432 protein-coding genes, 4 tRNA genes and 8 pseudogenes (2 of these 444 only partly in view) are annotated in these 455,378 nt (G+C 69.4%); 193 read left to right on the top strand and 251 right to left on the bottom strand.

What is annotated here, in order from left to right; translation table 11 throughout:
• The 4 genes and pseudogenes from alr to coaA all read right to left on the bottom strand — a co-directional run.
• On the bottom strand, nt 1-31 hold the 5' portion of the coding sequence (alr, locus tag OVA17_RS08780; protein WP_267786163.1) for an alanine racemase. It extends 1,091 nt beyond the left edge of the window; only the first 31 of its 1,122 coding nucleotides appear in the window; it begins with the start codon at nt 29-31; its stop codon lies off the left edge, out of view.
• The gene (locus OVA17_RS08775; protein ID WP_210072289.1) at nt 28-435 is read right to left on the bottom strand and encodes a holo-ACP synthase; all 408 of its coding nucleotides are present in this window, start codon (nt 433-435) and stop codon (nt 28-30) included. Before OVA17_RS08775 ends, alr begins: the two co-directional genes overlap by 4 nt.
• A gap of 103 nt (nt 436-538) precedes the next feature.
• Nucleotides 539-2,390: pseudogene (glmS, locus tag OVA17_RS08770) on the bottom strand (glutamine--fructose-6-phosphate transaminase (isomerizing)).
• Nucleotides 2,391-2,504: 114 nt separating this feature from the next.
• Nucleotides 2,505-3,464, bottom strand: coding sequence for a type I pantothenate kinase (gene coaA / locus OVA17_RS08765; protein WP_267786162.1), 960 nt, complete (start codon nt 3,462-3,464; stop codon nt 2,505-2,507).
• A gap of 74 nt (nt 3,465-3,538) precedes the next feature.
• Between coaA and OVA17_RS08760 the strand changes: the two genes are divergently transcribed.
• Complete coding sequence (locus tag OVA17_RS08760) at nt 3,539-4,468, top strand: Ppx/GppA phosphatase family protein (RefSeq protein WP_210072292.1); 930 nt, start codon at nt 3,539-3,541, stop codon at nt 4,466-4,468.
• A gap of 97 nt (nt 4,469-4,565) precedes the next feature.
• On the opposite strand, the gene glmM is transcribed toward OVA17_RS08760, so the two are convergent.
• The 4 genes from glmM to OVA17_RS08740 all read right to left on the bottom strand — a co-directional run bounded on the left by glmM (nt 4,566) and on the right by OVA17_RS08740 (nt 8,060).
• Nucleotides 4,566-5,921: a phosphoglucosamine mutase gene (gene glmM, locus OVA17_RS08755; RefSeq protein WP_267786160.1), complete on the bottom strand. Its 1,356-nt coding sequence runs from the start codon at nt 5,919-5,921 to the stop codon at nt 4,566-4,568.
• A gap of 14 nt (nt 5,922-5,935) precedes the next feature.
• Nucleotides 5,936-6,406 carry a 30S ribosomal protein S9 gene (gene rpsI / locus OVA17_RS08750; protein WP_013583923.1) on the bottom strand — a complete coding sequence of 157 codons (471 nt, stop codon included), beginning with the start codon at nt 6,404-6,406 and terminating at the stop codon, nt 5,936-5,938.
• Nucleotides 6,407-6,430: 24 nt separating this feature from the next.
• Complete coding sequence (gene rplM / locus OVA17_RS08745) at nt 6,431-6,877, bottom strand: 50S ribosomal protein L13 (RefSeq protein ID WP_094734663.1); 447 nt, start codon at nt 6,875-6,877, stop codon at nt 6,431-6,433.
• A 346-nt stretch (nt 6,878-7,223) separates the two neighbouring features.
• Nucleotides 7,224-8,060 (bottom strand): alpha/beta fold hydrolase, encoded by an 837-nt coding sequence (locus OVA17_RS08740; protein WP_267789374.1) that lies wholly within the window; start codon nt 8,058-8,060, stop codon nt 7,224-7,226.
• A 247-nt stretch (nt 8,061-8,307) separates the two neighbouring features.
• Between OVA17_RS08740 and OVA17_RS08735 the strand changes: the two genes are divergently transcribed.
• The 4 genes from OVA17_RS08735 (at nt 8,308) to OVA17_RS08720 (ending at nt 11,534) form a co-directional block, all read left to right on the top strand.
• Nucleotides 8,308-9,612 carry a hemolysin family protein gene (locus tag OVA17_RS08735; protein WP_267786159.1) on the top strand — a complete coding sequence of 435 codons (1,305 nt, stop codon included), beginning with the start codon at nt 8,308-8,310 and terminating at the stop codon, nt 9,610-9,612.
• 232 nt (nt 9,613-9,844) lie between these two features.
• Entirely contained in the window at nt 9,845-10,321 is a 477-nt protein-coding gene (locus OVA17_RS08730) for a MarR family winged helix-turn-helix transcriptional regulator (RefSeq protein ID WP_267786158.1), read from the top strand.
• Between the two features lie 35 nt (nt 10,322-10,356).
• Entirely contained in the window at nt 10,357-10,776 is a 420-nt protein-coding gene (locus OVA17_RS08725) for an organic hydroperoxide resistance protein (protein WP_210072296.1), read from the top strand.
• 110 nt (nt 10,777-10,886) lie between these two features.
• Nucleotides 10,887-11,534, top strand: a complete 648-nt coding sequence (locus tag OVA17_RS08720; RefSeq protein ID WP_210072297.1) for a response regulator — start codon at nt 10,887-10,889, stop codon at nt 11,532-11,534.
• 16 nt (nt 11,535-11,550) lie between these two features.
• On the opposite strand, the gene OVA17_RS08715 is transcribed toward OVA17_RS08720, so the two are convergent.
• Nucleotides 11,551-12,531, bottom strand: a complete 981-nt coding sequence (locus OVA17_RS08715) for a PIG-L family deacetylase (RefSeq protein ID WP_267786157.1) — start codon at nt 12,529-12,531, stop codon at nt 11,551-11,553.
• Between the two features lie 342 nt (nt 12,532-12,873).
• Between OVA17_RS08715 and OVA17_RS08710 the strand changes: the two genes are divergently transcribed.
• From OVA17_RS08710 to OVA17_RS08700, 3 genes are all read left to right on the top strand, one after another.
• Entirely contained in the window at nt 12,874-13,155 is a 282-nt protein-coding gene (locus OVA17_RS08710) for a hypothetical protein (RefSeq protein WP_210072299.1), read from the top strand.
• Nucleotides 13,156-13,225: 70 nt separating this feature from the next.
• Nucleotides 13,226-13,750, top strand: coding sequence for a YbhB/YbcL family Raf kinase inhibitor-like protein (locus OVA17_RS08705; protein ID WP_267786156.1), 525 nt, complete (start codon nt 13,226-13,228; stop codon nt 13,748-13,750).
• Nucleotides 13,751-13,760: 10 nt separating this feature from the next.
• Nucleotides 13,761-13,982, top strand: a complete 222-nt coding sequence (locus OVA17_RS08700; RefSeq protein ID WP_267786155.1) for a three-helix bundle dimerization domain-containing protein — start codon at nt 13,761-13,763, stop codon at nt 13,980-13,982.
• Between the two features lie 24 nt (nt 13,983-14,006).
• Here OVA17_RS08700 and OVA17_RS08695 read toward each other — a convergent pair whose 3' ends face one another.
• Nucleotides 14,007-15,086: a PIG-L family deacetylase gene (locus tag OVA17_RS08695; RefSeq protein WP_267786154.1), complete on the bottom strand. Its 1,080-nt coding sequence runs from the start codon at nt 15,084-15,086 to the stop codon at nt 14,007-14,009.
• A 367-nt stretch (nt 15,087-15,453) separates the two neighbouring features.
• On the opposite strand from OVA17_RS08695, the gene OVA17_RS08690 reads away from it, so the two are divergent.
• The 5 genes from OVA17_RS08690 to OVA17_RS08670 all read left to right on the top strand — a co-directional run bounded on the left by OVA17_RS08690 (nt 15,454) and on the right by OVA17_RS08670 (nt 21,679).
• Nucleotides 15,454-16,938 (top strand): sugar transferase, encoded by a 1,485-nt coding sequence (locus OVA17_RS08690; protein WP_267789373.1) that lies wholly within the window; start codon nt 15,454-15,456, stop codon nt 16,936-16,938.
• Between the two features lie 78 nt (nt 16,939-17,016).
• Nucleotides 17,017-18,342, top strand: a complete 1,326-nt coding sequence (locus OVA17_RS08685; protein WP_267786153.1) for a UDP-glucose dehydrogenase family protein — start codon at nt 17,017-17,019, stop codon at nt 18,340-18,342.
• Nucleotides 18,343-18,515: 173 nt separating this feature from the next.
• Nucleotides 18,516-18,740: a hypothetical protein gene (locus tag OVA17_RS08680; RefSeq protein ID WP_267786152.1), complete on the top strand. Its 225-nt coding sequence runs from the start codon at nt 18,516-18,518 to the stop codon at nt 18,738-18,740.
• Nucleotides 18,741-19,183: 443 nt separating this feature from the next.
• Complete coding sequence (locus OVA17_RS08675) at nt 19,184-21,187, top strand: ABC1 kinase family protein (RefSeq protein WP_267786151.1); 2,004 nt, start codon at nt 19,184-19,186, stop codon at nt 21,185-21,187.
• A 57-nt stretch (nt 21,188-21,244) separates the two neighbouring features.
• Nucleotides 21,245-21,679 (top strand): VanZ family protein, encoded by a 435-nt coding sequence (locus OVA17_RS08670; protein WP_267786150.1) that lies wholly within the window; start codon nt 21,245-21,247, stop codon nt 21,677-21,679.
• Nucleotides 21,680-21,690: 11 nt separating this feature from the next.
• On the opposite strand, the gene OVA17_RS08665 is transcribed toward OVA17_RS08670, so the two are convergent.
• Nucleotides 21,691-22,041, bottom strand: a complete 351-nt coding sequence (locus tag OVA17_RS08665; protein WP_267786149.1) for a hypothetical protein — start codon at nt 22,039-22,041, stop codon at nt 21,691-21,693.
• A 91-nt stretch (nt 22,042-22,132) separates the two neighbouring features.
• Nucleotides 22,133-22,408 (bottom strand): helix-turn-helix domain-containing protein, encoded by a 276-nt coding sequence (locus tag OVA17_RS08660; protein ID WP_267786148.1) that lies wholly within the window; start codon nt 22,406-22,408, stop codon nt 22,133-22,135.
• A gap of 704 nt (nt 22,409-23,112) precedes the next feature.
• Here OVA17_RS08660 and OVA17_RS08655 point away from each other — a divergent pair.
• A complete protein-coding gene (locus tag OVA17_RS08655; protein ID WP_267786147.1) occupies nt 23,113-25,584 on the top strand; it encodes a LuxR C-terminal-related transcriptional regulator in 2,472 nt (823 codons plus the stop codon).
• Here OVA17_RS08655 and OVA17_RS08650 read toward each other — a convergent pair.
• The 3 genes from OVA17_RS08650 to OVA17_RS08640 form a co-directional block, all read right to left on the bottom strand.
• Nucleotides 25,559-25,774 carry a hypothetical protein gene (locus tag OVA17_RS08650; protein ID WP_210072309.1) on the bottom strand — a complete coding sequence of 72 codons (216 nt, stop codon included), beginning with the start codon at nt 25,772-25,774 and terminating at the stop codon, nt 25,559-25,561. The two genes, OVA17_RS08655 and OVA17_RS08650, sit on opposite strands and share 26 nt — an antisense overlap.
• An 18-nt stretch (nt 25,775-25,792) precedes the next feature.
• A complete protein-coding gene (locus OVA17_RS08645; RefSeq protein WP_267786146.1) occupies nt 25,793-26,479 on the bottom strand; it encodes a DUF998 domain-containing protein in 687 nt (228 codons plus the stop codon).
• 241 nt (nt 26,480-26,720) lie between these two features.
• Nucleotides 26,721-27,065 carry a hypothetical protein gene (locus tag OVA17_RS08640; RefSeq protein ID WP_267786145.1) on the bottom strand — a complete coding sequence of 115 codons (345 nt, stop codon included), beginning with the start codon at nt 27,063-27,065 and terminating at the stop codon, nt 26,721-26,723.
• Between the two features lie 148 nt (nt 27,066-27,213).
• Here OVA17_RS08640 and OVA17_RS08635 point away from each other — a divergent pair, with 148 nt between their 5' ends.
• Nucleotides 27,214-27,441: a hypothetical protein gene (locus OVA17_RS08635; protein WP_267786144.1), complete on the top strand. Its 228-nt coding sequence runs from the start codon at nt 27,214-27,216 to the stop codon at nt 27,439-27,441.
• 374 nt (nt 27,442-27,815) lie between these two features.
• On the opposite strand, the gene OVA17_RS08630 is transcribed toward OVA17_RS08635, so the two are convergent.
• On the bottom strand, nt 27,816-28,190 hold the full coding sequence (locus tag OVA17_RS08630) for a hypothetical protein (RefSeq protein WP_210072314.1): 375 nt from the start codon (nt 28,188-28,190) through the stop codon (nt 27,816-27,818).
• A gap of 80 nt (nt 28,191-28,270) precedes the next feature.
• On the opposite strand from OVA17_RS08630, the gene OVA17_RS08625 reads away from it, so the two are divergent.
• Nucleotides 28,271-28,861, top strand: coding sequence for a MarR family winged helix-turn-helix transcriptional regulator (locus OVA17_RS08625; RefSeq protein ID WP_210072315.1), 591 nt, complete (start codon nt 28,271-28,273; stop codon nt 28,859-28,861).
• 7 nt (nt 28,862-28,868) lie between these two features.
• Here OVA17_RS08625 and OVA17_RS08620 read toward each other — a convergent pair whose 3' ends face one another.
• Nucleotides 28,869-29,573: an esterase/lipase family protein gene (locus OVA17_RS08620; protein WP_267786143.1), complete on the bottom strand. Its 705-nt coding sequence runs from the start codon at nt 29,571-29,573 to the stop codon at nt 28,869-28,871.
• Between the two features lie 111 nt (nt 29,574-29,684).
• Here OVA17_RS08620 and OVA17_RS08615 point away from each other — a divergent pair, with 111 nt between their 5' ends.
• Nucleotides 29,685-29,927 carry a hypothetical protein gene (locus tag OVA17_RS08615; protein WP_267786142.1) on the top strand — a complete coding sequence of 81 codons (243 nt, stop codon included), beginning with the start codon at nt 29,685-29,687 and terminating at the stop codon, nt 29,925-29,927.
• A 210-nt stretch (nt 29,928-30,137) separates the two neighbouring features.
• On the opposite strand, the gene OVA17_RS08610 is transcribed toward OVA17_RS08615, so the two are convergent.
• Both OVA17_RS08610 and OVA17_RS08605 read right to left on the bottom strand, forming a co-directional pair.
• Nucleotides 30,138-30,329 (bottom strand): hypothetical protein, encoded by a 192-nt coding sequence (locus OVA17_RS08610; RefSeq protein WP_210072317.1) that lies wholly within the window; start codon nt 30,327-30,329, stop codon nt 30,138-30,140.
• Nucleotides 30,330-30,421: 92 nt separating this feature from the next.
• Nucleotides 30,422-32,983: an MMPL family transporter gene (locus tag OVA17_RS08605; RefSeq protein WP_267786140.1), complete on the bottom strand. Its 2,562-nt coding sequence runs from the start codon at nt 32,981-32,983 to the stop codon at nt 30,422-30,424.
• Between the two features lie 119 nt (nt 32,984-33,102).
• On the opposite strand from OVA17_RS08605, the gene OVA17_RS08600 reads away from it, so the two are divergent.
• The 3 genes from OVA17_RS08600 (at nt 33,103) to OVA17_RS08590 (ending at nt 36,004) form a co-directional block, all read left to right on the top strand.
• Nucleotides 33,103-33,672 carry a TetR/AcrR family transcriptional regulator gene (locus tag OVA17_RS08600; RefSeq protein ID WP_210072319.1) on the top strand — a complete coding sequence of 190 codons (570 nt, stop codon included), beginning with the start codon at nt 33,103-33,105 and terminating at the stop codon, nt 33,670-33,672.
• Between the two features lie 228 nt (nt 33,673-33,900).
• Entirely contained in the window at nt 33,901-34,923 is a 1,023-nt protein-coding gene (locus OVA17_RS08595; RefSeq protein ID WP_267786139.1) for a TerC family protein, read from the top strand.
• Nucleotides 34,924-35,038: 115 nt separating this feature from the next.
• Nucleotides 35,039-36,004, top strand: a complete 966-nt coding sequence (locus OVA17_RS08590) for an LLM class F420-dependent oxidoreductase (protein ID WP_267786138.1) — start codon at nt 35,039-35,041, stop codon at nt 36,002-36,004.
• A gap of 33 nt (nt 36,005-36,037) precedes the next feature.
• Here OVA17_RS08590 and OVA17_RS08585 read toward each other — a convergent pair whose 3' ends face one another.
• Complete coding sequence (locus OVA17_RS08585; protein WP_267786137.1) at nt 36,038-36,925, bottom strand: helix-turn-helix domain-containing protein; 888 nt, start codon at nt 36,923-36,925, stop codon at nt 36,038-36,040.
• A gap of 449 nt (nt 36,926-37,374) precedes the next feature.
• Between OVA17_RS08585 and OVA17_RS08580 the strand changes: the two are divergent.
• Nucleotides 37,375-37,605 (top strand): annotated as a pseudogene (locus tag OVA17_RS08580) (endo alpha-1,4 polygalactosaminidase); the annotation flags it as partial.
• A 31-nt stretch (nt 37,606-37,636) separates the two neighbouring features.
• Here OVA17_RS08580 and OVA17_RS08575 read toward each other — a convergent pair.
• The 4 genes from OVA17_RS08575 to OVA17_RS08560 form a co-directional block, all read right to left on the bottom strand.
• Nucleotides 37,637-38,128: an FBP domain-containing protein gene (locus OVA17_RS08575; protein WP_210072324.1), complete on the bottom strand. Its 492-nt coding sequence runs from the start codon at nt 38,126-38,128 to the stop codon at nt 37,637-37,639.
• 261 nt (nt 38,129-38,389) lie between these two features.
• On the bottom strand, nt 38,390-38,767 hold the full coding sequence (locus OVA17_RS08570; protein WP_307458703.1) for a PPOX class F420-dependent oxidoreductase: 378 nt from the start codon (nt 38,765-38,767) through the stop codon (nt 38,390-38,392).
• Nucleotides 38,761-39,303: a 2'-5' RNA ligase family protein gene (locus tag OVA17_RS08565; RefSeq protein ID WP_267786134.1), complete on the bottom strand. Its 543-nt coding sequence runs from the start codon at nt 39,301-39,303 to the stop codon at nt 38,761-38,763. Before OVA17_RS08565 ends, OVA17_RS08570 begins: the two co-directional genes overlap by 7 nt.
• Nucleotides 39,304-39,310: 7 nt before the next feature.
• Nucleotides 39,311-39,688, bottom strand: coding sequence for a hypothetical protein (locus tag OVA17_RS08560; RefSeq protein WP_267786133.1), 378 nt, complete (start codon nt 39,686-39,688; stop codon nt 39,311-39,313).
• Nucleotides 39,689-39,856: 168 nt separating this feature from the next.
• Here OVA17_RS08560 and OVA17_RS08555 point away from each other — a divergent pair, with 168 nt between their 5' ends.
• The gene (locus OVA17_RS08555; RefSeq protein WP_210072328.1) at nt 39,857-40,150 is read left to right on the top strand and encodes a hypothetical protein; all 294 of its coding nucleotides are present in this window, start codon (nt 39,857-39,859) and stop codon (nt 40,148-40,150) included.
• 12 nt (nt 40,151-40,162) lie between these two features.
• Here the strand turns inward: OVA17_RS08555 and OVA17_RS08550 are convergent, their stop codons facing one another.
• Complete coding sequence (locus tag OVA17_RS08550; protein ID WP_267786132.1) at nt 40,163-40,489, bottom strand: hypothetical protein; 327 nt, start codon at nt 40,487-40,489, stop codon at nt 40,163-40,165.
• Nucleotides 40,490-40,675: 186 nt separating this feature from the next.
• Between OVA17_RS08550 and OVA17_RS08545 the strand changes: the two genes are divergently transcribed.
• Nucleotides 40,676-41,131, top strand: coding sequence for a MarR family transcriptional regulator (locus OVA17_RS08545; RefSeq protein WP_267786131.1), 456 nt, complete (start codon nt 40,676-40,678; stop codon nt 41,129-41,131).
• Nucleotides 41,132-41,137: 6 nt separating this feature from the next.
• On the opposite strand, the gene OVA17_RS08540 is transcribed toward OVA17_RS08545, so the two are convergent.
• Nucleotides 41,138-41,458: an ATP-dependent DNA ligase gene (locus tag OVA17_RS08540; protein ID WP_210072331.1), complete on the bottom strand. Its 321-nt coding sequence runs from the start codon at nt 41,456-41,458 to the stop codon at nt 41,138-41,140.
• Nucleotides 41,459-41,533: 75 nt separating this feature from the next.
• Here OVA17_RS08540 and OVA17_RS08535 point away from each other — a divergent pair, with 75 nt between their 5' ends.
• Complete coding sequence (locus OVA17_RS08535; RefSeq protein ID WP_267786130.1) at nt 41,534-42,559, top strand: glycoside hydrolase family 6 protein; 1,026 nt, start codon at nt 41,534-41,536, stop codon at nt 42,557-42,559.
• 121 nt (nt 42,560-42,680) lie between these two features.
• A complete protein-coding gene (locus OVA17_RS08530; protein WP_267786129.1) occupies nt 42,681-43,622 on the top strand; it encodes a response regulator transcription factor in 942 nt (313 codons plus the stop codon).
• A gap of 91 nt (nt 43,623-43,713) precedes the next feature.
• Here the strand turns inward: OVA17_RS08530 and OVA17_RS08525 are convergent, their stop codons facing one another.
• Entirely contained in the window at nt 43,714-45,183 is a 1,470-nt protein-coding gene (locus OVA17_RS08525) for a glycosyltransferase family 2 protein (RefSeq protein ID WP_267786128.1), read from the bottom strand.
• Nucleotides 45,184-45,327: 144 nt separating this feature from the next.
• Here OVA17_RS08525 and OVA17_RS08520 point away from each other — a divergent pair, with 144 nt between their 5' ends.
• On the top strand, nt 45,328-46,407 hold the full coding sequence (locus OVA17_RS08520) for a hypothetical protein (protein WP_267786127.1): 1,080 nt from the start codon (nt 45,328-45,330) through the stop codon (nt 46,405-46,407).
• Nucleotides 46,408-46,413: 6 nt separating this feature from the next.
• Here OVA17_RS08520 and OVA17_RS08515 read toward each other — a convergent pair whose 3' ends face one another.
• On the bottom strand, nt 46,414-47,211 hold the full coding sequence (locus tag OVA17_RS08515; RefSeq protein ID WP_267789372.1) for a fructose 1,6-bisphosphatase: 798 nt from the start codon (nt 47,209-47,211) through the stop codon (nt 46,414-46,416).
• 179 nt (nt 47,212-47,390) lie between these two features.
• Between OVA17_RS08515 and OVA17_RS08510 the strand changes: the two genes are divergently transcribed.
• Both OVA17_RS08510 and OVA17_RS08505 read left to right on the top strand, forming a co-directional pair.
• Nucleotides 47,391-49,058, top strand: a complete 1,668-nt coding sequence (locus tag OVA17_RS08510) for a sensor histidine kinase (RefSeq protein ID WP_267786126.1) — start codon at nt 47,391-47,393, stop codon at nt 49,056-49,058.
• Entirely contained in the window at nt 49,058-50,173 is a 1,116-nt protein-coding gene (locus OVA17_RS08505; protein WP_267786124.1) for a hypothetical protein, read from the top strand. The genes OVA17_RS08510 and OVA17_RS08505 overlap by 1 nt, the downstream gene beginning before the upstream one ends.
• Here OVA17_RS08505 and OVA17_RS08500 read toward each other — a convergent pair whose 3' ends face one another.
• The 48 genes from OVA17_RS08500 to OVA17_RS08265 form a co-directional block, all read right to left on the bottom strand.
• A complete protein-coding gene (locus tag OVA17_RS08500; RefSeq protein ID WP_267786123.1) occupies nt 50,174-50,803 on the bottom strand; it encodes a hypothetical protein in 630 nt (209 codons plus the stop codon).
• 175 nt (nt 50,804-50,978) lie between these two features.
• A complete protein-coding gene (locus tag OVA17_RS08495) occupies nt 50,979-51,671 on the bottom strand; it encodes an endonuclease/exonuclease/phosphatase family protein (protein WP_267786122.1) in 693 nt (230 codons plus the stop codon).
• A gap of 68 nt (nt 51,672-51,739) precedes the next feature.
• Complete coding sequence (gene truA, locus OVA17_RS08490) at nt 51,740-52,597, bottom strand: tRNA pseudouridine(38-40) synthase TruA (protein ID WP_267786121.1); 858 nt, start codon at nt 52,595-52,597, stop codon at nt 51,740-51,742.
• 84 nt (nt 52,598-52,681) lie between these two features.
• Entirely contained in the window at nt 52,682-53,212 is a 531-nt protein-coding gene (gene rplQ / locus OVA17_RS08485; RefSeq protein ID WP_267786120.1) for a 50S ribosomal protein L17, read from the bottom strand.
• A 41-nt stretch (nt 53,213-53,253) separates the two neighbouring features.
• Nucleotides 53,254-54,243, bottom strand: a complete 990-nt coding sequence (locus OVA17_RS08480; RefSeq protein WP_056226291.1) for a DNA-directed RNA polymerase subunit alpha — start codon at nt 54,241-54,243, stop codon at nt 53,254-53,256.
• 190 nt (nt 54,244-54,433) lie between these two features.
• Nucleotides 54,434-54,832 (bottom strand): 30S ribosomal protein S11, encoded by a 399-nt coding sequence (rpsK, locus tag OVA17_RS08475; protein WP_013583990.1) that lies wholly within the window; start codon nt 54,830-54,832, stop codon nt 54,434-54,436.
• A 34-nt stretch (nt 54,833-54,866) separates the two neighbouring features.
• Nucleotides 54,867-55,241: a 30S ribosomal protein S13 gene (rpsM, locus tag OVA17_RS08470; protein ID WP_056226287.1), complete on the bottom strand. Its 375-nt coding sequence runs from the start codon at nt 55,239-55,241 to the stop codon at nt 54,867-54,869.
• A gap of 142 nt (nt 55,242-55,383) precedes the next feature.
• Nucleotides 55,384-55,500: a 50S ribosomal protein L36 gene (gene rpmJ, locus OVA17_RS08465; RefSeq protein ID WP_005050492.1), complete on the bottom strand. Its 117-nt coding sequence runs from the start codon at nt 55,498-55,500 to the stop codon at nt 55,384-55,386.
• A gap of 59 nt (nt 55,501-55,559) precedes the next feature.
• On the bottom strand, nt 55,560-55,781 hold the full coding sequence (gene infA, locus OVA17_RS08460) for a translation initiation factor IF-1 (RefSeq protein WP_013583992.1): 222 nt from the start codon (nt 55,779-55,781) through the stop codon (nt 55,560-55,562).
• 141 nt (nt 55,782-55,922) lie between these two features.
• Nucleotides 55,923-56,627 carry a DsbA family protein gene (locus OVA17_RS08455; protein ID WP_210072340.1) on the bottom strand — a complete coding sequence of 235 codons (705 nt, stop codon included), beginning with the start codon at nt 56,625-56,627 and terminating at the stop codon, nt 55,923-55,925.
• A complete protein-coding gene (map, locus tag OVA17_RS08450; protein ID WP_267786111.1) occupies nt 56,627-57,466 on the bottom strand; it encodes a type I methionyl aminopeptidase in 840 nt (279 codons plus the stop codon). Before map ends, OVA17_RS08455 begins: the two co-directional genes overlap by 1 nt.
• A 1-nt stretch (nt 57,467) precedes the next feature.
• Entirely contained in the window at nt 57,468-58,064 is a 597-nt protein-coding gene (locus tag OVA17_RS08445; protein WP_267786109.1) for an adenylate kinase, read from the bottom strand.
• Nucleotides 58,061-59,383, bottom strand: coding sequence for a preprotein translocase subunit SecY (gene secY / locus OVA17_RS08440; protein ID WP_094736370.1), 1,323 nt, complete (start codon nt 59,381-59,383; stop codon nt 58,061-58,063). The genes OVA17_RS08445 and secY overlap by 4 nt, the downstream gene beginning before the upstream one ends.
• Nucleotides 59,384-59,491: 108 nt before the next feature.
• Complete coding sequence (gene rplO, locus OVA17_RS08435) at nt 59,492-60,025, bottom strand: 50S ribosomal protein L15 (RefSeq protein WP_103206777.1); 534 nt, start codon at nt 60,023-60,025, stop codon at nt 59,492-59,494.
• Nucleotides 60,025-60,210 (bottom strand): 50S ribosomal protein L30, encoded by a 186-nt coding sequence (gene rpmD / locus OVA17_RS08430; protein WP_013583998.1) that lies wholly within the window; start codon nt 60,208-60,210, stop codon nt 60,025-60,027. Before rpmD ends, rplO begins: the two co-directional genes overlap by 1 nt.
• Entirely contained in the window at nt 60,210-60,890 is a 681-nt protein-coding gene (gene rpsE, locus OVA17_RS08425) for a 30S ribosomal protein S5 (protein ID WP_056226274.1), read from the bottom strand. Before rpsE ends, rpmD begins: the two co-directional genes overlap by 1 nt.
• Nucleotides 60,887-61,246: a 50S ribosomal protein L18 gene (gene rplR / locus OVA17_RS08420; RefSeq protein ID WP_056226271.1), complete on the bottom strand. Its 360-nt coding sequence runs from the start codon at nt 61,244-61,246 to the stop codon at nt 60,887-60,889. The genes rpsE and rplR overlap by 4 nt, the downstream gene beginning before the upstream one ends.
• Before the next feature lie 2 nt (nt 61,247-61,248).
• Nucleotides 61,249-61,785, bottom strand: a complete 537-nt coding sequence (gene rplF / locus OVA17_RS08415; protein ID WP_058623966.1) for a 50S ribosomal protein L6 — start codon at nt 61,783-61,785, stop codon at nt 61,249-61,251.
• Between the two features lie 6 nt (nt 61,786-61,791).
• Nucleotides 61,792-62,190 carry a 30S ribosomal protein S8 gene (rpsH, locus tag OVA17_RS08410; protein ID WP_094736305.1) on the bottom strand — a complete coding sequence of 133 codons (399 nt, stop codon included), beginning with the start codon at nt 62,188-62,190 and terminating at the stop codon, nt 61,792-61,794.
• A 93-nt stretch (nt 62,191-62,283) separates the two neighbouring features.
• Nucleotides 62,284-62,874 carry a 50S ribosomal protein L5 gene (gene rplE, locus OVA17_RS08405; protein WP_210072344.1) on the bottom strand — a complete coding sequence of 197 codons (591 nt, stop codon included), beginning with the start codon at nt 62,872-62,874 and terminating at the stop codon, nt 62,284-62,286.
• Nucleotides 62,875-62,876: 2 nt separating this feature from the next.
• Nucleotides 62,877-63,236 (bottom strand): 50S ribosomal protein L24, encoded by a 360-nt coding sequence (rplX, locus tag OVA17_RS08400; RefSeq protein ID WP_094736303.1) that lies wholly within the window; start codon nt 63,234-63,236, stop codon nt 62,877-62,879.
• 2 nt (nt 63,237-63,238) lie between these two features.
• Nucleotides 63,239-63,607 (bottom strand): 50S ribosomal protein L14, encoded by a 369-nt coding sequence (rplN, locus tag OVA17_RS08395; protein ID WP_013584005.1) that lies wholly within the window; start codon nt 63,605-63,607, stop codon nt 63,239-63,241.
• A 35-nt stretch (nt 63,608-63,642) separates the two neighbouring features.
• A complete protein-coding gene (rpsQ, locus tag OVA17_RS08390) occupies nt 63,643-63,969 on the bottom strand; it encodes a 30S ribosomal protein S17 (RefSeq protein WP_144829716.1) in 327 nt (108 codons plus the stop codon).
• The gene (gene rpmC, locus OVA17_RS08385) at nt 63,969-64,280 is read right to left on the bottom strand and encodes a 50S ribosomal protein L29 (RefSeq protein ID WP_210072345.1); all 312 of its coding nucleotides are present in this window, start codon (nt 64,278-64,280) and stop codon (nt 63,969-63,971) included. The genes rpsQ and rpmC overlap by 1 nt, the downstream gene beginning before the upstream one ends.
• The gene (gene rplP / locus OVA17_RS08380; RefSeq protein ID WP_056226254.1) at nt 64,280-64,699 is read right to left on the bottom strand and encodes a 50S ribosomal protein L16; all 420 of its coding nucleotides are present in this window, start codon (nt 64,697-64,699) and stop codon (nt 64,280-64,282) included. Before rplP ends, rpmC begins: the two co-directional genes overlap by 1 nt.
• Nucleotides 64,699-65,457, bottom strand: a complete 759-nt coding sequence (rpsC, locus tag OVA17_RS08375) for a 30S ribosomal protein S3 (protein ID WP_210072346.1) — start codon at nt 65,455-65,457, stop codon at nt 64,699-64,701. Before rpsC ends, rplP begins: the two co-directional genes overlap by 1 nt.
• Nucleotides 65,457-65,855, bottom strand: coding sequence for a 50S ribosomal protein L22 (gene rplV, locus OVA17_RS08370; protein ID WP_013584010.1), 399 nt, complete (start codon nt 65,853-65,855; stop codon nt 65,457-65,459). The genes rpsC and rplV overlap by 1 nt, the downstream gene beginning before the upstream one ends.
• A gap of 22 nt (nt 65,856-65,877) precedes the next feature.
• On the bottom strand, nt 65,878-66,159 hold the full coding sequence (gene rpsS, locus OVA17_RS08365; RefSeq protein WP_013584011.1) for a 30S ribosomal protein S19: 282 nt from the start codon (nt 66,157-66,159) through the stop codon (nt 65,878-65,880).
• A 12-nt stretch (nt 66,160-66,171) separates the two neighbouring features.
• On the bottom strand, nt 66,172-67,011 hold the full coding sequence (gene rplB, locus OVA17_RS08360; protein ID WP_013584012.1) for a 50S ribosomal protein L2: 840 nt from the start codon (nt 67,009-67,011) through the stop codon (nt 66,172-66,174).
• A 24-nt stretch (nt 67,012-67,035) separates the two neighbouring features.
• Nucleotides 67,036-67,335 carry a 50S ribosomal protein L23 gene (gene rplW / locus OVA17_RS08355; protein ID WP_056226248.1) on the bottom strand — a complete coding sequence of 100 codons (300 nt, stop codon included), beginning with the start codon at nt 67,333-67,335 and terminating at the stop codon, nt 67,036-67,038.
• A complete protein-coding gene (gene rplD, locus OVA17_RS08350) occupies nt 67,332-67,994 on the bottom strand; it encodes a 50S ribosomal protein L4 (protein WP_115915920.1) in 663 nt (220 codons plus the stop codon). Before rplD ends, rplW begins: the two co-directional genes overlap by 4 nt.
• A 2-nt stretch (nt 67,995-67,996) precedes the next feature.
• On the bottom strand, nt 67,997-68,656 hold the full coding sequence (rplC, locus tag OVA17_RS08345; RefSeq protein WP_056226244.1) for a 50S ribosomal protein L3: 660 nt from the start codon (nt 68,654-68,656) through the stop codon (nt 67,997-67,999).
• 8 nt (nt 68,657-68,664) lie between these two features.
• On the bottom strand, nt 68,665-68,973 hold the full coding sequence (rpsJ, locus tag OVA17_RS08340; RefSeq protein WP_013584016.1) for a 30S ribosomal protein S10: 309 nt from the start codon (nt 68,971-68,973) through the stop codon (nt 68,665-68,667).
• A 440-nt stretch (nt 68,974-69,413) separates the two neighbouring features.
• Nucleotides 69,414-69,629 (bottom strand): hypothetical protein, encoded by a 216-nt coding sequence (locus tag OVA17_RS08335; protein ID WP_210072347.1) that lies wholly within the window; start codon nt 69,627-69,629, stop codon nt 69,414-69,416.
• Nucleotides 69,630-69,807: 178 nt separating this feature from the next.
• On the bottom strand, nt 69,808-71,001 hold the full coding sequence (tuf, locus tag OVA17_RS08330; RefSeq protein ID WP_056226238.1) for an elongation factor Tu: 1,194 nt from the start codon (nt 70,999-71,001) through the stop codon (nt 69,808-69,810).
• 161 nt (nt 71,002-71,162) lie between these two features.
• Complete coding sequence (fusA, locus tag OVA17_RS08325; RefSeq protein ID WP_210072348.1) at nt 71,163-73,277, bottom strand: elongation factor G; 2,115 nt, start codon at nt 73,275-73,277, stop codon at nt 71,163-71,165.
• Between the two features lie 86 nt (nt 73,278-73,363).
• Nucleotides 73,364-73,834, bottom strand: a complete 471-nt coding sequence (rpsG, locus tag OVA17_RS08320; RefSeq protein WP_013584050.1) for a 30S ribosomal protein S7 — start codon at nt 73,832-73,834, stop codon at nt 73,364-73,366.
• A gap of 5 nt (nt 73,835-73,839) precedes the next feature.
• Nucleotides 73,840-74,208, bottom strand: a complete 369-nt coding sequence (rpsL, locus tag OVA17_RS08315) for a 30S ribosomal protein S12 (protein ID WP_013584051.1) — start codon at nt 74,206-74,208, stop codon at nt 73,840-73,842.
• 354 nt (nt 74,209-74,562) lie between these two features.
• Nucleotides 74,563-75,501 carry a hypothetical protein gene (locus OVA17_RS08310; RefSeq protein WP_267786096.1) on the bottom strand — a complete coding sequence of 313 codons (939 nt, stop codon included), beginning with the start codon at nt 75,499-75,501 and terminating at the stop codon, nt 74,563-74,565.
• Complete coding sequence (locus tag OVA17_RS08305) at nt 75,498-77,060, bottom strand: DUF5684 domain-containing protein (RefSeq protein WP_267786095.1); 1,563 nt, start codon at nt 77,058-77,060, stop codon at nt 75,498-75,500. The genes OVA17_RS08310 and OVA17_RS08305 overlap by 4 nt, the downstream gene beginning before the upstream one ends.
• Nucleotides 77,057-79,567, bottom strand: coding sequence for a transglutaminase domain-containing protein (locus OVA17_RS08300; RefSeq protein ID WP_267786094.1), 2,511 nt, complete (start codon nt 79,565-79,567; stop codon nt 77,057-77,059). The genes OVA17_RS08305 and OVA17_RS08300 overlap by 4 nt, the downstream gene beginning before the upstream one ends.
• A complete protein-coding gene (locus tag OVA17_RS08295; RefSeq protein ID WP_324289879.1) occupies nt 79,564-80,940 on the bottom strand; it encodes a DUF58 domain-containing protein in 1,377 nt (458 codons plus the stop codon). The genes OVA17_RS08300 and OVA17_RS08295 overlap by 4 nt, the downstream gene beginning before the upstream one ends.
• 46 nt (nt 80,941-80,986) lie before the next feature.
• Nucleotides 80,987-81,952: an AAA family ATPase gene (locus OVA17_RS08290; RefSeq protein WP_103206788.1), complete on the bottom strand. Its 966-nt coding sequence runs from the start codon at nt 81,950-81,952 to the stop codon at nt 80,987-80,989.
• 49 nt (nt 81,953-82,001) lie between these two features.
• Nucleotides 82,002-87,953, bottom strand: a complete 5,952-nt coding sequence (locus OVA17_RS08285) for an Ig-like domain-containing protein (protein ID WP_267786092.1) — start codon at nt 87,951-87,953, stop codon at nt 82,002-82,004.
• Complete coding sequence (locus tag OVA17_RS08280) at nt 87,950-89,086, bottom strand: serine/threonine-protein kinase (RefSeq protein ID WP_267786091.1); 1,137 nt, start codon at nt 89,084-89,086, stop codon at nt 87,950-87,952. The genes OVA17_RS08285 and OVA17_RS08280 overlap by 4 nt, the downstream gene beginning before the upstream one ends.
• Nucleotides 89,087-89,188: 102 nt before the next feature.
• On the bottom strand, nt 89,189-89,851 hold the full coding sequence (locus OVA17_RS08275) for a spermidine/putrescine ABC transporter substrate-binding protein (protein WP_210072354.1): 663 nt from the start codon (nt 89,849-89,851) through the stop codon (nt 89,189-89,191).
• A gap of 67 nt (nt 89,852-89,918) precedes the next feature.
• Nucleotides 89,919-90,401, bottom strand: coding sequence for a hypothetical protein (locus OVA17_RS08270; protein WP_267786090.1), 483 nt, complete (start codon nt 90,399-90,401; stop codon nt 89,919-89,921).
• A gap of 10 nt (nt 90,402-90,411) precedes the next feature.
• The gene (locus OVA17_RS08265; RefSeq protein WP_267786089.1) at nt 90,412-91,512 is read right to left on the bottom strand and encodes an ABC transporter; all 1,101 of its coding nucleotides are present in this window, start codon (nt 91,510-91,512) and stop codon (nt 90,412-90,414) included.
• Nucleotides 91,513-91,631: 119 nt separating this feature from the next.
• On the opposite strand from OVA17_RS08265, the gene OVA17_RS08260 reads away from it, so the two are divergent.
• Nucleotides 91,632-92,219, top strand: a complete 588-nt coding sequence (locus OVA17_RS08260) for a hypothetical protein (protein WP_267786088.1) — start codon at nt 91,632-91,634, stop codon at nt 92,217-92,219.
• Between the two features lie 22 nt (nt 92,220-92,241).
• Here OVA17_RS08260 and OVA17_RS08255 read toward each other — a convergent pair whose 3' ends face one another.
• The 5 genes from OVA17_RS08255 to pxpA all read right to left on the bottom strand — a co-directional run bounded on the left by OVA17_RS08255 (nt 92,242) and on the right by pxpA (nt 103,055).
• The gene (locus OVA17_RS08255) at nt 92,242-92,841 is read right to left on the bottom strand and encodes a hypothetical protein (protein WP_267786087.1); all 600 of its coding nucleotides are present in this window, start codon (nt 92,839-92,841) and stop codon (nt 92,242-92,244) included.
• Between the two features lie 183 nt (nt 92,842-93,024).
• Nucleotides 93,025-96,900, bottom strand: coding sequence for a DNA-directed RNA polymerase subunit beta' (gene rpoC, locus OVA17_RS08250; protein WP_210072359.1), 3,876 nt, complete (start codon nt 96,898-96,900; stop codon nt 93,025-93,027).
• Nucleotides 96,901-96,956: 56 nt separating this feature from the next.
• Nucleotides 96,957-100,454: a DNA-directed RNA polymerase subunit beta gene (locus OVA17_RS08245; protein ID WP_210072360.1), complete on the bottom strand. Its 3,498-nt coding sequence runs from the start codon at nt 100,452-100,454 to the stop codon at nt 96,957-96,959.
• A 271-nt stretch (nt 100,455-100,725) separates the two neighbouring features.
• On the bottom strand, nt 100,726-102,309 hold the full coding sequence (locus OVA17_RS08240) for a 5-oxoprolinase/urea amidolyase family protein (RefSeq protein WP_267786086.1): 1,584 nt from the start codon (nt 102,307-102,309) through the stop codon (nt 100,726-100,728).
• Nucleotides 102,303-103,055 (bottom strand): 5-oxoprolinase subunit PxpA, encoded by a 753-nt coding sequence (gene pxpA, locus OVA17_RS08235; protein WP_267786085.1) that lies wholly within the window; start codon nt 103,053-103,055, stop codon nt 102,303-102,305. The genes OVA17_RS08240 and pxpA overlap by 7 nt, the downstream gene beginning before the upstream one ends.
• 41 nt (nt 103,056-103,096) lie before the next feature.
• On the opposite strand from pxpA, the gene OVA17_RS08230 reads away from it, so the two are divergent.
• From OVA17_RS08230 to OVA17_RS08220, 3 genes are all read left to right on the top strand, one after another.
• Entirely contained in the window at nt 103,097-103,963 is an 867-nt protein-coding gene (locus OVA17_RS08230; protein WP_267786084.1) for a spermidine synthase, read from the top strand.
• Between the two features lie 94 nt (nt 103,964-104,057).
• A complete protein-coding gene (locus OVA17_RS08225; protein ID WP_056228266.1) occupies nt 104,058-104,585 on the top strand; it encodes a hypothetical protein in 528 nt (175 codons plus the stop codon).
• 30 nt (nt 104,586-104,615) lie between these two features.
• Complete coding sequence (locus OVA17_RS08220; protein ID WP_210072363.1) at nt 104,616-105,104, top strand: SprT-like domain-containing protein; 489 nt, start codon at nt 104,616-104,618, stop codon at nt 105,102-105,104.
• Between the two features lie 6 nt (nt 105,105-105,110).
• Here the strand turns inward: OVA17_RS08220 and OVA17_RS08215 are convergent, their stop codons facing one another.
• Nucleotides 105,111-105,725 (bottom strand): 2-phosphosulfolactate phosphatase, encoded by a 615-nt coding sequence (locus OVA17_RS08215; RefSeq protein ID WP_267786083.1) that lies wholly within the window; start codon nt 105,723-105,725, stop codon nt 105,111-105,113.
• A gap of 81 nt (nt 105,726-105,806) precedes the next feature.
• Between OVA17_RS08215 and OVA17_RS08210 the strand changes: the two genes are divergently transcribed.
• The gene (locus OVA17_RS08210) at nt 105,807-106,307 is read left to right on the top strand and encodes a hypothetical protein (RefSeq protein ID WP_267786082.1); all 501 of its coding nucleotides are present in this window, start codon (nt 105,807-105,809) and stop codon (nt 106,305-106,307) included.
• A 12-nt stretch (nt 106,308-106,319) separates the two neighbouring features.
• Here OVA17_RS08210 and OVA17_RS08205 read toward each other — a convergent pair whose 3' ends face one another.
• The 3 genes from OVA17_RS08205 to OVA17_RS08195 all read right to left on the bottom strand — a co-directional run bounded on the left by OVA17_RS08205 (nt 106,320) and on the right by OVA17_RS08195 (nt 108,786).
• Nucleotides 106,320-107,009, bottom strand: coding sequence for a response regulator (locus OVA17_RS08205; protein WP_267786081.1), 690 nt, complete (start codon nt 107,007-107,009; stop codon nt 106,320-106,322).
• 25 nt (nt 107,010-107,034) lie between these two features.
• Nucleotides 107,035-108,204 carry a sensor histidine kinase gene (locus tag OVA17_RS08200; protein ID WP_267786080.1) on the bottom strand — a complete coding sequence of 390 codons (1,170 nt, stop codon included), beginning with the start codon at nt 108,202-108,204 and terminating at the stop codon, nt 107,035-107,037.
• A 93-nt stretch (nt 108,205-108,297) separates the two neighbouring features.
• On the bottom strand, nt 108,298-108,786 hold the full coding sequence (locus OVA17_RS08195) for an Lrp/AsnC family transcriptional regulator (protein ID WP_210072368.1): 489 nt from the start codon (nt 108,784-108,786) through the stop codon (nt 108,298-108,300).
• A gap of 108 nt (nt 108,787-108,894) precedes the next feature.
• On the opposite strand from OVA17_RS08195, the gene OVA17_RS08190 reads away from it, so the two are divergent.
• Nucleotides 108,895-110,292, top strand: a complete 1,398-nt coding sequence (locus OVA17_RS08190) for a DUF6421 family protein (RefSeq protein ID WP_267786079.1) — start codon at nt 108,895-108,897, stop codon at nt 110,290-110,292.
• An 8-nt stretch (nt 110,293-110,300) separates the two neighbouring features.
• The gene (locus OVA17_RS08185) at nt 110,301-111,014 is read left to right on the top strand and encodes an SDR family NAD(P)-dependent oxidoreductase (protein ID WP_267786078.1); all 714 of its coding nucleotides are present in this window, start codon (nt 110,301-110,303) and stop codon (nt 111,012-111,014) included.
• On the opposite strand, the gene OVA17_RS08180 is transcribed toward OVA17_RS08185, so the two are convergent.
• Nucleotides 111,011-112,384, bottom strand: a complete 1,374-nt coding sequence (locus tag OVA17_RS08180) for an MFS transporter (RefSeq protein ID WP_267786077.1) — start codon at nt 112,382-112,384, stop codon at nt 111,011-111,013. The two genes, OVA17_RS08185 and OVA17_RS08180, sit on opposite strands and share 4 nt — an antisense overlap.
• A gap of 89 nt (nt 112,385-112,473) precedes the next feature.
• A complete protein-coding gene (locus tag OVA17_RS08175) occupies nt 112,474-115,656 on the bottom strand; it encodes a DEAD/DEAH box helicase (RefSeq protein ID WP_267786076.1) in 3,183 nt (1,060 codons plus the stop codon).
• A gap of 120 nt (nt 115,657-115,776) precedes the next feature.
• On the opposite strand from OVA17_RS08175, the gene OVA17_RS08170 reads away from it, so the two are divergent.
• On the top strand, nt 115,777-116,844 hold the full coding sequence (locus tag OVA17_RS08170; protein ID WP_267786075.1) for a threonine aldolase family protein: 1,068 nt from the start codon (nt 115,777-115,779) through the stop codon (nt 116,842-116,844).
• Nucleotides 116,845-116,904: 60 nt separating this feature from the next.
• Here OVA17_RS08170 and OVA17_RS08165 read toward each other — a convergent pair whose 3' ends face one another.
• Both OVA17_RS08165 and OVA17_RS08160 read right to left on the bottom strand, forming a co-directional pair.
• The gene (locus OVA17_RS08165; RefSeq protein WP_267786074.1) at nt 116,905-118,827 is read right to left on the bottom strand and encodes a M3 family metallopeptidase; all 1,923 of its coding nucleotides are present in this window, start codon (nt 118,825-118,827) and stop codon (nt 116,905-116,907) included.
• 80 nt (nt 118,828-118,907) lie between these two features.
• Entirely contained in the window at nt 118,908-119,522 is a 615-nt protein-coding gene (locus OVA17_RS08160; protein ID WP_056226157.1) for an NUDIX hydrolase family protein, read from the bottom strand.
• Between the two features lie 97 nt (nt 119,523-119,619).
• Between OVA17_RS08160 and OVA17_RS08155 the strand changes: the two genes are divergently transcribed.
• The 5 genes from OVA17_RS08155 to OVA17_RS08135 all read left to right on the top strand — a co-directional run bounded on the left by OVA17_RS08155 (nt 119,620) and on the right by OVA17_RS08135 (nt 126,631).
• The gene (locus OVA17_RS08155) at nt 119,620-120,288 is read left to right on the top strand and encodes an alpha/beta hydrolase (protein WP_267786073.1); all 669 of its coding nucleotides are present in this window, start codon (nt 119,620-119,622) and stop codon (nt 120,286-120,288) included.
• 148 nt (nt 120,289-120,436) lie between these two features.
• Entirely contained in the window at nt 120,437-125,119 is a 4,683-nt protein-coding gene (locus tag OVA17_RS08150; protein WP_267786072.1) for an ATP-dependent helicase, read from the top strand.
• On the top strand, nt 125,112-125,888 hold the full coding sequence (locus OVA17_RS08145) for a DNA-formamidopyrimidine glycosylase family protein (RefSeq protein WP_267786071.1): 777 nt from the start codon (nt 125,112-125,114) through the stop codon (nt 125,886-125,888). The genes OVA17_RS08150 and OVA17_RS08145 overlap by 8 nt, the downstream gene beginning before the upstream one ends.
• Before the next feature lie 164 nt (nt 125,889-126,052).
• A complete protein-coding gene (locus OVA17_RS08140; protein ID WP_267786070.1) occupies nt 126,053-126,184 on the top strand; it encodes a hypothetical protein in 132 nt (43 codons plus the stop codon).
• Between the two features lie 39 nt (nt 126,185-126,223).
• On the top strand, nt 126,224-126,631 hold the full coding sequence (locus OVA17_RS08135; protein WP_103207095.1) for a transferase: 408 nt from the start codon (nt 126,224-126,226) through the stop codon (nt 126,629-126,631).
• Between the two features lie 83 nt (nt 126,632-126,714).
• Here the strand turns inward: OVA17_RS08135 and OVA17_RS08130 are convergent, their stop codons facing one another.
• Complete coding sequence (locus OVA17_RS08130; RefSeq protein WP_267786068.1) at nt 126,715-127,104, bottom strand: DUF1304 domain-containing protein; 390 nt, start codon at nt 127,102-127,104, stop codon at nt 126,715-126,717.
• A 35-nt stretch (nt 127,105-127,139) separates the two neighbouring features.
• On the opposite strand from OVA17_RS08130, the gene OVA17_RS08125 reads away from it, so the two are divergent.
• The 3 genes from OVA17_RS08125 (at nt 127,140) to OVA17_RS08115 (ending at nt 129,602) form a co-directional block, all read left to right on the top strand.
• Nucleotides 127,140-127,868, top strand: coding sequence for a LysR substrate-binding domain-containing protein (locus tag OVA17_RS08125; protein WP_267786066.1), 729 nt, complete (start codon nt 127,140-127,142; stop codon nt 127,866-127,868).
• A 77-nt stretch (nt 127,869-127,945) separates the two neighbouring features.
• A complete protein-coding gene (locus OVA17_RS08120) occupies nt 127,946-128,674 on the top strand; it encodes a glutamine amidotransferase-related protein (RefSeq protein ID WP_267786065.1) in 729 nt (242 codons plus the stop codon).
• Nucleotides 128,675-128,786: 112 nt separating this feature from the next.
• Nucleotides 128,787-129,602 carry a tryptophan-rich sensory protein gene (locus OVA17_RS08115; RefSeq protein ID WP_267786064.1) on the top strand — a complete coding sequence of 272 codons (816 nt, stop codon included), beginning with the start codon at nt 128,787-128,789 and terminating at the stop codon, nt 129,600-129,602.
• Nucleotides 129,603-129,828: 226 nt separating this feature from the next.
• On the opposite strand, the gene treZ is transcribed toward OVA17_RS08115, so the two are convergent.
• The 7 genes from treZ to OVA17_RS08080 form a co-directional block, all read right to left on the bottom strand.
• Nucleotides 129,829-131,580, bottom strand: coding sequence for a malto-oligosyltrehalose trehalohydrolase (gene treZ, locus OVA17_RS08110; RefSeq protein WP_420712416.1), 1,752 nt, complete (start codon nt 131,578-131,580; stop codon nt 129,829-129,831).
• A gap of 88 nt (nt 131,581-131,668) precedes the next feature.
• Nucleotides 131,669-134,050: a malto-oligosyltrehalose synthase gene (treY, locus tag OVA17_RS08105; protein WP_267786063.1), complete on the bottom strand. Its 2,382-nt coding sequence runs from the start codon at nt 134,048-134,050 to the stop codon at nt 131,669-131,671.
• A gap of 5 nt (nt 134,051-134,055) precedes the next feature.
• Nucleotides 134,056-136,278, bottom strand: coding sequence for a glycogen debranching protein GlgX (glgX, locus tag OVA17_RS08100; RefSeq protein WP_267786062.1), 2,223 nt, complete (start codon nt 136,276-136,278; stop codon nt 134,056-134,058).
• A gap of 81 nt (nt 136,279-136,359) precedes the next feature.
• Complete coding sequence (locus OVA17_RS08095) at nt 136,360-136,848, bottom strand: glutaminase (RefSeq protein WP_210072386.1); 489 nt, start codon at nt 136,846-136,848, stop codon at nt 136,360-136,362.
• Nucleotides 136,845-137,699: a transposase gene (locus tag OVA17_RS08090; protein WP_267786060.1), complete on the bottom strand. Its 855-nt coding sequence runs from the start codon at nt 137,697-137,699 to the stop codon at nt 136,845-136,847. The genes OVA17_RS08095 and OVA17_RS08090 overlap by 4 nt, the downstream gene beginning before the upstream one ends.
• A gap of 21 nt (nt 137,700-137,720) precedes the next feature.
• Complete coding sequence (locus OVA17_RS08085) at nt 137,721-138,398, bottom strand: GTP pyrophosphokinase (protein ID WP_210072388.1); 678 nt, start codon at nt 138,396-138,398, stop codon at nt 137,721-137,723.
• A gap of 43 nt (nt 138,399-138,441) precedes the next feature.
• On the bottom strand, nt 138,442-138,585 hold the full coding sequence (locus OVA17_RS08080; RefSeq protein WP_210072389.1) for a hypothetical protein: 144 nt from the start codon (nt 138,583-138,585) through the stop codon (nt 138,442-138,444).
• A 118-nt stretch (nt 138,586-138,703) separates the two neighbouring features.
• On the opposite strand from OVA17_RS08080, the gene OVA17_RS08075 reads away from it, so the two are divergent.
• Entirely contained in the window at nt 138,704-139,030 is a 327-nt protein-coding gene (locus OVA17_RS08075) for a hypothetical protein (protein ID WP_267786059.1), read from the top strand.
• Nucleotides 139,031-139,033: 3 nt separating this feature from the next.
• On the opposite strand, the gene OVA17_RS08070 is transcribed toward OVA17_RS08075, so the two are convergent.
• Nucleotides 139,034-139,351, bottom strand: a complete 318-nt coding sequence (locus OVA17_RS08070) for a hypothetical protein (RefSeq protein ID WP_056226105.1) — start codon at nt 139,349-139,351, stop codon at nt 139,034-139,036.
• A gap of 112 nt (nt 139,352-139,463) precedes the next feature.
• Here OVA17_RS08070 and OVA17_RS08065 point away from each other — a divergent pair, with 112 nt between their 5' ends.
• Nucleotides 139,464-139,775 (top strand): hypothetical protein, encoded by a 312-nt coding sequence (locus OVA17_RS08065; RefSeq protein ID WP_210072391.1) that lies wholly within the window; start codon nt 139,464-139,466, stop codon nt 139,773-139,775.
• A 1-nt stretch (nt 139,776) separates the two neighbouring features.
• On the opposite strand, the gene OVA17_RS08060 is transcribed toward OVA17_RS08065, so the two are convergent.
• Nucleotides 139,777-140,046, bottom strand: coding sequence for a three-helix bundle dimerization domain-containing protein (locus tag OVA17_RS08060; protein ID WP_267786055.1), 270 nt, complete (start codon nt 140,044-140,046; stop codon nt 139,777-139,779).
• A gap of 80 nt (nt 140,047-140,126) precedes the next feature.
• On the bottom strand, nt 140,127-140,651 hold the full coding sequence (locus tag OVA17_RS08055; protein WP_210072393.1) for a MarR family winged helix-turn-helix transcriptional regulator: 525 nt from the start codon (nt 140,649-140,651) through the stop codon (nt 140,127-140,129).
• Nucleotides 140,652-140,786: 135 nt separating this feature from the next.
• On the opposite strand from OVA17_RS08055, the gene OVA17_RS08050 reads away from it, so the two are divergent.
• Nucleotides 140,787-141,275, top strand: a complete 489-nt coding sequence (locus OVA17_RS08050) for a MarR family winged helix-turn-helix transcriptional regulator (RefSeq protein ID WP_267786054.1) — start codon at nt 140,787-140,789, stop codon at nt 141,273-141,275.
• Between the two features lie 27 nt (nt 141,276-141,302).
• Here the strand turns inward: OVA17_RS08050 and OVA17_RS08045 are convergent, their stop codons facing one another.
• Nucleotides 141,303-141,542 carry a DUF3072 domain-containing protein gene (locus OVA17_RS08045; protein WP_115915964.1) on the bottom strand — a complete coding sequence of 80 codons (240 nt, stop codon included), beginning with the start codon at nt 141,540-141,542 and terminating at the stop codon, nt 141,303-141,305.
• A 78-nt stretch (nt 141,543-141,620) separates the two neighbouring features.
• Here OVA17_RS08045 and OVA17_RS08040 point away from each other — a divergent pair, with 78 nt between their 5' ends.
• A complete protein-coding gene (locus OVA17_RS08040) occupies nt 141,621-142,586 on the top strand; it encodes an alpha/beta fold hydrolase (RefSeq protein ID WP_267786053.1) in 966 nt (321 codons plus the stop codon).
• Between the two features lie 98 nt (nt 142,587-142,684).
• Nucleotides 142,685-143,788, top strand: a complete 1,104-nt coding sequence (locus OVA17_RS08035) for an FUSC family protein (RefSeq protein WP_267786052.1) — start codon at nt 142,685-142,687, stop codon at nt 143,786-143,788.
• A 21-nt stretch (nt 143,789-143,809) separates the two neighbouring features.
• Here OVA17_RS08035 and OVA17_RS08030 read toward each other — a convergent pair whose 3' ends face one another.
• The 5 genes from OVA17_RS08030 to OVA17_RS08010 all read right to left on the bottom strand — a co-directional run bounded on the left by OVA17_RS08030 (nt 143,810) and on the right by OVA17_RS08010 (nt 149,145).
• Nucleotides 143,810-145,054 carry an ADP-dependent glucokinase/phosphofructokinase gene (locus tag OVA17_RS08030; protein ID WP_267786051.1) on the bottom strand — a complete coding sequence of 415 codons (1,245 nt, stop codon included), beginning with the start codon at nt 145,052-145,054 and terminating at the stop codon, nt 143,810-143,812.
• Nucleotides 145,055-145,072: 18 nt separating this feature from the next.
• Complete coding sequence (locus OVA17_RS08025; RefSeq protein ID WP_210072398.1) at nt 145,073-145,936, bottom strand: ketose-bisphosphate aldolase; 864 nt, start codon at nt 145,934-145,936, stop codon at nt 145,073-145,075.
• Between the two features lie 35 nt (nt 145,937-145,971).
• Complete coding sequence (locus tag OVA17_RS08020) at nt 145,972-146,844, bottom strand: carbohydrate ABC transporter permease (protein ID WP_116238707.1); 873 nt, start codon at nt 146,842-146,844, stop codon at nt 145,972-145,974.
• A 2-nt stretch (nt 146,845-146,846) separates the two neighbouring features.
• Nucleotides 146,847-147,776 (bottom strand): carbohydrate ABC transporter permease, encoded by a 930-nt coding sequence (locus OVA17_RS08015; protein ID WP_267786050.1) that lies wholly within the window; start codon nt 147,774-147,776, stop codon nt 146,847-146,849.
• A 73-nt stretch (nt 147,777-147,849) separates the two neighbouring features.
• Nucleotides 147,850-149,145: an ABC transporter substrate-binding protein gene (locus OVA17_RS08010; protein WP_267786049.1), complete on the bottom strand. Its 1,296-nt coding sequence runs from the start codon at nt 149,143-149,145 to the stop codon at nt 147,850-147,852.
• A 230-nt stretch (nt 149,146-149,375) separates the two neighbouring features.
• On the opposite strand from OVA17_RS08010, the gene OVA17_RS08005 reads away from it, so the two are divergent.
• Nucleotides 149,376-150,182: a DeoR/GlpR family DNA-binding transcription regulator gene (locus OVA17_RS08005; protein WP_210072400.1), complete on the top strand. Its 807-nt coding sequence runs from the start codon at nt 149,376-149,378 to the stop codon at nt 150,180-150,182.
• A gap of 9 nt (nt 150,183-150,191) precedes the next feature.
• Here the strand turns inward: OVA17_RS08005 and OVA17_RS08000 are convergent, their stop codons facing one another.
• The 3 genes from OVA17_RS08000 to OVA17_RS07990 form a co-directional block, all read right to left on the bottom strand.
• Nucleotides 150,192-150,995 carry a DUF1206 domain-containing protein gene (locus tag OVA17_RS08000; protein WP_267786045.1) on the bottom strand — a complete coding sequence of 268 codons (804 nt, stop codon included), beginning with the start codon at nt 150,993-150,995 and terminating at the stop codon, nt 150,192-150,194.
• Between the two features lie 16 nt (nt 150,996-151,011).
• Nucleotides 151,012-151,692 (bottom strand): phosphatase PAP2 family protein, encoded by a 681-nt coding sequence (locus OVA17_RS07995; protein ID WP_267786044.1) that lies wholly within the window; start codon nt 151,690-151,692, stop codon nt 151,012-151,014.
• A gap of 69 nt (nt 151,693-151,761) precedes the next feature.
• Complete coding sequence (locus tag OVA17_RS07990; protein WP_267786042.1) at nt 151,762-152,442, bottom strand: TetR/AcrR family transcriptional regulator; 681 nt, start codon at nt 152,440-152,442, stop codon at nt 151,762-151,764.
• Nucleotides 152,443-152,470: 28 nt separating this feature from the next.
• Between OVA17_RS07990 and OVA17_RS07985 the strand changes: the two are divergent.
• Together OVA17_RS07985 and OVA17_RS07980 are read left to right on the top strand one after the other, a co-directional pair.
• Nucleotides 152,471-154,144 (top strand): annotated as a pseudogene (locus OVA17_RS07985) (amidase); the annotation flags it as partial.
• 385 nt (nt 154,145-154,529) lie between these two features.
• Complete coding sequence (locus OVA17_RS07980; protein ID WP_324289877.1) at nt 154,530-155,588, top strand: agmatine deiminase family protein; 1,059 nt, start codon at nt 154,530-154,532, stop codon at nt 155,586-155,588.
• On the opposite strand, the gene OVA17_RS07975 is transcribed toward OVA17_RS07980, so the two are convergent.
• The 6 genes from OVA17_RS07975 to OVA17_RS07950 form a co-directional block, all read right to left on the bottom strand.
• Nucleotides 155,589-155,759 carry a hypothetical protein gene (locus tag OVA17_RS07975; protein ID WP_267786040.1) on the bottom strand — a complete coding sequence of 57 codons (171 nt, stop codon included), beginning with the start codon at nt 155,757-155,759 and terminating at the stop codon, nt 155,589-155,591. It abuts the gene before it with no gap.
• Between the two features lie 26 nt (nt 155,760-155,785).
• Nucleotides 155,786-156,337, bottom strand: a complete 552-nt coding sequence (locus tag OVA17_RS07970) for a hypothetical protein (RefSeq protein WP_267786039.1) — start codon at nt 156,335-156,337, stop codon at nt 155,786-155,788.
• Between the two features lie 188 nt (nt 156,338-156,525).
• On the bottom strand, nt 156,526-157,101 hold the full coding sequence (locus tag OVA17_RS07965; protein ID WP_267789325.1) for an ArsR/SmtB family transcription factor: 576 nt from the start codon (nt 157,099-157,101) through the stop codon (nt 156,526-156,528).
• Nucleotides 157,102-157,172: 71 nt separating this feature from the next.
• Nucleotides 157,173-160,715, bottom strand: coding sequence for a S8 family peptidase (locus OVA17_RS07960; RefSeq protein WP_267789324.1), 3,543 nt, complete (start codon nt 160,713-160,715; stop codon nt 157,173-157,175).
• A 16-nt stretch (nt 160,716-160,731) separates the two neighbouring features.
• Complete coding sequence (locus OVA17_RS07955) at nt 160,732-162,447, bottom strand: hypothetical protein (RefSeq protein WP_267789323.1); 1,716 nt, start codon at nt 162,445-162,447, stop codon at nt 160,732-160,734.
• A 282-nt stretch (nt 162,448-162,729) separates the two neighbouring features.
• Entirely contained in the window at nt 162,730-163,074 is a 345-nt protein-coding gene (locus tag OVA17_RS07950; protein ID WP_267789322.1) for a hypothetical protein, read from the bottom strand.
• A 669-nt stretch (nt 163,075-163,743) separates the two neighbouring features.
• Here OVA17_RS07950 and OVA17_RS07945 point away from each other — a divergent pair.
• Complete coding sequence (locus OVA17_RS07945; RefSeq protein WP_267789321.1) at nt 163,744-164,034, top strand: DUF4913 domain-containing protein; 291 nt, start codon at nt 163,744-163,746, stop codon at nt 164,032-164,034.
• A 33-nt stretch (nt 164,035-164,067) separates the two neighbouring features.
• Here OVA17_RS07945 and OVA17_RS16425 read toward each other — a convergent pair whose 3' ends face one another.
• From OVA17_RS16425 to OVA17_RS07895, 11 genes are all read right to left on the bottom strand, one after another.
• Complete coding sequence (locus tag OVA17_RS16425) at nt 164,068-164,667, bottom strand: signal peptidase I (RefSeq protein ID WP_369357995.1); 600 nt, start codon at nt 164,665-164,667, stop codon at nt 164,068-164,070.
• Complete coding sequence (locus tag OVA17_RS07940) at nt 164,645-165,202, bottom strand: hypothetical protein (RefSeq protein ID WP_267789320.1); 558 nt, start codon at nt 165,200-165,202, stop codon at nt 164,645-164,647. Before OVA17_RS07940 ends, OVA17_RS16425 begins: the two co-directional genes overlap by 23 nt.
• A gap of 104 nt (nt 165,203-165,306) precedes the next feature.
• Nucleotides 165,307-166,575: a hypothetical protein gene (locus tag OVA17_RS07935; RefSeq protein WP_267789319.1), complete on the bottom strand. Its 1,269-nt coding sequence runs from the start codon at nt 166,573-166,575 to the stop codon at nt 165,307-165,309.
• A complete protein-coding gene (locus OVA17_RS07930; protein ID WP_267789318.1) occupies nt 166,572-167,153 on the bottom strand; it encodes a hypothetical protein in 582 nt (193 codons plus the stop codon). Before OVA17_RS07930 ends, OVA17_RS07935 begins: the two co-directional genes overlap by 4 nt.
• Nucleotides 167,150-167,749: a hypothetical protein gene (locus OVA17_RS07925; RefSeq protein WP_267789317.1), complete on the bottom strand. Its 600-nt coding sequence runs from the start codon at nt 167,747-167,749 to the stop codon at nt 167,150-167,152. Before OVA17_RS07925 ends, OVA17_RS07930 begins: the two co-directional genes overlap by 4 nt.
• Entirely contained in the window at nt 167,746-168,312 is a 567-nt protein-coding gene (locus OVA17_RS07920) for a hypothetical protein (RefSeq protein ID WP_267789316.1), read from the bottom strand. The genes OVA17_RS07925 and OVA17_RS07920 overlap by 4 nt, the downstream gene beginning before the upstream one ends.
• Nucleotides 168,313-168,533: 221 nt before the next feature.
• On the bottom strand, nt 168,534-169,157 hold the full coding sequence (locus OVA17_RS07915; protein ID WP_115915803.1) for a hypothetical protein: 624 nt from the start codon (nt 169,155-169,157) through the stop codon (nt 168,534-168,536).
• 145 nt (nt 169,158-169,302) lie between these two features.
• Nucleotides 169,303-170,751, bottom strand: coding sequence for an RNA polymerase sigma factor (locus tag OVA17_RS07910; protein WP_267789315.1), 1,449 nt, complete (start codon nt 170,749-170,751; stop codon nt 169,303-169,305).
• Between the two features lie 136 nt (nt 170,752-170,887).
• On the bottom strand, nt 170,888-171,316 hold the full coding sequence (locus OVA17_RS07905) for a MarR family winged helix-turn-helix transcriptional regulator (protein WP_267789314.1): 429 nt from the start codon (nt 171,314-171,316) through the stop codon (nt 170,888-170,890).
• Between the two features lie 170 nt (nt 171,317-171,486).
• Nucleotides 171,487-172,683 carry an FAD-dependent monooxygenase gene (locus OVA17_RS07900; protein WP_267789313.1) on the bottom strand — a complete coding sequence of 399 codons (1,197 nt, stop codon included), beginning with the start codon at nt 172,681-172,683 and terminating at the stop codon, nt 171,487-171,489.
• Nucleotides 172,680-174,338, bottom strand: coding sequence for a DHA2 family efflux MFS transporter permease subunit (locus OVA17_RS07895; protein WP_267789312.1), 1,659 nt, complete (start codon nt 174,336-174,338; stop codon nt 172,680-172,682). Before OVA17_RS07895 ends, OVA17_RS07900 begins: the two co-directional genes overlap by 4 nt.
• A 252-nt stretch (nt 174,339-174,590) precedes the next feature.
• On the opposite strand from OVA17_RS07895, the gene OVA17_RS16420 reads away from it, so the two are divergent.
• The 4 genes and pseudogenes from OVA17_RS16420 to OVA17_RS07875 all read left to right on the top strand — a co-directional run bounded on the left by OVA17_RS16420 (nt 174,591) and on the right by OVA17_RS07875 (nt 177,966).
• On the top strand, nt 174,591-174,935 hold the full coding sequence (locus OVA17_RS16420; RefSeq protein ID WP_267789311.1) for a MarR family winged helix-turn-helix transcriptional regulator: 345 nt from the start codon (nt 174,591-174,593) through the stop codon (nt 174,933-174,935).
• A gap of 487 nt (nt 174,936-175,422) precedes the next feature.
• A pseudogene (locus OVA17_RS07885) lies at nt 175,423-176,415 on the top strand (IS3 family transposase).
• Nucleotides 176,416-176,730: 315 nt separating this feature from the next.
• The gene (locus OVA17_RS07880; RefSeq protein ID WP_267789310.1) at nt 176,731-177,051 is read left to right on the top strand and encodes a hypothetical protein; all 321 of its coding nucleotides are present in this window, start codon (nt 176,731-176,733) and stop codon (nt 177,049-177,051) included.
• Nucleotides 177,052-177,513: 462 nt separating this feature from the next.
• Nucleotides 177,514-177,966, top strand: a complete 453-nt coding sequence (locus OVA17_RS07875) for a hypothetical protein (protein WP_267789309.1) — start codon at nt 177,514-177,516, stop codon at nt 177,964-177,966.
• Between the two features lie 708 nt (nt 177,967-178,674).
• Here the strand turns inward: OVA17_RS07875 and OVA17_RS07870 are convergent.
• Nucleotides 178,675-178,764, bottom strand: a tRNA-Ser gene (locus OVA17_RS07870).
• 304 nt (nt 178,765-179,068) lie between these two features.
• Here OVA17_RS07870 and OVA17_RS07865 point away from each other — a divergent pair.
• On the top strand, nt 179,069-180,022 hold the full coding sequence (locus OVA17_RS07865; RefSeq protein ID WP_267789308.1) for an L-lactate dehydrogenase: 954 nt from the start codon (nt 179,069-179,071) through the stop codon (nt 180,020-180,022).
• Nucleotides 180,023-180,084: 62 nt separating this feature from the next.
• Nucleotides 180,085-181,452, top strand: a complete 1,368-nt coding sequence (gene radA, locus OVA17_RS07860; RefSeq protein WP_210072412.1) for a DNA repair protein RadA — start codon at nt 180,085-180,087, stop codon at nt 181,450-181,452.
• 530 nt (nt 181,453-181,982) lie between these two features.
• Here radA and OVA17_RS07855 read toward each other — a convergent pair.
• The 6 genes from OVA17_RS07855 to OVA17_RS07830 all read right to left on the bottom strand — a co-directional run bounded on the left by OVA17_RS07855 (nt 181,983) and on the right by OVA17_RS07830 (nt 187,764).
• The gene (locus tag OVA17_RS07855; protein WP_210072413.1) at nt 181,983-182,393 is read right to left on the bottom strand and encodes a dehydrogenase; all 411 of its coding nucleotides are present in this window, start codon (nt 182,391-182,393) and stop codon (nt 181,983-181,985) included.
• A 228-nt stretch (nt 182,394-182,621) separates the two neighbouring features.
• Nucleotides 182,622-183,338, bottom strand: a complete 717-nt coding sequence (locus OVA17_RS07850; RefSeq protein WP_210072414.1) for a FadR/GntR family transcriptional regulator — start codon at nt 183,336-183,338, stop codon at nt 182,622-182,624.
• A gap of 25 nt (nt 183,339-183,363) precedes the next feature.
• The gene (locus tag OVA17_RS07845) at nt 183,364-184,143 is read right to left on the bottom strand and encodes a 3-oxoacyl-ACP reductase (RefSeq protein WP_267789307.1); all 780 of its coding nucleotides are present in this window, start codon (nt 184,141-184,143) and stop codon (nt 183,364-183,366) included.
• Nucleotides 184,144-184,251: 108 nt separating this feature from the next.
• Complete coding sequence (locus tag OVA17_RS07840; RefSeq protein WP_267789306.1) at nt 184,252-185,607, bottom strand: aldehyde dehydrogenase family protein; 1,356 nt, start codon at nt 185,605-185,607, stop codon at nt 184,252-184,254.
• Nucleotides 185,604-186,428, bottom strand: a complete 825-nt coding sequence (locus tag OVA17_RS07835; RefSeq protein ID WP_267789305.1) for a gamma-glutamyl-gamma-aminobutyrate hydrolase family protein — start codon at nt 186,426-186,428, stop codon at nt 185,604-185,606. The genes OVA17_RS07840 and OVA17_RS07835 overlap by 4 nt, the downstream gene beginning before the upstream one ends.
• The gene (locus OVA17_RS07830; RefSeq protein ID WP_267789304.1) at nt 186,409-187,764 is read right to left on the bottom strand and encodes a glutamine synthetase family protein; all 1,356 of its coding nucleotides are present in this window, start codon (nt 187,762-187,764) and stop codon (nt 186,409-186,411) included. Before OVA17_RS07830 ends, OVA17_RS07835 begins: the two co-directional genes overlap by 20 nt.
• Nucleotides 187,765-187,910: 146 nt before the next feature.
• On the opposite strand from OVA17_RS07830, the gene OVA17_RS07825 reads away from it, so the two are divergent.
• Nucleotides 187,911-189,449, top strand: coding sequence for an amino acid permease (locus OVA17_RS07825; RefSeq protein WP_267789303.1), 1,539 nt, complete (start codon nt 187,911-187,913; stop codon nt 189,447-189,449).
• Between the two features lie 52 nt (nt 189,450-189,501).
• Here OVA17_RS07825 and OVA17_RS07820 read toward each other — a convergent pair whose 3' ends face one another.
• Nucleotides 189,502-190,176, bottom strand: coding sequence for a hypothetical protein (locus OVA17_RS07820; protein WP_210072420.1), 675 nt, complete (start codon nt 190,174-190,176; stop codon nt 189,502-189,504).
• 60 nt (nt 190,177-190,236) lie between these two features.
• Nucleotides 190,237-190,746 (bottom strand): amino-acid N-acetyltransferase, encoded by a 510-nt coding sequence (locus OVA17_RS07815; protein ID WP_210072421.1) that lies wholly within the window; start codon nt 190,744-190,746, stop codon nt 190,237-190,239.
• 204 nt (nt 190,747-190,950) lie between these two features.
• Between OVA17_RS07815 and poxB the strand changes: the two are divergent.
• Nucleotides 190,951-192,674: pseudogene (poxB, locus tag OVA17_RS07810) on the top strand (ubiquinone-dependent pyruvate dehydrogenase).
• A 69-nt stretch (nt 192,675-192,743) separates the two neighbouring features.
• On the opposite strand, the gene OVA17_RS07805 reads toward poxB, so the two are convergent.
• Nucleotides 192,744-195,269: an ATP-dependent Clp protease ATP-binding subunit gene (locus OVA17_RS07805; RefSeq protein ID WP_103206859.1), complete on the bottom strand. Its 2,526-nt coding sequence runs from the start codon at nt 195,267-195,269 to the stop codon at nt 192,744-192,746.
• 190 nt (nt 195,270-195,459) lie between these two features.
• Here OVA17_RS07805 and OVA17_RS07800 point away from each other — a divergent pair, with 190 nt between their 5' ends.
• Nucleotides 195,460-196,086, top strand: a complete 627-nt coding sequence (locus tag OVA17_RS07800; RefSeq protein ID WP_267789302.1) for a hypothetical protein — start codon at nt 195,460-195,462, stop codon at nt 196,084-196,086.
• Nucleotides 196,083-196,316, top strand: coding sequence for a helix-turn-helix domain-containing protein (locus tag OVA17_RS07795; RefSeq protein ID WP_267789301.1), 234 nt, complete (start codon nt 196,083-196,085; stop codon nt 196,314-196,316). The genes OVA17_RS07800 and OVA17_RS07795 overlap by 4 nt, the downstream gene beginning before the upstream one ends.
• 14 nt (nt 196,317-196,330) lie before the next feature.
• On the opposite strand, the gene OVA17_RS07790 is transcribed toward OVA17_RS07795, so the two are convergent.
• From OVA17_RS07790 to OVA17_RS07780, 3 genes are all read right to left on the bottom strand, one after another.
• On the bottom strand, nt 196,331-197,047 hold the full coding sequence (locus OVA17_RS07790; RefSeq protein ID WP_267789300.1) for a hypothetical protein: 717 nt from the start codon (nt 197,045-197,047) through the stop codon (nt 196,331-196,333).
• 89 nt (nt 197,048-197,136) lie between these two features.
• Nucleotides 197,137-198,603, bottom strand: coding sequence for a cardiolipin synthase (gene cls, locus OVA17_RS07785; protein WP_267789299.1), 1,467 nt, complete (start codon nt 198,601-198,603; stop codon nt 197,137-197,139).
• 64 nt (nt 198,604-198,667) lie between these two features.
• Nucleotides 198,668-198,865, bottom strand: a complete 198-nt coding sequence (locus OVA17_RS07780) for a hypothetical protein (protein ID WP_103206864.1) — start codon at nt 198,863-198,865, stop codon at nt 198,668-198,670.
• Nucleotides 198,866-198,999: 134 nt separating this feature from the next.
• On the opposite strand from OVA17_RS07780, the gene OVA17_RS07775 reads away from it, so the two are divergent.
• Nucleotides 199,000-200,163: a DUF4192 family protein gene (locus OVA17_RS07775; protein WP_267789298.1), complete on the top strand. Its 1,164-nt coding sequence runs from the start codon at nt 199,000-199,002 to the stop codon at nt 200,161-200,163.
• Here OVA17_RS07775 and lysS read toward each other — a convergent pair.
• The 13 genes and pseudogenes from lysS to tilS all read right to left on the bottom strand — a co-directional run bounded on the left by lysS (nt 200,114) and on the right by tilS (nt 212,057).
• Nucleotides 200,114-201,635: pseudogene (gene lysS, locus OVA17_RS07770) on the bottom strand (lysine--tRNA ligase). The gene OVA17_RS07775 and the pseudogene lysS sit on opposite strands and share 50 nt — an antisense overlap.
• A gap of 78 nt (nt 201,636-201,713) precedes the next feature.
• Nucleotides 201,714-202,568 carry a pantoate--beta-alanine ligase gene (panC, locus tag OVA17_RS07765; RefSeq protein WP_267789297.1) on the bottom strand — a complete coding sequence of 285 codons (855 nt, stop codon included), beginning with the start codon at nt 202,566-202,568 and terminating at the stop codon, nt 201,714-201,716.
• Complete coding sequence (locus OVA17_RS07760; RefSeq protein ID WP_267789296.1) at nt 202,565-203,287, bottom strand: DUF2520 domain-containing protein; 723 nt, start codon at nt 203,285-203,287, stop codon at nt 202,565-202,567. The genes panC and OVA17_RS07760 overlap by 4 nt, the downstream gene beginning before the upstream one ends.
• Nucleotides 203,284-204,867 carry a PH domain-containing protein gene (locus OVA17_RS07755; protein WP_267789295.1) on the bottom strand — a complete coding sequence of 528 codons (1,584 nt, stop codon included), beginning with the start codon at nt 204,865-204,867 and terminating at the stop codon, nt 203,284-203,286. Before OVA17_RS07755 ends, OVA17_RS07760 begins: the two co-directional genes overlap by 4 nt.
• Nucleotides 204,864-205,382 (bottom strand): PH domain-containing protein, encoded by a 519-nt coding sequence (locus tag OVA17_RS07750; RefSeq protein WP_267789368.1) that lies wholly within the window; start codon nt 205,380-205,382, stop codon nt 204,864-204,866. The genes OVA17_RS07755 and OVA17_RS07750 overlap by 4 nt, the downstream gene beginning before the upstream one ends.
• A 196-nt stretch (nt 205,383-205,578) precedes the next feature.
• The gene (locus tag OVA17_RS07745; RefSeq protein ID WP_267789294.1) at nt 205,579-206,064 is read right to left on the bottom strand and encodes a DUF3180 domain-containing protein; all 486 of its coding nucleotides are present in this window, start codon (nt 206,062-206,064) and stop codon (nt 205,579-205,581) included.
• Complete coding sequence (folK, locus tag OVA17_RS07740; protein ID WP_267789293.1) at nt 206,061-206,588, bottom strand: 2-amino-4-hydroxy-6-hydroxymethyldihydropteridine diphosphokinase; 528 nt, start codon at nt 206,586-206,588, stop codon at nt 206,061-206,063. The genes OVA17_RS07745 and folK overlap by 4 nt, the downstream gene beginning before the upstream one ends.
• Nucleotides 206,585-206,950 carry a dihydroneopterin aldolase gene (gene folB / locus OVA17_RS07735; RefSeq protein WP_210072433.1) on the bottom strand — a complete coding sequence of 122 codons (366 nt, stop codon included), beginning with the start codon at nt 206,948-206,950 and terminating at the stop codon, nt 206,585-206,587. Before folB ends, folK begins: the two co-directional genes overlap by 4 nt.
• Nucleotides 206,950-207,741, bottom strand: coding sequence for a dihydropteroate synthase (gene folP, locus OVA17_RS07730; RefSeq protein ID WP_267789292.1), 792 nt, complete (start codon nt 207,739-207,741; stop codon nt 206,950-206,952). The genes folB and folP overlap by 1 nt, the downstream gene beginning before the upstream one ends.
• The gene (gene folE, locus OVA17_RS07725; RefSeq protein WP_267789291.1) at nt 207,738-208,325 is read right to left on the bottom strand and encodes a GTP cyclohydrolase I; all 588 of its coding nucleotides are present in this window, start codon (nt 208,323-208,325) and stop codon (nt 207,738-207,740) included. The genes folP and folE overlap by 4 nt, the downstream gene beginning before the upstream one ends.
• A gap of 6 nt (nt 208,326-208,331) precedes the next feature.
• On the bottom strand, nt 208,332-210,335 hold the full coding sequence (ftsH, locus tag OVA17_RS07720; RefSeq protein WP_210072436.1) for an ATP-dependent zinc metalloprotease FtsH: 2,004 nt from the start codon (nt 210,333-210,335) through the stop codon (nt 208,332-208,334).
• A 148-nt stretch (nt 210,336-210,483) separates the two neighbouring features.
• Nucleotides 210,484-211,035: a hypoxanthine phosphoribosyltransferase gene (gene hpt, locus OVA17_RS07715; RefSeq protein ID WP_267789290.1), complete on the bottom strand. Its 552-nt coding sequence runs from the start codon at nt 211,033-211,035 to the stop codon at nt 210,484-210,486.
• 23 nt (nt 211,036-211,058) lie between these two features.
• The gene (gene tilS, locus OVA17_RS07710; RefSeq protein WP_267789289.1) at nt 211,059-212,057 is read right to left on the bottom strand and encodes a tRNA lysidine(34) synthetase TilS; all 999 of its coding nucleotides are present in this window, start codon (nt 212,055-212,057) and stop codon (nt 211,059-211,061) included.
• 90 nt (nt 212,058-212,147) lie between these two features.
• Here tilS and OVA17_RS07705 point away from each other — a divergent pair, with 90 nt between their 5' ends.
• Complete coding sequence (locus tag OVA17_RS07705) at nt 212,148-212,681, top strand: inorganic diphosphatase (RefSeq protein WP_210072439.1); 534 nt, start codon at nt 212,148-212,150, stop codon at nt 212,679-212,681.
• 63 nt (nt 212,682-212,744) lie between these two features.
• Here the strand turns inward: OVA17_RS07705 and OVA17_RS07700 are convergent, their stop codons facing one another.
• Nucleotides 212,745-214,187 carry a M23 family metallopeptidase gene (locus OVA17_RS07700; protein WP_267789288.1) on the bottom strand — a complete coding sequence of 481 codons (1,443 nt, stop codon included), beginning with the start codon at nt 214,185-214,187 and terminating at the stop codon, nt 212,745-212,747.
• Between the two features lie 213 nt (nt 214,188-214,400).
• Between OVA17_RS07700 and OVA17_RS07695 the strand changes: the two genes are divergently transcribed.
• From OVA17_RS07695 to OVA17_RS07680, 4 genes are all read left to right on the top strand, one after another.
• Nucleotides 214,401-214,473, top strand: a tRNA-Glu gene (locus OVA17_RS07695).
• A 30-nt stretch (nt 214,474-214,503) separates the two neighbouring features.
• Nucleotides 214,504-214,577 (top strand) — tRNA-Asp (locus OVA17_RS07690).
• A 64-nt stretch (nt 214,578-214,641) separates the two neighbouring features.
• Nucleotides 214,642-214,714 (top strand) — tRNA-Phe (locus OVA17_RS07685).
• Between the two features lie 281 nt (nt 214,715-214,995).
• Entirely contained in the window at nt 214,996-216,042 is a 1,047-nt protein-coding gene (locus tag OVA17_RS07680) for a DUF4062 domain-containing protein (RefSeq protein WP_267789287.1), read from the top strand.
• A gap of 4 nt (nt 216,043-216,046) precedes the next feature.
• Here the strand turns inward: OVA17_RS07680 and OVA17_RS07675 are convergent, their stop codons facing one another.
• A complete protein-coding gene (locus OVA17_RS07675) occupies nt 216,047-216,403 on the bottom strand; it encodes a hypothetical protein (RefSeq protein WP_267789286.1) in 357 nt (118 codons plus the stop codon).
• Nucleotides 216,404-216,716: 313 nt separating this feature from the next.
• Between OVA17_RS07675 and OVA17_RS07670 the strand changes: the two genes are divergently transcribed.
• The 4 genes from OVA17_RS07670 (at nt 216,717) to OVA17_RS07655 (ending at nt 222,861) form a co-directional block, all read left to right on the top strand.
• Nucleotides 216,717-218,180: a ParB/Srx family N-terminal domain-containing protein gene (locus OVA17_RS07670; protein ID WP_267789285.1), complete on the top strand. Its 1,464-nt coding sequence runs from the start codon at nt 216,717-216,719 to the stop codon at nt 218,178-218,180.
• Nucleotides 218,177-219,052, top strand: a complete 876-nt coding sequence (locus tag OVA17_RS07665; RefSeq protein ID WP_267789284.1) for a DNA adenine methylase — start codon at nt 218,177-218,179, stop codon at nt 219,050-219,052. The genes OVA17_RS07670 and OVA17_RS07665 overlap by 4 nt, the downstream gene beginning before the upstream one ends.
• 273 nt (nt 219,053-219,325) lie before the next feature.
• On the top strand, nt 219,326-220,240 hold the full coding sequence (locus OVA17_RS07660; RefSeq protein WP_267789283.1) for a DUF3800 domain-containing protein: 915 nt from the start codon (nt 219,326-219,328) through the stop codon (nt 220,238-220,240).
• A gap of 560 nt (nt 220,241-220,800) precedes the next feature.
• A complete protein-coding gene (locus OVA17_RS07655; RefSeq protein WP_267789282.1) occupies nt 220,801-222,861 on the top strand; it encodes an MDR family MFS transporter in 2,061 nt (686 codons plus the stop codon).
• 73 nt (nt 222,862-222,934) lie between these two features.
• Here OVA17_RS07655 and OVA17_RS07650 read toward each other — a convergent pair whose 3' ends face one another.
• From OVA17_RS07650 to OVA17_RS07640, 3 genes are all read right to left on the bottom strand, one after another.
• Nucleotides 222,935-224,518: an AMP-binding protein gene (locus OVA17_RS07650; protein ID WP_267789281.1), complete on the bottom strand. Its 1,584-nt coding sequence runs from the start codon at nt 224,516-224,518 to the stop codon at nt 222,935-222,937.
• Nucleotides 224,519-224,621: 103 nt separating this feature from the next.
• Nucleotides 224,622-225,815 (bottom strand): chromate efflux transporter, encoded by a 1,194-nt coding sequence (gene chrA / locus OVA17_RS07645; protein ID WP_267789280.1) that lies wholly within the window; start codon nt 225,813-225,815, stop codon nt 224,622-224,624.
• 41 nt (nt 225,816-225,856) lie between these two features.
• Complete coding sequence (locus OVA17_RS07640; RefSeq protein WP_267789279.1) at nt 225,857-226,813, bottom strand: Gfo/Idh/MocA family protein; 957 nt, start codon at nt 226,811-226,813, stop codon at nt 225,857-225,859.
• A gap of 105 nt (nt 226,814-226,918) precedes the next feature.
• Here OVA17_RS07640 and OVA17_RS07635 point away from each other — a divergent pair, with 105 nt between their 5' ends.
• The 8 genes from OVA17_RS07635 (at nt 226,919) to OVA17_RS07600 (ending at nt 235,331) form a co-directional block, all read left to right on the top strand.
• Entirely contained in the window at nt 226,919-228,073 is a 1,155-nt protein-coding gene (locus OVA17_RS07635) for a polysaccharide deacetylase family protein (protein ID WP_267789278.1), read from the top strand.
• Nucleotides 228,074-228,248: 175 nt separating this feature from the next.
• Nucleotides 228,249-229,376 (top strand): glycosyltransferase, encoded by a 1,128-nt coding sequence (locus tag OVA17_RS07630; RefSeq protein WP_210072445.1) that lies wholly within the window; start codon nt 228,249-228,251, stop codon nt 229,374-229,376.
• 41 nt (nt 229,377-229,417) lie between these two features.
• Entirely contained in the window at nt 229,418-229,675 is a 258-nt protein-coding gene (locus OVA17_RS07625; protein WP_144783037.1) for a glutaredoxin family protein, read from the top strand.
• A 10-nt stretch (nt 229,676-229,685) separates the two neighbouring features.
• A complete protein-coding gene (locus OVA17_RS07620; RefSeq protein ID WP_267789277.1) occupies nt 229,686-230,621 on the top strand; it encodes a hypothetical protein in 936 nt (311 codons plus the stop codon).
• A gap of 22 nt (nt 230,622-230,643) precedes the next feature.
• Nucleotides 230,644-231,897 carry a kynureninase gene (locus OVA17_RS07615; protein WP_267789367.1) on the top strand — a complete coding sequence of 418 codons (1,254 nt, stop codon included), beginning with the start codon at nt 230,644-230,646 and terminating at the stop codon, nt 231,895-231,897.
• 62 nt (nt 231,898-231,959) lie between these two features.
• Nucleotides 231,960-233,708, top strand: a complete 1,749-nt coding sequence (locus tag OVA17_RS07610) for a cation:proton antiporter (RefSeq protein ID WP_267789276.1) — start codon at nt 231,960-231,962, stop codon at nt 233,706-233,708.
• A gap of 93 nt (nt 233,709-233,801) precedes the next feature.
• The gene (locus OVA17_RS07605) at nt 233,802-234,554 is read left to right on the top strand and encodes an SDR family NAD(P)-dependent oxidoreductase (RefSeq protein WP_267789275.1); all 753 of its coding nucleotides are present in this window, start codon (nt 233,802-233,804) and stop codon (nt 234,552-234,554) included.
• A 300-nt stretch (nt 234,555-234,854) separates the two neighbouring features.
• Nucleotides 234,855-235,331 carry a dehydrogenase gene (locus tag OVA17_RS07600; RefSeq protein ID WP_210072449.1) on the top strand — a complete coding sequence of 159 codons (477 nt, stop codon included), beginning with the start codon at nt 234,855-234,857 and terminating at the stop codon, nt 235,329-235,331.
• 331 nt (nt 235,332-235,662) lie between these two features.
• Here the strand turns inward: OVA17_RS07600 and OVA17_RS07595 are convergent, their stop codons facing one another.
• The 7 genes from OVA17_RS07595 to OVA17_RS07565 all read right to left on the bottom strand — a co-directional run bounded on the left by OVA17_RS07595 (nt 235,663) and on the right by OVA17_RS07565 (nt 249,086).
• Nucleotides 235,663-237,210 (bottom strand): DEAD/DEAH box helicase, encoded by a 1,548-nt coding sequence (locus OVA17_RS07595; protein WP_210072450.1) that lies wholly within the window; start codon nt 237,208-237,210, stop codon nt 235,663-235,665.
• A 217-nt stretch (nt 237,211-237,427) separates the two neighbouring features.
• On the bottom strand, nt 237,428-238,003 hold the full coding sequence (locus OVA17_RS07590) for a DNA-3-methyladenine glycosylase I (RefSeq protein WP_267789274.1): 576 nt from the start codon (nt 238,001-238,003) through the stop codon (nt 237,428-237,430).
• Nucleotides 238,004-238,100: 97 nt separating this feature from the next.
• Complete coding sequence (locus OVA17_RS07585; protein ID WP_267789273.1) at nt 238,101-240,203, bottom strand: acyl-CoA dehydrogenase; 2,103 nt, start codon at nt 240,201-240,203, stop codon at nt 238,101-238,103.
• A 378-nt stretch (nt 240,204-240,581) separates the two neighbouring features.
• Nucleotides 240,582-242,621, bottom strand: coding sequence for a DNA helicase RecQ (gene recQ, locus OVA17_RS07580; RefSeq protein ID WP_267789272.1), 2,040 nt, complete (start codon nt 242,619-242,621; stop codon nt 240,582-240,584).
• Nucleotides 242,622-242,716: 95 nt separating this feature from the next.
• Nucleotides 242,717-246,721, bottom strand: a complete 4,005-nt coding sequence (gene eccCa / locus OVA17_RS07575; protein WP_267789271.1) for a type VII secretion protein EccCa — start codon at nt 246,719-246,721, stop codon at nt 242,717-242,719.
• Nucleotides 246,718-247,725 (bottom strand): RDD family protein, encoded by a 1,008-nt coding sequence (locus OVA17_RS07570; RefSeq protein ID WP_267789270.1) that lies wholly within the window; start codon nt 247,723-247,725, stop codon nt 246,718-246,720. The genes eccCa and OVA17_RS07570 overlap by 4 nt, the downstream gene beginning before the upstream one ends.
• A complete protein-coding gene (locus tag OVA17_RS07565) occupies nt 247,722-249,086 on the bottom strand; it encodes a hypothetical protein (protein ID WP_267789269.1) in 1,365 nt (454 codons plus the stop codon). The genes OVA17_RS07570 and OVA17_RS07565 overlap by 4 nt, the downstream gene beginning before the upstream one ends.
• Nucleotides 249,087-249,377: 291 nt before the next feature.
• Here OVA17_RS07565 and OVA17_RS07560 point away from each other — a divergent pair, with 291 nt between their 5' ends.
• The 10 genes from OVA17_RS07560 to OVA17_RS07515 all read left to right on the top strand — a co-directional run bounded on the left by OVA17_RS07560 (nt 249,378) and on the right by OVA17_RS07515 (nt 257,948).
• On the top strand, nt 249,378-249,689 hold the full coding sequence (locus tag OVA17_RS07560) for a WXG100 family type VII secretion target (protein WP_055831852.1): 312 nt from the start codon (nt 249,378-249,380) through the stop codon (nt 249,687-249,689).
• Nucleotides 249,690-249,718: 29 nt separating this feature from the next.
• Entirely contained in the window at nt 249,719-250,006 is a 288-nt protein-coding gene (locus OVA17_RS07555; protein WP_246078051.1) for a WXG100 family type VII secretion target, read from the top strand.
• Between the two features lie 126 nt (nt 250,007-250,132).
• Nucleotides 250,133-250,528 carry a hypothetical protein gene (locus tag OVA17_RS07550; RefSeq protein ID WP_267789255.1) on the top strand — a complete coding sequence of 132 codons (396 nt, stop codon included), beginning with the start codon at nt 250,133-250,135 and terminating at the stop codon, nt 250,526-250,528.
• The gene (locus tag OVA17_RS07545; protein WP_267789253.1) at nt 250,525-251,829 is read left to right on the top strand and encodes a S8 family peptidase; all 1,305 of its coding nucleotides are present in this window, start codon (nt 250,525-250,527) and stop codon (nt 251,827-251,829) included. Before OVA17_RS07550 ends, OVA17_RS07545 begins: the two co-directional genes overlap by 4 nt.
• Before the next feature lie 356 nt (nt 251,830-252,185).
• Entirely contained in the window at nt 252,186-253,229 is a 1,044-nt protein-coding gene (locus OVA17_RS07540) for a hypothetical protein (RefSeq protein WP_267789251.1), read from the top strand.
• Between the two features lie 45 nt (nt 253,230-253,274).
• Nucleotides 253,275-253,595: a WXG100 family type VII secretion target gene (locus tag OVA17_RS07535; RefSeq protein ID WP_056225868.1), complete on the top strand. Its 321-nt coding sequence runs from the start codon at nt 253,275-253,277 to the stop codon at nt 253,593-253,595.
• Complete coding sequence (locus OVA17_RS07530; protein ID WP_103206899.1) at nt 253,592-253,879, top strand: WXG100 family type VII secretion target; 288 nt, start codon at nt 253,592-253,594, stop codon at nt 253,877-253,879. Before OVA17_RS07535 ends, OVA17_RS07530 begins: the two co-directional genes overlap by 4 nt.
• Before the next feature lie 77 nt (nt 253,880-253,956).
• Nucleotides 253,957-255,291 (top strand): type VII secretion integral membrane protein EccD, encoded by a 1,335-nt coding sequence (eccD, locus tag OVA17_RS07525; RefSeq protein WP_267789250.1) that lies wholly within the window; start codon nt 253,957-253,959, stop codon nt 255,289-255,291.
• A gap of 3 nt (nt 255,292-255,294) precedes the next feature.
• Nucleotides 255,295-256,623: a type VII secretion protein EccB gene (gene eccB / locus OVA17_RS07520; RefSeq protein ID WP_267789248.1), complete on the top strand. Its 1,329-nt coding sequence runs from the start codon at nt 255,295-255,297 to the stop codon at nt 256,621-256,623.
• A complete protein-coding gene (locus tag OVA17_RS07515) occupies nt 256,620-257,948 on the top strand; it encodes a S8 family serine peptidase (protein WP_267789246.1) in 1,329 nt (442 codons plus the stop codon). Before eccB ends, OVA17_RS07515 begins: the two co-directional genes overlap by 4 nt.
• Nucleotides 257,949-258,018: 70 nt before the next feature.
• Here OVA17_RS07515 and OVA17_RS07510 read toward each other — a convergent pair whose 3' ends face one another.
• From OVA17_RS07510 to OVA17_RS07500, 3 genes are all read right to left on the bottom strand, one after another.
• Nucleotides 258,019-258,594 carry an FHA domain-containing protein gene (locus OVA17_RS07510; RefSeq protein WP_267789244.1) on the bottom strand — a complete coding sequence of 192 codons (576 nt, stop codon included), beginning with the start codon at nt 258,592-258,594 and terminating at the stop codon, nt 258,019-258,021.
• A gap of 137 nt (nt 258,595-258,731) precedes the next feature.
• Nucleotides 258,732-259,406, bottom strand: a complete 675-nt coding sequence (locus tag OVA17_RS07505; protein ID WP_267789242.1) for a DUF5684 domain-containing protein — start codon at nt 259,404-259,406, stop codon at nt 258,732-258,734.
• Between the two features lie 52 nt (nt 259,407-259,458).
• Complete coding sequence (locus tag OVA17_RS07500) at nt 259,459-259,653, bottom strand: hypothetical protein (RefSeq protein ID WP_210072464.1); 195 nt, start codon at nt 259,651-259,653, stop codon at nt 259,459-259,461.
• A 25-nt stretch (nt 259,654-259,678) separates the two neighbouring features.
• Between OVA17_RS07500 and OVA17_RS07495 the strand changes: the two genes are divergently transcribed.
• The 3 genes from OVA17_RS07495 (at nt 259,679) to OVA17_RS07485 (ending at nt 261,634) form a co-directional block, all read left to right on the top strand.
• Nucleotides 259,679-260,200, top strand: coding sequence for a CGNR zinc finger domain-containing protein (locus tag OVA17_RS07495; RefSeq protein ID WP_267789240.1), 522 nt, complete (start codon nt 259,679-259,681; stop codon nt 260,198-260,200).
• A gap of 85 nt (nt 260,201-260,285) precedes the next feature.
• The gene (locus OVA17_RS07490; protein WP_267789238.1) at nt 260,286-260,624 is read left to right on the top strand and encodes a GNAT family N-acetyltransferase; all 339 of its coding nucleotides are present in this window, start codon (nt 260,286-260,288) and stop codon (nt 260,622-260,624) included.
• Nucleotides 260,621-261,634: a pirin family protein gene (locus OVA17_RS07485; RefSeq protein WP_267789237.1), complete on the top strand. Its 1,014-nt coding sequence runs from the start codon at nt 260,621-260,623 to the stop codon at nt 261,632-261,634. Before OVA17_RS07490 ends, OVA17_RS07485 begins: the two co-directional genes overlap by 4 nt.
• A 58-nt stretch (nt 261,635-261,692) precedes the next feature.
• Here the strand turns inward: OVA17_RS07485 and OVA17_RS07480 are convergent, their stop codons facing one another.
• Nucleotides 261,693-265,265 carry a S8 family serine peptidase gene (locus OVA17_RS07480; RefSeq protein WP_267789236.1) on the bottom strand — a complete coding sequence of 1,191 codons (3,573 nt, stop codon included), beginning with the start codon at nt 265,263-265,265 and terminating at the stop codon, nt 261,693-261,695.
• Between the two features lie 206 nt (nt 265,266-265,471).
• Between OVA17_RS07480 and OVA17_RS07475 the strand changes: the two genes are divergently transcribed.
• Nucleotides 265,472-266,713, top strand: coding sequence for an LCP family protein (locus OVA17_RS07475; RefSeq protein WP_267789234.1), 1,242 nt, complete (start codon nt 265,472-265,474; stop codon nt 266,711-266,713).
• 1 nt (nt 266,714) lies between these two features.
• Here the strand turns inward: OVA17_RS07475 and OVA17_RS07470 are convergent, their stop codons facing one another.
• Nucleotides 266,715-267,833 carry a M15 family metallopeptidase gene (locus OVA17_RS07470; RefSeq protein WP_267789232.1) on the bottom strand — a complete coding sequence of 373 codons (1,119 nt, stop codon included), beginning with the start codon at nt 267,831-267,833 and terminating at the stop codon, nt 266,715-266,717.
• A 128-nt stretch (nt 267,834-267,961) separates the two neighbouring features.
• Here OVA17_RS07470 and OVA17_RS07465 point away from each other — a divergent pair, with 128 nt between their 5' ends.
• Nucleotides 267,962-270,097 carry an intein-containing Rv2578c family radical SAM protein gene (locus OVA17_RS07465; RefSeq protein WP_267789231.1) on the top strand — a complete coding sequence of 712 codons (2,136 nt, stop codon included), beginning with the start codon at nt 267,962-267,964 and terminating at the stop codon, nt 270,095-270,097.
• Between the two features lie 104 nt (nt 270,098-270,201).
• Here OVA17_RS07465 and OVA17_RS07460 read toward each other — a convergent pair whose 3' ends face one another.
• A complete protein-coding gene (locus tag OVA17_RS07460; RefSeq protein WP_267789230.1) occupies nt 270,202-272,376 on the bottom strand; it encodes a DEAD/DEAH box helicase in 2,175 nt (724 codons plus the stop codon).
• 388 nt (nt 272,377-272,764) lie between these two features.
• On the opposite strand from OVA17_RS07460, the gene OVA17_RS07455 reads away from it, so the two are divergent.
• From OVA17_RS07455 to OVA17_RS07445, 3 genes and pseudogenes are all read left to right on the top strand, one after another.
• A complete protein-coding gene (locus tag OVA17_RS07455) occupies nt 272,765-273,397 on the top strand; it encodes an antibiotic biosynthesis monooxygenase (RefSeq protein WP_267789229.1) in 633 nt (210 codons plus the stop codon).
• The gene (locus OVA17_RS07450; RefSeq protein ID WP_267789228.1) at nt 273,394-274,299 is read left to right on the top strand and encodes an aldose 1-epimerase family protein; all 906 of its coding nucleotides are present in this window, start codon (nt 273,394-273,396) and stop codon (nt 274,297-274,299) included. Before OVA17_RS07455 ends, OVA17_RS07450 begins: the two co-directional genes overlap by 4 nt.
• Before the next feature lie 241 nt (nt 274,300-274,540).
• Nucleotides 274,541-275,164: pseudogene (locus tag OVA17_RS07445) on the top strand (DUF998 domain-containing protein); the annotation flags it as partial.
• A gap of 319 nt (nt 275,165-275,483) precedes the next feature.
• Here OVA17_RS07445 and OVA17_RS07440 read toward each other — a convergent pair.
• From OVA17_RS07440 to OVA17_RS07415, 6 genes are all read right to left on the bottom strand, one after another.
• Entirely contained in the window at nt 275,484-278,645 is a 3,162-nt protein-coding gene (locus OVA17_RS07440; protein ID WP_267789227.1) for an efflux RND transporter permease subunit, read from the bottom strand.
• Between the two features lie 93 nt (nt 278,646-278,738).
• Nucleotides 278,739-279,101, bottom strand: a complete 363-nt coding sequence (crcB, locus tag OVA17_RS07435) for a fluoride efflux transporter CrcB (protein ID WP_267789366.1) — start codon at nt 279,099-279,101, stop codon at nt 278,739-278,741.
• Between the two features lie 35 nt (nt 279,102-279,136).
• Complete coding sequence (locus OVA17_RS07430) at nt 279,137-279,361, bottom strand: hypothetical protein (RefSeq protein ID WP_074696036.1); 225 nt, start codon at nt 279,359-279,361, stop codon at nt 279,137-279,139.
• 76 nt (nt 279,362-279,437) lie between these two features.
• Nucleotides 279,438-280,319, bottom strand: coding sequence for an alpha/beta hydrolase fold domain-containing protein (locus OVA17_RS07425; RefSeq protein WP_267789224.1), 882 nt, complete (start codon nt 280,317-280,319; stop codon nt 279,438-279,440).
• A gap of 3 nt (nt 280,320-280,322) precedes the next feature.
• Nucleotides 280,323-280,766, bottom strand: coding sequence for a hypothetical protein (locus tag OVA17_RS07420; RefSeq protein WP_103206916.1), 444 nt, complete (start codon nt 280,764-280,766; stop codon nt 280,323-280,325).
• Complete coding sequence (locus OVA17_RS07415) at nt 280,763-282,184, bottom strand: flavin monoamine oxidase family protein (protein ID WP_267789223.1); 1,422 nt, start codon at nt 282,182-282,184, stop codon at nt 280,763-280,765. The genes OVA17_RS07420 and OVA17_RS07415 overlap by 4 nt, the downstream gene beginning before the upstream one ends.
• Nucleotides 282,185-282,240: 56 nt before the next feature.
• On the opposite strand from OVA17_RS07415, the gene OVA17_RS07410 reads away from it, so the two are divergent.
• The 3 genes from OVA17_RS07410 (at nt 282,241) to OVA17_RS07400 (ending at nt 285,364) form a co-directional block, all read left to right on the top strand.
• Entirely contained in the window at nt 282,241-282,876 is a 636-nt protein-coding gene (locus OVA17_RS07410; RefSeq protein ID WP_218026333.1) for a TetR/AcrR family transcriptional regulator, read from the top strand.
• A 143-nt stretch (nt 282,877-283,019) separates the two neighbouring features.
• A complete protein-coding gene (locus OVA17_RS07405; protein WP_267789222.1) occupies nt 283,020-284,090 on the top strand; it encodes an alpha/beta hydrolase in 1,071 nt (356 codons plus the stop codon).
• Nucleotides 284,087-285,364, top strand: a complete 1,278-nt coding sequence (locus OVA17_RS07400; RefSeq protein WP_267789220.1) for an MFS transporter — start codon at nt 284,087-284,089, stop codon at nt 285,362-285,364. The genes OVA17_RS07405 and OVA17_RS07400 overlap by 4 nt, the downstream gene beginning before the upstream one ends.
• Nucleotides 285,365-285,409: 45 nt before the next feature.
• Here OVA17_RS07400 and OVA17_RS07395 read toward each other — a convergent pair whose 3' ends face one another.
• From OVA17_RS07395 to OVA17_RS07360, 8 genes are all read right to left on the bottom strand, one after another.
• Nucleotides 285,410-286,876, bottom strand: coding sequence for an aldehyde dehydrogenase family protein (locus OVA17_RS07395; protein ID WP_267789218.1), 1,467 nt, complete (start codon nt 286,874-286,876; stop codon nt 285,410-285,412).
• A gap of 1 nt (nt 286,877) precedes the next feature.
• Complete coding sequence (locus OVA17_RS07390; protein ID WP_267789216.1) at nt 286,878-287,525, bottom strand: class II aldolase/adducin family protein; 648 nt, start codon at nt 287,523-287,525, stop codon at nt 286,878-286,880.
• Nucleotides 287,522-288,451, bottom strand: a complete 930-nt coding sequence (locus OVA17_RS07385) for a carbohydrate kinase family protein (protein ID WP_267789215.1) — start codon at nt 288,449-288,451, stop codon at nt 287,522-287,524. Before OVA17_RS07385 ends, OVA17_RS07390 begins: the two co-directional genes overlap by 4 nt.
• Before the next feature lie 90 nt (nt 288,452-288,541).
• Complete coding sequence (locus OVA17_RS07380) at nt 288,542-288,907, bottom strand: fluoride efflux transporter FluC (protein WP_074696312.1); 366 nt, start codon at nt 288,905-288,907, stop codon at nt 288,542-288,544.
• Between the two features lie 47 nt (nt 288,908-288,954).
• A complete protein-coding gene (locus tag OVA17_RS07375; RefSeq protein ID WP_267789214.1) occupies nt 288,955-290,007 on the bottom strand; it encodes a hypothetical protein in 1,053 nt (350 codons plus the stop codon).
• 86 nt (nt 290,008-290,093) lie between these two features.
• Nucleotides 290,094-291,440 carry an ABC transporter substrate-binding protein gene (locus OVA17_RS07370; protein WP_267789212.1) on the bottom strand — a complete coding sequence of 449 codons (1,347 nt, stop codon included), beginning with the start codon at nt 291,438-291,440 and terminating at the stop codon, nt 290,094-290,096.
• 26 nt (nt 291,441-291,466) lie between these two features.
• Nucleotides 291,467-292,303: a carbohydrate ABC transporter permease gene (locus OVA17_RS07365; protein WP_267789210.1), complete on the bottom strand. Its 837-nt coding sequence runs from the start codon at nt 292,301-292,303 to the stop codon at nt 291,467-291,469.
• The gene (locus OVA17_RS07360) at nt 292,303-293,247 is read right to left on the bottom strand and encodes a carbohydrate ABC transporter permease (RefSeq protein ID WP_103206925.1); all 945 of its coding nucleotides are present in this window, start codon (nt 293,245-293,247) and stop codon (nt 292,303-292,305) included. Before OVA17_RS07360 ends, OVA17_RS07365 begins: the two co-directional genes overlap by 1 nt.
• Nucleotides 293,248-293,407: 160 nt before the next feature.
• Here OVA17_RS07360 and OVA17_RS07355 point away from each other — a divergent pair, with 160 nt between their 5' ends.
• Nucleotides 293,408-294,244: an inositol monophosphatase family protein gene (locus OVA17_RS07355; RefSeq protein ID WP_267789208.1), complete on the top strand. Its 837-nt coding sequence runs from the start codon at nt 293,408-293,410 to the stop codon at nt 294,242-294,244.
• A 49-nt stretch (nt 294,245-294,293) separates the two neighbouring features.
• On the opposite strand, the gene OVA17_RS07350 is transcribed toward OVA17_RS07355, so the two are convergent.
• The 4 genes from OVA17_RS07350 to OVA17_RS07335 form a co-directional block, all read right to left on the bottom strand.
• Nucleotides 294,294-294,950, bottom strand: a complete 657-nt coding sequence (locus OVA17_RS07350; protein ID WP_267789206.1) for a 2'-5' RNA ligase family protein — start codon at nt 294,948-294,950, stop codon at nt 294,294-294,296.
• 105 nt (nt 294,951-295,055) lie between these two features.
• Complete coding sequence (locus OVA17_RS07345; RefSeq protein ID WP_267789204.1) at nt 295,056-296,177, bottom strand: LacI family DNA-binding transcriptional regulator; 1,122 nt, start codon at nt 296,175-296,177, stop codon at nt 295,056-295,058.
• A gap of 56 nt (nt 296,178-296,233) precedes the next feature.
• Nucleotides 296,234-297,199, bottom strand: coding sequence for a DNA topoisomerase IB (locus tag OVA17_RS07340; RefSeq protein ID WP_267789202.1), 966 nt, complete (start codon nt 297,197-297,199; stop codon nt 296,234-296,236).
• Nucleotides 297,200-297,203: 4 nt separating this feature from the next.
• Nucleotides 297,204-297,473 (bottom strand): DUF7218 family protein, encoded by a 270-nt coding sequence (locus OVA17_RS07335; RefSeq protein WP_267789200.1) that lies wholly within the window; start codon nt 297,471-297,473, stop codon nt 297,204-297,206.
• 164 nt (nt 297,474-297,637) lie between these two features.
• Between OVA17_RS07335 and OVA17_RS07330 the strand changes: the two genes are divergently transcribed.
• Together OVA17_RS07330 and OVA17_RS07325 are read left to right on the top strand one after the other, a co-directional pair.
• Nucleotides 297,638-298,483: a DUF4097 family beta strand repeat-containing protein gene (locus OVA17_RS07330; protein ID WP_267789198.1), complete on the top strand. Its 846-nt coding sequence runs from the start codon at nt 297,638-297,640 to the stop codon at nt 298,481-298,483.
• Nucleotides 298,483-299,088 (top strand): PadR family transcriptional regulator, encoded by a 606-nt coding sequence (locus OVA17_RS07325; protein ID WP_267789196.1) that lies wholly within the window; start codon nt 298,483-298,485, stop codon nt 299,086-299,088. The genes OVA17_RS07330 and OVA17_RS07325 overlap by 1 nt, the downstream gene beginning before the upstream one ends.
• A 4-nt stretch (nt 299,089-299,092) precedes the next feature.
• Here the strand turns inward: OVA17_RS07325 and OVA17_RS07320 are convergent, their stop codons facing one another.
• The gene (locus OVA17_RS07320; protein WP_267789194.1) at nt 299,093-299,608 is read right to left on the bottom strand and encodes a universal stress protein; all 516 of its coding nucleotides are present in this window, start codon (nt 299,606-299,608) and stop codon (nt 299,093-299,095) included.
• 163 nt (nt 299,609-299,771) lie between these two features.
• Here OVA17_RS07320 and OVA17_RS07315 point away from each other — a divergent pair, with 163 nt between their 5' ends.
• Nucleotides 299,772-299,954: a DUF3073 domain-containing protein gene (locus tag OVA17_RS07315; RefSeq protein WP_056225789.1), complete on the top strand. Its 183-nt coding sequence runs from the start codon at nt 299,772-299,774 to the stop codon at nt 299,952-299,954.
• A 131-nt stretch (nt 299,955-300,085) separates the two neighbouring features.
• Here the strand turns inward: OVA17_RS07315 and OVA17_RS07310 are convergent, their stop codons facing one another.
• Genes OVA17_RS07310 through purM form a run of 3 tightly spaced genes read right to left on the bottom strand, consistent with a single transcriptional unit; the run spans nt 300,086 to nt 303,924 of the window.
• Nucleotides 300,086-301,303 carry a CynX/NimT family MFS transporter gene (locus tag OVA17_RS07310; protein WP_267789192.1) on the bottom strand — a complete coding sequence of 406 codons (1,218 nt, stop codon included), beginning with the start codon at nt 301,301-301,303 and terminating at the stop codon, nt 300,086-300,088.
• On the bottom strand, nt 301,300-302,775 hold the full coding sequence (gene purF / locus OVA17_RS07305; protein ID WP_267789190.1) for an amidophosphoribosyltransferase: 1,476 nt from the start codon (nt 302,773-302,775) through the stop codon (nt 301,300-301,302). Before purF ends, OVA17_RS07310 begins: the two co-directional genes overlap by 4 nt.
• A 6-nt stretch (nt 302,776-302,781) precedes the next feature.
• Nucleotides 302,782-303,924 carry a phosphoribosylformylglycinamidine cyclo-ligase gene (gene purM / locus OVA17_RS07300; RefSeq protein ID WP_267789188.1) on the bottom strand — a complete coding sequence of 381 codons (1,143 nt, stop codon included), beginning with the start codon at nt 303,922-303,924 and terminating at the stop codon, nt 302,782-302,784.
• 92 nt (nt 303,925-304,016) lie between these two features.
• Between purM and OVA17_RS07295 the strand changes: the two genes are divergently transcribed.
• Nucleotides 304,017-304,628, top strand: a complete 612-nt coding sequence (locus tag OVA17_RS07295) for a zinc-binding alcohol dehydrogenase (protein WP_267789187.1) — start codon at nt 304,017-304,019, stop codon at nt 304,626-304,628.
• 15 nt (nt 304,629-304,643) lie between these two features.
• Here OVA17_RS07295 and OVA17_RS07290 read toward each other — a convergent pair whose 3' ends face one another.
• Together OVA17_RS07290 and OVA17_RS07285 are read right to left on the bottom strand one after the other, a co-directional pair.
• Nucleotides 304,644-304,979: a potassium transporter Trk gene (locus tag OVA17_RS07290; protein ID WP_267789186.1), complete on the bottom strand. Its 336-nt coding sequence runs from the start codon at nt 304,977-304,979 to the stop codon at nt 304,644-304,646.
• 278 nt (nt 304,980-305,257) lie between these two features.
• On the bottom strand, nt 305,258-305,614 hold the full coding sequence (locus OVA17_RS07285) for a sterol carrier family protein (RefSeq protein ID WP_210072493.1): 357 nt from the start codon (nt 305,612-305,614) through the stop codon (nt 305,258-305,260).
• Nucleotides 305,615-305,807: 193 nt separating this feature from the next.
• Between OVA17_RS07285 and purD the strand changes: the two genes are divergently transcribed.
• From purD to OVA17_RS07265, 4 genes are read left to right on the top strand one after another with little or no spacing between them, the layout of a single operon-like run.
• On the top strand, nt 305,808-307,079 hold the full coding sequence (gene purD, locus OVA17_RS07280) for a phosphoribosylamine--glycine ligase (RefSeq protein WP_267789177.1): 1,272 nt from the start codon (nt 305,808-305,810) through the stop codon (nt 307,077-307,079).
• 31 nt (nt 307,080-307,110) lie between these two features.
• Nucleotides 307,111-307,914 carry an alpha/beta fold hydrolase gene (locus tag OVA17_RS07275; protein WP_267789174.1) on the top strand — a complete coding sequence of 268 codons (804 nt, stop codon included), beginning with the start codon at nt 307,111-307,113 and terminating at the stop codon, nt 307,912-307,914.
• Nucleotides 307,911-308,504 carry a class I SAM-dependent methyltransferase gene (locus tag OVA17_RS07270; protein ID WP_267789173.1) on the top strand — a complete coding sequence of 198 codons (594 nt, stop codon included), beginning with the start codon at nt 307,911-307,913 and terminating at the stop codon, nt 308,502-308,504. The genes OVA17_RS07275 and OVA17_RS07270 overlap by 4 nt, the downstream gene beginning before the upstream one ends.
• The gene (locus tag OVA17_RS07265) at nt 308,501-308,995 is read left to right on the top strand and encodes a GNAT family N-acetyltransferase (protein WP_267789171.1); all 495 of its coding nucleotides are present in this window, start codon (nt 308,501-308,503) and stop codon (nt 308,993-308,995) included. The genes OVA17_RS07270 and OVA17_RS07265 overlap by 4 nt, the downstream gene beginning before the upstream one ends.
• Nucleotides 308,996-309,028: 33 nt before the next feature.
• Here OVA17_RS07265 and OVA17_RS07260 read toward each other — a convergent pair whose 3' ends face one another.
• From OVA17_RS07260 to OVA17_RS07245, 4 genes are all read right to left on the bottom strand, one after another.
• On the bottom strand, nt 309,029-310,681 hold the full coding sequence (locus OVA17_RS07260; protein WP_267789170.1) for an ATP-binding protein: 1,653 nt from the start codon (nt 310,679-310,681) through the stop codon (nt 309,029-309,031).
• A 151-nt stretch (nt 310,682-310,832) separates the two neighbouring features.
• On the bottom strand, nt 310,833-312,386 hold the full coding sequence (locus OVA17_RS07255; protein WP_267789168.1) for an MFS transporter: 1,554 nt from the start codon (nt 312,384-312,386) through the stop codon (nt 310,833-310,835).
• A complete protein-coding gene (locus OVA17_RS07250) occupies nt 312,383-313,006 on the bottom strand; it encodes a PadR family transcriptional regulator (RefSeq protein ID WP_267789166.1) in 624 nt (207 codons plus the stop codon). The genes OVA17_RS07255 and OVA17_RS07250 overlap by 4 nt, the downstream gene beginning before the upstream one ends.
• A gap of 246 nt (nt 313,007-313,252) precedes the next feature.
• Complete coding sequence (locus OVA17_RS07245; RefSeq protein WP_267789164.1) at nt 313,253-314,992, bottom strand: BCCT family transporter; 1,740 nt, start codon at nt 314,990-314,992, stop codon at nt 313,253-313,255.
• 60 nt (nt 314,993-315,052) lie between these two features.
• Between OVA17_RS07245 and OVA17_RS07240 the strand changes: the two genes are divergently transcribed.
• The 5 genes from OVA17_RS07240 to OVA17_RS07220 all read left to right on the top strand — a co-directional run bounded on the left by OVA17_RS07240 (nt 315,053) and on the right by OVA17_RS07220 (nt 320,577).
• Nucleotides 315,053-316,033, top strand: coding sequence for a phosphoribosylaminoimidazolesuccinocarboxamide synthase (locus OVA17_RS07240; RefSeq protein WP_267789163.1), 981 nt, complete (start codon nt 315,053-315,055; stop codon nt 316,031-316,033).
• A 178-nt stretch (nt 316,034-316,211) separates the two neighbouring features.
• Entirely contained in the window at nt 316,212-317,549 is a 1,338-nt protein-coding gene (locus OVA17_RS07235; RefSeq protein WP_267789162.1) for a uracil-xanthine permease family protein, read from the top strand.
• 276 nt (nt 317,550-317,825) lie between these two features.
• Nucleotides 317,826-318,053, top strand: coding sequence for a hypothetical protein (locus OVA17_RS07230; RefSeq protein ID WP_267789161.1), 228 nt, complete (start codon nt 317,826-317,828; stop codon nt 318,051-318,053).
• A 90-nt stretch (nt 318,054-318,143) separates the two neighbouring features.
• A complete protein-coding gene (gene nhaA, locus OVA17_RS07225; RefSeq protein ID WP_267789160.1) occupies nt 318,144-319,475 on the top strand; it encodes a Na+/H+ antiporter NhaA in 1,332 nt (443 codons plus the stop codon).
• Between the two features lie 529 nt (nt 319,476-320,004).
• On the top strand, nt 320,005-320,577 hold the full coding sequence (locus OVA17_RS07220; RefSeq protein WP_267789159.1) for a hypothetical protein: 573 nt from the start codon (nt 320,005-320,007) through the stop codon (nt 320,575-320,577).
• A gap of 626 nt (nt 320,578-321,203) precedes the next feature.
• Here OVA17_RS07220 and OVA17_RS07215 read toward each other — a convergent pair.
• The 4 genes from OVA17_RS07215 to OVA17_RS07200 all read right to left on the bottom strand — a co-directional run bounded on the left by OVA17_RS07215 (nt 321,204) and on the right by OVA17_RS07200 (nt 326,725).
• Nucleotides 321,204-323,135: a putative Ig domain-containing protein gene (locus OVA17_RS07215; protein ID WP_267789158.1), complete on the bottom strand. Its 1,932-nt coding sequence runs from the start codon at nt 323,133-323,135 to the stop codon at nt 321,204-321,206.
• Between the two features lie 392 nt (nt 323,136-323,527).
• Entirely contained in the window at nt 323,528-325,126 is a 1,599-nt protein-coding gene (locus tag OVA17_RS07210; RefSeq protein ID WP_267789156.1) for an RCC1 domain-containing protein, read from the bottom strand.
• Nucleotides 325,127-325,401: 275 nt separating this feature from the next.
• A complete protein-coding gene (locus tag OVA17_RS07205) occupies nt 325,402-325,977 on the bottom strand; it encodes a hypothetical protein (protein ID WP_267789155.1) in 576 nt (191 codons plus the stop codon).
• Between the two features lie 145 nt (nt 325,978-326,122).
• On the bottom strand, nt 326,123-326,725 hold the full coding sequence (locus OVA17_RS07200; RefSeq protein ID WP_267789153.1) for a hypothetical protein: 603 nt from the start codon (nt 326,723-326,725) through the stop codon (nt 326,123-326,125).
• Between the two features lie 287 nt (nt 326,726-327,012).
• Between OVA17_RS07200 and OVA17_RS07195 the strand changes: the two genes are divergently transcribed.
• Nucleotides 327,013-327,255: a helix-turn-helix domain-containing protein gene (locus tag OVA17_RS07195; RefSeq protein WP_141376406.1), complete on the top strand. Its 243-nt coding sequence runs from the start codon at nt 327,013-327,015 to the stop codon at nt 327,253-327,255.
• A gap of 122 nt (nt 327,256-327,377) precedes the next feature.
• On the opposite strand, the gene OVA17_RS07190 is transcribed toward OVA17_RS07195, so the two are convergent.
• Nucleotides 327,378-328,115, bottom strand: coding sequence for an acetoacetate decarboxylase family protein (locus OVA17_RS07190; RefSeq protein ID WP_267789150.1), 738 nt, complete (start codon nt 328,113-328,115; stop codon nt 327,378-327,380).
• Between the two features lie 420 nt (nt 328,116-328,535).
• Here OVA17_RS07190 and OVA17_RS07185 point away from each other — a divergent pair, with 420 nt between their 5' ends.
• From OVA17_RS07185 to OVA17_RS07175, 3 genes are all read left to right on the top strand, one after another.
• A complete protein-coding gene (locus OVA17_RS07185; RefSeq protein ID WP_267789148.1) occupies nt 328,536-329,108 on the top strand; it encodes a hypothetical protein in 573 nt (190 codons plus the stop codon).
• A 47-nt stretch (nt 329,109-329,155) separates the two neighbouring features.
• Nucleotides 329,156-329,842 (top strand): signal peptidase I, encoded by a 687-nt coding sequence (locus OVA17_RS07180; protein ID WP_267789146.1) that lies wholly within the window; start codon nt 329,156-329,158, stop codon nt 329,840-329,842.
• A gap of 91 nt (nt 329,843-329,933) precedes the next feature.
• The gene (locus tag OVA17_RS07175) at nt 329,934-330,356 is read left to right on the top strand and encodes a response regulator transcription factor (protein ID WP_267789144.1); all 423 of its coding nucleotides are present in this window, start codon (nt 329,934-329,936) and stop codon (nt 330,354-330,356) included.
• A 141-nt stretch (nt 330,357-330,497) separates the two neighbouring features.
• Here OVA17_RS07175 and OVA17_RS07170 read toward each other — a convergent pair whose 3' ends face one another.
• Both OVA17_RS07170 and OVA17_RS07165 read right to left on the bottom strand, forming a co-directional pair.
• Nucleotides 330,498-333,035: a bifunctional lysylphosphatidylglycerol flippase/synthetase MprF gene (locus tag OVA17_RS07170; RefSeq protein WP_267789142.1), complete on the bottom strand. Its 2,538-nt coding sequence runs from the start codon at nt 333,033-333,035 to the stop codon at nt 330,498-330,500.
• Between the two features lie 120 nt (nt 333,036-333,155).
• Nucleotides 333,156-334,364, bottom strand: coding sequence for a cation:proton antiporter (locus OVA17_RS07165; protein ID WP_267789141.1), 1,209 nt, complete (start codon nt 334,362-334,364; stop codon nt 333,156-333,158).
• Between the two features lie 153 nt (nt 334,365-334,517).
• Between OVA17_RS07165 and OVA17_RS07160 the strand changes: the two genes are divergently transcribed.
• Nucleotides 334,518-335,192 carry a response regulator gene (locus OVA17_RS07160; RefSeq protein ID WP_267789139.1) on the top strand — a complete coding sequence of 225 codons (675 nt, stop codon included), beginning with the start codon at nt 334,518-334,520 and terminating at the stop codon, nt 335,190-335,192.
• On the top strand, nt 335,189-336,274 hold the full coding sequence (locus tag OVA17_RS07155; RefSeq protein WP_267789138.1) for a sensor histidine kinase: 1,086 nt from the start codon (nt 335,189-335,191) through the stop codon (nt 336,272-336,274). The genes OVA17_RS07160 and OVA17_RS07155 overlap by 4 nt, the downstream gene beginning before the upstream one ends.
• Nucleotides 336,275-336,280: 6 nt before the next feature.
• Here the strand turns inward: OVA17_RS07155 and OVA17_RS07150 are convergent, their stop codons facing one another.
• The 5 genes from OVA17_RS07150 to OVA17_RS07130 all read right to left on the bottom strand — a co-directional run bounded on the left by OVA17_RS07150 (nt 336,281) and on the right by OVA17_RS07130 (nt 342,385).
• Nucleotides 336,281-337,294 carry a LacI family DNA-binding transcriptional regulator gene (locus OVA17_RS07150; RefSeq protein WP_267789137.1) on the bottom strand — a complete coding sequence of 338 codons (1,014 nt, stop codon included), beginning with the start codon at nt 337,292-337,294 and terminating at the stop codon, nt 336,281-336,283.
• Nucleotides 337,295-337,518: 224 nt separating this feature from the next.
• Complete coding sequence (locus tag OVA17_RS07145; RefSeq protein ID WP_267789136.1) at nt 337,519-338,973, bottom strand: GH1 family beta-glucosidase; 1,455 nt, start codon at nt 338,971-338,973, stop codon at nt 337,519-337,521.
• Nucleotides 338,974-339,002: 29 nt separating this feature from the next.
• Nucleotides 339,003-339,908, bottom strand: a complete 906-nt coding sequence (locus OVA17_RS07140) for a carbohydrate ABC transporter permease (protein ID WP_267789134.1) — start codon at nt 339,906-339,908, stop codon at nt 339,003-339,005.
• Nucleotides 339,905-341,026: a carbohydrate ABC transporter permease gene (locus OVA17_RS07135; protein WP_267789132.1), complete on the bottom strand. Its 1,122-nt coding sequence runs from the start codon at nt 341,024-341,026 to the stop codon at nt 339,905-339,907. The genes OVA17_RS07140 and OVA17_RS07135 overlap by 4 nt, the downstream gene beginning before the upstream one ends.
• Nucleotides 341,027-341,110: 84 nt before the next feature.
• Entirely contained in the window at nt 341,111-342,385 is a 1,275-nt protein-coding gene (locus OVA17_RS07130) for an ABC transporter substrate-binding protein (RefSeq protein WP_267789130.1), read from the bottom strand.
• A gap of 234 nt (nt 342,386-342,619) precedes the next feature.
• Between OVA17_RS07130 and purS the strand changes: the two genes are divergently transcribed.
• The 6 genes from purS (at nt 342,620) to OVA17_RS07100 (ending at nt 347,360) form a co-directional block, all read left to right on the top strand.
• Nucleotides 342,620-342,868 (top strand): phosphoribosylformylglycinamidine synthase subunit PurS, encoded by a 249-nt coding sequence (gene purS, locus OVA17_RS07125; protein ID WP_210072513.1) that lies wholly within the window; start codon nt 342,620-342,622, stop codon nt 342,866-342,868.
• Nucleotides 342,865-343,572, top strand: a complete 708-nt coding sequence (purQ, locus tag OVA17_RS07120; RefSeq protein WP_210072514.1) for a phosphoribosylformylglycinamidine synthase subunit PurQ — start codon at nt 342,865-342,867, stop codon at nt 343,570-343,572. The genes purS and purQ overlap by 4 nt, the downstream gene beginning before the upstream one ends.
• A gap of 86 nt (nt 343,573-343,658) precedes the next feature.
• Nucleotides 343,659-344,363: a GntR family transcriptional regulator gene (locus OVA17_RS07115; RefSeq protein WP_267789127.1), complete on the top strand. Its 705-nt coding sequence runs from the start codon at nt 343,659-343,661 to the stop codon at nt 344,361-344,363.
• Between the two features lie 101 nt (nt 344,364-344,464).
• A complete protein-coding gene (locus tag OVA17_RS07110; protein WP_210072515.1) occupies nt 344,465-344,959 on the top strand; it encodes an ureidoglycolate lyase in 495 nt (164 codons plus the stop codon).
• Complete coding sequence (locus tag OVA17_RS07105) at nt 344,956-346,434, top strand: FAD-dependent oxidoreductase (protein ID WP_267789125.1); 1,479 nt, start codon at nt 344,956-344,958, stop codon at nt 346,432-346,434. The genes OVA17_RS07110 and OVA17_RS07105 overlap by 4 nt, the downstream gene beginning before the upstream one ends.
• Entirely contained in the window at nt 346,431-347,360 is a 930-nt protein-coding gene (locus OVA17_RS07100) for a 2-hydroxyacid dehydrogenase (RefSeq protein ID WP_267789124.1), read from the top strand. The genes OVA17_RS07105 and OVA17_RS07100 overlap by 4 nt, the downstream gene beginning before the upstream one ends.
• Nucleotides 347,361-347,659: 299 nt before the next feature.
• On the opposite strand, the gene OVA17_RS07095 is transcribed toward OVA17_RS07100, so the two are convergent.
• The 5 genes and pseudogenes from OVA17_RS07095 to OVA17_RS07075 all read right to left on the bottom strand — a co-directional run bounded on the left by OVA17_RS07095 (nt 347,660) and on the right by OVA17_RS07075 (nt 353,751).
• Nucleotides 347,660-348,871 (bottom strand): ROK family protein, encoded by a 1,212-nt coding sequence (locus tag OVA17_RS07095; RefSeq protein WP_267789122.1) that lies wholly within the window; start codon nt 348,869-348,871, stop codon nt 347,660-347,662.
• Nucleotides 348,872-348,978: 107 nt separating this feature from the next.
• The gene (mmsB, locus tag OVA17_RS07090; protein WP_267789121.1) at nt 348,979-350,199 is read right to left on the bottom strand and encodes a multiple monosaccharide ABC transporter permease; all 1,221 of its coding nucleotides are present in this window, start codon (nt 350,197-350,199) and stop codon (nt 348,979-348,981) included.
• Nucleotides 350,200-350,204: 5 nt separating this feature from the next.
• A pseudogene (mmsA, locus tag OVA17_RS07085) lies at nt 350,205-351,735 on the bottom strand (multiple monosaccharide ABC transporter ATP-binding protein).
• Nucleotides 351,736-351,843: 108 nt separating this feature from the next.
• Nucleotides 351,844-352,965, bottom strand: coding sequence for a multiple monosaccharide ABC transporter substrate-binding protein (gene chvE / locus OVA17_RS07080; RefSeq protein ID WP_267789120.1), 1,122 nt, complete (start codon nt 352,963-352,965; stop codon nt 351,844-351,846).
• 216 nt (nt 352,966-353,181) lie between these two features.
• A complete protein-coding gene (locus OVA17_RS07075; RefSeq protein ID WP_267789119.1) occupies nt 353,182-353,751 on the bottom strand; it encodes a nucleotidyltransferase family protein in 570 nt (189 codons plus the stop codon).
• A gap of 51 nt (nt 353,752-353,802) precedes the next feature.
• Here OVA17_RS07075 and OVA17_RS07070 point away from each other — a divergent pair, with 51 nt between their 5' ends.
• The 4 genes from OVA17_RS07070 to OVA17_RS07055 are packed head-to-tail and all read left to right on the top strand — an operon-like array spanning nt 353,803 to nt 357,633.
• Nucleotides 353,803-354,771 carry an XdhC family protein gene (locus tag OVA17_RS07070; protein WP_267789118.1) on the top strand — a complete coding sequence of 323 codons (969 nt, stop codon included), beginning with the start codon at nt 353,803-353,805 and terminating at the stop codon, nt 354,769-354,771.
• Nucleotides 354,768-356,066 (top strand): amidohydrolase family protein, encoded by a 1,299-nt coding sequence (locus tag OVA17_RS07065; protein ID WP_267789116.1) that lies wholly within the window; start codon nt 354,768-354,770, stop codon nt 356,064-356,066. Before OVA17_RS07070 ends, OVA17_RS07065 begins: the two co-directional genes overlap by 4 nt.
• A complete protein-coding gene (locus tag OVA17_RS07060; RefSeq protein ID WP_267789114.1) occupies nt 356,063-356,689 on the top strand; it encodes a helix-turn-helix domain-containing protein in 627 nt (208 codons plus the stop codon). The genes OVA17_RS07065 and OVA17_RS07060 overlap by 4 nt, the downstream gene beginning before the upstream one ends.
• Nucleotides 356,686-357,633 (top strand): PDR/VanB family oxidoreductase, encoded by a 948-nt coding sequence (locus OVA17_RS07055; RefSeq protein ID WP_267789112.1) that lies wholly within the window; start codon nt 356,686-356,688, stop codon nt 357,631-357,633. Before OVA17_RS07060 ends, OVA17_RS07055 begins: the two co-directional genes overlap by 4 nt.
• Before the next feature lie 20 nt (nt 357,634-357,653).
• On the opposite strand, the gene OVA17_RS07050 is transcribed toward OVA17_RS07055, so the two are convergent.
• Nucleotides 357,654-358,898, bottom strand: a complete 1,245-nt coding sequence (locus OVA17_RS07050; protein WP_267789111.1) for an MFS transporter — start codon at nt 358,896-358,898, stop codon at nt 357,654-357,656.
• A gap of 377 nt (nt 358,899-359,275) precedes the next feature.
• On the opposite strand from OVA17_RS07050, the gene OVA17_RS07045 reads away from it, so the two are divergent.
• The 7 genes from OVA17_RS07045 to OVA17_RS07015 all read left to right on the top strand — a co-directional run bounded on the left by OVA17_RS07045 (nt 359,276) and on the right by OVA17_RS07015 (nt 367,063).
• On the top strand, nt 359,276-360,535 hold the full coding sequence (locus tag OVA17_RS07045; RefSeq protein ID WP_267789109.1) for an amidohydrolase family protein: 1,260 nt from the start codon (nt 359,276-359,278) through the stop codon (nt 360,533-360,535).
• Nucleotides 360,532-361,308 carry an ABC transporter ATP-binding protein gene (locus OVA17_RS07040; protein ID WP_180993396.1) on the top strand — a complete coding sequence of 259 codons (777 nt, stop codon included), beginning with the start codon at nt 360,532-360,534 and terminating at the stop codon, nt 361,306-361,308. Before OVA17_RS07045 ends, OVA17_RS07040 begins: the two co-directional genes overlap by 4 nt.
• Complete coding sequence (locus OVA17_RS07035) at nt 361,305-362,195, top strand: ABC transporter permease (RefSeq protein WP_210072540.1); 891 nt, start codon at nt 361,305-361,307, stop codon at nt 362,193-362,195. The genes OVA17_RS07040 and OVA17_RS07035 overlap by 4 nt, the downstream gene beginning before the upstream one ends.
• A 120-nt stretch (nt 362,196-362,315) precedes the next feature.
• The gene (locus OVA17_RS07030) at nt 362,316-363,494 is read left to right on the top strand and encodes an ABC transporter substrate-binding protein (protein WP_267789105.1); all 1,179 of its coding nucleotides are present in this window, start codon (nt 362,316-362,318) and stop codon (nt 363,492-363,494) included.
• A 209-nt stretch (nt 363,495-363,703) separates the two neighbouring features.
• Nucleotides 363,704-365,032 carry an FAD-binding oxidoreductase gene (locus tag OVA17_RS07025; protein ID WP_267789103.1) on the top strand — a complete coding sequence of 443 codons (1,329 nt, stop codon included), beginning with the start codon at nt 363,704-363,706 and terminating at the stop codon, nt 365,030-365,032.
• Nucleotides 365,029-365,808, top strand: coding sequence for a creatininase family protein (locus OVA17_RS07020; RefSeq protein WP_267789102.1), 780 nt, complete (start codon nt 365,029-365,031; stop codon nt 365,806-365,808). Before OVA17_RS07025 ends, OVA17_RS07020 begins: the two co-directional genes overlap by 4 nt.
• 40 nt (nt 365,809-365,848) lie before the next feature.
• Nucleotides 365,849-367,063 carry an MFS transporter gene (locus OVA17_RS07015; RefSeq protein ID WP_267789100.1) on the top strand — a complete coding sequence of 405 codons (1,215 nt, stop codon included), beginning with the start codon at nt 365,849-365,851 and terminating at the stop codon, nt 367,061-367,063.
• A 280-nt stretch (nt 367,064-367,343) separates the two neighbouring features.
• Here the strand turns inward: OVA17_RS07015 and OVA17_RS07010 are convergent, their stop codons facing one another.
• The 3 genes from OVA17_RS07010 to OVA17_RS07000 form a co-directional block, all read right to left on the bottom strand.
• A complete protein-coding gene (locus tag OVA17_RS07010; RefSeq protein WP_267789098.1) occupies nt 367,344-367,487 on the bottom strand; it encodes a hypothetical protein in 144 nt (47 codons plus the stop codon).
• A 185-nt stretch (nt 367,488-367,672) separates the two neighbouring features.
• Nucleotides 367,673-369,049 (bottom strand): amidohydrolase family protein, encoded by a 1,377-nt coding sequence (locus OVA17_RS07005; RefSeq protein ID WP_267789096.1) that lies wholly within the window; start codon nt 369,047-369,049, stop codon nt 367,673-367,675.
• 338 nt (nt 369,050-369,387) lie between these two features.
• Nucleotides 369,388-370,362, bottom strand: coding sequence for an alpha/beta hydrolase (locus OVA17_RS07000; protein WP_267789094.1), 975 nt, complete (start codon nt 370,360-370,362; stop codon nt 369,388-369,390).
• Between the two features lie 169 nt (nt 370,363-370,531).
• On the opposite strand from OVA17_RS07000, the gene OVA17_RS06995 reads away from it, so the two are divergent.
• Nucleotides 370,532-371,239 (top strand): SDR family NAD(P)-dependent oxidoreductase, encoded by a 708-nt coding sequence (locus OVA17_RS06995; protein WP_267789093.1) that lies wholly within the window; start codon nt 370,532-370,534, stop codon nt 371,237-371,239.
• Nucleotides 371,240-371,384: 145 nt separating this feature from the next.
• On the opposite strand, the gene OVA17_RS06990 is transcribed toward OVA17_RS06995, so the two are convergent.
• Entirely contained in the window at nt 371,385-372,407 is a 1,023-nt protein-coding gene (locus tag OVA17_RS06990) for a methylenetetrahydrofolate reductase C-terminal domain-containing protein (RefSeq protein ID WP_267789091.1), read from the bottom strand.
• Between the two features lie 111 nt (nt 372,408-372,518).
• Here OVA17_RS06990 and OVA17_RS06985 point away from each other — a divergent pair, with 111 nt between their 5' ends.
• Genes OVA17_RS06985 through OVA17_RS06970 form a run of 4 tightly spaced genes read left to right on the top strand, consistent with a single transcriptional unit; the run spans nt 372,519 to nt 377,138 of the window.
• On the top strand, nt 372,519-373,133 hold the full coding sequence (locus OVA17_RS06985; protein ID WP_267789089.1) for a pyridoxine/pyridoxamine 5'-phosphate oxidase: 615 nt from the start codon (nt 372,519-372,521) through the stop codon (nt 373,131-373,133).
• A gap of 3 nt (nt 373,134-373,136) precedes the next feature.
• On the top strand, nt 373,137-373,970 hold the full coding sequence (locus OVA17_RS06980; protein ID WP_267789088.1) for an FAD binding domain-containing protein: 834 nt from the start codon (nt 373,137-373,139) through the stop codon (nt 373,968-373,970).
• Complete coding sequence (locus OVA17_RS06975; RefSeq protein ID WP_267789087.1) at nt 373,967-376,771, top strand: molybdopterin-dependent oxidoreductase; 2,805 nt, start codon at nt 373,967-373,969, stop codon at nt 376,769-376,771. Before OVA17_RS06980 ends, OVA17_RS06975 begins: the two co-directional genes overlap by 4 nt.
• Before the next feature lie 10 nt (nt 376,772-376,781).
• On the top strand, nt 376,782-377,138 hold the full coding sequence (locus tag OVA17_RS06970) for a DUF6188 family protein (RefSeq protein ID WP_267789085.1): 357 nt from the start codon (nt 376,782-376,784) through the stop codon (nt 377,136-377,138).
• A 68-nt stretch (nt 377,139-377,206) separates the two neighbouring features.
• Here OVA17_RS06970 and OVA17_RS06965 read toward each other — a convergent pair whose 3' ends face one another.
• From OVA17_RS06965 to OVA17_RS06930, 8 genes are all read right to left on the bottom strand, one after another.
• On the bottom strand, nt 377,207-378,064 hold the full coding sequence (locus tag OVA17_RS06965) for a PhzF family phenazine biosynthesis protein (protein WP_267789083.1): 858 nt from the start codon (nt 378,062-378,064) through the stop codon (nt 377,207-377,209).
• A 143-nt stretch (nt 378,065-378,207) separates the two neighbouring features.
• Entirely contained in the window at nt 378,208-379,491 is a 1,284-nt protein-coding gene (locus OVA17_RS06960) for an allantoate amidohydrolase (protein ID WP_267789081.1), read from the bottom strand.
• A gap of 28 nt (nt 379,492-379,519) precedes the next feature.
• Nucleotides 379,520-380,752: a pyridoxal-phosphate-dependent aminotransferase family protein gene (locus OVA17_RS06955; protein WP_267789080.1), complete on the bottom strand. Its 1,233-nt coding sequence runs from the start codon at nt 380,750-380,752 to the stop codon at nt 379,520-379,522.
• A gap of 172 nt (nt 380,753-380,924) precedes the next feature.
• Nucleotides 380,925-382,559, bottom strand: a complete 1,635-nt coding sequence (locus OVA17_RS06950; protein ID WP_267789079.1) for an AtzH-like domain-containing protein — start codon at nt 382,557-382,559, stop codon at nt 380,925-380,927.
• 241 nt (nt 382,560-382,800) lie between these two features.
• Entirely contained in the window at nt 382,801-384,030 is a 1,230-nt protein-coding gene (locus OVA17_RS06945) for an acetamidase/formamidase family protein (RefSeq protein WP_420712436.1), read from the bottom strand.
• Nucleotides 384,031-384,032: 2 nt separating this feature from the next.
• On the bottom strand, nt 384,033-385,367 hold the full coding sequence (gene allB, locus OVA17_RS06940) for an allantoinase AllB (RefSeq protein WP_267789077.1): 1,335 nt from the start codon (nt 385,365-385,367) through the stop codon (nt 384,033-384,035).
• 51 nt (nt 385,368-385,418) lie between these two features.
• Entirely contained in the window at nt 385,419-386,204 is a 786-nt protein-coding gene (locus OVA17_RS06935) for an aspartate/glutamate racemase family protein (RefSeq protein ID WP_267789076.1), read from the bottom strand.
• A complete protein-coding gene (locus tag OVA17_RS06930; RefSeq protein ID WP_267789075.1) occupies nt 386,201-387,874 on the bottom strand; it encodes an NCS1 family nucleobase:cation symporter-1 in 1,674 nt (557 codons plus the stop codon). Before OVA17_RS06930 ends, OVA17_RS06935 begins: the two co-directional genes overlap by 4 nt.
• Nucleotides 387,875-388,034: 160 nt before the next feature.
• On the opposite strand from OVA17_RS06930, the gene OVA17_RS06925 reads away from it, so the two are divergent.
• From OVA17_RS06925 to OVA17_RS06845, 17 genes are all read left to right on the top strand, one after another.
• Nucleotides 388,035-388,673 carry a helix-turn-helix domain-containing protein gene (locus tag OVA17_RS06925; RefSeq protein ID WP_210072562.1) on the top strand — a complete coding sequence of 213 codons (639 nt, stop codon included), beginning with the start codon at nt 388,035-388,037 and terminating at the stop codon, nt 388,671-388,673.
• A 207-nt stretch (nt 388,674-388,880) separates the two neighbouring features.
• Nucleotides 388,881-389,408, top strand: a complete 528-nt coding sequence (gene uraD / locus OVA17_RS06920; RefSeq protein ID WP_210072563.1) for a 2-oxo-4-hydroxy-4-carboxy-5-ureidoimidazoline decarboxylase — start codon at nt 388,881-388,883, stop codon at nt 389,406-389,408.
• Complete coding sequence (gene uraH / locus OVA17_RS06915; protein WP_267789072.1) at nt 389,405-389,725, top strand: hydroxyisourate hydrolase; 321 nt, start codon at nt 389,405-389,407, stop codon at nt 389,723-389,725. The genes uraD and uraH overlap by 4 nt, the downstream gene beginning before the upstream one ends.
• 8 nt (nt 389,726-389,733) lie before the next feature.
• Nucleotides 389,734-390,918, top strand: coding sequence for an FAD-dependent urate hydroxylase HpxO (gene hpxO / locus OVA17_RS06910; protein WP_267789071.1), 1,185 nt, complete (start codon nt 389,734-389,736; stop codon nt 390,916-390,918).
• Nucleotides 390,919-391,053: 135 nt separating this feature from the next.
• The gene (locus OVA17_RS06905) at nt 391,054-391,335 is read left to right on the top strand and encodes a hypothetical protein (protein ID WP_210072566.1); all 282 of its coding nucleotides are present in this window, start codon (nt 391,054-391,056) and stop codon (nt 391,333-391,335) included.
• A complete protein-coding gene (locus OVA17_RS06900; protein WP_267789070.1) occupies nt 391,332-391,706 on the top strand; it encodes a putative T7SS-secreted protein in 375 nt (124 codons plus the stop codon). Before OVA17_RS06905 ends, OVA17_RS06900 begins: the two co-directional genes overlap by 4 nt.
• Before the next feature lie 126 nt (nt 391,707-391,832).
• Entirely contained in the window at nt 391,833-392,600 is a 768-nt protein-coding gene (locus OVA17_RS06895) for a hypothetical protein (RefSeq protein WP_267789069.1), read from the top strand.
• Nucleotides 392,597-393,082 (top strand): hypothetical protein, encoded by a 486-nt coding sequence (locus tag OVA17_RS06890; protein ID WP_267789068.1) that lies wholly within the window; start codon nt 392,597-392,599, stop codon nt 393,080-393,082. The genes OVA17_RS06895 and OVA17_RS06890 overlap by 4 nt, the downstream gene beginning before the upstream one ends.
• Nucleotides 393,079-393,363 carry a WXG100 family type VII secretion target gene (locus OVA17_RS06885; RefSeq protein WP_210072569.1) on the top strand — a complete coding sequence of 95 codons (285 nt, stop codon included), beginning with the start codon at nt 393,079-393,081 and terminating at the stop codon, nt 393,361-393,363. The genes OVA17_RS06890 and OVA17_RS06885 overlap by 4 nt, the downstream gene beginning before the upstream one ends.
• 263 nt (nt 393,364-393,626) lie before the next feature.
• Complete coding sequence (locus OVA17_RS06880; RefSeq protein ID WP_267789067.1) at nt 393,627-393,935, top strand: hypothetical protein; 309 nt, start codon at nt 393,627-393,629, stop codon at nt 393,933-393,935.
• A 46-nt stretch (nt 393,936-393,981) separates the two neighbouring features.
• A complete protein-coding gene (locus OVA17_RS06875) occupies nt 393,982-394,464 on the top strand; it encodes a hypothetical protein (protein ID WP_267789066.1) in 483 nt (160 codons plus the stop codon).
• 105 nt (nt 394,465-394,569) lie between these two features.
• Nucleotides 394,570-394,920: a carboxymuconolactone decarboxylase family protein gene (locus OVA17_RS06870; RefSeq protein ID WP_055959812.1), complete on the top strand. Its 351-nt coding sequence runs from the start codon at nt 394,570-394,572 to the stop codon at nt 394,918-394,920.
• 4 nt (nt 394,921-394,924) lie between these two features.
• Nucleotides 394,925-396,268 (top strand): M20/M25/M40 family metallo-hydrolase, encoded by a 1,344-nt coding sequence (locus OVA17_RS06865; protein WP_267789065.1) that lies wholly within the window; start codon nt 394,925-394,927, stop codon nt 396,266-396,268.
• Between the two features lie 363 nt (nt 396,269-396,631).
• Complete coding sequence (locus tag OVA17_RS06860) at nt 396,632-397,705, top strand: amino acid ABC transporter permease (protein WP_267789064.1); 1,074 nt, start codon at nt 396,632-396,634, stop codon at nt 397,703-397,705.
• Nucleotides 397,702-398,484, top strand: a complete 783-nt coding sequence (locus OVA17_RS06855) for an amino acid ABC transporter ATP-binding protein (protein WP_267789063.1) — start codon at nt 397,702-397,704, stop codon at nt 398,482-398,484. Before OVA17_RS06860 ends, OVA17_RS06855 begins: the two co-directional genes overlap by 4 nt.
• Before the next feature lie 80 nt (nt 398,485-398,564).
• On the top strand, nt 398,565-399,545 hold the full coding sequence (locus OVA17_RS06850) for an ABC transporter substrate-binding protein (RefSeq protein WP_267789062.1): 981 nt from the start codon (nt 398,565-398,567) through the stop codon (nt 399,543-399,545).
• Between the two features lie 68 nt (nt 399,546-399,613).
• On the top strand, nt 399,614-400,117 hold the full coding sequence (locus OVA17_RS06845; protein ID WP_094735529.1) for a GNAT family N-acetyltransferase: 504 nt from the start codon (nt 399,614-399,616) through the stop codon (nt 400,115-400,117).
• Between the two features lie 100 nt (nt 400,118-400,217).
• Here the strand turns inward: OVA17_RS06845 and OVA17_RS06840 are convergent, their stop codons facing one another.
• Nucleotides 400,218-401,315 carry an FAD-dependent oxidoreductase gene (locus OVA17_RS06840; protein ID WP_267789061.1) on the bottom strand — a complete coding sequence of 366 codons (1,098 nt, stop codon included), beginning with the start codon at nt 401,313-401,315 and terminating at the stop codon, nt 400,218-400,220.
• Complete coding sequence (locus OVA17_RS06835) at nt 401,312-401,815, bottom strand: GNAT family N-acetyltransferase (protein WP_267789059.1); 504 nt, start codon at nt 401,813-401,815, stop codon at nt 401,312-401,314. The genes OVA17_RS06840 and OVA17_RS06835 overlap by 4 nt, the downstream gene beginning before the upstream one ends.
• Nucleotides 401,816-401,912: 97 nt before the next feature.
• Here OVA17_RS06835 and OVA17_RS06830 point away from each other — a divergent pair, with 97 nt between their 5' ends.
• The 6 genes from OVA17_RS06830 (at nt 401,913) to OVA17_RS06805 (ending at nt 409,222) form a co-directional block, all read left to right on the top strand.
• On the top strand, nt 401,913-402,926 hold the full coding sequence (locus OVA17_RS06830; RefSeq protein ID WP_267789058.1) for an LLM class flavin-dependent oxidoreductase: 1,014 nt from the start codon (nt 401,913-401,915) through the stop codon (nt 402,924-402,926).
• 203 nt (nt 402,927-403,129) lie between these two features.
• Nucleotides 403,130-403,783: a hypothetical protein gene (locus OVA17_RS06825; protein ID WP_267789057.1), complete on the top strand. Its 654-nt coding sequence runs from the start codon at nt 403,130-403,132 to the stop codon at nt 403,781-403,783.
• A 226-nt stretch (nt 403,784-404,009) separates the two neighbouring features.
• The gene (locus OVA17_RS06820) at nt 404,010-405,200 is read left to right on the top strand and encodes an LLM class flavin-dependent oxidoreductase (protein WP_267789055.1); all 1,191 of its coding nucleotides are present in this window, start codon (nt 404,010-404,012) and stop codon (nt 405,198-405,200) included.
• Nucleotides 405,197-406,549, top strand: a complete 1,353-nt coding sequence (locus OVA17_RS06815) for an NtaA/DmoA family FMN-dependent monooxygenase (protein WP_267789054.1) — start codon at nt 405,197-405,199, stop codon at nt 406,547-406,549. The genes OVA17_RS06820 and OVA17_RS06815 overlap by 4 nt, the downstream gene beginning before the upstream one ends.
• Nucleotides 406,546-408,423 (top strand): FAD/NAD(P)-binding protein, encoded by a 1,878-nt coding sequence (locus OVA17_RS06810; protein WP_267789053.1) that lies wholly within the window; start codon nt 406,546-406,548, stop codon nt 408,421-408,423. The genes OVA17_RS06815 and OVA17_RS06810 overlap by 4 nt, the downstream gene beginning before the upstream one ends.
• Before the next feature lie 70 nt (nt 408,424-408,493).
• Nucleotides 408,494-409,222, top strand: coding sequence for a GNAT family N-acetyltransferase (locus tag OVA17_RS06805; RefSeq protein ID WP_420712431.1), 729 nt, complete (start codon nt 408,494-408,496; stop codon nt 409,220-409,222).
• A 116-nt stretch (nt 409,223-409,338) separates the two neighbouring features.
• Here the strand turns inward: OVA17_RS06805 and OVA17_RS06800 are convergent, their stop codons facing one another.
• The gene (locus OVA17_RS06800) at nt 409,339-409,863 is read right to left on the bottom strand and encodes an adenine phosphoribosyltransferase (protein WP_267789050.1); all 525 of its coding nucleotides are present in this window, start codon (nt 409,861-409,863) and stop codon (nt 409,339-409,341) included.
• Nucleotides 409,864-410,144: 281 nt separating this feature from the next.
• Between OVA17_RS06800 and OVA17_RS06795 the strand changes: the two genes are divergently transcribed.
• Nucleotides 410,145-411,824: a glycoside hydrolase family 13 protein gene (locus OVA17_RS06795; RefSeq protein WP_267789048.1), complete on the top strand. Its 1,680-nt coding sequence runs from the start codon at nt 410,145-410,147 to the stop codon at nt 411,822-411,824.
• A 31-nt stretch (nt 411,825-411,855) separates the two neighbouring features.
• The gene (locus tag OVA17_RS06790; protein WP_267789046.1) at nt 411,856-412,857 is read left to right on the top strand and encodes a LacI family DNA-binding transcriptional regulator; all 1,002 of its coding nucleotides are present in this window, start codon (nt 411,856-411,858) and stop codon (nt 412,855-412,857) included.
• Between the two features lie 407 nt (nt 412,858-413,264).
• Here OVA17_RS06790 and OVA17_RS06785 read toward each other — a convergent pair whose 3' ends face one another.
• Nucleotides 413,265-413,651: a hypothetical protein gene (locus tag OVA17_RS06785; RefSeq protein WP_267789044.1), complete on the bottom strand. Its 387-nt coding sequence runs from the start codon at nt 413,649-413,651 to the stop codon at nt 413,265-413,267.
• A gap of 612 nt (nt 413,652-414,263) precedes the next feature.
• Between OVA17_RS06785 and OVA17_RS06780 the strand changes: the two genes are divergently transcribed.
• Nucleotides 414,264-414,671, top strand: coding sequence for a hypothetical protein (locus tag OVA17_RS06780; RefSeq protein ID WP_267789042.1), 408 nt, complete (start codon nt 414,264-414,266; stop codon nt 414,669-414,671).
• Between the two features lie 79 nt (nt 414,672-414,750).
• Here the strand turns inward: OVA17_RS06780 and OVA17_RS06775 are convergent, their stop codons facing one another.
• Together OVA17_RS06775 and OVA17_RS06770 are read right to left on the bottom strand one after the other, a co-directional pair.
• A complete protein-coding gene (locus OVA17_RS06775) occupies nt 414,751-415,059 on the bottom strand; it encodes a hypothetical protein (protein ID WP_267789040.1) in 309 nt (102 codons plus the stop codon).
• Between the two features lie 160 nt (nt 415,060-415,219).
• Nucleotides 415,220-415,687 (bottom strand): RNA polymerase sigma factor, encoded by a 468-nt coding sequence (locus OVA17_RS06770; protein WP_267789365.1) that lies wholly within the window; start codon nt 415,685-415,687, stop codon nt 415,220-415,222.
• Between the two features lie 239 nt (nt 415,688-415,926).
• Here OVA17_RS06770 and OVA17_RS06765 point away from each other — a divergent pair, with 239 nt between their 5' ends.
• Complete coding sequence (locus tag OVA17_RS06765; RefSeq protein WP_267789038.1) at nt 415,927-416,436, top strand: hypothetical protein; 510 nt, start codon at nt 415,927-415,929, stop codon at nt 416,434-416,436.
• Between the two features lie 227 nt (nt 416,437-416,663).
• Entirely contained in the window at nt 416,664-416,846 is a 183-nt protein-coding gene (locus tag OVA17_RS06760) for a hypothetical protein (protein WP_267789037.1), read from the top strand.
• A gap of 294 nt (nt 416,847-417,140) precedes the next feature.
• On the opposite strand, the gene OVA17_RS06755 is transcribed toward OVA17_RS06760, so the two are convergent.
• On the bottom strand, nt 417,141-417,488 hold the full coding sequence (locus OVA17_RS06755) for a hypothetical protein (protein WP_267789035.1): 348 nt from the start codon (nt 417,486-417,488) through the stop codon (nt 417,141-417,143).
• A gap of 209 nt (nt 417,489-417,697) precedes the next feature.
• On the opposite strand from OVA17_RS06755, the gene OVA17_RS06750 reads away from it, so the two are divergent.
• Both OVA17_RS06750 and OVA17_RS06745 read left to right on the top strand, forming a co-directional pair.
• Complete coding sequence (locus OVA17_RS06750) at nt 417,698-418,333, top strand: GAF and ANTAR domain-containing protein (protein ID WP_267789034.1); 636 nt, start codon at nt 417,698-417,700, stop codon at nt 418,331-418,333.
• A 29-nt stretch (nt 418,334-418,362) separates the two neighbouring features.
• Nucleotides 418,363-419,196, top strand: coding sequence for a GAF and ANTAR domain-containing protein (locus tag OVA17_RS06745; RefSeq protein WP_267789033.1), 834 nt, complete (start codon nt 418,363-418,365; stop codon nt 419,194-419,196).
• An 81-nt stretch (nt 419,197-419,277) separates the two neighbouring features.
• On the opposite strand, the gene OVA17_RS06740 is transcribed toward OVA17_RS06745, so the two are convergent.
• The 4 genes from OVA17_RS06740 to OVA17_RS06725 all read right to left on the bottom strand — a co-directional run bounded on the left by OVA17_RS06740 (nt 419,278) and on the right by OVA17_RS06725 (nt 422,946).
• Nucleotides 419,278-419,595, bottom strand: coding sequence for a hypothetical protein (locus OVA17_RS06740; RefSeq protein WP_267789032.1), 318 nt, complete (start codon nt 419,593-419,595; stop codon nt 419,278-419,280).
• Between the two features lie 164 nt (nt 419,596-419,759).
• Nucleotides 419,760-420,065, bottom strand: coding sequence for a type II CAAX prenyl endopeptidase Rce1 family protein (locus OVA17_RS06735; RefSeq protein WP_267789364.1), 306 nt, complete (start codon nt 420,063-420,065; stop codon nt 419,760-419,762).
• Nucleotides 420,066-420,347: 282 nt separating this feature from the next.
• Nucleotides 420,348-421,616 (bottom strand): DUF4190 domain-containing protein, encoded by a 1,269-nt coding sequence (locus OVA17_RS06730; RefSeq protein ID WP_267789031.1) that lies wholly within the window; start codon nt 421,614-421,616, stop codon nt 420,348-420,350.
• Between the two features lie 136 nt (nt 421,617-421,752).
• On the bottom strand, nt 421,753-422,946 hold the full coding sequence (locus tag OVA17_RS06725) for an NAD(P)/FAD-dependent oxidoreductase (protein ID WP_267789030.1): 1,194 nt from the start codon (nt 422,944-422,946) through the stop codon (nt 421,753-421,755).
• Nucleotides 422,947-423,151: 205 nt separating this feature from the next.
• On the opposite strand from OVA17_RS06725, the gene OVA17_RS06720 reads away from it, so the two are divergent.
• Nucleotides 423,152-424,366, top strand: coding sequence for an amidohydrolase (locus OVA17_RS06720; RefSeq protein ID WP_267789028.1), 1,215 nt, complete (start codon nt 423,152-423,154; stop codon nt 424,364-424,366).
• Between the two features lie 126 nt (nt 424,367-424,492).
• Here OVA17_RS06720 and OVA17_RS06715 read toward each other — a convergent pair whose 3' ends face one another.
• On the bottom strand, nt 424,493-426,202 hold the full coding sequence (locus OVA17_RS06715; protein WP_267789026.1) for a fibronectin type III domain-containing protein: 1,710 nt from the start codon (nt 426,200-426,202) through the stop codon (nt 424,493-424,495).
• Between the two features lie 129 nt (nt 426,203-426,331).
• On the opposite strand from OVA17_RS06715, the gene OVA17_RS06710 reads away from it, so the two are divergent.
• Nucleotides 426,332-427,207 carry a neutral zinc metallopeptidase gene (locus OVA17_RS06710; RefSeq protein WP_267789024.1) on the top strand — a complete coding sequence of 292 codons (876 nt, stop codon included), beginning with the start codon at nt 426,332-426,334 and terminating at the stop codon, nt 427,205-427,207.
• 142 nt (nt 427,208-427,349) lie between these two features.
• Here OVA17_RS06710 and OVA17_RS06705 read toward each other — a convergent pair whose 3' ends face one another.
• The 3 genes from OVA17_RS06705 to OVA17_RS06695 form a co-directional block, all read right to left on the bottom strand.
• Nucleotides 427,350-427,958 (bottom strand): copper resistance CopC family protein, encoded by a 609-nt coding sequence (locus OVA17_RS06705; RefSeq protein ID WP_267789023.1) that lies wholly within the window; start codon nt 427,956-427,958, stop codon nt 427,350-427,352.
• 2 nt (nt 427,959-427,960) lie between these two features.
• On the bottom strand, nt 427,961-428,713 hold the full coding sequence (locus tag OVA17_RS06700) for a YcnI family protein (protein WP_267789022.1): 753 nt from the start codon (nt 428,711-428,713) through the stop codon (nt 427,961-427,963).
• Nucleotides 428,714-428,781: 68 nt separating this feature from the next.
• Nucleotides 428,782-429,372, bottom strand: a complete 591-nt coding sequence (locus OVA17_RS06695) for a hypothetical protein (protein ID WP_210076960.1) — start codon at nt 429,370-429,372, stop codon at nt 428,782-428,784.
• 186 nt (nt 429,373-429,558) lie between these two features.
• Between OVA17_RS06695 and OVA17_RS06690 the strand changes: the two genes are divergently transcribed.
• A complete protein-coding gene (locus OVA17_RS06690; protein WP_267789021.1) occupies nt 429,559-430,143 on the top strand; it encodes a GNAT family N-acetyltransferase in 585 nt (194 codons plus the stop codon).
• Nucleotides 430,144-430,149: 6 nt separating this feature from the next.
• Here OVA17_RS06690 and OVA17_RS06685 read toward each other — a convergent pair whose 3' ends face one another.
• Nucleotides 430,150-431,238, bottom strand: a complete 1,089-nt coding sequence (locus OVA17_RS06685; protein WP_267789019.1) for a VanZ family protein — start codon at nt 431,236-431,238, stop codon at nt 430,150-430,152.
• Nucleotides 431,239-431,282: 44 nt separating this feature from the next.
• On the opposite strand from OVA17_RS06685, the gene OVA17_RS06680 reads away from it, so the two are divergent.
• The 3 genes from OVA17_RS06680 (at nt 431,283) to OVA17_RS06670 (ending at nt 434,876) form a co-directional block, all read left to right on the top strand.
• Entirely contained in the window at nt 431,283-432,131 is an 849-nt protein-coding gene (locus OVA17_RS06680) for a serine hydrolase domain-containing protein (protein WP_267789017.1), read from the top strand.
• Between the two features lie 100 nt (nt 432,132-432,231).
• On the top strand, nt 432,232-434,325 hold the full coding sequence (locus OVA17_RS06675) for an APC family permease (RefSeq protein WP_267789016.1): 2,094 nt from the start codon (nt 432,232-432,234) through the stop codon (nt 434,323-434,325).
• 182 nt (nt 434,326-434,507) lie between these two features.
• Nucleotides 434,508-434,876 carry a PLD nuclease N-terminal domain-containing protein gene (locus tag OVA17_RS06670; protein ID WP_267789015.1) on the top strand — a complete coding sequence of 123 codons (369 nt, stop codon included), beginning with the start codon at nt 434,508-434,510 and terminating at the stop codon, nt 434,874-434,876.
• Nucleotides 434,877-435,069: 193 nt separating this feature from the next.
• Here OVA17_RS06670 and arfB read toward each other — a convergent pair whose 3' ends face one another.
• Nucleotides 435,070-435,507 carry an alternative ribosome rescue aminoacyl-tRNA hydrolase ArfB gene (arfB, locus tag OVA17_RS06665; RefSeq protein ID WP_267789014.1) on the bottom strand — a complete coding sequence of 146 codons (438 nt, stop codon included), beginning with the start codon at nt 435,505-435,507 and terminating at the stop codon, nt 435,070-435,072.
• 271 nt (nt 435,508-435,778) lie between these two features.
• On the opposite strand from arfB, the gene OVA17_RS06660 reads away from it, so the two are divergent.
• From OVA17_RS06660 to OVA17_RS06630, 7 genes are all read left to right on the top strand, one after another.
• Nucleotides 435,779-435,919, top strand: coding sequence for a hypothetical protein (locus OVA17_RS06660; RefSeq protein WP_267789013.1), 141 nt, complete (start codon nt 435,779-435,781; stop codon nt 435,917-435,919).
• Nucleotides 435,916-436,005 (top strand): K(+)-transporting ATPase subunit F, encoded by a 90-nt coding sequence (gene kdpF, locus OVA17_RS06655; protein ID WP_074696280.1) that lies wholly within the window; start codon nt 435,916-435,918, stop codon nt 436,003-436,005. The genes OVA17_RS06660 and kdpF overlap by 4 nt, the downstream gene beginning before the upstream one ends.
• Before the next feature lie 3 nt (nt 436,006-436,008).
• Complete coding sequence (gene kdpA / locus OVA17_RS06650; protein ID WP_267789010.1) at nt 436,009-437,694, top strand: potassium-transporting ATPase subunit KdpA; 1,686 nt, start codon at nt 436,009-436,011, stop codon at nt 437,692-437,694.
• Nucleotides 437,694-439,850: a potassium-transporting ATPase subunit KdpB gene (kdpB, locus tag OVA17_RS06645; protein WP_267789008.1), complete on the top strand. Its 2,157-nt coding sequence runs from the start codon at nt 437,694-437,696 to the stop codon at nt 439,848-439,850. The genes kdpA and kdpB overlap by 1 nt, the downstream gene beginning before the upstream one ends.
• Nucleotides 439,851-439,861: 11 nt before the next feature.
• Nucleotides 439,862-440,446, top strand: a complete 585-nt coding sequence (gene kdpC / locus OVA17_RS06640) for a potassium-transporting ATPase subunit KdpC (protein ID WP_267789006.1) — start codon at nt 439,862-439,864, stop codon at nt 440,444-440,446.
• A gap of 69 nt (nt 440,447-440,515) precedes the next feature.
• The gene (locus OVA17_RS06635) at nt 440,516-443,038 is read left to right on the top strand and encodes an ATP-binding protein (protein ID WP_267789363.1); all 2,523 of its coding nucleotides are present in this window, start codon (nt 440,516-440,518) and stop codon (nt 443,036-443,038) included.
• Nucleotides 443,035-443,706, top strand: coding sequence for a response regulator (locus OVA17_RS06630; protein WP_267789004.1), 672 nt, complete (start codon nt 443,035-443,037; stop codon nt 443,704-443,706). Before OVA17_RS06635 ends, OVA17_RS06630 begins: the two co-directional genes overlap by 4 nt.
• Nucleotides 443,707-443,944: 238 nt before the next feature.
• Here the strand turns inward: OVA17_RS06630 and OVA17_RS06625 are convergent, their stop codons facing one another.
• The 3 genes from OVA17_RS06625 to OVA17_RS06615 form a co-directional block, all read right to left on the bottom strand.
• Nucleotides 443,945-444,421, bottom strand: coding sequence for a hypothetical protein (locus tag OVA17_RS06625; protein ID WP_267789003.1), 477 nt, complete (start codon nt 444,419-444,421; stop codon nt 443,945-443,947).
• Between the two features lie 155 nt (nt 444,422-444,576).
• Complete coding sequence (locus OVA17_RS06620) at nt 444,577-444,888, bottom strand: winged helix-turn-helix domain-containing protein (protein WP_267789002.1); 312 nt, start codon at nt 444,886-444,888, stop codon at nt 444,577-444,579.
• A complete protein-coding gene (locus OVA17_RS06615; protein WP_115916214.1) occupies nt 444,885-445,316 on the bottom strand; it encodes a chemotaxis protein CheY in 432 nt (143 codons plus the stop codon). The genes OVA17_RS06620 and OVA17_RS06615 overlap by 4 nt, the downstream gene beginning before the upstream one ends.
• Before the next feature lie 112 nt (nt 445,317-445,428).
• Here OVA17_RS06615 and OVA17_RS06610 point away from each other — a divergent pair, with 112 nt between their 5' ends.
• From OVA17_RS06610 to fdhA, 4 genes are all read left to right on the top strand, one after another.
• Nucleotides 445,429-446,670 carry an aminotransferase class V-fold PLP-dependent enzyme gene (locus OVA17_RS06610; protein WP_267788998.1) on the top strand — a complete coding sequence of 414 codons (1,242 nt, stop codon included), beginning with the start codon at nt 445,429-445,431 and terminating at the stop codon, nt 446,668-446,670.
• Nucleotides 446,667-447,122, top strand: a complete 456-nt coding sequence (sufU, locus tag OVA17_RS06605) for a Fe-S cluster assembly sulfur transfer protein SufU (RefSeq protein WP_267788996.1) — start codon at nt 446,667-446,669, stop codon at nt 447,120-447,122. The genes OVA17_RS06610 and sufU overlap by 4 nt, the downstream gene beginning before the upstream one ends.
• A 148-nt stretch (nt 447,123-447,270) precedes the next feature.
• A complete protein-coding gene (locus OVA17_RS06600) occupies nt 447,271-447,705 on the top strand; it encodes a hypothetical protein (protein WP_267788995.1) in 435 nt (144 codons plus the stop codon).
• 197 nt (nt 447,706-447,902) lie between these two features.
• A complete protein-coding gene (fdhA, locus tag OVA17_RS06595) occupies nt 447,903-449,120 on the top strand; it encodes a formaldehyde dehydrogenase, glutathione-independent (RefSeq protein WP_141376916.1) in 1,218 nt (405 codons plus the stop codon).
• Nucleotides 449,121-449,284: 164 nt separating this feature from the next.
• Here fdhA and OVA17_RS06590 read toward each other — a convergent pair whose 3' ends face one another.
• The 3 genes from OVA17_RS06590 to OVA17_RS06580 form a co-directional block, all read right to left on the bottom strand.
• Nucleotides 449,285-450,262, bottom strand: a complete 978-nt coding sequence (locus tag OVA17_RS06590; RefSeq protein ID WP_267788993.1) for an SRPBCC family protein — start codon at nt 450,260-450,262, stop codon at nt 449,285-449,287.
• Nucleotides 450,263-450,280: 18 nt separating this feature from the next.
• A complete protein-coding gene (locus OVA17_RS06585; RefSeq protein WP_267788992.1) occupies nt 450,281-450,655 on the bottom strand; it encodes an ArsR/SmtB family transcription factor in 375 nt (124 codons plus the stop codon).
• Nucleotides 450,656-451,043: 388 nt separating this feature from the next.
• Nucleotides 451,044-451,316 (bottom strand): helix-turn-helix transcriptional regulator, encoded by a 273-nt coding sequence (locus tag OVA17_RS06580; RefSeq protein WP_115916228.1) that lies wholly within the window; start codon nt 451,314-451,316, stop codon nt 451,044-451,046.
• A gap of 98 nt (nt 451,317-451,414) precedes the next feature.
• Here OVA17_RS06580 and OVA17_RS06575 point away from each other — a divergent pair, with 98 nt between their 5' ends.
• Nucleotides 451,415-452,890 (top strand): proton-conducting transporter membrane subunit, encoded by a 1,476-nt coding sequence (locus tag OVA17_RS06575; RefSeq protein WP_267788991.1) that lies wholly within the window; start codon nt 451,415-451,417, stop codon nt 452,888-452,890.
• Nucleotides 452,890-455,378 carry the 5' portion of a DUF2309 domain-containing protein gene (locus OVA17_RS06570; protein WP_267788989.1) on the top strand. Its footprint extends 61 nt past the window's final position, so 2,489 of the gene's 2,550 nt are visible here — the first part of the coding sequence; its start codon is at nt 452,890-452,892; its stop codon lies off the right edge, out of view. Before OVA17_RS06575 ends, OVA17_RS06570 begins: the two co-directional genes overlap by 1 nt.

Below are 455,378 nucleotides of genomic sequence, written 5' to 3'. Positions count from 1 at the left end.
CTTCGCGCAGCACTCCCGGTGCCATCGTCATGCGTCGTCCTCTCGAGTGGGCGGATTCACGGATGCCGGGGCCTCGGCGCCCGCACGGGATTCGGCGATGACATACGCCGTCGCCAGCCCCGCGTCGTGCGACATCGACAAATGCAGGGCCGTGATCCCCCGGCGGGCGACCGTGGCGGCCGTCTCGCCGCTGAGCGAGAAGACCGGACGTCCCGACGCCTCCGAGGTGACCTCGATGTCGATCCAGTGCACGCCGTCGGATCCGCCCAGCGCCTTGATCAGGGCTTCTTTCGCCGCGTACCGCGCCGCCAGGGAGCGGGGCTTGAGCGTGCGCTCGGTCGCTGAGAACAGGCGGGGAATCAGCCGAGGGGTACGCCGCAGATGCTCCTCGAACCGCGGAACGTCGACAAGGTCGACGCCGATACCGACGATCACGTGCGCTCCCCTCTCGACTGCCCTCTTATTCTGCCGGTGCCCGCGGACACCGAGACGACGAAGGGGCCGGATGCCACGGCATCCGGCCCCTTCGATGCGGTGTCTATTCGACCGTCACCGACTTGGCGAGGTTGCGCGGCTGGTCGACGTCGAGCCCCTTCGCCTCGGCCAGGCCCATCGCGAAGATGTGCAGCGGCACGACGGCCAGGAGCGGCTCGAAGAGCGGTGCGGCCAGCGGGATGCGCAGCACCTCGTCGGCCGCGGGGAGCACGGCGACGTCTCCCTCTTCGGCGATCGCGATGACGCGGGCACCGCGGGCGCGGATCTCCTCGATGTTCGAGACGACCTTCTTGTGCATCTCGCCCGAGCCGCGGGGGCTGGGAACGACGACGAAGACCGGCTGACCGGGCTCGATGAGCGCGATCGGGCCGTGCTTGAGCCTCACCGGCGGCGAAACCCTCGGCGTGGATGTAGGCGAGCTCTTTGAGCTTGAGCGCTCCTTCGAGCGCGATCGGGTAACCGACGTTGCGGCCGAGGAACAGCACCGATCGGGTGTCGGCCATCCAGTGCGCGAGCTGCTCGATCCGGGCCTGCTCGGTCTCGAGCACGCGCGCGATCTTGCCGGGCACCGCCTCGAGCTCGGTCACGGCCTCGACGGCGACGACCGGATCGACCGCACCGCGGACGCGGCCGACGTGCAGGGCGAGCAGGTAGAGGGCGGTGATCTGCGCGACGAATGCCTTCGTCGAGGCGACGGCGACCTCGGGACCGGCGTGCGTGTAGACGATCGCGTCGGACTCGCGCGGGATCGTCGCCCCCTGGGTGTTGCAGATCGACAGGGTCTTGGCGCCGCGCGAACGGGCGTACTTGACGGCCATCAGGGTGTCCATGGTCTCGCCGGACTGACTGATCGAGACGACCAACGTGCGGGCGGTGAGCACGGGGTTGCGGTAGCGGAACTCGTGCGCCAACTCGACGTCGACGGGGACGCGGGTCCAGGTCTCGAGGGCGTACTTGCCGACCATGCCGGCGTACGCCGCCGTGCCGCACGCGATGACGAGGATACGGTCGATGTCGGCGAGGAAGTCGTCCATGCCGTCCAGCTCGGGGATCTCGACCCGGCCCTCGTGGATGCGACCGCGGATGGTGTTGGCGACGGCCTCGGGCTCCTCCGAGACCTCCTTGGCCATGAACGATGACCAGCCGCCCTTCTCAGCGGCCGAGGCGTCCCAGGTGACCTCGAAAGCCTCGACCTCGACGGGGGCGCCCGAGAAGTCCGTGACCTCGACGCCCTCGGGGGTGATGGCCACGATCTCGTCCTGGCCGATGGCCAGCGCATTGCGCGTGTGCTCGACGAAGGCGGCGACGTCGGAGCCGAGGAAGTTCTCTCCCTCGCCCAGACCGATCACGAGCGGCGAGTTGCGGCGGGCACCGACGACCAGGCCCGGGTGATCCTCGTGCATCGCGAGGAGCGTGTACGCCCCCTCGAGGCGCGACACGACCGAGCGGAACGCCTGCACCAGGTCTTTGGTGCGCGCGTACTCGCGACCGATCATGACCGCGGCGACCTCGGTGTCGGTCTCGCTGCGGAACGCGAAGCCCTCGCCGACGAGCTCGCTCTTGAGCTCGGCGAAGTTCTCGATGATGCCGTTGTGGATCACGGCGAGCTTGTCGTCGTCGGCCAGGTGCGGGTGGGCGTTGGCGTCGGTGGGGCCACCGTGCGTCGCCCAGCGGGTGTGACCGATGCCGGTGGTGCCGTTCGGCATGGGCGTGGACTCGAGGTCCCCGCGCAGCACGGCGAGCTTTCCCGCGCGCTTGCGCATGTCGAGCCGCCCGTCGCCGTCGATCACGGCGATGCCGGCGGAGTCGTACCCCCGGTACTCCAGACGCGACAGACCCGCCAGCAGGATGTCCTGGCTCTGCCGAGGACCCACGTACCCGATGATTCCGCACATGGAGTCGAGTCTACGTGGCGGGGCTGAGCAAACCCCTCCGCGACGACCCGAGAGGCGGGCCCGAGCGATTCCGGCGCCGCACGGCGGGACCGGGTCGCTCCCGGGCCGGCCCGTTCAGAGCTTGCGGAGCAGCACGGTCTCGACCGTGTGGTCTGGACCCTTCTGAAGCACGAGCTTCGCGCGATGGCGCGTGGGCAGCACATTCTCTTCGAGGTTCGGCAGGTTGATCTCCCGCCAGTATCCGAGCGCACGCTCGACGGCCTCTTCGTCGCTGATGTCGGCGAAGACCTTGAAGAACGAGGTCGGATTGGTGAAGGCGTTGTCGCGCAGCGCGAGGAAACGGTCGACGTACCAGCGTTCGATGTGCGCCGCATCGGCATCGACGTAGATCGAGAAGTCGAACAGATCGCTGACGGCCACTTCGTTCGGCGACGGCGGCGGCTGGAGCACGTTCAGCCCCTCGACGATGACGACGTCGGGTCGATGAACCGTGACGTGCGCGTCGGGCATGATGTCGTATCGCACGTGGGAGTAGAACGGAGCCCGCGCCTCCTCCGCACCCGACTTCACCTCGCTGAGGAACTCCACGAGCGCCCGCCGGTCGTACGACTCCGGGAAGCCCTTGCGGTCCATCAGACCGCGCCGTTCCAACTCGGCGTTCGAATAGAGGAATCCGTCGGTGGTCACCAGCTCCACCCGAGGGGTGTCGGGCCAGCGGCTCATCAGCTCGCGCAGCAGACGCGCGATGGTCGACTTGCCCACCGCCACCGACCCGGCGACTCCGATCACGAAGGGAGTCGTGGCATCCGGCTCCCCCAGGAAGGTGCTCGTGTCGGCACCGAGCCGACGGGTGGCCCGCGCGTACAAGCTCAACAGACGGCTCAACGGCAGGTAGACCTCGGCGACCTCGCGGGGGTCCAGCCGATCTCCGATGCCGCGCAACTGCACGATCTCGTTCTCGGTCAGCGGCTGCTCCAGCCCACCGGCCATGCGAGCCCAGTCGTCGCGGTCGATCTGACGGTAGGGGCTCAGCGACGGCGCGGGAGCTGCGGTCTCGGTCTCGGCGGCGGACACCCGCTCATGCTACCCGGGGCGTCACCCTCCCCCGCCGACCCCGGCCGTCTCCCCGCGGCCACTACGCTCGGGTCGTGCGCCTGGGAGTCCTCGACATCGGTTCGAACACCGTCCACCTGCTCGTCGCGAACGCCCGGGCGGGAGGACGCCCGACCGCCACCACCTCGCACCGCTCCGTGCTCCGGCTGATGCGCTACCTGCTGCCCGACGGGTCCATCTCGCAGGAGGGTGTGCGGGGACTGGTGGATGCCGTGACCGCCGCGCGCGATCGCGCCCGCGCCGAGCGGGTCGACGAGCTCCTCGCCACGGCCACCTCCGCGGTGCGCGACGCGACCAACGGAGAGGAGGTCATCGCCCTCATCGAGGAAGCGCTCGGACAGCCCCTCCAGGTTCTGGGCGGGGAGACCGAGGCCCGCTTCACCTACCTCGCGGTGAGGCGCTGGTTCGGCTGGTCGGCGGGGCAGATCCTGCTGTTCGACATCGGCGGCGGCTCCCTCGAGATCGCGGGCGGCGCCGACGAGCTCCCCGATCTCGCCGAGTCCGTGCCGCTCGGCGCGGGACGCTCCACGGTGCAGTTCCTCCCCCACGACCCTCCCAGCGGCGAGGAGATCGACGCGCTGCGTCAGCACGCGGCATCCGTCCTCGCCCCCGTCGCCGAGCGCTTCGCCGCCCTCCCGCGCCCCGACCACGTGGTGGGGTCGTCCAAGGCCATCCGATCGCTCGCGAAACTGGCGGGCTATCCCGTCCCCGGCTGGTCGGGCATCGACCGCATGGTGCTGCCTCGCAGAGAGCTGAAGGACTGGATCCCGCGGCTCGCTCGCATCCCCGCCGACGCACGCGAGGCCCTGCCGGGCATCACCGCCGACCGCACGTTCCAGATCGTGGCCGCCGCGGTCGTCGTCGAGCGCGCCATGAAAGCGCTCGATGTCGAGGAGCTCGAGGTCTCACCCTGGGCGCTGCGCGAGGGCGTCCTGCTGCGCTACATCGAATCGCTCGAGTACTGATCACCGCGGCATCCCTTCGACGGGACCTCCGCGGACGTCAGCGCCGATCGAGGACGGGGCGGGCGTGCTCGACGCACGTCCGCCCCGTCCTCCGGGGTCAGAGGGCGAGGCGCTCCCGCACGACCTCGGCCAGCCGATCGGCGTGTGCGCGGGCGTCCTCTTCGGAGGCCGCTTCGACCATCACTCGCACGAGCTGCTCGGTGCCCGACGCGCGCAGCAGCACACGACCGGAGTCGCCGAGCTCGGCCGTCGACGCGGCCACGGCTCGCTGGACGCCCTCGTCGCTCACGCCGTCGCGATCCACGCCGCGCACGTTCACCAGCACCTGCGGGTAGACGGTCATGATCGAGGCGAGCTCAGCCAGCGTCTTGTCTTGACGGGCCATCTCGGCCACGAGGTGCAGGCCGGTCAAGAGGCCGTCACCGGTGGTGGCGAAATCGCTCATGATCACGTGTCCGGACTGCTCGCCGCCGAGGGAGTAGCCGCCCTCGTTCATCGCCTCGAGCACATAGCGGTCACCCACGCCGGTCTGCAGAACCCGGATGCCGTGGGCCTGCATCGCACGGTGGAGTCCCAGGTTGCTCATGACCGTCGCCACGAGCGTGTCATCGGCGAGCGCCCCGCGCTCCTTCATCGCGACCGCGAGGATCGCCATGATCTGATCGCCGTCGACGATCTTGCCCTGCGCGTCGACGGCGAGGCAGCGGTCGGCGTCACCGTCGTGGGCGATGCCGACGTCGGCGCCCAGACGTACGACGGCCTCGGCGAGCACGTCGAGGTGCGTCGAGCCCACGCCGTCGTTGATGTTCAAGCCGTCGGGCTCGGCTCCGATGACCGTCACCTGGGCGCCCGCGTCCTTGAAGGTCTCGGGCGACACGCCCGCCGCCGCGCCGTGGGCGCAGTCGAGGACGACGTGGATGCCGTCGAGACGGTGCGGCAGAGACCCGAGAAGGTGCAGCACGTAGCGGTCCTCGGCGTCGGCGAAACGACGAATGCGCCCGACTCCCGCGCCGGTGGGCTGCAGCCGCTCGCCTTCGAGGGCGCTCTCGATGCGCTGCTCGACGATGTCGGGCAGCTTGGTTCCGCCACGGGCAAAGATCTTGATGCCGTTGTCAGGGGCCGGGTTGTGCGACGCCGACACCATCACGCCGAAGTCGGCGTCGTGGTCGGCGATGAGGAACGCGGTGGCTGGAGTGGGGATGACGCCGGCGTCGAGAACGTCGACACCGGAGGAGGCCAGGCCTGCGGCGACCGCGGCCGAGAGGAACTCCCCCGAGACACGCGGGTCGCGGGCGACGACGGCCGTGAGGCGACGGCCCTCGGCCTTGCGCGCTTCCGCAGAACGGCCCTGGCCCAGGACGACAGCAGTCGCCTGGGCCAGGTGCAGCGCGAGTTCGGCGGTGAGGAGGCCGTTGGCCAGCCCCCGCACCCCGTCCGTGCCGAAGAGAGGCATACGGAGGATCGAACTCAGCGCTTGGAGTACTGAGGCGCCTTGCGGGCCTTCTTGAGACCGGCCTTCTTGCGCTCCTTGACGCGAGCGTCACGCGAGAGGAAGCCGGCCTTCTTGAGGGTCGGGCGGTTGTTCTCGGCGTCGATCTCGTTGAGCGCGCGAGCGATGCCCAGGCGCAGCGCGCCGGCCTGACCCGAGGGGCCACCGCCGGAGATGCGCGCGATCACGTCGTACGAGCCGGCGAGCTCGAGCACCGTGAACGGGTCGTTGATCAGCTGCTGGTGCAGCTTGTTCGGGAAGTAGTCCTCGATCGTGCGGCCGTTGACCGTGATCGTGCCCGAGCCGGGAACGAGACGCACGCGGGCGATTGCCTGCTTGCGACGGCCCACGGCTGCGCCGGGAACCGAGAGCACGGGGCGCTCGGTGGCGACGACCGACTGCTCGGCCGGCGTCTCGGTGCTGTAGTTGCTGGAGTCGATGTTCGACACTGTTTCGTCCTTATCCGGCGGCGCTTACTGGGCGACCTGGTCGAAGGTGTATGCCGTGGGCTGCTGAGCACCATGGGGGTGCTCGGCGCCGCGGTAGACCTTGAGCTTCTTGAGCTGCGCCGCGCCGAGGCTGTTCTTGGGCAGCATGCCGCGGATGGCCTTCTCGACCGCGCGGACAGGGTTCTTCTCGAGGAGTTCGTCGTAGGTGACGGACTTCAGTCCGCCCGGGAAGCCCGAGTGGCGGTAGGCCTTCTTCTGCGTGAGCTTCTGGCCCGTGAGCGCGACCTTTTCGGCGTTGATCACGATGACGAAGTCACCAGAGTCGATGTGGTTGGCGAAGGTCGCCTTGTGCTTGCCGCGGAGGAGGACCGCCGCGTGCGAGGCCAGACGGCCGAGAACGACGTCGGTGGCGTCGATAACGACCCACTCGCGCGTGACCTCAGCGGCCTTGGGGGTGAAAGTGCGCGTCACAGTAGTGCTGCTTTCTTGATCGAACGGAGGAGTTCGTGAATCCCGCTCCGGTGGTCCGTTACCCCGCCGATGGCGGGAGAACAGGGCCGGTGGAGGGCTCACGTTCGGGCGACCCGCTCGCAGAGAGGCGGGCACCAAAGATCGAGACTACGCCATTCGGATGCCATGACCAAACGCTGCCGCCTCCGCCCGGCGGGAATCGCGCCTCTCACTCCGCCCCTGCACGGGACTCCTCCTGCGCCCTCACTCACAGATGCCCCGCCACCGATCGGGTGGCGGGGCATCTCGGCATCCGTCGCGTCCTCCGCGGGTGCGGGCGAGAGTGGGGACGCGTGCGGCGGCGGGGTCAGCGCTTCAGGAAGTCGATCAGCACGCGGTTGAACTCGTCGGCGTGGCTGACGTTGACGCCGTGGGGCGCTCCGGCGACCACGTGCAGCTCGCTGCCGGCGATCGCCTCGTGGGTGCGCTTGCCCGACCCCTCGAAGGGCACGGTTCCGTCGCTGTCACCGTGGATGACGAGGGCCGGCACCGTCACGTTCGGGAGGTCTTCGCGGAAGTCCGTCGTCGCGAAGGCCTCCATCGACTTCAGGGCGGCGTGGTGGTCGGCCTGGTTGGCCAGCCGCTCGGCCTCGGCGCGCTCGGCCTCCGGGACGGCGAGAGTGCCGTCGACGGAGAAGAAGTCGGTGGTGAACTGGTGATAGAACGCCTTCTCGTCGCCCTTCAGACCCTGCTTCATCCCGTCCGCGGTCGCGTCGTCGAGCGGACCCTCGGGGTTGTCGTCGGTCTGGGCGAGATACGGCGGCACCGCGGCCGCGAAGACGACGCTGTGCACACGGTCGGATCCGTGACGGGTCAGGTAGCGGGCGACCTCACCACCGCCCATCGAGAAGCCGACGAGCGTGACGTCGCGCAGGTCGAGAGCCTCGAGCACAGCCTCCAGGTCGTTGCTGAAGGTGTCGTAGTCGTAGCCGGTGTGCGGCTTGTCGCTGCGCCCGAAACCGCGACGGTCATAGGTCACGACGCGGTAGCCTGCGGCTTCGAGGGCGGGCACCTGGTGAGCCCAGGACTCACCCGAGAGGGGCCAGCCGTGGATGAGGACGACGGCGCGGCCCGTGCCGCCGGTGTCGTCGACGTGGAGGTCGATGTCGGTCAGAAGTCCGTGGTGTGCGGTGATCTCGCTCATGGCAGCCATGGTTCGAGTCGAAGCTGGACGCAAGGGAGCGGTTGACGCACTGCGGCCGACTTGGTATTGATCGCGACGGCAGCGTCGGCTGGCAGAACCGCGCACTCGGCGCAACCCCGAACGAACGCCGAAGCGAGACCGGGCGCCCTCACTACACTCGGTGCATGAGCCACGCCTCCGACGGTCACAGTCCAGGCGCCCGGGTGACCCCGGGCGATGTCCTCCCCCTCGTCACGGTGGTGACCCGGTGAACGATCTCGCGCTCAACATCGTGCTGGTCGTGGTCTTCGTTCTGGTCGGCGGCGTCTTCGCTGCGACCGAGATGGCCCTGGTCACTCTTCGCGAGAGTCAGGTGAACGCCCTCGCAGCCCGCGGTCGGCGCGGCCAGAAGGTCGCCGACCTCGCGCGCAACCCCAACACGTTCCTCTCCGCCGTGCAGATCGGGGTGACGGTGGCCGGGTTCGCCTCCGCAGCGTACGGAGCGTCATCGATCGCCCCGTCCGTCACGCCCCTCTTCACCAACCTCGGCCTCGACCAGGGCGCCGCAGCCACGATCGCCACGATCACGTTGACCCTCGTCATCGCGTATCTGTCGCTCGTGCTCGGCGAACTGGTCCCCAAGCGCCTCGCCATCCAGCGCAACGCCGCGTTCGCCTACGCCGTCGCCCCGGTGCTGAACGGCTTCGCGAAGCTCATGCGGCCGGTGATCTGGCTGCTGTCGATCTCGACCAACGTGCTCGTCCGCCTCCTCGGAGGCGATCCGAACAAGACCGGCGAGGAACTGACCGACGAGGAGTTGCGCGACATCGTCTCGAGCCACGAAGGGCTCCCCGCCGACGAGCGCCGCATCCTCGACGATGTCCTCTCGCTCCGGGACCGCCACGTCAGCGAGGTCATGCGCCCTCGACCCGAGGTCGTGACCCTCGACGCCGGCGGCACGATCGCCGACGCCTACGAGCAGGTCCGCGATCTGCCCTTCTCGCGCTATCCCGTGGCGGAGCAGACCATCGACGACGTCGTCGGCTTCGTCCACGTGCGCGACCTCACCGACGACCCGGAGCGTGCCCTGAGCGCGGTCATGCGTGAGATCCGCTACATCCCGTCGACCGCCCGCGTCCTGCCGACGCTCACCACGATGCGCGCCGAGGGCAGCCACATCGCCGTCGTCGTCGACGAGTACGGCGGCACCGACGGGATCGTGACCCTCGAAGACCTCGTCGAGGAGGTCGTGGGAGAGATCTTCGACGAGTACGACACGGATGCCGAGCAGCCCCTGTCGGAGGGAGAGCACGGGACCGTCGAGGGACGCCTGAACCTCCAGGACTTCGAGGAGGCGACGGGTGTCGCACTGGCGCGCGGAGCCTCCGACACCGTCGGCGGGTTCGTGGTCGAACGTCTGGGTCGGCTCGCCCACGTCGGCGATGTCGTCGAGGTGGACGGCGCGACGCTGCAGGTGAGCGCGGTCGACCGACGTCGCGTAGCGGAGCTGCTGGTGACCCGGCATCCCGTCGATGCAACCGGTGACGGCGGCGAGCGCACCGATCGAGCATGATCATCCCGGCGTGAGCCGACGGCACGAACCCGTCGGCTCACGCGCAGAGGGCGATCAGGCGCGGTCGCCGCTGAGGGGATCGCTCGGTGCACCGAGCTCGAGATGGTGCCCGCCATGCGCCTCCTGTTGCGATGTCTCACGGCCGAGCGTCCGGGCCTGACCTCCTCGACCCACCCGACCGATTGCGGGCAGTTTGGTTGTGCACAACCAAGTTGTGTGCAATAGTTTCCTCATGCCCGCCGTCGATCAGCTCGTGTGCTTCGCGCTCTACGCCGCCAACCGCACGACGACGCAGGCCTACCGCGCACTCCTCGAACCGTGGAACCTCACCTACCCGCAGTACATCGCCCTGGTCACCCTGTGGAGCGACGGAGAGCAGACCGTCGGCAGCCTCGGCGAGGCGCTGCAGCTCGACTCCGGCACGCTCTCCCCCATGCTCGCCCGCATGGAGAACGCCGGGTACCTCACCCGTACGCGCCGCACCGATGACGAACGCGTGGTGACCGTGGCACTGACCGAGCGAGGCATCGCCCTGCGCACCGAGCTGGCCCACGTCCCGCGCTGCATCGCCGCGGGCTCCGGCCTCACCGACGCCAGCAGCGCCCGTGAACTGATCGATGCGCTGCATCGACTCACCGACGCCATGAAAGACCTGCGCGATCACCCCGATGACGTGCGCGACGCCGACGCGGCGCGCCACCCGGCCTGACGACCGCACCCCCACCGTCCCTAGAAAGGAACACCATGGACGTTCTCTACACCGCCGAAGCCGTCTCCACCGGCCAGGGCCGCCTCGGCCACGTGACCGCCGGCACGTACATCGACCTCGACGTCGCTCCCCCCAAGGAGCTCGGCGGCTCCGGCGCCGGCACCAACCCCGAGCAGTTGTTCGCCGCCGGGTACGCCGCATGCTTCCACGGCGCCCTGCACTCCGTCGCCCGCGCGCACAAGGTCAAGATCGAGGACTCCTCGGTCGGCGGCCGCGTCCACATCGGCCCCAACGGCCAGGGCGGCTACCAGCTGGCCGTGCTGCTCGAGGTCGTTCTGCCCGGTATCGAGAGCGATCTCGCCCAGCAGCTCGCCGACGAGGCCCACCAGGTCTGCCCCTACTCGAACGCGACGCGCGGCAACATCGAGGTCACCGTCACCGTCTCGGAGGACTGACCTCTCCTGAACCCCGGGGCGAGGCGCTGAGCCCCACGTATCGCGCCTCGTCCCGGCCTGCCGCCCCTCACCCCGGGGCGGCTTCGTCGTCTCGGCGTACAGTGACTGTCGTGATCCGGGTGATTGTCGTCGACGATGAGGCGCTCGTCCGTTCCGGCTTCGCCTTCATCCTCAACGCGGCGGACGACATCGAGGTGGTCGCCGCGGTCGGCGGACCCGACGCTCTCGCCGCCATCCGCACCCTCCATCCCGACGTCGTCCTCCTCGACATCCGGATGCCGGAGCTCAGCGGCCTCGACATCCTCGCCGCACTGCGAGACGACGCGGATCGGCCCGTGGTCGGCATCCTGACGACGTTCGCGGCCGACGAGTCCATCACCCGGGCCCTGCGAGACGGTGCTTCCGGCTTCCTCGTGAAGGACACCGATCCCGCCTGCCTCGCGGCGATGGTGCGCTCTCTCGCCGCGGGTGGGGTCGTCCTGTCGCCGGAGGTCTCCCGCGCTCTGGTCGACGGTTACGCGGGAAGACCCGACCTCGACGCCGCGCGTCGTGTCGCTCTGCTGACCGACCGCGAGCGCGACGTCCTCGAGTGGCTCCCCACCGGCGACTCGAACGCCGACATCGGTCGTCGGCTGCACCTGAGCTCCGCGACGGTCAAAGACCACGTCAGCTCGATCCTGGGCAAGCTGTCGGTGTCGTCGCGGGTCGAGGCCGCCCTGATCGCGGAACGGGCCAGCTCTCCGGCTGAACGACGCTGACGCGAGCAGGGACGGCTCAGATCAACCGGAGCTCGCCCTCCGTCATGCCGTACGAGCGACGCAGCCACTGCCCGAAGCCCGGTTGGGCGAGGCAGGCCGCTGCGGTGTCGCACGTGACCACGGGGTCCTGCGCCGCATAGGTCGCGTAGACCTCGACCTTCGCATCGAGGACCTCCCCCTCGACGTTGATCGGCTCGTGCTGCGAGGGATAACCGATGTAGTAGGTGACGTCTCCCGGCGCGATCCCGACGACCGGCGCCACCGCTCGAACCAATGATCCGACGCACGAGTGGTCGGGGTGGTCCCCCCGCGCGAACGCGCTCTCGTGCGGGATGTTCGTCGTGACGTGGTCGGGGCGTGCGGCGTGGATCAGCTCCGCGACGGTCTCCGAAAGACGGCGTGCATCGAGCGTCGGACCGTCGTCGATCGGAGCGAGGGCGGGCACCGTGCCGTTGATGAGCTGGGTGAGACCGGCCTCGCCCGTCGTCGCGAAGCCCTTCCCGCTGAGGTTGCCGTCCGGCAGACGGAGAACGGTGATCGACAGACGAGGATCGTCTGTGGGCACGAAACGCGTGACCCGCGCGCCGCTTCGAAGCGTCAGCTGGGTGGTGTCCCACGGTTGGGTGCTGCCGCGCATCTCGTCGTACGCGGCTCGGATGCCCGCCTCGCGCTGTTGCGCATAAGCGAGGCCCCGGCCGGCGTCGCCCGCGGTCACGAAGATGGTGCGCAGCGTCGCCCCCGAGCCGATGATCCCCGCGAGGTGGGGGTTGGCGAAGATGATGTCGTCGTCGGCGTGGGCCCAGACCGCCACGGTCGTGTCGTCGCCGGGCTCCTCGAAGGCGGGAGAGACGGGACGCGGCGAAGCATCGGGCACCGGCACGATGGGGCTGAGCTTGACCCAGGTCCCCTCCGGAGGCGCCGAGCGCCGGATCTCGCGATAGACGAGAGCTCCACCACCGAGCACGGCGAGTCCGCCGACGGCGACGCCACCGAACACCAGCGCTCTCCGGGATATCCCGGACCGACGCGGCGTTGCCGATTCACCGGGTGCCCGATCGGCACCCGAAGGCTCGTCGATGTCACTCACGGCGACTCCGTCCTGTACTTCGCCCCCCGGCGACGGATTGCGGGTTTCCCCTCGCCCTCGGGCGCCCTCCGACGTTATCGCGGCGGTCGGTCTTTACGAACTCGAAACCCCGCAGCCCCGCCACCCGGCGGGGTGGGGCGAACCCCTTCGGCGGATCACGTTCCCACGTCACCGACAGCCGCACCGACGTCACGCACCAGACGCATCGGCGATGCTCAGCGCGCACCTAACGAAGGTGACAACACTCCCCCTATGCAGACGTCCACACCGCCGCGGTCACTGTCGCCCGTAGCCCTGCGCATCCGCGCCGTCCTGAACGAGTGGGATCCGATCGGAGTCCACCACATCGGTCAAGGATGGCCCGACGACGAATACGACGACCTGATCCTGCCCATCCTCGAAGCCCTCGACGCACGCCCCTCCGTCGACGAGTTGGCCGCCGAACTGCGCACCGTCGTCGAGAACGACTACGGCCTCCCCGCTCCCGAGGGCTGCCGGGAGACCGCGCGCTCCCTCCTCCACCTCCGCCTCTGACCGATAAACCCCGGCGCGGGCGGATGCAAGCCCTGCCGTTCGGTCACCCCGCCGTCATAACGTCCCCTCCATGGCAGATCTCTCCCGCCCGCAGACGCCCGATCCGTACTCCCTCCTTCCGTCCGTCCCATCATTCGACGTGGTCAGCGATGACGTCACCGATGGACAACCGCTCGCGGACGACCAGGTCGCCGACAAGGGCAACACCTCGCCCCAGCTCAGCTGGTCGAACGTCCCCGAAGGAACCAAGTCGTTCGTGATCACGGGCTTCGACCCCGACGCCCCCACCCCGAGCGGCTTCTGGCACTGGGTACTCGTCGACGTCCCGGCGGACGTGCGCGAGCTGGCATCCGGGGCCGCCTCGGGCGACCTCCCGGGCCACGCCTTCCACGTCCGCAACGACGGCGGCGAGGCAGGCTTCCTCGGAGCCGCTCCCCCGCAGGGCGACCAGCCCCACCGCTACTTTTTCGTCGTGCACGCCGTGAGCGAGGAATCGCTCGGCGTCGACGCCGATGCCACCCCGGCCGTCGTCTCGTTCAACCTGGCGTTCAAAACGCTCGGTCGGGCGATCCTCCACGGCACCTACCGGCACTGAGGTTCGGATCATGACCGAGCGCGGCGAGGGTTTCGACAAGGACCAGACCATCACCGGGGTCGAGGAGCGCCTTCAAGCGCGCTTCCCCGATGCGGAACCGGGAGTGGTGCACGAAGAGGCCGTCGTCGCGGTCGACAAGTACGCCGACGCGCCCGTGAAGGACTTCGTCGACATCATCGCCGAGCGCGAAGCACGAGCAGCGGTCGAGGATTCGCTCTCGAGCGAGTCCTGAGCCCGCGGCGAACGCCGGAGCGTCTCAGCCCATCTGGAGTTCGGCTTCGGTCTTGGGGTAGGACCTCTGGAGCCACTCGCCGAACTTGCGGGTCTTCAGACATGCGTTGCGATCGGCGCAGCGGATCACCTGGTCCTGCTGCGTGTAGATGCGGTACGTGTCGACCTTGGTGTCGAGCACCGCCCCTTCCAGGTTCCGAGGCAGGTCCTCGGAGGGGTACCCCACGAAGTACCGGATGCCGGGGCCTACGGCCGCGTCCGAGGTCAGCGTGTCACGGACGAGAGTGCCGACGGCCGAATGATCGGGGTGGTCGCCGGGGGCGAAAGCGCTGCCCCGGGGGATATGGGTGAGGGTGCTCTGCGGAGCGAACGCGGAAGCCAGTTCCCGGATCGAACCCACGAGCTGATCCCGCGTCACCGCCACTCCCCCGTCGACCGGGGCGAGCGAGGCCTCGGTTCCATCGTAGAGCTTGCTCAGGGTCGCGTGCGCGGTCGCATCGAACCCGGCGCCCGTGATGTTGCCGTCCGGCAGCCGCAGATAGAGCACCGACAGACGCGCGTCGTCCCTCGGCGTCAGCCGCCGCACGTGCACGCCGGTACCGAGGGCGATCTCCGTGGCATCCCACTCGCCGTCCTTGCCGCGCATGGCGTTGTACGCGCGCAGGATGCCGAGCTCCCGTGCCCGCACGTAGTCCATTCCCTTCCCCGCGTCTCCCGCCGTGACGAACACGGTGCGCACGCACCGGCCGGCGGCGATCGCATCCGAGATGGTGGGGTTGGCGAAGATGATGTCATCGTCGGGATGCGCCCAGATCGTCATCAGCGTCGACGACCCCTCGCATCCCTGGGCGGCCGGCGAGACCGGCGGCGCCGGGGGCGCCGGGGGCGGCGTGGGTGTCGCCGACGTCGACAGCGACGGGGCGGGAGAAGAGGTCGTCTCGTGAGCCGGTGCGGGCGACGAGGTCGCCGCGGGCTCGGGCCGAAGCAGCGCGAACGCGAAGACACCGGCGACGGCGGTCACCACGAGAGCGGCGATCGCGATCGCCGCGATCAGACCGGCCTGCACCCGGAGAGGGCGACGCGGCGGCGACGCGGTGCGGGGCATCGGAACCTTTCGTGCGGGCGGCAGTGGCGACCCCGCCGTGCGGCACGATCTCGCGGCAGCCGATCACGGCTGATCCGCGCCCGAGTGTAGGGGAACGCCCACCGCCCGACCAACCTGTCGTCGGCCGATACGAGCCCGAACCACGAACGTTCACGTTTCCCGCGTATGACAAGAGAAACAGGGTGAGTTGACGGGTGAATTTTGCCTGTTACTGTTCGCGGGAGAGTCCCCGCGCACGCGGGGGATGGGGAGAGGGGCACACATGGCGACATCTGGCCTACGCCCCGGCGCGTCGCCCTCTGACGCCGACCCCGACGGAACCGCCCCCGCACTCGACCAGAACCCTGCGGAGGAGTCCGTGTCGACCATGACATCGGTGCCCTCCGCGGCCTCGACGCCTCCCGAGCACGTTCGCGACCCCTGGCGCGGACGATACCGACGCAACCTCGTGCTCACCGACTTCGCTGCCCTCGTCTGGGTCGTCTACGGCACCCAGCTCCTCTGGTTCGGGCTGGGGAATGCGCAGCTCGCCGCGGGGCGTGACAGCCGCATCAGCGACCTGTCGTACTGGGCCTTCTCCGCGATCCTCATCGTCACCTGGATGTGGGCCCTCGCCTTCGTCGATTCGCGCAGCGACCGCGCTATCGGCACGGGTTCCACGGAGTACGTGCGCATCGCCGACGCCAGCTTCCGGCTGTTCGGAACCGTCGCCATCATCGCCTTCCTGACGCAGATCGATGTCGCGCGGGGCTACCTGCTGGTGAGCCTGCCGCTCGGCATCCTGGTCCTCTGTTTCACCCGCTGGATGTGGCGGCAGTGGCTCGTCGTCCAACGCTCCCGTGGTCGGTACTCCGCGCACGTGCTCCTGGTCGGGTCGCTCCCCTCCGTGACGCAACTCGCCCGGGAGTTCGCCCGCAGCCCCAGCGCGGGATACCGCGTCGTCGGTGCCTGCGTGCCGAACGGACGGATCGCCGACACCATCCCCGGCTCGGTGGTCCCGATCATGGGACATGTCGGCGACGTGACGCGCGCACTGCACGCGACGGGGGCCGACACGGTCGCGATCACCAGCGCGGACGAGCTCCCCGCCGAGAAGGTGAAGGAGATCTCGTGGAGCCTGGAGGCCGGTCGTCAGCATCTCGTCCTCGCCCCGAGCATCGTCGACATCGCCGGCCCGCGCCTGCACACCAGACCCGTCGCCGGCCTGCCCCTCATCCACGTCGAGACGCCGAAGTTCTCGAGGGGGCAGAGCTTCCTGAAGAGGTCCGTCGACCTCGTGGCTGCGAGCATCGGACTGGTGCTCCTCAGCCCGGTCCTGCTGTTCCTGACCGTCGCGGTGAGGCTGTCGAGCGAGGGGCCGGTCCTCTTCCGCCAGATCCGCGTCGGCTTTCGCGGGCGGGAGTTCACCATGTTCAAGTTCCGCTCGATGGTCGTCAACGCCGAGGAGTTGCGCGCGCAGCTCACCGCCCAGCAGCGGGATTCCGGCAACGAGGTGCTGTTCAAGATGAAGAACGATCCGCGGGTCACGCCCATCGGGCGCGTGATGCGGAAATTCAGCCTCGACGAGCTCCCCCAGCTCTTCAATGTGATCGGTGGATCGATGTCGCTGGTCGGACCGCGTCCCCCCTTGCCGTCAGAGGTGGCGGTCTACGCCGACCACGTCCACAGACGTTTTCTCGCCAAGCCCGGTATCACCGGCCTCTGGCAGGTCAGCGGGCGATCATCCCTCTCCTGGGAGGATTCGGTACGACTCGATCTGTCGTACGTGGAAAACTGGACGCTTCTGGGCGATTTCGTCATCCTCGGCAAGACGGCTCGCGCAGCACTCGCTCCCGGCGAGACCGCTGCGTGACGCAGTCTGCGCCGCCCGTTGCCTGCCCTGCTCCTATCGCCGTCGGTTCTTTCCGCGGAAATCTGAAAGGCTCTCATCGTGCGTCTGTCTGTCGTAGGTTGCGGATACTTGGGAGCCGTTCACGCGGCGGCAATGGCCTCGATCGGTCACGAAGTGGTGGGAATCGACGTCGACGAGCGGAAGATCGAGACGCTCTCGAGGGGCCAGGCGCCGTTCTTCGAACCCGGACTGCAGGAGATCCTCACCGAGGGCATCGCCTCGGGTCGGCTGTCCTTCACGACCGACATGTCCGCTGCGCGAGGGGCGGCGGTGCACTTCATCGGCGTCGGCACGCCGCAGCAATCCGGCGGGCATGCGGCAGATCTGACCTACGTCGACGCGGCCGTCGATGCGCTCGTCCCCTTCCTCTCCCCGGGTGATGTGGTCGCCGGCAAGTCGACGGTCCCGGTCGGCACCGCCGCTCGTCTGGCGCCTCGGGTGGCCGAGCGCGGCGCGGTGCTGGTGTGGAACCCGGAGTTCCTGCGGGAGGGGTGGGCGGTTCAAGACACCGTCGACCCCGATCGGTTGGTCGCCGGCGTCCCCTCGAGCGACGGGTCCCCCACCGACGAAGGCGAGCGCACCGCCGAGATCCTCCGCGAGGTCTACCACCCGTCCATCGCCAAGGGCACGCCCTTCATCGTCACCGACTACGCGACGGCCGAACTGGTGAAGGTCGCCGCGAACGCCTTCCTCGCCACCAAGATCAGCTTCATCAACGCCATGGCCGAGATCGCCGAGGTGACGGGTGCCGATGTGACCACCTTGGCCGACGCCATCGGTCACGACGCCCGAATCGGGCGCCGCTTCCTCGGAGCGGGCATCGGGTTCGGGGGCGGGTGCCTCCCGAAGGACATCCGAGCCTTCTCGGCGCGCGCCGAGGAGCTCGGTCGCGGAGAGTCCGTCGCATTCCTGCGCGAGATCGACGCCATCAACCTCCGCCGCCGAGACCGCGCTGTCGAGCTCGCCACCAGCGCGCTGGGCGGCAGCGTCTTCGGTGCGAAGATCGCCGTCCTAGGAGCCGCTTTCAAACCGCACAGCGACGACATCCGCGACTCCCCGGCGCTCGACGTCGCCGTCCGACTGCACGGCCTGGGGGCCCGGGTCACCCTGACGGACCCCGCGGCGATCGACAACGCCCGCCGTATGCACCCGCAACTCACCTACGATGCGGACCTCGATGCCACCCTTCGGGACGCGGACGCGGTCATCGTCGTGACCGAGTGGGACGAGTACCGTCGGCACCTCAGCCCCGAACACGCGGCCTCGTTGGCGCGCGGCCGTATCGTGATCGACGGTCGCAACTGCCTCGATCCGGTGGCGTGGCGCGCCGCGGGATGGACCTACCACGGCATGGGTCGCCCCTGACGAGGCAGAGGGACCGGCGCCGCTCGTACGAGACCGACCCTCGCCGCTGTTCCCGACTCTTCGGCGATCACTCGTGACGAAACCCCCGTGCGGCACGTCTTCGTCGTGACGGATCTCGCGCCGCGGCCCCCGGCCGCCGAAACCCCGAGGTCCTCATCGACAAGGAGGATGCCATGCGCAACAAGCTCATCGTGATCGGTGCCGTCGCCCTGCTCGCCTACGTGATCGGCACCCGCAGCCCGCGCGTCCAGGTCAAGAGTCGCGAATCGGTGGGCCACCAGGTGGTGCGTCTGTGGAACGACCCACGCGCCCGCAAGCGCCGCCACAAGGCCGCGAAGAAGGCGGCCGGCGCCGCTGAGAAGCGCGCCCGGAGGGCGCTGCGCGATCTCCGGAAGTAGCCCCGGACGCGACCGGGCACGGCCACTGCGGAGGTCGGACCGGGCAGGGGCCTCCTCGCGCCCGCTCGGTCTGTGCCGCCGTGCGGCGGCGTGTGGACCCGAGCGGGGTCGTCGCTGCGATGGCCGTCGCGGGGCCCACCACTCATCGCCTCTGTCGGAGCCGCCCTCCGGCAGCGCCTGCCGTCGTTCATCCGCGCCGGAACGTCTGTGGACAATCGGCCGTTGCCTCACGTGCGCATGTATAAATAGGCATGCTTGCGATAACACCCCGCCTCACTCCTGCCACCGACCTCGACGACCTCCTCGCAGGATTCGCACCACCATGCCGGTCGTGCGGGGGCACCGTCGAACCCCTCCAGCGGGGACGCGCAGCCTGGTGGCACTGTCATCGATGCGGCCTCGCTCGAATCGACTGAGCCGCACCCGGCTACGCTGACCACGTGATGGCCAGCATCCTGATCTCGATCACCGCCGTCGTCTCGGCGGTACTCGTCGGGTTCGTCGCGCGTCGGGTCCTCGGGACCGCGGTCGGTTGGCCGCGAAGCATCGTCGTGGGACTCCTGGTCTTCCTCCTGGGAGTGCCGTCGGCGGGGTGGACCCTGCGGCAGACGGGCTTGCCCGATGCCTCGGCATCCATTCCCTCCGAAGACGTGTGGATCTGGGCGGGATTGATCACGCTCTCGCTCGCGTGGGTCTTCGCCCTCGGGGTCGCCGCCCTCGTGGCGAGCGAGGCGATCTTCCCGACCCGTCCGCTGCCCAACCCGATCGATGTGGTCCGGGCCGCGCTCCGCCAGCGCAAGCGGACCCGACGGTATCTGGAGATCCTCGCGATCGCCTCGCGCCACGGCGTAGGTTGGCTCTTCCACGGCGGCCGCGCCCGCGTGGAGGAGCAGCTCAGCACCTCCGAGGAACGTGCCCGCGCCATCGTGGCGACCCTGAACGACGCCGGCGTCAGCTTCGTCAAGCTGGGCCAGGTGCTGTCCACCCGACGAGACCTCGTGCCGGAGCCGTACCTGAGCGCCCTCGCCTCCCTGCAGACGAATGCGACGACCCTCCCCTGGGATACGGTGCGATCGGTCATCGAAGCAGACCTGGGGCGATCCATCGACTCCGTGTTCGCCGAGGTCGATCCCCTCCCCCTCGCCGCAGCCTCGGTCGCACAGGTGCACCGGGCCCGACTGCTCGACGGCACGGCCGTGGTCGTCAAAGTGCAGCGACCCGCGGCTCGCGCGCAAGTGGAGGCGGATGCCGACATCATCGGGCGTCTCGCTCATCGAGCCGAGGCGCGCACGCGCGTCGGTCGCGACCTCCGAATCGAGTCCGTCGCCCGCGGATTCACCGCCACTCTTCTCGAAGAGCTCGACTATCGCATCGAGGCACGCAACACCCAGATGATCGGATCGACCCTCGAACTGATCGATCGCGCGGAGCCCGACCGACGAGGCCTCATCACCGTCCCGGACATCTTCTCCGAGGCCTCCGGCCAGCGAGTGCTCACGATGGGGCTCGTCGACGGAACAGCTCTGAGCGACTCGGCGGCTCGAATCGCCCTCCTCGACCCCGCCCAGCGCGATCGCCTCGCGGAGACACTGATGGCGACGGTCCTCGAGCAGATCCTGGTCTACGGGGTCTTCCACGCCGACCTGCACCCGGGCAACGTCGTACTGAAGACCGACGGCACCCTCGGCCTCATCGATTTCGGCGCCGTCGGCATCATCGAGCGCAGCCGACGCCAGCACATGACGGCTTTCCTTCTCGCCGCTCTCAGCGAGAACGATGTCGCGGCCACCGACGCGCTCCTGCTCATCGTCGATGCGCCCGAAGACGTGGATCTGGAGGCCTTCCGGCACGACATCGGCGTCGTCCTGACCACGGAGCATCTGCGCACGACCGGTCACGGCTCGATCTTCACCCGAATGGTCGACGTGATCCGCCAGCATCACATCGCTCTGCCGGGCGAGCTGGCGTCCGCCTTCCGCAGTTTCGCCACTCTCGAGGGCTGTCTCCGGGTCATCGTCGACGAGTTCGACATGGTCGGCCGAGCGCTTCCCCTCATGCCGACCCTGCTGCGCCGGACGGTGTCGGTCAAACGCATGGCCACCGACGCCCAGGCCCAGGCGGTCATCGCCCTCGCTCGTCTCGAACAGATACCGCGCCGCCTCGATGCGCTGCTCACCGGGGTTGAGAAGGGCTCCATCGGCATCACCCTTCGCAGCGCCGACGGAGAGGACGTCAGCGGCATCCTCGGTCGGGCCACGGGCGAGATCGCCTCCACCCTGGTCTCGATCGCAGCGGTGGTCATCGCCGTGGTCCTGGTGATCGCGGGGGGAGGCCCCGTCCTCGGGGGATCCATCACGTTGTTCGCGGTGCTCGGCGCGGTGGTCGGGCTCTTCGGCTTCCTCGGTCTCCTTCGTATCGTGCGCAGAACGTTCGGCCGCCGCGGCTGAGGCCGGCGCACCCGGGAGCACTCTCTCGGAACGGGCGACGCGTGTCTACAGTGTTCCGTGCCCGCCGATCGATCGCCTTCCCGTCGCCGCTACGTCGCGACGGCGGTGACGGCCGTCTATCTCGCCGCCCTGGGCGTCATCCTGCTCTGGCCCGACCACCTCGACCGCAAGGCGGGCGCCGCCTACGCCGTCCTCTACGAGCTCTTCCCCGGGGCGACCCCCCGAACCATGGACTTCGGTCTCAACGTCGTCCTGTTCGTCCCTTTCGGCGTCGTCCTGGGGGTGGTCCTCAGAGGACACCCATGGCGGCTCCTCGGTATCGCCTGCGCCGTCCCGCTTCTCGTCGAGATCTTCCAAGGGGTCTTCCTCCCCGGGCGTACGAGCAGCGTTGTCGATGTGGTCGCCAACGCGCTGGGCGCTCTCATCGGGGCGGCCGCGATGGCTCTGGGACGAGGCCTCCTCATCGGCCGACGCACTCGACCACGTCGCTGAGTTCGCCGGGGTCAGTCGATGTCGCGCTCCGGTACGAGGAGGCCGCTGATCTCGGCGTCGCTCCAAACACCGGCCACGAGTGCGCGGGCGGCGTGCACCGGGACGGACACGGATACGCCGACCCCGGTCTCCACGATGACCCAGGTCTCGACGTCTGCGGCTCGCCGCAGCAGGCCGATCTCCACCTCGGTGGCGACGCCGACGCCGCGCACCACGGAGTCGCGCACGCGAGCGCTGACCCCGATACCCGCGCTGCGGTGGTCTTCATCGTCGGGATGAACGGTTGCGCCGTGCTCGGTGACGCACCAGGCGAAAACACACCCCCGGGCGTCTCGGATCTGTTCGTTTCGCCGTGCAGTCATGCCTGACACCTCTCTGTCGGGGCCGCCGCTGTCGGCGACCCTGAAACCGGTGGGCACGAACGCATTACATCGCGAACCTCCGACACCGCCCTCACCGACCGGGAGGGAGACCCTTCGGCGGGGCGGGGATCAGGTCGCGAAGCGGGATGCCGAGCACGTCCGAGAGCGCGACGAGGGTCCGAAGGCGCGGATTCGCGGCGGTGCCGGGATTGGACTCGCCCTTCTCGAGCTTCCGATAGGTGAAGGTCGCGAGGCCCGCCGCGTGGGCGACCTGCTCCTGGGACATTCGCTTCTCGGCGCGGGCGCGGATCATTCGCACGCCCAACTCGCGGGCGAACTCTGTCCAGGGGTCGGGCGCGTCGTTCATGAGACCAGCTTGATCGGCGGTCAACGCTCACATGAACATGTTTACATGCCTCCCGTCGTCACGCGAGGCTCTCCGTGGCGGCGACCCGAACGGGTGGCACGCCTGCGCAGCCGGGTGAGGTGGCGGGTGAGCATCGGGGCGTCGGGGGTTCGCGGTCTCGGGGCGTGCGCGCGGACGACACGCGGCTTACGCCGGTTTCCCCCGACAGCGCACGATCAGGCGCCGGGGCCGGGCACCCGACCGAGGCACAAGAGTCCGCCGCCCATCGGGCTCCCGTCCGCGGAACAGGGCTCCCGGGGAGCCCTCCGGGCGGCGAACGGGGAGCGCTCAGCGCTGTGCGTCTCACTCACCGAGTCGCCTGAACCCCGACCGCGGCTCACCCCCTGACGGCGCCGTCTTCGCGTCCCGGACATCGACGCCCCTCGGCGGGGTCGCGGGTGCCGACGCCCGGTGAGCGCGTCCGCCCACACCCCCGATCCGCCGGCGACATCCACACTCGCCTGCTTCCGGGAAGGACGGAGAGCGACGTGGAGAGGGTGATGCGGAAGGGGTGAGAAGGGGATGACGCGGGGGGTGAAAGAGGTCACATTCGCCACCTCGTCGCGCGCATCACCCCCAGGATCGTCTCGACGAGGCGTCGCTTCGCCACGTCGACCGCCCACCCACCCGAAGGGGCGGCGGTCCTTCCCCACATGGAGGTTCGAATGTTGATCGACGCGGATGCCGCTCCCACCGGCGCACGAGCCGCCCGCCGCACGAGCCGGTTCTGGGCGCCACGCCCTGAGGCACTGGACCGCCTCGAAGCGGCCTTGGGCAGTGACGTCGTCCTGCTTCGCGGTCCGGCCGGCGTCGGGAAGACGTCGCTTCTGCGTCAGTTCGCGGCCACGCTCGACGCAGACCCGGAGCGCGGCGTCCAATCCATCGACGGCAGCCTCACCTCACCGGAGGCCCTCCCCCGCATCGTCGAAGCCTTCGCGGACGGGCCCGCCTCCCATGTCCTGCTGATCGACAATCACGTCGAGGGACTCGGACTCTCGACCGATCACCTCCTCCACCTCCTGCGTGCCGACAGCAGCCTTCGAATCGTGGTCGCCACCCGTCAGCCGACCGGCCTCGAGAGCCCGCTCATCGCTCTCGAGTTCGATGTGCAGGTGCTGCCCGCGTGCGACTTGCTCATGACCCGCGACGAGGTGGCATCCGTCCTGGCCCTGAACGGGGTCGAATCGACCGAGATCGCCGTCGACGAGCTGGTGGCGCTCACCCACGGGTGGCCCGCCCTCGTCCAGCTGGCGAGCGCACGACTGCGCTTGGAGGGCCTCCCCCTGCGCACGCGAGCCGAAGCCGCCGCCGCGGCGGCGTATGCGGGCACCACCTTCACCCACGACATGGAAGAGCGTCTGGCCATGCCGGTGACAGACGACGTCCGCTTGCTGGCGGTCGCCCCGTACATCACCGAGTCGCTCGCGGACGCCCTGGGCCTCGACTCGACGACGGGTACGACGCGTCACCTCCTCGATCACCTCCAGAGCGCGGGCTTCGTCTGGCCCAGCGCGACGCGCGTTCTCCTGGCCGAGCCGGTTCGCGAGCGCTGGCTGGAGGAGATCTCCGCTCGGCAGCCTGCGCTCGTGTCCGCGGCGAGGCTGCGTCTGCTCGACCATCTCATGTCGGGAGGGGAGCCGCTCCTCGCGGCCCAGCTCGCGGCAGACGCACGGCAGTGGACGACCCTGGCCCGCGTCCTTCGACGGTCGGGGCCGGAGATCTGGGCACGCAACGCCGACGCCTTCTCGCGCATGCTCGGCCAGCTCAGGTCCAACTCTTCGGTCTCGCCGGTCGTCGTTGACGCACTGCTCGCGCTCGACCCCGATACCGCAGCGTCCCCGGAGACCCCGTCGCTCGCCGCCTCCGTCCTCAGTGACCTTCCCGACGCCAAGAGCGTCGCCGTGGGGGATGCCGAGGCCCTCATCATGCGCGCAAGCCTGCACCGCGCCGCGGGGCGGTTCGCTCTCGCCGGCGAAGCGTCCGGCATGCTGTCCGACGCCCTCCGCGGAGCGCAGGACCTCGATCCCGAGACGGCGGCGGAGGGGTGGTATCAGGTCGCGATGACCTTCCTCGCGATGGGCAGACTGCGGGACGCGAGCGTGTCCATGACGCTCTCCGATCGAGTCGCGCCGCCCGCCCACAGGCTCCGTGCTCGCGGAGCGCTGGCCGTCATCGCCCTCCTCGAGGGCGACGTCCGCACGGCGCGCTCCATCGTGGAGGAGAACAGCACAGACAGCTGGGGGGCCTCGCCCTGGGGAGAAGGGCTCCGGCTGGCATCCGCGTGGGTTCTGCTCGAAGCCGGAGAAGCCGGAGAAGCCCGCGCCCTTCTCGACGCTCTGCCCGCGACCTCCGCGGCCCGGGAATTGTGGCCCTTCGCTGCCTCGACCCACATCCTGTCGTGCCTGCTGTCGGGCGCAGCTTCCGACGCACTCGGGCTCTTCCGCACCTGGATGGCACGATCCCGAAGCACCCCGCCATCGCACTATCAGTCGGTGCAGATCCTCATGACGCGGGCGAAAGTGCTGATCGCGCTCCGGCAGGCACGAGAGGCGCTCGCGCTGTTCGAGGGCCCTTTCGCGCTCTCCCCTCTCACCGCTCCCGCTATCGCCCTGTCGCAGCTGTACGCCGGGCGATCACACGAGGCGTTCGTCATGAGCGTCAAGTGGGGGCTCCACCACGAGCCCTCCCCGCGGGCTGCTCTCGAAAGCTTGGTCGTGAGCGTCGTGGCCGACGTGCGACTGAACGGCGTCAGCTCACACCGCTCCACCGTTCAACGCGCCGAGGCTTTGAGCATCCGGCATGACCTGTGGAGCCCATGGAGCGCTGTCGCGCCCGAGGACCGCGCACGGGTCACCAAGATCCTCTCGTCTTCGTCACGCGAGCAGATCGAGGCGAGGACGTCGTTGTTCGCGTCCTCGGTCAGCGTGCCCCGTCTGACCAAGCGCGAGCAGGTGGTGTTGAGCCAGCTCACTCCGACCTCGACGATCGCCGACATCGCACGTGCGCTCGTCGTGTCGCCGAACACCGTCAAGACGCAGCTGCAGAGTCTCTATCGCAAGCTCGAGGTGTCGGACCGCTCGAGTGCGATTCGCGCCGCACACGCCTGGGGGCTCATCGAGAACGACCTGGACGCGTGACGGTGCGGTCTCGCCGCCGTCGGCGTGACCGCCCCATCATCAGGCGCGCGGCAGCGAGCAGCACGACGACGACCAGGATGCCGGGAACCGACAGCGGCACGCCCGCTCCCCGAAGGACGGCGAGAATAACGACGAAAGCGGCCACGGGCGCCAGCCAGGCGAGGACGCGGAGCAATCGTCGGAGGGTCACGGCTCCCACGCTAATGCGTCACACGTCGGGCATCTTCGCGCGGGCTCGTCGTTCGTCGGCGGCGACCTGCAGACCGAACACCCCGAACCACGCGATGGCCAAGGTGGCGGCGGTGAACTCGAGGTTCCCACCGAGCGTCGTGTCGCCCCGGGAGAGAGCGATCATCGCGCCACTGAACGATGTCAGACCGACAGCGACGAGCGTGACGACGGAAGCCGCGCGCATCCAGGGGCGCCGCCGGATGGCGGCGACCTGCCCCATCGCGACGATCGCCAAGACGAACCCGAGGACGGCGAAAGAGATGTGGATCAGATCCTGAGGGAGGGCTCCCTCCGTGAAGGGAATGGGGCATCCGGGCGAGCAGGTGACGACAGATGCCACCCCGAAGCACAACCCGCACACGAGCAGCGTCGTGGCGACGGGCCACCCGACGACATATCCCCCTCCCCGAAACGCCAAGGACCGGTCGACGAGGACGGCGGCGATCGCGAGCAGGAGAAGAGCCGTGTTGAACAGGGGCGCGGTCGGCATCGACGTGGCGCCGAGCTGGCTGACGTACTGCACGCTCGGCTCCCACAAGCGACAGACCCAGATGAGCACCGCGCTGAGGAAAGCCGCGATACCCCCGGCCGTCGCCAAGCGGGCGACGGGTGAGGTTTGCGTCCGGGCTACCCGCGTGACGGGCCGCTCGACTGTCTCGGTCATCGGCTCCTCCTCCAGCGGGCTCGGCCACACTATCGTCTCGCCCTCGCTGCACCCGGCATCGGGGTGATCTGTGGGCCTGCGGGGGTGATATCCGGGCGCTGAAGCCGACGATCAGCGTCAATGGGGATGATGCTGTTCTGTGCGGGCAGAGAACAGCCTCACGTGCGTGCCGGGGGGCCGCACTGTTCGACGCTGGTTCTCTGCCCGCGCCCATTGCTCACCCACCGCCTCTGCGCGATGCTCAATCGCCGCGACGCCGACGGCGTCCTCGCGAGATGACGAAGACCGCGCCGACGACGATGACGGCCGCCGCCAGGAGCGGGATCAAGACGAAGGCGAACCGCCCCGCCTCGGCTTCCGGGGCGGGCTTCTCCTGCACCGCGCCCGCGACAAGGGACTCACCCGAGCTGATCGAGAAGCTGATTCCACGCGCCGTCGGGCTCGCCGTACTGTCCTCGTGGAGCGACGCGGTGCCGCTGTCGCGGACGACCTGCGTCGGAACCACGGCATCGGCAGGCCCCGAGGGAAGGAGGAACAGCGCAGCGATGAGGGCGGTGGCGGACAGCGCGGTGGTGATGGAGCGCACGGACGGATCCCTTCGTCGGAGCCGCTACGGTAACCAGCGACGGCCCCTCCCGAGCGGTGGTAGACGCGGCCGCCCGCAACCGGTATGACCTTCGCAGCCACTCCGCGCATAGGCTGTCGACAAGCCCGCAACCGGAGGAAGGGGTGCGATGGACTCGCGGTCTCCACGCCCGATCGGGTTCGCGCTCTGCGTCGTCGCGGTGATGGTGCTGGCCGCCCCGACGCTCGTCCTTCCCGCCGATTCCCCGACCGAGCCCAAACTCGTCTTCGCCGCCGCCGGAGCGATCATCTTCGCTCTCGCCGTTCTACGGATTCGTCGAGAGCCCGCCGCGCGGGCCCCGGAGCCGCGTTCGGACGACGACGTCAGCGATCGCTGAGAGCGGCGATCTCTTCAGGGCTGAGGATCGAGATCGGTTCGGTGGGTACATCCCACGTCGGAAGGGTCTTCACATCTGCTCCTGTGACGGATTCGAGGGCGTGAGCCGAGAGCTGAGGGCTCGGAGTACCCGAGACCAGGACACGGTGCAGGATGCGCGCCGAGACGGGGCGGACTCGCCCAACGCCGACCGAGCGGTGGCCGCGTCGGCGTACGTGCCGACGTATCGCGCGTGACAGTCGAACACGAAGAACGCCTCGGGCGAGCAGCGATCCACGTAGCCGGCGAAGTCCCCGTCCCGCCGGGCGACCGAGAGGTCGTCGTCGAGCCGCGACCAGACGATCGCCCCGACGAGGGGACGGGGCGCGGACAGGATCACGCCGCGCGGACGAGGGAGCGCGTCGGTTTCGACGTCGCAGCCGTCCGCACCGGAGCGGACGTCGCGGCGGGCTCGTCGAGAGCGATGTCGAGGCTGAGACCGCGCGACGAGTTGGCGTCGTTGGCCATGCGCTTCAGCAGGTTCTGATCGAGCGCCTCGGGCTGTTCCGAATCGAAGACGAAGCGCAGGGGGATCGACGGCTGCAGCCAGATGGTCGAACGACCGGTCGGCTCGTCCTGCCCGTGGACCCACGACAGGGTGAAGCTCTCTCCCCGGCGGAGCTTGGTCGCGACGACGACCTTGACGTGCGCCAACATGCGGTCGTCGATGCTGATCGGCTCGGTTGTCGTGCCGTAGTAAAGCTTCGCCATGATGTACCCCTCTGATCGTTGCTCGCAATTTAACTTACTAGGTAGACTAGCGAATAGGCAAGCGAGATATTAGGAGCGCGATGTCGATCGAGAAGACGGCACCTCCGTCGTACTGGTACAGCGACAGCACCGACGATGAGCGTGGAGCGCGGGTCATGGAGGCGATGCGGGCCTACCGTTCGGCCGAGATGGCGATGCGCCGGCGCACGCAGGGCTCGATGGCCATGGGAGAGAACGAGCTGCTCGTGCTTCGGTTCCTGACCAGGGCCACCTCCTCAGGCCGCGATGTCACTCCGGTCGATCTGGCGCGTCACCTCGGTGTCTCCACGGCCTCCGTGACCGCCCTCCTGGACCGACTCGAGCGATCCGGGCATCTGGAGCGCCGCCCGCACCCCTCCGACCGGCGGAAGGTTCTCGTCTCCACCACCTCCCACGCCGATGAGGAGATGCGGGACACCCTCGCCTCCATGCACGACCGCATGATGCAGGCCACTCGCGGTATGACCGAGAGCGAGACCGTAGCGGTCACCGCTTTTCTTCAGCGCATGCGATGCGCCGTCGCCGACGTGTGCGACACGGCGGGCCCCTCGTGCTGTGCGCTGATCGCGGAGCGGGCGGACGCTCCCATCGTCCGTTCCGCCGGGGACATCGCTCCCCCGAACGCCGCCTGACGGGCGGTCACTCCGCGACGCGGATCACCTCGGCGATCACACGCGGGTCGGCGAGCACGCGGAAGTGCCCGCCGCCGGCGAGCACGACGTTGCGGGCACCGGCGAGCTCGCTTCCCTCGGGGATATGCGGGTCGAACGGACCGAACACAGAGACGATGCGCGTATTCACCGCGCCCGACGCGGCGAGCGCCTTCATCGTCGCGTCGCCCGAGGCGAAGGCACGCAGCGAAGGCGTCGGCATGAGGCGGCTGTACCGAGACCCGCCGAACGGAGTGGCGACCGCGACCATCGCACGCACGCGCTCACCGGCAGGGCTGAAGGCCATGACGTGCTTGCCGATGAGTCCGCCCTTGCTGTGCGCGACGAGCACCACGTCATTAAGACCCCGAGAGAACAGCAGGGCGGCAACCCGTCCGGCGGATTCCGCGATCGGTCGCCGGTTGCCGCCGAGTTCCGTCACGACGTGCACGGGGTGGCCGCGTTCGTGCAGGGCCCGCGCGAGCGGCTCGAGGAAGCGCCAGGTCTCGTAGATGCCCGGGAGCAGGACGACCGGCGTGCCTTCGCCCTCGGCGAGGAGGTCCGCAGCGTCGCGGCCGAGAAGAGCCCGTGCCTGGGCGCGAATCGCGTAGACGTAGTCGCGCGCCCACCATCCCGCGTCGCGCAGAACGGTACGGATCCGCTGCGGCACGGTGGTCACGGCGTCCTTCGACATTCCTTCATCGTGCCGCGCCGACGCACGCGGGCCGGGCGGGTTGCCGCACACATCGAGCCGTGCGATGCAACCCCGGGATCAGCGAATCGGGGTCGACCGTACCGTATGGCCATGGACATCTCAGACATCCGCTGGAACGAGCCCGCCCGCCAGAAGATCCTCGACGACGCCGACGCCGTGCTGCGCGAGGCCGTCGTCGCGATCGCCCGTGACAGCGACGGGATCTCGTCGGACGAGGCGTTCGCGCAGATCAATGCGCGCATCAAGGATCGCTTCATCGACTACGAGCCCGGCCCGGACATCCGTACGTACGCGGACGCCATCGCGGCGGGCGAAATCCCCACGGGCTCCTGAGCCGCGGACGAGAAGAGGCCCCGTGCGCATGCACGGGGCCTCCTTCGCATTACCTGAGAGGACGCTCGGCACCGTCGGCAGCGGCGTAGCCTTCCGGTACCCGGCCCCGGCATCGCCGGCGCGGACGACGTCGATCTCGGCGTCTCCGACGACTCCCGCCCGTCGAGCCCGCCCCCCACACGGGGCTCCGGACGGGAGTCGTCGTCCGGGTCAGCTGTCTTCGCCGTAGCCGCGGATGCTGCGGATGTCGTCTTCGAGCTCTCGCTGCGCGGGGTCGTCGTCCTCGTGGACTGCGGCGTCGGCGGCACGCTGCTGCTGCGCGCCCGCCTTCTTCTCTTCCACGCCCGCGTCGGTCGCGCCGTCCATGACGGGGGCGTCCTGCGTCTCTTCGCGATCGGTCATCGTGGTCCTCCTCGAACAGGTCGTTTCCGGCATCCTGCGGCCTCGAGGGCGTCAGTGGCCGGGGCTTGCGCTCCCCCGGCCGCGGATGCTCACTACCCGTGGTGTCCCGGATGGCGACGCTCGAGCGCCGAGCCTTCGACGTCGACGTTCGGCACGACGCGGTCGAGCCACTTGGGCAGCCACCAGGCGGCGCCGCCCAGCACGTGCATGATCGCGGGCATCAGCAGCATACGAACGATGAACGCGTCGAAGAGCACTCCGAGGCCGAGCCCCAGACCGAACGATTTGATGATGACGGCCTCCGAGGTGATGAAGCCCGAGAACACCGAGATCATGATGATCGCCGCAGCGATCACCACGGTGCGGCCCGCCCGGAAGCCCTGCGCCACGGCCAGCCGCGGGGCGGCGCCGTGCGCCCAGGCCTCACGCATGCCGGTGGTCAGGAACAGCTGGTAGTCCATCGCCAGGCCGAACAGGATGCCGACCAGGATCACCGGCAGGAAGCTCAGGATCGGTCCGGGGTTGTGTACCCCGAACAGGCCGCCGAGCCATCCCCACTGGAAGACCGCGGTGACTGCTCCGTACGTCGCGAACAGGGACAGCACGAAGCCGAGGGTGGCGATCAGCGGTACGAGCAGAGAGCGGAAGACCATGACCATGATGAGGAACGACAGACCGACGACGACCACGAGGTAGATCGGCAGAACGTCCGCCAACCCCTCGGAGATGTCGATGTTGATGGCCGCCGCGCCCGCGACGCCGAGGTCGATGTCTCCGTCGACCGGGGGGAGCGAACGCAGGTCGCGCACCAGCCGATCGGTGGACACCGCGTTCGGTCCCTCGGCGGGGATGACCTGGAACGCGGCGAGCGTGCGGTCCTCGGACACCGCGACGGGTGCCACCGCCACCACGTCGTCCTGAGAGAAGAGCTCGCGGGCCACGTCGAGCTGCAGGCCCTGGACGTCGGCCTCGGCGGTACCGGCGGGGAGCGCGGCCGTCACGAGAAGCGGGGCGTTGGATCCGGCGCCGAAAGCCTCCTCGCTCCAGGTGAAGGCTTTGTACCCGGTGGAATCCTCGGCTTCGCTACCGCCGTCGGGCAACCCCAGGCGCATCGAGAGAGCGGGGATGGCGATCACGAGAAGCACCACCGTCGCCACGAGCATCGTCACGGTGGCGCGCACCGTCGACATCGGGCGCACGGCCCGCCCGTTCGTCGCGACCGGGCCGGTCTCGGCTCGGGCGGCGCGGCGCGGGTGCTCGACGGCGCCGGATGCGGCGGTCGCGCGAGCGCGCGCCCTGCGGCTGAGGATGCGCATGCCCGCGAGCCCGAGCAGGGCGGGGGTCAGCGAGACGGCGATCAGCACCGCGACCAGGACGCTCACGGCCCCCGCGGTTCCCATCAGACCGAGGAACGGGATGCCGGTGATGTTCAGCGCCAGCAACGCGACGATGACCGTGGACCCGGCGAAGACGACGGCGTTGCCCGCCGTCCCGTTGGCGAGCCCGATCGATTCGCGGACATCCGCGCCCGCCAGGAGCTGCCTGCGGTGGCGGTAGAGGATGAAGAGCGCGTAGTCGATGCCGACCGCGAGGCCGAGCATGACCCCGAGGAAGGGCGTGACGGATGCCATCTGAATGACACCCGAGAACGACAACGTCGCCATGGCACCGATGGCGACGCCGATGATCGCCGTGGCGATCGGGAAGGACGCCGCGAGCAGCGACCCCAGCACGACGACGAGGACGATGCCGGCGATGGCCACGCCCACGATCTCGCCCACCCCGAAGATCTCGGGCACTCCCTGGGAGATCTCGGTGTTGAACGCCACGTCCACGCCGGCGACCGCCTTCGCGGTGAAATGCTCCACGACCGCTTCTTTCGACGCCTCGGTGAGCTCGAGACGCGGCTTGTCGAACGAGACGTTGACGATCGCCGTCGAGCCGTCCTCCGACACCAGCCGGATGGCATCCGCGAAGCTCAGCAGCTCGGAGCCGTCATCGAGCTGGGTCTGCTGGGCGTCGATCTGGGCGAGGCCTTCGGTCAGCTGCGTCTGCTGCTGCTCGAGAGCGGAGCGCTGCTGGTCGATCTGCTGCTGCTGCGCCTCGAGGGCGGAGAGCTGCGCCTGCTTCTGGGCGGAGGGCAGCGGCGCGGCTTCGATCTGCGCCTTCCCCTGGTCGAGCCGCTGTTGTCCGGCCTCGAGCTGCGCCCTCCCCGCGTCCAGCTGCTGCTGGCCCGACTCCGCCTGAGCGCGGGCCTGCTCGAGCTGCTGGCGACCATCGACGACCTGCTGGCGCTGATCCTCGAGGTGCTGCTGGGCGGTGAACGGATCGGTGACGCGGGCCACATCGGGCAGGTCGCTCGCCGAGGCCACCAGGGCCGAGATCTCGGTCTTCTGCTCGTCGGTGAGAGCGGAGCCGTCATCGGTGCGGAACACCACCGCTCCGGATGCGCCGGCGAAATCGGGGAGCTCGCCCTGCAGTTCGGAGATCACGTCCCCGGAGGCCGTCCCCGGGATGTCGAAACTCGAGCTGAGCCCCTTGTACCCGACGAGGAAGCCGCCCACGACGACGCCGAGGATCACGGCCCAGGCGACGATCACCGTCCACGCGCGGCGCGCCGCGAACGTTCCGAGGCGGTGCAGCAGTTCAGCCATGGGGATGTTCCTCTCGTGCGGTGCACGCGAGGGAGCACCGTCGGCTCCGACAAGTCCGGGCAAAGATAACACGCACCGTCTCGTCTCGTTTTGCGGCGCGATCGTTCAGAATGTGTGTCATGACCCTTCCGCGCAGTGGACCCGTCCGCAGCGAGGCGGCACGCCTGGCGATCCTCGACGCGGCCGTCGCACTGTTCGTCGAGCGCGGCTACGACCACCTCACGATCGAGGGCATCGCTCGACGTGCGGGCGTGGGCAAACAGACCATCTACCGGTGGTGGGCGAGCAAGGGCGACGTCATCGCCGAGGCCATCCTCGAGGGGCGCATCCTCGGCGGTCAGCGAGAGCTGCCCGACACGGGCGACCCCCGAACCGATCTCGCCGCCTGGCTGACGGACCTCTTCACCCTGCGAGCGAGTCCCGACGGAGAAGGCTTGCTGCGATCTCTCGTGGCCGCCGCGGCGGGCAGCGCCGAGACCGGTCGACGGCTCCGGGCCGAGATCCTCGCCGCCCCGCTCACCGAAAGCCTCTCGCGGGCCATGGGCGGCGTCACCGGCCCCCGACTGCACGCCGCCGCCGACGCCCTGCTCGGAGCCGTGATCCTGCGGGCTCTGAGCCGCGAGGAGTTCGACGCAGAAGACATGCTCACCCTCGTCGACGCCATCGTGGGCAGCGCTCCCCCGCACTGAGAGATCGGCCGGGTCGCGACATCCGGATACCACAACGGCGAAGCCGACGTCCAGACCGGGCGCGCACAGTCGCATGACGTACAATCGTGTTCAGCAAGGGGAGTACTCCCACCGCGACGTTCTCGTCAATACGGATCACGCCATCGTGAGCCCGGGACGTCGGCCCGTTTCCCGGGTGGAGGAGACCTTGGTGTCTTGTCGCACACCTACTCACCCTTGGAGGTCGCCATGGGCGTCACCCCTTTGATCTGGATCATCACGATCGCGATCACCATCGCGTTCTTCGTGTTCGAATTCTTCGCCCACGTCCGCAAGCCCCACGAGCCCTCGATCGCCGAGTCGGCCCGCTGGTCGGCTTTCTACATCGGCCTGGCCCTGCTGTTCGGCGTCGGGATCGGCGTGTTCTCCGGATGGACCTACGGCGGGGAGTACTTCGCCGGGTACCTGACTGAGAAGGCCCTCTCGATCGACAACCTCTTCGTGTTCCTGATCATCATGACGGGGTTCGCGGTGCCGAAGATCTACCAGCAGAAGGTGCTGATGATCGGCATCGTCATCGCGCTGATCATGCGCGGCGCGTTCATCGCGGTGGGCGCGGCGTTGATCGAGAACTTCTCCTGGATCTTCTACATCTTCGGTGCACTGCTGCTCTTCCTCGCCTACCGCCAGGCCTTCTCGCACGGCGAGAGCGACCCCGCCAACGGCAAGTTCATGCGCTTCGTCCGTCGCATCCTCCCCGTGAGCGAGGAGTACAACGACGACAAGCTGACCGTCCGCAAGAACGGAAAGCGCTTCGTCACCCCGATGCTGCTGGTCATCATCGCGATCGGCTTCATCGACCTCGTCTTCGCCGTCGACTCGATTCCGGCCATCTACGGCCTGACGAACGAGGCATACATCGTCTTCACCGCCAACGCCTTCGCACTCATGGGGCTGCGCCAGCTGTACTTCCTCATCGGCGGCCTGCTGGAGCGTCTCGTCTACCTCGCACAGGGCCTCGCCGTCATCCTGGCGTTCATCGGCGTGAAACTCGTCTTCCACGCTCTCCACGTCAACGAGCTGCCCTTCGTCAACGGCGGGCAACCGCTGCTGTGGGTTCCGGAGATCCCCATCTGGTTCTCGTTGCTGTTCATCGCGGGAACGGTGGCCGTGGCGACGTTCCTCAGCCTCCGCAAGACCCGCAACGACGACAAGAAGAAGGATCGCGAGACCTTCGACGGCGAGAAGGTCATCCACGCCCCCGAGGACTGACGTCCGAACGAAGGGCCCGCGGCGACGGCCGCGGGCCCTTCGTCGTTCCTGCCGCATCCCCGCGGTGAGCGCAACCCCGGCGATCGGCGGGCACCGCCGCTCTACCGTGGCCGACATGACGCGATTCGGCTACACCCTCATGACCGAGCAGAGCGGCCCCAAAGCCCTCGTCGACTACGCCGTCGGCGCGGAACGCGCCGGCTACGACTTCCTCGTCTCGAGCGACCACTACTCCCCGTGGCTGACCAGCCAGGGCCACGCGCCTTACGCCTGGACCGTGCTCGGAGCGGTCGCGCAGGCCACCACCGATGTCGAGTTGATGACCTACGTCACCTGCCCGACGGTCCGGTATCACCCCGCCGTCGTCGCTCAGAAGGCCGCCACCCTGCAGCTGCTGTCCGACGGCCGCTTCACGCTGGGGCTCGGCTCGGGTGAGAACCTGAACGAGCACGTGGTGGGCGAGGGGTGGCCGGCCGTCCACGCGCGGCAGGACATGCTCGTCGAGGCGATCGAGATCATCCGTGCTCTGCACACCGGGGATCTGGTCACCTACGACGGCGAGTACTTCCGCGTCGACTCGGCTCGCGTGTGGGACGCCCCCGAGGGCGGCGTCCCGATCGGTGTCGCCGTCTCCGGCGAGCACTCGATCGCGCGCTTCGCCCCTCTCGGCGACCACCTCATCACCACCGAGCCCGACGGCGAGCTGATCCAGGGCTGGGACGAGCACCACGAGGGCGCGTCTCGCAAGATCGGTCAGATCCCCATCAGCTGGGACCCCGACAAGGAGACCGCGATCGCCCGAGCCCACGACCAGTTCCGATGGTTCGCGGGCGGGTGGGCCGTGAATGCCGATCTGCCCACGCCGGCCGGCTTCGCGGGCGCGTCGCAGTTCGTCCGGCCGGAAGATGTGGCCGAGTCCATCGCGTGCGGTCCCGACCTCGACGAGCTCGCCGAGAGCGTGCGTCCCTTCATCGACGCGGGCTTCACCGACATCGCCATCGTTCAGGTGGGTGACGCGCAGCAACAGCGTTTCGTCGACGAGATCGCCGCACCCCTGCTCGAGAAGCTTCGAGCTCTCTGATGGTTCGGGGTGCTCTCCACGCGCACCCCGAACTCACCGACGGCCGACGTATCCCGCCTCGGCGACCCATCGTTCGAGCTTCCACACGGGAAGACGGAAGATCCGCGCGACGGTGACGACCGAGTGGCCGGCCTCGGCGACGGCGGCCACCGCGAACTCGCGGAGCGAATCGAAATCACGCCCCGCGAGGATTCCCTCACGTAGATCCGAAAATGTGCGAGGTTCCCGCGGTGCGGCGGCAGCGCTCGGCGCGACGAGCACGTAGCGGGGACTCCCCTTCCCGCCCTGGCGGGACGCGGAAACGTGAACCCCCGAAGCTGCGGCTGACGGGGCCGGAGGCTGATCGGTATCCGATGCGTGCACGATGGTGGCGTCCGCTTCCGCGACCCACGGCGCCGGCGGAAGCGGGCCTCCCCCGATCTTCTGGGTCGACGGGATCGGTGCCGACTCGGGCGCGCTCGGCTGCGCGAGACCGACCAGCTCCGGCATATCGGCACCGGCCCTCGCTGTGGTCCATGAAGCGGCGGGGAGTTCGTCGCCCCACACCACCTCGCTCGGAACCACGTAGGGGCTCGGCGCGGGGACTTCGGAAGAGGCGGACATCCATGGCGCGGGCGGAAGCTCCCCGCCCCACGTCACCTCGTGCGACACGTCAGGACGGCTCGACTCATCGCGATCGAAGCCGCCTCGCGCGGTCTCGCCGAAAAGCTCCGAGAGTTCGATCTCGAAGGCCTCCGCGAGGGCCACGAGGGTCGCAAGCGATGCCGTCGAGCGCCCGGACTCGATCGCGCGTACGCGGGATTCCGAGATCCCCGCCTCGAACGACAGGGCGACGACGCTGAGATCGCGCTCGCGCCGCAGTTCGCGCACGCGATCGGCGAGCGCGTTCAGCACAGCATCGAGGCGGACGTCGGTGGTCACGTGGGTCATCGCTCCCCCGCGGGACGATCTGACGAGGTGTACGGCCCCCGTTCGGCGATCTGCGCGCCCCGAATGCTCGTTCCCTCGACGAGATACTGACGGCGGACCGGGGGACGTGCGTCCCCCGCGCCGAGCGCTTCTGCCGACACCGTTCTCCCCCTCGGACGTAGATACGTCGACTCGTGTCCGGGGGAGACACTGAACACTATCGCGTCCGGCGCTCGCCCGACGGCCCGACCTGCCGAATAAGGTGGGCGCATGCGCCGCCCCTCGCTCCTCGCCGGGGTCATCACCGGGGTCGTGGCCCTCTCCTCCTGCTCGGCTGAGGTCCCCTCCGTCCCGCCCTCCGCCGCTCTCCCACCCCGAGTCGCGATCGACTACCAGCTGGGCGGCCCCTACGACCCGCCGGATTCCGTACAGATCGTGGTTCGCGACCCGCGGCGGGCTTCGACTTCGCCGTCGCCGAGGAATGCGCCGCTTTCGCGGAGTGCGACGCCTACACCGGGGTGTACGGCGACCAGGTCATCGATATCGAGTACGCCGATCGACTCCCGCGAACCTTCGCCGACGTGTGCGCGGATGCCGCGACCCCGGCTTCGACGGTCCTGCGCGATCGGAAGCTCTCGACGCCGACGGATCCCGACTACGTCTTCGCCGCGTGCGCGGATCGGTCGGGCTGACCGGCGGCTCTCACACGCCGGTCAGCCGCTCTCACACGCCGTCGCGCAGGTCGCGGAAGAACGTGTCGACGTGAGTGCGCAGCGCCTCCACCCGGCGGTCGCGAGCCGCAGCCGCATCGTGACCGAGGTAGGCCGGTGGATCCAGACGCCGCGCGTTGCGGGAGCATTCGAACCGCGCGCACACCAGGGTGCCGACGGTGTTCCCCGCGCGTCCGGCCTTGCCCGCCCGACGCGCGGAGAAGAACACGACGTCGTTCGGCAGCGTGACATCGGAACACCATGAGCACTGCGGTCGCGTGCGTGTGGGCTGCTCGGTCTGCCGAAGTTGCAGGCCGACGGGGCTTCCGTCGATCTCGGCGATCACGAAGCCGAGCAGCGGGGTCTTGGCGTCGCGCCAACCGAAGTAGTCGAGACGGTCCCACGCGGTGGCGTCGAGGTCGGCGGGAACGACGATCGAGCTGCGTTCGCGGAGCGAGACGTTCACGAAGCTGGATCGAATGGCGGAAGAAGAGAGAGCGTGCATGGGACGTCCAGTCGATGGGCCGCGGCGCGCGCGGCGGCGCGGCGACGAACGCGCGATCGGATCGCGCGGCGATGCGCCCGTCACGAAGAGGACGAGCGAGGAGGGCGCTCACCCGGCAGAGCGGGGCACCCGCGCCGGTCACCCGGCGAGGAAGACGGCCTGGACAGTGCCTGTGCCGTCGGCGCTCCACACGCCGACGACCCCCTCACGCCCGGAGGGCATCGACGAGGTGATGGGGGACATGGCCCCAGGATACGCCGATCAGGCGCGAAACGCTGCCGAACCGAGCACACGCTCGACGGCCATCTCGAGGACGACGCGGTCGGGGTTGGGGCGCGGCTGGCGGTAGCGCGCCGCGTACAGCTCGACCGCGTGCGCCACGGCATCCGGATCATCGCTCACCCGAGCAGCGCCCTCGAAGCTGATCCACTGCGCGCCGTCGACAGAGCAGATCGAGGCGCGGCCGCTGCGCTCGGCATTGACGAACTTCTGCGTCCCGCGCGATCCGATCACCCGGACGACACCGTCCTCGTAGGTGAACCCGACGGGCACCGCGTGCACGCGACCCGAGCGCCCCACGGTCGACAGGGTGGCCAGGTGGTACTCGCGGAGGAAGGAGAGGGCGTCGTCGGTCAGCACTGTTCCAGGGTGCCACGTCCGACGAGGTCGGCGACCGTCTTGTCGGCGGCATCCCATCGTCGAATCCCGACGGCCCGGCCCGAGATGTCTCTCCCGCCGTTGTCCGCGAGGACACCCAGCGCCTCGCCCATGCGCTCCAGCGGAACCCGCCGAGCCAGGGTGACATGCGCGGTCCACGCGCCCGGCACCGTGTGGTCGACGTCGGCACCGGGTCCGGCGAGCTCGTGGATGCGGGTGTGCAGAGCCAGCAGCGCCGGCGAGGGTACGACCGTGCGAGCGATGACACGATGCCGTCCCGCACCGAAGAGCACCGGGGCACCGAGCACCAGCGAGAGGGGGAAGATCTCTTGCAGGACGGCAGCGTCGAACGGTGCCAGTGCGGATCGGACGAGCAACGTCACGTGGGGCCGGTTGCTCTCTCCCCGATGCCGCGCCTGGCTCGGCAGGTCCGCGGCGAGCAGGGCATCCCACTCCGCGCGGACGGCGGCGTCGGTCTCGTCATCGAAGACGAGCTCGAGGCTGACGACGTCCGTCATCGAGGAGTCACCGGGTCGACCACCACGCGGCCGCCACGAGCAGCGGCTGGAAGAACAGCCGCCCGAAGCGCTTCTTATCGGTGTCGAGCCCGAACGCCGAGCGTCCCTTCCGCCATTGATCGATGTTGCCGGGGAAGATGGCCACGAAGAAAGCCGCGAGCGCAGCACCGATGCGGCGCCGCTCTTTGGGAAGGACCAGCAGCGATAGTCCGAATGCGGCCTCCACGACCCCGGATGCCACGACCACGGCGTCGCGATCGAGAGGACCTTTCTCCACGAGAGCGTCGGGCACCTGCGCCTGGAAGTCCCGACGCGCGAAGGTCAGGTGTGAGACACCGGCGAACATCATCGCCAGGGCGAGAGCCCAGCGCACAACAGATTTCATGGACTCACCGTAGGGTGCCCGTCTGTCGCACAGGTCGGGCTTGACGGCACCCGCGACGGACGTCCCGCCCGGCCATCGCCGACCGCTACGACACACGTCCCGATTGCGCAACCCCAGGCCTCCCACGTCGCGCGGCGATTGACTGTCACCAGACGAAGGAGGTGCACCGTGACCATGACCGACCCCGCGACCCGCGAGAGCCGGGAGCAGGATCTGGACGCCCTCCTCGTCCGCGCGGCGATGGGCGACTGCGATGCTTTCGTGGAGTTCTACGACGCGACGGCACCGCGGATCTATGCGGTGCTGTTGTCGCTGACGGGTGTCGCGGGGATCGCTGACACTCTGCTCGAGGGGATCTACGTCGAAGCGTGGGAACGCATGCGAGGGCGAACCGCTCCCCCGTGCCCGGGCGTCGAGTGGGTGTCGTCGATCGCCCACCGGCACGCGCGAGCGCACCGCTGAGATCTCGACGATTCAGCGCGCGTCGGAGATGACGGCCTCGGTGATGTCGTCGAGCTCGAGAGTCAGGCCTCCGGAAGAGTTCGCGGAATTCGCGAGCGAGTGAAGGAGCGCCGGGTCGAGGACCTCGGCTTCCGCGGAGGCGAAGACGAATCGCAGCGGAATGGACGGCTGTATCCACAGGGTGCTCCGGCCGGTCGGTTCACCGGAGGGATGCCGCCATGACATCGTGAAGCTCTCCCCGCGCCGCAGCTTGGTCGCGACGACGACTTTGATGTGAGCGAGGATGCGGTCGGGCATGCGGATCGGACTCGCGGAAGACCCGTAGAACAGTGAGCCCATCGGCCTCTCCTTCCCGGGTGCGTCCTGCCGGAAATGATACGAGATCACGACCGTCGTGCATATGAACCGAGAAAGAAGTCTCTACGCGACCCCAGATTGTTGGACTCGAGCCGGAATAAGCCGGTCGGCTGGAATCTCGGCAACCTAACTAGAATGCTCAGACGGGGCCCAACCCCGAGGAGACCTATGACGCTCGAGACCGAACACGATCACGCGAAGACGGCAGCGCGCGCGGTAGAACGGCTCCGCTTGGCGGAAGCGCGGCTTGCTCGTCGCCGGCAGTCCGATTGCGGCCCCAGCGAGAACGCCCGCGCGGCGATGAGGCTCATCCTGGAACGCGCGGATGCCGGGGGAAGCCTGACTCCGACCGAGATCGCGCAGTCCTTGGGCATCTCCACAGCGTCGGTGACAGGAATGCTCGACCGCCTGCGCGCGGGCGGCCTCGTCGACTTCGTCGCCAACCCGTCGGACCGCCGGAGCAAGTTCGTCGTCCCGTTCGATCGCGACACAGACCCGGATGCGATCGACCCTGTGACAGCCCGCGTCCGCGAGTTCGCCCTGGGACTGCCCAGCGACACCGCCGACCAGATCGCCGCATTCCTTGACCGTGTCCGAGAGGTCGTCGACGCCGAATGCGCCTGAGTCGGCTCAGCCCGACGACGTCAGGACGGACTCGGGGTCGGGCTCGGCCGTGACGCTGAGTCCTTGCGGGGAGCTGGCTTCGTCCATGAGGTCCTCGATCCACCGACGATTCAGCTGCGGCGCACGACTGCCGTAGAAGTGAAAGACGAGCGGGATGGACGGAGAGATCCAGAGCGTACGCGTGCCGCTGCCGTCGCCCATCGGGAAGTGGAACATGAACGACTCGCCTCTACGCAGCTTGTTCATGAAGACCATGCGTAGGTGGGAGAGCGTCCGATCTTCGATATCGAATGAATGACCCGCGGTGTTGTAAACCAGTTTTCCCACGAAGTGAGTCTATATCGCTTCACCCGATTAACTACCTCGACCCCGGCGGGTGCCACCTCGACTAGAGTTCCGAACGTGGCGAGATCATCTCGGCCGAAGCGGCCCCGACGACGGCTCCCCCGCGCGCTTCTCGTCGCTGGCGCAGTCGTCGCGATCGTGGCGGTCATCGCGGGAATCGGCGTCGTCGGAAGCCTGGTGACCACTCTCTTCCAGACTCTGTCGGCGAAACCACCGGCCGTCGACACCCGGATCGTCGCACCGAACGAGTCCAAGGCCGCCCAGGCTGCTCGCTCGGGCGGCGGGGACGCCGACGAGGTCGCCGCCGCGCAGTGGCTCTCCTTGCAGCCCACCACCTACTGGCTCACCCCCGAGATCGACCCCGTCGACGAGGTGTGGGACCGCATCGCACACCTCGCAGCGGAGGCTCGCGATCAGAAGGCGTCGCTCTCGATAGCGGTCTACGGGCTGCCCGACCGTGACTGCGGAAACCACTCGGCCGGAGGCCTCGACCCCTCGTCGTACGCGCAATGGACGAAACGCATCGGCGATGCCCTGCGCAACGCGTCGGACCTCCAGAAGATCGTGGTGCTCGAGCCCGACAGCATCGCTTTGTCCTCCTCGTGCGGGTCCGTGAGCGATCGCGCCGGGTACTTGCAGCAAGCTGTCGAGAACATCCGTGGCACCAACACGTGGGTCTACATCGACGGCGGCCACTCCGCCTGGCACCCTGCCGCTGAAATGGCGGGGCTCATCCGGGCGATGGGGATTCTGCCCGAAGTGCGCGGCGTCGCCCTGAACGTCTCGAACTACCAGGACACTGCCGCCGAGTTCGCCTACGCGCACGCCCTGTCCGATCTTCTCGGAGGCACTCACGCCGTGATCGACACCTCGCGCAACGGCGCAGGACCGGCGGGCTCGGAATGGTGCAATCCCTCCGACCGCCTGGTCGGCAGCCCGGGCGGCTCGTACGGCGACGACGTCGTCGACACCAACCTATGGATCAAGCCTGCAGGCGAGAGCGACGGCGAGTGCAACGGCGGTCCCGCCGCGGGCGTGTGGTGGCCTGCCGCGGCAGCGGAACTGACACGCGAACAGCGCTGAGCTCCGAGTCGACCGCGTCGCAGCCGCGATGTGTGCCAAAATTGCGCTCGTCGCGCTGCGACGCCGCGACTCGGGGAAGAACGCGGGCACGGTCCCGTGCGAAGCCGGAAGAGTGGGTGACATGAGCGACAGCACCGAGATGCTGAAAACAGCCGTGATCGTGGAAGACGATCCCGATATCCGCCACCTGCTTGTCGAAGTGCTCGAGTCTGCGGGGTTCTCGACCGTCTCCGTCGGCAACGGCATCGACGGGGTTCGCGCCGTCATCGCGTATCAGCCGCTGATCACCACGCTGGACGTCAACATGCCGGGCATCGACGGCTTCGAAGCCGCGCGTCGGATTCGTCAGAAGAGCGACACCTACATCATCATGCTCACCGGTCTCGAAGAAGAGGCCGACGTCGTGCTCGGCCTCGGCGCCGGCGCCGACGAGTACGTCGTGAAACCGTTCCGCCCCCGCGAGCTTCGCGCGCGCATCGAAGCGCTGCTCCGCCGCCCCCGCGCCGGGGAGTCCGCCGTTTCCTCGGCCCCCCGCCAAGACAGCGTGGGCCCGTCCTTCCCCGCCGGGCGCCCTGAGGCACCCGTCGCACCGCAGGCGGCGAACGCCCCTTCCACGGCGGCCGTCATCGTGCCGTCCTCCCAGGGCCCGGAGCCGCGCGAGGCGGCGCCGGGTGGCGAGATCGTCCCCCGCTCGGCGGCCGGAGAACTCACGCCCACCGGTGGCGCCTGGGTGGCTCACCGAGATCTGCTGCTCGATCCCGACAGCCGCCTCGTGCGCGTCGGCGGGGAGGAGCTGGAACTCACCCGCACGGAGTTCGACCTGCTCGCGACCCTGATGGAGTCCAAGCGGCGGGTGCGCAGCAAGGCCGACCTCACTCTGGTCCTGCGCGGCGAGTCGTACGTGACGAGCTACTTCGTCGGAGAAGCCGACAAGCGGGCGATCGAGGCGCACATGACAAACCTGCGCCGCAAGCTCGGCGACAACCCGGCCAACCCGCGTTACATCGAAACGGTACGTGGGGTGGGCTATCGCCTCACCTCGGAGTTGCTCTCCACTCCCTGACGCCCCGCACACATGACGGATGCCTCGACCCTCCCCAGGGCCGAGGCATCCGTGTTTCTGATGCGTTCGGGCGTATCAGATCTTGCGTCCGTCAGACCTTGAAGCCGTGGTGGCGACGGACGAGCTTGGAGAACATGAGGAGCGTCTGAAGAACGGTCACGACGCCGACGATGGGCCAACCGATCCACAGGATCGACGACTGCACCATGGGGCCGACCATGACCCAGATCACCGCGAGGGCGATGGCGACGGCGATGAGCACGACCATCGGCGTCCAGTGTCCGAGTCCCCCACCGCGCTCGGCCTTGGCCTGCATCGCCCAGTTGTCGACCTTCTTGCGCGAGAGGAATCGGGTCCACGAGCGGACGAAGTGACTGATACGGATCCACATGAAGATCTCCGCGGGGAAGAACAGCACCGCGAACAGGACGTCTGTGCGGTCGACGTTCTTCATCGTGCGGGCGATGCGGAGGTTCAGCAGCATGGCGATCACCGGCGGGATGAGCCACATCGGCGAGAAGACGAAGGCGTGGATCGTCAGCGACCCGGCGAGAAGGGTCAGGAAGGCCACGCGGACGAAGAGGTTCGTGAGCATGCCGAAGTTCTCGAACCAACGCAGACGGAGGTTCGGGTGGAACGGTTGCCCCTTGGTGTCGCCGCGCTGTCCGGGCCACATCAGCTCGATGGCGCCATAGGTCCACTTCACCTGCTGGGCGTCGTAACCGGAGAGCGTGGTCATGCCGCCCACATCGGCGCGAGCGTACGGGCTGATCTTGGTCAAGTAGCCCGCGCTCTTGATCTGCAGGGACAGCAGGGAGTCCTCGACCTCGGAGTCCTTCACCCACGGGGTGCTCTGGTGGTTCTGTTTCATCGCGTCGCGCAGGGCGTTGGTGGAGAAGATCGAGAACTGACCGCCGAGCACCGCCATGTTGCGACCGCGCAGCATGTTCTGCAGGTTGAACGCCGCGAACTGCGTGCGCTGGCCGGCGGTGAGGAACCGGGCGACGAGGCCCTTGATGGGCTTGTCGTCGATCGTGTAGATCGCAGAGATACCGCCGATGCGGGAGTCGGAGATCGCCTCGGTCTCGAGGTACTCGACGGCCTTGCTGTCGGCGATGGTGTCTCCGTCGACGCCGAGGAGATAGTCGTACCCCTCGACGAGGGAGTACCCGTAGTTGAGCGCGCCGACCTTCTTGTCGGGGTTCTTGCCGATGTCGTGGACGAAGACCTCGGTGAACTGCTCCCCGAGCTCGGTGCTCAGCTCGTGCGGGCCGCTGTACTCCGAAGCGATCTTCACCGTGGCGTCGGAGGTGTTGTTGACGACCACGTGGATGACGTCCGGCACGCGGGTCTGAGCGAGCAACGCCTCGATGACGTCGGCGATCGACTCTTCCTCGTTGTAGGCGGGGATGACGCAACCGATCGTGGAACGGTGCACCGACGTGTTCTCGAGCACCGCGGCGAAGTCATCGGCGAAGCCGTGCTCGCCGGCGGCTCCCAGCGCGCCCGGGTGCATATCGAAGTCCCGGGCGTGGGGGGTGAAGCTGCGCGCATCGGTCATGGCGGTGTCTTCCTGTCGGTTCTCGCGGCGTATCGGCCGAGTTCCACTCTGGTAGGTTCGCCGCAAGACGACCGATGCACACGACCACCGTCCCCGCAAGATTTCCGCAAGATTGCGACGGGCACCTGAAGGAGACGACCGTCCGTGATCGTCCTCGCTCTGCTGGCATCCATCGCCGCCGCGGGCGTCGCCCTCACCATGCTGTTCCTGGCGCACGGGCGACCCGAGGACGACCGCGGCGGACCACGCGCGGACATGGTCCGGTACTTCGGCATGGCGGCCATCGCCGCTTTACTGTGCGGAGCGCTGAACGTGATGGAGACCGCGTGGGACTCCGTGGCAGCCGCGGCCGCCGGGAACGCGACCAACGTCATGGCGGTCGGTCTTCTCTGGGCGGGCGCGCGACGACTGAACGGTCGGCGCGCGATCGGCGCGATCAGCACCGGCGCCGGTGGCATCCTGCTCTTGGGCTTGACCTTCCTCGTGCCCCTCGACGATGCAACCCTCCTGAAGACGGCCGGCCTCGTCGTGTTCTCGGCTCTCGGTGCGCTCGAGTGCGCTCGCTCTCCCGTGGGGCGACTGAGCGGAGCTCGTCTGCTCTCCTGGACCCTGAGCCTGTACGCGCTCTACAACCTCGCCCGCCTGGCCGCCGCCGCCGTCTCCGGTATGGCGCCGCTGCTGCGTCAGGGCCCCGTCTCCCCCGAGACCACGGCTGCGGTCAGCGCGATCGCGATCGCGCTGGTCTCGGTCGGCGCCGTATGGATCGGCCGTCAGCTCGACGACGACCCCGCTCCCGGCACCCGTGCGCACGACCGTGGAACTCTGCGTCGCGAGACCGCCCGACTCCTCGTCGAGCACCCCGGTGTGCGGGCGACCCTCGTGCGCGTTCCCGAGATCAATCTGATCCGCGCTGCCCACAGCAGCGAGCTCGGCGAAACGATGCTGCGCACCGTGTCGGACGCCGCCGCCGACGTCGTACCCGATGTCGTGACCGGGATGCCCACCCGCGACGCGGTCTTCCTCGTCCACCCCGCCGCGACAGCTGCGGCAGAGGTCGAGGAGTCTTTGCGACGCGCATTCGCGCGACGCATGCCCTCGATCGACTACGACGACGTCCCCGACCTCGTCTTCGAGCACTACCTTCTGAGGGACGTCGACGATCTCTCGTGGCTCATGGAGAGCCGCCGGGCGCGGCCTCGCCTGCGGCAGCCGAGAGCCGACTGAGGCGGGTCAGCCCTGGTCGGTCGACGTGCCCCAGCCCGGAGCGCGCCCGGTCGAGCTCGATGTGCCCGTGCTGGTGCCGCTCGAGGACTGTCCCTCGTCCGCGAAGATCGCGATGGGGAGGTACTGGTACACGGTCTGCTGGCTGAAGGAGGAGTCCGTGTTCGCGGCGCCCTCGACAGCCACGTTCAGTGCGAACTCCAGCGTGATGCCGTACGTGTCTGCCGGGAGCTGGCGGATGGACGTCGTCGGCACCAGGAGTCCGCCCTGGAAGCTGTTGAGGAGAAGCCCCCGGTCCGAACGCAGGGTGTCCGAAGGGACCAGCGTTCGCGGATCGGCGCTGAACTGGAACGGGTTCGAGACCTGGCCGCCGGTCTGAGCGGTCTGCGAGGTGATGGAGATGGACGACACGTAGACGCGCCGCTTCTGCGCGAGGACCGCCTTCTCGTCGACGCGATCGTCGACGATGTTGACAGCGAAACCGAGCTGCTTCTCGTTCGTCGCGGTCCACTCCATCGTGCGCTTGGGGTCGACCGCCCAGACATCGAGGCGCAGCTCGAGGCCGTCGGCGACCTCCGAGGTCAGCCGCACCGACCCGTCGTAGGTGAACTGGGAGTCGAAAGGCTTGGTCCCCGCCGAGGCCTGCGGCGCGGGCGTCGCCACGACGACGGACTGGTTGCTCCCCGCCTGCCCGGGGAACGCACCGAGCACATCGGTGATCTGGCTGCAACCGGACAGGACAGTCGGCAGGGCGAGGGCGAGGGCGACGGTCGCGGCTGCTGCGCGCACACGACGGCGAGAGGGCATGCTCACAGGTGTCTCCTGAGGAAGGGCGCGAAACGCGCGGGAGGTCGATGATCGACCATCACACTGCGGGATGCAGGCCTCAGGGGGAGTCTGACCGGACGGCGTGATCGGGACCACGCGGGGCGAGCAGAGACAGGATGGCGCGCAGAAGACTACACCACTCTCTATACACTCGGAGAATGGCATCCATGAGGAGTGTTCCTCCGGCGATTCCTTCGGAGGGCATCCCCGACGATGACGCGACCAACCCGGGCAGCCGCACCCGGTCGATTTGGCTTCTTCAGCTCGTTCTGGGGGCGAGCGTCGTCATCACGGTCCTGCTGGTCCAGGCTCTCGAGCCGTCCCTGTTCTCCCTGTGGCCGTTCTCCTCCGGCGTGGGCGTCATCATCGCCCTGACGGCGATAGCGATCGTCGTGCCCTGGCAGAAGATCCCCCGGTCCGTGGTCGCGGCCGTTCCGTTCGGCGACATCCTCGGCATCGGTCTTCTGAGCTTCGGCACAGATCTGCGCTTCGGTTTCTTCTGGGTCTTTCCCATCATCTGGATCGCCACCCACTTCACCCTCGTGTACCTCATCTCCGCGCTCAGCACGGTCGGCATGATCATCGTGGTGGACGCCACGGTGAACGCCTCCGGCCCGGTGACAGCGCTCAGACTGATCGTCGTTCTGCTCTCCCTGACGTTCATCGGCATCACCTCCTTCCTCTCAGCGCGGCAGACGAGGGCGTTCAAGCAATTGCTGCGGCGCCAGGCCAGCCGACTCCAGGGAACCCTCCAGCGCGTGTCCGGCCAGGAACGCCGGGTGTCGCAGATGCTGAACGGGCTCGACACCGGCATCGCCCGCCTGTCCGTGGACGGCGAAGTGCTGGCGCTGAACGACACGTATGTCGCCCTGTACGGGGTCGAACGCGACGAACCGCAGCGTCCGGGGGCAGCGGTCGAATACGCGACGCTCCGCGGAGAGCCCCTCCCCGAGGCCGAGCGTCCCTTCGCGCGGGCATCGCGCGGAGAGCAGTTCGACGACGAGCGCGTCTGGCTCTTCGATCCCCACGGCGAATGGCACGCGCTCTCGGCATCGACACGCCGACTCGTCTCCTCCGACGAGCCCGAGAGCACGCTGCTCATCGTCCACGACATCACCGCGCTGATCGAGTCCGAACGTGCGCGCGAGCGCCTCGCGGCGACGGTGTCTCATGAGTTGCGTAACCCGCTGACCGCCATCATCGGCCACGCCGATCTCGCCCTCGACGACCCCGACCTCTCACCCAAGGTGCGAGAGCAGCTCGAGGTGATCGCCGGCGCCGGCGAGCGCATGCAGAAGCTCATCTCCGAGATCCTCGCCACCTCGAGGGGGGTGTTCCGCGAATCCTCCTCCCCCGGCGCCGCCGATGCCAGCCGCATCATCGCCTCGTCGCTGGCGTCTTTCCGCCCCGCAGCGGCGGCACGCCGCGTGAGCGTGGTGGACGACCTGCCCGACACCGCCGAGGTGGTCGGGGACGCATTCCGCCTTCGGCAGGCGTTCGACAACATCCTGAGCAACGCGATCAAGTACACGCCCGCGGGAGGCATGATCCGCATCTCCGGCGAACTCTCACCAGACGACGTCGTCCTCCACTTCGCCGACACCGGCATCGGCATCCATCCCGACGACCTCGAGCGAGTCTTCGACCCGTACTTCCGCGCGCAGTCGGTGCGAGAGAGCCCCACCCCCGGCACCGGACTCGGTATGGGCATCATCCGGAGCATCGTCGAGGAACAGGGAGGTTCTCTCTTCCTCGAGAGCGAGTTGGGTGCCGGCACGACGGTGACGGTCATCCTCCCCTCCCGCGTCGAGGCCGGAACACCGTGATGCCGTCCGATGTCCTGACGAACCTGGGTTTGGCTCAGGCCACGGTCGCCACTCTCGGCAGCCTCATGATCATCGGTCTGGGATTTCTGCACCGCCCCTCTCGCTCCGCCCTTCTGTGGTCCCTGGCGTTCGTTCTGGCGATGTCGAGCACCTGGGTCTCGGTGACGGGCGGGATCATGAACGATGAGACCATCCGCCGCGCGGGTCTCGGCCTCATGCTCGGCGCACCCGCACTGATCTGGTCGGGTTTCCGCGCGCGTCGCGGTGCACCTGCCTTCTCCTGGGTGGGCGCAGTCCAAGCAGTGACGACCGCCGCCGTCTTCGTGCTCGTGGACGAGATCAGCGCCTACGGCCTCGCATTCCGCTTGGCTTTCCTCGGGTCATCCGTGTTCGCCGGGCTCACCGTGTGGGAGCTGCGACGTGCGGCCGACCGTCTCGAGAGGCTCGCCCTGCCTCTGACGGTGGTCTCGTCCGCCTTCGTCGCACTCGGCATCGGCACGCTCGTGTCGGGGCTCGCCGCGCCCACGACCCTGGGCGACCTCGCGCTGCCTCGAGTGCTCAACGGGCTCGGAATGCTCATCTTCCTGGTGTGCGCGACCGTATCCCTTCTGTACTTCACGTCGGTATCGCCCAGCGGGCGTCGCGCGGCATCGAGTTGGCCGCATTTCATCGTCACCGCGTCAGACCGTCTGGCTCGAGCCCGCCGCGCACGAGAAGAGTCGTGGGCAGTGCTGACGGTTCGGCTCGACGACCCCGCTCAGCTGCGCAGCGCCGCCGGCGAAAGCGGTTGGCTACGTCTCGTGAGTCAGTTCGAGGCCCTCGTCGCCGACACTTTCCCCGCCGAGGCGGACCTGGGCCGGGAGGTCCGAGGACGAGTGGTCGTCGTCGTCTCACGCCCCGACTCGGTGTTGCGCGAGCACGTGCGTACCCTTCTTCGACAGATCACGGAGCTCGATGTCTCCTCCTGCATCGACATCCAGCTCTCGGCGAGCATCGGGTGGGTGCCGGCGGAAACAGCCGACTACGACCTCGCTGCGCTCATCGTCGATGCGGATGCCGCGGCCGGTGAGGCCACCCGTCAGGGCGGCGATCGCTGGGAGCGCGTCCGACCCTGATCAACCGGCGGCGGCCCCGCCGGCGATCGCGACGGTCAGTGTGTCACTCGCCGTCTGCTTCGCGAACTCGTTGGAGGTCGGGGTGGTCTGCACGAGGAACTCGAACGTGAACTGCAAGGTGACGAACGTCGCCTCCGCGGGCACCTCGCCGACGTTGAAGGTCTGCGAGTAGCTGTAGGGCGACAGGACGAGGTAGCCGGGCGCATCCGTCTGATCGCTCTGCGGGGCGAGCGCCGAGAAGGACTGCGACGCGTTCCCCGGAACAGCTGTCATCGTGGCGCGCTGGAGATACACCTTCTGCCCGTCGTTGGGCGTCACCGTCGTCTCCATCGACAGGTTCACGGGTTTGAGAGCCGTCGCCGTCCAACGATCCATCGACAGGGTCGACCAGTAGTTCACCGTTGCGGCCACCGAGCCGGCCGTCAGCGCACGCTGCGTGGAGCCACTCGACAGGTCGTTACGGACAGGCTGCGGCGCGGTCGTCACCGTCGCCGACGGCGAGGGCGACTCCGGGGACTCACCGCCACCCTGGGCCCACGGCGGCGCTCCACATCCGGTGAGACCGAGGAGGGCCGACACCGCCACGGCAACGCCGATCACTGCCCTGCCGCGACGCCCTGCGAGCACCATGAATCCTCCCCCGGATCGTTTCCCCCAGTGTAGGTGGCCGGAGGATGAGGGCGGTCGGTCTCCCCCGCGTTCTCTCCGTATGCAACACCCCGGGCCGACGGGTCGGTCCGCTAACGACGGACGAAGGGAGCATCCTGACGGCCTCGGCGGGCGGAGCCCACGGGCGCACCGCCGCTCAGACGGTCCCGGACCCGCGTGCCTGCGTCACGTCGGCGGTGATGAGGATCGGTAGGTGGTCGCTGAGTCCCTGAGGCAGTGTCTTGATGTGCGCGATGTCGAACCCGATGGACGTCGCGAAATCGTAATGTCCTCGGAAGAACCGGTAGCGCGTGTAGGTGCGGGTATCGCTGAGCGTCAGCTCGTAGCCCTGATCACGGACCTTCTGCCCGAGGTTCTCCTTGAAGACCGGGTAGTTGTAGTCCCCGACCATGAGCGCGGGAAGACCCGGTCCGAGGTTCTGCAGCTCCGACAGCGCGGTGCGGATCTGGTGTCGGCGCAGAGAGTTGAGCGCCGTCAGTGGCGCGGCGTGGAACGATGCCACGATGACGTCGCGCCCGTGGTCGATGTCGCGCAACCGCACGCCGAGCATGCGCTCTTCCGCGGGCTTGAGCACACGGTCGTGCAGAGACTTTTTCAAACCGATCGCACGGACGTCCTCGGCCCGGAACGTGTTCTCCCGGTAGTAGAGGGCCAGGCCGAGACGGTTGCGCTGCGTCGCCTCCGCCAAACGGAGCCCGCCGATGTGATCCGGGATGTCCGTACTGTCGCATTCCTGCAGGCAGAGAACATCGGCCTCGTGATTCTCTACGAGGGCGACGAGCTCACCGGCGGCCCGGTGCTTGTTGAGGTTGTACGAGATGACCTTCATGGCGATGTCAGCATACGTCCGCCCGCAGCAGGATCACCGAGGGGTTGCACATGGTTCTCCCGACGAGATCAGGGAGCCGTATCCTCGGCATCGCGACGGTTCCGCGTCTGCTCCGCGCGAGCGGCGAGCAGCTCGTCCGCGGGATAACCCACTTCGGCGAGAACCAGGCCCCGCGCGGCCAGGACCTTCGTCTCCGGAATCCGCATGCGCGCCTCCCGGATCGCGACCACGTCGTCGATCCCGATGCGCCCCTCCCCCACCGCGACACACGCACCCACGAGAGCGCGCACCATGCTGTGACAGAAGGCATCGGCCCGGACGTTCGCCACCAGCACCCCGGTGTCGTCCCGATGCCAGTCGTATTCGAGAAGCGTCCGAATGGTCGTCGCGCCCTCGCGGGCCTTGCAGTAGGCGGCGAAATCGTGGAGGCCGATGAGGCGTGAGGCCGCGGCATCCATCGCCTGTCCATCGAGGATGCTTCGAACGTACGTCGTCCACTGCCTTTCGAGCGGGTCGTAACCCGCCGTGGCGTCGGCGAGACGATAGCTGTACCGCCGCCAGACGGCCGAGAACCGCGCATCGAATCCGGCGGGGGCGAGCGAGGTCCGCAAGACCGTCACGTCGGCGTACCCGCCCAGGATGCCGCGAAGACGACCCGCGAGGGCCGCGATCGCGTCGAGTTCGTCGTTGTCCCGACGGCGCCGCGGCAGACGGGCCGCCTGCTCCTCATCGAGGTCGAGATGGGCGACCTGGCCCGTAGCGTGCACTCCCGCATCGGTCCGCCCGGCGACGACGAGTCGCGGATCGCCTCCGACGACGCGAGCAAGAGCGCTTTCCAGCTCTCCCTGCACTGTCCGTAGCCCTGGTTGACGGGCCCACCCGCGGAAATGCGAGCCGTCGTAGGCGATGTCGAGTCGGATGCGCACGGGTCAAGCCTAAGAGCGCGCGCACAGCGAAGACGACGAAGCCCCCACCCGAGTCGGGTGGGGGCTTCGTGCGAGCGAGAAGGCTCAGGCCTTGGCGTCGTCCTGGACGGCGTCGTCGGCTGCAGCCTCGGCGGCGGCGCCTTCCTCGGGCGACTCGGCGCCGGCGGCGGCGGCCTCGTCCGTGGAGGTCTCCTCGGCGGCCGGCGCAGCCACGGCGGCGGGAGCCGCAGCAGCCTTGTTGGACGCCTTCTTCGCGACGGGCTCGAGGACGAGCTCGATCACGGCCATGGGAGCGTTGTCGCCCTTGCGGTTGCCGACCTTGGTGATGCGGGTGTACCCGCCGTCACGCTCGGCCACCAGCGGCGCGATCTCGGTGAAGAGGGTGTGCACGACCTCTTTGTCGCCGATGACGCTCAGCACGCGACGACGCGCGTGGAGGTCGCCACGCTTGGCGAAGGTGATGAGGCGCTCGGCGAGCGGACGCAGGCGCTTGGCCTTGGTCTCGGTCGTCTTGATGGACTTGTGCGTGTAAAGAGCTGCCGCGAGGTTCGCGAGAAGCAGACGCTCGTGGGCCGGGCCGCCTCCGAGGCGGGGACCCTTCGTGGGCTTAGGCATGTCGTATTACTCCAGGAGAGGTTCGGTCGGGTCCGACAGGGTCAGACGGTTTCTTCGTCGTAGCCGCTGTAGAACTGGGCGCCGTCGAAGCCGGGCACCGAGTCCTTGAGCGACAGGCCGAGGGAGGTGAGCTTGTCGCGCACCTCGTCGACCGACTTCTGACCGAAGTTGCGGATGTTCATCAACTGCGTCTCGGAAAGGGCGACCAGCTCCGAAACGGTGTTGATGCCCTCGCGCTTGAGGCAGTTGTACGAGCGGACCGACAGATCGAGATCCTCGATCGGCATCGACAGCTCGTTGGAGAGGACGGTCTCGACCGGCGCGGGGCCGATCTCGATGCCCTCGGCCTCGACGTTCAGCTCACGGGCGAGGCCGAAGAGCTCGACGAGGGTGCGACCGGCGGAGGCCACGGCGTCGCGCGGGGCGATCGAGGCCTTCGACTCGACGTCGAGGACGAGCTTGTCGAAGTCGGTACGCTCACCGGCACGGGTGGCGTCGACGCGGTAGCTGACCTTGAGCACGGGCGAGTAGATCGAGTCGATCGGGATCTGACCGGCCTCGGCGTACTCGTTGCGGTTCTGGGTCGCCGAGACGTAGCCGCGGCCACGCTCGATGGTGAGCTCGAGCTCGAACTTCGCCGTGTCGTTCAGCGTGGCGATGACCAGCTCGGGGTTGTGCACCTCGACACCCGCGGGAGCGGAGATGTCGGCGGCGGTGACCTCACCGGCGCCGGTCTTGCGCAGGTACGCCGTGATGGGCTCGTCGCGCTCGCTCGAGACGACCAGCTGCTTGATGTTCAGGATGATCTCGGTGACGTCTTCCTTCACGCCCGGGATCGTGCTGAACTCGTGCAGGACGCCGTCGATGCGGATGCTCGTGACGGCCGCGCCGGGGATCGACGACAGGAGGCTGCGACGCAGCGCGTTGCCGATCGTGTAACCGAAGCCGGGCTCCAGCGGCTCGATGACGAAACGGCTGCGGAACTCCCCGATCTTCTCCTCGGTCAGAGTGGGACGCTGTGCGATGAGCACTATGTGTTCCTTTCGATCACGTGCCCGCTATATGACACGTGTAATGGGGTGAGGTGTTGAGTTGTACTCGCGGGATGCCGTGAACCCCGACGATGGCGTCGAGGGTGCGTCGCGGCATCCGGAAGTCTGAGGTCGCGCGTGAGCGCGGCGTTCCCGGGGAGTGGCGAGCACTCCCCGGGAACGGATCGCGTCAGACGCGGCGACGCTTGGGCGGACGGCAGCCGTTGTGGGCCTGGGGCGTCACGTCCTGGATCGAACCGACCTCGAGGCCGGCCGCGGTCAGCGAACGGATCGCGGTCTCACGACCCGAACCCGGACCCTTCACGAAGACGTCGACCTTCTTGACGCCGTGCTCCTGTGCCTGGCGAGCGGCCGACTCCGCGGCCATGCCTGCGGCGTACGGCGTCGACTTGCGCGAGCCCTTGAACCCGACACCGCCGGACGAAGCCCAGCTGATGACGGCACCCGAGGGGTCGGTGATCGAAACGATGGTGTTGTTGAACGTCGACTTGATGTGGGCCTGACCCACGGCGATGTTCTTCTTCTCTTTGCGACGCGGCTTGCGCGCGGCGGACTTGGCCTGTGCCATGTGCGGTTCTCCTGAATCCTGCGCCGGCGGAGGCCTAGCGCGCCTTCTTCTTGCCGGCGACCGTGCGCTTGGGGCCCTTGCGGGTACGCGCGTTCGTCTTCGTGCGCTGGCCGCGCACGGGGAGGCCGCGGCGGTGGCGCAGGCCCTCGTAGGAACCGATCTCGACCTTGCGGCGGATGTCGGCGGCGACCTCGCGACGGAGGTCACCCTCCACCTTGTAGGTGCCTTCGATGTGGTCGCGCAGAGCGACCAACTGGTCGTCGGTGAGGTCCTTGACGCGGATGTCCTGGCTGATGTCCGTTGCGTTCAGGATCTCGACGGAGCGGGTGCGACCCACGCCGTAGATGTAAGTAAGTGCGATCACCACGCGCTTATCGCGCGGGATGTCGACGCCGGCAAGACGTGCCATGCGGCTCTCCTCAGAGTGTGTTGGAGGTGTGGAGCAGGACCGGTGCTCGGGCCTCCGACCCGAGGTGTCCCCCGACCGCGCGAGCGGATGGGATCTGATCCTGCCGTTGTGTATTCAGTTGGAAAGGTGTCGAGCTGGAAGCTCAGCCCTGGCGCTGCTTGTGGCGCGGGTTGCTCTTGCAGATCACCATCACGCGCCCGTGACGACGGATCACCTTGCAGTGGTCGCAGATGGGCTTGACGGAGGGGTTGACCTTCATGATGTTCCTGATTTCGCTGTCTTCGACTCGCGGTTGCGGTCGTTACTTCTCGGCCGGACTCAGCGGTAGCGGTAGACGATACGACCACGGGTGAGGTCGTAGGGGCTCAGTTCGACGACGACGCGGTCCTCCGGGATGATGCGGATGTAGTTCTGCCGCATCTTGCCCGAGATGGTTGCGAGCACTTTGTGCCCGTTCGTCAGCTCGACACGGAACATCGCGTTGGGCAGTGCTTCGGACACCGTGCCCTCGATCTCGATGACACCGTCTTTCTTCGCCATAAACTCGCTCACGCTCAGTTGCAGACCGGCCGGTCTGCGGTGGATGGGGGTTCGATACGTCGACACGCCAATGAAGGCGCAACGCACCAAAGATCAAGCATACGTGGTAATGCCCGACCCGGCAACTCGCCGGGAGCCGAGTCAGCCGTTCAGGCGCGCGACGATGTCCTTCTGCGGATCACCCGAGAGGTCGGTCTGGTTCTGCAGGACGGTGCCGTTCACCGCGATCGTCGGGGTGGCCACGCTCGTCGCGTTCGGCTGCAACGGGGTCTTCTGCGTCATCGCGGTCACGAACTTCGTGTAGGTGCCCGACGTGATGCACGAGGACACGGCATCCGATGCCCCGGCCGACGTGGCGATGGAGGCGAGGGTGGTGTCGTCGAGTCCCGCGGTGTTCTCCTTGGGCTGCTGCGCATACAGCGCCTTCACGAAGGCGGGGATGTTCGCGGAGTCGTCCACCGCGACGCAGTAGGCGGCATTGGCCGCACGTGTCGAGTACTGCGTCCCCTGGGACAGCCGGTCGAGGATCGCAATCGGGTGGATCTTCAGCGTGATGGTGCTGTCGTCGACGAGCTGCTGCAGGGTCGGACCGTAGGCCTGCTCGAACGAATTGCACACGGGGCACATGAAGTCGATGTAGGTGTCGACGGTCTTGTCTCCGCTACCGACGGAGATCGCCCCGGTCTCGGTGTCCACGGCCGAAGCCTGCGGCAGCGTACCCGGCGAGGTGGCCTGGCTGTTGGCGAACCACACAACTCCCCCGACGATCAGGACCACCACCAGCGCGGCAGCGGTCACCCCGATCGCGAACCAGTTCGTGGTCTTGCGCGCAGCGGCCATCATCATCAGTCGATCTCCTTCGGCACCACACCGAAAGGCGCCAGTTTCTCGGCACCGCCATCGTGCGCGGTGAGGACCCAGATGCCTCCATCATGCACGGCGACACTATGTTCCCAGTGGGAGCCGGCTGTGCCGTCCACCGTCGAAACGGTCCACCCATCGTCCTCGGTGAACGTCTCTTGGTCACCGATGACGACCATCGGCTCGATCGCCACGGCCAGGCCGGGGCGCACCTCGGGGCCGCGATCGGCGACGGCGTAGTTGAAGATGCTCGGCGATTCGTGCATCTTCCGGCCGATGCCATGACCCACATAATCGCGAAGGATGCCGTAGCCCCCCTCGGGTGCGTTGTCCTCGATGTATTGCTCGATGGCGGCGCCGACCTCGGAGAGATGGCTCGCCCGGCTCAGCGCGGCGATACCGGCCCAGAGCGACCCCTCGGTCACCTCCGAGAGTCTCCTGCGCGGAGCCACGAGCGCCTCGGGAGCCTCCCCTGGCACGATGACCGTAAAAGCGGAGTCGCCGTTCCACCCCTGGAACTCGGCTCCCGCGTCGACCGAGAGGATGTCTCCCGCCTGCAGCGGGCGGTCATTCGGGATGCCGTGAACCACCTGCTCGTTCACCGAGGCGCAGATCGTGTGTCGATAGCCGCGAACCATCTGGAAGTTGGACTTCGCCCCCCGCGCCGCGATCGACGCGGACGCGGCCGCGTCGAGTTCGAGCGTCGTCACGCCGGGCGCAATGAGCGATCGCACGGCAGCCAGAGCATCCGCGGTGATCAGACCGGGTTCGATCATCGACCGCAGCTGTGCGGGCTTCTTGTAGATCGAGGAGCGCAGCCCCACGTCAGGTGGCCGGGGTCGCGCCGAGACCGCGCGCTTCGAGCGCGGCGAAAATCCGGGCCGTGACATCGTCGAGGCTGCCGACGCCGTCGATCTCATCGACGATCCCGCGCGTGCCGTAGACATCGAGGATGGGAGCCGTCTCACGCTCGTAGATGCCCAGGCGGGTGGCGATGGCCTCTTCGGTGTCGTCGGCGCGCCCCTGCTCGGCGGCGCGCGCGGTCAGCCGTGCCAGAGACTCCTCACGCGGCACGACGAGTGCGATCACGGCATCGAGCGACTCGTCGCGTCCCTCCAGGAACTCGTCGAGGTGCAGCACCTGAGCGAGGTTGCGGGGGTACCCGTCGAGCAGGAAGCCCTCTGCAGCGTCCGCCTGCGCGAGGCGATCGCGGACGACAGCGCTGGTCAATTCGTCAGGGACGAGATCTCCGGCGTCGATGATCGACTTCACCTGGAGGCCGAGCTCCGTGCCGTCCTTGACGTTGGCGCGGAACACGTCGCCCGTCGAGACGACCGGGATGCCGAAGGCTTCGCCGACACGGACGCCCTGCGTCCCCTTGCCCGAGCCCTGTGGGCCGACGATCAGAAGGCGAGCGGTCATCGCAGCAGCCCTTCGTAGTGACGCTGCTGAAGCTGCGCGTCGATTTGCTTCACCGTCTCGAGACCGACACCCACGATGATGAGGATCGACGCTCCGCCGAACGGGAAGTTCTGGTTCGCGCCCACGGTGGCCAGGGCCACGAGAGGAAGCAGCGCGATCAGACCCAGGTAGATCGAGCCCGGAAGCGTGATGCGCGTGAGCACGTAGTCGAGGTACTCGGCAGTCGGGCGGCCGGCGCGGATACCGGGGATGAATCCGCCGTACTTCTTCATGTTGTCCGCCACGTCGACCGGGTTGAACGTGATCGCGACGTAGAAGTAGGCGAACCCGATGATCAGCAGGAAGTAGACGAGCATATAGAGCGGGTGGTCTCCGCGCGTGAGGTACTGCGAGATCCACGTGACCCAGGCGGCCGGCTCCTGGCCGGCCTGAGGCTGATTGAACTGCGCGATGAGCGCCGGGATGTACAGAAGCGACGAGGCGAAGATCACGGGGACGACGCCGGCCATGTTGACCTTGATCGGAATGTAGGTGTTGGTGCCGCCGTACGTGCGGCGACCGACCATCCGTTTGGCGTACTGCACCGGGATCCGTCGCTGAGACTGCTCGACGAACACCACGAGGGCGACGATCACGATGCTGACGGCGAGCACGAGGAGGAAGACCTCGACACCGCGGGCGTTGAGGATCGAGATCATGGCGCCGGGGAAGGTGGCGGCGATCGAGGTGAAGATCAGGATCGACATGCCGTTGCCGACGCCGCGCTCGGTGACGAGCTCGGCGAACCACATGACCAGGCCCGTACCGGCGGTCATCGTGATGATCATGAGCAGCTGGGCCCACCAGATGTCGTTCGTCAGGAGCTGCTGGCACTCGGGCACTCCGGCCGAGCCGAAGAGCTGACCCGAACGGGCAACCGTGACAAGCGTCGTCGACTGCAGGAGCGCAAGCGCGATCGTGAGGTAACGGGTGTACTGCGTGAGCTTGGCCTGACCCGCCTGGCCCTCTTTGTACAGGGTCTCGAAGTGCGGGATCACCACGCGCAGCAGCTGCACGATGATGGTCGCCGTGATGTACGGCATGACGCCCAGGGCGAAGATCGACAGCTGCAGAAGCGCGCCACCGGAGAAAAGGTTGACCAGGGACAGCAGGCCCTCGGTACCACCCGACTGGTTCAGACACTGCTGAACGTTCGGGAAGTCGACGAACGGTGTCGGCACGTGGGCACCCAGCCGGTAAATGGCGATGATGCCCAGCGTGAAGGCGATCTTCCGCCTCAGGTCGGGCGTGCGGAAAACCCGCGCTATGGCGCTGAACAAGGGGATTCCTCCAGAACGATCTCGGCACGCGACAGGGCGCACACCAAATCAGACTAACCCAGAAGGGGCCGACGGCCATAAGGCCGCCGGCCCCTCAAGGGTCGGGCGTCAGTTGACGGAGCCGCCAGCGGCGACGATCTTCTGCTCAGCGGAGCCGGAGACCTTGTCGACCGAGACGGTCAGCGCGACCGAGATGTCGCCGGTGCCGAGCACCTTGACCTTCTCGTTCTTGCGGACAGCGCCCTTGGCCACCAGGTCGGCGACGGTCACGTCGCCACCCTGCGGGTAGAGCTCGCCGAGCTTGTCCAGGTTCACGACCTGGTACTCGACGCGGAACGGGTTCTTGAAGCCACGGAGCTTCGGGGTGCGCATGTGCAGAGGCATCTGCCCACCCTCGAAGCCCACACGGACCTGGTAACGAGCCTTCGTTCCCTTGGTACCGCGACCGGCCGTCTTACCCTTGGAGCCCTCACCGCGACCGACACGGGTCTTTGCGGTACGAGCTCCCGGGACGGGACGCAGGTGGTGGACCTTGAGCACGCCGGGGCGCGCCGCGGGCGCTTCGTTCTTCTCGGCCGTCTTACGGGCCGATGCCTTCTTCGGGGCGTCGACCGTAGCGGTCTCGTCCTTCTTGGCAGCCATTAGTCGATCTCCTCAACCTTGACGAGGTGGGCGACGGTCTTGACGTAACCGCGCGTCTGCGCGTCGTCGGGACGGACGACTGAGTCGCCGATCCGCTTGAGACCGAGCGAACGCAGCGTGTCGCGCTGGTTCTGCTTCTCGCTCACCTTGGACTTGATCTGCGTGACCTTCAGACGCTCGGCCATCAGGCACCTACCTTCTGAGCAGCGGCCTCGGCGCGCACGAGGCGGGCCGGAGCTACCTGGTCGAACTCCAGGCCACGGCGAGCAGCCACGGCGCGGGGCTCTTCGAGCGACTTCAGCGCCTCGACGGTCGCGTGCACGATGTTGATCGTGTTCGACGAGCCGAGCGACTTCGAGAGGACATCGTGGATGCCGGCGCACTCGAGGACGGCGCGGACGGGACCACCGGCGATAACACCGGTACCGGCGGCGGCGGGGCGCAGGAGCACCACACCGGCAGCGGCCTCGCCCTGGACGGGGTGAGGGATGGTCGAGCCCGAGCGGGGGACGCGGAAGAAGTTGCGCTTGGCCTCTTCGACACCCTTCGAGATGGCGAGGGGGACTTCGCGGGCCTTGCCGTAGCCGACACCCACGACGCCGTTGCCATCGCCCACGACGACGAGCGCCGTGAAGCTGAAGCGACGGCCACCCTTGACCACCTTCGACACGCGGTTGATCGTCACGACGCGCTCGAGGAACTGGCTCTCGTTGCGGTCGCGCGAACCACGGTCGCGCTGGTTGGTGTTGCGCTCGCGACCACCGCGACGCGGCTCGCGCTCACGCTCGGCGGGGGCCTGAGCCGCAGCCGCACCCTCAGCCGGTGCAGTCTGCTCGGTCACTTCGGTCTCCTTGTTGTCACTCACAGGTTCAGCCCTCCTTCGCGAGCTCCGTCGGCGATCGCGGCGACACGACCGGCGTAACGGTTACCGCCGCGGTCGAACACGACGTCGGACACGCCAGCGGCCTTGGCACGCTCGGCGACGAGCTCGCCGACCTTGCGGGCCTTGGCGGTCTTGTCACCGTCGAAGCCGCGCAGGTCGGTCTCGAGGGTGGAGGCGGAGGCCACGGTGTGGCCCTTGCTGTCGTCCACGACCTGGACGAAGACGTGGCGGGCGGAACGCGTCACCACGAGGCGGGGGCGCAGCTCGGTACCGACGATCTTCTTGCGAAGACGCAGGTGGCGACGCGAGCGGGCGACGGACTTTGTCTTGACAGCCATGGCTACTTACCACTCTTTCCGGCCTTGCGGCGCACGACCTCGCCCGCATACCGCACACCCTTGCCCTTGTAGGGCTCGGGCTTGCGGATCTTACGGATGTTGGCGGCGGCCTCGCCGACGGCCTGCTTGTCGATGCCGCTCACGGTGAGCTTGTTGTTGCCTTCGACCGTGAGGGTGATCCCTGCGGGCGGGTCGATGAGAACGGGGTGCGAGAAGCCGAGGGCGAACTCGACCGAGCTGCCCTTCTGCGCCACGCGGTAACCCGTACCGACGACCTCGAGGCCCTTGGTGTAGCCCTGGGTGACACCGATGATGTTGTTGTTGATGAGCGTGCGGGTCAGGCCGTGGAGCGACCGCGACTCGCGCTCGTCGTCGGGGCGGGTGACGAGAACCTGGTTCTCCTCGACCGACACCTCGAGAGGCTGTGCCACGGTGAGCGCGAGCTCGCCCTTGGGGCCCTTGACGGAGACCTCCCGGCCGTTCACCGAAACGGTGACGCCGGCGGGGATGTCGATGGGAAGACGTCCAATACGCGACATGTCAGATCACCACACGTAGGCGAGGACTTCCCCGCCGACGCCCTTCTGCTCGGCCTGACGGTCGGTGAGGAGACCGGAGGAGGTGGACAGGATGGCAACGCCGAGGCCACCGAGGACCGTGGGGACCTCGGTCGACTTCGCGTAAACGCGGAGGCCGGGCTTCGACACGCGCTTGATGCCGGCGATCGACCGCTCGCGGTTCGGGCCGTACTTCAGCGTCATGTTGAGGGTCTGGCCGACACGAGCGTCTTCGACGTTCCAGTCGGCGATGTAACCCTCCTGCTTGAGGATGGCGGCGATGTTCGTCTTGAGCTTCGAGCTCGGCATCGACACGGAGTCGTGGTGCGCCGAGTTCGCGTTGCGCAGACGGGTCAGCATGTCTGCGACCGGGTCTGTCATCGTCATGTGTTGCTTCTTTCGGTCATGAGGTTTCGGCTGCCGTTACGCGACAGTCGACCTTCGATGAAGGGCCCCCGGAAACCCCGGGGGCCCTGGGGGTCAGGCCTGCGCGTCGGCCGACTGGAACGGGAAGCCGAGCTGACGCAGCAGCGAGCGGCCCTCGTCGTCGGACTTCGCGGTGGTGACGATGGTGATGTCGAAACCACGCACGCGGTCGATGCGGTCCTGGTCGATCTCGTGGAACACGGACTGCTCCTGGAGACCGAAGGTGTAGTTGCCGTTGCCGTCGAACTGCTTGGCCGACAGCCCGCGGAAGTCGCGGATGCGGGGCAGCGCGAGGTTGACGAGGCGGTCGACGAACTCCCACGCACGGTCACCACGAAGGGTGACGTGCGCACCGATGGCCTGGCCCTCACGCAGCTTGAACTGCGCGATGGACTTGCGGGCCTTGGTGACGATGGGCTTCTGACCGGTGATCTTGGTGAGGTCGTCGACCGCACCATCGATCACCTTGCTGTCTCGAGCTGCCTCGCCGACACCGGTGTTCACGACCACCTTGACCAGACCGGGGATCTGCATGACGTTCTCGTAGCCGAACTCGTCCTGCAGCGCCTTCTTGATCTCGGCGTTGTACTTCTGCTTGAGGCGGGGCTGGATCTTGCCAGCCGCCGCGGCAGTCGAGGTGCTCATGTTCAGAGGTCCTTGCCTGACTTCTTCGCGAAGCGCACGCGGACGGTGCGCTTGACGCCGTCCTTCACCTGCTCCTCGACACGGTGGCCGACACGCGTCGGCTTCTTGGTCGAGGGGTCGACGAGCGCGACGTTGGAGATGTGGATCGGGGCCTCGAAGGTCTCGATGCCACCGGTCTTGGTTCCGCGCTGGGACTGGCCCACGCGGTTGTGCTTGGTGACGTAGTTCACGCCCTCGACGATGACGCGGTTCTGCTCGGTGAGGACCTCGAGGACCTTACCCTGCTTGCCGCGGTCGCCGCCACGCTCGGGCTTGGCGCCCGAGATGACCTGAACCAGGTCGCCCTTTTTGATTTTCGCCATGATCAGATGACCTCCGGGGCGAGCGAGACGATCTTCATGAACTTCTTGTCGCGAAGCTCACGACCGACCGGCCCGAAGATGCGGGTGCCGCGGGGCTCCCCGTCGTTCTTCAGGATCACGGCGGCGTTCTCGTCGAACTTGATGTAAGAGCCGTCGGGACGGCGGGTCTGCTTCACGACACGGACGACGACGGCCTTGACCACGTCGCCCTTCTTGACGTTTCCACCCGGGATCGCGTCCTTGACCGTGGCGACGATGACGTCGCCCAGGCCGGCGTAACGACGGTTGGAGCCGCCGAGCACGCGGATGGTGAGCAGCTCCTTGGCGCCGGTGTTGTCGGCGACCTTCAGCCGGGATTCGTTCTGAATCACTTTTTACTCCTTGGATTCCAAGTAAGCCGCGAGGCTTACTTGGCCTTCTCGAGGATCTCGACCAGGCGCCAGCGCTTGGTGGCGCTGAGCGGACGGGTCTCGTTGATGACGACGAGGTCGCCGATGCCCGCCGAGTTGGACTCGTCGTGCGCCTTGACCTTCGAGGTGCGGCGGATGACCTTGCCGTAGAGCGGGTGCTTCACGCGGTCCTCGACCTCGACGACGATGGTCTTGTCCATCTTGTCGCTGACGACGTAGCCACGACGCGCCTTGCGGTAACCGCGGGCGTTCTCGTCGCGGACGTCGTTCTCGGCGTGCTCGTGACCGGCGACCTGCGCCTCGGCCTTCTTCGCGGTAGCCATTACTCCGCCTCTTCCTTCGCGGCGTCGTCAGCGGATTCCGCCTTCTTCGCCTTGCTCTTCTTCGCCTTCGTCGCCTCGACCGGGGCCGGGGTGGCGCGGATGCCGAGCTCGCGCTCACGGATCACGGTGTACAGACGCGCGATGTCGCGCTTGACTGCACGGATGCGACCGTGGCTCTCGAGCTGGCCGGTGGCCGACTGGAAGCGCAGGTTGAACAGCTCTTCCTTGGCCTTACGCAGCTCCTCGACGAGGCGCTGGTCTTCGAACGTATCGAGCTCGCTCGGGGCGAGCTGCTTGGTGCCGATCGCCATTACGCGTCGCCCTCCTCGCGCTTGATGATGCGTGCCTTCAGGGGCAGCTTGTGAATTGCTCGGGTCAGGGCCTCACGAGCGAGCTGCTCGTCGACACCCGCGACCTCGAAGAGGACGCGGCCCGGCTTGACGTTGGCGACCCACCACTCGGGGGAACCCTTACCCGAACCCATGCGGGTTTCGGCGGGCTTCTTGGTGAGAGGACGGTCGGGGTAGATGTTGATCCACACCTTTCCGCCACGCTTGATGTGACGCGTCATGGCGATACGAGCGGACTCGATCTGACGGTTGGTCACGTAAGCGGGGGTCAGCGCCTGGATCCCGAACTCACCGAACGACACCTGGGTGCCACCGGTGGCCTGGCCCGAACGGCCGGGGTGGTGCTGCTTGCGGTACTTGACCTTGCGGGGGATGAGCATTACGCCGACGCTCCTTCTGCCACGGGGGCCTCGTTGCGAGGGCTACGACGACGGTCGCCACCGCGGTCGTCACGACCGCGCGACTTGGGCGCGTTGGCCTGCTCGCGGGCGAGCTCCTTGTTGGTGAGGTCGCCCTTGTAGATCCAGACCTTCACGCCGATGCGGCCGAAGGTGGTCTTCGCCTCGTAGAAGCCGTAGTCGATGTTCGCGCGAAGGGTGTGCAGGGGCACACGGCCTTCGCGGTAGAACTCCGAGCGGCTCATCTCGGCGCCGCCGAGGCGGCCCGACACCTGGATGCGGACACCCTTGGCGCCGGCACGCTGCGCGCCCTGAAGACCCTTGCGCATCGCGCGGCGGAAAGCCACGCGAGCGGTGAGCTGCTCGGCGACACCCTGAGCGACGAGCTGAGCATCGGCCTCGGGGTTCTTCACCTCGAGGATGTTCAGCTGGATCTGCTTTCCGGTGAGCTTCTCGAGGTCGGCACGGATGCGCTCGGCCTCGGCGCCGCGGCGACCGATCACGATGCCCGGGCGGGCGGTGTGGATGTCGACGCGGACACGGTCACGCGTGCGCTCGATCTCGATGTTGCTGACACCGGCGCGGTCAAGCGAGGTGGTCAGCAGGCGACGGATCTTGATGTCCTCGGCGAGGTAGTCGGCGTAACGCTGACCAGCCTTCGTCGAGTCCGAGAACCACCGCGACACGTGGTCGGTCGTGATGCCGAGGCGGAAGCCGTACGGGTTGACTTTCTGTCCCATTACTTGCTCGCCTTCTTGTTGGCGCGAGCCGGGGCCGCCTCAGCGGTCTCGGGCGTCGCGAGCACGACCGTGATGTGGCTCGTGCGCTTCTTGATCTGGAAGGCGCGACCCTGAGCGCGGGGCTGGAAACGCTTGAGCGTCGTGCCCTCGTCGACGTACGCGTTCTTCACGTACAGGTCGGCGTCATCCAGGTACTCGTTCGTCTTGTCAGCCGTGACGCGAGCGTTCGCGATGGCCGAGGCGACGAGCTTGTAGATCGGCTCGCTCGCGCCCTGCGGCGCGAACTTCAGGATCGCGAGGGCCTCTTCGGCCTGCTTGCCCTTGATGAGGGCGACGACGCGACGAGCCTTCTGAGGGGTCACGCGGATGTGTCGCACACGTGCGATGGACTCCACCATTTCTCTCTCCTCCTCGGTCGCCTTAGCGGCGACGGCCCTTCTTGTCGTCCTTCACGTGGCCGCGGAAGGTGCGGGTGGGCGAGAACTCGCCCAGCTTGTGGCCGACCATGGTCTCGGTCACGAACACGGGGATGTGCTTGCGTCCGTCGTGCACGGCGATGGTGTGTCCCAGCATGGCGGGGATGATCATCGAACGGCGCGACCAGGTCTTGATGACGTTCTTCGAACCGGCTTCGTTCTGCGAGACGACCTTGCGAAGCAGGTGCTCGTCGACGAAGGGGCCCTTCTTAAGGCTGCGAGGCATCTTCCTCTACTCCTACTTGCGCTTCTTGCCGGCGGTGCGACGGCGGACGATGAGCTTGTCGCTCTCCTTGTTCGCGTGGCGGGTGCGGCCTTCGGCCTTACCCCACGGCGAAACAGGGTGACGACCACCGGAGGTCTTACCCTCACCACCACCGTGCGGGTGGTCTACCGGGTTCATGGCGACACCACGCACGGTCGGGCGGACACCCTTCCAGCGCATACGGCCGGCCTTGCCCCAGTTGATGTTCGACTGCTCGGCGTTGCCGACCTCGCCGATCGTCGCGCGGCAGCGCACGTCGACGTTGCGGATCTCACCCGAGGGCAGACGAAGCTGCGCGTAGGGGCCGTCCTTCGCGACCAGACGCACGGATGCGCCGGCCGAACGGGCCATCTTCGCACCTCCTCCGGGACGCAGCTCGATCGCGTGGATCACGGTACCGGTGGGGATGTTGCGCAGCGGCAGGTTGTTACCGGGCTTGATGTCAGCGCCGGCTCCCGACTCCACGACGTCACCCTGCGACAGCTTCGCCGGGGCGAGGATGTAGCGCTTCTCGCCGTCCGCGTAGTGCAGCAGCGCGATGCGCGCGGTGCGGTTGGGGTCGTACTCGATGTGAGCGACCTTGGCGTCGATGCCGTCCTTGTCGTTACGACGGAAGTCGATCAGACGGTACTGACGCTTGTGTCCACCACCGATGTGACGCGTGGTGATGCGGCCCTGGTTGTTGCGGCCACCGGTCTTCGACAGCGGGCGCAGCAGCGACTTCTCAGGCGTCGATCGGGTGATCTCGGCGAAGTCGGCCACCGACGAGCCGCGGCGACCGGGGGTCGTGGGCTTGTACTTGCGAATAGCCATTGTTCTTGTCCTCTATCCCGACCGTCAGCCGACAGACGTGAAGATGTCGATGGTGCCCGACTTCAGCGAGACGATGGCGCGCTTGGTGTCCTTGCGCTTGCCGATGCCGAAGCGGGTGCGACGGGCCTTGCCCACGCGGTTGATCGTGTTGACCGAAGCGACCTTGACGCCGAAGATCTTCTCGATCGCGAGCTTGATCTCGGTCTTCGACGAGCGGGGGTCCACCAGGAAGGTGTACTTGCCCTCGTCGATGAGCGAGTAGCTCTTCTCGGAGACGACCGGCTTCAGGATGATGTCGCGCGGGTCCTTGTTGACGGTGGTCATGCCGAGACCTCCTCGGTGGCGCCCGACTTCGACGCGACGAAGGCGTCGTAGGCGGCCTTGGTGAAGACGATGTCGTCGGAGACGATCACGTCGTAGGTGTTCAGCTGGCCGACGGTCAGCACGTGGACGTACGCGAGGTTGCGCACGCTCTTGATCGTGAGCTCGTCATCGCGGTCGATGACCACGAGCACGTTCTTGACGGCACCGAAGGCCTTCAGCGCGGCGGCAGCGGCCTTGGTCGAGGGGGCACCCTCGATGGCGAAGCTGTCGACGATGTGCAGACGCTGTCCGCGAGCACGGTCGCTGAGCGCGCCCAGAAGGGCGGCAGCGATCATCTTCTTGGGGGTGCGCTGGCTGTAGTCGCGGGGCTTGGGACCGTGGACGATGCCACCACCGGTCATGTGCGGCGCGCGGATCGAGCCCTGACGGGCGTTACCCGTGCCCTTCTGCTTGAAGGGCTTGCGGCCGGCACCCGAGACCTCGCCACGACGCTTGGTCGAGTGCGTGCCCTGGCGAGCCGCGGCGCGCTGCGCCACGACGACCTGGTGGATAAGCGGGATGTTCGTCTTGACGTCGAAGAGCGCGGCGGGCAGCTCGACAGAGCCGGCCTTGTTGCCGTCGGCCTTCACGACGTCGAGCGCGAGAGTCGAGTCAGCCATGATCAGGCACCCTTCACTGCGTTGCGGACGTAGACGATGCGGCCACGGGCACCGGGGACGGCGCCCTTGACGAGCATGAGTCCCTTCTCGGCGTCGACGGCGTGCACCGTGAGGTTGAGGACGGTCACGCGCTCGCCACCCATACGGCCGGCCATGCGCATGCCCTTGAAGACGCGGCTCGGAGTCGACGACGCGCCGATGGAGCCGGGCTTGCGGTGGTTGCGGTGCGCACCGTGCGAAGCGGACACACCCTTGAAGTTGTGACGCTTCATGACACCGGCGGTGCCCTTGCCCTTGCTGGTGCCGACGACGTCGACCAGCTGACCGGCTTCGAACAGACCGTCGACGGTGAGCTCCTGGCCCAGCGCGTAGTCTGCGGCGTCAGCCGTGCGCACCTCGGTGAGGTGGCGGCGAGGGGTGACACCCGCGGCGTCGAAGTGCGCCGTGAGGGGCTTGTTCACCTTGCGGGGGTCGATCTGGCCGTAGCCGATCTGAACGGCGTTGTAGCCGTCCTTCTCGAGCGAACGCAGCTGGGTCACGACGTTCGGCGCGACCTCGATGACGGTGACGGGAACGAGCTTGCCGTTCTCGTCCCACACCTGGGTCATGCCGAGCTTGGTGCCGAGGAGGCCCTTGGAGATCTTGGAGTTGATGTCAGCCATGTCGAACCTCAGAGCTTGATCTCGATGTTGACATCGGCAGGAAGGTCGAGGCGCATCAGCGAGTCGACGGCCTTGGGCGTCGGGTCGATGATGTCGATGAGGCGCTTGTGGGTGCGCATCTCGAAGTGCTCGCGGCTGTCCTTGTACTTGTGGGGCGACCGGATGACGCACACGACGTTCTTCTCGGTCGGCAGGGGAACCGGGCCCACCACGGTGGCGCCGGCACGGGTCACGGTGTCGACGATCTTGCGGGCCGACGAGTCGAGCCCAGCGTGGTCGTACGACTTCAGGCGAATGCGGATCTTCTGTCCCGCCATTGTCTGCTCTCTCTCTTTCTCGCGTCTTACCCGACCTGGGGCATTGGACGCACGGTGGCGCTATCGCGCCCTGGCACTTCCCCTCGCTCGCGCGAGGGATGCTGCACCCTGTTCAGCTGTCAAACCGGAAGACTCGGCATCCGGCCCGCCCCTCGCACGCACGCGCACGAATCCCACAAGGGGATGAAGGGGTTTCGGTGTGTGTTCTGCTGCCCGCGGCCCAGGACCCTGCGCTCTCGCGCCGCCTGTGCACTGCCCTGACAGTGATCCTGGCGCGCGCCGAGCACGCACCGGAATGTGGAACTGGACTAGTCTACGTACGCCCCGGTCATGTCGCAAACCCGGGCGTGTCGCGCGCGGCTGATCCTCAGTAAAACCCCCGCCGACAGCAGCGGCGCCGCCCCCGAAACAGGGAGCGGCGCCGATGACTTCGCCTCTGGTCACGCGTTCCCGATGTGCTTGTCCACGTTCGCGCGCGTCTCGTCGACCTTCGCGTGATGTTCCGCCGGAACGATCTTCTTGATCGCGTCGGCCGCTCCGTCGAGCACCTTGTCGCTGACCTCTTCGGCCTTCTCGCTCTTGAGCGCCTCTTCGATCTTGTCGCGGTTCTCGTCGAGGAGCTTCTTGCCCTTGGCGATGATGTCGTCCACTCCCATGTGCGTCTCCTTCGCAGACTCGGTCGGCTGGCACGCCGACCCCGGTTCGATTCTGACCGCGGGGTAGCGGCAACCGAAACCCCCGCGGGCGTCGGGTGCGACTGGTGTAGAGCACATCCGGGAACGACAAAGGCCGGGCCCGAAGGCCCGGCCTGTGCCGAGTGAAGTCTGGAAGGACTTACTTGAGGATCTTGGTGACGGTACCGGCACCGACGGTGCGGCCACCCTCACGGATCGCGTAGCCGAGGCCCTCTTCCATGGCGATCGGCTGGATGAGCTCGACCGACATCTCCGTGGTGTCACCGGGCATGACCATCTCGGTGCCCTCGGGCAGCGTGATGACGCCGGTCACGTCGGTGGTGCGGAAGTAGAACTGCGGGCGGTAGTTCGTGAAGAACGGGTTGTGGCGGCCGCCCTCTTCCTTGGACAGGATGTACGCCGTGCCCTCGAAGTTGGTGTGCGGGGTGACCGAACCGGGCTTGACGACGACCTGGCCGCGCTCGACGTCGTCACGCTTGGTGCCGCGAAGGAGCAGACCGCAGTTCTCGCCGGCCCAGGCCTCGTCGAGCTGCTTGTGGAACATCTCGATACCGGTGACCGTGGTCTTCTGCGTCGGGCGGATGCCGACGATCTCAACCTCGGAGTTGATCGCGAGGGTACCGCGCTCGGCGCGGCCGGTGACGACCGTGCCACGACCGGTGATCGTGAAGACGTCCTCGATGGGCATGAGGAAGGGCTTGTCCTTGTCACGCACCGGGTCGGGGATCGACTCGTCGACGGCTTCCATGAGCTCGACGATGGCGTTGACCCACTGCTCGTCACCCTCGAGAGCCTTCAGGCCCGAGACGCGAACGACGGGGGCGTTGTCGCCGTCGAAGTCCTGCGACGACAGCAGCTCGCGAACCTCGAGCTCGACGAGCTCCAGGATCTCCTCGTCGTCGACCATGTCGCTCTTGTTCAGCGCGACGAGCAGGTAGGGAACGCCGACCTGCTTGGCGAGCAGAACGTGCTCACGGGTCTGAGCCATCGGACCGTCGGTGGCGGCGACCACGAGGATCGCGCCGTCCATCTGAGCGGCACCGGTGATCATGTTCTTGATGTAGTCGGCGTGACCGGGCGCGTCGACGTGAGCGTAGTGACGCTTCGGGGTCTCGTACTCGACGTGCGAGATGTTGATCGTAATACCGCGCTGACGCTCTTCCGGCGCCGAGTCGATCGACGCGAAGTCACGCTGAACGTTGGTGGCCGACGGGAACTTGTCGGCGAGCACCTTCGAGATGGCAGCGGTGAGCGTGGTCTTGCCGTGGTCGACGTGACCGATCGTTCCGATGTTCACGTGCGGCTTGGTCCGCTCGAACTTGGCCTTAGCCACTGGGTCCTCCTCAGGACGTTGGTTGCGAGGTCTCGGGCACTGGATTGCGACCGGTTCTTCGCGGGGATGGTTCTCAGATTACTAGAGAGTCGGTATTCAGTTTGAGCGGATGCCGGGAACCTGAGCAGAACCCGGGGTTCCCGGCATCCGTGAGAGCGGTTTTACTCGCCCTTGTTCTTCTGGATGATCTCGTCGGCGACGGCCTTCGGGACATCGGCGTAGCTGTCGAACTCCATCGAGTAGACGGCGCGACCCGAGGTCTTCGAGCGCAGGTCACCGATGTAGCCGAACATCTCGGACAGCGGCACGTTGGCCCGGACGACCTTGACGCCGGCGGCGTCTTCCATCGACTGGATCTGGCCACGACGCGAGTTCAGGTCGCCGATGACGTCGCCCATGTACTCCTCGGGAGTACGGACCTCGACGGCCATGATCGGCTCGAGGATCGTGGGGTTCGCCTTGCGGACGGCCTCTTTGAAGCCCATCGAGCCGGCGATCTTGAACGCCATTTCGGACGAGTCGACGTCGTGCGAAGCACCGTCGAGGAGGATCGCCTTGACGCCCACCATGGGGTAGCCGGCGAGCACGCCGACGTTCATGGCGTCCTGGAAGCCCTGGTCGGTCGGCGAGATGTACTCGCGCGGGATGCGACCACCGGTGACCTTGTTCTCGAACTCGTAGGTCTTGTCGGCCGTGACCTCGAGAGGCTCGATCGCGAACTGGATCTTCGCGAACTGACCCGAACCACCGGTCTGCTTCTTGTGGGTGTAGTCGTGACGCTCGACCGACTTGCGGATGGTCTCGCGGTACGCCACCTGAGGCTTTCCGACGTTGGCCTCGACCTTGAACTCGCGCTTCATACGATCGACCAGGATGTCGAGGTGGAGCTCGCCCATGCCCTTGATGACGGTCTGACCGGTCTCGGAGTTCTGCTCGACGCGGAACGTCGGGTCCTCTTCGGCGAGCTTCTGGATGGCGACACCCAGCTTCTCCTGGTCGGCCTTGGTCTTGGGCTCGATGGCGACCTCGATGACCGGCTCCGGGAACGTCATCGATTCGAGGACGACCTGGTTCTGCGGGTCGCAGAGGGTGTCACCGGTGGTGGTGTCCTTCAGACCGATGACCGCGTAGATGTGGCCAGCGGTGACGGAGTCGACCGGCATCTCCTTGTTGGCGTGCATCTGGAAGATCTTCCCGATGCGCTCCTTCTTGCCCTTGGTCGCGTTGACGACCTGAGCACCGGAGTCGAGGTGACCCGAGTACACGCGGATGTACGTGAGGCGACCGAAGAACGGGTGCGTCACGATCTTGAACGCGAGAGCCGCGAAGGGCTCCTCACGGTCGGCGTGGCGCTCGATGACGATCTCTTCGTCCTTGGGGTCGTGCGCCTCGATGGCGGGCACGTCCAGGGGCGAGGGCAGGTAGTCCACGACCGCGTCGAGCATGGGCTGCACGCCGCGGTTCTTGAACGCCGAACCGCAGAGCACCGGGTAGAGCTCCGAGTTGATCGTCATCTTGCGGATGGCGCCCTTGATCTCGGCGACCGTGAGCTCCTCACCGCCGAAGAACTTCTCGAGGAGGGCGTCGTCGGACTCGGCGACGGTCTCCAGGAGCTGCTGGCGGTACTCGGCGGCCTTGTCGGCGAGGTCGGCCGGGATCTCCTGGATCTCGTACTTCGCGCCCATGGTCACGTCACCCTTGGCGTCGCCGGGCCAGACCAGTGCGCGCATCTCGACCAGGTCGATGACGCCGACGAAGTCGTTCTCGGCACCGATGGGCAGCTGGATGACCAGCGGCTTGGCCTTCAGGCGGTTGACGATGGTGTCGACCGTGAAGTAGAAGTCGGCGCCCAGCTTGTCCATCTTGTTGACGAAGCAGATGCGGGGGACGTCGTACTTGTCAGCCTGACGCCACACCGTCTCGGACTGGGGCTCGACGCCCTCCTTGCCGTCGAAGACGGCGACCGCGCCATCGAGCACGCGCAGCGAGCGCTCGACCTCGACCGTGAAGTCGACGTGGCCGGGGGTGTCGATGATGTTGATCTGGTTCTTGTCCCAGAAGCAGGTCACAGCAGCGGAGGTGATCGTAATGCCACGCTCCTGCTCCTGCTCCATCCAGTCGGTCGTAGCCGCACCATCGTGCGTCTCGCCGATCTTGTGGTTGACGCCCGTGTAGAACAGGATGCGCTCGGTCGTCGTGGTCTTGCCGGCATCGATGTGGGCCATGATGCCGATGTTGCGGACCTTATGAAGGTCGGTGAGCACGTCTTGTGCCACGGGTGTCTTCCTTACCTGTTGGGAGGTTGATGCCGGGCCCATCGGAGGGTCCGCGACCGGGGTCGGTCACGGGCCCTCCGCGGGTTTTACCAGCGGTAGTGCGCGAAGGCGCGGTTCGACTCGGCCATCTTGTGGGTGTCCTCGCGGCGCTTGACCGCGGCACCGAGGCCGTTCGAGGCGTCGAGGATCTCGTTCTGCAGACGCTCGGTCATCGTCTTCTCACGACGACCCTTGGCGTAGCTCACGAGCCAGCGCAGCGCGAGGGTGTTCGCGCGGTGCGGCTTGACCTCGACGGGAACCTGGTAGGTCGAGCCACCGACGCGGCGGCTCTTGACCTCGAGGGTGGGACGGACGTTGTCGAGCGCCTTCTTCAGCGTGGCGACGGCGTCCTGGCTGTTCTTCGCCTCGACACCCTTGAGGGCGTCGTAGACGATCGACTCGGCGATGGACTTCTTGCCGTCGACGAGGATCTTGTTGACCAGCTGGGTGACGACGGGAGCGCCGTAAACCGGGTCGTTGACGACGGGACGCTTCGGGGCAGGACCCTTACGAGGCATGTTTCTCAGCCCTTCTTCGCGCCGTAGCGGCTACGAGCCTGCTTACGGTTCTTGACAGCCTGGGTGTCGAGCGCACCGCGGACGATCTTGTAACGGACACCGGGGAGGTCCTTGACGCGACCACCGCGGACGAGCACGAGCGAGTGCTCCTGCAGGTTGTGGCCCTCGCCGGGGATGTAGGCGGTGACCTCGGTGCCGTTGCGCAGCTTGACGCGGGCGACCTTGCGCATCGCCGAGTTCGGCTTCTTGGGGGTCGTGGTGTACACGCGAGTGCACACGCCGGCCTGCTGGGGGTTCGACTTCAGCGCGGGAGCCTTGGTCTTCGAGACCTTCGGCGAGCGGCCCTTGCGAACCAACTGCTGAATGGTTGGCACGTTCTCTCCTTGATTGGCTGGGCGTTCCTCGCGGTGGCGCCCAGGGTGCTGCACGGTGACAGCGTCGTGTCTCCCCCGTCATGTCGCTCATCTTGCGATTCGTGACGTGTCGGGCTCACGTGTGATCCACCGCGCGACAGAATGATCTAGCGCGATTCGTGGTGGATATGCCGTGGGGGCGACCTGTTCGCAGGCCGATCCCTGAGATGGTGCGAGCGTTGATCCGAGCGACTCACCCGAGGGCACGACGCACGGCGCGCGTGAACGCACACCCGGTCAATGATACGCGTTCCCCGGGACGCGGGCAAACGTGTGCGGGACCGGTCACTGGGAGTCTCCCGGATGCCGCGTTCGTCATCCGAGCAGCAGCAGCGCTGCCCCGATGGCTGACGCGACGAGCACGACGACGATCACCGCCGCGAGCACGATCACGCGGGCCGCGCCCCGGCGCGCCCGGGGGCGGACGGCCGCGGCGTCCTCGGATGACGGAGCGCGGACGACGCGAGCACGCTCGACGCGTGCGGGCCCCTCGTGACGGGCACCGTACGACTCGCGGCTCAGGGCGTCGGGGACGCGTGCTTGCCGGACGGCTCCCTCTCCGACGGCGCCGTCTGCGGCCTCGGCGACTTCTCGGCGACGGCGGCGGGAACCCGATGCCGTGTCGTCGTCTGACACCGGGACGGGCCGTGCGCGCGTGGCCTCGTCGACGGCGGGTTCCGCCGAAGGCCGGCGGCGGGTGGTCTCGTCGACCTCGGTGCCCCCTCCCCCGCCCGCAGGACGTCGACGGGTCTCTTCGTCAGGGGCGGGGGTGGCGAGCGAGCTGGTCGGAACGGGGGGCGCCGCGCTCCGAGGAGCGGTCGTACCCACCTCCTCGTCGACGAAGACGTCTGCCACTGGCGTCCCCGGGGGCGTCGGGCGGGAGGAGAGGGCACCGTCGTGAGGCGTGTCGATGCGTGAGATCACGGTCTCGTCGTCGGGGACGTCGACCCGGGAAAGCAACGTGTCGTCCTCTGGCACGATACGACGCGAGATCACCGTCTCGTCCGCGGGAGCCTCGGCCCCGGAGCGCAGCGTGTCGTCCTCCGGCACGATACGACGCGAGATCACCGTCTCGTCCGCGGGAGCGTCGGTCCCGGAGACGGTCTCGTCGTCCGCAGCGTCCCGGCGCGTCAGGATCGTCTCATCATCGACCTCGTCGTCCTCGACGGCGGGCGGCGTCGGCCAGGCCCGCAGGCGACCCGCCCAGAGGGTCACCTCGTCGGGATCCTCGGCGCGGTCGTACGGGCCGCTCACGCGTCGCTCCGCGAGAGGCGCACCTCCGCGTCACCGAGGAAGAAGCGCTCACCGGCTTCGATCTCCTCGCCGGGAGGCGCCTCGACCTCGGTGCCCATGAGCGTGGCGAACAGCACGCCGTTCGTGGAGTGCAGGTCGGTGACGTACCAGGTGTCACCGCGAAGCTCGAGTCGCGCGTGGGTCTTCGAGACCGTTCGCGTCTCGTCCGAGATCGGGACGAGCTGCGCGTCGGGGTACGCGGAGTCGGGGCCCGGGCGACGACCCAGGATGACGACAGCAGAGGTGAGGTCGATCGGCGTCCCGCTCGGAGGCACGAGCGCCCACGGAATGCGTTTGCGCCGCGTGACGACGGTTCGGTCGAGAGCGTCGAAGTCCTCATCGGCCGCGACCGAGGGGACCTCGGGCTGCGTGTAGAGCGCGGACACCGAGGTGCGGGCGGAGCGCGGGGAGCCGGCATCCGGGGCCTCCGCCACGGCGGAGACCGCCTCGGACAACTCGGGGAACTCGTCGATGGTCGCTGCCACCGAGGGATGGGGAGCCGGAACGGCGTCGGGCGCGGGCCGGGTGAGGGGCACATCCGCTATGGGTGCGGGACCGGCATCAGCCGTCGTGCGACGCGGTGGGTTCGCCCAGGGCGCGACGACGTCGGAATCCTCCTCGGCGTCCTCGGCGGGCAGCTCGGAGGACGCCCGCGCCTCGGGGACCGCAGGGGGCGCCACGGGAGGCGCCCAGATCGGCGCGGGAGCCGCCGCGGAGGGCGCATCGAGAACGTGGGGGCGCGGGGGCTCCGACGCAGCGGGCGCAGCGGGACGGTGGTCGTCCTCGGGGGACCCGTCGCGGAGGGCGTCGAGCACGGCGAAGACCGAGGTGGCCGGAGCGACATCCCGTGACTCGGCGCGATGCTCTTCGTCGGCCCGAGCCCGCTCGGGGGCGGGAGGCGGGACGTGCGCCGGAGGAGCCCAGTCGCTCGACGAGGGCACGGCGTCCGCGAGGGAGGGGGAGGGCGCGGCGAAGGGGACGGCGACCGGCGCGGACACGGGCGCGAGCGGTGGAAGGGGGGCGGCGGCATCCGGAGACGAGTGCTCGGGAACCTGCTCGGGTGTCCATCCGCCGATCAGCGGCACATAGGGACCCTCGTAGTCCTTGCCGCGTCGGACGGGCGCGGAGTTCTCGTCGGGGAGTGCGGTGCGGCGTTCCCCGTGCCAGCGCGCGGAGCCGAAGCCCAGGATGCTCGCCCACACGACCGGGAAGAGGGCGCCCACGACGGTGAGACCGGCCCCGACACCGAAGCCGGTGTTGATGCGGTGGACCGCGACGATGAACACCGCGACGAAGGCGACGAAGCCGAAGATCGGAACGAAGTTCAGCAGGACCAGCCACGGTGAGAACCCGCCGGCTTTGAGCACGGTCGCCACGTTCAGGACCGGAACCCAGGCCTTCCAGGCGGGTTCGCCGATCTTGCGGAAGAGCGCCGCGAGGGCGATCGCGAGCCAGACGTACAGCACGACGACGAGAGCGAACGAGGTCGCCCCGAGAACCACCATGGTCGAATCGGTCATGTCGTGTCGCGGTCCACCAGGGCGGTGGAGCGCTTCCCCCTCTCGTCGCGGTGCGGCGACCCCCGCCGCGAGGGGCGTGGGGCGAGGAACCGCAGGAACGATCTCAACGATACGGCCGCGCGCAGGCGCCGCCAGAAACCCCGCTGACGGGCCAGCGCGCGTCGTTCTTCGTCGACGATGCTCCAGAAGGCCCCGACCTCGTCGGGGTCGACGTCCTCGGACGAGAACACCGCGCGGTCCGCTCCATCCGCCAGGACGGTCCCGGAGGCAGTGGCGAAGGCCTCGGCCACCTCGCGTCGGGTCGGTGCGCGCGGAACGGTGCGTCCCGCGTCGATCCCCGCATCGACGTACTCGTCCCAGCCTCCGGCGATCGCCGAACGGGGATCCGGATCCCGGCGACGTCCACGGCGGCGGAGAGCCTTGGCGATCACGACGGCGAAGAAGGGGCCGAAGAGGACGAGCAGGATCAGCAGCGAGATGCCCGCGATACGCAGGCTCGCCCACAGCCAAGCCAGGTCTACGCCGTCGTCGACGCGCGGATCGTCGTTGGTGGAGTTGTCCTCCTGCACCGGCTCGGGAGGCACGACCTCCTCGACGGTATCGGGGCGGACCTCGGTGACGTTCTCGGGATCCTGCTGCTGGGTGACCTCGAGGCTCGGCGACTGCTCCCACTGGGGGGTCACATCGACGGGCGCCCACCGCCCGTCGGAACCCTGAACCTCCGTCCACGCCGTCAGGTCGCGCGCCCGGCACTCCCCCGACTCGCACGTGGCGAGGTTCGGATCGCTGGAGACCAGCCGCGTCCCCACCACGACGCGGGCGGGGAAGCCCAGCTCGTGAGCGATCAGGGCCGTGGCGACGGCGAACTGCTCGTCGTCGCCGACGGCCGCGACGAAGTTGCCCGAGGCGGCGGCACGGGGGTCGTCCTCTCGCTCGAGCAACCGCTCGAACATGCGGTCGATGCGCGCCAGCGAGTGACCGGAGGCACTGGGTTGCAGCTGGTAGCCCGACAGGGTGGAGGCCCACTTCGGCGTCGGCCCTCCCTCCGGCGCCAGGCTGTGGCTGAGGTATCCGCGCTGGCGGAGCATCTGAACGAGGCTCTGGAGCGCCGCCCCGTCGTTGCCGGTCGCGTGCTCCTGAACCCAGCGGCGAAGGTTGTCGCCGCCCGCAACCCCGTCGCCCGCACCGGGCGGGGTCATCGAGGCGAGGTCGACGGGGGCGGGCTCGACGGCGTCGAGCCGGTAGCGGTCACCCGCAACGAGTCCGCCGTCGGCGGTCTGCACTCCCGCGTCGGCGTCGGAGCTGTAGTAGAAGCGGTCGGCGAGGACGCCACGACGGTCCCCCTCGAACGTCGCCGAAGCGAGGCTGCCGGCCGTCGGCATCCAGATGCCCCCCAGATCGACGATCTCGATGTCCGCCTCGACGGGGCGTCCCTCCCCCGCATCCCGCGTCGACGGCAGGCGCACGAAGCCTGCACCCTCGTCACCCGACGCGCGAAAGATTTCGCCGTCGTAGGTGTCGAGGGTGGCGATCCGGATGCGATCGGGCTCGGCACCCGTACCGCCGACCCGGAAGAGCACCTCGTCCGATCGCGCGTCGGAGAACATCGAGCGGTACTGCGAGAGCGGGCTCACGGCCTCGGCGATCAGCCGCTCCGGCCCCGCCGCCGATCTGAGCACCTGACGGTCGGCGTTCCGAGCAGCCGCGGGCACAACCGCGACGGTGACGGCCACGGCGACGAGGAGCATCGCCGCGCCGAGCACCAGCCTGCGGCGATCCGCCCGCGAACGGCCCGGCGCGACGGGAACGGCCGAGACGTCGCTCGCCCGGCGCAGGGCGCGTCCGCGTTCGTCCTGCGCGCGCCACGCCAACCACAGCACCGCTGTCAGGAGAGCGCCGATCCCGATGGCGGTCTCTGCGGGGGCCGGGAGGTCGACCGGCCCGATCGACAGGGGCGCGCTCGTCGACGCGCGTCCGAAGAACAGCCCGAAGCCGGTCATACCGAGACCGCCGACGACCGCGAACGGCGCCCAGCGATCGCCCCGGATGGCGAGAGCGGCGGTGACGGCCGTGCCGACGAGGAAGATCACGAGCGCGGGGATCAGCAGGTTGCGGTAGGCCCCGACCGGCAGATCGACGGTGACGAGGTCTTTCCACGCGACGACGACCCCGGCGAAGGACTCCCCGAGCCCGCGCAGGACGTCGAGGGGAGACGTCAGACGCGACGGAACGGCGAGCGGTACCGCCAAGACGGTGAAGGCCCCCAGCAGACTCGCGGCGAGGGTCCAGCCGCTCCATCGGCGCCACGACACGACGCCGACGACGGCACCCGCGACCACGACCGAGACGATCACGAGCAGAAGGAAAGACCACGACGCGTAGACCGGCCACGCGGCAATGGTGGCGAGGACGACGGACACCGCCGTGTAAATGGCGGCGGCCGCGTACCGCGGGAGGTTGGTCTCGCGGCGACGGGCTGTCGCGCGCGAGCTCCGACGATCGCTCATGAGGTCGCTCCCCGGACCAGGAGACCCGAGAGGTCGTCGAGGGTGCCGATCGTCAGCACCGTGAGTCCCGCGATGTTCTGCATCCTCGGGTGGGCGCGCTCGTCGCAGATGACGGCGGCGACCGAGGTGTCGGCGGGGAAGGCGAGGGCAGCCTGACGCAGGCGGGTGAGAGGGACGGTCGCGCCGACGACCACGAACGCGATCGAGAGACGTTCGTTCGCCTCGGATGCCAGACGGCAGACGTCTTCGACGGGCATCGTGTTCTCGTGTCGATCGATGGCGCTGAAGCCGTCGAGCATCGTGCGCGGTGCGACGACCGGGATGTGACGGATCGCGCGCAGGCGCCCCTTGACGACCCGCGGGATCTCCGACCCCGTGACGATGTCGATGTCGCGCGCGTCACGGACGGCGCGCAGACCGAGCGAGGCTGCGGCCGAGACGGCGAGCTCGTACTCGTCGGCATCCGTGTACTCCTGTGTCGCCGCGGCGAGTACGACGGCCATGCGCGAGCGTCGGGATTCCTCGTACTGCCGGACCATGAGTCGACCCGTCTTGGCCGTCGACTTCCAATGCACCTGCCGGCGCGAGTCGCCGGGGACGTACTCGCGGATCGCGTGGAAGGACATGTCCGCATCGACGAGGCGGCGGGTGGCGTTGCCCTCGAGGTCGCGGACGAGACCGGCGCTCGTGGAGGGGAGCCCCACCGTGCGAGGGTGCACGAAGAGATCGTGGACGTCGTCGAAGGCGTGCTCGCGCCGGAGGAGCCCCACCGGGTCGCTGCGCACCGTCGTCACGGGGCCGACGCGGACGACGCCGCGCGGTAGCGGCGGGATCTCGAGCGGCTCGGCGGAGCTCTGCCCGGGGCGGAGGAACGGCACACCGAACTCCACGAGGCCACGACCCACGGGGATGTCGAGGCGACCGGGCAGGGCGGGTCGCGAACTCTCGTTGCGCACGACGATCTCGCCCGTGACGCCGTTGCCCGCCGTCACGCGCTCGTGATCGAGCGCCAGGTCGACCTCGTACGCCCGAGCACCGAAGAGGAAGGGCACGCTCATGACCAGCAGCAGCAGGGCCGCGCTTCCGGCGACCATCCACTCGACCCACCCGAACAGCACCCCGAAGAGCAGGCCGATGGTCGCGGCGACCACGACCACCGCTCCCGCGGGGCGTACCGTTCTGCCGGCCCATCTCACGGCGGCGGAGATGGCCTCGGTCGTGACACGCCACCATTCGGCGACCTGGACCACCGCGCGCACGATGCGACGTTGTCGACGCACCGCGGTCGAGGTGACGGAGGTGCGCGAACCGGTCGCCATGGTGCCCGCGGAGGTCCGCGTGAGACGCGACTCGGTCAGATTCAGATCGGGCACGGCTCACCCCCCGAGCGGGGCGCGGCGGCCACGGGACGAAGCATCGTCAGGCGCTCTCGCGCTGCGAGGGCGGCTGGGTGTCGAGCAGGACCTGGCCGATGACGGCCTCTTGGGTGACACCGTCGAACTCGGCCTCGGGGTGCAGGATGAGGCGATGCGCCAGCACGGCGACGGCGAGAGCCTTGACGTCGTCGGGCGTCGCGTAGGTGCGCCCCTGCGACGCCGCGCGAGCGCGGGTGGCTCGCGTGAGGGCGAGAGCCCCGCGGATGCTCACACCGAGGCGGACCTCATCGGCCGTGCGGGTGGCATCCACGAGACGGGCGATGTAGTCGAGGACGAGGGCGTCCACGTAGACGGATGCCGCGAGGTCGGCCATCCCGACGAGGGCCTGAGGCGTGATGATCGCACGCAGTTCCGCCGTGGCCACCGGCGCTCCGTCGAGGATCCGGACGGTCGCCGCGTGGTCGGGGTAGCCGAGGGAGGTGCGCAGCAGGAAGCGGTCGAGCTGAGCCTCGGGGAGACGATAGGTGCCGGCCTGCTCGACGGGGTTCTGCGTGGCCAGCACGAGGAAGGGCACACCGACCTCTCGCGAGACGCCGTCGATGGTGACCTTGCCCTCTTCCATGACCTCGAGCAGAGCCGACTGCGTCTTCGGGCTCGCACGGTTGATCTCGTCGGCGAGGACGATGTTGGCGAAGATCGGGCCGGTGTGGAACTCGAAGGTTCCCGTCTTCTGGTCGTACACGGTGATGCCCGTGATGTCGCCCGGAAGCAGATCGGGGGTGAACTGGATGCGCGTGTTGGTGCCCTGGACGGACGACGCGACGGCGCGGGCGAGCGAGGTCTTGCCGGTACCCGGGACGTCCTCGAGCAGGACGTGGCCGTCGCTGAGCATGGCGGTGAGCACCAGTTCGACCACGTGCCGCTTGCCGAGGACGGCGCGCTCGACGTTGTCGGCGATCTGCGAGAAGGTCTGGGAGAACCAGGTGGCCTGCTCCTGGGTGATCGTCATGTCGGAATCCTTCGGTGGGCGAGAGCGGGAAAGGGGCTGCCGGGAGGGCTCAGGACGAGGGGTTCGTTGTCGGGGTGCCGGGCTTGCACTCGCCGCCGAAGTCGTCGGACGCGGAGTCGAGGTTCCACCCCTGAGCGGACCAGTCGACGGTGACGCGGATGCGATCGACACGGGTGGCACCCACCGGAACGGCCGTTGCTGCTGCGCCTTCGGCTCGCGGCAACTGCGCGTTGTTCTTGTCGAAGTAGCGCGCGTTGTCGTAGTTGAAGGTGACCTTGGCTTTGTCGTTGCTCGACGAGCCACTGGCGCTGAGCGTCTTGCCACCCTCGCAGCTCGCGACCTTCCACGAGGCCAGGACCTGGTAGGGGGCGCTTCCGCTCGCAGGTGTCACGGGGGCGTACTCCGACTGAGTCCCCCAGAGGTCGTGCTGGAAGTAGACCTGGATCCTGGGGTCGCTGTCGAAGATCGAAGGGTTCGGCCAGTTGACGTACTTGACGCTGTTGTACCGCGGGGGCGGATTGCCTTCGTTGATACGGTCGACGCGCCAGCGTGCGGTGTTGTCGCCACCGATGTCGGCCCTCGACCCGACGCGGAAGGTGTAGCCCTTGGGGGCCGCCTTGCTCTGCTCGGCGTTGATCTGCTTGTCCTGGCTCACCGATCCGTAGGCGCGGCCGTTGAACCACGACTCGGCGCACATGGTGAACGTGTAGGTCTCGCCGTCGCCGAGGGTCGTGAACTTCTGGGTGTCGCCGCCGCTACGCGGGACGCAGGGAAGACCCTTCTGGACGATGTTGAAGCGCACCTCGGAATCGGTGCCGTTCTGCTGCGCGGTCGCACGGGCATCCACGGTCGACGTGCCGTTGCCGTTCGACGTCGAGGTCAGCGTGAGGTTCGGATTGGTCGGTGCACCGACGCCGTGCGCGGTGCCGGTGTACACGTTCCCGGCCGTCGCACCGCCGAGCCCCGGAGGCACGGTGAAGCGGGAGATCGGCGTGACGGTGACCTGCGTCGCCGCATTCGAGCCGACGCGGAACCGCGCCACCTGCACGACGTCCTGGTTGCGTCCGACGCTCACCTGGATCTTGTCGCCCGCGGCGCTGGCGATCTCGAGCGTGCCGGTCTCAGCGCTGTCGACATCCTTGATGACGAGGTCGGCGAGGTTTCCCTCTCCCCCGGTCTGCGTGGGCGTGAAATCCATTCCCTTCGGGGCGTTCGGGGGTCGGTACGCCCATCCGGTCGTACGCACGGCCATCTTGGATTCGCCGACGCTGTTCACCGCGTTCACGACGTATTCGCGCTGCTCGCCGTTGGGCGCCGCGATGGGCGGGCAGCTGCCATCGGCGCCGCACTGGCCCACGACAGCGCCGTTGTAGCGCACCGTGAAGCCCGAGATGGCGGGATAGGCGCGTCGCGCCTCGCCGGGGTCGACGCGGAGCGTGACCGAGCCGTCGGCGTACGCCGTCTGGCGCACGCTCCCCGGCGGGCGCGGGAATCCGAGCAGGTCGAGCACGACGCGCGCGTCGCGCGTCGAGGCCGTCGTGCGGCCCTGCGCGTCGCGGAGCGTGACGCTCGCGCTACAGGTGGCACCGGGAGCATCGTCGCTCCACGAAGCCACCACGCTCGAGGTCGAGGCCACGCCGAAGGTGACGCCGGCGCACGCCGCGGTCGGTCGCACGTCGACGACCTCGAGGGGCGTGCGCGGCAGCGGGTTGACCTCGCCGCTGGTTCCGATCACATCGATCGAACAGCTGGTTCCGCTGGCTTGAGAACACTGCCTCGAGGTCGTCCCACCCTGCGGCAGGGTCGACGGGGCCGCGCCCACACGCAGCACGAGTCGCGCCGGAGCGACCGCGTTGTGGCTGGTGACCGAGATGATCGCGGCGTTCTCGGTGCCCGGCACCGAACGGTCGTTACCGGTGACCGTGACGATCGACCCGTCCAGCGAGACGCTGAAGGCAGATCCGCCGTAATTGAGGGCGTAGCGGATGCCGTTCCAATCCTCGCGCCCGAGCTGCCAGCTGGTCATGTTGCGCAGATCGAACGTGGCGGTCTCACCCGGGCCGACCGTCAGGGCGGCGGGCTTGAGCTCGGGCTGCGGATCGCGGGCGACGATGCCGATGGGAACGGAGACCACCGTCCACTCCTCGGTGCCCGCGATGCGCACCGGCACCTGGCACGCGTCGGTGTAGGGGGATCCGGCCCCGGCGTCGTAACGAACGGTCGTCCCCGACACCGAGCACCGGCCCTCGGCGCGGACGCCCGTCGCGGACACGTCGGTCCCCACCTCGAGGGTGGCTCGGCGCGGGAGGGCGACGAGGTTCGCCATGTCGAAGTCGACCGACGCCAACTCATCGACGCGCTGCGCTGCGCCCGGGCGCAACGAGAGGCTGAGATCGTCGTCTCCGGGGACACGCAGGAAGGCGTACGTGGTCACGTCGGTGTCGCCCACGCGGCCGGTGACGGCGAACGGGATGACACGACGGGTGGCGGGCAGGGTGCCCGAGATCTGCCGGCCGCTCAGAGTGACGTCGGTGGGCTGGCCCCACAGCGACACGCCGAGGTCGGCGACCTCTCCGCCGGACCACGTGGCTTTACCCGCGAGCACGTCGATACCGGTCGTGAAATCGTCACGGTTCTCAACGGTCAGCACGGTGTCGGTGACGACCGGGTAGTCGGGGACGTTCTCGCGCACGACCTTGACGACGATGAGTCCGCGGCCCGTGTTACCCGAGTCGGATGCCACGTCGTAGAGGAACGACATCGTTCCCGGCTGTTCGCCGGCTTCGATCACCACGCCGGTGTCGGACACCGAGTCGATGTAGCCCTTCAAGCGCGCGTACTCGGGGTTGTCGCTTTCGTCCACGAGCTTCTCAGGCAGGTCGGGACGTACACCGGTGAGGGTGAGGCGGCCCTGCGTGGGATCGATGTCGTTTGCCAAGGGGCTCACACGGATCGTGCGATCGACGCCGGCCTGGACCTGCACGTAGTCGGTGAAGGTGATGGGGCTGGGGTTCGCCTCGGCGTCCAGCACACCGATACGAACGGTGCCCTCGCCCGTCGCGCCCGAGGAATCGGACACGCGGTAACGGAACGAGACCTGGCCGCGGTCACCGGGCACCGACGAGTACAGGATGCTGGAGCCGTCGGCGGAGATGGATGCCGTACCCCTGTTCGGCTGCGCGACGATCCTGTCGAGCGTGACGGCGTCGCCGTCGGGGTCGACCCCGAACCCGTGGAAGTCGATCGAGGTGGTGCCGCCGCTGAGAACCCGTCCCTCGAGGGTGTCGGGCAGCGGCGCGCGGTTGGCCTCTCCGCCCAGGACGGTGATGTGCACCGTCGCTTCATCCCACAGGGCAGGAGTACCCGTCGTGTAGACGCGGTACGTCACTTCGTACGAGCCCGCCGTGGTGGGGGCGAGGTAGCGGAGCACACCCCCGGAGGTGAAGGCGAGGGCATCGCTCGCCGGTTGGGTCTGCACGCTCGAAGGATCGAGGGTCGGGCGTCCCCCCGCGGGCGAGATGTCGTTGTCCAGGACGGGGATGTCGATCTGAGCTCCGACGCGGACCGTGACGTTGTCGTCCACCGCGATCGGGGCGATCTCGGGCGCGGGCGGCAGAAGGTACACCGTCGCCTCGCCGGCCACGCGCGAACCCTCGTCGTCCGTCCCGTCGCTCACCGTGTAGGCGACGGTTCCGAGCAGCCCGGCCGAGCCGTCGGCGGTGCTTCCCGACACGCGCAGGTCGTTCTGTCCCACGGTGTCCACCGTGAGCGAGGCGCCCTCTTGAGCGTTCGCCGCCACGTCGCTGAGCAGCAGCACACGGCCGGTCGGGTTGGACACGGCGCTGAAGACGTCGAGCGTCGCGTCTTCCTGCGGCCGGACGAAGGCCACCACCGGCGAGGTCGCGAGCTGGGCGGGAGCGTCGGCGGGGAGAAGCGTGATGCGCGCCGTGCCCGTCGCGTCGCGGCCACCGCCGTTGACCGTGAAGTCGACGCGATACACGCCGGGCTGGTTCGCCGCGAAGTCGAAGGTGGTGGTGCCGCCGACGGCCGTCGCCGTGGCCGCCGCGTCGTCGAGGACGCGCACCGAGGTGAGGCTGACGTTTCCGGCCGTGCCCGTCACGTGCGGGCCCACATCGACCGCGACGGTGGATCCGACGGTGTCGATCCTCGCGAACGACTGCACCGCGAGCGTGGGGTCGGGTGCCACCCGGATCACGAGGGGTTTCGTCGTCACCGCGCCCTGGGTGTCGGCGACCGTGACGTCGAGCTGGATGTTCTGCTCGCCGCCGGAGCCGTCGTCGGCGTGCTGGTAGACCACGTCACCGCCGGGCGTCGCGGCGACCGTGCCGACGCCGCCGGGGTTGTCGACCGAGAGCAGCAGCAGCGGGTCGCCGTCGGGGTCCACCCAGCCGGGGAGCACGGGGACCGTGATCGTGCCGCCGCGGGCGACCTCAGGGGTCGGCCACGGCTGCAGGCACTTGTCGACGCCGCACCAGACGGGCGCCGCGTTGGACTGCGAAGGCGAGACCGTGAGCGTCACCGTGGCCGGCGCGGAATTGAGCCCGTCGGCGGCGGTGCCGTCGGTCACGGCGTACGAGAACGTCGCGCTGCCGGTCGCGCCCGGAGCGACCCGCACCGCGAGACGCTGACCGGAATCGGTGACGGTGAGGCTGCCGAAACCCGGATCCAGGCCGGTGACGCTCTCGGAGATGATGCTGAGGACGTCCTCGTTGGGGTCGTGATCGTTCAGAAGGACGGGCAGCGTCGTGAGCCGACCGGGCCGGACCCCGAACGCGTCGGGCTCGGCGATGGGCGGCTTGGGGTCGAGCACCACGCTGAGCTTCTCGTCGCTTTGGACAGCCGTCTGCTCGGTGCGATCGTCGAGCGACCAGTTCTGGCTCGAAGCGACGAGCGCACCGTCGGGAACAGTCCACACCCATCCCGTGCGCGTCTCGTTGAGGATCACCGCGTGATCGGTGGCCACGAAGACCGGTCGACGCTGGTCGGGCATGCTCGCCCCGCCGTAATCGAGATTCGTCTCGCCCTGGTCGGAGCGCCAGAGGGTTCCGCGCGCATCACCGGGAAGGAGCCAAGCGGCGTAGGCGACACCCTGATGCGAGAGGGGGCGCGCGGGCTGACCAAGCACGTTGCCGCCGCCGCCGACCTCGCGCCTCGGCTCGGAGCCGTCGGCAGGGATGCTCCAGAGCGACTGGTCGTCCGCCACGTACACCGCGCGCGCGTCGGCGTCGGCGTCGGCCACCACGAGCTGGTCCGCCGCCTCGATGGTGACGGGATCCTCTCCGCGCACCCACACGCGTCCGGCGTCGGCATCGACGAGGACCCAGGTGTCTCCGGCGGCGGACAGCACAGGTGCGGCCACGTCCGCGTCGAGGGCGTCCCGCCCCCGCAGTTCGTCTGCCTCGATGTCGTAACGAATGACGGAGCCGTCCGCGGACGAGTACGCGAAGAGCATGCCGCGGGCGTCGAGGGCGATGGCATCCGCGGTGTACGAGGGGGCGTTCTCGTCCTGTGAGGTGTCGAAGGGGTCGAGCTCGGTGGGCTTCTGCCCCGCCTGGCTCAGTCGGCTCGCGAACAGGGTGCCCGTGTCGGTGCGATAGACCGCGTAGTCGCCCGCCGTGGCCACGGAGGTCGTGCCCGGCGGCGTGTCGGGGGCGGCCTCGAGCTGGTCCTCGGAGAGATCGACGGGTTGCGCCTCGTTGATGCGGGTGAGCTTACTGAAGCTGTCCGTGAAGAGGTAGGCGCCGTCACCGCTCTGCGCGACCTGGCTGGGGTTGCCGGCGGTGCGCACCGTGTCGAGCTCGCCGACGGTGGTGTTCACGCGTGCGTAGCGCTGACCGTCGCCGGTCTGCAGCGCCCACACCGACGTGTCGACCTCGGGGGTCTGCTGGGCGTCGAGCCCGGGCCACACGATGCTCGCGGTGATGACCAATGCCCCGGCGGCCAGGGTCGAGGCCATACCCACGATGGTCCTGCGCTTCATCGGAGCACCCCCGTCGCGAACAGCGCCGCCACGACGACGGCTCCGGCGGTCACGAGGGTGGCCGACGCCAGTATCCACGGCAGTGCCCTGGATCCGCTCGAGACCGGCGTGGCGATGTCGGTGTCTTCGTCTCGGACGTAGCCCGCCATGCCGGACGTTCCACGGAGCTTGCGCGCCCCCTCGCGCTCGATGCGCGACCGCGCAGGACCGCGAAGGGTTCCGTCGGAGAAATCGACCGACCGAGCGGCCGGCGCCCACTCCGCGGCGGGCACCTCGAGCGGCGTCGCGGGCAGGCCGCTCTCGACCTGCACCGCTTGAACGGCCTCGCCGAACTCGCGCGCGCTGGCGTAACGGTCGGCCGGGTTGCGCGACATCGACTTCGCGAGCACCGCCTGCAGCGAGGCCGGGACATCGCTGCGGGAGATGTCGGTGTACGTGGCGCGCGCGATCCGGCGGCGCAACTGCTCGCGCGAGTTCTGCCCCTTCTCGCGTCGCTCGAACGGGCTCTGTCCCGCGAGCAGCGAGTAGATCGTGGCGCCCAGGCTCCACACCTCGCTCGACACGGTACCCGCGGTCTGTTCGGCGACGACCTCGGGCGCACTCCACGGCACCGACATGGCGAGCATCTCGTCTGCTCCCTGTCGCACGAGGGAGGAGGAGATCCCGAAGTCGGCGAGCACCGGCGCCCCGAACGTCGTCACGAGGATGTTGCTGGGCTTCACGTCACGGTGGATGAGCCCGGCGTGGTGAGCCGACTCGAGGGCTCCCGACATGCGGACGCCGATCGACAGCACTTCGGCGACGGGGATGCGCTCGACGCGGTATCGCTGCGCGAGGGACCCCGGGCAGAACTCCATGACGATGTACGGTCGGCCATCGGCCGAGATCCCGGCCTGGTAGACGGTGACGATGGACGGGTGCGCCGACAGGTGCGCGAGAACGTCGGCCTCGGCGTTGAACATGCGCAACAGGTCGGCGTCGCGCACGTCGCTCGGGAGGACCTTGACCGCGACGTCACGACGCGGCATGTCCTGCCCGTACAGGAAGACATCGGCGAACCCGCCCGACCCCAAGGGCCGTATGTACGCCAGGCCCGGAAGAATGGGCGGCGAAGACGGCAGACGCTGCGGCATCGAGCCCCCTCCCCCGTGAGATTGTTCCGCGACTCGATAAGCGGACAACCCGTTGATGCTAACAAAAGCGCGGCACCTCGCCGTGCCCGTGTGGACAGAGCTTCAGGATGCTGGCGGCTCCGCGTCGCGCGGATCGAACGGCGCATCGAGGGATCGGGTGAGATCGTCGAGCAACGCGGCGATCTGCGGCTCCACGAACTCGGCCACCGCCGCCTGTATGCGCAGCCGGTGGTGGAGCAGGATCGTACAGACCTCGCGCCCGATCATGTTCGCGTAATCGTCGGCGAGACCGACCTCTTGGCGCAGGGCTGCCTTCGCGGCATCCGAGAGGGGAGGAAGTGCGGGGAGGGCGGCGTCTTCTTCTGCGGCGAGGCCCGACAGCGTGAAGAGGAACGGGGAGCCGGGCTCGGGGTCGGGGTCCAACGGCATCCCGTCGAACTCGGGTTCCAGGCCCTCCGCGGGACGGTAAGAGCGCCTCCGGTTTCGCTCAGCCTGCTGGTCGAGCTCGGCCTGGAGCATGGGGAGGTTGCGGGAGGTGTAGTCGGCGACGGCGTGATCGACGATGGTCTTCACGCGCGTCGACAGTCCGTGCTGCACGCCGTGCGGAACGTCGGACCCCAGACCCGCGGCCGACAGGACCGGGGAGCCGAAGCACCGACGGCACGGGGCGACTCGGCCACGATGGTTCGCGGGCTCCCACCGGGGCAGCCAACGCAGCCAGGCGTCCACCGCCTGACCGACCTGGCTCTCGAGCGACCGCTCCACGCCCCTACGCTAGCCCGACACGCCCGGGAACACGCGGATGCCCACGGACCCGCGCGTCACAATCGCGTCAAAGGTCGTCGGCGTCGTCTTCCCAGCGCCATCGCGGGCCGTTCGTCCGCGCCCGGACGAGCAGGATTCCGAACAGAGCCGCGAGCAACGCCGCGACGGCGACGACCGGACCCGGGAACCCGAGGGCGACACTGCCGGCCGCAGCGACACCGCGAGCCGGGTCGGCGCCGCTGACGAGGGCGCCGACGACGATTCCGAGCACCTCGCCCAGATAGGCGGAAATCGCGCAGGGGACGGCGATGAGGTAGCCGGGCGGATCGGCGCGAAGGCCCCAGCGCAGCGTCGCGGCGAAGGCCCCCAGAGCCAGGAGCTGACCGACCACGCCCGGGATGGCTCCGAGACCTCGGACGGGGATGACGTCGGCGTCGACGATCAGACTCGCCACCCCGAGACCCCCGATCGAGAGGGCGATGAAGACGACGGCCGCGAAGACGACAGCGACCGGCGGGGAAACCCCCGCCGGTCGCTGTTCGTTCGTCATGGACCCCGGTTCAGCGCTGCGAGAGCTGAGGACCGGCCTCCAGGGTGCGCTCGTACTCGCGCTGGGCCTCGGCGTTGATCTCGCTGACGCGCCGACCGCGCGCCGACACCCAGGATCCGAACCAGATGGTGAGTTCACGACCGAGGACGAAAGCCACGATCGCCAGGGGCGCGAGGACGTTGTTCTGCAGCAGATCGAAGGACTCACGGGCGGTGATCATCCAGAACGGGGCGGCGAAGAGGACACCGAGCAGATGCCCGGCCCACGCCACCACGCCGACGACGAGGCCCCAGACCACCCAGTGACCCCAGCGGCCTCGATTGATGAGCGCACCGAGGAACCAGAAACCGAGGTAGAAAGCCACGGTCGGAACCCACAGACCCCAGGTCGTGAGGGCCGAGAGAGCCGCCTGGCCGAGGTCGGCGGACGCGAGCCTGCCGGTGAGCAGCGCCAGACCGAGGGTGGCGGCCAGGTAGAGCGCCGCGAAGACGAGGGCGGCGAGAAGGCCGATCGCGCCAGCCGCACCGCGGTTGTTCCGCGGACGAGGGGCTTCGGGGGCCTGGACGAAGATGGGCTGCGCACCGCCCACGACGCGAGTGGGCTCGTCGGTCACGGGCGTTGCCGTCGCCGCAGCGGCGGCGCCGGCACCGGCGGCCGCGGGGTATGCCGTGGTGTGCGCGTCGTCGTAGCGCGCGGTCGCGGCACCGTCGTCGGCTCGAGCGTCATCGTGACGCACGTCGTCGCGAGCCGGCTCCGCGGACGCGGCGTACGCGGCCCACCGGGCGTCCTCGTCGTCGAGGTCGACGGATCCGTTGGACGCCGAGGAGTCCTGGGGTGCCACGGGAGACGCGTCGTGCACGACCGGGGCGGTGTGCTCGCTCCGGGGCGTCTGCGACGTCCCGGATTCGTGCTCGCGCGCGTCGCGCTCGTCCCATGCGGCCTCGGCGGCGGCGGGGTCGACGGCGTCGCGGCGAGCGGCCTCGGCGTCGGCGAGGCCCTCGTGGGCTCGGCCGACGACATCCTGCGCTTCGTCCTTCGGCTCGACGACGGGGTCGCCGTACGAGTCCTTCGGTTCAGCGACGGGGTCGCCGTACGACTTGTTGTCGCTCATGGGGTCTCCTCACGCGGTGCTTGCGGCGCAAGGCTAACCCGGGTATGGCGCAGCATCGCGCAGGCGTGCCGCCGGATGTCTTTCTCGACCGTGTCGGTGGTGCGGCTTAGGGTGTTCCCATGCCCCGTCGTCTGCTCCGTCCGGCCGCAGCCGCGGCTTTCGCCGGCGCCGTGCTCCTCACTCTGACGGCCTGCGCCCCCTCCGAGGAGCAAGCCGCCCCCGCGCCGTCGACGTCCGTCGCGACCGAGAGCCCGACTCCGATCCCCACGATCACGCAGACGGCGCCCGCGGTACGTATTCCCGCCGACTGCCGCGCGATGCTCTCCGCCGATGTCCTGTCCCAGCTGGGCACCACGCCGCTGAACGACCCTTCGCTCGGGGCGTCGGGGGTGCAGTCGGACGGGTCGCTGATCTGCATCTGGCGCGATCCCGCCGCCGACACCACAGGACTCGTCACCCACATCTCGCGTATGGACCGCGGACCCGCCCTCGACATGCTCAACGGCCTGGTCGACACGCAGGGCTTCAGTTGCTACACCCCCGATGCGGGCACCCGCTGCGAGAAGACCTGGATCAATCCGACCTACCCGGTCAACGACGGGCGCACGCTGTACTGGCGCGACGGCGTGCTGATCGACACCCAGTACTCCAACCTGGCTCCCACCGGGTACACCGGGAGCATCATCGCCTCCGTGTTCGGCGGCTGAGCGCGAGTCGTCTCGGACCGCGTCACTCGCCGAAGAAGGCGTGGGATGCCACGATCGCGGCGTAGTCGTCCGGCATCCATCCCGAGAGTGTCGACGACACCCAGCGGTCCGCTCGCAGGTCGTGGACCTCGAGGAGCTCGCCGGCCGCCCTCTCGCAGTGGGTCGTGTCGGCCACGACGGAGCACGCGAAGCCTTGGGCGGCGAGCGTGGTGGTGACGGCCGCGGCGCCCTCGGGGGTGACGGTGGAAACGGTCGTCTCGATGAAGCGACCGGCTTCCCCTCGCCAGTGACACGTGACGACGACCGTCGGACCCGCTGCAGCCACGGCTTCGGGCGTCGAGGCGGGGGCCGTGTGCCGTTGCGACAGCAACGCCTGCGGCGACCACACCAACGACGACCACAACGGCTGGGAGTACAGGTGGCGGCAGTCGGCGGCCGGGGTGGGCGGAGGCGTATCGGCGACGACGTGCCTCCCGGTCGCGGCCCGCAGCGTGTCGCCCACGAAACCCACGGCCAGCGGCACACCGGGAGCGGCGATGATCGCCAGGGCAGCCACGGCGGCCGCGCACAGCAGACCCGCCGGCCAAGCCAGCCACAGACTGCGTCCCCCGATGCGGGCCATGCGTTCCTCCACGACAACGGTAGGCGCATCGACGCCTTCGACCCGTTACCCGACACGCCGCGAGCACGACGAAGGCCCCCGGCGCGAGCCGGGGGCCTTCGAGGAACGGGATGCCGCACCGGGGCGTGGCATCCGTCGATCATGTCTCGGGAGAGCGAGCGGGCCCGCTCCCCCGAGGCACGATCAGTTGTACGTACCGGGCGTGAAGTCGTCCGTCGAGAAGCTGTCGAAGTCGACGTAGCTCAGGTCGGCGTCGCTGTACGCGCCGTCCGAGGCGAAGATGCGGTTGGGGTACCGCTCGCTCTTGGCCTCTTCCGTCGCCTCGACCGTGACGTTGCGGTACTTCGCAAGTCCGGTTCCGGCGGGGATGAGCTTCCCGATGATGACGTTCTCTTTGAGGCCGACGAGCGGGTCGCTCTTGCCCTCCATGGCCGCCTGCGTCAGGACGCGGGTGGTCTCCTGGAATGACGCGGCCGACAGCCACGACTCCGTCGCGAGCGACGCCTTCGTGATACCCATCAGCTCGGGACGACCCGACGCGGGACGCTTGCCCTCGCCGACAGCCTCGCGGTTGATGGCCTGGTAGCGCTTGAAGTCCACCAGCTCACCCGGGAGCAGATCGGTGTCGGCGTGGTCGACGACGGTGACCTTGCGGAGCATCTGTCGGACGATGACCTCGATGTGCTTGTCGTGGATCGGCACACCCTGCGAGCGGTACACGCCCTGGACGCCGTTGACGAGGTACTTCTGCACCTCGCGGGCACCCTGCACGCGCATGACCTCCTTGGGGTCGAGCGTTCCGACGAGGATCGGCTGACCGACCACGACGTGCTGCCCGTCCTCGACCAGGAGCGTAGCGCGCTTCAGGACGGGGTAGACCACCGGCTCGTCGCCGTTGTCGGGCGTGAGGATGACCTTCTTGGCCTTGTCGGTCTCGTCGATCGTGATGCGGCCGTCGGCCTCGGCGATCGGCGACGCACCCTTGGGGGTACGGGCCTCGAACAACTCCTGCACGCGGGGAAGACCCTGCGTGATGTCGTCTGCCGAAGCGGAACCACCGGTGTGGAAGGTACGCATCGTCAGCTGGGTACCGGGCTCACCGATCGACTGGGCCGCGATGATGCCGACGGCCTCTCCGATGTCGACGATCTTGCCGGTGGCGAGCGAACGGCCGTAGCACTTCGCGCAGACGCCGACGGCCGAGTCGCACGTCAGGACGGAGCGGACCTTGATGGTCTCGACGCCACCCTCGACCAGCTTGTCGATGAGCACGTCGCCCACGTCGTCGCCGGCCTCGGCCAGCACGGTGCCCTGCGCGTCGACGACCGCCGTGGCGAGCGTACGAGCGAACACCGAGTTCTCGACGTTGGCGTCCTTGACCAGCGAACCGGTCGAGCCTGCCGCGGCGATCGGGAGCTCGAGGCCCTTCGACGTGCCGCAGTCCTCCTCGCGGATGATGACATCCTGCGAGACGTCGACGAGACGACGCGTCAGGTACCCCGAGTCGGCCGTACGGAGGGCCGTGTCGGCCAGACCCTTACGGGCACCGTGCGTCGCGATGAAGTACTCGGCGACCGACAGACCCTCGCGGTACGAGGAGATGATCGGACGCGGGATGATCTCACCCTTGGGGTTGTTCACCAGGCCTCGCATACCCGCGATGTTGCGGATCTGCAGCCAGTTACCACGGGCGCCCGACGAGACCATGCGGTTGATGGTGTTGTCGGCGGGGAAGTTGTCCCGCATCGCCTTCTGGACCTCGTCGGTGGCCTCGGTCCAGATCTTGATGAGCTCCTGACGACGCTCGGCGTCGGTGGTGAGACCCTTCTCGTACTGGCCCTGCACCTTCGCGGCCTGCTTCTCGTAGCCGGCCACGATCTCCGCCTTGTTCGGCGGGGTGAGGATGTCGCTCAGCGCCACGGTGACACCCGAACGGGTGGCCCAGTAGAAGCCGGCGTCCTTGATCCGGTCGAGCGATGCCGCGACCTCGACCTTGGGGTACTCCTCGGCCAGCTTATTGACGATCTGCGACAGCTTGCCCTTGTCGGCCTGTTCGCGGACGAACGGGTAGCCCTTGGGGAGCGTGTCGTTGAAGATCGCCTGACCGAGCGAGGCGTCGACGAGACCGTGCTTGTCGTAACCCTCGGGCGCCTGGCCCTCGAGGAACGTCAGGCCGGGGATACGGATGCGCGCCTTGGCCTGCAGGTCGAGGGTGCCCTCGTCCTTGGCCAGGATCGCCTCGCCCACGGAACCGAACGCGCGGCCCTCGCCCACGGCACCCTCCTTGAGGGTGGTGAGGTGGTGGAGGCCGATGATCATGTCCTGCGAGGGCAGGGTGACCGGGCGGCCGTCCGACGGCTTGAGGATGTTGTTCGAGGCGAGCATGAGCACGCGCGCCTCGGCCTGAGCCTCGACCGACAGGGGCAGGTGGACGGCCATCTGGTCACCGTCGAAGTCGGCGTTGAACGCCGCGCAGACGAGCGGGTGCAGCTGGATGGCCTTGCCCTCGACGAGCTGGGGCTCGAACGCCTGGATGCCGAGACGGTGCAGGGTGGGTGCACGGTTCAGCAGCACGGGGCGCTCGCGGATGATCTCCTCGAGCACGTCCCAGACCTCGGGACGGTAGCGCTCGACCGCGCGCTTGGCGGCCTTGATGTTCTGCGAGTGACCGAGGTCGATCAGACGCTTGATCACGAACGGCTTGAACAGCTCGAGAGCCATCTGCTTGGGCAGACCGCACTGGTGGAGCTTGAGCTGGGGTCCGACGATGATGACGGAACGGCCCGAGTAGTCCACGCGCTTTCCGAGCAGGTTCTGGCGGAAGCGACCCTGCTTTCCCTTGAGCATGTCGCTCAGGGACTTCAGGGCGCGGTTACCGGTACCGGTGACGGGGCGACCACGGCGGCCGTTGTCGAACAGCGCGTCGACGGCCTCCTGCAGCATGCGCTTCTCGTTGTTGACGATGATCTCGGGAGCACCGAGGTCGATCAGGCGACGGAGGCGGTTGTTGCGGTTGATCACGCGACGGTAGAGGTCGTTCAGGTCGGAGGTCGCGAAGCGGCCACCGTCGAGCTGGACCATCGGACGCAGCTCCGGCGGGATCACCGGGACGACGTCCAGCACCATCGAGGCCGGGCTCATGCCGGTCTGCAGGAACGAGTTGACGACCTTCAGGCGCTTGATCGCGCGGATCTTGCGCTGGCCCTTGCCCTCGGAGATCTGCAGGTGGAGGCTGTCGGCCTCGGCCTGCAGGTCGAAGGCCTCGAGACGACGCTTGATCGACTCCGCACCCATGTGGGCCTCGAAGTACTGACCGAAGCGGTCCTGGAGCTCGTGGAACACATCGTCCTCGGGCTTCAGGGCGCCGACCTCGAGCGTGCGGAAGTCCTCCCACACGCGCTCGAGCTTGGCGATCTGCTCGTCGGCGTTCTTACGCGCCGACGTCATCTCCTTCTCGGCAGCGTCCTTGACCTTCTTCTTCTGGTCGGCCTTGGCGCCCTCCGCCTCGAGGGCGGCGAGCTCCTCCTCGAGCTTGGCGAGGCGAGCGGCGATGCGGGCATCGCGGCGGTCGCCGAGCGTCTTCAGCTCGAGACGGATGTTGTTCTCCTGGGTGGCCAGGTCGCGGTGACGAGCGTCTTCGTCGACCGAGATGACCATGTAGGCGGCGAAGTAGATGACCTTCTCGAGGTCCTTCGGCGCCATGTCCAGCAGGTAGCCGAGGCGCGAGGGCACGCCCTTGAAGTACCAGATGTGCGTGACGGGCGCGGCGAGCTCGATGTGGCCCATGCGCTCGCGACGAACCGAGCTCTTGGTGACCTCGACGCCGCAGCGCTCGCAGACGATGCCCTTGAAGCGCACACGCTTGTACTTTCCGCAGGCGCACTCCCAGTCGCGGGAGGGTCCGAAGATCTGCTCGCCGAAGAGGCCGTCCTTCTCGGGCTTCAGCGTGCGGTAGTTGATCGTCTCGGGCTTCTTGACCTCACCGAAGGACCAACGACGGATGTCGTCGGCGGTGGCCAGACCGATACGGATCTGATCGAAAGTGGTTGATTCGAGCACTGGTTCTCCTGTGTCGGAATTCTCTGAAATCTGAGCTGGGTCGCTGAGCTGGAAGCTCAGATCTCGTCGATCGACGAGGACTCGAAGCGGCTGGAGATGTTGATGCCGAGCTCTTCCGCGGCGCGGAAGGCGTCGTCATCCGTGTCGCGGAGGTTGACCGCGGTGCCGTCGGCCGAGAGGACCTCGACGTTCAGGCAGAGCGACTGCATCTCCTTCATGAGCACCTTGAACGACTCGGGGATGCCGGGCTCCTGGATGTTCTCGCCCTTGACGATCGCCTCGTAGACCTTCACGCGGCCGAGGATGTCGTCGGACTTGATCGTCAGGAGCTCCTGGAGCGCGTACGCGGCGCCGTAGGCCTCGAGGGCCCACACCTCCATCTCACCGAAGCGCTGACCACCGAACTGAGCCTTACCACCGAGCGGCTGCTGGGTGATCATCGAGTACGGGCCCGTCGAACGCGCGTGGATCTTGTCGTCGACGAGGTGGTGCAGCTTCAGGATGTACATGTAACCGACCGAGATGGGCGCCGGGAACGGCTCGCCGGAGCGACCGTCGAACAGCAGCGTCTTACCCGTGGAGTCGACCAGACGGTCGCCGTCGCGGTTCGGGATCGTCGAGTCGAGCAGACCCGCGATCTCGGCCTCGAACGCGCCGTCGAACACCGGGGTGGCGACCTTCGTGCCGGGGGCGGCCTCGCGGGCGACCTCGGGGAGGTTGGCCGCCCACTCGGGGGTGCCCTCGACCTTCCAGCCCTGCTGGGCGATCCAGCCGAGGTGGAGCTCCAGGACCTGACCGAAGTTCATTCGACCGGGGATGCCGAGCGGGTTCAGGATGATGTCGACCGGCGTGCCATCGGACAGGAAGGGCATGTCCTCGATCGGAAGGATCTTGGCGATGACACCCTTGTTGCCGTGGCGGCCGGCGAGCTTGTCACCCTCGGTGATCTTGCGCTTCTGGGCGATGTAGACCACGACGCGGCGGTTGACGCCCGAGCCGAGCTCGTCGTCGCCGTCCTCGGCGTTGAACTCCTTGACGGCGATGATCGTGCCCTGCTCGCCGTGGGGCACCTTCAGCGAGGTGTCACGGACTTCGCGGCTCTTCTCGTTGAAGATCGCGCGCAGCAGGCGCTCCTCGGCGCTCAGCTCGGTCTCGCCCTTGGGCGTGACCTTGCCGACGAGGATGTCGCCGGGGCGAACCTCGGCGCCGATGCGGATGATGCCGCGGTCGTCGAGGTCCTTCAGCAGGTCGGGGCTGACGTTGGGGAGGTCACGGGTGATCTCCTCCTTGCCGAGCTTGGTGTCGCGCGCGTCGACCTCGTACTCCTCGATGTGGATCGACGACAGCGTGTCGTCCTTCACGAGGTCCTGGCTGAGGATGATCGCGTCCTCGAAGTTGTGGCCTTCCCACGTCATGAACGCCACGAGGAGGTTCTTGCCGAGGGCGAGCTCGCCGTTCTCGGTCGCGGGACCGTCGGCGATGACCTCGCCGGCCTCGATGCGCTCGCCGGCCGAGACGACCACGCGCTGGTTGTACGAGGTGCCCTGGTTCGAACGGTCGAACTTGCGCAGGAAGTAGTCCTGCGTGCCGCCCTCGTCGAGCTGGATCGTCACGACGTCGGCCGAGACCTCCAGGACGACACCGGACTTCTCGGCGGTGACGACGTCACCGGCGTCGATGGCCGCGAAGCCCTCCATACCGGTACCGACGACGGGCGACTCGCTACGGACGAGCGGGACGGCCTGACGCTGCATGTTCGCACCCATGAGGGCGCGGTTGGCGTCGTCGTGCTCGAGGAACGGGATGAGGGAGGTCGCCACCGACACCATCTGGCGCGGCGAGACGTCCATGTAGCCGATCTCGTCGTTCGGGAACAGGTCGACCTCGCCACCCTGACCACGGCGGGCCAGGATGCGGTCCTCCACGAAGTGGCCGTCGGCCTGGAGGGCGACACCGGCCTGAGCGACGATGTGGTCGCTCTCTTCGCTGGCGGTGAGGTAGTCGATCTGGTCGGTCACGCGGCCGTCGACGACGCGACGGTAGGGCGTCTCGATGAAACCGAACGCGTTGATGCGCGCGAACGAGGCGAGCGAACCGATCAGGCCGATGTTCGGGCCTTCCGGCGTCTCGATCGGGCACATGCGACCGTAGTGCGAGGGGTGGACGTCACGGACCTCGACGCCGGCACGCTCACGCGACAGACCACCGGGGCCCAGAGCCGACAGACGACGCTTGTGGGTCAGACCCGCGAGCGGGTTGTTCTGGTCCATGAACTGCGACAGCTGGCTCGTTCCGAAGAACTCCTTGATCGCGGCGACGACGGGGCGCACGTTGATCAGGGTCTGCGGCGTGATCGCCTCGATGTCCTGCGTGGTCATGCGCTCGCGGACGACGCGCTCCATGCGGGAGAGACCGGTGCGGACCTGGTTCTGGATGAGCTCGCCGACGGCGCGGATGCGACGGTTGCCGAAGTTGTCGATGTCGTCGGTGTCGAGACGGATCTCGGCAGCCTGGCCGCCACGGACTCCGTCGAAGGTGACGTCGCCGCGGTGCAGGCGGACGAGGTACTTGATCGTGGCGACGATGTCGTCGACGGTCAGCACAGAGTCGCTCAGCGGCTTGTCGAGACCGAGCTTCTGGTTGATCTTGTAGCGACCCACCTTGGCGAGGTCGTAGCGCTTGGAGTTGAAGTAGAAGTTGTCGAGCAGCGCGCGGGCGGCCTCGGCGGCGACCTGCTCGCCCGGACGGAGCTTGCGGTAGATGTCGCGGAGGGCGTCTTCCTTGGTGAGGATCGTGTCCTTGGACAGCGTCTCTTCGATGGAGTCGAAGCCGGAGAACTCCGCGAGGATGTCCTCGCTGGTCAGGCCGAGAGCCTTGAGGAAGACGGTGACCGACTGCTTGCGCTTGCGGTCGATGCGCACGCCGACCTGGTCGCGCTTGTCGATCTCGAACTCGAGCCAGGCGCCGCGCGAGGGGATGACGCGCGCCGACACGATGTCCTTGTCGGAGGTCTTGTCGGGCGTCTTGTCGAAGTAGACACCGGGCGAACGGACGAGCTGCGACACGACGACACGCTCGGTGCCGTTGATGATGAACGTGCCCTTGTTGGTCTGGAGCGGGAAGTCGCCCATGAAGACCGTCTGGGTCTTGATCTCACCGGTCTGGTGGTTCATGAACTCGGCCTCGACGTACAGCGGGGCGGCGTAGGTCTTGCCGCGCTCCTTGCACTCCTCGATCGAGTACTTCTCGGGCTCGAGGTACGGGTTCGTGAACGAGAGCTGCATCGTCTCGCTCAGGTCTTCGATCGGCGAGATCTCCTCGAAGATCTCCTCGAGTCCGCTGATCTCGGGGACGTCGGTGCGACCGGCGGCCTGAGCCTCGGCGACGCGCGCCTTCCATGCTTCGTTACCGACGAGCCAGTCGAACGACTCGGTCTGCAGCGCGAGCAGATCGGGAACGGTCAGCTTGTCGGAGATCTTCGCGAACGAGAGGCGAGATGCGCCGCGTCCGCTCTTCGGGGTGGTGGTGGTGGATGCGTTGCTCGCAGCAGCCAAGGGAATAACCTCCAGAAGCCCGGGCGAGGGGCTCGTGATTCCTTGTCGTCAGGTGGAGTGCGTTCCTGCCCCGATAACCTGCACGTCGCACACCGCGGTGAAGCGGGGACGGGCAAGCTCAGCCGACCACCATATGAGGGCAGGGGGAATCGAGGAGCGCAAAGTCCAAGCATACGCGCGAGGACTCGCCGTGTCCAGTCCAATTCTTGACGCGTTCTCGGACCTGCGGTATAAACGCGTGCGCTCGTCGCGGGTCCCGTTCCCGCTCCCGTCAGACCCGCCGGAATCGCACCCGATCTCCCGGCCTCGCCTGCGCCAACGCCTCGGTGCCGGCCTCGGTCGCCACGGCGATCACCGGGTACCCGCCGGTCACCGGACCGTCGGCGAGCAGCACCACCGGCCGCCCGTGCGGGGGGACCTGGAGGGCGCCCGGGCGCATGCCCTCGCTCGCGAGCTCACCGGGATGAACGCGCTCGAGGGCGGGGCCGTCGAGACGGACCCCGACACGGTCGAGGTCGGAGGAGACGGTCCAGATCTGCGTGACGAGCGTCGTCAGAGCCTCGGGTGCGAACCAATCGGCGCGCGGACCCTCGCCGAGCGGGACCTCGATCAGCGAGGGCGGCACGGTCCAGGGAAAGACGTCGACGGGGGGAATGGCGGATGCCGGCACCCCGGCGCGGACGAGGTCACCGGCGCGGAGCGGGGCGGGGCCGAGGCCCGCGAGCGAATCGTGGGCGCGCGAGCCCATCGCCGCGTGCCCCTCCACGCCGCCGCGGACGGCCAGGTAGCTGCGCAGACCCGCCCGCGCGACCCCGATCGACAGCTCGCTCCCGGCGCGCACGAGGACAGGTGCGTACAGGTCCACCGCCCGCTCGTCGACCCGCACCTCGGTGAGCGCCCCGGTAACGCCGACCCAGGTGTCGGCCTCGGCGCGGGCGCGGAAGCCCCCGAGCAGGATCTCGAGCCCCGCCGCCCCCTCGTCATTGCCGACCAGCCGGTTGGCGACGCGCAGGGCTCGGCGATCCAGAGCCCCCGAGCGCGCGACCCCGAGGGCGGCGAGACGGGGGCGCCCCAGGTCCTGCACGGTGGTGCTGACGCCGGCGTCGACGACGCGGAGCGCGGGCACCCCGCAGCTCGCGGGCGCCGGCGCCATGCCGACGCGGGCGCTCATGCCCGTCCCGGCCGCCGAGCCGGACCGACTCGACCCCACGACCCGCGGGCGCTCCGGCACGAACCGCACGCGGGCGCGCGGCGGGAGCAGCGCCGGGTGGGCGGCATCCGGATCGAAGAGAACCGCATCGGTCGAGGCGATCAGGCGCCAGCCGCCCGGGGTCTGTCGGGGATAGGCGCCCGTGAAGCCGGCGGCGAGCCCGACCGCGCCCGCGGGGACCCGCGTCCGGGGCCGATCGAGGCGGGGCACGTCGAAGGGCCAGTCCGCGCTGACGAGATAGGCGAAGCCCGGCGAGAAGCCTGTGAAAGCGACCGACCATTCCGCTGCCGCGTGGCGGGAGACGAGGTCGGAGACCGGGATGCCGAGGAGCGCGGCCGTGTCGTCGAGATCGGCGCCGTCGTAGCGGAGGGGCACGTCCACGACGGGTCCGGGTTCGGGCTCCGCGGCGTGCGCCGAGGCGGTCGAGCGAATCCACGCGCGAACGGCCGCCGGAGGGATGCGCGCGGGATCGAAGCACACGAGGACGGTGCGCGCGGCGGGGACGAGGTCGTCGATTCCGGCCGGCGGGTCCGCGGCGAGCGCCGCGTGCAGGCGGACGGCGGCGGCGAGGTCGGCGACCTCGGCGAGAACGGCCCGCTCCCCCATCGGTCGCAGGACGATCACCGCACCCGGCGGGGTCACCACGGAGCGCGCACCTCGATGCCGGCTCCGTCGAGCGCCGAGCGCACCGCGCGGGCCATCGCGACGGCGGCCGGCGTGTCGCCGTGCAGACACAAGGAGGCGGCGTCGACGCACACGCGCGCTCCGTCGACGGCTTCGACCTCGCCGTCGCGGACGAGCCGCACGGCGCGGTCGGCGGCGGCGGCGGGGTCATGGACGAGGTCACCCGGCTCGCCGCGGGGCACGAGAGCACCGTGCGCGGTGTACCCGCGGTCGAGGAACGCCTCGTGCACGAAGGGAAGACCCGCGGATGCCGCGGCCTCGGCGATCGCACCGGCCAGACCGAGGATCGGCAGAGCGCGTCCGAGCCGAGCGGAGTGGTCCGCCACCGCCGCCGCGACCGCCCCGGCCTGCCGGGGGTCGGCGGTGACGGCGTGATAGAGCGCCCCGTGCGGCTTCACGTAGCGCAGGTCGGCACCGGCCGCGGCCAGAGCGGACAGCTGAGCCGCCACGATCGCGCGGAGCTCGGCGGGCTCGATCGAGCGGGCGACCCGACCGAAGTTCTCGCGGTCGTCGTACGAGGGGTGTGCGCCGACGGCGACCCCGTATCTCGCCGCCGTCTCGACAGACGCGCGCATCGACACGGCATCCCCCGCGTGCCCGCCGCAGGCGACGTTGGCGCTGGAGACCACCGCGAACATGGCGTCGTCGTCGGCCGTCGCAATCCCGTCGACGGTCTCGCCCAGGTCGGCATTGAGGTCCACCCGCATGCGGCCACGGTACCGCCGCCCGGAGGGCCTAGCGTGGGGGCATGGCCCGCATGCGCATCGAACCCGACGACGCCCCCACCGCGCGGCTGTCGGACGGCTCTCTCGCGCGCGTCTCGCCCTCGGGGTTCGTCTCGGGGTGGGAGCTGGTCGTCGACGGCACCCCCCAGTCGCACGTCGACCTCGACGATCCGACGCACCTGCACTTCGAGTACGTGGCCCGCATGGGCGCCGTGATCGATCGACTCCGGATGCCGGGGCAGCCGCTCACCGCGGTCCACCTCGGCGCGGGCGCGCTCACCCTGCCGCGCTACGTCGAGGCGACCCGACCGGGCTCGCGTCAGCAGGTCATCGAGCTCGAACCCGCGCTGTGGGATCTCGTGCGCGAGAACCTGCCGCTGCCGCGCGGTGCCTCGGTGCGCGTGCGCATCGGCGACGCGCGGGCGGGGCTGTCGAGGCTGCCCGCCGGACTCACCGGCGCCGTCGACCTGCTGGTGAGCGACGTGTACTCCGGCGCCCAGACCCCGGCCCATCTGACCACGGTGGAGTTCTACCGCGAGGCGGCGGCGCTGCTGGCGGCGGACGGGGTGCTGTTGGTCAATGTGTCCGACGGTCCGGGGCTGGCCTTCGCCCGCCGTCAGGTCGCCACCATCCGCGACGTGCTGCCCGAGGTCATCGTCCTCGCCGAGGTGCAGGTGCTCAAGGGGCGCAGGTTCGGCAACCTCGTGGTCGCCGCCTCCGCCGCCCCGCTGCCGGTCGAATGGCTCCCGCGTCTCATGGCGGCCGGGCCCCACCCGGCCAAAGTCGCCCAGGGCGCCGAGATCGAGGAGTTCATGCGCGGGTCCCGAACGGCCACCGACGCCGATGCGACCGCGTCGCCGAAGCCCTCGGCATCCCTCTTCGAGAGATGATCCTCGCGTCTTCGCTCCCCGACCGCGTGGCGCTGCGGCGCTCGACGCCCGGGCGACGCAGACTGGAGGTCCTGCCGGAACGAGAGGAGCGATGGTGAGCTACATCCACGGGTACGACCCCGATACCTTGCGAGAGGTCACCGACTCCCGCGAGTGCGCGGAGCGGCTCGAGGAGATCGGTTCCCAGCGCAGCCTCCACGCCCTGCTCGAGCGGGTCTGGCTCCTGAAGGTGCTCGATCGATTCGACGAGGCGCTCGCCATCTCGGAGCAGTCGGTGCGCGTCGCCCGAATGGCCGGAACCCGTCGCGATCTGCTGCGCGCGCGCATCCTGCACGCCACGATCATGCAGTGCCGCGGGGCCTACGCCGCCGCCGAGCAGGAACTCACCATGTGCGCCGAAGAGGCCGAGGGCCAGGGCTGGGCGAGCATCGCCGCCTTCGCGCTCCAGCACCGCGGCAAGGTGCATTACGACGAGGGCGACTTCGACGCCGCCCGCCGCGACTTCAAGCAGGCACTGTTCCTGCGTCAGAACGCCGGCGCCACCGACGCGCAACTTGAATCGACCCTGCTCGCGATCGACGCCGCGGAGCGTCGGCGCACGCGCGAGGTCGTCGCGAGCTGAGTGTCGTCGGTCCCACCTAGGCTTCCGCTCATGTCCGACCTGCAGCGCGTCCGCATCTGGGCAGAGGCGCTGATCGCCCTGCACCTCGACGACTCGTGGACGTTCGCCTTCGACAACGCCAAGCGGCGCGCGGGCCTGTGCGACTACGGCCGTAAGCGCATCAGCGTCTCGCGGTACCTCTCGGCACGCTACGACGACGACACCAACCACCAGACGCTGCTGCACGAGGTCGCGCACGCCGTCGCGGGAGCGGCGGCCGGGCACGGTCCGGTGTGGAAGCGCACCGCGCGCGGGCTCGGCTACGTCGGCGGCACGACGCACGCCGGCGAGACCGCGAACGAACTCGCGCCCTGGGTGGGCACGTGCCCGGCGGGGCACGTCGCCTACCGTCATCGCCGCGCGACCCGCCCCACCTCGTGCGCGAAGTGCGCTCCGTCGTTCGATCCGCGATTCGCACTGTCGTGGGTGCATCGCGACATCAGCCGCGCGACGCGGCTGGCGGCGTCGCTGCCCCGCTAGAGGGGCTCAGGCGGCGACGATGATCCCGTCTCGGAGGACGGGGACGACGGATGCCGCATCGCGTGCGGCCGCGGCCAGCACCGCCTCTCGCGCCCCTTCGGCCCCGAGGACGCGGCCTGTCCCACTGGCCGTCAGCAGGTGCCGTACGGCGCCCCCGAGGGCGCGGAACCCCTCTCCCGCCACCGCGGCGTCGGGAGAGCCGTGGTCGATGCCCAGGTCGCCGAGCGCGGCGACGACGGCACCCGCCCCCAGCAGGTCCTCAACCGCGAAGCGGAGGCTGTCGGCGTCTGGGGAGCCGGCGGCGATGACCGAGATGCTGGTGCGCTCCCCTCGGGCGCGCTGCACCTCGAGCACGTGGGCCGCGACGGCGGCCGCGTTGCGCAGTCCGCCGATGACGACGTGGGCGCCCTCGTTCGCGGCGGCGAGCGCGAGCTGCGCGGCCGGATCGCCCTCGAGGAGATGGGACCCGCCGTTCTCGGTCGCGGCCAGTGCGCGCATCGACAGTCCCAGCGTCTGCACGACGATCACGACGTGGGACGGGGCGAGGCGATCCAGCCCCGCGCGTCCCCAATCCAGACGCACCTGGTAGTCGGACTGCGCGAGGGCGGGAGAAGACGGCATCCCTCGATCGTAAAACGCCCGGAACGGACTCCCCGCGTCAAGCCGTGCCCGCCGATCACCGGGATCGGGCACGATCGACTCATGCGCATCCTGCTGAAGTTCGTCATCGACTGCGACCCGGATGCCGCCTGGCGCGCCCTTCACTCCCCGCGCGCGGTGGCGGAGTTGTACGGCCCCCTCCTCGACGTGGAGGCCCTCGGCGAGATGCCGACCTCGTTCGAGTCCGGCGACGACGTGCCCGTGCAGATGAGCGTCGCGGGCCTGCTGCCGGTCGGGCGTCAGCTCATCTCGGTCGCCGACCGTGAGACCAGCGACGCGCACGGGCGCGTGCGCGTGTTCCGCGATTGGGGTGTTCCGCTGACCGGGCCGCTCTCGGTGCTCGACGTCTGGGACCACCAGATGGCGGTGTCGGAGGCTCCGGGAGAGCCCGGCCGCACGCTCTGGCGAGAGCGTCTCACGATCGGCGGGGCCGCGGCTCCCGCGCTGTGGCCGGCGCTGTGGGCGACGTGGCAGTGGCGGGCGGCGCGCATCAAGGCACTCGCCCCCACCTGGGCGCACGACCCCGAGAACGACTCCGACTGACCCGGGAGCGCCTCAGGCGAGGCCGTGGCGATAGGCGAAGACGACCAGCTGCACGCGATCGCGCAGGGCGAGCTTGGTGAGGATGCGGCTGATGTGCGTCTTGACCGTGGCCTCGGACAAGAACTCGCGCTCGGCGATCTCGGCGTTGCTGAGTCCCGCCGCCGCGAGTGCGAAGATCTCGCGTTCTCGATCGGTGAGCGCCCCGTAGGCGGCCGGCACCGGCTCCCCGCCCCCGCCGTCGGCGATGTGGGCGAAGAGCTCTCTCGTGGCCTCGGCGGCGATGACGGCGGAACCCGCGTGGACCGTCCGCACCGCGGACAACAAGAACTCCGGCTCGGAGTCCTTGAGCAGGAACCCGCTCGCCCCGCCCTGGATGGCCCGAGCCGCGGCCTCGTCGAGGTCGAAGGTCGTCAGCACCACCACGCGCGGAGCGTCGGGCTCGCGCAGGATCTCGGCGGTGGCCGCGAGCCCGTCCAGGACCGGCATCCGCACGTCCATGAGCACCAGGTCGGGGCGCGTCGCTCGCACGACCTCGATGCCCTCGCGTCCGTCGGAGGCCTCCCCCACCACCTCGAGGTCGGGCTGGGAGTCGATCACCATGCGGATACCGGCACGGAACAGGGCTTGATCGTCGACGAGGACGATGCGGACGGGGGCGGTCACGATGACGGCTCCTCTCGCGGTTCGGGGGTGGCTCGGCATCCGCTCTGCCGCGGCGAACGGCCGCTCACAGCGCAGCACCGATCGGCAGGGTGGCTCGGACGACGAACTCGCCATACTCCGGTCCGGCCGTCAGGTGGCCGCCGACGAGCTGCGCGCGTTCGCGCATGCCGATGAGACCGTGACCGCCGGGCGCGGAGCTGGAAAGGACGGGGACGGATGCCGTGGCCCGGGCGTTGCGCACCGAGACCACGACGCGGTCGGGCCACCACGCCAGGTGGACGCGCACGCGCGGGTCGACACCGTGGCGCAGGGCGTTCGTGAGCGCCTCCTGCATGATGCGGTACACCGCGAGCTGGATGGCCGCGGGGGGCTCGCCGGGAGGGAGCGGATCGACCCCGACCTGGACGTCGACGCCCGCGGCACGCATGCGCTGGAAGAGGACTTCCAGATCGGCGAGGGTGGGCTGCGGCCCCTCGGCCTGAGAGTGCCGGAGCTGGGTGAGAAGGAGCCGAACGTCGGCGAGCGCCGCGCGCGCGGTCGACGAGATCGTCGTGAGCGCCTCGGAGGTGGCCCGGGGATCCGAGGCCGCGGCGTAGCGGGCCCCGTCGGCTTGGGCGATGACCACTGCCAGGGAGTGGGCGACGACGTCGTGCATGTCGCGGGCGATGCGGACGCGCTCCTGCTCCGCGATCGTCTCGGCCTCGGCCGCGCGCTGGGCGCGACTGTTCGCCGCGGCCCGCATCGCCGTACGCACGAGCGCGCCCGAGACCCAGGCCAGCATGAGGGCGAAGCCCGCGGCGAGGAAGAGGGCGATGACCGCGAACCAGTCGTTGCCGTTGGGCGGAGCCTGCAGACCGCGACCCACGAGGTAGATCGGCACCACGGCCGCGCCGACGATCGCCGAACCGAACCCGAACCAGAACACGCGCCGCGTCCCGTACGCGCCCGTCGTGTACAGCACGGCGAAGATCGCAAGGTCTGACGGTGACGGCTGCCGACCGAAGCCCATCTGCACGAGGGCGGCTGCCCACGCGACGCACAGGGCGAGTCCCGGGTGCAGCCGCCGCAGGCCCACCGAGCTCGCGAAGGCGAGTGCGACGAAGAACGCGGCGACGCTGTCGACCGGGGTGGCACTCGCGACGAGCTCGATGGCGATCGCCACCAGGAAGAAGATCACGGCGATGCCGAGGTCGGTGACCAACTGGTAGCGGGTGAGCGGGCGGAGAGCGAACATCACCGCCACGCTACGCGGGCGGCCGTGGTCACGGCATCCGCCCCGGGGTGTATCTGTGTCGGCCGTCGGGAGGAGCTTCGAGGCCAGGGCGGATCAGGCCGGGAAGTCGGCCGGCTCGATCGGACGCGCCTCGAAGAAGGTCTGCAGCACGACGGTCGTGCGGGTGTTCACCTGGGCCGCGGCGCGGATGTCGCGGATGAGCGCCTCGAGGTCGCGCGGCGTCGGCACGCGGACGAAGAGCATGTACGCCGCCTCGCCCGCGATGGAGTGGCAGGCCTCGATCGGCGTCAGGTGGGCGAGCAGCTCGGGAGCGTTGTCGGGCTGCGCGGGGTCGAGCGGCGTGATCTCGACGAAAGCCGCGAGCGGCCGCCCCAGCGCCTCGGCATCGAGGATCGGGCGGTAGCCCTTCACGATCCCTCGAGCTTCGAGCCGGCGCAGCCGCGACTGGACGGCCGAGACCGAGAGGCCGACGCGCTCCGACAGGTGGGACAGCGTGGCGCGCGCGTCGAGTGAGATCTCGCGGACGATCGCTGCGTCGACGGAGTCCTCGAGGCGAGGAGCGCGGGAGGAGGCCTCGGTCATGCGGTCGACAGTATCAGCGGCGGCGAGTCCCCCTCTGGCGGGATCCGTAAGTTTTCCGTTAGCATCCACATTCAGCAGGAATATTTACAGCATCGAATGGAGGATGCCATGACCACCGCCGCGCCTACCCGTGCCGCCGACGATCTGATCGCCGGACACGGCGTCGATACGGTCGAGCAGACCCCCGCCTGGGCGAAACTCAAGGGCGCCGCCACCGCACTGCAGGCGCTGCAGGCCAAGGACGGCTCCATCGAGGACATCGCCGCTGCGACCCCCCTGCTCGACGACCTGACCGCGGCGATCGAGGCGCTCGCGCCCCTCTTCCCGCACGACGCGGCCTACCTCGCGGCATCCGTCACGGACTTCCGCCGCTGGCGAGACGAGGGGCTCGGGGTTCCCGACTTCCTCGACTCCCTGGTCGCCTTCCACCCGCAGGAGCACCGCGTCGACGGCATTCGTCACCTCGTGGTCTTCCCGATGTACACGCAGAACGGCTCGAGTGAACGGCACGTCGAGGCGGTGATCGTCGAGGCGATCTGGCCGGAGTTCATCGCGCGGCTCGAGACCGAGTACACCAACCGCCTCTTCGTCTCGCTGCGGCTGGTCGACTTCACCTCGGGCTACGACACCAACTCGGCCGTGCTCTTTCCCGAGACCGTCGCGATGCGCGAGGTTCCCGCGTTCACGTGGGGCGCGATCTTCCAGGACCGCGAGGCCGCACGCTACCGTCGCGTGACCCGCGCCGCCGCGGACATCACGAAACTCCGACTCCCCGACGCCGCCGCACGTCTGCTCGACGATCAGGACCTCGCCGAGCGGACGTTCGTGATGTGGGATCTCATCCATGACCGCACGCACATGCGCGGCGACCTGCCGTTCGACCCCTTCATGATCAAGCAGCGGATGCCGTTCTTCCTCTACTCGCTCGAAGAACTGCGCTGCGACCTCACCGCGTTTCGCGAGTGCGTGTCGCTGCAGGCGCGCCTGGTCGCCCGCGACGACCTCGACGACGCCGAGGCAGCGATGCTCGAGCACGCCGAGCTCGTGCAGTACGCCGTGATCTTCGACCGCATCTTCCGCTTCGCCATCACCGGCTCTCGCGTGCGCAACTACGACGGTCTCGGCGGGCAGCTGCTGTTCGCCTGGCTGCATCAGCGACGCGTGCTGCACTGGACCGACACCTCGCTCGCCTTCGACTGGGACGAGGTACCCGCCGCGGTCATCGCCCTCGCGGATGCGATCGACGAACTGTACTGGCGCTCGATCGACCGCCCCAAGGTCGCCCACTGGCTCGCCGCCTACGACCTCGTGCGCTCGGTCGTCACACCCCACCCCGCTTCGGTGTGGGCACGAGGCCTGCCCGATGAGGTGCTCGCGGGATTGCCCAAGGGCTACACCGATGCGGTGCTCGACGACGAGTTCCCCCTGTCGATGTTCTTCGAGGCGCTGGAGAAGAAGATGCGTCCCGTCATCGCATCGACCGAGGGAATTCGCGGAACGGACTGAACACCCGGATGAGCGAGGTGACAGCCGACCCCGCGGTCGAGCCGCGGGAGCGGGTACGCGGGCGACTCGTTCTGCTCGCGGGCGGAACGAGTGCAGCCGGCCGCGCCTGTGCTCGCGTTCTCGGCGAGGCGGGAGCGCGGGTCGTGGTCGTGGGTTCGAACGCCGCCCGCCTGCGCGAGGCCGCCGAGTCCGCGCCCGCGGCGGCGACGGAGCTGTGCGACCTGACCGACCCGGCCGCCGTGTCGGCTCTGCGCGACCGCGTGCACGCCGCCCACGGGACCGTCGACGGCGTGATCCACCTCGTCGGCGGCTGGCGCGGTGGAGGGGGGCTCGCCGGACAGAGCGACGAGGACCTCGCCGTTCTGCTGCGGTCGTTCACGGCTCTGCGTCACATCAGCCGCGCCTTCGACGACGACCTGCGCACCTCGGATGCCGGGCGGCTCGCCATCGTCTCGTCGACCGCCGTCGTACGCCCCCTCGCCGGAGGCGCGAACTACGCCGCGGTGAAAGCGGCGAGCGAGGCGTGGACGCGGGCCGTCGCACAGGGGTACGCGAAGTCCGCGCGCGATACGGGGCGGGAGCTGTCGGCCGCGGGCGTGATCTTCCGCGTGCGCAGCCTCGGCGGACTCGAAGAAGCCCTGGCATCCGCCGTCGTTGCGCTGTGGGACGACGAAGCCGCGGCGTGGAACGACGTCGTCGTCGACATTGACACGGGCGGTTAGCTCGACCCCACCCCGGCGTGGACCTCAGCCGTGCGGTACTGCCGCGAGAGCGTGCGGTACGAGCGCGTGAGGAACGCCATCGCAGCCGCGATCACCATCACGACGCCGGAGACGGCGAAGACCAGCGCGATGCCGCGCGAATCTCCCTCGCCGAGCAGCCAGCCCCACGTCGAGCGCCCACTCTCACCGTCCATGTAAGGGATGATCAGGAACTGCGCGATCGGCGCGATGAGGAACGACGTCACGGGTGCCGCGGCCGATTCGAACGCCGCGGCGAAGCCGAAGACGCGCCCCTGGGTCTCGAAGGGCACCACCTTTTGAATGACCGTCTGCTCGGCCGCCTCGACCGGCGGGATGAGGGCCATGTAGACCCAGATGCCGAGCGCGTACAGCCACCACCACTCGCGGAGAGTGAACAGCGCGCCGAGCGCGCCCATCGCCATGACGATCCAGAGCATGGTGCGGATGGGGTTCTTGCCGAGGCCGAACTTCGCGACGAGACCGCCGCCGATGATGAAGCCGGTCGCGGTGATCCCGAGGACGATCCCCCAGACCTTCACATCGAACATCTCGAGACCGTAGGGGTCCATGAGCGCCATGTAGACGCCGCCGATGAGGTTGTTGAACGTCGAGAAGACGATGAGGGCGAAGAGCCCCGGCGCGAGACGCACCGCTCGGATCGCCCCGCGCAGATCGACGATCGGACCGGGGCGCTGCCCGGCGGCGGGGCGCTCCTCGGGGATGCGGATGGTCAACAGGTGCGCGAGAGCGAGGGCGGTGAGCACGAGCGAGATGGCCAGCGTCCACCCCATGCCGAGAAAGCCCACCGAGAGGCCACTGAAGACGCTGGTCACGACGAAGGCGAGCCCCTGCACCGTGCCGACGAGCCCGTTCGCGTTGGCGTGACGCTCGACGGGCACGAGAAGCGTCACGGTCGTCGACAGCGCGATGTTGCGAAGGTTCTCGATCACGGCCCCGGCGAGGATGACGCCCGCGAACAGCCAGAACCACGGCCCGCCGAGGTCGAGGAGCACGGCCTCGGGGAATGCCAGCCAGAGCGCCCCCGCCAGCAGGAACGCCACGAGCGTCACGAACCCGGAGACCACCATGACCCGGTGCTTGCGGTGACGATCGACGAGCGAGCCGAACACCATCGCGAACACGGCGAGCAAGAGCATGTACGCACCGCCGACGATGCCGGTAGCGAGCACCGAACGGGTTTCGAGATACACCCAGAACGTGAGAGCGAACCAGAGGAAGCTCGTCGTCACGTTGGCCGCAGCCGTGTTGACGAGCACCGCGAGGAAGGTGCCGCGCCGGGCGGACGCGGCAGCGGCGGGCGGTGCAGCAGAGGCCGGGCTCTCGGACATAGCGCCACGGTAGACCGGGGGTCCGACATTGACCAGGGTCTGGTCGATCGACGGCACGCCCCCCGGGTGCGGTCGAGTTCACGGCTGCGTCAGTCGATGAGGCTGCGGATGTCCGCCGCCGTCAGGCGGGTGCCCCCGCCGAAGGTCTCACCCTCACCCCCGTCGAGCACGCGGGAGAACAGCTCCGCTTTCGTCTCGCGCAAAGTGACGACCTTCTGTTCGATGGTGTCGGCGGCCACGAGACGGTAGACGATCACCGGGCGCGTCTGGCCGATGCGGTGCGCACGGTCGATGGCCTGGTCTTCGACCGCGGGGTTCCACCACGGGTCGAGCAGCACGACGTAGTCGGCCTCGACGAGATTGAGGCCGACCCCTCCCGCCTTGAGCGAGATGAAGAACGCCGGGTCGTCGCCCTCGCGGAAGCGGTCGATCTCAGCCTGCCGGTGCGTGGTGGCACCGTCGAGGTAGCCGGTTGGAAGGCCCGCCTCGGTGCACCTCTCGCGAGCGGCGCGCAGGAACCGCGTGAACTGGCTCAGGACGAGGACGCGGTGTCCCTCGGCGGCGGCCTCGGTCACCAGTTCGACCAGAGCGTCGAGCTTGGCGGAGGGCGCCTCTCCCTCGTCGACGAGCGCCGGGTTGAGGGCGAGCTGACGCAGCATGGTCAACGACCGGAAGATCGCGAAGCGATTGCCTTCGGCATCGTCGAGCAGGCCGAGGAGACGTTGACGTTCTCGATGGAAGCGCCGGTCGTACAGCTTGCGATGCGTCGGATGCAGGGTGACCTCGACCACGGTCTCCTGCTTCGAGGGCAGCTCGGCGGCGACCCGTTCTTTCGTGCGCCGCAGAAGGAACGGGCGGATGCGACGACGAAGAAGGTCGAGCCGGGCGCTGTCGGAGTGCTTCTCGATGGGGGTGCGGTACATGGCGGTGAACGACTCGCGGGTCCCCAAGAGCCCCGGGGCGACCAGCGACATCAGAGCCCAGAGTTCGAGGAGGTTGTTCTCCATGGGGGTGCCCGTGATGACGAGGGTGAACGGCACGGAGAGGGCCCGAGCGGCGCGGTAGCCGCGCGACGAGGGATTCTTGATCTGCTGTGCCTCGTCGAGCACGAGACCCGACCACTCGAGCTCGGCGTACTGCTCCTGCTCCAGACGGAACAGCGCGTAGCTGGTGACCACGACATGCGCGCCGGCCGCTTGCTCGGCGATGAGGGTCGAACGGCGCGCCTGCGTAGCGGTGATGGTTTGCACCCTGAGCCCCGGTGCGAACGCGGCGCACTCGCGCGCCCAGTTGCCGACCACACTCGTCGGCGCCACGATCAGGAACGGTGCCATCTCAGGATCGGATTCGCGCGCGACCTCCATCATCGCGATCGCCTGCACCGTCTTGCCGAGTCCCATGTCGTCGGCGAGCACTCCCCCGAGTCCCTGCGTGCGAAGGAAGTGCAACCAGTCCAGACCCGTGCGCTGATAGTCGCGCAGAGTGGCCCGCAGTCCCGTGGGAGGCGCCACGGGGGCGATGGCGGCCTCGTCCGTGAGGCCGCGGACGCGCAGCCACCACTCGGCCTCTTGCGCCGCGAGCAGCCCCAGTTCGGAGAGGTCGTCCCACAGACCGACGTTGTAGCGGTTGAGCTTCATCTGGCCGTCCGGGCGATCGGCGAGAGTTCGCGCCTCGTCGATGACGGCTCGCAGGCGGTCGAAGGCGGGGGTGTCCAAACGCACATAGGACCCGTCTGCGAGGAAGAGCGCGCGGTCGCCGACGACGAGCGCGGTGTAGAGATCGGAGAAGTCGACCTCGGCGTCACCCACCGTCACGCGCGCGTGCAGGTCGAACCAGTCGCTGCCGTCGTCGTCTCCGGTGCGCAGCTCGACGGAGGCCGGCTCGGCAGCCGCACGGTAGGGCGCAGCCCCATCGGCCACGGTCACCCGGACGTCTTCGAGAGCCCGCAGGCGCGGCATCGCCTCGACGACGAAGATCGCCGCCTCCGCGGGAGCCCATATGCGCGGCGGAGTGGTGCCCGAGGGAAACGGCTGCGGCAGCTCGAGACGCAGCTCCGACGCGATGGCCGACACAGCCTCCCAGGTAGACGCCTCGTACGCCTCGTCACGTCGGCCGTTGGTCGATGACCGGTCCCACCGTACGGCGACGGACGCGCGACCGGCCCGATGGTCGACGGCGACCTCGAGGACGGGACGGGGCGGGGGCGGCACATCGATCGTGCCCCTGGGAGAGACCACGGGCGCCTCGAGCTGCAAGCGCGGAAGGTAGTCGCGGAAGAAGGCGTCCGAGCCCCCGTCGACCGCGAGCGCGGCCGTGCGCGCCAGCAACCCGCGGAGGGCGCCCGCCGCCGGGGTCGAAAGACGCGCCAGGGTGAATCGCTCGTCGTCACCGTCACGATCCGCGACGAAGGCCACCGCCACGGCGGGGTCGCCCACCACCCACGACGGCGAGGAGGCGACCTCGTCATCGAGGCCCTCGACGATCCCCCGGACGTGTAGGGCCGAGCCGCGACGGTCGACGGCGACCGCGGCGGTCCTTTCCCCCTCGAGGATCTGCACCGGGTGATGCACGCCGGAAGCGGCCACGAGCGGTACACCGGCCGCGATGACAGCCTCGAGCTGCATCCAGAGCGAGTGCGGCGGAACGGCGGAGAGCGGCATCCACTCATCGGAGAGGTATGCGCCGTTGCCCGAGCGGCCGAGGCGGCCCAGACTGTCGAGCGCGGCACGCGCGCGCGGGTCGGCGGACAGCAGGGACAGGCCCGACCACCCCGCGCGCCCCTTGATCCAGGTGCCGCGCGAGCCTCGCATACCGGGGCGGGCGGTGAGCGTCAGGGCGGTGCTGCGGCCGTGACCCCCACCGCGACGGATGGCGAGGAAGAGACACAGATCGACCGGCGGTTCGTCGGGGAACCGTGCGTCGACCGTCAGCAGTTCATCGAGGGTGCGCTGCCACTCGGGGCGCGGGGGCCGACCCGCCGAGATCATGCGGTCGAAGAGCAGGACAGCCGCGGCGCAGGAATGCTCGCACTCGGGGCCGCGGCCGCACGAGCACCAGCCTGAGACGCGCGTGAAATCGGTAGGCACGCGCAGTTCGAGATGCTCGTACCCCGCCGCGCCGAACGACTGCGCCGAGACGACGAGTACTCCGTCGAACGTCTTGACGTCGCCGACCTCGACGGAGCCGTAGATCAGGAGCCGATCGGCGCGCGTCATGGCCGCCGGAGAGAAGATCTCACCGGCGATGCTGAGCGCCTCGGGGTCCATGTGCATGACGCCATTCTCCCCGGCCCCACCGACACTCGGGGGCCGGACGGGGCGGAGTGGGGACAACGCGCCGAGATCTGCCGCCGGGGAGGAGGCGTCGAGTCGGCCGGTCGTTACGCTGGAAGAGTGACCACCCTCCACGACTCCTCGGTGCGCGGTTTCGCCTCCGACAACTACTCCGGAATCCACCCCGACGTGCTGGCCGCGATCGCCGCTGCCAACGACGGCCACCAGGTCGCCTACGGCGAAGACGTCTACACCGCCCGCCTCCAGGACCTGTTCGTCTCGCTTCTCGGCGAGGGTGTCGAGGCATATCCGGTCTTCAACGGCACGGGCGCCAACGTCGTCGGGCTGCAGTCGATGCTCCCCCGTTGGGGCGCCGTGATCTCGGCATCCACCGCTCACATCAACGTCGATGAGGGCGGGGCGCCCGAACGGGTCGGAGGGATCAAGCTGCTCACCGTGCCCACCGATGACGGAAAGCTCACCCCCGAGCTCGTCGACCGCGAGGCCTGGGGATGGGGCGACGAGCACCGCGCGCAGCCGCTCGTGGTCTCGATCACCCAGTCGACGGAGCTGGGGACCCTCTACAGCGTCGAGGAGATCCGCGAACTCGCGGCCCACGCCCACGGGCACGGTATGCGCCTGCACATGGACGGTGCGCGCATCGCGAACGCCGCCGCCGCCCTCGACGTTCCCCTTCGCGCCTTCACCCGCGATGCGGGTGTCGACGTGTTGAGCTTCGGCGGCACCAAGAACGGCGCCATGATCGGCGAGGCCATCGTCGTGCTCGATCCCGAGGCGTCCACGGGCCTGACCTACCTCCGCAAACTCGACATGCAGCTCTCGAGCAAGATGCGCTTCGTGTCGGCGCAACTCGTCGCCCTGCTCGAGAACGACCTCTGGTTGCACAACGCCCGCCATTCCAACGCCATGGCGCAGCGCCTTCGCGCCGGCATCGAGGCGGGTCTCGCCGACGGGTCGATCCAGGGTGTCGAGTTCACGCAGCCCACCCAGGCGAACGGCGTCTTCGCAACTCTCCCCGCCGGTGTCGCCGATCGGCTCCGCCAGAGCTTCCGCTTCTACGACTGGGACGAACTTCGTCGCGAGGTGCGATGGATGTGCTCGTTCGACACGACCGAGACCGACATCGACTCGTTCGTCGCCGCGATCGCGCGAGAGATGACCGCCTGACGCCTCACGGACCAGGTGGGCCGCGGCACTCACAGGAGGAGCCGCGGCCCGCTGCAGCCGTCAGGCCCCGGCGAGCCAGTCGCGGTAGGCGTCGAACGTCGACTCGCGGCCGAGGAACCTCTCGACGAGCTCCCGCGCATCCCGTGTGCCGCCGGGCTCGAGGATCTCACGGCGGTACCGGGCGGCCGTTTCGACGTCGAACAGGTCGTCGCCGAAGGCCGAGAGCAGATCTCTCGCGATCACCAGACTCCACTGGTAGGTGTAGTAACAAGCGCCGTAGCCGGTGAGGTGGCCGAATCCGGCGTAGGAGTGCGACCCGTCGAGCGGCGTGATGGGACTCGCGGCCCGGTAGTACCCGTCGACAGCGATGGCGAGATCGTCGGGCCGGTCGACGTGCAGGCGGTACGACGTCGTGGCGTGGCCCAGCTGACGCGTGACCTCGAGACCCCGCCCGAAGGCGTCGGCGGTGCGCATGCGGGCGACGAGATCGGCGGGGATCGGCTCGCCCGCGTCGTTCACGGCGAAGGCCGCGAGGGCCTCGGCATCCCACGCCCACTCCTCGAGCAGCTGGCTCGGGGCCTCGACGAAGTCCCACTCGGTCGCCACTCCCGTCCAACGCGCCCAGGTCTGGTGACCGCCGAGGATGTCGTGCACGAGGTGACCGAACTCGTGGAAGAACGTCACGACCTCGTCGTGCTCGAGGAGTCCCCGCGAGAAGTTGCAGAGCAGGACCGATTCGGGAAGCGACCGGCCGACGATGCCCGGGGCGAGGCCGAAGCACGCCGCGTGGTTGTACTTTCCGTCGCGCGGATGCAGGTCGAGGTGGATGCGTCCGAGGCGGTCCTCGCCCCGGACGACGTCGTAGGTGCGGACGTCATCGTGCCACGAGGGTGCCTCGACCGGCACGTAGCGCACGTCGAGCAGGCGAGCGGTGGTGTTCAACACGCCCTCGAGCACGCGATCGAAGCGGAAGTACGACCGGACGAGCTGCGCATCGACGTCGTACTCCTCGCGTTTGAGAGCGCCGAGGATGTACCAGAAGTCGGCGATCGTCACCGCGTCGGCCTCGGAGTCGTCGCGACGCAGGCGCTCGAGAACGCGCTCGTATTCGCCCGCCGCCGCCGGTGCGACCGCTTCGGCCACGCGATCGAGGAAGGCGCGCACCGCCGCGCTCGAACCGATCATGCGCGTCTCGGTCTCGTAGTCCGCCCAGTCGCCGTACCCCAGCAGCGCGGCCCGCTCCGAACGCACCGCCAGCAGCTCGGCGAGGACGGCTTCGTTCACGGGCCAGGCGAGATCGTTGTACGCGCTCATCATCGCGTGACGCACGGACCGATCGCGGGCATATTCCCGGACCGGCATGAGGTCGGTGTACTCGGTGGTCAGCGTGATCATCCCCTCCTCGTCGGCGGGACGCTCGGCGAGGAAGTCGGCGGGCAGGCCCTCGAGCGAATCCGCCGAGACGCGGACCTCCCGTCGGCCCTCGCGGATGTTGCGAGAGAAGGTCAGCGAGAGCTCGGTGTCGCGATCGGTGAGCTCGCGGACGCGGGCGCGATCGGCATCGGGAAGGTCGACGCCGCCCCGGCGGAAATCTCGGCGCACCTGATCGAGGAAGCGCTGCTCGTCGCGGGAGAGTCCGGACGGCTCGGCATCCGCGAAGACCCGCCACAGAGCGCGGTCGAGGAGCCGGCGGGACTGCACCGCATCGACGGCCTGCGCCTGCTTCTCGGCGGCGTCGCGAACCTCGGCATCCGGGTGCGATTCACTGACGAGGTGCGAGGGCGCCGCCGCCTCGGCGAGTGCGATGTCCGCCTCGTTCCAGAGGGCGAGACGGTCGCTGATCGACAGGTCGCTCTCGGCCACCAGACGAGCGTCGATCGCGGCCACACGCGCCAGGCGTTCGGCCGGACGTTCACCGGCGAAGGCCTTCCAGCCGTCGAGATCGCGAGGGAGGGAGAGGGGTTCCAGGGGAGGATGCGCCATGCATCGACCCTAGGCAGGGCCGCCGACACCGGCAACGGCGCGGCGGATGAATTCGCCGTGGATCCGGCCGGGGACGTCGGTCAGCGCAGAGCGCCCACCGACGCCAGCGCCTGACGGATGAGGGTGCCGCGGCCGCCCTCCATCTCGTCGGAGAGGGCATCGGATGCCGCTTCCTCAGGCGACAGCCACGTCACCTCGAGCGCGTCCTGACGCGGCTCGCAGGTACCGGTCACCGGGACCACGAAGGCGAGGGCGACGGCGTGCTGACGGTCGTCGTGGAAGGCGCTGACCCCGGGGAGGGGGAAGTACTCGGCGACCGTGAACGGCGTCGGCGAGGGCGGCAGCAGCGGGAAGGCCATGGGACCGAGGTCGTTCTCGAGGTGGCGGAACAGCGCGTCGCGCACGGTCTCGCCGTAGCGGACGCGACCCGAGACGAGCGTGCGGGTCATCTCGCCGAGGGGCGTGGCACGCAGCAGGATGCCGACCTGGGTCACCGCCCCCATCCCGTCGGTGCGAACGGGCAGAGCCTCGACGTAGAGCATCGGCAGACGACGTCGCGCCTCGGCCAGTTCGACCTCGCTCAGCCACCCGGGGTTGGGGTTGGGGCCTCCCTGCGCTCCTGAGAAGGACGCCGAGAGCGGCTCGCGCTCATCGCCGTTGTCGCCGGGTTCGGGATCGGGAGTGCGCACGGGCATGCTCCCTGTATATCAACCGTCCGCCCCGGATGCCGCGTGTCCCGCGCGCCGGTATCGTTCCGATCTCGATGTCGGAGGCCTTTGCGACAATGGCGGCATGAACGCTCAGCCGTCCCTCGATCCGACCGTCGTGCGGTGGTCCGTGCCTCCCGCCGAACGCGCCGGACGGCCCGTCCTGGTGCTGCTGCACGGCTACGGCTCCGACGAGCACGACCTCTTCGCACTGGTGCCGCACCTTCCCGAGGCCTTCGTCGTCGCGAGCGTGCGGGCCCCGCTGGCTCCGCCTTGGCCGACGCCGGGTGCCTCGTGGTACCCGATCGAGGGTCTCGACGGTCGAGACCCCGAAGCGATCACCCTCGCCGCCCACGCCGTCCTCGCCTGGGTCCGCGAGGCCGTCGGTGAGGAGCCCGTCGGGCTGCTGGGCTTCTCGCAGGGCGGCGCGGTCGCGCTCCAGACCCTGCGCGTCGATCCGGACGCCGTGTCGTTCGCCGTCGTCCTCGCGGGCTACGCGGCGGGCGGCGAGTTCCCCGGCGATGCCCTCCTCGCGAATCGTCGCCCGCCGGTGTTCTGGGGCCGAGGCGCCGCAGACGATGTCATTCCTGCGGCTCTGGTCGATGTGACGGCGCAGTGGCTTCCGGTGCACAGCGAGCTGAGCGGTCGGGTCTATCCGGGGTTGACGCACTCCATCTCGCAGGACGAGCTCGACGACGTCCGGGCCTTCCTCGACGCCCGTCTGGCCAATCGCGGTACGACCGCGAGCGGCTGAGCCGGGCGCGCGAAGACGGCCTGCCGCCGTTCGTTCCCGCGCCCGATGCTGAGGATTCAGCGATCTTCGCCTGGACGGCACCGGCGGTTCCGCGGCGAGCGAACGTCAACCCCGACCCGATGTCGGAGGTCCGGGAGAAGATGTCGACATGGCCGACGTGCTGGAGAGATTCGGTCCTGCGACGCAGGACTGGTTCCGTGGCGCCTTCTCGGCGCCGACCAACGCGCAGAAGGGCGCGTGGGAATCCGTGTCGTCGGGGCGGAACGCCCTCGTCGTCGCGCCTACGGGTTCGGGCAAGACGCTGTCGGCGTTCCTCTTCGCGATCGATCGGGTGTTCCGCGAGAAGGGCCCCGAGACCCCGGATGCCGCTCCCTCGCCGCGCGGCACGCGTTCGACGCCGAAGGTCCCCAAGGCGGTCCCGACAGACACCCGCATCCTCTACATCTCCCCGTTGAAGGCGCTCGGCGTCGATGTCGAGCGCAACCTCCGCTCGCCTCTCGTCGGTATCGGCCAGTCCGCTCGCCGCCTCGGCATCGAGGTGCCCTCGGTGACCGTCGGCGTGCGCTCGGGCGACACGAGTTCGAGCGATCGTCGCAAGCTCGTGACGGCCCCGCCCGACATCCTCATCACGACGCCCGAGTCGCTGTATCTCATGCTCACGAGCCAGGCGGCAGAGACCCTGCGCGGTGTGCACACCGTCATCATCGACGAGGTGCACGCGGTCGCGGCGACCAAGCGGGGCGCTCACCTCGCCGTGAGTCTGGAGCGCCTCGACGCCCTGCTCGACAAGCCCGCCCAGCGCATCGGACTGTCTGCGACGGTACGACCCATCGACGAGGTGGCCCGTTTCCTCGGCGGAGCACAGCCCGTCGACATCGTCGCCCCCAAGGCCACGAAGGCGTTCGACCTCTCGGTCGTCGTGCCCGTCGACGACATGCTCAACCCACCGCCTCCTCCGGGCTCCCCCGCCCCCGACGACACCAGCGACGCAGAGTGGTTCTCCGATCGCCCCGAGAGCACCGAGGTCTCGGGTTCGGTCTGGCCGCACGTCGAAGAGGCCATCGTCGACCGCATCCTCGAACGCCGCTCGACCATCGTGTTCGCCAACTCGCGCCGCCTGGCCGAGCGCCTGACGGGGCGTCTGAACGAGATCTACGCCGAGCGGCAGGGCATCGACGTGCCCGAACCGACCGTGCCCGCCGCCACGATGGCGCAGGCGGGTTCCTCGGCGGGTGTCGCGGCCATCCTCGCGAAGGCCCATCACGGCTCCGTGTCGAAAGAGCAGCGCGCGCAGGTCGAAGACGAGCTCAAATCCGGCACCCTGCGCTGCGTCGTCGCCACGAGCAGCCTCGAGCTCGGTATCGACATGGGCGCCGTCGACCTCGTCATCCAGGTGGAGTCGCCACCCAGTGCGGCATCCGGTCTGCAGCGTGTCGGCCGTGCCGGCCACCAGGTCGGCGAGGTCAGCCGGGCCGCCCTCTTCCCTAAGCACCGCAGCGACGTCCTGCACACCGCTGTCGTGACCGAGCGCATGCTGGCGGGGCGCATCGAGGCCATCTCGGTGCCGCAGAACCCGCTCGACATCCTCGCGCAGCAGACGGTGGCCGCCTCGGCCCTGGGCTCCATCGACGTCGAGGAGTGGTTCGAGACGGTCAAGCGCAGCGCGCCCTTCCGCTCCCTCCCCCGCTCCGCGTACGAGGCCACCCTCGACCTCCTGGCCGGTCGGTACCCCTCTGACGAGTTCGCCGAACTGCGCCCCCGCCTCGTCTGGGACCGCGACGCCGGCACCCTCACCGGGCGCCCGGGCGCACAGCGCGTCGCTGTGACCAGCGGCGGGACCATTCCCGACCGCGGTCTGTTCGGTGTCTTCGTCGCGGGAGAATCGCAGAACGCGCGCGTCGGAGAACTCGACGAAGAGATGGTCTACGAATCCCGCGTCAACGACGTCTTCACGCTCGGCACCACGAGCTGGCGCATCGTCGAGATCACGCACGACCGTGTCAACGTGCTCCCCGCCTTCGGCCAGCCCGGCAAGCTGCCGTTCTGGCATGGCGACGGCATCGGTCGCCCCGCCGAGCTGGGCGAGGCGCTCGGCAAGTTCTCGCGCGACATCGCCGCGGCCGACCGTGGCAAGGCCGAGGAGCGCCTTCGCGAGTCGGGACTGGACGACAACGCGATCACCAACCTGCTCGCGTACCTGGCCGAGCAACGCGAGGCGACCGGGAGCCTCCCCACCGATCGCACGCTGACCGTCGAGCGCAGCCGCGACGAGGTCGGCGACTGGCGCATCATCCTGCACTCGCCGTACGGCATGCAGGTGCACGCGCCGTGGGCGCTCGCGGTCAACGCACGCATCCGCGAACGCCTCGGTGTCGAGGGGGCGGCGGTCGCCAGCGATGACGGCATCATCGCCCGGGTCCCGGATGCCGCGGCGGAGCCGCCCGGGGCCGATCTCTTCGTCTTCGAGCCCGACGAGCTCGAACAGATCGTCACCGACGAGGTGGGCGGATCCGCTCTGTTCGCCTCGCGCTTCCGCGAATGCGCCGCTCGAGCGTTGCTCCTGCCCCGGCTGAATCCGAACCGCCGCTCCCCGCTCTGGCAGCAGCGCCAGCGTTCCGCGCAGTTGCTCGAGGTGGCCAAGAGGCACCCGGCGTTCCCGATCATCCTCGAGACGCTGCGCGAGGTACTGCAAGACGTCTACGACCTTCCGGCTCTCCTCCGCCTCACGCGACAGATCGGAGAGCGCAAGATCCGTCTCGTCGAGATCACGACGTCGCAGCCCTCCCCGTACGCGCGCGATCTGCTCTTCGGTTACGTCGGCGCCTTCATGTACGAGGGCGACTCCCCTCTCGCGGAGCGACGTGCGGCGGCGCTCTCGGTCGACCCGGCGCTCCTGAGCGAGCTGCTCGGCAAGGTCGAGATGCGCGAGCTTCTCGACCCCGACGTCATCGCCCAGTTCGAGCGCGAAGCTCAGCGCCTCGACCCCGATCGCCGAGTCCGGGGCGCCGAGGGAGTGGCCGACCTGTTGCGTATCCTCGGCCCCCTCGACGCGGCCGAGGTGGCTGCGCGAGTCGACACCGAGGGCGACGCACAGGCCGAGGCCGAGCAGCACCTCGCCACCCTCGTCGACGACCGGCGGGCGATCCGCGTGACGATCGCCGGAGTCTCGCGCACAGCCGGGATCGAAGACGCCGGTCGCCTCCGCGATGCCCTGGGCGCGGCGCTGCCCGTCGGCATCCCCAACGCGTTCCTCGAGCCTTTCCCCGATCCCCTGGGCGATCTCGTCGCCCGCTTCGCGCGCACGCACGCGCCCTTCACGACGGATGCCGTCGCCGAACGCCTGGGCGTGGGGGTAGCGGTTGCGCGGCTCACGCTGCAGCGCCTCGAGTCTCAGGGGCGCCTCGCCAGTGGGTTCTTCCTTCCCGAGGCGTCGGGCGGTATCCGCGGCGACGAGACCGAGTGGTGCGACGTCGAGGTGCTGCGACGCCTGCGTATGCGATCGCTGGCGGCCATCCGAGGCAGCGTCGAGCCGGTCCCTCCGGCCGCGTACGCCCGGTTCCTGCCCGTATGGCAGCATCTGGGTCGCCCCCTCGAGGGCATCGACGGGGTGCTCGCCGTGATCGAGCAGCTCGCGGGCGTCCCCATTCCGGCGAGCGCGTGGGAGTCGCTCATCCTGCCCTCGCGCGTGGCGGACTACTCCCCCGCCCTACTGGACGAGCTCACCGCCACCGGAGAGGTGGTCTGGTCGGGCCACGGCACCCTGCCCGGTCGCGACGGGTGGATCGCCCTGCACCCGGCCGAGGCGGCGCCGTTCACCCTGCAAGACCCCGAGGACGCCGACGATCCCGCGCCCGATTCGCTCGAGGCGCGCCTGCTCTCGGCCCTGGAGAGCGGGGGTGCGTACTTCGCCACCCAGCTGAGACAGCTCGTCGGCGCCGAGAACGAGCAGTCCGTCAACGACGCCCTCTGGGCGCTCACCTGGGCGGGCCGGGTGACGAACGACACCTTCGCCCCGATCCGCACGCTGCTCAGCGGTGGGGGCCAGTCGCACCGCGTCGCCCGCCGCGCACCACGCGCGCGTATGTACCGCGGCGCGACCATGCCGCGGGCCACCTCCGCGCCGCGTCCGCCGTCCCTGGGCGGTCGGTGGTCGCTCCTCCCCGAGCGCGAGGAGGACCCCGCAGCCCGCGCCACGGCCTCGGCGAGCCTCCTGCTCGATCGGTACGGGGTGGTGACGCGCGGCGCCGTGCAGTCCGAGGGCGTGCCCGGCGGCTTCGCCCAGGTGTACCGCATCCTCGCCGGCTTCGAAGAGGCCGGACACTGCCGTCGCGGGTACGTGATCGAGAAGCTCGGCGCCGCGCAGTTCGCAGCCTCGGCAACGGTCGATCGGCTGCGCGAGTTCGCCGCGGTCGCCGATCCCCCGCCCTTGCGCACCCTGACGCTCGCCGCCACCGATCCCGCCAACCCGTACGGTGCGGCCCTCGGCTGGCCCGCGATCGAAGGGGTCACGCACCGACCGGGCCGTAAGGCCGGAGGCCTCGTCGTACTCGTCGACGGTGAGCTCGCGCTCTACCTCGAACGCGGCGGTCGCAGCGCGCTCGCTTTCACCGACGACGAAGCGGTGCTGCAGGCGGCGGCCCGACACCTCGCCGAGACCGCGAAGAAGAGGCGTCTCGAAACCCTCACCGTCGAACAGGTCAACGGGGAGTTCGTCTACGGCACCGCGGTCGGCCGAGCCCTGCGCGAGGGCGGATTCGTCGAATCGCCCAAGGGCCTGACGTTGCGCAAACTCACCGCCGGCGACACCCTGCGCGAGGCCGCCCGTGCCTGAGGGCGATACCGTCTACCGCGCCGCGGCGAAGCTGTCGGCGGCCCTCGCCGGCAAGGTGGTCACACGGTTCGACATCCGTGTGCCGGGGAGCGCCACCGCCGACCTGCGCGGGGAAACCGTGCACGAGGTCGCTGCTCGCGGCAAGCACCTGCTGCACAGGATCGGCGGCTTCACACTGCACTCGCACCTGAAGATGGAGGGCCGATGGGACCTCTACCGCCCGGGCGAGCGCTGGCGGCGACAGGCGTTCAAGGCGCGGGCGATCGTCGGCGTCGCGGGCGCAGACGCCGTCGGTTTCGACCTCGCGATGGTCGAAGTCCTGCGCACGAGCGACGAGCACACCGTGGTCGGACACCTCGGCCCCGATCTGCTCGCCGACGACTGGGATGAGGCCGAAGCGGTCCGTCGCGTCTCCGCCGACGACAGAGCTGCACACGTCGCGCTGCTGGACCAGCGCAACGTCGCCGGCTTCGGCAACGTGTACGCGAACGAGCTGCTCTTCGTCCGAGGCATCGCGCCGACCACCCCCGCCACGGAGATCGACGTGCAAGCGACGATCGCGCTCGGCGAGCGCATGATCCGCGCCAACCTGCCGCGCCCCGAGCGCACCTTCACCGGCGACAGCCGGCCCGGGCGTCGCTTCTGGGTCTACGGTCGCGAGGGCGCCCCCTGTCGCCGCTGCGGAACCCCGATCCGTGCGACCTCGCTCGGCGCCTCCGCGACGAGCGAGCGCAACGTCTATTGGTGCCCCACCTGTCAGCCCGGCTGAGACGGGCCGCCGCGGGGCGTCCGCCTCCCGGACTGCGGCGCATCCCGGCCGACCGGGTCCACACCGCATTCGGGTCGACCCGCCGCGCAGCACGCGAGAGGGCGCCGCGCAGAACCGACTCTTTCCGCGCCCCGTGTCAAGCCGCCCGGCACCCTTCGTCCGGCGTGCGAAAACAGGGGGACAACTCCACGCCGCGCTCCGCGCTTCGCGCTTTCCTCGACATCGAGGAAACCGATGACGGTATCGGCGACGAAGAAGCATTCGAGGGAATGAACGTCATTCCCGGCCCGTTGTGATACATGTCGGCTCAACCCGATGGCCGACCGGAGGGGATCGTGGGAAAGAACTACATCGACATCGAAAACGACCACGGCGAGACGCTGCGTTACCGCAAGCACGTCAATGGTCGCGGACTCGTCGCGCACGGCGCGAAGGTCCACCCGTCGGCGCTGGTCGAGAACGGCGCCTACGTCGAACCCGGCGTGCAGATCGCCGCGGGTGTTCGTGTCGGCCGCGGTGCCTGGATCGAGTCAGACGCCGTGATCGGCCCGGAGGCTCACATCGAGCCGCACGCACACATCTGCGCGGGAGCGGTGATCGGCGCGGGCGCTCACATCGGCGTCCGCACGCAGGTCGGCCACAACGCTCGCATCGCGATGGGATCGCTCATCGGCGACGACGAGATCATCAACGACGGCGAAGCCGTGGCGACGGATCGACGAGGACTGCGGCTGGCAGCCTGACGAGGTCGTGCCCACCGCGGCATCCATGACCCGCACGACTCGACTGAGCGTGCGGGTTTTCGCTTGTCCGGGCCCTGGCGGCCTCAGGCGAAGATCGCCAGGACCAGCCCGATCAGGGGCAGGGTTCCCTGGATACTGGCCGGGCGCAGGTACTTCGCACCCGAGGTGACCAGGACGAGTGCCGCGGCGAGCATCGACCCCAGCGAGAAGATCAGCAGCGTGCGGCCGACGGCATCGCCGACCCCGTTCACCGTCCAGAACACGATGCCGACGACCGCTCCGATCGCGAGGAACAGGTTGTAGAAGCCCTGGTTGTAGGCCATGGGCCGCGTGGCATCCGCCGTCTGCTGGTCGGCGATCCCGAAGACCTTCCACGTCTTCGGCCGCGTCCAGCGCACGCTCTCGAGCACGAAGATGTAGACGTGAAGCAGGGCCGCGAGTCCCGCGAAGACAAGCGCCAGGATGCCGATCATGCCTCCCACGTTAGTGCCGCGGCTAGCCTGGAGCCATGGCGAAAGGCAACGGGTCCCGCGGGCGCAGCGGCGCACCTCGACGCAGCGGGGCAGCGAAGCCCGCCGCGGCAGGGCGTTCACGCGCGGCGAAGCCGAAGGCGAAGGCCGAGCGACCGACCCCGCCGCCGCGCGAGGAACCGCGGGACTTCGTGCTCGGCGCGATTCCCGGAGCAACCCCCGGCAAGTGGATCGGGCTGTGGCGCGAACGCATGCCGCACGTCGCTCTCGAGCTGCGTGAGATCTCCGTCGCCACCCAGCTCGAAGCGCTCGACGAGGTCGACGCGGCGCTCATCCGCCTTCCCGTCGAGGAGTCAGACGACGTGAACGTGATTCCCCTCTACGAGGAGGAACCCGTCGTGGTCATGTCCGCCGACTCCGACCTGACCGCGGCCGACGAGCTCGAGATCGCCGATCTGCGGGGCGAGGTCGTCATCGCGGCCGCCGACGACGTCTTGCACCTGTCAATCCCGGACGCCGTCGCCCCGGCGTTCGCACCCCCGGCCGACACCGCCGAAGCCATCGCGACGGTGGCTGCGGGCGTCGGCGTCGTGATCGTGCCGATGTCCCTTGCTCGCGCTCATCAGCGCCGCGACGTCGAGTACCGCATCCTGCGGGACGGTCCGCGATCCCGGGTCGCTCTCGCGTGGCTCCGCGAGCGCACGACCCCCGATGTCGAGATGTTCGTGGGCGTCGTGCGCGGCCGAACCGCGCGATCCTCGCGCTGACCGGGCATTGGCGCACCCACGTTTCGCTCCGTGTCACCCCCTGACGGTGCGGAAAGTCGCCCGCGTAGAATCTCCGGGTGACCGCTTCCTTGCTCTACGTCTGCGTTCGCCCGCAGCGTGAGGCGGCCGTGGCCGAGTGGGCCTCGTTCCGCGACGGTCTCGGCGTGCGAGACGACGACCTCGTGCACCACGACCTCGTTCGCGAGCCGCTGCCGGCGGACCTCGACCGGTACGCCGCGATCGTCGTCGGCGGCAGTCCTTTCAACGTCACCGACCCCGGCAAGACCGACGAGCAGCGCCGCCTCGAGCGCGACCTCGAACGCCTGGCGGGCGCGGCCATCGAGGGTCGCACGAATGCGCTGTTCACGTGCTTCGGTATCGGTGTCGTCACGCGTCTGCTCGGGGGCAGGGTGAGTTTGCTGCACCCCGAGGGCACGGGCCCCACCGACATCGTGCTCACCGAGGCGGGTCGCAACGACGAGCTGTTCGGCATCCTGAATCCCCGCTTCGAGGCGCTGACCGCGCACAAGGAAGGCACGGCGATCGTCCCCCCGGGCGCGACGCTGCTCGCCGAGAACGACGCGTGCCCCGTGCAGGCCTATCGCGCCGGGTCCGGACTGTGGGCCACGCAGTTCCACCCCGAGCCCACGACCGAGGCGTTCGTCGCGCGCATGGTCGTCTACCGCGACGCGGGGTACTTCGATGCCGACGCGTTCGACGAGGTCTCGGCACACGTGCGCACCGCGTCGGTCGAGCAGCCCACGCGCCTTCTGCGCTCCTTCGCCGCCCGATCCGTCGCGGCCTGAGCCGCGCCCGTCGGCGTCGGCGCCCCCGACTCGGGTCTGCCCGGGGGGATCACCCGCCGTCAGAAGTCAACCCCGACTGCCATATTTACCTAGCTTTTCTAGTGTTCTAGGTATGAACGCAGCAACGCAATGGCGGGGGAGCGACCTCGCACGTCAGATCGTCGTCCTTTCCACGGTGTCGTTCATGCTGATCGCCGCAGTGATCGGGGCGGGCGCCTTCGGCAACTCGGCCGTGCAGGATCAGCAGGGCGGCGCCCTCAACACCGACGGCTCCTACCTCGCCCCGGCGGGTCCGGCCTTCTCGATCTGGTCGGTCATCTACCTCGGCCTGATCGCGTATGCGATCTGGCAGGCTCTCCCCGGCCAGCGCACCAATGCGCGCCAGCGCGCGCTCGGCTGGCTGATCGCCCTCACGATGAGCCTCAACGGCCTGTGGCTGGTCGCGGCCCGCTTCGGCACGCTGTTGCTCACGGTCGTCGTGATCGTCCTCCTGCTCGCGGCTCTCTGCTGGACGTTCCGCGTCGCCGTGGCGACGCGCGAACCGCGCGACGGCGTCGTCGATTCCGTCCTCATCGACGGGGTCACGGGCCTCCACCTCGGCTGGGTCACCCTCGCCACCGTCGCCAACGCCGCCGCCTGGCTCACGACCATCGTGCCGGCGGAGTGGGAGAACGCGGCGGATGCCATCGGTATCGCCGTCCTGATCGTGGTCGCTCTCATCGGTCTTTCGATCGCGTGGCGCACCGCGTGGCGCGTCACACCCGCGCTCGCCCTGGCCTGGGGGCTCAGCTGGCTGGCCGTCGAGCGCTTCAGCGGCGAGCCGCAGAGCGCGCCGATCGGTGTGACCGCGATCATCGTGGCCGCGATCGTGCTCGTGCCGCCGGCGATCGTCAGCGTGCTCCGCCTGGTCCGCCGAAGCGTGGACTGACCGCCGAGGCCCGCGGCATCCGTTCCGCAAGAGGGGCGGATGCCGCATTCTCGGGGAGCTCGATCGGGGCGTGGATTCTCTCCGTTTCATCTTGCTCGTCGCCCTCTTCGTCGCAGCCGCCGCCGCGGTGTGGGTGGCGGGGATGCCAGAGCCGTCAACCCCACGCGCAAGGCGTGAACGACGAACGGCCCCGCCCCTTACGAGGTCGGGACCGTTCGTCATGACGTCAGAGTGCGGGGCCGACGATCGCGCTCGCCCCGGCCGGCACCGTCACCTCGGAGCCATCGAGCACGACGCCCTCCGCCGTCGCCAGCAGCACACGAGCACCGGATGCCACGGACGCCGAGGCCGCGGCATCCGAGAGGTTGACGATCACGACGAGGTCGCGGCGACGTAGTTCGTAGACCCGGCCGCCCTCGGCCTCCCTGGCCGCCGCGGACAGCCCCTCGCGCGACGGGTCGGTCAACTCGGGGCGCTCGCGCCGCAGCTTCGCGAGCTCGCGGTACAGGCCGAGCAGCTGGGCGTGACCGCCCTCGCCCGCCTCGTCCCAGTCGAGCCGGGAGTTCTCGAACGTCGAGGGATCCTGCGGGTCAGGGACGGTGGATTCGTCCCAGCCCATCTTCTCGAACTCGGCGATGCGTCCCTCGGCGGTGGCCTTGCCGAGCTCGGGCTCGGGGTGAGAGGTGAAGAACTGCCAGGGCGTCGTCGCGCCCCACTCCTCGCCCATGAAGAGCATCGGAGTGCCCGGGGCGGTGAGCGTGAGCACGGCGGCGGCGGCCAGGCGGTCGTAGCCGAGCGTCTGCGACAGACGGTCGCCCGCGGCCCGGTTGCCGATCTGGTCGTGATCCTGCGCGAAGGTCACGAGGCGCCAGTTCGGAACGTCCGCGGGAATGGGCTTGCCGTGCTTCTCCTCGCGGAACGATGAGTACGTGCCGTCGTGGAAGAAGCCGCCCTCGTTGACCTTTCGGAAGGCCTCGACGTCGGCGAAGTCCTCGTAGTAGCCGATCGTCTCGCCGGTCAGGGCGACGTGCACCGTGTGGTGCCAGTCGTCCGACCACTGCGCGGTCAGGCCGTATCCGCCGGCCTCGCGCGGGAGGATCAGCTTCGGGTCGTTCATGTCGCTCTCGGCGATGGTGGTGAGCGGGATGCCGCGGTGCGCCGACAGCGCGTCGGTGCGTTCGGCGATCTCCTGCAGCACGTGCGGATCGCGATGGTCGAGCAGAGCGTGCACGGCATCGAGGCGCAGGCCGTCGACGTGGTAGTCGCTCATCCACATCAGTGCGTTCTCGACGATGTACGCGCGGACAGCGTCTTCATCGAGATTGACCGAGTCGCCCCAGGTGTTACGGCTGCCTTCGCGCAGGTACTCGCCGAACTCGGGCAGGTAGTTGCCCGAGGGACCGAGGTGGTTGTAGACGACGTCCTGGATGACGGCGAGTCCGGCCGCGTGGGCCGCATCGACGAAACGCTGGTACGCCTCGGGTCCGCCGTAGGCCTCGTGCACGGTGTACCAGAGCACCCCGTCATAGCCCCAGTTCCACGTACCGTTGAAGCCGTTCACCGGCAGCAGCTCGACGTGGGTCACCCCCAGGTCGACGAGGTGATCGAGGCGGCCGACCGCGGCATCCAGTGTTCCCTCGGGGGTGAAGGTTCCGAGGTGCAGCTCGTAGATCAGGCCGCCCGCGAGCTGCTTGCCCGTCCACGCGGCGTCGTTCCAGGCGTACACCGAGGGATCGAACCAGGCCGACGCCTCGTGCACGCCGCCGGGCTGACGCCGCGAACGCGGGTCGGGGCGCAGGTCGTCGCCGTCGCCGAGCACGAAGCCGTACCGCTCGCCGTCGGCGAGGTCGACCGGGGCCGTCCACCAGCCGTCTTTCGCGGATGCCATCTCGACGTCTTCGACGACATTGTCGCCGCTGTCGTCGAGCCGGCGCAGCCGCACCCGCTCTGCCTTGGGTGCCCAGACGTCGATGCTCATGAGGGGTGTTCCTTCGCGTGAGGTGCCGAGGTTTTTCGCTGAGGGAGGGCGTGAGGCGACGATTGCCGACGCCTCACGCGATCGGGGGTCAGAAGATCAGCAGGGCCACCGGGTAGACCGCCAGCAGGTCGGCCAGGGGCACGGCGCCGCCGGCGAACGAGCGTCCGGTCAGCACGTCGACGACGGGGGTGTCCGGCAGCAGCACCACCGTGTCGCGCCAGCCTCCCGCTGCCGCCAGGCCGTGCGGCAGACGGGTCGCGACCGCGAACACACCGCCACGATCGAAGGCGACGACGTGGTCAGCCGCCACGCCCGCTGCCTCCAGCGGGCGGTAGATCTCGAGCGGGTGCTCACGGCGAAGGCGCAGCGCGCGCGACGTCACGAGGAGCTTGGCCGCTCCCGTGGCATCCACCGCCGGAGCCGCAGCTCCGGGGGCGTCGATCGCGGCGAGAAGCCGGCGACGCTCCGCGAAGTCGACCGCGCGACGGTTGTCGGGATCGACGAGCGACTGCTCCCACAGCTCCGAGCCCTGGTAGACGTCGGGGACGCCCGGGCCCATGATCTGCAGCAGCTTGGCGGATAGACCGTTCGACCATCCCGCGGGCGAGATCTGGTCGACGAAGGCGCGCACGCGCTCGGCGGCGGTGCCGGTGGCCGCGTCGACGACCGCGTGCATGCGCTCCTCGAAGGCCTCGTCCTGCTCCCACCAGCCGGTGACCTCGGACGCCTCGCGCGCCGCCTTCTCGGCGTACGCGTGCAGACGTTCGCGGTAGACCTTCAGCCCCTCGGGGGTGGATGCCGAGGCGGGCCACGCTCCCACGATCGCCTGCCACAGCAGTGCGTCGAAGGGGCCGTGACCGGTCGAGGCGATCCCGCGGAACTCCTCGAGTCGTTCGGCCCAGGTCTCGGGGATCTCGGCCAGCACCGCGATGCGGGCACGCGTGTCCTCGCCGCGCTTGGTGTCGTGCGTCGACAGAGTGGTCATGGCGGTGGGCCACGACGCGTGACGCAGCGCCTGCGCGGTGTGGAAGCCCGCGACGTCGAGGGAGAACTCCCCCGGGTCGCCGCCCACCTCGGTGAGCGAGCCCAGCCGGGTGTAACGGTAGAACGCGGTGTCCTCGACGCCCTTGGCCATGACGGGACCGGTCGTCTGCTGAAAGCGCCACGCGACCTCGAGGCTCGTGTCGGCGAGCACCGGGACGAGCTTCTCGATCACGTCGCCCAGTTCGGGACGACGCACTTCGGCTTCGCCCGCGGCGGCGTCGAGGTGCGTGCGACCGGCGGGGAGGTACGAGCGGTACACCGGGAAGCACGCGAGGATCTCGGCGAGCGCGTCCTGCAGCGCGTCGGCCCCGAACTCCTCGCGCAGCCCCGACGGAAGACCGCGCACCAGGCGACGGATCTCCGACACCTGGATCGAGTCGGCGATCTTGCGCTTGGTGTCGTGGATGAGGTCGTGCCAGCCGGTGAGCGGCTCGAGATCGCTGTCGGTGCGCAGGCGCGCGTCGAGGGCATCGAGCGCCGCCTCCCCCGCCGGGTCGGTCAGCACACGGTCGATCTCGGCGAGAGCGTCGTAACCGGTGGTCCCGGCGGTCTTCCACCACGACGGCAACGCCTCGCCGTGTTCGAGGATCTTCTCGGCGAGCACGTAGCCGACCTCGCCCTCGCCGGCCTCTTCGAGCGCGACGGCGAGCTGATCGAAGTACCCGCCCGGATCGACGAGACCGTCGGGGTGGTCCACGCGCAGACCGTCGGCGAGGCCCTCGCGCACCCAGCGCAGGATCTCGGCGTGGGTCGCCCGGAACACCTCCGGCACCTCGACGCGCACGCCCGCGAGGGTCGTCACGGCGAAGAAGCGGCGGTAGTTCAGGTCGGCCGCTTCGTCCTGCCAGTAGCGCAGTTCGAAGTTCTGCGCGTCCAGCAGAGCTCGGATGTCCGAAGTACCGGTACCGGGGGCCACCGGGAAGGCATGGTCGTAGTAGCGGACCAGCCCGTCGGGAGCATCGTCGGCCGGCGTCGGGTCGTATGAGATCTCGTCGATGACCGCGTCGAGATGGTCGCCGAGCACGGGCACGCGCACCTTGCCGTCACCGAATTCCCAGTCGATGTCGAACGCGCTCGCGTGCGCCGACGCCCGCCCCTGTCGCAGCACGTCCCACCACCACGCGTTGCTGCGTGGTTCCGAGACGCCCATGTGGTTGGGCACGATGTCGATCAGGATGCCGAGCTCCGCCGCGCGCGCTGCCGCGGCGAAGCGGTCGAGCCCCTCGGCGCCCCCGCGTGCGGGGTCGACGCGCTCGACGTCGACCACGTCGTAGCCGTGGTCGGAACCGGGCGTGGCCTCGAGGATCGGCGACAGGTACGCCCACGAGACCCCGAGGTCACGGAGGTATCCCGTGACCTCGGCGGCGTCGTCGAGGGTGAACGCTTCGCGGATCTGCAGGCGATAGGTCGAAAGCGGATGCCGCATCTCGCTCACAGCTCCGGCTTGGGCGCCTGACCGGGCAGGTCGTCGGTGCCGACCACCGGGATCTGCGCGGTGAGGGAGGCGGCGACCGAGTGGTCGACCTCGGGCTCGGGCAGGTGGTGCTCACGCAGGACCATGAGCGACTTCGGCTCGAGCGGCAGCGTCTCACCGGGGCTCAGCGGCTCGGTGTTCGCGCGCTCGCCGGCGGTGTCGACGTAGGCGTCCCACTTCGGCGCGTACTCGAAGTCGGGCAGGCGGAAGTCGACCTTGTCGTCACCGGCGTTGAACAGCACGAGGAAGTGGTCGTCGCTGATCGACTCGCCACGACGATCGCGCTCGCGGATTCCCTGGCCGTTGAGGAAGACGCCCACCGCGAGGCCGAAGCCGTTGTCCCAGTCCTCGGGCTGCATGAGCGAGCCGTCGGGACGCAGCCACACCACGTCGGGAATGGGAGCGCCCTCCTCCATCTTCACGGGGCGACCGTCGAAGAACCGGCTGCGGCGGAAGGTGGGGTGCTGCTTGCGCAGTCGCGCGAGGGCGGCCGTGAACTCGATGAGCGGGGTGTCGATGTTCGTCCAGTCCACCCACGTGATCTCGTTGTCCTGCGCGTAGCCGTTGTTGTTGCCGCCCTGCGTGCGACCGAGTTCGTCGCCGTGCAGCAGCATCGGCACGCCCTGGCTGAGCAGCAGCGTCGCGATGAAGTTGCGCTGCTGCTGCGCCCGACGCTTCAGGACGTCCTGATCGTCGGTCGGCCCCTCGACGCCCATGTTGCTGGAGCGGTTGTGCGATTCGCCGTCGTTGTTGTCTTCGCCGTTGGCGTCGTTGTGCTTCTCGTTGTACGACACGAGGTCGCGCAGCGTGAAGCCGTCGTGCGCGGTGACGAAGTTGATGGATGCCACCGGGAAACGTCCCGAGTGCTCGTACAGGTCGGCCGAACCGGTCAGCCGCGAGGCGAACTCGCCCAGGGCCTGCGGCTCGCCGCGCCAGAAGTCGCGCACGGTGTCGCGGTACTTGCCGTTCCACTCGGTCCACTGGGGCGGGAAGTTGCCGACCTGGTAGCCGCCGGGACCGACGTCCCACGGTTCGGCGATGAGCTTGACCTGCGAGACGATCGGGTCCTGCTGCACGAGCTCGAAGAAGGTCGCGAGCTTGTCGACCTCGTAGAACTCGCGGGCGAGGGTGGATGCCAGGTCGAAGCGGAATCCGTCGACGTGCATCTCGAGCACCCAGTAGCGCAGCGAATCCATGATCAGCTGCAGCGTGTGGGGGTTGCCCACGTTCATGCTGTTGCCGGTGCCGGTGTAGTCGGTGTAGTAGCGCTTGTCGTCGTCTTCGAGGCGGTAGTACGCCTCGTTGTCGATGCCGCGCATCGACAGGGTCGGGCCCATGTGGTTGCCCTCGGCGGTGTGGTTGTAGACCACGTCGAGGATGACCTCGATGCCGGCGGCGTGCAGAGCCTTGACCATGGCCTTGAACTCCTGCACCTGCTGACCGTGGTCGCCGGTCGAGGAGTAGGTGTTCTGCGGGGCGAGGAACGCGATGGTGTTGTAGCCCCAGTAGTTCGACAGCCCCTTCTCTTCGAGGGTGGAGTCGTTGACGAACTGGTGCACCGGCATGAGCTCGATCGCGGTGATGCCGAGCTTCTGGAGGTGCTCGATGACGGCGGGGTGGGCGATGCCGGCGTACGTGCCGCGCAACTCCTCGGGTACGTCGGGGTGCAGCTGGGTGAGGCCGCGCACGTGGGCCTCGTAGATGAACGACTCGGCGTAGGGGATCTTCGGCTGGCGGTCGCCCGACCAGTCGAAGAACGGGTTGATGACGACGCCCTTCATCATGTGGGCGGCGGAGTCCTCGTCGTTGAACGAGTCGGGGTCGCCGAACTCGTAGCTGAAGACCGCCTGCCCCCAGTCGACCTGGCCCTCGACGGCCTTCGCGTACGGGTCGAGGAGCAGCTTCGCGGGGTTGAAGCGCTTGCCGTTCGCGGGGTCGTACTCCCCGTGCACGCGGTAGCCGTAGCGCTGCCCCGGCTGGATGTTGGGGAGGTAGGCGTGCCAGACGAACGCGTCGACGTCGATCAGCTCGAAGCACGTCTCCGTTCCGTCTTCCTCGAAGAGGCAGAGCTCGACCTTCTCTGCTCCTTCACTGAACAGGGCGAAGTTCGTCCCGTTACCGTCGTAAGTGGCCCCGAGGGGATAACTGGATCCTGGCCATACCTGCTGCACGTCGCTCACGATAGACCAGCGTTGTTTCCGCGAACGGCCGCGATGACGCCTGTTGACAGGCGGTCTACCCCCGACTAAGGGCGCAGGTGCCTACGCCCGCTCCGGCGGATGCCGCAGAAGCTCGATGCGCTCGTCGAGGTACCGCCCCAGCGGCATAAATCCTCCGGCTGCGCTCCATCGCACGAGCGGCTCTCCGTCGCGGACGGATACGGGCGTCGACGATGGCCCGACCGCTGCGGGGTCGATGACCTCCCACCCGATGTGCACGCTCTCGCCCTCCGGCACCCCACCTCTCGCCGCGGCGGCCGAGAGCTCGGCGCGGCGACGCTGCGACTCCGCGGCGAATCCGCGTCGGACCTCCGGGCGCGAGCGCACGATGTCGCCCGTCGCGAGAAGCGCGTCGTCGGTCAACAGGAGGACCCCCAGGTGCCAGGCCGTGCCGCGTGGCGAGACACGGGCGGCACGCGGGATGCCGAGCAGGCGGCGCCCCTCCTGCAGCTCGCCGAGTCGCTCGCGCGGGGCGCCGGCCAGGCGTGCGCGAGCGTCGTCGAGGATCGTGGAGAGGGAGGAAGCGCTCATCGATCGGACCCTTCGTGACGTGCGGCTTCGGCGCGCTGGACGGCCTCGATCGCGGCCCGCACGGCATCACGAGCGCGGATCTGCGCGTTCGTGCGCTGGGTCAGTACGTCCTCCGCTTCGGCGGCGTCCCTCTCGGCGCGTTCCAGATCGGTGCGAAGGCCCTCCACACGCTCGCGGGCGCGCGTCGCTCGCTCGGTCGCCGAGTCGACCCGCCGGTCGGCAGCGGCGTTCTCGCGGTCGGCGTCGGCCTTCGCACGCTCCGCTTCGCGCACGGCCCGTTCCGCCGCCTTGCGCGCTCGACGGGAGGCGAGATCGTCCCGGGTGGGAGCGGGCCGCGGGAGCTCGCCCGGGACGGAACCGGCCACCGCTTCGCCGAGCGCCCCGTCCCGCAGTTCGGCGAGGTCGATCGCCGACACCAGACGCCCCGTGAGCACGGCGGCCGCCGCCGTGGCATCGACGACCGCGGCGTTGACGGTCTTCTCGACGGCATCCGACATCGCCCCGCTCAGCGGGCTCCCCGCCTCGGCGGCGAGCTCTCCCGCCCGACGAGCGAGGGCGACGACCAGGTGCCGGCGCTGACGCCCCAGTCTCCCGAGCTCGGCGGCATCCAGATCCTCCTGCGCCTCGTGAAGGGCGCGCGAGAGTTCCACGGCCTCGCCGAGCTGGCCGTCGCGCACGAGCAGGTTGACGGCCCAGGCGGCGACGGTGGGCTTGCGCAGCTTCGCCACCCTGCGCCCGACGGCCCCGCCTTCGGCGGCAGCGCGTTCGTTACGCGCGGCGGTGAAACGCGAGGGCGGGAGGCTGAGGAGTTCGGCGGCGACCTCGTCCACTCGGGAGTCGTCGTCGCTCATCGCTCCATTGTGTCGCGCGCGTCAGAGCGAGACCACTCCGGGGTGCGCACCGCGGATCTCGCGGTGGAGCCGCTCCATGCGGGTGTCGAGCTCGGCGGCGGTGTCGGCGGCGTTCTTGAGCTCGGCGAGCAGATCGTCGGGGACGAGGCGGTCGTACTTGTAGTAGATCTTGTGCTCGAGGCTCGCCCAGAAGTCCATGGCGATCGTGCGGAACTGCACCTCGACGGGCACGTCGACGCGACCGGTCGACAAGAAGACCGGTACCTCCACGATCACGTGCAGGCTCTTGTAACCGTTCGCCTTCGGCTGGGCGATGTAGTCCTTGACGTCGCGCACGGTGATGTCGTCTTGGCGGGTCAGCAGGTTCGAGAGCCGATAGGCGTCGTCGATGAAGCTGCACGTGACCCGGATGCCGGCGATGTCGGTGATCGAGGCACGGATGGAGTCGAAGTCGGTCTCGATGCCCTTGCGGCGGACCTTGTCGACCAGGCTGTCCGGCGACTTGACCCGGCTCGAGACGTGCTCGATCGGGTTGTAGGCGTGCATCTCTTGAAACTCTTCGCGCAGGATAGAGATCTTCGTCTCGACCTCGGCGAGCCCGAAGCGGTACTCCATCAGGAACCGCTGGAACTCGTCGCGCATCGCTCGCAGGGCCGCACTCGAGACGGTGATCTGCTGTTCGTCCAGCGGGTCCGACATGCGCACGAACGTAACGGACACGACTACGAGGCCGCTGAGAGCCTCACGCCCGGGGTGGTTCCGCCGAGGCGCGCGGGACCAGCTCGCCGTCGATGACGTCGATGCCGATCAAGCCCTGGAACACATCCGGAAGGTCATCCGGGTCGTTCCCCGATTCAGGATGCCGAGGCGTGGGGGGATTGGTCACGGCGCCCTCCTTCCGTGCTCTTTCCTCACTGTGGCAGGCGAACCCGCCACGCCCGGCGGTCTTGACACCTGGCATCCCGCCGCGTATCCGCGACACGCTCTGGCGTATCGTGGGCCGCATGGGGACCATTCACTACGGCGGCAGCGGCACGACCGTGCACATCGAGGACCGCGCCCTGGCTCACCTGAAAGTCGTCATCTCGACCAAGCTCCGCCGCGGCGAGAGCTTCACGTTGTCGTGGCGACACCGCGACGACGAAGAGCGCGGCCGCAGCACGCTCTGGCTGCACCCGGCGATTCCGCTGCGTTTCGTCTTCGACGACAGCGAACCCACCACGCTCAGCCGGGAGTGGATCGAACGACTGGCCGACTCCGCAAACTCGTCGGGCGGGATCATGCTCGTACCCGAGGACATCAGCCCGACTGCCGAGTCCGAGAAGAGCTGACGCTCACCCCTCTTCGACGAGGGCGTCCTCGCTCGGCTCGGGCGTGATCGCCAGACCGTTCGGGCCGGATGCCGCGAGCATGAGGTCTTCGACCCAGACCCGGTTGATGCGCGGCTGACGGCTGCCGTAGAAGTGGAACTGGATCGGCACAGAGGGGTGCATCCAGAAGCTGCGCCGACCGCTGCCGTCGCCGACCTCGACGTCGAACATGAACGACTCGGAACGCCGAAGCTTGTTCATCACGACGATGCGCAGGTGTGCGAGCGTACGGTCGTCGATGTCGACCGCGTTGGCAACGGTGTCGTAGATGAATCTACCCATGCCGTCGAGCCTATCCGAGGAACGCACGTCGAGCCGCTTTCCGGGATGCCACGTCGCGTCGCGCGAATCAACCCCGGTGGGCGGCTCGTTCTGGCACGACTAGCGTGCCGGTGTGGGAACGCTTTACTACGGCGACGTCGCGTCGCCGATCGAGATCGAGGATCGCGCCCTGGCGCACGTCAAGGTGGTCATCGCGACCAAGCTCCGCCGCGGCGAGAGCTTCACCTTGTCGTGGACGCACGGACCCGGCCAGGAGGTGGGGCGCAGCACCGTGTGGCTGCATCCTTCGATTCCGCTGCGCTTCGTCTTCGACGAGCCGGAGCCGGCTCTGTTGAGCCGAGCGTGGATCGAGGCGCTCGCGACGTCGGCGAACTCGTCGGGTGGGCTGCTGCTCGTCGACGAACCGGACTCGTCCGGCTCCTAGATCAGACGACCGTCTGATCGAGGATCTCGCGCGCGCCCTCTTCGACCGCGGTGGGTACCACGAGGGGACGCCCAGCCGAGAAGGCCTCCCACTCGCGGAGGACGATCGCCTCGACGTGGGTCGGATCCTCGAGCGGGTAATCCGCCCGCAGGCGGGCCACCACAGCTCGGAACGAGGCGACCTCGACCCCGTCGACTTCGCGCAGGTTCTCAGCGTGGGCGCCGGCCGCTGCGGGCGCGACGACCGCCGCGTCGCTCACCGGATCGTGCATGGCTCCATGGTTTCACGCCGCGAATGCGCCGCCTAATGTTTCGGCGATAAGTAGGCGGACTACCTACCTAGCGACGCCCGTCAGCGACCGGGCTCGGCCTCGACCGGGTGCGGGTCGACCTGATCGACGGCATCCTGGAGCCGGCCGAGGCACGCGATCACGGCCGCGCTGTCTTCGGGGCTCATGTCGACGACCGCCGCCATCATGCGGGCGTGCATCGACCCGAGAGTCGCGCGCACCTCTTCGTCGCTCACTTCGGTCGCGACGATGAAGATGCTCCGCCGATCGGTGGGGTGAGGGACACGGGTGACGTGGCCCGTCTTCTCGAGGCGGTCGACGATCGCCGTCGTCGAGGCCGTCGAGACCCCGAGGTATCGGGTCAGCTCACTCGGAGACACCTGCCGGCCCTGCCCCGCCGCCTTGATGAGGTAGCGCAGCACCAGGAGCTCGTTCTCACCCATCGACATCGACTCGCGCGTTCGACGACGCATGGCGACCTCGGCAGCGCGATAGACGCGAAAGGCCTGGAGGACGTCGACGGCTCGGCGACGACGATCCTCATCGCTCGCGCCGTACCAGTAGCGCGACTCGGACCCTGTTTCCACCTGGGCATCTTATGCCAGGCTCCGCGATCAGCCCCCTGCCGATGCATCGAATGGACGGGTACCATCGAAGTACAACGGTCGACTACTTTATCGGCCTCAAAGACACTAGCCCATCGAGAGAACCGAGGAGGACAGATGAATGACGCGACGACCGCCGACGACGTGGTCAAGGCTCTCAACGACCTCACCGACTCCGGCGTTGCATCCGAGCGGCAGGCTCTTCACTCCCTCGGTATCGGACCGAACGACGCCAAGGTTCTGCGGTTCCTCCTGCAGCGCTCCCCCGAAGACGAACCCGTGACCCCGCGGATCCTCGCATCGATGCTGGGCATCTCGTCCGCGGCCACGACCGCGCTGATCGATCGACTCGCGGATGCCGGATGGGTCGAACGCGAGCCGTACCCGGGCGACCGCCGGTCCATCGTGGTGCGCGAGACGATTGACGCCGATTCCCCCGCCCGACGCATCCTGTCGGTGCGGAGCACGTCGGCGGCGGCGGCCGCCGAACGACTGGGACCCGCGGAGCGACGCATCGTCGCCGACTTCCTCGACGACATCGCCCGCGGCGAGCGTCAGGACATCGACGGCATCTCGGCACACGAAGAGGCGTCCCGCGCGTCCTGACGAGGGGACGGCGGGACGCCTCGAAAATCACTCGGTGGCGCGACCGGTCTCGTTCTGCAGTCGGTCGATCTGCTCCGATGCCTCGGCCTTCGTCAGGTCGGCGGGGATCTCTTCGCCGGCTTCGCGAGCGAGCGTGTCGAGGTAGCTGCGCTGGGGAGCGGTCATCGGCTCGTCGCCGGTCACCCAGTCGGACGGATCTTTCTCGGCGGGGTTGTCGCCCTCGCGGACGGCACCCAGGGTCTCTTCTTCACGGGAGGTATCGCTCATGCAGGAAGGCTAAGCGGGGCTCCCGACACCGGGACCGGGATTGACAGGTCACCCAGGCGGGTAGGGCATCCTGGGGCGGTGCCCGAAAAACCGCGTCCCGCTGACGTCGACGTCCAGACGTATCGCCGTGGCCCGTCGCGCACGCGCGTGACGCGCGTGCCCACGACCGCGGACACCGGGCGCTCCTTCGTGCTCGTCGCCGGCATCGGAGTCGCGTCGACGTACTTCGAGTTCCTCGCGCCCCTGCTGGCCGAGGAGGGCGAGGTGTACGCGCTCGACCTCCCCGGGTTCGGCGGGGTCCCGGCATCCGGAGAATCCCCCACCGCCGCCTACTTCGCCGATCAGGTCGAGGGGGTGCTCGATCACTACGGCCTGGACGACCCCGTCCTGATCGGGCATTCGATGGGGACGCAGGTGGTCACCGAGGTCCTCGCGCGCCGCCCCGGCCTCTCGCACGCGGTGCTGGTGAGCCCCGTCGTCGACGAGGCGGAGTCCACCGCGATCGTGCAGGGAGTGCGATTCGTCCAGTCGACCGTGCGCGAGTCGATCCACATCGCGCTGCTCGCCGTGTCGGCCTATCTGCTGTGCGGGTTCCTCTACTTCTTCGAGGCGCTGCCGCACATGCTGCGCTACCGCATCTCGGACCGCATCGGCGCGGGACGAGCGACGCTGCTGCTCATCCGGGGCGAGCACGACCGCCCCTCGCCCCGTCGCCTGCACTCGAGACTCGTCGCCCGCGCGCACAGGGCTCGGCGGTGGGAGATCGAGGGCGCCGCTCACTGCGTCGTGAATAGCCACGCCGTCGGGGTCGCTCGGCTCGTGCTGCGGCACATCGACGACGACCTGGCGCCGAAGGGGCGGATGCCGGCGTCGGAGGCGGCGGTGCCTCCCGCCGCTCACGCCGACCTGAGCATGGTGCTGGGAGCCGTGGCGAGCCGCCTCGCGGAATGGATCAGCGCGGCCCGTCACGACGAGGACGGGGTCGAGCGCGCGAAGGCCCGCCATGCGCGCGTCCTCTGGGACGCCTACCGCCCCGGGCGCTGAGTCCTAACCCGGCGACCCGAGCGGGGCAACCCCCACGACGGCTCGGTCGCCGACATCGAGCATGGGAGCGTGTCGACTCGCCCGCGCACCCGCCGCTCATGACCGTCCCCGCCGCCCTCGACCCCCGCCGATGGTGGTCCGACGCGATCACGACCGACCGCCTGCTGCTCGCCGCCAAGACCGCTGCGGCGGCGGCGCTGGCCTGGTACCTCGCCCCTCTCGTCCCCCTCGCGCAAAGCGAGTACTCGTACTACGCGCCGCTCGGAGTGCTGGTGAGCATGTACCCGACCGTCGCGCGCTCCGCCTCGAGCGGGGTCCAGGCCGTGGTCGGTCTGGCACTCGGAATCGGCCTGGGCCTGGCGAGCCTCGCCGTCGTCGGCACGGGCCTGCCCCGCATCGTCGCGGTGGCCGCCGTGATCCTGATCGGGGTGCTGCTCGCGGGGGTGCGCGCCCTCGGCGTCGGGCGCGACTGGGTGGCCATCGCGGGACTCTTCGTGCTGCTGCTGGGCGGCGCCGACCCCGACGGGTACTCCGTGTCGTACCTGGTCACGATGGCGTTCGGTGTGGTGGTGGGCGTCGTGGTGAATCTGCTCGTCGTTCCGCCGCTCCGGGTGAAGAAGGCCGACGACCGACTGAGTCGCCTTCGCGACGCCCTCGGCGAGGCGCTCGGGGCGATGTCGACCTCGCTCGCGGGCCGCTCCTTCGACCCCGAGGCCGCCGACCGGGCCGCCTCCGCGCTGGAGGACACCCTCGTCGAGGTCCGCGAAGAGGTCGACCTGGCCGATGAGAGCCGTCGTTACAACCCGCGCGGCCGTCGGCTGAAGACACCGCGCGACCTCGATCGACGCCGTCTGGACGCCTTGACCGGCACCGCGGATGCCACCCGTGAACTGGCCGCGGCACTGGCACGACTCACCGTGGGTCCCGACGTCGACACCCGTCTTCCTGCCGAGGTGCGCCGCACCCTCGCCGACGCGATCGACGCGGTCTCGCCCCTGGTCACGACGCCACCCGAACCCGAGGCCGACGCGGGCAGCCTGCGCGCGGCGGAGAAGTCCCTCACGCGCTACACCGAGAGCCTGCGCGCCCTCGACGCGCACGAGGAGCCCCTCGACGCGTGGGAGGCCGCCGTCAGCCTCCGCCGCGTGATCGCGGCGTGCGGGCCGTTCTCGGACCCGGATGCCGACACCGCGGCGCGTTGAGAGATCCGGGGCCGCGCCAGCTCAGCCCGGCGCTCCGCCCACGGCGTCGAGGGCGCGATCCAGAGCGGCCGCGGTCGCGTGCCGCGCAGCGGCCGGGACGGCCGCCAGGAAGCCGCCGACGAACGTGTCCCCCAGGCCGATCGTCGTGGGATCGGCGGTGTCGACGAGGTACGCCGGCACGCCGACCGCCTTTCCGCTCCGCTGCAGGGCAGCGACCACCGCCGCTCCCCCGGGATGGCGCGCGAATCTCGCGGTGGCATCGAGGTCGGCTGCCGTGCACGCGTCGCCGAGCCGGTAGCGCGTCGCCGCGGTGCGCACGGCGCTCTCGAGTCCCGTTTCGTGCCGCGCCGCCGAGGGACCGACGGCGAGCGCCCAGTACTTCGTGTGCACGACCAGCGCCCGTGCCGGAATGAGCCCGTGCGCCTCGGCGAGGGCCGCCGCGACGTCGTCCGGCGAGAGCAGATCGACGGAGCGCCCCAGGTACTCCTGCAGTTCGTCCTCGTTCATGCCGTACACGTCGATGCGCTCGAGCAGTCGCCTCCGTACGCGGGCGGAGAGCTCGCGCTGGTAGAACCCCGCGTCTTCGTAGTACACGAGGGCATCGGCGGGAAGACGGCGCATCGCGCTCACCAGGTCGTCGAGCCGGGCCTCGAGCAGATCGGCATCCTGCATGGTGTTGAAACCCGAGACGAGGAAGGCCGCAGCCGATTCGAGAGCGTCGCCGAGTCGGTCGGCGATCGCCATCTCGCGGTTGGGCGCGTCGTTGGCGAAGATCAGGCGATTGGAGGCCGTGGCCGTCACCGCTCCGTCGACCACGCGCACGGTCGTGCCCTCGGGGTACTGCACGATGAGGTGCGGGTCGAGGGTGTCACGCGTCGCCGACGAGACGATCCTCATTGACGACGGCAGAAGCCGCCGGACATTGTCGTCGATGCTGACCAGGTGCTGCACCGTCGGGACGCCGATGCGATCGAGCGCGATCCCGGCCCGCACCCCCGTGCCGCCCAGGGTGACGTTCTTGTCGAAGTGCGCCGCGAAGCGCTCCACGATCTCCGACGAGAGCACGAAGCGCTCGCCTCCCCCGCCCGTGGCGAGGAAGGCGAGCACCGTCACGATGAGCGCGCGCTCGTCGATGATGGGCGTCGTGGTGGTCAACTCGTCGAGCCGGATGCCGTGCTCCGCCGCGAGGGCGGTGAGCACCTCGGCATCCCACCGGATCTCGTAGTCGACGGTTCCGCCGAGCCCGAGGACGAGGTCTTCCCCCATGGCGCCGGTCTCCTTCGATCAGTACAGGTCGGCCTTGCCGGCGGCGCCGAACAGGTCGATCTTCTCAGCGGCGGTGACCTTCATCGCCGCGATGCACTCGGGCTGGATGGCGTTGGGCTCGCGCAGGCGACGGTCGGTGCCGAGCACCTCGCGCATGCGGTCGTGGTAGGCCACCTTGATGTCGCTGGAGATGTTGATCTTGTTCACGCCCAGCTCCACCGCCCGGCTCAGCTCGCCGTCGGGGTTGCTCGACCCGCCGTGCAGCACGAGCGGGATGCCGACCGCCGCCTTGATCTGCTCGAGCAGGTCGTGGCGCAGCTCGGGGTTCTTCTCGGCCGGGTAGAGCCCGTGCGAGGTGCCGATGGCGATGGCGAGGCTGTCGACCCCGGTCTGCTCGACGAAGCGCACGGCGTCGTCGACGTTGGTGTAGATGATCTCGGCGGCACCGGACTCGCCGTAGCTGTCGTTCGCGCCGATGGTTCCGAGCTCGCCCTCGACCTGAACGCCGACCGCGTGGGCGGCTTCGACGACCTTGCGAGTCAGGGCGACGTTCTGCTCGAAGGGCTCGAGCGAGGCGTCGATCATGACCGAGGTGAAGCCGGCCTGGATGGCCTGGACGATCTGCTCGTACGTTCCGCCGTGGTCCCAGTGGATGGCGACGGGAACGCTCGAGCGGTGCGCGCGGGCGTGCATCGCGGGGATGAGGTCGGTGGTGATGTGCGAGACCTCGTCGGGGTGGATGGCGATGATGACCGGAGCGTTCTTCTCCTCGCTGATGTCCATGATCCCGGTGAACATCGCCCAATCGCTGATGTTGAAAGCCGGGATGGCGAAGCTGTGGGCGTTCGCTACGTCGAGGATGGACTTGCCGGTGTAGAGCACGGATTTCTCCTTGTTCGGGGTTGGGTGTGCGGAGGTCAGCTCTTCACCGAGCCGGCCGTGAGGCCGCTGATGAAGAAGCGTTGGAAGAAGAGGAAGAGCAGCAGCACGGGGATCGAGCCGAGGATGCTCATCGCCATGATCTGGTTCCACTCGTAGGAGTGCTGGCCCATGAGCAGCTGGATGCCGATCGGCACGGTGCGCATGTCGATGGTGCGCGTGAGGGTGAGGGCGAAGAGGAACTCGTTCCACGCGATCATGAAGGTGTAGATCCCCACCGAGACGATCCCGGGGATCGAGATGGGCACGAGCACCCGCCAGAGGGCGGTGAACGAGCCCGCGCCGTCGACTCGGACGGCCTCGTCGAGTTCCTTCGGCAGGGTGTTGAAGTACCCGGTCATCATGATGATCGCGTAGGGCAGCGTGAACACCATGTAGGTGAAGATGAGCCCCGGATAGGTGTTGTAGAGGCCGAGCCCCACCATCAGACCGAAGTACGGGATCAGCAGCGTGATCGGCGGGACCGCCTGGACGCTGACGATGATGACGTTGACGACGCGCTTGCCGCGGAACTCGAATCGGCTGAAGGCGTACGCCGCCTGGATCGCGACGAGCAGCGTCAGGATCGTCACCGCCCCCGCCACGACATAGCTGTTGATGAAGAAGCGCACCGTCTCGGGGTTGGTGAAGATCGAGATGTACGCGTCGAACGAGAAGGTGTCGGTGATGAGGCGCGGGGGGAGCTCGAAGATCTGCGTGTTCGACTTGAACGAGCTCGAGAGCATCCACAGCACGGGACCGGCGGCGAAGACCGCGCCGATCAACAGGCCGATGAGCACGCCGGTCTTGGCGAGGCGGCGGCGCGCGATCGCGCTGGTGGCGCGCGGGCGCGCGGTCGTGGTCGAGGCCATGGTCAGTCCCTCGCCTTCTGGTGGCGGACGTAGAGCACCGCGATGATCATCGACATCGCCAGGACCAGCACCGCCGAGGTGGAGGCCATCGAGAAGTCGTACTTCGCGAATGCGAGCTTGTAGGTGAAGGTGCTGAGCATCTCGGTGACGTCGATGGGACCGCCGCCCGTGGTCAGCCAGATGAGGGCGAACTGCTGCGAGGTCCAGATGAGGTCGAGCAACAGCAGGCTCACGATGATGGGACGCAGCTGGGGGACGGTGACGTTCCAGAAGCGCTGCACGGGGCTGGCACCGTCGACGGTCGCGGCCTCGTAGAGGTCGCTCGGGATCCCCTGGAGACCGGCGAGCAGGCTCACCATGAAGAACGGGTAACCGGCCCAGATGTTGATGAAGGTGACCGTCCCCAGCGCCAGTTGCGGCGAGGCGAGCCACTCGATGTTCGTGTGGAGCAGGAAGTTGACGATGCCGTTCGGGGCGAGCAGCATGCGCCACAGCACGGCGATGACGGCGACCGTGAAAAGCCACGGGAGCACGTAGAGCCCGCGGAAGATCGCCCGGGGGACCGCGCCGATGAGCCGGCTGTTGAGCAGGAGGGCGAACGAGAGTCCGAGCACGAGGTGCGCGGCGACGCTCGTGAGGGTGAAGAAGAGGGTGTTGCCCGTCGCCTTCCAAAAGCCGGAGTCGTTGAGGATCGCGATGTAGTTGTCGAGACCCACGACCTCGGGGCTCTTGTTGAGGATGACGTTGTCCTGGAACGAGTACCCGATCACCATGACGATCGGGACGATCATCAGGACGAACAACAGGATCAGCGTCGGAGACAGGAACGCGTAGGCCTCGCCGGCCTTGCGCAGCTGCCGGGTGCGGCGGGAGGCGGGTCGTCCGGTGACGATCACCTCGGTGTCGGGGGGTGTGAGAGTGCGCATGGTCATGATGTGCGGCTTTCGCTGAGCGGGATGCCGCACCGCGAGCGGTGGCGGTGCGGCATCCCGGTTCGGGGTCGGATCAGAACTCCGACGTCCATTCGTCCTGCGTCTTGGTGAGCGCGTCGCTCATCGACTGCTGTCCGTCGAGAGCCGACTGGAACTGGGTGCCGAACTGTCGCATGAGCTCCTCGGCGACGGGCAGACCCGTGAACTCGTTCGCCGGGTAGCCCTTCTTGTAGATGTCGAACGCCGTCTTGAACAGCTCGTCGTCCGCGACGAAGGTCGGCACGCTCTCGGTGTTGCCGGGGAACGCCTTGGCCATCGTCGACAGCTCGCTGTTGACGTCCTTGCCCATCAGGAACTGCACGAGCTTGAAGGCGGCATCCTTGTGCTGCGAGTTCTCGGCCACGCCGATGCCCCACGAGGCGTAGGGGATGCCGCGCTCTCCGGTGAAGCCGTCTTCGGCCGGGATCGCCGAGATCGAGAACTTCAGGTCGGGGTTCGACTGTCGGATCAGATTGATGTGGGCCAGCGAGTCGATCATCATGCCGACACGTCCGTTGGTGAACTCCTCGACCTTGTCCTGCTCCTTCATCGTGAAGGATCCGGGAGCGATGACCCCGTCCTCCCAGAGCTGCTGGATGTAGTCGGTGGCCGAGGTCACGGCCTTGTTCGTCAGGTCGGGCTTGCCGTCCTTCAGCATCGACCCGCCCGAGGCCCACACCCATGACATGACGTCGTTCTGCACGCCGTTGGGGGCTTCGAGCGAGAGCGGGAGGACCCACCCCGACACGTCTCCGCCGAGGGCCTTGATCTTCTTCGCCGCGTCGGCGAACTCCGTGCGAGTCGACGGCGGAGAGCTGACACCGGCCTGCGAGAGCAGCCCGTCGTTGGTGAACATGGGGTAGACGAAGTTGACCACGGGGATCATGTAGGTGCTGCCGTCGACCTTGATCTGGCTGGCGAGCTGGCTGTCGTCGTAGCCGGAGTCGCTCATCAGCTTCGACAGATCGGCGATCACGCCCTGCTTGGCGAAGTCGCTGACCCACGCACCGTCGAGACCGACGACGTCGGGCATGGTGCCGGATGCCGCCCCGGCGAAGAGCTGCTCCTTCGTAGAGGCGTAGGGCCCGCTGACGAGGTCGACCTTGATACCGGGGTTCTCCTTCTCGAACTCGTCCATGAGTCCGCGGAACGCTCCGTCGCCGAGCTCCGGCTCCCACCACTGGGCGAACTCGATCGTGACGTTCCCGTCCGACGACGCTCCCGAATCGTTCGACGAGCACCCCGCCATCGCCAGGAGGGTCGTGGCCGCTGCCGCGGCACCGACGAGCTTGATGGCGTTCCGACGCCGGCGCCCGCTGTTGTCCATCATTTCTCCTCGTTGAGATCTGCCGCATTTCGCGCTGTTCTGCGCGTTCTTGCGTCTTTCAGCACGAGTATGCGCCCCTTTGCAAGAAGCCGCAAGAGCTCGATGCAGATCCGTGATAATTCCGGCAGGAGACCGCGTCAATGTCCGCAAACAACGGGCTTGGAGTGCTGTTCTCTGCCGTTTTCGCACAAATTCTGCGGACCGACATGCCGCTCTGTGCTAGAGATGACGGCATGGACGCATCCACCGCCACGGTCAAGCGACGGCTCCCCGCGGGCCGCAAAGCCGAGCTGGCCGCCTACGTCGCCGAGTCGGGCCAGGTGACCGTCGTCGACCTCGCCTCGCACTTCGGCGTCTCGATCGACACGGTCCGCCGCGACCTCGACCAGCTCGATCGCGAAGGGATCGTCGTGCGCACACACGGCGGTGCCGTCAGTGCGATGTCGGTCCCCGGCCGCGACCGCGGCCTCGACGTACGCCTGCAGATGCAGATCTCCGAGAAGGAGCGCATCGCCGCGCTCGCCGCCGACCTCATCGAGGACGGATCCGTCCTCATGCTCAACGCCGGCACCACGACGCTGGCGGTCGCCCGAGCCCTGCGCAATCACCGGAACCTCACGATCGCGACGAACAACCTGCGCATCCCCGCCGAGATCTCCCCCAGCGTGTTCCGCGATCTCTACATCTTCGGCGGCGCGGTCCGCACCATCACCCAGGCCACGACCGGCCCGGTGACCCTGGCGATGAACTCGCACACCCCCGAGGTCGACATCCGCTGCGACTACGCCCTCATCGCGGTCGGCGCGGTCGACGGCTCCGGCTTCTCGACCAGCAACCTCGGCGACGCGACCATGATGAGCGAGATGATCCAGCGCGCGGATCGCACCGCGATCCTGGCCGACTCCTCGAAGCTCGACCGACGCTTGTTCGCCCAGGTGGGCCCCCTCGAGAAGGCCGACTACCTCATCACCGACGCCGAGCCGTCACCCGAGCTGTCCGCCGCCCTCGCCGAAGCCGGCGTGACCGTCGTCACTCCCTGATCAACGCGCTCACATCCGGGCGTACCGGGCCCGGGCGAAGCAGAAGAGCCCGTACACGACGAGCCCCGCGCCCACGAGCCACAGGACGACCTGCCCGAACGGCAGGCTCGCGAGCGAGCGCAGCGCCGAGTCGATGCCGCCGGCCGCGTTCGGGTCATGCGAGAAGGCCGCGACGATGAAGAGGACGCCGGCGACGCCCACCGCGATCCCCTTGGCGACATAACCGATCATTCCGAAGGTCCGGATGCCACGCCCCGCCGTCCCGCCCGGGCTCGACAGGTTCTTCATGAAGGCCTTGGTGACACCGCGCACGACGAAGGCGACGCCGATCACCGCCACCGCCAGCCCGACGACGACCAGGAGGACGATGCCCCCGGGCATGGCGAGAAGCTGCGCGCTGAGAGTGCGCGACGACTGCGAGGAGTCCGATTGTCCGCCCGAGACGATCGTGAAGCCGGTGACGGCGATCGCCCCGTACGCGACGGCCGTTCCCACGTATTTCGCGCGGTGCGCCCAGCGCTTCTTCTCGTCGGGGTCGCGCTCGGCGACGGCATCCACGACCTGCCAGACGGCAAGCGCCACGAGCCCGACGACGACGACCCAGAGCAGTACCTTGCCCGCCGGAGCCTCGGCCACCTGTTGCAGGGCTCCGCTCTGGTCGGCGCTGTCGCCGCCGCTCCCGGTCGCAAGAGACACCGCGATCACCCCGATCAGCAGGTGCAGAAGCCCGAGGACCACGTAGCCGACGCGTGCGGCGACGCGGAAGGCGGTCGAATCCTGGGCTTTGTCGGCGGCGGCGGAGGCGCTGGTCATCCGGGAACCCTAGCGCTCAGCCGGACGCCGCCACCAGGCGTTGCGCGCGGCGCACACGCCACACCTCGACCAGCGCCCAGACGAGGGTGGCCACCGCCACTCCCTCCAGGAAACCCGCCGTGACGTCGCTGAGCCAGTGCGCGTGCAGGTAGGTGCGGCTCCACATCATCAGCAGCACCCAGACGGCGCCTGCCGCCCAGATCCAGCCGCGGCGGAGGATCAGCGCGAGCGTCACCGCGATCGTCGTCGCGACGGCGGTGTGGCCCGAGGGGAACGAGGTCGCCTGGGTCTCGGCCAGCGAATCCATCGGTCGGGCTCGTGCGATGACAGCGGCGAGGGGCGCGCCGATGAGCACGACCAGGGCGATGGATGCCGCGACGTTCAGCGCATCCCACGGGCGCTTGACCAGGAGGAAGACGACGGCGGTCGTGATGCCGATGACGATCATTCCGATCGTGCCGCCCACGATGGCGGGGATCCACGCGACGATGACCGCGACCGGGTCGGCGAGCGCGGCCATCGTGTCGTCCCACCACTGGTCGAACGCCAGCGGCGCTCCCCCGTCGAGATCGACGGCCAGTCGCAGCGCCACGAAGAGCACGGTCGCGACGATGCCCACGACCAGGGCGACCGGACGGCGCGCGTCGGACCTCGGCCGGTCGGGGAGGATCGCGGGCTCGTCCGTGGTGGCATCCATTCCGGAATCGTCCCAGGTCGGGATCCCCTCGAGCCAGGACTTGCCCTGCGCCCGAATGCGGGTTCGGCGTCAGCGGGGCCGAGCGGAGGCGATCAGCATGTCGAGCCCGAGCTCGAAGGCGCGGGTGGCCACGGGGTCCTCCGGGTCTTCGTCGGCGAGGGTGTCGAAAGCCGCCGAGAAGCGCGGGAACGCCTCTTCCTGGCCCGTGGGGTCGAACACCACGGAGGGCCCCGACATGTCGAGGACGCTGCCGAGGATGAAGGACTCGAAGGCGGTCAGCAGCGGGATGACATCGCGCAGCGTCCACCCGGCGGCCTCGGCGGCCGCCGCGAAGTCCTCGTACTGCGCGAGGAGGACGGGGGCCGACGCGCGCTCCGTCATCAGCAGCGGCACGACACGGGCATGCCGGGCGAAGGCACGACGGTACGAGCGTCCCCAGGCGCGGAGCGCGTCTTCCCAGGGCAGCTCCCGCAGCGGCTGCGAGTCGATGGGCGCCGACACGAGGGCGCGGACGTCCTCGACCATGGCCGCGCGGTTGGGGACGTGGTTGTACAAAGACGCGGGGTTGACCCCGAGGCGTGCGGCGACGCGACGGATGCTCGCCCCGTCGGGTCCGTGACGGTCGACCAGGGCGAGGGCGGTTCGCGCGATCAGATCGCGGCTCAGCAGCGGCGTGTGCGGTCTGGCGATGGCGGTCTCCCGGGTCGGTGCGAGCCTGCGGGCGCAGGCTCCGAGTCCACTCTCGCACACATAAAACAAACAGTGTATGTTTACCGCCATGACCACCGAGGACTTCACCGTCGTCGAAGCCGACGTCGCCCGCCTGCGCGCCACCCTCGACTCCGGAACCGTCACGAGCGTCGAGCTCGTGGCCCGCTACCTCAACCGCATCGCGGCCTACGACCGGGCCGGCATCCGCCTCAACGCCGTGCCCGTCCTGAACCCGCGCGCGTTCGCGCAAGCCCGCGATGCCGACCAGCGCCGAGCCCGGGGCGAGACACTCGGCCCGCTCGACGGCATCCCGTTCACCGCGAAGGACAGCTACCGCGTCACCGGATTGACCGTGGCCTCGGGGTCGCCGGCCTTCGCCGACCTGGTGGCGGGCGACGACGCCTTCGCGATCGAGCGACTGCGCGCGAGCGGGGCGGTGTTCCTCGGACTGACGAACATGCCCCCGATGGCCGCGGGCGGCATGCAGCGCGGCGTCTACGGCCGCGCCGAGTCGCCCTACAACGCCGATTTTCTGCCGTCGGCGTTCGGGTCGGGCTCTTCCAACGGGTCGGGCACCGCCACTGCGGCCAGCTTCGCCGCCTTCGGCCTCGGCGAAGAGACGTGGTCGTCGGGCCGCGCCCCCGCCTCGCACAACGCGCTCGTCGCGTACACCCCGTCGCGCGGGGTGATCTCGGTGCGGGGGAACTGGCCGCTCGTACCGACCATGGACGTCGTCGTGCCGCACACCCGCTCGATGGACGACCTGCGCGTCGTGCTCGACGCGATCGTGGCCGACGATCCGGTGACCGAGGGAGACCTCTGGCGCTCGCAGCCCTGGATCGCCCTGCCGCGTCCCTCCGAGGTGCGCCCCGCGTCGTTCAGCGAGCTCGAGCCGCTGCCGCTCGCGGGGCTGCGCCTCGCCGTCCCGCGCATCTACATCAACGGCGACCCCGACAACGAGTCACCGATCGTCACACGAGACAGCGTCATGCGACTCTGGGGCGATCTGCGCACCGACCTCGAAGCCGCGGGCGCCGAGGTGGTCGAGACCGACTTCCCGGTGGTCGACCGGTACGAGAAACTGCACCCCGGCGACGAGGACTTCCTCGACCGCGGCTTCGTCACCCGGGAGTTCCTCGACGCCGAGGTGGGAGACCTCGCCGTGTGGGCCATGGACGCCTTCCTCCGCCAGAACGGCGATCCGGGGCTGAATCGTCTCGCCGACGTCGACGCGGCGCGCATCTTCCCCCACCCTGCGGGAGCCCTCCCCGACCGCTACGGCATCTGGCACTACGACATCTCTTACGACATCGGCGACTACGTGGCACGGGCCCGGGAGTGGGAGCCCGACTGGCGCGAGGTGGCGAGCCTCGAAGCGGGCCTGCGCGGCCTCGAGCACACCCGCCGCGTCGACTTCGAGGAGTGGATGCAAGAGGGCGGCTTCGACGCCGTCATCTTCCCCACGCAGTCCGACGTGGGCCCCGCGGACGCCGATGTCGCCCCCGGCTCGGCTGACATCGCATGGCGTAACGGCGTCTGGGTGTCCAACGGCAACCTCGTCCCCCGCCATCTCGGCATCCCGACCGTGACCGTGCCGATGGGCACGATGGACGACACCGGGATGCCGGTCGGCCTGACCATCGCCGGTCCCGCGTACAGCGACTCGCGGCTCATCCGGCTGGGATCGGCCGTCACCGCTCTCGGCGAGCGCCGCACGACGCCCCCGCGCACGCCGGCGCTGCCCGACGAGGCCGTCTTCACCACGACGCGACCGGTCGCCGCGGGAGGCCTGCGGGTCGTCGTCGATGCGGTCGAGACCGAGACGGACGGCGACGAGACCGTGGTGCGCTTCAGCGCCACCGTGACGGGCGGATCGGCTCGCGACACCGCCGCCTACGTCGACGGCGCCCGCGTCGAGGCGAACCTGGACGGAAGCCGCCTCCGCGGCACCGCCCGCGTCTCTGCCGCGGCGCACGCGAGCGCCGCGAGCCCCTGGATCGCCCCCTACGGCCCCCTTGTCGTCGTGGTCGTCCGCGACGAGGACGGCGCCGTCGCCGGCGACCTCGCCACCACCGCCAGCTCCCCGCTCTGACACCGCACCCCAGAAGGAACACCACATGTGGCGCATGCCCGCAGAATCCGCCCCGCACGAGCGCACCTGGATGGCGTTTCCCCGCGAAGGCATCACCCTCGGGGAGGGCGCGGAATCCCGTGAGCAGGGCTACCGGGCCTGGACCGACGTCGCGCACGCCGTGCGGCAGTTCGAGCCGGTGACGATGATCGTCGACCCCACCGAGGTGGCTCGGGCCCGCCACATGCTCTCCGCCGACATCGAGATCGTCGAAGCCCCGCTCGACGAGTTCTGGATGCGCGACGTGGGGCCCACCTTCGTCGTCGACCCCGACCGCCCGGGTGTCCTCGGCGCCGAGGACACCCGGGCGGTCGACTGGATCTTCAACGGGTGGGGCGCACCCGGCTGGGCCGAATGGCAGAAGTCCGCCGGCATCGCCCGCGTCGTCGCCGAGCACGCGGGAGCCGAGCGCATCGACTCTCTCCTCGTCGCCGAGGGCGGCGGGCTCCACGTCGACGGCACCGGCACCGTCCTGCTCACCGAGACCGTGCAGCTCGACCCGCGCCGCAACCCCTTCGCCGACCGTGCCCGCGTCGAGGCCGAGATGACCCGGACGATCGGCGCGACGGATGCCATCTGGCTCTCGCGCGGCCTGACCCGCGACTACGACGACCTCGGCACCAACGGGCACGTCGACATCGTCGCCACCTTCGCCGCGCCCGACCATGTTCTCCTCCACGAGCAGACGGATGCCTCCCACCCCGACTTCGAGGTGTCACGTCTCGTGCGACGCGAACTCGAGACCGCGTTCGCCGAGCGGGGCCGCAGCGTCACCCTCACCGGCATCCCGGCCCCCTCCGCGCTTCGCGACGACGAGGGGTGGCTCGACTGGAGCTACATCAACCACCTCGTCACCAACGACGGAGTCGTGCTCTGCGGCTTCGGCGACGACGCGTCCGACGCGCGCGCTCGCGAGATCATCGCCGACGCCTATCCGGGCCGGCGGGTGGTCACGGTCGACTCGCGGCCCATCTTCGACCGAGGTGGCGGCATCCACTGCATCACGCAGCAGCAGCCGCGGGTGTCATCCGCCCGGGCGGCGGGTTCGCGGTGATCAGCCGCGCGAAGCGCCGCCGTGGCGCGCTCTGCGCAGTGGCGAAAGCGCGATGACCAGCGCGGCGAGCACGAACAGGCCTGCGCTGATGCCGAGCGTCACCGGAAGGCCGAGCGAGGTCATGAGCACGCCCGCCAGCAATGCGCCGACGAAGAAGACACTGCGATTCACGGTGCGACGACTGCCGATGGGCAGGACTACCGAGCGGCGACATCCCCCTCGGGGATGCGGAACTCGTCCACGGTGCCCCGGTGTCCGCAGCCGCCTCGATCTTGGTGGCACTGAATGGGCTCGTCTCCGCGGAACCCGTCCGGCGGGTCGCCGATGCGGCCGGGCGCGTGGTCGGTGATCGACCGCGCGGATCCGGAGATGTCGAGGTCGCCGTCGAGCACCACGCTGACGGTGATCTGGACCGCGAACGCCCTCTCGTTCGAGCAACGCGGGCAGCGGACGCCGGCGAGGCGCTCTGTGCTCTCTCCCGCGGCGCTCTCCGCCTCGGCTGCGGCGATGGCGTCGGCTCCGTCCTCGGGCTTTCGATACACCGTGAGCTCGTCCGCGCAGTCGTAGGTGAATCGGGTGATCTGCCCCGAGGGATGCCGCTCGGAGATGCGGCGCGTCCACGGGCTCTCGGCATCGATCCCGACGACCTCCGAATCGGTACCGACCACCACATCCCCCGTTCGGAGGTCGAACACCGGAAGAGTCACGACGGGGTAGATGCGGTACTCGTGGGCGGCGGGGACGGTCATGCTGCAGCTCCGATCGGAACGGGGGCGTGGACGTCGCGGGTCAGCGGCTTCGCGCACCATCGGGGTGGCCGGAAGGGTCCACCCCGACTATCGGGGCATCGGCACGACTGCGTAACGAGCCGTCGGCGACCTGAGCCGGTGGGGCGCGCGGGGCACAGCGGTTGCATTCGGCTGCTCCACGCTCGCCGCTAGTCCTCGGGGTCCACCCGCTCCGGGACCACCGACCACATGTATCGCGCGCGCCGCAGATCGCCTTCCTCGGAGCGATCGGCGCTCAACGCCTCGAACTCGTCGAACACCTCCTGAACGCGCGCCTGCAGAAGGCCGACTTCGCCAGGACTCAGGAGGAGCTGACCGGTCGCCATCACCATGTAGACGATGTCGGCGTCCGGTGCGCGGACCGACCGAGCCGCCAGCAGCTCCTCCATCCGCTGCCGCACCGGCATCAGACGGGAGTCGATCAGCACCATCCGCTGCACCGCGTCGGACTCGACGCTGGCCACGAGCGAGTAGCTCGGAGCCGCGGGCACCCACGGCCGCTCGCGCGCATCCGTCGACTCACCGCGGCGGATGAGGCCCGTCGACTCCACCGCGCGGAGGTGATAGCTCATCGCGCTGGGCGTCAGACCCACGAGGTCAGCGAGTTCGGTGGCGGTGGCCGGCCCCTGTCGACGGTAGAGCTCGTCGACCGCCACCAGGCGAAGCGGGTTGGCCATGGCCCGCACCGCGCGAGGGTCGGAGATGATGAGGGTCTGACCGGCCATGAGACCACAGTCTGCCGCCTCGGCGAGCGCCGCGCACCCCGAGGGGGGCGCGACGCTCGCGACAGAGAGGCTCACTCTGGGCGACGGCGGCGCCGGACCAGGACCGCGCCTGTCCCGACCGCGGCGGCAGCGACGGCGGCGAGCAGCGCGAGCGCTGAACCGTCCAGACCCGTGGATGCCAGGCCCGGGCGCGACGTGCTCTGACCGGAGGCGTGGGTCGCCCCGTCCGTCGGCGACGGTGCGGAAGGAATCGGCGCTGACGCAGACGGCTCCGGCGTCGGGGCGCCCGCCGCAGTGGGCGTCACGATCTCGGCGCGCGCGTCACCGTCACCGAGCAGGTGCAGCACGAGCACCCGGGGCAGCGTGTCGCCCGTCCGGCTGACCGTGAGCGAGCCGGGCTCATCGGCGAACAGCGCGGTCCCGGTGTCACCGAACGCCATCTCCGGCGCGTAGGCGTCGATCGTGGCCGCCGACGTCTGGTCGACGAGCGCGCTGCGGTATCCGCCGTCGAACGCCGGGTTGTAGAACGAGCGCGTCTGCGCCAGGTACCGGATGGTCGTCTGCGTCGTTCCCGCCGTGTAGCCGAGAGCTTTCAACGATGTCGACATCGTCACCACGCTGTTGTCGTAGACGTTGGTGCCCTGGTCACCGAACAGGCCGTTCACCGGACGCTCCTCGACCACATTGCCCGTGACGGCATCCACGGTCATGGCGACGGGCATGTCGCCGTCGGCGCCGGGCTGCACCTGCACGACGAAGTCGGCCCGCGTATCGCCGTTCAAGTCGAGCTGCACCATGGGCCACGTGAGGGGAGACAAGCGCGCCCACTCCCCGTCCATCTGCACGCCGAAGGTGAGGACGCCTTGCGTCGGATCAGCCAGCAAAGGAGCCGTCGACGACGCGCCGACCGCGAGGATGTCCGCGCTCTCGAGGGTGCGCTGTGCCGAGGTCGCGGGGAAGGTGTCGTCGGGGTCGGTCGCACCCAGGATCAGGGGCACCATGACCGACCGGTAGCGCTCGGTCCCCTGCCCCTGGTCGAGCCCGCGTCCGGTGATCGCGAGTGTGCCCGCCGATCCGTCGAAGGTCACACCCGCGGTCCGGGTCTCGGAGTACGGACGCGGTGCCGCGTACACCGAGAGACGCACGGGGAAGGTGCCCCTCGGACCGGTGGCCTCGACGACGCCGGAGGCATCGGCGAGGTACTGCCGCGGGGCGCCGCCCGTCTGAGCGGACATGGTGGGATCGAGGGTGCGGCGAAGGGCGCCGGGGTCGGCGATCCGCAGCGTCAGCGTCACGGCGACGCTTCCGCCCGCGGGGACCGTCACGGTCGCGGGACTCACGTCGTACGCGACGCCCGGCGTCTCGGTGCGCGGGGAATAACGCAGGTCGAGGGTCGTGGCATCCGTCCCGTCGTTGCCGACGCTGACCGCGCGGGTGAGGACGACCGGCTCGGTTCCGACGTCGACCACGCCGAACGAGGCGCTGAGCAGCTCTCCGTTCTCTTCCGATCGGAGGCTCACACCGCTCTCGACGGCCGCGAGCGCATCGACGCGACCCGTGCCCACGCGCGCGGGTCCGTACGCGCGCGGGTCGGCGCCCGCCGTGACGATGTCGTGGGCGGCGGTGTTCATCACCTGCTGCTTGACGCGCTCGGCCGACCAATCGGGGTGCTCTTGGACGACGAGCGCCGCCACACCGGCCGTGTGCGGTGAGGCCATCGACGTGCCGCTCATCACCTCGCGGCCGGACCCCGTGCCGTTGCCTGCGGACACGATCGAGACGCCCGGCGCCGAGACGTCCGGCTTGAGGACGTCGTCGATGGATCCGTGGGTTCCCCGGGAGGTGAAGGATGCCGCGGTGTCCACGCGGGACGAGTCGAACACCTCGACCGTGCGACGCAGGTCGGAACGCAGCTCGATGGTCAGGCGGTCCTGTTCCATCGCCGGTCGCAGCGCGTCGGTGTCGGAACGGGTGAGCTGGGCACCGGGGATGTCGGTGTTCCCGGCAATTCCGTTCTCGAACGAGTCGGCCTGACTGGTGAGCACGACGCCCACTGCTCCGGCATCCGTGGCGTTGGTGAAGCGCACGGCGGACCCGCAGGCCACGTCGGCGTCATCCCACTCGAGCCAGACGATCTGACCCGCCACCCGCTGCCGATCGACGGCGCTGAAGGCACGGCATCCGTCGGCGTTATCGGGGTCGGTCAGTGCGGTGACGTGCGCCGTCACGTCGAAGGCCCACGAGTACTGCTGCGCGTATTGCACGCGGATCTGTTGCGCGGGATTCTGGGCCGGGTCTCCGATGACGGCACGCGCGGCGTCGGCGAGGCCGTACCCGCTTGCGGAGGCGGCGACGGTGAGCGCGCCCATCGCGGTGCCGGGGCTGCCGCCGACATCGACGACGTCGCCCGAGTTCCCTGCCGCGACGACGGGGAGCACGCCCGCATCGACCAGCACCTCCAGCTTGGCGTTGTCGGGATCGTCGATCGCGCCGTAGTTCGTGCCCAGCGAGAGGTTGACGACGTCGATCTCGGTTCCGGATGCCACCTTCTCCGCGATCCACTCCAGAGCCGCCCCGGTGAGAGACGTGCTTCCTCCGCCGTCGCCGAAGACCTTCAGGGCGATGAGACCCGCCTCCGGCGCCGATCCCGGGCCGATGAAGAACGACGAGCGCACGCTCTCGGACGACAGCGAGGAGTAGTCACCCTGAAAGGTTCGGGAGTCGCGGTCGACGCCGAAGCCGACGGCGGTTCCCGCCACATGCGTGCCGTGGTTGCCGCCGGGGCCGTCGATCGGGTTCGCGTCGGGCACGGGAACCGGGTCGTAGCCGGGGGTACCGGTAGCGCCGTTGTAGCTCGCGCCGGCGAAGTCCCACCCGCCGAGATACTTGTTCGCGTCGTACCACTCCGGTCTCGGGGCATCGGTAGAGGCGAGGGCCCGCGCGTAGACGTCGGTGGTCCCCGGACCGCCGAAATCGGCGTGCGTGTAGTCCACGCCGGTATCGACGACCGCGACGGTCACGCCCTTTCCGGTGCGCCCCGTCTGCTGCCAGGCGTCGACGGCGCGGGTGAGGGCGTCGGACGCCGCGTTGGCCGGATCGGTGCCGACCGCGGGGAACTCGATGGACTGCGGGACGATGCGGGAGATCTTCTCGACGTCGGGCCGCTCCGCGAGCTGACGCAGGGTGTCGACCTCGGCGCTCACCGCGACGCCCGGCACCGAGTACGTCGAGGTGTAGAGCACGGTGGCATCCGGATCGATGTCGGCCAGATCGCTCGCGACCTCGTCGGTGACCGCGGCGTTGCGCTCCGCGGTGTCGTCGGCGGCGACCCGCGCGGACGTCTCGGAGCCGCCCGCCTCCTCGGTCTTCGTGCGCGCTTCGAGGGCACTGTCGCCCCGCGTCTGCACGAAGACGTCGACGGGTCCGTCGGCCGACAGGATCGAGTCGGGGAGGGCGACCGTGCTGCCGGGGCTGGCCGGGGCGAGAGCGATCTCGTCGAGACCGGCCGGCGCGGCACTGACTGGGGCCGCGGCGCCGAACGAGAGAGTCGTCGCGAGGATGCCGACTCCGGCGAGGGCACAAGCGCGCGAGCGCGCTGAACGTGGAGGGATCATCGTGTTCTTCCTGAACTCAGAGGGCGGGGACGCCGGGGACGGGGAGCGCCGGCGAGAGCATGTCGTCGTCGAAGGGGCCGGGCGCGGGGGTTGCCGTCGGTGACGGCGTCGGTGACGGGGCCGAGGGCGTCTCGGGGCGAGGCTGCGGCAGCGCGGGCGCCTCGGTGACCGGCGCGAGACGCGTCTCGGACGCTGCCGGGGGCGGGGTCGTGGCCATCGGGGCCGGCGTCGTCGTCTCGGACGCGGCCGCTGATGCGGTCACCTGCAGAGGAAGCAGCAGGTTGTACCCGATGACTCCCCCACCGGCCTCCACCCACACCGTGTACCCACCGGGAGCGATGACCTCGAGGGTCACGAGACGGAGAGACAAGCGCCCATCGTCGCCGACCGTGGCGTACGCGTCGGCCCCGGCGGTGAGCGGCTGTCGATTCCACCCGGCATCCCGCAACGAGACCCGGAACGAGGTACCGGGTGCGATGCGGCTCCCGGAGACGACGACGCCCTCGGCGGCGAGCGCGTCGGCCGCGACCGTCGCCGGCGCCAGCGCGATGTCGGAACCGGGGAGCGTAGGGCTCCCCGTGACGCGGAAACGGCCGACCGCGTAGTCACCGGTGGTCGTCGATCGCGCCGTGAGGGTGTACTCCCCCTCCGGAACGGACTTCGGGCTCGTGATCGCGTTGTCTTGGTGTCCCTCTCCGTTCGTGCGAGATACGCCCATCCGAGCGTTGTAGCCGCGCGAGGTCGTCAGCGTCAGTTCGTAGGTGTCGAATGGGAGGAATCCGTCCACCGCGAACCGCAGGCCCGGGTCGACCGAGAAGTCCGCGACCGAGATCTCGCCGACGGCGGGGGTCAGCGTCTTGTCTCGAACGCGCTCAGCACCCGCGGTCACCGTGAACGACCCCCCGCCTGCAAGCGCTCCGTCGAAAGACTGGAAGCTCAGCAGCCACGTGCCCACTTGAGCGTTCACGCTGGCCATCTGCAGTTCGTAAGAGAACTCGCCGTTCTCGTCGGAGTGCAGACCTTCGTCCTCACCGACGGCGATCATGCTGGTGTCGGGCATGCCGAGGTTGAAGAACACCTTCGTCATCGGGGGGAACCCGCTGGCGTGGATGACGACCGGACTGTCGAGGAAGGCGTCCTGGCTGATGGTCGACGGGTCGCTCGAGACGCTCAGACTCGGGTGGGCATTCGCCGTCACGCGCAACAGCGCCGAACCCGCCTCCCCCGTCGACGACGCCACGGTGATCTGAGCGAGACCGGCCTCGGGGTGCGTGTTCTCGGGGTCGACGTCGAGCGTCCGCACGCGCGTGACGATGGTGCCCTCGGCGTCGGCCGTGAGCGGCGCCCAGTGCTTGGCGTCGCCCGACGCGAACGTGATCCCCACGCGCACGGTGGAGCCGGGCGTCAGCCCGTGCGCGGTGACCTCGACACCGTACGCCCACAACCAGTACTGCTCGGTCTCGTCCTGATCGAGCGACACGGGGATGTCGGACACACCGTCGGGCGCGGCCGCGATGACGCGAGCGCCATCGATCGCGACATCTCCATCCCGCTCGGCGAGGGTGAACGACTCGGACCGGTCGAGATCCCACAGCGACGCGCTCACCGCGGACGCATCGGGACGAGCGTCGGCAGACGGCGGGTTCTGTGCGGCGGTGACCGTGCCGGCGACGCTGCCGACCAGTGCCACAGCGACGAGCGCGGCGGCGGCGGCGATCCAAGTTTTCTTCATGAGGGCCTCACGTGAGGGGACGGAATGCCCTTAGTGAAGCACGATGTGAAGGATTTTTTCAGATATTTTTTTCCTCGCGGCGCATTGTTTACACGCCCGACATAAGTGGGAATGACCTGACGTGACCCCCCGGCGACGGAGAGACCGAATCGCGGCCCATCTTGGTACGCCGTCTCCTCGAGCCGGTTGCCGCAGTGTCACCGCGCATAGTCGACCGAATAAAAAGAAGGCCCCGAATCCCGCATTTCTGCGGGAGTCGGGGCCTGCCCTGAGGTTCGAGAATCAGGGGGACGGCGCCAGTTGAGCGTCGGTCCGTTGCTGCAGGTATGCGCACAGCTGACCGGCCGCTCCGACTTCGGCGCCGAGGGCGATGAGGTCGAGCGATGTGCCGGTGAGATCGTTGGGCCGCTCGGTGAGGGTGGCCGCCCACCGCATGCTCTCGTCGAGCTGCAGGTACACGGCGGCGGGCGCGTGCCGCAGATGGACGAGGACGATGAAGGCGTCGGCGTTCTCCTCGTCGTCCTGGGGCAGGACGAGCGGATCACCGAGCGCGGGGACACCCGTCGCCACGAAGCGCGCGACCCACTCGGCGACAGTCGTCTGCGAGGGGCGCTGCGGGGCGGTCATACTCTGCCCGAATCGAGAAGGAGCCCCTGGAGCCCGACGGCCGCGTGCACCATCTGCGCCTCGATACGAAGGTGCGAGAGCATCCGACCTTCGACCCCGGAGAGGTGTCGCTTCTGGTAGACGACTCGGCCCATTTGCTCTCCTGGCGGGGTGGTTTTCGAAGGGTGGCGTGGCGCCGCTCCCCCGGCGGACAGGCTGCGCACCGCCTCTCGAGGATACCGCGACACCGGTGGCCGACGGCGGGCCATGAGGCACGTCTCGGCGCGCCCGGAGGCGCCGGTTCGGCCCCTTGCATCCCGTGGATGGCGAGGTCAACGTGTCGACGCACCGCGGCACTGACACGGTCCACACCCGCGCGCCGGTGCTTCCTGCAAAGCGGGCGCGGCCATTGCTCCGTGGACCGGCAGCGCGAGCCCCTTCACACACGGACGCGTGCGCTTCTCGTCCGAGTGCCGTGGAGCTCTCAGCGCTCGACGTCCTCCGAGCCTGGGAGGTCGGGGCCGCCCGGGCTGACGGGACGAGTAGGGCGGCCGCGGATGTCAGATCGAGGAACGCAGCAGTACCGAACGCGGTAAAAGGCGACAGCGTGATCCAAGCGCCGCGCGACTTGATGGCCGTGTTCAGGTATCTCACGAAAACAAGTCTCGTGAAAAAACCACCGCCGCGACCGTGCCGGCGAACAGCAGCCTCGGCAAGCGCACCGTGTGGTGTGTCGAGTGGCGCGAGCATCCTGACGCCGTGACCCGCCTCGCGGCGATCGCGGACGTCTGGGGGGAAATGACCGGCGCCGAGAACGCCGACTTGCACACGTTCCTGCGCGACGTGCTCGACCACCACATGCCGCGGCTGGTCGACCCCGAGAGTGGAGCGTTCGCCATGTGCAGCCACGGCCACCAGACCCCCGAGCCGATCACGACCGTGAAACGCGGTCAGGGCGCCCCGTCTACCGCTCCGCGGTAGGTGCCTGATCTCGGTCGACGCTCATCGTGACGCTCACGGCCTCCTTGTCGGCGCTGTCCGCAGAGTGCCGAGGCGTCCCGGATCTAGGAAAAAGATAGAGACCATCACTACGACCATTCCGGCGCCAGCCAGAAGGCCCTGCGGCGACTGAAGGAAGAGGGTGATGTAACCAAGCCCTGGCACGTGAGCGACGTATAGTCCGGCTGTCGTAACCGTGTACGGCTCGGGGTCGGGCTGAGCGTTCGCGTCACCTTTGAGTTCGAGTGTTGTACCGCCTGCTGCGGATTGAATGTTTACAACCCGGTGCGTTACCAGGCCCAGGTTCCGGGGTCGCTCTACCGTGACGATGTCCCCTACGGAGACGTCGCTTGCGGGCACGGGCCTGACGAACACGGCGGACCCAACGGAGAGCTCCGGTTCCATCGACCCGGATATAACGACGACGGGTCGAATACCCAAGATGAGCGCAACCGCGAACGCGACGATGCAACCGGCGCCGAGAACAGCCGCCGCGGTAAGAAACCCGGACCGCAACAACGCATATGCCCTGAGCCATTTATCGGCCGACGAAGCTCTCCTGCTCCGCCTGGTCTCGACCTTGGCCTCGGAGCTAGGGCTTGACCGATGCTGCATTGAACTTCACCGCCAAGGCTGATTGGCCACCATTGAGCGCCTCAGTTCCAGGTCCGTCGACGTAGGTGATTGTAAGGGTGAGGTCGCGAGCCGATTCTGGCCTGGCGGCGACGTAGTTGTCGCCTTCGGCGAGGGGAGCTTGTTGCCGTGCAGAAAGAACCCCGACTTGGCCTCGCGCATCTGCCCATGAAACATTTTCGAAGACGACGTCTCCGTCCACAGCTGCGGTGAACCGAAGGTGCGAGGTTATATTGGGAATGCTTGGCGAGACAGAGCCGTCCGTGTTGCGGAGGACGACCTGAAAAGTGGTGTCTGCCCCCAGCGATTCGGTGTTATTGAACACGGGGATGGTCGTTGTCACGGACCGGCCGGGAACGAGCGTTTCCGCCTCGGGCACGACCCAGTCGTAGCCTGACGCGTTGTCGGCCTGCTCCACTCTCCCCGAGGGCAGAACCACGCCGATGTCGAAACGACCCTGATAACCAATCCCGGCGGCGCCGAGGTTCAGGCTGGCGAAGTCGTTGTAGGAGGCCATTGTCACGCCTGCCGCTGTGACTCCCAGTCCAAGCGTGAGGGCACCAGCGGCGACGAGTACGCCAGGACCGTAGCGCCGAGGGGGCGAAAACTGTTTCATGAATCTCATCTCGATGCGAACGACAGGTCCCAGCTGATCTGTCGATTGGCTGTTTGGGTTCCAACGGGCAGGCCGATAGCCCCCTGAGGGTTGTACCCGCGCCCCCAATAGGTTCCGTTCTGGCGTTGCCACAGGTAGTACCCCTGACCTGCGGCGAATTGTGAGACGTTGGTGTCCACGACAACAGGGAGGACGGGTAGTTGTCCGTAATCGTCACTGGCGCCGTATCCCCATAGGGTCCCGTCCGGAGTGACGAAAGTTGCGCCGGTATAGCCGAACTGCATGGACGAAATGTTCGACAAGCTCGGGATTATTGCGGGGCTGGTCGGCAGGCCGCGTCCAGTTCGCGAGGCGTTACTGCCCCAGCTGAGCACATTCCCGTTTGACAAGGTCGCTGCTCCCATCCCGATGCCACCGTCGACCGCCGTGATGTACGAGGCGCCGGATGCGACGTTCTTCTTCATCCACGGGGACAGCGCGGTAACGAGGGCGGCGTTCGTGGACTGAGCTGTGCCGGGGGGGAGGCTGTTGGAGCCAGCGCCACCCCAGTAGTACACATCGCCGTTCTCGAGGATGGTGAAAAAGTTCGTGTACGCACCTTTGAGGTAGACCGGCCGGTTTCCGGCTACCGAAGGGTCCGGAAGGCCGGCGACTTTAGATGCGCCGGGGCCTGAGTTCCCCCCGTACCCGACAGGTTCACCCCAATTCCAGATGGATCCGTCTGCGCGAATGCCGGCGCCAGCGTTTTCTGTGGAAGAGATTGACAAGATCTGATCGAGTACTGGACCGGTCCCCGTCCATGCGGTGCCGATACGTATTTGGCGGGGGTTGTCGTTTGGTTTTGATGCGTCGGTGCCATCCCGCTGTGGATAAAGGCCCCAACCGTAAACCGTGCCATCTGCAGCGAGAGCGTTCGCGTTGTAAATACCAGAGGCGATCTGCTTGATCTGGCCGCCGGGCAGCGGAACCTGTTGAGGAGCGCGCTGACCTCCGGGGTTCCCCGCTCCACCGTTGATGGCCAGGCCTGTGAGCCCCCACACGTATACGTTTCCGTTGTTGCCGAGCGCGATTCCGGTGTCGACCATACGTGAGTTTCGGGCGAGGCCTGGCTGGAATGGTGCGACGGCCTGGACCGACAACGAGTCGGTGCGGGCGTAGGTGGAGTCCACATATGCGGAGGTCGTGACGCCGACGCTGGCAACGATGGCTGCGGCTCCCAGTACGCCTACTGTCGCCACCGTGAGACGTGTTTTCATTCGCAGAGAAGAGGTCATTGGTTTCTCTTTCTGCGGGCAATCAGAATGATTGCACCGCAAAGCACCAGGGGGACTCCAAGGAGGAGAAGGAGGCCAGTAGTGAGGTTGCTGCCGGTGATCGCAAGCTGTGAGGGCGCGGCGGTGGTACTTTCCGCGTGGAAGGTGAGTATGAGGTTGCCGCTCGCGTTCTGGTAGCGATTGTCTGCGGATGCCGGCAGAGTCACCGAGCCTTCGAGCGCGTAATTGCTCCTCCCCGCGAGGTTTGGGAGAGTGATGCTGGAACCGAGCACGTTGGCGACGGGCCCGGAGAACACCACCGTTCCGTTGCGGGGGTCTTTCAGGTCTAGTTGCAGTGGCGTTGGGCCGTCGAATAGTTGTGCCGATTCTCCTGTGACAGACAGGGTGAGCGGCACGGTTTGGTCGGTCACGCTTCTGACTGACATTTCCCATGCCCGGGATTGTCCGGGGCCGGGTGCGTCGAGGGCGATCACGCTGGGATCCGCTTCGATCAGCCGCCCTGCGGCGGCCGCGGCGCCGACTGGCGTGAGAACCATGATGAGGGCGAGTGCGAATGCGGCTGCTTTCGGGAATCTCATCGGCTTGTTCCCTTCGCGCTAGCGCCGATTTGCGTGGTCTTCCCCAGGGAAGCCACGCCTGTTCCGGGAGCGATGAGGATGTCGTACCTGACGTCGACGCCGTCACCAGGAGCGACGTTGGGGGCGGTGACGGCAGCAGCATTTAGTTGGTCCGCCGTGGCTCCGGTAACGGCGGGAGTGCTCGATCCGTTGATGTAGATGGTGAACCGCAGGTTGTGGAACAGATCGCCTTCCCCGGTGTCGTCGGGGTCGAACACCTGAAGGAGAAGGTCACCGGGGACACCGGGATTGCGGTTCTCAAAGCGCACGTCGAGACGTACGGGCGAGCTTTCGGAAAGTGCGGTTCCGGTGGTGAGGGGCAGGACTACGGCCGCGGTTGGAGTAGCGGCATCTTGCAGGTTTCCTGAGGCATCTTTTATGGCAATGTCGAAGCGGTTGGGGTTTCCGACACCGGAACCGGGTGTCCCCGTTCCGAAGTTCAGGGTTGCGTGGTCGGTGAAGGCCGCGGACGTGGCGGCGACGCCGAGTGCGCAAAGAATTCCGAGACTGAGGATCACTCGACGCCGGCCGCTCCGGGTGGTGGGGATTCTGGTCATGGTGTCACCCCGGAGAAGTTGAATTGAACGTCCGTGGAGGCCATTTGCCACCGGTTGTCTGCATCGGGTGACATTTCGATACGGACGTCGAGCACGCGGATGCCTCCTGCTGGAAGGGCTGCGTTCCACGCGAAAGGAGGAAGCTGGGTTGCGGGGACATGGTCAAAGATGACCGTGTCCCCGTCCTTGACTGTGAAGATGAGTTGCTCGAACAGCTCCTGGAAGTTGCCCGTCTGAGGGTCAGTGACGTCGCCGCGAGCCTGAGGATCGAGGATGCTTAGTTCGATGAGGCCTGCGAGCCGTGGCGAGTTGTTCCTCACCGCGATCCGCCCAGAGATGCTTGACCCCGGGGACATCACGTTGGATTGGCCGGGCCCGATGGGCAGACGGTAGGCGTCGGGGTTTCCCTGCTGCCAGGAGTCTGCCGTGGGCTCCCACGTCGAGGCCTCACTTGAGTAGTTTCCTGCCACGTCGAGGTCGAAACGGTTCTGAGAGCTGTCCATCTGCACCAGAACGGTTGCGCTGTCGCTGAGGGCCGCGGCCGTGACCGTGAGGCCTGCCATGCCCAGTGCTCCGAGGCTTAGAACTAGCCTCATTTGGCCTGTCATACGTGTCCTCATTTGCGCCTTCTGAGCCGTTGAGAGGAGGGGTCGCCCGGGCGAGGTGGTTGATTCCCACGAGTTCGGGGGAGAGCGCCGTGGTGGTGTTACCTCGTAGGTGCGGACGGCCCCTCGTTGGTGCGGTGCCCGGCCCAGAGCCGTGGGCCGGGCACCGCGGTCTGTGGTTACGGCTTGACGGAAGTACCGTCGAAGTGGGCCTGGACGTAGGAGACCTGACCCTGGAGGGCGTTGTTTGCGGCTTCGCTGCCCTGGTCGGGAAGGGAGATCGAAACGTTCAGCGTGCCCGTGGCGCCGGTGGCGTAGACGCCGAGGTCGAGGTTGTCGACGGCGGCCTGGGTGACGTTCGTCACCAGGGCAGTTCCATTCAGCGAAACCGTGTAGCGCAGTGCAGTAGCAATCTCCGCGCCGGAGGTGCGACCAGGGCGGTCCTGCAGGCTGAAGGCCATATCGGCGCTCAGTGCGGGCGACTCGTTACGGAAGGGGATGTCGACAGAGACAGTGTCGCCGGGCGTGAGCAGGTCAGCACCGGGGACGTTGATGTTGACACCTTCTGCGGTGTTTGCTTCCTGCCAGGTCCCGGGGACGGGGTTGCCGTTCGCGTCGGTGCCGACGACCTGGATGTTGAAGCGGTTGTTGCCGCCCACGCCGGAATCGTTGGTGCCGTTGCCCAGGTTCAGGTTGGCGAAGTCGGTGAACGCTGCGGCGGTCGTCAGCGCGCCGGCTGCGAGGAGCGTTCCGACGGCGAGGACGGCGCGCTTCTTGCCGCGCGAAAGCTGTGTGGTGTTCATGCGGTTTCCCTACTTTTGGCACGCCGAAGCGCGCGTGATGAATGAGGCCCGTGAGCGTCGAGTTCCCGCTCCTGGTGCCGTCTGTGTGTGCTGCCGACAGCAGCTTTGTCACACCGTTTGAGGAAAAATTTTTCCGATGGCCCGATTACTCGCAGGGCGGTTTGCGCAACACGGGCGCGGAACGTGTGAGGCGTGAACCGACCAAAAGCGCCACCGCGCCACCGAGCGCTGTCAAAGCAAGCACGGCGCCGTCCGTTCCGGTCGCCGCGAGCTCATCCGGTCGATCCGTCGTGCCCCCGACTGCGATCCCGGAGGGTGCTGTGTCCGCCACCCAGAAAATTGTCCCGAGTGTGACATTTGCGTGCTGATCTGTATCCGTGACACCACGGGTGACGTCGTGATGAATTGCCAACGTCTCGCCCGGGTTGATCGGCCCGAGATATGTGATTCCTGATCGGCGCGTTTCGACGTGAGGAAGGGTTACCTGTCCGGCGCCCCATCGCATGGTCAGAGCCAGTGAGGGTGGAGCGCTGTCGGCGGACGACACGTCCTGCATCCAGGTGCTCGCGAAGAGGTAGCGGGTCCCCTCAGACGCCGATGTCACCTCGGCCGCCCATTGGATCGTCTCACCCGGCGCGGGGAGGGGGACCGCCGAGGGTGCTTGAGCAGCAAGCGTCCCCGTTGGTGGTGCCGACGCTCCCGGCGTCATGGGAACGGGTTCGGGACGGGGAGCGGGTTCAGGGACACCGGAGAGAGCAACCGCGCCGAGGGCGACCGCCGTAAGAAGGCCCGCCAATGTTGCCAGCATGCGCCGCGGAGAAGTTTTCGATTGCGCGTTTGCCGAGGGGGCGTCCCCGACGATGGTTAGGCCTGTTCCGATGCCCCCCAGCACGATGGCGAGTACGAGTGTCGCACCACCGCGGCCCAGGTCCTGGCGGATCGTGCTCACCAGCGGGGGGCATGAAGGGCAGTCGATGACGTGTGCGTCATAGGCACGGCGCGCCCGAGCTCCAGCGGTGCCCATGATCACCCGGGCAAGAGTGGGAACATCAAACCCGCATGGCGGCGGTGTAGCCGAGAGGAGTTCCGCGACATACGCCACGCGTAGGTCTCTCCTGGCGCGAGACAGCAGAGTCGTGGCATTCGTAACCGAGATCCCCTCCGCCTCGGCAATCTCGCGCGCAGAGGAACCCTGAACAGTTGCGGCGAAGAGGTACCGTTGCTGCACAGAACTCAGCGCAGCAAACGCTCTCGCAGCAGTTTGACGCAACTGACCGTCCTCCACCCGCAACAGCTCAGCGGAGTCGACCGGGACATCAAGTTCGTCGTTGAAACCGGTCAATGTCCGCCGCTGCTCCGCAACCGCCTGAGCGTGCAAGTTCCGCGCCATCGCGTGCAAGTAGGCGCGCCTATTCTCAATCTGAGAAAGCCGCTCTTCGTCGAACGAAAGAAGAAGCGCAAATGCAGCCGACGTAACGTCGTCAGCGTCCGAGCGCGAGGCACCATTGCGCCGGAGATTTCGCCGAATTTCGTCAGCGAGCGTGACGTAGGTCTGGGTGAGCCAGTTGGAAAGTTCAGTGCGACTATCAACCATGGCATGCGCCTACGGAACCACGGGGGAACGCGACGCCCCGCTGGAGCAGCGAATGAGCACGTTCGTACCGCACGTCTTTCTCCTCAGGTTGACTGAAGGTGTGGCGTCACCATCAACCTACCTGAACCCCCCTGCGCTAACGCAAATCTTCCTCAATCTGAACGGCGCGAAACAAAGCGGGTGACATGGAGGGATGGAGCTGCGTGAATTGCGCATCGAGCTGCTGCGCCACAGCGGCTGCTTGCCGGAGCAGGGCCAATCCTCCCTCAGTGAGCAAGAGGTTCGCTGATGCTCCCGGACGGTGCTGTTCGGCGACCACCAAGCCGCGTTGCTTAAGGCCTGCAACGATGGAATGTGCACTTTGGACGGACACGCCGTGCGAGCGCCCGACGTCGCTTATGGACAGGCCTGGCGACTCCCACAGATCGCACAGAACGGCGAATTGACGGGGTGTCAGCTCGAGGGACGTCAGATCGGACGCAAATCGGCGTTTCCACTCCCGTCCAAGGCTCAAAAGCGCCAGTGTCGGGCTCGAGCGCAGCGCGCCGAGAATATGGTCGGGCATCAATAAATTCTACGCGCCATGGGACCGGTCCCAGGTGGCTACGAAGGCTGTGTCCTGTCGACCCGCCTTGCTGATCTACAGCTCCGTGTCGTCGCAACGGTTCGCTATCCAAGGTGGGCTTTGAGGTCACACCAGTATCGAACCGTGGTCTAGCGGGGCTGGCACACTGATCACTCGTAGTCGGGCAACTTGAACGCGTCGGCGGGGGGACGGAACAGCCCCGCGGTCAGACGCCGCCCGACGCGTGACGCTGCCGCTCGCATCACGCCATGAAAGATTGCTCTTCCGGCGAGAGAACGGGGGTTCGCAAGTCGCGGGGCGCCTGGTGGGAGATCTTGTGCCCGCGTGACGAACGGGCGGAGGATTTCTTCATAGCGCTGTAAAGCTGTCTCAATATCTATGCCGCGCCCGAGTTCACCGGCTAGGACGTAGGCACCTACGAGCGAGAGGGTCGTACCCATGCCGCTGAGTGGAGACGCGCAGTAGGCGGCGTCGCCGACGAGCGCGACCCTACCGTGGTGCCATGTGTCGAGGTGCACCTGACCGACTCGATCGAGATACAGCTCATCTGCGTGCGCCATCTCGCGCAGCACGCGCGGAGCCTGCCACCCGGCATCGGCAAATCGCTCGCGCAGCGCGGCGCGCACACGACTCGGGTCGTCGTCTGTGGCAGCGCCCTCGTCACCACGGGTCGGGTAGGAAAGCGTGGCGCGGATTGTACCGAGGTTGTCGGGGCGCAGGGTGATGCTCCGCCCACCGGTGGCGGAATACCACCGCCACCAGTCGGTGTCGTCGGGCGTCCGGGGAATTGTCAGGTATGCCGTTGACATGTTCTTCGAGACAATCAGATCGGTGCCAGGAAAGATTAGTCGACGCGTACGAGAACGCATTCCCTCGGCGATCACGACGAGGTCGAACCGCTCTTCAGTTCCGTCGTCGAACGTGACCTGTATGTTGGTGCGACGCTCGTCGAGCGAGCGGATCGTGGTGCCGAAGAGGTAGGCGACGTGATCTTTGGTGAGGTCGAACAGAACTCGTGACAGTTCGCCGCGGAGAATCTCGAGCTCTGCCGTCGCCCCACCGGTGTCATCGCGCCCTGCTGGGAAGCTCGCTACGGTCTGTCCGCGCGTCCCGATGAACTGTGTTCCTACCTCGTGGGTGTTCCGCGCCCGGATTTCTTCCTCCACCCCCATGCGGCGCGCGACCTCGCGGCCGGCGCCGCGGATGTCGATGTTCTGCCCGCCCGTGCGGAGCTCGGGTGCCCGCTCGACGACAGTGACTTCCCACCCCGCGCGGTTCATCCAATAGGCCAGTGCAGGCCCCGCGATGCTTGCGCCGCTGATGAGGATGCGTCGGCGCGCGGTCATCGTGCCACCCCTGTCGTAGTCGTCGTGAACGCGGATGGCTCGCTTGCTGTCCGCTCCGTATGGTTTGAGGTGTCGGAGCCCGCTGGGCGCGACGGGATTAGGTAGGTGGCAATGACGCCAACGACTAGGAACCCGGCGGCGAGGAAGGCGCCGAACGCCACGGCATCCGTCATCGACTGGCGTGCCAGGTCGGCGACGTAGTCGAGGCCCGGAACTTGACCGATCGGCTCGATCGCCGCACCGGCGCTGTCGGTCACCGCATCTGCGAAGCCTTTCGCGTCGGAAGGGGCCAGTCCGCTGGCTTCGAGTTTGCCCTGGAGCGTGGTGCCCAGGGACGAGAAGAAGACGGTCGTGAGTGCCGCGATCCCGAGCGCCGAGCCGAGCTGACGGAAGGTGCTCTGGATGCCCGAACTCTGGCCGCCGCCCTCGGTGGGCACGTCGGCGAGCACGACGTTGGTGACCTGTGCGGTCGCGAAGCCGACGCCCACCCCGTAGAAGAAGAGAATGACCGCGATCAGCAGCCACGACGCGTCGGTGAGAGCGGCGACGAGGCCGAGGCCTGCGAGACCGAGCACCTCGAGGATCAGCCCGAGTCTCACGAAGGTCAGCGCACTGACGCGGTTCGAGAAGGGGAAGCTGATGCCGCTGGCGACGAAGCTACCGATTGCGATTGGAACGAGCGCGAGGCCTGCTTGCAGGGGCGAGTAGCCGAGGGTGAACTGCAGCCAGAGGGGAAGCACCGCGATGATGCCGAATTCGCCGAGCCCGATGATGAGGGTGGCGATGTTGCCGTTGCGGAATGACGCGATCGAGAACAGCCGCGTGTCCATGAGCGGCTGGTGGCGGCTGTCTGAGCGGCTGAGCCGCACCTGCCGCCACACGAACAGGGCGAGCACCAGCACCGCGGCGACGAGTGCGACAAAGGCGGGCGATAGACCGGAATCCCAGCGCCAGCCGAACAGGTCGGACGCACTCTTACTGACGACCCATCCATAGACACGGCCCTCGACGACCCCGAAGGCGAGCAGGCCGAGCCCGATGACAGAGAGGGCGGCGCCGAGACCGTCGACACCGCCGCGCGAGCGAGCGGACTGGGAGAGGAATAGTGCACCGATGACGACAATGACGATCGTCAACGGGATATTGATGCCGAACGCCCACCGCCACGAGACGTGCTCGGATAGCCAGCCGCCGAGCACGGGTCCGAGCGCCGTGGCGGCGCCGATCGTCGAACCCCAGACAGCGAAAGCTCTGCCGCGCGCCGCACCCGTGAACATCGCATTCAGCAACGCGAGCGAGGTCGGCAATACCGCGGCGGCTCCGATGCCCTGCAGAAAGCGGGCGAGGATCAAGATCTCGCCCGTGGGAGCGAGGCCCGCGAGCAGACTTGTGAGGCCGAAGACGACGACGCCGACAAGGAAGACGGTCTTCGCGCCGCGGAGGTCGGAGATACGTCCTACGACCAACAGCAGTGCGGCGAAGACGATCGCATACGACTCTTGGATCCACTGAGCCTGGCTTGAGTCGATGTTCAGATCGTTGATCACCGAGGGGGTGATGACGTTGACGATCGTCGTGTCGACGACGATCAGGGCGACACCCAGGGCTACGGCAACCAGACCGACCCATCGACGTGCGTTCTCGGACAGGGCCATCGCGCATCTCCTCAGATACTTTGATGATCAAATGATTCGACGAAAGAATAGCTTGATGGAGTGATAATCTGCAAGTCCGACCGCGGCACATCAGGATGGGAGGCCAACGTGGGCGACCACGACACTTCTCGCGACCTAGACCCTGTTCCCGTCCCGGTCACAGAGGCACTCCGTGTCTACGGTGAGACCTACACACGGGTCGCTCGGGCCTTCGCCTCTCACGCCGGGCTGCACTCCACCGATGCGACGGCGATGATCGAAATCCTCAGCGCCGAAGAACGCGGCACACCGCTCTCGCCGGCGAAGCTGAGCGATCAGATCGGTCTCAGTTTTGGCGCCACCTCGACCCTGCTGAACCGACTCGAAGCGGTCGGCCACGTCACCCGCAGCCGCATACAGGCGGATCGCCGGATCGTGACCCTGCACTCGACGCCTGAGGTGCAACGACTCGCGGATGATTTCTTCGAGCCGCTCGGGCGACGCCTCGACTCGATTCTCGCCGCGCACTCTCCTGCGTTCCTTGCTGAATTCTCAGCGCTGCTGATCGAGTTACGAAAGGCCACCGATGACCACATCTCGGAAAGTCCAGATAGCTAGATCCCGCTGCCTCACCTGTCGTAGTCGCGAGGCCGGGCAATCTGTCGTTTCGTAAGGACTCTTCTCCGGCCCGACGGCGGCGCTCGACTCGCCGAGCAGACGCGGGAAACGGAGCCTGACGTATCCATCGATTCTCGTCGGAAACGGAGCGGTTCCCTGCCGATACTCGACGTTATGTCAGAAGCGCGACATAGGAACCGTTCGTCTGCTCATCCGGAGGTCCGAAAAACCCGAAACCGCCTACAGCGCACCCGTCGTCCGCCCTCCGCACGAGGTACATGGCGAAGGGGTCATCAGTCGGTTCCGCGGCAGCGAGAGACGTCAACGGGCCCAGCTCATCCGCGAAGGGATACTCGCGGTGCCAGTTGTCACCGGGCTGTTCCTGCCGAGCGACGATGCGCCGGGCGAGGTCCGGGGAGATTGGCTCCAATGTAAGGCGTGAATTGGCCTGACTTTCGTTCCGTTCTTCAAGCAAGGATGGAAGACGATGAACAGGAAGTACTCGCCGGAGATGCGTGAGCGGGCGTTGCGGATGCTCGCGAAGACACGGCCGTCGCACGCGACGTTGATGAGTGCCGCGCGGCATGTGGCGGGGCTGTTGGGGATGAGTCCGGAAACGTTGCGGTTATGGCACCGTCAAGCGGAGGTGGATGCGGGCGCTAAGCGTGGGGTCACGACCGAGGCAGCGCAGCGCATCAAGCAGCTCAAGAAGGAGGTTTCGGAGTTGCGGAAGGCGAATGAGATTCTCAAGGCTGCGAGCGTGTTTTTCGCGAAGGAGCTCGACCGCCCCTGACCGTGATGGTCCGGTTCATCAACGAGTATCAGGATCGTTTCGGGGTCGAGCTCATCTGCCGGGTGTTGCGCCCGGCGGTTCAGGGCTTCCTCACCGCGCGCGGGTATCGCGCCGCAGTCGGGCGTGGCCCGTCGGCCCGGCAACTGGGGGACGAACTCCTCGTCCCGGAAGTGGCCAGGTCGCATGCGGAGAACTACGGCGTCTACGGGCGACGGAAGATGCATGCGCTGATGCGCCGGCAAGGGTGGGACATCGGTCGGGACCAGACCGAACGCCTCATGCGCCTCGCCGGAGTTCGCGGCGTCCGCACGTCCAAGCGCGTGTTCACCACCCGCCCGGACAAGACGATCGCGCTGCCGGTGATCTCGTGAACCGTCGATTCACCGCACCAGCGCCGCGGCGACTCTGGGTCTGCGACGTAACTTACGTCGCGACGTGGTCCGGGTTCGCATACGTTGCGTCGCCGAGGCGATCAACAACCTCTACAAGACCGAGCTCATCTGTCAGCGCGGCCCCTGGCGGACGGTCGAACAGGTCGAACCTGCGACCCCGGAATGGGTGCGGTGGTGGAACAACCAGCGGCTCCATGGCGAGCTCGACATGCGCACCCCAGTCGAGGTCGAAACCGCGTACTACGCTGACCAAGAATCAGGCCAACCGGCACCTGCCGGACAAGGCTCCCGATAGGAACGAAAGTCAGGCCGATTCACAACTATCTTTCGCCGGGACGATTTCAACGCGTGAGGTGACCACGACCCTGCGGGCCGCGTGCCAGGACAACCTCCGCGAGGAAGGTATCCGTTTGGTGTGCTGACCGTCCCCTCCCGATCTTCGCTGGCTGAGGATCTTCGGTCGAATCTGACAGCGTCCCGTCGTAACTGAGTCGACATTCCGTCTTCCATGTTCGATGGGGCCCGGAGACGGAGCCCCCGAGGAGGACAAATGACAGCGAACGTTTCCCCGACGAGATGGCCCGACCCTCATGATCGTGTTGATCAATTCGTGAGGGGGCGACTTCTGCGTTGGTACCCCCGGCAATGGCGTCGACGACACGGTGAGATCCTCGTCTCCACGCTTCTCGACGTCGCCCACGAGGAGAACCGTGCGGCCACGAGTCGGGCAGAGATCCGGGACGCCGCCGTACACGGTACGGCCGCGCGCCTCGACCGCCGCTTCGTGGCGCTGTCGGCTTTCTCCGCCGCGGCGCTCTCCGTCGTGGCCGGCGTGCTAGCTACGATGAGCTCCGCCCCCGGCATCCTGGGTCTCCTTCCGAGCACGGTCACTCCCCCGCTCGCGTCATGGTCGCTCGTCGCCGTGCTATGACTGCGCGGCCTCTTGTCCGACGGCCCCGCCCTCGCCGTCGTCATTGCGAGCTCTATCGCCTGGACGCTGAACGGTCTGACCGCCATGTCATGGTCCCTTGGTTCGATGCGGCGGACGCCGGGCTTGCCGCTCCCCGGCTCGCGGAAGCTTGAACACCGCTCTTCGCTGCGGCGGCCGGGGCAGGCGGAGTGAGCATCGCGGTGATCGTTGAGCCGATCCTCCGCCGCGCCCGGCTGCCGCTCATCGGACGCGTCGTCATCGGCGGAATGGGAGAAGCGATGCTCGCTCCGCTGATCAGCCTCGCCACCCTCAGTCCGGTGACGACCGGTGCCGGTGCGCTGGCCGCGACCGTCCTCGCGATGAAGGGGCGCTCCGTGGCGCCGTCGTCGCCACCGCCCCTCACGCTCGTCACCGACCCCCGGGCGCGCGCGTGGACGCCGGGCGCCCCGTCCGCTCGCCGTCGTGGCCGCCCTGGGAGGGGTTCTCGGGGCGGTGTACGCCTTAAGTGGCCAGTCGTGGTCGCCGGGCGCCCTCGACGGCACGATGGCCATGGCCCACGGCATCACCATCCTCGCCCTGGTGGCCGTGCCCCCGCTCGCGGCCCTCGACGTATCGGCGCCAGCACGGACCCGCTTTTCCGCGGTCGGCCCCGCCGCCGTCGCCGCGCTGGGGTGCGGCATCCTCGCCGTCGCCTACATCGGCGCCCCGGACGCTGCTGCGATGTGGCCGCTGATGCAGCTCTCGGCCGCGACGATCGGAGCGGCGATCGCGTGGTGGCTCGTTCCGCGTGTCGGGTTCTCCTGGCCGACGGCCGTCACCGTCGGTTTCGTGACGGGTCTGGTCTACGCGGCGTTCCTCGGTGTGATGATCGGTCCCCTCCTGACGTTCCGGCCTGGACCGCGTCAGCGGCGATGACCGCGTCGTGGATGCCCGCGGTGACCAACGACTGCACCTCGAGCGCGGCGGTGAAGCCTTGTGCGATCCAACAGCTGACATACAGCTCGCGCACTTCCTGCGTGGGATACTCCTCGAAGCCGGGCGGGTGCTCCCCCACGGCGATGACGCCGGCGAGCTGAACGAGCACAGTGCCGGGGCGCGCAGGTTCCCAGTGAGAGGCTCCTGGCCGACGGCCCACCTCAGCGCTCATTCCCCGTGACGCCTCGAACAAGTATCGCGTACCGCCAGCTGCCGATGGACGATCGGCGCGGAACTTCTCCGTGTTGGGTGGGAAGGCTTCTCCCCCATTGAACTCTTCGGCGAGGCGCTGCAGTTCGCGGACGATGGCGCCTTCGGCGACAACCTTCAGGAATGAGTACCCGCCGGCCACACCGGCAGTGCGGGCGAGGCCGGGGGGGGACATCCCTGATTCACGCGGCGGAGGAATTCGTGCCGAGGACATGGCCACAGGCTAGCTAGGGCTGAGTTGGCCCGGTGCGCGCGAGTGGCCACCCCACCGCCACTGCGGCTGGTCTGAACTTTCCACCGGCGACCAACAGGACAGTGGCCCCAACCCCGGTGGGCGGTCTTCGCGATCCAGTTACCGCAGCGTTACCGCTGATGGTCGACAGTGCAAAACAAAAGCCCCGAATCCCTGCGTTTCCGGGAGACTCGGGGCCTTCGTAGTGGCGGTGACGGTGGGATTTGAACCCACGGTAGGGGTGAACCTACACAACATTTCGAGTGTTGCACCTTCGGCCGCTCGGACACGTCACCGCCGAATAGCTTACGACAGAAGACCGGATGCCGCGAATCGGCGGCCGACACCAGTCACCGCGGCTTCCGGTCGACGCGTGCCGAACTCCTGAGAACTGACCCCGCAGGCGAGGGACCCGACCCCGCGGGGGCCTACGGACCCCGGAACCTCCGGGTCCCGGCGCGGCGCGCACCGCGCCGCACCACCCGAGAACTCAGGAGTTACGCCCACCCCCTCCGCACGTATCGCGACCCCACGCATCCGTTCATCCACCGTCGAACGACCGCGGTGGAGGCCGCCGTCCCCCGCTGCCAGGATCGAGCCATGAGCGTGATCGAGAACTCGAAGCTGACGGTCGTAGGAGCAGGAAGCGTGGGCGCGAGCGTCGCGTACGCCGCCCTCATCCGCGGGTCGGCGCGGCACGTCGCGCTCTACGACATCGCGGCCGAGAAGGTCGAGGCCGAGGTGCTCGACCTCGCCCACGGCACGCAGTTCACCGGCTCGAGCGACATCACGGGCGGCAGCGACGTGTCGGTCGCCGAGGGCTCCCACGTGGTCGTCGTCACCGCGGGTGCGAAGCAGAACCCGGGCCAGACCCGCACCGAGCTCGCAGCGACGAACGCCGCGATCGTCCGCGACATGATGCCCAAGCTCCTCGAGGTCGCGCCGAACGCGATCTACGTGATCGTGACGAACCCGTGCGACGTGCTGACGGTCCTGGCGCAAGAGGCGACCGGCCTCCCCAGCCGGCGCATCTTCGCCTCGGGCACCGTGCTCGACACCTCGCGCCTGCGCTGGAAACTGGCTCAGCGCGCCGGCGTCGCGACCTCGAGCGTGCACGCCTGGATCGTCGGCGAGCACGGCGACACCGAGTTCCCCCTGTGGTCGACCGCCACGATCGGTTCGGTGCCGATCACCGAGTTCGAGCTTCCCGACGGCACGCGTTTCGATCGCGAGCAGTTGGATGCCATCGCCGTCGACGTGCGCGACGCCGCCTACAAGGTCATCAGGGGCAAGGGCGCGACGAACTACGCCATCGGCCTGTCGAGCGCCCGGATCGTCGAGGCGATCCTGCGCGATGAGCACGCGGTCCTGCCGGTCAGCACGGTGCTGCAGGACTTCCGTGGCATCGACGGCATGGCGCTGTCGGTCCCCTCGATCGTGTCTGCCCGCGGCGCCGTGCCCCTGACGGGCACCCCGTTCTCCGACGCCGAGCTGACGCTGCTGCGCCGCTCCGCCGACGCGCTGACGACGGTCACGGAGTCGCTCCGCGACTGAGCAGATCCCGGACGCCGGGACCCCGACGCGGCGATGTCGGAGCTCCCACGTAGCCTGAGCACATGGCATCCCGACGTCCCGCTGCAGCCCCCGCCCCGTACCGGTGCACCGAGTGCGGGTGGACGACGCTGAAGTGGGTCGGCCGCTGCGGCGAGTGCCAGTCGTGGGGCACGGTGGTCGAGGCCGCCGAGCAGACCGGAATCGTTCGATCGATCGTGCCCGTCGCGCCCGGGGCCGCCCGCGCTGCCCGCCGCATCACCGAGATCGACACGCAGGACGCCCCGCGCCGCACGAGCGGAGTGGGCGAGTTCGACCGCGTGCTGGGCGGCGGCATCGTGCCCGGTGCCGCGATCCTGCTGAGCGGCGAGCCCGGCGTCGGCAAGTCCACCCTGCTCCTCGAGGTCGCCGCTCAGAGCGCACGCGCGGGCCGACGCGTGCTCTACGCCAGCGGTGAGGAGTCCGCGGCGCAGGTGCGCCTTCGCGCCGAGCGCACCGGCGCCCTGCATGACGAGCTCTTCCTCGCGGCCGAGACCGACCTCGCCACGATCCTCGGCCACATCGACCAGGTCGAGCCGGGGCTGCTCATCGTCGACTCCGTGCAGACGGTGTCGTCGGCACACAGCGACGGCGCGGCGGGCCAGCCGGCGCAGGTGCGAGAGGTGGCATCCGCTCTCATTCGCGTCGCGAAGGAGCGAGGGCTGCCCGTGATCCTCGTCGGACACGTGACCAAGGACGGCTCGATCGCGGGTCCGCGAATCCTCGAACACCTGGTCGACGTCGTCTGCCACTTCGAGGGCGACCGGCAGACCTCGCTCCGCTTCGTGCGGGCCCTCAAGAACCGCTTCGGCCCGACCGACGAGGTCGGCTGCTTCGATATGACCGGCACCGGCATCGCCGAGGTCGCCGACCCCAGCGCGCTGTTCCTCGGCCACGGCGAGCCCGAGCCCGGCACGTGCGTCACCATCGCGATGGAGGGCCGTCGCGCTCTCCCCGTCGAGATCCAGGCACTCGCCGTGCGGCAGACCGCCCCGAACCCTCGGCGTATCGTCAACGGCGTCGATTCTTCGCGGGTCGCCATGGTGCTCGCGGTCCTCGAGAGCCGCATGGGTCTGACGCTCTCCGACCGCGATGTCTACGTCTCCACCGTCGGCGGAGTGCGCCTGGTCGAACCGGCCGCCGACCTCGCGATCGCGATCGCCGTGGCCAACGCCGTTAAGAACCGCAAGGTCTCGAAACGCCTCGCCGCAATCGGCGAGCTCACCCTCACCGGCGAGATCCGCAACGTCACGCAGGCCGCGCAGCGCGCATCCGAAGCAAAGCGCCTCGGGTACCACACGGTGCTCGACTCCTCATCCCGCAAGCTCGCTCAAGCCCTCAACGAGCTGCAGGTGCGCGGGGCACCGCGCGACGACAGCGAACCAGGGTTCTGACGCGGGGCAGCGTCGGCCTGCACGATCGAGTGCCGGGGTTCTGACGCGGGGCAACGTCGGCCTGACCGATCGGGTTGCTGCACCCTGTCGTCCCGGTCGCGATGGAACGACCGGCGTGATCGACGTACCCGGCGCGTTCAGCGAGCGTCGATCGCCCCGGCGCATCCCATACGCACACGGCACACGGGTCGCATTCGCGCAGAGGCTGCGTGATCAGCGACCGGGAGGTGCGGAGCGACGGCGGCGGTGCGGCGAGGTCATTCCCAGGACCGCGGGGATGACAAGTCCGGCGGCGCACACGGCACCGGCGATCAGGTACTCCATGGCTTCGAGTCTTGCACGCGTTCTTCACCCGCGCGAGTTGCGCCCCTCACCCCGGGCCGTTTCGCCCCGCGCCAGCGCCCCATCCGTCGTTCGAGTGTCCAAAACACCCGGACGAAATTCGAAACACTCCGGGTGTTTTGGACACTCGACGACAGACCAGACCTCCCCCGCGGCGTGGGCAGTGCGAGCCCGCGCGTGGGGGCGTCTCAGGCGTCGAGAGCGGCGATCAGGTCGGCCGGCGACGCCTGGATCGGGTGGGGCCCCGCGATGTCGATGAACACCGTGGTGATGGCATCCTGATGCGTTCCGAGGAACGTCCGCAGCCACTGCGGCGACTGCAGAGCCACGTGGGGAGGCAGGCTCTCGGGCTTGTGCGCCGCATCACTGAAGAGCAGCAGCGCGAGCTGCCCCGTGTTCGGATCGCGGTAGGTCCACACCTCGCCGACGCTGAGCGGGTTGTCGGCGTCGCCCGGGGTCATCAGCGGCACGACCGTCGGTCCGTGACGCAGGGCGAAGGCGATCGCCGCCATGTCCTGGGTCTGCAGGGCATCGGTGAGCGCGGTGTTCTTGAAGTCCACGTCGAGCTTCTTCCCCTTGCGCTTCTTGCCCGCTGCCATCCTCCGAGCCTATCCGCGCGGCGCCGCGCACGCCCGCGCGACGCCTGACGACGGGAGAATCCCCGACCGGAGGATTGAACGCCCGCGCCGCATCGTGCGCCCGCGGAATCTTCGCCGCTCGGTACCGCCGCCCCGCCTCGCGATCTCGCGCCCCGCCGGGCGACCTTCCACCCGCGGCGCGCGCTGCGCCCCGCGATCTGCACCCCCGCACCGCACCCCGCGAGAGCCCTACGCCAAGAACCCCCGCAGCAGCGCCTCGGATCCCGCGAGATGATCGCGCATGGCCGCGTGGGCGGCATCCGGCCTCCCGGCGAGGATCGCCGACACCACCGCGGCGTGCTGCGAGGTGGAGTGCTCGATGTTGCGCGGCAGCAGGGGAAACGTGTCGAGCCAGGCGTTCACGCGCGCGCGGTTGTCGGCGACGAGGGGAACGAGAGACGGGATGCCGGCGAACTCCGCGATCGTCAGGTGCAGGAGCGTGTCGAGCCGGCGGTAGTCCTCCCCCTCGGCGAGCGCGGCCGCTTCGTGCCGCGCCCACAGCACATCCCGCTCCTCCGCCGACAGCGACCGTGCGGCCGCCGCCCACGCCGCCCCGGGTTCGAGGACGCCCCGCAGCGCGATGACGTCGGAGAGCTCGGCGGCCGACACGACCGCCGGCTGCGAGGGCCGGGGCACGGGGTCGACGACGAAGGTACCGCCGTAGCGACCCCGTCGCGTCTCGAGCCAACCGGCGTCCGACAACTCTTTCAGAGCCTCCCGCACCGTGTCGCGGCTCACCCCGTACAGTGCGGCGAGTTCGCGCTCCGCGGGAAGCGACTCCCCCGGTGCGACGAGCCCGAGCCGCACGGTCTGCACGATGCGCGCGGTGGTGTCCTCGAGCGCGTTGCCGCTGCGCACGGGGCGGTACACGGCCCGGCGCAGGTCGTCGAGCGGCGCGTCTGTCACACTCTCAGCCTGTCACGTCACCGGGTCACAGGGGCGTGACGTAGGCGTTGGTGATACCCCCGTCGACCACGAACGCCGTCGCGGTGATGAAGGACGCGTCATCGGATGCCAGGAACGCCACGCTCGCGGCCATCTCCTCCGGCTCTGCGAAGCGGCCCATCGGCACGTGCACGAGTCGACGCTGCGCACGCTCGGGGTCTTTCGCGAACAGCTCCTGGAGCAGGGGGGTGTTCACCGGTCCGGGGCAGAGGGCGTTCACGCGGATACCCTGACGCGCGAACTGCACGCCGAGTTCGCGGGTCATCGCGAGCACGCCGCCCTTCGACGCCGTGTACGAGATCTGCGAGGTGGCCGACCCCAGCAGCGCCACGAACGACGCCGTGTTGATGATCGAACCCCTGCCCGCGGGCACCATGTGCCGCAGCGCCGCCCGCGAGCAGAGGTACACGCTCTTGAGGTTGACGTCTTGCACCCGGTCCCACGCGGGCAGCTCGGTCGTCTCGATCGAGTCGTCGTCGGCGGGCGAGATGCCGGCGTTGTTGAAGGCGATGTCGACGCTGCCGAGATCAGCGGCCACGCCGTCGAAGAGGGCGTTCACCGATGCTTCGTCAGCGACGTTCACCTGCCGGAAGACACCGCCCACCTCGGTGGCGGCGGCCGTGCCGGTGGTCTCGTCGAGATCGGCGATCACAACGCGGGCCCCCTCGGCGGCGAAGCGGCGAGCGGTGGCGAGGCCGATCCCGCTGGCCCCTCCGGTGACGATGGCGACGCGGTCGCGCAGACGCTGGGTGAGGTCGATGGTCATGGGTGGTGGTTCCTTTCGAGCAGTACCGCGTCCCACGTGCGGCCGCCCGAGGGCGGCCTCGACAGCACGAAGTGGGACGTCACGTGAGAGAGAGGGGCATGGAGGTCGTCAGTCGGTGGCGTAGAACACGTTCTTCACCTCGGTGAAGTGCTCGGCGGCATCCGGTCCGAGCTCGCGACCGAGGCCCGAGGCCTTCATGCCGCCGAAGGGAGTGGCGTACCGCACCGACGAGTGCGAGTTCACCGAGAGCACGCCGCTGCGCACGCCGCGCGAGACCCGGATGCCGCGCCCCAGGCTCTCGGTCCAGATCGAGCCCGCGAGACCGTAGGCGGTGTCGTTGGCGAGACGGATGGCATCCGCTTCGTCGTCGAAGGGCAGCACGGCCAGCACGGGTCCGAAGACTTCGTCGCGCGCGATGCGGTCGCCGGGCTGCGCGAGCACGACGGCCGGCGCGAACCAGAAGCCCTCGCCCTCGGGGGCCGCACCACGGAAGGCGACATCGGCCCCGTCGAGGAAGCCCTGCACGGTGGAGCGGTGGGATGCCGAGATGAGCGGCCCCATCTGGGTGTCTTCGCTCGTGGGGTCGCCGACCCTCCAGGCCGCGACGGCGGGTTCGAGCATCTCGAGGAAGCGGTCGAAGACGCGGCGCTCCACGAGCAGACGGCTGCGCGCGCAGCAATCCTGCCCGGCGTTGTCGAACACCGATCCGGGGACGCCCGCGGCGGCCTTCTCCAGGTCGGCGTCGGCGAAGACGATGTTCGCGCTCTTGCCACCGAGCTCGAGAGTCACGGGCTTGAGCATCCGCGCGCAGCCCGCGGCGACCTCGGTGCCGACCTCGGTAGAGCCGGTGAAGACGACCTTGTGCACGTCGGGGTGCGAGACGAAGCGTTGGCCCACGACCGAGCCCGAGCCGACGATCACCTGGAACAGTCCTTCCGGCAGTCCGGCTTCGAGAGCGAGTTCGCCCAGGCGGATAGCGGTGAGCGGGGTCAGCTCGGCGGGCTTGAGCACGACGGCGTTGCCCGCGGCGAGCGCCGGGGCGAAGCCCCACGCCGCGATCGTCATGGGGAAGTTCCACGGCACGATGATCCCGACCACGCCGTAGGGCTCGTGGTAGGTCACATCGAGTCCGCCGGCGACCGGGATCTGCGAGCCGATCAGGCGTTCCGGCGCCCCGGCGTAGTAGTTGAGCACCTGCGCGACGTGCTGCGCCTCCCAGCGGGCCGAGCCGATCGGGTGGCCCGAGTTCTTCACCTCGAGCGCCGCGAGCTCCTCGACGTGCGCCTCGACGACCCGTGCGAAGGCCCTCAGCGCGTCGGCACGGGCGACGGGAGCGAGGGCTGCCCACGTGCCCTGGGCTCGCACGGCGGCCGCGACCGCGGCATCCACCTCGTCGATCTCTGCGCGTTCGAGCGTGGTGATGGGCGACCCGGTCGAGGGGTCGATGACGGTGAAGGTGCTCATGCGGGGACTCCCTGGTGCGCGGAGGAGGTGGGGGCGGAGGCGGACGATGCGGGCACGGCCGGTTCGGCCTCTGCTCGGGACGCACGGTGGGCCGCCGCCGCGGCGACGAGACCGAGGAACAGCCGCCGGTCCTCGGCGTTCTCCTCGGGATGCCACTGCACGGCGACGAGGTAGTCGTCGCCCTCGGTCTCGACGGCTTGCACGAGACCGTCGTCGGTGCGAGCGGTCACGCGAAGCCCGTCGCCGACCCGGTCGACGCCCTGGTGGTGGTAGCTGTGGACGGTGAGGGGGCCGGCTCCGACGAGACCGGCAAGCCGGGTCTCGGCATCCACCTCCACGGTGTTCTCGGCGAACACGCCCCCGCCGATCCGGTACCTCTCTGTGCCGAGCGCTTCGGGCAGATGCTGGTGCAGGGTGCCGCCCATCGCGACATTGATGAGCTGCAGACCGCGGCAGATCCCGAAGACGGGGATGCCGCGCTCTCGTGCCCCCGCGAGCAGCGCGATCTCCCACGCGTCCCGGTCGGCACGAGCGGGGTCGGTGAGCGGGTGACGCTCCGCCCCGTACAGCTCGGGCTGCACGTCGAGGCCGCCCGTGAGGATCAGCCCGTCGAGCCCGTCGAGCACCGTCGCCGCGGCCTGCTCGGGTCGCGGTTGGGGCGGCAACAGCACGGCGGTGGCGCCCGAGCCCGTCACGGCATCGAAGTACTGCTGCGGGAGGAACGACGCACGGACGTCCCACACGCCCTGTTTCGCGCGCTCGAGGTAGGTCGTGAGTCCGACCACGGGCGTACGGGTCGGATCAGAGACGCTCGAAACCACGCACCCGCTCCCAGTCCGTCACGGCGGCGTCGTAGGCCTCGACCTCGATACGCGCCTGGTTCAGATAGTGCTCGACGACCTCGTCGCCGAAGGCCGCGCGGGCGATCGTGGACTCCGAGAAGAGACGGGCTGCCTCGCGGAGCGTCGTCGGCAGGGTGTCGACGCCGGCCGTGTAGGCGTTGCCGGTGAGGGGGTCGGGGAGTTCGAGCTCGTTCTCGATGCCGTGCAGGCCTCCCGCGATGATCGCCGAGATCGCCAGGTACGGGTTCACGTCTCCCCCGGGCACGCGGTTCTCGACGCGCAGCGACGACCCGTGGCCCACCACGCGCAGGGCGCACGTGCGGTTGTCGACGCCCCACGCCACCCCGGTCGGAGCGAAGGAACCCTTGGCGTAGCGCTTGTAGGAGTTGATCGTGGGGGCGTACAGCAGCGTGAACTCGCGGAGAGTGCTCAGGATGCCGGCGATCCAGTGCCCCATCAGGGGGCTGAACCCGTGCTCCCCGTCGCCGGCCATCACCGCCGCACCGTCATCGCCGCGCACGGAGAGGTGGATGTGGCAGCTATTGCCCTCGCGCTCGTTGAACTTGGCCATGAAGGTCAGCGACTTGCCGTGTCGGTCGGCGATCTCTTTCGCGCCGTTCTTGTACAGGGTGTGGTTGTCGGCGGTCTCGAGCGCCTCGGCGTAGCGAAACGCGATCTCCTGCTGGCCGAAGTTGCACTCGCCCTTCACGCCCTCGCAGTACATGCCCGCGCCGTCCATGCCGAGACGGATGTCGCGCAGCAGGGGCTCGAGCCGCGTCGTGGCGAGCAGGTTGTAGTCGACGTTGTAGTCGGTGGAGGGGGTCAGTCCCGTGTAGCCCTTCGCCCAGGCGTCGCGGAACGAGTCGTCGAAGACGATGAACTCCAACTCCGTCCCGGCGTAAGCGGTGAGTCCACGCTCGGCGAGACGAGCACGCTGGGCGTTCAGGATGCCACGGGGCGACTGCGCCACATGCGCGCGATCTGCCCACGCGAGGTCGGCGAAGACGAGCGCGGTTCCGGGCTGCCAAGGGATCGTCCGGAGGGTCTCGAGGTCGGGGACGAGCAGCATGTCGCCGTAGCCCTTCTCCCAGCTCGACATCGCGTACCCGTCGACGGTGTTCAGGTCGACATCGACCGAGAGCAGGTAGTTGCACGCCTCCGCGCCGTGGCCCCGCACCTCGTCGCGCCAGAAGCGCGCCGCGACGCGCTTGCCGACGAGCCGGCCCTGGGCGTCGGGGAAGGCCACGACGACGGTGTCGATCTCGCCCGCCTGGATCGCGGCATCCAATTCTTCGCTGCTGAGATTGCCCGCCATGGTCTCCCTCTCGCGGTGTCGACGTCTCCTCGTGCGAAGGACGTAACGAGGAACTTACACGTCAAAGGTAGACAGGTCGACCAATAGAAGGCCATGATTTCGGGCAAGGCGACCCCGAAGCCTGTCCGCATCCATCTGGAGGCCCCATGTCCACGTCGAGCAACTCCCGCAAAAAGGTCGCCGGAGCCACCTATACGGCCACCGATGCCTCGTACTTCGAAAAACGCACGCTGAAACGCTCGGCCGGCGTCTGGGGCCTGTGGGGTCTCGCCGTCGCCGCCGTCATCTCGGGAGACTTCTCGGGCTGGAACTTCGGTATCGGGTTCGCCGGTTTCGGCGGCATGCTCATCGCGTTCGTCATTCTCGTGGTGATGTACTACGGCCTGACGTTCTCGATCGGCGAGATGGCCGCCGCCATGCCGCACACCGGCGGCGCCTACTCGTTCGCCCGGTCGGCGATGGGGCCGTGGGGCGGCCTGGCGACGGGGCTCGCCGAGACGATCGAGTACGTCGCCACGACCGCCGTCGTCGTCTACTTCTCGGGGCAGTACGCCGACTCGGCGCTCGAGCTGCTGACGGGCGTGAGCCTTCCCTCGTTCGTCTGGTGGATCATCCTGTACGCGCTGTTCATCGCCCTCAACGCCGCCGGCGCGAACATCTCGTTCGGTTTCGCGATCGTCGTGTCGATCATCTCGATCGGCATCATTGTGGTCTTCGGCGCGATGTCGCTTCTGACGGGCGCGTTCGACTGGAGCTCGCTCTGGAACATCGCCCCCACCGACGGCAACACCGAGTTCCTGCCCTTCGGCGTCGGGTCGATCCTGTTGGCACTCCCCTTCGCGATGTGGTTCTTCCTGGGCATCGAGGAGCTCCCCCTCGCCGCCGAGGAATCGCACGATCCCGCTCGCGACATCCCCCGCGCCGGCCTCTGGGCCCGCGGCACGCTCATCGTCACCGGCCTCATCGTGCTGTTCCTGAATACCGGTGTGCTCGGCGCCGACGCCACCGGCAGCTCGCTCGAACCCCTGCTCGACGGTTTCCGCGCGATGGTCGGAGACCAGGCCGCGGCCCTTCTCTCGCTGCTCGCTCTCGTCGGACTCCTGGCATCCCTGATGGGCATCATGTTCGCCTACGGGCGCAACATGTACTCGCTCTCGCGCGCCGGGTACTACCCGCGCTGGTTGTCGCTCACGGGCGCACGCAAGACACCCTGGGTCGCGCTGGTGTTCGGCGCCGTTCTCGGCTTCGTCGCACTCGTCGTCGTACAGGCGGCCGGCGGCGACACCAGCCCGGCGGGCGCGATCGTGCTGAACATCGCCGTGTGGGGCGCGGTGCTGGCGTACTTCCTGCAGATGGTGTCGTTCATCATCCTTCGACGGAAGTTCCCGAACGCGGTGCGGCCCTACAGAAGCCCCTGGGGTCTGTTCGGCGCCTACTCGGCGGCGATCATCGCCGCGGTCGTCTTCTTCGGCCTGCTGCTGAACTCCGCGTATCTGCTCGCGATCGTGGCGATCATCGTGGTCTACGCCGTGATCTTCGTCGCCTTCGCGGTCTACGGTCGCCACCGCCTCGTCCTCTCCCCCGAGGAGGAGTACGCCCTGTCCGGCGGCCTGCACGGCGACCCTCAGGCGGAGGGCTACGACGCCATGCAGAACGAGGTGTTCGGCAAGAAGCCCGGCGCCTGAGCCGCGAACGCAAGAGGGGCGGATGCCGATCGGCATCCGCCCCTCGTCCGGTTCAGCGCAGAATGAACGACGCCGTGCCCGACGACGGAATGCCGCCGATGGACACGCTCAGGTGGTAGGTCGCTCCCCCGCCGGGCGCGTAGGGCCGCTCTCCGCCGCACGAGTTCACCGAGGAGCGCGTACGGTCCCAGGTCAGCGGTGCGGAGCTGGTGACGACCTGGCCCGCGGCTAGCGTCACCTCCATGTCGCTCGGCTCGGCCTGGCAGTCCGTCGACCGCCACCACACGTCCGACCCGCTGGTCACGGTGAACGACTGCGCGCTCGTCCCGACGTTCATGGTGCAGGGGTTCGCGCTCGTGTTCGTGAGCTTGATCGACAGCTGAGGGTTCTCACCCTGGGCGTACTCGCTCTTGTCCGACAGTGCCGCGACGGTGATGTCGGATGCCGTGCACTCGACGGGCCCCGCGGGCGCGGTCGGAGTGGGCGAGACGGAGGGAGACGCCGAGGGGGCGCCGGACGCCACCGGCGCGGTCGTCGTCGCCGTGGCAACGGGAGCGCTCGCAGCGGGAGCAGGAGTCGCCTCGGCGGTGGGGGCGGCACGCCACGGGGGAGCCGCGACGAGCCACACGACGAGGCCGATCACCAGCAGGGCGAGGAGCCCTGCGGCGAGACGACGACGACGGTAGACCGCCGGGGACTGCCTCCGCCTACGGGGGGCATCGGTCATGGTTCCAGGGTAGGCGGCGCGGCTGTGCGCTCACGCCACGGCACGCTCAGGAGCGCAGGCTCACAGCTGCTTCAGCATCCGGGTGTTGCCCAGAGTGTTCGGCTTCACGTGCGCGAGGTCGAGGAACTCCGCGACACCCTCGTCGGGGCTGCGCACCAGCTGCGAGTACACGTCGGGGTCCACGACCTGCTCGCCGATCTCGGCGAAACCGCGACGGGTGAAGAAGTCGACCTCGAATGTGAGGCAGAACAGTCGCGAGACGCCGAGCTCGCGCGCGCGGTCCTCGAGAGTCTCGACGATGGCGCGACCCACGCCATGGTGCAGCCAGTCGTCGTGGACGATGAGCGTGCGGATCTCGGCGAGGTCCTCCCACATCACGTGCAGAGCGCCGCACCCGATGACCACGCCGTCCGCCTCTGCGACGACGAACTGCTGCACGGAGCCGTAGAGCACGACCAGGTCTTTGCCCAGCAGGATGCGCTTCTGCACGAACGGCTCGAGGAGCTCGTGGATGCGTCGGACGTCGGCGGTTCCGGCGGGGCGGACGACGAACGGCGCGGATGAGGTCATGGTCCCAGGGTACGCCGGTCGGGTCGGCGGTCCGCGAAGAAGCGGCGTCCACGCCGAGTGCGAAGCTGTGTGTTCGACGCATAGCCCGCTCAGAGGCGAGGCAGGGGAAAGCCTCGACGACGGGAGTAGCGTTGGCGATGGTGACGCGCGATCGTCACGAGCGGTAGCGCGATTCGTCCCCTTCTTCGATGAAAGGACTGCCTCGTGCCTACCGTTGCCGAGAACATCGTCTCCGCCCTCCGCCATCACGGCGTGCAGCGCATCTACGGCCTGCCCGGCGATTCCCTGAACGGCTTCACCGACGCGATCCGTCGAGATGGCGAAATCCGCTGGATGCACGTGCGGCACGAAGAGGCAGCGGCCTTCGCCGCCTCGGCCGAGGCGGAGCTGACGGGGGAGCTCACCGTCTGCGCGGGAAGCTGCGGGCCGGGCAACCTGCACCTCATCAACGGTCTCTACGACGCCAACCGCTCGCGCGTACCGGTCCTCGCGATCGCCGCGCACATCCCACCGCGGAGATCGGATCGACCTACTTCCAAGAGACGCACCCGCAGGAACTCTTCCGCGAGTGCTCGGTCTACGTCGAATACGTCGCCGACCCGGTGCAGATGCCGAGACTGCTCGAGATCGCCATGCGAGAGGCGATCGAGAAGCGCGGTGTCGCCGTGCTCGTCATCCCGGGCGACGTGCTGCTCGCCAAAGCGAAGAACGACCGCGTGGCGACCGTGTCGCGCGCGACTCCGCGCATCCTTCCGTCCGACGACGAACTGCGCCGCACCGCCGATGTCTTGAACGCCGCCGAGAAGGTGACGATTCTCGCCGGAGCCGGTGTCGCCGACGCCCACGACGAGGTCGTCGACCTGGCACGCCGCCTGCAGGCACCGATCGTGCACGCGCTGCGCGGCAAGGAGCACATCGAGTGGGACAACCCGTTCGACGTGGGGATGACCGGGCTTCTCGGCTTCTCGTCGGGGTACCGGGCGATGGAAGATGCCGATGTCGTCCTGATGCTGGGCACGGACTTCCCGTACCAGCAGTTCTACCCGAGTCGCGCGACGCACATCCAGGTCGACGTCCGAGGAGAACAGCTCGGACGCCGGCATCCCGTCGACATCGGACTCGTCGGCACGGTGCGCGACACCGCCCGCGCGCTCCTCCCGCTGCTGGCCGAGGGGCGATCGACGCGGCACGCCGACGACGCCCGTTCCCACTACCGGACCACGCGCGCGAAGCTCGACGACCTCGCGGTCCCCGCAGCCTCCGGCAAGCCGCTGCACCCGCAGTTCGTCGCGCGCACGCTCGACCGTCTCGCCGCCGATGACGCGGTCTTCATCCCCGATGTGGGATCTCCCGTGGTGTGGGCGGCGCGCTATCTCACGATGACGAAGGAGCGCCGTCTGATCGGATCGTTCGCGCACGGCACGATGGCGAACGCCGTCTCCCACGCGATCGGCGCGCAAGCCGCCTTCCCCGACCGCCAGATCGTCGCTCTCGCGGGCGACGGCGGGCTGGCGATGCTGCTCGGCGAGCTGATCACGATCGTCCAGAACGACCTTCCCGTGAAGATCGTCGTCTTCGACAACTCCTCGCTCAATTTCGTCGAGCTGGAGATGAAGGCGGCCGGGTTCGTCAACTACGGCACCGACCTGCGTAACCCCGACTTCGCGGCCGTCGCCGAAGCCATCGGCATCACGTCGTTCCGCGTCGACGAGTCCGCCGACCTCTAGACCTCGCTCGCCGCGGCCCTCGCGCACCCCGGCCCGGCGCTCGTGTCGGTGAAGACGGCTCGCCAGGAACTGTCGATGCCCCCGTCCGTGACGCTCGAACAGGCCAAGGGCTTCACGCTGTACGCGATCCGAACGGTCCTCTCCGGTCGCGGCGACGAGCTGATCGACCTCGCCGCGACGAACGCGCGCCAGCTGTTCTGACCAGCCGCGGCACACGACGACAAGGGGCCCGGATGCCATGGCATCCGGGCCCCTTCTTGTTCTACGCGATCAGCTGCCCGCGAGGGTGTCGGGGGTGGCGGCGATCTCTCCCGCCGTTCCGACGCCGATCGCGACCTTCTCGCCGCGCGGGCTGGTCTCGAACGAGAACTGACCGTTCTCGACGCCGACCTTCACGTGGTCGCCCGACTCGAGCTCGCCGTGCAGGATCTTCTCACTGAGCCGGTCCTCGACCTCGCGCTGCATGGCGCGGCGCAGGGGGCGAGCTCCGAGGGTCGGGTCGAAACCGATCTCGATGAGCTTGTCCTTCGCGTCGTCCGACAGCTCGACGGTCATGTCGCGATCGAGCAGCCGGTCGGCGAGGCGCTTCACGAACAGGCCGACGATCTGGCGGAGCTCGTCCTTGTTCAGCTGCGGGAAGACGATGACATCGTCGACACGGTTGAGGAACTCGGGCTTGAAGTGACGCTTGAGCTCCTCGTCGACCTTGCCCTTCATCCGCTCGTACGAGGTCTGCGCGCTGCCCTCGACCTGGAAGCCGACCGGGCCACCGGCGATCGCCGACGAACCGAGGTTCGTCGTCATGATGATCACGGTGTTCTTGAAGTCGATGACGCGACCCTGACCATCGGTCAGACGACCCTCTTCGAGGATCTGCAGGAGCGAGTTGAAGATGTCCGGGTGGGCCTTCTCGATCTCGTCGAAGAGCACGACCGAGAAGGGCTTGCGACGCACCTTCTCGGTGAGCTGGCCGCCCTCTTCGAAGCCGACGAACCCGGGAGGGGCACCGAACAGACGCGAGACCGTGTGCTTCTCGCCGAACTCCGACATGTCGAGGGAAATCAACGCGCCCTCGTCGTCGAACAGGAACTCGGCGAGTGCCTTGGCGAGCTCGGTCTTTCCGACACCGGTGGGGCCGGCGAAGATGAACGAGCCCGAGGGGCGCTTCGGGTCCTTGAGACCCGCACGCTGACGACGGATCGTGCGCGAGAGGGCCGCGATCGCCTCTTCCTGGCCGATGACGCGCTGGTGCAGCGCCTTCTCCATGAACATGAGGCGGCTGGACTCTTCTTCGGTGAGCTTGAACACCGGGATGCCGGTCGCCTGCGCGAGGACCTCGGCGATCAGGCCCTCGTCGACCACCGCGTGGGAGGCGACGTCGCCCGAGCGCCACTGCTTCTCGAGACGCAGGCGCTCCGCGAGGAGCGACTTCTCCTCGTCGCGCAGCGCGGCGGCCTTCTCGAAGTCCTGGTCCTCGGAGGCCTGCTCCTTCTGCTCGCGGACCTTGGCGATCTTCTCGTCGAACTCGCGCAGCTCCGGCGGGCTCGACAGGATCGACAGACGAAGGCGGGCGCCGGCCTCGTCGATCAGGTCGATGGCCTTGTCGGGGAGGAACCGGTCGCTGATGTAGCGGTCGGCCAGGTTCGCCGCGGCGACGATGGCGCCGTCGGTGATCTGCACCTTGTGGTGCGCCTCGTAGCGGTCGCGCAGCCCCTTCAGGATGTTGATCGCGTGGGGCAGGCTCGGCTCGGCGACCTGGATCGGCTGGAAGCGGCGCTCGAGAGCGGCGTCCTTCTCGAAGTGCTTGCGGTACTCGTCGAGCGTGGTGGCACCGATGGTCTGGAGCTCACCGCGCGCGAGGAGCGGCTTGAGGATGGATGCCGCGTCGATCGCGCCCTCTGCGGCGCCCGCGCCCACGAGGGTGTGGATCTCGTCGATGAAGACGATGATGTCGCCGCGCGTGCGGATCTCTTTCGTGACCTTCTTCAGGCGCTCTTCGAAGTCGCCGCGGTAGCGCGACCCGGCGATGAGGGAGCCGAGGTCGAGCGAGTAGACCTGCTTGTCCTTCAGCGTCTCGGGGACATCGCCCTTGACGATGGCCTGCGCGAGTCCCTCGACGACGGCGGTCTTGCCGACGCCGGGCTCTCCGATGAGGACGGGGTTGTTCTTCGACCGGCGCGACAGGATCTGCATCACGCGCTCGATCTCTTTCTCGCGCCCGATGACGGGGTCGAGCTTGTTGTCGCGTGCAGCCTGCGTGAGGTTGCGTCCGAACTGGTCGAGCACGGCCGACCCGCCCTGGGCCGCGCCCTGGGTCTGCTCGCCGGCACCCGAGGCGACGCCCGCGGGCTCCTTGCCCTGGTAGCCCGAGAGCAACTGGATGACCTGCTGGCGCACCTTGTTCAGGTCGGCACCGAGCTTGACGAGGACCTGGGCGGCGACGCCCTCACCCTCGCGGATGAGACCGAGCAGGATGTGCTCGGTTCCGATGTAGTTGTGGCCGAGCTGGAGCGCTTCGCGCAACGACAGCTCGAGGACCTTCTTCGCACGGGGCGTGAAGGGGATGTGGCCGGTCGGCTGCTGCTGACCCTGGCCGATGATGTCCTGCACCTGCTCGCGGACGGCATCGAGCGAGATGCCCAGCGACTCCAGCGCCTTGGCAGCCACACCCTCACCCTCGTGGATGAGGCCCAGAAGGATGTGCTCCGTGCCGATGTAGTTGTGGTTCAACATCTTCGCCTCTTCTTGGGCGAGCACGACCACACGACGAGCACGATCGGTGAATCTTTCGAACATCCTCAGTCCCTCCAAAAATGGGCTGACAGGCACGCCTCCGCGCGCCGTACATCGAGAGTAACCAGCGGCCGGATGCCAGAGCCCCGTGTTCGCCGTGGGCATACCGCCTCGCCGGTCGGGGTTGCAAAACCCATCGACAGTCGATACCTTATCGAACATCGATAATAACGATCATCGATAAGGAGTCTCCGTGACACCCACGCGTACACAGCCGCGCATCCTCTCGCGCGGCGACACCATCGGCTTCACCCTCTTCCTCATCGGCGGTGTCGCCATCGCCGTGTCCGCCGTCGTGCAGACGATCATCGACCTCGCGAGCGTCCTGCCGAATCGCGACATCACACTGCTCGCGCCGTTCGTCGCGACCGAGGCACAGGCCCCGCTCGGTCCCGGCGGATCGCCGGTGGCCGTTCAGCTGGACTCCGCCTCGGTGACGGTGGCGTCGCTGCAGCCCGCATCTCTCGCCGCGCTCGTCATCAGCCACGTCCTGTTCGCCGTCGCGATGGTGACGGTGGTCGCCCTGCTGCTCGTACTGTGCTTCGGCATCCTGCGCGGCCGCATCTTCTCGCGCGCGCACACCGTGCTCGTGACCACCGCGGGCCTCGTCGCCCTCGCGGGGATGTATCTCGTGCCGTTCTTCCACAACATGTCCGTCAACGGCGCCCTCGCGCGAGTGTCAGACGGCACGTACGACCGTGCCGTCGTGGGAACGGTCGACGTCTTCACGATCTTCGCCGTCGCTTTCGTCGTCGCCCTCGCCGGCACCGTCTTCGCGGTCGGCGACCGCCTCCAGCGCGACACCGAAGGCCTCGTATGACCCCGGCCGCCACGGACGACGGGCCCACCGGCATCCACTGTCGCCTCGATGAACTCCTCGAGGCGCGGGGCATGACGTTGACGCGACTCAGCGAGCTCGTCGGGGTGTCGGTGGTCAACCTGTCGGTGCTGAAGAACGACCGTGCCCGCGCGATCCGTTACTCGACGCTGTCCGCGATCTGCCGCGTGCTGGAGTGCGAGGTCGGCGACCTCCTCGTCGTGGAGCGCTGACGCCCCCGCCGCGGTCAGCGCGTGCCGAGTACGGGGACGGGCGCGCTCACATCGACGCCACCGCCGGAGAGCACGAGCGACACCGCGCCCGAGCCGGCCTCGCGGCCGATGTCGGCGAGCGTCACGCGCGGTGCGATGTCCATGGTGCAGATCTGATCTGCCGGCGGCGTCGCGAACTGCACGGCGACATCGCCGCCGGCGGCGGTGATCGTCTCGACGGAGGGGACGCACGTGGAGCTGCCGTAGGTGACGATCGCGACCAGCGAGTCGTTCACCCAGCCCGCGGAGGGCGAGAATTCGCTCGGGGCCGCGGGCGTGGTCGCAAGCCCCGCGAGGTTCGCCTCGCCCTGCGCCGCACCCGTCACGGTGACGGCGAGGTCCTTGGCGGGGTCGACACCCGCGGGCAGCGCGACCAGCGTGGCCCGCGGAGCCATGTCGCGCGTGCACTCCTGCTGAGAAGACCCGGCGAGCTGCACCGTGATCGCGGCTCCGGCGACGCTCGGCTGGCCGCTGACGACCGGCGGGCACGAGGAGCTTCCGTTCGTGACCACGGCGATCGACCGGCCGCCGTCGACCCACGCGGCCCCGATCTCGGCGGACGGCGTCGCGCTCGTGGCATCCGGGCTGGGGGACACTCCCCCCGACATCGAGGGCGATGACGCGCCCGTGGCGCATCCGGCGAGAGCACCGGCGACGACGAAACCGGCGCCGATCATTGCGATCAGGGTCAAGCGGGGACGTGACATGAGAACCTCCGGGGGCGAGTTCTGCCCCATGATGTCGGAGAATCCTGGATGCCGGCGGCGAACACCGCGGCGCGTCACTGCAGGGCAGAGGTGAGGCGGGCCAGGTTGTCGAGGATCGTCGAGCGCAACGGCTGGCGGCGCCACTCCTCGATCGTCAGCTGCCGGCTGAGGGTGCGGTAGGCGTCCTCGACGTCGCGCATGTCGCGGACGAATTCCTCGCCGCGCACGAGCAGCGACACCTCGAGATTCAGACCGAACGATCGCATGTCCATGTTGCTGGAACCGATGACGGCGACCTCGTCGTCGATCGTGACGCTCTTGCTGTGCAGGATGTAGGGCTTGCGGTACATCCAGATCGTGACGCCCGCGTGCAGCAGAGCCTCGTAGTAGCTGCGCTGGGCGTGGTAGACCATCGCCTGATCGCCCTCTTCCGAGACGAAGAGCTCGACGTGCACGCCGCGCTGGCACGCGGTCGTGATCGCGAGCAGCAGCGCTTCGTCGGGGACGAAGTAGGGGCTGACGATGATGATGCGTTCTTTCGCGGCGAACAGCAGGCCGAGGAACAGCTTGAGGTTGTTCTGGAAATCGAATCCGGGGCCCGAGGGCACGACCTGACAGTCGAGATCGCCCGGGCCCGACGTCACGCTGAACAGATCGATCTCGTCGCGGAGGGTCTCGTCGGTCTCGCTGTACCAGTCGGAGAGGAACACCGCGTTGATGCTCGCGACGACGGGGCCCTCGACGCGGACCATCAGGTCCACCCAGTGCAGACCGCGGCGGATGTTCTTTCGCAGGTTGTACGACGAGTCGGTGACGTTCTGCGAACCCATGTAGGCGACATCGCCGTCGATCACGAGGAGTTTGCGGTGATTACGCAGGTCGGGACGCTGATATCGGCCGCGCAGCGGTTGGACGGGCAGCATGAGGTGCCAGTGAGCGCCCATCGCATCGAGGCGTCGAAGCGTCTGCCGGTAGAACGGCTTGCCGCGGTTCGCCCAGTGATCCAGCAGGACGCGCACGACGACGCCGCGCTGCGCGGCCTCTTCGAGGGCGCGGAAGAAGTTGTCGGTCGAGTCGTCGGTCTGCAGGATGTAGAACTCGACGTGCACGTAACGCTGCGCCTGCCGGATGGCCTCGGCCATGGCATCCAGGCTCTGCTGGTAGTCGGCGATCAGGGTGGCGGCGTTGTCTCCTGCGATCGGCATGGCCCCCAGATTGCGGTTGAGCTGAACGAGCGCGCGGAACCACTGGGGGGCGTTGGGGCGGAGGGTGCCGAACTCGAGCGAAGCGCTCGTGTCGTGGATGTACTCATTGATCGCCGCCTGCTTGCGACGGCGCTTTCGCGGCAGCCGCGGGTTGCCGATGAGCAGGAAGAGGAAGACCCCCACGAAGGGGATGAAGTAGATCGCGAGCAGCCAGGCCATCGCGGCGGTGGGCCGCCGGTTGCGCGGAACGATGATGATCGCGGCGATGCGCACCACCAGGTCGACGACGAAGAGCGTGATGACGAGCCAGCTCGCGTCGAACGTGGCGTTGAGCACGGGTCCTCCTGCACGGGTTGTGGACCCAGCGTAGCGACGGCCTCCGACAGGGGCCGCCGGGTTGTCAGGCCGCGGGCCCCTCGCCCGTGCGCGCGACGGGGGGAAGACCGCGCTTGGCACGCTCCTCCGCTTCGATGCGCGCATAGGCCTTGCGCTCGGTGCGATCCATCCGGATGACGTTGCGGAGGATGAAGAAGAAGACCACCGACACCACGAGGGTCGGCAGGATCGCCCACAGCATCGCAGTCCAGGTCTCGTCCATGGCTTCGAGGATACCCGCGCTGCCTGAGCGCGCGGTCTCAGGGGACTCCTCCCCAGGCCGCTGATGCGCGGATTCATCCACGATCGAGCTATTCCTCACGGCGGGAGGGTGACCCTTTTGGCCACCCTCGAGGCATGACACCCGCCGTCGTCCCCGTCACTTCGTCCGCCTCGTTCCTCGCCCTCGTCCCACGCCTGCTCGAATGCACCCCGCGCCAGAGCCTCGTCCTCGTGCCGTTCGCCGAGTCCCGCTCGCTCGGCGCGATGCGCGTCGATCTCCCCCCGACCGACCGGTCCGTCTCGGATGAGAGCATCGCCTCGACGGTCATCGGCATGGCGTGCAAGGTCGCGCGAACCGATGCCGTGGCGATCGTCGTCTACGCCGACGGCGCGCTCGCCGACCTCGCGGACCTGCCGCACCGCGCGCTCGTCGATGCAGCCATCGCCCGGGCCGACATCTGCGGGCTCCGTGTCATCGACGCCCTCGTCGTCGGCGCGGACGGCTGGAAGAGCTACCTGTCGCCCTCGTCAGCGGTGCCACACCCGCTGAGCGAGCTCACCGCGCCGCCGCTGGGCGAACCCGAGTTTCCGTGCGACGACGACCAGTTCGCCGCGGCGGGTCTCCCGCAGGTCGATCCCGCCGTCTCCCGCAGCATGCTCGCCGTGCTGCGGAAGATCGAGCGCGTACTCGGCGGCGCGCACGAGCGGCGAGCGCTCCCCCTGTTGAAACGTGCCGCCACAGCCGACCCGGCCGCAGCGTTCATCGCGGATCCACCTGTGCTTCTCGAGGACGCTCTGGCCTGCGCACCCTCCGACCTCGACGCCGCACAGCTCGCCGCGGTCGCCTTCTGCCTCGCCCGCCCTTCGCTGCGCGACGTGGCGCTCATGCAGTGGGCGGCCGACCTCGCCACGGGTGACGCCGTTCTCCACGCGCAAACGGCGTTCCACCGCGGGAAGCCGTTCCCCGACGACCTCGCTCGGCCGATGTGGGGAGAGGGAGCTCACCCCGACCCCGATCGTCTTCGCCGCGCCCTCGAGCTCTGCCGGTTCGTGGCCGCAGCCCTCCCCCAGGAGCGTCGCACGGGTGCCCTGTCGGCGTGTGCCTGGCTCGCATGGGCGCGGGGAAGAGGCTCCCACGCCGCCACCTACGCCGAGACGGCACTCGAGATCGACGCGGACCACGGTCTGAGCGCGATCATGCTCGACATCATCGACGCCGGGCGCCTCCCGGAGTGGGTCTTCGAGCGCCCTACTTCACCAGCGGGAACAGGATCGTCTCCCGGATTCCCAACCCGGTGATCGCCATGAGCAGACGGTCGATTCCCATGCCCATGCCGCCGGTGGGGGGCATACCGTGCTCGAGGGCACGCAAGAACTCTTCGTCGATGGGCATCGCTTCGACGTCGCCCCGAGCGGCCAGCTTCGCCTGCTCGGTGAAGCGGTGACGCTGGATCACGGGGTCGACGAGACTCGGAGTACCCGGTCGCGAGCTCGAAGCCGCGCACGTAGAGATCCCATTTCTCGACGACGCCCGCGATCGAGCGGTGCTCGCGCACGAGGGGGCTGGTGTCGACGGGGAAGTCCATGACGAAGGTCGGCCGTGTCAGGCCGCCCTTCACGAAGTGCTCCCACAGCTCTTCGACCCACTTGCCGTGGGTGTCCTGGGGCGGGGTGTCGACGCCGGCCTCGCCGCCGAGTGCGCGCAGCTCGTCGAGCGAGGTCTCGGGGGTGATCTCACGACCGGACGCCGCCGACAGCGATTCGTACATCGAGATGCGGTCCCACTCGCCGCCCAGGTCGTACTCGGTGCCGTCTGCCCACGTGACGGTGGTCGACCCCGCCACGGCGACGGCGGCGTCCTGGATCAGGGTCTGGGTCAGGTCGGCGATGCCGTTGTAGTCGGTGTAGGCCTGGTACGCCTCGAGCATCGCGAACTCGGGGCTGTGCGTCGTGTCGGCACCTTCGTTGCGGAAGTTGCGGTTGATCTCGTAGACCCGGTCGATGCCGCCCACGACGGCGCGCTTGAGGTAGAGCTCGGGCGCGATGCGCAAGAACAGCTCGGTGTCGAAGGCGTTCGAGTGCGTCGTGAACGGACGGGCGCTCGCACCGCCGTGCTGCACCTGCAGCATCGGGGTCTCGACCTCGACGAAGTCGCGCTCGGTGAAGGTGCGACGCAGGCTCGCGTTCACCTTGGCACGGGCCAGGACCGTCTCACGGGCGCGGTCGCGCACGATCAGGTCGAGGAAGCGGCTGCGAACGCGGCTCTCCTCGCTGAGCTCCGTGTGGAGGTTCGGCAGGGGCAGCACGGCCTTGGCGGCGATCGTCCACTCGGCGACCATGATCGACAGCTCGCCCCGGCGGCTCGAGATGACCTCACCCGAGACGAAGACGTGGTCGCCGAGATCGACGAGCTCCTTCCACGCCTGGAGCGACTCCTCCCCCACGCTCGCGAGCGAGATCATGGCCTGGATGCGGCTGCCGTCGCCGGACTGCAAAGACGCGAAGCAGAGCTTGCCCGTGTTACGGCTGAACACCACGCGGCCGGCGACCCCGGCCGTCTCGCCCGTCTCGGCGCCGGCTTCGAGATCGCCGAAACGCGCGCGCAGCTCGGGGATCGTCGTGGTGACGGGGACGACGACCGGATACGGACCGCCCGCGGCGTCGACACGTTCCGCGAGCAGGCGCTCGCGCTTGGCCAGGCGCACCGCCTTCTGTTCGAAGACCTCGTCTTCGGTCGGTTCGGCAGCGTCGTTCGCGGGCGCGTCGGTCATCAGGAAGGCTCCTCGGGGTCGCCCCCAGTCTATTCGTCGTCCCCGACCGCCCCGGAGTCGCGGCCGGGGCGACCGCCGTCAGCGCAGCGAGATCTCGGCGTTGTCGATGAATCGGTGGCCGCCCACGGTGGCGGCGATGAGGGCGAACGCTCGACCGCGGTGCCCGTCGTCCACGGGCAGGAACGTCTCGGGATCGACCACGCTCAGGTATTCCAGGGTGATGCGTTGCTCGCCCATCAGCGACGACTGAGCCGCCGCGATGCACGCATCGACCCCGAGATCGGAGTTCGATGCCGCCGCCTCGAGGGCGCGCGGAAGAGCCGCGGCCGCGCGCCGATCGGCCGCATCGAGCAGCGCCACACGGCTCGACACGGGCAGGCCGTCGTCGGTGCGCACGGTCGGCACCGTCGCGATGTCGATCGAGAAGTCGAGATCGCGCACCATCCGACGCACGAGGAAGATGCGCTGCAGGTCGCGCTCGCCGTACACCGCGACGTCGGGGCGCACGAGGTGGAAGAGCTTCGCTTCGACGGTGAGGACCCCGTCGAAGTAGAACGGGCGCACGCGACCCTCGTAACGCAGGCCGATATCGCCCGCCGAGACGCGCGTCGTGGCCGTCCCCGCCGGGAGGAACACCTCGATCGTGGGAGCGAAGACGACATCCACGCCCAGGTCGGCGAGAACCCGCGCGTCGGATTCCGGCGAGCGGGGATAAGCCGCCGTGTCGTCGGCCGTGCGGAAGCGCAGAGGATTGACGAAGGTCGACACCACGACCACGTCGGCGAGGTCGCGGGCTTCGCGGATCAGGTCGACGTGACCGTCGTGCAGAGCACCGAGGGTCGATACCAGGGCGACGCTCGGGCCGGCGTCCGATCGATCTGCGCCTCGGATCTGTCCGAGTCGGGTGCGCAGATCCTCGAGGGTGCGGATCATCCGTCGATCGTAGCGGTGCCGTCGAGGTCGTCGCGGCGCCCGCCCTCGACCAGAGCCTGGTCGACGCTCGATCGGACGAGCGCAGACAGGTACGCGCCGGGATTCTCGACCCCGATGCGATCCAAGAGCGCCGACGACTGGCGCACGATCGAACGCGAGAACTCCGTCGCCGTCGCGATGGCCTCGGCGTACGTCGCCCGATCGTCCTCGGCGACCACGACCGGTTCGCACCCGAGCTCGACCGCGAGCGCTTGCGCGATCGGCAGCACCGGAGCGGGGGCCGTGACGGCGGCATACGACTGGGCGAGTTGGCGCAGATCGATCGACGACACTCCCGTGAAGACCATGGCGGGATGGATGGCCAGCGGAATCGCACCGCTACGGGCGGCGGGATCCAGCACCCGCGACCCGTACGCGGCGTCCGTGTGCAGGACCAGCTGGCCGGGCTGCCAGGCGCCGACCTCGGCGAGACCCGACACTAGACCCGGAAGCTGGTCGTGCGGCACCGCCACGACCACGAGCTCGCTGCGTCGCACGACCTCGTCGGCCGTGAGCACCGGGAGTCCCGGCAGGATCGCCTCGACACGGTCGTCGTCGGAGCCCGACGTGATCCCCGTCAGGGCGTGGCCCGCTCCCGCCAATGCCGCCGCGATGACCGGCCCGACGCGTCCGGCCCCGATCACCCCGACGCCGAGGCGTCCATCACGACCGCGGCTCATCCGGCCCACCGGTGGGTGCGGTCGATCGCCGCCGCATCGACGCCGGCTCGAGCCGTCCGCTCGAACAGCCCCAGGGCGTCGTCGCGGTCGAGAACACCGACCGACGTCTGCACGGTGCCGGCGATCACGTGGGCGATGAGGGTGGCTGTGCCCGTGGCGCGGGCGAGCGGCCCCTGGTGCAAACCGATCGACTGCAGTCGAGCGAGGGGGACGATGCTCAGCGAACGCCACACCCACCCGCGACGCATCAGCAACGCGTCGGTGGTCAGCAGCGCTCCGTTGCGGCGCCAGGACAGCGGGCGCAGCCACCGAGCGCGTCTCGGGGTCGTCACGTACGGGTCGTCATCCACCGGACCCAGGATGCCGTCACGGAACACGAGTGTCCATTCGTCGGCCGACAGGCCGGGGGCGAGGATCCGCAGGACGCGCTCGACATCGGCGCGCGTTCCGATCGGGAGCACCGCCGCCAGCTGATCGTTGCTCGTGTCGGTCGAGGCCCGCCCCGAGAGGCGGTTCACCGAGATCGCCCACCATCCGAACGGACGCCACATCAGGGGCTGTCGCACCTCGATCGCGTGCACGCGGCCGGGCGGCACGACCTCCGAGACCGTCGTGAACAGACCGAACGTCACGCGGACGCCGTCGGGGGTCGGGGCGATGGAGTACCGCAGCCCCTGGGCGATCGACCGCACGTAGTACGCGCCGAAGGCAAGGAACATCGGAACGATCGTGAACAGCAGCCACAGCGTCGACACCGACGCGGCCACGACGATCCCGACGACGAAGGCGATGAGGATGAGGCTCGATCCACTGAGAACACGGGATGCCACGAGCCGGCCGAACGGAATACGCACGATGCTCTCCGGCTCGGCGTCGGAGAGGTCCTCCCCGTCGACGATCCCCTGCAGGCCAGATCCCACGGCCTCGGCCGCCTGCCGAGCGAGGGACGAGCGTCCACCGGGTTCTGCTCGCGCTTCGGCGAGACGCCGCCCCGACGCGAGGCGGAGGATGTCGCCGCGGATGGCCTCGGCATCCTTGCCCGAGAGGTACTCCAGCTTGACGTTGGCATCGAGGCCTGCGCCGACCACCTCGAGCTTCGCGAGCCCCAGGAGACGGGCGACCATCGGACGCGTCAGGTTGACTCCCTGCACGCGGTCCAGCGGAGCGCGCCGGTGTGTGCGGAACAGCACGCCCGAGCGCACCTCGACGTCGTCCTCGCCGATGCGCAGGGTGTGGAACCGCCAGGACAGCCGGAACAGCACCAGCAGCACGATGAGCACGACGAGAGCCGCAGCCGCCGCGATGAGGATCAGATTGTTCGCGAGGAGGAAATCGACCGGGTCGGGGGGAAGCTCCCCCGGGGGCAGATCGGTGAAGACCGGGAAGATCCACTCGACGAGACGCTCCCGCAGGTTCGCCACGATGACGCCCACGAGCACAAGAAGGGTGAGCCCACCGCGCAACAACGGCGTCAGAGGGTGGAGCCGATGCCACTCCCCGTCGCTGTACGGCGACCGGACGATCGTCCGTTGCCGAGGCTGCGACTCCGGGGGCGAGCCCGCCGTGTCCGGATCGGTCACAGCCCGGTCCGGCGGGTCTCGGCGACGGCCACGAGCGTGTCGCGCAGCTGTTCGGCCGCCTCCTGGGTGAGCCCGGGGATGGTCACGCCCGTTGACGCCGCAGCGGTGACGAGCTTCAGCTGGGCGATGCCGAAGCCCCGGTCGAGGGGGCCGTGGGTGATGTCGACGAGCTGCATGCGGCCGTACGGCACCGCCACCACCCGCTGCCACAGGATTCCTCGACGGAACACGAGGTCGTCGCGACGCAGTTGATAGCCGAAGGAGCGCGCCTGACGCGGCGTGATGACGAACCCGATGACGGTGACGAGCAGAACCACTCCCGCCGGAATCCACTGCCACACGAACCCCGTGAGCGCCTGCACGACGACGGCGGCAGCCAGCACCAGGACGAACACCGCCCCCTGCGAGATCAGCTGCACCCGCACGTACGCGCGGGCCAGCTGATGCCACGTGCCCTCTCCGAGGGGCAGGCGACGCTCCGAGCGCGGTTCGAGGATGCGATCGTACGTGCCCACGCCGAGGACGGCCTCGTCGGCCGCTGGATCGCCCTCGGCGGGTCGTCGAGCGTCGGCGGGGCGAGCGTCGGCGGGGCGAGCGTCGGCGGGGCGAGCGTCGGCCGGGCGGGCGTCGGAGGGGTCCCCATCCGCACGATGAGCACGAGATCGCTCGGCCGCGACCCCCTCCGAGACCCCCGCCTGCGTCTGCGGAACGTCAGATCCCCACGGGTCCTGCGGGGGTGTTCCCTGGGGCGTCGTCATCGTCGTCCTTCCGGATGGTGCAGAGCTGCTCGGCCACGAGTCCCGCGACGACGAGGATGACGGCGCAAACGAGTGTCGCGATGATCGATCCCATCGAGCCTACCGAGGGCACCACGGGCCGACTCACCAGGAACGCGAGCAGACCGCCCGCGAATCCCGCCGCGGCTGCCCCGAGGATCGACGACGCTTTCGCCAGCATCGCGATCCGCAGGGCGCGGAACGGATCGATCCGACGGGGGCTCCGGCCGCGCGTCGACCGATAGACCGGCACGGCGAGGACCACGATCACGGCACCGAGCAGGGCGAGGATCGTGGGCAAGCTCGCCGCGGGAGCGAACGTCGAGCGCCCCATGGCGGTGAGCGAGGTGTCGAGCAAGAACCCCACGACCAGCCCGACGATGACGGCGATCGTGAGGATGCCGGCGCCCGTGCGCTTCATGCGACTCCTCCGCTCAGCTTCTCGAGCAGATCGGCGACGCGTCCGCGGCCGGGGAGCTCGGCATCCGGATCCACGTCGAGCCACGGCGCGAGCACGAACTCCCGCTCGTGCGCGCGAGGGTGCGGTACGACGAGGTCGTCGCGGTCGATGCGTTCGTCGCCGTAGGCGATCAGATCGAGATCGAGGGTGCGGTCGCCCCAGCGCTCCCGCCGGACGCGGCCGTGCCGCGCCTCGATCCGGTGCAGCGACGCGAGCAGCTCGCCCGGCGACAGACGCGTCTCGAGGACGGCCACCGCGTTCAGATACCGAGGCGCGTGCTCGTCCTCGCCCCGGAGCGTCACGGCCACCGTCTCGATCGGAGCAGAGACGCGCACGTGCGTGGTGAGGGTCAACCGCCGCAGTTCGTCGACAGCCGCCGCGAGGGTCTCCTGTCGCTGCCCGAGATTGGCTCCGAGCGCGACGACCGCGTGCACGGGCGTGGGACGCGGAGCCCCGTCGATCCCGTGCGCCAACCGCACGTTCACGATCGGGACCTCGAGATGGTCACGGCCACATCACCGAAGGCGACGGTGATGGGCGCCTGCGGCTTGTGGACGGTGATCGTGACGGCATCCACCCGCTCGTCGGCGAGAACCGCGTCCGCCAAACGCTGGGCCAGCGTCTCGAGCAGGTCGACCGGATCGCCCTCGACGATCTCGACGAGCCGCTCGGCGAGCTCGCCGTAGTGCACCGTGTCGGCGACGTCGTCGGTCTCCGCCGCCCGTCGCAGCGACAGGGAGAGCGTCGCGTCGACCACGAACTCCTGCCCGTCGCGCTTCTCGTCGGGGTAGACCCCGTGGTGCCCCACAGCGCGCACCCCCGTCAGTGTGATCCGATCGGCATCCATCAGGCCTCCCAAGCGTGGGCGACGGCGAGCGCGTCGCGGGTGGTCGGCACATCGTGCACGCGGACGGCCCACGCACCGGAGCGAGCGGACAGCGCACTCGTGACAGCGGTGGCGAGATCGCGACGGGCGAGGTCGGCGTCGTCGCCGATCACCTCCGCGAGGAACCTCTTGCGGCTCGTTCCCACCAGGACGCGGATCCCGAGCTCGGCGATCTCGGGCAGCGCGCGCAGCGTCTGCCAGTTCTGCGCCCCCCGCTTGCCGAAACCGATACCGGGATCGACGACCAGTCGCGACCGGTCGATGCCCGCGGACACAGCAGCCTCGATCCGCTCGGCGAGTTCCGCCGAGACCTCTCGAGCGACGTCCGCGTAGTCGGCCCGCGCGTACATCTCGGCCGACGGTCCGCGCCAGTGGCCGAGGGCGATCTCGGCCTCCGTCTCGGCGACCGCGGCGAGCATGTCGGGGTCGGCGAGTCCACCCGAGACGTCGTTGACGAGGCGAGCTCCAGCCCTCACGGCGGCGACCGCCGTGGCGGCGTTCATCGTGTCGATGCTCACGAACGAGCCCTCGGATGCCAGTGCCCCGACGACCGGCAGCACGCGCTGCTGCTCGACGCGCGGCGCCACCCGCTCCGCGCCGGGTCTGGTCGATTCCCCGCCGACGTCGAGGATCTCGGCGCCCTGCGCACGGAGGAGCCGCGCGTGAGCGAGGGCCGCATCGGGGTCGAGGAAGCGTCCCCCGTCGCTGAAGGAGTCGGGGGTGACGTTGACGATCCCCATGATGAGGGTCACGCGCGCGCCCCGATCAGCGCGACGAGCTCGGCCCGGGCGGCGGGGTCGCCGTACGCTCCGCGCGCGGCGATCGTCACCGTAGAGGCGTCCAGCTGGCGCCCACCGCGCATCGTGACGCACTCGTGCACCGCGTCCAGGACGACGAGCACACCGCGCGCATCGAGTGCCGAGGCGATCGTGTCAGCGACCTGCTCGCCCAGACGCTCCTGCACCTGCGGGCGGGCGGCGAGGATGTCGATCACCCGCGGCAGCGCCCCGAGGCCCACCACCTCTTCACCCGGAAGATAGGCGACGTGCGCGCGGCCCCGGAAGGGCAGCAGGTGATGCTCACACATCGACCGGAAGGCGATGTCGCGCAGCATCACGGCTCCCGAGGGGAGGGTGTCGGGCGCCGGCCCGCGCGACACCGAGATGGTGTGCTGCAGCGGGGCGCCGGCATCCTGATTCACTCCCCCGAAGAACTCGGCCCAGGAGTCGGCGACGCGCGTCGGAGTCTGGCGGAGCCCGGGGCGATCGGGGTCCTCCCCGATCGCCTCCAGGAGCTCTCGCACCAGGACGGCGACGCGTTCACGATCGACGGCCACGGCGCCTCAGGCGGTGGCCGGGCGCGTCTGTCCGCTCGGACGGGCCTGCGCCTTCGTCGCGGCCTGCGATTCCGCCTCGGTGGATGCCGCGATGCCGGCGGGCTGCTGACGACGGGGCACCTCGATCGGCGGCTGGTCCGACACCGGACGATCCCCCGACGACAGCCACTGCGGCCGCGGCGTCAGGCGCTTGACGTCGGTGAAGATCTCGGCCAGCTCGTTGTGGTCGAGGGTCTCCTTCTCGAGCAGCGCCAGCGCGAGACGATCGAGCACCTCGCGGTTGTCGTTGATGACCTGGTAGGCCTCGTTGTGCGCCTGCTCGATCAGCGCCCGCACCTGCGCGTCAACGCGCTCGGCGATGCGCTCCGAGAAGTCGCGGCCGTGGCCCATGTCGCGACCCATGAAGACCTCGCCCGACGAGCCGCCGAGCTTGACCGGGCCGACCTCGTTGGTCATGCCGTACTCGGTGACCATCTTGCGAGCGATGCTCGTCGCCTTCTCGATGTCGTTCGACGCACCCGTGGTGGGGTCGTGGAAGACGATCTCCTCGGCCACTCGGCCGCCCATCGCGTACGTCAGCTGGTCCTGCAGCTCGTTGCGGGTGACGGAGTACTTGTCATCGAGGGGAAGCACCATCGTGTATCCGAGCGCCTTGCCGCGCGGGAGGATCGTGACCTTGGTGACGGGGTCGGTGTGGTTCATCGCGGCGGCGGCCAGGGCGTGGCCTCCCTCGTGGTACGCCGTGATGAGCTTCTCTTTGTCCTTCATCACGCGGGTGCGACGCTGGGGACCTGCGATCACGCGGTCGATGGCCTCGTCGAGGGCGCGGTTGTCGATCAGCTGCGCGTTGGAGCGGGCGGTCAGCAGGGCCGCCTCGTTGAGCACGTTGGCGAGGTCGGCGCCGGTGAAGCCGGGCGTCTTGCGGGCCACGACCTCGAGGTCGACCGAGTCCGAGAGCGGCTTGCCGCGACCGTGCACCTCGAGGATGCGCTGGCGACCCTTCAGGTCGGGAGCATCGACACCGATCTGACGGTCGAATCGACCGGGGCGCAGCAGGGCGGGGTCGAGGATGTCGGGGCGGTTGGTCGCCGCGATGACGATGACGTTGACCTTGGGGTCGAATCCGTCCATCTCGACGAGCATCTGGTTCAGGGTCTGCTCGCGCTCGTCGTGACCGCCGCCCATGCCGGCGCCGCGATGGCGGCCGACGGCGTCGATCTCGTCGATGAAGATGATGGCCGGGGAGCTCTCCTTGGCCTGGTTGAACAGATCGCGGACGCGACTCGCACCGACGCCGACGAACATCTCGACGAAGTCCGAGCCCGAGATCGAGTAGAACGGCACGCCCGCCTCGCCGGCGACGGCGCGGGCGAGCAGGGTCTTGCCGGTTCCGGGAGGGCCGTAGAGCAGAACACCCTTCGGAATGCGGGCGCCGACCTCCTCGAACTTCTTCGGGTCCTTGAGGAATTCCTTGATCTCGTCGAGCTCTTCGATGGCCTCGTCGGAGCCCGCGACGTCCTGGAACGTGACGGTGGGGGTTTCTTTCGTCACGAGCTTGGCCCGCGACTTGCCGAACTGCATGACCTTGCTACCGCCGCCCTGGGCGCTGGAGAGCAGCCACCAGAAGAGCAGACCGAGGAGGACGAGCGGCAGCATCAGGCCGAGGATGCTGTCGAACCAGCTGGGCTTGGGCACGACGTCGTTGAAGCCGTCGGAGGGGTTCGCCGCGTCGATCGCGCTCGCGACCTCGTTCGCACGGGCCTGGCTGAAGTAGAACTGCACGTCGTTGGCGCCCTCGAAGGGCTGCGACAGCTTTAGGTCGACGCGCTGATCGGGATCGTTCGTCACGACCTGGCTCACGGTGCCGCCCTTGAGCAGGTCCAAGCCCTCCTTGGTGGAGACCTGACGGGCACCACTCAGGTTGGAGATGAGGGAGAAACCGATGACCAGAAGCAGACCGACCAGCAGAACGTAGATGATCGGATTTCGCGTGATCTTCTTGAAATTCATGGTGGGCGAGCCCAGCCCTTTCGTGATCCTCCGCAGAAATGCGGTCGCAACAGGCTAACGCCCACGGACTATGCCGGGCCTGTGCGTTCGTCATGGGCGTACAAGGCCCGGGATGCCACCCGCCCGGCGTCGCGCGGTCGAGGTGCTCTCAGGAGTAGACGTGGGGGGCGAGCACCGCGACGTCGCGGAGGTTGCGGTACCGCTCGGCGTAGTCGAGGCCGTACCCGATGACGAAGTCGTTGGGGATGTCGAAACCGACGTAACGGCAGTCGACCTCGACCTTCATGGCGTCGGGCTTGCGCAGCAGCGCGAGCACCTCGACGGACTCGGCACCGCGCGAGGCAAAGTTCTCGAGCAGCCAGCTGAGGGTGAGGCCCGAGTCGATGATGTCCTCGACGATCAGCACGTGCTTACCCGTGATGTCGGTGTCGAGGTCCTTGCGGATCTGCACCACACCGCTCGAGCGCGTACTCGCGCCGTACGAGGACACCGCCATCCAGTCCATCGACACGTGGATGGGAAGGTGACGCGCGAAGTCCGCCATGACCATGACCGCACCCTTGAGCACACCCACGAGGACGACGTCGCGCCCCTCGTAATCGGTGGCCACCTGTTTCGCGAGTTCCCCGAGCTTCTCGTGGATCTGCTCCTCGGTGAGGAGGACTTCGCTGATGTCGTCGGAGATGTCGGCGGCGCGCATTGGGAAAGTCTACGTCGGCGGAATCAGGATGCCGTCCGCGCGACGACCTCGATGCGCGCACCGACGCGGCGGGCGAGGCATCCGGGAAGATCGATGGGCCCCTGCCCCGTCCAGTCGGTGGCGAGGCGGGCGACCTCGAGAGTCTGCGCGCGGGACAGGGAGACGCCGAACTCGCTGTCGACCACGTAGCGGACGATCCTGTTGCGCAGGGCTGCCGGGTTCGCAGCGAGCGCGGCGACCGAGATCGAGATGCCCGCCTCGGCGTGCTCAACAATGTCCTCGATGGTCTCGTCGATCATGTCCTGGAACGCATCGGCGTCCTCGCGCAGCTGCTCGGCGGTGCGGGCGAGGGCCTCGGCCACCCCGGGTCCAAGCTCGGACTCGAGCACCGGCATCACCCGGTCGCGCACCCGCACCCGGGAGTACGCGGGGTTCGCATTGTGCGGATCGGTCCACGGCTCCAGCCCCTCGGCTGCGCAGGCGGCGACGGTCGTGCGCCGGTGCACCGAGAGCAGGGGGCGCGCCCAGACCGGGCCCGTGGCATCCCGCCTCTGCGTGGGCATTCCGGCGAGGCTCAGCCCCCCGGAACCGCGCGCGAGACCGAGCAGGACGGTCTCGGCCTGGTCGTCGAGCGTGTGCCCGAGCAGGACGACATCGGCCCCGATCTCGGCGGCCGCCGCAGCGAGACCCGCATAGCGCGCCGTCCGCGCCGCTGCCTCGGGGCCGCCGGTCGACCCGACCTCGACGCGGACGACGCGGGCGCCGAGACCGAGAGCACGCGCCTTCTCGGCGGCGGTCGCCGCCACGGCATCCGACCCCTTTTGCAGTCCGTGGTCGACGACGACGGCCTCGGCCAGGATGCCGGCGCGGGCCGCCTCGAACGAGGTGGCCGCCGCGAGGGCCAGCGAATCCGGGCCGCCCGACAGCGCCACCACGACGGGTCCGTCGACGCGACCGAGAGCGGCACGGACGGCGCGGCGCACCTCGGCGACGGACGGGTCGAGCCCTGGGCGGTGATCCATGTCTCCACGCTAGCGGGGGTCCGACTCCGGTCCGCGGCGGCCTCCGACTAGGCTGGGCCGCGGAAATCCACAGATCTAAGGAGCACGAGTATGGGCGCGTACGACGCCGTCATCGAGATCCCCCGCGGCAGCCGCGTGAAGTACGAGGTCGACCACGGTACCGGCCGCGTCTACCTCGACCGCATCCTCTACACGGTGTTCGGCTACCCCGCGAACTACGGCTTCTTCGAGAACACCCTCGGCGAGGACGGCGACCCGCTCGACGTGCTCGTGCTGCTCGACCGCGAGCTGCACCCCGGCATCCTCGCGAAGGTGCGCCCCGTCGGCGTGCTCAAGATGAGCGACGAGGCCGGCGGCGACGACAAGGTCGTGGCCGTGCTTGCGAAGGACCCGCGCTGGGACCACATCCAGGACGTCGACGACATCGACGAGTGGACCAAGAAGGAGATCACGCACTTCTTCGAGCACTACAAGGACCTCGAGCCCAACAAGTGGGTCAAGGTCGACGAGTGGGCCGGTGCTGCCGAGGCCGAGCGCCTGGTCGGCGAGGCGTTCACCCGCTTCGACGAGCACGACGCGCAGACCAAGACGCAGGGTTCGGGCGAGGCTCCCAACACGCTCTGATCCACAGAACGCGAGAAGCCCCCGGTCCGCTGACCGGGGGCTTCTCGTATAAACCGAGGGGTGTCAGACCGAGACGCCGCGGGCGCGCAGCCAGGGCGCGGGGTCGGTGGTCCCACCGGACGGCGGGTAGACCTCGAAGTGCAGGTGGCAGCCGAAGGAGTTGCCGGTCTGACCGGTGGCGGCGATCTGCTGGCCCGCTTCGACGCGCTGACCGTATGAGACGTAGATGCCGCCGTCGACGATGTGGCCGTAACCAGTGCCAGAGCCGTCGTCGTGAGCGATACGGATGTAGTTTCCGAAGCCGCCGTTGCGGCCGGCGTAGGTGACGCGGCCGGAAGCTGCCGCGTAGATGGGCGACCAGCAGCTGGCGCCGAAGTCGAGGCCGAGGTGCCAGGTGCTCGCGCAGTAGCTCGAGTTGCACTGACCGGAACGGGGGCCGTAGCCCGACGACGTGTAGGCCGACGAGGGGCGAGCCCAGCCGGAGCCGCCGACGCTTCCGCCGCCGCCGCCGCCTCCACCGCCACCGCCGCCGCCGCCGCCTCCACCGCCGCCGCCGCTGTTGTTGCTCTGGTTGTTGCGGGCTTCCTGCTCGCGGCGCGCGCGCTCAGCCGCGTCACGGGCCGCAGCCTCTTCCCGCGCCTTGCGCTCGCGCTCTTCGCGCGCCTTGCGCTCAGCCTCAACGCCCGCCTGGTACTCGGCGACGGTCTTGGCGGTGGTGTCCTGGAGCGCGGCGAGCTGCGCCTCGAGCACGGCCTGGTTGGCCTGCTGGGCGGCGAGGGCTTCCTGCGCGGCCTGAGCCGCCTGCTGAGCCGCGGCCATCTTTTCTTCGGCGATCGTCTTCAGACGGTCGCGCTCGGCGCGGGCGTCGTTCGCCTGGTTGCTGAGGTTCTTCGCGCTGTCGCGGGCCGCCACAGCCGAGGCGTACACCGACTTGTTGCGCTCGAGGAGCTTGTCCATCGTGCCGAGCTTGGCCAGCAGGTCGTCGGCCGAAGCGGCGGAGCCCGAGAAGAACAGGTCGAGAGAGGTGTCGTCGCCGCCGGAGCGGTACAGCTGGGCGGCGACCTTGCCGGCCTTGCTGGCGGCATCGGTTGCCTTGGCGGCCTCGGCATCGGCCTGCTGCTGGATGAGCTGGGCACGGTAGTCCGCGTCCTGGTAGGCCTGCTGCGCGGCGTAGTACTCGTCGGAGCGCGCCTGCACCTCGGCCTGCGTGCGGGCGACCTCGGACTGCAGTCCCTGGATCAGCCCCTGGATGCGCGAGATCTCGCCGGCCTTCGCGGCCTCGTTGGCCTTGGCGGCCTGCACGTCGTCCCACGAGGGGTAGTCGGCGGCCACGGCGGGCGAGTTGAAGCCGGACGTCGCTGCGCCGAAAGCGCCGAGGGCGACCGCACCGAGAGCGCCGTACTTCAGAGCACTGCGCCTGTCGAAGGTGGGCCACAAACGCCGCTGCTCACTGGCCGTGGGGGCGCAGCCGCAGTCGTCGGTCTGATCAGGGGGTACGAGCGTCACGGGCTACCTCATCTCACCGGGTCGCAACTCGGCTAACAGTAGCAACACGAGTCACACGCACAACAGGGCGAGTTCCCGCTGTCGCGGCCCATCCTGCGCCCCCGACACGCGCGGAGGGGGGACGCCACGCCCTCGATTGGCAATCTCGAAGTTTGTGAAGTAGGCTCGGTCGTCGGCAAGCGAGGATGAAATCGGAAGGTTTCAGGCTCATCCGGCCCCATCGTTTAGCGGCCTAGGACGCCGCCCTTTCACGGCGGTAGCACGGGTTCGAATCCCGTTGGGGTCACTCTCCGGTGAAGTACAATTGAAAATGCATGGCCCTGTAGCGCAGTTGGTTAGCGTGCCGCCCTGTCACGGCGGAGGTCGCGGGTTCAAGTCCCGTCAGGGTCGCTCCATAGCGACGGGCCTTCTTTCGAGGAGGCCTTTCGTCTAGGAAGCGGCAGACATGTCGCTCGGCTCTGTAGCTCAGTTGGTAGAGCGCACGACTGAAAATCGTGAGGTCACGGGATCGACGCCCGTCGGAGCCACACGGATGATCATTACAGTCATCCCAGAAACCCTCGCCTAGCTTCTACATGGCGGGGGTTTTGCTTTTGCCTGGTGAGAGCCGTTTTCTTCGCAGTTTATGAGCGAGCCAAGGCGCGGGCGTTGAGCGAGTGAAGCGAGAGGAACGGCCCAATCCGGTGCCACAGAAGCACGCCTCGGCGGCGTTTGGGCCGGTCTGGGGCCGGTCGTCGCCCTAACACGGTTCGAATGACCCCACGACTATTGCCGGGCTGCGTCACATGCCGCCGATAGCATCCGAAGCATGGACAAGCGGTACCAGGTCTTCATCAGCTCGACCTTCGTCGATCTCGTCGACGAGCGCCGCGAGGTGATGCAAGCCCTGCTCGAGATGGACTGCATGCCTGCCGGAATGGAGCTGTTCCCCGCAAGTAACGAGGACCAATGGACGCTGATTAAGGGCGTCATCGAGCAGAGCGACTACTATCTCGTGATCCTCGGCGGCCGGTACGGTTCGATGACGGAGGAAGGCATCAGTTACACGGAGATGGAGTACGACTATGCGGTCGAGCTCGGCATCCCGGTGATGGGTTTCGTCATCGCAGATCCCGACGCGATTCCCGTCGGGAAGACCGACAAGAACGAAGCCGCCGGAAAGAAGCTCAACGAGTTCCGCGCGAAAGTCCAAAGCCGGATGACGAAGGATTGGAAGGACGCGGCGGACCTAGGCTCGAAGGTGACCCGCGGGCTCGTGCACCTGATCAAGAACAATCCCCGCCCTGGGTGGGTGCGCGGCGACCGGGCGATGACGCCTGAGACGCGGGTGAAGATCGCCGAGTTGGAAGCGACGATTGCAAAGCTGGAGAAGAACGAGATCGAGACGAGCACGGGGACCGCAGCTCAGATCGACGAAAGCTTCGCGCATGGTAAAGAGGAAGTGCGACTTGCTCTGGTACACAGGGGGTACAGGAGCTTCGACGGGAACGTCGAGGAGCTGGGGGATCTCACTTACACCTGGGACGAGATCATCGAAGTGCTGGGCCCGTTCATGATTGACGAGGCACCCGAACCGGTGCTCCGAAAGACGTTCGATAGCCACATGCTCAGCGACATTCAGAACGACCCGGGCAACTGGTCGCATGATCTCTCGCACGAGTCGGCCTCGATCACGGACAAATCATGGGGCTCTATCATCGTGCAGTTGCGCGCGCTGCGCCTCATCATCAACGGGACGAAAAAGCGCACCGTCAGCGACAAGGCAGTGTATTGGAAGCTCACGCAGGCCGGCGATGACTACCTAGTGGCGCTGCGGGCGGTGCCGAGCGCCGCGCAGCAGGAAAGCAACGACTGATCAGCTAGCGCTCGAAGCGTGGGCCGATCCCACTGGTGAGCTCCAGGATGGCGAAGTCACTCCAGATCCAATTCGCTGCCAACTCGCTGGCGGGACGGGCGTGGCGGGCGTCGTCCTCGATGGCATTTCGGACCGCTTGTTGCTGAAATGCAACGGCAGTACCCGAAGCGCGGGCCTGGCCTATGAGTTTGTTTACCCAACCGCTGCCAAACTGGTTCGTCGGATGCCCGAGGCGGGCGGTTCGTCGGTCTTCTCGCCGATCAGGTCGTTCGGCTTCGACGTCCGCGTCCTCCTCCTGATCGATGGTGATCGAGGTGGCGTGCTGAGAGCGCGGGAGCTGACTGCGGAGGAAGTCCTGCACGCAGGTAAGCGCCGCACGCATACGAATGGTGTGGTGGTGCGCCGAATCCGAGCGCGGCTTCCACCCGTGGTTGCCTGCCGCCGACAAGGCTCGTGCCGCAAGCCGCGCCCTCGAAGACCTCGGCAACGACAAGCTGTGAGAACTTTCTTTACTCGTTCAAGGCCGGCCTAACGGCCGGCAGCGTTCCGCCACGCTGCACTGCGGTGCGTCCGGTCCTCGCTCCGCTGCGGTCCGGGCGCTCCTCGGCAGCGTGGCGGAACTCAAGCCCCACACACGACACAGGTGACACAAGCGCTGATGCCATGATGGCTCAATGGGGTATGAACCGTTCTCAATCGTTGACGTAGAGGTCGACGAGCACAATCCGCGATTCGCCGAGCCCGTACTAGGACAGCGGGAAGCCATCAACGCGCTTCTTGCCCAAGGACCGGCGAAGCTCTTGAACCTCGCCGAGGACATAGCCGTGCTCGGGCAGCTGGATCCCATCAACCCGCCGATCGTTATGCGCGAGGGTAACCGCGTAGTGGTACTAGAGGGGAACCGCCGATTCGCCGCGTTGAAACTCCTTCGCAATCCGGACATCGCGATCGCGCCGGCAACGCAGAAGGCATTGGCACGCATCAGAAAGAAGGCGATCGACCTGGGGCAAACGGGCGAAGGGCCCGGTCAAGTCGACTGTTACGTCGTCGACGACCGCGATGCCGCTCAGCGGTGGATTGAGCTGCGGCACACCGGCCAGAACGACGGCGTAGGCACGGACCCCTGGAACTCCTACCAGAGCGCCGCGTTCCGCCCCCGCCCAACTGCCGAATACCGCGCCGTGCTGTTTGTTCGTAAAGTTCTGACGACGTTCGCTGACGACAATGAGCTGATCAACGACGTGCGAAGTGTTCGCGACGGCGGGAAGTTCACAAACCTTGCTCGACTGCTGAGCCGACCCTATGTTCGCTCACAAATGATGATCGATATTAAGAACGACGTCGTGACGCTCGATCCGGAGAACAACCTGACCAACGACATTCTGCGTGTCGTATTCCATGACCTCACTACTATCAAGGTCGATGCAATCAAGACAGGCGACCAGCAGGACGACTACATAGATGAGGTCGTAGCGGCCGTGTCCGACAGGCACCGCGAGAATCGCCCTGATGATGAGGCTGGTACGGAGTTCGCGGGTGAGCGCGAGGGAGCACCGACAAGTCGCGAGCAGACGAACGGAGCCGCCAGGGGCGGGAGCGGCGACAATCAAGAGAAGACCAGTGACCCACATCGGGTCGCAGGAGGGAGCCAAGATGAGCCGACTCGCAGGCGGAAGAACGCACCCAAAGGCGAAGCTCGGATCTTCTACGGACTCGTTCTGAAACATGTCGACCTACGCACAAGCAAGCTTCTCAAGGAAGCGCAGAAACTCAAGATCGACGATGCGGCGGGCGTTACAGCAGTGATGGTACGAGTGATCCTCGAGATGGCGATGACCGACATCGGTACGTCGCGCGGTTGGTTCACGGAGGGCGCGAAACTTCGGAGCAAGTTCCGCAAGTCGCTGCTCGCGCTAGATCCGGATGCTGAGAATTCACAGAAGCGCGATAAGGCGCTGGACATGGCTTGGATCAAGACTCAGTCGGGGGACGGCGACGGTCTCGCGGTCGACGAGATGAACGCATACGTTCACAACTTTATGGCTGTTCCAACCCCCGACGCCGTCCGCGCGCTGACCACGACATTCCGGCCGCTTCTACAACGACTGGACGATTTCGCAGGAGCCAATCCGGCATGAGATTTCGTTCCCTTAGCCCACTTCGTTACCCAGGCGGCAAGAGTCGTTTGGCCGACTACTTGGCGCGCCTCGTCAGCGCGCAAAGCCCACGTCCACGTGAGTACGCAGAGCCGTTCGCCGGAGGAGCCGGCGCCGCTCTCCGGCTGCTAGCAAACGAAGAGGTCCGCCACGCGCACATCAACGATCTCGATCCAGGAGTTGCCGCCTTCTGGCGCTCCCTGTTCACCTCCACGGAGGATTTCGCTCAGCTAATATTGAGCGCCGCCCTGAGCGTTGACGAATGGCATCGAATGCGCGATATTTACGCCAATCCGACGCAGTATGACGATGTCGAACTCGGGTTTGCGACGTTCTACCTAAATCGAACGAATCGGTCGGGCATCCTTCGCGCGAGGCCAATTGGTGGGCTTGAACAGACCGGGAACTGGAAGATCGATGCGCGATTCAATCGCGATGATCTTGCAGACAAGGTCCGCTACGTCGGCGAGTATAGGAACCGCGTAACAGTCACTGAGCTCGACGCGCGTGACTTCCTAGTCAACATGGAGAGTCACACCAGCGACGTCCTCGTATATGTCGACCCTCCCTACCTCGTGCAGGGGGAACGCCTCTATCTTGATGGACTTTCCTACGACGATCACAAGCAACTTGCCGCCCAGCTTCGCTCAGTCGACCTGCGCTGGTTCATGACCTACGACGCGGATGAGCGGATCCCCAACGAGCTTTATGCAGGGCTTCGATGCGCGTCGTTCGATATTGCCCACACGGCTGCGACGCAACACATCGGATCCGAGTACGCAGTTTTCGCGGCGGGGATCAACGTCCCAGATCTCGAGATCATCCGCGGCAACACCGCCCGGTGGGTTGCCTAGCTGTGAGTTTGCTGTGCGTAGAGCTGCTTCACGCGCGCCCCACACTCATGAGCGGACCCGCTCACTAGGCTTCAGACGGCTGCAGCGCGACTCCGGAGATCGTCTGAAGCCTAGTGAGCGGGTCGTGCACCCGTTTGTTGCACCCACGACCTGCTTCAAGTACTGTAAAGAGCGGTAGCGAGGGCTGAAATAGTGCTCCGCGCGCCGACTCGAGAAGCCCACGCCGCGTGCGTGGGCTTCTGCGTTGTCCGGTGTTTGCTCGATACTTAAGGCATGCTCCTGGCCTATATCGACGAAATTGGAGAGCCCGGAGCGTTCATTTCGCGGGATCACGAACGCTTCCACACGAGCCCCTCCTTCGGGTACGCAGGCTTCGTAATCGAAGCGGAGTGCGCTCGGGGCTTCGGGCAGCGATTCACTCACGAGAAGCGAACCCTATTCGCGTCCGAGTTGGTCGATCACCCCAACCCCGGACAGTGGGAGAAGAAGGGGGCGTCGATGTTCCGACCCACGACGTCCGCCACCCATCCTCAGCATCTCAGAGTCTTCAGCGGTCTGGTGAAGACTCTGAGATCGATGCGTGGAATGCTCTTCTACTACGCCGACGAAAAGCCCCTCGGCACACCAAAGCAGACGAACCTAGACCCGGCGGCGCGCGAAACCGCAGCGATGCAAGAAACGCTCAACCGTCTTTGCACCTATGCGGAGAGGCGCGGGCAGAACCTCCTAGTCATGATCGACCAGATCAACGAAAAGACTCGCGCTGAACGCTTGCCGCAGATGTACGGCCACATCTTCCGTCGATCTGCTGATCGCCCAGAGATGAAACGAATCGTGGAGCCCCCGATGCACGTCGACAGCGTTCTGAGTGCGAACATCCAGTTCGCCGATTGGATCGCAGCCGCTACGACGCGGGCGATAGACAACCAGCTCGTTCGCGACTCGCCCTATCACTGGGTACCAGGCTCATGGAGCCACACGATGTCCGGCAGCTTCACGCACGAATCCAAGCTTCACCTTTGGCACCGCGGTGTCGACGATATTCACAACTCAGCGCTGTTCTTCAAAGAGCGGTCTCTCTACCCGATCACCGGTGGTCACCGCATTGGCGATGGCCTACCTTCCGCGACCCTCCGGAAGATTCATGCCGCAGCCGTCCGCGCAGAAGAGGACCAACGCAAGAAGTGACCAGCTTTTTGGGGCCGGTTCCGGGCCGGGAACCCAGCTGAAGTCACCCGCGACCAGTCACCACCAACGAGCAGCGCTTCCCTAGAATCACGCGGCAAACGAGCACTTGCGAGCACCCGTACACCCGGCGAATCCAACTGAAAATTGTGAGGTCACGGGATCGACGCCCGTTGGAGCCACACGGATGATCATTACAGTCATCCCAGAAACCCTCGCCTAGCTTCTACATGGCGGGGGTTTTGCTTTGCCCTGGCGAGAGCGGGTTTCCACCGCCGCTGATGCGGGCACGCTTTTCGTCCCTGCTCTGCGCCTCTGCCCCGCGACGAAAACAGGGCCCGCCGCGAGAACCGGCTGTTCACGGCGATGCCCCCTGCCAGCGCGACGCCCCTGCCCCGGTGTCCACGAAGACGCCGAACGCCGCGCACATAGCCTCCCCACAGCCAGGAGTGGTTTCGGACGCCCACAGACAGCGCTACTATTTGTTGACTTTTAGCAAACACCTGGCGCCCGACTGAGCCACCCCGAGCCGTCCGCCAGGCCTTCTCCTGAAGAGGCCTCCGATGTCAGACATCACTCGAACCAGACGCGCCCATACGGCCGCGACCGACACGGTCATGACGCACCGCATGATCATGTTCGTGATCTTCGGCCTCATGGCCGGCATGTTCCTCTCCGCCCTCGACCAGACCGTGGTCGGCACCTCGATCCGCACGATCGGCGACGACCTGCAGGGCCTGAGCCTGCAGGCGTGGGTCACCACGGCCTACCTGATCGTGTCGACGATCTCGACGCCCATCTACGGCAAGCTCTCCGACATCTTCGGTCGGCGCCCGCTGTTCCTGATCGCCATCCTGATCTTCATCATCGGTTCGGTGCTCGCGAGCTTCTCGACCTCGATGGTCGAGCTCGCGGCCTTCCGCGCCATCCAGGGCCTCGGCGCCGGCGGCCTGATGTCGATGCCGCTCGCGATCATGGGCGACATCCTCGCCCCGCGCGAACGCGCGAAGTACCAGGGCTACTTCCTCGCCGTCTTCGGCATCTCCAGCGTCATCGGGCCACTCGTCGGCGGTCTCTTCGCCGGTGCCAGCCAGATCCTGTTCATCACCGGATGGCGCTGGGTCTTCCTCATCAACGTGCCGATCGGCATCGTCGCGTTGGCGATCGTCTGGCGGTTCCTGCACATCCCGAAGCAGCCGCGTCACTCGGTGCGCATCGACTGGTGGGGCGCGACGACAGTCATCGTCGCCCTCGTTCCGCTCCTGCTCGTGGCCGAACAGGGTCGCGAATGGGGCTGGGGCTCGCCGATCGCGATCGCTTGCTACGTCGTCGGCGCTCTCGGCATCCTGGCCTTCGTCATCGCCGAGACCGCGATGAAGGATGACGCGCTCATCCCGCTCAAGCTCTTCCGCTCCCCCACGTTCTCGATGGCCACCGTCATCGGCGTCCTCGTCGGATTCGGCATGTTCGGCGCAATGCTCACGCTGCCGCTGTACCTGCAGCTCGTGCTGGGCTCGTCGCCCACGCAGAGCGGGTTCGAGATGCTGCCGATGATCCTCGGCCTCATGATCGCCTCGATCGCGAGCGGCCAGATCATCGCGCGCACGGGCCGTTACCGCATGTTCCCGATCCTCGGCACGGCCCTGATGTCGATCGGCTTCTTCCTGCTGACCTTCTTGAAGTACGACAGCCCGTACTGGCACGTCGCGATCGCGATGCTCGTGATCGGACTGGGCCTCGGGCAGCTGATGCAGACGCTCACGATCGCCAGCCAGAACTCGGTGGGTCTACGCGACATGGGCGTGGCCACGAGCGGCTCGACGTTCTTCCGTCAGATCGGTGGAACGCTCGGCACCGCGGTACTGCTGTCGCTGCTGTTCACGCTCATGCCGTCGAACATCACCGGCTCGTTCGCCGACCGCGCGACGCTCACCGACGCCCTCGACGCCGCTCTCGATCCGACGGTCGCCTCGGCGCCGGCGAACGAGAAGATCATGTCGAGCATCTACACCCCGATCGTGTCGAAGATCGTCGACGGTACGACGTCGCAGCTGCAGGCGGGTGTGCAGCAGGCTCAGGATGCCGCGACCCAGGCCGTCTCGGAGCAGGTCGCCGCCGGCCGTATCCCCGCGTCGGCTCAGGCCGCCGCGACCCAGGCCGCGCTCGCTCAGGCCGTCACCGCCGCCACGGCGCAGATCCAGCAGCAGGTGCCGGTCGCGCGCGTCGCCGCCGACGGCACGGTGAGCCTGGACTTCTCGGATGCCACGCAGCGCGCGGCCTTCGTCGACACGGCGGCCACGACGATCGAGGATCAGTTCGCCGCGGGCGACGAGAACACCTCGGTCGGCGACTCGACGCTCGACGACACCTCGTTCCTGGTCGGCGCCGACGCGCGCCTGACCAAGCCGTTCCTCGTCGGCTTCAACTCGTCGGCGACGACCGTGTACTGGACCGCGATGGGCGTCGTGCTGCTGGCCTTCGTGCTGTCGCTGTTCTTCCGCACGCCGCCGCTGCGAGCGAAGTCGGCCCTCCAGGAGGCCGCCGACGAGCGCCGCGGCAAGGACGAGGAAGAGAAGCGCGCCGAAGAGGCCGCCGCCCAGGCCGGAGCGCTCATCGCCCCGTAAGAGAACAGCGAAGAAGGGCGGGGTCGTCGGAAGACGCCCCGCCCTTCTTTCGTACCCGCCCGGAATCGCCGACTCAGGCGGCTTCGCGGGCCCGAAGGTCTTTGCGCAGGATCTTGCCCGACGTCGACTTGGGGATCACGTCGATGAACTCGACTCGGCGCACCTTCTTGTGCGGGGCGACCTCGCCGGCGACGAAGGCGATCACATCGTCGGCGGTCAGTCCCGAGTCGGGGGCGGCCACGACGAACGCCTTGGGGATCTCCTCGCCGTCGTCTCCGCGCACACCGATGACGGCGGCATCCTGGATCTTCGGATGCGAGAGCAGCAGCGCCTCGAGCTCTGCGGGAGCGATCTGGTAGCCGTGGTACTTGATGAGTTCTTTGAGGCGGTCGACGATGGTGAAGAAGCCGTCGACGTGGTGCACGCCGATGTCGCCGGCGTGCAGGAACCCCTCGTCATCGAGCGTCTCGGCGGTCGCGTCGGGGCGGTTCAGATACCCGAGCATCACGTTGGGTCCGCGAACCCAGATCTCTCCGGCGGCGGTCAAGCCGTCGTCGCCGTGCTCTTCGAGGTCGGCGCCGGTCTCGGGGTCGACGAGCCGCGCCTCACAGCCCGGGATGAGCACCCCCACCGAGCTGACGGGCATGTCCGAGCCCGCCGGGATCGCGTGCGAGACGGGGCTCAACTCGCTCATCCCGTAGCCCTGGTAGAAGCGAGCGCCGATCCGTCGGCCGGCGGTCTCGGCCGTCTCCCCGTCGAGAGGGGCCGCGCCCGAGAACACGCTGTGAACGCGGGAGAGGTCGAACTCGTCGACGGCGGGGTGCTTGGCGAGCGCGACGGCGATGGGCGGGGCGATGAAGAGGAAGGTGCAGCGGTGCTCCTGCACGGTGCGCAAGAACTCCCTCAGGTCGAATCTCGGCATGGTGACGAGGGTCGCGCGCTGGCGCAGCGCCAGGTTCAACAGCACCGTCATGCCGTAGATGTGGAAGAACGGCAGCACCGCGAGCACGCGGTCGTCGCGTCCGATCTCGATGACCGGGCGGCACTGGTGCACGTTCGCGACGAGGTTGCGATGCGAGAGCATGACGCCCTTGGGCACTCCGGTGGTCCCCGACGAGTACGGCAGCACGGCGACGTGGGTGGCGGGGTCGAAGCTCACCTCGGGCGGGGTACGGCCCTCCCCGAGCAGCGAGCGCAGGTCGGGATGCCCCTCCGCTCCGTCGAGCACGATGACCTGGTCGTCCGGGATGCCGACGGCTCGCGCGGCCTGATGCGCCTGCGGCAGCAGCGGTGACACGGTCACGAGCCAGGTGGCCGCGGCATCCCTCAGCTGCTTCTCGATCTCGTTCGCCGTGTAGAGCGAGTTGATCGTGGTGATGATCGATCCCGCGCGGAGGATCCCGTGGAACACGGTCGCGAAGGCGGGGACATTGGGGCAGAGCATCGCCACGACCGTCTCGGTGTCGGCGCCGCGGGCGGCCAGGGCCCCGGCGAAGGCGTCGACCTGCGCGCGCAGGGTGCGATACGTGGTCTCGGCCCCGGTGGTGGGGTCGATGAGAGCGGCGCGATCGAGATCGGACTCCTCGAGGGAGCCGAACAGATAGTCGTAGATGCTCTGGTCGGGGATCTCGATACTCGGGTACGGACTCTGGAACACGGCTTTCTCCCTCGAAAACTGCGGCGGCTGCGGTGCCGTGCGCTCATCCTGGCATCCGTGGGACGCGGTGTCATCCCGGACGGGACCGGCTCTCGGTCGCCGCTCAGGTGAAGACGAGCCCCACTCCCCCCGCGGCCCCCACGATCACGACCGCCCACGCCGGAACGCGGAACGCGGTGAGCAGGACGAATCCGACCGCGGCGAACAGGAACGACCCGGGCCCGGTGACGGCGGTCGTGAAGACCGGCGTATAGAGAGCAGCGCCCAGGATGCCGACGACCGCCGCACCCGTCCCGCGCATGGCGGCCCGCACGCGGGGCCTGTCGCGCATCGCGTCCCAGAACGGCAGCACGCCGACGAGCACGAGGAACCCGGGCAGGAAGATCGCGACGAGAGCGATCACCGCACCGGCGATGCCGCCAGGCCCGACGGACGATTCCGCGCCGAGGTAGGCGGAGAAGGCGAAGAGGGGTCCGGGCACCGCCTGTGCGGCGCCGTAGCCGGCGAGGAACGCCTGGGGCGAGACCCAGCCGGTCTCGACGACCCCGGCCTGCAGCAGGGGGAGCACGACGTGACCTCCCCCGAAGACGAGGGCGCCGGAGCGGAAGAAGGCATCGACGAGCGCAGCTGCATCCGACCCGGTCGTCGCCGCGAGGAGCGGGAGTCCCACCAGGCCGATCGCGAGGAGGACGAGGCACGTCACGGCGACGACGCGGGGAACGCCGAACGAGGGCAGAGACGGCGCGGGTGTCTCGGACGCGCCGCGCAGCAGGACGATCCCGCCCAGGAGGCCGACGGCGAGGGCACCGAGCTGCCCCGGCGCTCCGGGAACGAGCAGTGCGAGAGCCAGGCCCGCGACGGCGATGCTCGCACGCGGGGCATCGGGGGCAAGGGTGCGCGCCATGCCCCACACCGCCTGCGCGACGATCGCCACCGCCGTGATCTGCAGGCCCGAGATCACGCCCGCGGCGACCGGTCCGCCGAGCAGGGCCGCTCCCCCGGCGAACGCGACGAGGAGGATGGCGGAGGGCAGGGTGAAGGCGAGGAAGGCGGCGAGCGCCCCCAAGAAACCGGCGCGTTGCAGGCCCATCGCGAAACCCACCTGGCTCGACGCGGGGCCGGGGAGGAACTGGCAGAGCGCCACCAGGTCGGCGTAGGCGCGGTCGTCCATCCACTTCCGCCGCACGACCAGGTCGTCGCGGAAGTAGCCGAGATGCGCGATCGGCCCGCCGAACGAGGTGACACCGAGGCGCAGGAACGCGAGGAACACCTCGCTCACTCGACCGGGTCGCTCCACCCGCCCATCCTCACCCCGCGGGGGAAACGGCGGGTGAATCGTCACACCGACGCGGCACCCAGGATCTCGTCCACGAGACGCAGCGTGAGGCCGGTGAGACGCTGGTCGTCCGCGATGTCAGCACCGGCGACGGCGTCGCGGAAGCGCTCGACCTCTCCCACCATCGGGTTGGCCGAGGCCTCGACCTCGATCCGTTCGACCTCGCCCTCGCGCGGCGACAGCGTCAGGCGCCGGGGGGCGTCGATCGCGTCGATGGACAGCGACGCCTCCTCCCCTTGGATCTCACTCGGCAGGGCGGTGTCGGTGATCTTCGACCACGCGATGTCGGCGAGGAAGCCGTCGTAGGCGGCGAGTGCACTCCCGAGCCCGTCCGTTCCCGAGGCGATGCCCACGCGCAGGCCGGCGATCGAGCGCGGTGACCCGAAGAGCCGTACCAGGGCGTGCAGCGGGTACACCCCGAGGTCACGGAGGGCGCTTCCCCCGAGGGCGGGATCGAAGATGTTCGTCTGCTCCCCCGCCAGGACGTGGTCGTAACGCGCCGACCGCTTCTCGTAGCGGAAAGAGACCCGGCGGAGCGTCCCCAGCCGCGGCAGCAGCCCGCGGACCACCTCCAGGCCGGGGTCGTATCCCGAGCGCATCGCCTCGAGCACGACGACGCCGCGCTCGCGAGCGTGCGACACCGCGGCATCCCACTCCCGCGCCGACAGGACGGCAGGCTTCTCGACGAGCACCGGGATGCCGGCATCCACGGCTTCGCGCACCTGCTCCGCGTGCAGCGCGTTGGGGCTGGCGAGGTAGACGGCGTCGACGTCGGGGGCGGCGAGGAGCTCCGTGAGGCCGAGGGCGGTGTGCGGCGCCCCGATCCTGTCGGCGAAGGCTTTCGCGCGCGCGGCGTCGCGAGAGGCCACCCGCGCGATCTCGACGCCCTCGACGACGGCCACCGCCTCCGCGAAGCGCTCGGAGATGGAACTGGTCCCGACGATGCCGATGCGAGTCATGCCTTCATCATCGCGCGAGCGCCGCGCCGGGCGACGCCTCGTTCACGGAGCGGGCACGCCGCGTCGATAGGATCGCGCCGACTCACCCGTCCGACCCGAGGCACCATGAACACCACCCGAGCCGAGCACCGCCGCCGTGCCTCCCGCCGTCTTCGTCGCAAACGCACGATCAGCGCCGTCATCGCCGTCGCGCTGATCGGAGCCGGCGTCGCCGCCGTCGCCCTGACCCGCATCCCCGAGGCGCCCCCCGTCACCGAGGACACCTCGGCGAGCGCGACGCCCTCGGAAACGCCGACCCCGACGCCCACACCCCTCACTCCCGCCCAGGCTCTCTTGGCCACCTCGACCGATCCGCAGTCGTGTGCCGTGTCGTTCGCGGGCGACGGGATCGCGCTTGCTCCGCAGTTGCAGACGCAGGGCGTGCGCTACCAGAACCTTCCGATCCCCCGCGCCGACGGGCGCGTCTTCGCCGGGTGGTACGACGCGGCGACCGACGCCACCGCGATGACGCAGAGCGCGCGGCTGAACGGCGCCGACCTCGTCACATGCACCGACCGGCAGCGGACGCTCCACGCGGGGTGGACGACTCCCGAGGCGAACGCTGCGGAGGCCGCCGGCATCCCGATCCTGATGTATCACCAGTTCACGCGGAATCCGAAGGGCGAAGACAACTGGCTGCGGCTGAACTACGCCTACATCGGCGACTTCGACGCGCAGATGGCGCACATCCAGCAATCGGCGTTCTACCTGCCGACCTGGGATGAGCTGAGCGCCTTCATCGACGGGCAGCTGTACCTCCCGAAGCACTCGGTGATCATCACCGACGACGATGCCGACAGCACCTGGCTCGAGATGGCGGCCCCGATCGTCAACGACCGGAAACTGCTCACCACCTCGTTCGTGATCACCTCGGCGCGTACCGAGGGGACGCCCAATCCCTTCGTCCTCCAGCGCTCGCACACTCACGACATGCATCGCGCCGGCGCCAACGGCAAGGGGCGGATGGTCAACGAAGACGCCGACACGATCGCCGCGGACCTGAACCGGTCGGCTCAGATCCTGGGGGCGAAGGAAGTCGTGGCCTATCCCTTCGGTCACTACAACGACACGACGAAAGAGGGGGTGCGTCGTGCGGGCTTCGAACTCGGTCGCACCATCGAACACGGGTACGTGCGCATCGGGACCGATAAACTCGCACTGCCCGTCATCCGGATGAATTACGGAATGACGGTCGACGATCTGAGAAAAGAGATCGGCTGACCCACCGAATATCGGAGGGCACCGCAGAAAATCCCCGCGTCACGGGCCATTTGCTAGGGTCCACCGAGGCGGGCATCCGTGATCTCCCAGGTAAGTGCGCCAGACTTTCAGATCGGGCACGCGCCGGCCGGTCCGCGCTGTTCACTTCCGTCTCACCGAGAAAACGCGAGCATCTATGGACCTTTCCGTCATCGTTCCGACCTTCAACGAGGGTCCGAACGTCGCCGAGCTCGTCCGACGAACGACCCACGCGCTGCTCGGTCGCACCATCGAGATCATCTTCGTCGACGACTCGACCGACGACACCCCCGACATCATCCGGCAGGTCGCGGCTGCAGCCGACATCCCCGTCCGTCTGATCCACCGCGACGATCCGATGGGCGGCCTCGGTGGTGCGGTGGTCGAGGGAATCCGCGCGGCGGAGTCCGAGTTCTGCGTCGTCATGGACGGCGACCTCCAGCACCCGCCCGAGGTCATCGCCGACATGCTCGCGCGCGCCGAGGTCGGCGACGCCGACGTCGTCGTCGCCTCGCGCTACGTCGCCGGTGGCACCTCCGACGGACTCGCCAACGCCGTGCGCACCACGGTCTCGCGCGCATCCACGCTGCTGACCAAGGCGATGTTCCCGCGCAAGCTCAACAACTGCACCGATCCGATGACGGGCTTCTTCCTCGTCGACCGCCGCACGCTCGACATCGAGACGCTGCAGCCGCGCGGCTTCAAGATCCTGCTCGAGATCCTCGCCCGCAAGCAGATGCGCGTCGTCGAGGTCCCGTTCTCGTTCGCCCCCCGCTTCGCCGGCGAGTCGAAGGCATCGTTCAGCCAGGGCATGCGCTTCCTGGTGCAGCTGACCATGCTGCGCTTCGGGCGCATGTCGGCCTTCGCCGTGGTCGGCGGCCTCGGCGCCCTGGCCAACCTCGCGATCATGTGGGCGCTTCAAGCGTTCGGCGTGCAGTACCTGCTCGCCGCGGTGATCGCGAGCATCGTCACGATCGTCGCGAACTTCATCGCCCTCGAATACCTCGTCTTCGCCGATATGCGGGCTGAATCGGGGCTCATGCGGCACCGCTTCATTAAGTCGTTCACCTTCAACGGCGTCGAGGCGATCATCCGCATCCCCGTGATCTGGGTCCTGGTCAGCCAGGCGCACATGCCCAGCGTCATCGCGGCGGCCCTCACCCTCATCGCCGCCTTCTTCGTGCGCTTCGTCTTCCACGCCCTCGTGGTCTACGCACCCAAGAAGAGCCGTGTCGGCAAGGCCGTGCGTGCCATCGAGCCTCTCGAAGACGAAGTCACCGCCTGACTCGCGGCGCTGCTCGCCGCCCCGCGGCGTACGCTGGAAGCATGTCCTCCGACGCAACCATCCGTATGTTCGGCGCCGACTGGTGCCGTGACTGCATCCGCACGAAGAAGCAGCTCGACGAGCTCGGCATCGACTACGAGTACATCGATCTCGTGGCCGACCCCGCCGCCGCTGACGTCGCCAAAGAGATCTCCGGGCGCACCAGCATCCCCGTGGTCGTCTACCCCGACTCCAGCCACCACGTCGAGCCGTCGAACGCCGACGTCGAGACCAAGCTGCGCGAGCTGTCGCTGATCTGATCGCGCCGGCGTGACACTCTCCGCCGCGTGGCGCGTACGCCGCGCGCTCACCGCCGAGGCGGGAACCGCGTTGCCCGCGTTCGTCGATCACCACGTGCATCTGCACCTGATCGACTCCACCTCGCTGGCTCGGCGGGGGATCGCCGCCGTCGTCGACCTCGGCGGCGATCCCTTCGCACTCGCTCGACGGCCGCAAGGCCTTCCCCGCACCGCGTTCGCCGGGGCGTTCCTCACCGTTCCCGGTGGGTACCCCGACGGCCGGTCCTGGGCTCCCCGGTCGATCGTGAGATTCGTCACCGACGCCTCACGGCATCCGGGGATCGAGGGCAACGCGCGCACCGCGGTGGACGAGCAGGCGGATGCCGGGGCCTCGATCATCAAGGTCGCGCTCCATGCCGACGCCGGACCGGTGATCTCCGACGACGCCCTCGCCGCCGTGGTCGCCTCGGCCGCCGAACGGGGTCTACCCGTCGTCGCGCACGCCCAGGGACCCGGGCAGGTGGACCGCGCGATCGAGGCGGGCGTCTCCGTGCTCGCGCACACGCCCTTCGACGCTCCGGTCGCGCGGCGCACGCTGGCGCGAGCCGTCGCCGCGGGACAGGCCTGGATCTCGACGCTCGACATCCACCGCGGCGCCGACCGCGAGCGCGCGATCGCCAACCTGCGCGCCTTCGCGGCGCGGGGCGGACGCGTGCTCTACGGAACCGACCTGGGCAACGGCTCCCTCCCCGTGGGCGTGAACCGCCGCGAGCTGCTCGCGATGACCGAGGCGGGTGTGCGCGGGGACGCTCTCGTGGCCGCACTCACCGACCCCTGGCCCCGCACCACCCCCATCGACGCCGTGTCGAGCTTCGTCGCCGGCGACACCCCCACCGACGACGAGGTCGCGACGTGGCTGAGCCGCGCGAGCGTCGTGCCGACCGCGGAGCTGACCCGTGTCGACTGATCCCTCCCCCGACTTCGGCTCCGTGGACCCGCTCGAGCCTCCCCACCACAGCTTCCGGGCCGAGGCGCAGCGCCTCGACGCCGCCGACCCCCTGGCACCTCACCGCGACGCCTTCGTCGGCAGCGAGAGCCCGCTGGTCTACTTCGACGGCAACTCGCTGGGTCGCCCGCCCCGCGCCACCGCCGACCGGCTCGCGCGCTTCGTCACCGACGAGTGGGGCGGCCGCCTCATCCGAGGGTGGGATGAAGCGTGGATGGAGCTCCCCTTCGTCATCGGCGATCGGATCGGAGCACTGACGCTGGGCGCGGCATCCGGTCAGACCGTCATCGGCGACTCGACCACCGTGCTGCTGTACAAGATGCTGCGCGCGGCCCTCGACGCGCAGACGGCCCGCGACCCCGAGCGCGTCGAGATCGTCGTCGGGCGCGACGACTTCCCCACCGATCGTTACCTGGTCGAGGGCATCGCCGCCGAGCGGGGAGCGCGCGTGGTCTGGATCGACGTCGACACGACACGGGGAGTGGATGCCGACCTGCTCCGCGCCGCGGTCGGATCCCGTACGGCGGTGGTCCTGCTGAGCCACGTCTCGTACCGTTCGGGCTTCCTCGCCGACGGCGCCGAACTCACCGCGATCGCCCACCGCGCCGGTGCGCTCGTGCTGTGGGACCTCTGCCACTCGGCGGGTTCGGTCCCGGTCGAGCTCGACGCGTGGGGCGCCGATCTCGCGGTCGGCTGCACCTACAAGTACCTCAACGGCGGACCCGGGTCGCCCGCCTTCGCCTACGTCGCCGCGCGTCACCACGCCACGCTGGCCCAGCCCGTGCAGGGGTGGATGGGCGCCGCCGACGTCTTCTCGATGGGCCCGCGATACCTCCCCGCCGAGGGCATGCGCCGCTTCCTCTCCGGCACCCCTCCGGTGCTCGCCATGATCGCGACGCAGGACACCCTCGACCTCCTCGCCGGCGCCGGCATCGCGGCGGTACGCGCGAAGTCGGTTGCGCTCACGGAGTTCGCGGTGCGGGTGGCCGATGGCATCCTGAGTCCGCTCGGCGTGCGTCTCGCCTCGCCGCGCGACCCGGCAGAGCGCGGCGGACACGTGACGCTCTCGCACCCCGCGATGCGGGCCGTGACCGCACGCCTGTGGAAGGACGATGTCATCCCCGACTATCGCGACCCGCACGGGCTTCGGATCGGTCTCTCGCCGCTGTCCACGAGCTTCGCCGAGACCCTGGCGGGAATGCAGGCCGTGGCTGCGGCGGTGCGCGCCGAGAGCTGAGTCTCAGCCTGTTGCCATCTCATCGATCGGGGCCGCCACGCACGGACGGCTAGCCTCGGAGGATGATCGATCCCCTCCTCCTCGTCCTCGCCGGGGTGGTGGTCGTCGCTCTCGCCACGGTGATCGGGCCGCGTTTCAACGTCGCCGGGCCTCTCGTCCTGCTCGCCATCGGGGCGGGGGTGAGCCTGCTGCCGTTCGTCGCGCCCTTCTCGGTGAACCCCGAGGTCATCCTCGTCGGAGTGCTTCCGCCGCTGCTGTACTCCGCGGCGGTGCAGGTGCCCGCCATCGAATTCCGCCGCGACTTCGCGCCCATCGCCGGACTCTCGGTGCTCTTGGTCGTGTTCAGCTCGCTCGTTCTCGGCCTCTTCTTCTGGGCCGTCATCCCGGGGCTCGGTCTCGCCCTCGCCATCGCCCTGGGCGCGATCCTGAGTCCCACGGATGCCGTAGCCACCTCGATCGCCAAGCGCTTGGGCATCTCGCCTCGCGTGGTGACGATGCTCGAGGGCGAGAGCCTGCTCAATGACGCCACGGCGCTCGTCCTCCTGCGCACGGCCGTGGCCGCCGTGGCATCCGGTTTCGCGTTCGGCGACGCCCTCGCCGACTTCGCCTGGGCCGTCGTCATCGCGCTCGTGCTCGGCGCGGTGATCGGGTGGGTGAACCTGCGCGTGCGGGAACGCGTGTCGAACTCCGCGGCGAACACGGCGCTGAGCTTCACGATCCCGTTCCTCGCGTACCTGCCGACCGAGCACCTGGGTGGGTCGGGCCTGGTCGCCGCGGTGGTCGCGGGCATCGTCACGGGTCAGGGAGCCGCGCGGCGGTTCACGCCCGAGCAGCGCATCAGCGACCGCCTGAACTGGCGCACGGTCGAGCTCATCCTCGAGGGCGGCGTCTTCCTCGTCTTCGGTCTCGAGCTGAAGGACATCGTCATCGCCAATATCGGGGAGCACGAGGGCCTCTGGCACGGCACCTGGTTGGCGCTGTCGGCTCTCGGCATCGTGCTGCTCGTGCGCGCGCTCTACGTCGCGGGCCTGATCGGCCTCCAGGCCCGACGCAGCCGCCGCCACGCCCGCCACCAGGACCGGATCGAAGGCGCGCAGGACCGGCTCGATCGTTTCGAACAGGCCTACCGCGAAGCGCCCGAGCAGTTCGGCGAGCGCGGCGCCGACCCCGCCCGGACCGAGCGGCGCATCGGGTGGATGCGCTCGCGCATCTCGCGCACGATGGCCGATCTCGATTACTACCGCGACTCCCCGCTCACCGCGCGCCACGGCGCGGTGATCGTGTGGGCCGGCATGAGGGGCGTCGTGACGCTGGCGGCGGCTCAGACACTGCCGGAGGGCACGACGCAGCGTCCCCTGCTGATCTTCGTCGCGTTCCTCGTGGCGCTGTTCAGCCTGGTGCTGCAGGGGCTGACACTGTCGCCCGTCGTGCGGTCCGTCGGCCTCTCCGGCGACGGTGGCGAGGGTCCCTCGCACGACGAGCAGCGGGCCCTGACGTCGGAGCTCCGAGATGCCGCGAGTGCGGCCGTGCAATCGGGTTCGCTCTCCCGGCGCAACGGCGACCCCTTCCCCGCCGATCTGATCGAGCAGGCCGGCGCGCGTCTCGTACAGCCACCCGACGACGACGCGACCGTGCGTCGTCGCGACCTGCTCGAACTGCGGCTCGCCTCGATCGAGGCGATGCGCAAGCGGCTGCAAGACGTGAGCCGAGACGGGCGCTTCAGCACCGCGGCCCTGCGTCACGCGCTCGCCGAGCTCGATGCCGATCAGCTGAGCCTCGAGCTGCGCCTCGGCGACGACGACGGCGACTGAGGCGGAATACCGCGCGCCCGGGGATCGTTTTCATTCACGCGCATGCGGTCACCGCGAAAGCCGGGGCGACTCGACGGCGAGAGAGAAGCACCCATGAGCAGGTTCACTCGGAAAGTCGCCCTCGTCACCGGCGGAGGAAGCGGAATCGGAGCCGCGATCGCGCGGCAGCTCGGCCGGGAGGGCGCGTCGGTGGTCGTCACCGATATCGACCTGGATGCCGCGGAGCGCGTCGCCCAGGAGATCACCGTCGTCGGAGGTAGCGCCACCGCGTTCGCCCAGAACACCGCGAAGTGGCAGGACTCCGAGTCTGCCGTCGAGTTCGCGAAGAAGACCTACGGCGGTCTTCACCTCGCCGTGAACAACGCCGGCATCGGCGCCGCTCCCCAGAACATCGGCGACTACGACATCGAGGCGTGGGATCGCGTGCGCGCCGTCGACCTCGATGGCGTCTTCTACGGGCTCCGATTCCAGCTCCCCGCGATCGTGGCCTCCGGGGGCGGAGCGGTCGTGAACATGGCATCCGTGCTGGGTTCCGTGGGCCTCGCCCAGAACGCCGCATACGTCGCGAGCAAGCACGCCCTCGTGGGCCTGACGAAGGTCGCGGCCCTGGAGTACACCGCCCAGGGCGTCCGCACGAACGCCGTCGGCCCCGGCTTCATCGACACCCCTCTCGTGCGTTCGGGGCTCTCGCCCGAGGCGCTGACCCACCTCGAGGGCGAGCACGCGACGGGCCGGCTCGGCACCGACACCGAGGTCGCCGCGCTCACCCTGTTCCTCCTGAGCGACGAGGCCTCTTTCATTTCGGGCAGCTACCACCTCGTCGACGGCGGCTACTCCGCCCACTGAGCCGACCACGTGCGGGCCCGTCGCGCACGCGGCGGGCCCACCGTGCGTGTTCCGGAGTCCGTGTCCCACTTCGTGCCGCCGGCGGCGGCGGGGCCGCACCTCGTGGGACATGCCGGCGCCAGGAGGTGGATGCGCGTCGCAGGCAGTCGTCCAGGCGAGCCGTGCCCCTTTGCGCCGCCGGGAGGGTGGCAGGGCGCACCCTGCGCGACATGCCGGCGACGGGGAACGGGACATCGCGCCCCGGAGCAGCGGGCGGGACGTTTCGCAGGATCATGCGGCAGAATGAACGCGGAGGTTTCCATGAGCGATCCGATCCCGACGATGCCGTCATCTGCGGATGCCGCCGGGACCAGCCCCGTGCCGCTCGCGCACGCGGCGGCCGAGTGCCCGAAATGCTTCACCGAGCTGCAGAGCGACCGTGATTGGTGGCGTGCGCGGCCCGCGGGCTCACGCCTGGTCGGGCTGGTGGTCTCGCGCCCCGACATGGAGACCGTCAAGCAGCAGCGCGACGACCTCACACGTTTCGGCGTGCCGATCGAGGGCTTCCGTCACCCCGCGCCCGAGACGCTAGAGGGCTGGGCGAACCGGCTCGACCGCTTCTTCGGGACGCTGACCCGCGGCGATGTGCTCGTCGTCGCGAGCATCCACGCGCTCGGGCTGACGCGCGAAGACGAGACCCGCGCGGTCGCCGATCTCCGTCGACGCGGCGTCATCGTCAAGGTGCTCTCGCACGGCGACCGTCACCTGCACGACGCGACGCTTCCCCCGCGCGGCTGAGGGCCGGCGGGCCGTCGACTCCGGGCCGTCAGGCGGAGTCCGGGCCGAAACGCCGGGCCCGCGGCATCCTGAACCGGTGTGTCGGAACCACAGTCCGCAGGACGGCACGCGACCCGGCCCCGGTGGCCACGGCATCCTGAACCGGTGCGTCGGGACCGCACACGACGGCACGCGACCCGTCCCCGACGCCCGCGGCATCCTGAACCGGTGCGTCGGAACCCCACTTCGCACGACGGCACGCGACCCGGCCCCGGCGACCACGGCACACGACCGTCCGTAGACGCGACGGTGCCCCCGTGGACGAATCCACGGGGGCACCGAGAAGCAAGGATCAGCCCTGGGCGCGACGGTTGGTGCGGGGGCTGCGTGCTCCCACGACCATGCCCGTCGTCGGGCTGCCGGATGCCGAGCGGCCCGCGCCCTGTGAACGCGAAGCGCCCGCACCGGCACGCTGTCCCCCACCGGCACCCGCACCGCGGCCGGCGCCGGAACGCTGGCCCTGTCCACGGCCGCCCTGGGGCGCGTGACCGGCTGCGGCGGGAGCGTCGGTCGACTGGCCACCGGCACCACGGCCACGACGACGGCGTCCGCCACCGGCGGAGGCGGCATCCCCACCCTGCGCGCGCTCGGCGCGCTTGCGCTGAGCGTTGGCGCCCTGCGAGCGTCCCCCACCCTGCGGCTGAGCGACGACCGGCTCGGGCTTGACGTACGGGGCGACCTCGCCGACGAGGGCGACGACCTCGGGAGAGGTCGGGGTCACCGCGGTGGGCGTGGCCGAGATCTTGGCCTTGCGGAGGATGTCGAGGGTGTCACGACGCTGCTCGGGGAGCATGATCGTGACGACGTCGCCGGCGGTACCGGCGCGCGCCGTACGACCCGAGCGGTGCAGGTACGCCTTGTGCTCGACGGGCGGGTCGACGTGGACGACCAGCTCGACACCGTCGACGTGCACGCCGCGGGCGGCGACGTCGGTGGCGACGAGGACCTTGGCGCGGCCGTCGCCGAAGGCGGCCAGGTTGCGGTCGCGCTGCGGCTGCGAAAGGTTGCCGTGCAGGTCGACCGAGGGGATGCCGGCGGCGGTGAGCGCCTTGGCGAGCTTCTTGGCCTGGTGCTTGGTGCGCATGAAGAGGATGCGACGGGCGGTGCCCGAGGCGAGCGTCTGCACGAGGTCCTTCTTCGCGTCGGCGTCGGCGGGGGCGAAGACGTGGTGGGTCATGGCCGCGACGTGCGAGTGCGCCTCGTCGACCGAGTGCAGGACCTCGTTGCGCAAGAAGCGCTTCACCAGCTTGTCGACGCCGTTGTCGAGCGTCGCCGAGAACAGCAGACGCTGTCCGCCGGCGGGCGTGCGCGACAGCAGGCGCGTGACGCCCGGCAGGAAGCCGAGGTCGGCCATGTGGTCGGCCTCGTCGAGCACGGTGATCTCGACGTCGTCGAGGCTCGCGTGGCCCTGGCCGATGAGGTCTTCGAGGCGACCGGGGCACGCGACGAGGATGTCGACACCGCCGTTGAACGCGTCGACCTGACGCTTCTGGTTGACGCCGCCGTAGACGGTGGTGGTGACCAGGCCATAGGCCGCGGCGAGGGGCTTGATGACCTCGTCGATCTGGTTCGCGAGCTCACGGGTGGGGGCGAGCACGAGCGCGCGGGGCTTGCGGCCACGGCGACGGTCGTTCTTGCCGGCGAGACGCGCGACGAGGGGCAGGGAGAAGGCGAGGGTCTTTCCCGAGCCGGTCTTGCCGCGACCGAGCACATCGCGCCCGGCGAGCGTGTCGGGCAGGGTGTCGGCCTGGATGGGGAACGCGTCGTTCTTGCCCTGCGAGGCGAGAACGTCGACGAGGGGGGCGGGCACGCCGAGGTCAGCGAAAGTCTGGGACGTCATGAATACTCCAGCCGCGGCGCACGCGCGCACGGCGATTCGGGATGCCGCGATGCTGCGGCTGCATGGGCGAAGGCGCCGGGTGGCGCATCCGTTCGCCGTGAAGGTCAAAGGCCCGAGAAGAAGGGGCCGGTGCGTTCGACGACGCTGGGAGCGAAAGCTCCACGTTGCAGTCTACCCGTGCGAGGCGGCCCGGAGCACATCGACCCCGTCGAACCGGTCAGGAGGCGGCGGCGCGCCAGCACCCGGCGACGTGGTCGTCGACCATGCCCGAGGACTGCATGAGCGCGTACATGGTGGTGGGACCGACGAACCGGAAGCCACGACGACGCAGTTCTTTGCTCATCGCGGTCGACTCCGGTGTCACCGCGGGAACCTCGGCGAAGGTCGCCGGCGGCGTGTGCTCCGCGGGTGCGAAGGACCACAGCAGGGCATCGAGCTCGCCCTCCCCCATCCGGGTGACCAGGGCGGCGTTGCCGATCACGGCCTCGATCTTCGCGCGGTTGCGGACGATGCCGGCATCCTGCATCAGACGCTCTATGTCATCGGACCCGAAAGCCGCGACCGCCGCGGGGTCGAAGTCGAGGAAGACCTCGCGGAAGCGCGGGCGTTTGCGAAGGATCGTGATCCAGGCGAGACCCGCCTGAAAGCCCTCGAGGCTCATCTTCTCGAACAGCCTGCGGTCACCGCGCAGGGCAGTGCCCCACTCTTCGTCGTGGTACCGCTGGTACTCGGCATCGGCACCTGCCCACGCGCAGCGAGCGGTGCCGTCGACGCCTATCAGAAGGTCGCTCATCCCCCCAGGCTAGAGCGGAACTCCGACATCGCTCTGCGCGAGTCGGAGCGCGAAGCGGACGGCGGTGCCCCCCTCTGACCACCGCCCGCCTCGCGCGTCACTTGGCGGGCTTCTTCTCCGGGATCGGAGCGGTGCCCGCGGCCTTCTGCGCGGCGTAGTACGCCGCGGCTTCGTTCTGACGGTCGTTCTCGACACCCGATGCGATGGAGGCGCGGATGTGCTCGGGACCGTAGCCGAAGGCGTCGACGAGGTCCTGCGCATGCGGGCGGAGACGAGCGCAGAGCCGGTCGATGTAGCTCGACACGGCCGCACCCCGCTGTGCCGAGAGGCGCCCGTTGATGAGGTACCAGGCGAGGTGCTTCTCGACGAGCTGGAGGCCGAAGAGATCGCGCAACCAGGTCAGCACCGTGAGGGTGTCACGGTCGGTGATGCGGTTGATGGCGTCGGTGAACGCCTCCCATTGCAGCAACTCACCGTGGGCACGCGCGGCCTCGATCAGCTGCGCCTGGTTCTCGTTGAACAGCGCGGCAGCGTCTTCACGGGAGAGCTTGGATGCCGGGCGCAGACGCCCCGCGATGTCGGCGATCATCTGCTGCACGCGACCGGCGAGCAACTCGTGCTGCTGTTCGGCACGCAGGCCCTTCTCGACGGAGCGGGCGGTCGAACCGAAGTCGCTGACGGCCTGACCGAGCTGGCGCATTCCGGCACCGTGGAAGAGCTTGCCGGCGGTCTGACCGACCGCGAAGGCGGCGAGCTGCTTGGCATCCTTGCCCTTGAACTGCTTCGCGTAATCGGCGAGCAGTCGCTTGCCGACGAGCTGCAGCAGGATGTTGTTGTCGCCCTCGAAAGTGACGTAGATGTCGAGGTCGGCGCGCAGGCCCACGAGACGGTTCTCGAAGAGGAACCCCTGGCCGCCGCACGCTTCGCGAGACTCCTGCAGGGTGTCGAGGGCGTGCCAGGTCGACAACGGCTTGAGAGCGGCGGCGAGCGTCTCGAGGTCTTCGCGATCGGCGTCCGTGTCGAGGCGCCCGCTGAAGACGCCGTCGAACTTCTGCAGGAACTCGTCGTGCGCGAAGATCTCGGCGTAGGTCGTCGCCAGACGCGGCAGGAGCCGACGCTGATGCTTGCCGTAGTCGAGCAGGGTGACCTCGGGGGTGCCGTTGCCCGAGTCGAACTGGCGCCGCTGGTTGCCGTAGGTGACGGCGATGATGAGGCCGATGGCCGAGGCCCACGCGGCGGCCCCGTCGAGCGAGACGCGGCCCTGGACGAGCGTGCCGAGCATGGTGAAGAAGCGACGGCCGGGGCTGGCGATGTCGCTCGAGTACGTTCCGTCGGCGGCGACGTCGCCGTAGCGGTTGAGCAGGTTCGTGCGGGGGACGCGCACCTGGTCGAAGTGCAGGCGCCCGTTGTCGATGCCGTTCAGCCCGCCCTTGAGACCGTCGTCCTCGCCGCCGATACCGGGGAGGAAGTCGCCTTGTTCGTTGCGCAGGGGCACGTAGAAGCAGTGCACGCCGTGGTTGACGCCCTGGGTAATGAGCTGTGCGAACACGGTGGCCGCCTTGCCGTGGAGGGCGGCGTTGCCGAGATAGTCCTTCCACGCCCCGCGGAACGGCGTGTGGATGACGAACTCCTCGGTCTCGGGGTCGTATGTCGCGGTGGTGCCGATCGCCGAGACATCGGATCCGTGACCGGTCTCGGTCATCGCGAAGGCGCCCGGGATCTCGAGGCTCATGATGCCCGGAAGCCACTTGTCGTGGTGCTCGCGGGTACCGAGCTGGAGAACGGCCGAACCGAAGAGACCCCACTGCACGCCGGATTTGATCTGCAGGCTGGGGTCGGCGGCGACGAGCTCCTCGAAGCCCGCGATGTTGGCACCGTTGTTCTCCTCGCCCCCCAGGCGCTTGGGGAACGCACGGTGCACGGCCTTGTTCTGAACGAGCAGGTGCAGCTGGCTGAGCGTGCGCTCGCGGTGCGCGTCCATTCCCAAGCTGTCGTCGCGCCACAGCGCGGGGTCCTTGATCATCTCGCGCGCCTGGCGGCGTGTGTCACCCCAGGTACCGAGCAGGAGGTCGGTGACACGCTCGGTGTCGATGCGGCCTTCGGCCGCTTCGGCGGCGGTGTGCGGCGCGGTGGGCGCGCCTCCGACGGGAGTACGCGTGCTCGTGGCGGGCGTGGTGGGACGGACGGCGGCGTCGGTCATCTTCGGCACCTTTCGACGTTGCAAAGGACGCTTCATACGGTAGGTCTTCCACAACGTGCACCCAAACGACCTGTGAGATGTGCACAACGCCCCCGCCTCCCGTTTCGACGAGTCGTTGTGGGTGGTCAACATTCCCGTGAGCGCGCTGAGCGCGGCGGATGCCGTGGGGCCGGTGCGTACCGCTCGCCCGGGTCGCGCGGTCGAGCCCCCGAGACGGCATCTCGCTGACGAGTCGCTAGCGAGGTGTCGCCGGTTTGTCAGCGAGATGCCGTTTCGCAGTAGCTCGCGGCGGGAGCAGGGTCCGAGCGAAGGCGCGCGACCGCGGCGGGATCCGGGCCGCCGGGTACGGGGCGTCCAGACCACCCGGGCGCGGCGCCGTCAGTTCGCGGCGACCACCGTCAGGATGCCGTCGCCATACGCCTCGCGCTTCTTGGCGCCGATGCCGGTGATCCCGTCGAGGTCGCCCACGGAGCTCGGGCGTGCGGCGGCGATCGCCCGCAGGGTGGCGTCGCCGAACACGATGTACGCGGGGACGCCCTGCTCGCGCGCTCTCTCGGCACGCCACGCGCGCAGCGCCTCGAACAGGTCGCGGTCACCGGCGGCCACGTCGTCGGCGCTGCTTTTGCGTGCGCGACTCGAGCCACCGCCGCCGCCCGTGCGACCGAGGGCATCGCGACGAAGCGGAACCGCGGTCTCACCGCGCAGGACACCGGCGGACGCCTCGCTGAGGGCGAGGGTGCCGTAATCTCCCTGGGCAGCGATGATCCCTCGAGCCAGGAGCTGACGGATGACGCTGCGCCAGTCCTGGTCCGACAGGTCGGCCCCGAGCCCGTAGGTGCTGAGCCGATCGTGTCCCTGCTGGGCGATGCGCTCGGTCTTCGCACCGCGGAGGATGTCGATCAGATGGCCCGCGCCGAAGGCCTGACCACGCTCGCGCTGGAGGCGCACGATCGTCGACAGCAGCTTCTGCGCCGCGACGAGGCCGTCCCACGTGTCGGGCGGGGTGAGACAGGTGTCGCAGTTGCCGCAGGGCTCGGATCGCTGCCCGAAGTAGTCGAGGAGGTTCTGCCGTCGGCATCCGACCGTCTCGCACAGGGCCAGCATCGCGTCGAGGTGCTGCCCGAGCCTCATCTTGTACGAACGGTCGCCGGGCGACTGATCGATCATGCGGCGCTGCTGCACGACGTCGCCGAGCCCGTAGGCCATCCACACGGTCGACGGGTCGCCGTCGCGGCCGGCGCGACCGGTCTCTTGGTAGTAGCCCTCGACGGACTTGGGCAGATCGATGTGAGCGACGAAGCGCACGTCGGGCTTGTCGATGCCCATGCCGAAGGCGATCGTGGCGACCATGATGACGCCGTCGTCGCGGAGGAACCGTGACTGGTTCGCTGCGCGCACCGAGGCGTCGAGACCCGCGTGATACGGCAGGGCGTCGAGACCTTGCGAGCTGAGGTAGGCCGCCGTCTGCTCGACGCTCTTACGGCTCAGGGCGTAGACGATGCCCGCAGAGCCCTCGGGCTGCGACCGGATGAACTGGACGAGCTGGCGACGCGGATCGACCTTGGCGTCGATGCGGTACTGGATGTTGGGTCGGTCGAAGCTGGCGACGAACCCGCGGGCGTCGCGCAGGCGCAGACGCTCGACGATCTCTTGGGCGGTGGCCGGGGTGGCCGTCGCCGTGAGCGCCATACGCGGGACGTCGGGGAAGCGGTCGGCGAGGTCGCCGAGGGCGAGATAGTCGGGCCGGAAGTCGTGGCCCCACTGCGACACGCAGTGCGCTTCGTCGATGGCGATGACGCTGAGGCGACCGCGAGCGAGAAACGCGAGGGTCTGCGCGCCGTTCAGCCGCTCGGGGGCGACGTAGAGCAGGTCGAGTTCTCCGGCGAGGTAGGCCTGCTCGACGGCCTGCCGCTCGGTGGGCGCCTGTGTCGAGTTGAGGTAGCCCGCGCGAACGCCGTTGGCGATCAGGGCCTCTACCTGGTCGTGCATGAGCGCGATCAGCGGGCTGACCACGAGGCCGGTGCCCGGCCGCACGAGCGCGGGCACCTGGTACGTGACGCTCTTGCCGCCGCCGGTCGGCATGAGCACGACGGCGTCTCCGCCGCCGACCACGTGCTGCACGATCTCGGCCTGGTCGCCGCGGAAGGCGTCGTACCCGTAGACCTCATGCAGGACCTCGCGCGGGTCGCGACCCGTGAAGTCGCGGACGGCGGGGAGCTCTCGTGCGGTGCCGGTGACCGCGGCGGCACGAGCGAATGACGACGACGGGTCGACGGGCGGCGGCGGCGCGTCGAAGTCCTCGGGAGGTGCGAACTGGTCGGGGTCCCAATCGGCCCCGGCATAGGGATCTTCGGGGAGGTCGTACGGCTCGGGCGGCGCGTCGGCGTACGACTCGGATGCGGCGCCGGGATAACTCACCCCCCAACGGTAACCCGGGCCACCGACACGCACACCGCCCCGGCATCCGTCGGGGGACACCGGGGCGGGAATCGCTCCTGGGGAGGAACGACGGATCAGTGTGACGGCGGGGAGAACACCAGCTGGGAGGCGAGCAGTCCCTGCTCGCGGCTGACGATCTGGGCACGGCCGGGCGCCGCCCGCTCCGGCTTCACGCGGCCGATGAGCGCCCCCTCTTCCGGGTTGCCGCCGAGCAGGATGCCGGTGACGCCCAGGTCGGTGAAGCGCTGGATGATCGGATCGTACGCGGCACGGCTCGCCCCACCCGACCGCCGGGTCAGGATGACGTGCAGCCCCAGGTCGCCTGCCTGTGCCAGCAGCGGCTGCAGCACCGCGATCGGGTTGCCCTGACTGGTGGCGACCAGGTCGTAGTCGTCGATGAGGATGAAGCCCTCGGCGCCCTTCCACCAGCTGCGCTCGCGCAGCTGGGTCGGCGTGACGTCGGGCCCGGGGATGCGCGTCGCGAAGTACTGCGACAGGTCGTTCATGCCGCCCGTGGCCAGGTCGTGAGAGGTCAGGTACGCGCCGAGGTACTCGTCGGGGATCTCGCCGAGCAGAGCGCGCCGGTAGTCGACGACGAAGATCTTCGCCTCGGCCGGGGTGTACAGCCGCTGGATCTCTTTGGCCACACCGCGCAGGAACGACGACTTGCCCATCCCCGAGTCGCCGTAGACGAAGAGGTGCGGCTCCACGCGCGGGTCGATCCCGAAAGGCGACAGCTGCGCCTCCTCGATACCGAGGAGCATGCGACGATCCCCCGGTTCGGCGAGAGCGCGCACCTCGTCGAGCGAGATGTTCTCGGGCAGCAGGCGAAGCTTGGGACCCGGCTCCCCGTGCCAGGCGTTCGTGATCTTGCCGATCATGTCGGCGACGCCGTCCGCGATGGTCGAGGGGTCGTCCGACCCGTCGATGCGAGGGACCGAGGTGAGCATCTGCAGCTTCGACGTGGCGAGCCCGCGGCCCGGTTGCCCCACCGGCACGTTGGCCGCCTGCTTGCGGTCGACGTCGGAGTCCGTCGGATCTCCCAAGCGCAGCTCGAGGCGCGTCTGGATGAGGTCCTTCAGGTTGGCGCGGATCTCGAGCCACCGGTTCGCGGTGACGACGACGTGCACGCCGAAGCTCAGGCCGCGCGCGGCGATGGTCTGCACGCGCGCTTCGAGCGGTTCGAACTCCGACCGCAGCGTCGACCACCCGTCGATGATGAGGAAGACATCGCCGAAGCCGTCGTCGAGACGCCCCTCGCGCCGACGCGAGCGGTAGGTCTCGATCGAGTCGACCGCATTGCGGCGGAAGTATTGCTCGCGCGCATCGAGCACGGCCTCGACCTCGGCGATCGCACGGCGGACGGCCTCGGGCTCGGTGCGGGTGGCCACACCGGAGATGTGCGGGTGCTGCTGCATGGCGGTGAAGCCACCGCCGCCGAAGTCGAGCACGAAGAACTGGAACTCCTGCGGGGTTCCCGTCAGCGCCAGGGCCGAGACGAGCGTGCGCGCGAGGGTCGACTTGCCGCTCAGCGGCGAACCGACGATCGCGACGTGACCGGCCGCACCTCCGAGCGACACCGTGAGGTGGTCGCGGCGCTGCTCGAGCGGGATGTCGACGACACCGATCGGCACCGTGAGGGCGCCGGCGTCGCGCCAGCGTCGCGAGACGAGACCGAGGGCGGGGTCCTCCGCGAGGTCGGGCATGAGCTCGTCGAGCGGGGCGGGGTCCGCGAGCGGCGGGAGCCACACCTGGTGCGCCTCGGGACCGCGGTCCTTCATGCGGTCGACGGCGATCTGGAAGGTCGAACGCTTGTCGGTCGCCGGGGTCGCGATGGCTGCGGGGCTGGCATCCGTCGTCTCTTCGACCGGGTCGTCGTCGGGCTGGGCGAGAGCGGTAAAGACCTCGACGCGTGCGGGCCCCGTCGCCTCCGACTCGGGGTCGTCGACGTTCAGACGGGCGTTGCCCTTCGGCCGCCCCGAGACGTACGCCGCGCGGAACTGCACGAGGTTCTCGGTGTCGCTCTTGAGGAAGCCGACGCCGGGCTCCTGCGGCAGCGTGTACGCATCGGGCGTGCCGATGATCGTGCGCGATTCGGCGGCCGAGAAGGTGCGCAGACCGATCCGGTACGACAGGTACGTGTCGAGACCGCGCAGCTTGCCCTCTTCGAGACGCTGGGATGCCAGCAGCAGGTGGACGTGCAGAGATCGACCGACGCGACCGATGTTGAGGAAGCTGTCGACGAACTCGGGCTTGGCCGTCAGCAGCTCGGAGAACTCGTCGACGACGACGAGGAGGGCCGGAAGGGGAGCGAGGTCGGACCGACCGCCCAAACGCGCGGTCTCGTACTCGCCGACGTTCGCGAAGTTGCCCGCGGCGCGCAGCAGCTCCTGCCGCCGCACCACCTCGCCCTGCAGGGCGTCCTGGAAGCGGTCGACGAGAGCCAGCTCGCTGCCGAGGTTGGTGATGACCGCCGACACGTGCGGCATCTCAGCCATACCGGCGAAGGTCGCACCACCCTTGAAGTCGACGAGCACGAAGTTGAGCTGTTCGGGAGAGTGCGTCATGGCGAGGGCCAGCACGAGCGTGCGCAGCACCTCGGACTTTCCCGATCCGGTCGCGCCGACCATCACGCCGTGCGGGCCCATGCCCTGCGACGCGGACTCCTTCAGGTCGAGGACGAGGGGCGCGCCCGAGGGCTCCTGGCCGATCGGCACGCGCAGGCGGTCGCGCTCGAGACGGCGGGTCCACGCCTGGTCGAAGTTCACCGTCCGCACATCGGGCAGGCCGAGGAGCTCGGTGAGCTCCAGCTGACCCTGCGTGGTCGGCGCATCGACGACGACCATGGGCGCCGGCCGCAGCGGCATGAGCCGTCGGGCGGTGGCCTCGGCCTCGGCGACGGTCATGGCATCCGGGATGAAGGTCTGGGCCCGACCCGCTCCGTCGATGAACTCGGCGGGAACAGAGACGGGCTTCTTCTCGGTGCGGCGGCCTCGCGCGACCACGGGTGCTTCGGCGAGCGCGACACGGGCAACGTGGGGGTCGTCGAGTTCGTCCCAACGCGTGGGGAGGTCGATCACGGTGACACCCTGCGCACCCTCGAGCCCGACGAGCGGGCTGTTCGTGGGGGTCTCGACGCCGTCGACGATCAGCACCACGTGCGGTGTCACCCCGCCACCGGGCGTGAATCGCGGACGTGTGGAGAGCTGCGGCGGCAGCATGTCGACGAGTTCGTCGAGGGATGCCGAGATCATGCGCGCGGGCCCGAGCCGGTCCTGCACGCGCGACGACATCGCGTGCGGGAGCCACTTCGCCCAGTCCCACGCGGGCATCTGCGCGGGACCGGCGAGGATCGCGATGATGACGTCCTCGGGGTCGTGCAGAGTGGCCGCGGAGGCCACGAGCGAGCGAGCGAGGCTGCGGACGGCGTCTTCGTCGGAGCCCACGAGCTCGATGCGCGAGTAGTCGCCGAGGGGGAAGCCCAGCGGCAGGTCGCGCTGCATCTCGTGCGTAAGCATGAAGCGGTGCGCGGCCGAAGCGGCGACCGGGTCGAGCTGGGCCAGCGGCGGGAGCTCGGGCGCCTCGAGCGTGAGGCTGAGCGGCTGGTCGGTCACCCCGATACGGGCGAGGAGGAACGTCTCGTCGCCGGGCTGGCGCTCCCAGACGCGCGAGCGCTCTTCGGCGATGAAGGGCAGCGCGGCCGGAGCCGGCATGATCCACCCACCGTGACGGCGCTGCTTGCGGGCGGCGACACGCACGGTGTCACGCAGGTCGGAGAGGTAGGCGAGGTACTCGCGCCGGTTGCCGAGCACCTGCGCATTGCGCTGGGCGCGCTGACGCCACCCGTTCACCGCGACGAAGCCGAGCGACGACAGCAGGAACATGCCGCCGATGAGAAAGCCCGTCGGCCCGCTGTTCGAGATGGTCACCATCACGATGGCGCCCACGCTGCCGAGCATCGGCAGGAGGGAGGTCAGGATGCCGCTGCCGCCCTCGTTCGGGACGAGCTCGGGCGGCGGCTGGAGCACGATCCGCCCGTTGGGCAGGGACGGCGGGGCGATGCGCGGACCCGTGCTCACACCGGACCTCCGATCAGACGACTCAGGGTGAAGACGCGTTCGCTGAGGCGCACGCGGGTGCCCTCCTCGAGCAGGGTGCGCGAACCGGGGCGGAGAACGTGGACGGTGCCGTCGTCGTCGATCAGCTCGGATCCGTTGGTGGACCCCGCGTCGGTGACCCACGCCGTCTCGCCGTCGTGCTCGAGGCGCAGGTGCGTTTTCGAGATGAGGCGGTCGGGATCGTCGACCGAGATGAGCACGTCGTTCGGCTGATCGGCCACGGGGGCGCGACCGAAGTTCACGGCCGCAGGCAGGTCGAACTGCTCGCGCTGCCCCGTGTCGAAGACGACGAGCAGTTGCGCACGGCCGACACCCGGGGTTCGCGCCGGAGCACTCGGCGTCGGGGCGGCGGGCTCGGGGGTGATGGTCGCGGGCCGCTCACCCGCGACGCTGGGCGCCTCGATCGCGACGATGGGGGCGTCCCAGGCCGGCGCGAGAGGCAGGGCCGCCGCCGAGGCGTCCATCCGCAGGGGCTCGCGGGAAGCGCCGGTGCGTTGCACCGTCGGCTCCGACAGGGCGCGGGGCTCATCGGCATCCGGAGCCTGTCTTCCGCGGGGAACGGACAGCAGAACGGTTCCCGCGGCACGATCGGCCCAGGAACGCCGACGGCCCGATCTGTCGAACGCCGCCGAGGCCACGACGACCCAGGCGCCGGCCAGCAGCACGAAGCCGCCGAGCACCACGAGAAGGCCGCGGACGAAGGCCCGCCCGGCGCCCGGGACGACGGGCTCCTCGACGCGCGCGGTGCGCAGACCGAAGAGCAGGGCGCCGGGGGTGAGGCCGCGTCGCGCCTGCAGGATCCACAGGCCGAGTAACGCCTCGGCGGCGACCGCCGCGCCCAACACGGGAGATGCCAGGAGGGATGCCACGACCGAGACGATGACCACGAGGGCCGCGTCGACGCTGAAGGCTCCGATGCGCACCCCCACCGTCGCGGGCGCGCCGAATGGCGTCAGCTGCGTCATGTCGCCATCATCGCACGCGCGATCTCCACCGCTCCGGCGGCGAGCATGCCCGCCGGAAGAGACAGGGCCGTGGCCAGCGCCTCGAAGATGTCGCCGGTGCGAGACCAGCCGAGAGAACGCAGGCCGCGACCCACCGGGACGACCAACAGGGAAGACCCGAGACCGACCAGCAGAAGGATGCCGGCGAAGACGACGAGCATGTCGGAGGACACCCTCGGCAACAACGCCATCAGCACGGCGACCACCACGGCGGCAGCCCCCAGACGTTCCACCCAGCGCAGGAACGGCACGGTGCTGCGACGCGAGCTGAGCAAGAGAGCGAGGACGACCGTGGCGGCGAGCCCGATGCGCCCGCCGAGCACGACCGGGTTGTCGGTGTCGAAGGTCGGCAGCGCGGTGAAGGCACTGGCAGCCCCGGCGGCGATCAGGAGCACCACGCCGATCGTGAGGCGGGCCGTGGAGCGCTCGACCAGCGCGTCGGCGTCGTCGGCTTCGATCGTGCGCACCTCGTCGGGGAGGTTCTGCCGCACCGTCCACCGCGTGCTTTGGAAGCGGCCGTAGTCGATGAAGGTACCCGGGGCCACGTCGACGAGGCTCGACTGCAGCACGCGTTGCGCGACCGGCACGAGGCCGAGAGTCACGGCCGCCGGCGCCGATGGATCGAGGTGCATCAGCAGCGAGAGGGCCCACACGGCGGCGAGCACCGCGAGGACGATCGTCGCGGTACGGCTCTGCGCGCGCAGCGTCTCGGTGGCCCCGAGCACGCCGATGACTCCGGCGACGACGGCGGCGGCGAGCAGCCCCGTGAAGACCGCGACGAGGGGGGCGGCGGCAGGAAGGCCCGGGACGACGGCGACCCCGCCGCCGAACGCCAACGCGATGACGCCCACGACGGGGGCGAGGATCGCCGTTCGCGAGCGAGCGCGCAGGGCGAAGACGGCGCCCGCGACGAGAGCCGCGAGAAGGGCCAGCATCGCAACGGGCACGCGCACCGAGGGGGACAGACCGTCACCGCCGACCAGACGAAGCAGGGCCAGGATGCCGCCTCCCGCCGCGAGCACCCACCATACGGCCGAGACACGCCTGGCGTTCGGCGCCGCGGCGGCGCGAGCGACGGCGTCGGGCAACGAGGCGCCGGGGTCGACGAGGACGAGGATGACGCCGTCGTCGAGCGAGGTCATCACGGTCGCCCGGTCGATCTCGCGGCCGGAGATGCCCACCACGCGAGTGCCGTGCGCGGTGTCGGAACCGGCGGCGCGCAGCACGTCGTCGACGCGGGCTCGCAACGGAACCACCAGATCGAAGCGGGAATCACCGTCGATCAACGCGACGCGTCGCCCCTGCATCACTTCCGCGCTCAACGGTCCCCCTCGTTCTCGCGCCCTCCGGCCCACGGGCCGCAACCGCACCAGCGTATCCGTCTCGCGCGGGCCCGTGTTGCCCTTTCCGCGGTTCACCGGGGATAAAGATGAGAGTTTTGTCATCTTTCAAATTGCGCAAGAGGCTTGAACCGGGGGGCCGGTTTACGTATGTTCGAAGTCCGGTGGGGGGCTCCGGTTCCTCCGCCGACGCCGTGTGCGGGTCCTCTATTCCCGTGCGCGTAACCGATCCGCAACGCCCGGGCGCGCCCGGAGGAACATCGAGGAGACACAGTGGCAGATCTCATCGCAGCCCAGGAGGGTGCGCTTCGTCGAGGGGCCGAAGCGGTCAACACCGCCAAGTCGGGCATCGACGAGCAGGTGCGCAAGGTTCGCACCGAACTCGACCAGGTGGCCGGCTTCTGGACCGGCGCAGCCGCCGGTTCGTACACGCAGCTCATGCAGCGTTGGAACGAAGAGACCACCAAGCTCAACAACGTGCTCGTCACGCTCGAGGACGCCCTCCGCGGCACCGAGCGCGACCAGGCCGCGTCGGAAGAGTCGCACCAGCAGACCATCGGCAACCTGGGCTCCCTGCTCGGCTGACCCCGCTCGACACGAAAGAAGGAACTCTCATGCAGTCCATGTCCGTTCGTCCCGAGCAGGTCATCGCGCTCTCGGGTCAGATCCGCAACGGTGCCTCCGGCATCCGCACCCGCCTCGACGAGCTCGAGTCGCAGGTCAACGCCCTCCGCTCCTCGTGGGATGGTGACGCCCAGACCGCGTACGACCAGGCCCAGGCCCAGTGGACCCAGTCCATCACGCGTCTGAACGAACTCCTGCAGCAGATCGCCGGCAAGACCGACGAGATCGCTCAGGGCTACACCTCGACCGACAAGTCCGCCGCCGGCCGCTTCGTCTGAGTCGTCTCGAGCCGGCGGTCGCTGAGGCGGCCGCCGGCTCTTGCGGCCCGTGAGGGCCGCCGCAAGTTTTCCGCGCGGCAACATCGTCGCGTGCTCGCCGCACGCGCGTGAAGAAATGAGTGAAGTATGGGCTCCGTCATTCGGCTCGACAGCGAGTTCGTTCGCGCGAACGTGAGCAAAGTCGTTCAAACAAGCGACGAGCTCCCCGCAGCGACCATCATCAGCGTCGTCGACGGCAATGGAACCGAGCCTGCGGCCTCCCAGTTCACGCAGCTTCTCCGCACCCGTGCCGAGACACTCGGTGCACGTGTCGAAGAGGTGAGGCAATACATCGCGCAGAACGCAGCTGCCCTCTCGCAGGCCGTTCAGACGTTGGAGGAGCGGGACGAGATGAATGCGAGCGACGCGCAACAGGTCACGGCGATCATCGACGCGGCATCGACGGCACCTCCGGCGGGCGTCTCGCCGGGTGCCTCTGCCGGGGGGCAGGCCGGCGTGCGCGGCGCCCTTGGCCTACAGTGAAGCGGCATCCGCTCCGAACGTTCGGAGCAGTTCTCCTCGTCGCCGGGTTCATATCTCTGAGCGCGGCGACCCCGGCTTCGGCGGCGACGACCTCAGGGACGACCGGCCTCGACTTCTGGTGGGACAAGTACGGCGTTGATGCCGCGCATTCGGAGGGCATCACCGGCCGCGGCGTGAAGGTGGCCGTGCTGGAAGAGCAGATCAACCCGTCCCTTCCGGTGTTTGAAGGGCAGAATTTGCGCATCTCGGACAAGCCGGTATGCAAGGACCACCCTTCGATGACGTCTACCAACCCCGACAAGGGCACACGTCACGGCACGACAATGACAGCTTTGCTCATCGGCAACGGCACAGGATCCGGGGGAGTTCGCGGGATCGCTCCCGACGCTGAGGTCACTTTCTATGGGTACGGCCCGGACGATCGCCCGTGCTACCCAGATTCAGCGACCGAGACGGATATGACCGCGTGGGGCTATGGCGTCAAGCTCGCGGTCGATGACGGCGCGAAGATCGTTTACACGGCGGTAGGCATGGAGCGGCACGAAGCGGACGCACCTGCCATCGCGTACGCCATCGCCCGGGGAGTGGCACTTGTTTCTGCGACGGCCAATCCCAGCGCCGCTGACTTGCTCGGCGCACCGATCACCGATGGCGGAGACTCGCTGAATGGGGTCGTCGCCGTATCTGCGATCGGACCGGACGGAGCCTTACAGACCAGCGCGGACGGATCACCCTGGATCATTCCACAAACGACCGTGGTCGCCGGGGGCGACCGGTTCCCAGAGATCGGTACCGAATCCGGGTGGGACGGATCAGCGACGGCCACCGGGTCGTCGAATGCATCTCCCATAGTCGCAGGCATGCTTGCGCTCGCGGCTCAGAAGTTTCCGGAGAGCACGGGAAATCAACTGATCCAGGCGATGCTCGCGACGACGAACGGCGAACGACACGAGCCCTCTCGGACGGAAGACGGTTTCGGCTACGGAGCGGCGTGGCTCCCTACCCTGCTCGCCGTCGACCCGACGACGTTCCCCGATGAGACACCTCTCATGAATAAGAGCGCAGGGTTTCCGACAGCCGATCAGATCGCGGCAGCTAAGACGAACGGATATGTGGCTCCGGATCGAGGCCGAAGCTTCGACCAATACGCCGATGACAGCCCGACCAGCGGTTTCGATTTCTCATCCCTCGTGATGTGGGCCGTCATCGGGATCGTGGCCCTTGTCCTCATCGCGGCGGTCATCACCGTGCTCATCATCGTCACTCAACGCCGTAAGGCGAGAAAGGGGACATCGCCGTGACCGGTACCTGGGAACAGCGTTTGACGAACTTCGCCGAGGGAGGCCAGCCGTGGGACGTTCCCACGCGAGGCTCACTCGTCAACGGCTTGAACGCATTGCGGGAGGTTCTGAACCGCGTCGCAAGCGACCCCGGCATCACAGGAGAGGCCGGATCTGCCGCTCGGGCGAGATTCAGTGCCGCTGCGAGACAGATCGCTCAGCAAGTCACCTACGTCGAGGACGAGCTCGCTCAGCGGCTTGATCAAGCCAACGACGTTCGATCACGCGCGCGAGATGCGCTCGACACACTCCCCTCCGGCTCGCTCTCCGGGGGTCAGGAAGCTGCGGTCCGTGGCGCTGCTACCGGCGCGACTCTCATGCTGGGACCGATCTCCTTCCTCGCGGGAGAGGGGGCCGTCGGGCTGATCAACGGCTATCTGTCCGATCAACGGGAGGCCGCCGCGCGCTCCGCTATGGAGGGTTTCTCCGACGAGATGGATGCCGTCCAGGTCAGCGACCCCCCACCACTCAACTTCACCTTCTCCGAAACTGACACCGTCGAGCCAACCGGAGGCGGTACCGGTGGGGGCGGGGGTGGAGGCGGCGGACGCTCCGGTGGACGCAGTTTCGAGCAGTACCCCGACTGGGACACGTCCCCCGTCGCGACCCCCGGTGGCAACGACAATGGCAACTCGCAGCCCGAGTACAACGCGATGCCACTGCCGGGGGTCATCGGGCCACGACCTGACGGTCCGATCCACGGCAACACCCCCATCATCGACCTCGACACCATCAAGCCCGAGCCGACTCCGGACGGCTCGATCATCGGCACCCCGAATCTGCCCGGGGTCATTCCCTCGGCACCTGGAAGCGGTTCGCTCGGCGGTTCCGGCGGCGCGGGAGCGGGCATCGGCTCGGGTCTCGGTGCGGGCCTGATCGCCGGCGGTGGCGGCGCGGCCGCACTCGGCAGCATCGCGCGTGGCGCGGGCGCTCCCGGCGGCAGCCTGTTCAGCGGTGCGGGCGGCACGGCAGCATCCGGCGCAGCCGGGCGATCGGGCGGCCTGCTCGGCAAGACCGCCGCAGCCGGCTCCGGCCTCGGAACCCGCGGCGTCGGCGGAATGGGCGGTGCCGCCGGCGGCGGCGCACCCGCGGCATCGACGGCCAAGGGTGCCGGTATGCGCGCTGGCGGCACGGCTGGCGGCGGCGCGGCTGGCGGCGGAGCCGCCGGAGGCGGAGCCCGCGGCGCAGGATCCGGTGCCGGCAGCCGCGGCGTCGGCGGAATGGGCGGACCTGGCTCGCGCTCCGACCGTCGCGACGAGGCATCTCGTGGGCTCGGCGGTCCCATCGCGCCCCGCATGGAGGACGATGAAGAGATCGGCCCCCGGTCCGAGAACGCCCAGGCCGGCGGACGCGACGAGTGATCACGTCTTTCGACACACTGAACGGTTCCGACAGGAGAACACGACATGTCTGACCGCATTTCCGCGGAAGAGGGAGCCCTTGCCCGGGGCTCCGAGGTGGTGAACGGCGCGCACGCCGACATCGCCGACAGCACCAGGCGGGTGCTCGCGGAACTCGACGAGCTGCGCGGCAACTGGTCGGGCGACGCGGCGAGCTCGTACGGCGTCCTCGTCGAGGAGTGGACGGCGGGCGCGCGGAAGCTGAACGACGTGCTCATCACCCTCAGTGCCGCGCTGCAGGCCACGGCCCGCGACCAGGAAGCCGTCGAAGAGGAGCACCGGACGACCATCCACGGTCTCGGAACGATGCTGGGAGGCCAGTCGTGAGCGACTTCCGTGTCACGCCCGAATCGCTGCACGCTGCGGCTGCCCGACTCCGCTCCGAGAGTGCGCGTATCGACGCGACCCTGGGCGGCCTCGACAGCGAGGTCGCTCGCCTGCGGGGACAGTGGGAGGGCGCCGCGCAGGCGGCCTACAACAACGCGCAGCAGCAGTGGAGCGCCACGCTCGAGCAGATGCGCGACGTGCTCCAACGCATCTCGAACGCCACCGACTCGATCGCGGACGACTACGTCTCCGCTGATCGTGCGTCGGCGGCGCGTTTCCACTGACATCCGACCCCTGACCCACCGATAGGATTTCGGGGTCTGACCGCAGGGGGCTTCGGTCCGGAAAGAGGGGGCCGCAGATGGCTGACGTCATGAATGCGACACGAGCGCTGCTGCGGCTGTCGGTGCAGAGCGAGGGACGCAGGCTCGACATTGCGATTCCGGCGCAGGTGCCGGTGATCGAGTTCCTCCCGGGCTTCGCCCGGTCCCTCGGCGTGCTCGATCCGTCGATGACCTCGGCGGGGTACGCGCTCCAGCGCTCGGACGGCACCAGCGTCGACCCGTCTCGCGGGGCCGCGGCGCAGGGCATCGTCGACGGCGAAGTGCTGACCCTCGTGCGCGGAGGTCTCGTCGCCCAACCGCGCGTCTACGACGACATCGTCGAGGCCGTCATCGACGCCACCAGCCAGCAGAACCGTCCCTGGACCACCCGCGACAACGCGCGCACAGCCCTCGCGGTCAGCCTCGCGCTGCTCGGCGTGTGCGCCGTCCTCCTGCTCGCGGCCGGTCGCGCCCTCCCCTTCGGCGCTCTCGTCGCGGGCGGCGGAGCCGTCGTGCTGCTCGTCGTCTCGGCGGTCGTCTCACGACTCGGCCAGCGCGAGGCAGGTCAGGGCCTGGGGATGGCGGCATCCCTCTTCGCCGCCGTCGCCGGCTTCATCGCGATGCCCGCCTCCCTCGACATGTGGGGATTGCCGATGGCCGCCGCCGGCGGCGGAGCCTTCGTCATCGCGGGTGTCTCGCTCGCCCTCACCCGGGAGCGGGCCGAGCTGCAGCTCGCGCCCCTCGTTGCCGGCGGAGCGTTGGGCGTCACCGGAACCCTCGCCGCCTTCTTTCCCGCCCCCACCGTCTGGACCCTGATGGTCGGCGTCGTCGCCACGCTCGCGGGGGCGCTGCCCTGGCTGGCCATCGGCACCACGCGTCTTCGCGTGGTGTCGCCCCAGAGCGACGCCGAGATGTTCGCCGACCCGCAGCCGATCGACGCCGACGACGTGGCCGCCCGCGTGGCACAGGGCAAGCGCGTCCTGATGGGACTGCGCCTGGCCCTGGCCGCCGCCATCCTGGTGGCGACTCCTCTCGTCGCCGCGCAGAACGCCACCGGCGCTCTCGTGTGCGCCCTGGCGTTCGCGGGCATGATGTTCCCCTCGCGCCAGACCTTCGCCCGCTCCGGCGTGCTCACCGTCATGGCCACCGGCATCATCGGTCTCGTCGTGGCCGGGGTCGTGGCCTCGCTCGCCCAGCCGGGTCTGCGTGTGGGCATCCTCGTCGTCCTGGCCATCGCCACCGTCTGCGTCGTCACCGTCACGTTGCTCGCCCCCAAGACGCGCCTGCGGCTGATCCGCCTCGCCGACACCGCCGAGCTGCTCGTCCTGGCAGCGCTCCTGCCCCTCGCGGTCATCTCGTCCGGTCTGGCCTGACGCATGGCCACCAAGGGCGACCTGATCGAGGCGCAGAACTTCTCGCGCCGCCGCCTGCTCACCGCATTCGTCAGCGGCGCCCCCGGCGGTAAAGAGCTGCAGCCGAGCTCGCCGTTGCGCGCGGTCATCGCCGCGATCGCCCTCACCGTGATCGTGGTGCTCGTCGGCGTCTTCTACGGGCTCATCCGCCCCGGCCTGCCGACCGGCTGGGAGAACGGCAAGCTCGTCCTCGTGTCCGACACCGGTGCCCGCTTCGTCACCGTCGACGGCGTGCTGCACCCCGTGATCAACACGGCCAGCGCCCGCCTGCTGCTCCCGGCGAACGAGTACGGCGTGATCTCCACTGACTCGTCGACACTCGACGGCACCCCCGTCGGTGACACCCTCGGCATCACCGGGGCTCCCGACGAATTGCCTCCGGTGTCGGGGCTGATCAACACCGGCTGGAGCGCCTGCGTCTCCGACGACGCCGGTCTCGACGTGCGCATCTCCTCGGCCGCGGGCCCGACCCCCGCCACCGACCGCGCGGTCGTCGTATCGGTCGACGGCATCCTGCACGTGGTGCAGGGCGGCCGGAGCTTTGCGGTCTCGAGCGAGGTGGCGGACGCCGTGCTCCGCGCCGCCGGGATCTCGTCCCTCTCCCCCGTGACCGTGCCGGCGTCGTGGCTCGACCTGTTCACGGCCGGTACGGCGCTCACCCCGATCACGCTGCAGAACTACGGCCAGCCCGTCGCGAACACCTCACTGCGCGTCGGCCAGGTCATCCGACAGGCCGGCGCCGCAGAAGACGAGCGTTTCCTCGTGCAGACCGGCGGCGTGCTCGAATCGCTCTCGCCCCTCGCCTGGCAGCTGTACCAGTTGGGCAGCGGCGAAGCCCTCAAGGGCAAGGTGACCGAGGTGACCGCGGACGAGATCCGCAGCCTCCCCACCGCGACGCAGGGCCTCGGCGACGAGTGGCCCCGAGTCGGATTCGAGACCGTCCCCTCGGGTCAGCGTCCCTGCGCCGTGCTCACCGCCGGCGAGGGCCAGGCCACGACGACTCTGGCCACGCAACCGACCTCGACCGCCGTCACCACCGGCATCCGGGTCGATCCCAGCCACGGGGCTCTCGTGCGCGCCGGCGGACGAGGCGCCGACAACACGAGCATCCTGACACTGGTGGATGCCACGGGCACGGCGTTCCCCCTCCCGGGTGCGACCGACGACACCATCGCGCGCCTGGGCTACTCGACGAACGACGTCGGCTCGATCCCCGATGGGTGGACCGCTCTCCTGCGCACCGGCCCCTCGCTGAGCGAGAGCGCGGCGCAGCAGACGCCGGAGACGAAGTGACCCTGCGCTCCCGCGCCGCTCGCCTCGCAGCCCTCGCTGCCGCGGCGGGGGTGGTGCTGATCGGCATCCCGTCGCCGGCATCCGCCGTCGGTCCCTCGACCGGCGTGCGGACGGCGACGACGCAGAGCCAGTGCACCGCCTCGACGCGTATCCCCGACGCGCCCACCGCGCTCACGTCGCTGCAGAGCTCGTCGGCGTGGCCCCTCACCCGCGGGGCGGGCGTGACCGTCGCCGTCGTCGATTCGGGCGTCGCGGTCAACCCGCACCTCGACGCGTCGGTGCTTCCGGGCGTCAACCTCGTCCCCGACGGCACCGACGCCTCCGGACGCACCGACAACTACGCGCACGGCACCGTGATCGCCGGTCAGATCGCCGCCCAGCTGATCTCCGGTTCAGGAGTCGAGGGACTGGCACCCGACGCGAAGATCCTGCCCGTGCGGGTCTACGCCGGCATCGAGAAACAGCTCGTCGAGGCGGGGTTCGGCCCGAACACCGCGCGGATGGCCGACGGCATCCGCTACGCCGCCGATCAGGGCGCGCAGATCATCAACGTCTCGATCAGCACGAGCGAGAAGAACGCGGCCCTCGCGGATGCCGTGGCCTACGCGCAGCAACGCGGCAGCCTGGTCGTCGCGAGCGCCGGCAACCGCTCGAACAACGACTCCCCCGAGCAGGACGACAAGGACGGCGCGCGTTACCCCGCGGGCTTCTCCGGCGTCATCGGGGTCGCCGCCGTCGGGTCGGGCGGTGTCGTCACGAAGGCGAGCATCCACGGCCCCCACGTGAGCCTCTCCGCTCCCGGTCAGGCGGTCGCCTCGTCATGGCCCCTGGGCGGCGATTGCGTCGTCGGGGCCGACGAACCCGCGACGAGCTGGGCCACGGCCTACGTATCGGCCGCCGCGGCGCTCGTGGCGTCCGCGCACCCCACCGAGACCCCCGCCCAGTGGGCGTACCGGCTCGAGGCGACCGCCGTCCGCGCGCAGCCCGACACGCGCTCCAACATCTCCGGATGGGGCGTCGTGCAGCCCTACGACGCGATCGTGATGGTTCCGGGGACGGGCCTGCGGGGTCCGAAGAGCCCCTTCGTCGCCGCCAGCCCCTCCGCCTCCCCCACCGCGACCCCCGAGGCGGTCTCGGTGGTCATCGGACCGGGACCGGATGCCGCGGCCATCACGACCGCGACGGGCATCGGCGTGGCCGGACTCGTCGCACTCGGCGCGATCGGTGCTCTCGCGATCTACGTCAGTCGCCGTCGCGAGGAGGCGGCTCCCCGCCGCGCCGCCCCCACGGGCCGCGGGCTCTACGGGCCCGAAGAGCAGGAATAGCTCAGCGGCGGCAGGAGCCCACCGGCCGCGAGCCCCATCGGCACGATCCGTGAATCGGTCGCCGTCGAATTCAGACGGTCGCCGGCCGCAGCTCGACACGCGCGTCTCCGAGACGGAAGCGCGAGGTCGCGATCGCGGAGGCACCTCCCGGAACGCGCTCGGTGCGCCCGTCGTCGTGGATGAGGGTCACCCCGTTCGTCGAGTCGAGGTCGGTGATGCTCCAGCCCGTGACCGTCCACTCGAGTCGTGCGTGCTGCTTCGACATCGTCCGGGTGTCGTCGGCGACGGCGATGTATTGCACCGTGTCTTCGCCGTTCCCCGGCTTGCGCCCCAGAATCACCGTGCGACTGGTCAGCGCGACGCGGCTGCCGTCGGGCAGGGCGAGGGTCCACTCGCCGCGGCGGCGCGAGCGCGGACGGGCCGTCTGCGTCAGCTCGTCGAGGGGAGCCGCCGCCGCATCGCCGTCGGTCTGAGGGGCGGCCGTGGCGTCCGTGGTCTCGGCCACACGGTCGAAGCCGGTGTCATCGGGCGAGGGCGCCGCAGACGCGTCGGAGGAAGCCTGCTGCGCGGGCGCAGCGGTCGGAACGGGCGACGAGGTCGCGGCGGGAGCGGCCTCTGCCGGTGCGGGAGCCGTGGGCGCCTGCACGCCGGGGGCGGCTGCGGAAACCGGCTGAGCCGCAGCCGGAGACGCCGAAGCAGGTGCCGACGCAGACGGGGGAGCCGCGACCCCCGCCGCCCCCGTGTCGAGGGCCGCGGCAGCGATCGGTGTCGCCGGTGCGCGGGTCAGCGCCGGCTCGGACCCCCGTTCGACGCGGGCGTGTGCGCCGCGCCCGCCGGGACGACGCCCGGATCGGCGTCCTCCGCAGCCGTCGACCGGCGTCGCGAGGGGTGGAGGGACGTGCGCTCGAGGTCCTCGTCGATGTCGACCGGCCCGGGCAGCACGGGCACCGCGACCGGCTCGACCACGGCGGCGGTCGAGCGGCGCCGACCGGCGGTCGCGACCTCGGCCGCGCTCGTCCCGGGAATGGTGGTGATCGGGCCGGATGCCGTCTCACTCAGAACGATCGGACGTTCGTCGGCGGTGTCGCCGGCAGGCGCGGCATCCGTTCGAGGACGCGCCGAGAGGATCGTGGCCCACACGGGCGGGAAGATCACGGCGAGAGCGGTCGTGCCCGCTCCGCGCCCCGCGGCCTGCCCGATGCGGTGGGCGGCGGTCGCCTTGAGGACGAGACCGTAGATGTTGACGCCGGGAACCACGAGGAGGACGGCGCGGACGGGGTCGAGGCGACCGAGGCGGAAGATCTCGGCCTCGTTGAGCAGCGGGATCCAGGCGCGCCAGGGCTCTCCCCCGTGCGCGGCGAAGACGCGCGACAGTCCGATGGCGTACCAGACGTACAGCGCGATCACCGGCACGAGAATCGCGCCCGCGATCGCGGCGATAAGGCTCAGAACAAGCATGCGTCCCCCGTCGGCAGTCTGCTTCGACGCTACCGTGCGGTGCGGCGCCCCGTCAGCCGATTTCACGCGTCAGCGCGCTCGGGGGAACGACCGACGCCGCGTCGATGTCCACGCGCCGCGCGCAGCAGCGCGTGCACCGCACGTACCGCAGGAGTCCCTCGCTCGTCCGGTGCGTCGACTCCGTGAGCCAGGCGTGCTCGTGGAGGGATGCCGGGGCAATTACCGGGAGGGTGCGCGAGGAGGTCATGACCCCAGCGTGATGTAATGCCGTTATGCATCTCAACCCTTACGGCGAGTACGCGGTCCTGCTCGCCGCCTCGCTCGCGAACGACTGGCCCGCCGATCGCGACGGGATCGAGCGCCGCACGATCGAGATGGGGATGACGATGACGTTCCCCGTGGCATCCGACGATCACGAGCGCACCCGGGCCGTCATCGACGACTGGCTGCACGTCGTCGACGAGACCGATCCCGACGCGCGGGCGGCCCTGCTCAACGCCCAGATGGCAGCCGTCGCCGCCTACCCGCGCCTCACCGATCACGACGGCGAGGGGTGGCACCTGCACTATCGCGACAGCGACGAAGCCCTGCCCCGCGTGCTCGCCGCCGTGATCTCGGTCGGCACCTCGCTGCACCTGGTCACGCGCGGCATGAACCGCCTCTCCCGCTGCGCGGCCGATCCCTGCACGAACGTCGTCGTCGACGTCACCCGCAACGGTCGTCAGCGCTATTGCTCGGTGCGCTGCGCCAACCGCGCCGCCGTGCGGCGACACCGCTCGCGCGAGGCGTCGTAGCAAACTCCCTCGGGTATTCCGCGGGGATGGCGGAACACCCGCACGCGCACGTACGTTGCTGTCGTTACCGACGACAGGAGACCCCATGGCCGACGAACTGACCGTGACCCGCAACGACGACGCCCGCCGCTACGAGATCCACGTGGGCGACGAGCTCGGCGGCTTCCTCGAGTTCCGCGCGATCGACGACGACCGCACCGTGCTCCCCCACACCGAGATCGACCCGTCGTTCAAGGGCCGCGGCCTCGGCTCGGCCCTCGCCTGCGAAGCGCTGTCCGACCTCGCCCGACGCGGCGGCAGCGTCATCCCCTCGTGCCCCTTCGTGGCGCACTACCTGCGCGAGCACGACGTGGCCGGCCTGGTGGTCGAATGGCCGAACGACGACGACGCCGCCGACTCGGCGGCACCCGGCGAACCCGCGTGACCCGGCTCGACGTCGCTCCCCCCGAGACCGAGGGACCTGTCGACTGCGACGGCCCACGCGCCCTCGTGGTGGCGGCGCGAGAGGTGCCGCTGGGCGGCGTGCGCGGCATGGAGGTGCACCGCACCCTCCCCCACCGCGCGCTGCCCATGGTCGGCGCGTGGTGCTTCCTCGACCGCTTCGGCCCGCAGGACACCCTCATGCGCGTCGAACCGCACCCGCACATCGGCCTGCAGACGGTGACGTGGCCGATCGTCGGCGAGGTGAGACATCGGGATGCCGTGGGCAGCGACGTCGTCGTGCGCCCCGGGGCCCTCAACCTCATGACCAGCGGCGCCGGCATCGCGCACTCCGAGTACTCGGTGGGCGAGGGGCCGATCCCGCTCGACGCCCTGCAGCTCTGGGTGGCGCTTCCCGAGTCCCGTCGTCACGGCGAGCCCGCGTTCGAGCGCCACGAAGACCTCCCCGTGCTCGATCTCGGCGAGGGCGCCGACGCGGTCGTCGTGATGGGCGAGCTCGGCGGGACCACTTCGCCCGCGACCGTACACACCCCCCTCGTCGGCGCCGAACTACGCCTGCCTGCGGGAGTCGCGGTGCGCCGCCTCGACTGGGAGTACGCGGTCTACGGCATGACGGGAACCGTCGAGGCGGTGACGGGAATGGATGCCGTCGACGCCGACGCGGCGAGACGCCCGGGCTCTGCGCCGGAGGCGGGACCCACGGCATCCATCGACCACACCCGACTGGTCTACCTCGGAAAGGGCCGCGACCACCTCGAGCTGCGCAGCGAAGACGATGCGCGCGTGTTCCTGCTCGGTGGGGAGCCGTTCGAGGCCGACATCGTCATGTGGTGGAACTTCGTGGGCCGATCGCACGACGAGATCGTCGCAGCTCGCGAAGCCTGGGAAGCGGGTACGGCTCGCTTCGGGCCCGTGATCGACCACGGGCCCGAGCGCATCCCGGCCCCGCCGCTGCCGGCGGTGAAGCTCACACCGCGTCGGCGCCGCAGCTGATCCGAACGACACCGCGGCGCCCGAGCCGAAGCCCGGGCGCAGCCGCGTCGATCGATGGCTACCGCAACACGATGAACGCGCTGCTCGCGCGTGACGACTCCACCGTCGCGCTGCCGCCGTAGACCGCCTTCACGAGCTTGACCCCGCGCGTCTGCGGGTCGAGGGCGATGGTCGCCTTCCCGTCCTGCAGGGTCGCGACGTAGTCCTTGCCCGCCACGGTGACGGTCACATCGCCTTGGGGTGCGGGACCGCTGAGCGACCGCACCTTGACGGTCAGCGTGTACGCGTCGCCGGTGCGACCGACCCAGGGGTCGATGGTGACCGTCGTGAACGACCCGACGACGACCGGCACCCCGGCGCTGTCGGCGGTCGCCGTCAGTCCGTTGGCGGGCGAGGTCGCCGTGACCCGTACGGTGAGCACGCGGCCCAGGTCGGCGCGCTGCACGCGGTACGACGCCGACGTGGCGCCGTTCACGGGCTCGCCGTCGCGCAGCCACTGGTACGTCGTGGTGACGTCGGCCGGGTTCCACGTGCCGGGGGTGGCCGTGAGGGTGCGTCCGAGCTTCGCCGTGCCCGAGATCGTCGGGGCATCGACGATCGCCGGAGCGGCTTCGCCCGAGTCGACGGTCAGCACCGTCTGCACGTCGGAGTCGCCGTACCGCACGAGGCCGAGGTAGCGGGTCTGCGCCGCGAGTCCCTGCCACGACAGGTCGTACGACACCGCCGCGCCCTGCTCGACGGGGAGCGGGTTCGGCGTCGCCGTCAGCTGCCCCTCTCCGCCGGAGGTGACGTTCGCGTAGGTCATGTCCCACGTGAACGGTCCCGTGGACGAGTACAGGTTGGCCTCGATGAGGTACGTCCCCGCAGTGGGGTTCGGCAGCGTCACCCGCTCGTCGGCCGAGGCCGTCGCCGAGGTGAAGCGCTCGTAGTACCGCAGGTCGTCGGGGCTCACCACGCGCGAGACGAACAGATCCAGGTCGCTCCCGGTGTCGTCCGACGAGTCGAGGTCGAAGCGCGAGAGAGTCGTCCCCTCGGGCACGTCGACGGTCCACCGCACATAGCCGTCGGCGTCACCGGAATCCTGGTTTCCGGTGTGACCCTCGACGGGATTGCCCGGGTCGGTCAGCAGCGTCTGAGCCGCGAGGCCCGATACCGTCAGCGGCAGCTCTCCGCCGACGCCCGGGAGGATCTCGACCTTCGTCGAGCCGGACAGGCCCGTACCCGAGACCTCGGCCGGAGCCTCGGCGGTCGCGGGGCGGATGACGATCGGCGAGCGCACCTGCGTGCCGTCGCCGGCCCAGGTGAGGAAGCCGCTCGTCCACTGCTCGGCCGCGGCATCCGTGCGCGAGAACGTCACGGTGAACGTCTTCTGCTCCCCGGCCGCACCGAACTCGAGCGTCGACGGCTCGACCGTGGCATCCACCCCGGGCACGTCGACGGATGCCGAGAACGTGCCGGCCTTCGTCGAGGTGACCGTGCGCGTGACGGTCTGCGGCTTCGCGAGCGAACCGATCGAGATCGACGCGAGGTTGAGGTCGCTGCCGTCGATCGGGGCGACGCCGAAGTCCTCGAGGCCCTTGCCCTGCAGGAACGCCGCCCAGTCGGCCGGACCGTTGAGGTACAGCAGGCCGGGATCGAAATACTTCGTCGGGTCCACGTGCCCCGCGCCCTGCGCGAAGGGGTCCTGCGCGGGAGCGCCCTCGGCGTCGACGGTGTCGTACGCGGTGGTCATCATCGCGGACTTCACCTCGGCCGGCGTCGCGAGCGGACGCTCGCCCAGGTACAGCGCGCCGAGACCGGCGACGTGCGGCGACGACATCGACGTCCCCGAGAGGAACTCGAACGTCGGGGTGGCGCCGGGGGCGTTCGCTGCGGCGGCGAGGATCGCGACACCGGGAGCCGACACGTCGGGCTTCAGGATGTCGCTGCCGTCGGCGAGCATGGGACCGCGGCTCGAGAAGCCCGCGACCTGCGGCGTCGGCGTCTCGACACCCGTGACGTTCTCGCCCACGAGGGTCGCGGTGGCATCCGCCGTGCCGCGCACGTAGGCGAGCAGCGCGTCGCGGTAGCGCGCATCGATGTGCACGGTGGGCACCGAATGGAAGTCGTTGTCCACCGAGGCGGGGGTTACGTTGACGAGGATCATGCCCACACCGCCGGCGTCCTTGACGGCCTGCGACTTCTCGACACGCGCGTTCTGACCGCGGTCGCACACGACGATCTTGCCCGCGGCCTTCGCGGGGTCGAGCGATCCGATCAGGCACAGCGCAGCGCCCGCGGGATCGGCTCCGGATGCCGCGATGTCACCCGCGTAGACCACGGGGGCCGTCACGTCCTGACCTTCGCGGACCGACACCGTGGCACCGGCGGCCTGGAAACCGTCGGCCAGTTTCACGGTTCCCTCGTAGGTGGGGATCGTCGAGGCTGCGACCGTCGTGTACCAGGGCGAGGCGTGGTCGGCGGTCGAGGCGCCGGGACCGGAGTTACCCGCCGAGACTGAGACGAAGACGCCCGCCGCGGCGGCGTTGAAGAACGCCTGGTCCTCGAGCGAGAGGGTCGTGGTGGCGGCGCCACCGCCGATCGAGTAGTTGATGACGTCGACGCCGTCGGAGACCGCGGCGTTGATCGCGCCGAGCAGGTCGCTCAGGGCGCAGACGTCGTCGGTGGTGACGAGGGGGTCGGGCCCCGCCCAGCACGCCTTGTACGCGGCGACCTTGGCGGCCGGAGCGACCCCGGAGATGGCGCCGAAGTCGACGCCCTCCACGCTGGCGTCGACACCGTTGTTGCCCGCCGCGGTGCTCGCGGTGTGGGAGCCGTGCGCGTCGCCGTCGCGCGGCGAGCGGTAGTCGGCCTCGAAGGTGAACCCGGTGGCCGCGGCACCCTGGTCGAAGTAGCGCGCGCCGACCAGCTTGGTCGAGTAGTCGGAGAGCGACCAGCCGTTGCCCTCCGCCACGCGCGGCGAGCGGAAGTCGGTGCCGTCGCCCTTGCGGAACACCACGTCGTTGCCGTCGAGGTAGGGCTGGGAACCGGCGGCGGTGCCGAGCGGCTCGCCCGCGAACGCCGGGTTCTCAGGGGCGATGCCGGTGTCGACCACGCCGACGACGACGCCTTCGCCCGCGGAGCCGATGCCGCCGATCTGGTTCCAGACGCCGTTGTCGCCCTCGAGGCCGAGGAACTCGGTGGACGGGACCGCGACCGGGTGGCGGATCTCGTCGGGGACGACCTTCTGCACGCCCTTGGTCGCGGCGAGCTTGGCCGCCTGGTTCGGGTTCATGCTCGCGCTGAAGCCGTTGACGGCGATCGTGTAGGAGTTGTCGGGGCGGACGCCCGCCTCGTCGGCGACGTTCTGCTGGCGCTCCTCGAGGAAGGCGGAGTATTCGCGCACCTGCGGGGAATCGGTATCGAGCCGCGCCTCGTCGGACTTGGTGGCGTCGAGACCCGGCTCGCCGCCGTCGTAGGTGGCGACGGGGGCCTCGTCGAGCACGACGATGTACCGGCCGGTGGCCGATTCGATGGGTGTGGGGGGCGTCACCCCCTCGCCCACTTCGGCAGCCTGAACGGCTGTGGCTCCGGCAACGGTGAACAGTCCGGCCAGGGAAATGGCCGCGACCGAACGCAGGGTTCGACCCATCGTGCGCTCCAAACGGGGGGATGAATTGAGCGATCTGCGCGGCAACGGTGGCGCGCGTTGCACAAACATAACTCAGAGCGCTTTCATCACCAACGTTCAGTTTGGACGGCGTCCGAAAACGACGATCGTCGGCCCGCCCCGCCAGGCGTCGCGCCGGGGTCTCGGCATCCCGTCCCCCTAGACTCGACGAAACCCGAGGAGGAGCCATGCCCCGGCGCCGTCGCACCGTCGCGCAGCACGCCCGCCTGCGTTCGCCGAACCCGCTCGGCCAGCTCGCGAAGCTCCTCGCCGTCGCCGCGGTGGTCGGTGTCGTCGCAGCGATCGGAGTCGTGTCGTACACGGCGTACGACCTCACGGCCGACTTCGTCGAAGAGGCCGTCGTTGTCGAGAACCAGCCGGCCGTCCCGCCCGACCTCGGGGCGCTCTCGGGCGGGGTGAACATGATGCTCGTCGGCATCGACGAATGCGAAGAAGAGCTCATCGCCCTCTTGGGCGACCGGTGCGGGGGTGCGGACGCGGGCGGACGCCTGAACGACGTGAACATCCTCCTGCACATCTCGGAAGAGCCCCGGAAGGTCACGGTCGTCTCGTTCCCGCGCGACCTCATCTTCGACGCCCCCGCGTGCGACACCGCCGACGGGGGTCGCTTCGGCGGCGGCACCCTGCAGATCAACGAGCTCTACACCTACGGCGGACTCTCGTGCGTGATCACCGCCATCTCCGACATGAGCGGCCAGCAGATCCAATTCGGCGCGATGGTCACCTTCGGCGGCGTCATCGAGATCACCAACGCGATCGGCGGCGTCGAGATCTGCCTCGCGAGCGACATGCGCGACGCGAACACGGGCATCGACTGGGAAGCGGGACCGCGGACCATCCAGGGCCTCGAGGCGCTGCAGTTCCTCCGCACCCGATACGGAGTGGGCGGCAGCGACCTGGCCCGCGTGAGCAATCAGCAGCAGTACATGTCTCGCCTGGCGCGCAAGCTCGTCAGCGAGGAGGTGCTGTCGAACCCCTCGACGGTGCTGCGCTTGGCTTCGACGGGCCTTCGAAACGTCACGCCGACGCAGAGCCTGACGAATCCGCTGACCCTCGTCCAGGTCGCGTCCGCGGTGAAGGACGTGCCGTTCGAAGACATCGTCTTCGTTCAGTATCCGACCGTCACCGCCCGCTCGGATGCCAATCGCGTGGAGCCCGACGACGCCGCGGCCGAGGTGCTCTGGGACGCGTTGCGCGAGAACCGTTCCATCGAAGTGACCGGAGGGGTGTCGGTCAACGACGGTACGGTCATCGCCGAACCGACCCCGGGAGAGCAGGTGTCGCCCACGGAAGATCCCGCGGTCGAGCCGGGCGAGGTCGATCCCCGCACGGGCGCCATCGCCCTCCCACCCGCCATCACCGGCTCGAGCGCCGCGCAGCAGACCTGCAGCGCGGGTGTCGTCAACTGAGTCAGTAGGTCGGCGCGGCCGGCAGCCCGAAGAACTCCTCGAGGGTGGTGAAACCGCCCTCGTGATACGCGCGGGCGAGCTCCGGGCCGATGTAGCGCAGGTGCCAGGCCTCGGGCTCGTAACCGCTGACGCTCTCGCGACCCTCGGCGTACCGGGTGATGAAGCCGTACTCCCACGCGTGATCGCGCACCCACGCGCCCTGCGGCGACGCCGCCACGTCGTCGAGGGTCTTGCACGAGCCCTTGCACGGGACGATGTCGACGGCCATCCCCGACTGGTGTTCGCTGTAGCCGGGCCGCGCGCTCTCTCGATCCGCTTCGGCGACACCCCCGACTGCCACCCGCCCGGCGTAGGTCGACTTCTGCGTCGTGTACGAGCGGTAGGCGCTGAGGTAGCCGATCTCGCCGACGCCGGCGTCGGCCGCCGCTTTCACGAGCGAGGTGAGAGCGCGCGCGGCGGGAGCACGCAGGGCCGAGTCCTCGAGGGCGCGCACATCGGCGGGCATGACGAGGTCGCCGGGCTGGTAGTCGACCGGGTCGTACGGGCGCTGCTTGTTGACGACGAGCCACTCGCGGTTCGGGTCGGAGAGCGAGACGCAGGGGGCGATCCCGGATGCCACCGCTGCGCGGAAGGCCCCACCGCCACCGGCGGCGTCGATGACGGCGGCGTCGTCCCCCGCGGCGAGCGCGGTCGTGAAGGCGGGATCGTCGCACGGTGTCGCCGTGGCGGCGACGGCGGCGAGCTGGGGCACGGGGATGCCGTCGTCGGCGACGGCCGGAGGGCCCGCGATCTGCGCGACGGCATCGCTCGCCGACTCGGGTAAACCCCCCGAGGCGGCAGCACCGACCGCGATGGCGCACCCGGCGATCACGACGACGGCCGCGGCCACCCCCGCAAGGCGGCGTCGGAGGAGGACGGGAGCGAGTCGACGGATGCCACGGGTCTCGGACGCTCTTTCCTGAGGGGCGTCGGCATCGCGGCGCAGCGCGCGACGTGTCGATGCCGCGGCGAAGGCGTCGTCGGCGACGACATCAGGAAGGGTGAGGGCCGCGGTCGCGAGCCGCTCGGCCTCCGCGCGCGCGGCGCGGCGGGGCGAGGTCTCGGGGTCGTGGCTTGTCACCCCTCCATTGTCGCTGGTGCATCCTGAACGGTCGACCCGGGTGGGGTCGGGGCGCGGGTCTCGAACCTGGACTCGAAAGGAACAGGCACGGTGTTGCCGGATCGTCGAACATGCGTTCGACTGTTCTCATGAGATGGCAGGGTCAGCAGCTGGGGGTGGACGACACGGCGGCGCTCCCGGGCATGGAGCGGATGGACGGCCTCGTCCGATCGGTGACGACGCCGGAGTTCGCCGGGATGACGTTTCACGAGGTGCTCTGCAAGAGCGCGCTGAATCGCGTCCCCGGTGCCTCGGCCATGCCGTTCGACTGGACCGTGAACCCCTATCGCGGCTGCAGCCATGCGTGTTCGTATTGCCTGTCCCCGGACACCCTCATCTTGAAAGCGGACGGCCGACAGGTCCCCCTGTCGCAGATCCGTGTCGGAGACGAGATCATCGGCACCGAGGGGGGATCGCGAGACCGCCGTTATGTGCGAACGACCGTTCGCGCGAAGTGGAGCACTCGCAAACGCCTCCATCGCGTCACCCTCGCGGACGGCACCGAGATCGAGTGCAGCGCAGACCACCGGTTCCTGACGGAGCACGGATGGAAACACGTCACCGACTCCCCCGTCGCGGGCCGACAGCGCCCCCACCTCACGGTGTCGAACCGTCTGCAGGGTTTCGGAACGGGCGCCCCTCCCTCCGTGGAAGCGCCGGATCCGGACTGGCGCAAAGGGTATCTGACGGGCATGGTACGCGGTGACGCGACGATCTCCCACAAGACCCACGACGACGAGAATCGAGTCCGAGAAATCCACCGATTTCGCCTCGCCCTGGCCGATCGTGAGGCGCTCGATCTCGCGAAGGAGCTTCTCGAACAGATCGGCATCGTCACGATGGTCCGCCCCGTCTCCGTGCCCGCTCATCGCCGGCCCATGACGGCTCTTCACACGGCGAAGACGGACGATGTCGCGCGCCTCGAGGACTACGTCGCGATACCGCGGACGCGAAGCCGGGAGTGGATGGCTGGCTTCCTCGGGGGCATCTTCGACGCGAAGGGCTCTGACTCGGGCGAAATCCTGCGCATAAGCAACGCGAACGACGAACTTCTCTCGTTGGCCGAAGAGGCCTTCGCCGCGTTCCGATTCGATACCGTTCGCGAACCCTCTCGCCCGGGCACTGTGTCGGATGTCCGCCTGCGCGGAGGGCTCGCCTCGAGACAACGATTCTTCGATATCGCCCACCCGTCCATCACGCGCACACTCGATGTCTGCGGGACAACGGTCGAGACCAGCGTGGACGTGAGAGTCGTGAGCATCGAGGACATCGGCTACGACATCGACATGATCGACATCACGACGGACACCGAGGATTTCGTCGCGAACGGCGTCATCAGCCACAACTGCTTCGCTCGCAAGACTCACGAGTACCTCGACCTGGACTACGGGGCCGACTTCGACTCGCAGATCGTGGTGAAGGTGAACGTGGCCGACGTCCTGCGCACCGAGGTGCGCCGGGGGTCGTGGGCGCGCGAGCCCGTGATGCTCGGGACGAACACCGATCCCTATCAGCGCGCGGAGGGTCGGTACCGCCTCATGCCCGACATCGTCGGGGCCCTCACCGACAACGGCACACCCTTCTCGATCCTCACCAAGGGCACGCTGCTTCGACGGGACCTCCCTCTGCTCGCCGAGGCCTCGAAGCAGGTGAAGGTCACGCTGGCGATGTCGATCGCCGTCTTCGACGACGTCCTCCAGCACTCGATCGAACCGGGCACGCCCAGTGCCGAAGCCCGGCTCGAGACCGTGCGCGCGGCGACCGCGGCAGGATTCCGGGTGACGGTGTTCCTCATGCCGATCATGCCGCACCTCACCGACTCGATCGCCGCCCTCGACGACGCCCTCGCGCGCATTCGCGAGGCCGGTGCCGCACGCGTCGTCTACGGCGCACTCCACCTTCGCCCCGGTGCGAAACAGTGGTTCTTCGACTGGCTCGAGCGCGAGCATCCGCACCTGGTCTCGTCGTATCTCGGGCTGTACCCGGGGGTCTCGACGACGGCCCCGAAGGCCTACCGCACGTGGCTCGGCAAGCGCATGCGGCCACTCCTGCGCATGCATCGTCTCGACGGGTGGGACGAGGACGACCATCCTCGTGGCCGACCGCAGCCGGGATTGGCCGCGAGGACACCGCCCGCCAGCAGCCTCGGCCCGGTCCGTGTCACCGGCGTTCCGGCATCCGGTCGTCCCCGTGTCGCCCCGGCCAGCGAGCCGACGTTGTTCTGAGGGCCGGCCAGCGGCGCGGGGGCTCGACGGTTCTCGCGGTCCCGGCATCCCGAGGATGCACGAAGCCCCCGTCGCTGAACGTGACGGGGGCTTCGAGCGACGGGTTACGCGTCGACGTTCGAGAGCTGACGACCCGAGAGCTCCTCGAGCACGTCGTCACCGAGCGCGGTCTCTTCGAAGGGAGCCTGGATCTCGGCGCGGTCGAGCAGCTCGGTCATCCGACGGCGACGCTGACGCGTGATCAGCGTGACCACCGTGCCGGCGCGACCCGCGCGGCCGGTGCGGCCCGAGCGGTGCAGGTACGTCTTGTACTCGTCGGGAGCGTCGGCCTGGATGACCAGGTCGATGTCGTCGACGTGGATGCCGCGAGCGGCGACATCGGTGGCGACGAGCACGTTGACGCGCCCCGAGGTGAGCTTCTCGAGGTTGCGCGTGCGCTTCTGCTGGTTGAGGTCGCCGTGCAGCGCTACCGCGGCGATGCCGGCGTCGTCGAACTGCTCGGCGAGCATCTCGGCGTAGGCACGGGTGCGGGCGAACACGAGGGTCTTGCCCTCGCGGTCGACGAGCGAGTCGAGGATCTGCGCCTTGTCGCGGTGCTCGATGACGAGGACGCGGTGTTCGATGGTGCTCGAGTCCTGGTCCTCGCCGGCGACCTCGTAGACGGCCGGCTCGACGAGGAACTCGTCGACCAGGGCCGCGACCTCGCGGTCGAGGGTGGCCGAGAAGAGAAGCTTCTGGCTACCCTTCTTGGTCGCACGGAGGATCCGCTGCACGGGCTCGAGGAAGCCGAGCTCACACATGTGATCCGCCTCGTCGAGGACGGCGATCTGCACCTGCGAGAGGTCGAGCTTGCCCTGGTTCAGCAGGTCTTCGATGCGGCCCGGGGTGCCGATGACGATGTCGACGCCCTTCTTGAGCGCACCGACCTGACGCGCCTGGGGCACGCCGCCGTAGACCTGGGTGGTGAACAGGCCCACGCTGCGCGCGAGCACCTGCACGGTGCGGTCGATCTGCAGGGCGAGCTCGCGCGTGGGAGCGAGGATGATCGCCTTGGGGGCGCGTCCGAACTCGCGACGCTGACCCGCCTGCGAGCGCAGGATGCTCTCGACCAGCGGCGCACCGAAGGCGATCGTCTTGCCCGAGCCGGTGCGGCCGCGGGCGAGGACGTCGCGTCCTTCGAGGATCGGGGCGACCGTGGCCGCCTGGATCGGGAAGGGGCTCGCTGCGCCGAGACCGGCGAGGGCGCGGACGAGATTGTCGCCGAGACCCAGCTCGGCGAAGCCTGCGCCGGTGACCGTGGCGGCATCCACGGCCTCGGCCTGCAGGCGCTCGTGCACCACGTCGACGCGCTGCTCGTGCTCCGCGGAGCGCTTCGGAGTGCTGTTCCAATCGCTGCGGCTCGGGCCGTCGTTGCGACGCGGGCGGTCGTCGAACGAGCGTGCCGGGCGGTCGTTGCGGTCGAACGAACGAGCAGGGCGGTCGCTGCGGTCGAACGAACGAGCGGGACGGTCGTCGCGGTCGAACGAACGAGCGGGACGGTCGCTCCGGTCGAACGAACGAGCCGGACGGTCGTTGCGATCGAACGAACGGACCGGACGGTCGCCGGCGTCACGACGGGGACGCTCATCACGGTCGAACGAACGCGCGGGACGATCGTTCCGGTCAAACGAACGCGCCGCACGGTCGTTGCGATCGAACGAACGGACCGGACGGTCGCCGACGTCCCGACGGGGACGCTCATCACGGTCGAACGAACGCGCGGGACGATCGTTCCGGTCAAACGAACGCGCCGGACGGTCGTTGCGGTCGAACGAACGGGCGGGACGGTCGCCGACGTCCCGACGGGGACGCTCGTCACGGTCGAACGAGCGAGCCGGACGATCGTTCCGATCGAACGAACGAGCCGGACGGTCGTCGCGATCGAACGAACGCGCGGGACGGTCGCCGGCGTCACGACGGGGCCGCTCGTCACGGTCGAACGAACGTGCGGGACGATCGTTGCGGTCGAACGACCGGGCGGGCCGATCGTCGCGTGCCGACGAGCGGATGTTGCGGGCCTCGGCACGGCCGGCGCGGTCGGCGGCGTTCCAGCGGCCCTTGTCGGGGGTCGCCTCGGCCTCGGGACGGTACCCGCGGTGGTTGGGGCTCTTGCTCCCGGGCTTGGCGGGACCCTCTGCACCGGGACGACGCTTGCGGTCCTGGAACGAGGTCTTCGCGCCGTAGCGGGGCTCGAAGTTCTTGGCGGCGCGGCCGCCGGCGGGCTTCTTGTTCTTGGGCATGGAAAAACTTCCTGGGTTCTGTTCGCGCGAAACAGCGACACCGCTCGTGGCGGTGCGATACCCGGACTCTCGTCGGCCGGGGGCCAATTCACTAGTGATGGTCGAGGCCGCGATCGCGTCCTGTCCATCGGCCCCTTGGACTCACAAACCCATCCGCGCGTCACGCACGGTGTCCAGAGCCGACCACACCACGTTACCGGTCGCGCCTGGGAATGGCATCCACGTTCCCGCCCTCGGGCACCAGAACAGGAGGATGCCGCCTCAACAGGCCGATCCGGCGGCGAACGGCTGTTCCGTCGCAGCCCTTGCTCTCGATCGCCGTGCGCGACACCGGACCCTCCGACGGGTTCGGGGATCTCGGCCGCCGGGCCTGCACGAAGATAGACGCATGGCAGACACCGACGCCCACCCCATCACGGTGGCGATCGAGCGGCGCATCGACCCGACGCGCACCGCCGAAGCGACCTCCTGGATGCAGGCCGGCACCGACCTCGCGACCACTTTCCCGGGCTTCCTCGGCTCGGGGTGGGTGCGCGCGGGTGAAGACAGCGACCTCTGGTACATGCTGTACCGCTTCCGCGACATCACGACGCTCGAGGAGTGGGAGAGCTCGACGCAGCGCCAGTGGTGGCTCGACTCGGGGCGCCCCTTCGCGCGCGAAGAGCGCAGCGAACGACGCACCGGGATCGAGGGCTGGTTCGACGCCCCGCACGGCTCGATCCTCGAGGCGGCGACAGTGACGGAGGCCGGAACCCAACCGATCCACCAACCGGTGCCGGCGGCTCCCCCGCGGTGGAAGCAGGCCGTGACGATCTGGGTCGGGTTCTTCCCGACGAATCTGGCGGCGTCGTGGCTGCTGGGCTTCGTTCCCGGGTTCGCCGAGATCCCCCTCGTCCTGCGCGTGCTCGCCACCACCCTCATGCTCACTCCCGTCATGACCTACGCGGTCCTCCCGTGGGTCACCCGCATGCTGCAGCCCTGGCTGCAGCGTCCGCGCCGATCGCGAAAGGCCACGTCATGACCGCCGACCCCACCGGATTCCGCTTCCGCCTCCGCGGCGAGCACTCCTCCGCCGAGATCGCTCAGGTGGGTGCCGCGCTTCGCGCGCTGACGGTCGACGGCGTCGACCTCGTGCCGCGCTACCCCGACGACCTGCCCACGCCCGCGGCATCCGGAGTCGTCCTCGTCCCGTGGCCGAACCGCATCCGCGACGGTAAGTACTCCTTCGACGGCGAGGACCAGCAGCTCGCGATCAGCGAGCCGAAGTTCGGCAACGCCAGTCACGGCCTTTTGCGCTTCGGGACCTATCACGCCCTCGAGCACAGCGACGAGCAGCTCGTGCTCGGCGCCGAGGTGGTGCCGCAGACCGGCTATCCCTTCCACCTGCGCACGCGGGTCGCGTACACCCTTCGCGCCGACGGTCTGCACGTGAGCCACGTCATCGAGAACGTCGGGTCGAAGGCCGCCCCCGTCGCCCTGGGCGTGCACCCGTACCTCCACATCGGCGGCGTTCCGACGGAGGATCTGGTGGTGCGATCGACCGGCACGACCACGCTCGTCCTCGACGACCGCAACATCCCCGTCGACGAGGTGCCGGTCGATGCCGCCACCGACCTGCGCGAGGGTCGCCGTCTCGGCGATGCCTCGCTCGACAACGGCTATCGCGGATTGGAGCGGGATGCCGACGGCCGGGCGCACCACACCCTCACCGCTCCCGACGGTCGGTGCGTGCAGCTGTGGCAGGATGACGGGTTCCGCTGGGCGCAGGTGTTCACGACCGATCGCTACCCCGGGCAGTCCCTCGCGGTGGCGATCGAGCCGATGACGGCTCCGGCGAACGCTTTCGCGACCGGGACGGACCTGGAGCGACTCGAACCGGGCGCGAAAATGACCAGGGAATGGGGCATTTCCTACCGCGCGTAAGGCGGCCTTGTCCCCCAAATGGGGGACAAGAAATTGGGCATATGACCTGGGAATTTCCCAGACAAGCCCTTTCCTGAAAAGGCGGCGCGAACGATACCATGTGCCCTGACGGTTTCCGTCAAGGCCGGGGGAGGCAAAGGACCAAGGTTTCTCCTGGCTCATTGCCCGAATGAGCCGACGGGGGCCGAGGGTCCCGCGGTGTGGGGGGATCCTCGTTCCGTCCTGAGGAAAGATCCCCCACATGAGCAACGCGCTCCGCTCCGTTGTCCCCTTTTCGCTCCCGGTGCCGCGTCTGGGCACTCTCGCGCGCCGCCTGGACGCGATCCCGACGATGCACGTCGGCGGGGCGGCCCTGATCGTCCTCGTCAGCGGACTGCTGCTGTCGATCGCCACGACGAGCGACCCTCTGTGGTGGCAGTTGCACTTCAGCCAGCTGGGGATTTTCGGCGACCTCTCGAGCGCATTCTTCAACACCACGCTCAAGGTCAGCGGAATGATCGTCGTGGTCTTCGCCTTCCGCGTCCGTCGCGATGTGCGACGCGTGGGTCGCGGCCCCGTCCGTCGGGGCGCCGCGACGGTGGCCTTCATCTGCCTGAATGTCGTGGGCGTCAATCTCGCTCTCGTGGGCTGCATTCCTCTGAACACCGACAAAGACCTTCACGACAAGGTCGCGGGCTCGATGGTCCTCGGATTCCTGGCCCTGCTGCTGAGCGCGCCGTTCCTCTTCCACCGTCTCGGTAAGCGGATGGCGATCGGCACGGGGATCGCGACCGTCTGGCTGATCGTCTCGATCACGCTGTTCGTCTCGGCGACCATCAACCTGGCGCTGTTCGAGACGATTTCGTGCGCGGCGATGTTCGCGTGGTCGGGCATGTTCACCCAGATCCTCGCCTCGGCGGCGACGGCGGCCACGTCGAACCCGACGGCACAGGATCCCGCCGTGGTGGACCACGCCCCCCGCCGGCGCCGTCGCCTGCCGCTCGCCCGGCCGACGGCCACCCGTCGGCCCGCGCGCTCGGCGGCGCAGCGCTCCCCGCGCGTCGCACCCGCTCACCCCGTCGAGGGCTCGTCGCTCCGCCCCGATCGCGCGTCGACACTCATCCCGAGCGGTGACCGCCGACACCTCGGGATGAGCATCGCGAGAGGGACGGGACGCCGGGTGTCGGCATCCCGCCCGTTCCGCGTCAGTGCTTCTCGCGCAGTTCTCGGCGGCTCAGGGGGTGCCCGTCGTCGGCCGTCGACTCGACGTGCCCTGCCTCTCGCGCCGCCCGCCGCTCACGGCGCCTCTCGCTCGCTCCTTCGATGAGGTTGTAGAGCGTCGGCAGCACCAGCAGCGTCAGGAACGTCGACGACACGAGCCCGCCGATCACCACGACCGCCAGCGGCTGCGAGATGAATCCGCCGTGGCCGGTGATCCCCAGGGCCATCGGCACGAGGGCGAAGATCGCCGCGAGAGCCGTCATCAGGATGGGACGCAGGCGTCGGGCGCCTCCCACGACCGTCGCCTCGAAGACGCTGAGGCCGCGGGCCCGGTACTGGTTCACGAGGTCGATGAGCACGATCGCGTTGGTCACCACGATGCCGACGAGCATCAGTGCACCGATCATGCCCGCGACCCCGAGCGGGACACCCGTGATCAACAGCATGAGGATCGCTCCGGTCGCCGCGAACGGCACCGACACGAGCAGCTCGAGCGGCTGGCGCAGCGACTTGAAGGTCGCGACCATCACCACGTAGACGATGAGGATCGCCGCGAGCAGGGCGAGGCCGAGCTGGCTGAACGCATCTGCCTGGTCGGTGACCGAACCGCCCACCTTGGCAGTGGCCCCCTGGGGCAGGGCCGTGTCGGCGAGGGCCGCGCTGACGGTCGAGGAAGAACGGCCGAGGTCGTCGGTCGTGGGGGTCACGGTGATCGTGGCCGTCCGCAATCCCCGTGAGGTCGAGATCGACGGCGGGGTCTGGCTCTGCTCGACGGCGGCGATCTCGTCGAGGCGGACGTTGCCGCGCGCGCTCGGGATCTCGAGGGCGCGCAGGTCGTCGATGGTCTTCGGCGGGTTGGCGGTGGCGACGTACACGGTCACCCCGCGTCCGTCGAGTTCTACCGTGCCGGCCTGCCGCGGCTGCTGCGTCGCCGAGACGAGCGCACCCACGGCGCGTTCGGACAGCCCGCGCTCGGAGGCCGCGTCGCGGTCGACGCGCACGGAGACGAAGGGGAGGGATGCCGAGAGGCTGCTGGTGACCTGACCGATGCCGTCGCGCCCCTGCAGACCCGCGACCACGGCATCGCTCGCCTGCTGCAGCGACTGTCCGTCGGCGGCGGTGACGTCGACGGTGATGCCGGCCGAGCCGAGTCCGCCGCCGGAGGCCGCGACCTCGATCTCGCCCGCGTCGGGGAGCGCCTCGAGTTCGGTGCGAACGCGGTCGCGGAGCTCGACCTGGTCGACGCCCGATTCGGAGGTGATCGAGTACGTGATGCCCGAGCCTCCGCCCGAGAAGGCGTCGCGCAACGCCGACCCGCTCGAGCCGATCGAGGTCTGCACCGTCTGCACGCCGTCGGTGTCGAGCAGAACGGCCTCGACCTTCTGGGCCGCCGCGTCCTCGGCATCCAGGCTCGGGGCGGAGCCGATCTTTTGCGTGACGGTGAAGGTGTTCTGACCGGAGTCTCCGAGGAAGTCCGTCTTGAGCAGGGGAACGGACGCGAGCGTCCCGCCGAGCACGAGCACGGCCAGAGTGAGGGTGACCCACGAGTGCTTCAGCGTCCAGCGCAGCACCGGAACGTAGGCCTTCTGCAAGCGCGAGGGCGGCGCGGTCGGCGACTCGGGGTCGATCGGATTCCCCTCGGCGTCGCGGATGACCTTTCCGGGCTTCAGGAACCACGACGCCAGCACGGGCACGATGGTGAGCGACACGAGCAGCGAGGCCGCCATGGCGATCGTCACGGTCAGCGAGAACGGCCGGAAGAGTTCTCCCGTCACGTCCCCCACGAAGGCGATGGGGAGGAACACTGCAACGGAGGTGATGGTGGATGCCGTGATGGCGGCCGCCACCTCGCGCACCGCGCGCACGATCGTGGGGATCTTGTCGGCGTCACCGACGTAATGGCGCTTGATGTTCTCGATCACCACGATCGAGTCGTCGACGACGCGGCCGATCGCGATCGTGAGCGCGCCGAGCGTCAGGATGTTCAGCGAGTACCCGAAGGCCTGCAGCCCGACGAAGGTGATGAGGACGCTGGTGGGGATCGAGATCGCCGTCACGAGCGTCGACCGCACCGACATGAGGAAGATGAGGATCACCACGACGGCGAAGACGAGACCGAGAAGCCCCTCTTGCGCGAGGGCCTCGATCGACTGCTGGACGAACGGCGCCTGGTCGAAGACGACCGTGAACTTCGCGCCCTGGCCGAGCTGCGATTCGAGACCCGGGAGCGCATCGAGAACGCCACGCGAGACGTCGACGGTGTTCGCGGCCGGGAGCTTCGTGACGGCGATGGTCAGGGCCGGCTGCCCGTCGACGCGCGACAGCGTGGTCACGGGGTCGGGCTCGAGGGCGACCGTGGCGACATCGCTGATCTTCGTCTGCCCCGCCTGGAACTGGGCGGCGTCGGTGGGCACGAGCGGGAGGGCGGAGATCTCGTCGACGCTGGTCAGCTTCGACCCGGTCTGCACGGTGAGGGTCTGGTCGCCCTCGGTCAGGGAGCCGCCCGGGAAGAGCACACCGTTGGCGTCGAGGGCGTCGGTGATCGCCTGCTGGCTGAAGCCGCGCTCGGCGAGCTTGGTGGTGTCGGGGGTGATCGTCACGCGCTGGGCGGTGCCGCCCACGATCTGCGCGCCGTTGACTCCCGCGACGTCCTCGAGGTCGGGGACCACGCTCGTCTGGAGGATGGACTGCGTCGCCTCGGCGTCGGTGAATCCCGTGACGGCGAGCTGGATGACGGGGAAGTCGTCGATGCTGGCCGACGCGACGGTGGTGTCGGCGGAGTCGGGGAGCTGGTCCTTGATGCGCGCGATCGCGGCGAGGATCTTCTGCTGCGCCCCGGCGAGGTCGGTGCCGTAGGTGAACTTCGCCGAGACGATCGACGAGTTCGTCGTGCTCGTGGCGGTGCTCGATTCGAGCCCCTCGACACCGCGGATGGCGTTCTCGATCGGGGTCGAGACATCGGTCTCGACGACCTCGGGCGACGCCCCCGGGTAGGTTGTGACGACGGCGAGCTGGGGGAACTCGATCGAGGGGATGAGCTCCTGCTTGAGGCTGGTGAGCGCGAGCCCGCCGAAGATCGCCGCGACGATCGTGACGAGGGCGATGAGGGCGCGGTTCTTCAGGCTCAGGACGGCCAGGTACGACACGGGGGACCCTCCGGGTAAGTCCGATACAGGAATGTATCGAAGCTCAGTATCCCATGCGCACCCGCCCCTCGGACCGCCCGGCGGGCGGCTGCCTCAGAGCGCCGATCCGAGCGACAGACCCAGTGCCGCCGCGACGACGGACCCGACGAACGACACCACCGCGTACGACACCGCCGCGCGCGAGCGCCCCTCTTCGGCGAGCAGCGCCGTGGTCACAGCCACCGCGCTGAATGTCGTGTACCCGCCGAGCAGACCCGTCCCGAGGACCCACCGCCACGACTCGTCGGCGGGAAGGGGGGTCAGGATGCCGAGCACGAGTGCCCCGGTAAGATTCACGACCAGGATGCCCCACGGGAACCGCTCCCCCGTGCGGCGCCGCACAGCCACATCGAGCAGATAGCGCAGCGCCGCCCCCACGCCGCCGGCGAGGGCCACGGCGAGGAAGACGAGCGGCATCACGCCGCCAATCTACCCCTCGCCGCGCGAGCCCCTCACGCCTCGAGCGCCTCGACGCGACGACGCAGTTCGGATGCCTTCTCGGCGCCGATCTGCGCTTCGGCGAGCTTGAGTGCGGCGCTCGCGGTGAGCGTGCGGGCCACGAGGTAGGTGGGGCTCGCCTTGAGGTCGGGGATGACGTCGAGGATGATGCCCTCGGCATCGGGGTCGGTCATGAGCTTGCCGAGCTTGATCTTTGCCAGGTCGTAGCGAGCGGTCATCGGTCCTCCTTGAACGGGGCGCACCGTCGCGCCCTCGGCAGATTGTTGCACATATGTCCCGTTATGTCATCGATCGCTAGGGATCGAGCGAGAAAGCCCCCACGAGCGCGTAGGCCGCGCGCGCCTCGGGCGTCCAGAACGCCCCGACGTAGACGTGGAACCCCGCCCGAGCGGTCACCAGACGCACCGACGCCCGCTCGGCGCGCGCCCGTCGAGCGAAGGCGACGGCGTCGTCGAAGAAGATGTCGCGACCCCCCTGGAACACGAGGGTCGGCGGCAGCCCGGCGAGCTCCATCCGCGCGGGATTGAGCTCCGGGTCGTCGAGCCCCCGATCGCCCACCCACGCCTGCGCGCCCGCTCGAAGGCCGGGGACGCGCAGCGAGGGATCCCGCGGCATCCGACGCGCGATCCCCGGGTCGACGAGAGCGAGGTCGAGCCACGGCGAGAACAGCACGAGCCCGTCCGGTCGACGCGCGGCGCGCAGGGCGAGCCCCACCGCCACGGCCCCTCCGGCCGAGTCGCCCGCCACGAGGAGGCGGGAGGTCCCCGCCCGCGCGGCGAGACGTTCGTACTGGGCGTCGATCACGGCGAGGGTGTCGTCGGCCCGATGCTCGGGCGCCAGGGGGTAGCAGACCACCGTGATCGCCGCCCCGGTCGCCCGGGCGAGACGCTCGACGATCCACCAGTGCTCGGCGACGAGGGGATTCACCAGTCCCCCACCGGGCAGGTACATCAGCTCGAGGCCCGCGGTGCGCGCCGCCGGCTCGTAGCGGTAGACGGGCAGCCCGCCCTCACGCGAGACGACGACACGGCCCGAGCGTCGCAGGCGCGCCGGCGGATCGGCCGGACGGCGGCCCGGGTCGAGCGTCTCGAGGTAGTCGTCACGAGCCAGCGCGAGGCGGATCGGCCGCGCGCTCACCCACATCGCCGCGGTCGTGAGCGTCATCGACAGCGACACCGACTACTCCCCGCGCGCGTCGGCGGCCATATCGGCGAGCGCATTCGTCGTCACCAAGCGGACGACAGCCGGCAGGCCCGCGGCGATCTTGCGCCCCACGAGGGGCCCGAACACCAGCGCGAGAGGACCGGAGATCTCGACGGCGTGCGTCACCGACAGCCCGTTCGGCGTCTGGCGCATGCGGTGTGGGAACGACAGCACCGCCCCCGGCAAGCCGATCCGGAAGTTCATCGCGACCCCCGGCTGCAGCTCAGTGAAGGTGAAGCGCTGAGCGGGGGTTCCGTGGTTGACCACGCGGCCCGATGCACCGACGCGCGGGGGCACGGGGAAGGTGGCCTCGCGCAGATCGGGATCGTCGACGGCCCAGTCCTCGGGCGTGGTCCACCTCTTCCACACCGCGTCGGCGGTGGCGGTGGTGAGGTGCGTGTACTCGCGGCGCCAGGTCATCGGGCGACTCCCGTCTGTTCGTGGTCGGTCGAGAAGGAGCTCAGGATGCCGCGGGCCTGGAGCGCCGCGCGCTCACCGGCGCGGACGGCGCCGTCCATGAATCCCGTCCAGCAATCGGCCGTCTCGGTCCCGGCCCAGAGGATCGACCCGACGGGGGCGGCCAGGGCACCGGCGTAGGGCACGACCGCTCCCGGCCCCGGGGCGGCCGTGGGGCCGCCGCCGACCCAGGGCTCGGCGCCCCAGCGCTGGTCGATAAAGCCGATGGCATCCAGTGCCCGGGGGCCGAACAGGTCGGCGAAGGACGACAGCGCCCGCGCTCTGCGCTCGGCGGGTGCCAGCTCGTCCCACTCACGGGCGTAGACCCCGCCGATGAAGCCGAGGAGCACGCCGGGGGCGCCGGCGCGAGCGGGACCGGCGTCGAACGTGATGAAGACCGGGCCGGTGTCGGAGAGCCCCTGCCCCGACAGGTCGTGGTCGCGCCAGAACGGCCGCTCGTACACGGCATAGGCCTTCGACAGCACCCCCGCCGGCCATCGCTGGGCCATCTGGGCGTGAGAGGGGGGAAGGGCCGGCGCGAAGTCGATCCTGCCGCGCAGCGCCGGTGGCACGGCGACGACGACGGTGCGAGCGGTCACCGTCTCGTCGGCCGTCGACACGCGCACCCCCTGGGCGGCGGTCTCGATGCGCCGCACCGGAGCGCTCACCCGCAGGGCAGCCCCGAGCGCGTCGGCGAGACGCTCGGCGATCGCGTGCGAGCCCTCGACGAAGTGCTCCTCTTGCGCGCCTCCCTCGGTGTCGAGCATCGACGACAGTCCACCCGCCTGGTGGATGTAGTGCAGAGCGTGCAGGAACGAGATCTCGTCGGGCTCGCACCCCCACGTCGTCCGGCCGGCGATCGCGATGAGCTCTCGCGCCGCGGGAGAAGCGTGCGAGCGGCGCAGCCACGAGCCGAGGCTCTCGGCATCCAGGTTCGCGGCCTGCGGGGCTGCGGCGGGGTTCCCCCGGGGGACGGTGCGCGCCAGGCGGTCGAGAGTGAGCTGGATCCGTCCCACGTCGAGCAGGCTCGCGCCGACCGGAGGCACCGTGCCCCGGTAGCGCCGATGCTCGCCGCGCCACCGGATGACGTTGCGACCCGCGGCGTAGGTCCGATAGCGCGAGACGCCCACTTCGTCGGCGAGCGCCAGGATGCGATCCTGGCCGGGGCCGACGAACGTCCCGCCGAGGTCGACGTGCACCCCCGCCACCTCCGCCGACGACACGCGTCCGCCCACGCGGGGCGCCGCTTCGAACACCGCCACCGTCGCGCCGAACTGGCGAAGCCGGTGAGCGGCGGTCAGGCCCGAGAGACCTGCGCCGACCACGACCACGTCGACGTCGGGGGCCGGGGCCCGGTCCGCAGAGGGCGGGGAGGCGGTCATAGGCTTACTCCGTTCCGAAGGCGACACCGACCACCCCGGTCGGCGAGGAGGACAGCGTGAGCGAGACGACGAGCCGGCCGATGCGGGCGCGCGGTCGCGCGCGTCGCGAGCTGCTGTTGGACGCCACGATCGCGATCATCGCCGAGGGGGGCATCGCGGCCGTCACGCACAGGTCGGTGGCCGCCGCGGCGGGGGTGCCGCACTCGTCGACGACGTACTTCTTCGACTCGCTCGACGACATGATCGGCGAGGCCGTCGCGCACGCGATGGCGGCCGAGCTCGAGCGGCTCGAGCAGTTCCGCTCCGTCCTCGTCTCGGGCGCGAACAGCCCCGGGGCGGCGATCGACGAGTTCGTCGAGATCGTGCGCAGCCAATCGCAGGACCACACGGTCGCGCAGTTCGAGATCTACCTCTTCGCCTCGCGTCATCCGGCCCTGCGTGTTCACGTCGAGAAGATCCTCGACGAGACGCGGGCGCTCGCGGCGGCCGTGCTGCAGACGAACGGCGTGACCGATCCGCACGCCGCCGCTGCGGTCGTCGCCTTGATCGACGGTTTCGCCCTGCATCGCATCGCCCGTTCCGAGGAGGTCCAGTTTCAGTCGCTGGCGCACGCCCTGCGTGCCGCCATCGTGGGGTTCGTGACCCTCGCCGCGACCTCTTCGCTGGGCGAGGGGGATCACTCCCCCGCTTAGTTGGCACAAACGTACTGGTTTCTTGCGCCCGTCGCCTCCTCGCCGAGTCGAATTCACATCTTTGTCACACAAAACGGTACGTGTGTGCAATAAAGTGACCCGATAGTCGATCCCATTGCCGTGATCGACAGAAGGGTTCCGCGATGCTCCGTCCCCGTCCCCAGGACCACCTGCTCCGCTGGGGCGCGCGCGCCCTCGGGTCGCTTCCGCCCGCGGCCCTCCGCGCGGTGAACGGCCGCCCCGTCGTGATCGACGGCAACACCCTGCACCCCGCCGTTCAGACGTCTCTGCGCGTGATGAATGACGCGCCCGGCGCACACTTCGAGCGGCTCCCCCTCGACGAGGCCCGCGCGCACATCGAACTCGAGGCGTGGACGTTCGCCGGGACGACGAAGCTCGCGCAGAGGGACGACATCGAGATCCCCACGCGCGCCGGGCGGGTTCCAGGACGCGTATACCGCGCCGACCTCGATCGCGCGGCATCCGGGATCATCGTGTACTTCCACGGCGGCGGCTGGGTGCTCGGATCGGTCGACAGCGCGGATGCCACGTGCCGCACCCTCGCGAAGACCTCGGGCATGACGGTGGTGTCGGTCGGCTACCGACTGGCCCCCGAAGCGCCGTTCCCGGCGGGGCTCGACGACAGCGTCGACGCCTTCCGGTGGGTCCGCGACAACGCCTCGAGGTTCGGCGCGACCGCTGACACGGTCGGCGTCGGCGGCGAGAGCGCGGGCGGCAACCTCTCGGCGGTCGTGGCGTCGGTCACCCGGGACGATGCCGAGGGCGCCCCGGCGTTCCAGATCCTGTTCTGTCCCGTCACCGACCTCTCGCGCAAGCACAACTCGTACGCGCTGTTCGCCGACGGTTTCTTCCTCACGGAGGCGCAGATGGACTGGTACGCCGCGCACTACCTGAGCGGCGGCGGAAGCGCCGATGATCCGCTGGTCTCGCCCCTGCGCGCCGAGGATCTCTCGGGCCTGGCCCCGGCGTATGTCGCGGTGTCGGGTTTCGACGTGCTCCGCGACGAGGGCGTCGCCTACGCCGAGCGTCTCGAGGCCGCCGGTGTCGCAACGCACCTCGTGACCCACACCGGCCAGATCCACGGGTTCTTCAACGCCTGCGGGGCGCTGCGCGATGCGCGCGACGCCGTGGCGGATGCCGGCCGCTGGGCCGTGACGACGCTCGCGGCGGCGCGGACGGGCGGCATCCGGTGACCGCTGACGCGACGCCCGCCCCCCTCACCGCCTACGCCGAACCCACCCGCCCCGTTCGCGCGGGCTGGATCGCGGCCTTCGCCGGGGTGTGGCTCGGACTGTGGATGGCGCAGCTCGTCCCGGTGCAGGTACTGCTGCCCCTGCAGATCGCCGCGCAGCACACCTCGGACGACTGGCTCGTCTCGCTCGTCACCTACGGCCTGGTCAGCGCCGTGGCGGGGACGTTCGTGGTCATCGCCTACCCGATCGTCGGTGCGCTGAGCGACCGGACCCGGTCTCGGTTCGGACGCCGTCGCCCCTGGATCCTCGGCGGTGTCGTGCTCGCGGCCGTCGGTCTCGCGCTGCTCGGCGTCCAGACCGAGTCGCTCGGCACGGTGACGATGTGGACCGCGGTGATGATGGGCTTCTGCATGGCCTCCGCCGCCCTCACCGCCGTCATGGCCGACCGCGTGCCCGCGGGGCAGCGGGGGCTCGTGTCGGGCTGGATCTCAGCACCGAACGCGATCGGCATCCTGCTGGGGATCGTGCTGGTCACCGCGGTGTTCACCACGACGGCTTCGGGCTACCTCGCGCTGGCCGTGTGCTGCGTAGGCCTGGCCGTGCCGTTCCTGCTCGTTCTGCGCGACGTTCCGCTGACGACGTCCGAGGCGGCGCTGCTGGGTCCGCTCACCGTCCGCACGATCCTCTCGTCGATCTGGGTCGACCCCCGGCGTCACCCCGACTTCGCGTGGACCGTCGCGAGCCGTGTGCTCATCAACCTCGGCAACGCGATCGCCACGACGATGCTGCTGTACTTCTTCACCTTCGCGCTGAGGGTGGCCGATCCGACCGGCTTCCTCGTCTTCACGACGGTGATCTACATGGTCGTGACGATCGTGGCATCCGTCGCCCTCGGCAAGCTCAGCGACGTGGTTCAGCGCCGTCGCGTGTTCGTCCTCGCCTCGGGGGTCGCTCAAGCCGTCTCGGCCCTGCTCCTCGCCGTCGCCCCGGCCGAGTCGACCGCGGTGATCGGCGCCGTGCTGCTCGGGCTCGGTCAGGGGTGCTTCTTCGCCGTCGACCAGGCCCTGGCCACGCAGGTGCTGCCCTCGGCCGAGACGCGCGGCAAGGACGTCGGGATCATGAATATCGCCCTCGCCGGCCCGCAGGCGTTCGGTCCCCTGCTCGGGGCGGGGGCCGTGGTGCTGTTCGGCGGGTTCTCGGGGCTGTTCCTCGCGAGCGGGCTGGCGGGCCTGCTCGGCTCGGTCATCATCATGCGGGTGCGCTCGGTGCGGTGATCGTCGACGGATGCCGGGAGCCCGCGGCATCCGCGCCGTTCCGGCTCAGCCGTAGAGCAGCCGGATGATGCGCTCGACGAGACGGTCGACCTTCGCGGTGCGCCGCATCGTGGTCAACGTCAGCAGCGGGAAGCGCTGACGGGTCAGCGCCTTCGGGTACGCGAACTCACGCAGACCGTCCGCCCCGTGGATGCGCCCGAACCCGGAATCGCCCACCCCGCCGAAGGGGAGGGCGGGGACCGCGGCGAACGAGATGACCGAGTTGATCGCGATCATGCCTCCGCGCAGGCGCAGGGCGAGCTCGCTCCCCCGCCTCCGAGAGAACACCGAGCCCGACAGTCCGTACCGCACGGCGTTGGCCTTCTCGACGGCCTCGTCCATGGATGCCACGCGGTTGACGACCAGGGTCGGGCCGAAGGTCTCTTCGCGCACGGCGTCCGCCTCCTCGTCGACGTCGGTGAGGAGGACGGGTTGCAGGGTGACCCCGGGCGCCGGGGTCGATCCGACGCGCGCCGTCGCGCCCCGCGCGAGCGCGTCGGCGACGTGCGCCCGGACCACGTCGGCCTGGCGCGGCATGGTGAGCGGACCGAGCGTCGCGGCGTCGTCGGCGCCGGCGCGGAGCTCGCGCGTGCGCTCGGCGACGGCCTCGACGAAGCGGTCGTAGATCTTCGCGTGCGCGTAGACGCGCTCGATGCCGATGCAGGTCTGACCCGCGTTCGAGTACGCGCCCCAGACGGCCGCCTCGGCCGCGGCCGCGAGATCGGCGTCCTCGTCGACGAGGAGGGCGTCTTTGCCGCCCGCCTCGATCACGACCGGGGTGAGGCTCTCGGCGCACGCGGCCATGACGGCCTTGCCCGTCGCGGTCGATCCGGTGAAGGCCACCTTGTCGACACCCGAGCGGCAGAGGGCAGCGCCGGTGGGCCCGAGACCGGTCACCACGGCGAAGACATCGGCCGACCCGCCCGCGCGCACGAAGGAGCGCTGCAGCCACACGCCCACGCCGGGGGTGTACTCGCTGGGCTTGAACACCACGGCGTTGCCCGCGGCGAGCGCGTACGCGATCGAGCCCATGGGCGTGAAGACCGGGTAGTTCCACGGGCCGATGACCCCGACCACGCCGTACGGGGTGTATCCGACGCTCGCCGACTGGTTGAGCATCAGCACCCCCGCGCCCACGCGACGCCGACGCAGGACCGGGCGCGCGTGGGTCGCCGCCCAGGCCAGGTGGTCGAGGGCGAGCATGATCTCGAGCCGGGCGTCGCCACGGGGCTTGCCGGTCTCGGCGCGCACCACGGCGATGAGGTCGTCGAGGTGCGCCACGATGTCGCGCCGCCAGGCCTGCAGCGCGCGCCGCCGCCCCTCGAAACCGAGGGACCGCCACTCGCGCGCCGCGCGCCGCGCGCGGTCCACCGCCGACACCACCTCGGCGGGGCCCCGCACCGGGAAGGTGTCGACGACGCGCCCATCGAGAGGGCTCAGCGAGTCGAAGGTGTCGGCGGTCACGGCATCCATGTCACGCTCCGTGCTTCTGTCCGTACCCGGTCGAGACCGCGGCGGTGAGCACCGCGGCCTGCTGCTCGGGGCTGAGTTCGGCGGGCACCGCCACCGCTCGCGCGCGCAGGTAGATGTCGCACGCCCACTCGAGCAGGGCGGTGTTCGTCACCGCGTCGGCGAGGTCTCGGCCCGTGGTGACGGCGCCGTGGTGGGCGAGAATCGCGGCGTTGGCTGCGGCGAGGGCGTCGCCCGTGGCCGCGGCGAGCTCGGCCGAGCCGAAGACCGAGAAGGGCACCACCTCGATCTCGCCCCCGAGGGCGAGCTGTTGGTAGTGCACGCAGGGCAGTCGGTCCGAGACGAGTGAGAGGGCGATCGCCGCGGGGGCGTGCGTGTGCACGACGGCCCCGACGGCCTCGTCGGCGTAGGCCGCGCGGTGCAGGTCGAGCTCGGAGCTCGGGGCGAGCGCCCCCTCGACGACTCTCTTCTCGCCGTCGACGATCACGACGTCGTCGGCGACCGCGTCGGCGAAGACGACCCCGGTCGCGGTGATGGCGATCCCGCCGTCCACGCGCACGCTGACGTTGCCCGCCGTTACCTTGACGAGTCCCTGCGCCGCGAGCGCACGGCAGGCGTCCGCCACGGCTTCTCGCACACCGGTCGCGATCACAGCGCTCCCGTCGAGAGTAGAGCGTCGATGGATGCCGCGTCGTACGCGCCGTGATCGGTACCCACGCCGGCGACGACCTGTGCGGCGGTGGCCGATCCGAAGCGCGCGGCGTCGCGCGAGGACCACCCGCGGAGTTTGGCGAAGACGAAGCCGGCCGAGAAGGCGTCTCCGCCGCCGCTGGTGTCGACCGGTTCCGCGGGCACGATGGGGACGAACTCGAGGTCGCCGCCGTCGACCACCACGATGTCGTCGCCGCCGTTGGTGCACGCGACGACCGCTGCTCCCGCCGCGTGCAGGGCGCGGGCGGCGGCGGGCAGGTCGTCGGCGCCGGTCCAGCCGATGGCCTGCTCGGCGTTGGGGAGCACGTAGTCGGTGTGCGCGAGCAGGGGCTCGATGAGCGCGTAGAACGCGGGGTCGCCGCCGATGAGGAAGTCGAGCGACGTCGTCGCTCCGTGCCGACGGGCGTACTCCAGGATCTCGATGACGTTCTCGGGACCGAGCAGCTCGGGCGCTCCGACGTGGACGTGGTCGGCGGCGGCGAGCGCGTCCCAGGGCACGACGTCGGCGGCGAGCGCGTTGGCCCCGACCACGTGGAGCGCCGGTCGCGACCCGTCGGAGCGGATGGGGAGGACGGATGCCGAGGTCGGCAGTTCGTCGGTGCGCAGGTTCGACACGTCGATGCCGGCGTCACCGAGCAGGCCGACCAGCACGCGTCCGGCGACGTCGTCGCCCACGGCCCCGCTCGTGACCACGCGCGCGCCGAGCTTGTTGAGCACGAGCGCGGTGCCGCCGGCGGGTCCCGCTGCGGACATCACGATCTCGTCGACGAGGAGCGAGCCCTGCCCCTCGGGGATCTCATCGACGGGCTGGACGATCGTGTCGAGCACGTGGGCTCCGAGCGTGACGATCGAGGGGGCGGCGTTCATCGTCGAACCTCCGGGTCGGGTGACCGGCGCGGCGAACCCACGACGGTAAGTGGCACATTTGTACCACTTTCTCGCCGGGTTCGACAAGCGTCAGCGCGAAGCCCGCCCACCACGGCCGAGGAGTACGCCGCCCCAGGCCGCCGCCGTCCCGACGACGACCGTCGCCACCCCCCACCAGAGCAGGCCGAGGTCGGCCGACTCGACGGCGAGCGAGCTGTAGGTGGTGAACCCGCCCAGGATGCCGGTCCCGATGAACAGCTGCACGCGCTGCGCACGCGAGGACTCCGGCATCCGTGCTCTCCAGCCGTACAGGATGCCGATCGCGAACGCCCCGACGACGTTGATCAGCGGCACGAGGGCCGGGCCCAGGTCTTCGCCGAGCGCCAGGGTGAGACCGGCGCGTACGGCCGTACCGATCGCGCCGCCGACGGCGACGAGGCCCACATCCCGCCACATGCTCACCGCGCCACCTTACGCCCGCGGCCCGACGCACCTGAGCGGCGTTACCCGATGTCGGCCCACTGCCGCGGCGTCTTGGCCTCGAGCCACGCCACGAGGTCGGGGAAGTCGTCGTACACGCTCATCGCCTCGAACAATCGGCGACCCCGCGCGTCCGCGCCCCGAAGCCGACCGCCCGACAGCAGCGAGAGTTCCGCGATCTCGGATGCCGCAACCACCCGCGACCGGCGGAGTCCCGGGCGGACGACCAGGTGATCGTCGAAGCCGACGATGCGCGCGCGCCCGGCGGACAGCGCCCAGAGGAAGATGATCGCGCCGAGAACACCGAGGGTGCCCAGCCACACGGTCACCCCGACAGCGGCGAGCGGACCGCCCTCGATGATCTCCCCGACCGCGAGGACGACGGCGCCCGCCAGGAAGACGAGACCGGTGCCGCGCGCGATCAGATGCTGCGAGGGGGCGCGCTCGACGACGAAGAGAGGTCGAGGGACGCCGTCGTCCGCGGGGGGATCGCTGAGGGCGGGGAGGGGATGAGGAGCGGGGGCTGGCCGGTTCTCGACGCGGCGGACGAGCAGATACCCCACCACGGCGAGCACGCCGACGGCGCCCACGCCCGCGAGCCACGGGAGGTTGACGACGAGGGCTGCGGGGATGGCCATCAGCGAGTACGTGAAGACCGCCAGCACCGCCGTCTCGCGCTGGCGGCGTTTCTTCCACGTCGCGCGCCAGTCGACCCGTGCGTTCCGTTTCGACATCGCCCGGGCTGCCGCGAGCAGCTGCGGGTCCGCGGCCGCGCGAGCGACCTCCTCGTCGGACCATTCGTTGCGATGCCATCCGCGCGGCTCCGCCGTTCCCTGCATCGCCGCCCGGAGCAGGTTGCGGAACGCGTCGTCCTGCCGGAGCCCTCGCCGCAGCCCCGAGGACGAGGCCGCGGTCGGTCGGAACAGCTCCTGCGCGCCCGGGACCAGCTCGTACAGGGCGCGGGCCTCCGGGGTCAGCAGGGCGTAGAGGCGCGTGGGGGATGCGTCCGGATCATCGACACCGACCCTCCGGCGAGACCGGCGGGACGCGGCCGAGGGCGAGAGGTCGTCCGTCACGCGTCGATCCTCTCAGCCCGTCGTCGCGAAGGCCCGCGCTCCCGGCCGCCTTGACAGACCGGGAGCGCGGGCGGAGAGCTCCCGACTCAGCCCGCCGCGGTGTTGTAGGCGGCGATCTGCGACGCTGCCTTCGTCTCGGCATCCGACATGGTCGAGGTCACGTCGGCTCCCTCGGCGACCTGGGTGAACGCCCCGATGACGGTCGAGCGCAGCGAGGGGAAAGCACCCGTGCGGCAGCCCGCCGCGGCGTTCGACGCCGGAGTGTTCGCGAGCTGGTCGGCCATCGCCTTCACGTTCGGGTCGGCGAGCGAGGCCGTCCCGGTCGCGGTGGAGGCCGCGCCCGTGTTCGACGCGAGATAACCGGTGGCCTTCGCCCACGCCGCCTGCACCTCGGCCGAGTGCAGGAAGCTCACGAAGGCGTAGGCCGCGCGCTGCTGCGCGTCGGAGTGCCCGTCACCCGAGATCCAGAGCGCGTTGCCGCCGATGACCACGCCCGCGTCGTCGGACTCGGCGGTGGAGGGGAAGGCAGCGACCGTCGAGGCGGTCTTCTTCGGGTCCGCCGTCGTATAGGCGCCGGTCGAGGTGAGCATGATGCCCACCTTGCCGCTCGCGAAGGCCGAGACCATCGCGCTGTTGTCGGTGCCGGGGTTGAGCATCGTGCCGTCCTGGAACAGCGTCTGCAGTCGCTGCATGAAGCCCACCTGCGTCGGCGAGGTGAGCTGCAGTCCGGTGACGCGGTCGGAGCCGCGACCGTTGTCGGGGGTGCAGAAGTCCCCCCCGCCGGCCGCCGACATCTGCTCGATCATCCACGAGTCCGACATGTTCATCGTCAGGCCCGAGGCGCCGGTCGCCGCGTGGATCTTCTCGGCCCACGAGGCCACCTCGGCGAGCGTGCGCGGCGGGGAGTCGGGATTCAGCCCCGAGCGCGTCACGAGGTCGCGATCGAGGTACATGACCGGCTGCGACACCGCGAACGGCATGGCGGCGAGTCCGTCCGCGCCGTCGCCGTAGTACGCGCTGACCGCCGGCGGGAAGCTGTCGAGAGAGAACGAGGCGTCGCCCTCGGCAAGGGTCGAGAGGGGGATGGTCTTCTTCGAGTCGACCATGAAGCCCGTCGAGATGTCGTTCATCATCAGGACGTCGGGGGTCGTGCCCGACTGCACGGCGGCGGTGTACTTCGTCTGGGCGTCGGCGTACGACCCCTGGAACGAGGAGTCGACGGTGATCTCGCCGTCGTGCTCGCTGTTGAACTGCGACACGAGGGCGTCGAGCTCGGTCGCCGCCGGTCCGCTCATCTCGTGCCAGAACTGGAGGGTCACGGGGCCGGAGTCGGCTCCGGAGGAGGATCCGGATGCCGTGCACCCGGCGAGGGCGAGGAGGAGGGCGGCTCCCGCGGCGGTCGCCGCGATCGTGGGGCGGGGGCGCAGAGACATGGGCTCGGGTTTCTTTCTGTCGGGTCTTATTTGAGGGCGCCGGCGGTGATCCCGCCGGCGAGGAAGCGCTGCGCGAGCAGCACGAGGAGGAGAACGGGGAGGGTGACCATGGCCGCGCCGGCGAGCACCACGCCGACGTCGGCGGCCTCGGCGCTCGAGAGCTGAGCGATGCCGACCTGGACCGTGCGGTTCTCGGGAGAGTTGGTCACGAGCAACGGCCAGAAGAAGCCGTTCCATGCGGCGGTCGCGCTCACGAGCGTCACCGAGATGAGCGTCGGCTGCACGATCGGCAGCAGCATCGATCGAATGAAGCGGACGTGCCCGGCCCCGTCGAGGAGGGCGGCGTCGCGCAGCTCCCCTGGGAAACTGAGGAACGCCTGCCGGAAGAGGAAGATGCTCAGCGCTGAGGCCAGGAACGGCAAGAACACCGCCGGCAGGGTGTCGATCAGCCGCCACGACGAGATCGTCAGATAGTTCGCGATGAGGATCGTCTCGCCCGGCACCATCATGCTCGACAGGATCAGCAGGAAGAGGGCGCGCGTGCCCCGCAGGCCGCAGAAGACGAGGGCGTAGGCGGTGGCGATGCCGATGGCGACCTGGAAGAACGTCTGCACCAGCGTCACCACGACGCTGTTGACGAACTGGTGGCCGAGCGGGATGACCTGGGTGGCGCGGATCACATTGTCGAGCGTCAGGTGGATGGGCAGAAGACCCTCGAGGCCCTCGTCGAGCCAGGCGGTCGGCGTGAGCGCGCCCTCGAAGACGTAGTAGAGCGGGAAGCACACCACGGTCACCGCCACGACGAGCCAGACGTAGAGAAGGGTGCTCCGCAGACGCGCGCGGACGGACAGCGGCCGCGCCATCAGTAGTTCACTCGCTTCTCGAGGATGCCGAACTGGACGAGCGAGAGGCCGAGCACGAGCAGGAACAGCACGACGCCCACTGCCGCGGCGATGCCGAAGTTGGCGCTCCCCGCCCCGAACGCCGCCTGATAGATCGTGTAGACCAGCGTCGTCGTCGAGTTCGCCGGGCCGCCGCCGGTGAGGATCTGGATCTGCCCGAACGTCGTGAGCGCCTCGACGGCACCGGTGACCACGATGAAGAACAGGGTCGGCGTGATCAGCGGCAGAGAGATCGACCAGAGCGTGCGGAGGGGACCCGCCCCGTCGAGGTGGGCCGCCTCGATCACGTCGGGATCGATCGCGCCGAAGGCCCCGAGCAGCAGCAGCACGGTGAATCCGAGAGATCCCCACACGGTGACGGCGATCACGCTCGGCATGGCCCACTGGGTGCTGGTCAGCCACGGCACCGGCGTGCCCCCGAAGCGCGCGATCACGGAGTTGACCAGCCCGCCGGCCGGAGCGAGCATCGCGGCGAAGGCGACCGAGGCCACCGAGACCGAGGCCACGAGGGGCGAGGTCAGCAGGGCGCGGAAGACGCGGATGCCGCGGAGCTTCGCCGTCAACGGGATGACGATGAGCAGCCCGACGACGATGCGACCGACCACGACCGCGACGCAGAACACGGCCGTCCGCCACAGCGTGTCGCCGAACTGGGGATCGGTGAAGATCGTCGCGAAGTTCTTCGTCCCCACGAACCCGGCGGCCTGGCCGAAGATGTCGGTTCCCTGGGTGCTGAGCCAGACGACCCGGCCGAGGGGAAAGAAGACGAAGACGGCGAAGACCGCGAGCGCCGGAACCATCAGAGCGGCACCCACGCGTCGGTCGGCGCGCCGCCAGGCCAGGGTCGAAGCCGGCCGACGACGGTCGGCGAGCGTCGGCCGGCGGTCGAGTGTCGAGAGCGACATCGGCTACCTTTCCGTCATAGGGAACGTTCCCTTTTTTGATGACGGACTCACTCTGCGACACCGCGAGAGACGAGGTCAAGGCGACCGGCGAGCGGTCGCCGAGCGTTCACGCGGCGTTCACGAGCACCTGAATCAATCCCCCTGACCCCCGAGGAGAACCATGACCACGCACCCCTCCCCCTCCCCCGACGACCTTCGCGCCCTGGCCGAGAGGGCCGCGAGATCCGCCGCGCCGGCACTGCTCGCCGCGTTCCGCTCCGACATGAGCGTGTCGTTCAAGCGCGACGTGCACGACGTCGTGACGATCCACGACAGAGCGGCCGAGGCCACCATCGCCGGGATCCTCCAGGACGGCGCACCCGACTCGGTGATCCTGGGCGAAGAGACCGGCAGCTCGGGCGACGCACCCCTGCGATGGATCATCGACCCGATCGACGGCACCGCCAACTTCGCGCGCGGTCTCGCCTACTGGTGCATCTCGATCGCCGCCGAGCTCGACGGCGAGGTCGTCGCGGGCGTCGTGTTCGACCCCGTCGCAGACAACATGTTCTCGGCCGACAGGGAGCACGCCCACGTGAACGGGGTCCCGATGCGATCGGCGTCCGGCCCCGCCGAACTCTCCACCCTGCTCACGAGCTTTCCCGGACAGCACGACGTCGACCTCCTGGGCGAGGGCGCCTTCGACCTGCTCGCCGAGATCACGCGCACGTACCAGCACCACCACAGCACCGGCAGCGGGGCACTGAACCTCGCGCACGTCGCGGCCGGATGGGCGGACGCCACGATGGGCTTCGATACCCACCCCTGGGACGTGGCCGCCGGAGCCCACATCCTCGAACGGGCCGGTGGCACGTACACGGGCTTCCGCTCCGGCGTCGAGGTCGCTCGCGCCCAGGAGAGCCTCGACTACGTCGCGGAGGGAGCGGGCGGAGAGCACGGAGTGCTCATTCGACGCCTGCGCGCCCTGTCCGGGCAGTGGATGCCGGCCGGGCAGTGAGAGCGTCCGGATGCCGCGACCGTGCGGCATCCGGACACGTCCGAGCGGCCTACGCCCCGGCGAGATTCCAGGTGCGCACGTGCTCCCACGTCATCGTCTGCCACCAGCGTCCCGACCAATCGGGGCTCGAGGTGCGGTACATCACCACCGTGCGTCCCGGGAAGCCGCCGGGGACGGGGACGTCGAGCTCTCGGATGAACTCCCCCACCTCTTCGTACAGGTCGGGACGCACGTACAGGTCGTGCGACGCGAGCGAGAGGTGTCCGCGGTAGAGCTCCGGGACGAAGTCGTTGGGCAGGGGGTTGTTCATCGGCGCGCGGAACGGGGCGACCGTCGCCTCGATGTCGCGAGCCAGACTCACCAGGTCGTCGTTCACCGAGCCGTCGGGGTTCTCACTCACGTCGTAGACGTAGCCCCGACCCTGCGCGCGGACGCCGGCGTTGTGCACGGTGAAGGCCGGGCGACCGTCGAGCAGCTCGGTGAGCGCGTCGACGACAGCGGGCTCCGAGAATCCGAACGGCTGACTGCCCACGAGGGTGGCGTGCGGGGGGAACGCGCCCGCGGAGAGCAAGCCGTACTGAGCGCGCAGCTGGTCGGTCACCGCGGTCACCGCGCGGCAGGTCTTCGCGTCGGGACGCAGATAGATGCCGTAGCGGAAGGGATCGCTGTCGTCTCGGGGCAGCTTGTGGGCGATGTGGTCGTTCATGCGGACTCTCCGTGATGCCGATAGGGAACGTTCCCCATTCTCCGCGGAACGGTCGCGCGCCGGTCGACGTCGCGGCATCCGGTGGGTGAACGGACGGTGACGACGTCAGAGGGCGGCGGCCGTACGCCCGGGAACCAGTTCTCCGTCGATCGCGTGGTGCGTCACCGTGGTGGCGAGTCCATCGATCTGATCGACGACCGCGTCGACCGACAGCCGGCCGATCGTCCGCAGCGGCTGGCGCCACGACGTCAGACCCAGCAGGGATGTCATGAACGGCGTGACGCCGTCGTAACCCGTCACCGACATCTCCGAGGGCACGGCGACCCCGCGCACGCGCAGCGCCTCGAGGGCCGCCACCGCCCACGCGTCGCTCGGCGCCATGAAGGCGGTGACCCCGCCGGCCCCGAGGACGCCCGCGACGATCGCGTCGGCCCCGTCGAAGCCCGGTCCGGCATCGTCACCGCTCAGAGTGACGACGTCGACGCCGCGCTCCCGCAGGCGCTCGGCCATCGCGTGCGTGCGCCGCGACTGGGTGATCGACGAGACCGGGGTGAAGGTCATCACCGCGACCCTGCGATGCCCGAGGTCGGCCACGTGATCGGCGAGGGCGCGGCCACCGCCCACCTCGTCGCAGTACACGCTGCTGATCGTCGGGTCCTCCTCCGGGCGCCCCGCGACGACCGCGGGGATACGCCGCGCGAAGGGCGTGATGTCCTCGACGGGGAGCGCGCCGCTGCAGACGATCAGTCCCTCCACCCGCAGCGCGACGAGTGTCTCGAGGGCGCGGCGCTCGTCGTCCACGGAAAAGGATCCCGCCCCGGTCGCGGTGACGACCCGGTACCCGCGAGCAGCCGCCTGCTCCTGGAACGCGGTCAGCAGGTGGCCGTAGAACGGCGTCGCGGCGTCACGGACGAAGACGCCGAGGGTGTGGCTCCGGTGAGCCGACATCCCCCGCGCGTGCGCGTTGGCGACGTAACCGAGCTCCGTCGCCGCCCGCCGGACGCGGTCGACGGTGTGCGCGGCGACCCCGGACGCCCCGGAGAGCGCCCGCGAGACCACCGACTTCGACACCCCCGCGGCCGCCGCCACATCGTGGATGGTGGGGGCGGCTCCGACCTGGCGGGGCGTGGCCGCACGGGCCGATCGGTCGGTGGGGGCGGACCCGGCCGGGCGGGGCGCGGCCCCACGGACCGATCGGTGACGGTCGTCGGGGGTCTCGTCTCGCACGCCTTCACGCTATCGGGCGACCGGCCGGATGGACCCGCCGGATGCCGTGAGCCGGGTCACTCCCCCAGGATCAGCCGCCTGATCGCGGCGTCCCTCGAGCCGCCCAGCTCCATCGTGCGACCCCTGCGATAGAGCGAGAAGACACGCGGGTCGATGTAGCTCGCCTTCGCCACGGCAGGCGTGTTCCCGAGCGCGTCGGCGGTGGCGCGCACCGCGGCGACCTCGGCCTTCTTGCGCTCGTTCTTCCCGCCCGTCGTGCCCGCGTTCGCGAGCGACTCGGCCGCGAGGATCGTGCCGCGCAGGGTGCGGAAGTCCTTCGCGCTGAACGGGCCACCCGTGAGGGAGCGGACGCACGCGTTCACGTCGCCGGGGGTCAGGGGAACGCGTCGGCGCCCGCGCCTATAGCTCAACAGCGCCGCCCGCGAGCGCCCGAGGGCAAGTTCTTCGACGATGGATGCCAGCTCCGCATCGCGCAGCGAGAGCTCGGCGCGCTTGCCGCTCTTGGCGGGGAACGACAGACGGATCAGGTCGCCGTCGACCGTGGCATCGCGTCTCTGCAGAGTCGTGAGCCCCCTGCTCCCATTCGTGACGAAGTATCGGGCGTTGCCCACGCGCGGGGCGACCAGGTCGAGGAAGCGGAACGACACCGCCAGCACCCGCTCGCGGTCGATCTCGGCGCGGCGGAGCGATTGCGTGACGCGGGCGCGCGCTCGGGGCAGGGTCTCGGCGAGCTGCAGGGCACGGGCGAACTTGCCCTTGTCCTGACGCTTCGACCAGTCCGCGTGGTATGTGTACTGCCGCCGCCCGGCCTCATCGGTGCCGACGGCTTGGATGTGCGCATTGGGCTCGCGGGCGATCCACACCTCGCGCCAGGCCGGGGGGATGACCAGCCCGCGCGCGCGTTCGGCCTCGCGTTCGGGCACGGCGGCCCCGGTGTGATCGACGAATCGGAAGCCCGAGCCGGAGCGCACCCGACGGTACCCGGGGTCTTCGTAGGGGCGGACCCGGACGAGACGGGCCATCGCGTCAGTGCGTGCGGAGCATGTCGATGAGCTCCGCCTTCTTCTTGCCCGAGTACCCGGTCAGCCCGAGCTCCTTCGCGCGCTTCTTCAACTCCGCGACCGTGCGGTCCTCGTAGTTCTCGGCGTGGCCGCCCTTCTCGCCGATCGCGCCACGACCTCGAGCGGCGGCGGCGTTGGAGATGCGCGCGGCCTTCTCTTTCGAGTCGCCCTGCTTCCGCAGCTCCTCGTACAGATCGGGGTCCTTCAGGCTGTTCGATCCTCGCCCCTGCGGCATGGCCGTCTCCTTCCGTCGGGAATCCCGACGCTAGGGGCCGGCGCCTCCCGCCGCACTCGGCTTGACAACCCGTACGCGCTCTCTCGTCGAACAGGGTTGACCAACTCGCGATATATCGCGATACTCGGATCAACGCGATATATCGCGAGTGAGGAGAAACAGCCATGGAGAAATGGATCGTCCACCCCGGCGAGACCCGCGTCATCGACGTCGACGCCTTGCGCGAACTCAAGATCGGACTCGTCGGCGGCCAGGTCGACGTGATCGCCCACGACGAACCCGACGCCCGCATCGAGGTGCACGGCGTCACGGTCAAAGACCTGCGCATCGAGATGGTCGACGGCCGCCTCGAGATCGACCACCCGCAGCTACGGTGGGACAAATTCCCCGAGGTCTTCCGCAACTTCGGATCCGGCGGCCCCAAGGCCGAGGTGAGCGTCGCGGTGCCGCGCACGGTCGCCCTCACCCTCGGCGTCGTGAGCGCGAGCGCGCTCGTCTCGGGTCTGCGCACCGACGTACGGCTCAACACCGTGTCGGGCGACATCATCGTCGACGGCCTGCGGGGCGATGTCAGCCTCAACGCCGTCTCGGGCGACGTGCAGGTGCGCGAGCTCGAGGGCGCGCTCAGCGCCAACAGCGTCTCAGGAGACGTCGCGGCCACCGGCCGCATCACGAAGGCCTCGATCGACACCGTCTCGGGCGCCATGCTCGTCGACTCGAGCGGGCCCACCCAGTCGATCACCCTCAACTCCGTCAACGGCACGGCGACCATCCGCCTCGACCGGTCCCTGCCCGCGAACTACGTCTCGCGGTCGGTGAGCGGGCGCGTGCAGATCGACGGCCACGTGCGCTCCGGCTCCGGCCCGACGAACTACACCGGCTCGACCGGCACCCTCGCGGGCTCGTTCGTCGACGTGCGCGCCAACACCGTCTCGGGCGAGATCACGGTCCTGCGCCGCGGCATCTCGGGCCTGCGCCCCGAGGAGCTCGCCGGAGAGGAGGAGTGGTGATGAGCCCCGTCTTCTCGCACGGCGATCTGCGCCTGTACATCCTGAGCCTGCTCGACGAGGCCCCGCGCCACGGCTACGACCTCATGCAGGCCCTCTCCGAGCGCACGGGCGGCACCTACTCGCCCTCCGCCGGCACCATCTACCCCCGACTCTCGAAGCTCGAAGAGGAGGGCCTGGTCACCAAGACCGTCGACGGCCGCAAGACCGTCTACGAGATCACCGATGCCGGCCACGCCGAAGTCGCAGCACGCTCGGGCGACCTCGAGGGCATCCAGGCCGGTCTCGCCGACAGCGTCCGCCTGATCGCCGACGAGGTGCGCGGCAGTGTGCGCGACGCCATGCGGAGCCTGCGCGCCGACCTGGCCGCCGCCTCGCGCGACGCACGCGAGCAGGCACAGGCGACCCCGGCCGACGACGCGCGATCGCGCAGCCGCGAGCAGCTGTCGCGCGCCGATGCCGCGATCAACGAGTTCCGCGGGCGCGTGCGCTCCGAGCTGCGGGCGCACGTCGCGCGCGGCGGGGAGCTCGCGGCATCCGGAGTCGACGACATCGAGTCGGCGCTGGGCCAGGCCTCCGAAGCCGTCGCACGGGCGATGCGCGGCTAGAGCGTCATTCCCACGGCAACTCGTCCTCGGCGCCGACCGATTCTCCCTGCGGGATGACGAGAACCGGTCGGCGCTGCCGGTGGCTCAGGCGCGCGGCGACGGAGCCGGTGAGGAACTCGCGTAAGGACTCACCGAGGCCGCGCTTTCGCGTTCCGACCACGATCAGCGAGGCGTCGTTCTCATCGGCGAGCTGGATCAGCGCCAGCGCCGGGTCTCCGATGAGCTGGCGCACGGTCCAGGTGACGGAGCTGCCGGCCAGCACCTCGGCCGTCATGCGGCGCACCTCGTCGAGGGCGGCTTTGGCCGCAGCCCCGGCGACATCGACGGTGGACGAGTGCACGTAGCCGTCGGGATCCTCGAAGGCCACGAAGCGCGTCGTATCGACGTGGGCGACGACCAGCTCGGCGTGAGCGAGAGCTGCATAGTGGGCTGCCTCGCGCACGATGCGGGCGGACTGCCCGGGTACGACGCCTGCGATCACCATTCCATTGCCGGTGCTCGCGCGGGGCTGGTCGGTCATGACGGCTCCTCTCTACGACGGCGATGGACCCGGCGGCCGCCGCTCGACGGCTCGGCCGGAATACGCCGTGATATCCTGGCTGTTACTCTTACCGGCTCGGTCCGGAACCGCAATACGCAGGGCCCACAGTCGGCCCTCGACGTCGATCGTGAGGGGGTCTCGCATGGGGCGTGGCCGTCAGAAGGCGAAGAACACCAAGATCGCCCGTGAGCTGAAGTACGACACCTATTCGGTGAACTACTCCGCTCTCGAGCGCGAACTGGGTGCACCCGCTCCGGGTGAAGACGCGTACGTCGACAAGTGGGCCGACCAGTACAGCGACGAATACGACAACGAGAAGGCCTGACACCTTCCCGCGCGTTCTCGTACCGCTCGTACCTCGGTGCCACGGTCGTGTGATTGTCGTACCCGCAGAACACATACGCCGAAGGGCGGCGACCTTCCCGCCGCCGCCCTTCGCTCGTGTCCGTAGGGCCTCTACCAGCTCAGGCCGGTCCGGCGTTCCCACGCCTCCTCGATGCTCTCGCGCCGCACCATGATGATCGCCGCCGGAACGACGAGCAGGAGCGCGACTCCGATGAGCGCGAGCCCCGCCGTCCACCCGCCGGTGAACTCGTGGGTCACCCCGATCGCCAGGGGCATGAGAGCGGCGAAGCCGTACCCCACGCTCTGCACGAAGCCGCTCAACGCGACGGTGGTCTCGTGGGAGCGCGTACGCAGCCCGAACAGCACCAGCGCCAGCGGGAACATCAGCGGCGGGATGCCGATCAACACCACCCACAGCACCGTCGCCGCCGCGGGTGCCACCAGCAGGCCGATGACCCCCGCCAATCCGCCCGCGACGGCGACCACATAGAACGGGGTCGTCCGGCCCAGCCTCGCCACGAGCAGGGGCACCAGCAACGACACCGGCAGCCCCATGAACGAGAAGAGCGCGAGCAGTCCGCCGGCTTCCGCGGCATCCACTCCGGCGACATCGATGAGCAGGGGCGGCATCCACGCGAACATCGCGTAGGCGACCGACGAGTTGACGCCGAAGGTGATCACGAGGGCCCACGTCTGCGGCACCCGCACGATCCGCGACAGCACGGCAGCCCGCGGCTCGTCCAGCGCATCGCGCCGCGACGCCCGGGCGCGCAGACTCAGCGCGATCCACGGGGCGACGGCGGCCAGGGCCACCACGGCCCAGGTCACGAACGAGCCGCGCCACCCCACCGCGTCGGCCAAGGGCACCGCGACCAGCGGCGGCGTGAACGTCGCGACCGCCATCGCCGTGCTGTAGACGGTGGTCATGAGGCCGATGCGCTCGGGGAAGTACTTCTTCACCACCGTGGGGATCAGCACATTCGCCACGCCCACCGCGGCGAACACTCCCGCCGTCGCGCCCAGCAGCGACCACGCGTCGACCGCGGCTGCGCGCAGAGCCAGCATGGCCGCGGCGGTGACTGCGGCGATCAGCACCGAGCGCTCGGGGCCGAGGCGGCGCTCGATCGCCGGGGTGACCATGCCTGCCAGAGCGAACGCCACGGGCGGAGCCATGCCGATCAGCCCCACGACGGCCGCCGGGAGGGAGAACTCCTCGCCGATGCGCGTCAGCAGCGGCGAGAGCGAGGCGACCGCGATCCGCAGCGTCAGTGCGAGCAGCACGACGGCGGTCGCGGCGAGGGCGATGGTTCCCGCGCGACGGCGGGTCAAGACTCCTGGCTGCCCTCGACCCAGGCGAGATACTCGTCCGACACCGTGCCCGTGACGTAACGCCCGTCGAAGCAGCTCATGTCGAGGTCGACCAGGTCGGTGCCCTCCATGATCGCCGCTTTGAGGTCGTCGACCTCCTGGTACACCAGATAGTCGCAGCCGAGCTCCTGGGCGATCTCGGGGATCGTGCGGCCGTGCGCGACGAGCTCGTGGCGCGAGGGCATGTTGATGCCGTACACGTGGGGGTAGCGCACCGGCGGGGCGGCCGAGGCGAACGTCACGCTCTTGGCCCCGGCATCCCGAGCCATCTGGATGATCTCGCGGCTGGTGGTGCCGCGCACGATCGAGTCGTCGACCAGCAGCACGTTCTTGCCCTGGAACTCCGTCGACATGGCGTTGAGCTTCTGGCGCACGCTCTTCTTGCGCACCGCCTGGCCGGGCATGATGAACGTGCGGCCGACGTAGCGGTTCTTGTAGAAGCCCTCGCGGTACTCGATGCCGAGCTTGCGGGCCACCTGCATCGCCGCGGGACGCGCCGAGTCGGGGATCGGCATGACCACGTCGATGGCCCCCGCGGGGGTGTACTTCGCAACCGTGTCGGCCAGACGCTCGCCCATGCGCAGACGCGTCTCGTAGACCGAGACGCCGTTCATGACCGAGTCGGGGCGGGCGAGGTAGACGTACTCGAACGAGCACGGTGCGAGCACGGTGTTCCGGGCGCACTGCTGCGCGTGGAGCGTGCCGTCGAGGGTGATGAACACGGCCTCGCCGGGCTCGACGTCGCGCACGATCTCGAAGCCGGCGTTCTCGAGCACGAGCGACTCGGACGCCACGATGTACTCGTCGCGCGGCTCACCGCCGGGCACCTGCGCTGCGGGACGCTTGCCGAGGATGAGGGGACGGATGCCGAACGGGTCGCGGAACGCGAGAAGCCCGTAACCGGCGATGAGGGCGATCGAGGCGTACGAGCCCTCGACCCGCTCGTGCACGCGTCCGACCGCGCGGAAGACCTGCGCGGGGTCGAGATCGGGGCCGGTGATCTCGGACTGCAGCTCGGAGCCGAGGATGTTCACGAGCAGCTCGGTGTCGCTGCTGGTGTTGAGGTGACGGCGGTCCTTGTGGAAGAGCTCGGTCGTCAGCTCGCGCGTGTTCGTGAGGTTGCCGTTGTGCACGAGCACGATGCCGTAGGGCGCGTTGACGTAGAAGGGCTGCGCCTCTTCTTCGTTCGACGCGGTGCCCTTGGTGGCGTAGCGCACGTGTCCCAGACCGATGTCGCCGAGCAGGGCGCGCATGTCGCGCGTGCGGAAGGCCTCGCGCACCTGTCCGCGGGCCTTGTGGATGTGGAAGACGCCGCTGGACTCGGCCGTGGCCATGCCCGTGGAGTCCTGCCCTCGGTGCTGGAGGAGCAGGAGCGCGTCGTAGATCTCCTGGTTGACCGGGCCCTGCCCGGCCATGCCGACGATGCCGCACATGGGGTGTTAGCTTGCTCCGTTCGCCGGCGCACCGGCATCCGCGTAGGTTCCGACCAGGCGCACGGCGCCTCCGTCGACGCCCTTCGCGCCCTGTTCGTACTCGCCCTCGGGCCGGGCGCCGTCGCGGACGACGCCGACCTGCCACGTCGCGATGCCGTCGGCCTGCAGCGCCGCGGTCGCGGCGTCCGCGATCTCGGGCGAGACCACGGCGAGGAAGCCGATACCCAGGTTCCAGGTGCCCTCGGTCGCGATCAGGTCGAGCCCGCCGATGTCGGCGAGCACGCGGAAGACCGGCGAGGGACTCCACGTCGAACGGTCGACATCGACCCAGGTACCCTGCGGCAGCACGCGCGCGAGGTTGGCGGCGATGCCCCCGCCGGTGACGTGACTGAGCGAGTGGATGCCGATGCCCGCCGATGCGTCGTCGAGCAGACGCAGCAGCGGCGAGGTGTAGAGGCGGGTGGGCTCGAGCAGCGCCTCGCCCCAGGTGCCGCCGAGGTCGGCGGAGGCTGCGCCGTATGCGATCCCGGCACCCGCGATGATGTGGCGCACGAGCGAGTAGCCGTTGGAGTGCAGGCCGCTCGAGGCGAGGGCCAGCACGACGTCGCCCGCGCGGACGCGCTCGGCGCCGAGCATGCGGTCGGCCTCGACGACGCCGGTCGCCGCTCCCGCGACGTCGTAGTCGTCGACACCCAGCAGACCCGGGTGCTCCGCGGTCTCGCCGCCGACGAGCGCGGTCCCGGTCATGGCGCAGCCACGCGCGATGCCCGCGACGATGTCGGCGATGCGCGGGGGTACGACCTTGCCGCAGGCGATGTAGTCGGTCATGAAGAGCGGACGGGCGCCGACCACGACGATGTCATCGACGACCATGCCGACGAGGTCTTCGCCGATGGTGTCGTGCTTGTCGATGGCCTGCGCGATCGCGACCTTCGTGCCGACGCCGTCGGTGCTGGTCGCGAGCAGGGGCCGCGTGTAGTCGCGGAGCGCGGAGGCGTCGAAGAGACCGGCGAAACCGCCCACCCCACCGAGCACCTCGGGCCCATGCGTGCGACGCACGGCCGACTTCATCAGTTCGACGGCGAGATCTCCGGCGGCGGTATCGACGCCTGCGGCGGAGTACGGGTTTTCGTGGGGAGCTGAGGCCACCCGACCAGAGTACCCGCGGCGGACACGCGCGGGCACCGCCCCGGCGACGCAAGGCCGGCCCCGACGCCTCCCCCCGTCCCTACAATGGCGCCATGACGGGCGGCCAGCCGGAATGGGTGATCCGCGAAGACGCGGCACAATCGGTGCTCGTCGCGCTCTACCTGCGCCAGGTTCTCGGCATCCGTTCTCCCGAGGATCTCCCCGCACTTCGACGCGTCCCGGCTCCCTGGGTGCAGGAGCGGACGGATGCCGCGCACGCGCAGCTCGAACGCGAATGGCGCGAGTACTGGGCGATGACGGTGGAGCCGCAGGCGCACCCCTCCCCCGTTCCTCTCGAGCTGATCGACGGATTCGAGACGCTGGTGACCCTTCCCGTCGAGGGGTCCGAGACGCTCCGCGGGGCCATCCGCGCGCACGCCGACGATGCCGTCGACTTCGCCCGGCTCGCTCACGACCGCTACTCCCGCGAGGCTGCTGCCCGGCCCGGGGTGTCGTACCGCGCGTACGCGAGCGCCATCGCCGCGCACGAGCGGGCCGTGGGCCGACGCGCGCACTCGTTCGAGCTGAACGTGCAGGTGCTTCCGCTCGCTCAGCGGGGCGTGTGGTGGATCGGATCTCTCACGGTGGCGGTGACCGACGGTCTGCGCGGCGACGTCGCGGCCTTCGACACCGCCATCCACCCGATCATCGCCGAACTGGCGTGAGGGGCCGGTGGCCCGTCAGACGCCGTGCTGCTCGTGCTCGACCGTGACCTGGCGCGTGCGACCGCCGACGGTGCGCTCGAAGATGAGGGCGACGATCGCGCCGACCGCGACGCCCAGCACGACGAAGATCAGGGCCGTGAAGCCGAAGACCTGCATCTGCGAGTAGACGACCTGCGTGTAGGGGCTGATGGCGGAGCCGTCGACGAAGACGGTGAGAACGAGAGCGATCAGGATGCCGGCGAACGCCCCCGCCGCCAGGAACACGCCGTACTTCGGGGCGCGACGAACCGTCAGCGTCTGTCGCTCATCACGCGGGGAGGACGGTTGTTGGGGGACGGGCTGCTCGGCCATGCCCCCATTGTCCCACCGCTCGTGGATTGGCGGGGCGGGAATGCGCGGGCGTCGAGATACCGGATGCCACCTCCCCGGCCGTGTGGCTCGCTACGGCGGCCGCGGCGGTCCACGACGGCGACCCCGGCCGGCACCGGCCGGGGAGCGTGCGAATCGCGGGCCCGCGGGAAGGGTCGAAGATGCATCCGTGCGACGAGGACACCGCCTGTTCGCGGCAGCCGCCGGCGTCTCCGGCGAACGCACGCGAAGATCCCACGGGCCGAACGCCTCGACCGCGCCTACGGCCGCAGCGGCAGCAGCGCGCTGAGGTCGGCGCGGACGCCCGAGGCGACGATGCGGCCGTCGGTCACGGCATCCGCCCAGTGCTCCTCGCCCGTGGCGACGGCGATCCAGGTCGCGGCGTCGGTCTCAACCACGTTCGGGGGCGTTCCGCGAGTGTGACGCGGCCCCTCGATCACCTGCACGGCGCCGAAGGGCGGCACGCGCATCTCGACCGAATTGCCGGGGGCCTTCTCGACGAGCAGCTGCAGGAGGTACCGCACGGCCGTGGCGGTCGCGGGGCGCGGAGCGTCTCCGGCGCGGACGGCGGCGAGAGCTGCGCGGCCGTCTCCGGTCTCGATACGGCGAGGAGGCATGTCATCCACGGTACCTGCGACGTGGCGACGCGGTCCGGGGCTGCGTCGACCGGCTCGCGCGCACCCTCAGCGATTCGCGCACCCTCAGCGACACCCCGCCGCCGAGGGCTGAGATCCTGCAGATGCCTGAGGTTGTGAACACTCCCGCCCCGCGGCGCGAAAGGGGCGGACCCGCGCTCGGTAGGCTGACCGCGTGAGAATCCTGGTCCTCGGTTCGGGCGCGCGCGAGCACGCCATCATCCTCGCCCTGCGCTCCGAAGAGGAATCGCACGCGATCTTCGCGGCCCCCGGCAACGCGGGCATCGCTCGCGAAGCGCACCTGGTCGACCTCGACCCGATGGATCCCGCCGCGGTCCTGACCTTCGCCAAGAGCGAGGCGATCGACCTGGTCGTCGTCGGCCCCGAGGCGCCCCTGGTCGCCGGAGTCGCCGACCCGCTGCGCGCGCACGGCATCCCGGTGTTCGGCCCGGGCAAGGCCGCCGCCCAGCTCGAGGGCTCGAAGACCTACGCCAAGCGGATCATGGATGCCGCGGGCGTCCCCACCGGCGGATCGGTGCGCGCGCACGACGTCGCCACCGTCGAAGCCGCCCTCGACCAGTTCGGCGCACCGTACGTCGTGAAGGCCGACGGCCTGGCTGCGGGCAAGGGCGTCATCGTGACCTCCGAGCGCGCAGCCGCCCTCGCCCACGCCGAGAGCTACCTTCCGAGCGGTGCCGTGCTGATCGAGGAGTTCCTCTCGGGCCCCGAGGTGTCGCTGTTCTTCCTCAGCGACGGCGACCACGTCGCTCCCCTCAGCCCCGCTCAGGACTTCAAGCGCCTGCGCGACGGCGACGAGGGACCCAACACCGGCGGCATGGGCGCGTACTCCCCCCTGCCGTGGCTGACGGAGCGCTTCGGCGGCGAGGACGAGTTCGTCGCGCAGGTCACGCGCGACATCGCCGAGCCCGTCATCCGGCAGATGGATGCCGAGGGCACCCCGTTCATCGGGCTGCTCTACGCCGGGCTCATCCTCACCGAGCAGGGCGTGAAGGTCATCGAGTTCAACGCCCGCTTCGGCGACCCCGAGACGCAGGTCGTCCTGCCGCGACTCATCGATCCCCTGTCCCGCCTTCTGCTGGCGGCGGCTTCAGGCACGCTCGAGGATCAGCCGCGTCCCGCTTTCGCCGAGGCGACCGCGGTCACCGTCGTGCTCGCGAGCGAGGGCTACCCCGAGGCCCCCCTCACCGGTCGTGTGCTGACCGGGATCGACGAGGCCGAAGAGGTCGACGGCGCCCACGTCGCCCACGCCGCGACGGCACTGCGCGACGGCGACCTCGTCGCGACGGGTGGGCGTGTGCTCAGCGTCGTCGCCACCGGCTCGACGTTCGGCGAGGCACGCGAGGCGGCCTACGCCGGACTCGAGCGCATCGGCCTCGAGGGCGGGCAGTACCGCACGGACATCGCGGCGCGGGTGGCTCAGGCCTGAGCAAGCACCCCAGGAGCCGTAGCCTCGAACGGTGATCGCACTCGAGACCGGTAGCGGACGTCCCCTGATCGCTCTTCACGGATTCGGTGTCGATCACCGCATCATGTTGCCGCTCGAGCAGATGACGGACGGCATGCCGTGGCGACGGATCTACATCGACCTGCCGTGGACGGAGGCGGCGGCGGCGACCGCCACGGCCTCCAGCACGCGTGAGGTTGCCACAGCCCTCCTCGAAGAGATCGATGGACATCTCGGCGACGAGCCTTTCGCGGTCATCGGCAACTCCTTCGGTGGCATGCTCGCGCGTCACGTCGCGCACGAACGCCGACAGCGCGTGCTCGGCGTCGCCACGATGGCCGGAGTGGTCGAGGCGAAGCACACCGCACGCACGGTGCCCGAGCGAACCGTCCTGTGGGCTGATCCCCACGTCCTCCGCCGCGCGGGCGCCGATCGCGACGCCTTCACCGAGGTCAGCGTGATCCAGGATGCCGCCTCGCTCGACGCCTTCCGGCGATACGTCCTGCCCGGCCTGCGCGGGGCCGACGCGACCGTGATGGACCGCATCGCCGGCGACTACTCGTTGGATGCGCTGCCCGAGAACGCCCACCCAGAACCCTTCACCGCGCCCGCGCTGCACCTGTTCGGGCGCCAGGACGACGTCGTGGGCTTCGAGGACGGCCTCGCGCTCCGCGACCACTACCCGGGAGGAAGCTTCGTCGTCGTTGACGGCGCGGGGCACAACGTCCACCTCGAGCGCCCCGGTATCACGGGGGCCGCCGTGCGCGATTGGCTCGATCGGATGGATCTCGAAGCCATGCCGAAACCCGCCGCATGAGCGCACCTCCCGCGTACGACGCCCGGGCCGACGAGTACATCGCGGCTCTGGGATCGATGGATGCCGTGCACCCGGTCGACCGCAGCATCGTCGACGCCTGGGCCGCCTCGGTCACCGGTCCGCTGCTCGACGCCGGATGCGGACCGGGGCACTGGACGGGGCACCTGGCCCGGCAGGGCCTCGACGTGCGGGGTGTCGACCTCTCTCCGCGTTTCGTCGATCACGCGCGGGCGGTGCATGCCGGCATCCGGTTCGATGTCGACACGATCGACGGCATGGAAGCCGCCGACGGGGAGTTCGGCGGGATCCTGTCGTGGTTCTCGACGATCCACCACGAACCGGCGCGCGTCGACGTGCCGCTGCGGGAGTTCGCGCGAACGCTGCGTCCGGGCGGCCGACTGCTGCTCGGTTTCTTCGTCGGTGCGGAGGTCGAAGCATTCGAGCATGCCGTCGTCCGGGCGTACCGCTGGCCCGCGGCGGAGCTGGGGCGCAGAGCGGATGCCGCGGGCTTCGACGTCGTCGAGACGCACGCGCGCGAGACGCGCGGAGGCCGGCCGGTGGGGGCGCTGGCGTGCGAGCGGCGGGCATGACGGGGATCGCACTGGCGCGGGCACGCCTCGAAGATGCGCCGGCGGTGGCCGCGTTCCAGACGCTCGCCTGGCAGCAGACGTACCGGGGGTTGATCGACGATACTCTCCTCGACGTGCCCGCCGAGGACCGCGTCGGGCGGTGGGCGGAACGGATCGGGTCCGGTTCTCGGTCCGTCACGATCGCGTGGCAGATCGATTCGGTCGTCGGTGTGGCCAGCACCTCGGTCGACGATCCGCCGCGCGCAGGGCTTCCCGCGACGGAGCTGAGCACGCTGTACCTGCGGCGTGACGTACAGGGAATCGGTCTGGGATCGCGGCTCCTGCACGCCGCGATCGGCGACGACGACGCGCACCTGCTGGTGTTCGAGGTGAACGAGCGCGCTCGAGCGTTCTACGAACGGCGCGGCTTCCAGCCCGAGGGGGTGGTCCTCCACGACGCCGGGACCGGGCTCGGGGAGCGGCGTTGGGTGCGGCGGAGACCGACGGGGTGACGTCGGGGTGACGTCGGGGTGATGACCGGCGGATCATCCCTGACGCGCGGGGAGCGCGGAAGCGGCGGGGAGCTCGATCGTCACCGTCGTGCGCGCCCCGGGGGCGCTCTCGAGGTGGATGCGGCCGTCGTGCGCGTGGACGATCGTGCGGACCCGGCTCAGCCCCAGCCCGAAACCCTGGACGGCCAGCGAGCGCGCGCGAGCCGTGCGATAGAAGCGGTCGAAGACACGACGCTGCTCGGGGTGGGACAGCCCCGGGCCGTCGTTGGCGACGCTCACCCGCACGCGTTCCTCGTCGGCGTCGCACGTCACGGTGACGGCGAAGTCGGGATCGCCGAACTTCACGGCGTTGGTGAGCAGCTCGGCGATCGCATCCTCCACCTTCCGGACGTCGACCCGCGCCCGCACCGACCGCGCGCCACGCACATCCACCGGGATGACCCGCGCCTGCGCGAGCGCCTTCACCCGCCGCACCGCCGCATCGACCACCTCTCGGACGTCGACCTCGGACAGCCGGAGTTCGTCGTCGCGGGCGGTCGCCGCGACGAGGTCGGACAGGCGCTGGAGCAGGTCGTCGGCCCGTCGGTTGACGACGTCCATGTAGGAACGCAGTTTCGCCTCGTGGTGGCCCACGGCATCGTCGATGAGCGAGAGGAACCCGGTGACACCGGTGAGCGGGGTGCGCAGTTCGTGCGAGACCGTGCGCAGGAACTGCTCGCGCACCTCGATCGCATCGGCCAGCTCGGTGACGTCGTGTGCGACCACCACGGTTCCCTGCACCGACCCGTCGGAGCGCCGGAGCTGAGTGGACGACACCAGGATCGCCATCTGCGCGTCGGGCGGTCCGATCCAGGCGAGGTGTCCGCGGATGGCCTCGCCCCGCAACGCCCGGGGGAGGAACTGCTCCTCGGGCGGGACGAGGGTCTGACGATCGGCGGCGAGCACGGAGTCGCTCGTGTGCGGGGGCTCGTCCAGGCGCACCCCGGCCGCCGCGGCGATCTCGTTCGCCGCCGCGTTGGCCAGCTCCAGCCGACCGTGCTCGTCGAAGAACGCCACCCCCGCGGCGACCGTGTCGAGGATGCCTGAGACGAGCGCCTCGGCATCGCGCGCCTCGGCGAGCGCGTTCAGCTGCGCCCCGTGCGCGGCATCCAACAACCGGTCGCGGCGCTCCGAACGACGCGCCGCGAGGAAGGTCACGACCGTCAGCCCGAGAATCACGATGGGCAGACTCGTGACGTTCGCCCACTCGGCGAGCGTGGTCGGCACGACGCCGGAGTACGCGAACCGGAAGACCAGCATCGCGATCGAACCGAGCACGATCAGGGTGATACCCGCCCATCCGAGGGTGTACGCCGCCCACAGCATCGGGAAGATCGCCAGCAGCGTCGCCGCGGCGAACACCTGTGCGATCTCGGCGCGGATCAGGGCCACGGCCGTGATGTCGAGGACCGCGACCACGATCATGGAGATCGGCGGCACCCTCTTCCCGGGGAGGAACGCACCGAGCGCGGTGGCCGCGAGCGCCACCGCGAAGCCCATCACCGAGGTCGGCGCCGCCAGGAGTGCCGGCCGCTCGAGGCCGACGATGACGATGACGTAGGCGACCCCGATCAAGAAGGGCACCTGCGTCTGGGCGAACATCGCGCGTCCGCTGTGGGTGATGCTCTTCGGCTCGACGAACGACACGATCGCCTCCACGGCTCTCCGCTCGCGGACAGGATGCGTAGGGGATAGCCGCGAACTGAAAGGGATGGTATCCGACGGAGCGCGATCGGCGTAGCCGGCGTACGCGACGACGCCGCCGCCCGGAGGCGACGGCGTCGAGCGCGAAGGCGACCTACTCGCCCGCGGCGGCCGGAGCGGTCTGCTGCGCGGAAGTCACGTCGCGCGGAGCACCGTGCGGGCGAATCACCGAGGGCCGGCGCATGAACAGCACCGCGACGAGGCCGAGACCGATGACGATGATCGGCAGCGTGAGCGACTGACCCATCGCCTGCGAGAAGCCGTCGACGACCTGCGGCGGCAGCACTCCGCCACCGAAGCTGGCCGAGGCATCGGCAGCCCCCGGCAGATTCGCCTCGAGGCGCGCCTGCATGAAGGCGGCGATGGATGCCGATCCGATGACCGATCCGACCGTGCGGGTCGTGTTGTAGATGCCCGCGCCGGCACCCGCCTGGCGCGGCGGGAGGTTGCGCGTCGCGGTGGTCGCGAGCGGGCCCCACATGCCGGCGTTTCCGATGCCCATGAAGACGGAGGGGATCAGGAACATCCAGATCGGGGCGTCGTTCAGGATCAGTGCGACGTAGAGCCCGAGCGATCCGCCGACGAGCAGCAGACCCGGCACGAGCAGGAAGCGCGGGTCGGTGCGGTCGAGCAGCTTGCCGGCGAACGGTGCGAGCACGCCCGACAGGATCGCGAGCGGCACGAGCAGCAGCGCCGACTCGGTCGGGGTCAGACCCAGGGCGAGCTGCAGGTAGAACATCTGCGGCAGAGCCATGCTCGTCACGGTGAACCCGACGGCCGCGATCGCCAGGTTCGCGATCGAGAAGTTGCGGTCGCGGAAGAGGTCGAGGGGAACCAACGGCTCGCCCGTGCTGCGCGCCTGCGTCCAGACGAACACCGCCATGACGACGACGCCGGCTGCGACCATCGCCCAGATCCACGCGGCCCAGGAGTAGTGCTCGCCCTCCTGCAGGCCGAACACGATGAGGAACAGACCCACGGCGCTCAGCACGACGCCCAGGATGTCGAACTTGTGCGCGGTGCGCGGCAGCTGCGGCACGAGGATGACGGCGGCGATGAAGCCGATGATTCCGACGGGGATGTTGATGAAGAAGATCCACTCCCACCCGAGGCCGTCGACCAGCAGACCACCGGCGAGCGGCCCGACGAGGGTGGCGACACCGGCGGTGGCGCCCCACAGCCCCATCGCCGCGCCGCGGTTCTGCGGCGGGAAGGTGCGGGTGATGACGGCCATGGTCTGGGGCGTCATCATCGCGGCACCGAGACCCTGGACGGCCCGGGCGACGATGAGCATCTCGAGCGTGGGTGCCAGGCCGCACGCGAGCGAGGCGAGGGTGAAGAGGGCGAGGCCGGTGAGGTAGATGTTCTTCGGCCCGAAGCGGTCGCCGAGGCGCCCGGTGATCAGCAGCGGCACGGCGTACGTCAGCAGGTAGGCGCTGGTGACCCATACGACGTTGTCGAGGTTGTTGGTGTTCGGGTCGAGGGCCGCCTTGATGGCGGGGTTCGCGACCGAGACGATCGTGGTGTCGACCAGGATCATGAAGAACCCGATGACCAGCGCCCAGAGGGCCGGCCAGGGGCTGCGTTCGTGGGTCGTGTGCGACCCGGTTCGAGTGGATGCCGCCGAGGCGGCGCGAGAGTCGGTCATGCTGTGGTCTCCTTTGAGACGCGGTGCTTGTTCTTGATGTGTTCGGGGATCTCGGCGACGCCCCAGGGGAGGGACCGATCGGCGAGGCGCGCGCGCAGGGAGTCCTGCCACGCGAGTTCGGCGTCGAGCAGAGCGGACTGCCGCTGCAGCTCGACGAGGAATTGTTCGGGGGTTTCACGCTCGGCCGCGAGGCCGAGGCCGGCGCTGTGCTCGTCGACGGAGGCGACGAGCAGGGCCCGACGCTGATCGAGAAGGTCGATGACCTCGTCGCGCTCGAGGTTGTGGGCCTCGGAAAGGGCGACCCGGAAGTCACTCGCCCGATCGATCTGGGGGAGCTCCGCGCGCACCCATTCCTCGACGGCCCGGCGTCCGGCATCCCGAAGCGTGTACGTGGTGCGCTCGGGGCGGTTGCCGTCGCGATCGACGCCGACCTCCGCGAGCAGGCCGTCTCGTTCGAGGCGCGCGACCGTGTGGTAGATCGTGCCCTTCTGAAGGGGCACGAGACGGTCGTCGCGGCGCTCTTTGAGCAGGCGCACGAGTTCGTACGTGTGCATGTCGGCCTCGCGGAGCGTGGCCAGGATCATGACCGCGACGGGGGTGAGGCGGCTGGTCTCCGGCATCCGTCCTCCTCATGGTCCGTGTCGACTAGTCCACATGGACTATACGCCCATTCCCCGCTCGGCGCGAACGCCCGCGGATGAACGTCGAGTGTCCACGACAGGCCGCACCGAGGTGGACGCGTGCGGCGCGTTCCGGACACTCGACGCCCGGGCAGCCCGGAGCAGCAGGGCCCCCGACACCACGCGGAACACGCCGCACCCGTCCGGAGGTGCGGCGTGTTCGAGAGCGGGCCCGGATGCCGGGGGTCAGGCCTTCGGAGAGTCGCTGGACGCCTCCTCGGGCGTCTGCTCCGCCGGAGCGGGCACCGGGACGCGAGGCTGACGCCAACGGATCGGAATGCCGAAGATGCCACGCTGATTGGGCTCCTCGACCTCCAGCCCGTAGTGGGCTCCGATCGAGTCGCGTAGCTGCGCCCGCTCGGCCTTGTCATAGGCGCGCATTTCGCGGCGGAAGGCCGTGACGGTCGCCCAGCAGATCGCGAGCAGCACGAGGCTGAACGGCAGAGCGATGCTGATCGCCGCGGTCTGCAGGGCCTGGAGCCCGCCCGCCAAGAGCAGGGCGAAAGCGATGAGCGAGGTCGCGAGGGTGAAGAAGATGCGGACCCAGCGCTTGGGCTCCTCTTCGCCACCTGTGGCGATCATTCCCATCACCAGGGCGCCCGAGTCGGCCGAGGTGACGAAGAAGATCCCGATGAGGATGAGGAAGCCGATCGACAGGAACACCGTTCCCGGGACGCCCTGGAGCATCTGGAAGAGCGCCGTCGAGACGTTCACGGCCCCGTCGGCTCCGACCAGCTGCACCGTGCCGGTCAGCTCGCCGTAGATCGCGGTGCCGCCGAGGACCGTGAACCACAGGATGCCGACGAGCGTGGGCACCAGGATCACTCCGGTGACGAACTCCCGAACCGTGCGGCCGCGCGAGATGCGCGCGATGAAGATGCCGACGAAGGGGGCCCACGAGATCCACCAGCCCCAGTAGAACGCCGTCCACGTGCCCTGCCAGGCCACACCGTCTTCGCCGGAGTAGGCGCTCGTCGTGAACGACAGGCTCACGAAGTTCTGGATGTAGTTGCCGATCGACTGCACGACGTCGCGCAGCAGGAACTCGGTGGGTCCCGCGAACAGCAGGTACAGCATGAGCAGCCCGGCGAGCACGAGATTGATGTTCGAGAGCCACTTCATGCCCTTGCCGACACCCGAGAGCACCGAGAACAGCACGAACGCCGTGATGACACCGACGATGACGGCCTGGCTGATGACCGAGGGCGTCACGAGGTTCAGGTAGTCGAGCCCGGCGCTGATCTGGATGACGCCCAGACCGAGCGAGGTCGCGACGCCGAACAGCGTGCCGACCAGAGCGGCGACATCGACCGCGTTGCCCCAACCGCCCTGCACGAGACGCGCCCCGAGCAGCGGCTCGAGCGCCCAGCGGATCGTGCGCGGGCGCCTGCGCCGATGGAAGGCGTACGCCAGGGCGAGACCGATCACCACGTAGATCGACCACGCGTGCACGCCCCAGTGCAGGAACGTCTGCGACATCGCCTGCTGTGCGAGCTGATTCGGCGTGCCCTCGACACCCGGACGCGGGTCGGCGAAGTGGCTGAGCGGCTCGCTCACGCCGTAGAAGACGAGGCCGATGCCCATGCCCGCCGCGAAGAGCAGCGAGAACCACGACATCGTCGAGAACTCGGGCTCGTCGTCGTCCTGACCGAGCTTGATGTTGCCGAAGCGGCTGAATCCCATCGCGAGCGCGAACACGACGAAGAACGCCGCGATCAGAACGTAATACCAGTTGAACGCCGAGACGATGAAGGTCTGCACGGCGCCGAAGGTCGCCTCGGCCGCGCTCGGGAAGAGCATGGCGAAAGCGATGAACGCCCCCGCGATGGCGGCGGCGGGCCAGAACACCCATCCGCGGATGGTCTTACGGCGACTGCCCAGATGAGGGTCGATGTTCACCGCGGTGTCGGGGGCTGCCTCGGTCATTCCACCGAGCGTAGTCAGGAGGTGCGCCGCGACCGGGGGGCAGGCGCCCCGGCGGGCGTTATGACACAATCCGCGCCGGTGCGGGGCGCGCGCACCCGCAATAATGAGCGGGTGACCACCGCTCCCCCGCTCGAGCTCCCCGGCTTCCGCCACATCTACTCCGGCAAGGTCCGCGACCTCTACGTGCCCGCCGACACCGCCGAGGGCGAGGCCCCCGCGCACCTCCTCGTCGTCGCCAGCGACCGCGTGAGCGCTTTCGACCGCGTGCTGTCTCCCGGCATCCCGGACAAGGGCGAGCTGCTCACCACGCTGAGCCTGTGGTGGTTCGATCAGCTCGCCGGCGCCGACGGGGGCCGTTCGATCCCGAACCACCTCACCGCCGACCACGCCCTGGTGGGCGACGAGGCCGTCGCCCTGATCCCGGATGCCGTGCAGGGGCGCTCGATGCTCGTCCGGTCCCTCGACATGCAGCCGATCGAGTGCGTCGTGCGCGGGTACCTCACCGGCTCGGGCTGGGCGGAGTACCGCGCCGAGGGCACCGTGTGCGGCATCCCTCTGCCCGAGGGCCTGAACGACGGCGACCGTCTGCCGGAGCCGCTCTACACCCCCGCGTTCAAGGCGCCGATGGGCGAGCACGACGAGAACATCACCTTCGAGCGCTCGGTCGAGCTCGTCGGAGCCGAGACGGCGTCGGCCCTGCGCGACCTCTCGCTCGAGATCTACCGCCGCGCGTCCGCGACGGCCGAAGCCCGCGGGTTGATCCTCGCCGACACGAAGTTCGAGTTCGGCTACGACGACGACGGGGTGCTGACCCTGGCCGACGAGGTGCTCACCTCGGATTCGTCCCGCTACTGGGATGCCGAGGCCTGGCGCACCGGCTCCACTCCCGCCGAGCGCATGGCCAGCTTCGACAAGCAGATCGTGCGCAACTGGCTGGCGGCCAACTGGGACAAGCAGGGCGAGCCGCCCGCGCTTCCCGCCGAGATCGTCGAGCGCACCCGCGACCGTTACGCGGAGTTGCTGCGCCTGCTGACGTCCTGACCTCACCCGCCGCGATGCCACCGACATCACGTGACGTCGGCGGAATCACCCCGCGAGATCACGTGATCTCGCCAGAACGACCATCGAGATCACGCGACCTCGTCGAGAGCACACGCCACGGGGTGTGAGCTCGGCGAGAACACGTGACCTCGGCATCCACCCCCACCTGAGGAGACACATGTTCCGCTGGAAGCTGCACGGCAACGGGCGCACCGTCGAACCCGGGGCCGTCGTCGCCCCCGGCGAGCGCCTGAACTGGGGGGCGACGATCGCGATCGGGCTCCAGCACGTGATCGCGATGTTCGGCGCCACCTTCCTGGTGCCGGTGCTCACCGGGTTCCCGGTTTCGACGACGCTGCTGTTCTCGGGTGTCGGCACGTTGCTGTTCCTGCTCGTCACGAAGAACCGCCTCCCCAGCTACCTGGGCTCCTCTTTCGCGTTCATCGCGCCGATCACGGCAGCGACGACCACCGCGGGCACCGGCTCAGCGCTCGCCGGCATCGTGGCCGTCGGCGTGCTGCTCGCCGTCATCGGCTTCATCGTGCAGTTCGTCGGCCTCGGCTGGGTCGACAAGGTCATGCCGCCGGTCGTCGCCGGCGCGATCGTGGCACTGATCGGTTTCAACCTCGCCCCGGTCGCGTGGTCGAACTTCAAGGTGCAGCCCCTGCCCGGCACGATCACGCTCGTCGCCGTCATCTTGTTCAGCGTGCTGTTCCGCGGCTTCCTCGGGCGCATCTCGATCTTCCTCGGCGTGATCGTCGGCTACGTCGCCACGGTGCTCATCCAGGCGGGCACCGGCGAGACGCTCATCGACTTCGGCGCCGTCGAGGCCGCTCCCTGGGTGGGCCTGCCGACCTTCGAGATCGCCGACTTCACGACGCCCGCGACCTGGTCGGTCATCGCGATGTTCCTCCCCGTGGTGCTCGTGCTCGTGGCCGAGAATGTCGGTCACGTGCGGGGCGTGGCGGCGATGACGGATGCCACGGCCAACCGCTCCACCGGCCGCGCTCTCATCGCCGACGGTGTCGCCACCACCCTCGCCGGTACCTTCGGCGGTTCGGGAACCACGACCTATGGCGAGAACATCGGCGTCATGGCCGCCACCCGCGTCTACTCGACCGCGGTGTACTGGGTCGCCGGTCTCACGGCGATCGTGCTGAGCCTGTCGCCCAAGGTCGGCGCGGTGTTCAACACCATTCCGGCGGGAGTGCTCGGCGGTGTCACGACCGCGCTCTACGGGCTGATCGGCATCATCGGCATCAAGATCTGGGTCGACAACCGCGTCGACTTCTCGCGTCCGGTCAACCAGTACACCGGCGCCGTGGCCCTGGTGCTCGCCATCGCCGGCTTCACCATGCAGTGGGGCGACTTCCAGCTCGGTCCGATCGTGCTCGGGTCCGTGGCGGCGCTGGTCATCTACCACCTCGGCAACGCCATCGCCCGCGCGCGCAAGACCGGCGCCGACGACGGCGGCCCGATCCCCGCCGTGGGTCCGCTGGGCGGCGACCCGAGCTGACGCGCGGCGGGCCGCCGCGGGCTGAAGGATCAGCCGGTCGTGCCGTCGCGCGGAGTTCCGCGTCGACACGCCGGTTGGGGGGGCCTGCAGCGGCGCGGCGCGGCTGGACTCCGCACGACGGCCCGGGCCCCCTCGTGCGTCCCGTGCGGGGTGCCGCCCTGCACACCCGGGCCCGCCCCACAAGAGGGGATGCCGGCGCCGGAGCGCTCGGTAACGTCGGGCACCCGGTGGGGCACCGCACACCGCCTCGCCACCGATGACGAGAGAGGCACGCTCATGGCATCCGATATCTCCGACCCGTCGCAGGCCGCTGCCGACGAGGACTCCTTCGAAGGCGCTGACGTCGAGGTCTCGCCCACCGCCGGCTCGGGCTCCGACGGAGAGGCCAAGCCCGGCGGGCTCGGGGCCGATGGCACCATCCCCGACGACCCGAAGGGCGTCGCCGCCGGTCACTCCGACACGGCCTCGCACTTCAACCCCGAAGAGGACGAGGAGTCCGCCTGAAACCCGGCCCGGGGTCGGGCCGACTAAACTGAGAGAGGCGTGTCGGGAAGTCTGGTCGACGATCTGTCGATCGACCCTCCAGGAAGCCTCATGAGCCACGACACCACCCGCGCGCCCCAGTGGCCCGGATACGCCGAAGTCCACCGCGTCACGACGCTTCTGCGCCGCGAATCCGTCGGCGGCATTCTGCTGGTTGTGGTCGCGATCGGCGCGGTCGTGTGGGCCAACTCCCCCGCGTCCGAGGCGTACTTCGCGCTGCGCGACTTCCGTTTCGGCTACGCGCCATGGCACCTCGAGTTGAGCGTCGGGTCGTGGGCGGCGGACGGCCTGCTGGCGGTCTTCTTCTTCCTGGTCGGCCTCGAGCTCAAGCGTGAGATCGTCGTCGGGAGCCTCCGCCGACTGGGGACCGCGATCGTGCCGGTGACGGCCGCCTTCGCGGGGGTCGCCGTGCCCGCCCTCCTCTACGTCGCGATCGTGCACGCGCAGCCGAGCCTGCTGGCGGGGTGGGCCATTCCCACCGCGACCGACATCGCTTTCGCGGTGGCGGTGCTGGCGCTGGTCGGCTCGCATCTGCCCGGTCCCCTGCGCATCTTCCTGTTGACGCTCGCGGTCGTCGACGACCTGATCGCGATCGCGATCATCGCCGTCTTCTACACCAGCGACATCGCGCTGGTGCCGCTGGCGGTCTTCGCCGTGCTCGTCGTCGTCTACGGCGTCATCGCCCACCGTGGCCGCGCGTGGTTCGCCCGCACATCCTGGGGCGCCTGGGTCGTGCTGCTGCCGATCGGCTTCGCCGCGTGGGCGTTCCTGCACGCCTCGGGGGTGCACGCGACGATCGCCGGAGTCGCGCTCGCCTTCACGATCCCGGTCGCCGCCTCGCGCCGTCAGCCCGAGGTGCGGGGCATGGACCTCGCCGAGCAGTTCGAGCACCGCTTCCGTCCCCTGTCGGCGGGCATTGCCGTGCCGTTGTTCGCCTTCTTCGCGGCGGGGGTCTCGGTCGGCGGCGGCGAGGGACTGCTCCGCGCTGTGACGGACCCCGTCACCCTCGGCGTCGTAGCCGGTCTCGTGCTCGGCAAGCCCCTCGGCATCCTGCTCGGTGTCCGCCTGCTCACTCTCGTGACGAAGGTCCGGCTCGACCCCGCTCTGAAGTGGATCGACCTGGCCGGGGTGGGCCTGCTCGCCGGGATCGGCTTCACCGTCTCGCTGTTGATCGCCGAGCTGAGCTTCCCCGACGGCTCGCCCCACACCGACGACGCGAAGATCGCGATCATGGTCGCCTCGCTTCTGGCATCCATCCTCGCCTCGTCCGTGCTCCTCTTGCGCAACCGGCGCTACAAGCAGTTGGCTCTCGCCGAGAAGGTGGATGCCGACGGCGACGACGTGCCCGACGTATACCAACGGCCGCGACCCGAGGCCGGCTGAGCCGCCGTGGCATCTGACGACTAACCGGCTCGTGCTCCGTCTTCTGCGGCGCCCCGCCGACGATGGACGGCAGCGGCGGACGTCTCTTCGGTGACCCGGTCGCGAGGCGACCACCCTTTCCGGCTCCGCTGTGTTCACCGGGATGATGCTTACCGCTGCGGCAAACCGACGAGGGAATGCCGGCGCGAAGCGACGGTGCTCCGTGCCGACGTCAGCACTTTCGACAAATAGTGCGTCGAGGTAGAAATTCCCTGCTAGGGTGTTTCCGATCCGTTTCAAACCAAATTGTTCCTTTTTGCACCATAAGGAACAGTCGCTTCTGCGCGACCTTGGCGCTGAAGCACGCCTCGGTCGATGCCGAGCCTGAGGCCCGCACGACATGCGCCTCCGCGCGTCCGTTGCCGCGCGGGGGAGTTGAAAGCTCGACTGGCGACCACCCTTTTGCGCATGTCGACCGCGCGCGCATAAACGAACCAACTACTCCGTCTTGAATCCGCAGGACGGTCATCCTGAGTGGAAAGCAGCTCCCATGACCCTTGTCACCCACCTTCGCAAGAGGAAAACTCTGATCGCCGCCGTCGCTCTCCTGAGCATCGGGCTCGCCAGCTCCGTCGCGTCCGGAGCGTACTTCACGGACTCCAAGACCGTGTCGAACAACAAACTGTCCTCGGGAACCGTTGTTCTCGGCGGCACCGACTGGTCCGACGCAACGACCTCTACTCCGGTGACGTTCACGAACGTCCTTCCTCTCGCAGATGCCGACATCCCGACGGGGAAGGCCTCTCAATTCATCACCGTGATCCGCAACCGCGGAACGGCGGCGATCGACTGGAATGCCTCGATCAGCCTGACCTCGAGCGACTTCGCCAAACAGGTCTACGTGCAGTACAAGATCGGCAGCGGTAATTGGGCGGACCCCATCACCCTCGACGCTCTCAACGGACAGAAGATTGCAAGCAGTGCGGAGCTGAGCGCCTCGGGCTCGCAGACCATCTCGTGGCGCGCGTGGCTACCCTCCACCACGGGCAACTCCGCTCAGAACAAGACCGTGACGTTCACGCTCAAGCTCGACGCTATCCAGGCTGGCGCCCCCCAGTCCTGAGTCCGGGGCCGGCCCGCCTTCTCGACGGGCTGGCCCCTTCACCCCGCGACAGAACGCTCGTGCACACAACGCATCCTCCTCTGACGAACCACCCGCGAACCCGCATCTCCCTGCGCCCCATCCATGCTCTCCGGCCCACGCTTGCGCGAAGAGACAGGCATGTACGCCCCCGCCGTGACGACGCGCAGCACGGGCAACCGAGCCGTCGATGAGACCCTGGGCATCGAACTCTTCAACGATTACGCGGGGGTTCTTTACGCTCCAGGCTCAGGCTCGCGTGCGGTTGCCCTTTCCGCGTGTCGCTACGGTTTCGCGCTGAAGCGGAACTTTTGCGACGAGGTCAGATCTTCTCGGGATCGCCGGAGAGATCTGACGTGACCGACGCCCGGTGACCCGACGAGGACGACGACGTATCAACCATCCGCAACCAGACAGCGTCGCGGGACCGGCTGTTAAGGATGTGCTTTCGTCCAAGGGCGCTGAGGGGAGGGTCCGGTCGGGGGAACCTCCCCTCAGCGGGCCGCCTGAGTGCGGCGGCCCGGGGGCAGGGGTGGGTTGTTGGGGAGAAACCCTGCCCCCGGCTCGAGGAAGCCGGCGTGCGGGTGATGCATCGCTGCTCTTGCTTCTCACTCCTGCGTACGGTGCCTCCGGTGAAAACCCGTAGCGATCACGCCCGCAGCAATCAGTCCGGCGCCGAGCAAGGGCGCGGCGAGGCTGGCGTCGTTGCCGGTCACCGCCAGCTCGTTGGCGGTTGGTGGCGTCGCGTCGCCGTGGACCTGCTGGTCGGGCAGGTTTGCAACCTGAGGCGCCGGGGAAACGGTGACCGTGATGGGGTCGGCCCTGACGTCAGGGCCGCTGCCGTTGGACGCGGTAACGGCGAAAGTGCTCGCGCCCGCGGCCGTGGGAGTTCCTGACACCCATCCGTCACTGCTCAACGTGAGGCCCTCCGGCAGCGCACCCCGCGCGATCGAGAACTGCGGCTCGGGGTATCCGCCTGCGGTGAATCGATAGGAGTAGGGCGTTCCGACTGTCGCCGCTGGTGGCGGCGTCGATGCGGTGAAGACGGGCGCTGCAGGCGCCGGCTCAGTGGTAATCGTGATGGGGCCGGTCGAGGCCCCGGGATCCACTCCGTTGTCTGCGGTCACGGTGAATGTGCTGGCGCCGAGGGTGGTGGGGTACCCCCTCAGGCTCCCGTCGAACTGATCGAGCTCGAGACCGTCCGGCAGAGATCCCTGTGACACGGTGAACAGCGGTGTGGGGTATCCGGATGCGGCGAACGTGTAGGAGTACTTGATCCCGACCGTCGCGATCTTGTCGGGTGTCGAAGCGGTGAAGCGCGGGGCCACCGGTTCGGGGTTCACATCGATGGTGATCACGTCGGTGGTCGCGTCGGGATCGACACCGTTGGACGCGGTGACGCGGAATGAACTCGCGCCGGTTGTCGTCGGCGTGCCCGACAAGATGCCGTCTGAACTCAACGTCAGCCCGTCCGGGAGCGACCCGTCAGCGAGCTGGAACGTGGGCGCCGGGGAGCCCGATGCGGCGAAGGCGTACGTGTAGGCGGTGCCCACCGTTGCGGTGTCGCTGGGCGTAGAGGCAGTGAACGCCGGGGCACGCTCGATGGTGAGAACGGAAACACTTCCGCTCACATTGTTCAACACGTACAAGTTGTCGCCATCGGGACTCAGAACGACCGCCACCGGACGGTTGCCCGTCGGAATGGTGCGCACGACCGACCGGGTCTGCCGGGAAAGCACAGAGACGGAGTTGTCATTGGCGTTGGCGACATAACCCCATTGGCTGTCGGTGCTTACTGTCACCGCCACGGGGGTTTGCCCCACGTTGATCGTGTCCAGCACCGAGTCGTCGGTGAGATCGATAACGGATACCGAGCCCACCCCGTTCGCCACCAGTGCCAGCCCCCCGTCCGGCGCTATTGCCACGTCCGTCGGATAGATTCCCACAGGGACAGTCGCCTCGACCTTCCGCTCATCGACCGACACGATCGAGACGGTGTCATCGTCTCCGCTCGTCGTCAGGATCCGTTTGCCGTCGGGCGTGATCGCGAGCGACGTCGGAGAGCCGCCGACCACCGCCAGCGTCGCTACACCGGTAGGGAGATAGGCCTTCAGGACATCACCGGACGTCGCGTAAGCAGCGAGCCCATCGGGGCTCACGGCGATACCGGCGCTGGACCCGTCGAGCGCCCAGTCGCGGACGAGATCTCGCCCCGTTGTCGAGAACTTTTGGATCGCCGATCCGGTTGCCGTGAACAGGTACTCACCGTCCGGTGTCACGGCCAGGTCGGTCAAATCGGCACCCGCTGCGATGCTGCCCTCGATAGATCTCGTCGCGGTCGCGACGATCGTCACCTCGCCGGTAGCGTAATGACCTATGTACAGCGTCCCTCCGTCGGGGCTCACGGCGATCGACGTGGGCTCGCCGCCCACCGCTATTTCCGTTCCGGCCGCCACGGCGGCGCTAGATGAACTAAAGAGCACGCCCAGAACGGCAACAATAAGAGCGATAGCGAGCGTTGGAGATTTCTTCAGCATCATGGGGCAATCGTTTCGTGAGTGTTCCGCGCATCGCGTGTTCAGCAAGGCAGACGGACGTGTGCAGGACCTTGTCTCGAGGCTCTCGCAGTTCTGGTGTCCCGCATCCGCGCGAACTGCTGATTCGCATTGACCGCAGCTCTCGTGGACATCCGCCCACCGCAGGAGTAGCGGTGGACCTGTCGCGACCGAGAAGGATGGTCGGTGGCGGCAGTGGATTCCACTGTCATCTCCCGTGAGGGGCACGAGGGGGACGTTCGGCTGCTCGCGCGCTGCCAAGAAGGACGTCCCGATCGGGGTCCCTCCCCTGAGCGGGCCGCCTGGGTGCGGCGGCGGGAGCAGGGGGTTCTTGGGGGAGAAGCCCTGCTCCCGTTCTAACGCGCTTCACCCGCAGTTCACGGCGGAGGGGATTGTGCACTCGCGGTCGCTTTCGCGGAGGAGGACGTCCAAGCCTGATACGGATACGTGACGGAGTACTCGGCAACCCCGTTTGGGACACAATAACCGTCACTATTCGACGTGGTTCCAACTCCACAGAAATACCGGGCGCTATCTGACGATAGTTGCAGATTTGTTTGCACCTGAGTGGGTTTCGCGTAAACATCCGGGGAAGTCTGATTGTTCCCGAAAAGAGCAGCGCCAGTGGATCCATCCACGGCATAGCCCCACCCGTAGAGATTGTTGGTGCTTTTGTCGACGAAGTATGCCTGCGAGTTTCCGGTAGCGAGTTTGGTGGCGGAGATATTCGACGCAACATCCATCTGGATGAAGTTTCCGGTAGCTGTATTGTTGATTACTCCGTTGCCTGCGCGCCCGTTGGAGGCGTAGCCGACGCTGTACAGCTTGCTGCTGTCCGATCCTGAAACAATGACGGTTGTGGATGACTTGATCTGTGCATCTGAAAACCATTGATTCTCGGGTGTTTTCATGCGGGTGGGCGTGAGAATGTTCTCCTCTTTAACGCTTCCCAACCCCAGTGCGCCGTACGAATCGTTATATCCCCATGCATACAGGTCCCGGCCCCCTGAGGCAATTGCGACGAAAGAGGGAGCTTGCGAGTCTGCAGATACGGAAGTTATCACCGTTCCCTCTGGAAAGATGGCCTGAACCGGCGTGGAGCTTCCGGTTGTGGTCCCGTTCCCGAATTGACCTCGGCTGTTGTTACCCCACGACCAGACCGTGCCATCTGAGGCAAGAACCGTTTCTCGCCTCGTGAGCTGTTTCACCGTACGACCACCGGGCAGGTTCACTTTGAAGAAGGTGGTGGAGGTACCGCCGACCGATCCACCGCGTTGCCACAGCTGGCCGGTGGAGTCGAGAACGAGGAGTGAGCAGTAGGAGCCGACACCCGGCGACGCGGCGATGGGCGTCACTCCTGCGGGGAGTTGAATGGTGTCAGGCGGGGATGACTCGTCGCTGCAGTTCTTGCCGCCATGTAGGCCCGGGCCCCAAGTGAACAGTTTCCCGGTAGAACTCACGGCCGCGCCTGACCACCCGTTCAGCGCCATGTTGATGATCGGGTTTCCCGCCGGAATGCTGGCGGCAATCGGTACACTGCTTGACTGCCTGGACGCGTTAGCGAGCCCTGATGCGGAGCTTGACCCCCACATCATGAGGGTCCCGTCACTCCTGATGTAGCCGGCAATCGATGATCCAGAGTCGATTACGGTGGGCTTGATGGAGACCGATTTGCCGTACTGGTCAGTCACCGAAAGGTTCGTACCTGTGCTGATCGCCGTCGGGTTGGCACCGTCGATGGTGCGGGTGACGGTGTACGTCGGTTCAGAGGTGACCGAGTTAGCGGTTGCCCACGACTGTTGCAGTGCGCTCGTCCACGACACATCCACACCGATCGAGGACTTGACGGCTTTTAGGCCGCTGACGGGCTGAAGGGTGGCCGCCGTCAACGAGTTGCTGCTCACCGTTTTGTCTGCGGTGAACCAGGCTCCCGTTGCGGCGGGGGTCGAGATGACTCCCGTTGCGAGAACGCCCATGAGAAGCGTCGTCGCGAGACGCCGTCCACGGGCCTGTCGCGGCCGAGGGGCATAGGTGGCGGCGGCGGGTGGCATGTCATCTCCTACGAGGGGCACTAAGGGGGACGTTCGGGTGATCGCGTGCTGCCGAGGATGTAGGGACACGCGTGAAAATTGGAGGCGCGGCAGACAGCTCGGCCTACGCGGAAGGACAACCCATCGACGGATACGGGCTGACGACTCGCCGCGCACGGAGACGTGGGCGCCAGCGTGCTGCCGGCGCCCACGCGCGAGGGTCAGGACGAGAACGGAGCGCCGGCCTGGATGGCGTTCACGACGGTCGAGAACGTAAGAGTTTTACCCTGGGCTGTGTTGTCGGTGGCGGCGGGCAGCCACGCACGGAACTTGATCACCGCGGTTCCGCCAGCAGCGAGCGAGGAGGTGCCCGGGATGGAGACGTTTCGGAGGTCGTCAGCAGTCCATGTCTTCGACCAGGTCGAGCCATTGTCGGTGCTGTACTCGACGTTGACCTGCTTGGCGAAGTCGCTCGAGGTGGAAGCCATCTGGACCTTCCAGTCAACGGCCGCCGTTCCGTTGTTGCGGACGTTGATGTTGAACGTCTTGGCCTTGGTCGCGACGTCCGAGGACGCAACCGGGAGCACGTTGGTGAACGACAGCGCCGCTGTGGAGGACGCGTCGTCGCCGATGTTCCCGATCACGACGGTGCCGGACGCCAGGGTGTTGCTGGAAACGGTCTTGTCGGCGGTGAAGTACGCGCCGGTGGCAACCGTGCCGCCCAGGCCCATAGTGAGCAGGGCGAGGGAGGCGACGAGGACCTTCTTCTTCGAGAAGGAGCGCTTGGTGGTGGACATGGGATCTGCTTTCTTTAGTGGTGAGTCGTGCTTCGGGTCGGAAAGGGAGGCTGAGGGGCTCGACGAGTGCGAACGAAGGTGGCGTAGCGGCTCGACGAGAAGGTGGGGGCGCAGCCCGCAGATGCGGGCGCGCGAGGTGCGGGTGTTAGAAGCCCTGCTGGACGGCCTGGACGAGCAGGCTGAGGGGGACTGTTTGGCCCTGGTACTCATTCCCGACCGAGGCGGGCAAGTTCACCGCGAACGTCACCGTGGTGCTCTCACCCGGAGCCAAGGTCCCGAGGGAGTGCGAGTCGGAGTCACCCAAGCTGGACTCGACGGCCGAACCACTCGAGCTCTCGCTCTTCCACACGATCTGTGTCGCGAGGGGGACGGCGTTATCGGTGCGAGCGATCGCGGTGAGGGTCACGGGCACGGTGGTGGAGTTCGTCACGGACGCGCGAACGACGGCAGGCTGACCGCCGGGTACGAGCTGGATCACTCCGCCGGCGAGCACGGTCGCGTCGATCTGCACACCAGATACCGAGATGACATCGCACTGTTCCGGAGCGGCATGCGCGGCCTGTGACGGGGAGAAGGCCCCCAAGAGCAAGATCACGCCCAGCACACTCGACAGAGCGAGCCCCACGCCAGGCGCGGCCGCCGTGGAAGAGGGCAGCGCTTCACGGCGACGCCGACGCGACCGGGCCAAAGCCATGACGCCACCCGCGAGAAGGACGAGCGCGATGGCGCAGGCGAGTATGACGTCCATGGGAGAGCCTGTTGCCGCAAGTCCGGACCCTCCCGAGGCCGTGATCGCGGGCGCTGCCGGGGAGGGCACGACCGGAACAGAACAATCCACAGAAGATCCTTTGGTATGAAACGGGTTGAAACGGACTCTGGTGGACCATAGCCGACGTTAACAGCCCCTAACAACTCTTTTCCGCCTCGAGCTCTACACCCGATGTAGTGCGCTTCACGCAAAATCGCGCCGGATCAGGCCGTTATTGGGCATGGTGCCCGTAAACTGTGATGAGTCTGTTACCCCCCGGGAGCGCCATGCCTAAGCACCTCGAGCACCTGTTCGCTGGATATCCGCCGATCCTTTCCGCCAGAGACGTCGCCGAGGTGCTCGGGTTGAACAGCAAGACCGTCTATGAGTACTTGCAGTCCGGCGAGCTGCCCGCGTACCACATCGGCTCGAAGTGGGTCATCGTGCGAGACGAGGTGGTCGAGTACATATCGAGCACCTCGAACGTGGCTGACCGGAGCACCCCTGAGGTGGCGACGCCCTCGAGCTGAACAGGATCGACGCTCGACTCCGTTCGCACGGGACGCTGAGGCGGCAGCGTCCGCGCAACGAGGAGAGCCAGCTGTAACGTCGCCGCGCGTTGCGAAGCCTGCCGCGCGGGCTCCCAGGGAAGTCAGTAGCGGTGCAGGACTTCCGTTTCGCCGATCGACCACGTGGTTTCGAATGTGTGACACGAGTCGATGTGACGTACGGGCAGCTGGTCGAACGGGGCCATGATGTGGCCGTCGAGGGTAAGCCGCGACGGCACCCGGTAGGCGTCGCCGACCTCGAGCTTTGCGCTGCGCAGCATGAAGAGAGTGGGCTTCGCTGGCTCACCCAATGCCGGCCGCCCGAGCACCTTCAGGAAGAATTTGGGGCGCTGCAGGAACTCGACGGCGTCGTCGGCGAACATCGGCTCGCTTCGGTAGCCCGCACTCCCGCGAACGACGACGGTATCGTTCACGGTCAGCGAGAAGTTGCTCGCTCCGTCGCGGTGCACGATCGACCCTACGCCGTACAGCACGGGCTGCAGGTAGGCCTCACGGTTGTGGATGATCGAGGTCACATTGTCCGTGTAGACCGCCTGGATGTAGTCCCCCACGACGCCTGCCGAGCTGACCGCTTCGATCGACTGCGTCACTTCGAGGAGGGGAACATCCCCGTGCGAGTTGAAGAACTGCGTGAAGAACACGCTGGCGCGCGGAATCAGAGGCAGATGCAGGGGCTCCGGAAGGAGCTTGCGCGCGGCGTGCTCATCGGTCACATAATCGACGCGAAGAATGCTCCGGCGAATACTCGGCGCACCTGAGTGAGCGATGGACGGCACATTGGCAGGCGTGGTCAGCAGCTGCAGGACCTCGGAAGCTAGCACGCGAAGATTCTAAGGATCTGAATAACTTGCTCATAACGCCCCCGCCGCGCGGGCCCCACCGCTAATATCCGGCGGCAATCAGCGCTCCCGGCACGCAGGGGACGACCGCTCGTCGACCAGAAGACACGTGAACGTCATGGGCGTTGCGGACGGACCTGGTTCGACTCTCGCACTCTACGGACGAGGGTGCCGCGCGCACTTCGCGGAGCGTTCCCCCAAACAGACGGGACGATCGAGGCGATTCCTGCTATGGTGCGTAAGATCCGATACGCACCGTTTTGATCCGTTATGTGTTTTTACGATAGTGAGCATGCGTCAGGAGGAGGCCCGGTCAGGTGCCGGAACCGTCGTCCGCGTGTCAGCCGACGAGTACTCAAGCTACCGAGCGGCACCCACCCACACCCCGGAAGGAGCGGCGGCATGAGCATTGTCCGGCCGAACCCTCAGGGACCGCACACGGCCACGTCTGCTGTCGTTCTCCTCACGCTCGGCGTCGACCACGCTGCGCCGTCCTCGTCCGCCGTGACCCCCACCCCTGACTCGTGCACGCACGACACAATCCGTCTCGGACACACGGACGGCGGCCGCATCACCGCGCACACCACCTCTTCGCTCACCGCTCCGGCATTCGATGCGCAAGCGGACGCATACGCATTCGCCATCGATGCGCACAACACGAGCGGCAAGGCAATCGACTGGATTCTCGGTATTGAACTGCGCAGCAGTGCATCGGATGCGCGCGAAGTAACACTCGCCGCCAGCACGACCGACGGTGCCACGTGGTCAACACCGCTGACCATCGACACGTCCGGTAACCCCGCGTTCTGCGCCGTCTCGCCCCTCCTGCCCTCAGCGACCCAAACAGTGCACTTCCGCGTCCGGGTCCCCCGCCCCGCCAACATCACGCACCTCTGCCTCGAGGCATCGACCGCTCAGTCCTCCTCGCGCCCCGAACGTCCGCAACCGCGCGCGCGCCTGCTATCGCGCGTGTGACGCGCTCCACCCCACCGGCCATCACCCGATACTCACCTGGAGGCACAATGCGCATCCTCTCCTTCCTCCGTTGGAGCATCGTAGGCGCGTTGCTCGCCCTGCTCATCGCCCCCGCCGCCATCACTCTGGCCACCGGGACCCAGCTCGTCGTCGTCGATGGGAAGTCCATGACGCCCACCTACGAGTTCGGCGACCTTGTTCTCATCGGCGACCCCCACCCCGACGACTTTCAACCCGGCCACGTCGTCACCGTCGGACGCCCCGACGGAAGCATGTATACCCACCGCATCCAAGAGATCACCGACGGTGAGGCCCTCCTGAAGGGCGACGGCAACACCGCGGCGGACCCCGACACGATCTCCTACGACCAGCTCGTAGGCGCCGTCCGCGGCCACATCGGCGGCCCGCTCGCCGCCGTTCTCGCCTACGTCCAAACCACCCCCGCGCGTATCAGCCTTGCCGTCCTCGTTCTCGCCCTTCTCCTGCTTCCCCTCGAACGTCGGCCCGCCGACGCCAAGGACGGCGAGGACGGCGAGGACGGGGGTCGGGAAGACGGTGATACCGACCCCGCGGACCAGAAGGACCCCCCGGCCACCTCGGCGGAGGACACGGACCGGGTGCTCGGGGACGTTTTCGGGCTCGCCGGAGACCGGCATCCCCACACCGAAAAGCCCTCCCTCCTCGCCCCCCAAGAACAGAACGGTCCCATACGGCGGCGGTCCCCGCAGTGGTGACGAACGAACATCGACCCGTGGCCACTCCTCACGCCCCGATCCTCACGGACCGGGATCTTCACATCTCGCAGAAAGATCAACCGGTCACCTCATGACTCTTCTCGACAAGCGTTCAGAACCCACAAGCCCTTCGAACTTCTCTGCCTGCGCCACCGCTGTCGTCGTCGACGATGATCCGCACGTCCGGTCCGTGCTCACGCGAATCATCGAGAGCGCCGGATACGCGACCGACGCCTTCGACAACGGAGCCGAAGGCGCTCGCGCGGCGCTGGCCATCCGCCCCGACCTGGTCACGATGGACCTGACCCTTCCCGGCATGGACGGCATCGAAGCCATTCGACGCATACGATCCGCCGGATCCAGCGCGCACATCATCGTCATCTCCGGCCTGCACGACGACGCCGACAAGGTCTCGGCCTTCGACGCCGGCGCGGACGACTACGTCACCAAACCCTTCCGCTCCCGAGAACTTCGAGCCCGCATAGACGCCGTCACTCGGCGCCTCAACCGCTGACTCGTATCCCCGCCCCGACGCCACCGAGCTCCAGCGGAAAGAGGGCACGACCCGTCCAGGCCGGTGTCGAATCCCGCGGCACCCTTACTTGTGGCATCCCCGGTTCTGGTGACACCGCAAAACTCCGCCCCGCCCGACGCGTCAGCGCCCCGCGGCCTCCCGCGGCCGGCGCAACGAGGCGGCCATCTCCGCCGCCGAACGCAGTGTGAGCCCGGGGATGTAGCAGCGGACGAGGGCGATCGCGATGGCCGGGATCTGCGTGGCATCCGGGTAGATCATCCACAGGGGCGCGAAGTCGGGCTGGAACTTCTTCTTGAAGTTCGCCAGCGACCGGAACCCGTACGCCGGCTCGAGGAGCGCGCTGATGACGTCGAGGCCGCGGTCCAGGGCGCTGCGATCGGCGTCGTCTCCGGTGGAGTGCCGCGCCAGGGGCGAACCCGACAGGCTCATCACCGTCATGCCGTCTTCGCGGAGCCGATCGACGGCCTGACCGATGAGGAACTCCATGACCCCGGGCATCGCGTCGTCGCGCCGACGCATGACGTCGAGGGCGTACCCGGCGATCGTGCCGTCGCGATGGATCGGTATCCAGCTCGTGAAAGCCATGATGCGTCCCGATCCGTCGCGCGCCACGAGAAGGCGCACCTGGGGGTCGTCGAGCTGGTCGGTCGAGCCGAGGGTGAAACCCATCTCGGGGATCGTCTTGTCCGAGACCCAGGCCTCCGAGATGTCGCGGATCTGGCCGCGATCGAAGAACGACAGCTCGCTCCACCGGGCCCAACGCGAGGTCAGTCCCTCTCGCGCCGCGCGGTTGGTGGCCGTCCGGACGTCCTGTCGCTTCTTGCCGGCGGGAGTCCAGCTGCGCGGGTCGAGCAAGGCCTCCTCGGCGACCTGCAGCGACGACCAGCCCAGCGGGGCGAGCCGCTCGCGCTCGGCGTCGTCGACGCTGTAGAAGACCGGGGTCCAGCCCTGCTCCTCACAGAACGCGGCGAACTCCGCGCCGACGGAGGCGTCGTCCCGGTCGGGGCCGAAGGCACCGCCGAGCGTCACCGCGAAACCGCCGCGTACCCGGTAGGCGATCGCCGCCTCCGCGTCGGCGGCGAACCAGTAGACGTTCCCCTCCCACAGGGTCATGTGCCCGAGGGTGTCCCCCGATCCCGCTGCGAGCAGAGCCCGCGCGCGCTCGCGATCGGGTGCGGTCTCGGCGGCGCCGGAGCGGACCACGAAGCGCACGGCGGCGACCACGACGCTCAGCCAGAACAGCAGCGGCGGCAGGTACCACGCCGCCTGTGCGGCTCCGGTCATCGGGACGAAGACGAGGGCCTCGGGCGGCAGAAGCGACGGCGGGACGAGACGCAGGGGCAGAGTGGCGAGCACGGTGGTCACGTTCGGCCATGGCCGGAACTCGGCGGACGTCATCAGGATGCCGACCAGCGCCAGCGCCAGCGAGCCCAGGGCCGCGACGACGACCGTGCGCACGAAGATCCGGCGCACCCCGGGGGTCGATCGGATCTGCGCGGCGGCGCGGAAACGCACGAGAAGCACGGCGACCATCAGGGGAAGGGCGGCACCGACGACCATGCCCACGACCGTCTGCCAGACGTCGGCGACGTCGTACGCGGCACGCACCGTCGCGAGCTGCTCGAGCGTGTCGGTCTCGCTCAGCAGCAGCAGGATGCTCATCGCCGCGAAGGTGAGGACGTTCACCCCCACGGCCAGGTGCAGGGCGCCGCGGCGCCCGCGCAGCACGCCCCAGGCGGCGATCAGCAGCACCAGCTGCGGGAGCGCGGCGATCCACCCCGAGGCGGGCTGGAGCTCGGCGTAGACCGAGGCGGAGGGCGGGCAGGGAGCGTTGGTCGAACCGATCGCGCAGACGACGCCGTCGGCCACGTTCAGCGGGTCGTACGACAGCCAGCTGTAGACCGACAGCACTCCCGCCCCCGAGCCCCAGAGGGTGGCCACGACCGGCCCGATGGCGGTGATGGCGGTGAGCGCGGCCAGCAGCACGCGCTTCTCGCGCAGGGAGCTGCGGGGAATGCCGACGGCCCGCGTCCCCCCGAGCACGAGGCCGGCCGCCATGCCGACGGGCAGGGCGATGAGCGTGTAGAGGTCGGACGCCGAGGCCGCGTAGAGGAACATGGTCACGGCGAGGACCACGCCGCCGATGCGGATGCGCCGGCGCCACAGCGGCGAGGCGAAACAGCTCGCGGCGATCGCGACGCACAGCAGCGCCGCAATCGGCGGTGCCCCCGTGTCGGGGGTGACGTTCAGCGAGACCTCGGGGATGACGTTGTCCTCGAACCAGCCGATGACCTCGCCGACCGCGCAGACGACGAGCCCGCCGCCCACGAACGCCGCGAGCAGACGTCGCGTGCCCAGGAGCCCCTCCGCAGCGCCGCACGTCACCAGGGTCAACAGCACGGTGACGGCGAGCACGAGCGGGTCGTCGACCCGCACCAGGGCGAGCAGCATGTCGCGCAGGTCGAAGGGACCGGCTTCGAAGGTGCTCTCCGTTGCGATCGTCACGGTGCTGACCACGAGGATCGCCAGTGTCACCCCGAGCGTCCCGGTGCGACGCCGGAGCAGTCCGGGGACATCCCACCGCGGGACGCGGTTCACGGGCCGCGTCGCCGGCGTCGTCTCGGGCGCTGCCTGCGCCTTGTCCATCACCGCGACCATCGGTCCTCCCCGAGCGTGCGCATGCCGACCCCCGGCATCCTGTCCATACTCGCGAGATGCCCCGGGACGCCGCATCGCCCGGTCGGCCCCCTCCTCTGGCCGATCGGGTGGTCCGACCGGTCAGGCGGCGGCGACCCGCCCGGGCCAGAACCGGCGCACCAGGAGCGGTCCCGCGATGCCGTGCAGCACCACGCTGCCGAGCACGACCATGCAGGTCGCCGCCAGCACGAGGAACCCCTCTTCCCCGGGCAGGGCGTTCGCGGCGATGAGACCGAAGACGATGGATGCCGCGCCCCGAGGACCCATGGCGGCGACGAAGAACCGCTCCTTGCGGGTGGCCTCGGTGCCGATCAGCGCGAGCAGCACGGGCAGGAACCGCCCCACCGTCAGGGCCACGAGAGCGAGGACGATCGCGGGCCACCAGTCGTAGGTCTCGCTGAGCAGAACGATCGAGGCGAAGCCGAAAGCCAACCACAACAGCAGGTTGAGCAGCCACGAGAGGTCGTCCAGCAGAGAGATCTCGACGGAGGCGACGCCACTCGCCCCGCGCGCGAGACGCAGGGCGACGCCCGCGACGAAAACGGCGACGAACCCGTTGCCCTGCAACGCGACGGCGAGGCCGAAAACGATCAGGGGCGTGGCGATGAAGGCGATACGCATGCTCTGGGGCTCGGTCCATCCTCGCCCGTCGGCGAAGCGCATCGCTCCCCCGATCGCGGCCCCCGCGGCAGCCCCGACGAGGATCGCGATGAGCCCCGCGGGGGCGGCCACCGCGAACGCACGTCCGGCGTCGCCCGTCGTCCCCGCGGAGGCGAAGGCCACCGCACCGAGCAGGAGCGGCGAGACCAGGCCGTCGTTGTACCCGCTCTCGACGTTGAGCCACCGCCGTACCCGCGCCGGAACGCGGTCGTCGCGCACGATCGAGGTCTCGGGCGAGAAGTCGGCGGGCACCGAGATGCACGCGATCGCCAGGATCACCGCCACCGACAACCCCAGCGGCAGGATCAGACCGACCGCCAGCACGAGGACGAGCGACAGCGGCAGGCCGATGCCGAGCAGCCGCGCCGGCACCCCGGTGAAGTGCGAGCGGAAGGAGCCGCGAACCTCCAGCGCGTCGACGAAGAGCAGGTAGGCCAGCACGATCTCGGCGAAGAAGAGCGTGGCCTTCGACTCGAGGAACAGCTCGCCCTGCACCGGCAGCAGCGCGCCCCCGAGCAGGCCGAGAGCGGTCATCACGATCGGTCCGTTGACCGTGGCCTTCCGGAAGACGCGGCTCCACAGCGCCCAGACGAGCAGGGAGCAGCCGACGACGAGCAGGGGGACGGACACGGCGAGAACTCCTGGGTAGGGGATGGGACGGGAGCCAGTCTGTTCGACGCCCGGGCCCGCGACCGGGGGCTGACCGGGTACCGTCCGCGTCCGGTCGGGTACATCGGATGCGCCCCCTGTCTCGACGGCGCCCGGAGTCCCTAGCCTGGTCGCATGGCATCCATCGCCTCTCCGGTCATCCGTGTCGCCGTCATCGACGACGAGGCACTCATCCGCTCCGGCTTCTCGCACATCCTCAGCGCCGCCGACGACATCGAGGTCGTGGCGACCGCCGACGGCGTCCAGGCGATGGAGATCCTCGCCGAGGCGCGTCCCGACGTGGTGCTGCTCGACATCCGGATGCCGGGACGAAACGGTCTCGAGGTGCTCCGCGACATCCGCCGGGCGGGGTGGAACGTGACGGTGGCGATCCTGACCACCTTCGACTCCGACGATCACATCGCGTCGGCCCTCGACGCGGGCGCGGCCGGGTTCCTCGTGAAAGACACCGACCCGCGTCAGCTCCCCCAGCTCGTGCGCACCCTCCACGGCGGTGGGGTGGTGTTCTCGCCCACCGTCAGCCGCGCCGTGGTGGCCGGATACCTGCGCCCCGAGCCCGCGGCCGACACCCACCTGGTCGACGCGCTCAGCTCGCGCGAGCGCGAGATCCTCGTGCAACTGGGGCGCGGACTGTCGAACATCCAGATCGGCGCCGAGATGTTCCTGAGCCCCGCCACCGTGAAAGCGCACATCAGCACGATCCTCGGCAAGCTCGGCGTCGACGGGCGCGTGCAGGCGGCTCTCGTGGCGGAGCGTGCGGGCCTGCTGCGCGACGAGGAGGCACGATGAGGCGCCGCGATGTCCTGATCGATCTCGGCCTCGTCGCCGTGGCCGCCCTCGACGGCGTGCTCGGTCTCTACACGACCGACCTGCTCGAGCTGGTGCTGACCCTGGTCGGAGCCGCGGGCCTGCTGCTGCGCCGCAAGATCCCCCTGCTGTCCCTGGCGCTGGCGCTTCCCGCCCTCTTCCTCACCGGCGGACCGATCGCGTCGGTGATCGCCCTCTACACCGTCGCGAGCGCGGCGACCGGAATGGCCTGGCTCGTCGTCGCGTCCGCCCTCACCTTCCTCGGACTCGGCCTGTCGTGGGACACCTTCACCTCGGTCAACGACCACGTGCTCGCCATTGTCTACGCGACGATGACCTCGGGCGGCGCCGTGGCGCTGGGCCGCCTCCGACGCAACCAGAGCAGGCTGACGGCGAGTCTCGACGAGCTGCGCCGCGCCCGCGCCGACGAGAACCGCCGCGTCGCCCGCGAGGCCGTCGCGGAGGAGCGCGCCCACCTCGCGCGGGAGATGCACGACGTCGTCTCGCACCAGGTGAGCCTCATCACCGTACAGGCGGGTGCCCTGATGGTCCGCGCCGACGATCCCGATGTCGTCGAGACGGCCGACACGATCCGTACGCTCGCCTCCACGACCCTCGCCGAGCTGCGTCAGATGCTGCTGGTGCTCCGAGCCGATGGACCGGAGGCCGCACCGCTCGGCCCCCAGCCGACCCTGCGCCACCTCGATGAGATCCTGCACCCCGCCGACCTCGATATCGAGGCCCGCATCGACCTGCGCGAAGGGCTCGCACCCGCGACCCAGCGAGCGGTCTACCGCACGATCCAAGAGGGGCTCACGAACGTGCGAAAACACGCGCCCGGGTCGCGCGTGACCGTGACCGCGACGAGCACCGACACCGGTGGCGTGCGGGTGGTCCTGCGCAACGCCGCCTCCCCCGCCCCGCGCCCCGACCCCGCTCCCACGGCGCGCCTCGGTCACCTCGGGCTCTCCGAACGCGCCCACATGCTGGGCGGCTCGTTCCGCGCCGGTCCCATGGCCGACGGCGGCTACGAGATCGACCTGCGCCTGCCGGCCGGTCCCTGACGGGCCTCAGGCCGAGGCGCGCTGCACGAGCTCTATCGGCAGAATGGTCGCGTGAGCCGCGGGACGCCCGGCGAGGATGTCCAGCAGCACGGATGCCATGTGCCGGCCCTGCGCCAGCGACGGCTGCCGGACCGTGGTCAGCGCCGGTGTGACGGCGGTCGACACCGCCGAGTCGTCGAAGCCCATGACGGCGACGTCGCGCCCCGGCTCGATTCCCTTGTCGCGCAGCACCGTGTAGACGCCTCGGGCCATGAGATCGCTTGCGACGAAGACCGCCTCGGGGGTGACCCCGTTCGAGAGGATGCGGTTCATCGCCAGCGCCCCGCCCATCTCGGTGAAGTCCCCGTTCTCGATCGCCACGGGCTCCAGCCCCGCCTCCGCCATCGCGTTGCGGAAGCCCTGGAGGCGGTCGATGCCCGCGGGCATGTCCGACGGGCCCGACACCGTGGCGAGACGGCGGTGACCGCGCGCCAGCAGATAGGCGGTGGCGACCCGGCCACCCTCGACGTTGTCGACGTCGACGTAGTAGTCGTCGGCGCGGATGCGCGCGGGGCGTCCGCCGTAGACCACGGGGACGACGTCGGCGACGCGGTCGAGGAAGGTGTCGCTCGTGTGGTGCGAGGCGACGATCGCCCCGTCGACGCTTCCCCCACGGAGGTACCCGAGCGCCTTGGCGCTGACGTCGTCGCTCGCGATGAGCATGTTCATGATGTAGTCGGACTCGCCGATGACCTCGCCGATCCCCGCGACGATCGAGGCGAAGAACGGGTCGCCGAAGAAGCGGTCGGTCTGCTCGGGGATCACCAGGGCGATCGCCCGGGTCTGGCGGCTGGCGAGCGAGCGTGCCGCACGGTTGGGCACGTACTGCAGCTCGTCGATCGCGCGGCGCACGGCCTCGAGAGCGGAAGGCGAGACGGCGGAGGAGCCGTTGACGACTCGCGACACCGTCGATCGCGAGACTCCGGCGCGCGCCGCGACCTCTTCGATCGTGGCGGCACCCCGCACGGATGCGAGATCCATCGCTCCCCTCCTTCAGGACGGCCGCGTTCTCCGGCGCTCGGCTGGCCGGATGCACCCCGCGCTGATGCGAGCGTACTGCGGTGTCGCCGGGGATCGCACCGGACCGGCGCGGATCCCCTGCGGCCCACGCGGTACGCCGGCTGCCCGTGCCTACCGCATCGCCTCACGCCGCGAATGCGAAGGCCCGGCCGCAGACGCGCGCGACCGGGTCCTCGCGGCCGACGTCAGCGGACGACGACCGGCTCCAGCGCGCGATCCGCGATCACCCGCGCGTAGGCGAGCCCCGAATCCTTGATCGTGCGCTCCTGCGTGGCGTAGTCGACGTAGACGATCCCGAAACGCTTCTCGTAGCCCCACGCCCACTCGAAGTTGTCCATCAGCGACCAGTAGAAGTAGCCGCGCACGTCGACGCCCTCGTCCACGGCATCCAGAACCGCCGCGAGGTGCGCCTCGACGAACTCCACGCGCTCGACGTCGTGCACGCGCGGCTCGTCGCCCTCGGTGTTCAGCTCGTCGTCGAACGAGGCGCCGTTCTCGGTGACGAAGAGGGCCACGCCCGCCTCCGCCGCGTAATCCTCGCTGACCCGCTGGAGCAGACGCGTGAGCCCCTCGGGCTGCACCTCCCAGTGCATGTTGGTGCGAGCGAGTCCGCGATCGTGCCAGTACAGGTTCTCGTGTGCGGGGAAGGGCTTGCCGACCGGACGCGAGGTGGGAGCATCTCCCGCGGGCGGGTCGATCTCGGGCGCAGTCCCCCCGACGAACTCGCCGTGGTAGTAGTTCACGCCGAGCGAGTCGATGGGCGTCGAGATGATGTCGAGGTCACCGGGATGCACGGCCTCCTGCCAACGCGCCACCGCCTCGGCGTCCGTCTTGCGGAAGTCCTTGATGATGTCGGCGGGGTACTCGCCACGGAAGACCGGGTCGAGGAACCAGCGGTTGAACTGTCCGTCGACGCGCCGTGCGGCGTCGAGGTCGGCGGGGTTCGCCGGGTCGACGGCATCCGCCACCGTGAGGTTGAGCGTGAGCCCCAGGTTCAACGAAGAGTCGCGGGCACGGAGCTCGCGCACGGTCTGTCCGTGGCCCAGAAGCAGGTGGTGGGCGGCGAGCATGCCCTCGGCCTGGGAGTAGTGCCCGGGTGCATGAATGCCGGCGGTGTAGCTGAGGAACGACGAGCACCACGGCTCGTTGAGCGTCGTCCAGACGTTCACCCGGTCGCCGAGCGCGTCGTGCATGTCGAGCGCATACTCGGTGAACTTCTCGCTCGTGGAGCGGACGGTCCAACCGCCCTCGTCCTGCAGCGCCTGCGGCAGGTCCCAGTGATAGAGCGTGAGCCAGGGCAGGATGCCGGCATCCAGCAGCTCGTCGACGAGGCGCTTGTAGAAGTCGACGCCCTTCGCGTTGACAGCGCCGCCGTCGGGCCGCACGCGCGACCACGAGGTCGAGAAGCGGTAGGTCTGCAGACCGAGCTTCTTCATCAGCTGCACGTCGCCGGCGTAGCGGTGGTAGTGATCGCACGCGACATCGCCGTTGTCGGCGTTGATCACGGCGTCGGGCACACGGCTGAACGCGTCCCAGATCGAGGCCGTGCGGCCGTCTTCGAAGGCCGCCCCCTCGATCTGGTACGCCGCGGTGGCAGCGCCGAAGAGGAAACCTTCGGGGAACGAACGGGTGTGGGACATGGTTCGGGTTCCTTCCATGGGCGCGAGGGTCATCCCTTGACCGCCCCTTGCATGATGCCACTGACGAGCTGCTTGCCCGCGAAGACGAACAGCAGCAGCAGCGGGATCGTCGACAGCAGAACGCCCGCGAGGACGATCGAGTAGTCGACGAAGTAGTTGGACTGCAGGAGCGACAGGGCCACCGGCAGTGTGGGGTTCTGGCGGTCGAGCACGATGAACGGCCAGAAGAAGTTGTTCCACGCGCTCACGAAGGTGAACAGCCCGAGCATCGCCGCGGCGGGGCGCGCGGCGGGGACGCCCACCGTGAGGAACGTGCGGAACGAGGTCGCGCCATCCACGCGCGCGGCCTCGATCAGCTCGTCGGGCACGGACTGACGCAGGTACTGCGTCATCCAGAAGACGCCGAAGGCGCTGGTCAGTGCCGGGATGATGATGGCACCGAGCTGGCCGGTCCACCCGAGCTCGCTGAACAGGATGTACAGCGGCACGACACCCAGCTGCGTCGGCACGGCCATGGTCGCCACGACGAAGACGAGCAGCCACGGGCCGCCGCGGAACTTCAGCTTCGCGAACGCCCACCCCGCGAGGGTCGAGAAGAAGACCACGGATGCCGCGATCAGGCCCGAGCTGATGATCGAGTTCACCAGCGCCGGCCAGAAGTTGACCGCGGGGTCGCCGATGACGGACGCGGCGTTGGCGAAGAAGTTGCCGCCGGGGATCCACGACCGATTCGCGTCGCGGATCGTCGATGAATCGCCCGAACCGATCAGCAGCGACCAGTAGAAGGGGAACAGGCTCGCCATCAGCACCGCGCCGAGAGCGGCGTAGACGATCCAGCCCGGGCGGGAGCCGCGCACGGGGCGCGGACGGCGGCGGACGGGGCCGGGGGCGTTCGGATCGACGATCGGGACGGGGGCGGGGCTCACGGCGGTCATCGGCGGGTCTCCTGTCGTGCGGCGCCGCCTCGGGACGCGTCGGTGTCTCGCGGGGGCGCCGGGGTAGCGGCATCCGCCCTCACTCGGGCTCTCGCCGCTCGTGCCTGCGCTCGGGCGTCTCGACGGGAACGGGTGTCACCGCGACCACCGTCGTCGCGCACGAGCGAACGCGTGACGAACAGGTTGATCGCGCCGATGGCGAGGATGAGCAGGAAGAGGATCCACGCGAGTGCCGCGGCGCGGCCGAAGTTCCACTCCCCCCAGCCGACGTTGTAGAGCCACAGGGTCACGGTGAGCCACTGGTTGTCCGCCCCGCCCGTGCCGTACTGGTCGTACATGCGCGGCTCGTCGAAGATCTGCAGGCCGCCGATGGTGGCGGTAATGATGACGAAGACGAGGGTCGGTTTGAGGCTCGGCAGGGTGATCGAGAAGAACTGGCGGATCTTGCCGGCGCCGTCGACGGTCGCGGCCTCGTAGTACTCGCGTGGAATGGCCTGCATCGCCGCGAGCAGGATGAGGGTGTTGTAGCCGGTCCAGCGGAAATTGACCATCGTCGCGATCGCGATGTGGCTGGCGAAGGCGTCGGAATGCCACGGCACGGCCGGAAGACCGAGATTCTGCAGGGTGGTGTTCACCACGCCGTACTGGTCGCCGAACATGTTGCTGAAGATGAGGGCCACGGCGACGGGGGCCATCACGTAGGGCACGAGCACGCTCATGCGCCAGAAGGTCTTGGCGCGGATGTTCTGGTCGAGCATCGCGGCGATGAAGATCGCGAGGACGAGCTGCGGGACGCTCGAGAGCAGGAAGATGCTGAAGGTGTTGCGCAGGGCGATCCAGAACTTGGGCTGCGAGAGCACCCAGGCGTACTGGTCGAAGCCGATGAACTCGCCCGAGTTGCGAACCAGATCCCAGTCCATGAACGAGATCACCGCGGTGTAGGCGATGGGGAACAGACCCGTGATCGCGAACAGGATGAAGAACGGCGAGATGTAGAGATACGGCGAGAGCTTCAGGTCCCACGCGCTACGGCGCTGACCGAAGCCGAGGCGCCGTGGCCGGCGGTCCCCGGCCGGGGGCTGCGCCGGCCGCGTGGGCCGTTCGAGAGTGCTTGTCACGGTGGTGTCTCCTCCTCGAGACGAGCGGGACGGATGCCGGGGCTCGAGGCGCGGGGCCCCGGCATCCGCTCGCTACGGGTCAGGTCAGGACAGGGCGTCGACCTCGGTCGCCCACTGCTTCCACGAGGTGGCGGCATCCTGCGTTCCGTCTTCCACTCGCGTGAGCGCCTTCTGCATGGCGTCGTTGATCTGGAAGTAGAAGGTGCCCTTGTACGGCGAGACCTTGACGGCCTGTGCGCGCTCGGAGAGCATCTCGCCCACGGGGGCGTTGTTGAAGTACGCGTTCGTGTTGCCGAGCAGCGCGTCCGCCTTGAGGGCGTCGGTCTGGCTCGGGAAGGTCCCGGCGTTCTCGAACGCCTTCACCTGGGTCTCGGGGTCGGTCAGCCAGTCGGCGAGCTCCTGGGCGGCTTCGACGTTCTTGCCGTTACCGGGGACGGTCAGGTACGACCCGCCCCAGTTGCCGGCACCGCCGGGGAAGACGTTCGCGATGTCCCAGCCCTTGACCTCGGGGGCGTTGCCCTCGATGACGCCGAGCATCCAGCCGGGGCAGAGCATGGTGGCGAAGGCGCCGTTCGAGAGCCCCGCGAACCAGTCGTCCGACCACTGGCCCAGGTGCGCCGACTGCGTGGCGCTGGCCTTCAGGACCTGGTCGTAGATCTTCTTCACGTCGGGGTTGCTTGTGGCGGTGATCTCGCCGTTGTCGGGGTTCTCGTATGCGGCCTCGACCTGGTTGATCGCGCCCTGGTAGGTGCCGCCTGCGGAGTCGAAGAAGGCCTTGCCGGTCGCGGCGACGTAGGTGTCGCCCGCGGCGAAGTAGGTCGACCAGTCGCCCTGGAGCATCTTGGCGACCTCGGCCCGGTCGGTCGGGAGGCCGGCCGCGGCGAAGAGGTCGGAGCGATAGCAGACGCCCTCGGGGCCGATGTCGGTGCCGTAGCCGACGAGCTTTCCCTCGGGGCTGGTGGCGGCCTCGACCTTGTAGTCGAGCCACCGGCTCTTGAGGTCGTCGGGCACCGGAGCCAGCAGGTCGGCGTACTCCATGACCTCGGGTAGCCAGTCGACCTCGATGGCCTCGATGTCGGCGAGGCCGGTCTTGCCCAGCTTCTGGAAGTAGTTCTCGCGGGCCTCGTTGCTGGTCGCGGCCTTGTTGTGCACGATCTTCACGTTCGGGTGCGCATCCATGTACTCCTGCAGGAGCGCGTCGGTGTAACCGAAGTCGTTGAAGGTGGCGATGGTGAGGGTGACGTCACCATCACCGCCCGAAGCGGAACCCCCGGTGCCGGAGCAGCCGGCGAGGACGAGGGCAGAGGTCGAGGCGACGGCGGCGACGAGAGCCACCCGGCGCAGGGCACGATTTTTCACAGATCACTCCTTTGTGGTGGGTGCTGACCGGCGCTGGCGAGGGCTTCCTGCGACCGTGCGTGGGAGCGCTCTCACCGATCGGGGATGACGCTATGGGATCGCTCCCACGCGGTCAAGAGGACGCTGTGAGATCGTTATGAAGCCCCGCCCCCTCGGCCCGGTCCGCCGTAGCGGGCGCCATCGGCCGCTCGCGTAGACTGGCCTTCACAACGCCACCCGACTCTTGGAGCTGCAGTGCCCACCATCGTCGTCGACGTCATGCCCAAGGCCGAGCTTCTCGACCCGCAGGGAAAGGCCGTGGCCGGCGCCCTGTCGCGTCTGGGCGAGCACCGCTTCTCCGACGTGCGCATCGGCAAGCGCTTCGAACTGACCGTCGAGGGCGAGGTCGACGAAGCCACGCTCGCGCGGGCGCGCGAGCTCGCCGACGAGATGCTCTCGAACGCCGTCATCGAAGACGTCGTCAACGTCGAGGTGGTCGAGTGACCGCTCGCATCGGGGTCATCACCTTCCCCGGTTCGCTCGACGACCGCGACGCGCAGCGCGCCATCCGTCTCGCGGGCGGCGAGCCCGTCGCCCTCTGGCACGGCGAGCACGACCTGAAGGGGGTCGACGCCCTGGTCCTGCCCGGAGGCTTCAGCTACGGCGACTACCTGCGCGCCGGCGCGATCGCCGCCTTCGCGCCGATCATGGCCGAGGTGAAAGACGCGGCCGGCAAGGGCATGCCCGTGCTCGGCATCTGCAACGGCTTTCAGATGCTCGTCGAGGCGCACCTGCTACCCGGGGGCCTGATCCGCAACGCCCACCAGCAGTTCATCCGCCGCGACCAGCGCCTGCGCGTCGAGAACGCCTCCACCGCGTGGACCAGCGACTTCGCCGAGGGCGAAGAGATCGTCATCCCCCTGAAGAACGCCGACGGCGGATACATCGCGGATGCCGAGACCCTGGCGCGCGTAAACGGCGAGGGCCTCGTGACCTTCCGGTACGTCGGGGTGAACCCCAATGGCTCGCTCGACGACATCGCCGGCCTGACCAACGACCGCGGCAACGTCGTGGGTCTCATGCCGCACCCCGAGCACGCGGTCGAGCCGGGCTTCGGCCCGGGTACCTCTGCGGCGATGCGTTCGGGCGTCGACGGCCTGGGCTTCTTCACCTCGGCCATCGCCGCCGTCGTGGGCGCCGCCGCCTGATCTCACCCGCGGTCTCGCTCGGGGCGTTCGCGACTCCCCCGACCCACGGGGCGGTCGTCCCGGTATCCATCGGGGAAGATGAGTCCGTGCGCGTACCCGATCCCGATCCGATCATCGAGGGCATCCTCAGCCTGTGGAGCAGCGAGGCAGCGGCGCTGCCCTCCGAGCCACGCCTCGCCGAGATCCTCGGCGCGAGCCGCAACTCGGTGCGCGAAGCGCTGGTGCGCCTCGAAGAGCGCGGATACGTGCACCGCACGCAGGGCGCGCGAACCACCCCCAACCGTCGCCTCGCGGGGGTGGGCCGCCGGATCGACCAGCAGTTCGACCACTCCCTCTCGATCCGCTCCGCCGGCTACGAGCCGTCGCTGGAGCTCGTGTCGTCCGACCGTCTCGAGCTCACCCCCGGGTCACACCGCTTCGACGACCTGCCCGATGACACCACGGTGCTGCGCACGGTCAAGATGTGGCGCGCAGACGGAGCGCCCTACGCCCTGGCGGAAGACCTCGTCCCCGTGCGTCACGACGCCGTGCTCGATGCGCACCGCCCGGTGTTCGATCTCGCCGAAGCCGCCAACGGCGTACGGGTCGCCTGGGAGACCGTGTGGATGGAGGCGATCGGATTGGATGCCGAGAGATCACGGCTCCTGTCGAGCTCGCCGGGCACCCCGGTCATCGAGATGACCTACTGCGGGTACGGCGCCGACGATGCGATCGGGTACTGGTCGCGCGAGGTGCAGCTGCCCGCGCCGGAGGGGCTCCGCAACGCCCTGATCCGCCGCGTGCGTTCGTGAGCGTTTCGCCGGCGTAACAGTGCGGTGAACATGTCCGACAAGTTGCACTTCCGCTTGTTGGACAAGCGTACGGTCGGATCACCCGACGAAAGCGAGCCGCCATGTCCGACACCCTCACCGTCCATCGCCTCACCGCCGAGATCGTAACCCCCGCGTCGTTCGACCCCTTCGGTGTCGTCCTGACGCCGATGGAAGACGGCACCCCTTTCACCGCGGAGGAAGCCGTGCTCGACGTGTCGAACGGCATCCCGCGCTTCTATCTGATGCACCTCGACGACAAGACGCCGGAGTTCGTGCGCGTGACCCGCCACCTCGAGACCACCCAGACGCTCATGTCCGTCGGCGACGTCGAGTGGACGATCGCCGTCGCCGCTCCCGGTATCGAGGCCCCGGCCCTCGACGACCTCCGCGCCTTCCGCATCCCGCCGCGCACGGCCATCACGATGCGCAAGGGCACCTGGCACGCCGGGCCCTTCTTCGCCGAGCCGAGCATGGACTTCGTCAACCTCGAGCTCGACGACACCAACGTCACCGACCACCACAACCACCGCTTCGACGACACCCTCGGCGTTCGCGTCGTGATCGACGGCGAGTGAGCGTGCTGACCCCGCTCCCCGATTCCGCCGCCCGCCTCGCCGCGCTCGAACGAGAGGCTGCGCACCAGAGCGCACTCAGCGCCGGTGACGGACGCTCCTGGGTCGGTGCGCGAGACGGCATCCGTCCCGTCGTGATCGTGGGCGCGGGGCAAGCCGGGCTCGTGCTGGCGCGCGGGCTCCGACGCCGCGGGATCGACGACGTCGTGGTGATCGACGCCGCCCCCGCCGATGCTGCCGGCCCCTGGACCACCTACGCGCGCATGCACACGCTGCGCACCCCGAAAGACATCGCGTGGCCCACCTGGGGGACCCCCGCCGTGAGCCCCCGCGCCTGGTTCGAGGCCGTGTACGGCCTCGCCGCGTGGGACGCGATCGAGTACTTCCCCACGATCGCGTGGCAGGGCTTCCTGCGGTGGTACCGGGAGGTGTCCGCCCTCACGGTGGCGCCCTCGACCCGCGTGCGCACCCTCGCCCCGACGAGCGCGGACGGCCCGATCGAGATGCACCTCGAGGGGCCTGACGGCGAATGGATGCTGCCGGCGCAGCACGTCGTGCTCGCCACGGGCATTGAGGGGGCCGGAGGTCGGCACATCCCCGCCCTCCTGCGCGAGCTCCCCGCCGATCGCGTGCATCACACGCACGACGCAATCGACTTCGGGGCGCTCGCGGGGCTGCGCATCGGCGTCCTCGGCGCGGGCACCGGGGCGTTCGACAACGCCGCCACCGCCCTCGAGCATGGCGCGGCCAGCGTCGACGTGCACATGCGCCGACCGGCGATGCCGCAGGTGAGCCCCTACCGCTGGATGGAGTTCGCCGGCCTCATCGAGAACTACGGCTCGTTCACCGACCAGCAGAAGTGGGCGTTCAACGTCCACCTGTCGGCGGTCGACCAGCCGGCCACGCAGAACGCCCTCTGGCGCGCCCACGCCTTCGACTCCTTCCGCTTTCTCACCTCGTCGCCGTGGGAGCGCGTGGAGTGGACGGGCAGCGAGATCGCCGTGACGACGCCGCATGGCATCCATCACTACGACGTCGTCCTGGCAGCGACCGGGATCGTCTCCGACCTCGCGCAGCGCCCCGAGCTGGCGGACGTCGCCGCGGATGCCGTGCTGTGGAGCGACCGGCTCGACCCCGCCTCCGCCGCCCAGAATCCCGGACTCGCGGCGTTCCCGTATCTCGACGACGACTTCGGTCTCGTCAGCCGGAGCGCGCCGGAGGCCTCGGCACTGTCGCGGATCCACATGTTCAACCACGGCGCACGTCTGAGCCAGGGCATGCTCAGCCACCAGATCCCCGGCCTCGTCGGCGGGGCCACGAAGCTCGCCGCCGCCCTCTCGCAGCGGTTGTTCGTGCGCGACGCCGGCGCGCTGCTGCAGGAGTACCTGGCATACGACGTACCGGTCGGTGTGCACATCGGGCGCCGGGCGCAACCTCCCTCACCCGCCGAGACGACGGGGGTAGCGTCTCTGCGGTGACGACCTCGACCCCCCTCCTCGTGTCCGTGCCCACCGACGAACTCCGCGCCGACCTGGGCGAGCTGCCCGACGGCGTCGAGGTGGTGGTGTGGGATATGACGGGACCGGCACCGCACGACCGTTTCGACATGGTCGTGCCCCCGTACATGTCGATGGCCAACGTCATCGAGCGCCTCTCCGAGATCGAGGTCGGACTCGTCCAGGGCCAGTCGATCGGGTATGACAACGTCGAGGGGCGCTTGCCCGAGGGGATCGTGTTCGCAAACGCTTCGAGCGTGCACGAGACGGCCACCTCCGAGCTCGCCGTCGCCCTGGCGTTGGCGGCCCAGCGACGGCTGCCCGAGGTCGTGCGCGCACAGGACCGCGGCGAGTGGACCGGCGGCGGCGCTCCGGGCCTGGCCGACGCCCGGGTGACGTTGCTCGGCTTCGGCGGGGTCGGCCGCGCGATCGCCGCGCGTCTGAAGCCGTTCGAGGTCGACCTCCGCGCCGTCGCCTCGCACGGCCGCCTGCAGGACGAGGTCGAGGTGTTTCCCCTCGGCAAGCTGTACGAGGTGCTGGCCGAGACCGACATCCTCGTCGCCTCGCTCCCCGGCGGCGAAGCGACGCGCCACGTCATCGACGACCGCGCCCTCGCGGCCCTGCCCGACGGCGCGCTCGTGGTGAACGTCGGTCGCGGCCCCCTCATCGACACCGACGCGCTCGTCGACCACGTGCGCCGGGGCCGCATCCGGGCTGCCCTCGACGTCACCGACCCGGAGCCCCTCCCCGAGGGCCACCCGCTGTGGAGCCTCGACGGCGTGCTCATCGCCCCGCACGTCGGAGGGGCGACGGATGCCATGCGCCCCCGCATCGCGCGCTTGGTGCGTCAGCAGATCGAGCGCCTGCACCGCGGCGAGGAGCCGGTGAACGTGGTGCTCGGGGGCTGATCGCCTCCTCGTCGCTGAAACGCCGTCAGGCGTCCCGTCGCCGCGCGCAACGTGCGACCGCGCGCAGCGTGCGCCCGCGCCACCAGCGTCGAGTGCCGAGTGCCGAGTGCCGAGCGCCGAGCGCCGAGCGCCGAGCGCCGAGCGCCGAGCGCCGAGTGCCGAGTGCCGAGTGCCGAGTGCCGAGTGTCCAAGAAACCCGGACGCCGCAGAAATTCGTCCGGGTGTTTTGGACACTCACGGGAGGACGCGGGCATTCGGACGCTGCGGCCCGCAACGCGCGCTGCTTGCGGGGAGCGGGGTCAGCCCCGGAAGCCGGCGGGGTTGGCGAGCAGGTCGCTGAAGGCCAACTCGGCGGGGCCCACGAGCATGAGGCGCGAGCGCAGATGTGCGCGCTCGAGGCGGATCGTGCGACCCTCGGCCCCCAGCGGGTGCACACGCACGGCGTCGGCGAGGCGCTCGCGACTCACGGACAGCAGCGCGCCGAGGTACCCCGAGAGCACGACCGTCTCGGGGGCGAAGGCGTTGACGAAGTTCGTCAGGGCGAGCGAGAGCATCTCGACCTGGCGCGTCACCTCGGTCATCACGCGGGGGTCGCGGGCGACGCCGAGCTCGACGTCGAGTTCGTCCTCGTCGAGCTTGCGGCGGCCCAGGAGCGGTTCGAGCAGGTCGAGGCTGACCTCGGCCTCGAGGCACCCGCGGCGCCCGCACACGCAGGGGCGACCGCGCGGGTCGACGACGGTGTGGCCGAGCTCCCCGGCGTAACCTGACGTCCCTCGCAGCAGGGTGCCGTCGATGATGAGACCGCCGCCGATGCTGTGCATCGCGCCGCCGAGGTACAGCAGGTTGCCGACGCCCACGCCCACGCCGAACCGCGACTCCGCGAGGGCGCCGATGCTGGCGTCGTTGCCGGCGGCCACCGGCATCCCGAGCTCGTCGCTCAGACGCGCCGCGACCGGATCGCGCTTCCACCCGAGGGTGGGCGAGACGAGGACGGAACCGTTGGCGTTGACGAGCCCGGGGACCGCCAGCCCGGCCCCGACCACGCGGTAGTGGCGGTCGATGTCGGCGCGCATCGCCTCGACCGACGAGGCGACGATCTGCACGAACCGCTTCGGCGCGGGCGCCGTCGCGGTGTCGTGGCGAAGACGGGCGTGCACCACACCGCCGAGGCCGACCAGCGCCACGGTCACGGCGTGCGGCTCGGCGCGGACGCTGAGGGCGGCAACGTGGTCTTCCGGTTCGAGGTCGAGGGTGGGACGACCGACCTTGCCGGTGCGCTCCCCGCTCGGAGCCTCGCGGACGAGGCCGAGCTCGGTCAGCTCCATCACCAGGCCCGTGACCGTGGAGCGGTTCAGCCCGGTCATGGCGCCCAGCTGGGCGCGTGAGAGCGCTCCCCGGGAGTGGAGGAGCGACAGGACGGACGAGAGGTTCTGCTGACGGATCAGGTCGTTCGTCGTACGGCCAGCCGGCGGCGCGAGCGGGGTTGCGGGCTCGAACACGGCAGGGGTCATGAGGGGCGCACCTCCCCCATCATCGCATCACGACGCGGTGGGGCCGAAAGCGGGTCACGAACGGAAACGGACGGGGAGCGGGCCCGACAGCCGCGCTCCCCCTCCGTTCACGCACCGCCGTTGCGCCGCTTGTTGAAGATGTCGAACGCGACGGCCAGCAGAAGAACGATGCCCTTGATGGCCATCTGCCAAGCGGCGTCGACGCTGAGGATCGACAGGCCCATGTTCAGCACGCCCATCACCAGGCCACCGACGACCGCGCCGACCACGGTACCGATACCGCCCTGAACGGCAGCGCCTCCGATGAACACCGCCGCGATGGCATCCAGCTCGTAGTTCTGACCCGCCGAGGCCACCGCGCCACCGGCGCGCGCGGTGCTGACCACGGCGGCCAGGCCCGCGAGGGCTCCCATGTTGACGAAGATGAAGAAGTTGACCCACTTCGTCTTCACGCCGCTCATCACGGCCGCGAAGAGGTTGCCGCCCATCGCGTAGATGTGGCGTCCGAACGTTGTACGGTTCAGCACGAACGTGTACGCCAGCACAAGCACCGCGAGGATGATCAGCACGATCGGAGTGCCGTTGTACGCGGCGATGGTGAAGGCGGTCGCCATGATCGCCAGCACGGCCACGACGTTCTTCGCCCAGAACGACCAGGCGACCTCGCGCGGCAACTCGAGGCGGCGAAGCGTGGCGCGGGTGCGCAGCTGCTGCACGACCAGCAGCACGCTCGCGACGGCGCCGAGGGCGAGGGTCAGGGCGTCCCAGTTGCCGAGGTAGCCGAGGAACGGCGGCAGCCAGCCGGCGCCGATGGCGGTGAAGCCGTCGGGCAGACCGCTGATGGTGCCGCCGGTGAGCAGCACCAGCGTGAGACCGCGGAACAGCAGCATGCCTGCGAGGGTCACGATGAACGCGGGGATGCCGACGAAGGCGACCCAGAAGCCCTGCCACGCCCCGACGATGGCGCCGACGACGAGCGAGAGCACGACGGCCATGTACCAGGGCAGGCCCCACTGGTTCATCGCGATCGCCGCGATCGCGCCCACCATCGCCACCACCGAGCCCACCGACAGGTCGATATGGCCGGCGATGATGACCATGACCATGCCGATCGCGAGGATCAGCACGTAGGCGTTCTGCTGGATGAGGTTGTTGACGTTCCCGGGCATCAGCAGGCGGCCGCCGGTGAGCACCTGGAACAGCACGATGATGATGACCAGGGCGGCGAGGATGCCGAACTGACGGAAATTGATGCGCGACAGGATGCCGCGACGTCGCGGCCCCGGCTGGGTCGGCGCCTCGACCGTCTGGGTGGATGCGGTGGCCATTGCTGTCAGTTCCTTCCGGCGGTCATGTGCCGCATGAGGTTCTCTTGCGTGGCGTCGTCGCGGCTGACCTCGGCCGTGATGCGCCCCTCGGAGATCGTGTAGATGCGGTCGGAGAGGCCGATGACCTCGGGCAGCTCCGACGAGATGACGATGACGGCCTTGCCCTGGGCCGCGAGTTCGTTGATGATGCCGTAGATCTCGTACTTCGCCCCGACGTCGATCCCCCGGGTGGGTTCGTCGAGGATGAGCACGTCGGGTCCGGTGAACATCCACTTCGACAGGACGACCTTCTGCTGGTTGCCGCCGGAGAGCCGCCCGGTGATCGCGGCGACGCTGGGCGCTTTGATGTTCATCTTGTAGCGGTACGAATCGGCGACCTTGTACTCGCGGTAGCGGTCGACGACGCCGAGGCGGGCGAGTCGGGCGAGGGCCGACGCCGAGACGTTGACCTGGATGTCGCCGATGAGGTTGAGGCCGTACTTCTTGCGGTCCTCGGTGGCGTAGGCGATGCCGTGCTTGATGGCGGCATCGACCGTGCGCACGTCGATCTGCTGACCGTTCTTGTAGACCTCGCCCGAGATGCCGGTGCCGTACATGCGCCCGAAGATGCTCATCGCGAGCTCGGTGCGCCCGGCGCCCATGAGGCCCGCGAAACCGACGATCTCGCCGGCGCGCACCATGAAGGAGGCGTCGTCGATGACCACGCGCTCGGTGTCGACCGGGTGGTGCACGGTCCAGTTCTCGACCCGGAAGAGCTCTTCGCCGATGTCGGGTTCGCGCGGCGGGAAGAGGCTGTTCAGATCGCGGCCGACCATGGCGCGGATGATGCGGCCCTCGTCGGTGTCGGCGTCGGAGCGGTGCATGGTCTCGATGGTGCGACCGTCGCGGATGATGGTGATGCGATCGGAGATGCGCAGCACCTCTTTGAGCTTGTGGCTGATGATGATGCAGGTGATGCCCTGCGTGCGCAGCTGGTCGATGAGGTCGAGCAGGTGGGCGGAATCATCGTCGTTGAGCGCGGCGGTGGGCTCGTCGAGAATGAGGAGCTTCACCTCCTTCGCGAGGGCCTTGGCGATCTCGACGAGCTGCTGCTTGCCGACGCCGAGCCTCGAAGATCTTCGTCGCGGGGTTCTCGCGCAGCCCCACCCGCTTGAGCAGTTCGGCCGCTGCGGTGTTGGTGGCGTTCCAGTCGATGACGCCGCGACGCGACTTCTCGTTGCCGAGGAAGATGTTCTCGGCGATCGAGAGGTACGGGCTGAGCGCGAGCTCCTGGTGGATGATGACGATGCCGGCGGCCTCGCTGTCGTTGATCGAGCGGAAAGCCATCTGCTCCCCCTCGAGGGTGATGCCTCCCTCGAAACTGCCGGCGGGGTAGACGCCGCTGAGCACCTTCATCAGCGTCGACTTGCCGGCACCGTTCTCGCCGCAGATCGCGTGGACCTCGCCGCGGAAGACGTCGATCGACACGTCGGCCAGGGCGGGAACCCCGTTGAACGACTTCGAGATCCCCGACATGCGCAGGATCGGTTCGGTCATGGTGTGTGCTTGTCCCTCCGCCGCCGGTGGGGCGGCATTTCGGCTCCGCCGCCCGGGGGCGGCACGGGGAGCGGCGGGGCGGGCGAACCCGCCCCGCCGCCGGGTGACTCAGAGTCCGACGTCGGATGCCTTCAGGAAGCCCGAGTCGATGAGCTTCGACTGCACGTCGTCCTTGGTGACCACCTCGGGGGTCAGCAGGTACGAGGGGACGACCTTCTTGCCGTTGTTGTAGGTCTTGGTGTCGTTGACCTCGACCTCCTTGCCGTCCTTGATCTCCTGGATCATCGTGAAGACGCGGTCACCGAGGGCACGGGTGTCCTTCCAGACCGTCATCGACTGCGCACCGTCGAGGATCGCCTTGACGTTGGCCTTGTCGGCATCCTGACCCGTGATGATCGGGTAGTCGGCGCCGGGGGTGTAGCCGGCCGACTTCAGCGACGCCTCGATACCGATGGCGAGGCTGTCGTTGGGCGAGAGCACCACGTTGACCTTCTTGCCGTTGCCGTAGAACGACGAGAGGCGGTTGTCCATCTCGGACTGCGCCTTGTCGGAGGCCCAGCCCTGGATGCCGATCGACGCCCAGGCGTCGTCGTTGGCGGGCGACTTGCCGCTGGGGACGACCAGCTGACCCTTGTCGACGTAGGGCTTGAGCACGTCCCACGCGCCGGCGAAGAAGAACTTCGCGTTGTTGTCGTCGGGGCTGCCGGCGAAGGGCTCGAGGTTGAACGGGCCCTTGCCGTCCTTCAGACCGAGCTGCGTCTCGATGTACTGGCCCTGCAGGGTGCCGACCTTGTAGTTGTCGAACGTGGCGTAGTAGTCGACGTTCTCGCTGCCGTTGATGAGACGGTCGTAGGCGATGACCTTGGCGTTCTGCGACTTGGCCTCCTGCAGCACCGGGCCGAGGGTCGATCCGTCGATCGCGGCGATGACGAGGATCTTCGCGCCGCCGGAGAGCTGGTTCTGGATCTGGCTGATCTGCTGGTCGGTCTTGTTGTCGGCGTACTGCAGGTCGACGGTGCAACCGGCATCCTGGAGCTTCTTCTGCAGCTGCTCGCCGTCGTTGATCCAGCGTTCGAGGCTGCGGGTGGGCATGGCGATGCCGACGTTGCATTCGGTCGCGCCGCCGCCCGCGGCGTCTCCTCCGCCGTCGGCCGGACGGGTGGAGCTGCACGCTCCGAGACCGACGGCGAGTGCGGCGATGGCCGCACCGGTCAGGATTTTCTTCAGCATGTGATCTGCGTTCCTCTCTGAACAGCAGGGATCCTTCGATCCGTACCCGCGCCCTCCCCGGCGTCGGATCGGGTACGTCTTCGTTCCCGGCACTCTGGTCCGTCGAATTATGACGGCTCCGAAAAAATATCCACCGGAGGGGGTTTTGTCTATAGCCGCGTCAAAATTCGTGCGGGCCCGTGATCCGACCGTGACGGAACGGTCGTCGAGCCGCTCTCAGCGCGTGTCGTGGTCGACGCCCGACCACAGGTCGCCGCACTCGACGAGCTGCGCGTCCTGCGCGATGAGGTACGGCCGCGCGCCGATGTCGCCCCGGATCGAGGCCGCCACGGGCGCCCAATGATCGCGACCCAGGAGCACCGGGTGACCGGGCGCCCCCTCATAGGTCGCCTGCGCGAGGGCGTCCCTGCGCGCGCCGCGTGCGACCCGAGTGACGGCGGATGCCGGGACGTCGGGGGTGTCGACGGGCAGCACCACGACGGAGTGGGAGGGCCCGGATGCCAGCGCTTCCAGCCCCGCGCGCAGCGACGCCGCAACGCCCGTGGCCCAGTCCTCGGCGCGAACGACCGAGACCCCGGTGGGCACCAGCGCCGTCGCGGCGTCGGCTTCGGCACCGAGCACGACGGTGACGTCGTGGCATCCGCCCTCGACCAGCGCGCGGGCGACGAGCGCGATCCAGGGTGTTCCGGCGCGGGTGCGGGCGAGGGCCTTGGGGCCTCCGAAACGCCGTCCGGCCCCGGCGGCCAGCACGAGGCCCGACACGGTTCCGAGGGGTGCGGCGGGCATGGTCACGACAGCGTAGCGTGCGCGAAACACGCCCCGATTACGGTCACATCCATGCTCGAACTGGCCGCCGACCTGGTGCCGCTGCTCGACGCGGGCGTGCCCGTGGCGGCCGTCACGGTCACCGCGGTCGTGCGCAGCGCACCCCGCGGGGTGGGCGCGACCCTCGCCGTCACGAGGGACGCCCGGGTGATCGGATCGATCTCGGGGGGCTGCGTCGAGAACGACGCGGTCATGCTCGGCCTCGACGCCCTGCGCACCGGAACGATCCGTCGGGCGCGCTTCGGTTTCGGCGACGACGACGCCATCACCCCGATCGCCGCGGGTCTCGCGTGCGGCGGGGCCGTCGACGTCGTCGCGTACCGGGTCGAGGACGCTCACCGTCCCGCGCTCGAGGCCGCCCGGGACGGCCGTGAAGCGACGCTTCACCTCGACCTCGGCACCGACAAACCGCTCGTCCTGCATCGCGCCGCTCCCCCTCGGCTGATCATCCTCGGCGCGGGCGAGCACGCGGCCGCCCTCTGCCGATTGGGAGCCGCGGCCGGTTTCGCGGTGACCGTCTGCGACGACTGGGCCCTCCTCGTGACCCGCGACCGCTTCCCCGACGCGGCCGAGCTGGTCGTCGGAGCACCCCACGAGGTCCTCGAGACCCTCCCCTCCCCCGACGCACGCACGGCCGTGTGCGTGCTCACCCACGACGAGCGTCTCGACGTTCCCGCGATCCGCGCGGCACTGCGCCTGCCGGTCGGTTTCGTCGGGGCGATGGGGGCTCGCGCCACCGTCGCGCGTCGGGCGGCTCTCCTCCGCGCCGCCGGCGTGACGGATGCCGAGCTCTCGCACCTCCACTCCCCTCTCGGCCTCGATCTTGGTGGGCGCTCTCCGGAAGAGACGGCCCTGTCGGTCATCGCCGAGATCGTGGCATCCCGGAACGAGGCCGACGCCCGACCGCTGCGCGAGGCCGCCGGCCCCCGCCTGCACGCGATCGCGAGCGGCGTGGACTCGTGTGCTGCGAGGAGCGCATGAGCGTCGTCGTCGTCCGCGGCGCCGTCGCCGTCGTCGAGGGCTCCGGGCGCGTGCGCGAGGGAGACGTCACGATCGTCGACGGGGTCGTCGTCGAGAGCGCCGACACGACGGATGCCGAGATCATCGACGCCACCGGCTGCGTCGTCACGCCGGGACTTGTCAACGCCCACCATCACCTTCTGCAGACGGCGTTCCGCACGCTGCCGGGCACGCGCGGCATCCCGATGCGGGAGTGGCTCCCGGCCATGGCGGCGGCGTACGCCGAGGCGGGTGTCGACCCGGAACTGACCGGGCTCGCCGCTCGAGCGGGTCTCGCCGAAGCGCTGCTGTGCGGGGTGACCACCGTCGCCGACCACCATCTGACCTGGCCCGCCGACGCCGACACCGTCGCGATGGCCCGAGCGGCGGCGGACGCCGCGACCGATCTCGGCGCCCGCCTGGTGTTCGTGCGAGGGGCGGCGCGCGACGACCCGCAGACCGCGGCCGCTTCGGCGGAGGCCATCGTCTCGGCCCTCGTCCCGGATCGTGCGGGCGGCGTCTCCGCCGACGGGATGCTGCAGGTCGCCGTGGGACCGGCCGGCGTGCACAGCGACCCGCGCGAGACGTTCGAGCTGCTCGGCGAGGTGGCCCAGCGCCACGGCCTGCGCCGGCGCACGCAGGCCAACGAGGTCGTCGATGTCGAGATCGCCGTCTCGCGCTACGGGAAACGCCCCCTCGATCTGCTCGAGGAGTGGGGCTGGCTCGCTCCCGACGTCACCCTCGCGCACCTGTGCGCGGTGACCGATGACGAGATCGCGCGGGTCGCGGCGGCCGGAGTATCCGCCACCCATGCTCCCGGGTGCGACGTCCCCATGGGCTGGGGCGTCGCGCCGGTGCGGCGACTGCTCGACGCCGGCGTCGCCGTGGGCCTCGGCACGAGCGGCGGCGGCAGCAACGACGCGGGGCACCTGCTCGCGGACGCGCGCCTGGCCATGCAGGTCTCAGCCCTGGTGGGGTCGCAGATGCCGGCATCCGACGTTCTGACGATGGCGACCTCGGGATCGGCCGATGGGCTGGGCCGCCCCGAGCTGGGGCGCCTGACTCCCGGCTCGGCGGGCGACCTGTGCCTGTGGGACGTCTCGGGCATCGCCGACGCCGGCGTGGCCGACCCCGTGGCGGGGCTGCTGTGGGCCGCTCCCGGCCGGCGTCCGCGGACCATCCTCGTGGCCGGACACGTCGTCGTCGACCAGGGCCGGCTGATCCGCGCCGACGAACGCGAGGTCGTCGCCCGATTGTTCGAGAGGGTGAAACGATGACCACCATGGCCCCCGTGATGGATACCCCCAGCAGCGACGAACGCTTGGGCGCGCACCTGCGGGGGCTGCGCAAGGCGCGTGGGCTCACGCTCACCCAGCTCGCCGAGGCCGCGACCCTGTCGCACCCCTTCCTCAGTCAGCTGGAGCGCGGTCTCGCGCGCCCGAGCATGGCGAGCCTGGAACGACTCGCCCGGGCCCTGGGCACCAGCCGCGTCGAACTGCTCGCGGGGTCGGAGCCGCCGCGCGCCGACCACGATTGCGAGCCCTCGTTCGTCGCGGCCGACGAGGGCGTCATCGGCCCGTACGCCGAGGGAACCGCCCGACTGCTCGCCGAGGGTCCGCGCCGGTTCGAGCCCCTCGAGTTCACGGGGTCGAACTCCGCGCCCGGCGACCACTACGTCCACGAAGAAGACGAGTTCCTCACGGTGCTCGAGGGCTCGATCGTCATCTCGTTCGGCGGCTTCGGCGAGCGCACCCTGCGCGTCGGCGACTCGGTCTACTGCCGGTCGGGTACCCCCCACCGCTGGCACTCGCCGGACGGCTCGACGTACCGGCTGCTCATCGTGAAAGAGCTCGTGCACGGCGTCGGCGCCGATGACGCGGTCGAACAGGAGGACGCGTGAGCGCGGGAATGACGTTCGAAGCCATCGTTCGCGAGCGGCGGGATGCCGCGGACGGCGTCGTCGTGCTCGACCTCGAGCGCGCGACGGGGACTCTGCCCCATTGGTCGCCCGGAGCGCACATCGACGTCGTCCTGCCCGGCGGGATCGAACGGCAGTACTCGCTGTGCGGTTCGCCGGCCCAGCGCGGCACCTGGCGCATCGGGGTCCTCCGCGAGCGCGAAGGATCGGTGTGGTTGCACGAGAACGCCCGGGTGGGGTCCACCCTGCGCGTCCGCGGCCCCGCGAACCACTTTCTCTTCGCGCCCACCGCGGGCCGGTCGTACGTGTTCGTCGCCGGCGGGATCGGCATCACCCCGATCGTGCCGATGATCGAGGCGGCCGAGGCGGCCGGCGCCGAATGGACGCTGCTCTACGTCGGGCGCTCGCGCACCACGATGGCCTTCGTCAGCGAGCTCGAGGCGCAGTACGGCTCCCGCGTCGAGGTGTACGCGGCCGACGAGGGACGACGACTCGACCTCCCCGCTCGCCTCGGCACGCCCGTGGCTCGCACGGTCGTCTACGCGTGCGGACCCGCCCGTCTTCTCGAGGCCCTGGATGCCACGATGTCGGTCTGGCCGCGCGGGAGCCTGCACGTCGAGCGGTTCGAGGCGAAGGTGCTCGGCCCGCCGGTGTGGACCGACTCGTTCGAGGTCGACCTGATGATGTCGGGGCTGACGGTGACGGTGCCGCCGGAGCGCTCGGTGCTCGATGTCATCGAGGAGCAGGGCATCGTCGTTCCCTCGAGCTGTCGCGTCGGCACCTGCGGCACGTGCGAGGTGGCGGTGGTCGACGGCGACATCGAGCACCGCGACTCCGTCCTCTCCCCCGAGGAGCAGGATGCCAACCGCTCGATGATGCCGTGCGTCTCGCGCGCGGCGTGCGCGCGGATCACGCTCGAGCGGTGACGCCTCTCGACGGCGCGTCGTCAGCGGTGAGGTGAATCGGCCGTACCCGCGGAGGCTGCGACCCGAGGGGCACACACGGCGGCGACCACGAGCGGGGCGGCGAGCATGACCCACGCCGCAAAGGGGGCGGCGGTCCAGCCGAGCAGGGCGCCGACCGCGACGTTGCCGATGAGCACGACCACGCCACCGCACGTCGACAGCAGACCGAAGAACGATCCCGTGGGCAGGGTCCCGGCGAAGCGAGGCACGAGTCCCTGCGCGGTGGGGTTGGTCGTGAGGTGCCCGAGGATGACGAGACCGGCGGCCGCGAACACGGCGACGATACGCCCGGTGGGGTCGAGCGGCACGACGGCACTGGCGGCGACGACGGCGAAGCCTGCCGCCGAGAGACCGTAGCCGACCCGCAGGGCGCGGGCCGCGCCCACGCGTTGGCACCAGCGCGAGACCGGCAGCTGCAGCACGAGGGTCAGGGCCGAGACCCACGCGAACATCGCCGCGACCACCGCGGGGCCGGCCTCGGCGCGCGCGAGCTGGAGGGGGAGCGCGAGATAGAGCTGATTGAAGGCGAGCAGGTCCGCCGCGTGGAGGGCCGAGAACGCGACGAAGCGGCGATCGCGGAGGGACCACCAGCGTCCGTGGATCCCCCGCTCGGTCGACGCGGGCTTCCGACGCGGCAGGGCGAACGCGAGGAAGACCCCGATCAGCACGAAGAGGGCCGCCCCGGCGAGCGCGACGACGACGAAGCCCCACCCCAGCAGGGCGGCACCCACGAGGGGTCCGAGCACCGCCCCGAACTCCCCCGCGACACTCAGCCACGCGAACAGCGAGGCGCGGTGTCGGGCACCCGCCGGAGCGCGGCGCTGCTCGGCATCCGCCACGAGGATGTTGACCCCCGGCGAGAAGAGCGCGCCGCCCAGGCCCGTCAGCACGGTCCCCGCGACGAACAGGGCGAGCTGCGGAGCGGGCGTGAGCAGCGACAGGGCGAGGGTGGCGAAGCCGAGCACGCGCACCGCACATCCCGTGAGGATCGTGCGGCGCGCGCCGAAGCGGTCGGCGAGCACCCCGCCGACGAGGAACATGCCCTGCTGCGCGAAGGTGCGCACCCCCAGGACGAGGCCCACCACGGCGGCGGTCAGCCCGAAGTCGTCGGTCATCACGAGGGCGAGGAAGGGAACGACGGCGAAGAAGCCGACGTTGAACATCAGCTGCGTGCCCAACAGCACCGGTGTGCGGGTGGCACGGGGCGGGGCGGGGGTGACGTGCACGGCGATCTCCGGGGGTGGGGGCGTCCAGCGCCTGAACGATCCTTTCATCCGCGCAGGCGCGCTCGCGAACGCGCTGTGGCGACGACGGTGACGAGAACAGGAGAAGAGACGAGAACAGGCCGATCGAGCCGTAATGGGCCTGTTCTCGTGACATCCCCTGTTCTCGTCGCGCCCGCTCGCGCGACCACCGCCGCCTGTCGGACAACTTTGTCGAGAGGGTCACGCGGGGGAAATACAGCGGAAACGCGTGGTTCCTAGCATCGGAGCATCGCCGGATGTTGGTCACACCAACACTGACGCAGCCGCCTCGAGCGGCTCGCCCCGTTGCCGTGGCTCCCGTCCCGACGCTTGTCTTCTCGACTCCTCCGGAGGCCCTCGTGTCTGCCGCTCCACCCGTCTCCATCGCCGCTCTGCGCGGTGTGCGCCTCACCTCCGGCGCGCTCGTCGACATCGCGATCGACGGCGACGAGGTGCTCGCGGTGGTGCCGGCCGGCAGCCCCCTCCCCGAGACCGATGGCGAGATCCTCGACCTCGACGGATACCTCGTCACGACGGCCGGAGCCGAGCCGCACGCGCACCTCGACAAGTCCCAGTCCTGGGATGCCATCGACCCCCCGTTCGGCGACCTCGAGCGCGCGATCGAGAGCTGGCACGCTTTCGCCGCGACGCTCGACGAAGACGACACGTTCGAGCGAGCACGCGCCACGGCGCTGCGGATGCTGGCATCCGGGGTCACCTCCATCCGCACGCACGTGGACCTGCTGCGCGGAGACGACGCCCTCACGGGCGTGCGCGCCCTGGTCCGGCTGCGCGCGGAGCTCGAGGGGATCATGGACCTCGAGCTCGTCGCCCTCGGCGGCCCCACCGTGCCCGACGAGGTGTTCGAGGCCGCCCTCGACGCCGGGATCGACCTGGTGGGCGGGGCTCCGCACCTCGCCCACGACCCGATCGCCGACCTCGAGCGGCTCATCGCCCTCGCTCGTCGCCGCGATGTCGGACTCGATCTGCACACCGACGAAAGCCTCGCCGGGGCGGACACCCTCGCCGCCTACGCCCGAGCCGTCACCGGGTGGCACCGCCCTCGCACCGCGGGCCACTGCGTGCGCCTGAGCATGATGCCCGAGACCGCTCTCGAGAACCTCGCGGCCGAGGTGCGCGCCGCCGACATCGGCGTCATCGCCCTCCCCATCACCAACCTGTACCTGCAGGGATGGGGCGCCGACCACGCCATCCCCCGCGGGATCGCACCGATCGGTCGCCTGAAAGACGCGGGCGTCCGCGTCGCGGCGGGCGCCGACAACGTGCGCGACCCCTTCAACCCCGTGGGGCGCTGCGACCACCTCGAGACCGCCTCGCTGCTCGTCAGCGCGGCCCACCTCGCCCCGGCGGAGGCCCTGGATGCCGTCACCATCGGCGCCCGCGACGTGATGGGCCTGCCGATGGCCGGACCCGTCGCCGGAGCGCGCGCCGACCTCGTGGCGGTGAAAGCGGACTCGCTCGGCGACGCCGTGGCCTTCGCCAGCGCCGACCGCGTGGTGCTGCATCGCGGCCGGCTCGTCAGCCGCACCACCGTCTCGACCCAGACCGCTCTTGCCACCCTCGTCCCCGCCCCCGAACGGAAAGTGAGCGCCCCGTGACCCTGGCCTCTCCCGCCCCGGCATCCGTCGCGGATCCCACCGCGCCGCTGCTGGACTTCCGGAACGTCGCCATGACGTTCCCCAACGGCACCACCGCCCTCTCCGGCGTCGACCTCACCGTCCAGCGCGGCGAGTTCGTCAGCGTCGTCGGCCCCTCCGGCTGCGGCAAGTCGACCCTGCTGCGCATCGCCTCCGGCCTCGAGACGGCGAGCGAAGGCACCGCCACCGTCGCCACCGACCGCATCGGCTACGTCTTCCAGGACGCGACCCTGCTGCCGTGGCGCGATGTGCGCTCCAACGTCGAGCTGCTCGCCGAGCTCAACTGGCAGCCCAAGCGCGTCCGCGCGCCGAAAGCGCAGTGGGCGATCGACCTCGTCGGCCTCAACGGCTTCGAGAAGCACCTGCCCAAGCAGATGTCGGGCGGCATGAAGATGCGCACCTCGCTCGCCCGCTCCCTGACGCTCGACCCCGAGCTGTTCCTCTTCGACGAGCCGTTCGGCGCCCTGGACGAGATCACCCGCGAGCGTCTGAACGACGAACTGCTGAAGATCTTCGTCGCCCAGAAGTTCGGCGGACTGTTCATCACCCACTCGGTCTCCGAGGCCGTCTACCTCTCCACCAAGGTCGTCGTGATGTCGGGCCGCCCCGGCCACCTCGTCGACACCTTCGAGGTCCCCTTCGACATGCCCCGCGATCCCGAGATCCGCTACACCGGTGAATTCGCGAAGCTCGTCGGCGAGGTCTCCCACGCCCTCCGGGAAGGACACTCATGAGCACCACATCCGCAGAGCCCGTCGTCTCCGACGCGGCCGAGTCCTCGGCATCCACTCCCCCCATCGAGCCGCCCCGCCCCCGCGCGGCGAAAGCCCGTCGCGGGTTCGGCGCGCGGGCCGCCCTGCTGGGCCCGCCGCTCGGCGTCCTCGTCGTGCTGCTGGGCATCTGGTACGCGATCTCGATCACCCTCAGCGCCTCGGGCAAGGGCTTCCTCATGCCCATGCCGCACGAGATGTTCACCTCGGGCTTCTTCGACCCGCAGGTGAGCAGCGACATCTGGATCGCCCTGTTCCGCACCACCGGGGTCGCCCTCGCGGGCCTCGGGATCGCGATGATCATCGGCATCGGCTGGGCCATCGCGATGTCGCTCGCCCGCTGGGTCGAGCGCTCGACCTACGCCTACGCGGTGGTGCTGCAGTGCATCCCGATCCTCGCCCTCGTGCCGCTGGTCGGCTTCTGGTTCGGCTACGAGTTCCTCGCCCGTGTCATCGTCTGCGTGCTGATCTCGCTGTTCCCGATGGTGTCGAACACGCTGTTCGGCCTGCAGTCGGTCGACAAGTCGCAGCGCGAGCTGTTCCGCCTGCAGAAGGCCGACAAGTGGACGGTGCTCACCAAGCTCACCCTCCCCGCTGCCCTGCCCTCGATCTTCGTGGGAATGCGCACCTCGGCCGGACTCTCGGTCATCGGCGCGATCGTCGGCGACTACTTCTTCCGCCGCGGCGAGCCGGGCATCGGCTCGCTGATCGCCAACTACCAGTCGCGTCTGCAGAGCGCCGAGCTGTTCGCGGCGATCCTCGCGGCCTGCCTGCTGGGTGTCGCGATCTTCGCCTTCTTCGGCTGGCTGTCGAAGGTGGCCGTGGGCCGCTGGTACGACAGCACCCTCTGACCCGACCTCCTCGAATTCCGGATGCCACGGCTCCTCCCGCGCATACGCACGGGAGCGGCATCCGGCGTACCCGAAACACCCGCACCCGAGAGCTCCACCCGTCACAGAAAGCGAACCAGCATGCAGCGCTCCACCCTCCTCCGCGGCACCGCCGTCACCGGCGCCGTCGCGATCGCCCTCACCCTGACCTCCTGCGCCGGCAGCGCCGCGGAGACCGCGCCGTCCGCGGCCGACATGGAGATCGGTTCCGTCGACCTCTCGGCCGACTGCCCTTCGACGGTCGTCATCCAGACCGACTGGAACCCCGAGGCCGAGCACGGTCACCTCTACGAGATGATCAAGGACAACTTCACGATCGACGCCAACACCAAGGCCGTCACCGGCCCGCTGATGTCGGACGGCGAGTACACCGGCGTCAACCTCGAGATCCGCGCCGGCGGCCCGGCCATCGGCTTCCAGACCGTGTCGGCCCAGATGTACCAGGACGACTCGATCACCCTCGGCTACGTCAGCACCGACGAGGCGATCCAGCTCTCGAGCACGACCCCGACCAAGGCCGTGTTCGCCCCGCTCGACATCAGCCCGACGATGGTCATGTGGGACCCGGCGACCTACCCCGACGTCCAGACCATCCAGGACGTCAAGCCCGCGCTCGAGAAGAACAAGGGCGTGTGGCGCTACTTCGACGGCTCGGCGTACATCGAATACCTCAAGAGCTCGGGCCTCGCCTCGTCCGACGTCCTCGACGGCTCGTACGACGGCACCCCGTCGAACTTCGTCGCCGCGGGCGGCAAGGACATGCAGCAGGGCTTCGCGTCGGCCGAGCCGTACGTGTACCAGAACGAGGTCTCGGCCTGGGGCAAGCCCGTCAAGTTCGCGCTCATCCACGACGCCGGGTGGCAGACCTACCAGTCGTCGGTGTCGGTCAAGGCCGACAAGTTCGACGAACTGAGCCCGTGCCTGTCGAAGCTCGTCCCCGTGCTGCAGAAGGCGGGCGTCGCGTACTACAAGGACCCGTCCGCCGCGAACGACCTCATCCTCAAGCTCGTCGACGAGTACGCCACCGGCTGGACCTACACGCAGGGCGTGGCCGACTACTCCGTGAAGACGCAGAAGGAGCTCGGCCTGGTCGGCGACGGCCCCGACTCCACCTACGGCAACTTCGACGACGGCCGCTTCGAGGACTTCTTCGCCAAGGCGAGCAAGGTCTACACCGACCTCGGCACCCCGCCCGCGTCCGGCTACACCGTCGGCGACCTCTACACGAACGAGTTCATCGACAAGAGCATCTCGTTCTGATCGCTCCGGCCCGGTCCGCCTCGTGCGGGCCGGGCCGTGGTCGCTCCCGACACACCCCACCGGCGGCTTCGACAGGCTCAGCCACCCCCGTCCCCGGCCTCACCCAGGTCCCTGAGCCCGTCGAAGGGACCGGAACCGGTGGCTTCGAAAGGCTCAGCCACCCCCGCGACACGACACCCCCACACCCCGTTCCACCCGGAGAAACACCCATGAGCGATACCGCCACCCGCGTCCTCTCCCTCGAGGACGAACTCCTCGACCTGCTCGGCCCCGCAGCCGTCAGCACCGAACCCCGCGTCCGCGAGCGCGCCAGCGTCGACGGCTCCCCCATGTCGCCGATCATCGCCGCGAAGCTCCCCCTCGGTCTCGCCGATCTCGTCGTCTTCGCCGCCGACGCCGAGCAGATCGCCACGGCCGTCGCCGCGGCATCCCGTCACGGCGTGCCCGTCACCGTGCGCGGCAAGGGAACCGGAAACTACGGTCAGGGCATCCCGATGCAGGGCGGCCTGGTCATCGACACCACGCGGGCGAAGGCGATCGTCGAGGTCGGCGACGGCTTCATCACCGCCGAGGCCGGCACCCCGATGGTCATGCTCGAGCAGGCCGCGTGGGCGAGCGGCCAGGCTCTGTGGATGTACCCCTCGACCGCGCAGTCGACGATCGGCGGGTTCCTCTCGGGCGGATCCGGCGGCACCGGCTCGATCGAGCACGGCTCCAACGACCGAGGGTTCGTCGCCGCGCTCGACGTCGTGCACGCCGACGGGAGCGCCGAGATCCACCACGTCGAGGGCGACGCGGCCCAGAAGTACGTGCACAACTACGGCACGGCCGGCGTCATCGTGCGCGCGACCGTCCGCCTCGAGCCGCTGCGCGAGTGGCGGGGCCTCTGGGCGAGCTTCCCCGACTTCGCCGGCACCCTGTCGGTGCTGCAGACCATCGGCAACCTCGAGCCCGCCCCTCGCCTGGTCTCGGGCGACGGCGTCGAGATCTCGGCATCCCTCCCCGCCGACGAGGCGATCCCCGAGGGGCGCTCGAGCCTGCGCGCGATCGTCGACGCATCGCTCATCGACACGGTGACCGCGATCGTCGAGGGTGCGGGGGGCCGCGTCGAGGCGGTGCGCGAGGGGCCGCAGGCCAGCATCCGCCTGTCGATGTTGAGCTACAACCACCCGATCGAGTGGTACCAGAAGAGCCAGCCGCACGAGGTGTTCCACCTCGAGGTCGCGGGAATGCCGCTGAGCGAAGACATCGAGGCGGTCGAGGCCGTGTTCCCCGGCGCGCACCTGCACATCGAGTCGACGAAGCAGCACCCGATCGGCATGCTCGCCGCACCGTACGTGAGCGAGGAGGACGTCTACCGCGGCATCGCCGCGCTCAACGGGATCGGGGTGGGCGTGCACAACCCCCACCAGTGGAACGTCGACTTCAACGTCGAGCAGACCGTCGAGACCGCGCGCGCCACCGACCCGCACGGCCTGCTGAATCCCGGCAAGCTCAACCCGGAGTACACCGGCGCACGCAAGGGAGCGATCCGTTGAGCCGGCTGCTCGCCGAGCTCAGCGGTCCCGCCGTTGCCGAGGCCCTCACCGAGAAGTCGATCATCGTGCTGCCCACCGGCGCGATCGAGCACCACGGACCGCACCTGCCCCTGGCGACGGATGCCATCGTCGCCGAGGCGTCCGCCACAGCCGCCGTCGCGCGGGCGGCGGCCCTGGGCCTGGACGTCTGGCAGTTGCCGACCCTGTCGATCACGAAGTCGGACGAGCACTCGTGGGCTCCCGGCACCCTGTGGCTGACGCCCGAGACGATGATGCAGACCATCGTCGACATCGGCCGGTCGCTGCTGACCACCCGCGCCCGCAACCTGGTGTTCCTCAACGGCCACGGCGGAAACGTCGCCCTGCTGAACGTCGCCAACCGCGAGCTCCGCCGCCGCTTCGGACTGCGGACGTTCTTCATGCCGGCCGCACGGGTGCCCTCGTTCACCGGCGCCGACGGCGGACCGAACGAGCACGGCACGGGCATCCACGCCGGGCACGGCGAGACGAGCATGATCATGCACCTGCGTCCCGAGCTCGTCGACGCGTCGAAATTCGAAGCGACCGTGCCGGCACACATCGGCGACTTCCGCCACATCGGCTTCAACGGCAAGCCCGTGAGCTTCGGGTGGCTGTCGAACGACTTCGGCCCTACCGGGGTGCTGGGAGATCCGACCGGAGCCAACGCCGCTCACGGCGCCGAACTGCTCGAGGACAGCGTGTCGTTCGTGGTCGAAGCGCTCGAGGAGATCAGCCGATTCGACTACACGGCGTGAGACTCACGTCGCGGGATGCCCCGGGTTCGGCGGTGCGCGCGTGAGCGTCGCCGCCGAACCCGCGCGGGGTGTGCGGGCCTACGGCGAGGTGCTGCGCCTGCCCGGGGCGCGGACGTTCGTCGCCGCCGGCATCCTCGCGCGATTCCCTCGGGCGACGCTGTCGCTCGGGATCATCCTGCTCGTCTCGGCCGCCACCGGCAGTTTCGCCTCGGCCGGGCTCGTCGTCGCACCCCTCGTCGGCGGCATGGCGATCGCCGCGCCCCTGTGGTCGTCGCGCATGGATCGGCACGGCCAGGCCCGCGTCATCCTGGTGTCCCTCGGATGCCTCGTGCTCGCGGCATCCGGATTCCTCTCCCTCGTGCTGACGGGAGCGCCGTTGTGGACGTGGCTCGTCGCCGCGTTCGTGACGGGGGCGTCCACGCCCGATCTCACCTCGGCCGTGCGCGCGCGGTGGACCGTGCTCGCACCGGCCTCGCAGCGCACGGCCGCTCTCGCCCTCGAGACGATCGCCGACCAGATGGTGTTCATCGCCGGTCCCCCCGCCATCACGGCGGTCGCCGCGGCCGTCGATCCGGCGGTGGCGATGCTCGGCTCCCTCGGACTCGGAGTGGTCGGCGGGGTGTGGCTCGCCTCTCAGCGGGGCACGCAACCCGACTCGACGCCGCGCGGAGCTCGGCGTGGCCTCGTGCTTCCGCCCCTCGGGGTGATCCCGGTCGCGATCGCCTGCATCGCCCTGGGCGGGGTCTTCGGCTCCTTCGACGTGAGCCTCGTCGGCTGGGCCGAGCTGCGCGAGCGTCCGTGGCTGGCGGGTCCGGCCTTCAGCGCGCTGGCCGTGGCGATCGCGATCGGCTCGATCATCACGGGGGCGCGGGCCTGGAAGCTCTCACCCGCCGCCCGCTACATCGGCTTCGCGGCGCTGGCTGCGGTGGTCGCGGTGGGCCTTCCGCTCGCGCAGGGCTCCGTGCCCGCGCTGTTCGGCGTGATCATGCTGCTCGGGCTGGCGGTGTCGCCGGTGATGGTCTCCGGCATCCTCGTCGCATCCGCCCGCGCCCCGGAGGGGCGGGTGACCGAGACCCTCGCGTATCCGACGGCCGCGATGTCGCTCGGCGTGCCCATCGGCGGTGTGATCGCAGGAGCGGCTCTGGATGCCACGGGCCCCGCGACGGCCCTGGTGACGATCGCGGTGTCGCTGACGCTGGCCGCGGCGATCGCGGCGGTCGGTGAGGGGCTGCTGCGGGTGGCACAGCGTCGCTGACGCCCCCGGCGAGCGGTGCGCCCGCCCCGCGGACCGTCGAGCGGGCACGACGCTGAGCGAGCGGAACGCTGGACGAGCGGAACGCTGGGCGAGCGCGACGCTGGGCGAGCGCGACGCTGGACGCAACCAGCTGGCTGCGCCCAGCTGGTTGAGTGTCCAAGACACCCGGACGACCGCGACATCGCGTCCGGGTGTTTCGGACACTCGACGACGCCGGACACACCGTCGAGTGTCCAAGGCACGCCGTTCCGGGCGCCCGGGAGCGGCGTGTTCCGGACACTCAACGGCGAAGTGCGGCGCGCAGGTGCCGCAGCGCCGAGACGTGACCGTCGGCGGGGTGCAGGTCGAGCAGCGCGTGCAGGAGGGCCGCCTCGAGCGTCGCGTGCGGGAGGGCGGCCTCGAGCGTCGCGAAGTCGGCATCCACGACCTGCTCCGGGTCGGACTCGTCTGTCTCGAAGAACCGGCGTGAGCGGAGCGTTGAGTGTCCAGGACACGCCGGGTCAGGCCGGCACCCCGCGGCGTGTCGTGGACACTCAACCGGGGGGGTGGGGGCGGGAGAGACCCCGGATGCCGGATCCCGACGGCCGCGCCCACCCGCGCCGGTGCGGACTATAGGATGACGCCGAACTCCTCGGCCAGAGCGGGGAGGTCCTCGTGCAGCACGTGCGACGCCTCTTCGGCGAGCGGGTTCGTGGAGACCCCGCGGTCGTTCACGAGCTTGCCGCCGACGTAGACCTGCTGCAGGTTGCGCAGGCCGCAGGCCAGCACGTAACTGCGCACCGGGTTCCACAGCGGCCCGATGTCGGGCGTGCGCGGGTCGACGACGACGAAGTCGGCGAACTTGCCCACCTCGAGGCTGCCGACCCGGTCGTCGACGCCCATGATCTCCGCTCCCCCGAGGGTGTGCAGACGAAGGACGCGCTCGGGCATCATCGACAGCGGGTCGTGGGTGCGGGCGCGCTGCATGAACATGCCCATGCGCATGTTCTGCCAGGGGTCGGCGACGTCGGTGCAGGCCTGGTCGTCGAGGCCCATACCGACCTTCATCCCCTGCTCGAGCATCTCGGGCACGTGCGCGATACCCGAGGCCAGACGCCCGTTCGACGCGGGCTGCCACGACATGCTGGCGCCTCCCGCCGCGGCATCCGCGATGATCTCGGGCGTCGTCTGGATGAAGTGGCCGAACATCATGCCCGGGCGCAGTGCGCCGGCGTTCTTGTACAGCTGGAACTTCGTCTGCTGATGCTCGATCGCCTCGTACGTCTCGAGGAAGTGCGCCTGGTTCGTGACGCCGAAGCGGTCCATGACCGCGACCTCGATCTCGGCGGCATCCGGCCGGGTCGACCACTGCACCTGCCCCATGATGGATGCCCCGAGGGCGAGGTCGGGGTCCATCGCGAGGACGTGGTCGAGGGAGGCCTCGAAGCGGGCGAAGATCTCGTCGTCGGTGCCGACGGTGGCATCCAACGCGATCGAGTCGACGAAGCGGAGACCCGCGTCGAGGCAACCGTCGGCCTGTCGGGTGTGCCAGGCGTGGTCGCGGAGCTGTCCGCCGCCGTCGGCGCGCTTGCCGTCGACCATCGGCTCCCACGGCAGCAGCGGGTCGGTGAAGTTGTACGCCGTGGTGACACCGTTGGCGAGGAAGTCGAGCGAGCCGTGCAGCGTCGCCCAGTAGATCTGGTCGGGAGAGGCGTTGTTCAGGACGCTGAACATCGAGGTGCACCAGCCGTAGAGCGTCTGGTCGACGCCGAGTCCGCGCGAGCCGCTCGTGAAGAGGTGGCTGTGGGAGGACACGAACCCCGGGGCCACGAACTTGCCGTCGACGTCGAGCGTCTCGTCGGCGGTCACCCCGGGGGCGGGGTCACCGGAGCCGATGGCGGTGATGCGACCGGACTCGACGAGCATGTACCCGCGCTCGATGTAGCCGGGGTCGTCGGTACCCGCGGGGACCGTGATGAGACGTGCGTTCGTGACCAGGAGCGACATGTTGATGACGGTAACAATGCCGTGTTTCCGCGGTGTTCCGAGCGTGAGGCGGACGTTTTGCGGGGCCTACCGCGGCATCGAGTGTCCAAGAAACCCGGACGGATTCTCAAGGCGACCGGGTGTTGTGGACACTCAACCGGACGCAACGACACCGTTCGCGGCGCTCCCGTTCGCGTTGTTGAGTGTCCAAGAAACCCGGACGAATTTTTCAGGCCTCCGGGTGTTTTGGACACTCAACGTCGTGGGGCCGGCACGGCGCGGGACACGGGCGCGGGGCCGGGGCCGGGGTGCGGGACACGGGCGCGGGGCCGGGGCCGGGGTGCGCGGGCGCCGGGACCTCAGGCGAAGGCGCGCCGCACGGCCGGCGCGATCTGCGCCAGCACCTCGTCGCGGGCGGGCGTCGACGGGAACACCAGGAAGAGGTGCGGCACCCCCTCGCGCCGCACGAAGTCGACGGGGACCCCGGATGCCGCGAGCCGGTCGCCGTACTCCTCCGCCTCGTCCGCGAGCCGGTCGCCGTACTCCTCCGCCTCGTCCGCGAGCGGGTCGACGCTCGCCGCGACGATCACCGCGGGCGCGGAGCCCGTCAGGTCGGGGGCGCGCAGCGGTGCCGCTTCCACGGGCACCGCACCGTCGGCTTCGAGGTACAGACCCCAGTACCACTGCATCCCCTTCGCGGTCAGCGGCAGGTTCTCGGTGTGGGCGCGATAGCTCGGGCGGGTCGGATCGGGCGCGTCGAGCACCGGGCACAACAGCACCTGACACCGGATGCCGGGAGCCCGGCCGTCCCGCGAGCGCAGCGCGACAGCCGCGGCGAGATTGCCCCCCGCGCTGTGCCCGGCGACGCCGAGGAGGGCGGGGTCGACGAGGCCTTCGGCCCCGGTCGCGGCGAAGCGCAGGGCCCGGTCGAGGTCGTCGAGCGCGGCCGGGAAGGGGTGCTCGGGCGCGAGGCGGTAGTCGACGCTGAGCACCTGGGTTCCGGTGGCGAGCGCGAGGGCCCGGCACAGGGCGTCGTTGTTGTCGAGGTTCCCGGCGACCCAGCCGCCGCCGTGGGCGAAGACCAGGGTTCCGCGGTGCCCCGGGCGCGGGCGGTAGAGGCGCAGGGCGAGGCCGTCGGCGTCCAGGTCGATCGACTCGAGCGCCCCGTCGTCGGGCAGGCGGACCCACGACGGGTTCGCGCGCAGCTCGGCGATGCGCGCGGCGTCGTCGCCCTCGGCATCCGTCGCGCCCGAGGGGATTGTGCCCGCTCGAGCGGAGAGTCGCTCGAGGTGCGCGCGCACGGCGGGGTCGGTGATGGCGGGGTGAACGGGCACGGCTCTCCAGAGGCTGGTCGGGTGATGAGCCGAGCGTAAGACCCAGGATGCCGACGACCCGGCGCGACGGCAGAAGCGTTACGCCGCGGAAACACCGGCGTCTTCGGCCGATGCACCCGCCGGGCGTACCGTGCGGCCAGGGCGACCCGACGCCCACGGGAGGAGCACCATGCCGCAGCGCGTCATCGTCACGGGAGGATCCGGCGGCATCGGCGCCGCGATCGTCGAACGGTTCCTGGGCGACGGCGCCCGGGTCGCGGTGCTCGATCGTCGTGCTCCGTCCGAGGCCACGGCATCCCTCTTCTTCTCCGTCGACCTGCGCGATCCGCTCGACACGCGCCGCGCGGTCGGCGAGGCGATCGCGGCTCTCGATGGCGTCGACGTGCTCGTGAACTGCGCCGGGGTGTTCCAGCACGTCTCGCTCCTCGACATCACCATCGACGACTGGGACCTCGTGCTCGACATCAACGCCCGCGCGACGCTCGTGACGATGCAGGCCGTCGCGCCGGTCATGCTCGAGGCGCGCGCCGGCTCGATCGTCAACATCGCGAGCATGGCCGCCAAACAGGGCGGCGGCGGCGAGGGGCATTACGCCGCATCGAAGGCCGCGGTCGTCGCGCTCACGCGCGCGGGGGCACAGGAGTGGGGATGCCACGGTGTGCGCGTCAACGCCGTGTGCCCCGGATACGTGCTCACCGACATGGGCGCCGACACCCGCTCCGACGACGACGTGCGCACATGGAGCGCGAAGTCGCCGCTCGGGCGGCTGGGCGCGCCCGAGGACGTGGCGGGGGTGACGCACTTCCTCGCGTCGCCCGCGGGCGGCTATCTCACCGGTCAGGCGATCAACGTCACCGGCGGCATGATCATGCACTGACGCGGGCACGTGGCCCCGCCCGGGCCGGGCGAAACTCCTGAGAACCGTCAGCCGCGCCGGCTCGAGCCGCGGGGAATCGGCGCACCGCCGGACCCGACCGGCCTAATCTCAGGAGTATGGCCCGCCGCGACCCATGAGAGAGCCGTCACCGAAGCCGCCGTGCCACCTCCGCCATCGCCTCCGCGAACGATTCCTCGGCGCCGTCACGCCCGCCCGACAGGTTCACACCGACGACGCCGGGCAGCGCGAGCATCTCCTCGGCGAGGGCTGTGGCGAGGGCGATGCCCTCGGCGCGCGGGTCGCGGGCGCCGCGCACGCGCTCGAGGAACCCCTCGGGCAGAGCCAGCGTGGTGAACGACTCCAGCAGGTCGGCGGAGGCGTGGTCGACGACCACCGGCACGCACGGGATGAATCGGATGCCGTCTGCGACCTCGTCGATGAACCGGCGCACGGGCTCCGCCCCTCCGGCGTGGTTCACGAAGCAGACGTCGGCCCCGGCCCGAGCCTTCTCGCGCAGTCGTTCGGCGCGCCGGTCGACCGGCGGCGCGGCGGGCGAGGCGGCGACCGAGACGACGTGACCTGCGGCCCGGGCGAGGGCGGCGGCCTCGGTGGAGTCGAGGTCGAAGACGGGGGCGGCATCGGGCCGGTGGCCGGTGCGGGTGTGGTCGCCGGTGACGCAATGCACACCCGCCACCCCCTCGACCGCGAGGGCGGCGAGCTCCCCCTCGATCGCCACCCGGTTGCGGTCGCGCATGTTCAGGCCGGTCCACACGCGCAGGCCTCGTCGCTGCAGCAGGTGGGCGCGGTACGCGGGAGGGAACTGCACGCGCGCGCTTCCCGCGTCGCCGGCGAGGACGGCATCCACTTCTCCGACGAGAACCCCCGCGCACGCGTCGATCGACGAGACGCTGAGGGCCCGCGCGGGCAGGTCGGCCACGACCCAGGGTCGGGTGCCCAGGTCGGCGAGAGTCCGCTCGGCCGCTTCTGTGCGAGGCGCGGGCGGCGGGGCGGCCACGCGGTCGATGCCGGACCAGGGCACCGTCCGCCGGGGCAGGAAGACGCACGCGTGCGCGGCGTCGATCTCGCACGATCCGTCGAAGCCGACCCCGCCGCAGGGTCCGTACTCCATGCGCTTCGGGCACGCGTCGATCAGGGGCAGCACGGTCATGACCGGAGTGTACGGAGCGCGTGTTTCGACGAATGTTCATGGCGGCAACATCGCCGAAACGCGCGCTGCCTACGCTCGGCGATACCCGCAGCAGCTCCCCCGGAGGTGGCCATGATCACGGCCGGCACCACGTTCGGTTCCGACGTCGACGACATCGACGCGCTCGTCGACGATCCGCTGGAGCTCGTCCAGCAGTGGCTCCCGCCCCACGAGGGGGAACTGCGCCCCCTCGCCGCTCTCTCGACCGTCGGGCTCGACGGCATCCCTTCGCTCCGGCACGTCCTGATCAGCGACCGGGATGCCACGGGCGTCTACTTCCACACCGACTCGGCGAGCACGAAGGTCGCCGAGATCGCCGCCAACCCGGTCGCGGCGATGGCCGTGGCGTGGCCCGAGGTCGGCCGCCAGCTCGTCGTGCGCGGAATCGTCGAGCGGGTGAGCGCCGCCGAGGCGGCGGCCGTCTATCGCGAGCGGTCCCGTTACCTGCAGCTGCTCGCGTGGCTCAACACCCACGAGAACGCGCACCTTCCGGCCGAGGCGCGGCACCACCTGTGGGCGGAGTTCTCCGACGCCCACCCCGAGCTCGAGCCACCGGAGCGGTGGGCGGGATTCCGCCTGCGCCCGGTCACCCTGACGTTCTGGCGCGGCGACCCGATCGGGCAGAGCACGCGCCAGCACTACACGCTCGCCGACGGCCGCTGGTCGGGCCGGATCCTGGCGGGTTGAGTGATGGACATCACCACCGTCAGCTCGTACCGCGCCGCACGCACGCGCGCCGATCTCGCTCTCGCGCCCGGCGAGGTCGTGCTCGCCGGCGGCACCTGGATCATGAGCGAGCCCCAGCCCGGCACCACCGGCTTCGTCGACCTGACGACCCTCGACTGGCCCGACCTCGAGATCACCGACGAGGGCCTGCGCATCGGTGCGACGTGCACCATCGCGCGGCTTCTCTCGTGGGTCGAGCACGAGGCCCCCACCGCCTGGACCTCCCTCGCTCTCGCGCGCCCCGCCGCAGACGCGCTGCTGGCCTCGTTCAAGATCTGGAACACCGCCACCGTCGGCGGCAACGTGTGTCAGGCATTCGCTGCCGGCGCCATGATCGCGCTCTTGTCGACCCTTGATGCCACGGCCCTGGTCTGGACGCCCGACGGCGGAGAACGCCGGATCGCCGTGGCGGACCTGGTGGTCGACAATGCCGCGACCTCCCTGAACCCCGGTGAGGTCGTGCGCGCCCTCGACGTTCCGGCCCGCGCGCTGGAGGCGCGGGTCGGGCTGCAGAAGATCGCGCTCGCGGAGCTCGGCCGGTCCGGGGCCGTGGTCACGGCCCGTGTCGACCCCGACGGCACCGCCGTCTTCGTCGTGACGGCGGCGGTGCGCCGGCCCCGCGTGCTGCGCTTTCCGCAGGCGCCCGGGGCGGGAGAGCTCCGGGATGCCGTGGCCGCCGCGAGCGACTTCTACACCGACCCTTTGGGGAGCGCGGACTGGCGCCGGGGCGTGAGCGTCGTGCTGGCGGAACGACTGCGCGCGCGGTTCGCGCGCGAGCTGCAGGAAGGCGTCGCGTGAGATTCGAGGTCAACGGCGCCCCGGTCGAGGTCGATCCCCGTCCCGGTCAGAGCGCCCGCACGCTGCTGCGCGAGGCCGGCCACGTCGAGGTGAAGAAGGGCTGCGACGCCGGCGACTGCGGCGCGTGCTCGGTGCTGCTCGACGGGACCCCCACCCACTCGTGCATCATCCCCGCGATGCGGCTCGAGGGCCGCGCGATCACCACCGCCGCGGGCCTCGCCCCCGGCGACGACCTGCACCCGGTGCAGGAGGCTCTGGCGACCGGCTTCGGCTTCCAGTGCGGGTTCTGCACGCCGGGCATGAGCGTCACGGCATCCACCCTCACCGCCGACGACCTGCCCGACCTCGACCGCCGCATGAAGGGCAACCTCTGCCGCTGCACCGGGTACCGCCCGATCCGCGAGGCGATCCGGGCGTCGGTGCTCGGGCCGGTGCGCGAGACGGGCGCACGAACCCCCGACCCCTCGTGCGGCGCTTCCTGCGACGGTCACGACGAGAAGGTGGCATCCGGACCCGCGACCCCGGCAGGACGCGTCGGCGCCTCCACCGTTCCCGAGGCCGCGCGGCGCATCGTCCAGGGCCGCGAACCGTTCACCTTCGACGAGCCCGTGCCCGGCGGTCCGGCGCTCGTGCTACGCGTCGTGACCTCGCCGCACGCGCACGCCCGCGTGGTCTCGATCGACACCGCGGATGCCCTCGCGGTACCCGGGGTCGTGGCCGTGTTCACCCACGAAGACGTCCCCGACGTGCGGTACTCGACCGGGCGGCACGAACACCGCACCGACGACCCCGACGACACGCGCATGCTCGACGACGTCGTGCGGCACGTGGGTCAGCGGGTCGTCGCCGTGGTGGGCGAGACGGCGGAAGCGGCGGATGCCGGATGCCGGGCGATCGTCGTCGACTACGAGGTGCTTCCCGCGGTGTTCGACCCCGACGAGGCGCGCCGCCCCGGGGCGCCGCTGCTGCACCCCGACCGGACCCCCGCAGAGCGGGTGATGGCGGCCGAACGCAACGTCGTCGCGGGCTTCCACACCGGCCACGGCGGCGACATCGACGCCGCCCTCGCCGCGAGCCACACCACGGTGACCGGCGAGTGGCGCTCCTCGCGCGTCACCCACGCCGCCCTCGAGACGCACGGTGCGGTGGGATGGATCGACGCCGGGGGACGTCTTGTCATCCGCTCGTCGACCCAGGTCCCCTTCCTCGCGCGCGACGAGCTGGCCCACGTGTTCGGCCTGGAGCGCGACCGCGTGCGCGTATATGCCACGCGCGTCGGCGGCGGCTTCGGCGGCAAGCAGGAGCTCTTCACCGAAGACCTCACCGCTCTCGCCGTGCTCAAGCTCGGCAGGCCCGTCGCCTACGAGTTCTCGCGCACCGATCAGTTCGTACGGGCGTCGCTCCGGCATCCGATGCGCGTGAAGACGACGCTGGGAGCGGATGCCGACGGCACCCTCACCGCGATGAAGATCGACGTGCTGAGCGACACCGGGGCCTACGGCAACCATGCCATCGGCGTGCTCTTCCACTCGTGCGCCGAATCGACGACGCTGTACCGGGTTCCGGTGAAGTGGATCGACGCCGAGGCGGTCTACACGAACAACCCGCCGTCGGGAGCGTTCCGCGGGTACGGGCTCGGGCAGGTGGTCTTCGCGGTCGAGTCCGCGATGGACGCCCTCGCGGAAGCGCTCGACATCGACCCCTTCGACCTGCGCCGCATCAACGCGGTCCGAGAGGGCGACTCCCTGCACCCCGACGACGGCGAGGAGCCCCACGAGGAAGATCTCATCTGGGGCAGCTACGGTCTCGACCAGTGCCTCGACCTCGCGCAGGAGGCGCTGCGGCGCGGCAACGGCGCCGAGGCCCCGGCGGGCTGGCTCGTCGGCGAGGGCATGGCCGCCGCGATGATCGCGACCATGGCGCCACGCGGGCACATCGCCCACACGAGCGCGACCCTGCGCCCCGACGGCACGTACCTGCTGCGCGTGGGTACGGCGGAGTTCGGCAACGGCACCTCGACCGTGCACCGGCAGATCGCCGCGACCGTGCTCGACGCGGCCCCGGAGCGGCTCGAGCTATGGGCCGCCGACACCGACGCGGTGCGCCACGACACCGGAGCGTTCGCCTCGGCGGGAACGGTGGTCGCCGGCAAGGCGCTCTACGGCGCCTGCCTCGCGCTGAAGCGGCGGATGCTCGCCCTCGCCGCCGACCTCACGCAGAGCAATGCCGCGGAGGCCGAGATCGTGGCATCCGGAATCCGATCCGGAGGTGAGGTCGTCTCGTGGGCGCGGATCGTCGAGGCCGGGGGCGCGGGAGAGCTCACCGCGGACGGCGCGGAGTTCGGCGATTTCCGTTCGCTCGCGTTCAACGTGCACGCCGTGCGCGTCGCGGTCGACCCCGAGACGGGGACGGTGAAGGTGCTGCAGTCCATTCAGTCGGCGGATGCCGGAGTCGTCATCAACCCTGCGCAGTGCCGCGGGCAGATCGAGGGCGGCGTGGCCCAGGCCCTCGGTGGGGCGCTCTACGAAGAGGTCTACCTCGAGGACGGCGTCGTGCAGAACCCGGTGTTCCGCACGTACCGCGTGCCGCAGTTCGCCGACGTGCCCGACACCGAGGTGTACTTCGCCGAGACCGACGACACCCTGGGTCCGTTCGGCGCGAAGTCGATGAGCGAGTCGCCGTACAACCCCGTGGGAGCCGCGATCGGCAACGCCGTGTCGCGCGCGCTCGGGCGACGCGGGTACGAGCTGCCGTTCTCGCGCGACCGCGTGTGGCGGCTGGCCGGCGGTGACGCCGCCTAGGCTGACCGCTGTGTACGGCATTCCCGCGGACGAGACGTTCGACTTCTTCGAGGGGCGACGGCTGGATGCCGTGACCTTCGGCCGCTACAAGGTGTCGCTGTTCTTCGACGAGGGCGTAGGCCTCGACGTCGAGGGGCCTCTGGCGGTGGCGGCACCCGGGAGTGACGAGCACGTGGCAGACGACGCGCGCTCGGTCGCCGCGCCCCTGCTCGACCTGCTCTCGCTGACCGTGACGGGGGTGCGGGTCGACGCGCCCTCGAGCCTCGCGTTGACGTTCGAGAACGGCACGATCGTGCGAGCGATCGACGACCTCGGCCCGTATGAATGCTTCGACGTGCACCACGGTGAGCGCATCTGGATCATGTGATCGCTGGTCGCGTCTGCGGGGTCGCCCCTGCCACGCCCTTAGGGAGGGAACGGCCCGCCGGCGCGAGATCAGAGGGGCGTCGCCGAGCCCCGCACGACGATGCCACCGGATGCCGGAACCTCGACGTCCAGCATGCTCGGTCGACCGATGTGTCGGCCCTGCCGGACGGTGAATCCGAACGGAGCAGGCAGACCGACGCGGTCGCGAAGATACGCGCCGAGCGATGCGGCGGCGGAGCCCGTCGCGGGATCCTCTGTGATGTCGGCCACCGGGAAGAGGTTCCTCGCCTCGATCGCCACGCCGTCGGCGATCGCAGCGTCGACGTGGACGACGATGATCGTGCCCTTCCAGCCGCGCTCGTCGAGCAGAGCGCGCACGGGTCCGGGCGCGAACGTGAAGGTGTCGAACGTGTGCTGCTCCCGCACGGCGACGACCGGGTGCAGGTTGCCCGCGAACGATTGGGCCAGCGGCATCCGCTCGTCGAGGTCCGCGTGCGTGAGCCCGAGAAGACCGAGCAGGCGGTCGGCGACGTCTACTTCGAGGTCGACGACGTACGGCTCGACGCTCGTGAACCCGGCCGTGATGCGTCCGTCCGCGGCGCGCTCGGTCGTCACCTCGACGGACCCGGCCGCGGTATCGAACACGAAGGGCCCCGGCCCCTCGGCACCGGCGAGCGCGACGGCGGTCGCGATCGTCGCATGCCCGCAGAACGGCACCTCGTCATCCGGCGAGAAGTAGCGCACGGCGACGCGGCGCCCCTCGCGGGCGCCGACGAACGCGGTCTCGGGGTGCCCTAGATCGGCCGCGATCCGCTGCATCTCCTCGTCGCTGAGGCCCACGGCATCCAGGACGACACCCGCGGGGTTGCCGCCGCCGGGCTCGGCGGCGAAGGCGAGGAGTTCGAGGATGCCAGCAGTCTCAGTCATGACTCGATTCTTCCGCAGGGCGACCGGCGGCCGAGGGGGCCATTCGCGCTCTCGTGGCCTGCGCTAGCGCCCGCACGGCACGAACACGGCGAACAGTGAGGGCGATGTCGGCCGCCCGGGAACCACGCTCGACCGACGGGGTGTCAGCGCGGCTCCGCCCCCAGGTGCAGCACGGCCTCGGCCAGGGCGCGGATCCCCGCCGCCACATCCGCTCCGGCCACGGCTTCATCGGGGTGATGGCTGATGCCGTCGGGGTTGCGCAGGAACAGCATGCCCACCTCGGTGATCGCGCCGATTAACATCGCGTCGTGGCCCGCGCGGCTGAAGAGGGTCGGTGCTTCGCCGCCGATGCCCGCCCGCACCACGTCCTGCAGCAGGGGTGCGCAGAAGACGGCCGGGGCGCTGTGCACCTCGCGCGCCGTCCAGCGCAGCCCGCGGCGACCCATGATGGCGTCGAGTTCGCGCGCGATCTCGTCCCACGCGTGATCGCGGGAGTCGTCGAACTCTCCGCGCAGGTCGAGAGAGAAATGCGCCTCGCCCGGGACGACGTTCACGGCCCCGGGAAAGGCCTCGAGCTGACCGACCGTGCCGACGATGTGGTGCTCTCCCCGGCAGATGCGCTCGACCGCGAGAGCGGCCTCGCTCGCGCCGAGCAGGGCATCGCGGCGCATGTCGTAGGGCGTGCCGCCCGCGTGCCGGGCCTCCCCCTCGACCGCGAGCTGGAACCGCCGCGCCGACGCGATCGACGACACCGCCGCGAGCGCCTGCCCGCTGCGGTGCAGCTCAGGCCCCTGTTCGATATGCGCCTCGAGGTACCCGACGAGCTGCTCGGGGCGACGGGCTGCCTCACCCACGCGACCAGGATCGAGCCCGAACTCGCGGAAGGCCTCGCGCAGCGTCGAGCCGTCGGCATCCGTCAACTCCCACCAGGACTCGTCCCACTGCCCGGCCACGGCCGACGACCCCAGCAGGGCCTTGCCGAAGCGCGTGCCCTCCTCGTCGCTGAAGGCGATGACCTCGAGAGCGAAGGGGAAGGGGCTGGATGCCGTCCCCTCGTCGTCGATGCGACGGATCAGCCGCACGACCTCGAGCGCCATCAGCACTCCGACGATGCCGTCGAAGCGTCCGGCGTCCGGGACCGTGTCGAGGTGCGAGCCCATCAGCAGCGCCGGCGCATCGGGAACTCCGACGGGGGCGAGGCGTCCGACCTGGTTGCCCGCCGCGTCCTGGCGGGTGGTCATGCCGAGCTCGCGCATCCACTCCGCAGCGAGGCGGTTCACGCGCGCGTGCTCGGGCGAGAGGTAGACCCGGGTGATCGAGCCGGGGGTCGAGGTGACGCGGGCGAGCTCTTCGCAGCGGCCCATGACGCGGCGCGCGGCCGACGCGATGAGCCCGGGCGCGACCTGCAGGCGGGTGGCGGTGGTCACGCGCGAGCTCCCCGCGCAACGACGGACGTCACGACCGAGCCGCCGCGTAGACGCCCTGGGCCGCCTCGACGCCCCCGCCCGCCGGCACCGCCGCACCGTGGCGCCGCAGCACCGTCTCGAGAGCGGCGAGGGTGGTCAGCACGGCGTCGGTGCGGGCGTTGTAGCCCATCGTCCCGATGCGCCAGACCCGGCCGTGCAACGGACCGAACGAGGTGCCGATCTCGATGCCGAAGTCGCTGAGCAGCTCGCTGCGCACGGCGTCGCCGACCACGGCATCCGGGATCTCCACCGCCACCACGTTGGTCATCTTGTGGGCCACGTCGCCGAAGACGGTGAGCCCCAGGCCCTCCACGCCGGCGAGCATCGCGTCGCCGTGCAGCCGGTGACGGGCGATCACGGCATCCCGCCCCTCGAGGAGCAGCACGCGGGCGCACTCCCGCGCGCCGTAGAGCATGGTCGTCGCCTCGGTGTGGTGGTTGAGGCGGCGCGGCCCCCAGTAGTCGAGGATCATCGCGAGGTCGAAGTAGTTCGAGCGGATGAAGTCGGATGCCGAGGCGTCGCCCTCCTCCCGGATACCGGCCTCGACGCGGGCGCGCGAGCGCACCACTTCGACGGCGCGGTCGGACAGGCTCAGCGGTGCCGAACCCGAGGGGCCGCCGAGGCACTTCTGCAGGCCCGCGGTCGCGGCATCCAGGCCCCAGGCGTCCATCTCGAAGGGGTTGCCGCCGAGCGAGGCGGTGGCGTCGGTGTAGAACAGAGCGCCGTGGGCGCGGCAGATCTCACCGATCTCGTCGAGCGGCTGGAGCATCGTGGTCGAGGTGTCGCCCTGCACGCACGCGACGAGATGCGGCTTCACCCGCTCGATCGCCTCGCGGATCGCGGACACCGGGAACACCTGTCCCCACGGCACCTCGATCGTGTGCACCTCGGCGAGAGCGCGCTCGGCGATCTCGGCGAGGAGGTGGCCGAAACGGCCGAACACGGGCACGAGCACACGATCGCCGGGGCGGATGAGCGAGACCATCGCGGCTTCGATGCCCGCTCGGCTCGTCCCGTCGACGAGCACCGTGGCGTCGTTGTCGGTCGCCCAGACCTGCCGGTACAGCTCTTGCGTCTCGGTCATCGTCGCCGTCATGAACGGGTCGTACTGGCCGACGAGGGGTGCCCCCATCGCGCGCAGCACGCTGGGGTACGCCGAGATCGGGCCGGGGCCCATCAGCAGGCGGGCGGGCGGGTCGATCGGACCGGGGAGGTGGGACATCAGGACTCCGTGATGCGGGAACGGGTGGTGGGCGAGAGGATCGGATCCGGGCCGCCGGTGGGGCGGTGCGTGACTCCTGAGTTTCTGACCGAAGTGGGGACGAGTGCCACCGCCCCCATGGCCACGGTGAGATTTCTCAGGAGTTCGGCCCGGCCGCGGCGCGACAGGGCGGTCACCGACCGACCCCCGCCCCGGCGGCCTCGGCGAGGCGCCGGGCGAGGCGCACGAGCGCGATGTCGGTACCGGCGCGCGAGACGAGGCAGACTCCGACCGGGGAGCCGTCGACGGTGAGCAGCGGCACCGATATCGCGGGCAGCCCCGCGATCGCCGCGGGAGCCGTCATGCGCAGCGTCGCGGCGCGCACGGCATCCACGTCGGCGGTGCGCTGCGGCGCGGGACCGGGCACCGTCGGGAAGATCAGCACGGCGGCGTCGACCAGTTCGGTCAGGTGCGCGGCTATCGGTTCGAGATCCTCTCGCGCGGCCGCTTCGTCGGCGGCGGTGATGCGCGAGGCGACGTCGAAACGCTCGGCGACGGCGGGACCCACGGCCCCGGGGTGCGCACGCAGCCACTCGCCGTCGTTGCGCCACGCTTCGGCGCCCTGCACCGTGCGGAACGCGGTGAACGCGGCATCGAGATCTCCGCTCGACACCGCCCGGAAGGTCGGCGGGTCGTCGGATGCCGAAAGCCCGGCGAGCAGACGCGAGAACGCCTCGCGGGTCGAGGGCTCCACGCACGCGAGGATCTCCTCGGGCACGAGGAAGCGCCACGGGAGGTCTTCGCCGGAGGCGCCCTGGACGTTCTCGGTCGAGAACGAGCCGTCGTAGCTCAGGCACCACTCGGCGACACGGTGGAGGGTCTCTCCGTCGCGCGTCAGCCAGCCGATCGTGTCGAACGACTGCGCGAGCGGGAGCATGCCCTGGCGCGGAACGAGGTCGTGGGTCGTGCGGAGTCCCCACAGGCCCTGGTACGACGCGGGAACGCGGATGGAGCCGGCCGTGTCGGTCGCGAGACCGATGTCGGCGTGGCCGACGGCCACGGCGGAGGCCGGTCCGCTCGACGAGCCGCCGGGGAGGGCGCCGACCACCGCGCCGTTGGGCGGGGTGCCGTAGTGCACGTTGTCGCCGGCGATCGAGTAGGCGAACTCGTCGGTGCGGGCGATCCCGCGCAGCGACGCCCCGGCGCGGAGCAGGTCGGCGACGGCGGGGGCCGTGACCTTCTCGGGGCGCGCCTGTTCGAGGTACGTCGGGTTGCCCGCCCCGATGCGGAAGCCTGCGATCGCGAACAGGTCCTTCACCGCGACGGTCAGGCCCGCGAGCGGTCCCTCCCACGCGCCCTGCTGGAAGGGGTCGCCGACGCTGCGCCAGATCGTGCGGTCGAACGGGGGCGTACGCGGTGCGACGTGGGCCGCGGTGATGAGCCATCGGCCGTCGAACCGCTGCCACACCTGGGTCTGCAGGCCGCGGCCTCCGCCGTGGAAGCGCGAGACCGACATGAGAAGGGCGGCATCCGGCGAGAGCGGCCGGTAGTGCACCTCGGTGATGTCCCGCGGGGGGACGCCTCCGCGCAGCGACCGGAACCCGCTGATCGCGTCGTGCCCGACGAGAAGTCCCGCCGGGTCGCCGCGCAGGGTGTCGGGCCCGGGCGCGAAGAAGGCGTCGAGCGCGTCGAGGTCGTTCGCGACGATCGCGCGCTCGTACGCGTCGAACGCGGCGCGCAGGTCGGCGGGAATCGGCGCCGTGCCGGGCTCCGGCGGGGTCGGCACCGGCCCGGCGGCGGCGGTGGTGGTCTCGGTCGGCGGGGTCATGGCATCCGTCACGAGCGTCGCCCGCCTCTCAGCTGCGTTGAGTGTCCAAGAAACCCGGACACCCAGGAAAATTGTCCGGGTGTTTTGGACACTCGACCGGAAGGAGCCACCTCAGGGACGCTCCGCTTGAACGGCGGGCCCGCGGCCTCGACGTCCCGCGGCGCGCGCGCGACACGGGTATCGAAGACCAGGTCGGCGTCAGCGGCTTCGCCACGGGCGAGGGCGGCCGCGAGAACGGGGCTCATGCGATGTCTCCTTCGGAATCGGATGCCAGCGCTTCGGGCTCCACGGCCGGGACACCCGCGAAGTCGGCTTCGCGAATGCGGGCGTGCACCCCCGAGACGATGTCGACGACCTGCGAGATGTCGAAGTCGGTCGCGGCCGACAGGTAGGCGTAGGCGAGATGCTCGTCCATGCCCCACCGCCCGCCCAGAAGCGCGAGAGAAGACCTCACGCACGCGCGCATCGCGGCATCGAGATCGGGGTCCATCCCGGTCGGCACGAGGTAGTCGGAAGTCCGCACCAGCGGGCCGGTGACCTCGCCGAAGGCGGCGCGGGCGGTATCCGCGGGGATGACCTCGAACCGAAGGGTCGCCCGTAACGAGGCCTCGAGTGCGGTGAGCGCGACCTCACCGTCGCCCTGCGCAAAGTGCGGGTCGCCGATGTACGCGAGCGCTCCCTCGACCTGCACGGGGAGGAAGAGCGTCGTGCCCTCGACGAGCAGGTTGATGTCGATGTTGCCGCCGTGGGTGCCCGGCGGGACGGAGTGCGGACGCTCGTCGCCGGCCACGGCCACCCCCATCGTGCCGAGGAACGGCGCGAGCGGGAACGACACCGCGGGATCCCCGCCGTCGACGAGGGGAAGGGTGCCGTACAGGATGCCATCACGCTCGGCGACCGCGGTAAACACGCTGACGTTGTGCTCGCCGCGCGGCAGCTCACCGACGAGGGCGCCCTTGCCGTGACGGTTCGAGATCACGCCGTACGGCACGCGCGGGACGAGCGATTCGACCGTGATCTTCAGGAGATCGCCGGGGTGCGCCTCTTTCACGTACACCGGGCCGACGACGACGTGCGGCCCGTCGGCGAAGGGGTCTCGAGCCACGGATGCCGCGATCTCGATCGCGTCGCGGAGCACCGCGTCGGCGGCGACGCCGTGCGCGGCGAAGTACGCGGCCGGGTCTTTGCCCTGGTCGTCGAGGATGCCCTCGTGGCTGACGGTGTCGATCGTGACGCTCTCTCCCGACGAGATCTCGAGCACGGGGGCGTCGGTCGCGCAGGGCAGACGACCCCACAGCACGGTGTCGGGCGCGGCGGGGAGGTAGTGGGCGGCGGGGATCGGACCGACGCCGGGCTGGAGGATCGGGACGACCGAGCCCTGCCCGCCGACGGACTCAGGTGCCCGTGCAGCCGTCGAGTCACGGCGGTCGAGGCCGCCCTGCGCACCGGGTGCTCCGGTCGTCGTCGACATCGTCACGCTTCCACCGTCGCGGCCGCGCGCAGCAGCTCGCGACCCTCGCGCTCGGTGACCGCGGCTCCGCGCCGGTACACCGAGGCACCTCGCAGCCAGGTCTCGCGAACCACCCCGGCGAGCGTCTGGCCGTGCCAGGGCGAGACGGGGTTGCGGTACTCGAGGGCGGCCGCGTCGACGACGAACTGCTCGTCGGGAGCGAACGCCACCAGGTGGGCGGGGGCGCCGGGGGCGATGACGCCGAGCCCCTCCAGGCCCGCGATGCGCGCGGGGCCGGTCGTCATCAGGGGCAGCAGCGACTCGAACGCGAGTCCCCGCTCTCGAGCGGTGGTGTGCACGGCCGAGAGGCCGGTCTGCAGCCCCGCGATACCGCCCCAGGCCAGGCCGAAGTCGGGGTTTCCCTTCAACTCGACCGTCGCGGGTGAGTGATCGCTGACGATCGCGTCGATCGTTCCGTCGACGACGCCCGCCCACAGCAGGTCGCGGTTGTCTCCGCCGCGGATCGGCGGGCAGCACTTGAACGCTCCCGCGCCGTCCGGTACGGCCGAGGCGTCGAGGGTGAGGTAGTGCGGGCACGTCTCGACGGTGAGCCGCACGCCCTCCGCTTTCGCGGCGCGGACGGCGTCGAGCGCTCCCCCGTCGGAGACGTGCACGATGTGCGCCCGGGCGCCCGTGCGGCGGGCGGCATCGATGACACGGAGGATCGCGGCGCGCTCGCTCAGCGGCGGGCGACTGGCCTCGAAGTCGCGGTAGTGGGGGCCCAGCGCACCGTCGGCGTGCAGGTGGGCCGGGTCTTCGGCGTGGACGATGAGCAGTGCGTCGAACTCGGCCAGCTCGGCGAGACAGCGCTCGAGCTGCTCGGGATCGAGGTGGCCGAACTCGTCGATACCGCTGGGCGACAGGAAGCACTTGAAGCCCACGACCCCGGCGTCGGAGAGCTCGCGCAGCGAGCCGAGGTTCTCGGGCACCGCGCCGCCCCAGTAGGCGACGTCGACCGCGAGCTTTCCCCCGGCGGCCCGGCGTTTGGCATCCAGGGCCTCGACGGTCGTGGTGACGGGGAGGCTGTTCAGCGGCATGTCGACGACGGTCGTGACGCCCCCCGCGGCCGCCGCGGCCGTGCCCGTGGCGAAGCCCTCCCACTCGGTGCGTCCGGGTTCGTCGAGGTGGACGTGCGAGTCGACGAGCCCGGGCAGAAGCACCGCGTCGGCGGGCAGCACCGTGTCGGCGGAAACGTCGAACGGCTCGAGGGAGGCGATCACCCCTTCGTCGATGACGACCGTGGCGGGCGCGAAGACCCCGTCGACGAAGACGCGGCGGGCGGCGATCCGGGTGCTCATGCCGTTCACGCTAAGCGCCTCGCGTTTCGCCGATGTAACCGTCATCAACATTCATGCGAACACCTGCGCGGTGACCGCGGTGCGAGGCGCCGCCAGCGCGTCGTCCCGGTCTCCCGGCGCCCCGTGGCGCACGTCGAACGCCCGCGGCGGGCGCGCGTACTCATCGCGCTTGCTCGTACCGAGCCCCATGCGCACCATCCCGGATGCCATGCCCACCGCCGCCGCGACCCCGTCGACGACCGGAATACCCACGCGTGCCGTGAGCTCGACGCAGAGATCGGCCATGCCTGCGCACCCGAGCACGATGACGTCGGCGCCCCCGGCGGCCGCGTCGGCGCTATACCGCGCGATGGTCTCCACGGCGGGCGAGTCGGTGTCCTCGAGGTCGAGCACGGGAATCCCCGTCGCGGCGAGCGAGACGCACGCCCGCTCCATGCCGTACCGCGACACGAGGTCGTGCGCACGCCCCAGCGTCCGGCTGAGCGTCGTGACCACCCCGAAGTGCCGCCCCGACACCGCTGCCAGGTGCATCGCCGCCTCGGCGATGCCCACGACCGGCACGTCGACCAGCTCGCGCGCCGCGTCGAGCCCCGGGTCGCCGAAGCAGGCGATCACGTACGCGTCTGCGGGGTCGGATCCGTCGCGGTCCGCCGCGATCAGCTCGACCACGGCGGCGGCCGCCGCGATCTCGTCGGTGTGGCTTTCGATCGCCGCCGCCCCGACGCTCGGGCACACGGCATCGACGATCACCCCGGGTCCCGCCACCCCCCGGGCGGCGTCCGCGATCTTCGCGGTCATCGCCCGGGAGGTGTTGGGGTTGATGAGCAGGATCCTCACGCGAGCGCCTCGCGAGAAGTCGCACCGGGGGCCGCGGCATCCGGAACCGTGTTCGCCACGACGGCGACCGGAGCCGAAACGGCCGACGGCTCGGATGCCGCCGTGGCGGCGGCTCCGTCGACGGTGCCGTCGGAGATTCCCTCGGTCTCGCCGTCGAACGTCGGGATGCGGGGGTCGAGACGCTCGAAGAACAGGAACAGCACGTAGCCGAGACCGCAGCCGATGAACCAGCTGTAGTCGCTGACCGCGGCGATGTCGAACAGGCCCAGGTCGGCGAAGAGCTTCGGGAAGATCGCGATCGCGACCGTCGGAACACCCGCGAAGACGACGGCCTTGACCGCGTTCGGGTTGAAGCCGTTGCGGTACCAGTAGGGCCCCTGGGTGTCCATCGTGAACATCGCGTCGACCTTCACCCGCTGGCGAGCGGCGATGTAGTAGCCGGCGATCAGGATGCCGAACAGCGGGCCGATCAGCGCGCCCAGCACACCGAGCGAGTAGTGGATGGCGTCGGCGTTGGAGTACCAGTTCCAGGGCATGAGGAAGGTCGACCCGACGGCGGCGATCATGCCGCCCGCGCGCCACGAGATCTTCTTCGGGGCGACGTTGGAGAAGTCGAAGGCGGGCGAGATGAAGTTGGCGACGATGTTGATGCCGACCGTGGCCGTGACGAAGGTCAGGCCGCCGAGCAGGATCGCGAAGGGCGTGTCGATCTGCTCGACCGTCTTGATCGGGTCGGTGATGAGCGCACCGAACACCGGCACGGTGGCCGACGCGGTGATGACGGTCAGCAGCGAGAAGAACATGAAGTTGATCGGCAGACCCCAGAAGTTGCCCTTCTTGACCGCCTCGAAGCTCTTGCCGTAGCGGGCGAAGTCGCCGAAGTTCAGCATCGGGCCGGAGAAGTACGACACGACGAGGGCGATGGCGGCGAACATGACCGGGATGGACGCCCAGAAGTCGAGCTGGGTCGTCGAGAGCGTGAAGGAGATGTTCTGGACGCCGGCCTGCGAGACGAGGTAGACGGCGAGGATGATCATCACGACGTAGACGGCGGGGCCGGCCCAGTCGATGAAGCGGCGGATGACCTCCATGCCGTTCCAGAAGAGCAGGAACTGCGCGACCCAGAGGATCGCGTACGAGATCCAGCCGAGCGCCGACAGGCCCGCGAACGAGACGTCGAGCAGGGCCGCGGAGCCCGGGATGAACTTCAGGAAGATGATGTTGAGCGACTCGGCCGCGAGGAACGTCTGCACCCCGTACCAGGCGATGGCGATGAGGCCGCGGATGATCGCGGGGATGTTGGCACCCCGGATGCCGAAGACCACGCGGTTGATGACGGGGTAGGGCACGCCCGTCTTCTGACTGGGCTTGGCGACCATGTTGGCGAAGACCTGCACGATGACGATGCCCGCGATGAGGGCGACGAACACCTGCCACGACTGAAGACCGAGCGCGAAGAGCGAACCGGCGGTGACGTAACCGCCGACCGAGTGCACGTCGCTCATCCAGAACGCGAAGATGTTGTAGCTCGACCACTTCTGCTTCCGCAGGGGCGCGAGGTCTTCGTTGGCGAGACGATCGTCGTAGTGGGGCTTCATGTTGCCACCCCCGTGGGGGTGGCCGGCGGCCTCCACGAGATCGTGGGGGCCGGTGAGCGGGGTCGAAGTCATGTCAATCCTCTCAGGACGATGGATGCCACGACGTGGAGTCCGCGGCCGGAGTGGAGCTCTGATGTGAAGTTATTGGTTCACATCACCGCGGCGGTTTCGCGTTTGTAACGAGCATGTGAAGTCGCTCCTTCACACCCTCGGCGATCCTTAGACTCGGGGCATGCCGCAGCCATCCCTCGCCGACGCCGTCGAGACTGCCGCTGCCGCCGCTTCCTCCCACGAATCCGAGGCCACGACCTCCGTCGGCACCCGCATCCGCGACCTGCGGCAGGCGCGCGGCATCTCGGCACGCGCCCTCGCGAAGACCCTCGGCATCTCCCCCAGCGCCGTCTCGCAGATCGAGCGCGGCGTGATGCAGCCGAGCGTCTCGCGCCTCATCGCCATCACCGACGCCCTCGGCGTTCCGCTCGTCGCGGCCTTCGACCCGGCATCCGGTCGTTCCGTCGAACCCGCCGGTCCCTCGGGATTCACCCTGCAGCGCGCGGGCCAGTCGCCCGACATCGTGCTCGACAGCGGGGTGTCGTTCCGCCGGCTCACCCCGGGGTCCTCTCCCGGCGTCGACTACTTCGAGTCGATCTACCCGCCCGGAGCGGCCGCGCACGGCGCCGACGGGCTGTTCCACCACGAGGGGTACGAGGTCGGCACGGTCGTCGCGGGCGAGCTCACCATCGACTTCGAGGCCGAGCGCGTGATCCTGCGCGCCGGCGACGCGATCAGCTACCCCTGCTCGGTTCCCCACCGCCTGCACAACACCGGTGACACGGACGCCGTGGCGCACTGGCTGATCGTGCACGCCTGACGGAGGGCCCGGCTCACTACCCGCGGCGTCTCGCGTCACCAGAACAGGGGAAGACAACCACGACAGGCCGCAACCGGTCGCAACGGCCTGTTCTCATGACATCCCCTGTTCTCGTGACCGCGAACCCCGCCCGGGATGTTGCCCACAGCAACATCGCCGACACATCCCGCTACAGCCGCGTAACGCGCACCGCCTAGCGTGGCGCGTATGCACCTCTCCGACTTCAACGCCGCCGACGATGCCGAAGCCGTCGCCGTCGCCCGCGTCTGGGCCGACGTTCCGGGCTGGGTCGACGCCGTCGTCGCGGGCCGCCCCTACGCGAGCGTCGACGCCCTCGCCGCCTACGCCGGAGACCTCGCCGCCGCGTGGTCGCCTGCCGACCTCGAGGCAGCTCTCCACGCCCACCCCCGTATCGGCGCGAAAGTGTCGGGCGACGGGGCCGAGGCCGCGGCATCACGTCGCGAGCAGGGCTCGATGGCATCCGCCGCCGACGATGACGTGGCGGCCATCGCCGCGGGCAACGCCGCGTACGAGGAGCGGTTCGGTCGCGTCTTCCTCATCCGCGCCGCCGGACGCACGCCGAGCGAGATGCGCGCCGAGCTCGAGCGCCGCCTCGGCAACGATCCCGACGCCGAGACCATCGAGGCCACGCGCCAGCTCGCCGAGATCGCCCTGCTGCGCCTGCGCACGACCTTCGCCGACGACGCTCCCGCCGAACCCGAGGACGCCGAATGAGCCACGTCACCACCCACATCCTGGATGCCGTGACCGGCACGCCCGCGGCCGGGGTCGCCGTGTCGCTCGCCCGCCTGAACGGCGCCTCCGTCGTCGAGGGCGTGACCGACGCCGACGGCCGCCTCGCCCTGGGCCCCGAGCGGCTCGACGACGGCGACTACGCGATCACCTTCGCCACCGGCGCGTACTTCCGCGGGCGCGACGTCGCGTCGTTCCACCCCGTGGTCACGGTCGCTTTCACCGTCTCGGGCGAGCCGCACCTGCACGTGCCGCTGCTGCTCAGCCCCTTCGCCTACTCGACCTACCGCGGCAGCTGAGGAGCGATATGAAGGTCATCGTCATCGGCGCGGGCGTCGGCGGAACCTCCGCCGCGCTCGCCCTGCAGAAACTCGGCCACGAGGTCGTCGTCTACGACCGCATGCGCGAGAACAAGCCGGTCGGCGCGGCGCTGTCCCTGTGGTCGAACGGCGTGAAGGTGCTGAACTGGCTCGGCCTCGGGCCGCAGGTGGCCGCCCTCGGCGGCCGCATGGACGACATGGCCTACTACGACGGCCACACCGGCGACGAGATGTGCCGCTTCAGCCTCGCCCCGGTCACCGAACAGACCGGCCAGCGCCCCTACCCCGTCGCCCGCGCCGACCTGCAGCAGCTGATGATGGATGCCGTCGGCTCCGACATCATCCACCTCGGCAAGCAGCTGGTCGAGGTCACCGACGACGGCGAGACCGTCACCGCCGGCTTCGCCGACGGCACCACCGACACGGCCGACCTGCTGATCGGTGCCGACGGGGCCCGCTCGATCGTGCGCGACTACGTCACCGAGCCCACCGGCATCCGTCCCGAGCGCACCTACTCGGGCTACGTCAACTACAACGGCCTCGTCGCGGCCGACGAGCGCATCGGACCACTCGACCAGTGGACGACGTACGTCGGCGACGGCAAGCGCTGCGCCGTGATGCCCGTCGCGGGCGACCGCTTCTACTTCTTCGTCGATGTGCCCGGACCCTCGGGCGTGGTCGAAGACCGGATGACGGCCCTCGAGCGCGCCTTCGGGCCGTGGGGCGCACCGGGCGTACGGGCGCTGCTCGACGGCATCGACCCCGACGAGTCGCTCAACCGCGTGGAGATCTGGGACATCGACCCCTTCGACACGTGGGTGCGGGGCCGCGTGGCGATCCTCGGGGACGCGGCGCACAACACCGCCCCCGACATCGGGCAGGGCGCCTGCTCCGCCCTCGAAGACAGCTTCGCCCTCGGCATCGTGTTCGCCACCTCCACCCTCGGCGTCGAGGATTCGCTCAAGCGGTACGAGCGCATCCGCACCGAGCGGGCGGGCGACCTCGTGCTGCGCGCCCGCAAGCGCGCCCATGAGACGCACGCCTTCGACGTCGCCGCGACCCAGGCCTGGTACGACGGGCTCCGCCGCGAAGACGGCACGGGCGTGATCCGCGGGATCGTCGGCAATATCGAGGGCAGTCCGGTCGAGCTCGGTGGGAGCGTGATGCGCTGAGGACCGCTGGCTCCTCGCTCCGCGGGGCACGCCCCCCGGGGGCGTTTCACCCGGGTGAATCTCCCTGGGAGAAGTCGAAGCAAAACCGCGCTCGCCCCGTCAAAGCATTACCCTCGTCGGCGAGAGGGGGCTCTCGTGCCAAGATTCTCCGTCGATCCTGAGGCGCTGCGCACGAGCGCCGCGCGCCTCGAGGATTTGCGCGACGCCGCGGGCTCGTTCACGGAGACGTGTCCGGCCGACATCGGCCACGCGGCCGCAGAGAATGCGATCTCGCGCCTTGCGGTCGACACGGCTGACGCGTGGAGAAGCGCGGTCGAGGACCTCGGTCACCTCGTCGAACGGCTCCGGCAGAGTGCCGACCTGTACGAGAGGACCGATCAAGACCTCGTGGTGCCCGGCGGGACGGTCGAGAGGTGAGCGAACTCGGGCAGACGTCCGACCCGGTCGACCTCATCCCCGGGTCGGTGAGCGGTCTCGACGAGTTCGTATCGCAGTGGCGAGAGCGCGCACGTACTGCGGGAGACATCGCCGCCCAGCTCACAAGACTCCCCTCGCCGGAGGGCTGGGAAGGGGCAGCCGCGGACGGCTTCGCTGCCCGTCTCCCCGACGTGGGCACGCAATGGCAACGGCTGGAGGAGTCACTGACCACGGCAGCCGACGCGCTGGATGAATACGCAACCGTACTCGGGTGGGCACAGCAGAAGGCGGGCGATGCCATCGCCATGTGGCAGGTCGCGCAAGCGCAAACGGCCGCGGGGGTCGAGAGCTACCGGCAGGCAGAACGCTAGGCGGGCGCGACAGGCATCGTCCCCTTCTATACAGACGCCGGCGCAGCAACCCGAAGTGACGCGCAAAGCCTGCTCGCCTACGCCCGGTCCGAGGTTCGAGACGCGGGCGACACCGCCGCGCATGCGATGACCGCGATCACGCCGCCGGAAGCACTCACTTGGGAAGGGGCCGGCGCGCTCTTCTTGGGAGCGCTCGTCGTTCAAGGCCAGATCCACTGGGACACCCTGGCGAATCTGGTGAACGGCACCGCCTCGGTCGGTAATGCCATCTTGCGGAACCCTGACGCACTCCTCGCGCTCCTGGGTGGCGGGGCGATGATGATCGGCGGCGGCGCGACAGCTCTCGATGGTGGAGGGCTGGCAGCGACCGGGGTGGGAAGCGTTCCGGGCGGGGCCGCGGTGGTCGGTGGCCTCGCCGTCGCGGGGACCGGCGGCGCGTTGGCGGCCGCAGGCGCCTCGAAGCTGGCCGGTGAGGCCACAGGCAGCGCCGGTGTCATGCTGATGGAGAAGCAGCGTGGGGCCGATCGGGGCGATGGTCGTGACGACTACGGGCAGTTTGCGCATGGGCAAGGCAACAAGCCGTGGGTGGACAAGGAGAAGCAGGGGCTGGACGAGATCGAGGACGAAATCAACTCATCCGTAGAGCGGAAACGAGTCGCTTCATCAATCGAAGGCAGCATTCAGAAGCGCTATTTTGATGGGTTATACAAGAACCCCGATGGGTCCTACACAGCCGTCGAGGTCAAAAGCGGTTCCGCCTTCGAGAGGTATTCGAGAGGCGAAGGTCAGCAACGGATTTTTGATGAATCGATCTCACCTGACAGTCCCGCTACGGCCACGTTGAACAGAGAGAAGATCTTGATCAGCAGGGTGAGAGTTAAGGAGATGCCGTGATGCGGCCTCATTACTACACCATGGATGGTAGTTCCATGGAATTCGGAAGCGGACTGAGGCCCGCCCGGGATGACATCGCTCACCTCCTCAGCCTGCTCCGCGCAGGAAAGCGATCGACCTTCATTCTTGGCCCTATTCCCGACGGAGTGAAATTCATCGACTACATCCGCAAGGGCGAAAAAACCCGGTACCTGCAATGCGCCGGCACCTCGGAGGCTATGACGATCGAATGGCACAAGGTCGACGACGACGACGGTCAAGACCGTCACTACATCGTCGGCCACGGCGGCGACCACTCCGGAGACCCCTCCGTCGATATCCCCTTCTTCGAGGGCACCCGCACGGCGACCGTGTACCCCGATGAGGTCTTCGCACTCGATGAGGCGACCGATATCTTTTTCCATTACTACGAGACCGGCGAGATCCCGTCCGGGTACGAGCTGCGCTGGTACGACCTCACCTGGCCGAAGCCGCAGCCGTGACCATCCGTTTCGACGGCGACAGACACGCACAGCTCGTCGATGCACTCCGCGACACGACCGCGTCCATCGAACGACACCTTGACGACCTCGATGCTGCCGTCGCCGCCGGACGAGCCGAATGGACGGGGGACGCAAGAAACGCCTACGACACGGCCCAGCGACAGTGGTCGGACGCTCTCGATCGGATGAATGCGAGTTTGGCTGATGCGACGTCGGGGATGGATGCGGCGCGTTCCGCGTTCGAGGCCGCAGAGGCGCTGGTGACTCGCCTCTGGACCTGAGCCCGTACATCAACGTCCGCAATAGTGTGAGGGGGAGAATTCGGTGGCCGAGCGCCATTACTACACGATGGATCGCAGCTCCATAGAATTTGGAAGCGGGCTGCGGTCAGCCCGGGATGACATCGCTCACCTTCTGATCCTGCTCCGCGCAGGAAAACGATCGACCTTCATTCTTGGGCCTATTCCGGACGGCGTGAAATTTGCCCGCTACATCCGCAAGGGCGAAAACCCGATACCTGCAATGCGCTGGCACCTCCGACGCGATGACGATCGAATGGCACAAGATCGACGACGACGACGGTCAAGACCGTCACTACATCGTCGGCCACGGCGGCGACCACTCCCGGGAGCCCTCCGGAAATATCCCCTTCTTCGACGGCACACGCAAGGCCACCGTGTACCCCGACGAGGTCTTCGCACTCGACGAAGCGACCCATATCTTCTTCCACTATTACGAGACCGGCGAGATTCCGTCCGCGTACGAGCTGCGCTGGTACGACCTCATCTGGCCGAAACCGCAGCCGTCGACAGCACTCTCTTTCCCAATTACCGACTCAGCGCGCAACGGTTAGGGAAGCCCGTATGCTCGCGCTCGCGGCCAGAAAGCCCAGCTGACAGGTGACGTTCTACTACACCGTCGATGCTCGGCGTTCCGGGGAATTCGTGGTGGACGTGAGGCCTCCGAGGGCAACACTGGGGAGGCTGCTGAGCTTAATGATGCCCGGCGAGCGCTCGACGTTTCTCTTGGCACCGATCCCCTCTGGGTACGATTTCCTGACCTATCTGCACAAGCAGGGTGGCAGCCCCGTGTATCTCCAGTGCGCCGGTACCTCCGACGCGATGACGATCGAATGGCACAAGATCGACGACGACGGCCAAGACCGGCACTACATCGTCGGCCACGGCGGCGACCACGCCGGAGACCCCTCCGTCGATATCCCCTTTTTCGACGGCACCTGCTCGGCGACCGTCTATCCCGACGAGGTCTTCGCACTCGACGAAGCGACCGACATCTTCTTCCGTTACTACGAGACCGGCGAGATCCCGTCCGGCTACGAGCTGCGCTGGTACGACCTCACGTGGCCGAAGCCGCAGCCGTGATCGCACCGGTGTGTCACCGTATGACGCACGACCGCCGGTCGGGGCGGCCCCGCGTGGCACCGTGGATGCGACGTATCCGCACCGCTCACGCCGCCGGGAGGCCCCATGTCCGAGTACTTCGATCGCACCGCCGACAAGACGTACACCAAGGTCTACAAGGCCGAGACACCCGACATCCTGGCCGCGTTCGCCGCGTTCGATCAGGCCGTGTTCGCCCCCGAGGGTCGCGCGATCCCGCTGAAGTACCGCGAGCTCATCGCCCTGGCCGTCGGCATCACGACCCAGTGCGTCTACTGCATCGACGGTCACTCGCAGAACGCCGTCAAGGCGGGCGCCACCGAGGCGGAGCTCGCCGAGGCCGCGTGGGTCGCGACCGCCATCCGCGCGGGCGGTGGCTACGCGCACGGACGCCTGGCGTTCAAGCTCGCCGACGACGCCCGCCCCCACCAGCACTGACCCCGTGACGGACGCGCCGCCGACCCAGGCTGCCGAGACCGGAACACCGCAGCCCGGCCCGCTCGAGACCGAAGCACTCGAGCACATCCGCGCGCTCATCCGCATCGACAGCGTCAACACGGGCGACGCGGCCACGATCGGCGACGGCGAGACGCGCGCCGCGCTCTACGTGAAGAAGCATCTCGACGAGGTCGGCTACGAGACGGTCCTCGTCGAACCCCGGCCGGGTCGGGCGAGTGTCCTCGCCCGGTTGCCGGGTTCGGATCCGGATGCCGGCGCCCTCGTCGCGCATGCCCACCTCGACGTCGTGCCGGTCGACGTGGAGAACTGGACGCATCCGCCGTTCGGGGCCGAGATCCACGACGGCCTGCTGTACGGCCGCGGCGCGGTCGACATGAAGGACTTCGCGGGGATGCTGCTCGCGATCGCCCGGGCCTTCCGCCGCGACGGCATCGTCCCGCGACGCGACCTCATCTTCGCGTTCTTCGCCGACGAGGAGGCCGGCGGCGTGTGGGGCGCCCGGTGGATCGTCGAGAACCGCCCCGAGCTCTTCGAGGGCGCGACGGAAGCGCTGAGCGAGGTGGGCGGCTTCTCGATCCCGCTCCCCGATGACCGCCGCGCCTACCTCGTGGCGACGGCAGAGAAGGGCGTGACCGTCGCGACACTCACCGCCCGCGGATCCGCCGCCCACGGATCGAGGCCGACGAGCGACAACGCCGTAGTCCGTCTCGCCCAGGCCGTCGCGGCGGTCGGTGTGCACCGCTTCCCCGCCGTGCGCACGGCCACGCTCGAACGCTTCCTCGAGGTGTACGGGCAGGCGAGCGGTCAGCCGCTCGACACCGACGATCTCTCGCGCCTCGGGTTCGCGGCATCCGTCATCGACGCGGGCACGCGCAACACAGCGTCGCCCACCGTGCTCGCCGCCGGGGGCAAGATCAACGTCATCCCGGCCGCGGCGAGCGCGACGCTCGACGTCCGCGTGGTCCCCGGGCAGGCCGAAGCGGTCAGAGCGCAGCTCGCGGATGTCGTCGGCGACGACATCGAGGTCGCGTGGGCGCGAGACATCCCGGCCATCGAGTCGCCCGTCGACGCGCCGCTGCTCGACGTGCTTCAGGATGCCGTGACGGCGGAGGACGCGGGCGGAACGGTCGTGCCCTATCTTCTGCCGGCCAGTACCGACAACAAGCACCTGGCCCGACTAGGCATCCGTGGGTACGGGTTCGTCCCGCTGCGGGTGCCCGCCGACTTCGACGTGTACGGGCAGTTCCATGCCGCCGACGAGCGCGTCCCCGTGGACGCGGTGTATTTCGGGACGCGTGTGACGGCGCGGATCCTCCGCGACGCCTGAGGGCGAGGCGGCACTCCCACGATGGGCCCGACAGCGCGCGGGCCGAACTCCTGACAAATCGCCGGTGGCGCACGCGGCTGGCGCGTTGTTTGGGCCCCAGGGTCGGACGTACTCGACTTTCTCCGGAGTTTGGCACGCGCTCGCCTACCGGCAGCACTTCGGCTACGCGCCGAGTCGCACCCCTCAGCCTTAACCCACCGACGCGCGGGCCTTTCTCATATGGCCCCGCGTGGCGTCGTGTTTCGGCCGGTGACCTGTCGTTTCGACGTGTGAAACGACGCCTCGCAGGACCTCCCGAGGGCGATCTAGCGTGTCGGTCACCCCCGGGGCCCCCGCTCCGGCGGGGAATCCGAGGAGCACGCCATGACCACCACCGCGCCGGCACCCACCGCCCGCCCGACGACGACACCGCCCGACGGAAGGGTCGACCTGGGCACCGTCACCGTCGTCCCCACCCGCCACTGGTGGCGATGGATCCTCAGCGCGCTGCTGCTGTTCGTCGTCGCGCAGTTCGCGTGGAGCCTCGTCACCAACGACCGGTACATGTGGGGCACGTTCGCGCAGTACTTCTTCTCGGAGCCCGTGCTGATCGGCATCGGGTACACGCTCTCGCTCACGGCGATCTCGGCCGTCGTCGGCTTCTCGCTGGGCACGCTGCTGGCCCTGGGCCGCTTGTCGGCGTCCCCCCTGCTGAGCGCGGTGGCGTGGGGCTACATCTGGTTCTTCCGCTCGGTGCCCCTCGTCGTGCAGATCATCGTCTGGTACAACCTCGGATACCTCTACCCGACCCTGGGCCTGGGGACGCCGTTCACGACCGACTTCTGGATCGTGGAGTTCCCCACCGTCCAGCTCGTCAGCGCCTTCGCCGCCGCGATCCTGGGCCTGGGTCTGCACCAGGCGGCGTACTCGGCCGAGATCATCCGCGGCGGGCTCGTCTCGGTCGACCCCGGTCAGCACGAGGCGGCCGCGGCGCTCGGCATCCCGGCATCCCGTCGGCTTTTCCGCATCATCCTGCCGCAGGCGATGCGCTCGATCGTCCCGAACGCCACGAACGAGGTCATCGGTCTGGTCAAGGGCGCGTCGGTCGTGTTCGTCATCGCGATCCCCGAGCTGTTCTACGCCGTGCAGGTGATCTACAACCGCAACAGCCGCGTCATCCCACTGCTGCTCGTCGCGGTCGTCTGGTACACCCTCATCACGACGATCCTCAGCGTCGCGCAGTACTACATCGAGCGGTACTACGCCCGGGGATCCGCACGGGCCCTGCCGCCGACGCCGGTGCAGCGGGCGCGCACGTGGGTGAGCGTGCAGTGGGCGCGCTTGGGTGACCCTCCGGCCCCGCCGGGCGGAAGGGATGCCGCGGGCCCGGCGTCCTCACCCAGCGACTCACCGCGTGCAGCCGGTGCCGTCGTGACGTCGAAGGGCGGCCACGCATGACCGCCGCCACCGCCACGAGCGGACTCGTCGAGATCCACAACGTGCATAAGGCGTTCCACGGCGTCGAGGTGCTGAAGGGCATCGACCTCACCGTCCACCCCGGCGAGGTCGTCGCCCTCCTCGGCCCCAGCGGATCGGGCAAGTCGACGCTCCTGCGCACCATAAACCACCTCGAGACGGTGGATGCCGGCTCGGTCACCGTCGACGGGGAGTTCATCGGCTACGAGCTGCGTCACGGCAAGCTCCACGAGTTGCGCGAGCGCGAGATCCTGCAGCGGCGGACGCAAGTGGGGATCGTCTTCCAGAACTTCCACCTGTTCCCGCACCTCACGGCCCTCGAGAACATCACCGAGGCGCCGCTCGCGCTCGCGCGCCTGGGCAAGGAGGATGCCCGTCGTCTCGCCCTCGGTCTACTCGAGAGGGTGGGTCTCGCCGAGAAAGCCGACGCGTACCCGCGCCAGCTGTCGGGCGGCCAGCAACAGCGCGTCGCGATCGCTCGTGCCCTCGCGCTGCAGCCCAAGGTGCTGCTGTTCGACGAGCCGACGAGCGCCCTCGATCCCGAACTCGTCGGCGAGGTGCTCGACGTCATCCGCGGTCTGGCGCAGCTCGGCACGACCCTCGTCATCGTCACGCACGAGATCGGCTTCGCCCGCGAGGTCGCCGACCGCGTGGTGTTCCTCGATCGCGGCCGGATCGTCGAGCAGGGAACGCCCGACGAGGTGCTCTCCCGTCCGCAGCACCCGCGCACCCGCGAGTTCCTCGCGAAAGTGCTCGGCTGACGCCGCGCACCCCGCGGAGGCTTCGACAGGCTCAGCCACCGCTCCCCGACCACACCCCTACCCACACCAGGAGATACAGCATGGCTCTCAGCAAGAAACAGTCCCTCACGATCGGCGCGATCGCCGCTGCGGTGGTCGCCGTCGTCGGCGTCGGCATCGCGGTCGGCATCAACCGCCCGGTCGAAGCCGCTGCGGCGCCCGACCCCTCGGCATCCGCCACGAACGCCCCCGCGGAGTGGGTGCACACCGACGCCGTCCCCGCAGCCGTCGCGGCGCTGAAGGCGAGCGGCTTCACCCCCATCGAGCCGGGCAAGCTGACCGTCGCCGTCGGCGCCTTCGTGCCGCCGCTCAGCTACGTGCCCGAGGGCGAGACGCTGCCGTCGGGAACCGAACCCAACATCGGCTCGCTGATCGCCGAGGGTCTCGGCCTCGAGTACAACCCGGTCGTCGTCGCGTGGGCGGACTGGCCCCTCGGCATCCAGTCGGGAAAGTACGACCTCATCACCGCCAACGTCACCGTGACCGAAGAGCGCAAGGAGCTCTACGACTTCGCGAGCTACCGGCAGGATCTGCTGGGCTTCGCGGTCCGTTCCGACAGCACGATCGACAAGATCGAGACCGCCGATGACATCTCGGGGCTGAAGATCGTGGTCGGCTCGGGCACCAACCAAGAGAAGGTGCTGCTGAACTGGAACGCCGAGCTCGCCGCCGCCGGTAAGGCCCCCGCCGATCTGCAGTACTACGACGACAACGCCGCCGCCACCCTCGCCCTGCTGTCGGGTCGCGTCGATGCGACGTTCGGCCCCAACGCCACCGCGGCATGGGCTGCGCGCGACACGGGCGAGACGAAGGTCGTGGGCGTGGTCCCGGGCGGATACCCGCTCCAGGCCGACATCGCCGCCGGCACCAAGAAGGGCAACGGTCTCGTCGGGCCGGTGCAGATCGTGCTGAACGACCTCATCCAGAGCGGAAAGTACGCCGAGGTGCTGACGGCGTGGAACCTCGACTCCGAGGGCATCTCCACCTCTCAGATCAACCCGCCGGGACTCCCGAAGTCCTGACCCCCGCGCACGGCCCGGTCGTGCCCGACCGGGCCGTGCCGCACGTCCACCGGAGAAGAATGGATGCCATGACCCCCACCCTCACCGTCCGGCTCGTCGACCCGCACGAATACGCGGAGGCGGGCCGGATCACGGCCGAGGCCTACAGCGCCAGCTACGAGGGGCTGTCGGAGGCGTACCTCGCCTCACTCGCCGACGTCGACGGCCGAGTGGCCCAGGGCGAGGTGTGGGTCGCGGTGGACGGCGCCGAGATCGTCGGCACGGTGTGGACGCCCCGTCGCGGAGAGCGCCTGTCCCCCTTGGCCCGGGAGGGGGAGCTCGACTTCCGCCAGCTGGCCGTGGCGCCCGCGGCTCGCGGACGCGGCGTCGGCGAACTGCTCACGCGGCACGTGCTGACGCTCGCGCGAGAGCGAGGGGCGACCCGCGTGGTGATGAACAGCGGCCCCGAGATGCTCGGCGCGCACGCGCTCTACCTCAAGCTGGGCTTCCGCCGGCTGACCGAGCGCGAAGCCCCCGTCGAGGTCGAACCCGGCCGCTGGCTCGACCTGCGCGCTTTCGCATACGACCTCTGACGCCCACCCCTTCCCGCGCCGTTCGGGGCGCGATCCGCGCACCGGGGCGGTCACCGTCCGCCCCGGTGCACCTCTCACGCCCCGAACCACCGGCCCGGGCTCAGCCCGCAGCGAGCGCGGCGAGAGTCCGCCCGACCACGGGCGTGAACTTGAAGCCGTGGCCCGAGAAGCCCGCCCCCACCACGATCGGGCCCATCCGGTCGAGGACGAAGCGAGCATCGACGGTCGAGGTGTAGGTGCAGGTGATCTCGGCGAAGGCCGCGGCATCCACCCCCGGAATCCACTCCGCGGCGTAGCGGACGAGCGCTGCGGTCAGCTCACGGTCGGGAAGGAAGCTGCGGCGGTCCGGGTCGGTCTCGGGGCCTGCGGCGTGCCACCCGGCCTTGACTCCCTGCCCCGGGGTGAGCATGCCGTAGACGGGCGCGAGGAACCACGACGTCGCCGGGTCGGACGCCGCGGGGTGGTGGTTGAAGCCCGGCCAGTGCGGCGCCCCGTCGACGGGGCGGAAATGCGCGGGCTGCTCCTGAGTGACGCGCAGGGCGGGCAGGGTCACCCCGGCCACCCCGCCGAGCGTCTTCGCCGTCCAGGCGCCGGCCGTGCACACGAGGCGTCGAGCGCGCACGCGGCGGCATCCCTCGGCATCCGTCACGCTGAACCGCACGTCGTCGTCGCTGCGCACCTCGATGTCGCTCACGGCGCTGTTCCATCGCATCTGGGCACCGGCCCGTGCCGCGCCCGAGAGGAAGGCGGCGACCGAGGCGTTGGCATCCACTCGCCCCGCACCGGCATTGTGCAGGACCGGTCCGTCGAAGCGGAGACCGGGCCATCGCGCCGCCGCCTCGGAGGGGTCGAGGACCTCGGCCGCGAAACCGCCCGCCGAGATGGCGGCCGAGGTGGCGACGTGATCGACACCGGGGCCGTGCGTCACGATGCCGGTCGTCGTCAGCAACGGCCGATCGGCCTCGGCCTCGAGCTCGCGCCACAGCACCTCGGCGTCGCGCAGCCAGGCGAGATACGACGGCTCGACGTAGGCGACGTTGAAGTTGCGCGAGGCTCCGTGCGAAGCGCCGCGCACGTGTCCGGGCTCGAACTGCTCGAAGACCGCGACTTCTTTCCCTGCGCGCGCGAGATGCCAGGCCGTGGCGGCCCCCATGGCGCCGGCGCCGATGACGGCGACGTCAAGCTGTTCCACGCTCATGCGCCGAGGAGCTTGGCGAAGCACCGCGACCCCGCGAAGCGCGTGTACGGCTCGAAGACCGCGATCGGCGCGTAACCGATGCGCTCGTAGAGCGCGATGGCCTCGGGTTGCCGGTCGCCCGTCTGCAGGATGAGCCGAGACGCCCCGCGGGCGACGGCGAGACGCTCGAGCTCGGTCATCAGCGCACGGCTGGCTCCGCGCCCCCGCGCCCGGGGGTCGACGTACACGCGCTTGACCTCGAGCTCGTCGCCGAGGGCGCGCAGGGCGGCGTGACCGACTGCGCGGCCGTCGGCGTCGAGCACCAGCGCGACCTCCACGACCGTGGCGGGGTCGAGCGCGAAGTCCTCGGCGAGAGCGGCCGCCGTCACCTCGTCGAACGCGGCGAAGACCCCGGCGTAGCGCGGTGAGATCTCGGCATCCATCGCCTCGCGAAGCGCGAGCGCGCGGTGATCGGTCCACGCGACGTTCTCGATGGTCCAGGTCGCGTACAGAGCCGTCATCACGCCAGTATCGCCCGAGGCCCTCGCGCACCGACCCGTCGTGACGGCGGATGACGCCCATCGCCCCTTCCCGTGCACTCGCCAGTACCGTGACGGTGTGACGCGCCCCCTCCGCTCCCTCGGCTTTCTCACCATCGGCCTGTTCGACCGCGAGAACCCGCGTGCCGGGCACGAGACGACCCTGTCGATCATCGCCCGCGGCGAGCGCCTCGGCTTCGACAGCGCGTGGCTGCGCGACCGGCACCTGCAGTACGGCATCTCGTCCCCCGTCGCGGTGCTCGCCGCTGCGTCGCAGCGCACGAGCCGGATCCGGCTGGGCACGGCCGTCATCCCGCTCGGGTGGGAGAACCCCCTGCGCCTCGCCGAGGACCTGGCGACCGTCGACGTGCTCAGCGGGGGGCGCCTCGAACCCGGCTTCTCGGTGGGCCCTCCGCGTCGTCTCGACGAGATCGCCTCCGCCCTCTACCCCGACACCGCCGACCGCGAGGACTTCGGTTACGAGCGCCTTTCGCGCCTGCGCCGCTTCCTCTCCGGGGAGCAGGCCAGCCCGTTCTCGGGGACGGAGGGCATCGAGGAGTACTCCGAACGGGTCGAACCGCACGCGGTGGGGCTGGCCGATCGACTCTGGTACGGCGCGGGCAGCCCGACCTCCACGACCTGGGCGGCCGAGAACGGCTTCCACCTGCTGACCAGCAGCGTCATCCAGTCGACGACCTCGACCGACTTCGACATCGAGCAGCACGCGCAGATCCGGCTCTACCGCGACACGCATACCGACGGCGAGAACGCCCGGGTGTCGCAGGGGCTGGTCGTCGTGCCCACCGACACGGCCACGCCCGAGCAGCGTCGGCGGTACGAGGCCTACGCCGAGTCGCGGCGCAGGCGCGTCGGCATCCCTCAGGGTCCGCGCGGGCTGCTGTTCGCGGAGGACCTCGTCGGCACCTCGGAGCAGATCGCCGAGCGCCTGCTGTCGTCGCGATCGTTTCCCGAGATCGACGAGGTGGCCTTCGCCCTCCCCTTCGACCTCGCTCCCGACGACTACGTGCAGATCCTCGAAGACATCGCGGGGCGGCTCGGGCCGTTGCTGGGCTGGGCGCCGACGGGCGACTGACCGCCCACGGCGAGGGCCGGAGCTGACACGCCCGACCCATACACACTTTTGGTCGATGACCCTCACCCGCGGACAGGCCGCAGGAGTCCCATCGACGAAGAAGGCCCCGTCAGATGACGGGGCCTTGGAACTTCGTATGTCCGCGGGGGGAGGCCGAAGCCCGCAAGTCCCGCGACTAGTGAGCCCTATTGTACATTCGCAAGATGCCTGCGGCCACTCCGCCTGACGAGGTCGAGATCCGCGCGACGCTCAGCGCGCCACGCTCTGGCACTTATATCGCCGCAGCCGGCGGAGACACGGCCAAGGCCGTCGACCTCTACGGCTGGAATGCTCGGGTATCCGCAGCCCTGATGCTCCCCGCGCACTTCGCTGAGATTTCGACACGGAACGCGGCCGCGGCTGTGCTGGAGCGCCTGTACGGTCCGCAGTGGCCTTGGAACCCGACCTTCGCGGCCAGTTTGCCGAACACGGGTCGCTACAACCCGCGACGCGACCTGCTGAACACACGCGGCTCCAATCCGACGACGGGAAAGGTCATCGCAGAACTGAAGTTCGTGTTCTGGCAGAAGCTCTTCACCAGTCGCAACGATGTCCGCCTCTGGGAGCCCCACATCGCGTGGGCGTTCCCGTACGCGTCGCCGATGCCCGCGGCCAGCCTGCGAAATCGCATCTACCAAGATCTCGACGTCCTTCGTCACCTCCGTAACCGACTCGCCCACCACGAGCCCGTCTTCACGCGAAATCTTCTCGATGATCTTGCGCGCACACTCGACCTCATCGAACTGCGCAGCCGCAGCACTTCGGACTGGGTGCGAGCGATGGAAGACGTCACCACGGTCGTAGCCGAGCGCCCGTAGGCCGGCTCGGGTTTCGGGTCAGAAGCCTGCGCATCTGCCGTGATGCGCGCTATCGATGGGGCGCTCAAGACGCCTCAACCCGTGAGGGCGATGTTCCACGCAGGGCGAAGCCCCGGACTCATGCCCCTCCGTGACGCCCCGAGGCGTTGTATGACGTCACGGATTGAGACCCGCCGTGCTCCGGAGAGAGGGTGATCAGCACCTCGGCTGACAGAAGGAGCCCCCGATGCCGGACCGCATCCACCTCGCCGTCGCCCTGGACGGTGCCGGCTGGCACCCGGCCGCGTGGCGCGAGCCCACGGCCCGGCCCACCGAGCTGACCTCCGCCGCGTACTGGCGTGAGCTCGCCCGCACGGCCGACGGCGCGGGGCTCGTCCTGGCGACGATCGAGGACGCACTGAGCCTGGGCGGTCGCTCCTTCGAACCGGATGCCGAGACCCGCCGCGACCGCGCCCGCGGCCGTCTCGACGCCGTGCTGTTGGCGTCGTTCCTGGCCCCGGCCACGCGCCGGATCGGTCTCGTCCCCACGGCGACCACGGCTCACCCCGAGCCCTTCCATCTCGCCACCGGCCTGCAGACGCTCGACCACGTGAGTCGCGGCCGTGCCGGCGTCCGGCTCGTGGCGGGTTCCACTGCGGCGGAGCGTTCGAACTTCGGGCGCCGAACCGACGGACCCACGGGGCTCCCGGCATCCGGTCGCGTCGAAGACGACCCCGCCCTGCTCGCCGCGTTCCGCGAGGCCGGAGACGTCGCCGACGTCGTGCGCCTGCTCGCCGACTCGTGGGAGGACGAGGCGATCGTGCGCGACCTCGAGTCGGGGAAGTTCCTCGATCGCGAGCGCGTGCACAACGTCGCCTTCGACGGCGAGTTCTTCTCGATCACGGGCGCCTCGATCGTGCCGCGCTCTCCGCAGGGCCCACCCCTCATCACCGCGCTCGCGCACCAGACGGTGCCCTATCGGTTCGCCGCGGAGCACGCCGATCTCGTCTTCATCACCCCCGCGGACGCCGCCGCGGTCAGCGGCATCCGGGACGAGCTCGACGTCGTCGTCCGCGAGGAGCCCCTCCGCGTCTTCGCCGACCTGCTCGTACTGGTGGAGCAGACGCGCGAGAAGGCCGCCGCCGTCTGGAGCCGCCTGCAGGAGCGCGCCCCGCTCGCCACCGATGCCCGCGTGGTCGTGGGCACCCCCGACGACGTGGTCGACGAGATCGCGGCCCTGGCCGCCGCGGGCGTCGACGGGATCCGCCTGCGCCCCGCCCGGCTTCCGGCCGACCTCGAGGCCATCGCCGACCGGGTCGTGCCGCGCGCGGCGTCCGCCGGCGTACTGGTGCCCGACGACGGCGCCCCCACCCTGCGCGAGCGCCTCGGGCTCCCCCGCCTCGCCAGTCGATACGCCCGTCAGGAGGTCGGCGCATGACCCGCCGTCAGATCCATCTCGCCGCGCACTTCCCGGGCGTGAACAACACCACCGTGTGGACCGACCCCGCGGCCGGCAGCCAGATCGACTTCTTGTCGTTCGAGCACTTCGCCCGCACGGCCGAGCGCGGTTTCTTCGACTACCTCTTCCTCGCCGAGGGCCTGCGGCTGCGCGAACACCGCGGGCAGCTGCACGACCTCGACGTGGCGGGCCGGCCGAACACGCTCGCGATCCTCACCGCCCTGGCCGCGGTGACCGAGCACATCGGTCTGGTCGGCACGCTGAACACGACCTTCAACGAGCCGTACGAGCTCGCCCGCCAGCTCGGCACGCTCGACCTGCTCTCGGGCGGCCGCGCGGGGTGGAACGCCGTCACCAGCTCCGACGCGTTCCACGGCGCGAACTTCCGCCGCGGGGGCTACCTCGATCACGCCGACCGGTACGTGCGGGCCGCCGAGTTCGCGGCCCTGTCGAAAGCCCTGTGGGCGTCGTGGAGCGACGACGCGATCGTGGCGGATGCCGAGTCGGGTGAGTTCCTGCGCGACGACGCCATCGCGCGCGTGCGGCACGAAAGCCGCCTGTTCGATGTCGACGCCGTGTTCGACGTTCCGCGTTCCCCGCAGGGCCGGCCCGTGATCGTGCAGGCGGGAGACTCCCCCGACGGTCGCGACTTCGCCACCGCCCACGCCGACGTGATCTTCTCGCTGCACACCGCCTTCGACGATGCGCAGCAGTTCTACCGCGACGTGAAGGGGCGCCTGGCCGCGAACGGCCGCGACGAGGACTCGCTGAAGATCCTGCCCGCGGCGACCTTCGTGCTCGGCGACACCGCCGACGAGGCCCGCGAGCGCTCGCGCGAGATCGCCCTCGCCCAGGTGCGCCCGCAGACCGCGATCACCTACCTCGAACAGATCTGGAACTGCGACCTCAGCGGGTACGACGCCGACGGGCCGCTGCCCGACCTCGAGCCCGACACGGGGGTCGAGACGGCGCAGGGCTTCGCCGGGCGGCACGCCGCGATCCGCGCCCGGGTCGGCCAGCTGCGCGAGCAGGCCAGGGCCGAGAACCTCAGCATCCGCGAGCTCGTCATCCGCCTGACCGCGAAGCACACCTTCGTCGGCACGCCGGAGCACGTGGCATCCGAGATCGACCGCTACGTGCAGGAGCGCGCGACCGACGGGTTCACCGTGGTCGGACACGTCACCCCGCACGGCCTCGACGAGTTCGTCGACAAGGTGGTGCCCCTGCTGCAGGAGCGCGGGTCGTACCGCCGCTCGTACGACGAGGGGGCGACGCTGCACGACCTGCTGGGTCTCCCGCCGGTCCACGCGGGCGTCGGGGCGCGATGACCGACCTCGTGATCGTCGGGGCGGGGCCTCGTGCGGTCATGCTCGTCGAGCGGCTGCTCGCCCGACGCTCCCCGGTGCCGCTGCGCATCACCCTCGTCGACCCGTACCCGCCGGGGGCGGGCCGCATCTGGCGACGCGAGCAGTCGCCGCTGCTCAAGCTCAACTCGATGGCACGCGACGTGACCGTCTTCACCGACGAGTCCTGCACGATCTCGGGACCGATCCGCTCGGGCCCCTCGCTCATCGAGTGGGCCGAGCGGGTACGCGCGGGAACGCTCCCCGACGTGACGATCGACGATCCCGAGCTGCGTTTCGAGCTGCAGGGCCTGCGCCCGGACTCCTTTCCCACGCGGCGTCTGCAGAGCGCCTACCTCGACTGGTTCTGGCGTCGCACGGTCGCCATCGCCCCGCCCGGGGTCGAGGTGCGGTGGCACGAGGGCGTCGTGCAATGGGTCGACGACACCGCCGACGGGTACGAGGTCGCCCTCGCCGACGGCATCCGCCTGTCCGCCGACGTGCTCGTCTACGCGATGGGGCACAACGCGCGCGAGCCCGAGGGCGAAGCGGTGTCGTTGCGCGAAGCCGCTGCGAGCGCCGGGCTGACCTACCTCCCCCCGGCGTTCACCGCCGACGCCGACCTCAGCGTGCTCGCCCCCGGCGACGACGTGATCGTCCGGGGGATGGGCCTGGCCGCGGTCGACGCCGTGGTGCTGCTGACCGCGGGTCGGGGCGGACGCTTCGTCACCGATACGACCGGCAACCTGCGCTACGAGCCGTCGGGCCTTGAGCCGCGCCTGCACCTCGGCTCCCGCCGGGGGGTGCCCTACCGCTCGAAGGTGTCGTCGCGGTTGCAGGGCGAAACACCCGTGCGCGAGATCCTGACCCCGGCCGCGGTCGCCGAGCTACTCGCGCGACCGGGCACCGTCGACTTCCTCGACGACGTCTGGCCCCTCATCGCGCGCGAGCTCGTGTGGGGGCACTACCGCGAGCTCTTCACGGGCCACCCCGAACGCGTGACGACGACGTGGGAGGTGTTCCGAGAGACCCTTCGGGAGGTGGATGCCGACACCTCGGCGCTCCGGCTGGCCGCCGCCGAGGTGGTCCCCGACCCCCTCGACCGCTTCGACCTGCGCACGCTCGACGTGCCGTTGGGCGATGAGACGTTCAGCGGCGCCCTCGACGTGCACGAGCGGGTGCGCCGGCACATCGTCGACGACCTGCAGCTGCGCACGAGCCAGGACCGCAGCGCCGCTCAGGCGCTGTTCCTGACGATCCTGTCGTCGTTCCTCGGGCTCGCCGACATCCCGACCGAGCGGTGGAGCGCCCGCTCGCGCGCTGTCGATCTGCCCGTGACCTGGCACGCGTTCTTCAGCTACGTCGCCTCGGGGCCGCCGGCGCACCGGCTGGAGGAGTTCCTCGCCCTGGCTGAGGCCGGGATCGTGCGGTTTCTCGGACCCGACATCTCGGTGCGCGTCGAGGCCGAACGAGGCTTCGTGGCGTCGTCGCCGCGGACCGCGGGCGAGGTGAGCGCTCGCGCGCTCCTCGACGCGTGGCTCCCCGCCGCGACCGCGTCGGCGAGCGAGAACCCGGTGCTGCGCGAGCTCGCGAGTCGCCACGGACGCGAAGTGCACGTCTCGGACGAGTTGTTCACCGGCTCGCTCGGGCGCATCGACGTCGACGCCGACGGTCGCGTGATCGGTCGCGACGGGCAGCCCCGTGCGGCGATGTTCGCGATCGGTCCCTTCACCTCGTCGATGGAGGCCGGGGCCTTCACTCGCCCCCGCTCCGATGCCCTGTCGCTGCGACAGACCGATCGGATCGCCGGTGCCGTCTCCGTCGCCCTCGCGGCGCGGGCCCGAGCCGGCGTGCGCTGACGCGCCGCGGAATGCGAAGCGGTCGACGCTGTTGTCTTACGTGCGCCCCGTCGCACCTCCCCCAGAACGGATGCCCATGACCACCACCTCCGCCCTCCCGCTCCCCGTCCCGCACGCCGACGCCACGGTGCTCGACAACGCGGCGTGGCATTCGCTCGCGGGACCGCACGCGCATTTCGCGGTCGGCGGCGATCTGGTCAAGCGCTACCCCGAAGACGTCGCCCCCTTCGTGGCCGTGCGCACGTGGGACGACCCGGACGTGTGGGACGCCCTCCGCGAGCTCGTCGGACCCGGCGCCGACGTGGGGCTCTCCGGCTTCGAGGGCGAGATCCCCGCGGACTGGCAATGGGTCGGCGGCGGCGAGGGAGTCCAGCTCGTCGAGACCGACACCCTGCGCACCCGCCCCGACGACGAGGCCGTCGAGCTGAGTGCGGCTGATGCGGCCGAGATGATCGACATCGTCGCGCGCAATCAGCCCGGCCCGTTCCGGCCCCGCACCTACGAGCTCGGTCGGTACATCGGCATCCGTCGCGACGGACGTCTCGTGGCGATGGCCGGCGAACGCCTGCACCCCACGGGCTGGACCGAGATCAGCGCCGTGGCCGTCGACGCCGACCACCGTCGCCAGGGCCTCGCCTCGCGGCTGGTGCTCGACGTCGCCTTCCACATCCAGCAGCGCGGGGATCGCGCGATGATGCACGCCGCCGCCGCCAACGTCGGCGCGATCGCCGCGTACGAGCGCCTGGGCTTCGCGTTGCGTCGCCGCAACAAGTTCGCGGCGGTGCGCACGCCCGCGTGAGCCGGGATCGGCCCTCCGGGGCCGTCGTGGTTCACCGACGTGCACCCCGCCGCTGGCCGGGACGTCGACGTTCAGCTCGCTCGGGCGCCCCGTCGATCAGCGCGCGAAGCGCCGCGTCAGACGTGGAAGACCGAGTGCAGGTCGCCGCCGAGCGCCTCGCGGCCGCCCAGGCCGTCGATCTCGAGCAGCGTCGCGATACCGACGACCTCGCTGCCCACGGCCTCGAGCAGCTCGCGGCCCGCACCGAGGGTTCCGCCGGTGGCGAGAACGTCGTCGAGCAGGAGCACGCGAGCGCCAGCTGCGGCGTCGTCGTGCATCTCGATCCGCGCCGAGCCGTACTCGAGGTCGTACGAGACACTCGCCGCGGGGCGGGGCAGCTTGCCGGCCTTGCGGATGGGCATGAGGCCCACGTTCGCGACGATGGCGGCGGCCCCGGCGAGCAAGAACCCGCGGGCCTCGACTCCGGCGACGGCGTCGAAGCGTCCGGCGAAGGGCTCGATCAGGGCCTCGACGACGACGCGCAGTGCCGCGGCGTCGGCGAGCAGCGGCGTGATGTCGCGGAACACGATCCCGGGCTTCGGATAGTCGGGGATACTCGTGATGAGCGATTCAGCGCGGGCAAGGTCGGAGGCGTCGGGCACCGCCCCACTCTAATCGCGGCGCCCGCGAGGCGGGGCTCGCCGGGGCGGGCTCGCCGGCGCGAGCGCACGGCGGGCGCTCGCCCGATGCATCGAGTGTCCAAGACACCCGGACATTTCGAGGTTTCGTCCGGGTGTTCTGGACACTCGAACAGTTTTCACGCCCCCAGGCGCGGGCCGCCCGGGCCTCGGTCAGAACCACCCTCACCCCCCGGCTACGCCCGGCGGGATTCACCCGCCGCCCACTTGACCACGATGCAAGCGCTTCCACTAACGTGGACACCATGACTTTCACGCAGGAAGAGGCGCAGGCCGACCTCGTCTCCGCGCCCGGCTCCGAGTGGTGGCGCACCGCCGTCATCTACCAGATCTACCCCCGCTCGTTCGCCGACGCGTCGGGTGACGGCCTCGGCGATCTGCCCGGCGTCACCGCGCACCTCGACGACTTGAAAGACCTGGGGGTGGATGCCATCTGGCTCAGCCCCTTCCAGACCTCGCCGCAGAAGGACGCGGGGTACGACGTCGCCGACTACCGCGACGTCGACCCGATCTTCGGCACCCTGGCCGACTTCGACGCGATGCTCGCGGGTGCGCACGAGCGCGGCATCCGGGTCATCGTCGACCTCGTGCCGAACCACTCCAGCGATCAGCACGTGTGGTTCCAAGAGGCCCTGAAGGCCGCCCCCGGCAGCCCCGAGCGGGCGCGGTACATCTTCCGCGACGGCACGGGCGAGAACGGCGAACTGCCCCCGAACAACTGGGAGAGCGTCTTCGGCGGCGGCATGTGGAAGCGCATCACCGAGGCAGACGGCACCCCCGGCCAGTGGTACCTGCACATCTTCGACGAGAGCCAGCCCGACTTCGACTGGACCAATGAAGAGGTGCGTGCGGAGTTCCGCGACATCCTGCGCTTCTGGCTCGATCGCGGAGTCGACGGCTTCCGCGTCGACGTCGCGCACGGCCTCATCAAGGCCGAGGGCCTGCCCGACTTCACGCCCGACCCCGAGGGCGGCTCGATGGGCGGCGACGCCGAAGAAGTGCCCTACTGGGGTCAGCCCGGCGTGCACGATGTGTGGCGCGAATGGCACGAGGTGCTCGCCGCGTACGACGGCGACCGCGCCCTGTGCGCCGAGGCGTGGCTGCCGACCGTCGAGCAGACCGCCCTGTGGGTGCGTCCCGACGAGATGCACCAGGCGTTCAACTTCCACTACCTCGAGACGAAGTGGGATGCCGCCGCCCTCCGCGACGTGATCGGCGAGTCGCTCGCACAGTACGGCGCGGTCGGCGCCCCGAGCACCTGGGTCCTGTCGAACCACGACGTCGTGCGCCACGCCTCGCGTCTCGCACTGACGGCCGAGAACCCGCAGGGTGCCGGCATCGGCCCGAAGTCCCCCGGCCAGCCCGACCCCGTGAAGGGGCTGCGCCGTGCGCGCGCGGCGACGTCGATGATGCTCGCACTCCCCGGTTCGTCGTACCTGTACCAGGGCGAGGAGCTCGGCCTTCCCGAGGTCATCGATCTGCCCGACGACGCGCGCCAGGACCCCACGTGGTTCCGCACGAACGGCGAGCGGTACGGTCGCGACGGCTGCCGCGTGCCGATTCCGTGGAGCGCCGACGCCCCCGCCTACGGCTTCAACACCACGGGCGAGTCGTGGCTGCCCCAGCCGGCCGAGTGGGCCGAGCTCGCGCGCGACGCGCAGGTCGACGACCCGGCCTCGACGCTGACGCTGTACCGGTCACTCCTCGCCGAACGTCGTGACCGCAATCTCGGCGCGGGCCACCTGGAGTGGCTCGACGAGTACGGCGACGACGTCGTGGCGTTCCGCAACGGTTCGCTGCTCGTGTTCGCGAACCTCGGCGACGAGACGGTGGAGCTTCCCGCGGGCGAGGTGCTCATCGCGAGCGGCCCCCTCGACGGCGAGCGCCTGCCGACCGACACGACCGTCTGGATCGCGGCGGCGTAGGCCGCGGCATCCATCGATCGATCGCGAGACCGTGGCCGGTATCGACGAGGTCGCCCGCGCGGCGGGGGTGTCGACGGCCACGGTCTCGCGTGCGTTGAGCGGGCGCGGGCCCGTCTCGAGCGCGACCCGCGACCGCGTGATCGCTGCGGCCGACCGGCTCGGCTACGTCGTGTCGGCGGCCGCGTCGAGCCTGGCGACCGGACGAGCGCGGGCGGTGGGGGTGGTCGTGCCGTTCCTCGACCGCTGGTTCTTCAGCACGGTGCTCGCGGGCATCTCCGACGCCCTCGTCCGCGAGGGCTACGACATCACCCTCTACAGCGTGAGCATCGACCCACTCGAGCGTCGCCGTGTGTTCGAGGACCACCTGCGTCGCCGCCGCATCGACGCGGTCATCACCATCGCCCTCGAACTGGATGCCGAGGAGTCGGCCTCACTGCGGGGTCTGGGAGTTCCCATCGTCGCGATCGCGGGCCCGAACCCGCTGCTGACCACCCTGACGGTCGACGATCTCGCCGTAGGCCGCCTGGCGACGGATCATCTGCTCGCTCTCGGCCACCGCCGCCTCGCGCACATCGGGGCGGACCCCGTCACCGCCGCGGGCTCGACGGTGCCGGGACTGCGCCGCCGAGGGTTTCTCGAGCAGCTGGCAGCAGCGGGCATCGCCCACACTGTGGTCGAGCCCGCCGACTTCACGATCGAGGGCGGCTCCGCCGCGGCAACCCGCGCCCTCACCGCCGAGAGCCCGCCGACCGCGCTGTTCGCCGCGTCGGACGAGATGGCGATCGGGGCGATCCTCGCCGCGCGCGAGCTCGGCCTGCGCGTTCCCGAAGACGTGTCGATCGTCGGGGTGGACGGCCACGAACTCGGCCGTTGGTTCTCGCTGACCACCGTGGATCAATTCGCTCGGGGTCAGGGCGAGCGCGCGGCCGAGGCCGTGCTGGTGGCGCTCGACGGCGCCGAGCCGGGCCGTGGCCTCGGCACCCTGCCGTTCGAGCTGGTCGACCGCGGGTCGACGGCGGCGCCGAGGCGCTGAGGCGTCGGCAGGGATACGCGAGCGCGACGCTGGAGGTTTCCGAGCTCGAGCGGGACCCGCGGATGCCGCTCACCCCACCGCCGCGGCGCTGATCGACCTCATGCGGGTCGCGGCAGCCGTGGTCGCCGTCGTCGCGCTCGTCCGGGGTGGCCGCGATCGCTCGAGCATGAGCCGCGCCGCCCGCGCTGCGGCCTATGGGTCGGATGGGGTTCCGCTGACCCACCGCACTGACCTAGGGTCGGCTGTGCGGTGCGAGTGGCGCGTACGGTCGGGTTCATTGCCTGCCTCGACTGATGTGCGCCGTAGGCGCTGCAGGGGTGGGGTGTCGAACCGCAAGGGGTCCGGCATCCCGCCGCTCTTGCCCCTGCCGCCCCCGCGACCCTCCGCCCCGCGATGCCCTCGGGGAGTCAGCCGGCGTCGACGGGACTGCCGCCGAGATCATCCCGCGCGTCCGCCGCCGGCTCCGCGACGTGCTCGATCGACTTCCGCTGCAGAAACGCGCAGAGATCGGCGGCGTGCAGAAGCTCGCGGCAGAGGTCTTGAACGGACTGGGGCGAGAGTTCTGTGATCTCGGGCTGGGCCTCGAAGGTGACGCGCCAGTCCGGGGCACCTACGGCGATCGGGGCGAGATACACCGATGTCGTCGCGTTCGCGAGGGGAAAGATCACCAGCCCGCTGTCGATGCCGTCGACGGGCTCCTGATCCGCTACGAACGCGATCCCACCGCCGCCGGCACCGCTTGCGGCGTACTCATCCAGCCACGCCTGCAAGGTGGCTTTCGTACGAAACGGCACCGGCTACCTCTGATTTCTCAACGACCCGGCGTTCCCCTGAACCGGCCGTAGGACATTGTAAACACAGTCCATCAAGTCGCCGCCGTTCCGGCTGAGCGCGACGGGCGAGAGGGAGGAGCGCACCCTTGCATCGCGCGGGCATCCCGCCCCGTCGGAACGAAGGTCGTCTTCTGTGCTCCTTGGAACGTGCGAGCCGCTTCACGCAGTATTGGTCGGCGGCTCGCGGACGCGGGCGTACCGTCGCCGCATGAGGACCTACAAAGTACCGGGAGTGGGAAGGGTGTCGGTGACACTGCACGTCCACCAATTCGGTCTCACATCGTCCTCTGTGACGACGCTGGAGTCGGTCCGCTTCGTCGACGGGGGGCAAGTCCCGTGCCATACGCACGAGCGTGTCGCGCAGCACCTGGAGACGTTGGGCGTGATCGACGGGAGTTAGCGCCGTCCCCGACCGTGTCGCCTGATCGTGGGCGGACGGCGCACCCGGGTCGTCCGCCGCGCCGCTGACGCGCGCAGAAGGGGCGCGATCGGATCTGGATCGCTTCGCGCACCCCGACGCAAGACCGACAGTGTGCGGGCTCGTCCGGGGGCGGGGGTGTCATACTCGTCGGCATGCGCCGCCTCGAGAACTCACCGCCCCTTCGTTCTCGTGAGCAGCTCGAGACGTGGGTGCGGGAGTTCGAAGATCAGGAGCACTGCATAGCCGGTCGCATCACCGTCGCCCCCCAGGAGGACAGCGGCGATCAAGACACCGGGCTGGTGATCGTCCGGTTGCGCAATGCGACGGCGTCGATCTTCATGGGGGCGCGGGGGTACGACGACCCGATGTGGCAGCTGACGATCACCGAGAGCCCCGAAGAGCTCAAGCTGTCAGCGATCGATCTGACGAGCCTGGCCGCCGAGCTGGTCGTCGCGGGAAACCTGTGCACCTTCTTGCAGTGGAAGTCGCTGGAATGGGACCGCAAGAGCGGGCAACGCAAAGCCGCCGCGCCCTCGTCTGCGGGCGCTTCGTCCCGCTGAACCACCCCCTCGCGGACGCCGGGCGTTGCCGCTCCGACGGGGTGAGCGGCGACCGGATCCGCCGCGCTCCCGGGCGGGTTCAGATGGTGTCGAAAGGTGTGTCGGCGTCGTAGTCGACGGACACCCTCGGGCGCTCGTCCCCGCTGAACTCACCGTCGGCCGTGCCGGAGTCCAGTCGGAGGGTGTCGACGGTGATGGCGATGTGGGAGGACTCTGTCACGAGAAGGCTGAGGAGCCGGCCGTTGTCGAGGATCAGGTCGACGAATCCACCACCGGCGTGCACTCCCGCCAGAATGGCCGCCTTGACGGCATCGATGTGTTCGACGGGGCCCAATGCGTAGGTCACGTCGGCGACGGTGATGCGTAATCGCTCGATCGTGTGGGACATAAGGGCGACGCTATGCGCCACGGGGGCATCCGGGGGCCCGGGTTGCACTTCGTTCCCTCTCGTGCCTGGAACGCTTCGCCGAGAAGATGCGTGACGAGCCTCGACGTGGTGCGACAGAGCTTTCCGGGGTCACGGGCGCGGGGCGTCGCGTGGCGCGACGCTAGCGCCAGTCCTCCATGCGCGTCTTGATGCTGAGCCGGGCGCGGGCGATGTTCCCCCGCACCTGACCGGTGGTGAGTCCGATCCTGTCGGCGATGTCCACGTAGCGCATCTCTTCGACTTCGCGCAGGATCCAGCAGTCCCGTTGCGTTTTCGTGAGAGCGTGCACCGCCCGGGACAGGTCGACGAGCTGAGCCCTTCTCATCGCAGACACCTCTGGTCCCTCGCCGGGGCTCTCGAGGGAGCGGGGAAAGGGGACCTCGCGCCGTCGTTCGCGGAGGTGGTCGAGCGCCTGGTGCGTGGCGATGCGGATGAGCCATCCCCTCACGTGTTCACGCTCGCGCAGTTGTGCCAGACGTTTCCACGCGATGACGAGGGTCTCCTGGACGGCGTCGTCGGCCGCGATGGGGCTTCCCGCGATCCGGGCGGCCGCGGTGAGCATGGCCGAACCATGCCGAGAAACCAGCATCCGAAACGCAAAGGGGTCTCCGTTGACGGCGAGGCCGACGAGAAACTCATCGGTGGCGGGGAGCAGCGCTGTCGGCGACGGTGCGACGCGGGCGGGGAACGGTGCCATGAGATTGCTCGGATCAATTTGTGACAGAACCATCGAGACGACGGTCTTACGTATGAGCGACCATCTCGCTCCCGTGTCGCCCTTGTCAGTGCGGTTGCGGTCTGCACGATCACGAGATACAGGACACGCACATGCCGCCGATCACCAGTTCCGCTCCGCTCGGTCTCACCTCCGTACTCGTGGGGTCGTTGCCGACGGCCCTCCTCACCGATCTGGCGCCCGGTCGCTACACGGTGGAGGCCGTTTTCACTCGCCGTCCCCTCGCGGACGAGATCACGCGCATTCTCGATGCGGACACGGCCGAGTACCTGTCCGACGCGGGCTACCCCTCGGTCGTCCTGACCGTCTCGGATCGGCGCCTCGAGATCGCTCAGACCAATCTGGAAGAGCTCCGGGACGGTCTCGCCACGACCCTGGCTACCCGACTGGCGGACATCAGCTCGGCCGTCAAAGCGCAGGATGACGCTGACGCCGCTCGATCCGCGGACATCGCGGGTCATGAGCTGACGCGGGCGACGGCCATCGCCCGGCTCGCCGGCACGGTGACGTTCACCCCGGCGGATGCATTCCCGCGCGATCACGGCGACGACCCGAAGCCCGAGGATGCGCACTCCGGCGATGCGGCCGAGGCGACCCGCTGACCGCCGCGGCCCGTTCGCACGCCCCTCGTGACCCACCTCGTGTCCACCGCAGCGGGATCATCCGCCGCAGCCCCCGCAGGAGGACACCGCGCAGATGCTCTCCCAGCGCGCGCGAACCCGCCCGCGCTTCCCCTCACCTGGCCCGTCACACGGCGTCGGCTGCATCTGCGAGCCCCCGGGTGTCAAGGCCCGTCGCGGGCTGACGAAGACGGTGGGACGGTGCCGTCATGCACTGGATCGCGACGCTGGGTTCGACCAGCGAAGAACTCGGCGGGTTCGATCATGGAATCGAGATCGAGGCGCCGGACTGTTTCGACGCGCTCTCGACGGCGATGCTGATCGCCGGTCCCGCGTGGACCGTCCTCAGCGTGCACCGGATCATGTCCGCCGCCGAGCAAAGAGGCCACTGATCGCGACCGCACGGGTGCGTCCGACCGCGAGCGCGAAGGCTCCGGCGGGCACGCGGCGCGTGTCATCGCCGTCCCATCCCGCAGCGTGAGAAGCGCGAGTCCGCGCCTGTGAGAGGGTGTCGTGTCGCGCGATCGGTTTCGCCGTGGCATCGAAGGAGACGAAGGTTCCGCGGGGGGCCTCGACGACGTGACCGATGACATGCACGCCGTCGGTGAGGACGTGGTGGCCCGGCCCTTTGACACGCCAGGCGGGTGCCGGGGTCACCTCGGGGCGAGGGGACAAGCGGGCGAACTTCATGATCCCGGCGACACCGGGGAGAAGCCAACGGAAGCGTGCGCCGTCTGCGTGACGACGTCGAGATCGACCCCCATCATCGAGGTGGCGGCCGTGCGCATCAGTTGATCCACGATGGCCGGTCGCAAAGCGACGCCATCTTGAGCATCGATGACGAATCGCAAAGCGATCGCGGGATGAAGCCAGACGTGAAGACGTGCGCCGTTCACCTCTCGCGGTATTCGCCATGATGCGAAGAACGCTTCGTTCCGCTTTAATTTCGCGACCGCGATGGCCTGCAGGTAGGCGAGGGAGACATCGGGAAGCGGCAGCGGTTCACGGATCGAACCGTAATAGAGGAGTCCCACAGCGTGCCCCGATCTTCACTAGCGAGTGAGCCTGCCGGGGTCTGGGGCAACGTGCGTTCAGAGTATTGTCATGCCCGCGCGAGATCAAGAGCGGATTCTCCTGCATTGCAACGCGACCCGGTGACGAACGTCGCCGCAGAAGGGCCCTACAGTGGACAGTGGCGTCCCCTAGACCTAGGCCGCTGGGTTGTACCTAGGTCAGGAGCATCATGTTGGAATTCCCCGCTTTCACCTCCCTGTGCGACTGGTTCGTATCGAAGTTGCCGATACACCACGCGGCGATCTCCACCCTGGGGGACCCGTTCGAGCTGACCACCGTGGGTGCGAGCGACGCGATCGCTGCCGAGCTCGAGGGGATGCAGCTCGATCTCGGGGTGGGCCCCTGCTGGGAAGCGAAAGCGGCGGGGACACCGGTCTTGGTGCCTGACCTGAGGCAGGCGTCGACGCTGTCCTGGCCGGAGCTGCTGACGGCGGCCGAGTCCCGAGGGATTCGGGCCGCCTACGCGTTCCCGATGGCGTTGGGCGCGATCGACGTGGGCGTCGTGGACCTGTACGCAACGACCGCGCATGCCTTGAGCCCGCACGACGTGGAGGAAGCGTGGGCGATGGCCGATGTCGCCGCGGTTCGCGTGGTGGACCAGGTTCTCAGCGAGTTGACGTCTCCTGCGGCCGAGGCCTCGCCGAGGAGATTCGTCCATCAGGCAACGGGGATGGTGATGGCACAGCTCGGAGTACCGTCTGACGATGCGATGGTCGTTATTCGCGCTCACGCTTTCGCAGCGGGTATGTCCGTCCCCGACGTCGCGCAGGCCATCATCCGACGCGATATCGATTTTTCGGCGTAGTCCGAGGTGAAGGAAAGTACATTGCCCCTATGACGGATGTATCGCGAGAGAAAGAGCTGGTCGAGACGTTCGTCGAACTCGCTGACACGATGGTCACCGGCTATGACGTCGTGGATCTTCTGCACCGGCTCGTGATCCGGTGCGCTCGCACCCTCGATGTGGCAGGCGTCGGCATCCTCATCCCGGATGCCGATGGGACCCTCGAAGTGGTCGCCTCCACCAGCGAACGCAGCCAGCTGATCAGCCTCCTCCAGCTGAGCGAGGATGAAGGGCCCTGTCTGGACGCGTACCGTCTGGGAGAGCCCGTCACCGTCAGCGATATCGCCGGGATACGTGAACGCTGGCCGAGGTTCGCAGGTGCCGCCGGGGAGCTCGGATACCGGTGGATGCACGCCATCCCCCTGCGCCTGCGTGAGGACGTCATCGGCTCTCTGAATCTCTTCGGCGACCAGCCGGACGCGTTGACGGCCGATGATGCGTTGGCCGCTCGGGGCCTCGCCGATATCGCGACCATCGGAATCCTGCACGAGCGCGCATTCCGGGAGGCGGATCTCGCCCGCCAGCAGTTGCAACATGCCCTCAATAGTCGCGTGGTCATCGAGCAGGCGAAGGGAATTCTGTCCCACGTTCACGGCATCGATATGGATGCCGCATTCTCACTGCTCCGAGAGCGCGCGAGAAACAGTCAGCAGAAGCTCTCCGATGTCGCGCGGCGCGTGGTCGAGGACGCGACCAGGGACCGTCGCGCGGGACGACACGTGAACGAGCAGACTCGCCGCCTCATAGAACAGCAGCAGGCATGGAATGATCAAGCGCTCTCCGAGGCACGCGAGAAGAAGTCGGACGACGCGACCGACAACTGACGGATCGCCTCCGCGTTCACCCGGACGGCCCCACTCAGCATGATGCGGAGTCTCGTCCACGCCGGCGCGTCGCCGACCGTCTCACCCGACGAGCCGGATCGGACGCGCCTCGGTCGGATGATCGTGTTCTCCCGTGTGACCGACTCTGGCCCTGCAGGAGACCGAGCTGTCGCCGTCGACGTCGCACCGCAATGCATCCACCTGCGCTTCCGCCTCTTGCCATTGCTCGCGCAGGTCGACGGCGCGGGCGGCGGCGTTGCGCAGCTTCAACTCCGCCAGTTCCTGCTCGGCGAGCCGAGCTCGGTCGCGCGCGTCGATGTACAGTGCGAGCGCTTCGGTCGCGCGCTCGCAGGCGGATTCGAACTGCTCTGGGGTGACGGTGGGGTAATCGGCAGTCATCTTTCAACCTCCGGTAGCGGACTCGGACGCTCCGCATCGGTGCGGAGCAGCCTCGGGCTGATCTCCTCTCTGGGATGACGGCGTTGTTCCGAGCTCGACGTCGGCACCGCCTGGGGCGCTAAGCGAACCGCAAACCGGCACCGAGCGGAAGGGGGCCGGCCCGATCATGCGTTTCGTGTCGCACGTTCACGACGGGCGCCGTCGGCGGGGTACTGCGCGTGCATGAAGATGCTCGGATCGGTGCTGGCATGCAGCAGGACCGGGGCGAGAAGCGTGCGCGTGACGCGCATCGCGAGATACATGAGGATGCCGAAGAAGAAGGTGTAGACAAGCTGAATGCCCGTGGCCAACAGGGACTGCCCCCCGAGGAGGTTCCCGGCGTGAAGCAAGGCGAAAGTGCCGGCTGAGACGAGGGCGACAGGGCCTGGTAGAGCACGAAGTAGACGACGGCGAGGACCACGGCCTTCCACCAGTGCCCGGCATTCCAGAACCGTGCCCACGCCGACGGGCCTTTCGCAGCATCCATCGCATGCCCCCACGTTCTGCGCGACGGCCCGAATGTATCGCACGTGCGGATTCACGAAGCGTCCGTTGCGTTCTCGGGCCAGCAGCCTCCGCGCCCTCCGGACGACGGCTCGTACGCGCGGAGCGTGCGAGGCGCTGTCAGCCACCGGAGCGGATCGCTCGACGACCTCCTCGACCGCCCGGCGGAGGAAGCAGGCGTCGCACGGACCCGCCGTCGAGGTCCGTCGTCAGCGCGCCGACCCCGCCAGCGACCCGGTCGTCTCCTCGACGGCGGGATCGTAGAGCAAGCACGAGATCTCGCGGTCCCCGTCGGACCAGGTTCCCTCGGTAGGGGCGACGTACTGGTAGTTCAGCGCGGACTGCTCGTAGGCGATGCCGACGAACGACGGGAAAGCGGCGTCGCACCCCTGCTGCGCCGCCGAGGCAATGGCGTCGTCACCGGGGAAGGCTCCCTCTGGGAGGACGAAGCTGCTGAAGACCTCGTAGGTGTGCGCGGCCGCGCACTCGACGATGTTCGACGAACTGATGAATCCGCTCGGGACGTCGTCGAGGCAGACCCCGACGGGCAGGGTGTACGTGCCACCACCTCCGGGAGCCGTCTCACTCGGGCCCACGGTCACGCCGCCGTCCTGCGGGAACGTCGGGACATCGAAGGGGTCCGCGGAGGATGCCTTCGACCCGACCGTGAACGAGAAGATCAGCAGTCCGACGACGGCGAGGATCGCGAGGACCCCGATGACCGCCCCCGCGACGATACCGGTGATGGCGAGGCCGCGGCCCTTCTCGCCCGTGCGCTTGATCTGGGCGAGAGCGACGGCGCCGGCGATGATGCCCCCGAGGGGGAAGACGAAACCGAGGACGATCGCGAGGATCGAGATACCGTTGGTGCGACTCGAAGCGGCAGGCGCGGTGCCGGGGAAAGGCGCGCCGTACGCCGGCACGCCGGTCTGGGCGTCCCCCGTCGCCGCGCCGTACGCGGGGGCGGTGGTCCCTGCGTCGGCCGAGGCAGCCGCAGACACGGCGCCGGGGTACCCGGCAGGCGCGGGCGGCACCGGAGGTGCCCATGTGTCGCCGGTCGCGGCCGGCTGCTGCGTGGCGCCCGCATCGGTCGGTGAAGCCGGAACGCCCTGGGGCCCGCCGACGAGCACACCCTGCTGAGCGAGCCGATCACCCGTGCGGTGGGCTGCTTCGCGCACGACATCGCCGACCTTGGCCGCGCCGATCGCCCCGCCCTTGAAGAAGCCGCCCATGGTGGAGTGCTCGAACGATGCGAGGGTGCCCTCGGGGATCTCGGAGAAGTGCACGTCGAAACGGACGTGCATGTCCTGCCCGGCGAAGGCCCCGGCCACGAGTGTGGTGCCCATGCTCCCGCGCGAGACGTCGAGGGATCCGGATGCCGTGGGCTGCGCCGTGAAGCCCTGCTCGGCGAGCGCGTAGCCGACCGCGTCGCGCGCGGAGTCGAGGGGGACGGACAGTCGTAGTTCGGCGGTAGCCATCAGGTGCTCCTGGGGGGGTTCGCGCGCCGAGAACTGTCAGCGCGCGTCCAGGTTAGTCCCGCGGTGCTCTCCCCCACGACCGGATCCGAGCCGAATGCCGGGGGCGCGAGACCGCTCGCCGTCACGCCCCCGCTTCTCAGCGGATGCGGCCGACGAGGTCGTCCCGCGTCAGGGTGTCTGCCTCCGCGAGCACCGAGCGGGCGGCATCCCGAGACTCCTCGACGTTCCACAGCAGCACGCCCACGACGCGATCGTCGTCGAGGTAGTAGACGACCCCGCGCTCGGCGTCGAGCCAGTCCTCGACCGTCTCGAGCGAGGAGTCGAGCGTGCCGACCGCCTCGTACCGGATGCCGAAGACCGCCGAGTAGTAGTACGGCGTGTGCGTGTAGGCCTCGGCGGCGCCCGCGAGGTTGCGGCCGGCGGCCCTGCCCTGCTCGTTCGCGTTGTCGACGTGCTCGACGCGGCGGCGCCCGAGCAGACGGTCGGGGTAGCTGGCGACGTCGCCCGCGGCGTAGACGTCGTCGACCGACGCGCGCAGCTGCGCGTCCACGTGGACGCCGTCGCCCACCGTCAGGCCGGCCTTCTCCGCCAGGTCCGCGGCCACCTCGATGCCGAGGCCGCTCACGACGGCATCTGCGCGCACCTCGTCGCCGTTCTCGAGAGACAGCCGCACGCCGTCGGCATCCGCTTCTCCCTGCGTGACCCTGGAGCCCGCGACGATCTCGACGCCGGCATCACGGAAGAGCTTCTCGAACCGCTCGGCGAGCCCGGCCGGGAACACCGCGTCGCCGAGCACCGATCCGGTGTGGATCAGCACGGTGTCGACCCCGTTCTGCACGAGGGCGGCGGCGAGCTCCGACCCGATGTAGCCGCCGCCGACGACGGCGATACGGCCGACGTCCTTCGCGAGCGCCCGCAGCCGGCGATAGTCCTCGGCGGTGCGGAAGCTGAGGGCCCGCTCGCCGTTCGATCGGTCCTCGAGGGGAAGGGGCACGGGCTTCCCGCCCGTGGCGATGAGGAGCTTGCCGTACGAGAACGTCTGGTCGTCGGCATCCACTTCGTGCTCGTCCGGACGGATCGCCGTGGCGCGCGTCTGCAGCCGGATGTCGGCTCCGGTGTCGCCGGAGGTGCCGAGAGGCACCTTGTCCCACGTGAACTCCTCATCGGTCCACAGCTTCTTGCTCAGAGCGGGGCGCGTGTAGGGCTCATCGATGTCGTCGCTCAGGATGCCGATGGAGCCGTCGGCGTCGATCTCGCGGATTCCACGGGCGGCGGTGTCGGCGACCATTCCGCCGCCGACGATGAGGTAGTCGAAGTGTGTGGTGGTCATGGCGAAAGCGTTGCCGCTCGACCTGGCCGGAGCGGATGGGTTGCGGGTGTCCCCGGCATCCGGTAGCGGTGCGGTGGCCCCGCCGCCGCTCGCTCGTCGAGTGCCCACGACACTCCGTCAGCCCATCGCTCGGTACGGCGTTTCTTGGACATTCGACGGGGAGGAGCCCGACCGCGCGCGGGTGCGGCGAACTAGGCTCGGAGACATGAGCGTCGACCTCGAAAGCCTCTACACCGACCTGCACGCCCACCCGGAGCTGTCGTTCCAAGAGACGCGGACGGCGGGTGTCATCGCCCGCCATCTGGCCGACCTCGGGCTCGAAGTCGAAGAGGGAGTGGGCCGCACCGGCCTCGTCACGAGCATCGTCAACGGCGACGGTCCGGTCGTGTGGCTGCGCGCCGACATGGACGGCCTGCCCGTCGAGGAGCAGACCGGTCTCGCTTACGCCAGCACCGCTCGCGGCACCGACCCGGCGGGCAACTCCGTCCCCGTCATGCACGCGTGCGGCCACGACATGCACGTCACCGCGCTGGTCGGAGCCCTTGAGCGCCTCGTCGCCACGCGCGAGGAGTGGTCGGGAACCGTCGTCGCCGTCTTCCAGCCGGCCGAAGAATACGGCGCGGGCTCGAAGGCGATGATCGCGGACGGCGTCCTCGACCGATACCCGAAGCCCGACATCGTGCTCGGCCAACACGTCACCCCCCTCCCCACCGGAATGATCGGCGTGCGCCCGGGCACCCAGATGGCGGCATCCGACGGCCTCACCGTGGTGCTGCACGGCCGCGGCGGTCACGGCTCGCGCCCGCACTCCACGATCGACCCGGTCGTCATGGCCGCCGCCACCGTCATGCGTCTGCAGACCGTCGTCTCGCGCGAGGTCGACCCGCGCGACGTCGCCGTGGTCACCGTCGGCTCGATCCACGCGGGCCTGAAGAACAACATCATCCCCGCCGAGGCCAAGCTCGAGCTCAGCCTGCGCTACCCCGACGACGCCGCGCGCGAGCGCGTCATGACCAAGGTCGAGCGCATCATCCGCGCCGAGGCCGACGCTTCGGGCGCCGAGCAGACGCCGACCATCACCACCGACCACACCCTGCCGCCGACCATCAACGACGCGGATGCCACGACCCGCCTCACCGCGGCATTCCGGCGCTCGTTCGGCGAGGGCTCGGTCGTCGACCCCGGCATGTTCACCGGCAGCGAGGACGTGTCGTGGTTCGCCCGCGAGTCGGGCGCTCCGCTGGTGTTCTGGTTCTGGGGCGGTGTCGACCCCGAGACGTTCCAGAAAGCGTTCGCGGGCGGCACCATCGAGCGCGACATCCCGACGAACCACTCCCCGCACTTCGCGCCGGTCATGCAGCCGACGATCGACCGCGGCGTCGAGAACCTGGTGGTCGCGGCGCGGGAGTTCCTGGGCTGAACGCGCTTCGACCTCCGGAGCGGGCCGGCTTCGCCGGCCCGCTCCGAAGGTAGGTGAGAGACGACGAGACGGCACCCCCCCCGGGGGGTGCCGTCTCGCGGTGGGCGTTTTTTCTGTCGCCGACCCTCAGGCGCGGCGCTCGCGCACGCGGCCGAGGACGGAGAACGCGATGCCCAGGGCGACAAGGAACGCAGCGGCGGCAAGCGCGGGCTCCGGGTCATCCGTTCCCGTGGCCGCGAGGCGCCCCGCGGCACTCGCCGGGCTGACAGCGGAGGGTGGCGTACCCGGTGTTGCCGACGACGTGCCCTGGGACGGGTTCACCGTTTGCGAGGGAGTCTGGGTCGCGTTGATGACGGTGATGGGCTGTTCCACCGAGCGGGCGTCATCTCCCGCGGGCGCGACCGTCAGGATGAGAGTGTGTGCTCCCGCGACCGTGTCCGAGGGGACGGTGCCGGTGAGCGTGAACGTGCCGCCGCTGCCGACCACCCCGGTGGCGAGGGTGACCGGAGTGGAGTGCAGCACGAGACTCAGGGCTGCGCCGGGCGGCAGGGCGCTCCCGGTCGCGGTCACGGAGTACCCCGCTTCGACCGTGCCGTCCGATGCGAGGGTCGCCCCGCCGGTCGTGTAAACCACGTCCAGCGCGAACGGGGTTGCGGTGAGGCTGCGGGAGAAATCGCTCTTACCGACTCTGTTCGAGGCTCTGACGACGAACTGGGTAGGGGTTCCGTTCTTGAGCCCCGTTACCCTCGCGGTGGTAGTCGTCGTCGACGCGACACGCTCGAATTCGTCATCGCTGCGGTTGTAAGCGAGGACCGTGTACTCGGTCACGTCCGCGCCGCCGTCGTTCTCGGGAGCCTTCCAGCGCAGCGTGACCTCGCCATCACCCGTCGTCGCCGTGAGTCCGGTCGGCGCATCGGGGACGTCGGCAGGGGCGCCCTGGAAGGTCCGTTTCGTGCCTGAGACGTCGTAGAACGTGTCGCCGTCGAAAGCGGCGAAGCCGTAGTCGCTCACACCCGTCGTGAGGATCTTGAGGGCGGAGGGCTCAACCGAGCCCGAGGCGAGTTGCGCCGCAGAGACCTCGTAGATGACTCCTTCTCGGTCCAGCGCGCCCAACCCGCCGTCGGAGAGCAGCGAGAAGCCGTTGAACGGCGAGCCGGCCGATGAGGTGAGCAAGGGCGTCGAAACGCCGTCGCGGAGGACGTTGATCTGGTTGTCCTGAGATGTCGAGTAATAGATCGTGCCGTCGGGCGCCGCCGCAAGCGAGTTGAGAGAGGAGCTGGAAGTGGAGGTATAGACGACGTCGGCCAGCAGCAATTTCCACATCGGGCCCTTGCCCGCCTCGGGATTTCGGTTTAGCTCCGTCATGTTGACGCGGTAAATGTTGGGGTCGCTGTCGAGGGTGAGGAGAAGGTCGCCATTCGCCTCGGTGGCGACGGCCATGAAGTCGTCCGACGATTTGATGATCTGGTAAACATCGCCCGACGACGACGCCGCGGCCACACCGACCTCGCGCTGCGCGACGTACAGCGTCGAACCGTCCTGACTGAATGCCATCCCGTAGGCGTCGGGGATCGAGATCTGGTCAGGCCAATGCGACGCGTTGGGGGCAGCCGATGCGGCAGCGGCGGGTCCGCCGATCACCAGCAGCACGGCTGCTACTGCGCCAAGGAGACGGGGCCGTGATGGGTTGTAACGCATGGGGCCTTTCTGGTTCGTGGGAATGGCGCTCGCGCGGAATCGCTGTCGGCCAGAGGGGCAAGACCTGCGCCTGGCTCCGCGCCTCGCGCGCTCACGGATGACTCTTCGAACTGTATGATATGGAGCGAAACGGGTCAAAACGGACTTACACGGACTTACACGGACTTACACGGGCTTACACGGGCTTTCGGGCACGCGGCTCGACGATTCGCTCGCTGGAAGTCCAGCCCCTCCAAGCACGCCGCCCCCTCGCGTAGCCTGACGGCCGTGACGTTCAACGACAATGCCCGCGTGGGCGGCAACTCGGCCAAGCGCCGGGGCGGAACCATGGCGGCCGTCGGCGGCGGGGCCGTGGGCCTCGGCGCGGTGGTCGTGTTGCTCATCTCGATGTTCACCGGAACCGACCTGACGGGCCTGCTCGGCTCGGGCGGGGGCGCTGCGGCCCCCGGCAGCGGCGGCGAGCGGATCGCGAGCTGCGAGACGGGTCAGGATGCAAACGAAAACGACTCCTGTCGTCTCGCTGCGGCCTCGCTCGACATCGACCAGTTCTGGGCCGAGCGCCTCGACGGGTACCGCAAACCGCAGTTGGTCATCGTCGACGGACAGACGGGGAGCTCGTGCGGTACCGCCTCGAACGCGACCGGTCCGTTCTACTGCCCGCCGGACGAGACGGTGTTCGTCGATCCGACCTTCTTCTCGATCCTGCGAGAGCAGTACGACACCACAGCGGGGCCCCTCGCTCAGCTCTACGTGCTCGCCCACGAGTACGGCCACCACGTGCAGAGCCTCACCGGCGTGATGCAGCAGCACCCGAACAACGGCACGGGCGCCGACAGCAACGGCGTGCGCACTGAGCTGCAGGCCGATTGCTACGCGGGCGCCTGGGTTGCCGCGGCGAGCGAGCAGGTGGACGAGAACGGCACCCCGTACCTGCAGCCGCCCACCGACCAGCAGATCCTCGACGCCCTGTCCGCCGCTTCGGCCGTCGGCGATGACCACATCCAGACCGAAGCGGGCCAGATCTCCAACCCCGACAGCTTCACGCACGGCTCGAGCGAGCAGCGCACGCGCTGGTTCGACGAAGGCCGCCAGGGCGGCGTCAACGCCTGCGACACGTTCTCGGTGCCCGGCGGGAGCCTGTAAGCCCGTCGCGCGGCGCGAGCAGCGGTCGTCCCGCGGACTCGGCGGTCCACACCCCGCCTCCGGATGCCGAAACCCGGCGCGCCCGGCCCGGACTCCGCGAAACGGAGGGTGGGGCGGAGGCGCCGGGTCGTGGCATCCGGAATCACTCCTTGTCGGACGGCTCCTGGTCCTCGCGCGGGCGACGGCTGAGGATCACGACGACGATCACACCGACCAGTACGACCGCTCCGCCGCCGATCAGCAGGCCCACCGTCAGGCCGGACACGCCGCCCGAGGTCGAGGGCGCTGCCACCGGGGTCTCGGCGGGAGCCGCGCCCTGGGCGCTCGCGCACGGCGAGGAATCCGCTCCGGCCGAGGTGTTCTCGCCGGTGTACGTGAACGGGATCTCGCCCGAGACGGGGTGTCCGTCGGACGAGACCGCGCGCCACTCCACCGTGTACGCGCCGGGTGCCCCCAGGGCGACCGGGAGGGTCAGGGTGGGGCCGGCGAGAGCCACGCACTCGCTCTCGTAGTGCTTGCCGTCGGGGCCGACCACGATGACGATGTTGCCGCCGTCGTAGCCGAGCAGGTTGGCGCTGAAACCGAGTGTGACCTCCGACAGCGACGAGACGCTCTCGCCCTCCGCGGGCGTCGACGAGACGAGACTGTCGTGGGCCGAGGCAGCCGTCGCCCCGCCGAGGGCGGTGGTCATCGCCGCAGCGACGACCACCGCCCCGACCAGGGCCCGGCGCAGAGCGTTCCGGGTGACCATACTCAGCTGCGCTTCGGGCGACGCGACACCGCGAAGGCGCCGAGCAGGGCGCCGGCGACCGCGATCACGAGAGCCGCGATGCTGAGGCCCAGCGACAGGCCCGAGGAGTCGCCGGTCTGGGACGAGGCCTCCATCGAGTGGTCGTCCATCGTCGGCGCGGCCGAAGCGCTGCCGTGGCCGCTGTGTCCGCCGTGCCCGCTCGCGGGCGGGGTGTCGTTGATGTAGAGCACCGGGGCGGGCTCGAGCGTGTCGTCAGCCGCGACCTGCTCGGGGGTGTTCGTCCAGTCGACGACCGAGCCGTCGGAGTAGGTCTGCACGGCGGGGAGCACGAGGTGCCCGGTGTCGGGGATCGGTCCGAGCACCGCCGAGAAGATCTGGAACTGATCCTGTCCGATACCCACGCCGGGGTCGGCCTGCCAGACGATCTTGAGCGGGCCGTCCGAGATGGTGTTGCCGTCGACCTCGACGGGAGCGGGCAGCGCCCCCTTCTCGACGGAGGCGGTCCAGCCCGGGACGGGCTCGACGAGCACCGAGGTCAGCGGAGTATCGGTCGGCAGCGTGACCTCGAGCTTGACGGTGGATGCCGTCTTGGACTCGGTGGGGACGCGGAAGTTGACCGTGGCGTAGCTGCCGGGGGTCGCCGTGTTGGGGTTGACGGTGACGTGGGCCGAGGCCGCGAGCGGAACGGCGATCGCCAGGGCCGCGCCGGCGGCGAGGCCGACGAGGGCACGTCGAAGAGTGGTCTTTCGAGACATGGTGCTGCTTTCTGCGAAATGCGCACGCCGAAGAGGCGTTGGATACGCGCGAAGGATGAGGGGTGGGGTCAGGCCGCGAGCGGCGGACCCCGGTGCCTCATCGACGACAGCACCGTCATCGCCGTCGTCAGCAGCAGCGGCGCGGGCGCCGAGAGCACGGCATCCGTCCGCGGGGAGAGCCCCCGGAACGGCCGCAGCACCGAGAGCACCGCGACGAAGAACCGCGCGATGACCTGCACCGCGCGTTCCCCTCGGCCGAGCGCGACGACCGTCACGAGAGCGGCGACGGCGTGCGCCGCCCACATCCACGGAGACTCCGACGCGTGGGCCGAGGCACTGTGGCCGCCGGCGGCGCTGAACAGCGAGGTCGTGGCGTGGTGACCGGCCGGCACGAATCCGCCCTGCAGGTCGAGCACGAGCAACGCATGGAAGAGCGCCTGACTGAGGACCACCGCGAGCGAGAGGCGCGTCCACGACATCGCACGGCCCGCGAGCATCACGCACAAGGGCGCGGCGAGGCACAGGGCCAGCACGATGTTGACGAACGGGGGCCGCTCGGCCGAGACCGCCGCGTGCGACAGGGTCGCCACGAACGTCGCGACCGCGGCTGCGGCCATGCCGCGCCCCGCCCGCTGCGCGCGCCCTGCTCTCGACGACATCGAATCCTCCGGGTCAAGCCTAGGCGGCGGCGACGGCGGGGGTGTTCCGTCGTCGAGACACCCATGTGCGAGCGCAACCGCGGAGCGCGCGCCAGACGCGCCGCACCCCGACCGATGGATCAGGCGTGTCGGCCGGGAAGTCCGCCCTCGGGTACCCGTGTCGGACCCCTTCGGTAGCGTCGGGACATGGCCGATGACGCGATCCACGACACCGACACCGCCCTGGCGTACGGCGCCGACATCCTGCGCGGTGAGCGCGTGCGGTTACGCGCGCTGACCGACGCCGACCTCGACCCACTCGTCGACTGGTGGCAGCGCAGCGACAGCGCCGTGCTGCAGCAGAACAGCGTGAGCCCGCGCCCGATCGCGGCCGTCCGCGAGATGTTCCAGGCGTGGAGCCGCAACGACTCCCCCGGCGGGGCGGGCTTCAGCATCGACGACGAGGCCGGTCAGCTCATCGGTCACGCGACGCTCTGGGGAGCCGCCCTCCCGGCGCGCATCGCGACGTTCGCGATCATCCTCGGCCCCGACGCCGTCGGACGCGGATACGGCGCGGATGCCACGCGCACGATGCTGCGGTACGCCTTCGACGAGCTCGGGGTGCACAAGGTCGAGCTGCGGGTCTGGGCCTACAACGACCGGGCCATCCGCGCCTACGAGAAGGCCGGGTTCGTGCGCGAGGGCGTGCGACGCGCGGTGGCGTTCCACGGCGGGCGGTTCCACGACGAGGTGCTGATGGGCGTGCTGGCCGAGGAATTCGGCGCGGGGTGACGTGTCTCAGACGCGCGCGCCGCGGTCGACCGAGGGACTCACCACTCCCGCGCGGTCGTCGACCAGGCGACGGCGCCCGATCCACCCGGTCAGTCCGCGGCCGTCGGGCCACACCAGCAGAAGCGCCGCGGTCGTCGACGCCAGAAGGAAGGCCAGCAGCGACCACGGCGCCGGCAGCGCCGCGAGGATCGCGTACGCCCCGGCCCCGGTCGCGAAACGCAAGGGGCGCGCCACCCACGCGGGGAGGACACCGTTCGTGAAGCGCACCCGCGTGGCGAGGTCGCCGATCGAGCGGCCGGTCGCCAGCACCACCCCGAGCCAGAGCCCCGCCGAGGCGATCGTCCCCGCGAGCGAGGCGACCTGTTCGGTCGAGAACGACGACCTCTCACCGACGAGCAGCACGAGCACGGCCTGCACCACCACGGCCACGGCGACGCCGATCAGCCAGACGCCCACGACGTCGCACACCAGTCCCAGCAGACGGCGGCCACGCGTCACGGGGCGCGGGGTCTCGGCATCCGGAGCCCTCTCCACTCCCCGGTGCTGAGCCGGGACGACGAACGCGAGGAGCGATCCGATCAGAGCGCCGCTGGTGTTCGCGATGAGATCGTCGACGTCGAAGACGCGGTAGGCGCAGGGGAACAGGCCCCAGACGCCCGTCAGCTGCGTCGTCTCGATGATCCCCGAGGTCGCAAAGCCGACGAGACCCGCGATCAGGATGCCGCGACCCCCGAGCACCCGCAAGAAGAAGCCGAGCGGGGCGAACAGCAGCACGTTCAGCGCCACCTGAAGGACGACGGGGTCGATCAGGTACCGGCCCGAGGCGGCGACGGCCGCGCGGACCTCGTCGACGAACACGAAGGGGTGCAGGTTCACGCCCGCGCAGCGGTAGACCTCGGAGTCGGGCAGGGGGATGAGCGTGTACGTCCAGATCGCCCAGAAGTACACGGCCGCCCCCGCCCACAGGAGCGAGCGCCACACCGTGAGCCGGCCGCGACGCCGATAGCTGACCGCGACGAACGGCACGAAGGCGAGGATCGCGACCACGGCACCCGCGACGACGGCGAGAACGCCCGAGCCCACGATGTTGTCCACCCCGAGAGCCTAGGCAGAATCGCTCGGGCCCGTAGCCTGGGCGCATGACCCGCGCCGCCGCCCTTCGCGACGCGCTCGTCGCTCGTATCGACGACACCGGCTTCGCCGCGCACGGCGTGCACGTGCGCGTGGGCGACGACGTCGCGATGCACCGGTGGACGCCGGATGTGCGGGAGGAGATCCACTCCGTCGCGAAGGCCGTCGCGGTGCTGGCGGCCGGAATCGCCGCCGACGAGGGAATCGTGTCGCTCGACGACCCGGTTCGCTCGATGCTGCCCGCGGCGACCGAGGTGACGCTGCGTGACCTGCTCTCGATGTCGAGCGGCATCGATCTGCCGTGGTCCGAGACGATGATGACCGACTGGCCCGATCTCGCCGCGGAGTTCTTGTCTCGCCCCTCGAGCGGCCGGGTGTTCCAATACTCGAACGCCAGCACCTATACGGCGATGGCCGCGTTGTCGCAGCGGACCGGCGACATCGAGGACTTCCTGCGCCCGCGCCTGTTCGCCCCGATGGGATGGACCGATGTGTCGTGGCGCCGCTGCCCGAACGGTCGCGTCCTCGGCGGCGAGGGCCTCGAGCTGCGCACCGCCGAGCTGGCGCGTCTCGGTCTGCTCATCCGCGACGGCGGCGTCATCGACGGCCATCGGGTGGTCTCGGAGGGGATCGTGGATGCCATGCACTCGGGGTGGATCGATACCGGCAGCCCCGGCGCCGGGTACCGTCGCTACGCCCTCGCCGGGTGGGACGGACCGGGCGACGCCTGGCGCCTGCACGGCGCCCACGGGCAGCTCGTCGTCTTCGCCGGCGACGCCGTCGTCACGGTGACCGCGCACGATCACGGCGGCGCTGACGCGGTCGCGGAATTCATCGGGAATACGGCCGCGAAGTGAGCGTTTCTCGCATTGCGAGAATGCGCCGCTAGGTCACGGTCTGGCGACCATGCATTGAACAGCGTGCGCGTCAGATTGCGCATGGCCTCCAGTACGCGTAGTGTCGCGCGCCGTGACTGACGAAAGTCGCGTTGACGGCGAAGAGACGCCGATCGCGAAACGCATCCTGATCGGCGAGCCCCTCACCTCCGAGAAACTCGACGAGCAGCTCCTCCCGAAGAAGATGGCGCTGCCGATCTTCGCGTCCGACGCGCTGTCCTCCGTGGCCTACGCGCCACAGGAGCTGCTGATGATCCTGCTCATCGGCGGAACGACCCTGCTGACCCTGAGTCCGTGGGTCGCCGTCGCCGTCGTGACGCTGCTCGTCGTGGTCGTGCTGAGCTACCGGCAGCTCATCAAGGCCTACCCCTCGGGCGGCGGCGACTACGAGGTCGCGAGCAAGAACCTCGGCGAGGTGCCCGGCGTGATCGTGGCAGCGGCCCTGCTCGTCGACTACGTGCTCACGGTCGCCGTGTCGGTGGCATCCGGAGTCGACAACATCATCTCGGCCCTGCCGGAGTTGAATCCGTTCCGCGTCGAGATCGCCGTCGGTTTCGTCATCCTCATCGTGATCGTGAACCTTCGCGGCGTGCGCGAGGCATCGAGCGTCTTCGCGATTCCGACCTACCTGTTCATCGGGTCGGTCGGCGTGATGATCGTCGTGGGCCTCGCGCGCACACTGCTCGGAGACGCGCCGCACGCCTCGAGCGCCGACTACGGCGTGCAGGCGGAATCGTTGACGCAAGCGGCGCTGATCCTGTTGGTGCTGCGCGCGTTCTCGAGCGGCTGCTCCGCCTTGACCGGCGTCGAGGCCGTGTCGAACGGCGTGCCCGCCTTCCGCATGCCGAAGATCCGCAACGCCCAGACGACGCTGACCCTGATGGGCGGCATCGCCATCGTGCTGTTCGCGGGCCTGACGATGCTGGCCCTCATCTCGGGCGTGCACTACGCCGAGAACCCCTGCCACCTCATCGGCTTCGACTGTGCGAACAACCCGCAACCGAGCCTCATGGCCCAGGTCGCCGCCGCGACCTTCGGCATGAACAGCATCCCGTTCTTCATCATCCAAGCCGCCACGGCGTGCGTGCTGCTGCTCGCCGCCAACACCGCCTTCAACGGCTTCCCGCTGCTCGGCGCGGTGCTCGCGCGCGACGGATACGCCCCCAAGGCCCTCAACACCCGCGGTGACCGCCTGGTCTACTCCAACGGCATGATCATCCTGGGCATCGTCGCCATCGGCGTGCTCATCGTCTACCAGGCCAACCTCACGACGCTGATCCAGCTCTACATCATCGGTGTCTTCGTCTCGTTCTCGCTCGGCCAGATCGGCATGGTCAAACACTGGCGTCGCGTGCTGCGAGGGTTGAAGGAGCTCACTCCCGAGGCGGCGAAGCAGCAGTCCGCCGCGATCGAGCGTCGCTCCGCCGTCTCGGGCCTGTGGATCAACTCCGTCGGTGCGGCCATGACCGTGCTGGTGCTGCTGATCGTCACGATCACGAAGTTCACGCACGGCGCATGGCTGGTGTTCATCGCGATCCCGATCCTCGCGGTGCTGATGATCGGCGTGAACCGCTACTACCGCGACGTCGAGCACGAGATCCGCATGGACGAGACCGTGCACTTCGGCTCGTCGGGAGACGTGGCGATCGTGCTGGTGAACCGGCTGCAGAAGCCCGTGATGAAGGCGATCGACTACGCACTGGCCGCCAACCACCAGAAGACGCTCGCGGTGCACGTCGCCATCACCGACGAAGACGCGGCCAAGCTGCAGAAGGAGTGGGCCGAGCACGATATGCCCATCCCTCTGGTCATCATCGACTCCCCGTACCGCACGTACACCTCGCCGGTGTCGACCTTCATCAAGAAGTACCGCGAGAACAACGGCTCGGCCGTGGTCACGGTGTACCTGCCGCAGTTCATCGTCGGCCACTGGTGGGAGTCGATCCTGCACAACCGCCGCTCGCGCCGCCTCGCGCACCAGCTCATGCTCGTGCACGGCGTCTCGATCACGCTCGTGCCGTGGCTGCTCGACTCGTCCGAGGTCATCTACGGACGCCGCTCGCGGCCCCTCCCGGGCCAGCAGCGCGGCGGTCAGCCGGTGGCCGAGGTCACGGCTCACCGCCCGAAGAAGACCCCGCCCGGCTCGGCATCCTGAGTCTGGCCCGACGCCCCCACCTTCGTGGTGGGGGCGTCGGTGTTCTCGCTGCCCCGTCGACTGTCCAGAGCACGCCGCGGGGAGGGCGGTGCCTCCGGCGTGTTCTGGACACTCACCCCGGCTCCGGCCCGGTCGCGACGAATCGGTGGACGCCGACGGAAGTCTCCGACAGGGTGGATGCCATGCCAGTACTCGCCCTGCTGACCCTCGTGGTGATGGTGGTCGCCCTCGTCGATGTCATCACCCGGCGCGAAGACCAGGTGAAGCACCTGCCGAAATTCGCGTGGATCATCTTCATCGTGCTGCTGCCGCTGATCGGGTCGATCCTGTGGTTCGCCCTCGGCCGGGAGTACGAGACGCGAGCGACGCCGATGTCCTTCGGCGACCCGCGGCGCTGGCAGAAGGACACCGACCCCGCTCCCCCGCCGGCCGCTGCTCGCGAGACCCGCACCACCGAGCAACAGATCGCCGACCTCGAGCGCGAGATGCGCCTCGCCGACCTCGAGGAGCAGGTGCGCCGCCGCCGGGCCGAGGGCGGCGCTCAGTCATAACGCTCACGCCGCGCTGCCCCCTCCCCCGGCCCGCTCCCCGCTGCCCCCTCCCCGCGGCCCCCTCCCCGCGGCCCCCTCCCCGCGGCCCACCCCTGTTGAGTGTCCAAAACACCCGGACGGTTTTCAAAAGCGTCCGGGTGTTTTGGACACTCAACGTCGGGCATGGGGGGAGGGGGCGGGAGGGCGGGGCGGGTCAGTCGGTCGGACGACGGCGCATCCTCTTCACGTCGGTGCGGCGCTGCTTGGCCTGCAGGCGGCGCTCCCTCGATCCGCGGGTGGGCTTCGTCGCGCGTCGCGGCGGGGCGGGAGGGGCTACGGCCTCGGCCACGAGAGCGGAAAGGCGGGCGCGCGCCGCGTCGCGGTTGCGCAGCTGCGCCCGATGCTCGGATGCCGCGATCGTCAGCACCCCGTCGACGAGCCGGTCACCGAGTCGCTCGATGAGTCGCTCACGCTGCACCCGTGACAGCACGCTCGACGCCACGGCATCCCACATCAATTCGACCCGCGAGTCGGCGGTGTTCACGCCCTGACCGCCCGGCCCCGAAGAGCGCGAGAACCGCCACGACAGCTCCGCGGCCGGGATCACCAGCCCCGCGCTGACGCGCACGTCGGATCCGTCGGAGGGGAGCATGCCTCCATCATGCGCGGTCGGCGGCGACGCCGATGGTCTCGAGACGGCATCCGGCTGACAACTCGGCACCAGCCGGCAACCGGGTTGTCAGCGAGTTGCCGTCTCGGCGGCGGCGATCCCCCGTAAGCACCCCGTATGTGTCCGTCAGCGACCCGTAGGGAAAGCGTTAGGACGCCGGGATGCCGCGGGCTCGAGGAGTTGTATCGACACACGTGCCGCCCCGCGGTGCCCGCGGATCTCCGCGGTGTGTTCACCCGAATCTGGAGTCGTCGTGCTCGATGCCGTCTTCCTCGCCGCGACCGTCGCGCTCTTCGCGCTGGTCGCCCTCGTCGCGAAGGGGGTCGAGAAGCTGGGCCCCGAAGCCCGCCCCTCGACGTCCCGCACCACCGGACGAGGGGGCGAGCGCCCGTGATCTTCTTCTCGATCCTCGCCGCGGTCCTCGCGGTCGCCGCCGTCGTGTACCTCGTGGTCGCCCTCGTCCGACCGGAGAAGTTCTGACCCATGGATAGCGGAACCATCTGGTCGATCGTCCTGACCAGCCTCACTCTTCTCGTCGCCCTGGGCCTGGCCTACCGCCCCCTCGGTGACTACATCGCCCGCATCTACACCGGTCAGCGCGACCTCGCCGTCGAGCGGGGCACGTACCGCCTGATCGGCGTCGACCCGCGCAGCGCCCAGACCTGGCAGGCCTACCTGCGCTCGGTGCTGCTGTTCTCGTTCGTCGGCGTCGTGTTCGTGTACGCGATCATGCGGCTTCAGGCGGTGCTGCCGCTCTCGCTGGGCTTCGACGCCCCGAGCGAGGCGTTGTCGTTCAACACGGCCGTCTCCTTCGTCACGAACACGAACTGGCAGTCCTACGGCGGCGAGACCACCCTCGGCTACACCGTGCAGTTCGCCGCCCTCACCGTTCAGAACTTCGTCAGCGCGGCCGTCGGCATCGCCATCGCGGTCGCTCTCGTTCGCGGTTTCGCGTACCGCCGCAGCGGTGTGATCGGGAACTTCTGGGTCGACCTCGTTCGCGGCACCTACCGTCTGCTCCTGCCGTTCTCGATCGTCGCGGCGGTCGTGCTGCTCGCCGGCGGCGTCATCCAGAACCTCTCGGGCTTCACCGATGCCACGACGGTGGCGGGCGCGGCCCAGTCGATCCCCGGCGGGCCGGTCGCCTCGCAGGAGGCGATCAAGCTCCTCGGCACCAACGGCGGCGGGATCTTCAACACGAACTCCGCGCACCCGTTCGAGAACCCCACCCCCTGGACGAACCTCTTCGAGATCTTCCTCATGCTGGTGATCCCGTTCTCGCTCCCCCGTGCCTTCGGCCGGATCGTGAACGACGACCGCCAGGGCTACACGATCCTCGGCGTCATGGGCGCGATCTTCGTGGCATCCGCGGCTCTTCTCACCTGGGCCGAGATGGCCGGGAACGGGACGGCCCCGATGCTCGCCGGCGGCGCCATGGAGGGCAAAGAGGTGCGCTTCGGCATCTTCGGTTCGACGCTCTTCGGCACGACCAGCACGCTCACCTCGACGGGGGCGGTCAACTCGATGCACGACAGCTACACGGCGCTCGGCGGCATGATGCCGATGATCAACATGATGCTCGGTGAGATCGCCCCCGGCGGTGTCGGATCGGGCCTGTACGGCATGCTCATCCTCGCCGTGATCGCGGTGTTCGTCGGCGGCCTGCTGATCGGGCGCACCCCCGAGTACCTGGGCAAGAAGATCGGGCCGAAAGAGATCAAGCTCGCGAGCCTGTACATCCTCGTCACACCCACGCTCGTGCTCGCCGGAACCGCGCTGAGCTTCGGGATTCCCGGCATCCGGGACGACGTCGAGACCACCTCGATCCTCAATCCGGGCGTGCACGGCCTGAGCGAAGTGCTCTACGCCTTCACCTCGGCGGCGAACAACAACGGCTCCGCGTTCGCCGGTCTCACGGCCAACACCCCGTGGTTCAACACGGCACTGGGGGTGGCGATGCTCCTCGGCCGGTTCCTGCCGATCGTGTTCGTGCTGGCCCTGGCGGGTTCTCTCGCGGCTCAGGATGCCGTGCCCTCCACCGCCGGAACCCTGCCGACGCACCGCCCGCAGTTCGCGGGTCTGCTCGCCGGCGTCGTCGTGATCGTCACGGCCCTCACCTACTTCCCGGTCCTCACCCTCGGACCCCTCGCTGAAGGACTTACCCGCTGATGTCCACCCTCACCCACGCGCCGGTCCCCGCTGCCGACGAGGCGCCGGCCGCCCCGCGCCGCGCGTTCAGCGCCGCTCAGGTCGTCGCCGCCCTCCCGGGCGCGGCCAAGAAGCTCAACCCCGCCGCCCAGTGGCGCAACCCCGTGATGTTCCTCGTCTGGGTCGGTGCGGCCCTGACGACGCTCATCGCGATCGCCGAGCCGTTCCTCGGCGGCGACGACACCGGCCTCCCCTTCGGCTTCACCTGGGGAATCGCGGTCTGGCTGTGGCTCACGGTGTTCTTCGCGAACATCGCCGAGTCCGTGGCCGAGGGCCGCGGCAAGGCGCAGGCCGCGACCCTGCGCAAGACCCGCACGACGACCTCGGCCCGCCGCGTGGTCTCGTACTCCCCCACCGACCCCTCGGCATCCGGTGCCGCCACCGAAGACGTCCCCTCGGGCGACCTCCGCGTCGGCGACATCGTGCTGGTCGAGACCGGGGAACTCATCCCCGGCGACGGCGACATCGTCTCGGGCATCGCGACCGTCGACGAGTCGGCGATCACGGGAGAGTCGGCCCCGGTCGTCCGCGAGTCGGGCGGTGATCGCAGCGCCGTCACCGGCGGCACGCGCGTGCTCAGCGACCGCATCGTGGTGAAGATCACGTCGAAGCCCGGCGAGACCTTCGTCGACCGCATGATCGCGCTCGTCGAGGGCGCGTCGCGCCAGCGCACGCCCAACGAGATCGCGCTGAACATCCTGCTCGCGAGCCTGTCGATCGTGTTCGTCGTCGTGGTTCTGGTGCTGAACCCGATCGCCTCGTACGCGGCATCCCCCGTCTCGATCCCCGTGCTCGTGGCGCTGCTGGTCTGCCTCATCCCGACCACGATCGGGGCGCTCCTCAGCGCGATCGGCATCGCCGGAATGGATCGTCTCGTGCAGCGCAACGTCCTGGCGATGTCAGGCCGCGCGGTCGAGGCGGCGGGCGACGTGACGACCCTGCTGCTGGACAAGACCGGCACGATCACCTACGGAAACCGCCGCGCCTCGGCGTTCGTTCCGATGCAGGGCGTCGGAGGCCCCGAGCTCGCCGAGTACGCCTCGCTGTCGTCGCAGGCCGACCCCACTCCCGAGGGCGTCTCGGTGGTCGAGCTCGCGGCGGCCCAGGGGATCGTCGCCGAGATGCCCCGGGGCGCGGAGCCCGTGCCCTTCACCGCTCAGACCCGCATGAGCGGCCTCGACCTGGAAGGCGGCACGCAGGTGCGCAAGGGCGCCGCGTCCGCCGTGGTGGCCTGGCTCGACGGCCAGCGCGCGACGGTGTCCGACGCCACCCGTGCTGAACTCCTGAAATTCACGAACGAGATCGCTGAATCCGGCGGAACTCCCCTGGTCGTGGCGACCCTCGCCCCCGAATCTTCAGGAGTTTCGCACGGGCGCGGCCGCGTGCTCGGCGTCATCCACCTCAAGGACGTCGTCAAGGACGGCCTCCGCGAGCGCTTCGGAGAGCTGCGGGCGATGGGCATCCGCACCGTGATGATCACGGGCGACAACCCGCTCACCGCCAAGGCGATCGCCGCCGAGGCCGGGGTCGACGACTTCCTCGCCGAGGCCACGCCCGAGGACAAGCTCGCGCTCATCCAGCGCGAGCAGGAGGGCGGCAACCTCGTCGCGATGACCGGCGACGGCACGAACGACGCTCCGGCACTCGCACAGGCCGACGTGGGCGTCGCGATGAACACGGGCACCTCGGCCGCGAAAGAGGCCGGCAACATGGTCGACCTCGATTCCGATCCGACCAAGCTCATCGACATCGTGCGCATCGGCAAGCAGTTGCTCATCACGCGCGGAGCGCTGACCACGTTCTCGCTCGCCAACGACATAGCCAAGTACTTCGCCATCATCCCGGCGATGTTCATGGGCGTGTTCCCGGGCCTGGCGGCGCTGAACATCATGGGGCTGCACTCCCCCGCCTCCGCCGTCACGAGCGCGATCATCTTCAACGCGATCGTCATCATCGTGCTGATCCCCCTGGCCCTGCGCGGTGTGAAGTACCGCGCGGCGAGCGCGTCGAGCATCCTCAGCCGCAACCTGCTCGTCTACGGGCTCGGCGGCGTCATCGTCCCCTTCATCGGCATCAAGCTCATCGACCTCGTCGTGAGCCTGCTCCCCGGTTTCTGAAAGGCCCCGTCATGCGCACCACCCTGCGTACCACCGCCGTCGCCGTCCGCGCGATGGTCGTCTTCACCCTCCTGCTCGGCGTCGCCTACATGCTGCTGATCACCGCGGTCGGACAGGTCGCCCTGCCGTTCCAAGCGAACGGATCGCTCATCAAGACCGCCGACGGCACCGTCACCGGCTCGCAGCTGATCGGGCAGTCGTTCCAGGATGCCGACGGCAACGCTCTCCCCCAGTACTTCCAGTCGCGACCGTCTGCCGCGAGCTACGACTCCTCGGCCTCGACCGGCTCGAACCTGGGCCCCGAGAACCCGGACCTGATCGCCCCGATCGAAGAGGGCCGTGCGGCGTTCGGCGAGCTGAACGGCCCGGGCTCGATCCCCGCCGACGCGGTGACCGCCTCGGGCTCGGGCCTCGACCCCGACATCTCGGTCGAGAACGCCGAACGCCAGGTCGCACGGGTCGCCGAAGCCCGCGGCATCCCGTCGTCCGAGGTCGCAGCCCTCGTGTCGGAGCACACGCTTCCCCGCGATCTCGGATACCTCGGCGACCCGCGCGTGAACGTCGTGGAGCTCAATCGCGCGCTCGACGCCCGCTGAGAGACGAGAATCGCTGTCATGACCCTGTCGCCCGTCGCCGGAACCCCGGTCGCGCACGGGGGACGCCTCGTGAAGCGCGGGCGCCTGCGCGTGCTGCTGGGCATGGCCCCCGGCGTCGGCAAGACATACGAGATGCTCGAGGAAGGGCGCCGGCTGCGCTCGGAGGGCCACGACGTCGTCATCGCGATCGTCGAGACGCACGGCCGCGTCGCGACCGCGGCGCAAGCCGAAGGCCTCGAGGTGGTTCCGCGCCGTGCCGTGGCGCACCGCGGCGTCGCGCTCGATGAGATGGACCTGGATGCCGTGCTCGAACGGCTCCCGAGAATCGCGCTCGTCGACGAACTCGCGCACACCAACGTCCCCGGCTCTCGCAACGACAAGCGCTGGGCCGACGTCGAGGAGCTGCTCGACGCGGGCATCGACGTGATCACGACCGTGAACGTGCAGCACATCGAATCGCTCAACGACGTCGTCGAGAAGATCACCGGCGTGGTGCAGCGCGAGACGGTCCCGGATGCCGTGGTCCGGGCGGCCGATCAGATCGAGGTCGTCGACCTGGCACCGCAGTCCCTGCGCGATCGCCTCGCCGCGGGCTCGGTCTACCCCGCCGAGCGGATCGACGCCGCTCTGTCGAACTACTTCCGCCTCGGCAACCTGACGGCGCTGCGCGAACTCGCTCTGCTCTGGCTCGCCGACGAGGTCGACTCCGCGCTGCAGCGTTACCGCAGCGAGCACGGCATCGAAGGGTCGTGGCAGGCGCGCGAGCGCGTGGTCGTTGCCCTGACCGGCGGGCCCGAGGGCGAGACGCTGCTGCGTCGCGGGGCCCGCATCGCCGCGCGGTCGGCCGGCGGCGAGCTGCTCGCCGTGCACGTGTCGACGCAGGACGGCCTGCGCGCGAGCGCCCCCGGCGCCCTGGCCGAACAGCGTGCCCTGGTCGAAACCCTGGGCGGCACCTACCACCAGGTCGTCGGCGACGACGTGGCCACCGCCCTGGTCGATTTCGCGCGATCGGTCAACGCCTCGCAGCTGGTCATCGGCGTGAGCCGGCGCGGTCGTCTGGGCGCAGCCCTTACCGGACCGGGCATCGGGGCGACCGTGATCCGCGCCTCGGGCGACATCGACGTGCACATCGTGAACCACGCCCGCGCGGGCGGCCGGTTCGCCCTCCCCCGGCTCGCGGGCCCCGCGCTGAGCGCGAAGCGGCGCATCCTGGGTTTCGTCACCGCCCTCGTCGGCGGTCCGCTTCTGTCGCTGCTGATGATCGCCACCGGTTCCGACGAGTCGATCACCGCCGACGTCCTGGCCTACCAGTTGCTGGTCGTGGTCGTCGCGCTCGTCGGCGGCATCTGGCCGGCGGTGTTCGCGGCCGTGTTGTCGGGGGTCACGCTCGACTTCCTGTTCATCGCACCGATCTACACGATCACCATCAGCGACCCCGCGCACGCGCTGTCGCTGACGCTGTACGTCGTCATCGCCGTGCTCGTCAGCGTCGTCGTCGACCAGGCCGCCCGCCGCGCGCGGGCCGCCCGACGCGCCGCGGCGGAGTCCGAGATGCTCGCCACGATCGCCGGCAGCGTGCTGCGGGGCGAGAGCGCCGTGCCCGCGCTGATCAGCCGCGCGCGCGAGGCGTTCGGCCTCGCGGGAGTCCGCCTGGTCGCCGCCGACGGCACGGTGCTCGCCACGGACGGGGAGCCCGTGCGCGACGATCGCGCGGTCGCGGTGCCCGTCGGCGACGGGCGCGCGACCCTCGAGCTGCACGGCGGCGACCTCGACGCCTCGGAACGACGTCTGCTCGACGTCGTCGTGGCGCAGCTCGCCGCCGCACTCGAGCGCACCGATCTCGCCGAGACCGCGGCCGAGGCCGGCGCGCTCGCCGAGACCGACCAGGTGCGCACCGCCCTGCTGTCGGCCGTCAGCCATGACCTCCGCCGTCCGCTCGCCGCCGCCGTCGCCTCGCTCGGCGGCCTGCGCGCCGCCGGCGACCAGCTCTCCGACGACGACCGCCAGGTGCTGCTCGAGACCGCAGACGAAAGCCTGGCGACGCTGTCCGTGCTCGTAACCGACCTGCTCGACGTCAGCCGCGTGCAGGCCGGCGTGCTCGCCGTGTCTCTGACGGCGACCGACGCCGCGGGTGTCGTGCTCTCCGCCCTCGACGAGCTCGACCTCGGCCCCGACGACGTCGAGCTCGCGCTCGACCCCGACCTGCCGATGCTCCGTGCCGACCCCGTGCTGCTGCAGCGCGTGCTGGTCAACGTGCTCACCAACGCCCAGCGCTACTCGCCCGACGGCGAGCGTGTCCGCATCGCGACGAGCCGCCTCGGCGGCACCGCCGAGATCCGCGTGATCGACCACGGCCCCGGTATCGCCGCCGACCGCCGCGAGGACATGTTCTCGCCCTTCCAGCGCCTGGGCGACACCGACAACACCGCGGGTCTGGGCCTGGGCCTGGCCCTCTCGCGCGGCTTCGCCGAGGGCATGGGCGGCACGCTCACCCCGGAGGACACCCCCGGCGGCGGCCTCACCATGGTCGTGGCGCTGCCCGTGGCCGATACGGAGGCCACGGCATCCGGAATCTCGAGGAGGATGCCGTGAAGGTACTCATCGCCGATGACGACCCGCAGCTCGTGCGAGCCCTGCGCATCACGCTGGCCGCGCACGGCTACGACGTGGTGGCGGCGGCCGACGGTGCCGCGGCCGTCACCCTCGCCGCGGGGGCGCACCCCGACATCGTCCTTCTCGACCTCGGGATGCCGCACCTCGACGGCGTGCAGGTGATCCACGCCCTGCGCGGGTGGACGACGGCGCCCATCATCGTCGTCTCGGGTCGCACGGGCTCGGCCGACAAGGTCGAGGCGCTCGACGCCGGGGCAGACGACTTCGTCACCAAGCCGTTCCAGATCGACGAACTGCTGGCGCGTCTGCGCGTGCACGCGCGGCGCTCAGTGCCGTCGTCGGGCGATGCCGTCGTGCGCTTCGGCGACGTCGAGGTCGACCTGTCGGCCAAGGCCGTGCTGCGCGGAGGCGCACGCGTGCACCTGACGCCGACCGAGTGGCGCATGCTCGAGTTCCTCGCCCGCAACCCCGGTTCTCTCGTGACGCGCCAGACCCTGCTCAAAGAGATCTGGGCGAGCGAACAGGTCGCCGACTCGGGCTATCTGCGGCTGTACATGTCGCAACTGCGAAAGAAGCTCGAGGTCGATCCCTCGGCGCCCGTGCACCTGCTCACCGAGCAGGGGATGGGGTACCGGCTCGTCGTGTGAGCGGGCCCGGGCGGGACCACCGCCGCGAGCGTGCCGAACTCCTGAGATTCGCGCCGCGGCGGCTTGTCCCCCGGTCGGAAAGACGCGCCGACACCGGAGCCCGGGCCGGCTGCCACAGGAGCCGGGCCCGAAACTCAGGAGTTACGCTCGTCGGCCGCCTCGTCTTCGGCCTCCGCGGCCAGGAACTCCGCCTGCACCCGCGCGCAGCGGGAGGCGAAGACGATCGAGTGCAGCAGCATCAGCGGACCTCGCCGACGGTGTGGCATCCGGGGCAGGGAAAGGCGATGCGATCGCCCACGCGGACGTCCCCGGGCAGCACGACCGCGCCGCACGGTTCCTCGCCGTGCGCGTCGACGACGGCGAACGGCTCGTCGTACGCGCGGGACACGCGGCCGATGAGCCGCGCCTCGCGCCAGACGGCCTCGAGCCCGGCGACGCAAGCATCGAGGCGCAGCGTATCGGGGCCGGCATCCGTCACGGTCGCGATCACCACGGTCGTCGACAGCGTCGCGGATGCCACACCGCCCGACGCCGGGATCACCGCGGGGCCCGTGCAGACGCAGGGCGTTCCGCAGATGTCGGCGAAACGACCGACCGACACGGCCCGCACGGTGACGTCGTCGAGCGTGGGGGTCGAGCCGGCGGGCCAGGCGGCCGCGTCGAAGGGGGCCGGGATGCTGGATCGAAGGGTGGGGAGCAGGGCCGTGAGGGTCATGGCATCCGGTCTACGCTCCCGGCGAGGGCGATCCCGGGGTGCTCACGGTTTCCGAACGGTCCGGTCCGGCTTCCTCACTCTTCGCGCACGACACCGCGTCTCATCGACTCGTCCATGAGGAGTCGGTGAGACGCGGTGTCGAACGATCGAACGGCTCAGACCGACGTCCCCGCGATCTCGCGGAGCGTGTCGAGGTGGCTCCTCCACGCCGCTCGCCCCTCCTTCGTCAGGGTGAGCGAGGTGCGGGGCATCTTGCCCGCGAACGACTTCCCCACAGCGATGTAGCCGGCGCCCTCGAGCGTCGAGACCTGCTTGCTCAGCGCGGAGTCGGTGACCTCGACGGCATCCCGAACCTCCTTGAAACTCAGCGTGGCCGCCCGGTCGAGGGCCGCGAGGATCGAGAACCGCACGGAGTTCTGGAGCAGCTCGTCGAGCCGGTGCCGAGGATGCGGGGTCGACGTGGTCACGACCGAGCCTCGCGCGCCGCGCAGACCAGGGAGACGACGAGCACGAGGCCCGAGGCCAGCGCCGCGAGCAGCACGTTGCCGTGCGCCCAGATGACGACTGCCAGGGCGAGCGCGTACGACGCGAACCAGCTCGCGATGTAGGCGGTCCAGCGGCGGCCGCGAGCAAAGGCGGCGCGGCCCTGGATGCTGACGACGAAGAAGATGATGAGGGCGAATACGACGGCCAGCAAGCTCACGTAGGCGAGGCCGAACGTATCTCCGGTCGTGACGGCCATCGCGAAGGTGCCCATCGAGGTCGCCACCCCGAGCGCGAGGATGAAGCTGATGTACGGCCACCGCGTTGCGTTGTGTGCGGCGTGGCTGAGGCGGTCGGCGCGATCGAGCAGCAGTTGGGCTTCCGACGCGGTCATCGCGGGCGTGTGGTCCATGGCGATCCTTTCGTTGACTCGATCATGGCAACTACTTTCCGAGTAGGCAAGTACTTTCTTCTTTTCTTTTTTGCACGATCCGCCACCACCCCATGCGACGTAGCCTGGAGGGGTGACCCTCCCCTTCGACGTCGCCGCCGTGCGCGCCGACTTCCCGATCCTGCAGGCCGAGATCGACGGCCGACCCCTCGTGTACCTCGACTCCGGCGCGACGAGCCAGAAGCCGCGCGCCGTCCTCGACGCCGAGCGCGACTTCCTCGAAACCGCCAACTCGGCCGTGCATCGCGGCGCGCACACCCTCGCCGCCGAGGCCACCGAGCTGTTCGAGGACGCGCGCGTCACGGTCGCCGAGTTCGTGGGCGCCGAGCCCGAGCAGCTGGTCTGGACGAGCGGCGCCACCGCCGGCCTCAACCTCGTCGCGGGATCGCTGGGGTACGCCGGGCGCCTGCGCGAGGGCGACGAGATCGTCGTGACCGAGGCCGAGCATCACGCCAACCTCATCCCCTGGCAGGAACTCGCCGCCCGAACGGGTGCGCGTCTGCGGCACATCCCGGTGCTCGACGACGGCATGCTCGACCTGCACGCCGCGGCCGAACTCATCGGCGAGCGCACGAAGGTCGTCGCCTTCCCGCACGTGTCGAACGTACTCGGCATCGTGAACCCCGTCGCGAAGCTCGTGACCCTGGCTCGCGGCGTCGGCGCGCTGACGGTGCTCGACGCGTGCCAGTCGGCTCCCCACCTGCGCCTCGACCTGCCGGCATCCGGGGTCGATCTCGCCGTCTTCTCGGGGCACAAGATCTACGGGCCGTACGGCATCGGGGCGCTCTGGGGCCGTGACGAGGTGCTCGACAGCCTGCCGCCCTTCACCACCGGCGGGTCGATGATCACGACCGTCACCCTCGACAAGGCCGAGTACCTGCCCGCGCCGCAGCGCTTCGAGGCCGGCACGCAGCCGGTGTCGCAGGCCGTCGCCCTCGCCGCCGCCGTCCGCTGGCTCGGCCAGCACGACCTCGAGGCCGCACACGCCCACGAAGCGACGCTCGAGAAGCGCCTGCGCGAGGGGCTGCGCTCCATCGACGGCATCCGTCTTCTCGGAGACACGGATGCCGCGGAGCGGGTCGCCCTGCAGGCCTTCGAGGTCGAGGGGGTCCACGCCCACGACGTGGGTCAGTTCCTCGACTCGCGCGGGGTCGCCGTCCGCGTGGGACATCACTGCGCTCAGCCGCTGCACCGCCGCTTCGGCATGACGGCGTCGGTCCGCGCGAGCGCGGCCATCCACACGACCGAGGACGAGATCGACACCTTGCTCGACGCCGTCTCGGGCGTGCGCGGCTTCTTCGGGGTGGGCGCATGAGCGGCCTCGAATCCCTGTACCAGGAGCTGATCCTCGACCACGCGAAGAACCGACGCGGGTTCGGTCTCGCCGAGCCCGGCGCTCACAGCGCCACCGTGCATCAGCGCAACCCCATCTGCGGCGACGAGATCACGCTGCGCGTCTCGGTCGAGGGTGATCGCATCGCCTCGGTGACCTGGGAGGGCGCCGGCTGCTCGATCTCGCAGGCCTCGGCGTCGATGCTCGTCGCTCTGCTGCAAGAAGACGGCGGAGACGAAGGGATGCCGCGAGCCGACGCCGAAGCGCTGATCGCGTCGTTCCGTGAGTCCCTGCGCTCGCGAGGCAAGATCCCCCTCGACGAGGAGACCTTCGCCGACGCCGCCGCCCTCTCGGGTGTCTCGAAGTTCACGGCCCGCGTGAAGTGCGCGATGCTCGCCTGGGTCGCGCTCGAAGAGGGGCTGCGGCAGGCCTGAGCGCGGCGCCGCGAGCGGCATCACCTCAGCGATCCACGCAAAGTCAGCCGGCATCCACCGATCCGAGCTGAGGTTGCGCGAATCCCGGAGGATACGCGGGCCTGACGCGCGCTACTCTTTCGGTCAGACCTCAACGAAGGCGGATGCCATGGCCACCGGATTCAGCGAAGAAGAACGCGCGGCGATGAAGCAGCGCGCCGAGGAGCTGAGGGCGATGAAGGGCCTGAAGGGCCTGGCGAAGCTGCAGAAGGAGAACGAAGCCTGCCTCGAGGCGATCGAGAAGCTGGAGGGCGTCGACCGCGCGGTCGCGGAGCGCCTGCACGTGATCGTGCTCGAAGAGGCGGGGTACCTGAACCCCAAGACCTTCTACGGCTTCCCCGCCTATGCCAAGGACGGGAAGGTCGTGGTGTTCTACCAGCCGGCCTCGAAGTTCAAGACGCGATATGGAACGGTCAGCTTCGACGACAGCGCTCAGCTCGACGACGGTCCGATGTGGCCGGTCTCGTTCGCCGTGGTCGAGGTGACGGACGAGGTCGAGGAGCGCATCCGCGAGGCCGTCCGGCGGGCGGCACCCTCGTCCTGACCGAACGACCATCGGCCGCATGATGCACCGGGCGGCTTCTCGCGCCATCCCTTGACGCGTCCGGCGTCCACGTCTTGGCTGAGGGCATCCTTCGCGTCTCTCACCGCCGAACCCGGTAGTGCCGCGTCGGACGGGGCCGCGGCCCCCGCACCGCGGGACACGATCAGGCCGGGACGACCCGGCCGGAGAGGACGAAGATGTCCGGCAACAAGGCAGTGGCGTACAAAGAGCCCGGTGTCGTGGAAGTCATCGACACTCCCTACCCCGAGTTCGAACTGAAGGACGGACCGGGCGTCAACCCGGCGAATGTGGGCCGCAAGGTCCCCCACGGTGCGATCCTGCGCACCGTCTCCACCAACATCTGCGGCTCCGACCAGCACATGGTGCGCGGGCGCACCACGGCTCCGGCCGGCCTCGTGCTCGGTCACGAGATCACCGGTGAGGTGATCGAGGTCGGACCCGACGTCGAGTTCGTCAAGGTCGGCGACATCGTCTCGGTCCCCTTCAACATCGCGTGCGGCCGCTGCCGCAACTGCAAGGAGGGCAAGACCGGCATCTGCCTGAACGTGAACCCCGACCGCCCCGGCAGCGCCTACGGCTACGTCGACATGGGCGGCTGGGTCGGCGGACAGGCCGAGTACGTGCTCGTGCCCTACGCCGATTGGAACCTGCTGGTGTTCCCCGACCGCGAGCAGGCGCTGGAGAAGATCCTCGACCTCACGATGCTGTCCGACATCTTCCCCACGGGCTTCCACGGCGCGTACACCGCGGGCGTCCGCCCCGGATCGACGGTGTACATCGCCGGTGCGGGACCGGTGGGCATCGCCGCCGCCGTCGGCGCGCAGCTGCTGGGCGCGGCCGCGGTGCTCGTCGGCGACCTCAACCCGGAGCGCCTGGCGCAGGTGCGCTCGCTCGGGTTCGAGAGCGTCGACGTGTCGAAGGGCGACCCCGGAGAACAGATCGAGCAGATCCTCGGAGTCCCCGAAGTGGATGCCGCGGTCGACGCGGTCGGCTTCGAGGCACGCGGCCACGGGTCCGACGCGGGCCACGAGGCCCCGGCGACGGTGCTCAACTCGCTGTTCACCGTGACCGCGGCGGGCGGCGGGGTCGGCATCCCGGGTCTGTACGTGACCGGCGACCCGGGCGGGGTCGACGAGGCCGCGAAGGTCGGTTCGCTGTCGCTGCGACTCGGCCTCGGCTGGGCGAAGTCGCTGTCGTTCACGACCGGTCAGTGCCCGGTGATGAAGTACAACCGGCAGCTGATGATGGCGATCCTGCACGACAAGGTACAGATCGCGAAAGCCGTCAACGCCACGCCCATCAGCCTCGACGACGCCCCACAGGGCTACGCCGACTTCGACAAGGGCGCCCCGCGCAAGTACGTGCTGAACCCGAACGGGTACATCACGAGCTGATCACCCGCACCGGAGCGCGCAGAGCCGGCCCTTCCTCGCAGCCTTCCTCCCGGATCCTGCGAGATTCGCGCGGTTCTGCGAGCTTCGGTGCGCGGGAGACTCACCCCCGCACCACTAGGGCCTCTCTCGGGGCCACCCGCCGATCTGCAGGCGTCGCGCGCCGATCACCCGAGGATGACCCGCTCCATCCGCTGAAAGCTCTGCTCCATCCCGTCCACCATGCCCGTGGCCAGCACGGCGTCGCGGGTCTCGGCATCCGGATACTCGATCAGCAGGGTCACCAGGGTCGCGCCGTCCTCTTCGTACAGCGACAAGTCATTGATCGTCGCGGGGTAATCGGTGCCGGTCATGTGCTCCGTCTGCACCACGCGGCGGGGCTCGTCGAGGAGCAGGATCTCGCCGTCGAAGCCGAAGGGCTCTCCCTCGGCGCCGGGCTCGGGCTCCCACGCGATCCGGTACGTGCCGCCCTCACGCTGGTCGACCTCGCGGTGCGTCATGCGCCAGCCGTCGGGGCCGAGCATCCACTGTCGCATCAGGTCGGGGTCGACGTGCGCGCGCCAGACGAGCTCACGCGGCCCGTCGATCAGACGCGTGATGCGCACGTGCCGGTCGTCGAGGATCTCGAGCTGTGTGCCCTTGCCCTGAGCGAATGCGCGCAGATCCTGCACCACGGCGTCGAGCTGGTTCATCGCGAGCGTCGAGCCCTCGACCGCGCCCATCGCAGTGAGCTGCTCGAGCGCCTCTTCGGAGTCGAAGTACGTGACGTTCGTCAGCCGCGACCCGGTCGCGGTCTCGTCGAACGAGAAGGTCATGCGCATGGCGGGCATGCCGTCGATGGGGTCGCCGTTCTCGTCGACGAAGGAGTCGATCACCTCGAAGCCCCGCGGCGCATCGATGGCGAGGAACTCCCAGCTCCCTCGCGCGACCTCGCCGGTGGCGCTGGCCATGGCGTAGCGCGCCCGGCCACCCACCGCGCAGTCGAACGATGCGAAGGTCGCGGGCCACCCGGGAGGACCCCAGAACCGCTCGAGCTGACGCGGATCGGTGAACACCGCCCAGAGCCTCTCGACGCCGACCGCGAAGTCGGCGATCAGGGTCATGGTGAGCGCTGCAGCGTCGCTCTCGACAGATGTGACGGGCATGACGACTCCTTCGTCGGTTCAGATCTCGGTGGGTTCGGAGGGCGGAACGGATGCCGGCACCCCGGCGTCTTCGAGCAGGATCGCTTCGAGTCGGTCGACGCGGCCGCGCCAGAGGTCTTCGTACGAGCGCAGCAGTTCCTGCACCCGGGCGAGCGCGGTGGGGTCGGCGGACACGAGTCGCACCCTCCCCTCCGCACGCTTGGTGATGAGTCGCGCCTCGGCGAGCACGGCGACGTGCTTCGACACGGCGGCGAACGACATCGCGTACGCTGCGGCGAGCTGCGTCACTGACTGTTCGGAGACGAGGGTGCGCCGCACGATGTCGCGGCGCGTCGCATCGGCCAGGGCGTGGAAGACCCGGTCAATGTCGGCGGCGCTCTTATCTTCAACCATTTGGTTGCAAAATAGCGTGCCATTCCCGTGCTTGCAAGGGGGTCGTTCACACCACCACCTGCGCGGGGTGAAACAGGCCAGCCGGCGAATGCGCGCGTGATCGCCGCCTCGTCGAGCTCCTGCCGGGCGCGCGCCGGTGGGCGTGGGAGGATCACCGCGATGGCGACCGCGCCCGGAATCCCCGCGGCTCCCGTTGAGGCCAGCACCTCAGCCGGCGATGTGGAGGCCGACGCTCCTGCGACCGTCGGCGCCGGGTCGCTCGATGCGACGAAGATGCACGAGTACGCGGAGCCGAGCGTCGCGGCCGGCGGGGCGGCAGCGACGAACGCCGGGGCAGCCTGCACGGTGAAGTCGATCGGGTCGATCGGGCGCGGAGGCACCCTCGAACTCAGCCCCGCAGCGCCTGCAGCAAAGCCCCGACCGGGTGATCGCTCTCGATCGGGTGGCGCAGCGGAAGGTCTTCGACGCACTCGTACCGATTGCGTCGGCCCTCTTTCTCGCGCTTCAGATACCCGGCGTCGACGAGGTCGGCCAGGATGCCGTGCGCGGTGCGCTCCGTGATGCCGACGGCATCCGCGATCTCACGCACGCGGGCACCGGGGTCGCGGGCGACGTAGATGAACACATGGGCGTGGTTGGTGAGGAACGTCCATGTCGTCATCGCCACAGCATACTGACCTGCTGTACCGGAATCAAAGCACCGGTTATTTGTTACCTGTTTTTTGACACCAGCAATTTTTTGCAGGTAATGTGCTGCGCATGTCGCTTCTCGCCCCGCTCACGATCGCCGCGCTGCTCGCCGCGGTCGTCGCCGCCCTCCTCCCGGATGTCGCGCGTCGCCACACCCCGGGCTCCCTCGCCGTCTGGCCTGCAGCCGTCGCCGCGGCGTTCGCCGCGGCGGGCCTCGCGTCGGCCTTCGCCACCGACGTCGACATCGCCGGTGCCGCTCTGGCGCTGCTGGTCGTCGGCCTCACCGTGGTCGTGCAGGCCTACGCCAGCCGCAACCTGCGCGGCGACCCCCGATCGCGCACCTTCTTCGCGCTGTCGTCGCTCGCGGCCGTCGGGTCGACCACCGCCATCGCCGCGAACGACGTCGTGCTCCTCGCAGCCGGGTGGACCCTCGGCACGGTCAGCATGATCGCCCTCATCTCGACGGGCGGCGCCGGCCCGCAGACGCGCGTGGCGGTGGTGCGCAGCGCCGTGACGCTGCTGCTCGCAGACGCGGCCCTGTGGGCAGCCGTCGTCGTGGCGGTGGCGTCGACCGGCTCCGTCTCGCTCGCAGCCCTCGGTAGCCTCGACGACTCCTCGTCGGCGGTCGTGAGCGCACTGGTGGCGGTCGCGGCCGTGGCCCGCGCGGGCTCCTTCCCCCTGCACGGATGGCTCCCCGCGACCGCCGCGACGACCACCCCGGTCTCGGCGCTCCTGCACGCGGGCTTCGTGAACGCGGGCGCGCTGCTCCTGCTGCGCTATGCCGCTGTGCCCTCCGCCGTGGGGCCCTGGGTGGTGGCCGTCGCCGGCGCGATCACGATGATCGTGGCGACCCTCGCCATGCTCACGCGCCCCGACGTGAAGGGCCGCCTCGTGCAGTCCACCGCCGCGCAGATGGGGTTCCTGCTCTTGGCCTGCGGGCTCGGGGCCTTCGGAGTGGCCCTGGTCCACGCGATCGGTCACGCGCTCTACAAGGCGAGCCTGTTCCTCGGCGCCGGCTCCGCGGTCGAGCACGCGCTGAAGGGCCGGGCGATCGCGCTCCCGGTGGCATCCCGCGGCGGCGCTATCGTCGGCGGTGCAGTCGTGCTCCTGACCGGGGCGGCGGCGCTGGCGGCATCCGGTGCGATCACTCACAGCGCGGCGGTGCTCCTCCTCTTCGCCTGGGCCACCGCGGTGATCGCCGGGGCTCGGATCGGCGGGGGTTCATCGCCGGCCGCGACCCGCACGGCCCTCGTCGCCGGTCTGGCCGCCGCCACCGCCGCCTATCTCGCGGTGGTCTTCCCCGCCGCCGAAGCGCTCACCCCCGTCATCGCCGCCGCACCCGCACCCGCAGTACTCGCCATCGCGGTCTTCGCGATCGCCGCCGCCTCGGGTCTCGTCGCGCGAAGCTCCGGTCCGCTCGCTGACCGCCTCTTCGCCTTCGCCTTCGCGTGGGGCCGACCACCCCTGCCCCCGGCCGCACCCCGCATCGACACGCCCTGGACCCCGGCGCCCGCCGACGGCCCCCTCGAGTACCGGAGATTCTGATGACCGCCCTCGCCTCCCCTCCCTCGCCCGCCGTCATCCGGGGCTGGATCGCCGCCGCCGGTCGCAGCATCTCGCCGCATTTCCCACTCGAGACCTTCATCGCCCGCAACCCCGTGGCCGGCTACGAGAGCCTCGACTGGGAGGAGGCGATGGGACGGATCGCCGGAGATCACGGCATCCTGTTGTCCCTTCCCGAGCAGCGCTTTCGCGACCTGCACGCGCAGGGACGGATCTCGCCCGCCGACCTCCATGCGGCCCTGCGGTTCACCGTGTCCGAGGCGGGATCGCCCCGCGTCCTGCGCATCGGCGGCCTGGCCACCACCGTCGGCGAAGTGCTCGGACATGATCTGCTCGTCACTCCTCCCATGAAGGCACCCTCCCCGCAGCCGACGCCGGCGGCGCGTCTGTCGCCACGCATCCACGCGCGAATCGACGACCTCACCGCGCGCTGGCTCGCCACCTCGCTCGGAACCGCGCCCTGGTCGCGGTCGACGAAGGGCGAGAGCATGTGGACGGCCTGGCGGCGCCTGGCCGCACTCGACCCGACCCTGTCGCGGCGGGTGCGCAGCGGCATCCGGAACTGCTCCGACGACCCGGCCGGGGCCATCGGCGAAGCGCTCGCCCGGTGGAAGCTCGACGGGCCCGCGGCGGAGTCCTTCCTGCGGGCCCACGTGCTCGCGCTGCCGGGGTGGGCCGCCCTCGTCCGACACAGCGCCACGACCGGTATCGACCTGACCGCGCTCGTCGCCATCCGCGCAACGCTCGAACGGTTGCTGCTGCCCTCCGACGCCTCCCTCCCGACCCGAGCTGCGAGCGAGGAGTCCGCGGTCGACGACACCGCCCGCATCGGCGCCGTCGCTCTCGCCCTCGGCGTCGACTCGAACGACGGCGAGGTGCGCACCGCCCTGCGACCCGTCCTCTCTCTCATCGAGCCCGTGACGCGGCTCGCCGTCTGGCAGGAGGCATTCGAGAGGGGCATCGCGCGCGAGCTCGCCCCGGCGACCGCGCCGGTGCTTCGCCCGAGCGCTCGGACCCAGCGACCGCTCGCGCAGGCGGTCTTCTGCATCGACACGCGGTCCGAGAGTTTTCGGCGGCACCTCGAAGCCGCCGGCGAGGTCGAGACGCTCGGCTTCGCGGGCTTCTTCGCCGCCCCCATCTCGTTCCGTCCCGCCGACGGCTCCGCCGAGGTGGCCTCGTGCCCGGTGCTCCTCACGCCCCGCGTCGCGATCACCGAGTCGTCCGTGGAGCGCGACGCGATCGCGCGCTGGAGGCGGCAGCACTCGGCGAGCGTGGAACGGGATGCCACGATCGACGCGCTCAAAGAGTCCGCCGTCGCACCGTACGCCTTCGCCGAGACCGCCGGATGGGTGCTCGGCGCGGCGAGTGCGGCGCGGACGCTCGCTCCCGAGGCATGGCGGGCACTGGTGTCGCGGATGCGCCCTGCGAAGCCGTCGACGCACGTCGACGCGAACGTCGTCTTCGCCCTCGAGGAGCGCGTGCTCTACGCCGAGACGGCGCTGCGGATGATGGGCCTCGTCGACGGCTTCGCGCCCATCGTTCTGCTGACGGGGCACGGCGCCTCGGTGACGAACAACCCCTTCGCCTCATCGCTGCAGTGCGGCGCGTGCGGCGGACACGAGGGCGAGCCCAACGCCCGGGCGGCGGCCATGATCTTCAACGACCCCGAGACGCGCGCCGCCCTCGCCGGTCGCGGCGTCTCGATACCGGCCGACACGCTCTTCGTCGCGGCGCAGATGGACACCGTGACCGACGAGGTCACCGTGCTCGAGCCCTGGGCCATCCCGGCCACGCACGAGACCATCGTGCTGGAGCTGACCCGGCGGCTCGAGGCCGCACGCGCCGCCAACACGGCCGACCGCAGCGCCGGCCTGCCTGGCGCGGGCGAGCGGCACGGCGCGATTCGCGACACCGAGCGCCGGTCCGCGGACTGGGCCGAGGCGTACCCCGAGTGGGGCCTGGTGGGCAACGCCGCCTTCATCGTGGGGCCGCGCGCGATCACCGCGGGCGCCGACCTCGGTCGCCGCGCCTTCCTGCACAGCTATGACGCGGCCGCCGACCCCGACGGCGCGGGACTCGAGACGATCCTGACGGCGCCGATGATCGTGGCGCAGTGGATCAACGCCCAGTACTCGGCCTCGACGGTGGCTCCCGATCGCTTTGGCGCCGGGCCCAAGCCCTTGCACAACGTCGTCGGCACCGTCGGCGTGCTCTCCGGATACGGCGGCGACCTGCGCCTCGGGCTGCCCTGGCAGTCGGTGGGCGTCGGCCGCGCGTCCCGGCACGAACCGATCCGACTTCAGGTGTTCGTCGAGGCCCCGCTCGCTCGAGTGAACGACATCATCGACGCCTCCGAGGCCGTCCGCACCCTGGTCACCAACCGCTGGATCACCCTCCGCGTCCGCGAGCACGACAGCGCCCGCTGGATGCGGTGGGGTCGCTACGGCTGGCAGGCGGACGACCTCGACGC

The organism is Microbacterium sp. SL75, assembly GCF_026625865.1.
Lineage (GTDB): Bacteria > Actinomycetota > Actinomycetes > Actinomycetales > Microbacteriaceae > Microbacterium.
This window is presented reverse-complemented; position numbering and strand designations above follow the sequence as displayed.

What these genes read in the sequence shown, in the direction of transcription:
- glmM (WP_267786160.1), bottom strand. Translation starts at nt 5,921, where the DNA reads ATGCCTCTCTTCGGCACGGACGGGGTGCGGGGGCTGGCCAACGGCCTC.
- OVA17_RS08740 (WP_267789374.1), bottom strand. Translation starts at nt 8,060, where the DNA reads ATGAGCGAGATCACCGCACACCACGGACTTCTGACCGACATCGACCTC.
- OVA17_RS08730 (WP_267786158.1), top strand. Translation starts at nt 9,845, where the DNA reads ATGCCCGCCGTCGATCAGCTCGTGTGCTTCGCGCTCTACGCCGCCAAC.
- OVA17_RS08725 (WP_210072296.1), top strand. Translation starts at nt 10,357, where the DNA reads ATGGACGTTCTCTACACCGCCGAAGCCGTCTCCACCGGCCAGGGCCGC.
- OVA17_RS08710 (WP_210072299.1), top strand. Translation starts at nt 12,874, where the DNA reads ATGCAGACGTCCACACCGCCGCGGTCACTGTCGCCCGTAGCCCTGCGC.
- OVA17_RS08705 (WP_267786156.1), top strand. Translation starts at nt 13,226, where the DNA reads ATGGCAGATCTCTCCCGCCCGCAGACGCCCGATCCGTACTCCCTCCTT.
- OVA17_RS08700 (WP_267786155.1), top strand. Translation starts at nt 13,761, where the DNA reads ATGACCGAGCGCGGCGAGGGTTTCGACAAGGACCAGACCATCACCGGG.
- OVA17_RS08695 (WP_267786154.1), bottom strand. Translation starts at nt 15,086, where the DNA reads ATGCCCCGCACCGCGTCGCCGCCGCGTCGCCCTCTCCGGGTGCAGGCC.
- OVA17_RS08690 (WP_267789373.1), top strand. Translation starts at nt 15,454, where the DNA reads ATGACATCGGTGCCCTCCGCGGCCTCGACGCCTCCCGAGCACGTTCGC.
- OVA17_RS08680 (WP_267786152.1), top strand. Translation starts at nt 18,516, where the DNA reads ATGCGCAACAAGCTCATCGTGATCGGTGCCGTCGCCCTGCTCGCCTAC.
- OVA17_RS08675 (WP_267786151.1), top strand. Translation starts at nt 19,184, where the DNA reads ATGGCCAGCATCCTGATCTCGATCACCGCCGTCGTCTCGGCGGTACTC.
- OVA17_RS08665 (WP_267786149.1), bottom strand. Translation starts at nt 22,041, where the DNA reads ATGACTGCACGGCGAAACGAACAGATCCGAGACGCCCGGGGGTGTGTT.
- OVA17_RS08660 (WP_267786148.1), bottom strand. Translation starts at nt 22,408, where the DNA reads ATGAACGACGCGCCCGACCCCTGGACAGAGTTCGCCCGCGAGTTGGGC.
- OVA17_RS08655 (WP_267786147.1), top strand. Translation starts at nt 23,113, where the DNA reads ATGTTGATCGACGCGGATGCCGCTCCCACCGGCGCACGAGCCGCCCGC.
- OVA17_RS08645 (WP_267786146.1), bottom strand. Translation starts at nt 26,479, where the DNA reads ATGACCGAGACAGTCGAGCGGCCCGTCACGCGGGTAGCCCGGACGCAA.
- OVA17_RS08635 (WP_267786144.1), top strand. Translation starts at nt 27,214, where the DNA reads ATGGACTCGCGGTCTCCACGCCCGATCGGGTTCGCGCTCTGCGTCGTC.
- OVA17_RS08630 (WP_210072314.1), bottom strand. Translation starts at nt 28,190, where the DNA reads ATGGCGAAGCTTTACTACGGCACGACAACCGAGCCGATCAGCATCGAC.
- OVA17_RS08625 (WP_210072315.1), top strand. Translation starts at nt 28,271, where the DNA reads ATGTCGATCGAGAAGACGGCACCTCCGTCGTACTGGTACAGCGACAGC.
- OVA17_RS08620 (WP_267786143.1), bottom strand. Translation starts at nt 29,573, where the DNA reads ATGTCGAAGGACGCCGTGACCACCGTGCCGCAGCGGATCCGTACCGTT.
- OVA17_RS08615 (WP_267786142.1), top strand. Translation starts at nt 29,685, where the DNA reads ATGGACATCTCAGACATCCGCTGGAACGAGCCCGCCCGCCAGAAGATC.
- OVA17_RS08610 (WP_210072317.1), bottom strand. Translation starts at nt 30,329, where the DNA reads ATGACCGATCGCGAAGAGACGCAGGACGCCCCCGTCATGGACGGCGCG.
- OVA17_RS08605 (WP_267786140.1), bottom strand. Translation starts at nt 32,983, where the DNA reads ATGGCTGAACTGCTGCACCGCCTCGGAACGTTCGCGGCGCGCCGCGCG.
- OVA17_RS08600 (WP_210072319.1), top strand. Translation starts at nt 33,103, where the DNA reads ATGACCCTTCCGCGCAGTGGACCCGTCCGCAGCGAGGCGGCACGCCTG.
- OVA17_RS08595 (WP_267786139.1), top strand. Translation starts at nt 33,901, where the DNA reads ATGGGCGTCACCCCTTTGATCTGGATCATCACGATCGCGATCACCATC.
- OVA17_RS08590 (WP_267786138.1), top strand. Translation starts at nt 35,039, where the DNA reads ATGACGCGATTCGGCTACACCCTCATGACCGAGCAGAGCGGCCCCAAA.
- OVA17_RS08575 (WP_210072324.1), bottom strand. Translation starts at nt 38,128, where the DNA reads ATGCACGCTCTCTCTTCTTCCGCCATTCGATCCAGCTTCGTGAACGTC.
- OVA17_RS08565 (WP_267786134.1), bottom strand. Translation starts at nt 39,303, where the DNA reads ATGACGGACGTCGTCAGCCTCGAGCTCGTCTTCGATGACGAGACCGAC.
- OVA17_RS08560 (WP_267786133.1), bottom strand. Translation starts at nt 39,688, where the DNA reads ATGAAATCTGTTGTGCGCTGGGCTCTCGCCCTGGCGATGATGTTCGCC.
- OVA17_RS08550 (WP_267786132.1), bottom strand. Translation starts at nt 40,489, where the DNA reads ATGGGCTCACTGTTCTACGGGTCTTCCGCGAGTCCGATCCGCATGCCC.
- OVA17_RS08545 (WP_267786131.1), top strand. Translation starts at nt 40,676, where the DNA reads ATGACGCTCGAGACCGAACACGATCACGCGAAGACGGCAGCGCGCGCG.
- OVA17_RS08530 (WP_267786129.1), top strand. Translation starts at nt 42,681, where the DNA reads ATGAGCGACAGCACCGAGATGCTGAAAACAGCCGTGATCGTGGAAGAC.
- OVA17_RS08525 (WP_267786128.1), bottom strand. Translation starts at nt 45,183, where the DNA reads ATGACCGATGCGCGCAGCTTCACCCCCCACGCCCGGGACTTCGATATG.
- OVA17_RS08515 (WP_267789372.1), bottom strand. Translation starts at nt 47,211, where the DNA reads ATGCCCTCTCGCCGTCGTGTGCGCGCAGCAGCCGCGACCGTCGCCCTC.
- OVA17_RS08510 (WP_267786126.1), top strand. Translation starts at nt 47,391, where the DNA reads ATGGCATCCATGAGGAGTGTTCCTCCGGCGATTCCTTCGGAGGGCATC.
- OVA17_RS08505 (WP_267786124.1), top strand. Translation starts at nt 49,058, where the DNA reads ATGCCGTCCGATGTCCTGACGAACCTGGGTTTGGCTCAGGCCACGGTC.
- OVA17_RS08500 (WP_267786123.1), bottom strand. Translation starts at nt 50,803, where the DNA reads ATGGTGCTCGCAGGGCGTCGCGGCAGGGCAGTGATCGGCGTTGCCGTG.
- OVA17_RS08495 (WP_267786122.1), bottom strand. Translation starts at nt 51,671, where the DNA reads ATGAAGGTCATCTCGTACAACCTCAACAAGCACCGGGCCGCCGGTGAG.
- rplQ (WP_267786120.1), bottom strand. Translation starts at nt 53,212, where the DNA reads ATGCCTAAGCCCACGAAGGGTCCCCGCCTCGGAGGCGGCCCGGCCCAC.
- rpsK (WP_013583990.1), bottom strand. Translation starts at nt 54,832, where the DNA reads ATGGCACAGGCCAAGTCCGCCGCGCGCAAGCCGCGTCGCAAAGAGAAG.
- rpsM (WP_056226287.1), bottom strand. Translation starts at nt 55,241, where the DNA reads ATGGCACGTCTTGCCGGCGTCGACATCCCGCGCGATAAGCGCGTGGTG.
- rpmJ (WP_005050492.1), bottom strand. Translation starts at nt 55,500, where the DNA reads ATGAAGGTCAACCCCTCCGTCAAGCCCATCTGCGACCACTGCAAGGTG.
- infA (WP_013583992.1), bottom strand. Translation starts at nt 55,781, where the DNA reads ATGGCGAAGAAAGACGGTGTCATCGAGATCGAGGGCACGGTGTCCGAA.
- OVA17_RS08455 (WP_210072340.1), bottom strand. Translation starts at nt 56,627, where the DNA reads ATGATGATGGCCGCTGCGCGCAAGACCACGAACTGGTTCGCGATCGGG.
- OVA17_RS08445 (WP_267786109.1), bottom strand. Translation starts at nt 58,064, where the DNA reads ATGACCGCTCGCCTTCTGATCGTCGGCCCACAGGGCTCGGGCAAGGGG.
- rplO (WP_103206777.1), bottom strand. Translation starts at nt 60,025, where the DNA reads ATGGCTGCCAAGAAGGACGAGACCGCTACGGTCGACGCCCCGAAGAAG.
- rpmD (WP_013583998.1), bottom strand. Translation starts at nt 60,210, where the DNA reads ATGGCCGAGCGTCTGAAGGTCACGCAGATCAAGTCCAAGGTGAGCGAG.
- rplR (WP_056226271.1), bottom strand. Translation starts at nt 61,246, where the DNA reads ATGGCTGTCAAGACAAAGTCCGTCGCCCGCTCGCGTCGCCACCTGCGT.
- rplF (WP_058623966.1), bottom strand. Translation starts at nt 61,785, where the DNA reads ATGTCGCGTATTGGACGTCTTCCCATCGACATCCCCGCCGGCGTCACC.
- rpsH (WP_094736305.1), bottom strand. Translation starts at nt 62,190, where the DNA reads ATGACGATGACAGACCCGGTCGCAGACATGCTGACCCGTCTGCGCAAC.
- rplE (WP_210072344.1), bottom strand. Translation starts at nt 62,874, where the DNA reads ATGAGCACCTCGACTGCCGCGGCGGCTGGCAAGATCCAGCCCCGCCTC.
- rplX (WP_094736303.1), bottom strand. Translation starts at nt 63,236, where the DNA reads ATGGCGAAAATCAAAAAGGGCGACCTGGTTCAGGTCATCTCGGGCGCC.
- rpsQ (WP_144829716.1), bottom strand. Translation starts at nt 63,969, where the DNA reads ATGGCTACCGCGAAGAAGGCCGAGGCGCAGGTCGCCGGTCACGAGCAC.
- rpmC (WP_210072345.1), bottom strand. Translation starts at nt 64,280, where the DNA reads ATGGCGATCGGCACCAAGCAGCTCGCCCCGAGCGAGCTCGATACGTTC.
- rplP (WP_056226254.1), bottom strand. Translation starts at nt 64,699, where the DNA reads ATGCTCATCCCCCGCAAGGTCAAGTACCGCAAGCAGCACCACCCCGGC.
- rpsC (WP_210072346.1), bottom strand. Translation starts at nt 65,457, where the DNA reads ATGGGACAGAAAGTCAACCCGTACGGCTTCCGCCTCGGCATCACGACC.
- rplV (WP_013584010.1), bottom strand. Translation starts at nt 65,855, where the DNA reads ATGGTGGAGTCCATCGCACGTGTGCGACACATCCGCGTGACCCCTCAG.
- rpsS (WP_013584011.1), bottom strand. Translation starts at nt 66,159, where the DNA reads ATGCCTCGCAGCCTTAAGAAGGGCCCCTTCGTCGACGAGCACCTGCTT.
- rplB (WP_013584012.1), bottom strand. Translation starts at nt 67,011, where the DNA reads ATGGCTATTCGCAAGTACAAGCCCACGACCCCCGGTCGCCGCGGCTCG.
- rplW (WP_056226248.1), bottom strand. Translation starts at nt 67,335, where the DNA reads ATGACCACCGTCAACAAGGACCCGCGCGACATCATCCTGAAGCCGGTC.
- rplD (WP_115915920.1), bottom strand. Translation starts at nt 67,994, where the DNA reads ATGGCTGACTCGACTCTCGCGCTCGACGTCGTGAAGGCCGACGGCAAC.
- rplC (WP_056226244.1), bottom strand. Translation starts at nt 68,656, where the DNA reads ATGGCTGACATCAACTCCAAGATCTCCAAGGGCCTCCTCGGCACCAAG.
- rpsJ (WP_013584016.1), bottom strand. Translation starts at nt 68,973, where the DNA reads ATGGCGGGACAGAAGATCCGCATTCGCCTGAAGTCGTACGACCACGCT.
- OVA17_RS08335 (WP_210072347.1), bottom strand. Translation starts at nt 69,629, where the DNA reads ATGGGAGTGGACGACATCATCGCCAAGGGCAAGAAGCTCCTCGACGAG.
- rpsG (WP_013584050.1), bottom strand. Translation starts at nt 73,834, where the DNA reads ATGCCTCGTAAGGGTCCTGCCCCGAAGCGTCCCGTCGTCAACGACCCG.
- OVA17_RS08305 (WP_267786095.1), bottom strand. Translation starts at nt 77,060, where the DNA reads ATGACCGATTCGACCATGGTGGTTCTCGGGGCGACCTCGTTCGCTCTC.
- OVA17_RS08300 (WP_267786094.1), bottom strand. Translation starts at nt 79,567, where the DNA reads ATGAGCGATCGTCGGAGCTCGCGCGCGACAGCCCGTCGCCGCGAGACC.
- OVA17_RS08290 (WP_103206788.1), bottom strand. Translation starts at nt 81,952, where the DNA reads ATGACGATCACCCAGGAGCAGGCCACCTGGTTCTCCCAGACCTTCTCG.
- OVA17_RS08285 (WP_267786092.1), bottom strand. Translation starts at nt 87,953, where the DNA reads ATGAAGCGCAGGACCATCGTGGGTATGGCCTCGACCCTGGCCGCCGGG.
- OVA17_RS08280 (WP_267786091.1), bottom strand. Translation starts at nt 89,086, where the DNA reads ATGCCGCAGCGTCTGCCGTCTTCGCCGCCCATTCTTCCGGGCCTGGCG.
- OVA17_RS08270 (WP_267786090.1), bottom strand. Translation starts at nt 90,401, where the DNA reads ATGACGAACGAACAGCGACCGGCGGGGGTTTCCCCGCCGGTCGCTGTC.
- OVA17_RS08265 (WP_267786089.1), bottom strand. Translation starts at nt 91,512, where the DNA reads ATGAGCGACAACAAGTCGTACGGCGACCCCGTCGCTGAACCGAAGGAC.
- OVA17_RS08260 (WP_267786088.1), top strand. Translation starts at nt 91,632, where the DNA reads ATGCCCCGTCGTCTGCTCCGTCCGGCCGCAGCCGCGGCTTTCGCCGGC.
- OVA17_RS08255 (WP_267786087.1), bottom strand. Translation starts at nt 92,841, where the DNA reads ATGGCCCGCATCGGGGGACGCAGTCTGTGGCTGGCTTGGCCGGCGGGT.
- pxpA (WP_267786085.1), bottom strand. Translation starts at nt 103,055, where the DNA reads ATGCGGGTGGACCTCAATGCCGACCTGGGCGAGACCGTCGACGGGATT.
- OVA17_RS08230 (WP_267786084.1), top strand. Translation starts at nt 103,097, where the DNA reads ATGGCCCGCATGCGCATCGAACCCGACGACGCCCCCACCGCGCGGCTG.
- OVA17_RS08220 (WP_210072363.1), top strand. Translation starts at nt 104,616, where the DNA reads ATGTCCGACCTGCAGCGCGTCCGCATCTGGGCAGAGGCGCTGATCGCC.
- OVA17_RS08215 (WP_267786083.1), bottom strand. Translation starts at nt 105,725, where the DNA reads ATGCCGTCTTCTCCCGCCCTCGCGCAGTCCGACTACCAGGTGCGTCTG.
- OVA17_RS08210 (WP_267786082.1), top strand. Translation starts at nt 105,807, where the DNA reads ATGCGCATCCTGCTGAAGTTCGTCATCGACTGCGACCCGGATGCCGCC.
- OVA17_RS08205 (WP_267786081.1), bottom strand. Translation starts at nt 107,009, where the DNA reads ATGCCGAGCCACCCCCGAACCGCGAGAGGAGCCGTCATCGTGACCGCC.
- OVA17_RS08200 (WP_267786080.1), bottom strand. Translation starts at nt 108,204, where the DNA reads ATGTTCGCTCTCCGCCCGCTCACCCGCTACCAGTTGGTCACCGACCTC.
- OVA17_RS08195 (WP_210072368.1), bottom strand. Translation starts at nt 108,786, where the DNA reads ATGACCGAGGCCTCCTCCCGCGCTCCTCGCCTCGAGGACTCCGTCGAC.
- OVA17_RS08190 (WP_267786079.1), top strand. Translation starts at nt 108,895, where the DNA reads ATGACCACCGCCGCGCCTACCCGTGCCGCCGACGATCTGATCGCCGGA.
- OVA17_RS08185 (WP_267786078.1), top strand. Translation starts at nt 110,301, where the DNA reads ATGAGCGAGGTGACAGCCGACCCCGCGGTCGAGCCGCGGGAGCGGGTA.
- OVA17_RS08180 (WP_267786077.1), bottom strand. Translation starts at nt 112,384, where the DNA reads ATGTCCGAGAGCCCGGCCTCTGCTGCACCGCCCGCCGCTGCCGCGTCC.
- OVA17_RS08175 (WP_267786076.1), bottom strand. Translation starts at nt 115,656, where the DNA reads ATGCACATGGACCCCGAGGCGCTCAGCATCGCCGGTGAGATCTTCTCT.
- OVA17_RS08165 (WP_267786074.1), bottom strand. Translation starts at nt 118,827, where the DNA reads ATGGCGCATCCTCCCCTGGAACCCCTCTCCCTCCCTCGCGATCTCGAC.
- OVA17_RS08160 (WP_056226157.1), bottom strand. Translation starts at nt 119,522, where the DNA reads ATGCCCGTGCGCACTCCCGATCCCGAACCCGGCGACAACGGCGATGAG.
- OVA17_RS08155 (WP_267786073.1), top strand. Translation starts at nt 119,620, where the DNA reads ATGAACGCTCAGCCGTCCCTCGATCCGACCGTCGTGCGGTGGTCCGTG.
- OVA17_RS08150 (WP_267786072.1), top strand. Translation starts at nt 120,437, where the DNA reads ATGGCCGACGTGCTGGAGAGATTCGGTCCTGCGACGCAGGACTGGTTC.
- OVA17_RS08130 (WP_267786068.1), bottom strand. Translation starts at nt 127,104, where the DNA reads ATGATCGGCATCCTGGCGCTTGTCTTCGCGGGACTCGCGGCCCTGCTT.
- OVA17_RS08125 (WP_267786066.1), top strand. Translation starts at nt 127,140, where the DNA reads ATGGCGAAAGGCAACGGGTCCCGCGGGCGCAGCGGCGCACCTCGACGC.
- OVA17_RS08115 (WP_267786064.1), top strand. Translation starts at nt 128,787, where the DNA reads ATGAACGCAGCAACGCAATGGCGGGGGAGCGACCTCGCACGTCAGATC.
- treZ (WP_420712416.1), bottom strand. Translation starts at nt 131,580, where the DNA reads ATGAGCATCGACGTCTGGGCACCCAAGGCAGAGCGGGTGCGGCTGCGC.
- treY (WP_267786063.1), bottom strand. Translation starts at nt 134,050, where the DNA reads ATGCGGCATCCGCTTTCGACCTATCGCCTGCAGATCCGCGAAGCGTTC.
- OVA17_RS08095 (WP_210072386.1), bottom strand. Translation starts at nt 136,848, where the DNA reads ATGAGCGCTTCCTCCCTCTCCACGATCCTCGACGACGCTCGCGCACGC.
- OVA17_RS08090 (WP_267786060.1), bottom strand. Translation starts at nt 137,699, where the DNA reads ATGAGCGACGACGACTCCCGAGTGGACGAGGTCGCCGCCGAACTCCTC.
- OVA17_RS08085 (WP_210072388.1), bottom strand. Translation starts at nt 138,398, where the DNA reads ATGTCGGACCCGCTGGACGAACAGCAGATCACCGTCTCGAGTGCGGCC.
- OVA17_RS08075 (WP_267786059.1), top strand. Translation starts at nt 138,704, where the DNA reads ATGGGGACCATTCACTACGGCGGCAGCGGCACGACCGTGCACATCGAG.
- OVA17_RS08070 (WP_056226105.1), bottom strand. Translation starts at nt 139,351, where the DNA reads ATGGGTAGATTCATCTACGACACCGTTGCCAACGCGGTCGACATCGAC.
- OVA17_RS08060 (WP_267786055.1), bottom strand. Translation starts at nt 140,046, where the DNA reads ATGCACGATCCGGTGAGCGACGCGGCGGTCGTCGCGCCCGCAGCGGCC.
- OVA17_RS08050 (WP_267786054.1), top strand. Translation starts at nt 140,787, where the DNA reads ATGAATGACGCGACGACCGCCGACGACGTGGTCAAGGCTCTCAACGAC.
- OVA17_RS08045 (WP_115915964.1), bottom strand. Translation starts at nt 141,542, where the DNA reads ATGAGCGATACCTCCCGTGAAGAAGAGACCCTGGGTGCCGTCCGCGAG.
- OVA17_RS08035 (WP_267786052.1), top strand. Translation starts at nt 142,685, where the DNA reads ATGACCGTCCCCGCCGCCCTCGACCCCCGCCGATGGTGGTCCGACGCG.
- OVA17_RS08030 (WP_267786051.1), bottom strand. Translation starts at nt 145,054, where the DNA reads ATGGGGGAAGACCTCGTCCTCGGGCTCGGCGGAACCGTCGACTACGAG.
- OVA17_RS08020 (WP_116238707.1), bottom strand. Translation starts at nt 146,844, where the DNA reads ATGGCCTCGACCACGACCGCGCGCCCGCGCGCCACCAGCGCGATCGCG.
- OVA17_RS08015 (WP_267786050.1), bottom strand. Translation starts at nt 147,776, where the DNA reads ATGACCATGCGCACTCTCACACCCCCCGACACCGAGGTGATCGTCACC.
- OVA17_RS08010 (WP_267786049.1), bottom strand. Translation starts at nt 149,145, where the DNA reads ATGATGGACAACAGCGGGCGCCGGCGTCGGAACGCCATCAAGCTCGTC.
- OVA17_RS08005 (WP_210072400.1), top strand. Translation starts at nt 149,376, where the DNA reads ATGGACGCATCCACCGCCACGGTCAAGCGACGGCTCCCCGCGGGCCGC.
- OVA17_RS08000 (WP_267786045.1), bottom strand. Translation starts at nt 150,995, where the DNA reads ATGACCAGCGCCTCCGCCGCCGCCGACAAAGCCCAGGATTCGACCGCC.
- OVA17_RS07995 (WP_267786044.1), bottom strand. Translation starts at nt 151,692, where the DNA reads ATGGATGCCACCACGGACGAGCCCGCGATCCTCCCCGACCGGCCGAGG.
- OVA17_RS07980 (WP_324289877.1), top strand. Translation starts at nt 154,530, where the DNA reads ATGCCCGCAGAATCCGCCCCGCACGAGCGCACCTGGATGGCGTTTCCC.
- OVA17_RS07970 (WP_267786039.1), bottom strand. Translation starts at nt 156,337, where the DNA reads ATGACCGTCCCCGCCGCCCACGAGTACCGCATCTACCCCGTCGTGACT.
- OVA17_RS07965 (WP_267789325.1), bottom strand. Translation starts at nt 157,101, where the DNA reads ATGGCCGGTCAGACCCTCATCATCTCCGACCCTCGCGCGGTGCGGGCC.
- OVA17_RS07960 (WP_267789324.1), bottom strand. Translation starts at nt 160,715, where the DNA reads ATGATCCCTCCACGTTCAGCGCGCTCGCGCGCTTGTGCCCTCGCCGGA.
- OVA17_RS07955 (WP_267789323.1), bottom strand. Translation starts at nt 162,447, where the DNA reads ATGAAGAAAACTTGGATCGCCGCCGCCGCCGCGCTCGTCGCTGTGGCA.
- OVA17_RS07950 (WP_267789322.1), bottom strand. Translation starts at nt 163,074, where the DNA reads ATGACCGCCCCGCAGCGCCCCTCGCAGACGACTGTCGCCGAGTGGGTC.
- OVA17_RS16425 (WP_369357995.1), bottom strand. Translation starts at nt 164,667, where the DNA reads ATGCAGCATCGGTCAAGCCCTAGCTCCGAGGCCAAGGTCGAGACCAGG.
- OVA17_RS07940 (WP_267789320.1), bottom strand. Translation starts at nt 165,202, where the DNA reads ATGGCCTCCTACAACGACTTCGCCAGCCTGAACCTCGGCGCCGCCGGG.
- OVA17_RS07935 (WP_267789319.1), bottom strand. Translation starts at nt 166,575, where the DNA reads ATGACCTCTTCTCTGCGAATGAAAACACGTCTCACGGTGGCGACAGTA.
- OVA17_RS07930 (WP_267789318.1), bottom strand. Translation starts at nt 167,153, where the DNA reads ATGAGATTCCCGAAAGCAGCCGCATTCGCACTCGCCCTCATCATGGTT.
- OVA17_RS07925 (WP_267789317.1), bottom strand. Translation starts at nt 167,749, where the DNA reads ATGACCAGAATCCCCACCACCCGGAGCGGCCGGCGTCGAGTGATCCTC.
- OVA17_RS07920 (WP_267789316.1), bottom strand. Translation starts at nt 168,312, where the DNA reads ATGGCAGGCCTCACGGTCACGGCCGCGGCCCTCAGCGACAGCGCAACC.
- OVA17_RS07915 (WP_115915803.1), bottom strand. Translation starts at nt 169,157, where the DNA reads ATGAACACCACACAGCTTTCGCGCGGCAAGAAGCGCGCCGTCCTCGCC.
- OVA17_RS07910 (WP_267789315.1), bottom strand. Translation starts at nt 170,751, where the DNA reads ATGGTTGATAGTCGCACTGAACTTTCCAACTGGCTCACCCAGACCTAC.
- OVA17_RS07905 (WP_267789314.1), bottom strand. Translation starts at nt 171,316, where the DNA reads ATGCCCGACCATATTCTCGGCGCGCTGCGCTCGAGCCCGACACTGGCG.
- OVA17_RS07900 (WP_267789313.1), bottom strand. Translation starts at nt 172,683, where the DNA reads ATGACCGCGCGCCGACGCATCCTCATCAGCGGCGCAAGCATCGCGGGG.
- OVA17_RS07895 (WP_267789312.1), bottom strand. Translation starts at nt 174,338, where the DNA reads ATGGCCCTGTCCGAGAACGCACGTCGATGGGTCGGTCTGGTTGCCGTA.
- OVA17_RS16420 (WP_267789311.1), top strand. Translation starts at nt 174,591, where the DNA reads ATGATCGAAATCCTCAGCGCCGAAGAACGCGGCACACCGCTCTCGCCG.
- OVA17_RS07865 (WP_267789308.1), top strand. Translation starts at nt 179,069, where the DNA reads ATGAGCGTGATCGAGAACTCGAAGCTGACGGTCGTAGGAGCAGGAAGC.
- radA (WP_210072412.1), top strand. Translation starts at nt 180,085, where the DNA reads ATGGCATCCCGACGTCCCGCTGCAGCCCCCGCCCCGTACCGGTGCACC.
- OVA17_RS07855 (WP_210072413.1), bottom strand. Translation starts at nt 182,393, where the DNA reads ATGGCAGCGGGCAAGAAGCGCAAGGGGAAGAAGCTCGACGTGGACTTC.
- OVA17_RS07845 (WP_267789307.1), bottom strand. Translation starts at nt 184,143, where the DNA reads ATGACCATCGACCTCACCCAGCGTCTGCGCGACCGCGTCGCCATCGTC.
- OVA17_RS07840 (WP_267789306.1), bottom strand. Translation starts at nt 185,607, where the DNA reads ATGAGCACCTTCACCGTCATCGACCCCTCGACCGGGTCGCCCATCACC.
- OVA17_RS07830 (WP_267789304.1), bottom strand. Translation starts at nt 187,764, where the DNA reads ATGGCGGGCAATCTCAGCAGCGAAGAATTGGATGCCGCGATCCAGGCG.
- OVA17_RS07825 (WP_267789303.1), top strand. Translation starts at nt 187,911, where the DNA reads ATGTCCACGTCGAGCAACTCCCGCAAAAAGGTCGCCGGAGCCACCTAT.
- OVA17_RS07820 (WP_210072420.1), bottom strand. Translation starts at nt 190,176, where the DNA reads ATGACCGATGCCCCCCGTAGGCGGAGGCAGTCCCCGGCGGTCTACCGT.
- OVA17_RS07815 (WP_210072421.1), bottom strand. Translation starts at nt 190,746, where the DNA reads ATGACCTCATCCGCGCCGTTCGTCGTCCGCCCCGCCGGAACCGCCGAC.
- OVA17_RS07805 (WP_103206859.1), bottom strand. Translation starts at nt 195,269, where the DNA reads ATGTTCGAAAGATTCACCGATCGTGCTCGTCGTGTGGTCGTGCTCGCC.
- OVA17_RS07795 (WP_267789301.1), top strand. Translation starts at nt 196,083, where the DNA reads ATGACCCCGGCCGCCACGGACGACGGGCCCACCGGCATCCACTGTCGC.
- OVA17_RS07780 (WP_103206864.1), bottom strand. Translation starts at nt 198,865, where the DNA reads ATGGACGAGACCTGGACTGCGATGCTGTGGGCGATCCTGCCGACCCTC.
- OVA17_RS07775 (WP_267789298.1), top strand. Translation starts at nt 199,000, where the DNA reads ATGACACCCGCCGTCGTCCCCGTCACTTCGTCCGCCTCGTTCCTCGCC.
- panC (WP_267789297.1), bottom strand. Translation starts at nt 202,568, where the DNA reads ATGATCCGCACCCTCGAGGATCTGCGCACCCGACTCGGACAGATCCGA.
- OVA17_RS07760 (WP_267789296.1), bottom strand. Translation starts at nt 203,287, where the DNA reads ATGAGCCGCGGTCGTGATGGACGCCTCGGCGTCGGGGTGATCGGGGCC.
- OVA17_RS07745 (WP_267789294.1), bottom strand. Translation starts at nt 206,064, where the DNA reads ATGAAGCGCACGGGCGCCGGCATCCTCACGATCGCCGTCATCGTCGGG.
- folB (WP_210072433.1), bottom strand. Translation starts at nt 206,950, where the DNA reads ATGGATGCCGATCGGATCACACTGACGGGGGTGCGCGCTGTGGGGCAC.
- ftsH (WP_210072436.1), bottom strand. Translation starts at nt 210,335, where the DNA reads ATGAATTTCAAGAAGATCACGCGAAATCCGATCATCTACGTTCTGCTG.
- hpt (WP_267789290.1), bottom strand. Translation starts at nt 211,035, where the DNA reads ATGCGCGCCGCCGACATCTCCGACGACATCAGCGAAGTCCTCCTCACC.
- tilS (WP_267789289.1), bottom strand. Translation starts at nt 212,057, where the DNA reads ATGGATCACCGCCCAGGGCTCGACCCGTCCGTCGCCGAGGTGCGCCGC.
- OVA17_RS07705 (WP_210072439.1), top strand. Translation starts at nt 212,148, where the DNA reads ATGGGCGCGTACGACGCCGTCATCGAGATCCCCCGCGGCAGCCGCGTG.
- OVA17_RS07680 (WP_267789287.1), top strand. Translation starts at nt 214,996, where the DNA reads ATGGACAAGCGGTACCAGGTCTTCATCAGCTCGACCTTCGTCGATCTC.
- OVA17_RS07670 (WP_267789285.1), top strand. Translation starts at nt 216,717, where the DNA reads ATGGGGTATGAACCGTTCTCAATCGTTGACGTAGAGGTCGACGAGCAC.
- OVA17_RS07665 (WP_267789284.1), top strand. Translation starts at nt 218,177, where the DNA reads ATGAGATTTCGTTCCCTTAGCCCACTTCGTTACCCAGGCGGCAAGAGT.
- OVA17_RS07660 (WP_267789283.1), top strand. Translation starts at nt 219,326, where the DNA reads ATGCTCCTGGCCTATATCGACGAAATTGGAGAGCCCGGAGCGTTCATT.
- OVA17_RS07655 (WP_267789282.1), top strand. Translation starts at nt 220,801, where the DNA reads ATGTCAGACATCACTCGAACCAGACGCGCCCATACGGCCGCGACCGAC.
- OVA17_RS07640 (WP_267789279.1), bottom strand. Translation starts at nt 226,813, where the DNA reads ATGACTCGCATCGGCATCGTCGGGACCAGTTCCATCTCCGAGCGCTTC.
- OVA17_RS07635 (WP_267789278.1), top strand. Translation starts at nt 226,919, where the DNA reads ATGAACACCACCCGAGCCGAGCACCGCCGCCGTGCCTCCCGCCGTCTT.
- OVA17_RS07630 (WP_210072445.1), top strand. Translation starts at nt 228,249, where the DNA reads ATGGACCTTTCCGTCATCGTTCCGACCTTCAACGAGGGTCCGAACGTC.
- OVA17_RS07625 (WP_144783037.1), top strand. Translation starts at nt 229,418, where the DNA reads ATGTCCTCCGACGCAACCATCCGTATGTTCGGCGCCGACTGGTGCCGT.
- OVA17_RS07610 (WP_267789276.1), top strand. Translation starts at nt 231,960, where the DNA reads ATGATCGATCCCCTCCTCCTCGTCCTCGCCGGGGTGGTGGTCGTCGCT.
- OVA17_RS07605 (WP_267789275.1), top strand. Translation starts at nt 233,802, where the DNA reads ATGAGCAGGTTCACTCGGAAAGTCGCCCTCGTCACCGGCGGAGGAAGC.
- OVA17_RS07600 (WP_210072449.1), top strand. Translation starts at nt 234,855, where the DNA reads ATGAGCGATCCGATCCCGACGATGCCGTCATCTGCGGATGCCGCCGGG.
- OVA17_RS07595 (WP_210072450.1), bottom strand. Translation starts at nt 237,210, where the DNA reads ATGACGTCCCAGACTTTCGCTGACCTCGGCGTGCCCGCCCCCCTCGTC.
- OVA17_RS07590 (WP_267789274.1), bottom strand. Translation starts at nt 238,003, where the DNA reads ATGAGCGACCTTCTGATAGGCGTCGACGGCACCGCTCGCTGCGCGTGG.
- OVA17_RS07585 (WP_267789273.1), bottom strand. Translation starts at nt 240,203, where the DNA reads ATGACCGACGCCGCCGTCCGTCCCACCACGCCCGCCACGAGCACGCGT.
- OVA17_RS07570 (WP_267789270.1), bottom strand. Translation starts at nt 247,725, where the DNA reads ATGACGCAGCTGACGCCATTCGGCGCGCCCGCGACGGTGGGGGTGCGC.
- OVA17_RS07555 (WP_246078051.1), top strand. Translation starts at nt 249,719, where the DNA reads ATGCAGTCCATGTCCGTTCGTCCCGAGCAGGTCATCGCGCTCTCGGGT.
- OVA17_RS07550 (WP_267789255.1), top strand. Translation starts at nt 250,133, where the DNA reads ATGGGCTCCGTCATTCGGCTCGACAGCGAGTTCGTTCGCGCGAACGTG.
- OVA17_RS07540 (WP_267789251.1), top strand. Translation starts at nt 252,186, where the DNA reads ATGCTGGGACCGATCTCCTTCCTCGCGGGAGAGGGGGCCGTCGGGCTG.
- OVA17_RS07535 (WP_056225868.1), top strand. Translation starts at nt 253,275, where the DNA reads ATGTCTGACCGCATTTCCGCGGAAGAGGGAGCCCTTGCCCGGGGCTCC.
- eccD (WP_267789250.1), top strand. Translation starts at nt 253,957, where the DNA reads ATGGCTGACGTCATGAATGCGACACGAGCGCTGCTGCGGCTGTCGGTG.
- eccB (WP_267789248.1), top strand. Translation starts at nt 255,295, where the DNA reads ATGGCCACCAAGGGCGACCTGATCGAGGCGCAGAACTTCTCGCGCCGC.
- OVA17_RS07505 (WP_267789242.1), bottom strand. Translation starts at nt 259,406, where the DNA reads ATGCTTGTTCTGAGCCTTATCGCCGCGATCGCGGGCGCGATTCTCGTG.
- OVA17_RS07500 (WP_210072464.1), bottom strand. Translation starts at nt 259,653, where the DNA reads ATGACCTCCTCGCGCACCCTCCCGGTAATTGCCCCGGCATCCCTCCAC.
- OVA17_RS07495 (WP_267789240.1), top strand. Translation starts at nt 259,679, where the DNA reads ATGCATCTCAACCCTTACGGCGAGTACGCGGTCCTGCTCGCCGCCTCG.
- OVA17_RS07490 (WP_267789238.1), top strand. Translation starts at nt 260,286, where the DNA reads ATGGCCGACGAACTGACCGTGACCCGCAACGACGACGCCCGCCGCTAC.
- OVA17_RS07480 (WP_267789236.1), bottom strand. Translation starts at nt 265,265, where the DNA reads ATGGGTCGAACCCTGCGTTCGGTCGCGGCCATTTCCCTGGCCGGACTG.
- OVA17_RS07475 (WP_267789234.1), top strand. Translation starts at nt 265,472, where the DNA reads ATGCCCCGGCGCCGTCGCACCGTCGCGCAGCACGCCCGCCTGCGTTCG.
- OVA17_RS07465 (WP_267789231.1), top strand. Translation starts at nt 267,962, where the DNA reads ATGAGATGGCAGGGTCAGCAGCTGGGGGTGGACGACACGGCGGCGCTC.
- OVA17_RS07460 (WP_267789230.1), bottom strand. Translation starts at nt 272,376, where the DNA reads ATGCCCAAGAACAAGAAGCCCGCCGGCGGCCGCGCCGCCAAGAACTTC.
- OVA17_RS07455 (WP_267789229.1), top strand. Translation starts at nt 272,765, where the DNA reads ATGGCAGACACCGACGCCCACCCCATCACGGTGGCGATCGAGCGGCGC.
- OVA17_RS07450 (WP_267789228.1), top strand. Translation starts at nt 273,394, where the DNA reads ATGACCGCCGACCCCACCGGATTCCGCTTCCGCCTCCGCGGCGAGCAC.
- crcB (WP_267789366.1), bottom strand. Translation starts at nt 279,101, where the DNA reads ATGCCGCTCGTCTTCCTCGCCGTGGCCCTCGCCGGCGGCGTGGGGGCG.
- OVA17_RS07430 (WP_074696036.1), bottom strand. Translation starts at nt 279,361, where the DNA reads ATGACCGCTCGCTACGACCTGGCAAAGATCAAGCTCGGCAAGCTCATG.
- OVA17_RS07420 (WP_103206916.1), bottom strand. Translation starts at nt 280,766, where the DNA reads ATGACCTGGCGCCGCGAGTACACGCACCTCACCACCGCCACCGCCGAC.
- OVA17_RS07415 (WP_267789223.1), bottom strand. Translation starts at nt 282,184, where the DNA reads ATGACCGCCTCCCCGCCCTCTGCGGACCGGGCCCCGGCCCCCGACGTC.
- OVA17_RS07405 (WP_267789222.1), top strand. Translation starts at nt 283,020, where the DNA reads ATGCTCCGTCCCCGTCCCCAGGACCACCTGCTCCGCTGGGGCGCGCGC.
- OVA17_RS07395 (WP_267789218.1), bottom strand. Translation starts at nt 286,876, where the DNA reads ATGGATGCCGTGACCGCCGACACCTTCGACTCGCTGAGCCCTCTCGAT.
- OVA17_RS07385 (WP_267789215.1), bottom strand. Translation starts at nt 288,451, where the DNA reads ATGAACGCCGCCCCCTCGATCGTCACGCTCGGAGCCCACGTGCTCGAC.
- OVA17_RS07380 (WP_074696312.1), bottom strand. Translation starts at nt 288,907, where the DNA reads ATGTGGCGGGATGTGGGCCTCGTCGCCGTCGGCGGCGCGATCGGTACG.
- OVA17_RS07370 (WP_267789212.1), bottom strand. Translation starts at nt 291,440, where the DNA reads ATGTCTCTGCGCCCCCGCCCCACGATCGCGGCGACCGCCGCGGGAGCC.
- OVA17_RS07365 (WP_267789210.1), bottom strand. Translation starts at nt 292,303, where the DNA reads ATGGCGCGGCCGCTGTCCGTCCGCGCGCGTCTGCGGAGCACCCTTCTC.
- OVA17_RS07360 (WP_103206925.1), bottom strand. Translation starts at nt 293,247, where the DNA reads ATGTCGCTCTCGACACTCGACCGCCGGCCGACGCTCGCCGACCGTCGT.
- OVA17_RS07355 (WP_267789208.1), top strand. Translation starts at nt 293,408, where the DNA reads ATGACCACGCACCCCTCCCCCTCCCCCGACGACCTTCGCGCCCTGGCC.
- OVA17_RS07350 (WP_267789206.1), bottom strand. Translation starts at nt 294,950, where the DNA reads ATGAACGACCACATCGCCCACAAGCTGCCCCGAGACGACAGCGATCCC.
- OVA17_RS07340 (WP_267789202.1), bottom strand. Translation starts at nt 297,199, where the DNA reads ATGGCCCGTCTCGTCCGGGTCCGCCCCTACGAAGACCCCGGGTACCGT.
- OVA17_RS07335 (WP_267789200.1), bottom strand. Translation starts at nt 297,473, where the DNA reads ATGCCGCAGGGGCGAGGATCGAACAGCCTGAAGGACCCCGATCTGTAC.
- OVA17_RS07330 (WP_267789198.1), top strand. Translation starts at nt 297,638, where the DNA reads ATGGAGAAATGGATCGTCCACCCCGGCGAGACCCGCGTCATCGACGTC.
- OVA17_RS07325 (WP_267789196.1), top strand. Translation starts at nt 298,483, where the DNA reads ATGAGCCCCGTCTTCTCGCACGGCGATCTGCGCCTGTACATCCTGAGC.
- OVA17_RS07320 (WP_267789194.1), bottom strand. Translation starts at nt 299,608, where the DNA reads ATGACCGACCAGCCCCGCGCGAGCACCGGCAATGGAATGGTGATCGCA.
- OVA17_RS07315 (WP_056225789.1), top strand. Translation starts at nt 299,772, where the DNA reads ATGGGGCGTGGCCGTCAGAAGGCGAAGAACACCAAGATCGCCCGTGAG.
- purF (WP_267789190.1), bottom strand. Translation starts at nt 302,775, where the DNA reads ATGTGCGGCATCGTCGGCATGGCCGGGCAGGGCCCGGTCAACCAGGAG.
- OVA17_RS07295 (WP_267789187.1), top strand. Translation starts at nt 304,017, where the DNA reads ATGACGGGCGGCCAGCCGGAATGGGTGATCCGCGAAGACGCGGCACAA.
- OVA17_RS07290 (WP_267789186.1), bottom strand. Translation starts at nt 304,979, where the DNA reads ATGGCCGAGCAGCCCGTCCCCCAACAACCGTCCTCCCCGCGTGATGAG.
- OVA17_RS07285 (WP_210072493.1), bottom strand. Translation starts at nt 305,614, where the DNA reads ATGCCTCCTCGCCGTATCGAGACCGGAGACGGCCGCGCAGCTCTCGCC.
- OVA17_RS07270 (WP_267789173.1), top strand. Translation starts at nt 307,911, where the DNA reads ATGAGCGCACCTCCCGCGTACGACGCCCGGGCCGACGAGTACATCGCG.
- OVA17_RS07265 (WP_267789171.1), top strand. Translation starts at nt 308,501, where the DNA reads ATGACGGGGATCGCACTGGCGCGGGCACGCCTCGAAGATGCGCCGGCG.
- OVA17_RS07255 (WP_267789168.1), bottom strand. Translation starts at nt 312,386, where the DNA reads ATGACCGACTCTCGCGCCGCCTCGGCGGCATCCACTCGAACCGGGTCG.
- OVA17_RS07250 (WP_267789166.1), bottom strand. Translation starts at nt 313,006, where the DNA reads ATGCCGGAGACCAGCCGCCTCACCCCCGTCGCGGTCATGATCCTGGCC.
- OVA17_RS07245 (WP_267789164.1), bottom strand. Translation starts at nt 314,992, where the DNA reads ATGACCGAGGCAGCCCCCGACACCGCGGTGAACATCGACCCTCATCTG.
- OVA17_RS07240 (WP_267789163.1), top strand. Translation starts at nt 315,053, where the DNA reads ATGACACAATCCGCGCCGGTGCGGGGCGCGCGCACCCGCAATAATGAG.
- OVA17_RS07235 (WP_267789162.1), top strand. Translation starts at nt 316,212, where the DNA reads ATGTTCCGCTGGAAGCTGCACGGCAACGGGCGCACCGTCGAACCCGGG.
- OVA17_RS07230 (WP_267789161.1), top strand. Translation starts at nt 317,826, where the DNA reads ATGGCATCCGATATCTCCGACCCGTCGCAGGCCGCTGCCGACGAGGAC.
- nhaA (WP_267789160.1), top strand. Translation starts at nt 318,144, where the DNA reads ATGAGCCACGACACCACCCGCGCGCCCCAGTGGCCCGGATACGCCGAA.
- OVA17_RS07220 (WP_267789159.1), top strand. Translation starts at nt 320,005, where the DNA reads ATGACCCTTGTCACCCACCTTCGCAAGAGGAAAACTCTGATCGCCGCC.
- OVA17_RS07215 (WP_267789158.1), bottom strand. Translation starts at nt 323,135, where the DNA reads ATGATGCTGAAGAAATCTCCAACGCTCGCTATCGCTCTTATTGTTGCC.
- OVA17_RS07210 (WP_267789156.1), bottom strand. Translation starts at nt 325,126, where the DNA reads ATGGGCGTTCTCGCAACGGGAGTCATCTCGACCCCCGCCGCAACGGGA.
- OVA17_RS07205 (WP_267789155.1), bottom strand. Translation starts at nt 325,977, where the DNA reads ATGTCCACCACCAAGCGCTCCTTCTCGAAGAAGAAGGTCCTCGTCGCC.
- OVA17_RS07200 (WP_267789153.1), bottom strand. Translation starts at nt 326,725, where the DNA reads ATGGACGTCATACTCGCCTGCGCCATCGCGCTCGTCCTTCTCGCGGGT.
- OVA17_RS07195 (WP_141376406.1), top strand. Translation starts at nt 327,013, where the DNA reads ATGCCTAAGCACCTCGAGCACCTGTTCGCTGGATATCCGCCGATCCTT.
- OVA17_RS07185 (WP_267789148.1), top strand. Translation starts at nt 328,536, where the DNA reads ATGAGCATTGTCCGGCCGAACCCTCAGGGACCGCACACGGCCACGTCT.
- OVA17_RS07180 (WP_267789146.1), top strand. Translation starts at nt 329,156, where the DNA reads ATGCGCATCCTCTCCTTCCTCCGTTGGAGCATCGTAGGCGCGTTGCTC.
- OVA17_RS07175 (WP_267789144.1), top strand. Translation starts at nt 329,934, where the DNA reads ATGACTCTTCTCGACAAGCGTTCAGAACCCACAAGCCCTTCGAACTTC.
- OVA17_RS07170 (WP_267789142.1), bottom strand. Translation starts at nt 333,035, where the DNA reads ATGGTCGCGGTGATGGACAAGGCGCAGGCAGCGCCCGAGACGACGCCG.
- OVA17_RS07160 (WP_267789139.1), top strand. Translation starts at nt 334,518, where the DNA reads ATGGCATCCATCGCCTCTCCGGTCATCCGTGTCGCCGTCATCGACGAC.
- OVA17_RS07155 (WP_267789138.1), top strand. Translation starts at nt 335,189, where the DNA reads ATGAGGCGCCGCGATGTCCTGATCGATCTCGGCCTCGTCGCCGTGGCC.
- OVA17_RS07150 (WP_267789137.1), bottom strand. Translation starts at nt 337,294, where the DNA reads ATGGATCTCGCATCCGTGCGGGGTGCCGCCACGATCGAAGAGGTCGCG.
- OVA17_RS07145 (WP_267789136.1), bottom strand. Translation starts at nt 338,973, where the DNA reads ATGTCCCACACCCGTTCGTTCCCCGAAGGTTTCCTCTTCGGCGCTGCC.
- OVA17_RS07140 (WP_267789134.1), bottom strand. Translation starts at nt 339,908, where the DNA reads ATGACCGCCGTGAGCCCCGCCCCCGTCCCGATCGTCGATCCGAACGCC.
- OVA17_RS07110 (WP_210072515.1), top strand. Translation starts at nt 344,465, where the DNA reads ATGTCCGACACCCTCACCGTCCATCGCCTCACCGCCGAGATCGTAACC.
- OVA17_RS07095 (WP_267789122.1), bottom strand. Translation starts at nt 348,871, where the DNA reads ATGACCCCTGCCGTGTTCGAGCCCGCAACCCCGCTCGCGCCGCCGGCT.
- mmsB (WP_267789121.1), bottom strand. Translation starts at nt 350,199, where the DNA reads ATGGCCACCGCATCCACCCAGACGGTCGAGGCGCCGACCCAGCCGGGG.
- chvE (WP_267789120.1), bottom strand. Translation starts at nt 352,965, where the DNA reads ATGCTGAAGAAAATCCTGACCGGTGCGGCCATCGCCGCACTCGCCGTC.
- OVA17_RS07075 (WP_267789119.1), bottom strand. Translation starts at nt 353,751, where the DNA reads ATGCCCGCCGCACCCCTCGGAACCGTGTCGGGCCTCGTGCTGGCCGCC.
- OVA17_RS07070 (WP_267789118.1), top strand. Translation starts at nt 353,803, where the DNA reads ATGCTCGAACTGGCCGCCGACCTGGTGCCGCTGCTCGACGCGGGCGTG.
- OVA17_RS07065 (WP_267789116.1), top strand. Translation starts at nt 354,768, where the DNA reads ATGAGCGTCGTCGTCGTCCGCGGCGCCGTCGCCGTCGTCGAGGGCTCC.
- OVA17_RS07060 (WP_267789114.1), top strand. Translation starts at nt 356,063, where the DNA reads ATGACCACCATGGCCCCCGTGATGGATACCCCCAGCAGCGACGAACGC.
- OVA17_RS07035 (WP_210072540.1), top strand. Translation starts at nt 361,305, where the DNA reads ATGAGCACCACATCCGCAGAGCCCGTCGTCTCCGACGCGGCCGAGTCC.
- OVA17_RS07030 (WP_267789105.1), top strand. Translation starts at nt 362,316, where the DNA reads ATGCAGCGCTCCACCCTCCTCCGCGGCACCGCCGTCACCGGCGCCGTC.
- OVA17_RS07025 (WP_267789103.1), top strand. Translation starts at nt 363,704, where the DNA reads ATGAGCGATACCGCCACCCGCGTCCTCTCCCTCGAGGACGAACTCCTC.
- OVA17_RS07005 (WP_267789096.1), bottom strand. Translation starts at nt 369,049, where the DNA reads ATGTCGCTCCTGGTCACGAACGCACGTCTCATCACGGTCCCCGCGGGT.
- OVA17_RS06995 (WP_267789093.1), top strand. Translation starts at nt 370,532, where the DNA reads ATGCCGCAGCGCGTCATCGTCACGGGAGGATCCGGCGGCATCGGCGCC.
- OVA17_RS06990 (WP_267789091.1), bottom strand. Translation starts at nt 372,407, where the DNA reads ATGACCGTGCTGCCCCTGATCGACGCGTGCCCGAAGCGCATGGAGTAC.
- OVA17_RS06985 (WP_267789089.1), top strand. Translation starts at nt 372,519, where the DNA reads ATGATCACGGCCGGCACCACGTTCGGTTCCGACGTCGACGACATCGAC.
- OVA17_RS06980 (WP_267789088.1), top strand. Translation starts at nt 373,137, where the DNA reads ATGGACATCACCACCGTCAGCTCGTACCGCGCCGCACGCACGCGCGCC.
- OVA17_RS06965 (WP_267789083.1), bottom strand. Translation starts at nt 378,064, where the DNA reads ATGACTGAGACTGCTGGCATCCTCGAACTCCTCGCCTTCGCCGCCGAG.
- OVA17_RS06955 (WP_267789080.1), bottom strand. Translation starts at nt 380,752, where the DNA reads ATGTCCCACCTCCCCGGTCCGATCGACCCGCCCGCCCGCCTGCTGATG.
- OVA17_RS06950 (WP_267789079.1), bottom strand. Translation starts at nt 382,559, where the DNA reads ATGACCCCGCCGACCGAGACCACCACCGCCGCCGCCGGGCCGGTGCCG.
- OVA17_RS06945 (WP_420712436.1), bottom strand. Translation starts at nt 384,030, where the DNA reads ATGTCGACGACGACCGGAGCACCCGGTGCGCAGGGCGGCCTCGACCGC.
- allB (WP_267789077.1), bottom strand. Translation starts at nt 385,367, where the DNA reads ATGAGCACCCGGATCGCCGCCCGCCGCGTCTTCGTCGACGGGGTCTTC.
- OVA17_RS06930 (WP_267789075.1), bottom strand. Translation starts at nt 387,874, where the DNA reads ATGACTTCGACCCCGCTCACCGGCCCCCACGATCTCGTGGAGGCCGCC.
- OVA17_RS06925 (WP_210072562.1), top strand. Translation starts at nt 388,035, where the DNA reads ATGCCGCAGCCATCCCTCGCCGACGCCGTCGAGACTGCCGCTGCCGCC.
- uraD (WP_210072563.1), top strand. Translation starts at nt 388,881, where the DNA reads ATGCACCTCTCCGACTTCAACGCCGCCGACGATGCCGAAGCCGTCGCC.
- uraH (WP_267789072.1), top strand. Translation starts at nt 389,405, where the DNA reads ATGAGCCACGTCACCACCCACATCCTGGATGCCGTGACCGGCACGCCC.
- hpxO (WP_267789071.1), top strand. Translation starts at nt 389,734, where the DNA reads ATGAAGGTCATCGTCATCGGCGCGGGCGTCGGCGGAACCTCCGCCGCG.
- OVA17_RS06895 (WP_267789069.1), top strand. Translation starts at nt 391,833, where the DNA reads ATGACCGCGATCACGCCGCCGGAAGCACTCACTTGGGAAGGGGCCGGC.
- OVA17_RS06880 (WP_267789067.1), top strand. Translation starts at nt 393,627, where the DNA reads ATGACGATCGAATGGCACAAGATCGACGACGACGACGGTCAAGACCGT.
- OVA17_RS06870 (WP_055959812.1), top strand. Translation starts at nt 394,570, where the DNA reads ATGTCCGAGTACTTCGATCGCACCGCCGACAAGACGTACACCAAGGTC.
- OVA17_RS06860 (WP_267789064.1), top strand. Translation starts at nt 396,632, where the DNA reads ATGACCACCACCGCGCCGGCACCCACCGCCCGCCCGACGACGACACCG.
- OVA17_RS06855 (WP_267789063.1), top strand. Translation starts at nt 397,702, where the DNA reads ATGACCGCCGCCACCGCCACGAGCGGACTCGTCGAGATCCACAACGTG.
- OVA17_RS06850 (WP_267789062.1), top strand. Translation starts at nt 398,565, where the DNA reads ATGGCTCTCAGCAAGAAACAGTCCCTCACGATCGGCGCGATCGCCGCT.
- OVA17_RS06845 (WP_094735529.1), top strand. Translation starts at nt 399,614, where the DNA reads ATGACCCCCACCCTCACCGTCCGGCTCGTCGACCCGCACGAATACGCG.
- OVA17_RS06840 (WP_267789061.1), bottom strand. Translation starts at nt 401,315, where the DNA reads ATGAGCGTGGAACAGCTTGACGTCGCCGTCATCGGCGCCGGCGCCATG.
- OVA17_RS06835 (WP_267789059.1), bottom strand. Translation starts at nt 401,815, where the DNA reads ATGACGGCTCTGTACGCGACCTGGACCATCGAGAACGTCGCGTGGACC.
- OVA17_RS06825 (WP_267789057.1), top strand. Translation starts at nt 403,130, where the DNA reads ATGCCTGCGGCCACTCCGCCTGACGAGGTCGAGATCCGCGCGACGCTC.
- OVA17_RS06820 (WP_267789055.1), top strand. Translation starts at nt 404,010, where the DNA reads ATGCCGGACCGCATCCACCTCGCCGTCGCCCTGGACGGTGCCGGCTGG.
- OVA17_RS06815 (WP_267789054.1), top strand. Translation starts at nt 405,197, where the DNA reads ATGACCCGCCGTCAGATCCATCTCGCCGCGCACTTCCCGGGCGTGAAC.
- OVA17_RS06810 (WP_267789053.1), top strand. Translation starts at nt 406,546, where the DNA reads ATGACCGACCTCGTGATCGTCGGGGCGGGGCCTCGTGCGGTCATGCTC.
- OVA17_RS06805 (WP_420712431.1), top strand. Translation starts at nt 408,494, where the DNA reads ATGCCCATGACCACCACCTCCGCCCTCCCGCTCCCCGTCCCGCACGCC.
- OVA17_RS06795 (WP_267789048.1), top strand. Translation starts at nt 410,145, where the DNA reads ATGACTTTCACGCAGGAAGAGGCGCAGGCCGACCTCGTCTCCGCGCCC.
- OVA17_RS06780 (WP_267789042.1), top strand. Translation starts at nt 414,264, where the DNA reads ATGCGCCGCCTCGAGAACTCACCGCCCCTTCGTTCTCGTGAGCAGCTC.
- OVA17_RS06775 (WP_267789040.1), bottom strand. Translation starts at nt 415,059, where the DNA reads ATGTCCCACACGATCGAGCGATTACGCATCACCGTCGCCGACGTGACC.
- OVA17_RS06770 (WP_267789365.1), bottom strand. Translation starts at nt 415,687, where the DNA reads ATGCTGGTTTCTCGGCATGGTTCGGCCATGCTCACCGCGGCCGCCCGG.
- OVA17_RS06765 (WP_267789038.1), top strand. Translation starts at nt 415,927, where the DNA reads ATGCCGCCGATCACCAGTTCCGCTCCGCTCGGTCTCACCTCCGTACTC.
- OVA17_RS06760 (WP_267789037.1), top strand. Translation starts at nt 416,664, where the DNA reads ATGCACTGGATCGCGACGCTGGGTTCGACCAGCGAAGAACTCGGCGGG.
- OVA17_RS06750 (WP_267789034.1), top strand. Translation starts at nt 417,698, where the DNA reads ATGTTGGAATTCCCCGCTTTCACCTCCCTGTGCGACTGGTTCGTATCG.
- OVA17_RS06745 (WP_267789033.1), top strand. Translation starts at nt 418,363, where the DNA reads ATGACGGATGTATCGCGAGAGAAAGAGCTGGTCGAGACGTTCGTCGAA.
- OVA17_RS06740 (WP_267789032.1), bottom strand. Translation starts at nt 419,595, where the DNA reads ATGACTGCCGATTACCCCACCGTCACCCCAGAGCAGTTCGAATCCGCC.
- OVA17_RS06730 (WP_267789031.1), bottom strand. Translation starts at nt 421,616, where the DNA reads ATGGCTACCGCCGAACTACGACTGTCCGTCCCCCTCGACTCCGCGCGC.
- OVA17_RS06725 (WP_267789030.1), bottom strand. Translation starts at nt 422,946, where the DNA reads ATGACCACCACACACTTCGACTACCTCATCGTCGGCGGCGGAATGGTC.
- OVA17_RS06720 (WP_267789028.1), top strand. Translation starts at nt 423,152, where the DNA reads ATGAGCGTCGACCTCGAAAGCCTCTACACCGACCTGCACGCCCACCCG.
- OVA17_RS06705 (WP_267789023.1), bottom strand. Translation starts at nt 427,958, where the DNA reads ATGGTCACCCGGAACGCTCTGCGCCGGGCCCTGGTCGGGGCGGTGGTC.
- OVA17_RS06700 (WP_267789022.1), bottom strand. Translation starts at nt 428,713, where the DNA reads ATGTCTCGAAAGACCACTCTTCGACGTGCCCTCGTCGGCCTCGCCGCC.
- OVA17_RS06695 (WP_210076960.1), bottom strand. Translation starts at nt 429,372, where the DNA reads ATGTCGTCGAGAGCAGGGCGCGCGCAGCGGGCGGGGCGCGGCATGGCC.
- OVA17_RS06690 (WP_267789021.1), top strand. Translation starts at nt 429,559, where the DNA reads ATGGCCGATGACGCGATCCACGACACCGACACCGCCCTGGCGTACGGC.
- OVA17_RS06680 (WP_267789017.1), top strand. Translation starts at nt 431,283, where the DNA reads ATGACCCGCGCCGCCGCCCTTCGCGACGCGCTCGTCGCTCGTATCGAC.
- OVA17_RS06670 (WP_267789015.1), top strand. Translation starts at nt 434,508, where the DNA reads ATGCCAGTACTCGCCCTGCTGACCCTCGTGGTGATGGTGGTCGCCCTC.
- arfB (WP_267789014.1), bottom strand. Translation starts at nt 435,507, where the DNA reads ATGCTCCCCTCCGACGGATCCGACGTGCGCGTCAGCGCGGGGCTGGTG.
- kdpA (WP_267789010.1), top strand. Translation starts at nt 436,009, where the DNA reads ATGGATAGCGGAACCATCTGGTCGATCGTCCTGACCAGCCTCACTCTT.
- kdpB (WP_267789008.1), top strand. Translation starts at nt 437,694, where the DNA reads ATGTCCACCCTCACCCACGCGCCGGTCCCCGCTGCCGACGAGGCGCCG.
- kdpC (WP_267789006.1), top strand. Translation starts at nt 439,862, where the DNA reads ATGCGCACCACCCTGCGTACCACCGCCGTCGCCGTCCGCGCGATGGTC.
- OVA17_RS06625 (WP_267789003.1), bottom strand. Translation starts at nt 444,421, where the DNA reads ATGACCCTCACGGCCCTGCTCCCCACCCTTCGATCCAGCATCCCGGCC.
- OVA17_RS06615 (WP_115916214.1), bottom strand. Translation starts at nt 445,316, where the DNA reads ATGGACCACACGCCCGCGATGACCGCGTCGGAAGCCCAACTGCTGCTC.
- sufU (WP_267788996.1), top strand. Translation starts at nt 446,667, where the DNA reads ATGAGCGGCCTCGAATCCCTGTACCAGGAGCTGATCCTCGACCACGCG.
- OVA17_RS06600 (WP_267788995.1), top strand. Translation starts at nt 447,271, where the DNA reads ATGGCCACCGGATTCAGCGAAGAAGAACGCGCGGCGATGAAGCAGCGC.
- fdhA (WP_141376916.1), top strand. Translation starts at nt 447,903, where the DNA reads ATGTCCGGCAACAAGGCAGTGGCGTACAAAGAGCCCGGTGTCGTGGAA.
- OVA17_RS06590 (WP_267788993.1), bottom strand. Translation starts at nt 450,262, where the DNA reads ATGCCCGTCACATCTGTCGAGAGCGACGCTGCAGCGCTCACCATGACC.
- OVA17_RS06585 (WP_267788992.1), bottom strand. Translation starts at nt 450,655, where the DNA reads ATGGTTGAAGATAAGAGCGCCGCCGACATTGACCGGGTCTTCCACGCC.
- OVA17_RS06580 (WP_115916228.1), bottom strand. Translation starts at nt 451,316, where the DNA reads ATGACGACATGGACGTTCCTCACCAACCACGCCCATGTGTTCATCTAC.
- OVA17_RS06575 (WP_267788991.1), top strand. Translation starts at nt 451,415, where the DNA reads ATGTCGCTTCTCGCCCCGCTCACGATCGCCGCGCTGCTCGCCGCGGTC.